This is a genomic window from Kitasatospora sp. NBC_01266, from assembly GCF_036242395.1.
Lineage (GTDB): Bacteria > Actinomycetota > Actinomycetes > Streptomycetales > Streptomycetaceae > Kitasatospora.
In genome coordinates, this window is record NZ_CP108458.1 from 3,140,622 (window position 1) to 3,596,404 (window position 455,783).

Sequence of the window (455,783 nt, forward strand, 5' to 3'; positions counted from 1 at the left end):
ACGCCCGCGCGCTCGCTCAGCTCGAGGCGCGCCACGTGCGGCAGTCTGCTGGGCCACTGGTCGGCCCGGTCGAGGAAGTCGAAGACGTCCGCCGCCGCGCCGTCGATCCGCACCGAGTCGCTGAAGCTGAACCGCAGCGCGTCGGCGGCGCCGTCCTCGGGCGCGGTCGCGGCGGCGGCGAGCGCGCGCAGTTCGGCGGTGCTGTTGCGGTCGATGGCCTGCTCGATCCAGCGCACCGCGTCGGGGTCGTCGGCGACGGCCGCGTAGTCGTGCAGCAGCACCACCTCGCTGCCGCCCTCGACGGCGGTGACCTGCCATGCGCCGCCCATCCTGGCCACCGGCGGCGAGGAGACCAGCTGGCGGAAGCCGATCCGGTGGCGGGCCGGGTCGAGCGAGCGGCGGGAGGTCCAGTGGCGCACCTCGCCGTTGGCGAAGGCCCAGATCCGCAGCAACTGCTCGGTGCTGTCCTCCTCACCGACCTCGGCGTGGACCGTGGGCCCGAAGACCTGCGGCCAGCTCGCCGCATCGGCGATCAGCCCGAAGACCCGCTCGGGGGCCGCCGCGACGGTGATCCGGTGCCGGGTGACCCGGGTGGTGGCCAGTGCCACGGTGCTCTCCCTCCGCTGCCGGACCGGCCCTGAGCCGGCTCGGCGCTGATCAGTAACTGCCGAGCCCGCCGCAGACGTTGAGCGCCTGCGCGGTGATCGCCGCGGCCTGCTCGCCGGCCAGGTAGCCGACCATCGCGGCCACCTCCCGGGCGGTGGTGTAGCGGCCGAGCGGGATCTTGGCCTCGAACCGGGCCAGCACCTCCGCCTCGCTGATGCCCCAGTGGTCGGCGAAGCCCAGCCGGACCTGCTCGGCCATCGGCGTCTCGACATACCCCGGGCAGACCGCGTTGACGGTGATGCCGCTGGTCGCGAGCTCCAGGCCGAGCGCCTTGGTGAAGCCGATCACGCCGTGTTTGGAGGCCGAGTACGGGGCGGCGAGCAGCACGCCCTGCTTGCCGCCGGTGGAGGCGATGCTGATCACCCGGCCGGGACCGCCCTCGCGCATCCGGCCGGTGGTCAGCACCTCGCGGGTGACCCGGAAGACGCTGGTCAGGTTGGTCTCGATGACGTCGTCCCAGAGTTCGTCCGGGATCTCCTCGGTCCGGCCGCCGCCGCCCCGACCAGCGTTGTTGACCAGGATGTTGACCGGTCCGTAGCGGGCCACGGCCTGCTCCACCAGGGCGCGCACATCGGCCGCCGAGCGGACGTCGGCGCGGGCTCCGGCCACCTCCAGGCCGCGCCCGCGCAGCTTGTCGACCACGCTCTGCACGGACCCGGCGTCCCGGCCGCAGAGGAAGACCGCGTGCCCCTGCTCGGCCAGCAGCTCGACCGTCGCGAGGCCGATCCCGCTGGTGCCCCCGGTGACCAGCGCCGTCCGGCGCGGCCGGGCGGGCGGTTGCTGAAACGAAGGCTGCGGGGAAAGGGGCTGCGGGGAAAGAGGCTGCTGGCGCGGGGGTTGCGACTTCGGCTGCTGCTCGGACATCGGCTGCCGCTCCTCTCGAGTCCTTCAGGCGCGATACCGCCACGAGCTTCACAGCGCCGGCTCGGCACCGGCTAGACCGAAACTCGATCCGGGTGCACCCGCTCGGCCCAGCGGACCACGTGGGGGATCGCCAGCCCCGCCGCGACGAAGACCCCGCCCATCAGCAGCCAGCCGGGTGCGCCCCAGCCGACGCAGAGGAAGCCGAGGACGGCGGGCGCCACGACATCGGCCAACCCGCCGCTGATCCTGGCGATCCCGGTGTACTGCCCCTGCGCATGGGCGGGCGCGAGGGCGTACTTCAGCTGGAACGCCCCGGCCGCCTGGAGGATCTCGCCGATCGTGTGCACCCCCGCCCCCAGCGCGATCAGCACCATCGCGAGCCACCCGGGCAGCCCCGCTGTCAGGCCGATCAGCGTCATCCCACCCAGGAACGCCCACCCCGAGCGGCGCCAGGCCCGGGTGGCGGCCGGGTTGCCGTCGATCCCCCTAGCCACCCGGACCTGTAGGAACACCACCAGCAGGGTGTCCGCCAGCGCGTTCGCCCCGACGAACCAGCGCGGCGCGTGGGTGTGCTCCACGATCCACAGCGGCAGCGCGAAGAGCATCACCTCGCCCTGCATCGAGGTGATCGCGCTGAGCACCGAGTAGACCAGGAACGGGTAGTCCCGGGCCGCGCTCACCCGCTCGCCCCGCGGCGGCGGCGCCAGCGGCGGCACCGACGGCAGTCGACGGGCCACCAGAGCCGTGGCCAGGAAGCTGAGCGCGTTGCCGAGCACCAGGCAGACGTAGGCCGTGCGGGTGTCCAACTGGACGACCAGCGCGGCCAGTACGGCGCCCACGCTGCCGGCCAGGTTGACCGCCGCGCGCAGGTAGGCCCGGAACCTGGCCGGCTGCGCCCCCGCCAGCCCCCGGGTCAGCGGCGCCCTGGCCGCCTGGCTCGCGGAGCCGGCCAGTTCGGTGAGGCAGACCACGAGGACGAACAGCCAGAACGAGTGCACCAGCACCAGCGCGGCCATCGCGAGCGCCTGCGCGACGAGGGTCGCCAGGTAGACCTCGCGCGGCCCGCGCCGGTCCGCCAACCGCCCCACCGGGATCCCGGAGAGCAGCCCGACCAGCGCGCCGATGCCCATCCCCGGGCCCACCTGCGCGAGCGGCAGCCCCACCGAGCGGGTGAAGAAGAGCGCCGCACTGATCATGAAGACGCCACTGCCCACCATGTTGACGAAGCTCGCGGTGGCCAGGGTGCGGCGCGGCCCGGGTTCGAGCAGCAGGCCGCGGGCGACGAGCCAGGAAGGGGCGGGTTCGGGAGTCGGAGTTGACGGTTCGTCAGAATTCGCTGCTGCCGGTGCTTTGCTTTTCGGTGCTGCCAAGGCCACAGGTCGCCGTCCGGAGTCGGGGGAAGGAGAGGACTCGGAGTATGGCGACCGCCGGAGCGGCGCGAAAAGGCATGGCGGACCGGGGAAAACTCACACGCCGGGCGGGAACAAGGCGGTCCTGGAACGCCGTTGGAAGATATGAGAAAGCGGCCGGGGGATATCCGGCAATTCCCGTCCGAACGCGGGCGATTCACCCTGCCGTCCAGCCGTCGTCCCCGCCCCGGCAGCGCCAGAACGGGGACAACGCGGCGGGACCACGCGTCAGGGACAACGCGGCGGCGACAACGCGTCTGCGCGGCGGGCGGGATCAGGCCGCCGCGATCGGGCGGACCTCCGCGAGTTTCTGCGGAGCCTGGACCTGGTGGACGGCGGCCAGGAACTCGCGCGGGGTCTCCGCGCCGATCGCCTCCTCGGGCAGTTCGATGCCGTAGTCGCGCTGGATCCGGCCGGTGACCTGGAGGATCGCCAGCGAGTCGTAGCCGAGCTCGTAGAAGGAGACGTCCAGGACGTCCCCGTCCAGGTCCACGGCCTCGTCCTCGCCCGCGCACTCGCGCAGCAACCGGGTGAGGTCACAGAGTTCAAGGAGGGGCATGCCACATCCTTTCGGAGTCGGGTCGTTCGACGGAATCAGGGGGTGGCGCGCACGACCAGGGCGGCGTTGAAGCCGCCGTAGCCGCGCGCCAGCACCAGGGCGGTGCGCAGCGGGGCCGGCCGGGCCGCCCCGCAGACCAGGTCGAGCCGCAGGTCGGCGGCCGGCTCGCGGACCGGTCCGCTGGGCGGGATCACGCCGTCGCGCAGCGCCAGCAGGGCGCCGGCCACGTCCAGCGCGGCGCCGCCGGCCAGTCGGCCGGTGAGGCTCTTGGGCGCGGTGACCGGGACCCCGTGCGGCCCGAAGAGCTCGACCAGCACGGCGGCCTCGGCCCGGTCGAGTTCGGGGACCCCGGCCGCGTCCGCGAAGACCACGTCGATGTCGGCGGGGGTCAGCCCGGCGTCGGCCAGCGCGTTCGCGGCGGCCCGCGCCAGCCCCGGCGGGCGGCCGCTGCCCGGGGCCGGGTCCATGGTGGCCGCGTAGCCGGCCAGTTCGCCGTAGCGGTGGGCGGCCCCGCGCTCCCGGGCGCTCGCGGCATCCTCCACCACCAGGATCGCGCCGCCCTCGCCGGGCAGGTAGCCGCTCGCGGTGGCCGCGAAGGGCAGGTACTCCCCCGCCTCGCTGAGCCGCCCGGTGGCGAGTTGGGCGACCCAGCCCCAGGGGCAGAGCGCGCCGTCGACCCCGCCGGAGACCATCATCCGCACGCCCTTGCGGACTTCCCGGCGGGCCTGGCCCAACGCGTCCAGCCCGCCCGCCTGCTCGGTGACCAGCACGCCGCTGGGGCCCTTGGTGCGGTTGCGGATCGAGATCTGGCCGGTGTTGACGGCGTAGAACCAGGCGAACGACTGGTAGGCGCTGACGTGCTCCCTGCCGTGCTCCCAGAGCGCCTGCAACTCCCGCTGCCCGAACTCCACCCCGCCGCCGGAGGCCGCGGTGACCACCCCCGCGCCGTACTCGGGGAAGTCCTCGGCGCTCACGCCCGCGTCGCGCAGCGCCCAGTCGGCGGCGACCAGGGCGAGCCGGGTCATCTGGTCGGTCTGCGGCAGCAGCCGGCCGGGCAGGTGGTCGGCGGCGGTGAAGTCCGGGACCTGGCCGGCCACCGTGGCCGGGTAGCCCGAGGCGTCGAACCGGGTGATCGGGCCCAGCCCGCTGGTGCCGGCCAGGGTGGCGGCCCAGTACTCCTCGGTGCCAAGGCCGTTGGGGGCCACGATGCCCAGCCCGGTGACCAGCGCGCTCATCGCCGCACCTGCGGCCTGGTCAGCACCAGCGCGCTCTGGAAGCCGCCGAACCCGCTGCCCACGCTGAGCGCGACGTCGGTGCGCTGCTCGCGGGCCCGCAACGGGATGTAGTCGAGGTCGCAGTCCGGGTCCGGCTCGTGCAGGTTGGCGGTGGGCGGCAGTACCCCGTGCACCAGCGCGAGCGCGCAGGCGGCGACCTCCAACGCGCCGACCGCGCCCAGCGAGTGGCCGATCATCGACTTGATCGAGCTGACCGGGGTCCGGTAGGCGTGCTGCCCCAGGGCCAGTTTGAAGGCGGCGGTCTCGTGCCGGTCGTTCATCCTGGTGCTGGAGCCGTGCGCGTTGACGTAGTCGACGGCCTGCGGGGCGAGCCGCGCCTGGTCCAGCGCGGCACCGATGGCGGCGGCCAACTCCCGTCCGTCGGGCTTGAGTCCGGTCATGTGGTGGGCGTTGCAGCGGGAGGCGTAGCCGGCCACCTCGGCGTAGATCCGGGCGCCCCGGCGGCGGGCGCGGGTCAGCTCCTCCAGGATCAGCACCGCGGCGCCCTCGCCCAGCACCAGGCCGTTGCGAGTGCGGTCGAAGGGGCGCGAGGCGCTGCTCGGGTCGTCGTTGCGCGGGGTGGTGGCGTGGATGGCGTCGAAGCAGGCGGCGGTGATCGGGGTGATCGGCGCCTCGGTGGCGCCGGCGACCATCACGTCCACGGTGCCCTCGCGGATCAGCTCGACGGCGTGGCCGAGCGCGTCCAGGCCCGAGGTGCAGCCGGTGGAGACCACGGCGGCCGGGCCCTCGGCGCCGGCCGTCCAGGCCAGTTCGGCGGCGATCGAGCTGGGCACGAAGTGGCGGTACAGCTCGGGGACGGCGCGTTCGTGGTCGACGGTCCAGCGGCGGCCGTGCTCGCTGACCGCCACGTACTCGCGCTCCAGACTGGTGGTGCAGCCGACGGCGGTGCCGACCGTGGTGCCGATCCGGCCCGGATCCAGCGCGCCGGTGTCCAGGCCGCTGTCGGCGAGCGCCTCGCGGGCACTGGCCACGGCGAACTGGGCCGCCCGGTCCAGCCGGGTGCGCTGCTCGGCGCTCAGCCCGGCGGCGGCCGGGTCGAAGTCGCTCTCGGCGGCCACCCGGGAGCGGTAGCCGGTGGCGTCGAAGAGGGTGATGGTGCGGGCGGCCGGCCGCCCGGCCGTGAGCATCTCCCAGTACGGTCCCACTCCTGGCCGGCCGGGGGCGACCACGCCCAGACCGGTGATCACCACGCGGCGGGTCATCGCCGCCCTGCCTCTGCTCGGTGCCGCACCTGTGCCGTCCTCTCCCCGTGGCCGATCCGAAGTCCCGCCAGTATTCGCACGCCAGCTCGAATCAGCCTTGAAGCCTCAGCCGAGCACCTCGACCACCGCGCAGGTCCAGCTGAACCCGGCGCCGATCCCCGCCAGCAGGCAGCGCTGCCCGGGCCGCAGCACACCGCCGCGGCGCAGCTGGTCGAGGCCGGCGAACTGGTCGGCCGCGCCCAGGTGGCCGACCGAGCGGCTCCACTGCCAGGTGGAGCGCGCCGGATCGATGCCGAAGGGCTGGAAGTAGGTCGCCTCCAGCCGGCGGCGGCCCAGATGCGGCAGCACGAACCAGTCGATCCCGGCGAGTTCGGTCTCCGCCTCGGCCAGCGCCGCCTTGACCGCCGCGCGCTGCCCCGCCGACACCCGGGCGACGCAGAACGACGTACTGGCCCGGGCGAAATAGGCCTGCTTGGCCTGCTCCAGGTCGATCACCGGGCGCCGCTCGAAGGGGGCGGCGCCGAACGGGTCGTCGCCCCGGTGCATGCCCTCCAGCTCCGGGTCGGAGACGGTGACCACGCTGCGCAGCCGGGCGAAGCCGCCGCGCCGGGAGAGCAGCAGCGCCGCGCCGCCGTCCGCGTAGAGGGTGCCGGGGTCGCCCCGCCAGCGGTCGAAGCCGGGCGGGCAGAACCGGTCGCCCGCGGTGAGCAGCGCGCCGTCCAGCTCGGCCGCCCCGGCCAGGTACCCGGCGGCGAGCTGCAGCGCGGCCATCCCGCCGTTGGAGAGCTGGCGGACCTCCAGCGCCGGGCAGGGCTCGGGCAGCACCTCGCGCTGGAGGTAGGAGGCGGGCGCCCACAGGTCGTGGCCCTGGTAGTAGACGCTGGCGTGCAGCAGCAGGTCCACCTTCACCTGCGGGGCGGTGGCCAGCGCCGCGCGGGCGGCGGTCGCGGCGAACTCGGGCCCGCTGGTGCCGTCCGAGACGGTGACGGCGAGTGCTCCGGTCTGCCGGGCGGTGCGGGCGTCGAGCAGGCCCTGCTCGACGGCGGTCGCCACGGGCGTGGCGGCGGGCAGGCTGCTGCCGTGGCCCGCGAGGTAGATCGACTGGTACCGCACGACGCCTCCATGGCCGGGCCGGTTCGGTACCCGCCGACGGGGGTGCGGCCCTCGGGTCATGTTCCGGCGGCGGCCTTGAACGGCGCTGGAACAACGGCGAGTTCGGCCCCGCTCGGCAGCCCGGTGCGGCCCTCGCCGAGATCGCCGAGGGCGACGCTGGCCAGGAAGCGGCCGTCCACCAGGCCGGTGCCGAAGCTCCAGCGCACCCCGCCCGCGAGCCGCTGCTCCGAGGCCGCGAACAGCTCGGCCCACTCGGGCGCCGCGGAGGTCCCGGACGCCTCAGGCGGATCCAGCGCGTCCGGCGCGTCCGGCGCACTGCCCAGCGGATAGCCCAGCGGGAAGCCGAAGCGGGTGAACCGCAGCCGCAGGCCCGCGCCGATCGCCTTGCTGTAGGCCTCCTTGAGGGTCCACAGCCGCACCAGCGCGTCGTTGCGCCGCTCCACGGGCAGCGCTTCCAGCGCCGCGCGCTCCTGCTCGGTGCAGGCGTACAGCTCGACCCCGGTGCCGTACATCCGGCGGGCGGCGGCCTCCGCGTCGACCCCGATCACCCCGCGCCGGCTCAGGCCCACCAGCATCAGCCGCTCGGTGTGGCTGAGGCTGATGTCCAGGTGCTCGCAGCCGCGCAGATAGGGCCGGCCGCCCAGCCGGTAGGCCACGTCCAGCAGGTGCGGCGGGCAGTCGAAGACCGCGGCGGCCGTGGTCTTGAGCAGCAGCCGGGAGGCGACGAACCGGGCCCTGGCCTCGGGATGGCCGAGGCTGCGCTGGCGGATCCAGTCGCGGCCGAGCAGTCGGCGCAGCTCCGGGGCGTCCAGGTCCTCGGGCAGCCAGTCGTCCCGCCTGCCGTAGACCACGGCCACACCCCGGTGCGCCATCGACTCCCTGACCCGGTGCCAGGGGCCATGCCGACCGGGCGCCAGGTACGGGACTCCGACCAGCGCCTCCAGCTCCTGTGCCGGCCCGAACGCCATGGACATGACTACCCTTCGGCCACCGCGGACAAAATGCCACCCTGGCACCGCCGGCTCGAACGGTGCTTGACCCACGAAGCTTCCAGCCAACCTCCAGCGCGCCCTGCCAGCCTGCGCCCCCTGACCACCTGACCATCTTCTCAGGGAGTAACGCTCATGGCCCTCAAGCGGATTCAGCTTCTCGTGGCCGCCGCAGCACTGATCGCGGGCACCCTCGCCGTGACCGGTGCCGCCACCGCCCAGGCCGCCGACCGGCACCCGGCACAGGGCGCGGCGAGAACCGACCGCGCCTGCGCAGGCCTGCTCGGCAAGTCGCTGGACATCACCTTCGACAACGGCCTGGAGATGAGGTTCGACTACGCCGCCGACGGCACCCAGCTGACCGGCCAGGTGCTCGCCGCCGGCACCTCGGGCAGCACGGTCGGCATCACCAACACCGTGCCCGACTCACTCAGCACGGTCGCGAAGAACGTGTACTTCACCAACTGGAACGAGCACGGCGGCCTCACCGTCAGCCTGACCGAGGACCTCAAGTCCGGTACCGCGCAGGCCTACTGGTCGTTCCCGAGTGGCGGCGACGTGCGGGTCGGGCAGCTGCACAGCGGCACCATCCGCTGCCTGGGCTGACCGGACGGAAAACACGCGAGGGCCCCGGGATCGTCCGACAGTTCCCGCGAGGCGCGAACTGTCAGACGATCCCGAGGCCCTCGCCCGCGAGACTCACGGCACCAGCTGCGCCGGCCGCCGGCCGCCGTCCCATGACGGCTCGGCGCCGAGGATGGCCAGCTCCAACTCCCGCAGCCACGGCCCCGGTTCGGCGCCGAGCTCGGTGGCCAGCCGGCGGCGGATCCGCCGCAGCACACCGAGCGCGTCCACACTGCGCCCGCACCGGTGCAGCACCCGCACGTACTGCTCGCAGAACCGCTCGTTCAAGGGGTACTCGGTGGTCAACGCGGCCAGTTCGCCGAGCAGTTCGCTGTGCCGGCCGATCGCGAGACCGGCCTCGGTGCGCCGCTCGACCAGCGCGATCCGGCGGTCCTCCAGATAGCGCGCCTCGGCCTGCAGCCTGGGCCCGAAGTCGACGTCCAGCAGCACCGGCCCCCGCCACAGGCGGTCGGCCTCGCCCAGCAGCCGCTCGGCGGTGGCCGGATCGCCGAGTTCCAGTGCCCGCCCGCCCAGTTGCCCGAGCCGGTCGAACTCGGTCACGTCACAGGCCTGCGGCGGGGCGGCCAGCTGGTAGCCGCCGAAGGCGGTGCGCAGCAGGTCCTTGGCGCCGCCGTCCGGGTCGGCGGTGCCGGCCAGCGCCGCCACCAGCAGCCGGCGCAGTTGCAGGATGTAGGTCTGCAGCGTGCTGAGCGCGCTGGGCGGCGGGTGGCCGTCCCACAGCTCCTCCAGGATCACCGGGACCGGGACCACCTGGCCGGCCCGCACCGCCAGCAGCGCCAGCACGTTCCGGGGTTTGGGCGCGCTCGGCACCACCGAGGTGCCGAGCACGGTCACCTCCAGTGGGCCGAGTACGCCGATCCGCACGTTCATCTGGCCGCTCCTCTCGCAGGGTCGTCGGCTCCGGAGCCGGTCCGGCCGGGTCGTCAGCCCGCGCTGCCCGCCACCCGCAGCGCCCGCTGGATCGCCCCGAGCATCCGGGTGTCCAGCGTGGTGGCGGCCCGGGTGTCGCTGATCCGGCCCCGGCCCGCGTCGTGCAGGGCCAGCCCGGCCAGGTGGCGTTCGCCCACCCGCAGCGAGCGGAAGGACCAGGCCTCGCGGTCGGCCGGGGTGCCGTCGGCACGCCGCAGCCTGGGGGGCTCCTCGTCCACCTGGAACCCGAACTCCGTGAACGGAAAGTACATCCCCTGCCCAAGCGCCTTGGTATAGGCCTCCTTGAGCGTCCACTGCCGCACCAGCCGCTGGTTGCGCCGGGCCTCCTCGGTGGCCGCGAGCAGCCGCACCTCGTCCGGGGTGCACATCTGCTGCTCGCCGCCGCTGCCGTAGAGCGGGCGTTCGGCCCACTCGACGTCCACCCCGATCAGCCCCAGGGTGCTCAGTCCCACCAGCATCAGATCGCCGGTGTGGCTCAGGTTGAGGTCCACCTGGTCGCAGCCGCGCACGTAGAGCCGCCCGGTCAGCGCGTAGCCGAACTCCAGCTCCTGCGGCGGCACGCCGACCGCGCGGGCGGCCAGGTGCTTGAGCAGCGCCCGGGTGGCCAGGAAGCGGTCGGCGGTCCGGCGGCCGCTGCGGGCCTGGTACTTCTCCCACTCCCGGCCCAGCAGCGCGCGCAGTTCGGCCTCGCCGGGCAGCGCGGCCAGCCACTCGGTGATCGAGCCGTAGGCGAGTGCCACCCCGTGCTCGCGCAGGTCCCGGTCCAGTTGCCGCCACGGCCCGGCGGGCCCGGCGACGGCCCGGGGTTCGAGCGGCCTGGTGGTGTTCACGCGAGCTCGAGGTCGTAGAGGTCCAGCGAGCGGTTCTCGGCGCTGCGGCGCAGCACCTCGGCGCAGAGGCCGACCTCGACGTCCGGCGGCAGCGCCGGGGTGCGCCTGCCGAGCCGGCGCAGCAACCGGTCCAGCGCCAGCGCCAGCCACTGCGGCCGGGCGCTGAACGCCTCGTGCTGCGGATCGGCGTTCAGCTGGACGCCCAGGCAGCAGATCGCGGCGATCGCCAGCGCGTACCGGTCGGTGAGCGGGAAGGAGCGCACCGAGGCGGCGAACTCGCGGTCGTCCTCCGGCAGTTCGAGCGCGGCCCGGCGGATCTCGGCGAGTTCGTCGACCAGCAACGCGCTCTGCTCGCACAGCAGTTCACCAAGCTCGCCCAACTCGCCCGGCTCCCCCGGCCCGCCCGGCCCGCCCGAGGCCCGCGCGGCGATCGTGCGGGCCGCCTCGGTGGCGTAGGCGGCCAGGCCGTCCTGGCCGCCGAAGCTGGCCAGCCGCTCGGAGTCGATCGGCGGCACCGGTCCGTACGGGGTGAACAGGCTTCCGGGCGCGGCCCGTTCGGCGCTCCACTCGGCCGCCGCGATGCCTGGCAGGCAGGGTGCGATGGTGGCCTGGCACATCGCGGTGCTGACGTGCCCGAAGGTGATCATGGCCAGGTCGCGGACGTGCTTCTGGAAGATCGCGTGGTCGCCGTTGCGGGCGTGGAAGGCGTCGCCCATCACCACCGAGAGGTGGTAGAGCGCCTCGCCGGCCAGCTTGGGCACCAGGTACTTGCCCACCGCGGAGAGCACGTTGGACTGCTCGGGGATCAGGTGCAGCGCCCGGGTCGCGGCGAGCGTGAGGCTGTCGCAGATCAGCAGGTCGACGAAGGTCCCGGCGAGCGCGTTGCGGGCCATCGGCACCGCGGTCACCGGGCGGCTGAAGGCCCGCTGGTCGACCGCGAACCGGGTGGCGGTGCGCAGCGCGGTGTCGGCCAGGCCCACGCACATGGCCGGCACCGTCGCGTGGATCACCGGGAAGGCGCGCAGGCCGAGTTCCACGCCGCGCCCCCACTCCCCCAGCAGCGCGTCGTCGGCCAGCGGGGCGTCCGCGAACTCCAGCCCGCAGATCCGCAGGCCGCGCACCGCGTCGGTGCGGTGCCGGCCCAGTCGGCGCACCCGCTCGGCGGGCAGCTCGGCCATCGGGACCAGCAGCAGCGAGTGCGTGCCACTCACGCCGGCCTCACTGCCCTCGTCGCCCGGCGGGCCGTCCGGGCCGTCCGGGCCGTCCGGGGCATCGGCGCCGCTGCGCGCGAAGGCGATCAGCAGGTCGGCCGCCTCAGCGTTGTTGACGGCGGCCTTGCGGCCGGCGATCGCCAGGCCGGTGGCGGTGCGGGCGGCCCGGAACTCGTCGTTGACGAAGTCGTTGCCGTGCGCCAGTTGCTGGAAGGCGATGGTGGCCAGGCCGCCGTCCAGCAGGGTCTCGGCCGTGCGGCGGCGCTGGTCAGCGTCGCCGTTCAGCCAGACCACCATGGAGCCCATGAAGGAGGTCAGCGCGGTGCCCATCGCGAGCGTCACGTCGCGGCGGAACAGCGGGCGCATCAGTAGGCCCAGTCCGTCCAACCCGACCAGCCGGCCGCCCAGTTCGGCGGGCACGAACTCGGCGTTCAGGTCCAGTCGCGCATAGCGCCGCACCCCCTCGGCCGACAGCTCGCCCTCGTCGTCGGCGGCCAGCAGCGCACCGAAGCCGACCGGGTTGTTGCGGTCCCAGGGATCGCCGAAGCCCTCCTCGATCTCGGCCAGCCGCGCCCGCAGCAGCGTGCGGCGGGCGGCGCGGGCGGTGTGCGTGCCATCGGCCGTCGGGTCGACCCGTCCCAGCAGATCCGTCACGGCTACCCCCAGCTCCTCGGTTTTCCAGCCCAAGCCGGTACGGACCGCGCACGGTCCTCGCACCGGTACCTGGGGTCAGGATGGCGCCAGGGTGCGGAGGGCGGCTTCAGCAGGCCTTGAGGAGCGGTCGGGCAGCCGGTGGACACCCGCGATGGACAGTCAGGCCGAGTGGCTGCTCCAGCCGAAGAGCGTGCCGATCATCTCCAGCAGCATCCGCGGCGTCTCGGCCTCCACCACCAACTCCTCCGGGACCACGATCCGGTAGGTCCTGGCCAGCACCCCGACCGCCTGGAGCACCGCGAGCGAGTCCAGGCCCAGCTCGTAGAAGCTTTCGTCGAGCTGTTCCTCGCTCAGCTCGGTGCAGGCGTCCTCGCCGCCGCAGGCGGCCAGGATCCGCGCCAGCTCGGCCAGTCCCACCTGCGGTGTCGGCGGCATGCCGGCCTTCCTCTCGGGTTTCGGGGCACCGGCCGGTCAGCCCAGCCGGTGAATGGCGTCGAGGTCGAGGTCCTGCCCGGCGGTCCACAGTCGCGCCGCCGCCTCCAGCACGCTGCGCCGGTCGTGCGCCGCGTTGCGGGGCCGGGCGCTGAGCATCGCGACCGCCTGGCTCGGACCCTGGAGGAAGGCGGGGTGGCGGCGGATCAGGCTGTACAGCCCCTGACCCGGACCGGCCTCCAGGCAGAGGTGCCCGCCGGAGGCGAAGAGCGTGTCGAAGGTGGCCCGCAGCTGCACCGGGCGGGTCGGCTGGCGGGCCCAGAAGCCCGGATCCACCGCCTCGCCCGGCGCCATCAGCGCCGCCGTCGAGGCGGAGAGCACCGGGATGGCCGGCGGCAGCAGCGCCACCCGCTCGAAGGCCCGGGCCGCCTCGGCGCAGGCCGCCGCGACCACCGGGCTGTGGTACGCGACGCTGGCCCGCACCGGCATGCAGCTCAACTGGGCCGCCCGCAGCGCCTCGGCGGCCCGGACCAGGCCCTGCCTGGTCCCGGAGATCACCGTCTGGTTGGCGCTGTTCACCGCCGCCACCGCGACGTCCGGCGGCAGGTGCGGCGCCACCTGGTCGGCGCCGGCCGCCACCGCCACCATCCCGCCGGCCGGCGCCTGGGCCAGCCGCTCGGCCTGCGCGCCGACCACCTCGACGGCGGCCGGCAGGCTGAGCACGCCCGCCAGGGTGGCCGCCGCGTGCTCGCCGATGCCCTGGCCGAGCAGCAGGCCGGGGCGGATGCCCCAGCTGCCGAGCAGCCGGCCGAGCGCCAGGTCGAGGGCGAAGATCAGCGGCAGCGCGCGCTCGACGTGGTCGATCGGCAGCCGCGGGTTCTCGGCCAGCCAGTCGTCGCGGACCCGCTCGCCGACCGGGCCGAGCAGCGCGAAGACCTCGTCCACCGCCTCGGTGAAGAGCTGCTCGTGGCCGTAGAGGCCGAGCGCCATCCGCGGGTGCTGGGCGCCCTGCCCGGGCAGCAGCACGGCCACCGGGCGCGGCCGCTCGACCTCGCCGCGGAACGCGCCCGGCGCCTGCGCGTCCAGCGCGGCCAGCGCCTCCTGCGGGTCGGCGGCCACCAGCGCGCCGCGGGCCGGGCCGGGCCCGGCGCTGCCCCAGGCGTCGGCCACCCCGGCGAAGCCGGCCTCACCGCGCGCCTTGATCCAGCGGCGCAGGCTGACCCGCAGCGCGGCCTCGTCCTGCGCGCAGCCCGCCGACCAGACCAGCAGCCGGACCGGCTGTGGCGTCCGGCGCGGAGAACCGACGGTACGCAGCATGGGTGCCTCCTCTCCTCTCCCTGCGCTGGGGGACGCGGGGCTGGGCCTCGGGGGGTGGGACTTCACCAGGGTCGGTCGCCGAACGGCCGCCTGCCCCGGCCCACCACGGGTGGGCCGGGGACTCGGGCCGTGCCGGAAAAGCACTTGGCCAGAAGATAACTGACGTCTCGTCAGACAACCATCCGGCCGGTTCTGGCACGATCCTGGCGGACCGGCGTCTCCAGGGCCGGATCGGAGGAGAGGATGGCCCGCTGGAGCTGCTGCAGCCGCGGCGAGGGTTCCAGGCCGAACTCGTTGACCAGGGCGCTGCGCAGCCGCTTGAAGACGTCCAGCGCGTGCCACTGCCGTCCCGAACGGTAGAGCGCGATCATGTGCTGGGCGTGCAGGTTCTCGTGCCAGGGGTGCTGCACGGTGAGCACCGCGAGCTCGCTGAGCAGCTTCTGGTGCCGGCCCAGCCGCAGGTCGGCGTCGATCCGCCGCTCCAGCACCCCGAGCCTGCTCTCCTCCAGGCGCATCACCTCGATCGCCAGCCGCGCGCCGGGCTGCACGTCGACCAGCATCGGACCGCGCCACTGCGCCAGCGCGGCGGCCAGCAGCCGGGAGGCGGCCTCGTCGTCGCGGGCGTCCAGCGCCTGCTGGCCGGCGGTGGCCAGCCGCTCGTAGGACTGGACGTCGAGTTCCTCGGGCCGGATGTCCAGCACGTAGCCGTTGTACTGGGTGCGCAGGACGTCCTTGGCGCAGCGCGTCGGGTCGGCGCTCAACGCGCTGTCCAGGCGCCTGCGCAGTTGCAGGATGTAGGTCTGCAGGGTGGTCGGCGCGCTCCGCGGCGGCTCGGCGCCCCACAGCTCGTCCATCAGTACGCCGGCCGGCACGATCCGCCCGGACCAGAGCGCGAGCAGCGCGAGGACCTGGCGGGGCTTGCCGGCGGTGGGCACGATGGACTCGTCGCACTCCGTGGCCTCCAACGGGCCGAGAATCTTGATCTCCACAGGATTGTCTCTCCCCCAACCGTCAGCGGGAGCCCTGGGATCCGCGGCCCCGGTCCTGCGGGCCGGTGCAGCGGGCCGATACGGCGGATCACAGCGCCTGAACGTTCATCAGGATGACGAATTCGCAGGCCAGTTGCCCAGTGCGCGGGTCATGACGGCGGCATGAGGAAGCACCCGGTCAACCCGTGAATTTCTCACAGTAGGGGGGTGAGCCGACCACTGGCGGGGCGCGTAGGGGTACCCCCAGAATTCTGGTCACGGCCCGCTCGGGCCACGCACCACCCAGCCTTGACCGCAGAGTCTTGACAGCAGAGTGGAGTGCACCCCATGGACAAGATCAGCTCCAACGCCGATTTCAGAACGCTGTTCACCGCCTACCTGCCGGCACACAGCAGCAAGGAAACCACGCTGGAACTGACCATCGACGCCCTGGACGGCTGGCACGTCCTGGACGGATCGGCGATGACCCTGTGCGCCGGCCTCTGCGCGGCGCCCGCCCCGGAACCGCGCGGGCCGCTCGACCTGCGCACCCCGGCGGCCCTCGGCTTCGCCGCGGCATGACCGGCCGGTGGGGGAACGGGGAACCACTGGTCGGCTTCCGGCGCGATCTGCGCCCCGAGGTGGTCTCGGGAGAGGCCACCTATCTCTTCTCGGAGCACGGTGTCACCGCCTTGCAGGGCCCGCAGATCGAGGCGCTGGCCCCGCTGCTGGACGGCACCCGGGACATCCCCGCGCTGCTGCGCGAGGCGCCCGAGAGCGTCTCGCCGCAGCAGATCGGCGACCTGATGGAGCAGTTGGCGCAGGCGGGGCTGGTGGCCCTACGGCCACCGACCGCCTCGCCCTGCGACGAGCAGGCGATCGCCTACTGGGAGGCGGCCGGCCTGGACAGCGGCCGGGCCGCCGCCCGGGCCGCCACCGGCCGGATCCACCTGGCCGCCTTCGGCCGGGTGGATCCGCGCGACGCCGTGACGGCCTTCGGGGCCGCTGGGCTCACCGTGGTCGAGGACCCGGCGGACCGGCTGCCCGGCGACCTGACCGTGGCGCTCTGCGACGACTACCTGACACCCGAGCTCGCCGCTCTCAATGCCGCCGAACTGGCCAGTGAGCGGGCCTGGTTGATCGCCCGGCCGTACGGCCGGCAGGTCTGGATCGGCCCGGTCTTCCAGCCCGGCGGCGCCTGCTGGAGCTGCCTGGCGCACCGGCTGCGCGGCCACCGCCGGGCCGAGGCCCATGTGCAGCAGGTGCTGGGGCGGACCGGACCGGTCCCCCGCCCCACCGCCTCGATCTCGCCGCTGGGCGGCTTCAGCACCCATCTGGTCGCCCTCGAGGCGGTCAAGTGGCTGGCCGGCTACCGGTGTCCGGCCCAGCAGTCGGTGTGGACGCTGGACACCCTGACCATGGAGGGCCGCCACCACCAGTTGCGGGCCCGGCCGCAGTGCCCCACCTGCGGCGACCCGCGGCTGGTCACCGGGCAGCAGTGGCGCCCGGTGGCCCCGCGCTCGCGGCTGAAGGCCTGCTACGGCGGCGGCGGGCACCGCGCGCAGCCCCCCGAGCAGGTGCTGGAGACCTACCGGCACCTGATCAGCCCGATCACCGGGGTGGTCAAGGAGATCCGGCGCGACCCGCGCGGCCCGGCCTTCCTCAACTCCTTCCTGGCCGGCGCCAATCCGGCGGCCAGCCCGAACAGCCTCGACGCGCTGCGCACCGATCTGCGCAGCAGCAACGGCGGCAAGGGCATCAGTGCCGTGCACGGCGAGGTCAGCGCGCTGTGCGAGGCGCTGGAGCGGCACAGCGGCTTCCTGCACGGCGACGAGCCCCGGATCCGGGGCAGCCTGCGGGAGCTGGGCGACCGCGCGGTGCGCCCGCAGGACTGGCTGCTGTTCGACCCGCGGCAGTTCGAGGGCCGCCGGGAGTGGAACGCCCGGCACGGCGGCTTCCAGCACGTCCCCGACCCGTTCGGCGAGGACGACGCGGTCGATTGGTCCCCCGCCTGGTCGCTGACCGAGCACCGGCACAAGCTGCTGCCCACCGCGGCCCTGTACTTCGGCACGCCGCAGCCGCCGGGTGCCCGGTTCTTCCAGGCCGACTCCAACGGAAACGCCGCCGGGAGCAGCCTGGAGGACGCCATCCTGCAGGGTTTCCTGGAGCTGGTCGAGCGGGACGCCGTCGCCCTGTGGTGGTACAACCGCACCCGGCAGCCGGCCGTCGACCTGGACGCCTTCGAGGATCCCTGGATCATGGAACTACGCGGCGTGCACAGCGACTTGAACCGCGAGGTATGGGCGCTCGAGGTCACCTCGGACTTCGGTATCCCCACCGTGGTGGCGTTCTCCCGGCGCGTCGACAAGCCGGCCCAGGACATCGTCTTCGGCTTCGGCGCGCACTTCGACCCGCGGATCGCGCTGCGCCGCGCGCTCACCGAGGTCAACCAACTGCTCCCGGCGGTGGTCGGCGCGGGTGCCGACCACGCCGGCTACCAGGGCGGCGACGAGGCGGCCCGCTGGTGGTGGCGGCACGCCACCACCGCCAACCAGCCCTATCTCGCACCGGATCCGGCGCTCACCGCGCGCCGACCGGCCGACTACGACTACACCCCGCGCCGCGATCTGCTCGACGACCTGGACGCCGCGCTCGAGTTGACGGATCGTCATGGTCTGGAAATGCTGGTGGTCGACCAGACCCGACCGGATATCGGACTTCCGGTGGTCAAGGTCATCGTGCCCGGTCTGCGGCACTTCTGGTCCCGATTCGCCCCGGGGCGGCTGTTCGACGTCCCGGTGCGGCTCGGCCGACTGGCGCGGCCGACCCCGTACGAGGCCCTGAACCCGATCCCGATCTTCGTCTGACACCCCGGCCGAGGGGACCGAAGCAGGAGCAGCCGAGGAGCAGCGATGGAGCCGACCCCCAGCGCGCCCGACCAACCGGTCACGTCCACCGTGCTGTTGCGCTCGCTGCGCGAGGACGCCCTGGTGGAGCAGGTGCCGGGACAGGACGCGGTGACGGTGCTGACCCGCTGGGGCGAGGTGTCGATCGACCGGCCGGGGCCCGCCGTGCGAGAGGCGCTGCGCCGGATGGCCTTCGGGCCGGTCAACCTGGTCAACGTGCTGGCCGGGCTGCCGATCGAGGACGCGGCCGCGGCCGCGGCCCAGCGCCGCCGGCTGGCCGAGGTGCTGGACCGCCTGCAGTGCACGGTGATCCGCACGCTGGCGCTGACCGACGGGGAGGGCGCGCTGCTCTCGGTGGTCCCGATCTCCGGCCAGGCCCGCACCGCCGTCGCCGAGGTCGACCCGCAGCGGCCGCTGCGGCTGTCCCGGTTCGCCGCGCTCGGACCCGGTGGCGGGGAGGCCGTGCTGGAGTCCCCGCTGGCCCTGCACCGGGTACTGCTGCACCACGGTGACGCGGTGCTGCTCACGGCCGGCCTCACCCGCCCGACCACCCTCGCCGGGCTGGCCCGCGACTCGGGTCTGCCCCGCGAGGTGGTCGACGCGGTGGTCGCCCACCTGGTGGCCACCGGCATGGTGCTGCTGGGCGAGTGCGACCCGCTCGGCGGTCCGCGGTTCGCCGAGGACACCGATCCGGACCTGCTCGGCTGGGCCGAACACGACCTGCTCTTCCACGCCCGCAGCCGGCTCGGCCGGCACGACGGCGCCTACGGCGCGGTCTTCCCGCGGGGCCACCAGCCGCCGTGCGAGCCCGCGGTGAAGCCGCGGCCGGCCGGCAAGCACTTCCCGCTGCCCCGCCCCACCGGGTGCCGGACGGCGGAGCCGGCGCTGGCCGAGGTGCTGGAGGCCCGGCACCTGCCGGGCCGGCTCGGCACCCGGGCGGTCACCGCCGAGCAGCTCGGCGAACTGCTGCACCGCGCCGCGCGGGTCCGGGAGGTGCACGTCGGCGGGCAGGACGAGGCGGCCTGCACCACCACCGACCGGCCCTACCCGAGCACCGGCGACCTGTACGAGCTGGAGCTCTACCTGGTGATCGGCGCCTGCTCGGGCCTGCCCCGCGGCATCTACCACTACGACCCGCAGGGCCACGGCCTGACCCTGATCAACACCGAGGAGGAGTCGGTCGCCGAACTGCTCGACTCGGCGATGATGGCCGCCGGGCTGCGCCGCGAGCCGCCGGTGCTGATCACCCTCACCGCCCGGTTCGGCCGGCTCTCCTGGGTCTACGGCGGGATGGCCTACGCGACCACGCTCAAGCACGTCGGCGTGCTGCTGCAGACGCTCAACCTGGTGGCCACCGCGATGGGGCTGGCCCCGCACGCGGTGGCCTTCGGTGACAGCGACGCGGCGGCCCGGGCCTTCCGGCTGGACTGGCGGCGGGAGTCCAGTGTCGGCGAGATGATCGTGGGCCCCAATCCTGGCTGACTTGACGTCAAACTCCGTACCAGGTGCCACAGTAGGAGCCTGATCGCAGAAAAAAGACGCATCCGAGTACCAGTTCGAACTACGTGGTGCGCCGCTACGATGTGTCGCGCAAGCGCGACCACCGGGTGCTTGGGGGAGATATGCCAGACCGATCAGCAGCTGTCGGCCGCACGGAGCCCACGGGAGAGCATCTGGCACCCAGGCTCGCGCGCACCGTGGTGGGCGTGGTCTTCAGCGGGTTCGCCCTGCTCGCCGGGCTGCACACGCTGTCGATGCCCGGCGCCAGCATCGGGCAGGACGTCGTCTTCCTGATCACCGTCGGCATCCTGCTGGGCTGCCAGCTGCTGCCGTTCTCCAGATTCGCGCTGGTTCCCGGCTCCCGGGCCGCGATCGCCTCGCTGGTCCTCCAGGCCGTGGTGGTCTACCTGCCGTTCTGGCTCTACGGCGCGCCGTGGATCGGGATGCCGGGGTTCTTCGGCGGGAACCTGCTGATCATGCTCACCGAGCCGTGGTCCTGGACCTCGTTCGCCGTCGTGATGGCGAGCCTGACCTGGATCCAGTACTCCTTCACCCCCGACGTGCTGAACGTGGCCTACACCGCCGTCTCCACCACCATCACCGGGCTGATCGTCTACGGCCTGACCCGGCTGGCCGACCTGGTCGTCGAGGTCAAGCACACCCGCGAGGAGCTGGCCCGGATGGCCGTCCACCAGGAGCGCCTGCGCTTCTCGCAGGACCTGCACGACCTGCTCGGCTACAGCCTCTCCGCGATCACCCTGAAGACCGAACTCACCCGCCGGCTGGTCACCAGCCACCCCGACCGGGCCGGCGACGAACTGATCGAGATCCTGGAGATATCCCGCCAGGCGCTGTCCGACGTGCGCGTGGTGGCCAGCGGCTACCGCGAGATGTCGCTGGACCAGGAGACCCGCTCCGGCTGCTCGGTGCTGGCCGCCGCCGAGATCCAGATCGACCTGGACGTCTCGCACGACCGGCTGCCGCTGGAGGTCAGCACCGTGCTGGCCACCGTGCTGCGCGAGGGCATCACCAACGTGCTGGGCCACAGCAAGGCCGAGCACTGCGCCATCACCATCGACCAGGGCCCCGACGGCGTGCTGCTGCGGATCGTCAACGACGGTGTGCAGCCCACCCCCCAGGAGCCGCCCAGCCGGCGCGGCACCGGCATCGACAGCCTGCGCTCGCGGGTCACCCAGCTCGGCGGCCGGCTCACCGCCGCCGTCGGCCCCGACGGCCGCTTCCAGCTGGAGGCCAGGGTGCCGCTGCCCGCCGACGGCGCTACAGCCAGCCCGCCTGGGACGCGATCCGGATCGCGTCGACCCGGTTACGTGCGTTGAGCTTGGTCACGGCGGTGGTCAGGTAGTTGCGCACGGTGCCGGCCGAGAGGTAGAGGCTGGCGGCGATCTCCGCCACCTCCGCCCCGCCGGCGGCCAGCCGCAGCACCTCGGACTCCCGGGTGGTCAGCGGGTTCTCCACCGAGTCCCAGGCCGCCAGCGCGAGTTGCGGATCGATCACCCGCCGCCCGGCCGCCACCCCGCGGATCGCCTCGGCCAGCCGGTCCGGCGGCGCGTCCTTGAGGATGAAGCCGGAGACCTGGGCGGCCACCGCCCGCCGCAGGTTCCCGGGGCGGCCCAGGCTGGTCAGGATCAGCGTGCGGCAGGACGGCAGCTGCTTGGTCAGCTGGCCGGCGGCGGTCAGGCCGTCGATGCCCGGCAGGTCGATGTCGACGATGGCCACGTCCGGCCGCCACTCCAGGGCCCGGGGCACGATCTCGTCGCCCGAGGCCACCTCGCCGACCACCTCGATGTCCGGTTCGAGGTTCAGCAGGGCGACCAGCGCTCCGCGGACCATGTTCATGTCCTCCGCCAACATGACCCTGATCAACCCGGACTCCCCATCTCAGCGCACGGTACCGGTCGCGCGACCTGAGAGGGTTTTACCACCCCTGGCTGGGAGTGAGATCACAATCCACGGTATTGCCGAGACACTTCGTCACCGACCCATCGGGGGGCCGTCGGGCAGCCACTCCAGCGGCGGCCCCAGCCGCTCGGGCCGCCGACTGAGCAGCTCGATCTCCCAGTCGTCCCAGTCGTACCCCCGGATGAACTCCGGGTCGACCGCCAGGCCGTACCCGTGCGGCCAGGGCTCGTCCCGGGTCGGCAGCGGCACCCCGAACTGCCCGGCCCCGGCGGTGCCCAGCAGGATCAGCAGGTGGTCCAGGAACCGGACGACGAGGATCCGCCCGCCGGCGGAACCGCCGAACAGCGACATCGGTCCCCGCCCCCGTCAGGCCGGCACCGCGACCGGGCGGCCGGCGGTGAGTTCGGCGGCCAGTTCGGCGAGTTGCCCGGCGGTGCCGGCCGGGCCCCGGCAGGCGTTGAACACCTGGATGCCGTGCTCCCCGGCCAGTGGCTCCAGCAGCCGGGAGAGCACCGGCCTGGGCCCGACCTCGACGATCCGGGTGGCGCCCAGCGCGAGCAGCGCGTCGATCCCGTCGGCGAACCGGACGGTGGCGCTGACGTGCCGCACCCAGTAGTCGGCGCCCAACTCCTCGGCGGCCAGCGCCCGGCCGAGCACGGTGGAGACCAGCGGGGTGCCGGCCGGCCGGTGCTCGACGGTGCGGGCGACGGCGCCGAACTCGGCCAGCATCGGGGCCATCAGCGGCGAGTGGAAGGCGTGCGATACCCGCAGCCTGGTCGCCTTGATCCCGTGCCCGGCCAACTGCTCGCGGATCTCGTCCAGTTGCCCGCCGTCGCCGGAGAGCACCACCTCCGCGCGGCTGTTCACGGCGGCGGTGCCGACCAGCGGGTGCGCCGGGATCAGTTCGAGCACCTCCGCCTCGCTCGCCTTGACCGCCAGCATCGCGCCGCCCTCGGGCAGCAGTTCCATGCCCTGGGCGCGGGCGGTGACCAGCCGGGCGGCGTCGTCCAGGCTCAGCGCGCCGCTCAGCACCGCGGCGGCGAACTCGCCGATGCTGTGGCCGAGCAGCAGCCCGGGGCGCACCCCGAGGTCGCCCAGCGTGGCGCCGAGCGCGTAGCCGATCGCGAAGAGCACCGGCTGGGCGTACCCGGTGCGGTTGATCAGCGGGTCGGCGTCGCGGACGAAGTCGATCACCGAGCGCTCAAGGCCGGGCCGCAGCGCGGCGTCCGCCTGCTCCAGATGGCGGCGGTAGGCGGGGCTGGAGCTGTAGAGGCCGGCGGTCATCCGCGGTTGCTGACTGCCCTGGCCGGTGAAGACGAAGGCGGTCTCGGGGGAAGCGGGCACGGTGGTACTCCTCTCCATGGTGGTACTCCTCTCGGGGAACGGAACAGCGGGAAGCGGCGGGGCGTTCAGGCGCGGCTCGCGGCGCCCGCGAGCCGCGCCGAGGCCTCGGCGACCAGCGCCCTGGTGAAGTCCGGGAAGGCCTGGCCGAGGAAGTAGAAGTGGCCGCCGGGGAAGAGCCGGTGGCGGAACTCCGCGCTGGTCTCCCGGGCCCAGCCGGCCAGCATGAACTCCGGCGCCCACGGGTCGATGTCGCCGCCGAAGGCGGTCACCGGGGCGGTCAGCGGGACGCGGTCGGGGTCGGGGCTGTAGGACTCGACGGCGCGCAGGTCCGCCCGGGTCAGCCGGAGGAACCGTTCGACGAACTCCGGCACCTCGTGGATCCGGTCGGGCGTGCCGCCCATCGCCAGCAGCTGGCCCAGCAGCCGCTCGTCGTCCAGCTCGTAGAGCCGGCGCCGCACCCGCGCCTGGTAGCTCGGCCCGGCCCGACCCGAGACGCCGACCCAGCCGGGCCGCCGGCCCGCCGCCTCCAGCCGGCGGGCCAGCTCGACGGCCACCAGCGAGCCGTAGCTGTGCCCGAAGAGCGCGAACGGCGCGTCCAGCCAGGGCTGGACGTCCTCCCAGACGGTGTCGAGCACCGCGGGCATGGCGGTCAGCGGCTCCTGGCGGCTGCGCTTGCCCCGGCCCGGCAGGTCGATCAGCACCAGGTCCCAGTCCTCGGGCAGTTGCCGGGCCATCGGCCAGTAGACGCCCGAGGAGCCACCGGCGTGGTGGAAGCCGAGCAGCCGCAGCGCGGGCCGCTCCACCGGGCGCGGCCGCACCCCGCTCCTCACGCGCTGCGCCGCTCACTCGCGGCGGCGACCAGCACGCCACCGGAGAGGATGTGGTCGCCCAGCCGCTCGAAGAGTTCGCCCAAGGTGATCTCCTCCAGGAAGTCGTCCAGCGGGACCTCGATCTGGTAGGCCTCCTCGATCCGCAGGGTCAGCTGCATCGCGATGAAGGAGTCGCCGCCCAGCTCCAGGAAGCTCTCGCCCTCGGCCAGGTCCTCCTCGGCCTGCATCAGGGTGCGCAGCGCCTGGTGCAGGAAGGCGCTGACCGCGGCGCGGTCGGCGGCCCGCACCGCGGGGACGGCGGTCGGCGCCGGGCCGCCGGCCGGGGCCCGGTCCGGGGCGGCGGCCCGCTCCTCGATCCAGAGCCGGCGGCGGCGGAACGGATAGGTCGGCAGGTCGCCGGCCGCCCGCGCGCCGGTGGGGCGCAGCGCGTCCAGCCGCAGTTCGGCGCCGGCCGCGAAGAGCGCGCCGAGCGCGGCCGGCAGCAGCTCCACCGCCTGGGCCGGCTCGTCGCCGGTGAGCGGCAGGCTGCCGCCGTCCCACTTGAGCAGCGCGTCCACCTCCTGGTTCTGGTCCGCCGCGCCGGGCCGCACCTTGAGCCCGAACTGGCGCAGGATCTCGGCCAGCTGCTCGTCCGCCCGGCCCGGCCCGGTGATCAGCTCCGGGTAGGCGGCGGTCAGTTCGGCCACCGAGGCGGCGAGCCGGGTGGCGCCCCGCACCGCGCTCAGGGTGACCGTCAGCCGGGCCGGCTTGAGTTCGCGCACGCCGTGCTCGGCCGCCGCGAGCAGCCGGCCGGCCAGTTCGGCACCGCTGTGCCCGGTCACCGCGATCCGGAACTCGAAGGCGGTGCGCCCGGCCCGCAGGGTGTGGCAGGCGGCGGCCAGGTCGGCTGCCTTGGTGCGGCCCAGGTGGCCGGCGGCCAGCGAGACCAGCTCGGCCAGGCTCTCCTCGTGCTTGGCGGAGAGGGTGACCAGCTCCAGCCGCCCGCCGCCGGCACTCGGCTGCGGCTCGGCCGGCTGGTAGGCCTCCAGCACCACGTGCGCGTTGGTGCCGCTCATCCCGAAGGCGCTCAGGCCCGCCACCTTGCGCTGGTAGCCGGTCGGCCAGTCGCGGCTCTCCCGGGGCACCGCGACGTTGATCCGGCTCCACGGGATCAGCGTGTTCAGCTCGCCGTCGGCCTCGCTCAGCGCGGCCGGGATCCGGCCGTGCTTCAGCATCAGCACCACCTTGATCAGGCCGGCCAGCCCGGCGGCGGCCTCCAGGTGGCCGATCCGGGACTTCACGCTGCCGGTGAGCAGCGGTTCCTGACGGTCCGTCACTCCGCTGCCGACCACCGCGTCCAGCGCGCCGACCTCGATCGGGTCGCCGAGCGAGGTGCCGGTGCCGTGCGCCTCCACGTAGCCGACCTCGGCGGCGGCCACCCCGGCGTCAGCCAGCGCGGCCCGCAGCACCTCCTGCTGGGCCGGGCCGTTGGGCACGGTCAGGCCCGAGGAGGCGCCGTCGTGGTTGACGGCGGTGCCGCGCAGCACCGCGAGGATCGGACGGCCCTCGCGCTCGGCCTCGTCCAGGCGCATCAGCAGCACCATGCCGACGCCCTCGCCCCGGCCGTAGCCGTCGGCGGCGGCGGTGAAGGTCTTGGACCGGCCGTCCGGGGCCAGTGCCTTGTTCTGGCAGAGCGAGACCATCAGGTCCGGCGAGAGGATCAGGTTGGCGCCGCCGACCAGCGCGTAGCGGCACTCGCCCTGCCGCAGGCTGCGGGTGGCCAGGTGCAGCGCGACCAGCGAGGAGGAGCAGGCGGTGTCCACGCTGATCGCGGGCCCGGACAGGCCCAGCACGTAGGAGACCCGCCCGGCGGCCATCGAGTGGCCGCCGCCGGTGCCGTAGTAGGGGTCGATGCCGCTCTTGTCGTCCGGGTGGGCCATCCGCTGGACGTACTCGGAGGTCATCATGCCGACGAAGACCCCGGCTTTCAGCCGGTCCTGGCGGCGCACCGGCAGCCCGGCCCGCTCCATCACCTCCCAGCCGGTCTCCAGCAGCAGCCGCTGCTGCGGGTCCAGCGCGGTGGCCTCGCGCTGCGAGATCCCGAAGAAGCCCGCGTCGAAGCCGGCGATGTCGCTCAGGAAGCCGGCCCGCCGCACGTAGGAGCGGCCGAGCTGGTCGGGCCGCTCGTCGTAGACGGCGCGCAGGCCCGGACGTTCCTCGGGGATCTCGCTGAGCGCGTCCTGCTCGCCGAGCAGGAAGTCCCAGTACGACTCGGGGGTGGTCAGTCCGCCGGGCAGCCGCAGCGCGGTGGAGACCACGGCGAGCGGGGCGTTGCGCTGCTCCTCCAGTTCGGTGATCCGGGCCTTGAGCCGGCGGGTGAGTCTGTGCTGCTCCTGCAGCAGGGCGCGGTACTCGTCCGTTTGCATCTCTTCCTACCTCACAGGTCCATGGCCAGGTCGCGCCGCACGGCGGCGAGCAGCTCGTCCTCGGAGAGCTCGCCTTCGGAGAGCCCGTCGTCGAAGGTCGCGGCCGCGCGGGACTCGTCCCGCGCGGGGACCGGGGCGGCGGCCACCACGGCGGGGGCCAGCAGTCCGGTCAGGTACCGGGACATCTCCGCGACGTTCGGGTAGTCGATCGAGGCGGTGGCCGGCAGGTCCTCGCCGACCGCGTGGGCGAGCAGGGCGCTGAGGTCGATCGCCATGATCGAGTCCAGCCCGATCTCCTCGAAGCCGGTCTCGTCCTCGACCGCCTCCGGGTCGCCCAGGGTGTCGCCGGCCAGCTTGCGGACCACCTCGCGGACCCGCTCCTCGCGGTCGTCCTCGTCGGTGACCTGGGCCAGCTCCGCGCGCAGCCAGCCGCGCGGCTGCTCGCCGCCCTCGGCGGCGGGCTCGGCGGCCGGCGGGCGCTCGGCGGTGAGCACCGAGAGCAGCGCGGTGCCGGGGTGCGCGCCCAGGTGCTCGGCGTAGCGGGTGAAGTCGGCGTCCATCGCGAGCAGTCGGGGCTGCGCGGTGCCGGTGGCCAGGGCCAGCAGCGGGCCCGCGACCTCGTCGCTCAGCACCCGCACGCCGAACCGCTCGGCGGCCCGGGAGAGCGCCCCCGAATCGGCCATGCCGCCCTTGTCGCCGGGCACCCACGGGCCCCAGGCGACCGCCGTGGCGGGCACCTGACGCTCGCGCAACTGCTGTGCCAGGCCGTCCAGGTAGCCGTTGGCCGCACCGTAGTCGACCTGCCCGGCGGAGCCCAGGGTGCCGGCCGCCGAGGAGAAGAGCACGAAGCAGCTCAGCTCCCGGCCCTCCAGCGCCGCGACCAGCGTGTCGGCGCCGGCCGCCTTGGCCGCGAAGACCTTCCGGTAGTCGGCCTCGGTCAGGTGGTCGAAGGCCCGGTCGGCGGTGGCGCCGGCCAGGTGGAAGACGGCGGACAGCGGGGCCAGCGACTCGGCCGTGGCCACCGCCCGGCCGACGTCGGAGCGGTCGGTCACATCGCCGGCCACCACCTCGATCCGCACCCCGCTCGCGGTCAGCTCGGCGATCACCTGGCGGGCCGCCAGGTCGGGCTCGGAGCGGCCCATCAGGGTCAGCGCGGTGACGCCCTGGCCGGCCAGGAACCGCGCCACGCTCAGGCCCAGCGCGCCAAGGCCGCCGGTGAGCAGCGCGCCGCCGGTCAGGTGCGGGGTGTCGGCGCCGGCCGCCGGCAGCAGCCGGGCCACCGAGAGGCCGGTGGCGCCCAGGCTGAGCCGGGTCTCGGTGACGCCCTCGGCGGCCACCTCCAGCAGCGCCTGGCTGAGCGGTTCCGGCTGCCAGCCCTCGGCCAGCGTGATCCGGACCAGCCGGCGCTCGGGCTGCTCGATCTCCAGCGCGGCCAGCAGGCCGAACAGCGCCTCGCGGACCGGTGCGGCCCCGGGGCGGCCGTCCACCGGCAGCGCGTACGGCAGACCGGTCGGCGCCGCCTTCAGCGCGGCGGCCAGCTCCATGGCCGCCAGCCGTGCCGCCTCGGCGCCCTGACGGTCCGTCAGATCGCTGAACCGGGCGTCCACCAGCAGGTCGGCGGCGGCGGGCCGGTCGCCGGGCACCTGGTCCACCTGGTGGCCCAGGGCTCGCAGCCGCTCGCTGAGCCGGCCGCCCGGGACGCTGTCGGCGCCGGTGACCACCAGGGTGCGGCGGTCAGCCGAGGCGGTCGGCAGCGGGCGCGGCACCCAGCTCAGCTCGTAGGCGTGCGGCACCCCGCCGCGCAGGCTGGTGCGCAGCGTGGTGCGGGCCGCGGCGCGCACCCGGAAGCCCTCGGCGACGATCACGCTGTCGCCGGCCGCCGTGAACAGGTGCAGGTCGGCGACGTCCACCCGGCGCCGCCCGCGCTCCAGCGTCTCGGACTGCAGCACCGTGACGTGGCCCCACAGGTCCTCGCCGGGCACCGGTCGGCCCGGGAAGGCGAGCTTGGCGGAGGCGAACGGGATGGCCAGCGCGGCGGCCGCCTCGGCGTCCTGCTCGACCATGAAGCCGGCGATGCTCTGGAAGACCGAGTCGATCAGGCCGGGGTAGATCTCGTAGTCGCCGACGGCGTCCGGCAGCGGCGGCTGGGCGTAGCGGACCAGCGCCTCGTCACCGCGCAGCCAGATGTCGGCGATCCAGCGGAAGGACGGGCCGAGGTTGTAGCCCAGCTCGCGGAAGAAGGCGTAGAAGGCCTCCCCGGAGATGTGCCGCTCGGCGGTGGCCGTGAAGGCCGCCCGGTCCGGCGCCTGGGCGCTGGGCGCCTGCTCGGCGACCTTGCCGGACAGGTGGTTGACCCACTCGCCGGCCACCGGGTCCAGCAGGCTGTGCACGCTCACCCGGCTCGGGTCCGCCTCGTCGTCGCCGAGCAGGATCTGCAGGTCGTACCGCTCGCCGTCCTTGATCACCAGCGGGCGCGGGCAGATGAAGTCCTCCAGTGCCAGCGGGCTGCCGCCGTGGGCCAGCGCCGAGAGCATGGTGGCCAGGTGCGAGGAGGCCGGGGTGAGGACGGTGTCCTCGATCCGGTGGTCCGTCAGGTACGGCGGGAAGGTGTCGCTGCGCTCGAAGGCGAAGGCCCGGCCGCGCAGGGCCGGCGAGCGCAGCTCGCTGCCCCAGTGGCGGCGCGGGGCGGCGGCGGCCGCCGGCGCGGCGGGCTCGACCTTGGTCCAGTAGCGGGTGTCGGCGAACGGGTAGCGCGGTGCCTCGGCCCGGCCGCGGCCGCCGGCCTGCTGGACCCGCTGCCAGTCCAGGTCCTGGCCGTTGCGGTAGAGGTGGGCGGCGGCGGCGAGCAGGCTGGCCCGCTCCCCCGCGCCCCGGCTGAGCGAGGCGACCGCGCCCTTGGCGGGCACCAGCTGCGCGCCGGCCACCATGTTCACCAGCGTCCGCCCGGGGCCGATCTCCAGGATCGCGTCCACCCCGAGGCCGGCCAGCTGCCGGACGCCGTCGTGGAAGCGCACCGGCTCGCGCAGGTGCCGCGACCAGTAGCGGGCGTCGTAGTCCGCGTCGGTGGCGACCTTGCCGGTCAGGTTGGAGACCACCGGCAGCACCGGGCGGTGGAAGGTCAGCGGCGCGGCGAGCGCGGCGAAGTCCGCCAGCATGCCGTCGATCAGCCGGGAGTGCGCGGCGGCCGGGATCACCAGGCTGCGCGCCTTGCGGCCCGCGGCCAGCGCCCGCCGCTCCACCTCGGCGATGTCGGCGGGCAGGCCGGCCACCACGATCGACTCGGGGCCGTTGATCGCCGCGAGGTCGCAGGCGGTTCCGGCGATCCAGGACTCGACCTCGGCGAGCGGGGCGGCCAGCGAGAGCATCGAGCCGGCGCCGGCCCGCTCCTGCATCAGCCGGGCCCGGTGGGCCACCAGGGTCAGGCCGTCGGCCAGTTCCAGCACTCCGGCGTGGATCGCGGCGGCGATCTCGCCGACGCTGTGCCCGGTGACCACCGAGGCCCGCACCCCCCACGACTCCCAGAGTGCCACCAGGGCCAACTCCAGTACTACCGTGGTGGGTTGGATGAAGCGGACCTGGTCGATCAACCGCTCGTCGGTGCCGTAGAACATCAGGTCGAGCAGCGAGAGGCCGAGCAGCGGCGCGATGATCTCGTCGCAGCGGTCCACCACCTGACGGAAGACCGGCTCGCTCTCGTACAGTTCGCGGCCCATGCCGAAGTACTGGCTGCCCATCCCGGTGAAGAGGAAGGCGATGGTCGGCCGCCCCGGCGCCTGGGCCGCCGGGCCCTCATGCAGGGCGGCCAGCAGTTCGGCGGCGGTGGCGCCGAGCAGCGCGCGGCGCGGGCCGAAGTGCGCCCGTCCGGTGCCCGCCGCCACCGCGAGCGCGGCCAGCTCGTGCTCCCCGGCCTCGGCCAGCCGCCGCTCCCACCGCTCGCCCAGCCGGGCCAGACCCGGCTGGTCGGGCGCGGAGATCGGCAGCAGGTAGGGGCCCGCCACCGGTTCGGCGGCCACCGGCTCGGCCGCCTCACCGAGGATCACCTGGGCGTTGGTGCCGCTGAAGCCGAAGCTGGAGACGGCCGCCAGCCGGGGCCGGTCGCCGGTGCGCCAGGGGGTGAGCGCGTCCACCACCCGCAGGTTCATGTCGTCCCACGGCACGTGCGGGTTGAGCTTCTCGGCGTGCAGGCTGGCGGGCAGCTTGCGGTGCCGCAGCGCCAGCACCGTCTTGATCACCCCGGCGATGCCGGAGGCCGACTCGCTGTGGCCGATGTTGCTCTTCACCGAGCCGATCTGCAGCGGCTCCCCCGGGCGCCGGCCGGGGCCGAACGCGGCCCAGGCGGCGGCCAGTTCGATCGGGTCGCCGAGCGAGGTGCCGGTGCCGTGCGCCTCCAGGTAGGAGATCTGCGCACCGTCCAGGCCCGCGTCGGCGAGCGCGTCGTTGATCACCGCCTGCTGGGCCTTGCCGCTGGGCACGGTCAGCCCCGAGGAGGCGCCGTCCTGGTTGACGGCGGTGCCGTGGATCACCGCGAGCACCCGGTCGCCGTCCCGCTCGGCGTCGCTCAGCCGCTTGAGCACCAGCACGCCGCAGCCCTCGGAGCGGACGAAGCCGTCGGCCTCGGCCGAGAAGGTCTTGCAGCGGCCCTCGGGCGAGAGCATGTGCGCCCGGCTGACCGCCACCGAGCAGGACGGGTCGGCGATCACGTTGACGCCGCCGGCCAGCGCCAGTTCGCTCTCACCGGCCCGCAGCGAGCGGACCGCCAGGTGCAGCGCGACCAGCGAGGAGGAGCAGGCGGTGTCCACCGCGAGGGCCGGGCCGTTGGCGCCCAGCAGGTAGGCGATCCGCCCGGCCGCCGCGTTGAGCGCGGTGCCGGTGCCGAAGTAGGCGTCCAGCCGGCCCAGGCCCCCCTGTTCGAGTAGGCGCGCGTAGTCGGAGTTGGTGATGCCGACGAAGACGCCGGTGCGGCTGCCGCGGATCCGGTGCGGGTCGATCCCGCCGTCCTCCAGCGCGTGCCAGGTCGCCTCCAGCAGCAGGCGCTGCTGCGGGTCCAGGCTCTCGGCCTCGCGGGCCGGGATGCCGAAGAAGCCGGCGTCGAAGCGGGCCAGGTCGCTCAGGAAGCCGCCCTGGTCGGTGGTGATGGTGCCGGTGGCCAGCGGATCGGCGTCGTGCAGCGCGGCGCGGTCCCAGCGGTCGGCGGGGACCGGGCCGACCGCGTCGCGGGCCTCGGCGAGCAGTTGCCAGAACTCCTCCACCGAGTCGGCGCCGGGGTAGCGGGCGGCCATCCCGACGATCGCGATCGGCTCGCTCACCGGCTTCTCGGCTTCGCTGCCCGCCACGGCCGCGGTGGTGGTGACGGCGGCGGCGGCCACCGGGCGCGGGCGCGGCTTGCGGGCGGCGGCGGGCGCGTGCTGCGGCCGCTCGGTGATCCGGGTGGCGACCAGCTCGGCGAGCTGGGCCACCGTCGGGTAGCTGAAGATCTCGGAGACCCGCAGCTCGACGGCGAACGCGCCGGACAGCTCGCGGGCCAGGTCGACGGCCATGATCGAGTCCAGGCCGAGGTTGTAGAAGCCGACGTCCTCCGGAACCGCGCGGCCCTCGGGGTAGCCGAGCGCGGCGGCCAGCTGACGGCCCACGTGCGCGCGGGCCGCCGCCAGCCGGGCGCCCTCGGGCAGCGCGAGCAGCTCGCCGCGCAGCGGCGAACCGACGCCCGGGGCAGCGGAGTTCGGCGAGCCCGGGATACCGTCGCGGCCCACCCGCCCGGCCTGCTCGGCCAGTTCGGCGAAGAGCGCGCGCGGTCGGCCCGCGCCGATCACCTCCAGGAACCGGGGCCAGTCCACCGGGCAGGCCAGCAGCAGCGCGGCGGCGTTCGGGGTGGTGGCGGTCAGGCTGGTGCAGCCGGTGGCCGGGTCCACCTCGCCCAGGCCCATCCGGGCCAGGTTCCGCCGGCCCGCCTCGTCCGCCATGCCGTCCAGCGCCCAGGCGCCGAAGGCCAGGCTGCTGGCGGGCAGTCCGGCCGCGGCGCGGTGCGCGGCGAGCGCGTCCAGCCCGCCGTTGGCGGCGGCGTACGCGCCGCGCCCCTCGTTGCCCCACAGCCCGGAGGCCGAGGAGGTCTGCAGGAAGAAGTCCAGCGTCCAGTCGCGGCTGAGCAGGTGCAGCCAGCAGGCGCCGGAGTACTTGCCGCGCAGCGCCGCCTCGAAGGCGGCGGTGTCGGCCTCGGCGAGCGGGGCCAGCGGCAGCGTGCCGGCCGCGTGGATCACGCCCGCGATCGGCGGCAGGTCCGCGATCGCCAGCGCGGCGGCCAGTTCGGCGTGCTTGTCGCAGTCGGCGGCCCGGTAGTGCGCCGCGACCCCGGCGGCGGCCAGCTCGGCGAGCCAGGCGCGGGTGGCCCCGGGCAGCGCGTCGGCGGCGGTGCGGCCGATCAGCACCAGGTGGCGGGCCCCGCGCCGGACCAGGTCGGCGGCCAGCGCCCGGCCGATGCCGCCCGCTCCGCCGGTGATCAGGTAGGCGCGCTCCGGACGGATCGTCAGCTCCGGCTGCCAGTCGGCGGCCACCGCGCGCAGCCGGGCGCCGAACGCGGCGCCGTCGCGGACCGCGAGCAGGTCCTCGACGGCCGTGCCGACCTCGGGCGCGGCGGTGGTGGCCAGCTCCAGCGCGGTGCGGGCGTCGGTGGCGGTGGGAGCGGCCGGCAGGTCGATCACCCCGCCCCAGCGAGCGCCGAACTCCAGGCCGAGCACCGGCAGCAGGCCGTGCAGCAGGCCGTGGTCGCCGGCCGCGATCGCGTCCGCTCCGGTGACCTGGCGCACCCCCCGGGTGAGCGCGAAGGCGCGGTGCCCCCCGTCGACCACCGGCAGGCTGCGCACCGCGCTGGTCACGGCGGCCAGCAGTTCGGCGCCCGCGCCGGCCGGGTCGGTGTCGTCCAGTTGCTCGGGCAGCGGGTCGGCCCACAGGGCCAGCACCAGGCTGAGCGGGCCGCGCCCCTCGCGGGCCGCCCAGAACTCGCCCCAGGCCAGGTCGTCGGCGGGCAGCGGGCCCTGCTCCCAGGCCGGGAACGAGCCGGGGGCGAGCGGGCCGAGCAGCACGCCGAACTGGCCGCCCTGCTCGGCCTCGGCGGCCAGCAGGGTGAGCAGTTCGACGTCGTCACCGGCCAGCACCAGGGTGCTGCCGGTGACCGGCGGGAGCGGCGGGACGGGGTGCCAGGCCAGCTCGTGCAGCGGCACGCCGGCCGGCCGCGCGGGCTGCTCGGGCTGCTCGGGCTGCTCAGACCGCTCGGCGGCGGACGCCGAGGCCGGTTCCCCCGCCGCTACCACGATCGGCGCCACGGCCGGCGCCTGCTGGGCCGCCGCGGCGGCCGGCGCGTGCCGGGTCCGCTCCCACGGGTAGTGCGGCAGCTCGATCACCCGGCGCGGCAGCGCGGGCGGTTCCGCGCCGCCCGGCCCCTCGGCGACGCGGACCAGCGGCGAGGCCTGGTCGGCGGCCAGCGCGCCGAGCGCGGTGGCGGCGGTGGCGGGGTCGGCGGCGGTGACCGTGGCGGTCACCTCCTGGCGGCCGCGGCCGTGGCTGACGGTGTAGGCGAAGGCGGGGTAGTCCGCCGGCGCCAGGGTGGCCAGCCGCTCGGCGAGCCGCCAGGCCAGCGCGCGCAGCGCGGCGGGGGTCTTGGCGGAGAGCTGGAAACCGGTCACCGGCACGGCGGCGGCGCTGGGCTCCACCGGCTCGGCCGGGCCGATGACGATGTGCGCGTTGGTGCCGATCATGCCGAACGAGCTGACGCCCGCGTACCGGCCGCTCGCACCGGCCCGCCACGGCCGCGCCTGGCCGCTGACCGAGATGTTGGTGCCGTCCAGGTCGATCCGCGGGTTGAGCGTCTCGAAGTGCACCAGCGGCGGGACCACGCCCTTGCGCACGCAGAGCAGCGCCTTGATGACGCCCGCGATGCCCGCCGCGCCCTCCAGGTGGCCCAGGTTGGCCTTCACCGAGCCGACGTGCAGCTCGGCGCCCGCGTTGCGCCGGCCGAGCGCCGCGATGATGGCGTCCATCTCGATCGGGTCGCCCAGCGAGGTGCCGGTGCCGTGCGCCTCGATCAGCCCGATGTCGGCCGGGGTCAGTCCGGCGTCGGCCAGCGCGGACTCCAGCAGGTCGATCTGGGCCAGCACGTTGGGCGCGGTGAAGCCGGAGGAGCGGCCGTCCTGGTTGATCGCCGAGCCGTGGATCACGCCGTGAATCCGGTCCCCGTCGCGCACCGCGTGGTCCAGCCGCTTGAGCGCGATCACCCCGCAACCCTCGCCGCGCACGAAGCCGTTGGCCCGCGCGTCGAAGCTCTTGCAGCGGCCGTCCGGGGAGAGCGAGCGGGTCTGGTCGATGATCCGGGTGGAGCCGGGGGCCAGCACCAGGTTGACGCCGCCGGCCAGCGCCACCTCGCACTCGCCGCGCCGCAGCGCCTGCCCGGCCTGGTGGATCGCCACCAGCGAGGAGGAGCAGGCGGTGTCCACCGCCACCGCCGGGCCGGTCAGGCCCAGGCAGTAGGAGATCCGCCCGGCCGCGAAGCTGTGGCCGTTGCCGGTGGCCCAGTAGGCGTCCAGCTCACCGGTGTTCCAGTCCCGGTAGTCCTGGCGCCCGGTGATCCCGACGAAGACGCCGACCTTGGCGTCGGTCAGCTTCTCGGGCGCCAGCGCCGCGTCCTCCAGCGCCTCGTGGGCCACCTCGAGCAGCAGGCGGTGCTGGGGGTCGATGGCCCGCGCCTCGCGCGGGCTGATCCCGAAGAAGTCGGCGTCGAAGCCCAGCACCTCGTCCAGGAAGCTGCCCTGGTGCGGGAGTTCGGCCCACTCCTCGGCGAACGGGGCCAGCCGCTCGGCCGGGCGGGTGCGCACCAGGTCACGGCCGGACTCGAGCGCCGCCCAGTACGAGTCGAGGTCGTCTATGCCGCCGGGCAGCCGCAGCCCGACGCCGACCACCGCCAGCGGCTGGTTCCCGCTCGCGGCGTCCAGCTGGGCGCGCAGGCTCTTGATGGTGTCCAGGGCTCGGGTCAGGGGGGTAGCAGCGCTCTTGCTCGGTTCCATGGGATCCGTTCCTCGTGACAGGGAAGTGGAAAAGGCCCGGGGCCGGTGCGACCACCCGGGTTGCCCCCAGGTGGTCGCACCGACGCTCGCTAGCGGGCCGTGGTCGCCTCGGTGGCCTCGCCGGCCTCGGGGGCCAGCCGCTCGCTCAGCACCTCGGACAGGGCCCGGGCGGTGCCGTAGGTCCACAGCAGGGTGGGCGAGAGTTTGAGGCCGAAGGCGGCCTCCAGCCGGTTGCGCAGTTCCAGACCCATCAGGGAGTCCAGGCCGAGCGCCTTGAAGGGGGTCTCACGATCGATCGCCTTGGGGTCCAACCGCAGGACCCGGCCCGCCAGTTCGCGGACCTTCTGCTCCACCAGCGCCGGGCGCTCGGCGGGCCCGGCGGCCAGCAGGGTGCTGCGGAACTCGCTGCCGCCACCGGCGGCGCCGCCCTGTTGGGAGGTCTGCCGCAGCACCTGCCAGCTCTTCAGCGCCGCGGTGTCGGGGTAGGCGTCGAACCACTGCCGCAGGTTGAGCGGAACGTAGCCGACCACCTCCTCGCCCTGCTCCAGGAACCGGACCAGGGCCGGCCAGGCCTCCTCGGCGGTGAAGCCCGCCATGCCGCGCTCGGCGAGCCGGGCGCCGCGGTTCTCGTCCTGGGCTGCCAGGCCGATCCCCTCGAACGGCCCCCACTGCACGCTCAGCGCGGGCAGCCCGCGCCGGCGCCGGGCGCCGGCCAGCGCGTCCTGGTAGGAGTTGCCGGCCGCGTAGGCCGCCTGGCCGGCGTTGCCGATCAGGGTGGCGGCGGAGGAGAAGAGCACGAACAGGTCCAGCGGGTCGTTCTCGGTGGCGGCGTCCAACTGGCGGGCGCCGTCCACCTTGGGGGCCAGCACCCGGGCCAGCTGATCCGCCGTCAGGTTCAGCACTGTGGCGTCGTCCAGCAGGCCGGCCGCGTGGAACACCCCGCGCAGCGGCGGCAGTTCGGCCCGCACCCGGGTCAGCGCGGCGGCCAGCGAGGCCTGGTCGGCCACGTCCGCGCGGTACGCGGTGACCCGCACCCCGCGCTCGCGCAGCGCCGCCAGCCGCTGCTCGGCCTCGGCGCTCGGGACGGAGCGGCCGAGCAGCGCGAGCGCGCCGGCGCCGCGCTCGGCCAGGTACTCGGCCAGCGAGAGGCCGAGCGCGCCGAGCCCGCCGGTGACCAGGTAGCTGCCGTCGGCGCGGAAGCTGCCGCCCGGCAGCGGCTCGGGTGCCACGGCGGTCACCGTGGCCGGGTCGCTCAGCACGAACTTGCCGATGTGGCTGCCCTTGGACATCTCCCGCAGCGCCTCCGCCGCATCCGCGAACGAGTAGCCGATGACCGGAAGTTCGGCCACCGTGCCGGCCGCGATCAGGTCCCAGATCTCGGCGAGGAGCCGGGCGAACTTCGCCGGCCGGCGGTCCATCAGGCCGGCCAGGTCGACCGCCGCCAGCGAGATGCCCTTGCGGAAGGCGTCCAGGCTGATCGTCCGGCCGCCGTAGATGTCCTTCTTGCCGACCTCGATGAACCGGCCGTCCTCGGCCAGCACCTCCAGGCCCAGCGTGATCGCCGCTCCGGTCAGCGAGTTGAGCACCACGTCCACCCCGCGCCCGCCGGTGGCGGCCAGCGTCCGCTCGGCCCAGGACAGGTCCCGGGAGTCGAAGACGTCCGCGATGCCCAGCTCGCGCAGGTACCGGCGCTTGGCCTCGCTGCCCGCGGTGGCGATCACCCGGGCACCGCGCGCCTGGGCGATCCGGACCGCCGCCAGGCCCAGGCCTCCGGTGGCGGAGTGGATCAGCACGCTCTCGCCGGGCTCCAGCGCCGCCAGGCCGTCCAGCGCGTACCAGGCGGTGGCCATCACCAGCGGCAGCGCGGCGGCCGCCGCATCGTCCAGCCGGTCCGGGATCGGCCGGGCGTGCTCGGCGCGGACCGTCACATAGGAGGCGATCGCACCGAACGAGCAGGCCACCACCCGGTCCCCGACCGCGAGTTCGGTGACACCCTCGCCCACCGCGCTGACCGTCCCCGCGCACTCCCCGCCGAGCAGGTCGGCACCGGCCGAGGAGTCGGGGTAGGTGCCCATCGCCTTCATCACGTCGATGAAGTTGAGCGCGGTGGCGCTGACCGCGATCTCGATCTCGCCGGCCGCCGGCGCCCGGCGGGTGAGCGGCCGGTAGACCAGGCCGTCCCAGAAGCCGGGCCGCTCGGGCACCAGCCGGAACGGCTCGGCGGGCCGCCGCCAGGGGGCCGCCACCCGCTCCTGGTCGCTCTCCTCGGCGCCGCGCAGCAGGCGGGCGACATACCGCTCGCCGGCCCGCAGCGCGACCTGGTCCTCGCCCTCGTCGGCGAGCAGCTCGGCGGCCAGATCCGCGATCTGAGCATCCGTCAGATCGACGATCTGCGGTCTGAGTTCGGGGTGCTCGCGGCGCAGCACCCGGGTGAAGCCCCAGTACAGCGCGGCGCCCGGGTCGATCCGGTCGGTGTCGGTGACGGCCTGCGCCTCGCGGGTGAGCACGGTCAGCCGGGGCGGGGTGGCGAGCGTGCCGGCCGCCCGGACCAGCGCGGCCAGCGCGAGCAGCCCGGTGCGCTGGAGCGCCAGATCGGCCCGGTCGGGCGCACTGAAGACCAGTTCGGTCGGCGCGCCGCCGTCCTTCAGCAGCCTGGTCCAGGCGGCCTGGTCGGTGGCCTCGGCCCCGCTCGGCCGCACCGCGCGGGCGCTCGCCCCGGCCGTGCCGAGGGCGGCGGCCAGCTCCTCGCCGAGACCCTCGGTGAGCTCGGCGAGGAGCCAGCTGCCGCTGGTGACCGGCTCGGCGGCGTTGGCCTGGACCCGGAACCGCAGCCGGTGCAGCCGCTGCGCGTCGCCGTCCGCCGGCCCCTCGGTGGCCAGCCGCTGCAGCTTCAGCCCCTCCAGGGTGACCAGCGGCTGCCGGTCGCCGTCGTAGAGGAACAGGTCGACGGTGTCGGCATCGCGGCGCACCGCGTACGACCAGAGGCCGAGCACCGGCTCCGCCAGCTCCTGGTGCAGGTGGATCCGCTCGACGCCGACCGGCACCACCGCGTCCGCGCCCTCGTTGAGCGCGAGCGAGACCTGCAACGCGGCGTCCCAGAGCGCCGGATGAAGGGTGTGCGCCCGCACGCCGGCCACGCAGCGCTCCGGCAGCCGGACCTCGCCGAGTGCCCGGCCGTCCAGCACCCGCACCCCGGCCAGGCCCTGGAAGGCCGGGCCGTAGTTGAGGCCGCGGGCCGCGCAGGCGGCGTAGAACTCCTCGGCGCTGCCGGGCTGCTGGGCCAGCAGCGGCTCGGGGAAGGCGACCGCGGGCGCGTCGGTGGCGCGGCGCCGGGTGAGCCGGGCGCTGGCGTGCTCGGTCCAGGCGGTGGCGCCGGCGGGCAGCGAGAGCAGGGTGAAGCTGCCGCCCTCGGTGACGTCGTCGCGCCACAGCACGCTCAGCGCGGCCGGCTCGTCGGTCAGCGTCAGGTCGCTCTTGAAGGCGAAGCCGGTGACCAGACCCGGCGCGGCGCCGGTGCGGGTGTGCGCGGCGGCCAGCGCGAACGACATCATCGCGGCGCCGGGCAGCACCACGGCCTCGTGCACCCGGTGGTCGCGCAGCCAGGGCTGGTCGGCCAGGGCCAGCTCGATGCCGCCCTGCCGGCTGTCCTGCTCGTTGGCCAGCGGGGTGAGCGCGAAGTCCAGCCCGCCCTGCGCCGAGCCGCGCCGGCGGCCCTCGGCGACCCAGAACCGCTCGCGCTGCCACGGGTAGCCGGGCACCGCGACCAGCGTGTCCGAGGCCTGCCGGACGAACGGGCGCAGGCCGTTGACGTAGCCGCGGGCGAAGGCCAGCTGCAGGTCGGCGCGGCTGCCCTGGTCCCGGCGCAGCGTGGTCAGCACGGCCGGCGGCTCGGCCCGCAGCGCGGCCAGCTGCTCGATCGCGGGCGCCAGGATCGGGTGCGGGCTGATCTCCACCACGTGGGTCACGCCGTCGTCGAAGAGCTGCCCCATCGCGTCGGCGAAGAGCACCGGGCGGCGCAGGTTCTCCACCCAGTAGTCGGTGTCCATCTCGGGGCCGTCCAGCCGCTGGACCCGCACGGTGGACATCAGGCTGATCGCCCCGCGGGCCGGCCGCACCTCGGCCAGCGCGCTCTGCAGGTCGGGGCGCAGCTCGTCCATCTGCGGGCTGTGCGAGGCGTAGTCGACGTTGACCAGGCGGCAGAAGGTGCCCTCGGCCTCCAGGATCTCCTTGAGCGCGAGCACCGCGTCGATGTCGCCGGAGAGCACGCAGGAGGAGGGACCGTTGTTGACGGCCAGCGAGACCTGCTCCTCGAAGCCCTCCAGGGCCGCGCGGGCGCCGGCCACGTCCAGGTCGACGGCGAGCATCCGGCCCTTGCCCGAGGTGCGCCGGGCGATCGCGCTGCGCCGGGCCATCACCAGCGCGGCGTCCTCGTAGGAGAGGATCCCGGCCAGCGTGGCGGCGGTGACCTCGCCCTGGCTGTGCCCGATCACCACGTCCGGCTCGACGCCCGCCGCGCGCCAGCGCTCGGCCAGGCCCAGCGACATCGCCCAGAGCGCGGGCTGCAGCATGTCGATCCGGCTCAGCCACTCCTCGCCGGCCGCGCCCGCCACGATGGCGGGCAGGTCCCACGCGAAGTGCGGGCGCAGCGCCTCGGCGCAGCGGTCGATCACCTTGGTGAAGACCGGGTCCTGGCCGTAGAGTTCACGGCCCATGCCGGACCACTGCGAGCCCTGGCCGGGGAAGACGAAGACGGTCCTGCCCAGGCTGCGGGCCCGGCCGGTGACCAGCGCGGGGATCTCCTGCGCGGGGTCGGCGGCGTAGCGGCGCAGGCTCTCGGCGAGCGCCGCACCGTCCGCGCCGACGGCGGCGAGCCGCACCGGGAAGTGGTCGCGCCGGCTGCCCAGGGTCGCCGCCACGTCACTGGCCTGGGCCTCGTCGAGCACCTCGGCCAGTTCCCCGGCCCGCTGCCGCAGCGCCTCCTCCTGGTGCGCCGAGAGCGGCAGCAGCAGCGGCCCGTCCTGCGCCGCCGCCTGAACCTCGGCGGCCTCGGGCGCGGTGCGCAGCACCACGTGCGCGTTGGTGCCGCCCCAGCCGAAGGAGTTGACGCCCAGGTACACCTCGCCCTCGGCGGGCAGCGCCAGCGGCTCGCGGACCACCTGGAGGTTGAGCGCCGCGAAGTCGATGTCGGGGTTGAGCTGCTCGGAGTGCAGGCTCGGCGGCACCACCCGGTGCTTGAGCGAGAGCACCGCCTTGACCAGGCCGACCATGCCGGCCGCGGCCTCCAGGTGGCCGATGTTGGTCTTCGCCGAGCCGATGCCCAGCGGCCCGAGCGCCCGGTCGCGGCGCTGGGCGATCACGCTGCCGATGCCGGCCGCCTCGACCGGGTCGCCGCGCAGCGTGCCGGTGCCGTGCGCCTCGATGTAGGAGAGCTTGTCCAGCGGGATGTCCGTGCCCTCGTAGACCTGGCGCAGCAGGTCCACCTGGCCGGCCGGGTTGGGGGTGACCAGGCTGTCGCCGCCCGCGTCGTTGTTGACGGCGGTGCGCACGATCACGCCGTGCACCCGGTCGCCGTCGGCCAGCGCCCGGTCCAGCCGCTTGAGGTAGACCGCGACCACGCCCTCGCCGCGCACGAAGCCGTCGGCGGCGGCGCCGAAGGCGTGGCAGCGCCCGGCCTTGGAGAGTCCGCCGAAGTGGGTCAGGCCGATCGACACGTCGGGCGCCATGATCAGGTTGACGCCCGCGACCACGGCTCCCTCGATCTCGCCCGAGCGCAGCGCCTGGCCGGCCAGGTGCAGCGCGACCAGCGAGGAGGAGCAGCCGGTCTCCACCGCCAGGCTCGGCCCCTTGAGCTTGAGGAAGTAGGAGAGCCGGGCGGCGATCACGTCCAGCGCGTTGCCGACGATGCTGTGCTGGGTGGCGCCGGCCCCGCGCTCCTTGCGCAGGATCTCGTAGTCGTGCCAGCTGGCGCCCACGTAGACGCCGGTGCGCGAGCCGCGCAGCTCCTCGGCCGGGCGCCCGGCGTCCTCCAGCGCGCGCCAGCCGGCCTCCAGCACCAGCCGCTGCTGCGGGTCCATGTCCTCGGCCTCACGCGGCGAGATGCCGAAGAAGGTCGGGTCGAACTGGTCCAGGCCCTCCAGGAATCCGCCGACGGCCTGGACGGTCTTCTCGGGGTCGAGCTGCGCCGTGGCGTCCCAGCGGTCGGCGGGAACCGGCCGGATGGCGTCGGTGCGCTCGCTGAGCACCCGCCAGAAGCCGTCCACATCGGGCGCGCCAGGCAGGCGGGCCGACATGCCGACGATGGCGATCAGCTGCTCGGGGTCGTGGTTGTCTTCAGGCATCTCGGTCAACCTCAAGTCAGTGAAGGGGAACGATTCCTGGGGCACCGCTACGTTCTGACGAACCGCCAGAACCGGATCAGGCGACGGCGCGGGCGGCGCTCTGCCGGGCGCCGGTGCGCAGGTCCACCGGGTCGATCGGGTGCGGGGCGTTGATCACCTTCCCGAAGACCTTGTACTTGATCGGCAGCGCGTTCAGCGCGCTGTACCGGGCCCGGCGGGCCCAGACCGCGAACGGGGTGTCCGCGCCGAGCGCCGCCTCCTGGATCCGCTGGTAGCGGGTGACCTGGGCCTTGTGCGCCTTGCGGTCCGCCACGAAGGCGTCGAACTCGGCGGCCTGGAGCTGCTGGTGGGACTTCTTCAGGGACCTGGCGATCACCGGGGCGACGCAGACCACGTCCTGGATGGCGAGGTTGACGCCCTGGCCGAGGATCGGGGTGACGGTGTGCGAGGCGTCGCCGATCAGCACCAGGCCGTCGCGCGCCCACTGGTCCAGCTCCGCGGTGAAGATCTCCAGGAAGCTGGTGTCGTCGAAGGAGGTCAGGTACTCGTCCAGCAGCGGCCGCAGCCGCGGGTCGATCGCGGCGATGCCCTCGCGGAAGGCGTCGAAGCCCTGCTTGCGCACGTCGCCGAGCCCGCGCTTGGGCAGGTTGTGCCCGATCCGCAGGAAGTCGGGGAAGGTCGGCAGCACCACCAGGTGCTTGTCCTGGTTGACCACCAGCTGGGCCTGGTGGCCCCAGTCGGCCGGGCGCGGCAGCTTGAAGGAGAGGAAGTCGCGGCCCATCGGGGTGATGGTGGCCGCCAGGCCCGCGGCCTTGCGGACCTTGGAGAACCGCCCGTCCGCGCCGACCACCAGCCGCGAGCGCACCTCCACCCGGGCGCCGTCGGCGAGCTTGAGCACCCCGCCCAGGATCTGGCCGCCCTGCTCGATCAGGCCGGTGCAGTTGGTGCTGGACGCGTAGTGGTAGCCCGGCTCGGCCAGCGCGGCCTGCTGGAAGATGCCGATCAGCGCGGGCTGCGGGATGTCGATCGGCAGCACCCCGATCGGGAACTTCGCGTAGTCGATGGTGAAGACCTGGCGGCCCTCCATCCGCATGGTCACGGACCGGGTCTCCAGGTAGCCGTGCTCCTTCAGCGCGGCGTCGAAGCCGAGCCGGCGCAGCGTCACGGCCGAGGGCGCGGCCAGCGTCTCGCCGCGGAAGTCGCGCTCCAGGCTGCTCTGCTTCTCCACGTGCAGCACCTCGATGCCGCGCCGGGCCAGCAGGCAGCCCAGCAGGGCGCCGGCCGGACCGCCGCCGACGATCAGCACATCCACAGTGGTCGGGACGGTCATGGCATCTCCCAGTGCTCGAGCTTGTCCTTGGTGCGGGCGAGGAGTTCCGCGGCCAGCGCGCCGTCGAGGATGCGGTGGTCGAAGGTGAGCGAGAGGGTCAGCACGGGCGCGGCGACGATCCGCCCGTCGCGGACCACGGGTGTGTCGGCGATCCGGCCGATGCCGAAGCCGAGCGCGCCGGTGATCATCGGCAGGATCGAGCGGACCTGCTCGTGGCCGACCGAGGTGACCGAGAAGACGCCGCCCAGCTCGGTGCGGCGGCCCGGGTCCCGGGTGGCCAGCCGGTAGGCCAGCCAGGCCAGCGGCACCGGCAGCTTCGCCACCCGCAGCACGTTGCGGAACGGGCCCTCGGGGTCGGTGACTTCGGCGTCCTTGTAGCTGTCCAGCTCGGTCTGCAGCTCCAGCACCGAGCGGCGCTGGGCCGACTTGACGATGCCGGAGACCACGCACCGGGTGCCGTCCACCGTCTTGTCGAAGAGCACCTTGGCGTGCACCTCGTCCAGCACCGCCAGCTTCGGGCGCGCGGTGGAACCGGTGAGCACCGAGCGGGCCGGCGGGCAGTCGGCGATCACGTCGGCGCCGGCCTTGACCACGAAGCTCGCGTAGCTGAGCTTGCCGCCGCTGGCCACCCGCGCCGCCTTGAGCCGGCTCGCGTCCACGTCCGCCACCAGGTGCACGTGGCAGGTGTTCCGGGCGTCGCGCAGGAAGGTGTAGGTGCCGCGTCTGGCGGCGGGGAACGCCGTGGTGACGGCGTTCACCGGGCCACCTGGACGTCGGCCACCAGGGCCGACAGGTCGGCCAGCAGCTCGGCCTTCATGAACCGGTCGTAGTCCACCGACTCGCCCAGCTCGCGCTCCAGGTAGACCAGCACCCGAAGGGCGTTCACCGAGTCCCACTCCTCGATGTCGGCCAGCGGCTGGTCCATCGACAGGCTCTCCTCGTCGAGGTCCAGCAGTTGGGCCACGACTTCCTTGACCACCTGGTCGGACGACAGCTGATCAGCTGACACGGAATGCCTCCTCGGGCTGGTTGATGCGGATCCACCTGGGGAGTTCGGACAGCTCCCGCAGGTCGTGGCGGAAGGCGCCGGGCGCCGTCTCGGTGAACCCGGCGGCGGCGTAGAAGCCGGCGAACTGGCCGTTCTTGGCGGTCCTGGTGTAGCTCGCCAGGACCGCCGGGGCTCCCTCGGCGGCGGCCGCGCGCAGCACCAGGCCGAGGATCGCGTCCTCCACCTCGCGGGAGAAGACCCGGCAGCTGAGCACGAAGTTCTCCACCGTCCGGGCGCCGTCGGCCTCCCGGCCCAGCGCCAGGGCGGCGATCAGGCCGTTGTCGCCGAAGCGGTCGGTCAGCCGGGCGGCGAAGAAGTCGGCCGCCCCCGCCTCCACCTCGGGCAGCCCGTAGCGGCGGCCGGTCAGGTTGAACTGGTTGGTCTTGCCGAAGAGTTGGGCGATCCGCACGGCGTTCAGCGGGTTGACCGGCTCGATCGTCAGCTCGGATTCCAGGCTCTCCAGATACTCCGTCAGACTGCTTGCCGCGCCCGCCAGTTCGGCCCGGGCGGCGCGCGAGCGGTAGAGCTCGGTGCGGCCGCGGTCCTCGGCGGTCAGGCTCAGCACGTTGAAGTCGCCCCGGGCCGCCAGGGTGCTCGCGTAGCCGGCCGGGTCGGCGGGCAGCGGGACGGTGGCCACCTGGGGCAGCAACTCGGCCATCAGGCCGCGCTCCACGGGGTTGTCGTCGACAAAGACCATCGCGTCCACGCCGATGTTGAGCTGCTCGGCGATCCGGCGCACGTTGTCCGGCTTGGGGTTCCAGTTCGCCGCGAAGGCCACGAAGTCGGCCGGTTTCAGCGCCATCTCGGGGTGGCTGGCCACCGCCTCCCGGGCGATCACCTCCTCGTTCTTCGAGGCGACCGCGAGCATCACCCCCTGCGCCATGAAGTCCTTGGCCAGCAGCTGGAGTTCGCGGTGCGCCGAGCCAGGGAAGGCGCCGCCGAGCTTGAGCCCGGCCACCGAGTCGTCACCGACCACGCCGCCCCACAGGGTGTTGTCCAGGTCGAGCACCAGGCACTTGGCGGCCCGCCCGAGCGCGGCCCGCACCACCTTGGCCAACTCGCCCGCGTAGCCGGCCAGGAACTCGGGCGCGTAGACCTGCCCGGCCACGTGCCGCATCCGGTCGGCGGCGAAGAGCCGGCCGGAGCGCTCGGCCACCGCGGCCAGGTCGAGCACCACCACCGACTCGTGCCGCCCGGCCAGCGCCAGCAGTTCGGCGTTCATCCGGTACCAGGCCGCGACCAGCCGGGCCTTGCCGCGGTAGTCCACGAAGCGGTCCCGGGTGAGCGGGCCGAGCGGCACGGTGGCCAGCGCCACCAGGCCGCCCAGGGTCTGTGCGGTCGCCGTCAGCCACTGCTCCAGCTCGCCGGGGAAGGCGGCGCAGCGCTGCTCGATCTCGGCCAGGTCCAGGCGCTCCACCACGCCCTCGAAGACCGCGGCCTCGTCCAGCAGCAGCGCGCTGAGCTGCGGGCGCAGGTCCTTCAGCCCCGGCGCACCGGAGAGGATCTCGAAGCGCCACTGGTTGAAGCCGGCCGACCGGATCTCGGGCAGCACCCCGGCGCCCACCAGGTGGGCGGTCAGCAGCGGCGCCAGCGCGTCCAGTGTGGAACTGCCGAGCAGCGCCAGCCGGTAGTCGGCGAAGCCGCCGGCCGCCGCCAACTGCTCGCGCTGGACGGGGCCGGAGAGCAGGCTGCCGGCCGCCTCCAGGTCCAGCGGCTCACCGGCCGCCACCAGCAGGCCGAGCAACTCGCGTACCCGCTCCGCCGGTTCGGTCAGCCCCGCGCGCTTGAGGGCGCGCAGCTCGGCCACCGGGGAGCGGCGTGCGGTCGGTTCACTGGACATCGCCGGCCGCCTCCCGCCGGTAGCGCAGGGCCAGCCCGGAGACCGTCCACTTGGCGGACTCGATGGTGGTGACCAGCACCCGGTCCCGGTCGCCGCCGCCCTCCTCGATCCGCTTCAGCGCGCGGTAGAGCTGGATGAAGGGCAGCGCGTTGCCGTTGTTGCCGGTGTCCGCCACGCAGCCGACCGCCTGCTCCGGCCGCACCCCCATGAACTCCCGGATCCGGTCCGCCATCACGCCGTTCAGCTGCGGGGTGAGGATGTGCTCGACCTCGGCGACGGGCCAGCCGGTGAGCTGGGCCAACTCCTGCAGCACGCCGGCCGCCAGGCCCGGCACGTACTGCTCGATCGCCTTGTAGTCCTCCTCCCCCATCGGCTCGCGGATCTCCTTGCCGTTCGCCGCGGTGATCGTCGGCGCGCCGTCCGCGCCGTACCAGCGCACCAGTTGGGCGGGCTTGCGGCCCTTGCCGACGGTGCGCAGCACCACGTGGTCGACCACCAGGCCGGGGCCGTCCACCGAGGCGTCGACCACGGCCGCGCCCGCGCCGTCGCCGAAGAGCGCGAAGTTGGCCAGCTCGGCGGGGCTGATCCGCTTCAGGTCGCGGTTGGCGGGCCAGAGCTTGACCACGCTGTCGGCGCCGATCACCAGGCCGCGCCGGTGCCCGGAGGCGAGCAGCGCGCGCGCCGTGTAGAGACCCTGCAGCGCGCCCGCGCAGCCGGCGGTGAGCTGGATGGCGGGCAGGTCGTTGAGCCCGAGCCGGTCGGCGACCAGGTTCACGGTGGCCGGCATCAGGTGGTCGGGGGAGCCGGTGCTCAGGATCAGGAAGTCGATGGAGGAGAGCTCGACGCCGGCCGCCGCCAGCGCCCGCTGACCGGCCAGCGTGGCCAGGTCGCCGGTGTTCTTCGGCACGCCGTCCGCGCTGTCCGGCTCGCAGAAGTAGCGGCTGCGGTTGCCGGTCATCCGGTCCAGCCACTTCTCGTGCAGGCCGAAACGTTCCGCCATGTCCCGGTTCGTGACCGGCTCGCCCGGGAGCACCTCACTGAGGCCGATGATTCTCAAGGGATCAGATCCTTGTCTCGCGTCCGTGGGTTGCGCGATCCGAGGCGGTGCCGGCATCAGCCGCTACGCCCGGTCCAGTTACGTTCGAACGTAGGTTTCGCGACTTGGGAGAAACTTGAATACGACTCCACGGCTTCACTGGCGGGGTCTGCCTGACCCCAAGCGGAACCCCTAAGCTGCGGGTCCATGACCGTCACCACCGCACTGTGGTCCTTCGCCCTGGTCGTCGGGCTGCTCACCCTCACCCCCGGCCTCGACACCGCGCTGATCCTGCGCACCTCCGCGCTCGGCCGCCGCCGCCGCGCCTGGGGCGTGGTGCTCGGCATCCAGACCGGCACGCTGATCTGGGGCACCCTCACCTCGCTGGGCGTCACCGCGCTGCTGACCGCCTCCCGGCTGGGCTACGAGACGCTGCGCTGGGCCGGTGCGGGCTACCTGCTCTGGATGGGCGCCCGGATGCTGCTGCGCCGCAGCGCGGACGGGCCCACCCCCGCCGAGCCGACCGACCTCGACGGCCCCGCCGCCGACCCCGCCGCCGACCCCGACCGCCTCGCCCCCGGCTGGCGGCAGGGCACCCTGACCAACCTGCTCAACCCCAAGATGGGCGTCTTCTACGTCGCCCTGCTCCCGCAGTTCATCCCGCCCGCCGCGCCGCACCTCGCCTTCGGGCTGCTGCTGACCAGCATCCACGTGCTGTTCGGCCTGATCTGGTCCACCGTGCTGCTCGGCTTCGCCACCGCACTGAGCACTCAGCTGCGCCGCCCGGCCGCCCGCCGGCTGCTGGACCGGATCACCGGTGCCGTGGTGATCGGCTTCGCCGTCCGGCTGGCACTCGGCGACTGAGGCGACCGAGGCGACCGGCCCCCATCGGCGACGACCCCCGGCGCTATCCTGGGCGGCGGCACGGCCCTGAACGAAGGGCACGAGAATGCGCGTCGGAATCACCGGACACCAGGGCCTGTCCGACCTGACCGAGCTGCTGGTGCGCGGCGAGCTGTGGCGCCTGGTGACCACGTACGGTCCGTACGAGCTGGTCGGCGTCACCGCGCTGCGCCCGGGTCCGGAGACCTGGTTCGCCCAGGCGGTGCGCGAGCACGGCGGCACGGTGGAGATCATCGTCCCGGCGGGCGACCGCGCGCTGCCCCGGCAGGGGGCCGCCGGCGAGATCGCCCGCGAGGCCACCGCCGTGCACCGGCTCGCCCCGGCCTCGGCCGGCGGGCTCGGGGACGACCTGGGCCGGGCCCTGGTCGGCATGATCGACGAACTGATCGCGGTCTGGGACGGCGGCGCGGGCGACGAGCCGGCCGAGGTGGCCGCGCTGACCCGGGCGGCCGGGCTCTGGGTGCACGAGGTCTGGCCGGCCGGCAGCGAGCGCCCCCGCTGACCCAAGATCCACCGGCCCGGCCCCGAGCCCCCCGGTTGCCGGGCCCGCGCACCCTGCGAACCATGGGAGAGGTGAGCGAGAACCATCGCGGCTACCTGCGACACCCCCATCTGACCGGCGGACTGCTGACACTGACCGCCGAGGACGACGTCTGGCTCGCCCCGCTCGAACCTGACGGATCGTCAGGCCGGGCCTGGCGGGCCAGCTGTGACCGCACCCGGGTCTCGCACCCCAGACTCTCCCCCGACGGCCGCACGGTCGCCTGGACCAGCTGGGCCGCGCTCACCCCCGAGGTGTGGACCGCGCCCACCGAGGGCGGCGAGGCGGTCCGGCTGACCTACTGGGGCAGCCAGGACACCCGGGTGCGCGGCTGGCTGCCCACCGGCGAGGTGCTCGCGCTCACCTCCTTCCACGAGCCCTTCGCCCACTACACCTGGGCGCACGCGCTGCCACCGGACGGCTCCCCGGGCCGCCGGCTGCCCTGGGGCCCGGTCCGCGACCTGCAGCTGACGGCCGATCACACGCTGCTGCTGACCGCCGCCGCCCCGCACGAGCCGGCCGCCTGGAAGCGCTACCGGGGCGGCGCCACCGGGCGGCTCTGGCTGGACGGCGAGCAGCTGCTGCCCGACCTGCCCGGACAGCTCTCCTCTCCGATGCTGGTCGACGACCGGGTGGCCTTTCTCTCCGACCATGAGGGCATCGGCAACCTCTACTCCTGCCGCCCGGACGGCACCGACCTGCGCCGGCACACCGACCACGCCACCTACTACGCCCGCGAGGCGAGCACCGACGGCCACCGGGTGGTCTACCAGCACGCCGGCGACCTGTGGCTGCTGGACAGCCTGGACACCCCCGTCCCGCACCGGCTCACCGTGCGCCTGGGCGGCTCCCGGGCCGGGCGCCGCCCGTACCAGGTGACCGCCGCCCGGCACCTCAACGACCTGGTCTGCGACGCCACCGGGCGCTCCGGCGTGGTCGGGGTGCGCGGCAGCCTCTACTGGCTCACCCACCGCGACGGCCCGGCCCGCGCGCTGGCCGACACCCCGGGGGTGCGGGCCCGGCTGCCCGCCGTGCTCGGCCGCACCGGGCGGATCGCCTGGGTCACCGACGCCGAGGGCGAGGACGCGATCGAGCTGGCCACCCTGCCCGGCAGCGCCGCCGCGCCCCCCGCGACCACGGCCACCACCCCGGCCGGGTCACCTGCCGGGGCCGCCGCGGCTCCCGCCCGCCGGATCGCCGCCGGGCAGCTGGGCCAGGTGCTCGAACTGGTCGCCGCCCCCGACGGCCTGCTGCTGGCGGCCGCCGCCGGTGACGGCCGACTGCTGCTGGTCAGCACCGCCGACGGCGAGGTCCGGGAGGTGGCCAGGTCCGGCTACGGCCCGATCCGGGGCCTGGCCTTCTCCCCCGACTCGCACTGGCTGGCCTGGTCGCAGCCGGTCGCCGGCCGCTCACTGCGCCGGATCCGGCTGCAGCGCCTGAACCTGCCCGAGGCGCTGCCGCTGAACGTCACCGAGGGCCGGTTCGAGGACGAGCAGCCGGTCTTCACCCGGGACGGCCGCTACCTGGTCTTCCTCTCCTGGCGCGGCTTCGACCCGGTGCACGACGTGCACACCGGCGACCTCTCGTTCCCGCTCGGCTGCCGCCCGTACCTGGTCCCGCTGGCCGCCGACACCCCCTCCCCGTTCGCCGCCCCGGTCGGCGACGAGGCGGACCCGGCGCCCGGCGACGGGACCGTCCTGGTCGACGTCGAGGGCCTGGCCGAGCGGCTGGTGCCGTTCCCGGTGATCGCCTCCAAGTACTCCACCCCGATGCCGGTGCGCGGCGGGCTGCTCTGGCTGCGCTGGCCGATCGCCGGCGCGCTCGGCGAGACCTTCGCCAGCCCCACCGACCTGTCGGGCCGCCCCGCCCTGGAGTACTTCGACCTGGCCTCCGCCACCCGCAGCACCGTGCAGGAGCAGGTCGACGGCTTTGCCGCCTCCGGCGACGGCACGGCGGTGGCCACCTTCGTGGCCGGTTCGCTCAAGCTGATGCCGCTGGGCGCGCCCGGCGCCGCCATGACGGTGGACCTGCGCCGGATCACCCACACCGTGCACCCGGGCCCGGAGTGGCGCCAGGCCTACCGCGAGGCCGCCCGCACGGTCCGCGACCAGTTCTGGGATCCGGGGTTGGGCGGCCTGGACTGGCCCGCGCTGGTCGCCCAGTACGAGCCGCTGCTGGAGCGGATCGCCTCCCCCGACGACTTCGCCGACCTGCTGCGCGAACTGCTCGGCGAACTCGGCACCTCGCACGCCTACGTCACCCCCGCCCGGCGCGGCGAGGGGCCGGCACCCGTGCAGCAGCCGCTCGGCCTGCTCGGGGCGAGCGTGCAGCGCGAGCCGGACGGGCGCTGGCTGCTGGGCCGGGTGCTGCTCGGCGAGTCCTCCGACCCCCGGGCCCGCGCCCCGCTGGCGGGCCACCAGGTGCGCACCGGCGACGAGTTGGTGGCGATCGCCGGCCGCACCCCGGACCCGGTGCGCGGCCCGGCCCCGCTGCTGGCCGGGGCCGGCGGCAACACCCTGGAGATCGCCGTGCGGCGCGGACCGGACGGCCCGGTGCGCCGGGTGGCGATCACCCCGGTGACCGACGAGCGACCGCTGCGCTACCAGGACTGGGTGGCCCGACGCCGGGCGCTGGTAAGGGAGTTCAGCGACGGGCTCTGCGGCTACCTGCACATCCCGGACCTCGGCGGCTCCGGCTGGGCCCAGTTCAACCGCGACCTGCGCCGCGAACTCGACCGCCCTGCCCTGGTGTTGGATGTCCGGGGAAACGCCGGTGGCAATGTCTCCGAGCTGGTCCTGGAGAAGCTGACCCGCCGGGTGCTGGCCTGGGACCACACCCGTGGCCGGCGCGCCGTGCGCTACCCGCGCGACGCCCCGCGCGGTCCGATCGTGGCGCTGGCCGACGAGGCGACCAGCTCGGACGGGGACGTGATCATCGCGGCGGTCAAACTGCTGGGCCTGGGCCCGGTGGTCGGCCGGCGGACCTGGGGCGGGGTGATCGGCACCATCGGCCGGCACACCCTGGGTGACGGCACCCAGCTCTCGGTGCCCGCCAACGCCGCCTGGTTCACCGGCGGGCTCGGCTTCGGGATCGAGAACCACGGGGTCGAACCGGACATCCCGGTGCTGCGCAGCCCCGCCGACTGGGCGGCCGGACGCAACACCGAACTGGCCGAGGCGGTCCGGGTCGCCCTGGAACTGCTGCGCACCCACCCCGCCGCCGCGCCGCCCCCGACCGACACCCCGCGCCCCGACCTGCGGCGCCCGCCGCTGCCGCCGCGCACCTGACGCCCCGCACAGCTGTGCGGGGCGCGTCCTGATCCGCAGGACGCGCCCCGCTCAGCTGTGGGGTCAGCGGGTCACCGCTCCCATTCGGGGCCGCCCTCGCTCTCCATGTCCGACGCGGCCTGCTGGGCCGGGTCGTCGGCGCTCTGCTGGCCTCGGTCGGTGATGTTCCCCAGGGCGTCGGCCGCCGGACCAGGCATGTGCTCCTGGGCCTTGTCGGCGGTCTGCTGCCCGGCGTCCATCGCGCGGTCCTTGGCACCGGACGCCATGTCGGTGGCCTTCTCACTGTGGTCACCGAACATGCCCTTGAGCTTGTCCATCATGCCCATGTCTCCTCCTCGCGGTTCGTCCGACAATGGGCTGCCACCAACATGTCACCGCTCACCCGGACCCGCACGTCGACGGCCACCGCACCGCACTGGGGCCCCTACCCCCACTGGCGGCTACTAGGCCTTGGCGCCCACCCAGCCCCCGGTCATGGCCTGCACCGCCGAGCCGTCCTGGTCGGCCAGCTTGACCCCGGTGAAGGCGCGCGCGGCATCCGAGGTCTGCACCCGGAAGGCCGGCTGCTCGGCGGTCAGCAGGTCGATGATCGCGCCGGCCGCGCCCTCGGAGGTCTGCGCGGCGGCGAAGGCGGTGCCGACCCGCTCCAGGTAGCTCGCCATCGCCGACCCGTACGGACCGGCGGCGGCCACCACGTCCGGGCCGACGCCGATGTTGGCGACGAACTCGCTGGCCACCGCGCCCGGCTCGACCACGCTCACCCGCACGCCCGTGGTCGCGGCGACCGGCGCGAGCGACTCCATGAAGCCCTCGACGGCGAACTTCGCCGCGCAGTACGCCTCGTTGAACGGCTGGCCGACCACGCCGCCGACGCTGGTCACGCTGATCAGCCGGCCCTTGCTCTCACGCAGCAGCGGCATCGCGGCCCGGGTCACCTCGACCACGCCGAAGAAGTTGACCTCCATGACGGTGCGCACGTCCGCGACGGTGCCCTGCTCGATGGTGCCCACGTGCCCGGCCCCGGCGTTGTTGATCACCGCGTCCAGCCGCCCGTGGTCGGCGACGATCCCGGCCAGCGCCGCCTCGACCGACGCCGGGTCGGTGACGTCCAGCGCCCGCACCTCGACCAGCTCGCGCACCCCCGCGGCCTCGGCGGCCTTCAGCAGGGCGCCGGCCTTTGCGGTGTCCCGCATGGTGGCGACGGCCCGCCAGCCGGCCTGAGCGGCGGCGACGGCGGTGGCCAGGCCGATGCCGGAGGAGGTGCCGGTGATCAGAACGGTCTGCTCGTTGCTCATCTGGTGCTCCAATTGCTCAGTGGCATTGCTTATGAACCATAACTACCCGGCTCGATAACTATGCAGCCAGATGTTTTCCGTTGTCAACCATCTCGGTAGACTGGCCGCATGCCATCGGATGAACTGACCGCCCAGGTCCTGGGACTCTTCGTCGCGGTCAATCGCCGCTACGCCCAGGAGTCCGAGGCCGCCGCCACCGCACACGAGCTCACCCCGCTGCAGGCCAAGGCGCTGCTGTCGTCCGAACAGCCGGTCGCGATGCGCCGGGTCGCCGAGTGCCTGCACGCCGAGCCGTCCAACGTCACCGCGATCGTGGACCGCCTGGAAGCCCGCGGCCTGGTCGAACGCCGCCCCAGCCCGGGCGACCGCCGGGTCAAACTGGTCGCCGCCACCGAGTCAGGCCTGAGCGTGATCGCCGATCTGCGCGCCCGCACGCCGTTCGTCTCGCACCCGCTGGAGGCGCTGAGCGTCGAGCAGCGGGAGACGCTGCGCGAGCTGCTGGCGCTGATGCTGGAGGGGTGAGGCGCGCCCGAGAAGGGCCCGGTCCGCTGATCCCCCGGCGGCGGCCCGCTCGGCCCGCGCGCCCGTCAGCGCTCAGTCCCGGTCTCCGAGCCGGAGGGTGGCGGTGGCGCCGCCCTCGGGGCTGTTGGCGAGCTGGAGCCGGGAGCGGAGGACGGCCGCCTGGCCCATCGCGATGGTCAGGCCCAGCCCGTGGCCCTTGCCCCGCTCGGGGGTGCCGGTGCGGAAGCGCTGGGGGCCCTCGGCGAGCAGTTCGGGCGGATAGCCGGGTCCGTGGTCGCGGATGACCACCGTGTCGTCGTCGATGGTGATCTCCACCGGGGGCCGGCCGTGGCGGTGGGCGTTGATGAGGAGGTTGGCGATGATCCGGTCGAGTCGGCGGGGGTCGATCTCGATCGTGCTCGCCTGACGCACGGTCACATCGGCTTCGAGACCGGTGCGTTCGACGGCCTCGATGACGACCTCCGGCAGCGGTACCGGGAACAGGTCCGCCTGTTCCACCCCGGCGTCCAGGCGGGAGATCTCCAACAGGTTCTCGACCATGGTCCGCAGCACCGCGATCCGGCCGCGCACCAGGTCGGTGGCTTCGCCGTCGGGCAGCAGATCGGCCGCGAAGACCAGACCGGTGAGGGGGGTGCGCAGTTCGTGGGCGACGTCGGCGGTGAAGCGCTGCTCGGCGAGCAGGCGCTGGTGCATCGCGTCGGCCATGTGGTCGAAGGCCGCGGCGATGTCGTCGACCTCGTCGTGGGCGAGGCTGCCGATGCGCAGGCGTTGCGGGTGGGTGCGGGCCGCGAGGTCCCCGGCGGAGATCCGGCGGGCGGTGGCGGCGACCCGGCGCAGTCGCCGGTTGGGGAGTTCGGCGGCGAGCGCCGCGACCGGGGCGATGACGGCCAGCGCGGCCAACGAGGCGTAGACCATGTGCCGGTCCAGGGCCTCCAGGCTCACCCGGTCGGTGGTCATGTCGACCACGGTGGAGAGCAGGTGCCCGTTCATCATCGTGGCTCCCCACATCTGGCTGGTGTAGGACCCCTGCTCCTCGTAGGCGGTGACGAACCGTTGCGTCCGGGCCCGCTCGACCAGATCGGCCGGCACTGTGTCCGAGTCCGACTGCACTCCGGCCGGCACGGCGCCGCCCCGGTAGAGCGCGTTCGTGGCGTCGCTGAGATGGCTGAGCGCGGTGTTCTCCGCGATGTCCGTGCTGCGGTCCCAGGTGGACTCGTGCACCAGCACGCCGACGGCGAGCGCGAGCGCGGCCGAGGCGGCGGCCGCCAGTGCCGCGATCTTCCACCGCAGGGAGTGCGGGTTGAGCAGGTCCTTGAGGCGCACCGCGGTCAACGCCTCAGCTTGTAGCCGAAACCGCGCACGGTCTCGACCCGGTCGGCGCCGACCTTCCTGCGCAGCCGCTGCACCGCCAGGTCGACGACCCGGCTGTCACCGTCCCAGCCGTAGTCCCACACCTTGCGCAGCAGGGTGTGGCGGTCCAGGACGATGCCGGGGTTGGCGGCGAACTCCAGCAGCAGGCGCAGCTCGGTCGGCGTGAGCGAGACCGGCACCCGGGCCAGCCGGACCTCCATCCCGAGCGTGTCGATCGCCAGGTCACCGAAGACCAGCAGGCCGCTGGGCGGCGGCTCCGGCGCGGGTGCCGGTGCCTGCGCACCGGGGGCGGTCTCGGCCGCCGGACCGAGCGAGTAGGTGGCGCGGCGCAGCAGCGAACGGATCCGGGCGACCAGCACCACGGTGTCCACCGGCTTGACGATGTAGTCGTCGGCCCCGGCCTCCAGACCGGCCACCACGTCCAGCGCGTCGCCACGCGCCGACATCATCAGCACCGGCGTCATGCTCGTCTCGCGCACCAGGCGGCACAGGCTGATCCCGTCCAGCTCGGGCAGCATCACGTCCAGCAGCAGCACGTCGTGGCCACCCTCGCGGGCCAGGCGCAGTCCGGTCAGCCCGTCGGGGGCGGTGACGACCTGGTAGCCGTAGGGCTCCAGGGCGAGTGCGACGGAGCGGCGGATCACCTCGTCGTCCTCGACCAGCAGCACGCGGACGGGTTCGGACGGCGGACCGGTGGGGGTGGCGGGGCGGGGCACAGCTTCCTTCCTGCGGGTTCGGGTGAATCGCCAGGAGGGAAGGAGGGACGGCCGGGGGCTGACGCTGGGCCCCTCCCGGCGCGTGCCCTCCACGGTACTGGGCAGGTCGCGGATCCGGGACCGCGCCCTCCCGCAGGTCAGCGGCACGGCGACCGGCGCCGGGCTTCGACGGCGGATTTCCGACGCCCTCGTCCCCGTCGTCCCCGTCGTCCTCGCCGTCCCCGCCGTCCTCATCGCAGGCCGTCCTGGATGGCGGTGATCAGCTTGTGGCTGACCCGCAGCACGGTCCGCAGCCCCTCGGCCGGTGGCTGTCCGGCGTCCTGTTGCAGCACGACGCCGATCACCAGGCGCGGCCCGCTCGAAGTGCTCGCCTGGGCGGCCCAGACCAGGGCTCCGCCGGCGGGCGTGCTGGAGCCGGTCTTCAACCCGACCACACCGTCACGGCCGACGAGGGTGTTGGTGTTGCGCACCGTGCCCGGCACGCCGGGGACGGTCGTGGACTCGGTGCCGACGACCGCGGCCAGCGCCGGGACGGCCATGGCCTGCCGGGCGAGGACGAGCTGGTCGTCGGAGGTACTGGTGGTGTCGGACTGGATGCCGCTGGCGCCGGTGTAGGAGGTGTTCCTCATCCCCAGGGAACGGGCCCGGTCATTCATCTTCGCGACGAAGGCCTGCTCGCTGCCCGCGTCCCAACGGGCCAGCAGGCGCGCGATGTTGTTGCCCGAGGGCAGCATCATCAGAAGCAGCAGCTGCCGTTCGGTCAGTTGCTGGCCCGCGCGGACGGGGGCGGTCGACTCCTCCTTCGAGTGGGACTCGTCGGCGGCCTGCTGGTCGACGGTGATCGTGGGGCCCTCGTCCTCCCGGCTGCCCAAGGGGTGGTCCTCGAGCACGACGTAGGCCGTCATCACCTTGGTGACACTGGCGATCGGGACCGGACGCTGCTCCCCGCGCGTGCCGAGGCTGCCCACCCCCTCCACCACCACGCTCGACTGGCCCTGGTCCGGCCAGGGCAGAGCGGCCCACCCCGGCAGGGCCTGTGCCGCCGCCGCGTCGGGCGCAAACACGATCGCGGGCGGGGTGCGGCCCGCGCCGCTGGGGACGAGCGTGCTCGCGACCACCGTCGCGCAGGCGATCGCGACGGCCGCCGCCACCTGCAGCACCGCCCGCGGCCTTCGCGCCGCAAGCCCAGGGATCAGACGCATCGAGGGCCACCTCCAGGAGTTGGACGCGCCGTGGTGCGCGTCACCGCCACGGTGGCTCCCGGACGTGTCAGCCCCACGGTGGCAGTGCATCCGCCACCGCTTGGCCCTGTATCGGTTCCGCATCAGCCCGCCCGCACCCGGGACGGAGCACGAGGCGCGCGCCGCCACCGGCAGGGCGGCGGCGTGGGCTACCCCTGCACCGCCGCCAGCAGCGTCCAGCCGTCCACGTGCAGTTCCTCCTCGCCCCAGCCGCAGGCCCCCACCGCGTCCAGCAACGCCCGCACCACGCCCGGCTGATGCAGGTTGACCACCGCACCGCCGACCACCCCGACCGCATCGGGCACCAGTCGACCCGGCCCCTCCGTGAAGCCGATCACCAGCCGCCCGCCCTCGCCCAGCCGCCGCACCGACAGGATCTCGGTGCACCCGCTCCCGTCGGCGCCGTGCCGGTGCCCCACCCACCAGAGGAAGACCTGCTCGCCGACGACCAGCCGGCGCACCCGCCTACTCCCCATCGAACGCCTCGTCACTCCACCGGAACCAGGCGCGTCCGCCCTCGATGTGCAGCAGGAACTCCGCGACCGGCCCGGCATCCGGCGCCACCAGCGTCAGCTCACGCCCGATCGGAGCGTACGCGTCCTCGAAGCGCTCGAACTCCTCGGCCTCCAGGGCCGCGAGCGACTCATCGAACCACGGCCGCACCGCCGCGTACCCCGGCCCCGCCACGAACCTCCCGTTCAGCCAAGGGAAGTCGGACCCGTCGACTTCTACCTCCCCCACCAACAACTCCCCGCGCAGCAGCCGCCATGTCCGCTCCCTGTAGCTCACGCACCGCAGCATCCCACCCGCCTCTGACAACCGCCCGACACAAAGCTTCCTGACGGTCCATCAGCCGAAGATACGCCCACGATACGACGCTCTCGGATGCTTGGGCCTGCCAACACGGCATCAGTTCGTTCGCTGGGAAGGAAGCAACACATGACCGCTCGTACCCGGCAGCGCGTGCGTCGCGCCGTCACCAAGGCCGCCCTGGTCGGCACCGCCGTCGCCGCCGCACTGAGCCTCACCGCCACCGGGGCCAACGCGACCGTCGGCGCCGGCATCCAGACCGCGACCTTCACCCTCGCGCAGGGCAACTGGTCCAGCAACTACGCGACCTACAACGCCAACAACGGCTACGAGATCATCCTGCAGACCGACGGCAACTTCGTGCTCTACAACGGCAACGGCACAGCCCTCTGGGCAAGCGGCACCGACGGCAAGGGCGTCACCCAGCTCGACTGGTCGCAGTCGGGCTACGTCAAGCTGCTGAACAGCTCCAACGGCGTCGTCTGCACCCTGGGCGCCCTCAGCCCGGCCCCAGGCGGCCAGGCCGTGCTGCAGAACGACGGCAACTTCGTCTTCTACAACACCGCCGGCAACGCCACCTGGGCCACCAACACCTACAACGGCCAGCAGGGCAACCTCGACTACTGCTACACCTGATCGGCGCCTGATACCTCCATAGCGGTCCCCCGGGCCTAGCCCGGTGCCTCCGTGTGAAGGGCCACCACGGTGACCTTCACACGGAGGCTCACGCGTCTCACGCGGCAGTCGGCGGATTCCGGGCCAGGTCACCGCCACCGGCGACCAGCGCACCGCCCGTGCATCCTCATCCGCCTACCACAAGGCCCATGCGAGGCCGGTGCCACTCGCCCACCGGTCGCAGCGCGGCCCGCATCAGCACCCGGGACCGCTCCTGCGCGGAGTCCCAGCGCAGGCACTGCTCGCGGGCGAAGGCCCGCAGCAGGTCCGAATAGCCGTAGCGGTCCGGTGCGAGCGCGGAGATCAGGTGGGCGTCCAGCAGCGTTTCGAGGATCCGTTCCACCTCCCGCCGGGACTGGCCCAGCAGTTCGGCGGCGGTGGCGGTCCAGAAGGCGGGGATGTCCGGCTGAGCGAGCAGGCGGAAGGCCCGTGCGGAGGCCGGGTCCAGGGCGTCGTGGCTGAGCGTGAGTGCGGCGCGTAAGTCCAGGCTGCCCAGCCGCAGTTCGTCGAAGAGGCGACGGCCGTCGGTCAGCCGGTCGGCCAGGTAGCGGACGGTCCACAGCGGGCGGGCGGACAACCGGGCCGCGCAGATCCGCAGCGCGAGCGGCAGCCGTCCGCAGGCCGTCACCAGTCTCCGGGCCGCCGCCGGATCGGCGGCGATCCGCTCCGGGCCCACGGTCCGGCTCAGCAGCAGCTGCGCCTCGCCACCGGTCAGCGGTTCCAGCTCCACCTGCCGGGCCCCGATCAGGTCGGCGAGCCGGCTGCGGCTGGTGATCAGCGTCGCGTTCGCCGGGTCGGCCGGCAGCAGCGGGCGGACCTGTGCGCCGTCCCGCGCGTTGTCCAGCACCACCAGCACCCGCCGGCCCACCAGCACCGAGCGGTACAGCGCGGTGCGCTCCGCCGTACCCGCCGGGATCGCCTCGGCGGGCACCCCCAGGGTGAGCAGGAAGGTGCGGAGCACCGAGCACGGCGAGGCGGGTTCGCGGTCCGTACCGCGCAGGTCGGCGAAGAGCGTGCCGGCCGGCGAGGAGGAGCGGGCGCGACGGGCGACGTGCCCGGCCAACGCGCTCTTGCCGACGCCGGGTTGGCCCGAGACGACCAGCAGGCAGGGCGCGTCCCGGTCCGCCCGGTCCAACTCCGTTGCCAGCACGGAGATCTCGGCGAGCCGGCCGACGAAGTCCGGTTCCTGCGGCGGGATCTGAAATGGTAGTGGCTCAGGACCGACCCGCTCAGGACCAACCTGCTCAGAACCGGCCCGCTCAGGACCGGCCGGGAGCGGCGCGACCCGCCGGGGCCGACCGCACTGCACCTCCAACCAGGGCTCGCCGCACAGGATCCGGCGGTGCAGCTCGCGCAGCTCGCTCCCGGGCTCGACCCCGATGTCCTCGGCCAGGATGGCGCGGACCTCCCGGTAGACCGCCAGCGCCTCGCCCTGCCGTCCGCTGCCGTACAGCGCTGTCATCAGCTGCGCCCAGAACCGCTCCCGCCCGGGGTGCTCGGCGGTGAGCCGTCGCAGCTCGGCGATCACCGCCGAACTGCGGCCCAGCCTCAGCTCGGCCTCCAGTCGCGCCTCCAGGGCGTCCAGCCGGCCCTCGGCGAGCCGGTCCACCTGCTCCAACTGGAGCCGGTCGGACGGGACGTCCACCAGCGCGGGACCGCGCCACAGCCGCAGCGCCCGGTCGAGCAGTTCGAGCGCGAGCTCGAACGCGCCCTGCCGCAGCGCCGCGACGCCTTGGTCACGCAGCAGCTCGAACCGCTGGGCGTCGAACTCCTCGGCCTCGATGTTGATCCGGTAGCCGCCGGCCAGCGTCTCGACGCGGTCACCGGCCGCACCGAGCGCGTTCCGCAACCGGCTCACATAGTTGCGCAGGGTGATGGCGGCGCTGCGCGGCGGCCGCCCGTCCCAGACCATCTCCGCCAGCAGATCGCTCGGGACCACCCGCCCCCTGCGCGTCAGCAGCGCCGCCAGCAGGATGCGCTGCTTCGCCGCCGGAACGGCTCGGACGCCCTCGTCGTCCAGCACCAGCATCGGTCCGAGAATGGCGAACTCCACTCGTGTACCCCCTTGACACCAATGGGCCATGACCAGTCGCCACCAGGCGAACCGCGGCGGCGCCGATCCACCTAACGTTCTAGTGGTGCGCCGGTTGTTCGAACCCTGACCGTCGTGCCGATCAATCAATTCCATTCAATGCGGCGCGCCGATGCCCGACTTGGTCTGGTGATGTGGTGCTTTCGGCCCCCGCCCCCGGACCACCACGCTCCGCATTCGGCTCAACGGCCTCCGGCCCGGCCGCACACGCGGCCGGGCCGGAGCTCGACGGGCCGGAGCTCGACGGGCAGCTAGCCGCAGTGGCTCCACCCGCTGGTCCAGGTGGTCCCCTGGTAGGTGCCACCCCACATGACGCAGGCGGCCGGCGCGGCCAGCGTCACGGGCCCGGCGTAGTAGGTGTAGCTGCCCGGATTGCTCGCACTCGCCCCGCCCTGGACGCTGAGCGTGGCGTTGAGCGACACCGGACCGGTCGGTGTGTTCACCATCGTGGTCACGCAGTTCTGCTGGGTGGCGCCGCTGTAGAGCAGGTAGACCTCGGCGCCACCCAGGCTGTGCGAGTCGACGACGCTGAAGCCGGCGCCGCAGACGGCGGTGGGGGTGTACGGGTTGCTGCTCGCGGCCACCGGTGTGGTGTAGCCGGCGATGTAGTAGCCGTCGGCCGGGTCCACGCTGCTGGGCTGGCTCCCCACGGCCAACTCACTGGCGGGGATGGTGATCGAGACCACCTGGGAACTGACCGCCCAGGCCGCCATGGTGGTGGTGCTCGGGTCGCCGTTCCAGTCGCCGTTGGCGGTGGTGACGGATCCGTCGGCGTTCAGCGCGGTCACGACGGCCACGTGGTGGATCAGCGAGTCCTTGGTGCTGGCGTACTCGATCGCGTCGCCCAGCTGCGGCTGGTAGCCGGCCTGGGTGTGCTGGGTGCCGTTCTGCTGGCCGTACTGCTGGAAGCTCGCGGCCCCGGCGTTCAGACCGGCGGTCGAGAACCCGCTGTTGGCCCAGACCCACTGCGCGAAGTCCGCGCACCAGTACTCGGGCCCGCCCGAGCCGCCGCCGCTGCAACTGGTCTCGAACTGGGCGCCGCCGAGGGTGTTGTAGCTCGGCGTGTTGGCACAGGTGCCGGCGCTCTTGCCCACGTTGGCGGCGGCGAGTGCGGCGGCGGACGCTCCGCTGGGTGCGGCGGCCGATGCGGCCGACAGACCGGTGAAGGAGAGCAGAGCGGCCGTCAGGATCACTGCCCCCCAGGCGGATATTCGGTGGACGAACCGGTTCATGTCCATGGTGCTCCTCGCGGAAGAAGGTGGGTGAGGTCCCTGCCGGGTGGCGATTCTGCGCCGACGATGTATCGCCGGCGTCACGCCGGAAGGTTCCTCGATCCCACCTGCAACCTGCGGCTCATTCAACTCACCATCGGTCCAGAACGGTTGAAGGAGCTCACCATGCGCGTGCCCGTAATCTCCCGCCCCCGGACGAGCTCACGCCTCCCGGGCCGGGCGGTGCGCTGCGGCCCGGCTGCGGGCCAGGTCTGCGGTGATCCGGGTGTGCACGGTGCTCATCTCGGCCAGAGTGGCGTCGAGTTCGGCGGTGGTGGCGGCGCTTCCGGTGGTCACCTGGTGGTCGAGCTGCCGACCGAGGGCACGCAGGTCGGCGCGGGCGGCAGCGCGGTCGAAGGGGGCGGGGGAGATGGGGGTGGCACTCATGGTTCTGTCGTTCCTTCGGTTCTTCCGATCTCACCGGGGGAGGTTCAGGTCGGCTCGCGCGGAGCGCAGCCGCGTCCGGTGGACGTAGCGGCCGGCCCGTTCGAAGCCGTCCACGCAGTACGGGAGGGTCACGGGTCCGGTGTCGGTGGCGATCTGCGGGCCGGGGGCGATCAGGGTCTGCCGGTCGCAGCACGCGCACCAGCCGAACCGCCACTGATGCCGGGGCGGGAGCGCGACGGGGGGCTTCACGCGGAGCCCTCGCGGGGGCGGACGGGGGCGCGAACGGCGCGCAACTCCGGCGCTTCGATGAGCGGTTGGATCTCACTCGCGGGGGTCTCCCACTCGCACCCGCCACCGGGCGGGCGGAGGAAGACGGTGGGGTGCTTGCCGAAGCCGGGGCCCATGTAGTGGCCGGTCAGGTGGTGTTTGGCGTCACGGACCAGCTCGTTGGGCTGGGGGGTGTAGAGGGTGGGTGGGGGTGTTCTGCGCGTGCTCATGGCCATTCCTCTCCGTAGCGAACTGATTACAAGCATCGGCATGCGGAGGTACGCTCACCAGGGCTTGAACCTTGACAAATCCTGCGCGTGGAAGGTTCGAACGATCATGAACGAGCGCGAAACTGACCCGACGTCATCTCCCCAGACTCGCTTCGCCTCCGAGTTCCGCAGGTCACGGCGGGCCAAGGGCTGGTCGCAGGTCCAGACCGGCAAGCGCATGGGCTTCTCAAACACGCTGGTGTCGTACGTCGAACGGGGGAAGCGCCCTCCAACAAAGAACTTCGCCGTTAAAGCCGACGAAGCGTTCGGAACGGACGGGTTCTTCTTCGAGCTCTGGCGAAGGTACAGCCGCGCCGCGCTACTTGAGGGCATCGAGGAGTTCGCCGAGTGCGAGGGCCGGTGCCGACGCTTGCGGACGTTCGAACTCGGCGTGATCCCAGGTCTCTTCCAAGTGCCCAGCTACACCGCTGCCCTGGCTTTGGCAGCCGTCCAGCGGGGCAGCATCACCCAGGAGCAGGCGGACGAACGGATCGCTTATCTGGCGGCCCGTCAGCGGCGGGTACTCGATCAGAAGCGTCCACCGATCATCCACGCGGTCATGGACGAGAGCTGCCTAGTGCGGCCGGTGGGAGGCCTCAACGTGATGGCTGAGCAGCTCCATCATCTTGAGGCGCTGGCGATCCGTCCGCACATCACGCTCCAAGTAGCACCGTTCAGCCTCGGGGAGCACAGGCCCTTCACTCTCCCAGTGGTGCTGTTGTCACTGCCAGATCACACGGTTGTCGGCTACTCGGAGTCTCAACTGCGCGGCTACCTTGAGCGTGGGCGCGAGCCCATTGCCGCATGGGAGAGAGACTACGATCAGCTGCAAGTAGAGTCGCTGTCCAAGGCGGCTTCACTCACCAGGATCCGCGCTGTTCGGAAGGAACTTGAATGCTCCACATCGACCTGACCGACGCTCGGTGGGTGAAGTCGGGATACAGCGACAACGGCGGCAACTGCGTCGAGTGGGCTCCGGAGTTCGCTCCCCTCGGCTCCGTCCCCGTCCGCGACTCCAAGGACCCCCACGGCCCCGCCCTCGTCTTCACCACCGACGCCTGGCGCGCCTTCGCCCGCAGCACCGCCGCCGGCGAGTTCAACACCCGCTGATCAACGCACCACCAAGGCCCCGTCACTCCAGCCCGGAGCACGGGGCCAGCTCCATTCCCTGACCACTCGTCACATCAAGGAGCACCCCTCATGACCCTTCACCTGCCCGCCCCCACCTGGCTCAAGTCCTCCCACAGCAACAACGGCGGCGACTGCATCGAGTGGGCCCCCAACCTCCCCCACCTCGTCCCCGTCCGCGACTCCAAGGACCCCCACGGCCCCGCCCTCACCTTCACCCCCGACGCCTGGCGCGCCTTCGCCCGCAGCACCGCCGCCGGCAGCCTCCGACCCGCCTAACTGCTCCTCACCCCCAAGAGGCGAGGAGCACCCGGGCAACCGGTGGGATCAGCTCAGCGCCTGCGTCCCCGAGCACTTCAGGGTGCCGGTGGCCTTGGCCGCGCCCCCGGTCATCTCGGTGATCGGCAGGTCGGTGAACTTGACGGTGTCAGCGGTGCGGCTGGCCGCCGCACCGACTGCGGACTGACCGCTCCAGACCTTGGGAGCGGTGGCATCGGGGACGGTCATCGTCAGCGAGAACTGCCCCGCACCGTCGAAGCCGATGACGACGGCCGGGCCGGTGCCGCTGCCGTCGTCGGCCGTGCCGGACATGGTCAGCTTGCCGGACGGGGACTTCTCGCCCAGGCAGGCCACCGTGGTGAAGTGGTAGGTGCTCCCCGCGGACAGCGTGATGGTGCCGCTGCCCCCGATACCGTCACCGGGCACCCCGGACGGCTTCGCAGCGGTGCCGCCTCCCGCAGCGGCACCGTTGGCGGGTGCCGCCTGGGCGCCCTTCGCGGGGGTGGAGGTGCTGGTGGATCCGCAGCCGGCGACCAGGAGGATGGAGAGGCCGGCAAGAGCGACAATTGACATACGATCAGTTCTCATCATGAGCGGACTCTAATGGTCAGCTCAGACATACGTGTTATCGGCTCATCCCGGCACCGCACCCGCCCGTCAGTGCCACCGCCGACGCCTCCCGCCGACGCCCGCCGCCCGCCCCTACCGCGCCGCCGAGCCCTCCCACACCGGGCTGGACAGGAAGTGGTTGTCGAAGCGCTCCTGCGTGTCCAGCAGCTCCTGCCGGTCGGCCAGACCGCGCTGGATCCGGTCGAGCAGCCGGAAGTACTCGAAGCGGTCGGCACCCGGCATCACGAAGAGCATGTCCACCCCGATGTCGGCCGGAGTGCGGAAGGCGTGCGCCAACCCCGGTGGCACCAGCAGGAAATCGCCCTCCCGGGCCGTCACGATCTGCTCGCCGACCAGCACGTCCAGCCCGCCCTCCAGGACGAAGAAGATCTCCGACGAACGGCGGTGCAGGTGCGGCGTCGCGCCGGCCGTACCCTTCGCCATCTTGGCGCGGATGGCGCTCAGCGCCCCACCGGTGTCGCCGCCGTCGGCCAGCAGCCGCATGGTGAAACCGGCGCTGCCGAGCTGCTCCATCTCGCTCGCGCGCATCAGGACGGGCTCGATGGCGTTCGGGTCGATCGCGGTCATGGGTGACACTCCTCGGATTGCGGACCTCTCCCCCAGATGATCGCCGGGACACCCGATCCGTGACATCACCGCAACTCTGGCCCGAACAGCGGTCCCTGACCAACTGCCAGTAGGCGATACGCCCACGATACGACGCTCTCGGATGCTTGGGCCTGCCAACACGGCATCAGTTCGTTCGCTGGGAAGGAAGCAACACATGACCGCTCGTACCCGGCAGCGCGTGCGTCGCGCCGTCACCAAGGCCACCCTGGTCGGCACCGCCGTCGCCGCCGCACTGAGCCTCACCGCCACCGGGGCCAACGCCACCGTCGGCGCCGGCATCCAGACCGCGACCTTCACCCTCGCGCAGGGCAACTGGTCCAGCAACTACTACACCTACAACGCCAACAACGGCTACGAGATCATTCTCCAGGCCGACGGCAACTTCGTGCTCTACAACGGCAACGGCACAGCCCTCTGGGCAAGCGGCACCGACGGCAAGGGCGTCACCCAGCTCGACTGGTCGCAGTCGGGCTACGTCAAGCTGCTGAACAGCTCCAACGGCGTCGTCTGCACCCTGGGCGCCCTCAGCCCGGCCCCCGGCGGCCAGGCCGTGCTGCAGAACGACGGCAACTTCGTCTTCTACAACACCGCCGGCAACGCCACCTGGGCCACCAACACCTACAACGGCCAGCAGGGCAACCTCGACTACTGCTACACCTGATCGGCGCCAGACCCGGAGGACGATCTCCACGGAGCACCGGGCAGTCGGCGAAGCACCGAGAAGCCCCCCGCCCTCGAAGGGCGGGGGGCTTCTCGGTGCTTCGCGGGCTCGGCGTCAGTTGCGCACCAGGAGCCGGCGCGCGTGAGCGCGGCGGCCCGGCTCCGCCTGACCCTCGGCGCGGGCGCCGTCCTCGATCTTGCGCTCGGGAACCATCAGTATGACCAGCTCCGCGCCGAGCGCCAGCGCGTACAGCGCGAACCAGAGCATCCAGGTGCCCGGCGGGTTCCAGGCGGCCGAGTGAGTCAGCAGGCTTCGGCCGCTTCCCACCACATAGCGCCGCAGCACCCAGAAGAAGGCGCACAGGTTGATGCCGGTCAGCACCGAGCCGCAGATGATGGCCAGCCTGCGCCACGGAAGGCTGCTCTCCGGTGCCCGCTTCGCGCAGATCATCGCCGCCAGGATCGGGAGCCCGGCCGCGACGGCCAGGATGTACCGGCCCTGCCAGATCAGTCCGACCGAGTTGATCTCCATGACCTGCGCGGCCACCGGGATCGCGACGATGCCGACGTAGATCCCCAGCAGGCCCACCGACTCGCGCAGCTTGCCGAAGCACAGCGCGAGGAGCGAGAGCAGGGCCGCGATGGCGATCCAGAACCAGAGGGTGACCGCGGGCCCGGGGGTGTCCAGCCAGCCGAAGTTGTTGATCATCTGAGCGGTGTAGTCGGGGGTGTTGTCAAGCACCAGCGTGGCCGCGGCCATCGGCCCGTAGTGCTGGTCCACCTTCAGGTAGCTGTGGTCCGGGTGGGTCAGTGCCCAGACCATTCCGAGCGCCGACGCCACCAGCAGCGCTCCGGCCGTGAACCAGGCCGCCCGCTCGCGCAGCAGCTGCCTGATCGCCCCGCGCTCGGCGACCAGCGCCGCGGTCACCACCGCCACACCGAGCCAGCCCATGCCCAGCGGTCTGACGTTGACCAGGATCGAACCCGCCACGGCGACCCGCAGGAGCCGCCGCTTGAGCAGCGCCCGGTCGGGGCTCATCAGCAGGGAGAGCAGGCCTACCCACACCACCACACTGGACGTGGCCTCGACGCCGTTCGGATTGACCACACCGCTCAGGAAGAACGTCATCGGCACGGCCGCCGTGACCAGCCCGAGCATGACGAGGGACCTTCGGCGCCATTCCGCGGCCGTGACCACCGCGCTCGCCAGCAGCGCGGCGTTGAAGGCAGCGGAGGCCAGCCGCATCAGGTAGACCGTGGTGTCACCGGACGAGAAGAGGCTCGGCCAGCCGACGGCCAGGTAGTACATCGGGTTGTAGCGTCCGGCCGCGGTGCTGACCTGGACGATCTTCTCCGAGTTGCCGACCGGCGGCGCACAGGCCGCCGACCGCCAATCGAGCTGCACGTAGCACTGGTTGAGGTCGCGCAGCCCGGCGTACCACTGCGGCAGCTGGGCCCCGGTCTCCGAGAAGGCCGTTTCCTGGTTGTGGACCTTCTGCCACAGGAAGACCTCGGGGCCGTTGAACTGGCCCCGGACCACCGCCGCCGCCCGCACGATGTGGGCGGGCTCGTCCGGCGAGGCGGTCATCGGGGTGGCCATCGACCAGGCGCCGGCGAGGGCGAAGAACACGATGAAGGCGACTCCCCAGAGGCGCCTGGGGGTGCGCACGAGGCCCGCACCCAACCGCTTGAAATTCTCTGTCACCCTGAAGCAGTCCTCATACCATGCGCGCGGCGATATCTGACTCGGGACATGACGGCACCGACAGCGGCGCAACACCATCGGATGGCCGTACGGTGCGAAACCCGACCCCCAGAACCGGGCTGGGATGTCCTCTGGCGACCTAGCACCTCCGACGCATCCTATGGCTTGCCCACTGCGGCTTCTGCACGAGATACCCCCCTCGTCGGCAGGTCGGCACAAATCCCTGCGCTGAGTGACCGGACGACTTCTCTCTGTGCACAGTGGATCGTCGCTCCGCACGGGTTTCGTTGGCCCCCGCGGCGGGTGCCGCAACACCGCGGGACGGGCCCGGCGGCAGCCGGACGTGTCAGGGCGGGCCGTTCGCTCCGGAGCCCCGGGGTGAACGGCCCGCCCTGGCGTTGTCACGTCGGCGTTCGGTCAGCCGGTGACGCTGGTGGCCCCTGTCTCCAGGTGACCGGTGAAGCGCTGCGAGAAGCCGGCGTCGGCGTTCACCGTCACGGTGAAGTCGTACCAGCCGTTGTTGTAGCTGACGGCGTTGAAGTAGTCGCTGGCGCTCTGGCCGGCCGCGACGGTGTAGGTCCAGGGGCCGTCGGTGCGGTAGTTGTTCGAGGTGATGGTGAAGGTCACCGAGCTGGTGCCGTTGTTGGCGAGCTCGAACCAGACGGCCAGGTCACCGGTGTCCGGGGAGGCCGCGTAGGAGGCGGTCACCAGCAGGTTCTTGCCCGCCTTGGTGGTGTCGCCCTGGAAGCGGCGCAGGAAGCGGTTGGGGCCGATCACGCTCAGGTCGTAGGGGCCGCTGCCGTAGCCGGCGCCGCAGTTGAAGAAGTCGCTGGTGGTGCTGCCGGGGGCGATCGTGTACTGCCACGGGCCGCCGCTGCGGTAGGCGTTGACGTAGGCGGCGAAGTGGGTGGTCTGCGAGCCGTCGTTGTCCATCTTCAGCCAGACCTTCATCACCGAGGAGCTGTCCAGCTCCAGGTGGTCCAGGTTGGCGTTCGGCTGGTAGGGCAGCGCGCGGGCCGGACGGGTGCCGGACTCCTGGGCGGGCAGCGCGTTGTCGGTCGGCGAGGGATTGCCCAGCGGGCCGCAGGTGGCCAGGCCGATGGTCTGCGAGGTGTCGGGCAGCGCGGGCATCCCGTAGACCGGGTTGGCGAAGTCGAAGACGCTGGTCAGGTCACCGCTGACACCGCGCCGCCAGTCGCTGATGTTCACGCAGTTGGCCGGCGTGCCCTGCGCCGCCGTCCAGACCTCCAGGAAGCGCAGCACCGAAGTGTGGTCGAAGACCTGGGAGTTGACCCAGCCGCCGCGGCTCCAGGGCGAGATGGCGATCAGCGGGACCCGGAAGCCCATGCCGATGTTGGTCGAGCTGTAGAACTCGCCGGCGGTGCCGGCGGGGGCGACCGGCGGCGGCACGTGGTCGAAGAAGCCGTCGTTCTCGTCGTAGTTGAGCAGCAGGATGGTCGAGTTGAACACGTTGGGGTCCGCGTTCAGCGCGTTCATCACCAGGTGCACGAAGTGCGCGCCGTCCTCGGGGGTGGCGTACGGGTGCTCCGAGGACTGCTGGTCGGCGACCACCCAGGAGACCTGCGGCAGCGTGCCGGCCAGCACGTCGGCCTGGATCGCGGCGGCGATGTCGTCGGGGGTGCGGCCGGTGACCTTCGGTACCGAGCCCATGCCCTTGACCGCGAGGTCGCTGCCGGCCGGGGCGCCGGCGAACTGCTTGAAGTAGGCCAGGGCGTTGTCGCCGAAGTTGTCGGCGGCGTTCTGGTAGACCTTCCAGCTGTAGCCGGCGTTCTCCAGCGCCTCGGCGTAGGTCTGCCAGCCCAGGCCCGACTCGGAGCCGCCGTCGTAGGCCGGGCCGCCGGCGGTGCCGTTCGGGTCGATCATGCCGGACCAGTGGTACGTGCGGTTGGGGCCGGTCGCGCTCAGCACCGAGCAGTGGTAGGCGTCGCAGATGGTCCAGTTGTCGGCCAGCGCGTAGTGGAACGGGATGTCCGAGCGCTGCAGGTGGCCCAGGGTGCGCACGGTGCCCTTGGCGGACACCCAGGAGTCCATCTTGCCGCCGTTCCAGGCCTTGTGCTGGTCGGACCAGGCGTGCGCGAGGTCGCCGTTGCACTGGGCGGTGGTCTCCGGGCTCGAACCGGGGCCGGTGGCGGCGGGGTTGAAGGCCCAGGGGTACTGGCGGGCGGAGGCGCTGTTGGGCTGGTTGAAGACGCTGTAGCCGCCGGCGATCTGGATCGCGCTGCGGTCGGCGAAACCGCGCACGCCCCGCAGGGTGCCGAAGTAGTGGTCGAAGCTGCGGTTCTCCTGCATCAGGATCACGATGTGCTGGGCGTCGGTGATGGTGCCCGTGGTGCTGAGCTGCGCGGTGCTCTTGGTGGTGGCCGCCGGCGCGGCGTCCGCGCCGACCGTCCCGGCCACCGCGACGCCTGCCGCGACACTGGCCGACGCCGCCATGAACGTCCTGCGACTGAGCTCTGTCATCCGGATCGCCAAACCCTTCGGTGTCGCCGCACCTGGCGGCTGCCGGCGCACCGGCGACTGCCGGGCACCTCGGCCCTGTCCGCACGTTGGGTCGATCAGACGCTGGGTTGTCCATACAACGTGGGCCGCGCACATCGTGGCCCACCCGGGCCGCAGGCGCCAGGGTCTTGCACCGAGGCTTGTCGGACTGTTCGCTGCCCGGTCAGCGAACGACCGGCAGGTGAACGGCGGGCCGCATCGGGTTGGCGATCAGTCGCGCACCTGCACGCCGAGTGCCTGGGCGAACTGCGGTGCCAGCTCGATCAGCTGGGCGGAGGAGATCAGCGCGCCGCGCAGCCCTTCGTGACCGTCCGGCAGTTCCAGTCGGCGCGCCCCGCGCAGGTCGGTCTTGGCCAGCGTGGCGCCGCCGAACCGGACCTGCTCCAGCGAGCTGCCGGGAAAGGTCACCCCGGTCAACTTCGCGCCGCCGAAGTCCACATCGCGCAACTGGCAGTCCTCGAAGACCACGTCCCGCAGCACCGCGCCCCGCAGGTTGACCGACTCCAGCTTGCACTGGCGCACCGTCAGCCGCCGCAGCTGCGCGCCGTACGCCGACACCCCCGCGAACAGGCCGCCCTGCGCGGTGACGTCCTGCCACTCGCTCTCCACCAGTTCGCAGGCCACCAGGCGGCACCGCTCCAGCCAGGCCTCGGTGAACCGGGCCTGGCGCAGCCGCACCTCGGTCAGCGCGACGTCGGTGAACGCGCACTCCAGGAAGAGCGCGCCGCTCGCCTGGGCACCCTCCAGCACCAGGCCCTCGAAGTGCGCGGTGTCGTAGCGCCCGTCCTGGCGCGGCGGGCCGGGGTGCGGCTGGAGCAGGTGGGCGTAGGGCTGGTCGGCGAGTGAGCGCAGCGGCACGGGGTTCCTCCGAACACGGACAAGGCGGGCACGCCATCCTCCCAGCCGCCTCCGACAAACCCGCTCAGGCGACCGCCTCCCGGCTGTGCAGCCACACCCCCACCGCCACCGCCGCCGCCCCGACCAGCCCGGCCGCGAGCACCCCCGCCCCGCCGAGCGCGGTGCAGGCCAGCACCGCCGCCGCGGCCACCGGCAGCACCCACTGCGCGGCGCCGGTCTTGCTGTGCCGCGAGTGCAGGGCCCAGACGGTGATCAGGTAGAGCGCGCCCGGCACCGTGACGGCGGCGGTCGCGGCGGCCGCCGAGATGTGCGCCTGGCTGACCGCGTGCTCGACCGCGACCTCGATGCCCGCACCGATCGCGGCGGCCGACCCGAAGATCAGATAGTGGCCGTAACCCCAGAGGAAGGCCTGCCGGTTGGACCGCAGGTGCTCGTGGATCGGCGCGGCGAAGTAGATCCACCAGGCCGCGAAGCAGAGCAGGACGCCGCCGATCGCGATCGGGACCAGCTTGCCCAGCGCCTCGTGCTCGTCCACCGCGGTCTGCACCGCGACGGTGGCCGCCGAGACCGTCTCGCCGAGCACGATCAGGGTGAACAGCCCGTACCGCTCCGCGATGTGGTGCGGGTGCCAGGCGCTCTGCACCCGCCGCTCGGCGAAGGCCGGGACCGACAGCTCGGCGATCACCCCCAGCGGCATCACCCAGGGGATCGCCGAGTCCGGCAGCAGCAGCACCAGCACCCAGCCGACCTGCACCAGCGCGATACCGCCCGCGTAGGCGCGGGCCATCGAACGGGCCGCGCCGCTCTCCCCCTGCGCGGCCCGCAGCCACTGGGTGACCAGCGCCAGGCGCATCACCACGTAGCCGAGCACGCCCAGGGTGAAGTCGCGGTCCTGGAAGAGCCGCGGGATCCCGGCGGCCAGGATCAGCGCGCCGGTGATCTGCACCAGCGTGGTGATCCGGTACGGCACGTCGTCGCAGTCGTACGCGGAGGCGAACCAGGTGAAGTTCATCCAGGCCCACCAGACGGCGAAGAACGTGAAGAGGTAGCCGACCAGGGCCACCCGCAGGTGCCCCTCGGCGAGGGCGATCGCCAACTGCCGCCCGGCCTGGGCCACCGCGACCACGAAGCAGAGGTCGAAGAAGAGTTCCAGCGAGGTGGCGGTGCGGTGCGCCTCGTTCCGGCTGCGCGGCACCATCCGCCGCACCACGGGGTCGGTGCCGGCCGGCGCCGGCTCGGCGGCTTCGGGTCCTGCGGTCATCGGTGCGACTCTCCCTGGGGGTTCGGCGGCGGGCGGCACCGGCGCCTCGACGCGCTCGACGCGCTCGACGCGCTTCGGCGACGGCACGACGCGCCGCGCCCGCCCGGCCCGATCGTGGCAGCCGACGGTGTTCCGCGCACGCACCGCGACGGCACGCCACGGCGGAGCGTCACCTGGGCCGCGCAACCGCCCGCCGGCCCGTCCGCCACCGGTCAAAGAGAGTTGACGTAGGAGTGCGCGAACCGGGTGACAGCGTCCCCACCGGCACCCGCCCGGGGTGTCGCGCGGCATGCTCGCCCCGAATGTCCCGATAGATTCCCTCCCAAGGGAACAGCGAGAAAGGCGTCCTGCGGGCAACGCGGAAGGTCAAGGCCGGCGCGGCTCCGGAGGGGGGAGGACATCCCCCTGGTCCGGCGCCGCACCGGCCTCGTGATCACCGCGCTGCCCGACAGCGCGCTCTCCGACGTTCCGTCAGGCCATGGTTCGCGGCCTACTTCTGCCAGCCGACCTTGGTGTAGTCGATGTCCGCCAGGCCGCTGGCCCCGTAGTTGGCCAGTCCCTTGCGGTACGCGACCACCGACGGGCGCTGGTAGATCTCCAGCGACTGGCCGAGCGCCCAGATCTCGGCGTCCGCCTGGTTGTAGATCTTGGCGGCGGCCACCGGGTCCAGGGTGGAGGCGGCCTGCTTGAGCAGGCTGTCGATCTCCGGGGTGCTCAGCTTGGAGTAGTTCTCGTAGACGTTGTCACCGCTCGGCTCCTGGTAGTTCGGGATGGCCTCCGAGGGCGGGAAGGAACCGGTGTTGCGCCAGGTCGCCAGGTCGAACTTGCCGGCGTTGATGTACTTCTCGTCGTAGTCGTTGGCCGGCACCTTGTCGACGTCCAGCTTCACCCCGACCTGGGCCAGCATGCTCTGCACCGCGGTGGCCATGTCGTCGGTCGCCTGCGGCGAGCCCTGCGAGAGCACGAAGTGCAGCTCCAGCTGCTGGCCGTCCTTGGTCCGCGGCTTGCCCGCGCCCGCGTCCTGCCAACCCGCCTGGGTGAGCAGCTGCTTGGCGGCGGCCGGGTCGAACTTGCCCCACTGGCCGGAGTTGTCCTGGTAGCCGGCCTGGTTGGTCATGAAGATGTGGTTGCCCAGCTCCGGGAAGGTGACCGGCACCCCCTGGCTCACCACCTTGATCAGCGCGGTGCGGTCGATCGCCTTGCCGAGCGCCTGACGGACCGTCTGGTCGGCCATCGCGCCGTTGGAGCCGAACGAGATGTGCACCTCGTCCCACGGACCCGCGGTGCGGATCACCGCGTTCGGGTCGGCCTTGAGCTGGCCGTAGGAGTCCGCGGTGCCCGCGCTGGCGACGTCCACCTCGTTGTTGAGGAAGGCCTGGGTGACCGCCGGGAGGGCGAGCACCTGGTAGGTGAACTTGTCCAGCACCGGCTTGTCGCCCCACCAGTTGGGGTCCGGCACCACCGTGATGGTCTGCGCGGACTTGTCCTGGGCGCCGAGCTTGAAGGCACCGCCGGTGATCGGGATGTTGTCGATCCAGCCCTTGTTGAACGCGTCCGGGGTGGAGATCCCGGCGGCCGGCAGCAGCGGGTAGAAGAGGCTCTGCCAGTCGGCGAACGGGGTCGAGAAGGTGACCTTGACCTGGGTCGGGTCGTCGCCCTGCGAAACGTCGCTGATCTGGTTGTAGCCGGTGGTGTTGGCCGAGTTGTAGGCCGGGTTGCTGCCGTTGTCGGCCTGCCAGACCGCCTTGAAGTCCAGGTAGCTCAGCGGCTTCCCGTCCGACCAGTGCGCCTTGGGGTTGAGCGTGTAGAGCACCACCTGCGGCGAGCTGGAGACCACCTTCGCGGACTGCAGGAACTCGGGGACCGGCTGGAAGGTGCCGCTGGCGTCGATCCGGAAGAGCAGCGGCTCGACCATCTTCATGATCTCCTGCGAGTCCCCGTAGGTGCCGTCCACCTGGTACGGGTTCCACTGGTCGATCCACTGCTGCAGCCAGGAGCGGAACACGCCGCCCTGCTTCAGCGCGCTCACCGGCTGCGGGTTGATGTCCTCGGCGTTGAGCTTGGGCACCGCGCTCTGGGGGGCGCTCGCACCGGACGTCGACGAGCTGGAGCTGCAGCCGGTCACCACCATGGCGAGCGCGGTGGCCGCGACCAGCGAGCGGGTGAGCTGCGTGCGCGCGAGGCGCGAACGGTCGCGGCCACGCCGCGTGGTGGCATCCATGGAGGGTCCCTCCCCAGGAGTCGAGTGAGCGTTCGAGCGGGTGGTGCGTGCCGAGGTACGGAGCGCCTCCGGTCCGCCAGGTGTGACGGGGCTTGAACGTGGGCAGCCAAGTGGGTGCCCGGCCAGCAGAACGTAACAGCGGATCAGTTCGGCCACCAGAGGCCGGTGTTCACTCCTGATCGAATCGCAACAGGAGGCAACACGGCCGAAACACCCTGTCCGCAACCGGCTGCAAGACTCTGACCTGCTACTTCACCAAACCGGCCGAAGTGGTTCCGCACATGGTCTTGACCGGCCGAACGCTCGGTCCGAGAATTCCGCTGCGCGAAGTTGCTCCAAACCCCCATCGAGCGAAGGCAATTGGTCATGATGATCGGGAGTCCCGGCGGGCGCCCCACCGGGCGCCGCTGATGCTGCGCTACCTGGCGAAGCGCTTCGCCTACTACCTGGTCCTCCTGATCGTCTCGGTGTTCCTCGCCTACGCGCTCTCCAGCGCCGCGCTCAACCCCCGGACGTACTTCGAGAACAAGACGCCCCGCCCGTCCGCCGCCTCGGTGGACCGGCAGTTGACCGCGCTCGGCATCAACGACCACACCCCCGTGGTGGTGCGCTTCGGCCACTGGGCGGACGGACTGGTCCACGGCGACCTGGGCCAGACCATCAACAACACCTCGGTCAACGCCGACTTCGGGCGCCGGCTCTGGGTCTCGCTGCGCCTGCTGGTGATCGGCAGCCTGCTCGGCACGGTGCTCGGCGTGGCCGCCGGCGCCTGGGGCGCGGTGCGCCAGTACCGCTTCTCCGACCGGGCGTTGACGGTCTTCTCGTTCGTGCTGCTGTCCTCCCCGGTCTTCCTGGTCGCGCTCTTCCTGAAGAACGGCGCGATCGCCCTCAACCAGGCGTCCGGGCACCAGCTGATCAACTTCACCGGCTACCAGACCCCCGGGCTGACCGGCGGCCTGGGCGCGCACCTGGTCGACTGGGGCGTCCATCTGCTGCTGCCCACCCTCTCGTTGGCGCTCGGCGGCATCGCCACCTACAGCCGCTACCAGCGCAGCACCATGCTGGACGTGCTCGGCTCGGACTACCTGCGCACCGCCGAGGCCAAGGGGCTGACCCGCCGTCAGGCCCTGCTCAGACACGGTCTGCGGACCGCCGTGATCCCGATGTCGACCCTCTTCGCCTACAACATCCTGGGCATCTTCGTCGGCGCCACCTTCACCGAGGTGATCTTCGGCTGGCACGGGATGGGCGAGTGGTTCATCAACTCGATCGACGAGAACGACATCAACTCGGTGGTCGCGGTCAACCTCTTCACCGCGGTGACCATCCTGGCCTCCGGCTTCCTGGCCGACACGCTGCACGCCGCCCTGGACCCCCGGGTGCGTGCCTGATGGGGGACTCCGTGGTGACCGCCGTGCTGGACGAGCCCGCGGCGGCCCCCGCCGCCGAGGCTCCGCTGAGCCGGGGCCGCCTGGTGCTGGCCCGCCTGCTGGCCGCCCCCGGCGCGCTGGTGGGCCTGGCCCTGGTCGTGCTGCTCTTCCTGCTGGCCTTCGTCGGGCCCTACCTGACGCACTGGAGCTACACCGACATCGACTACTCGGCGCTGCGCGAACCCCCGTCCAGCACCCACTGGTTCGGCACCGGCAGCCTCGGCCAGGACGTCTACGCGCAGACCCTGCGCGGGCTGCAGAAGTCGCTGATCATCGGACTGCTGGTGGCGCTGCTGTCCACCGTGGCGGCCGGCCTGGTCGGCTCCTGCGCGGGCTACTTCGGCGGCTGGACCGACCGGTTGCTGATGTTCTTCGTCGACCTGATGCTGGTCTTCCCGAGCTTCCTGATCATCGCGATCATCTCGCCCCGGCTACAGAGCAGCGGCTGGATCGCCTTCGTGGTGCTGCTGGCCGCCTTCAACTGGATGATCACCGCCCGGGTGGTCCGCTCGATGACGATCTCGCTCAAGGAGCGCGAATTCGTCCGCGCCGCCCAGTTCATGGGCGTGCGGCCGCTGCGGATCATCTGGCGGCACATCCTGCCGAACGCCGCCTCCTACCTGATCGTGGACGCCACCATCGCGGTCGGCTCGGCCGTGATGAGCGAGACCGCACTCTCCTACTTCGGCTTCGGCGTCAAGGCACCCGACGTCTCGCTCGGCACCCTGATCGCCGACGGCACGGACGCCGCACCCAGCTACCCCTGGATGTTCTACTTCGCCGCCGGGCTGCTGGTGCTCTTCGTGCTCGCCGTCAACCTGATCGGCGACGGGCTGCGCGACGCGCTCGACCCGACGGCGCAGGCCGGACGGCGGCGCTCGGCCCGTTCCGAACGCAAGTCCCGTAAAGGCAGCGCCTGATGACAACCGTGGCAGCCCCCCTGCTGGCCATCCGCGACCTGCGGGTCGACTTCGCCGGCGCCCGCAGGCGCGCGGCCACCGCCGCCGTGCGCGGCGTGGACCTGACCCTCGAACGCGGGGAGACCCTCGGCATCGTCGGCGAGTCCGGCTCGGGCAAGTCCGTCACCGCACTCGCGGTCCTCGGCCTGCTGCCCGGCACCGCCACCGTGCGCGGCTCGGTCCAGCTGGACGGGCGCGAGCTGGTCGGGCTGCCGGGCGGCGAGCTGGCCGGCATCCGCGGCCGGCGGATCTCGATGGTCTTCCAGGACCCGCTCTCCGCCTTCACCCCGGTCTACCGGATCGGCGACCAGATCGCCGAGGCGGTGCGGGTCCACCAGAAGACCGACAAGGCGACGGCCCGGCGCCGGGCCGCCGAACTGCTCGACCTGGTCGGCATCCCCGACCCGGGGGGCGCGCTGTACAACTTCCCGCACGAGTTCTCCGGCGGCATGCGCCAGCGCGCGATGATCGCGATGGCCATCGCCAACAACCCCGACATCCTGCTGGCCGACGAGCCGACCACCGCGCTGGACGTCACCATCCAGGCCCAGGTGCTGGACGTGCTGCGCACCGCGCAGCGGGAGACCGGCGCCGCGCTGGTGCTGGTCAGCCACGACCTCGGGGTGATCGCGCAGATGGCGGACCGGGTCGCGGTGATGTACGCCGGGCGGGTGGTGGAGAGGGCCACCGTGGACGAGCTCTTCACCGCGCCCCACCACCCCTACACGCTCGGCCTGATCGGCGCCGTGCCACGGCTGGACCGGGCCGGCGGCCCGCTCGTCCCCATCCCCGGCAACCCTCCGGCCCTCAACGCGCTGCCGCCGGGCTGCCCGTTCGCGGCCCGCTGCCCGCTGGCCACCGACGAGTGCCTGCGGCTCGAACCCGCGCTGGCCGGTCCCGCCGACCACCAGGCCGCCTGCCTGCGCTCCGCCCACCTGGCCGAGACCCGCCCGGCGCCGTCCGACATCTACCCCGTCCCGGTCCTCCCCCCGGCCCCCGCCCCCGCCGCTCGCGCCGACCTGCCGGCGGTCCTCACCGTCTCCGCCCTGCGCAAGACCTTCCCCGTCCTCATGGGCAGCGTCTTCAAGCGCAAGGTCGGCGAGGTCTACGCGGTGGACGGCGTCTCGCTGGACATCCGGCGCGGTGAAACCCTGGGCCTGGTCGGCGAGTCGGGCTCGGGCAAGTCCACCACGCTCTTCGAGATCCTGGCCCTCGGCAAGCCCGAGGCCGGCCGGATCGAACTGCTCGGCCAGGACACCGCCGCCCTGACCCGGGCAGCCGCCCACCAGCTGCGCTCGCGACTCCAGATCGTCTTCCAGGACCCGATGGCCTCCCTCGACCCCCGGATGCCGATCAGCGACATCATCGCCGAGCCGCTGCGGGCCCTGGGCACCGAACGGGCCGTGATCGCCGCCCGGATCCCCGCCCTGCTCGCCCAGGTCGGCCTCGACCCCGCCCACGCCTCCCGCTACCCGCACGAGTTCTCCGGCGGCCAGCGCCAACGCATCTCCATCGCCCGGGCGTTGGCCCTCTCCCCGGAACTCCTGGTGCTCGACGAGCCGGTCTCCGCACTCGACGTCTCCATCCAGGCCGGCGTCCTCAACCTGCTCCAGGAGCTCAAGGCCTCGCTGGGCCTGGCCTACCTCTTCGTCTCCCACGACCTCTCGGTGATCCGCCACCTCGCCGACCGGGTCAGCGTGATGTACCTGGGCCGCACCGTCGAGCAGGGCGCCATCGCCTCCGTCTTCGCCGCCCCCCGCCACCCCTACACCCGCGCCCTGCTCTCCGCCGTCCCGCTGCCCGACCCCGCCGCCGAACGCGCCCGCACCCGCCTGCTGCTTCCCGGCGACCCGCCCTCCCCCACCAGCCGCCCCACCGGCTGCGCCTTCCGCCCGCGCTGCCCGATCTACCCGACCCTGGGCGCGGAGCAGCGCACGGCCTGCGAGACGACCGCCCCCGCCCTCACCGAGGCCGCCCCGGACGCCGACCACGCGGCGGCCTGCCACTACCCGACGGCCGAGCCGGCCTGACCGCCCCTCAGCCGACCGGCTCCCACCGGCCTGACGTCCGCTCACCCGGACGCCCGATCCGGCGGGCACCCGCGGCGGGCGCCACCTAGCGTGTGCCAGCAGAGAGCCGGGCGCAGCGCGGCCGCCGTCGTCCCGCGTGTGGAGGTCCTCTGGTGGCCGTGTCCGAGCAGGAGGCCAGCGCGCCCGAGGAGTGGGATCCGCTGCCACGACCGCCCTGGGCCGAGCCGCAGCTGCCGCCGCGCACGGTGGGGCAGCGTGCCGTGCTGGTGGGCACACTGGCCGCGCTCACCCTGGTGCTGGCGATCGTGGCGGGCAGTCAGGGGCTGCGCGACCTCGACGCCGCGCAGCTGCCGTACGCGGCGGCCAGCGTCTTCCTGGCCTTCGGGCTCGCCCACCGCTGCACCGTCTGGGCGAGCGGGCCGGCCGTTCGCCGGTTCCTGCGGCTGAGCTGGCGGAACGCGTCCTGCTGGTCGGGGCTGCGCGCCGAGCCGCTCGCGCTGCCCCGGCTGGTCGGCGGCTGCCTGGGGCTGCGCCGGCCGGCCGGCGGGCGCTCGCGGCTGCACCGCTCGGCGCGGCAACTGCTCTGCTGGAGCTGCCTGCTGGCCGCCGTGATCGCCTTCCCGCTGTCCTGGGGGTGGTTCACCTGCACCGGCGGCGGGGATCCGGCCGGGTCGGGCTACGTGCTGCGGCTGTGGGGGCACCGGCTCTTCGGCTTCGACGCGGACGGGCCGCTCGGGTGGGTGGTGTTCCACGGCCTGGACCTGGTGTCGGTGCCGGTGGTGGCCGCCGCCGGGTTCCTGCTGTGGCGGCGGGACGGCGCGGCAACCGGCGGCGACGGCCCGCGGCCCGACGCCCGGTGGCTGACCGCGCTGCTGGCGGTCGCGGTGACCGGCCTGCTGCTGACCTTCTCCGCACTGGCGCTGCACGGCGGCGGCTACCAGTTCCTGGCCGTCCTGCACGCGGCCTCGGTCGTCTTCACCATGCTCTACCTGCCGTTCAGCAGGCCGCCGCGCGCGCTGCGGCGGCCCGAGCGGCAGACCCCCAGCACCGGGAACGGAGCGAGGCCATGAGCGGCCCACCGGACGAGCAGCGGACGGCGGCCACCCGGCGCGCCTGCCTGCGCCTGGTCGCCACCGTCTCCGGCGGCCTGGCGGTCGGCTCCACGATGGTCGCCGCCGGGGTGATCCCCCGGCACGGCGACGGCGGCGCCGACTCCCTCAAGATCGCCGACGAACTGGCCCCCGGCGAGACCGTCAGCTTCAGCTACCCCACCGCGCGGGACCGCGCGATCGGGATCCGGCTGGCCGACGGCTCGCTGGTCGGTTACTCCGCCGTCTGCACCCACCTGGCCTGCGCCGTGCTCTGGCGGCCGGACGGCGGGATCGCGGGCGAGCTGTACTGCCCGTGCCACGAGGGCGCGTTCGACGTCAGGACCGGTGACGTGACGGCCGGTCCGCCGCCGCGCGGGCTGCCGAAGGTGGTGCTGGTGGAGGACCCGGCGGGCGGGGTCTGGGCGATCGGCACCGCCCGGTCGGGCGAGAGCGAGGAGCACGGCGTCTGCCGCCAGTTGCACGACCGCGACCCCGACCTGGCGCACCAGGCGGGCTGCGACGGCCCGACCGCCGCACCCAGCGGGCCGGTCAAGGAGCAGACGTGAGCGACCATCAGCCACCGCGCCGGTCACCGCCGGAGCCGCCGCCGGGTGCCTACCGGACCTACCCGGCCGACTACTTCCCCGAGCCGGACGGCGGCGGCAGCGGGCCGGTCCCGCGCGGGAGCGGCGGCCCTGGGCCCGCTGGTGCCCGTTCACCGCTGCTCACCGCCCGCGTGCTGATCGCGCTCACCGTGGTGGTCGGCCAGCTCTGGGCGCTGCCGGTGGCCGCCAACGCCTGGCTGAGCGGGGACACCGACACCGCCTGGTGGACCACCGCCTTCTCCGGCGCCTGCTTCCTGGTCGTGGCGCTGATCTGGCGACTCGCCCCGGAGCGCGAGCGCTGAGCACCCGCCCGCACCGCCACCGGAGCCCGTGTTGAGCACTCTCCTCTCCCGCGGCCGCCGCCGGGACAGCTACCGGCCCGGCACCGCGATCCAGCACTGGACGCCGGAGGATCCCGGGTTCTGGGCCGCGACCGGTGCGCGGGTCGCGGCCCGCAACGCACGGATCGCGGCGCCGGCCCTGCTGCTGGCCTGCGCGGTGTGGCAGCTCTGGTCGGTGACGGTGGTCCAGCTCGACCGGGCCGGCTTCGGCTACTCCGGATCGCAGCGGTTCTGGCTGACCGCCGTGCCCGGCCTGACCGGCGCCACCCTCAGGCTCGGCTACACCCTGCTCGGCCCGGTGGCCGGCGGGCGCCGCTGGACGGCGGCCAGCACCGCGCTGCTGATCGGCCCGCTGCTCTGGCTCGGCCTGGCGGTGCGGGACCCCGCGACGCCGTACCCGGTGATGGTGGCGATCGCCGCACTCTGCGGGATCGGTGGCGGCAGCTTCGCCGCCTCGATGGCCGGCGTCGCCCGGCTCTACCCGGGCAGGCTCAGCGGCGCCGCGAGCCTGCGCCATGCCGCCGTCGGCACCCTGGGCGTGGCGGCGGTGCAGCTGCTCGCCACGATCGCGATCACCACCGGGATCCTCGCCCCGGCCGGCGGGCCCGGGGAGCGGCGGGGCGGCCCCGAGCTGTGGCTGCCGAACAGCGCCTTCCGCTGGATCCCGCTGCTGGTGCTGACCGCCGGGCTGGCCTGGTCGCTGATGAACGACTTCGTACCGCGGGCGGCCTGGCTCGAGAAGCCGAGGGCGGTCTACCGCCTCAAGCACACCTGGCTGCTGACCCTGCTCCAGCTGGGCACCTTCGGCTCCTTCATCGGCTTCGCCGCCGCGTTCCCGAACCTGATCGACACCACCTTCACCCCGCTCGACCCCGCCTGGTCCGCGACCCGCTACGCCTGGACCGGCCCGTTCGTCGGCGTCCTGGCCCAGTGGCTCGGCGGTCGGCCCGGCGCCCGGATGTCCGGCGCCAGGTGCACGCTGATCTCCTTCGCCGGCATGGCGCTGGCCGCCATCGTGGCGGTGCGGGCGCTGCCGGGCGACGGGGACGGCGGCAACTTCTGGCTCTGCTGGGCCGGCTTCCTGGGGGTGTTCCTCTTCGCCGGGCTCGGCAACGGCTCGACCCTGCGGCAGCTGCGGGCGGTCTTCGGCGGCCGGCACCGGACGGCCTCGGCGGTGGCCGGCCTGTCGACCGCGATCGCCGCCTACGGAGGCTTCTTCATTCCGTCGATGCTCGCGCTGCTCCCGATCACCGACCTGCTCTACGTCCTGGTCGGGTACTACGCGCTCTGCCTGGGCATCTGCTGGTGGTACTACGCCCGGGAGGGCGCGCAGGCGCCCGGCTGAGCGAGGCCGACGCCGGACGGGCGCTCGACGGCGATTCGATGTTTGGTCGAGCGCCGTGTAATGTTCTCCAGGTCAGCACGCGCCGCTAGCTCAGTTGGTTAGAGCAGCTGACTCTTAATCAGCGGGTCCGGGGTTCGAGTCCCTGGCGGCGCACCGACGGTCGAAGGCCTCTCGTTCAGCTTCTGAGCGAGAGGCCTTCGGCGTTTCCCGGGGCCGCCGCGCACCGGTGATCCCGCCCCGAGGCGCCGCGTTTCCGGGCTCCGGTCGGTGGGGAGGGTAGGCGACGTCGGACGGTGGCTTCGCTGCGTGAGCGAATCGCTACCGCCACGCCTTCGACCACCTACCTGCCGATCTACCGAATCGAGGCCACGCATGGCTGTGAAGGTGCTGCTCGTCACCGGGGACGCCGCCGAGTCGCTCGAGGTCTTCTACCCGTACCAGCGGCTGCGCGAAGAGGGGTACCAGGTCGACATCGCCGCGCCGAGCAAGAAGAAGCTGCGCTTCGTGGTGCACGACTTCGAGGACGGCTTCGACACCTACACCGAGAAGCCCGGCTACACCTGGCCCGCCGACCTGGCCTTCGCCGACGTCGACCCGGCCGAGTACGTCGCGCTGGTGATCCCCGGCGGCCGCGCTCCCGAGTACCTGCGCAACGACCCCGAGGTGCAGCGGATCGTGCGGCACTTCTTCGAGGCCGAGAAGCCGGTGGCGCAGATCTGCCACGGTCCGCAGATCACCGGCGCGGCCGGGGTGCTGGGCGGCCGGACCACCGCCGCCTACCCGGCGCTCGAACCGGACGTGCGGGCGGCGGGCGCCACCTACCAGGACGGCGAGGCCGTGGTGGACGGCATGCTGGTCTCGGCCCGCGCCTGGCCGGACCACCCGGGCTGGCTGCGCGCGTTCATCGAGATCCTGCGGACCAAGGCACCGGTGGCCTGAGCCCCGGCGGACCGGCGGGCCCCGGCTCAGTACGACTGCAGCTCGATCAGCGTGCCGTCGGGGTCGCGCAGGTGGGCCGAGCGCAGCGTGGGACCCCACTCCGGCCGGTCGGTGGGCGCGGTCACCTGCTCACCGCCGTGGGCCAGGCAGAAGGCCAGCGCCGCGTCCACGTCGGCGACCCGGGAGACCAGCATCACCGAGTCCTGCGCGGGCGGGGCGCTGGGCGGCAGGGCGCCGGTCCCGATCGCGGCGGCCAGCGCCGACCGGTCGAACAGGACCAGGACGGCCTGGTCGGCGACGTCCCAGTTCGCGTACGGGCCGCCCTCGTCCCCGCGCTGCCGCACCGCGCCGAGGAGTTCGGGCAGCACGGCGTCGTAGAAGCGGAAGCACTCGGCGAAACGGGTGACCAGCAGGCGAGGGTAGAGCGCGTCCACGGCGACCTCCAGGCGGGTTCGGTGGCACCGGCCGGCAGTCGGCGCCATTTGGTGGGTAACCACCCACTATTGGTCGCCACCCTACAATCTTCGGCATGGACGCCACACCCCCGAGCCTGCTCGACCTCACCAGCTACCTGCTCGCGCAGACCGGCCGCCGGGCCCGGGGCCGACTCGCGACCCGGCTCGCCGAGCGGGAGCTGCGCCTGTGGCACCTGTCGATCCTGGCCGCACTCGCCGACTTCGGCCCGCACGCACAGCGGGAGTTGGCCGAGCGGCTCGGCATCGACGCGAGCGACACGGTGCGGCTGCTGGACGAGCTGAGCCGAGGCGGCCTGGTCGAGCGGACCCGCTCCACCACCGACCGCCGCCGGATCCAGGTCACCCTCACCCCCGCCGGGCAGGCCACCCTCGCGGACCTGCGCAACGAAGCCGCCGCCGTCCAGGACGAGGTGCTCGCCCCGCTGAGCCCCGCCGAGCGGGCCCAGCTGCACCAGCTGCTGCTGCGGGTCTTCACGGCCGACCGGACCTGACGGCAGTCGGCGGAGCACCGCTTCCATTCGAGAGCACTGCTCTCTCCCGATTTCGACAGAGGCCGCTGGTCAGGTACTGTTCTCGGCGTTGAACAAGCGCCGCTAGCTCAGTTGGTTAGAGCAGCTGACTCTTAATCAGCGGGTCCGGGGTTCGAGTCCCTGGCGGCGCACAACATGGCAAACGCCTGATGGGGCGCTCTCCTCCGGGAGAGCGCCCCATCGCGTTTTCCGGGCCGGCCCGACCGGAAACCGCCCGACCACCGCGTGACATGCCCCGCGGTCCCGCTCGGTCAACGATGCTGCGTGAACCATCGATCCTGCTCCCCGCGTGTGAGCTGACAGCCGCTCAAGCGGACCCGGTGACCACGATCGCGCCGCGACTTGTGATGATCCATGAGGAAGGTGCACACCAACGATCCGCCCGGCAGACCTGATTTCCCTTCGATGACGGGAGAACCAAACCCAGTGAGCGCTCCGCAGCAGGCAGCCGCGCCGCCGTCCCCACCGACGCCCGCCGGCCCGGTGGGAGCGTTACCGCGCCGGCCGACCCTGAGCCGCCCGGTCTGGGTCGCCACGGCGACGGCACTGCTGCTCGGGGTGCTCTGGGCCCGGTTCGTCGCCGGGGTCAGCGGAGACCTGGCCGCCCAGTGGGCCTGGGCGGACTTCGCCGCGCACCACCCGGGCTCGGCGTACGACCTGGCCTGGTACGGCGGCATGCACCCCGCCTCCTACAGCGTCCTGACCCCCTGGCTGATGGCCCTGTTCGGGGTGCGCACGGTCGCGGTGGCCAGCGGCGTCATCTCGGCGGCGCTGCTGGCCCACCTGGTGGTCCGGGCGGGCGTCCGCCGACCGCTGCCGGTGGTGCTCTGGGGAGCCTTCGCGCTCTCCTGCAACGTGGCCGCGGGACGGGTGACCTTCGCGCTCGGCATCATGTTCGGCCTGGCCGCGCTGCTGCCGATCGCCCCGGCCCCGACCACCGGTGACGGCACCGCAGCCCCGGCCACCGCCCCCGCCGCCGCTCCGGCGCGCGGCACCGACCGGTGGCGGCTCGCCTGGGCGGCCGTCCTCGCGCTGCTCGCCACCATGGCCAGCCCGGTGGCCGGGCTCTTCATCGAGGTGGCGGCGGCCGCACTGCTGCTCACCGGCCGCCGCCGGCTCGGCTGGGCGCTGGCCGGCCCCCCGCCGGTGGTGGTGCTGGGCACGGCACTGCTCTTCCCCGGCTCCGGGATCGACCCGATCTCCGGGCCCACCGCACTGATCTGCGTCGGCTGCGCCGCCGTGGTGGCGCTGATCAGCCCGCCGTCCTGGCGCACGCTGCGGATCGGCTGCCTGGTCTACGCCGCGGGTTCCGGACTGACCTGGATGTTCCGCACGCCGATCGGCAGCAACGTCGAGCGGCTCGCGCTGATCTTCGGCAGCGTGCTGGTGCTGGCCGCGCTCTGCAGCCGCCCGTTCAGCTGGTACCGCACCCCCGCCGCGTGCGTCGCCCTCGCGGTGACCGCGTACTGGACGGTCAGCGCCAACATCATCGGCATCCCCCTGCCGCCGCCGCCCCGGCAGGCCGACGCGCTGGTCGCCGAGCTGCACCGACTCCACGCCGACCAGGCCAGGATCGAAGCGGTCCCGATGCTCAACCACTGGGAGTCCTGGGGCCTGGTCGACACGGCGGAGCTGGCCCGCGGCTGGAACCGCCAGGCCGACGTCCAGCGCAACCCGCTCTTCTACGGCAACGCCCTCACCCCGGCCGACTACCACGACTGGCTGCAGCGCTGGGCGGTCGGCTACGTCGCGCTCCCGGCCGGCCCCACCGACGTGGCGGCGGACGCCGAGGCGGCGCTGATCCGGACCGGTCCGGCCTGGCTGCAGCAGGTCTGGCACGACGACAACTGGCAGCTGTTCCGCTTCACCGACGCCGTCCCGCTCGCCGACCCGCCCGCGACGGTCGAGCAGGCCGACGCCGCCCAGCTGCGGCTCACCGTTACCGCCCCCGGCCCGGTCCTGCTGCGCGTCCCCTGGTCACCGTGGCTCGCCGCGCACGGCCCGGCCGGCACCTGCCTGTCCCAGGACGGCGACTGGACCAGGCTCACCGCACCGGCCGCGGGCGAGTACCGGATCGACGCGCGGTACGGCTGGCCGCGCGGGACGCCCTGCTGAGGCGTCAGCCCGCGACCGTGGGCGCGGGCGCGGGCGCGGGCGTGGGCGCGGGCGCGGGCAGCTCCTGCGCGACCTCCCAGACGTTGCCGTCGGGGTCGGCGAAAGCGGCGGTGCGCAGGCCCCACGGGCGGTCGATCGGGCCGTTCAGCAGCGGCACGCCCAGCTCGGCCAGCCGGGCGATGGCCGCGTCCGTGTCGTCGACCGAGACGGTGTAGAGGCAGCGCGCGCCGAGCCCCGAGGCGGCCACCGGCGAGGGTGCGACCACCTCGTCCGCGGCGGCGGTCCGCAGCAGGTTGATGATCGTGTTGTCGAACTTGAAGGCCGCGGAGTCCTCGTCCTGGTACATCGGGTCCAGCCCGGTGACGGTCCGGTAGAACCCCCTGGAACGCTCCAGATCGTCGACGAACAGAGTGATCGCGGTCACATTGCGCAGCGCTGCGCTCATGGCAAGGCTCCTCCGACTGGACGTGCGACCGGCGGGCCGCGGGGCAGCGGTCAGTAGAGCAGGGACCACTGACAGTCAGGAACCGAGCGGCCCGGCCCGGCTGCCGGAAAATTCTCAAAAAAGTTGCCTCGGCGCGGCCCGGAACGCCCCCTCCCCGGCCCCCGGGAAGCCGGCCGCCGCCCGACCGCCGCCGGCCGCGACCACCCGCCCGAGCCGTCTCCCCCAGGCCCCGCAACGCCCCACCGAAGCCCGCCGCACACCACCGCCGAGCTGGGCCTTCTCTCCGTCCCGCCCTAGCATCCAGGCATCGTGAAAGGGGAGTTGATGGACCGGAACATCCGCACCGTCGACGACGTGCTGCACCTGCTCGACGGCCTGTTCGCACCGGAGGCCGACCGCTGGACGGCCGACGCGGCCTCGTGGTGGGACACCTTCTACGCCGACCGCACCAAGCCGATCCCGTTCTTCGTGGCGAAGCCCGACGAGAACCTCGCCGACTACCTGGCCCGCGGCCTGCTCACCCCGGGCCGCGCCCTCGACCTCGGCTGCGGCCCCGGCCGCAACGCCCTGCACCTCGCCTCGGTGGGCTTCCAGGTGGACGCCGTCGACCTCTCCCCCGCCGCCATCGGCTGGGCCGAGGACCGCGCCCGCGAGGCGGCCCCCGCCACCCGCGACCGGGTCCGCTTCCACCACGGCGACGCCTTCGACCTCACCCGGGCCGACCTCTCCGGCCCGTACGACCTGATCTACGACTCGGGCTGCTTCCACCACCTGCCCCCGCACCGCCGGATCAGCTACCTCGCCCTGCTCGACCGGGTGCTGGCTCCCGGCGGCCACCTGGTGCTGACCTGCTTCGCGGCCGGCGCGATGGGCTCCGAGCTGCCGGACGCCGCCTTCTACCAGGACTCCCGCCTGCACGGCGGCCTCGCCTACACGCCCGCGGCGCTGCGCCGGATCTTCGCCGACCTCACCGAGCTCGAACTGCGCCGGATGCGCGACCAGGCGCCCGAGTCGCCGCACTTCGGCGAGCCCTTCCTGTGGACTGCCCTGTTCCGCCGCCCGCCGCTGGGCGCCGTCGGGGCGTAGCCGGTGCGGGCCCGGCCCCGCTCCCGGGCCCGGCTCATCACCGCACGCGGTGCTGTAGCGTCGCAAGGGGCCGTAGGGCCAGGACCAAGGTGCGCAGCAGGCCGCACGCAGCACGAGCGAACGAGGAACGAACCCGGGTGAGCAGCAGCGAGGCCGCGAGAGAACGCGGCGGCCGACGCGGCCTGATGGCACGCGTCGGCCGCTGGTTCTGGCGTCCCGAGCGGCGCTGGCACGCCTGGGCGGTGGACGTGCTGCTGGTGATACCGGCCGCGCTGGACGCGCTGCTCAACTTCCCGCCCCCGCGTGACTGGCGCTTCCTGGTGTCGCTGGGCGCCGCCGCCGTGCTGCTGCTGCGCCGCCGCTTCCCGCGCACCGTGCTGCTGCTCACCCTGCCGGGGCTCTACGCGGGCAACGCGCTGCTCGCCTCGATGATCGCCGCCTACACGGTGGCCCGCACCGAGCGGGCGCCGTGGCAGAAGTCGCTGGTGGCGCTGGCGGTGGTGGTGGGCAGCTTCGTGCCGTGGCCGCTCGACCAGCTGCGGCTGGAGAGCTGGAGCGACATCACCCAGCACCTGATCTTCGCCAGCATGCTGGGCACCGGGCCGGTGATGCTCGGGCTGCTCGCCCAGACCCGGCTGGACCTCTCGGCGCGGGTCGCCGAGCTGGCCGAGCTGCGCGACCACGAGCGCGCGCTGTACGCGAAGACGGTGGTCGCCGCGGAGCGGGCCCGGATCGCGCGGGAGATGCACGACGTGGTCTCGCACCAGGCGGGGCTGATCGCGGTGCAGGCGGGTGCGCTGCAGGTGACCACCAAGGACCCGGCGACCCGGGAGACCGCCGGCATCCTGCGCGGGCTCGCGGTGGCGACGCTGGAGGAGCTGCGCTCGATGATCATCGTCCTGCGGGCCGCCGGCGCCGGACCGACCGAGCTGGTGCCGCAGCCCCGGCTGGCCGACCTGCCGCGGCTGGTCGCGTCGGCCGAGGTGGACGCGGTGCTGCGGATGGACGGCTGCCTGGAGGTTCCGCTGCCGGAGCCGGTGGAGCGGGCCGCCTACCGCACGGTGCAGGAGGCGCTGACCAACGCGCGCAAGCACGCGCCGGGCGCGCCGACCGAGGTGCTGCTGCGGATCGATCCGGACTGCCTGCGGGTCACCGTGCGCAACCGCGCCCCCAGCGGCCCGCGCACCGAGCCGCAGCTGCCGGGCGGGCGGCACGGGCTGATCGGCCTGCGGGAACGGGCCGGCCTGCTGGGCGGGACGATCGAGGCGGGCGCCGAGCCGGACGGCGGCTTCGCGGTGCGCCTGTGGCTGCCGCTGCCGCCCGGGCCGGCGGGGACCGGCCCGACCGAGGAGGCCGGAGCTGTGGACGGGACCGGGCGGACGGGCGGACTCAGACTGACGGGCGGTCAGAACTTCAGCACCGCCTCGGCCACGGCGGCCGGCTGATCCAGCATCAGCAGGTGCCCGGCGGGCGCCACGGTGTGCAGCGCGCCGCCGAGTTCCGCGGCCAGCCGGGCCTGCCGGTCGAGTCGGCGGCGGGCGCCGGGCCCCGGGCGGCCGTCCCGGGCGGCAGGGCGACCGAAGGCCGAACCGGCGGCCAGCAGCGCCACCGGGGCCGTGAGCGGCAACTCGCGCCGCAGTGACAGCAGTTCGGCGGCCTGGTCCAGGTAGCAGGTGTTCTCCAGCAGGGCCGCGCGCAGCGCCCGCGCACTGCGGTAGCAGCGCCGCACCAGAGCCCGCGGGGCCGGGTCGCGGCCCCGCGCGGTGGCCAGCCGCACCACCAGTCGGCGTCCGGGCGGCCCCAGCAGATACGGCAGGGCCAGCAGCCGGGCCGCGCCGGCCAGCCCCAGCGCCGTCGCCACCCGGGCGCCGGGGAGCGGGCGGGCCCTGGCGCGCGGCTCGACGCTCCCGTCGACCAGCAGCACGGCGGCCGTCCGGGCCGGATAGAGCCGCGCGAAGGCCTCCGCGTGGAACGCGGCCAGCGAGTGGCCGACCAGCACGCAGGGCTCGAACAGACCGAGGCCGTCGAGCAGTTGCCGGATCCGCTCGGCCTCGCCGGCCAGCGTGGCCGGGCCGGCGGCGGCCGCGCTCAGCCCGTAGCCCGGCCGATCGAAGCGGACCACGGTGCGGTGCGGGGCCAGCAGCCGGGCCACCTCGTCCCAGTCGAACCAGGCGCAGCCGAGCCCGCCGCTCAGCACGCAGACCGGCCCGCTGCCCTCGCGGCGCACATGCGTGACGGTGCCGGCGATCCGCAGCAGCCGGCTGCCTTCGGGGAGCCGGGCGCTACGCACCGCCCCGCCCCTTGCGTCCGACCGCCGGGCGGGTGCACCGCTTCAGCCGCTCCGGGTGGCGGAGTGGCGGACCGGCGGCGGCACGGCGGGGCAGCACGATCTCACCCTAATCGCAACATCTCGTGTCAGTTGCCTAAAAAAGGGACAAAAGTCCCTACCATCCATCGAACGGCCCCGGGCAGGCTGACATGGCCCGCACCCGGGTCCGGCTCAGCCGACCCCGACCATCCACCGCGTGAACGACCGTCACGGGGCTGAGAGGAAAGGCCCACCCGTGCCGCGAACCGCTGCCCGTCCACTGCCGAGCCGCGTGCTGCACTCGGGGCGACCGCGCCGCCAGGGCTGGCGGCGGCTGGTGCCGACCTGGCGATTCGCGCTCTTCTCGACCCTGGCCACGCTGCTGCTCGGCGCCGGCCTCTTCATGCTCGGCGTGGTGCTGGTCAGGGTTCCGGACGCGCACGCCGCCGCCACCGCGCAGCGCAACACCTGGCTCTACCGGGACGGCTCGGTGCTCGCCCAGACCGGCCAGACCAACCGGCAGAGCGTCGGCCTGGACCAGGTCTCGCTCGAGGCGCAGCACGCCGTGCTGGCCGCCGAGGACCGCGGCTTCTACCGCGAAGGCGCCGTCAACCCCAGCGCCCTGCTGCGCGCGGGCTGGAACACCGCGACCGGCAAGGGCGCCCAAGGCGGCTCGACGATCACCCAGCAGTACGTCAAGAACGCCTATCTGACGCAGCGTCAGACCATCGGCCGGAAGCTGCAGGAGATCTTCATCGCGATCAAGGTGGACGCCACCCTCTCCAAGCAGGAGATCCTGGCGAACTACCTGAACACCACCTACTACGGGCGCGGCGCGTACGGCATCCAGGCCGCCTCGCAGGCCTACTTCGGCGTCGACGCGGCCAAGTTGGACGCGGCCCAGGGCGCCTACCTGGCCACCCTGCTCAACGCGCCCTCGGTCTACGACCTGTCGACCGCCACCGAGGCGGGCAAGCGCGCGGCCACCGCCCGGTGGAACTACGTGCTGGACGGCATGGTGAAGGAGAACTGGCTGCCCGCCGCCGACCGGGCCGCGCTCACCCTGCCCGCGGTGCGCGCGCCGCAGCCCGCGCTCGGGCTCTCGGGGCAGGCCGGCTACCTGGTGGACGCGGCCAAGGACTACCTGGTCACGCAGAAGCTGGTGGACGAGGCCGCGCTCGCCAGGGGCGGCTACCGGATCACCCTGAGCATCGACCCGGCCCGCCAGGCGGACCTGCAGCGCTCCGTGCAGAAGCAGTTGACCGACAAGCTGGACCCGGGGCAGCGCCAGGCAGATGCCGACATCCAGGCCGGCGCCGTCTCGGTGGATCCCGCCTCCGGCGCGGTGCTGGCGATGTACGGCGGCGACGACTACACCGCGCACTTCGTCAACAACGCCACCCGCCACGACTACCAGGCCGGCTCCACCTTCAAGCCGATCGCGCTGGCCGCCGCGCTGGAGAGCGGTGCGCGGACCCAGGACGGGCAGACCATCACCCCGGAGACCGTCTACGACGGCGCCAACCGCCGCCCGGTGCAGGGCGGCACCGCGAAACCGCCGTACGCGCCGCCGAACGAGGGCGAGCGCCAGTACGGCCGGATCACCCTGCGCCAGGCCACCGACTGGTCGGTCAACACCGCCTTCGCCCAACTCGCCCAGGACACCGGGCTGGAGAAGGTCAAGCAGACCGCGATCGCGCTGGGCCTGCCGGCCGACACCAACGAGCTGGACGCGGTGCCCTCGCTGCCGCTGGGCGTCTCGATGCCGAGCGTGCTGGACATGGCCGGGGTCTACGCCACGCTGGACAACGACGGGCAGCGGATCACCCCGTGGCTGGTCGAGTCGGTCAAGCTGGACGGCGCGAACCTGCCGCTGCCGCCCCGGCAGAGCGGCCGGGCGGTCAGCCCGCAGACCGCCCGGCAGGTCACCGACATGCTGCAGGGCGTGATCGCGGACGACGGCGGCACCGGCTGGCGCGCCCAGGACCTGGGCCGCCCGGCGGCCGGCAAGACCGGCACCACCGACGGCAACCGCTCGGCCTGGTTCGTCGGCTACACACCCGAGGCGGTCACCTCGGTGGCGATGTTCGGCGAGCAGGCCGGGACCGGCAAGCAGGTCACGCTCTCCGGCACGGCCGGCGGCGGGCGGGTCAACGGCGGCGGGTACCCGGCGCAGATCTGGACCGACTACATGACGGCGGCGCTGGGCGGCAAGCCGATCCGCGACTTCACCCCGCCGAGCACCGCCTCCCCGGCCGACAACGCCGCACCCGCGCCGGGCCCGAGCACCGGTACGGCGCACCCGCACAGCCCGGCACCGACGCACCGGCGACCGACCGGGCCCAGCCACACCCCCAGCCACCCGCCCACCACCGCGCCGCCGGCCACCCCGCCGGCTCCGCCGGCCCCGCCCGAGCCCTCGCACCCCGGCCCGCCGACCCCGCCGCCGACCCGTCCCGCACCGCCCACCCCGGTCCAGCCCAGCACCCCGGCCCCGCCCTCCCCCAGCGCGCCGTCGCCGAACGTGCCCACCGAGGCCGTCGCGCCGCCGCCCACCCGCCCGAGCGGCCTGCCGCCGGTCCCGGTCACAGCCGCCTGACGCCCCGTCGGCGCCCGACCGCCGTCCACCCACCGCCCCCATCGGCCGCATTTGTCCGTGACCTGGCAGAATGCACCGATGCACTCCTCCCCGGCCACCCCGCACCGCTCCCGCCGGGCCGTCGGCCTCACGCTCGCGCTGATCTCCGCCGTCTCCTTCGGGGGGTCCGGCACCGCCGCCAAGCCGCTGATCGAGGCGGGCCTGTCACCGCTGCACGTCGTGTGGCTGCGGGCCACCGGCGCCGCCCTGGTGCTGGCGCCGCTGGCCTGGCGGCACCGGGCCATCGTGCGCGACCGGCCCGGACTGCTGCTGGGCTTCGGACTGCTCGGCGTGGCCGGGGTGCAGGCCTGCTACTTCGCGGCGATATCGCGGATACCCGTCGGCGTGGCACTGCTGATCGAGTACCTCGGACCGCCGCTGCTGCTCGGCTACGTGCGCTTCGTGCAGCGCCGGCCGGTGACCCGGGGCGCGGCGATCGGCGCCGGGGTGGCGGTGACCGGACTGGCCTTCGTGGTGCAGGTGTGGAACGGGCTGGGCTTCGACGCCCTCGGGGTGGCCTTCGCCCTGGGCGCGGCCTGCTGCCAGGTCGGCTACTTCGTGCTGGCCGACGCCGGCGCTCGCGGCGAGAAGCCCGCCGATCCGCTCGGAGTGGCCGCGTTCGGGCTGCTGATCGGCGCGATCACGCTGACCGCGGTGGCCCGCCCCTGGGAGGCGGACTGGAGCAGGCTGGGCGGCCAGGTCACCATGGCCGGCCACCACATCCCGGCGCTGCTGCCCGCGGCCTGGATGATCCTGGTCGCCACCGTGCTCGCCTACCTCACCGGCGTGGTCTCGGTGCGCCACCTCTCGCCGCCGGTGGCCGGCGTGGTCGCCAACATCGAGGCGGTGGTCGCCACCGTCACCGCCTGGTTCCTGCTGGACGAGCACCTGGGCACCGCCCAGCTGATCGGCGGCCTGCTGGTCCTGCTCGGCGCCTTCGCCGCCCAGGCCGGCCAGGCACCCGAGGAGCCGCAGGCCGTCCTGGTCGGCCGACCCGACCGACCCGACCGGGCCGATCAGGCCGAGCTGCACCGCTGACGCCTCAGGACTGCTCGACCCGCGACCCAGGGCCGCTCGAGGCCACCTCGACGGGACACCGCGATCTCGGCCACCGGAGCGTCAACCCGGCGGCCGGCGCCTCACGCGGACGGACCCCGGCCGGTCAGCGCGTCACTGGCGATCGCCTCGTGGTGGCGGATCACCTCCGCGATGATGAAGTTGAGGAACTTCTCCGCGAAGACCGGATCCAGCCGTGCCCCGGCGGCCAGCTCGCGCAGGCGGCCGATCTGGTCGCGCTCGCGGGCCGGGTCGGCGGCGGGCAGTTGGTGGGCGGCCTTCAGGGTGCCCACGCGCTGGGTGGCCTTGAAGCGCTCGGCCAGCATGTGGACGATCGCGGCGTCGATGTTGTCGATGCTCTGGCGCAGGGCGGCCAGCTCGGCACGGACGGTGTCGTCCACGTCCTCCAGTGAGGCGGTGCGGTCGGCGGCGGGCTGCTCGGTCATCGTGTCTGCTCCGGTTCGGGCGCCGGGCCATCGGGCCGAGCGCGGACTGGGGCCGGCGGCCTGGGGACTGCCCGGCGCGCGGGCCGGGCAAATCTAACAGGCGACCCGGCAACCGTTCGCCCAGATTGTGCGGATCGTCCGCCATGTGGACAGCGCGGCGGGCGACCCGCCGGGTACCGTACGGCACGTTCCGGTTGCGCACAGTGACGGTCGGTCGGATTCTGACGCACAGACAGCGATCCCCAACCGGAAAGGCCCCCTCATGCCCGTGCGCGACTCCTATCCCGACGGCGCCCCTTGCTGGGTCGACCTGACCTGCGCCGACCCGCTCGGCGTCCAGGACTTCTACGGACCGATCCTGGGCTGGGAGTTCCAGGAGCTCGGGCCCGACCACAACGGCTACACCATGTGCCTGCTGGACGGGCGCCCGGCCGCCGCGCTGATGCCGCCCCCGGTCGGCGGCGAGAACCTGCCGTCGGCCTGGAACGTCTACCTGGCGACCAGCGAGCTGGAGTCCGTCTACGGCCGGGTCGCCGGGGCCGGCGGCACCGCGGTCCTCGGACCGCACGAGGTCCCGGGCGCCGGGCGGCTCGCCTTCGCCTTCGACCCGGCCGGCGCGGCCTTCGGGCTCTGGCAGGCCGGCGGCCACCACGGCGCCGCGGTCTACGGGGAGGCGGGCGCGATGTGCTGGCACGAGCTCACCACCGCCGAGCCCGAGCCGGCGGACGCCTTCTTCGCCGAACTCTTCCCGTACCAGCAGAAGCAGGTGGGCGACGGACGGACCTTCGACTACACGGCGTGGAGCGTGCCGGGCTCGGCCGGGCTGCCGGTCTGCGGGCGCTACCGCGCGGCGGTGCCGCAGCCGTACTGGTCGACGTACTTCGCGGTGCCCGAGGCGGACCACGCGGCCGACCAGGTGATGGGGCTGGGCGGCCGGGTGCTGCGCGAGCCGTTCGACTCCCCGTACGGCCGGATGGTGCCGTGCACCGACCCCGGCGGCGCCAAGGTGACCTTCTGTCAGCTCCCCTGAGCGGTGGACCGCGGGCAGTAGGCTGGGCGCGGCGTGACCGGAACTGGCAACACCGACCTCTCATTCAGCGCATCAGCAGCGCATCTGAGCAGCAGGAGGAACCGATCGTGGCAACTGTTCGCACCGCTCGCACCGCATGGGAAGGCAACCTGCTCAACGGCAGCGGCGAGGTGACCTTCGCTTCCTCCGGCATCGGGCAGTTCCCGGTGTCCTGGCCGGCCCGTTCCGAGGAGCCGAACGGCAAGACCAGCCCGGAGGAGCTCATCGCGGGCGCCCACTCGGCCTGCTTCTCGATGGCGCTCTCGCACGGCCTGAGCGGAGCCGGCACCCCGCCCACCAAGCTGGACGTCCAGGCGGACGTCACCTTCCAGCCGGGCACCGGCATCACCGGGATCCAGCTGACCGTGGTCGGCGAGGTGCCGGGCCTGGACGAGGCCGGCTTCGTCAAGGCGGCCGAGGACGCCAAGGCCAACTGCCCGGTCAGCAAGGCCCTGGCCGGCACCACCATCACGCTCAGCGCGAAGCTCGCCTGAGCTTCCGTCAGCCGACCGGGGCGTAGCTCGCCCCGCGCACGCTCCCGGCGCGCACCATCTGGTGTCCGCCGGGGGCGTGTCTGTTGCAGGCCCGGCCTCTTCCGAAACATGGCGAATCACCCTGTCGGCAGTGGCCCAGTCTTCCGCGCGCGGCCTATGATCGGGCGCAGCGGGCTACTTCTTGACAGTGGCGCGAAGAGCGTGGAGCAAGCGAGCGTCAGCGGCGGACGGGAGCGAGCAGTGCGAGGCCGGAACGAGGGGGCCGACGCACACCGCAACGGCGTGCGACGCGACACGCTGTGCCCCGCCGAGCCCGAACCGGCCGACGGCCGCCCGACCGTCCACTGCCCCAGCTGCGCGGCCCCGCTGCCCGCCGAGCTGCTGACGGCCGTACCCGCGGCCGTACCCGCGGCTGCGGCCCCTGGGGACACCGCCGGGCCGGCCGCGACACCGGTGATCACCACCCCGCTGCCCACCGCCACGGCGGTGGCGCCCCCCGCGGCCGACACCGACGAGCTACTCGCCGCGCTGCGCGCCAGCGAGTCGCGGTTCCGGGCCGCCTTCGCCGACGCGGGCATCGGGATGGTGCTGGTCGACACCGAGGACCGGGTGATCGAGGCCAACCCGGTCTTCGCCGAGATGCTCGGCCACGAGGTCTCCGAGCTGGTCCGGATGCACATCCACGAGATCATCGACCCCGAGGACACCCCGCGCCGGCTCTACCGCGAGCTGGTGGCCGGCCGCCGCGACCGGCTGCGGGTGGAGAAGCGGCTCAAGCACCGCGACGGGCGCGAGGTCTGGACCAGCATCACCATCTCGCTGGTCCGGGACGCCGAGGGCCGGCCGTTCTACACCCTGGCGATGTTCGAGGACATCACCGAACGGCGCCGGCTCGGCGACCGGCTGGCCTACCAGGCGCTGCACGACCCGCTCACCCGGCTGCCCAACCGCACCCTCTTCTTCGACCGGCTGAACGCGGCCTGCCTGCCCGCTCCGCAGCGCCCGGGGGAGCTCGAGGGCGGGCGGCGGGTCGGTGTCTGCTACCTCGACCTGGACGGCTTCGCGGCGATCAACGACACCCTCGGCCACCACATCGGCGACCAGTTGCTGACCGCCGTCGCGGCCCGGCTGGAGCGGCGCTTCGCCATCGGGGACGGGCTGCTGGTGGCCCGGCTCGGCGGCGACGAGTTCGCGGTGCTGGTCGCCGACAGCGAGGGCAGTGAGCAACTGACCAGGATCGCCGCCCAGTTGATCAGCGTGCTGGAGCGGCCGTTCGAGGTGGCCGGCAACCGGCTCGCGGTCACCGTCAGCGTCGGGGTGGTGGAGCGGCCGGTCAACGGCACCAGTCCGACCGACCTGGTGAAGGACGCCGACGCCACCCTCTACTGGTCCAAGTCCGACGGGCGGGCCCGCTGGACCCTCTACGACCGCGACCGCGGTGCCCACCAGCTGACCCGCCGGCTGCTCACCACCGCGCTGCGCCCGGCGCTGGAGCGCGGCGAGTTCACCGTCGAGTACCAGCCGCTGGTCGGGCTGGCGGACGGCACCGTGCACGGGGCGGAGGCGCTGGTGCGCTGGCGCCACCCGCGGTTCGGCACCCTCTCGCCGGACCGGTTCATCCCGCTGGCCGAGGAGTCGGGGGCGATCGTGCCGCTCGGCAAGTGGGTGCTGGAGGAGTCCTGCCGGCAGGCGCGCGGCTGGCTGGCCGAGTTCCCTGACACCGAGGCCTTCGTGAGCGTGAACCTGGCGGCCCGTCAGGTCTGGGACTCCGACGTGGTGGCGGATGTCGCCCAGGTGCTGGAGCGCACCGGGCTGCCGGCCCGGCTGCTCCAGCTGGAGCTGACCGAGAGCGCGGTGCTCGGGCCGAGCGGGCGCCCGCTGCAGGCGCTGCAGGCGCTGGCCGACATGGGGGTGCGGATCGCCATCGACGACTTCGGCACCGGCTACTCCAACCTCGCCTACCTCTCCCGCCTGCCGGTGCACGCGCTGAAGCTGGACGGCACCTTCATCGAGGGCTTCCGCGACCCCGCCCCGGTCGGCCGCCCCGACCTGCGCTCGCGGCGCAGCGAGGCGGACGAGCAGATCGTGGGCGCGATGGTCCGCCTCGCCCACGACCTGGGCCTGACCGTCACCGCCGAGGGCATCGAGAGCGCGGCGCAGGCCGAGCGGCTGCGGCTGACCGGCTGCGACACCGCGCAGGGCTGGTACTTCGCCCGGCCCGGCGAGGCCGCGCTGGTCGCCGCGATACTGCGCGAGGGGCGGATCCGCCCGTGCGGGGCCGACCAGCCGGCCGGCGCCGAGCAACTGCCCGGCGCGGCCGACCACACGGCGCTGCGGCCGTAGCGGCAGGACGGCCGCCCCGGGGCGGTGCGGGCTACCGATCCGCCGTCAGCCCGTAGGCCTGGGCGATCAGCTCGTAGGAGAGCAGCCGTGCCTCGTGGCCGTGCACGTGCGAGGTGACCATCAACTCGTCGGCGCCGGTGCGCTTGCGCAGCTCCTCCAGGCCGTCGGCGACCTCGGCGGGCCCGCCCAGCACCACGTTGCCGAGCCAGCCGTCCAGGAAGTCGGCCTCGGCGGGGCTGTAGGGGTAGGCCGCGGCCTCCTCCGGCGTCGGGATCGGGCCGGGCATGCCACGGCGCAGGCGCAGCATGCCGAGTCCGGCCGAGGCGGCCAGCCGGCGCGCGGCGGGCACCCCGCCCTCGGGGACGGCCACCGCGCTGACGCCGATCAGGGCGTAGGGCTCGGCCAGCACGGCAGAGGGGCGGAAGGTCTCCCGGTACAGCTCCAGTGCCGGGACGGTGTTGGCCCCGCTGAAGTGGTGCGCGAAGGCGAACGGCAGGCCGAGCCGCCCGGCCAGCTGGGCGCTGAAGCCGGAGGAGCCCAGCAGCCAGAGCGGCGGGCGCCGCGGTCCGCTGGGCACGGCGCTCAGCCGGGCGTAGGGGTGGCCGTCGGGGAAGTCGCCGTCCAGGAAGTGGGTCAGCTCGGCCAGCCGGCGCGGGAAGTCGTCCGGGTCCTCGACCTCACCGCGGCGCAGCGCGCGGGCGGTGGCGGGGTCGGTGCCGGGCGCCCGGCCCAGGCCCAGGTCGATCCGGCCCGGGTGCAGCGCCTCCAGCAGGCCGAACTGCTCGGCGATGGCGAGCGGCGCGTGGTTGGGCAGCATCACGCCGCCCGAGCCCAGCCGCAGCGTGCTGGTGTGCGCGCCGAGGTGGGCGATCAGCACGGCGGGGGTGGAGCTGGCCACGCCCGGCATGCCGTGGTGCTCGGCCACCCAGAAGCGGTGGTAGCCCCAGCGCTCGGCGCCGCGGGCCAGCTCGGTGGTGGCGGCCAGTGCCTGGGCCGCGGTGTAGCCGGTGCCCACGGTGGCCAGGTCGAGGATCGACAGCGGGGCGGGCGCGGTGCCGCGCGCCACCCCCCGGATGTCCTGCCGGATGCCGTGCTCGGCGTCCCGCCCGCTCTGCCGCTGGTCCTCGCCGCTCATCACGTCTCGCCTTCCGCCTCGCACCGCCCGTCGCAGCGGTCACTCGCCTCGCCTGTCCGCACCGGTCAACAGCACCGGGGCGCACCCTGTTCCCGGGCCGAGGCCCTACGGTGGGACGATGCCGCACTCCCCCGCCCCGGCCGGCGCCCCGGACCTCATATCCCCGCAGGCCGCCGCGCCCCCGGGCACCGCCCGCAAGGTCGGCCTGCTGCTGACCCTGGTGCTTGGTTCGCTCAGCGCGCTCGCGCCGCTCTCGATGGACATGTACCTCCCCTCGCTGCCCCGGATCACCACGGGCCTGCACACCTCGGACGCGCTGGTCCAGCTGACCCTGACGTCCTGTCTGGTCGGCCTCGCGCTCGGCCAGCTGGTGGCGGGGCCGCTCAGCGACGCGCTCGGCCGGCGCCGCCCGCTGCTGATCGGGCTGGGCCTGTACGTGCTCTCCACCGCCAGTTGCGCGCTGGTCGGCGACGTCCGGGTGCTGATCGCCTGCCGCCTGCTGCAGGGGCTCTCCGGCGCGGCCGGGATCGTGATCTCGCGGGCCGTGGTGCGGGACCTCTTCGACGGGCTGGCGGCCGCCCGCTTCGCCTCCTCCCTGATGCTGGTCTCGGGGGCGGCGCCGCTGCTGGCGCCGATCCTCGGCGGGCAGTTGCTCCGGTTCACCTCCTGGCGCGGGGTGTTCGGGGTGCTGGCGGTGCTCGGCACGGTGATCCTGGTCACCTCGGCGCTGCTGGTCCGCGAGACGCTGCCGCCCGCGCGACGGCGGACCGGCGGGCTGGCGGACACCGCGCGGACCATGCGCGGCCTGCTGGCCGACCGGCTGTTCAGCGCCTACCTGCTGACGGTGGCCTTCGGCTTCGGTGCGCTCTTCGCCTTCATCGCCGGGTCGCCGTACGTGGTGCAGGAGGTCTACCACGGCTCGGCGCAGCGCTACAGCCTGCTCTTCGCGCTGGTCGAGGCCGGGTTGGTGGGCCTGTCCCAGCTGACCGGACGGCGGCTGCTGGGCCGCTACCGCTCGCACCGGATCCAGCTGACCGGCGCCGGCCTGCTCGTGCTGTCCGGGGCGGCGCTGGTGCTGATGACGGTCGGCCACCGGGGCGGGCTGGCCGGGCTGACCGCCGGGCTGTTCGTGATGGCGGCCGGGCTCGGCGTGGTGTCGCCGCCGAGTTCGGCGCTGGCCCTGCAGCGCGCCCCGCACGCGGCCGGGACCGCCTCCGCGCTGCTGGGCACCGTGCAGTTCCTCACCGGGGCGATCGCGCCCGCGCTGGTGGGGCTCGGCGGGCACGACAGCGCGCTGCCGATGGCGGTGGTGATCCTCGGCATGGCGCTGGCGGCGCTCGCCTCCTTCACGCTGCTGGCCCGCCCCTGGCAGGCGGTGCCGGACCCACTGCTCGACTGACGGTCCGCCTCTTCCCGTTCTCCCAGCTCAGCACCGTGTAGCAGCGCCCACCAGCGCTGTCCACCCCCCATCCAGGGGGGCACTTAACAAAGCTTCATGAAGAACCGATACCGTGGGTCACCTGAGCCACCTGTACACCTCCGGGCGGTCCGGAGGGAGTTGGATCATGGGAAGCGCGACGCTCGCGACGTCGTCCTGGTTCTGCGTACTGGCCGTGCTGGCCGTCCTCGGCGACGCCTTCCTGCCGTTCCTGCCCAGCGGCACCCTGGTGATCCTGGCCGTGCTGAAGACCGACCGGATAGCCGGCGCCCCGCTCTACCTGGCCGCCGCCGTCGCGCTCTCCTCCTTCCTGGGTGACGTGCTGCTGCTGGCGCTGGCCCGGCGCGGCGCCCCCTTCCTGCGCCGACGGCTCGCCAAGCGCCCCCAACTGGCCGCCAGCGTGCGCAGAATGGGGCAGTCGCTGGAGGGGCGGACCAGTCGGACCGCGGCCGTCGTGGTGATCGTGGCCCGCTTCGTGCCGGGCGGACGGACCGTGCTCGACCTGGCGATAGGGCACTCCCCGGCTCCCTCGCACCGCTTCCTGCGCTGGTCGGCGGTGGCCGCGCTGATCTGGGCCGGCTACATCGTGACCCTGGGCTGGCTGAACAGCCACTGGTTCAACACCGCCTGGCTGAGCATGCTGGTCTCCTGCGCCGCCGCCACCGCGATCAGCGCGGCCGTCGCCCGCCTGGTCCACCGGCACCGCCGCCTCGCGGCGGCCGCCGCCGACGCGGCCTGACCTCCTCCCGCGCGATCCGCGCGGAGCCGTCGGCCGAACGCCCCGCTCCCGGGCCGACTGTCTCAGGACTGCAACAGAACTCCCCTGCCCGCAGCCGCTGATCGAACAACTGTCGTCCTGTCCAGGTGTGTCGTGGCAGAACGGTCCTGCTTGGATCCAAGCAGGCCTCCATGACATCCTTATTTAAAAATACTGATCAATTGCCGTATTTTTCCTGGTCGCTTCCGCCCACCCGTCGAGCGACCGGAACCGACCCGGCTGGGGAGACCATGAGCAGCATCTCGCGCAGGAAAATGCTGAGCGCATCGGCGGCCACCGCCGCCCTGGGAGCCCTCACCGCGTGCGGCAGCGAAGCCTCCTCCCGCTCGGACGCGGTCACCGCCGGCAACGCGGCGTCCGGCGCGCCCAGCGGCAGCCCGGCGGCCGGCGCCTCGCCGTCCGGCAAGGTCACCCCGATCGGCGACGGCTCGACCGCCGACACCGGTCCGCAGCCGAACCAGCCCAAGCCCGACAAGCTGGCGCCCGGTCAGCGTCCGCCGCAGTTCGTGGTCTTCTCCTGGGACGGCGCCGGCGCCACCGACGACGGCCAGTTCGCCCGCTTCCTGAAGCTCGCCCAGGAGAACAAGGCGACCTTCACCTTCTTCCTCTCCGGCATCTACACGCTGCCCAAGACCAAGACCAGCCTGTACCACCCGCCGCTGCACTCGGTCGGCGCCTCCGACATCCCGTACCTGTCGGACGGCGCGATACGCAACACCATCAAGATGATCAGCCAGGCCTGGCAGGACGGGCACGAGATCGGCACCCACTTCAACGGCCACTTCTGCTCCACCCGCCCCGACCACAACGGCGTCAACCGCTGGTCGCCGGACGACTGGGAGAGCGAGATCCAGCAGGCGGTCTCGTTCGTCACCCAGTGGAAGACCAACACCGGCTTCACCGACCTGCCGCCGCTGCCCTTCGACTACACCAAGGAGCTGATCGGCGGGCGCACCCCCTGCCTGGACGGGCAGAAGGGGCTGCTGCCGACCGCCGCCAAGCTCGGCTGGAAGTACGACGCCAGCTCGCCGGGCGAGAAGCAGACCTGGCCGGTGAAGGTGCAGAACGGGCAGCTCTGGAACTTCCCGCTGCAGTCCATCCCGTACCCGGGGCACAGCTTCGAGGTCCTCTCGATGGACTACAACATCATGGCCAACCAGTCGAACGGCGACCCCAAGGGCGACCCGAGCAAGCACGACGAGTGGCGCACCGCGGCCACCGCCTCCTACATGGCGGGCTTCAACCGCGCCTACAACGGCAACCGGGCGCCGTTCTTCGTCGGCAACCACTTCGAGCAGTGGAACGGCGGCATCTACATGGACGCCGTGGAGGCCGCGCTGAAGCAGATCGCCGGGCAGCCCGAGGTGCGCCTGGTCTCCTTCCGCCAGCTGGTGGACTGGCTGGAGGCGCAGGACGAGTCGACCCTGCGCAAGCTGCGCACGCTGAACGTCGGTCAGGCGCCGGCCGCGGGCTGGGAGAGCTTCCTGGGCACCGCCGGCTGAGCGGCCGGGCACCGGAACGCGACCGGGCGGGGCCGGGATCGGCTCCGCCCGGTCGGGTGATCAGGCGCCGAGGTCCGGGATCCGCCAGTCGACCGGCTCGCCGCCGAAGCCCGCGAGCGCCTCGTCGATCTGCGAGAACGGCTTGCTGCCGAGGAAGAGCTTGGCCGACAGCGGCGAGGGGTGGGCGCCCTGCACCACGACGTGCTTGGTGGTGTCGATCAGCGGCAGCTTCTTCTTCGCGTAGTTGCCCCACAGCACGAAGACGCACGGCTCGGCCCGGTCGCTGACCGCCTTGATCACCGCGTCGGTGAACTTCTCCCAGCCCTTGCCCTTGTGCGAGTTGGCCTCGTGCGCGCGCACCGTGAGCACCGCGTTGAGCAGCAGCACGCCCTGCTCGGCCCACGGCATCAGGTAGCCGTTGTCCGGCACCGGCAGGCCCAGGTCGCTGTGCAGCTCCTTGAAGATGTTGCGCAGCGAGGGCGGGGTCCTGGTGCCCGGCAGCACCGAGAAACTCATGCCGTGCGCCTGGCCGTTGTCGTGGTACGGGTCCTGGCCGAGCACCAGCACCCGCACGTCCTGGTAGGCGGTGGCGGCCAGCGCCGAGAAGACCTGCCCGCGCGGCGGGAACACCTCGTGCTCGGCCCGCTGGGCGGCGACGAACTCGGCCAGCTGCGCGAAGTACGGCTTCTGGACCTCGGCGGCCAGCACCTCCCGCCAGGGCTCAGGAACTTCGAACTCCGGCAGTTCGAACGCTCCGCCGCGCTCGTCGTCCAGCACGCCGTCCACCTCAGCGACCTCGGTCACCACGTCAACCTTCCCCAACCGGGCCCCAGCGGCCCGCCCGTCATCGTTCACCCCGCACGCTACACAGCCGCGCCGACAACGCCCGCCCGCAGCGGCCCGCTGCCGCCATGCCCGCTCCCGCCGCGCGTCAGACCAACTCGATCAGATCCGCGATCGACTTGACCACCCGGGTCGGCCGGTACGGGAACCGCTCGATGTCCTCCGCCGAGGTGAGCCCGGTGAGCACCAGCACGGTCTCCATGCCCGCCTCCATGCCCGCCACGATGTCGGTGTCCATCCGGTCGCCGATCATCACGGCGGTCTCCGAGTGGGCCCCGGCGGTGTTCAGCGCCTCGCGCATCATCAGCGGGTTGGGCTTGCCGACGAAGTACGGGTCGACGCCGGTGGCCTTGGTGATCAGCGCCGCGACCGAGCCGGTGGCCGGCAGCACGCCCTCGGTGGACGGGCCGGTCTCGTCGGGGTTGGTGCAGATGAACCGGGCCCCGGCGTTGATCAGCCGGATCGCCTTGGTCAGCGCCTCGAAGCTGTAGGTGCGGGTCTCGCCGAGCACCACGTAGTCGGGGTTGTTGTCGGTGAGCACATAGCCCGCCTGGTAGAGCGCGGTGGTCAGACCCGCCTCACCGATCACGTAGGCGGTGCCGTTCGGACGCTGGCCGGCCAGGAACTTCGCGGTGGCCAGCGCCGAGGTCCAGATGCACTCCTCGGGCACGTGCAGGCCCATACCGGCCAGCCGGGCGGCCAGGTCGCGCGGGGTGTAGATCGAGTTGTTGGTCAGGACCAGGAACGGCTTGCCGGACTCCTTGAGCCGGCGGATGAACTCGTCGGCGCCGGGGATCGGGGTGCCCTCGTGGATGAGGACCCCGTCCATGTCGGTCAACCAGGACTCGATGGGCTTGCGCTCTGCCACGTAGGTGTCTCCTTGGTCTTGCAACGGTTCTGAACGATCTCGCACATCGCTCCGGACCGGACACCCTTGGCCGGCCGGGCGCCACTGGCTGCCCCAACGCGGCCCAGCGTAGTCGCCTGTGGCGCCACCGTGCGGGGCCGGTGGCGTTCCAGGACAGGCTGGGGCCGCGCCGCACGGCCTTGGGCATGCTCGTGCCGCCCAAGGCCGTTGAAGCCGCTGACCGACTCCGGGGATGACCCGGGGTCAGGACGCCTGGGTGGCGCTGCGAGTCCTCCGGCGAGAAGCAGGGCCAGGGCGAATGCGCCCCATCGACGTCTCGGTCACGGACGTGCCCGGGCCGCCGTCACTCGCGCGGCCCAGATCCGGACTTCGCACCGCCTGTTGTCCGGATCGCGGACCGGGGCGCGGATGCCGTTTCCGCTGTGCGGGCCGCCCGTTCGGGTGGCAGCGCGTCCCGCTCCCCGGACCGGACCGCGCCGTGATGAGGTGAGGGGCATGAGCACCGAATCCCCCGCCCCGTACCGCGTCGCCCTGATCGGCTACGGCCTGGCCGGCTCGGCCTTCCACGCCCCGCTGATCGCCACCACCCCGGGACTGCGCCTGGACGCCGTGGTCACCGCGAACCCGGACCGCCGCGCCCAGTTGGCCAAGGAGCACCCGGGCGCCCGCGCGCTGGACACCCCCGAGCAACTCTTCGCCGAGGCCCCGGAGTTCGACGTGGTGGTGATCGCCACCCCGAACCGCACCCACGTGCCGCTGGCCCGGGCCGCGCTGCAGGCCGGCCTGGCCACCGTGGTGGACAAGCCGCTGGCTGCCACCGCCGAGCAGGCGCTGGCCCTGTGCGGCCTGGCCCAGTCCCGCGGCGCACTGCTGACCGTCTTTCAGAACCGGCGCTGGGACAACGACTTCCGCACCGCCCGCCGCCTGATCGAGAGCGGCGCACTGGGCCAGGTGCACCGCTTCGAGTCGCGTTTCGAACGGTTCCGCCCCAAGCCCAAGGCCGGCTGGCGCGAACTGGCCGACCCCGCCGAGGCCGGCGGCACCCTCTACGACCTGGGCAGCCACCTGGTGGACCAGGCACTCACCCTGTTCGGCCCGGTCAGCAGGGTGTACGCGGAGATCGACACCCGGCGCGACGGCGCGGCGGTGGACGACGACGCCTTCCTCGCGCTCACCCACGCCGGCGGCGTCCGCTCGCACCTGTGGACCAGCGCGATCGCCCCGCTGGGCGGCCCCCGGCTGCGGGTGCTCGGCGACCGGGCGGGCTACGTCAAGTTCGGCATGGACCCGCAGGAGGCGGACCTGCGGGCCGGCCGGCGCCCCGGGGACGGCCGGCCGTGGGGCACCGAGGACACCACGCTGCACGGAACGCTCGGCACCGACGAGCAGGCGGCCCCGGTCGCCACCGACCCCGGCGACTACCCCGCCTTCTACGCGGGCCTGGCCCACGCGCTGGCCACCGGCACCCCGCCGCCGGTCGACCCGATGGACGCGGTCGCCACCCTCACCGTGCTGGAGGCGGCCCGGCGCAGCGCGGCGACCGGGAGCACGGTCCTGCTGCCGTGACACTCCCGCCGCCACCGGTGGCGGTTGCCGTACCATCGGCCTGAGGCACGAACTCACGAGCCACCGAGGAGGCCAGGTGCTGCAACCACTCGCCCTGCTGCTCGGCGTGCTGAAGATGCTGGCCGGCGGCCTGCTGCCCGGCGGTGCCGCCGGGCTGACCGCGCTGGCCGCGGCCGCGACCCTGATGCTGCTGGCCGGGCTGGTCAGCAGCTCCACCTTCGTGCTGACCCGGCTGCTCGGCGCCCGCGCCCCGCACGCCGTGCGGGACGGCACCCTGCGACGGCGCGCCCTGCGCACCGCCTTCCTCCCGCAACGCGATCCGGACGCCCGGGGCCGCCGCCGGCCCAGGGCACCGGGCGTGGCCCTGACGGCCGCGTAGCCCACCCGTACGTCCCGCGTCCCACCGCGCCCGCTGCGCGGCCGTCCGCCGTCTCACAGTCCGTCAGACGCCGGAGGGCCACTCTCGCATGTCGTTTCTCTCGATCATCGACCCCGCCATCGGCCTCGCGTACAGCGTGGTCAGCACGCTCGCCCACTACATACCGGCCGCGGCCGCGATCGTCCTGTTCACCCTCTGCGTGCGCCTGGCGCTGCACCCGCTGGCCCGCGCCGCCGCGCGCGGCGAGAAGTCCCGCAACCGGCTGGCCCCACAGGTGGCCGAGCTGAACAAGAAGCACAAGGGCCGCCCCGAGCAGCTGCAGGCGGCGATGGCCGAGCTCTACAAGAAGGAGCAGGCCTCGCCGTTCGCCGGGTGCCTGCCGATGCTGGTGCAGATCCCGTTCTTCTCGGTGATGTACCGCCTCTTCGAGCTGCCCACCGTGGACGGGGTGCACAACGACCTGCTCGGGCACACCCTGTTCGGCGTCCCGCTCGGCACCCGCCTGGGCACCGCCCACGGGACCGGGCAGCTGGTCATCTTCGCCGTGCTCTACCTGGCCCTGGCCGCCGTCGGGTGCGTCAACTTCCGCCGGACCCGCGCTGCCGCCAAGGCGGCCCCGCAGCAGACGCCCGGCGCGTCGATCGCGCCCTTCCTCTCGTTCAGCACGGTGATCTTCGCGACGCTCCTCCCGCTGGCCGCCGCGCTCTACCTGCTCACCACCACCAGCTGGACCACCGCCGAGCGGGCCTGGCTGCACCGCACCCCGCGCCCGGACGCGGCCCCGGCTCTGGCCAAGGCCGACGCCACCCCTGCCAAGACCCCCGTCAAGACCCCGGCCAGGGTCCCGGCCAAGGTCCCCGCCAAGGCGCCGGCCAAGGCTCTGGCCAAGGCCGACGCCACCCCCGCGTCCCGCTCCGCCGCACCCGACCGCAAGCCGCGCCCGACCGTCCCGGCGCAGCAGCGCCGCAGCGGCGGCGGCAGGCCGACCGGTCGCGCGCGGCGCACCCGAGCGGCCCGCTAGGGCCGCTCGGCCCGCTGCCACCCCGCGAGGTGGTCGTCGATCTCGCCGGCGATCCGCGCCTTGCCCGCCTGGTCCAGGAACGAGGCCTCCACCGCGTTCTTGGCCAGCGCGGCCACGCCCGCCTCGTCCAGCTCCAGCAGCTCGGCCGCCACCCGGTACTCGCTGTTCAGGTCGGTCCCGAACATCGGCGGGTCGTCGCTGTTCACCGTCACCAGCAGCCCGGCGTCCACGAAGCGCTTGATCGGGTGCTCCTCGATCCGCTCCACCACCCGGGTCGCCAGGTTGGAGGTCGGGCAGACCTCCAGCGGGATCCGGTGCTCGCCCAGGTAGTCGAGGAGCGCCGGGTCCCGCCAGGACTGGGTGCCGTGCCCGATCCGCTCGGCGCCCAGCTCGCGGATCGCGTCCCAGACCGTCTCGGGCCCGGTCGACTCACCGGCGTGCGGCACGCTGCGCAGGCCGGCCGCCCGGGCCCGGTCGAAGTACGGCTTGAACTGCGGACGCGGCACCCCGATCTCCGGGCCCCCCAGACCGAAGCTGACCAGCCCCTCGGCACCCACCTCCAGCGCCAGCCGGGCGGTCTCCTCGGCCGACTCCAGCCCCGCCTCGCCGGGGATGTCGAAGCACCAGCGCAGCACGATCCCGAAGTCCCGCTCGGCGCTCTTGCGGGCGTCCTCGATCGCCTCCATGAACGCCACGTCCGGGATCCCCCGGCGCACCGAGCTGTACGGCGTGACGGTCAGCTCGGCGTAGCGGATCTGCTGGCGGGCCATGTCCTGGGCCACGCCGTAGGTCAGCGAGCGGACGTCCTCGGCGTCCCGGACCAGGTCGACCACCGAGAGGTAGACCTGGATGAAGTGCGCGAAATCGGTGAAGGTGAAGTACTTCGCCAGCTCCGCCGGGTCGGCCGGCACCTCGGTCTTCCCCTGGTAGCGGGCGGCCAGCTCGGCCACCACGCGCGGCGAGGCCGAGCCGACATGGTGCACGTGCAGTTCGGCCTTGGGCAGACCGGTGATGAACGCCTCGATCCCGCGGGACATGCTCTACTCCTCCGTCGTCCTCGAACAGACCCAGCATCATCGCACGGGTCAACCGCCGAACGCGGTGGCCACCGTGTGGATCAGCAGGCCGGCCAGCGCACCGACCACGGTGCCGTTGATCCGGATGAACTGCAGGTCGCGCCCGACGTTGGCCTCGATCTTGCGGGAGGCGTCGTCGGCGTCCCAGCCCGCCACGGTGTCGGAGATCAGCGAGGTGATCTCGGCCCGGTAGGTCTCCACCACGTACTGCGCGGCGTCCTGCAGCCAGCCGTCCGTCTTGCGCTGCAGCCGCTCGTCGGTGGCCAGCTTCTGCCCGAAGGACCGCACGCCCACCTGGATCCGGCGGCGCAGCTCGCTCTGCTCGTCCTCGGCGGCGGACACCACCAGGGCCCGCATCGCACTCCACGAGGAGGCGATCAGCTCCTGCACCTCGTCCCGGGCCAGCAACTCGGTCTTGGCCCGCTCGACCCGGGCCTTGGTCGCCGGGTCGGTCTGCAGCTCGACGGCGAAGTCGGCCAGGAAGGTGTCGATCCCGCCCCGGGCCGGGTGGTGCGGATCGTCCCGGATCGCGGTGACGAAACGCAGCAGCTCCTTGTAGACCCGCTCGCCGACCTGATGGTCGATGAACTTCGGAGTCCAGCCGGGCGACTTTATGGCGACCTTGGTCACCACGTCCGCGTGGTGCTGGGTCAGCCAGTCGTGCGCCCGCACCGTGACCAGGTCGACCACGCCGTGGTGGCCGCCGTCCGCCACCACCTTGCCGAGCAGCCGCCCGATCGGCTCGGCGACCTGGGTGGCCGCCGCCCGCCGGGTGACCGCCTCGCCGACCACGGCCTGGACGTCCTCGTCCCGCAGCACCGCGAGCACCCCGCGCAGCGCGGCCGCCGCCTCGCTGGTGACCCGGTCGGCGTTGGCCGGCACCGCGAGCCACTCGCCGAGCCGGCGGGCGATGCCGAGCGCGGCCAGCCGGGTGCGCACCACCTGCGCGGACAGGAAGTTCTCGCCGACGAACTGGCCGAGCGACCGGCCGAAGGCGTCCTTCTTGGTCGGGATGATCGCCGTGTGCGGGATCGGCAGGCCGAACGGGCGGCGGAACAGCGCGGTGACCGCGAACCAGTCGGCCAGCGCGCCGACCATGCCGGCCTCGGCGGCGGCCGAGACGTAGCCGGTCCAACTGCCCCAGCCCGCCGAACCGGCCCAGGTGGCGAGGGCGTAGACCAGCGTGGCGAGGGCCAGCAGGCCGGTCGCGATGGTCTTCATCCGGCGCACGCCGCGGCGCTTCTCCTCATCGGCGGCGGTGAACCGGACGCCGGTCGCGCCCGTCTGGGCCGTACTCTCGCTCTCCACCCGACCAGTGTCACCGATCACCGAGCGGATACACCGCTGTCGCGCCCCTGAGCTACCCCTGACTCGCCCCCGGTTCCAGACCCCGCCCCCAGCGCGCGTAGGCCCGGTTCACCAGACCGCGCCAGGCGGGCCGGCGCCGCAGCCGGCGGCGCAGCTGAGCCGGCACCAGGCCACGCCAGAGCTGCAGCACCAGCGACGGCTCCAGCTGGGCCGGCACCACCACCGGCCGCTGCACCCCCGCGACCCGGTGGCCGGCCGGCTCCTGGTAGGCCGTCTGATAGCGGATCAGCCGCCGCAGCGCCGCCGGCCGCCCGCGCCGGGCCAGGTCCAGGCGAAGCCGGTCGCGCGGCGCCAGTGCCTGGTACTCGGCCGACGGGCAGTACCGCTCGACCAGTCGCCCGACCCCCGCGCAGACCCGGCGCTGGGCGGCCACCTCCAGCGTCAGGAAGTCCGGGCGCAGCAGCCGCGGCAGCTCCCAGCCGAACGCCCAGTCGCGCAGCGCCGCCGCCTCCGCGCCCGGCTCGGCCAGCCGCTCCGCCACCGCGAGGGCCGCGGCCAGCGCGCGCAGCCGTTCCTCGTGGCGCGCGCGGTCCGGCGCCTCGGGCACCGCGGCGAACAGGCAGTCCAGGCCGCCCAGCACCGCGACCCGGCGCGAGCGCAGGCAGGCCTCCAAGGCGAACGGCAGTCCGAACGGCGGGTCGAGGCCGGCCACCGGCAGCCCGGCGGACTCCAGCGCCGCACGCCGGAACAACCGGGCCTGCGGCAGCGCGTGGGCGAGCGCACCATCGGCGAAGCCGACCAGCTCCACGGTCCGGGCGAAGAGGTCGGCTACGAACGGCGGCTGCTCGCCGCCCGCCGACCGCCCGAGCACCACGTCCGCCCCGGCCCGGTCGGCCAGCGCGACCAGCCGCTCCAGCGCCTGCTCGGCCAGCCGCTCGCCGGCGCCCAGGAAGAACAGGTAGCGCCCGCGCGCCCGCCGCGAATCGCCGAGCGGCTCGGCGCCCCCGTCCGGCGGCAGCGCACCGCACCCGGCGGTCAGCAGTTGCAGCGCCCCGGGCCGACGGCGCCAGATCGACTGGGCCAGCAGCGAGTCCACGGCCGACACCGGACCAGGCGGGGGCGAGGGGCCGACCAGCACCACGGTCACCTCGGGCTCGCCCGCCCGCCCACTGCCCGTCACACCATCACCTCGTCGCCGATCCACCCGGCTGGGCCGCCCACCCGGCACAACCGCGCGGGGCGGGCCCGGGTCACTCGGCTTCAGCCGATCGGCGTGTCCTGCCGGACAGCACGGTGACGCCGACCGCCCGTACTGCGCCGGACACGCCGGTACTCCCGGCGCCACTGCGCGCCGGGAGTACCGGGTACGTCCGCCGGGTCAGCCCTGCTGCATGCTCGACCCGCTGGTGGGCAGGCTGGGCAGCGTCAGCCCAAGGCTGGCCAGCAGGTTCTGGATGGTCGACAGCAGAGTGCTCAGCAGCCCGGTCAGCGCACCAACGCTCGGCAACGTCGTCGGCAGGGCGGTCGGCAGACCCGGCAGCGTCGGCAGCGCGGTCGGCAGTGTCGTCGGCAGACTCGGCAAGGTCGGCAGCGCGGTCGGCAGTGTCGTTGGCAGACTCGGCAGCGTCGGCAGCGTCGGCAGTGCGGTCGGCAGTGTCGGCAGCGTCGTCGGCAGCGCGGTCGGCAACGTCGTCGGCAGGCTCGGCAGCGTCGTCGGCAGCGCGGTCGGCACCGACATCACCCGCGAGGCGTCCGGGTCACGGACCGGGACGGCCGCGGCCACCGCGGTCACCGAGGTGAGGCTGATCGCCGCGGTCAACGCGGCAGCCGTCCATATGGCACGCATGAAGGTCTCTTCTTCCTGTTCGATGGCACCAGGCGAAACGTTCCGTCATCGCCTCGTTCCAAACAGTGACCCGAGCATGCCGCCCCGGCCACCGCGCCTGAGCCGAACGACTGAAGGCCCGTCTCCACCGGAGACGGGCCTTCACACAGCGTCGGAGAACCTACAGGTACAACCCGGTCGACCCCTCCGAGTCCGTCAGCCGCTCGGCGGCCACCGCGTGCAGGTCGCGCTCGCGCAGCAGCACATACGTCGCGCCGCGCACCTCGACCTCCAGCTTGTCCTCCGGGTCGTACAGCACCCGGTCCCCCGGCTCCACCGACCGCACGCTCTGGCCGACCGCCACGGCCGCGGCCCACGAACACCTCTTGCTCAGCTCGGCGGTCGCGGGGATCAGGATCCCGCCGGTCGAACGGCGCTCACCCTCGCCACCTTCGGGGCGCACCAGCACCCGGTCGTGCAGCATCCGGATGGGCAGCTTCTCGCCCAACCGGTCGTGCCGACCGTGTTCGGGCAGCCCACCGGGGGCCGGCTGCTCGGCCTGCTTGCTCTGCTCGTCGTTCACACTCACGCCCAGACCGTACCTGTCGCGGGCCCGCGCCGTGGCGCCAGCCCGCGACCAATCCGATCCGCCGGAGCCCGACCGGTGCGCCCGATCAGTCCTTCCCGCGCTTGCGGGCCGAGGCGATCAGCAGCACCACCCCACCGCCGACCAGCACCGCGGGCACGATCCGCTCCACCCGCGGCTGCCCCTTCTCGTCCACGAACTGCGCCTTCAGCTGCTCGACGCCACGGCTGGCCCCGACGTAGAGCCGGCCCAGCCGCTGCTCCACCGAGGCCAGCGTCTTCGCCCGCACCTGCGCGGCCACCGTGCTCGGGTGCACCCGCATCGCCAGCTCGTCCAGCGTGCCGGCCAGCTGGTCGCGGGTACGGGCGATGTCCGCCTCGATCTCGGCGGTGGTCCGCCCGGCGTCATCCCGCGCCGCGTCCTTCGACTTCCCCTTGCCCACCCGGGCCACCTCACTCACCTCGCGTCACGGTCTGCTCCCGTCAGTCTGTCAGTTCACCTGCCGGGCCGCGCAGTCCCACCCACCATCAGAGGTAGGTTTGCGACGGCACGACCACCTAGTCCAGCACGAGGAGATCCCACCGTGACCGAGCGTCTCCAGGCCGGGGACACCGCCCCCGCCTTCTCCCTGCCCGACGCCGACGGCAAGCAGGTGTCCCTGTCGGACCACCTGGGCCGCAAGGTGATCGTCTACTTCTACCCGGCGGCGATGACCCCCGGCTGCACCACCCAGGCCTGCGACTTCACCGACAACCTGGAGGTCTTCGCCGGCGCCGGCTACGACGTCATCGGCATCTCCCCGGACAAGCCCGAGAAGCTCGGCAAGTTCCGCGAGACCGAGGACCTCAAGGTCACCCTGCTCGCCGACGAGGACAAGGCGGTGCTGCAGGCCTACGGCGCCTACGGCGAGAAGAACAACTACGGCAAGACCGTGGTCGGCGTGATCCGCTCCACCGTGATCGTCGACGAGCAGGGCAAGGTCGAGCGGGCGCTGTACAACGTCAAGGCCACCGGCCACGTCGCCAAGCTGCTGCGCGACCTCAAGGTCACCGCCTGACCGCAGCGCCCCCGCACAGACAGACACAGCGGCCTCGGCTCCCCCACACAGGAGCCGAGGCCGCCACTCTTTCGTAACGCCGGGATCAGGTGGGCAGCCCCACTGCCCGCTCGCCGCTGCGCCGCTGCTGGATCACCACAGCGACGACCAGCAGCGCACCCTGCGCCACGTCCTGCCAGAACGAGTTGATCCCTTGGACGGTCAACCCGTTCTCCAGCGCACCGAGCAGCGCCACCGCAAGCAGCGTGCCGCCGATGCCGCCCTTGCCGCCGCGCAGGGCGCAGCCGCCCAGGGCCGCGGCGGTGATCGACTGCAGCTCCAGGCCCTCGCTGCCGGAGACCGGCTGGCCGGAGCCGGTGCGCGCGGTGAGCAGGATGCCCGCCACCGCCGCCACCAGGCCCAGCAGGCCGTACACCGCGATCAGGTACTTGTTGATGTTGATACCGGCCAGCCGCGCGGCGGTGTCGTTGCCGCCGATCGCGTAGATGTTGCGGCCGACGTCGGTGTACTTGAGCATCACGTGCACCGCCAGCGCCACCAGGATCAGCAGCCAGACCATCACCGGCAGCCCGGCGATCTTGCCCCGGCTGAGGAAGATGAAGATGCTGTTGTTCAGCACGTAGCCCTGCGCCGAACCGTTGGAGATCAGGTCCGCGACACCCTTGTAGGCCGCCAGGCCCGCCAGGGTGGCGATGGTCGGGTTCACCCGGCCGTAGACGATGATCACGCCGTTCAGCACGCCGATCACCGCGCCCACGCCGATCGCCGCCGCCATGCCGAGCACCGCGTTGGAGCCGGTGGAGGTGAAGGCCATCGCGCTCACCACCGAGGCCAGGCCCGCCTGCGAGCCGACCGAGATGTCCAGCCCGCCGCAGATGATCACCACGGTCTGCACCACGGCCAGCAGGCCGCTGATGGTCACCGCCTCCGCGATCACCTGGATGTTGGCCCAGCTCAGGTAGTTGCCGTTGAGCGAGCCGAACAGCGCCAGCAGCACGACCAGCCCGCCGGCCAGGCTGAGGTTCTGCCCGCCGATCGAGGCCAGCAGGCCGACGAACCCGCCGCGCTTGGCCGGCGGCACGCTCCCGGTGGACGTGCTCTCGGAAACGGTCGTGGTGCTCATGCGGTCCTTCCCTCATCGCTCGAAGCAGCCGCCAGGTCGCCGCCTGACGCCAGGTCATCGGCCATCGCCAGAGCGAGAATCCGCTCCTCGGTGGCCTCGGCCCGGTCCAACTCGCCGGTGATCCGGCCGTTCTGCATCACCACCACCCGGTCCGCCAGCCCGAGCACCTCGGGCAGCTCGGAGGAGATCACCAGCAGTGCGGTCCCCTCCTTGGCCAGGTCGGCGATGATCTGATAGATCTCCGCCTTCGCCCCCACGTCGATCCCGCGGGTCGGCTCGTCCAGGATCAGCACCTTGGGCTTGCGGGCCAGCCAGCGGGCCAGCACCACCTTCTGCTGGTTGCCACCGGACAGCTTGCGCACCTCGTGCTCGATCGAGGGCGCCCGCACCCGCAGCCGGTCCGCATAGCTCTGGGCCAGCTCGCGCTCCTGGGTCCGCCGGACGAACCGCCAGCGCCGCAGCCGCTCCAGCACCACCAGCGAGGTGTTGTCCCGGATCGTGCGGTGCAGGAAGAGCGCCTGGGCCTTGCGCTCCTCCGGCGCCAGGCCGAGCCCGGCCCGGATCACCGCACCCGGACTGCCCAGGCGCAGCTCCTGGCCGTCCAGGCGCACCGTGCCCGAGCGCACCGGCAGGTCACCGGCCAGCGCCAGCGCCAGCTCGGAGCGGCCCGCGCCGATCAACCCGGCCAGGCCCACCACCTCACCCGCCCGCACGGTCAGGCTGATGTCCGTCACGTCGTCGGTGGTCAGCTGCCGAACGTCCAGCACCACCTGCTCGGTCGCCACGTTCTGCCGCACGAACATCGCCGACAGGTCGCGGCCCACCATCAGCCGCACCAGTTCGCCCTCGCTGGCCTGCGCCGCGTCCAGCACACCGGCCACCGCGCCGTCGCGCAGCACCGCGATCCGGTCGGCCAGCTGGAAGATCTCCTTCATCCGGTGCGAGACGTAGATCACCGCCACACCCGCGTCACGCAGTCGGCGGATCAGCCCGAAGAGCGCCTCCACCTCCTGCTCGGAGAGCGAGCTGGTCGGCTCGTCGAAGGCGATCACCTTCGCCTCACCCGTCAACGCCCGCAGGATCTCAACCAGCTGGCGCTGCGCCGGAGTCAGCTCCGAGCCCAGCAGGTCCGGGTCGAGCACCCGGGAGAAGCCCAGCCGCTCCAGGTCGGCCTCGATCCGGCGGCGCAGCTCGGCCCGGTCCAGCCGGCGCCCCGCCTTGCGGGGAAGGGCGCCGGCATAGACGTTCTCGGCGACCGAGACATGCGGGATGATCTCCGGCTCCTGCGGGATGATCCGGATCCCGGCCGCCCTGGCCCGGGCGGGCGACTGCAGCTCCACCTCGGCACCGTCCAGCAGGACGGTCCCCTCGGTCGGCTGGTGGTCGCCCGTCAGGATCTTCAGCAGGGTGGACTTGCCGGCCCCGTTCTCGCCCATCAGGGCGGTGACCTGCCCGGCCGGGAAGTCCAGTGTCACCCCGCCCAGCGCCCGGACCTCACCGAAGCGCTTGCCAAGCTCGCGGACCCCGGCTCCCGCGGTCGTCGTGCTGTTCGTCACGGTTAGTACCCCAGGTTCCTCACGGTGCTGCGGTGCCCGGTGCTCAGCTGCACTGGACGCCGGCGGACTGCCAGTTGGAGGCGTCGACCATGGTGGTGGGGGCGAAGGCCTCCTGCGGGAACGCCTTGCCGTTCTTGAGCTTGTCGTACATGGTCTGCACCGCGAGCGCGCCCACGTCCGAACCGTTGATGTAGAGCGCGGCCTTCATACCGGTGGGCTTGCCACTGCCCCAGTCCTTGCACGCCAGGTAGGCGCCCAGACCGACACCGATCACGTTGTCCGGCGAGATGCCGGCGTTCTGCATCGCGGTGACGCCGCCCTGCACGTTCTCGTCGTTGCAGCCCCAGATCACCCAGTGCTTGACGTTCGGGTTGGCCGTGATGGTCGCGGCGATCTTGTCCTGCGCGCCGGTCGGGGTGTTGTCGGTGGCGACGTCGATGTTCTGCACGCCGCTGCCGCCGCCCGCCGTGAACGCGGCCTTGGCGGCCGTCACGCGGTCACCGCAGACCGTCACGTCCTGCTGCCAGGCCGAGATGGTCCGGGTGTCGGCGGCGCTCCAGCCCGCCTTCTGGTACTCCTGCGCAGCACGCTGACCGACCTGCTGGCCCATCTGCTGGCCACTGAAACCGATCCGCGGCAGCAGCGCGGAAGCCGCGCACTTGGACGGGTCCGGACCGGTCGCGCAGACCTGGTCGTCCGAGCTGATCAGCGCCACCCCGGCGTCCTTGGCGGTCTGCACCAGCTGCGGACCCACCGACGGGTCCGGCGGCACTACGATCAGCCCGTTGGTCTTCTGCGCGATCGCGGCCTGCTCCTGGCTGACCGCCTGGTTCGCGTCGGTCCCGAGGTTGACCACCTTCAGGTCGACGCCCAGCTGCGCCGCCTTCGCCTTGGCGCCGGCCGCCTCGCCGATGAAGTACTGCTGGTCGCCCTGCTTCTGCAGGTAGGTGATCGAGATCTTCCCGCTGACCTTGGCGACGTCACCGCCGCTGCTGGCATTGGTGCTCGACTGCCCGGTCGAACAGGCCGTCAGGCCCAGGGTGACAATCATGCCGACGGTGGCGGCGGCAGCGCGGCGGCGGCGGTGGCGCACGATGGTCATGGGTGGGGCTCCTTTGGATCACAATCGATCAGAACCAAACAGGTTCCAACGTGACGTGCCATATGACATCCCCTCTGACCACGGGCGTCAAGGGGTTTCGCACAGATACGCACAGGTCGCAACGGAACCGTTGTCAGATCGTGTGAAGAGTGCCGGGGCATGACAGCGGCCGGCGCGGCGCAGGCGGGGGCGAAGCGGTTGGCCGAGCGGCCGTAACTCTTCGCGCGGTGGGTCGTTGCCCATGGCAAGGAGGGGAGTTATGTCCAAACCGACGCGGTACACGAGGGAGCTGCTCAGCCAGGTGGCGGCGGAGTCGACCAGCGTCAACGAGATGATGCGCAGGCTCGGCCTGGCCATGGCCGGTGGCACCCACAGCTACCTCAGCAAGCGCCTGCGACACTTCGGCGTCGACACGTCGCACTTCACGTATGGAACCGCCGATCAGCGGCTTCCGATCTGCCTTGCCTCCAGGGCCGATCTGCAGGCCGTCATCCTCGGGCAGACCAGCCTCGCGGGCGTCTTCCGCGCGCTCGGGATGTCGGACACCACCACGACGCGGCGCTTGCTGAAAAACGCCATCGCACAGCACGGCATCGACACAAGCCACTTCACCGGGAACCTGTACAGCAAGGGCAGACGGCTCGGGCCACGCCGCAGGCCCGAGGAACTCCTGATACTGCTACCGGCGGGCAGCCCACGGACTCCTGGCGACCGACTGCGCACGATGCTGCTACTGATCGGCCGACCGGACAACTGCGCGGGGTGCGGCACCGGGCCCGAGTGGCGCGGACAGGCACTGACCCTCGAAGTGGATCACGTCGACGGCAACTGGCTGGATAACCGGCCCGACAACCTGCGCCTGCTCTGCCCGAACTGTCATGCCGTCACGCCGACATACTGCCGCCGCAAGAAGGTCGATGCGTCGCCAGCCCTCCCTGATACGGCGTGACCTACCCGCCGGACCCAAGTACCATGGACCACAGCAGTTCCTGCGGCCGTGGCGCAACGGCGACGCAAGCGGTTTAGGTCCGCTGGCCCGTGAGGGCTTGAGGGTTCGAATCCCTTCGGCCGCACCCAGAGCTTCAGCTACAAATCGAAGGCCGGGCTTAGAACTTCAGCCCGGCCTTCACCGTTACCTCACCCCAGCAACTCCCGCACCACCGGCGCCAACCCGCGGAACGCCTCGCCCCGGTGGCTGATGGCGTTCTTCTCCTCCGCCGTCAGCTCGGCGCAGGTCCGGCTCTCGCCCAGGGGCTGCAGGATCGGGTCGTAGCCGAAGCCGCCGTCGCCCGCCGGTGCCATCCGCAGGGTGCCGAGCAGGCGGCCCTCGACCACCCGCTCGGTGCCGTCGGGCAGCGCCAGGGCTGCCGCGCAGGCGAAGTGGGCGCCGCGGTGCGGGTCGGCGATGTCGGAGAGTTGGGCCAGCAGCAGGTTGAGGTTGGCCAGGTCGTCGCCGTGCTTGCCCGCCCAGCGGGCGGAGAAGATGCCGGGGGCGCCGCCCAGCACGTCGACGCAGAGGCCCGAGTCGTCGGCGACCGCCGGCAGGCCGGTGGCCTGGGCCAGGGCGTGCGCCTTCAGCAGGGCGTTCTCGGCGAAGGTGACGCCGGTCTCGCGGACGTCGGGGATCTCGGGGTAGGCGTCGGCGCCGACCAGGTCGACGTCGAGGCCGGCGGCGCCGAGGATGGCGCGCAGTTCACCGACCTTGTGCTGGTTGCGGGTGGCGAGGACGAGGCGTCGAGAGGTGCTCATGGCTCCTCAGTATCCCCTGTGGGCAGGGGGGCAGGGGCGCCCGGACCGGATCAGCGGGCGCACACCTGGGTCAGGGTGCCCGCCGCGTCGCCCAGCGGTCCGAGGTCGGGGACCTGCTTGGCGTCTATCGACCGCTGCACCTGGTCGGCCTGGGTCTGCAGGTCGGCCACGGCCTTGGACACGTTCGCACTGCCCGCGTTCTTGCCGAGCTTGCCGAGGTCGGTCCTGAGCTTGGCCACCGCGCGCCCGGCGGCGGCCGGATCGTTGTTGGCGTTCTGGTAGGCGCCGCTCAGTTGACCGAGGTCGGAGCTGACGGCCACCGCCGTGTTGCCGCAGTCGATCGCCTGCTGGGTGGCCGAGCAACTGACCGCGCTGAGCGGGAGGACCGCGATCAGCGCGGCGACGGCCAGGCCGGCGGGGCGGGTCAGGCTGTTCGGCATCGCGGTCCTCCGATGCGGTGAGCTGTTGCGGGAACCGTACGGTCTGCACGGCTCCGCTGTACAGCCCACCACCGCGGGTGCCTCAGCCCTCCAGCGCCTTGCGCTGGATCTCGTCCAGTTCGGCGCAACCCAGGGTGCCCAGATCCAGCAGCTGGTTGAGCAGGTCGCGGTCGAACGGCGCGCCCTCGGCGGTGCCCTGGACCTCGACGAAGCGGCCGTCGGAGGTGCAGACGATGTTCATGTCGGTCTCGGCGCGCACGTCCTCCTCGTACTGGAGGTCGAGCATCGGGACGCCGTCGATGATGCCGACGCTGACCGCGCTGACGCCGCCGGTGATCGGCTGGCCCTTGGCGCGCAGCAGCTTCTTCTCGCGGGCCCAGGAGACGGCGTCGACCAGGGCGACGTAGGCGCCGGTGATGGCGGCGGTGCGGGTGCCGCCGTCGGCCTGCAGCACGTCGCAGTCGAGCACGATGGTGTTCTCGGCGAGGGCGCGGTGGTCGACCACGGCACGCAGCGAGCGGCCGATCAGGCGGCTGATCTCGTGGGTGCGGCCGCCGATCTTGCCGCGGACGGACTCGCGGTCGCCGCGGGTGTTGGTGGCGCGCGGCAGCATGGCGTACTCGGCGGTGACCCAGCCCTCGCCGCTGCCCTTGCGCCAGCGCGGGACGCCCTCGGTGACGCTGGCGGTGCAGAGCACCTTGGTGTCGCCGTAGGAGACGAGGACGGAGCCTTCGGCGTGCTTGCTCCAGCCGCGTTCGATGGTGATCGGGCGGAGCTGGTCTGGGGTGCGACCGTCGATGCGTGACATAGCGTCTGAGCGTAGTCGGTTCCGGCTTACCGGACGTACCCTCCGGGGAAAGCCGCCAGGACGCGCGGCGGGCCCGGCCGGAACGCCGGCGGCCCGCCACCGAACCGCGGTGACGGGCCGTCGGGCGGGCCTCAGCCGAGGCTCACATCATGTCTTCGATCTCGGCGGCGATCGGGTCGGCGTCGGTGCCGATCACGACCTGGATCGCGGTGCCCATCTTCACGACACCGTGGGCGCCGGCGGCCTTCAGGGCGGCTTCGTCGATGAGGGAGGGGTCGCGGACCTCGGTGCGCAGGCGGGTGATGCAGCCTTCGACCTCTTCGATGTTGTCGATACCGCCGAGACCGGCGACGATCTTCTCAGCCTTGGTGGCCATTGTCTTTCTCCCTCTGTCTCGGCGTTCCGGCTGCCTTGCCGGAGGCCGTCCTGCGGTGTGCCGTGCGGGGTGGCCGGGTGACGGGGGCTCAGCCGCCCGCCGAGTGCTCCGGCGCGACCAGGATCACCCGGTTCGGGGTGATCCGCCACGCTGGCGCACGTTCGGCCCAGCACCGCGCGCGTACCGTGGATCTTCCTCCCTGGCCGACGAGGAGCGGGGCTCGGGTCCACGGCGGCAGCGCCACACCATGACTGGTCTACACCAATATCGGTGCACTTCCCAAACGTGCGGAGCTCGGCCGGCGTTCCCCGGCACCACCCGGACGCGGCCGGACGCGGCCGGCGCCCCACCCCCGGCCACCGGCGGAGCCCGGCCCGCCGGGATTTTTTCCGGTCCGGAAGGTGACCAAATACCCTGGTTGCGCCGGACTTTTCCGGCTTTGGTCCAGCTCGTGTCACGATGGGCCCATCCCCGAACTGGCATAGACCAATTGAGCCTGTTCTGGCCGACCGGGCAGTGCCGCCCGCCGTCCACCGAAGGAAGCCCATGAGTACGACGACCGCCCCCGCGGCCGCCCCGCCCGCCCGGAAGCCCGGCGCCGGCCTGCTGCAGGGCCTGCAGAAGATCGGCCGCAGCCTGCAGCTCCCGGTGGCCGTGCTGCCCGCCGCCGGCATCCTGCTGCGACTGGGCCAGGACGACGTCTTCGGCAAGCAGGGCCTGGGGTGGAACAAGGTCGCCGCCGTCTTCGCCACCGCCGGCGACGCGGTCTTCGGCAATCTGGCGCTGCTCTTCTGCGTCGGCGTGGCGATCGGCTTCGCCAAGAAGGCGGACGGCTCCACCGCGCTGGCCGCCCTGGTCGGCTACCTGGTCTTCCACAACGTGCTGACCGTCTTCCCGATGGCCGGCACGGTCACCGCGCTGAACCCGGCCGGCAAGCCGCAGGACCCCGGCGTCCTCGGCGGCATCGTGGTGGGCCTGCTGAGCGCGCTGATCTGGCAGAAGTACCACCGCACCAAGCTGGTCGACTGGCTCGGCTTCTTCAACGGCCGCCGGCTGGTGCCGATCATCATGGCCTTCGTCGGCACGCTGCTCGGCATCGCCTTCGGCCTGGCCTGGGGGCCGATCGGCAGCGGGCTGACCCACGCGAGCGACTGGCTGGTGGGCCTCGGCTCGGCCGGCGCCGGGATCTACGGCGTGGCCAACCGCCTGCTGATCCCGATCGGCATGCACCAGTTCCTGAACACCTTCTTCCAGCAGCAGGTCGGCAGCTTCACCGACGCGACCGGCAAGGTGTGGACCGGCGACATCCCGCGCTTCTTCCACGGCGACCCGACGGCCGGCCAGTTCATGTCCGGCTTCTTCCCGATCATGATGTTCGGCCTGCCCGCCGCCGCCATCGCGATCGCGCACTGCGCCCGGCCCGAGCGCCGCAAGGCCGTCATGGGGATGATGGTCTCGGTCGCGCTGACCAGCTTCGTGACCGGCGTCACCGAGCCGATCGAGTTCTCCTTCATGTTCATCGCCCCGGTGCTGTACGGGATCCACGCCCTGCTCACCGGCCTGTCGATGGCGGTCACCTGGGGGCTGGGCGTGCACGACGGCTTCGGCTTCTCGGCGGGCCTGATCGACTACCTGCTGAACTGGCACCTGGCCACCGAACCGTGGCTGATCATCCCGATCGGCCTGGTCTTCGCGGCCCTCTACTACACGCTCTTCCGCTTCGCGATCATCAAGTTCGACCTGCCGACCCCGGGCCGCGAACCGGAGGACGAGATCGAGGACGTCACCAAGGCGTGAACCCGGCGACCGGCTCCGCACGTCAAGGCGCTACCGAAGATCGTTAATCCTCAACAAGGTTTCGATTTCATAGCGCTTCCCACCTGCGAGGCTGTCGGGCCTTCCGGCCCCGTTCACGGCGTGCTACAAAACTGGTCTACACCACTAGTGGTGTAGACCAGTTTGCGTACTGGCCCCGGCCGCACCCCGCCCGGTACGCCCTGCCGTGAGGAACCACCCCCATGAGTACGACTGCGCAGGCACCGTCGCCCGCCGCATCCTCGCCCTCGCCGCTGAAGCAGTTCGGGCAGAACGCCCTGCAGAGCCTGCAGAAGATCGGCCGCAGCCTCCAGCTGCCGATCGCGGTCCTCCCGGCCGCCGGCATCCTGCTGCGCCTGGGCCAGAGCGACGTCCAGGAGAAGCTGCACCTGCCGGCCAAGCTGGTCGCCACCTTCGCCGCCGCCGGGTCCGCGGTGTTCGACAACATGCCGCTGCTCTTCTGCGTCGGCATCGCCATCGGCCTGGCCAAGAAGGCGGACGGCTCCACCGCGCTGGCCGCCCTGGTCGGCTACCTGGTCTTCCACAACGTGCTGACCGTCTTCCCGATGCACGGCACGGTCACCGCCGCCAACCCGGCCGGTAACCCGCAGAACCCGGGCGTGCTCGGCGGTGTGGTCATCGGCCTGCTGAGCGCGACCCTGTGGCAGCGCTACCACCGCACCAAGCTGCCCGACTGGCTCGGCTTCTTCAACGGCCGCCGCCTGGTGCCGCTCATCATGGCCTTCGTCGGCACCTTCCTCGGCATCGCCTTCGGCCTGCTCTGGGGCCCGGTCGGCGACGCGCTGAACAGCTTCAGCAACTGGGCGATCGGCCTGGGCGCGGTCGGCTCCGGCATCTTCGGCCTGATCAACCGCGGGCTGCTGCCGGTCGGCATGCACCAGTTCGCCAACACCTTCTTCTGGCAGCAGGCGGGCACCTTCCACACCGCCGCCGGCAAGGTGGTCCAGGGTGACCTCAATCGCTTCTTCGCCGGTGACCCGACCGCCGGGCAGTTCATGTCCGGCTTCTTCCCGATCATGATGTTCGGCCTGCCGGCCGCCGCGCTGGCGATCGCGCACTGCGCCCGCCCCGAGCGCCGCAAGGCCGTCCTCGGCATGATGATGTCGCTGGCCCTGACCTCCTTCATGACCGGCATCACCGAGCCGATCGAGTTCTCCTTCCTCTTCATCGCCCCGGTCCTCTACGGCATCCACGCGGTGCTCACCGCGCTGTCGATGATGGTCACCTGGGCGCTGGGCGTGCACGACGGCTTCACCTTCTCGGCCGGCGCCATCGACTACGTCTTCAACTGGCACTTCGCCACCAAGCCGTGGCTGATCATCCCGATCGGCCTGGTCTTCGCGGTGGTCTACTACGTGGTCTTCCGCTTCGCGATCACCAAGTTCAACCTCCCGACCCCGGGCCGCGAGCCCGAGGGCGAGGAGGACGACGTCACCAAGGCGTGACCCCTCCCGCCTGAGCGCACGAGAGTGGGGCACCGGCTGCGGCCGATGCCCCACTCTCGTGCTGTCGGCCCGTCAGATCTCGTACACCGCACCGGCCTTGGCCAGCTCCACCGGCCCCTGGTAGGCGGCCTCGGCGTCGCGCAGGTTGCGCTGCGGGTCGGTCCACGGCGGGATGTGGGTGAGCACCAGGCGCTGGGCACCGGCGGCGGTGGCGTGCTCGCCGGCCTCGCGGCCGTTGAGGTGGATCGACCGGTAGGTCTCCCGGCCGTCGGTGTAGGCGGCCTCGCAGAGGAAGAGGTCGGCGTCCCGGGCCAGCTCGACCAGCTCCGGGCTCTCGCCGGTGTCGCCGGAGTAGACCAGCGAGCGGCCCGCGTGCTCGATCCGGAAGGCGTAGGCCTCGACCGGGTGGTTGACCTGGGCGGCGGTCACGGTCAGCGGGCCCAGCTCGAAGGTGCCGGGGGTGAGGGTGCGGAAGTCGAAGACCCCGGTCATTCCCGGGCGCTCGGGCATGTCGTAGGCGCGGGCGAGCCGGCCGGGGGTGTCGTGCGGGCCGTAGACCGGGAGCAGGTCGGGGCAGCCCTCCTGGCGGTAGTTGCGGGCCACCCAGTAGGCGCAGAGGTCGATGCAGTGGTCGGCGTGCAGGTGACTGAGCGCGACCGCGTCCACGTCGTAGAGGCCGACGTGGTTCTGCAGCGCGCCCAGCGCGCCGTTGCCCAGGTCGATCACCAGGCGGTAGTCGCCGGCCTCGACCAGGTAGCTGGAGCAGGGCGAGTCGGGCGACGGGAAGCTCCCCGAGCACCCCACCACAGTCAGTTTCATCCCGAGCCCCTCCGCCGGATCCAGGTCCCCGCGCACGCCGATCACCGCCGGGGTCACACCGGCGGGTAGCTGCAGCGGTCGCGTGTCGAGGGTAAGGGCGGAGCGGCACTTTGCCCCCGTCCCCGTGCCGGGCTGTGGCTGGAATCACCAGAACGGGGCGGCGCGGGGACGAGGCGCGCGCTCGGGTCACGCGCGGGTCCGCGGGGCTGTCCGGTCAGCGGTGGCCGGGGCGGCGGCGGGCCCAGGCGCGAATGGTGTCGGCGTACCAGCGGGGATGGCCGCCCTGGTCGACGAAGTCGGGGTCGGGCAGCAGGCCGTGGCGGCGGTAGTTGCGCACGGTGTCGGTCTGGACTCCGATGTGACGGGCGATCTCGGCATAGGACCACAGTTCGCCGCTGCTGTGCTGGCTGCTCATCTGGCGCCACCTCCGGGTGTGCCGTGGGCTGGTCTCGGACTTGCGTGAGCAGCTTTTCGATCCCGGGGCGGGCGACGGGCGCACGGCTGGCTCCGTAGTCATTCCGTGACAGAGCGGAAGCAGTGAACGGATAAATCATCAACTGTCACAGCCGGTACGGTCAGCACATGAATCGCTCGCTTGCCGTCCTGGCCGTCCTGGCCGCCCTGGTACTGCTGGCCCTGATCGTCTTCGCGATCGGTCGACTGCGCGGTCGACGCCCGGCCGATCCCGGCGCCCCCGCGCCGCGCACCGCGCCGGCGCCGCGCCGGACCGGCTCCGGCAGCCCGGCGCCCCGGGAGATCTGGTGGGCCGAGGTCCCCTTCGAGGACGGCACCGGCGCCAAGGACCGCCCCTGCCTGGTCCTGCGGGTGCACGGCGGCACCGCCACCGTCGCGAAGATCACCAGCAAGCACCACGCCGAGCGCCCGGGTGTCCTGGCCCTCCCCCCGGGCACCGTCGCCGACCGCCAGGGCCGGGCCAGCTGGCTGGAGCTGGACGAGCTGCGCGAGGTGGCGCTCGGCCACTTCCGCCGCCGCGTGGGCCCGGTCGACGGCCAGCTCTGGGCCCGGGTCCAGCGCGCTCGCTCGTCCGGGTGACGGCCCGGCCGCTGGACCGCTTCCGAGTCGGTCGGCATGCTGGACTTGGTCCCCACGGCTGTAGGAGAGACACCATGAGCGCTGCCGTCGTCGAGCCGGTCGCCGGCTGGGAGGAGCTCGTCCGGATCTGGGAGGAGACGGACGCTCCGGAGGGCTGCAAGGTGGAGGTCATCGAGGGGATCGTCACCGTGGCACCAACGCCCGCGAATGACCGCAACGACATCGCCGACGAGCTGCAACGACTGCTGTACAGCGTCGTCGGCCGGGACGTCGGTATCTACCAGACACAGGGGGTCTCGCTCCCCGAGAGTTCAGGTATCTACATCCCCGATCTCGCCGTCCTGCCGAAGGCCGTCCTGCGGCAACCCGGCAACCGGGTGCCCGCCGCCGAGGCGCTGCTGATCGCGGAGATCACCTCGCCGAACAACGCCGACCACGACCGCGAGAAGAAGCTCTGGGGCTACGCCCACGCGGGCGTCCCGCTCTACCTGCTGATCGACCCGCACGCACCGGCCGGCCCCACCGTCACCCTCTACAGCAGCCCGGGGAAGGGCAGTTACCGGGAGTCGACAGCGGTTCCGTTCGGCAAACCGGTCACGCTGCCCGAGCCGTTCGGGATCACCCTGGACACCGGCGTCTTCCCGCTGTCGTAGGCGCCGGACGGCGCTGCGGACGGTACCCGCTCTCGGGTGCCGTCCGCAGTGCCGTACCGATCAGGCCCAGAGCTGGCCGTGGAGCAGTTCGACCGCTTCCTCGGTGCTGGCCGCGGTGTAGATGCCGGTGGACAGGTACTTCCAGCCGCCGTCCGGCACCACGAAGACGATGTCCGCTCGGTGGCCCGCCTCGGCGGCGCGACGCCCGACGCCGATCGCCGCGTGCAGGATCGCGCCGGTCGAGACGCCGGCGAAGATGCCCTCCTCCGCGAGGAGTTCACGGGTGCGGCGGACCGAGTCGGCGGAGCCGACGCTGAACCGGGTGCTGAGCACTGCGGCGTCGTACAGCTCCGGCACGAAGCCCTCGTCCAGGTTGCGCAGCCCGTAGACCAGGTCGTCGTAGCGCGGCTCGGCGGCGACGATCTGCACGCCGGGCACCTTCTCGCGCAGGTAGCGGCCGACGCCCATCAGGGTGCCGGTGGTGCCCAGGCCCGCGACGAAGTGGGTGACGGTGGGCAGGTCGGCCAGGATCTCCGGGCCGGTGGTGGCGTAGTGCGCGCCCGCGTTGTCCGGGTTGCCGTACTGGTAGAGCATCACCCAGTCGGGGTGCTCGGCGGCCAGTTCCTTGGCCACCCGGACCGCCGTGTTGGAGCCGCCGGCGGCGGGCGAGGAGATGATCTCCGCGCCCCACATCCGGAGCAGCTCGCGCCGCTCCTCGCTGGTGTTCTCCGGCATCACGCAGACGATCCGGTAGCCCTTGAGCTTGGCGGCCATGGCCAGCGAGATGCCGGTGTTCCCGCTGGTCGGCTCCAGGACGGTGCACCCGGGGGTGAGCCGCCCGTCCGCCTCGGCCCGCTCGATCATGTGCAGCGCCGGGCGGTCCTTGATCGACCCGGTCGGGTTGCGGTCCTCCAGCTTCGCCCAGAGCGTGACCAGGCCCTGCGTGTTGCCGGGCACGGCCGCGGAGAGCCGGGGCAGCCGCACCAGCGGGGTGTTGCCGACGGCTTCGAGCGGGCTGTCGTAGCGCATTACTTGGAGCCGCCGGCCACCGCCGGAAGGATGGTGACGCTGTCGCCGTCCTTGACGCCGGTGGCGATGCCTTCCAGGAAGCGGACGTCCTCGTCGTTCAGGTAGACGTTGACGAAGCGGCGCAGCTCGCCCTTGTCCAGCAGGCGGTCGGCGATGCCCGGGTGGCGGGCTTCGAGGTCGGCGATGAGCTCCTGGAGGTTGCCCCCGGTGCCCTCGACGGCCTTGGCGCCGTCGGTGTAGGTACGGAGGATGGTCGGGATGCGGACCTCGATGGCCATGGCTGCGCTCCTGGGCAGGTGGTGGTGGGGCCGCGGGCGCGCGGCTGGGGCGGTACTGCTTCGTGAACGTGCGCTTCGTGCGGTGCGAAGGGGCGTGGTGCGCGACTCGCCGGCGGGGGCCGGGCGAGCAGGGCTCAAGCGTCGGGACAGATCGCTGCGGCGTGCCGGCACAGGTCGATGTGCAGGCGCGCCACGAGGCGGATGCCCGGGGCCTGGATGCTCACATCGACGGAACGCATGGGCTCATCGTATAGATTCCCGCCCCGGTTCCTCCATGCCCATCTCGCAGGTCGGATGATGCTGTGTCGCCCTGTGAGATTCGCGGCGGGAGCGGTCCGGCTCCGGCGGCCCCGCCGGGCGGACCGGCTCAGCCCGCCCACGCCTCGACGACCTCGACGTCTTCCTCCGTGATCACGCCATCCACGATGCGGAACGAGCGGAACTGGAAGGGGTCGTCCGCGCCGGTGCCCTCGGCGGTGGAGACCAGCACGTAGTGGGCGTTCGGCTCGGAGGCGTAGCTGACGTCGGTGCGCGAGGGGTAGGCCTCGGTCGCGGTGTGCGAGTGGTAGACGATCACCGGCTCCTCGTCCCGGTCGTCCATCTCGCGGTAGAGCTTGAACAGGTCCGCCGAGTCGAACTCGTAGAAGGTGGGCGAGCGGGCCGCGTTGAGCATCGGGATGAAGCGCTCCGGGCGGCCGCTGCCGGCCGGGCCGGCGACGACACCGCAGGCCTCGTCCGGGTGGTCGGCGCGGGCGTGGGCGACGATCGCGTCGTGCAGCTCTCGGGTGATGGTCAGCATCCGGCCAGGATAGGGCTCGCCCCGGCGGCGCCCGGGTCACTGTCCGAGTTCCGGGCGTCCCGCTGGACACCGGCCCGCCGCGACGGGCCACCGCGACCGGCCGGCGGACTCGGACCGACCGGCCTCAGCCGGTCATCGCCTCCAGCAGCGACTCCTGCATCGCGCCCAGCCAGAGGTAGGCCATCACCAGCGGCTTGCGCTCGTCGCTGTCCGGCAGGTCGTACAGGCCCTGCTCGTCCTCCTCGGTGACCTCCAGCCGCACGCCGAGGGTCAGCCGCAGGTCGTTGAGCGCGCCCAGCCAGCGCCGGCACTCCTCGGCGCTGGGGCGCAGCACCCCGCCGCTCTCCCCCAGGGCGTCCAGCGAGCGGATCACCAGCAGCGCGTCCTCGCGCTTGCGGGTGCGCAGGTCCGGCTCGGTGTAGCGGCGGAACTCGCCGGCCGCCGCCTTGGTCTGCGCGTCGGGCGCCTGCTTCGGCTCCCCGTAGGCGTCGGGGAAGAGCCGGGCCACCGCGGGGTCGCTGGGCGCCTCGGTGGGCCCCTCGGCGAAGAGTGCGGCGAACGGGTCGGCATCCGCGCCCGGCGCGGCGCCAGGGCCCGGGCCGATCAGCTCCAGCATCTGCACTTCGAGGGAGCGCAGGATGGCGGCCTCCACCTCCTCCAGCGCGATCGCCGCGCTGCCGTCGCCGGTTCGCTCGAACAACCCAGCCATCGTCAGGTAACCGTCCGGTTCTCGTAGGTGTCGATTGGTCAGCCGCGCACCGGCGCGGACTGACGGATGATCAGTGGATCAGGGGCGGACCGATCAGCGGTTCGGCTGATCAGTCGTGCTGGAGGGTGGCCCAGAGGCCGTACCCGTGCATCGCCTGCACGTCGCGCTCCATCTCCTCGCGGGTGCCGCTGGAGACCACCGCGCGGCCTCGGGTGTGCACGTCCATCATCAGCTTGCGTGCCTTCTCCTTCGGGTAGCCGAAGTAGGCCTGGAAAACGTAGAGGACATAGCTCATCAGGTTGACCGGATCGTTGTGGACGATGGTCACCCACGGTGTGTCCGGCTCCGCGACCGGGAGGCTCTCGGCCTCGGTGCGTTCGATCTCGGCCGGCGCGACACTCACGACTGGGTCTCCTCACAGCGATGGCTCGGCAGGGGCCGGGAGCGGCCCGACGGGGAACCCGGCCGCAGCCTGGAAAGGCTCCCCTGACCTCCCATGCTGCCATCCGGGGGACCTCGGAGCGATTCCGACCCGGCCGGGCGCGGGAGGTCCGGCCCGGCGCGAGACCCGGCCGCGCCATGGCGGCGGACTCACCGCCCAGGAAATCGTCAAACTGACGCTAAGTGGTAGTAGCATCATCCTCATGGACGCCCAGGCATTCGTGGCGGCGAGCTCCGCCGCGCCCACCTCGCCGACAGCCGGCTCGACCGCGCTGCTCACCGACCGCTACGAGCTCACCATGCTGCAGGCCGCGCTGCGCAGCGGCGCCGCGCACCGCCGCTCGGTCTTCGAGGTCTTCACCCGCCGCCTGCCCGAAGGCCGCCGCTACGGCGTACTGGCCGGCACCGGGCGGGTCCTCGACGCGGTGGAGAACTTCCGGTTCGACACCGCCCAGTTGGACTGGCTGGCCGACCAGCGGGTGGTCGACGAGCCGACCCTGCGCTGGCTGGCCGACTACCGCTTCCACGGCGACATCCACGGCTACCCGGAGGGCGAGGTCTACTTCCCGGGCTCGCCGCTGCTCACCGTGGAGGGCAGTTTCGCCGAGGCCGTGATCCTGGAGACGGTGATCCTCTCCATCCTCAACTTCGACTCGGCGATCGCCGCCGCCGCCTCCCGGATGACGGCCGCCGCAGGGGAGCGGCCGTGCATCGAGATGGGGGCCCGGCGCGCCCACGAGAGCGCCGCCGTCGCGGCGGCCCGCGCCGCCTACATCGCGGGCTTCGCCGCCACCTCCGACCTGGCGGCCGGGTTCACCCACGGCATCCCGACCACCGGCACCGCCGCCCACGCCTTCACCCTGCTGCACGACAGCGAGCGGGACGCCTTCACCGCACAGCTCGCCTCGATGGGCACCGGCACCACCCTGCTGGTGGACACCTTCGACCTGGCCGAGGCGGTGCGCACCGCCGTCGAGGTGGCCGGGCCCGAGCTCGGCGCGGTGCGGATCGACTCCGGCGACCTGACCCTGCTCGCCCACCGGGTCCGCCGCCAGCTGGACGAGCTCGGGGCAGCCAAGACCCGGATCATCGTCACCTCCGACCTCGACGAGTACGCGATCGCCGCACTGGCCGCCGCCCCGGTGGACGGCTACGGGGTGGGCACCAGCCTGGTCACCGGCAGCGGACACCCGACCTGCGCGATGGTCTACAAGCTGGTCGCCCGGGCCGGCTCGACCGATCCCGACGCGCCGCTGATCCCGGTGGCCAAGCGCTCGGCCGGTGCCAAGTCGAGCGTGGGCGGGCGCAAGTGGGCGGCCCGGCGGCCCGACGCGGACGGCGTGGCCGAGGCCGAGGTGGTGGGCACCGGGCCGCTGCCGGAGCAGCTCGCGCCGTACGCGCTGCACGTGCCGCTGATGCGCGCGGGCGAGGTGGTCGGGCGTGAGCCGCTGACCGCCGCGCGCGAGCGGCACCTGCGGGCCCGGGCCGCGCTGCCGCTGTCGGCCACCCAGCTCTCCAAGGGCGATCCGGTGCTGGGCACCGAGCTGCTGCTGCACTGAGCCGATGGTGAACTGATGTCGCGCCGATCCCGCGCGCCGAGGCCGCGCCGAAGCGCTGCGGCAGCCCTTCCGCCCCTCACCGCCACTCCCTAGAGTGGCCACACTCCACTCCTCTACCCCCACCGACCGCCAGCGAGGAAGCCAGCCATGCAACGGGCCCTGATCGTCATCGATGTGCAGAACGACTTCTGCGAGGGCGGCAGCCTCCCGGTCGCCGGTGGCGCTGAGGTGGCGGCCGCGATCACCGAACTGATCGCCACCGCCCGGGACGAGTACAGCCACATCCTGGCCACCCGTGACCACCACCACGACCCCGGAGCGCACTTCTCCGCCGAGCCCGACTTCGTGGACAGCTGGCCGCCGCACTGCGTGGCCGGGACCGAAGGGGTCGGCTTCCACCCCAACTTCGCGCCCTCGGTGACCTCGGGCGCGATCGAGGCGGTCTTCGACAAGGGCGCGTACTCGGCCGCGTACAGCGGCTTCGAAGGCTTCGACGAGAACGGCAGCACGCTGGCCCAGTGGCTGCGCGCGCGGTCCGTCGAGGCGGTCGACCTGGTCGGCATCGCCACCGACCACTGCGTCCGGGCCACGGCGCTGGACGCCGTGCGGGAGGGGTTCGCCACCCGGGTCCTGCTCGACCTGACGGCGGGGGTGGCGCCCGCGACCACGGCCGCCGCGCTCGACCAGCTGCGCGAGGCCGGGGTGGAGCTGGCCGGGACTCCGGCCCTGGGCTGAGCACCGGTCCTCGGGGCCGGGCGTGGCTGTCTCGGTACCGGGAGCCTCGGGGCCAGGGGCCGGCCCGGGGGTGTCGCCCGGCCGGCCCTAGCCCTCCGTCAGCAGCAGCTCCACCACGTCCGCGCCGCCGGCCAGGAAGGCCTGCCGCAGCTCCTCGGCCACCACCGCGGGCTCGGCGGCCGACCGGCCACCGGTCAGGTGGACCACCCGCACCCCCAGGTACTCCATCCGGTGCTGACCCGCCCGCACCCAGGCCTGCTCGCCCTCGCTGACGCAGCGCAGCTCGGAGTCCACCTCGACCGCCACCCCGGCCTGCGGCCAGTACAGGTCCGGCACCGCGACGAAGGTGCCGCCGCGCATCCGCAGCTCGGGCCCGACCAGCGGCTCCGGCAGCAGCTCGGCGGCGGCCAGCTCGACGATCGAGCTGATCGCCGACTCCCGCTCGGCGGCCAGCAGTTCGTCCAGCGCGGCCCGGATCCGGGGCACCTCGACGAGGTTCGCCTCCCGCAGTTCGGCGATCAGCTCGGCGGGCGTGCAGGCCGGGTGCCCGTAAGGGGCGACGGCGACCGCCTCGCGCAGCACCGAGCGCAGCGCCCGCGGCCCGAGCACGACCCGCTCCGCGGCCGGCTCGGCCCCGTGGTCCTCGACGGCGTCGCTCACGTCGCTGGCGTCGCTGGCGTCACTCTCGGGGGAGCCGAGCCACTCGCGCAGCGCGTCCGCGACCGCCCTGGCCACCGGCGCGCAGGCCAGTCCGTGCACGTCGCTGGCCACCAACTCCCGCGCGGTGCGCTGGATCCGCACCTCCCCCGCGTCCCGCAACCGGCGCTGCCTGGGCACCAGCACCTGCACCCCGGTGACGGCCGGCAGCCGGGGCACCGCACTGAAGCCGTAGAGCGCGAGCGCGGCCGCGCCAGTGATCAGCGCGCCTTCTCGGCACCCGGCCTCGCGACCGTTCTGCGCCGCGTACAGCAGGGCCGCCCACATCCGCTGCTCCGGCGTCGGAGTCCCGGTCTGGAGCAGGTAGACCCGGGGTAGCAGGCGCTGCCAGGGACCGCCGCGCCGGCAGTGCTCACTGACCACTCGGGACGGAACTCCCCTGGCACGCAGCTGACTTGCCGTGATCACGTTCTGCTGACGCCGGGCCAGCTCTTCCAGCGAGGGGACGGAGGAGGGAATCTGGTAGCTCATGCGACAACCCTCCCCTGTCACCCGGTCGCCGCATCCTTAACCTGACGCACCGTTACGGAACCGTCGTCAAATCGGGACAGCCCCGCACTAAAGTCGCCATACCCTCACTCAAACGGAGTAATTGGGCGCAAAGTACTTGCGGATTGCGCCAGCTGCCGATTCGAGCGACCCGGCGGTGACCGCTGTGACTCCTGTCATGCTGGAAAGGTGATCGAATCCGGCTGGCAGCGGGCTCGATCCGACCGGCAGAATCGTGATCACCGGCGGGGCGAACCACGCGAGGCCGGAGGATCCCGGGGGAAGAGCATGTTCAGGACCGCCGCCACACCGCGCACCGATCCCGCCGCCGAGCCGGCCGCTGAACCGGCCGCCGCGCGGCCGAAGGGGCTGGCCGCCGTCACGGAGCCGATCAGCGAGCTGCGGCTGCCGGTCTGGTTCTTCGGCTTCGAGGCCGTCTTCGCCGGCGCCTTCGACCTGTTCAAGGCGTTTCCGGCGGTACTGCCGGCGCTCGGCGTGCTGGTCATCGTCAACATCGCCGTCTCGATGACCCTGATGCGCAAGCGGCTGCGCCTGGCCAAGGCACTGTGGCGCGGCAAGGAGACCCGCAAGGTCGCCATCGGCCTGGTCGCCCTGCGGCTCGGCAGCCACTTCGCGCTCAACGCCGTCGGCGTCGCGGTCACCTCCACCGCCGCGCACGTGGCCTACGCCGTGCTGCTGGGCGCCATCACCATCGGCCTGCTCGCCTTCACCCAGCAGGCCGCGCTGCGCGCCCTGGAGAAGAGCCGGGCGAACGCCGCCCAGACGGACCCCGCGGCCGCGGCTGCCGAGCCGCTGGACGCCGCGCCGGTGGCATGATCCGATGTGACCCGGGCCACGCGCTCCCGGGTACGCCCTCCGAAGAACCGGCCCGCGGGTATTGCCTACCATCAGGGCATGCCATATGACGAGACATCAGGTCTGAGCGCGGCACAGCTGCGCCTGGGCCGGCTACCCGGATACGTCCGGCAGCCCGACCCCGCCCGCCGGGCCGGCGAGCGGGGTTCGACGTACAAGAAGGGCTGGGAGGTGCGCTTCACGGCCCGCAGTGAGGCGGAGATAGCGGAGATCCGCGAACTGCTCATAGCAGCAGGGTTCGCGCCCGCCCGGCCGTTCTTCAAAGGCCAGCAGTTGATCCAGCCGGTGTACGGCATGGCGGTGGTGCGGACCTACCTGGAGGCCCGCGAACTGGTCGCCTGAGCGAGTCTCCCTCCGGCCGCACCGCGCCACAGCACCACCGCACTTCGAACGACCGAACCACCGCACACCGAAATACCGCAGTACCGAACCACCGCAGTCCGAAGCACTATCCGGCAGCCGCGGCGCGAGCCCGGGCGGCGTCCACCTGGTCCAGGTGCTCCCCGGCCCACACGCAGGCGGCATTCATCGGACCGAACAGCGAGTGACCCAGCGCGGTCAACTCGTACTCCACGCGGGGCGGGTTCTCCTCGAACTCGGTCCGGGTCAGCAGCCCGTCCCGCTCCAGCGCGCGCAGCGTCTGTGCCAGCACCTTGGACGTGATGCCGCGCAGCGGCACCTTGAGCTCGGAGAACCGTCGCGGCCCCGGCTCCAGACACCGCAGGATCAGCCAGCTCCACTTGTCGCCGACCTTGAACGGCATCGGGCGCTCCAGACAGAGCGGATCGAACAGGTCCGGCGGCAGCGGCGCGGGCGGCGCCGGAGCGAAGACGTCGCCGCTGCTCACCGCTGGTTCGACTGCGGCTGGGACTCCCGGTGCGGCTCGAGGAACTCCAGCCGGTTGCCGAGCCTGTCGAAGGCGTAGAACCGGTCGTGGCCCGGGAACTCCCCGTCCCACTGCACCGGATGGCCGTGCGCCTCCAGCCGCGCCGCCAGCGCCGGCAGCCCGTTCACCAGGATCCCCGGGTGCGCCTCCCGAGCCGGGACGAAGTCGTCAGATGTTGCCATGCGGTGACCTTATCTTCGGGTATACGGATTGTCAGGGGCCCCGCTGACGCTTCTCCTACGGCGAGCCGGGTCTCGGCACCGGTCAAGGCGAACCCGTGCCGTCGAACGGGGGCGGGGGCGGGGGCAGGTAGGCGGCAGGGGCTTCCACGGGCCGACGGGTGCCCCGACGGATCAGGACGGCCACACCGAGCACGATCAGCACGAGCACCCCACCGCCGGCCCCGTAGAGCCACACCGGAGTGCCGCTGCCACCACTGGCCGCCTGGAACACGGGCACCGGCGACGACGTGTCCGGCGCGCCCTGGGACTCGACCCGGCTGAGCAGCGGGTTGTCCTTCGGCCCATCGTCCACAGCCGGGTTGGGGGCAAGGGACTTGGAGGGCGAGGCGATGCCGTAGCCGTAGTGGTCGTTGGGCACCTTGCTGTGATCGGGGGGCGCTGCGGCACTGGTGATCATGCGTCGGATCACCTGACCGGCAGAGAGGGCGGGGTACTTGGAGCGGACGAGGGCGGCGATGGCGGAGACGTAGGCGGTGGCGTCGGAGGTGCCGGTCGCGTAGCGGTAGTCGCTGGTAATGCCGGCGCTGTAGATGCCCACTCCAGGCGCGACCAGGGTGACCTCGGGGCCGTAGTTCGAGTGATCCCAGACGTTGCCCAGACGGTCGATGGCGCCGACGGCAACGACACCGGGGAAGGCGGCGGGGTAGGAGACTACGGAGCCCAAGTTGCCAGTTCCAGCTACAAGGACGACATCGTGCGCGACTGCGTAGGCCACGGCAGCCCGATCATCGGGGCTAGTGCGCATCGCACCTGCGAAGGACATGTTGACGACCTTCGCACCGTGATCGACCGCATAACGAAGAGCCTCAGGAAATTTGAAGTCGGGGCCCGCTTGAACATCTCCCACGTCTTCGAGATACACGCGCACCGGGAGAATCTTGGCCTTCGGCGCCAACCCCATGACTCCGGCCTGGTCCCCGTGACCATGACCCGCGATGATGCTGGCCATTCCTGTACCGTGCCCGTCGTCGTCCACCCGACCGTCGGTCTGGTTGCCAGAGAAGTCAGCACCTGGCAGGACCTGACCAGTCAGGTCCTGCTGATCCGGATACACCCCTGTGTCGATCACGGCGACCGTCACGCCGTCACCCTGGCTGATCGGCCACACATCGGTCGCGGCCTTGTATGCCTGCAACGCCCATTGCTGATCACGGATGTTGTCCGCGAGGGCCGGTCCAGCTGCCAGCCCCCACACCAGCGCCCCCGCAGCAAGTACGGCCATCCCCCGCACCGGCCGACGACTCGCCACTGTCAGTCACCCCATTCCTCGGAACTGTCACTTGGGACGATGGCTCATTCCACCACGCTCGGATTGACGGCCTCATCCGCCATCCAGGTCTCCTCGTCCTCCACGAGATAGTCAGGCCGCTTGCCCTCCCGACGCTTCTTGCGGCGAGCCTGCTGCGTCTCGCCCAGCAGGAACCCAGGCCCGCGCTCCTCCATCTCCTCCATCTCCGCACCGGCCTCTGAAGACATCCGCCCCTGCGCACCCAACCCAGTACCGCCCTCGGTAAAGGCATCGCGGGGGCCACCCACGGCACGACCACCGACCATCTCGCCCCCGCCGATCTCACCGCCGTTACCCTCCCGGGTCGCCCCACCACGCAGGTAGCCACTCGGACGGCCGGTGTCAGCCTGTTCCACGCTGCCACCAGCGAACGCCCGCGAATCCGTCGCGAAGGACCGCCCAGCACTGCCACCGAATCCCATAGAGAGCGGGCCACCGCTGGCGGTACCGCCAGCGACGGCGTTGCCGGGAGCCCCAACCGCACCAAAATGTGGTGTCTTACTTCCAGTGGCGCCAGCGCCGGCTAGTCCGGTGCCACTGCTCACGATCTGCGGCCGGACGAGAGAAGTTGGCGACTCAGCGACTGGGTGCACCTCCTGGCTACTTCCCGGCGTGTCCGCACCGATGGCAGTCGACTTCGAAGGTTTAGGCGCCGGATTTGCGATGCCTCCCTTGATTTCGAAGTCGCTGGAGGCAGCCGCCTCAGCTGACCGCGCACGCGACGAACTAGTCTGACTATCCGTCATAATACTGACCGCCCGGGTGTTCTCTGGTGCGGTGACATGGCCACCGACAGCACCAAGTCCAGCGCCCATAACAAATGCGGTCAGGGCCGCTGACGCACTCTGGTCCGGCGGCGGCACATTCGACTCGTCGATGTTATTGATCGCCGGCGGCTTCAACACCGGCGTCGCCGTCCGGTACTTGTTCGCCAGCGTCTGCATCACCGCAACCGCTTCGGCCTTCTTCTGGTCCTTGATCGGCGTCTGCGTGCTGTCGTCCTGGATCCCCACCGCGTTCTGCGCGGTGTCGGAGATCGCGTTCCCCACCTGGGCCCAGAAGCCGGGCTCCTCGGGCATGTCGTGTTTGGCCTGGTCGATCGCCTCGGACATCATCTGCAGCGTATTGGCCGCGTCGTTCGCATAGGAGGCGGTGTTGTTGACGTTGTTGGCCAGCGTGGTCATCTTGTCGTAGAACGCATTGCTGCTGTTGCCCTGCCAGTTGTCGGTGGCGGTGTTCGAAGCGGCGTCCAGCGCGGCGCGGATCTGCTTCAAGGTCTCGGCCGCCCGACGCCAGGGGTCGCTGGCGGCCATCACGTCGCCGGAGTTCAGCGCGTGGACCATCTTCCGCAGGGCGGAGTGGCTGTACGTATTGAAGTCGGTGATGTCCGAGCTCATGAGCCCAGGCCTCCAGTCCCGTGAGCGGTCGCCATCCTCACCATGTGGGCAACCCCGACGAGCCGCTGCCCGCCCCGTCGGTCGGGACCGTCGCCGACTGGTCCACCGGCTGATCGGACTGGCCCGCCGTCCCGTCCTTGGCAACTCCGTCCTTCGCCCCTGCGCCCCCCGCAACTCCGCCCCCCGCACCTCCACCCCCCGCCGCACCCGGGCCGGCCGATCCCGCCGCCTTGCGCCCTGCCACAGCCCCTGCGGCAACTCCGGCCACCGCAGCGCCGTAGCCGGCAACCGACGAAGCGGAGAGGGGGGCGCCGACCGACCAGCCGTCCGAGGAGACCTGGAGGCTGCGGGCGGTCTCGTGCTCCTGGTTCTCGTAGTTGCTGGCGGTCAGGTCGGCCTTGCGCTGGGCGTCGTCGATCGCTTCCTGGAGCATGGTGAGCACGTCACGCAGGCCGTCGCGCATCAGGCCGTACTGGTCGTACAGGGCCGTCGCCTCGGCGAACTCGCCGAACGAGGTGCTGCCCACGCCGGTTCTGGCGTGGGTGGTCGAGCCGTCGGCGCTCTGCTGGAACTCCGCCAGCAGGCCGCGCACCTGGCCCGCGAACGCCCGCAGGCTGTCCACCTCGACCTGGTAGCCCGACCCCGCGCCGCCCGCCGTCCCGGGCCCGCTGCTGCCGCCGTCGGTCACGGTTCGCGCCTCCCCGTCGTGTTCCCGTCAGCCCTGACCCGGCCCAGCCTCCCAAGTATTGGACCCGACGCCAACCCCGCCGTCCAACAGCGGCCCGTGCATCCACCGTCCCCCGACGTACCGTCAGGAGGCCGCCAGGGTGCGGCGGCAGAGCGAATCCGCGTGGCGAGTGGTCTCGGGCAGGCGGTAGCGCGGTGTCAGGGCGAGGACGCAGGAGACCGCTTCGGTCAGCCCGATCCGGTGACCCACCGACACGAAGACCGGCTTCACCCCCGCGCGGGTACGCACCGCGCGCCCGACCTCCTCACCGGTCTCCCGGTCGAGCAGCGGGGACCAGGCGCCGCGCTCGGGCGCCGGGTCCTGGTAGGTGAAGCTGAACGGGGTCTTGGCGGCACCCAGGGTCGGCAGGCCGGTCAGCACGCCGAGGTGGCTGGCCAGGCCGAGGCGGCGCGGGTGGGCCAGACCGTAGCCGTCGCAGACCACCAGGTCGGGGCGGTGTCGCAGTCCGGCCAGGGCGTCGACCACGGCGGGGAGTTCGCGGAAGGCCAGCAGGCCGGGCAGGTAGGGGAAGGCGACAGGGCCGACGGCGGTGGACTGCTCGACCACCTCCAGGGTGGCCAGGTCGAGCAGCACGGCCGCGGCGGCGACGGTGTTCCGCTCGTCGTCGTACGCCACGTCCACGCCCGCGACCAGCGCGCCCGGGGCGGGGGCGGGCCCGTGCGGCTCGACCAGCGGGCGCAGCCGTTGCTGCTCCGCGAGTGCCGCCGCCTCGGTGCGCGGCCAACTCGACGGCTCGACGGGCACGATCGTGCTCTGCGGCACGCTCACCAGCTCCCCCAGGGTCGGTACGGACTTCGCGCCCCACGCTACCGAGCCACCCCGCCCAGCCCGCGCCCCGCCGTCCTCAGTTCGTCGAGACCACCACGGTCTTCGCCGCCTTGTCGTGCAGGCACTGCCGGTACGGCTTGTCGAAGACGCCGAACAGGCCGTCGACCAGCCACCAGAGTCCGCAGCAGATCACGGCGGGCAGCACGAAGACGGCGGCGCGGGTCCAGGCGACCGAGCCGACGGGGCTACTGCCGTCGGCCAGCATCGCGACCCGGACGTTCATCACCTTCTTGCCGAGGGTCTGGCCGTCACGCGAGAGCATCAGGCCGTCGTAGACGAAGAAGAGGGCGTAGAAGACCCAGACACCGTCGGTCCAGCCGGTGCGGTTGGAGAAGCCGGTGAACGGCAGGACCACCACGAACGCGACCACCTGGACGATCAGGTAGTCGATCACCAGGGCCAGGATGCGCTGCGGCCAGCTGCCGAGCGGCGGCATCCCGGCGACCGGAGCGGGCCCGCCGGCCGGTGTGCCGTACGGGGGCGGCGCCCCGTACGGACCACCGCCGCCGTACGGACCACCGCCGCCGTAGGGGTCACCCCCGTACTGCCCGACCTGCGGGGCGTTGCCGTCGTACGGGGAGCCGTCGGCGGGCGGCGGACTGTCCTGGGGCGGCGGGTCCGACTTCGGCGGCTGCTTGTCGAAGGGGGGCTTGCCGCCCCCTTCCGGCTCCGGGCTCGAAGGGTCGTAGCTGCTCATACGGAGAGTAGAACACCGGAAATCGTACTTTCTATGGATATTTGACCCGTTTTGCTGGCCTTCTGACGCACCATCGGCCCACCTGGAGTGCGCCTCAGGCCTTGACCACCCGGGTGCGCGCCGCTCGGTCCGCCCAGCCGCGCCGCCGCTGACGGTCGGCCAGCGGAGCCAGCGGGCCCAGCACCGTCAGCACGGTCAGCTGCCCGACCAGCCAGCGGACCAGCGCCCGGCCGAAGCCGGGCGGCCGCCCCCCGCGCCCCGTCTCGGCGCCGGTCACCACCCGCACCCCCGCCAGCCGCTTGCCCAGCGTGCGGCCGGTCCGGGCGGTGGGCAGCACCTCGTAGACCAGGCCGACCAGCAGCAGCACGCCGAGCAGCAGCGCCGCCCGCCCGAGCACGGTGCCGTCGATCAGCCAGACCTGCACCTCGCGGCCGGTCAGATGGCTGGCCGTCCGGGCCTGGTCGAGCTTCTGCTGCAGGTATGCCGTGGTGTCCACGACCAGCGGGACGCCGACTGCCGCAGCCACCCCGCCGACCACCGCGAGATCCACCAGGCGGGCCGCCAGCCGCCGCCCGAGACCGGCGGTCACCAGGGCGGGGGCCGGTCTGGACGCACGCGGCACCCGGACCGGAGCGGATCCGGCCCGCGCGGATCCGACTGGCGCGGTCCGTGGCACCCCGCCCCCGGAAGTCGACGGGCCCGACTTGCGCATCCGCACCGCAGCGGGCACCCGATCCGGCTCGGGCTCAGGCACAGACTCGGCCTCAGCCACAGCCTCAGCGCCGCCCCCGGGCCCGGCAGCGGCCAGCTCGGCCACTGCCGCCTCCCCCACCACCCCCCACGACACCCAGCGCGGCGCGCCCCCCGTCTCCAGCAGCCCCCGCTGCTCCTGCGGGTTCGCCTGCCAGCCGGTCCCGGCGACCGCACCCGCCGGGCCAGCCGACTCCTGCGCCATCGCGGGTGCCATGGTGAAGACCGCTCCGGCCGAGGTCTGGTCCAGGAACACCGGCCCGGTCTCGGCCGACGGCTCCGGCTCCGCCGCCCGCACGGCCTGCGGCATCGCCGGCGGCGGGATGTACCGCGCGCCCGGCCGCACGGCGGGGCGGGAGGCGAACGCCGGCGCCGCCAGCACCTCGCCGTCGGGGGGAGCGGGACGGCTGGTCCCGGGCACCCAGGTGCCGCCGTTCCAGTAACGGACGTAGCCCGGCACCGAGGGGTCCGGGTAGTAACCGGGCGCGGGGACCACGGCGGTGTCCACGCTGACGCCCAACGGCTGGTCCGACATGCAGATCTACTCTCCTGTGGGCCGCCGGCGGGGCGCACGCCACGTCGCCGGACAGTCACCAAGGGTAGTACTTCCGCGTCGGCTCCGGCGGAAGTTGCCGATTCCCGGGACAGCCGGAGCCCGGACCCGCTTTGCTGACCTGTGTGCTCTGCCCGCGCGACCCCTGCACGACCCCCGCGCGCGCTCCGGCCTTCGCGCCCTGTCCGGCTGCCGCGCTCCGCGCCGCCGGGCGCGCCCGCGAAAGTGTGCGAGAAACCCGTGTAAGAACCGCGCGACTACCCGCTCTCTCCAGTTGTCCGGGCCCGCCAGGGGCCGGCACGACCGAGAGGATCAGCGGCATGGACAGCAGCCCGAGCGTGGTGGAGCACGAACTGGAGCTCAACCTGGTGCTCTCCCCCGAGCGCAGCGTCCCCGTCCCGGCCCGCCTGTCGTACGGCAACCACGACCCGTACGCGGTGCACATCACCTTCCACCTGGACACCGGCACCCCGGTGACCTGGGTGTTCGCCCGCGAGCTGCTGGTGGAGGGGACCTTCCGCCCGTGCGGCCAGGGCGACGTGCGGATCTGGCCCACCCGGGCCGGGAGGCAGAGCGTGCTCTGCCTCGCGCTCACCTCGCCGGGCGGTGACGCGCTGCTGGAGGCGCCGCTGCCCGTGGTGGCCGCCTGGCTGGAGCGGGCGCACCGGCTGGTGCCGCCGGGCAGCGAGCTGAGCGTGCTCGACCTGGACAGCTCGCTCGCCGAGCTGCTGGCCTGAGCGCGTGCACTGGCCTGAGCGCGTGCGCCGGCCCGAACGTGTGCGGGGCGCGGGACGGGCCGCCGGCTGTGATCAGCGCACCGCGGGGGTGCGCTGACCGGCGACCTCGGAGCCGCCCCCGGCCGCGGGGCGCTGACCGGGCACCCGCAGCGGCATCAGCGGCTGGCCGGCCGCCCGCCGCCGCGAGCGCACCCGCACCGCGGCGACCAGCAGGAAGCAGAGCCCGATCCACGGGTACATCCCGGCCGGCAGCTGCTTGAGCAGGTTCATCTGCAGGTTGGTGATGCCCTTGTGCGGCACCAGCCACATCGAGAAGGAGCAGAACCCCACCACCGTCATCCAGAAGATCACCCGCCAGCGCCGGCGCCGCACCGCCGCGGGGCGCGACCGCTCGTGGTGCGCCTCGGCGGCCAGCAGCACCAGGATCGGCAGGCACCAGATCCAGTGGTGGGTCCAGCTGATCGGTGAGATCAGCAGCGCGGTGACGGCGGTGCAGCAGACGCCCCAGGCCTCGGCCCGCGGCAGCCAGCGGTCGCTGCGGTAGGCCCAGACGGCGATGGCCAGCCCCAGGACGGCGACCACCGCGGCAGCCGCGGTGGCGGGCAGGCCCGGGTTCTCCAGCCGCAGGAAGCGGGCGGCGACCCCGCGCAGCGACTGGTTGTCGACGATGAAGACCTTGCCGACCCGGGAGGAGTCGTACAGGTACTTGGTCCAGAAGCCCCAGGTGGCGCTCGGCAGCGCGACGGCGCCGATCAGGAAGGTGGCCAGGAAGGTGAAGCCGGCCACGAACGCGGCCCGCACCCGCCCGGTGAGCAGCAGGTAGACCGCGAAGAGCCCGGGGGTGAGCTTCATCCCGGCGGCGATGCCGATCCCGACGCCCTTCCACTTGCGGTGGTCGGGCGTGGTCAGGTCCCAGAGCACCAGGCAGATCAGCAGCAGGTTGATCTGGCCGTACCGCAGCGTGGTGAAGACCGGCTCCAGCCACACCCCGAGCCCGGCGACCAGGACCACCCCCACCGGCCGCAGCTTCCGCTCGGGCCACCCCACCAGCCGGAACGCCAGCAGCGCGGTGAGCCCCAGCAGGCCGAGGTTGCCCAGCGTGACCGCCACCCGCAGGAAGGGCACCGGCAGGTAGGCGGTCGGGGTGAAGAACATCGCGGCGAACGGCGGATAGGTGGCCGGCAGGTTCCACTGCGTGACCCGGATCCCGTACAGGTCCTGCCCGTGCGCGACGGCGGCACCCTCGGCGCGGTAGACGATCATGTCGACCATCGAGGTGCCGATGAAGTGCCGGACCACCGCATAGGCCAGCAGTGAGACGAAGGCCGTGATCACGGCCTTCCGCATCCGCTCCCGAGGGGCCTCGCGCACCGCGCGTATCGGCTCCTCCACCCAGCGGCGCCAGGCCGGAGTGCTGGGGGGGACAGCCTCGGGCCCGGCTTTCGCCGTCCGTTGGTCCTGCTGCACCGCTGTCACTGCCCGCTCCATCCCGCCGGTCGGTCGACCAGCCTTCGACAATAACGGACGGACCCGGGCGGACGTAGGTCGAGCGAGGGCCGGCGACCGCCGGGGGGCCGGACGACCGCGAAGCGGATCCGTGCTCCCGGCGGCCGGGCCCACGGATCCGCTCACGTTCGACGCCGGCTCAACCCGTGTAGGCCCCCAGCGCCTTCGCGAAGTCCAGCGGCTGCTGCGCCACGCTGCTGCAGGTCGGGTCCGCGGACGGCTTCGGGCCGCCCGCGCACGGCTGGTCGCGGGCGGCGGACCACATCGCCAGCCAGGCCAGGTGCTTGCCGCTCGCGAAGGCGGCCAGCTGCTGGGCGTCGGCGACCGTGAACACCTCGGAGGAGACGTCGTTGACACCGATCATCGGGGTGACCGCGACCTTGGCCCAGGCCTGGCTGTCGGACAGCTTGAGGACGCTCTTGACCTGCGCCTGGGTGGCGGTGGCCGCGTCGATGGCGTACTTGCCCAGCTGGCCGTTCGGGTCGGGGGCCACGCCGTCGCCGAAGTCCATCGCCATGATGTTGACCGCACCGATCCGCACGCCGTTGTTCTGGGCGTCGGTGACCAGGTCGATGCCGTCCTGGGTCAGGCCGGTGGGCAGCGCGGGCAGCGTGAAGGAGACGTCCAGGTTGCGGCCCTTGGCGGCGGCGGTCTGCTGGAGCTGGGCGATCGCCTGGTCGCGGCGGGTGTTGGCGGCGGTGTCGGTGAGCGCGCCGCCCTCGACGTCGAAGTCGATCCTGGTCAGCCCGTAGGCGTCGATGGCCTGCTGGTAGGCGGCGGCCAGGTCGCTCACCGAGGAGCAGGCGGTGGCCAGCTCGCTGCCGTTGGCGCCGCCGAAGGAGACCCGTACGTCACCGCCGATCGCCCGCAGCGCCCCGATCTGCGTGGCCACCGGGTCGGACGCCAGGTCGCTGACGCCGCCCCACTTCGGGACGCAGCCCCCGCCGGAGACGATGAAGGCCAGGGTGAAGTTCTTCACGCCGTCGGCCTTGGCGTTGGCCACCAGGTCGTAGGGCGGGTAGAGGGAGGTGTCGACGTACGGTGCGAAGCCCGCGCCGGCGCCCGCCGGGACACCGGTCGGTGCCGGGGTGGGCGTCGGGCCGCTCGACGGCACGGCGGTCGGTGGCAGAGCGGTCGGCGTGGGCACCGGGCCCGAGGGCGCCGCGCTCGGGGTGCCGGTCGGTCGGCCCGAGGGCTCCGGCGTGGGGCCGTCGCCCGCCTTGCACGAGACGCCGTTGATCAGGCAGTTCCCCGGCTCGGCCTGGGCGGCCCCCGCGCCCTCGACCACGAAGCCCACGTCGACGCTCTGCCCGGCCGCCAGGTGGCTGCTCCACGACTGCGGCTTGACGGTGATGTGCTGCCCGGCGGCGCTGAAGCTCGCGTTCCAGAGCGAGTCGATCTTCGCGCCGGCCGGCAGGTCGAAGCTGAGCGTCCAGTCGTCGATCGGGCCGCTGGCCGCGTCGCTGACCAGGTACTGGCCGGTGTAGCCGCTGTTCCAGACGCTGGTGCGGCTGTAGAGCGCGCCGAGCGAGGCCGCGTCGGCGCTGGAGGCCAGCACCGCCACCCCGCCGGCCAGCACGGCCGCGGCCACGACGCTCGCCCCGATCACGGTCCCCTGGCGACCTCGGCGCCGGTGCGCGGCGCGGCGGGTGATCTGGTTCGTCATGGGACTCCTCGACTGCGGGGACGGAGGAAGCGGAGCGGGACCGACACCGGCAGCCCTGGCTCCCGGCGCCGCCGACGCTAGCGCCCCGGCGCGCCCCGGAATCGGCAGCTCAGGCAGGGGTAGCCGTCCCTTAGGGGCCCGTTAAGAAAGAGCCCCCGGCCGACGGCCGGCCTCCCGCTCGCGCCGCCGTCCGCGCCCCAGGCGCCGGGTCGGGATCCCAGCCCCGCCCGCGCCGCCCGCGCCCAGCCGCAGTCGGATCTCCGCGCCGCCCAGCACCGCCGAGCGCCCCAGCGCCAGGTCGCCGCCGGTCGCCTCGGCCAGCTTGCGGACGATGTCCAGGCCGAGCCCGGTGGACCCCTCGCCGCCGTGCCCCTCACCGCGCCGCAGCGCCGCCGACGGATCGTCGAACCCCACTCCGGCGTCGCCGACCAGCACGATCACGGCGCGCTCGGTGACCAGCACGTCCACCGAGAAGGCGGTGCCGACGGCGGTGTGCCGGAAGACGTTGCCGAGCAGCGCGTCGACGGCGGCGGCCAGGTCGCCCGGCGGCACCGGCACGGGGGCCGGGGCGTCGGCGCCGTGCAGCTGCCAGCGGCGTCCCTCGTCCTCGGCCAGCGCGGACCAGAAACCGACCCGCTCGCGGATCACCTCGGCGGCGTCGCAGCCGACCGCGACCGCCGGCGGCCCGCCGGGGGTGCGGCGGGCCGAGCGGATGATCTGGTCGACCTCGCGCTCGAGTTGGGCCACCGCGTGCCGGGTGGCGTCGGCGGCGTCGCCCTGGCCGAGCGAGGCGGCGTTCAGCCGCAGCACGGTCAGCGGGGTGCGCAGCCGGTGCGACAGGTCGGCGGCCAACTCCCGCTCGGCGGCCAGCAGGTGCACCACCCGGTCGGCCATCGCGTTGAACGCGGCGGCGGCCTCGAGCAGTTCGGCGGGGCTGCCGTCGGCCTGCGGGCCCGCCACCGGGAGCCGCACGGCGAGGTCGCCGGCCCCGAGCGCGCGGGCGGCGGCGGCCAGTCGGCGGGCGGCGCCGACCAGCCGGGCCCCGGTCCGGTCGGCGACCAGCACGGCGATCGCGACCAGCCCCAGGGCGACCAGCGAGAGCACCAGCCAGGCGGTGCCGACGCCCCGGGTCAGGTCGGCGTCGGCGACGTAGACCTCCACCACGGCGACCCGGGCCGGGGCCACCGCGACCGGCTGCAGCCGCGCGTAGCCGCCGGGCACCTGGACGGTCAGCACCCGGCCCTGGGCGGCGCGGCCGACCTCGGCCGGGGTGGCCCGGGCGGTGCCGATCACCTGGCCCGGCCCGGGCGGCCGACCGGCGCTCGGGTCCGCCCCCTGGCCGGCGGCCGGCAGGTGGACGGCGATCCGCCCCTGGGCGCCGGCGTCGGTGCTGGCCAGCGCGCGGGCCAGGTCGTCCTGGTCGGTGGTGATCGCCAGCGCGGGGCCGAGGGCGGCGGCCTGCCGGTCGGCGGCGGTGAACGCGTGCTCCCTGGCGGTCTTCTGCACCACCAGGCCGAGCGGGATCAGGAAGGCCAGCGCGACCATGGTGGTGCCGGCCACCGCGGCCCGGACCAGCACCCAGCGCAGCGACTGGCCGGACCCGCCGGACGCCGAACGGCCGGGCCCGGACCGGTCGCCGCCCGGTGTCACGGCTGCCGCTCCACCACCGGCGCGATGACCGGCGCGGGCGCCTCCAGACGTACCCCGACGCCCCGCACGGTGTGCAGGTAGCGCGGCTCGGCGGCGGTCTCGCCGAGCTTGCGGCGCAGCCAGGACAGGTGGACGTCGATCGTCTGGTCGCCGCCGTAGGTCTGCCGCCAGACCTCGGCCAGGATCTCCCGGCGCGGCACCACCACGCCCGGCCGGGCCGCCAGGAAGGCCAGCAGGTCGAACTCACGCCGGGTCAGGTCCAGCGCCCGCCCGTCCAGCACCGCCTCGCGCCGCTGCGCGTCGATCGCCAGGCCGCCGACCCGCAGCACCGGGGTGACCGGGGCCAGGCCGCCGCCCAGCCGGCGCAGCACGGCGGCCATCCGGGCCGTCAGGTGCTCGCCGGAGAAGGGCTTGACCAGGTAGTCGTCGGCGCCGTCGTTGAGCAGCCGGACGATCTCCGCCTCGTCGTCGCGCGCGGTGGAGATGATCACGGGGACGTTGGTCAGGCCGCGGATCATCTTGAGCGCCTCGCTGCCGTCCAGGTCGGGCAGGCCGAGGTCCAGGATCACCAGGTCGCAGCCGACCTGGGCGACCTCGCGCAGCGCCGCCAGCGCGGTACCGACGCTGCGCACCGCGTGTCCGGACTCGGACAGGTGCCGGATCAGGGCCGAACGGACGAAGGGGTCGTCCTCGACCACCAGGACTGTTGCCATGGCCCTGCACGGTACGGCATGGCGGATTTTCGTCGGCACACCGACCGGGAGTCGGCGCACCGGCCGGGAGGAGCCCGGCCCGCTCCGATTCGCCGTCGCCGCCCGCCGACCGGACCCGCGGCCGGGTACGGCAGGATGGCGGGCGATGCGAAGCGGACTGGTTCAGACGGGCGCCTGGGCGCTGGCCACCACGGCGGGGGTGGTGCTGTCCTGGCTGGGTGTCAGCAGCGTGCTGTCGGAGTCCGCGTTCGACCCGCCGCGCGCCCTGCCGCTGCCGGTCAGCTCCCTCGCCCTGCCGGCCACCGCCCCGAGCAGCCCGCCCGCCGGGCCCGCGAACCCGGCCCCGAGCAGCCCGCCCGCCCAGCCGGCCCAGCCCGCACCGGCGCACCCGGCCGCCCCCGCGACGACCCGGCCGACGCCGGCCCAGCCGGTGGCGCCGGTCGCCGCCTCGACCAGCCCGAGCAGTCCCAGCAGTCCCAGCAGTCCGACCGGCACCACCGCCGCCACCGGCTCGGTGCACAGCTACCTGGTGCCCGGCGGCCGGGTGGCGCTGGACATGCAGCCGGACAGCGCCGAGCTGGTCTCCGCCACGCCGGACCCCGGCTGGCAGATGCAGATGTGGAACGGCGACCAGTGGCTGCGGATCGACTTCTCCCAGGGCAGCGCCACCAACTCGGTCTTCGTCACCTGGAACGGCCACCCGCCGGACGTCCAGACGGTGGTCCGCTGAGCGCTGCGCCGAGCGGGCCGGGCCCCGGACGCGGCGCGGCCCCGGATCGGACGGGATCCGGGGCCGCGCCTGGCGGGCAGCTACCGACTACAGGTTGCCGCGCCGCTCCTGCTCACGCTCGATCGCCTCGAAGAGCGCCTTGAAGTTGCCCTTGCCGAAGCCCATCGAGCCGTGCCGCTCGATCATCTCGAAGAAGACGGTCGGCTTGTCCTGCACCGGCTTGGTGAAGATCTGCAGCAGGTAGCCGTCCTCGTCGCGGTCGGCCAGGATCTTCAGCTCGCGCAGCTGCTCGATCGGCACCCGGGTGTCGCCCACCCACTCGCCGAGCGTGTCGTAGTAGCTGTCCGGGGTGTCCAGGAACTCCACGCCCGCCGCCCGCATCTGCCGCACGGTGTGCACGATGTCGTTGGTGGCCAGCGCGATGTGCTGCACGCCGGGGCCGCCGTAGAACTCCAGGTACTCGTCGATCTGCGACTTCTTCTTGGCGATGGCCGGCTCGTTGAGCGGGAACTTCACCTTGCGGGTGCCGTCGGCGACCACCTTGGACATCAGCGCGGAGTACTCGGTGGCGATGTCGTCGCCGACGAACTCCTTCATGTTGGTGAAGCCCATGACCCGGTTGTAGAACTCGACCCACTCGTTCATCTTGCCGAGCTCGACGTTGCCCACGCAGTGGTCGATGGCCTGGAAGTTGCGCTTCTTGGGCGCCTCGACGATCGGCTCGCGGACGACGTAGCCGGGCAGGTAGGGGCCGGAGTAGCCGGAGCGGTCGACCAGGGTGTGCCGGGTCTGCCCGTAGGTGGCGATGGCGGCCAGCACCACGGTGCCGTGCTCGTCGCGCACCTCGTGCGGCGCGGTCAGCCCGGTGGCGCCGTGCTCGGTGGCGTAGGCGTAGGCGGCGTAGACGTCCGGCACCTCGATGGCCAGGTCGATCACACCGTCGCCGTGCTCGGCGACGTGCTGCTCGAGGAACTTGCCGTACTCGCCGGCGGCCTTCACCACGGAGGTGAACACGAAGCGCGCGCCACCGGACTCCAGCACGTAGCTGGCGGTCTCCCGGTTGCCGGTCTCCGGGCCGCGGTAGGCGACGCAGCGCATCCCGAAGGCGGTGGAGTAGTAGTGCGCGGCCTGCTTGGCGTTCCCGACGGCGAACTCGACCGCGTCCATCCCCCGAACCGGGAAGGGGTCGACCTGACCCGCGTGCGCGGGAACGGACTGAGCGGCGGTATCGGTCATGACGGCCTCCCTGTAGGGCGTGGGACCTCGACGCGCCCCGAGGGTGTGGGGCGGGGGTGACCCCGTGACTCGGCGTGGGGGACCTCCTCCACGGGGCTGTGCTGGGAGCGTGGCGCCGATCACAGCATTAAGCAACTGTTCCATTTTGCTCTGGTCAAGCTGTGCCGTCCGGCGGGACAATTCCGGCGTCAGCTGTACAAGATGCCCAGCGAAGGTGCCACCGTGCTGAACTCACCCATCGACGCGCTGGACGGCCGGCTGATCGCGCTGCTGGCCGAGGAGCCCCGGATCGGGGTGCTGGAGTGCTCGCGGCGCCTGCAGGTGGCCCGCGGCACGGTGCAGGCCCGGCTGGACCGGCTGCGCGCCCGCGGGGTGATCGGCGGGTTCGGCCCCGAGGTGGACCCGGCGACACTGGGCTACCCGGTGACCGCCTTCGCCACCCTGGAGATCTCCCAGGGCCAGGGCGCGGTCGTCCGGGCCCACCTGGCCGGCGTCCCCGAGGTGCTGGAGCTGCACACGATCACCGGGCAGGGCGACATGCTCTGCCGGATCGTCGCGCGCTCCAACGCCGACCTGCAGCGGGTGATCGACCGGGTGGTGGGCTTCGACGCGATCGTCCGGGCCTCGACGGCCATCGCGCTGGAGAACCCGGTGCCCTACCGGGTGCTGCCGCTGGTCGCGCAGGCCGCGGCGGAGGGCTCGGCCGATCCGCAGCGGCCCCGGCCGCCGGAGGCCGACTCCGACTGACCGACTCCGCCTGACCGCAGCCGCTGGCAGGGCCTCAGCAACTGGGCAGCGGGCCGCCGCTGTCCAGCGACTGCAGCGCGGCCAGCGAGTCCGCCAGCGTGTTCACCGGGATCAGCCGCAGCCCCGGCGGGGTGTTCACCTCGGCGTCCGAGCACTCGGCGCGCGGCAGCAGGAAGACCGTCGCCCCGGCCTGGACGGCGCCCCAGGTCTTCAGCGACACCCCGCCGACCTCGCCGATGGTGCCGTCGTCGGAGATGGTGCCGGTCCCGGCGATGTTCCGCCCGCCGGTCAGGTCACCGCCCTTGCCGTTGCCCTTCAGCTTGTCGATGATCGCCAGGCTCAGCATCTGCCCGCCGCTGGGGCCGCCGATCTGGCCGAGGTCGACCTTCACCTTGACCTGCTCCGGCGAGAGGTGCAGGTAGTCCAGGGCGGCCACGGTGGCGCTGTCCTGAGCCTGCGTCATCTCCTGGGTGGCCGCGCTCGGGTTGCTGGGCGGGTAGACGGCGTCCCGGGGCAGGATCGCCACCTTCGGCTCGGCCCAGCCCTCGACCGCCTGGAGCAGGCTGATCGACTCGGCCGGCCCGGTGGCGCTGATCGTGGTGACCCGCAGCGAGCCGCTGGTCTGCCGCACCGGCGCACCGGTGATGGTGATCACCTGGTGGCCGTCGTAGCTGTCCAGGGCGTCGGCGGTGTCGCCGGGCGTGGTCTTGGTGTACGGCAGCGGCGCCAGCGCGGCGACGGCCAGGAAGGCGGCCACCACCACGGCGCAGAGCAGGATGGCCCGGCGCTTGGGGGTCAGCAGCCGGGTCACGAGCGGCGGAGTCGGGTCAGCGGAGACGGCAGGCACGTAGTGCATCCAAACACACCCGGGGCCCCGCACTTCCCGCCCGGCCTCGCCACGCGTCAACGCAGCGCGTCGGCCACCTCGGTCGCGGCCTCCACCACCCGGGGGCCGACCCGCTCGGGCACCAGCCCGTTGAGCATCACCACACCGACGCTGCCCTCGATGCCGCTCAGCCCGACCAGCGCGGCGGCCGCCCCGCTGGCGCCGGACTGCTCCTCCGCCCGGGTGATCACGAAACCCTGCTCGGGTCGGCGCTGACCGGGGAACTTGCGGGCCTCCAGGATCGCCTTGCCGGCCGCGCTCTCATCCAGCGGATGGCGCAGTCCGGTCCGGTAGGCGACGTGGAAGTCGGTCCAGCTGGGCTCGACCACGGCCACGGCGAGCGCCTCGGTACCGTCCACCAGGGTCAGGTGGGCGGTCGCGCCGAGGTCCTCGGCCAGGCTGCGCAGCGCGGGCAGCGCGGCCTCGCGCAGCAGCGGGTGCACCCGGTGGGCCAGGCGCAGCACGCCCAGGCCCACCCGGGCCCGGCCGCCGATGTCGCGTCTGACCAGTCCGTGCTGCTCCAGGGTGGCCAGCAGGCGGTAGACGACGGTGCGGTTGACGGCGAGCCGGGCGGCCAGCTCGGTCACGGTGAGCCCGCGCTCGGAGTCGGCGAGCAGCTTGAGTACCCGCACTCCGCGGTCGAGGGTCTGAGAGGTCTCGGCGGTCACGACACGCTTTCCTTTCCGCGGCGGTCGGCGGACTCGGCACTGGCCGGACCGCGCTGGTGGTGTCGCGTGCAGGTGTGGTGGACGCGGCGGGGCCGACCTCGTCGTCATCGTCGTGGCCACCCTGCGCGCTCCGGTCGGAGGTCGTGCCTACGAGAGAGCGTGGGGGAAAGGTAGTAACTGATTCGCCGGGACGGAAGTGGTTGTCCAAAATTCGGGCATGATCGTTTATTTTGATCCGCACCAATCCGGGCAATTGACCCCATTCCCCCGGCCCATCCCGGGCGGCCGGGCACCCCGGGTCCGGACTCCGGACAGCGGGGGCCCTCAGCCGCCCTTCAGTGAATTCCCAGTGAGCTGTTAAACGGGGCGCTCACCGGGCCCACTCCTTGACCTTGGCGATCCGCGCCTTCAGCTGGTTGGCGGTCGCCTGCGCGGTGAGCGGTCCGCCGCACTGGCGGCGCAGCTCGTTGTGGATGGTGCCGTGCGGCTGGTTGGTCCGGTGGTGCCAGGCGGCGACCAGACCGTTCAGCTCCTTGCGCAGGTCGCGCAGCTCCTGATGGGTGATCACCGGCCGCTGCTCGGCCGGGAGTTCGATCAGGTCGGCCTCCTCGGCCGGTTTGGCCTTGGAGCGCTGGATCTGCCGGGTCTGGCGCTTCTGCAGCAGCAGGTGCACCTGGTCCGGCTCGAGCAGGCCGGGGATGCCGAGGTACTCCTCCTCCTCCTCGCTGCCCGGGTGCGCCTGCATGCCGAATTCCATGGCGTTGTAGAGCACCCGGTCGAAGACCGCGTCCGAGCCGATCGCCTCGTAGGAGAGCTCCTCGCCGCCCGCCCCGTCCGGTCCGTCGTTGGCCCGCTCGGCCTCGGCGAGCAGCCGGTCCTCCTCGTCGAAGAGGCCGTCCCCCTCCTTCTTCGGGCGGTCCAGCACGTGGTCGCGCTGCAGTTCCATCTCGTTGGCGAAGCCGAGCAGCATCGGCACCGAGGGCAGGAAGACCGAGGCGGTCTCGCCGCGCTTGCGGGCACGCACGAAGCGGCCCACCGCCTGGGCGAAGAAGAGCGGGGTGGAGATCGAGGTGGCGTAGACGCCGACCGCCAGGCGCGGCACGTCGACGCCCTCGGAGACCATCCGGACCGCGACCATCCAGCGGTCGTCGCCGGCCGAGAAGTCGGAGATCCGCTGGGAGGCCTCGCTCTCGTCGGAGAGCACCAGGGTGGCCTTGCACCCGGTGATCTCGCGGATCATCTTGGCGTAGGCGCGGGCCGCGTTCTGGTCGGTGGCGATCACCAGCCCGCCGGCGTCCGGGATCGCCTTGCGCACCTCGGTCAGCCGCTTGTCGGCGGCCCGCAGCACGTTCGGGATCCACTCGCCCTGCGGGGCCAGCGCGGTGCGCCAGGCCTGGGCGATCAGGTCCTTGGTCATCGGCTCGCCGAGCCGGGCCTCCAGCTCGTCGCCGGACTTGGTGCGCCAGCGCATGTTGCCGCTGTACGAGAGGAAGATCACCGGGCGCACGACGTGGTCGGCCAGCGCGTGCCCGTACCCGTAGGTGTAGTCGGCCACCGACTTGCGCAGCCCGTCGGTGTCCTGCTCGTACTGGACGAACGGGATCGGGTTGGTGTCCGAGCGGAACGGCGTCCCGGTCAGCGCGAGCCGCCGGGTGGCCGGCTCGAAGGCCTCGAAGCAGGCCTCGCCCCAGGACTTGGAGTCGCCGGCGTGATGGATCTCATCCATGATCACCAGCGTCTTGCGCGCCTCGGTGCGGTTGCGGTGCAGCATCGGGTTGACGCCCACGCCCGCATAGGTGACCACGATGCCGTGGTAGTCCTTCGACAGCGGACCCGAGGAGTAGGCCGGGTCCAGCCTGATGCCTATCCGCGCCGCGGCCTCGGCCCACTGCTTCTTCAGGTGCTCGGTCGGCGCGACCACCGTGACCTGCTGCACCAGGTGGTTGTGCAGCAGGTAGGAGGCCAGCGTCAGGGCGAAGGTGGTCTTACCGGCGCCGGGGGTCGCGACGGCCATGAAGTCCCGGGGCTGCTTCTCGATGTACCGGTCCAGCGCCCCCTGCTGCCAGGCCCGCAGCTTGCCGGCCGTCCCCCAGGGGGCACGGCCGGGGAAGGCCGGCGACAGGTGGTGCGCTCCCGCCGCGGCACCCGAGGGCCGGGCCGATTGATGCGGCTCGACGGCGTCGGAGAACAGCGGCGACATGGCGGAAGAGGCGGCAGTACTCACGGTCTCCGAGGGGGATCATCGCAGGTCAGGGCGGTACAGCGGCCATGACCCGCGGTCGGCAGGCGATCGGACAACCCGCCTAGCCTACCGGGCCGGACGGGGCTCGCAGGGCCGACACGGAGGGATCAGGGACGCTCCGGGTAGAGCGCACGCAGTCCGTGGGAGATCGTCTTGATCTCCTCCAGCTCACCGGTCGCGACGGCGATCACCAGTTCCTCGGCGGCATCGATGTCCGGCACCAGCTCGACTCCGTTGATCGCCAGGAAGGTGACGCAGGAGAGCCACGCGGTGCGCTTGTTGCCATCGAAGAGCGGGTGGTTGATCGCCAGCGACTGCAGCAGGGCCGCCGCCTTGTCGAAGAGGTCCGGATACGCCTCCTGGCCGAACATCTCGGCAGTGGGCCGGTGGGCCGCCGACTCCAGCAGGCCGATATCCCGCACGACGATCTGCATGTCGTCACAGGCAGCCGCCGCGATCGCCAGGACGTCCTCGGCAGAGAGGTACAGGTAGCTCACTTGAGCCGCTCCATCAGCTCACGCCACTTCGCGGCCTGCTTGAGCGCGGTCTCGCGCACCAGGGCCTGCTGGGCGGTCCGGGCCAGGTAGTCGTCCACCGCCTTGACCACTATCGCGTTCATGCTGGTCCCCTCCTGCTCGGCTCGCTGCTTCAGGGCCTCTGCCTGGTCGTCCCGGAGACGAAGGTTCATTGCCATGCCTTCGAGACTACTCGCATGGGGCCAATCTGGTACCAGAATTCCAACGCCCCATGTGACTCAGATCACCCGTTCGCCCCGCCGAACCCGCGTAATCCCCCGCCCCCACCCCACTCTCTCCTCACGCAGGCCCGTCCCGACCCCCAGAGGAGCCCCCATGCGCAGCGCCACCGTCGAGCACGCCGTCCACGCCCGCCTGATCCTCTCCGGGCACTGCTCCACCGGCCTGCGCGCGACCCTGTGCTACCGGGCCGACGACCCGCTCGCGGTGCGGATGGTCTTCCCCTGCGAGTACTCGCTGGACGAGCCGCTCGGCCCGCAGCCCGGGGCCGAGGTGGTCTGGGTGTTCGCCCGGCAGTTGCTGGCCGCCGGGCTGAACCTGCCGGCCGGCCTCGGGGACGTGCACATCCGCCCCTCCCGCGGGCCCTACACGATGGTCGAGCTGCGGGCCGCCGAGGGCATCGCGCTGCTCCGGTTCGAGGCCGTCGACCTGCGGCGCTTCCTGTCCGCCAGCTACCGGTGCGTGCCGGACGGCGAGGAGGGCCGCCACCTGGACGCCGACCGGGCGCTGGCCGAACTGCTGCGGTGAGCGCTACGGGCGCCTCACGCCGCGCCCCGATGGCCCGTCAGATGCGCGTACACCACGACGTTGCCGTGGTAGCCCCGCCCCTTGGTGAAACCGCCGCCGCAGGTGATCAGCCGCAGCTGCGGGTCGGGGGCGCGGCCGTAGACCCGGTGGTCGGGGAAGGCGGTCTTGTCGTAGACCTCGATCGCGTCGACCACGAACCAGGCGGTGCTGCCGTCGGCCCGCACCACGTCGATCCGCTCGCCGCGGCGCAGGGCGCCCAGCGGGTAGAAGACCGCGGGTCCCGCGGTGGTGTCCACGTGGCCGACCAGCAGCGCGGTGCCGCGCTGGCCCGGCGTCACCCCGCCCTGGTACCAGCCGGCCAGGTTGCGCTCGCGGTCCGGCGGGGTGGCCAGGTGGCCCGAGCCGTCCAGGCCGACCCCGGTCACCGGGGCGTTCACCCCGATCGCCGGGATGCTGATCCGCACCGGTACCGAGCGGGCCATCGGGGTGCCGCTGAGCCCGGCCGGGCGGATCGCGCCGTCGGCGAACGCCTGCCCGGCGGACGGGGCGGGCGGCAGCGTGCCGTGCGTGCCGTCGTGTACCAGCCAGGCCCCCACCACCACCGTCGCCCCCAGCGCCACCGCCCCCGACCAGGGGCTCCTCCGCCCGCTCACGCCGACTCCCGTTCACCGATCGGCCATCACCTGCGCCCAGCCAATCCGGCGCCACGCTCCCCCGCAGCGGTTGCGCCGCCGGACGAGTGAGGGTCGCCGGCCCGCCGGCGCGCGCCGACGCCCAGCAGCCTGGGCCGCACCAGGAACCCCTCGGCCAGCCCGTTCGCCACCGCGATGGTGGGCAGCTCGGAGGACTTCTCGTAGAGCACGAAGCGCGGCTCCCAGACCGGCTGGTACTTGGCGTTGGCCCGGTACAGCGACTCCAGCTGCCACCACCTGGAGAGGAAGCGCAGCACCGCCCGGTTGAGCCGCAGCACCGGCCCGGCGCCCAGCTTGGCGCCCTGCTCGAAGACGTAGCGGAACATCGCGAAGTTCAGCGAGACCCGGGTGACCGTCAGGGTGCCGGCCGAGGCGCTCAGCAGCAGTTCGGTGACCAGGAACTCGACCAGCCCGTTCTCCGACTCCCGGTCACGGCGCATCAGGTCCAGCGAGAGGCCGTGCGCGCCCCAGGGCACGAAGCTGAGCAGCGCGCAGGTGCGGTCGTTCTCGTCCCGGCACTCGACCATCACGCAGTCGCCGTCGGCCGGATCGCCGAGCCGGCCCAGCGCCATCGAGAAGCCGCGCTCGGTGCGCCCGTGCCGCCAGGCGTCGGCCAGGTGCACCAGCTCGGCCAGTTCCGCCTCGGGGATGTCGCGGTGCCGGCGGATCACCGCCCGGTAGCCGGCCTTGCGGACCCGGTTGTGGGCCTGGCGCAGGGTGCGCATGCTGCGGCCCTCCAGGCTGAAGTCGGCCACCTCGACGATCGCCTCGTCGCCGAACTCCAGGGCCTTGAGGCCGACCCGCCGGTAGATCGTGCCGGCCTGCTCGCCCGCGCCGGTGACGGCCGGCACCCAGGCGTTCGCCCGGGCCAGCTCCCGCCAGCCCTCGATCGCCTGCGGCCAGGCCTCCGGGTCGCCGATCGGATCGCCGGAGGCCAGCGCCACGCCGTTGACCACCCGGTAGAGCACCGCCGCCTTGCCGGACGGCGACCAGCAGACCGACTTGTCGCGGCGCAGCGCGAAGTAGCCGAGCGAGTCGCGGGCGCCGTGCCGCTCCAGCAGCGCGCGCAGCCGCCGCTCGTCCTGCGGCTCCAGGTGCACCCGCCCTTGCGGGGAGCGGAAGAAGACCCGCAGCACCAGCAGGAAGAGCGCGGCTCCGAGCACGTTGATGGTCAGGTCGGCCCAGCGGTTGACGGCGACCTGCGAGGTCACCTGGCCGAAGCCGGAGACGGTGAACAGCCGCACCAGCGCGTAGCCGAAGGAGTCGCCCCAGCCCGCCTGCGGCTCGGTGCCCAGCCGCACCAGCAGCGCGCCCAGCGAGGTCACCAGCACCCCGCCGATCAGCAGCACGGACAGGCCCAGCGGCAGGTTGCCGCGCGCGCCCCGGGCGTGGAACGCCGGCCTGCTCGCCAGCAGCGCGGCCAGCAGCAGCACGGTGAGCACGGCCGAGACCCAGTTGAACGGATGCGCCCGGTCCTCCGGCAGCAGCCCCAGCGCCAGGCCGAAGAGCAGCGCGTAGAGCGCGACCACCGCGGTGGCGACGATCCAGGCGGCCCGCTTGCGGCGGCGCAGCATCACGGCCAGCAGGGCGGCGAAGAGCGCGGCGGTGAAGCCGGCGGTGACCAGCACCGGGGTGAAGAAGTCGCCGGTGTTGGCCCGCTGCACCCGGTCGCGGAACGGTGCGATCAGGCCGGCCAGCAGGTTGAGCAGCGCGGCGATCCGCAGGTACCACTCCGCGAAGACGGCGCAGCGCCGTCGCCAGGGGGCCAGCGGACGCACGGGGGCCGGCACCGGCGCGGGCGCGGGGGCGGCGACCGGCGCGGGCAGCGGCTCGGGAGCGGGCAACGCCGTGGGTTCGGTGGCCGGCGCCTGGTCCGGGGCGCCGGCCAGCAGGTTGTAGGCCTTCACCTTGAACGCCGTCGCCCGCCGGTGCACCCGGGCCTCGCGCCGCTCGGCCCGGGCCAGCCGCTTGGGCCGGCTGCGGTAGCGCCAGCGGGCCCACGGGCTGCCGGGCCGGGCCAGCCGGATCGCGCCGACCACCGCGAGCGGCGGCAGCATGACGCCGATCAGCCCGGTCCACAGCTTGCCCTTGAGCAGGCTGACCACCACCAGGACCAGCAGGACCACGGCCACGGCCAGCTGCCCGACCGAGAGCCTGCCGGAGAAGCCGCCGAGCGGCAGCTGGCCGAGCAGCAGCAGCGCGATCACGGAGATCGCCAGGATCACCGCGTCCACCGACTTGCGGCCCTGCTCGCTCCAGTAGACGTCCTGCAGGTGCAGCACCAACGCGAACTCGTCCAGCACCAGCCCGCAGCCCGCCCCGAAGGTGAAGCCCAGGACGTCACGCACCGCGCCCTGGGAGCCGTGGTAGGTGAAGCCGCCGATGCCGGCGATGAGCATCATGGCCTGCCCGAAGACCACGTGGTGGATGTGCAGACCGCCCGGGGTCACGTTGCCCGGCCACCAGGGGGTGCCGCGCCTGATCATCCGGGTGCTGAACCGGATGAGGAGGAAGGCGGCGATCAGGCCGACCAGCAGCAGGAAGAGCGCTTCCCGTCCGGGTTCGACGATGCGGGAGTGATAGGCGTGCTCCAGCGAGTCCCACATGGCGCCGGTCTCCTCCCCGCCGCGCTCCCCGCAGCCTGCGTCCAATCTGATGATCTTTCGGGTCCGACGCACCTCGACACGCCGTGCCGCTCCATCTAACGGGCGTTGCGCCATCGCCATCCCGCTGGAGCGGCGAGTAGCGTGCCATGCTGTTGGACAAATCGCCCATAACGGCCTTTCAGCGGACTCTTCGTCACAAGCCGCGCGTCGCCTCGCCGTTGGGCCACCGCCGCCGCCGACCGCGCCGGCCCGCACCGCCCACCGGCGCAGACCGGGTCTGCTCCGACCGAACCGCCCGAACTGGAGTGATGTATGGACCCGCTGTCCCGCCGGACCCTGCTCACCGCCGGTGCCGCCACCGCCGCGACGGTGGCGGCCGGCTGCGCCCGCCCCGGCACCACCGGCAAGGCCGATGCGGCGGGGGCCGCGCCGATCCCGAGCGGCACCGCCTCGGCCTCGGCCGACTCCCCGAGCACCCCGGCCAAGCCCCCCACCACCCTGATCGGCGACGGCTCCACCTCCGACACCGGTCCGCAGCCCGGCCAGCCGCAGCCGGTCCCGCTCGAACTGGGCGAGCGGCCACCGCAGTTCGTGGTCTTCTCGTGGGACGGCGCGGGCGAGCTGGACGACCGGCTGTTCTCCCGGTTCCGGCAGTTGGCCAAGGACCACGACGCCTCGATGACCTTCTTCCTGAGCGGGATCTACACCCTGCCGGAGTCCAAGAAGGACCTCTACCACCCGCCGCAGCACCACATCGGCGCCTCCGACATCGGCTACCTGAGCGACCAGCACATCCACGAGACGCTGAGCCAGATCAGCGCCGCCTGGCTGGACGGCCACGAGATCGGCACCCACTTCAACGGCCACTTCTGCGGCGCCAACGGCGGCGGCAAGTGGTCCCCCGAGGACTGGGACAGCGAGATCGAGCAGGCGATGTCCTTCGTCATGAACTGGAAGACCAACACCGGCTTCACCGACCTGCCCGCGCTGCCCTTCGACTACCGCAAGGAGCTGATCGGCGGCCGGACCCCCTGCCTGGAGGGCCAGCGCGGCCTGCTGCCGACCGCGGCGGCCCGCGGCTGGAAGTACGACACCAGCGGGCCGGGCGGTCTCCAGGTCTGGCCGCAGAAGATCCAGGGCGGCGCGCTGTGGGACATGCCGCTGCAGTCCATCCCGTTCCCCGGGCACACCTTCCAGGTGCTCTCGATGGACTACAACATCATGTTCAACCAGTGCGGCGACAACACCCACGGCGACCCCTCGATGCGCGCCGCCTGGCAGAAGCAGGCCCGGGACTCCTACCTGGCCGGCTTCGAGCGGACGTACAGCACCAACCGCGCGCCGATGTACATCGGCAACCACTTCGAGCAGTGGAACGGCGGCATCTACATGAACGCGGTGGAGGAGGTCCTGAAGACCATCGTGGACCGGCCCGAGGTGCGGCTGGTCTCCTTCCGCCAGCTGGTGCAGTGGCTCGAGGTGCAGGACCCGGCGGTGCTGCGCAAGCTGCAGTCGCTGGCGGTCGGCGAGGCGCCGGCCGGCGGCTGGTCCAGCTTCCTCGGCGCGCACTGACCCCCGTTCGGCGCTACCCGGGGTGAGCCGGCATCACCCCAGGTAGCTGCCGGTTTTCGGCCCCGCGCAACGGCTTGGTGCGGATGCGCACCACCGGCCGGAACCGTCCCCTGGATCCCAGGACACGGTTTCTCCTACTCTCCCGCGGGGCCAGCCCCGTGGCCGCGTCCTCGGAGATGCACCATGCGCGCTCGTCACTTCGCCGCCACCGGGCTGCTGGCCCTGGCCCTCGGCCTCGGCGCGGCCGGCCCGGCCGCCGCCAACCCGGTCATCATCGAACCCGACCCGGTCTCACCCGGCGGCCAGTTCGCGGTCTTCGACGGGGGCAACTGCGACAGTGCGGGCGGCCAGGCGGTCTTCCGCTCGCACGAGCAGGGCGCCACGGCGGGCCAGGACATCCCGAGCGTCAAGCTCGGCTCGCTGCGCGGCCTGATGGGCGCCATGGCCCAGGTGCCGGAGCACGCCAGGCCCGGCGTCTACGACGTCACGATCCAGTGCACGACGGTGAGCAAGAGCCAGGTGACCAGCACCTTGACCGTGCACGACAGCGGCCACCCGGACCACCAGCCGCAGCCCGACCAGCAGCCCCAGCCGGACCACCAGCCGCCCGCCCACAGCGAGCAGCCCGGAGGCCCCGCCGGTCCGGGCGGCCCCGGCCCGCAGGGCCCCACCCACGCGGGCCTCGGCGGCAGCACCGGCCCGAACGTCCCCGAGACGGTGGCCGGCGCCACCCTGCTGGCCACCGCCGGCGCCGCCTGCTACCACCAGCTGCGCCGGCGGCGCTCCTCCTCCTGACCGGCCGTCACCCGGGACAGGCGCACGAGGAGGCCGACCCGGAGCGCGCGTCGCCACCGGCGCTCCGCTCCCACCGGGTCGGCCTCCTCGCCGTCCGCGGCCGGCGCGGCGTCAGCTCCGCGGCCGCACCCGGCCGGCCAGCGCCGCGCCGAGCAGGGCGACGGCGGTCATGGTCAGGAAGATCGCGGCGAGTCCGGTCCGCGCCCCGCTCCCGGTACCGGCCACGTTCGCGGCGGCCACCGCGCCGCCGCCGAGCGCGGTGAAGAGCACCCCGGCCAGGCCGACCAGCAGCACGTTGCCGAGCGCGTCGGACATCTGCAGCGAGGCCGAGTTGGCGCCGGCCGCCTCGGGCGGGGAGACCTTCATCATCAGCACGCTGATGCTGGCGATCGACAGGCCCATGCCGATGCCGCCGAAGGCCCAGGCCACGGCGGCGGTCCAGGTGGGCGCGGCCGGGAGCAGGACGAGGGCGGCGCCGGCGATGGCCAGCGCGGTCAGCAGGAAGCCCAGCCGGATCAGCCGCTCCCGGTGGCGCTCGGCACCCGGGCGGCCCTGCAGCCAGGACCCCAGCGCCCAGGAGAGTCCGCCACTGGTCAGGGTCAGCCCGGCCAGGGTCGGCGAGAGGTGGCGCTGGGTCACCATCATCAGCGGGATGAACGCCTCGGCGGCGAAGAAGGCGCCGGCCGCCACTCCGCGCAGCAGGATCAGCGTCGGCAGGCCGCGCGCGGCCCGCAGCGTGCCGGACGGCAGCAGCCGCAGCACCGCCGGCACCAGCAGCCCGACGCCCGCCACGGCCGGCAGCAGCCCCAGCAGATCCAGCCGCTCCCCCGCGTACTGCAGCAGCCCGGCCCCGAGCGCGGCCATCGCGGCGAGCCCGATCCGCCGCCGGTTCAGCGCACCACCCGGCGCCTGCGGCTGCCGCCGTTCGGCCCGCCGCAGCGCCGGGCCCATCACCGCCAGCGGCAGCACCACCAGGACCGGGACGGCCAGGAACACCCAGCGCCACCCCAGGTGCTGGGTCACCGCGCCCGACACCACCGGACCGACGATCGAGGGCAGCACCCAGGCCGCCGAGAACGCCGCGAAGACGGACGGCCGCAGCCGCTCGGGGAACGCCCGACCGACCACCACGTAGAGCGCGACGATCACCAGGCCGCCGCCCAGCCCCTGGATCGCCCGCCCGCCGACGAAGAGCCACATGCTGCCCGCCGTCCCCGCCACCACCAGACCGCCCGCGAACACCCCTATCCCGGCGAACAGCGGCAGCACCGGGCCGCGCCGGTCGCACCACTCCCCGGAGAGCACCATCGCGAACAGCGTGCTGGTGAAGTACCCGGAGAAGGCGAACGCGTACAGCCCGAGCCCGTGCAGCTGACGGGCCGCCACCGGCATCGCGGTGTTGACGGCGGTCGCCTCGAAGGCGAGCAGCAGCACCACCGAGACGATCCCCAGCGTCAGCGCCCGGTAGCGGGCGCCCAGCACGCCGTCCGTGCCGTCGTCGGCCGGTACGGCCGGGGTCGTCGAGGTCTTCGCGGCTGTGGTCATGCCTGTCATGGTAAGTGCCGATTTGCCAGTTGACTCCTGACCTGAAGGCCCGAGCGACCTCCGACCATGGTCGTAGGACTTCATCCGCCCGTCACATTCGGCTATTGACGCACCACGCGGCGCCCGCCAGACTGAATAACGAAAGCACGACGGAATGACCGCCGCAAAAGGACCGACAACGAGAGGAGTCCGCGATGACCGGCCAGACCACGCACATCGCCCGCTCCTGTTGTCGCCCTTGCCACGTTTGACCCGAGGGGCCCCTGTGGGCCCGTCGCCCGGCCGTGTGCCCGAGTGGCTTAGGGAACCGTCTGCAAAGCGGTGTACACGGGTTCGATTCCCGTCATGGCCTCCCCGTACGACTGCGAAAAAGGAAACGACCGGTCCGCGACAACTCGCCGACCGGCCATTTCCTTTTTCGCATTCCTGAATTCCTGCGTTCCCGCGTTTCCGCTGTTCTGCTTTTTCTGCGGTTACCGGAACAGCCTGCCGGTCAGACCGGCAGGACCACCACCGCGTCCTCCGGCAGGATCGGCAGCCGGCCGATCGGCAGGTTGGTGGCGGCCCGCACGGCGGCGGCCACGGCGGCCGGGGCGACCACCGCGGGGGCGGCACTGACCGCCTTGGCGCCGAAGCTGGCCACCACGTCACGCTCCTCGAGCAGCGCGGCGATCCGCACCTCGGGGGTGTCCAGGGCGGTGGGCAGGCGGTAGCCGGTGAGGGAGGGGTTGAGCAGCAGGCCGCCGGTGCTGCGCAGGTCCTCCAGCAGCGCCAGACCCACGCCCTGGGCGACCCCCGCCTCGATCCGGTCCTCGATCTGCCCCGGGTTCAGCGCGCGGCCCACGTCCTGGGCCACCGTCACGTCGACCACCCGGACCGCGCCGAGCTCGATGTCCACGTCCACCACCGCGCGCATCGCGCAGAAGGCGATCGAGACGAAGGCGTCGCCCTGCCCGGCCTCGTCCAGCGGCTCGGTGGGGTGCGGACGGCACTGGGCGGTGGCCCAGAGCTCCTTGCCCTCCAGCGCCTCGGTGATCGGCATGCCGAGCACGCCGTCGTACGAGGTGATCTTGCCGTCGGCGATCGAGAGCAGCTCCACCGACATGCCGAAGTCGGCGGCGATCGGCGCGAGCAGCTGGTGGCGGACCATCAGCGCGGCCTTCTCCACCGCGCCGCCGGAGACCCAGGTGTGCCGGCCGCGGGCCGAGGGGCCGGCGATCGACTGGTCGCTGTCCACCGGGGCGACGTAGACCTCGGTCACCCCGAGCACCGACTGCACGATCTGGCGGGCGAGGGTGGCGAAGCCCTGACCGGCGTCGACCGCCGCGCAGATCACCGTCGCGTGGTCGCCGCTGACCCGCACGGTGGCCGTGGAGACCTCGTCCGCGCCCTCGGCACCGAGCATGTGCACCATGCCCACCGCGTAGCCGATGCCGCGGCGCACCGCCGCCGGATCGCCCGCGCCGCCGGGACCGCCGGGCAGCAGCCAGTCGGTGTCGGGCTCGTCCAGCGGCAGGGCGGGCAGCGGCACCTCGGCCACCGCGTCGAGCAGCGCGGCCACCGGGGCCGGGCAGGTGACGGCCTGTCCAGTGGGCAGCGCGTCGCCGGTGGCCAGCACGTTGCGGCGGCGGATCTCCAGCGGGTCCAGGCCCAGCTGGGCGGCCAGCAGGTCGAGCTGCGACTCGTACGCGAAGCAGGACTGCAGCGCGCCCTCGCCGCGCATCCGCCCGGCCGGCGGGTTGTTGGTGCGCACCGCCCAGGCGTCCACGAAGACGTTCGGGCAGATGTACGGGCCGACCGAGAAGGCGGTGGCGGCGGCCAGCACCTCCGCCGAGACGTCCGCGTAGGCACCGCCGTCCAGCAGGATCTGCGCCTCGACCTTGACCAGCTTGCCCTGCGCGTCGGCGTGGTGGCGGTACCTCAGCAGCGCCGGGTGCCGGGCCGCGTGGCTCTGGAAGGACTCCTCGCGGGTCAGCGTCATCTTCACCGGGCGCCCGGTGCGCAGCGCCAGCAGCGCCAGGGTGGCCTGGAAGGAGCGGTCCTCGCGGTCGGCGGTGGCACCGGGCACGCCGGTGACCACCAGGCGCACCCGGTCCGCCTCCAGGCCCAGGCACGCGGCGGTGCGCTCGCGGTCGCCGTGCGGGTCGGTGGAGGACAGGTGCAGCTCGACGCCGCCGTCCGGGCGCGGCACGGCCAGGCCGGCCTCGGCCCCGATCGGCGCCGGGTCCTGACGGCCCACCTGGTAGAGGCCCTCGACCACCACCTCGCCGACCGCCTCGGGGTCGCCGGTGCGTAGCGGCAGGTGGCGCAGCAGGTTGCCGTCGGGGTGCAGCGCGGGGCCGTGGAAGGCCTGCTCGGGGTCGGTGAGCGCGTCGAGCAGCTGGTACTCGACCGCGATCGCGGCGGCGGCCAGCCGCGCGGTGTCCGGGTGGTCGGCGGCCACCGCGGCCACCGGCTCGCCCTGGTGGCGGACCACCTCGGCGGCCAGCACCGGGCGGGCACCGGGCGTGCCGGGCGCGGGCAGGTCGGCGGCGGTCAGCACCGCGTGCACACCGGGGATCGCCAGCGCGCCCGAGGTGTCGATCGAGACGATCCGGGCGTGCGGGTGCGGCGAGCGCAGCACCGCACCCCAGAGCAGCCCCTCGGCCCACAGGTCGGCGGCGTACGGGTAGATGCCGAGCGCCTTGGGCAGCGCGTCGGTGCGCAGCGGCGAGCTGCCCAGGCCGAACGGGCGCTCGGCCGGCTCGGCGGTGGCCTCGTCGGCGGTGTCGGTGGCGGCGGTCGGGTCGGTGGGCGCGGTCATGCGTGGTCGTCCTCGGGGAGGAGGAGGCCGTGGGCGGGGGTGCCCGCCTCGGGCGTGCCGGGGGCGGTCTCGTAGACCGTGCCGTCGAACGGGCTGGCCGGGACCGGGATCCCGTGGGCCGGGGTGCCCTGGTAGGCGACGCCGTCGTAGGCGGTGCCCGGGTAGGGCGCGGCGGCGTACGGGCCGGCGGCGTAGGGCGGCGCGGCCTGGTAGTCGGTGCCGTGCGCGGGCGTGGCGTCGTACGGCACGCCGTGCGCGGGCGTCGGCTCGTACGGCGTGCCGTGGGCCGGGGTGCTCTCGAACGGCGCGCCCGGTACGGCGGTGCCGTGCGCGGGGGTGGGCTCGTAGCTGGCTCCCGGGTCGTACACCGTGCCAGGGCCGTAGCCGGCGGGGTCGTAGCCGGTGGATTCGTAGCCGGTGTAGCCCTGAGCGGGCATCACCCCGAGGCCGGTGCCGGCGGCGGTCGCGCCCGGCTGCTCGGCGGCGGGCATCGGGTCCGCGCTGATCCAGCCGCCGTCGGAGCCGAACAGCGGCACCTCGCCGGCGGTGGCGGTCTCGGTCCAGGCGTCCTGGTAGACCGGCAGGTCGAGCGGCTCGGCCGGCACCGCGGGCGCGACCTGCTCCTCGGCCTGCGCGGGAGCCTGCTGCCGCGGTTCCGACGGCGCGTCAGCCTCTGCCGCCTGCTCGGCCTCCAGCAGCGCCGCTCCCCGGGCGTCCGCGACGGTCTGCACGGCGGCCAGCACACTGCGGTAGCCGGTGCACCGGCAGAGGTTGCCGCACAGCGCCTGGCGGGCCTCCACCTCGCTCGGCCGGTGGTTGCGCTGCAGCAGATCGTGCACCGCCATCGCCATCCCGGGGGTGCAGTAGCCGCACTGCACGGCGCCCGACTCGGCCAGCGCCTGCTGCACGTCACTGGCCGAGCCGCCGGCCGACAGGCCCTCCACCGTGTTGATCTCGCTGTCCGCCGCGAGCGCCGCCGGCACCAGGCAGCCCGCCACCAGCTGGCCGTCCACCTGCACCGAGCAGGCCCCGCACTCGCCCTGCTCGCAGCCGTTCTTGGCGCCGGCCAGGCCGAGCCGCTCCCGCAGCACGTAGAGCAGGCTCTCGCCGATCCAGGCATCGGTGACGGGCCGTTCGAAGCCGTTCACCCGCAGCGTGTAGGACGTGGTGGGACGTCCGTCGCCCAGGTGGACAGGGTGGTTCGTCGGTTCGTGCGCCATGTCGGCGGTCACCTCGGCCGTCACTTCAGTGCCCTTCCCAGTGCCCGGCGGGCCAGCACCGCCACGGTACGCCGTAGCCGCGCGGCGGCTGCCGTCGGCCCCTCGGCCAGCAGCGCCGACGAGGCGTCAGCCCCGTAGCCGTCGGGCACGCAGGCGGCGGCGACGTACTCGCCGAACGCGGCGGCGGCGGCCGGGTCGATCGCCTGCGCGCCCTCCTCGCCCCGGGCGTCCCAGTCGACGCAGCCCGCCACCCAGGCCTCCGCCTCCAGCGGTCGCAGCGGCACCGGTGCCACCGCGCCGACCGCGCAGCGCACCGCGCGCCGGGCCGGGTCGAGCACCAGCGCCACCGAGGCGATCGCGCGGGACGGGCCGCTGCGCCCGGTGGCCTTGAGGAAGACCTGCGGCGCGTGCAGCAGCGGAACCCGCACCCAGCTGAGCAGTTCGCCCGGCCGGATCGGGTCGACGCCGGTGAGCAGGTGGCTGACCGGGACCTCGCGGGTGCCACCGGTCCGGGCCAGGGTGGCCACCGCCTCCAGCGCGGCCAGCACCGGCAGGGTGTCGCCGCTCGGCGCGGCGGTGGCGATGTTGCCGCCCAGCGTGCCGACGTTGCGGGTCTGCGGCGGGCCGGCGGTGCGCGCGGCGTCGGCCAGGGCCGGGATCAGCGCGGCGAAGTCCGGGCGGTCCATCCGGGCCAGGGTCAGGCCCGCGCCGAGCACGGCGGTGCCGCCGTCCTCGTAGCGCCAGCCGCGCAGTTCGGTGATCCGGCCCAGGCCCACCAGCGCGCCGGGGCGCAGCCGTCCGGCGTTGACGGCCTCCATCAGGTCGGTCCCACCGGCCACCGGGACGGCGGCGGGACTGGCACCCAGAGCCTCGACGGCCTCGTCGAGGGAGGTCGGCAGCATGATCGTCCGGTTCACCAGGATCCCACCGTGCTCCAGTCTCTTCGGCCGCTGCCGGGCCGGCGCTCGGGCCCGCGGTCAGCCGCGTCGGCCGGCTCCGGGCCGACCCTTTCCTCCCGCACCGCAGGTCTGCGGTGCCGCCCGTAGCGTACGGGCCCGGGCTGCCGAACAGAAGCAGCCCACCGGGTCGGGCAACTCTGGCACACCGAGCACCGTGATCGCCCTCGGGGTCCCGGACGATCCGGTCGCTTTTCGGGCAGATCCCCCACAAATGAGACCGGATGTTCACCTGGTTTTGACGCCGCACGCCAGGCAAAGGTTCCCGGATGATCACATTGTTCGACTGACGACCCATCAGCCCGGCCCGGGGGCGACACCGCGCCCGCCCGGACCGGACGTCAGACCTGCGGCGGCGGCCCCGGCAACGGGCGACCGGCCACTCCGGGGCGCCGCTGCCACGGGTGCGGGCCGGCCGGCGGCCGGTAGGCGACGCCGATCGCGTCGAGGCGCGCGTAGTGGGTGCGCATCCGCCGCTCGAAGTCGGCCAGGTCGCGGGCGGCCGGATCACGCGGCAGCGGCGACCAGGCGACCTCGGCGAAGGCGGCGAGCCGGGGGAAGGCCCGGTAGTCGAGGTCCCGGGAGTCGTCGGCGAACTCGCTCCACAGGTTGGCCTGGGTGCCGATCACCTGACCGGCACTCACCTCATCCAGTGACGAGGGCACCGGCTCGAAGCGGTAGACGTCGGCGAGGCTGCGCCTGAAGCCGATCGGGACCGGCTCGTCGGGCCCGTCGGACTGCCGATGGTCGAGGTAGACGTGCTGCTCGGGGCACATCACCACCGGGTGCCCGGCCCGCGCGGCGGCCACTCCGCCCGCGTACCCCCGCCAGGAGGCGACGGCCGCGCGCGGGGCCAGACCGCCCTCCAGGATCTCGTCCCAGCCGATCAGCCGGCGGCCGCGAGCGGTCAACCAGCTGTCGAAGTGGCCGATCATCCAGCTCTGCAGACCGTCCTCGTCCGCCAGGCCCAGCTCCTTGATCCGGGTCTGCGCCGCCTGGCTGGCCCGCCACTGCTCCTTGGGGCACTCGTCGCCGCCCAGGTGCACGTACTCGGACGGGAAGACCTCCAGGAGCTCCTCCAGCACCCCCTCGAAGAAGGCGAGCGTGGCCTCGGAGGCGTTCAGCACGTTGGGGTTGACGCCCCAGTCCGTCCACACCCCCAGCGCGCGGGTGTCCACCACGTCGGTGTTGCCCAGCTCGGGGTAGGCCGCGATCGCCGCCTGGGTGTGGCCCGGCAGGTCGATCTCGGGCACCACGGTGATCCCGCGGTCGGCCGCGTAGGCGACCAGCTCGCGCAGGTCGTCCTGGGTGTAGTAGCCGCCGTGCGGCCGGTCGTCGCGCCGGTTGCCGGTGCGGTAGCCGACCATCGAGCGCTCGCGCCAGCCACCCACCTCGGTGAGCCGGGGGTAGCGCCGGACCTCGAAGCGCCAGCCCTGGTCGTCGGTGAGGTGCAGGTGCAGCACGTTGAGCTTGTGCGCGGCCAGCAGGTCCACGAACCGCAGCAGGTCGGCGAGCGGCAGGAAGTGCCGGGCGACGTCGAGCAGCACGCCGCGCCAGCCGAACCGGGGCGCGTCGGCGATCTCGCAGACCGGCAGCTGCCAGCCGGTGCGCCGCAGCGGGGCCCGCCGGTAGGCATCGGGGCCGAGCAGCTGACGCAGGGTCTGGGCACCCCAGTGCGCACCGGCCGGGCCGCCCGCGGTGATCCGGGCGCGCTCGGCGTCGACCGCGAGCCGGTACTCCTCGGGCGCCAGCGCCGGATCCAGCCGCAGCCCGAGCACCGGGTCCGCGGCCCGGGGCAGCGCCAGGCCGGTGGCCGCGCCGAGCACCGAGCGCAACCAGCGCTCGGCGTCCTCGGTCCCGGCCGCACCGGCCAGCGTGCTCGCCGGATCCAGCGACAGGCCCGGGGCACCGCCGGGGGCGGCACGGCGAACGGCGATCGGCGCGGGGATCAGGTCCATCCGGCCATCCTGCCCCGGGCAGCCCGGATTGGCATAGACCACTGCAGGAACCACGGCGATCCGCCGCGCCGGGGCGCGGCCGGCTACTTCTTCTTCTTGTCGTCCCCGCCGGCCGGCTCGATGCCGTCGAAGATCTCCTTGCACATCGGACAGACCGGGTACTTCTTGGGGTCGCGCCCGGGCACCCAGACCTTGCCGCAGAGCGCGACCACCGGGGAGCCGGAGAGCGCGCTCTCCATGATCTTGTCCTTCTGGACGTAGTGCGCGAAGCGCTCGTGGTCGCCGTCGCCGTTGGACACCTGGGGGACGGGCTCGACCAGGGTGCCGGTGCCGAGGCCGCGCTCGGGCTCAAGAGTGCTCATAGGCGCCAAGTCTATGGGGGCGCCGCCGGAAACGGGCCCCACCCCGCACCCACCCCACCACGTCACCTCCGACCCTTGTGTCCGGTCAGAAAATTTGACAACGTCTGTCACAGCAGCTCCCGCCGCTGCCCGCAAGGCAGCCGCGTCCGGGAAGGGGCGTCAAGCAGGTGCGCAACGTACTCATCACCGGAGGCTCGGCGGGTATCGGCCGGGCCTGCGTGGAACGCTTCGTCCACGGCGGCGACCAGGTCTGGTTCACCTACCGCCGCGGCGCCGACCGGGCCCGGGCCATCGTCGCCGAGACCGACCGGGAGCACCCCGGCATGGCTCGGGCCTTCCCCTTCGACCAGGGCGACTGGACCGACCACCGACGGCTGCTCGGCCGGCTGCCGGGGCCGGTGCAGGTCCTGGTCAACAACGCGGCGGTCGGCTCCGCCACCGTCGCCCACCACGCCGGCCGCAGCGACCACGAACGGGACGAGGCGCTGCTGCGGATCAACGCGCTCGGCCCGCTCTGGCTCACCCAGCAACTGCTGCCGCAGATGCTGCGGGACGGCGGCGGCAAGATCATCAACGTCTCCAGCGTGGGCGGCGGCGTGGCCACGTTCCCGGGCTTCCGGCTGGCCGACGGGATGAGCAAAGCCGCCCTCGGCCAGCTGACCCGGCAGCTGGCCGCCGAGCTGACCCACCAGCCGGTCGACGTCTTCGCCCTCTGCCCCGGTGCCGTGGAGACCGGCATGTTCGAGCAGAGCACCCTCGACCCGCTCACCTCGGAGAGCCGGGCCGAACTGGTCAAACGCCTGCCGCAGAGCCGGCTGATCGACCCCGCGGAGATCGCCGAGCTGATCTGGTGGCTGGCCTCCGCCCACTCCGGCCCGCTGCACGGTGCGGTGATCGACGCGTCCATGGGCCTGGGCGTGCACCCCGGCCTGCTCACCGGTCAGGGGGTGTGACCATGGTCTCCCGCACCGCGGCCGCGCTGGTCGCCGCCGCCCCCGCCATCGCCGAGGCGCACTTCAGCGCCGAGGCCCACCCCTACCACCCGACCCGGGCCCCCGGGGGCTACCTCAACCTGGGCACCGCCGAGAACCGGCTGCTCGGCGACCTGCTCACCGAGCTCGCGGCCCAGGCGCCCCCGTTCACCGCGGCCGACACCCGCTACGCCCCGCTGCACGGCACCCCGGCCCTGCGCGAGCGGATCGCCGAGCTGCTCAGCACCGGTTACCGCGCGCCGGTCGACCCCGAACACCTGGTGCTGGTCAGCGGCGCGACCGCCGCGCTGGACGTGATCGCCAGTGCGCTCTGCGACCCGGGCGAGGCGATCGTGCTGCCCGCCCCCTACTACGGCGCCTTCGACACCGACCTGGGCGGCCGCTCCGGTGCCCGGCTGATCCCGGTCCCGCTCGCCGCCGACGACGGCTTCGCGCTGCGGACCGGGCCGGTCGAGGAGGCCCTGCACCGGGCCCGCCGGGCGGGCGTGACGGTCCGCGCGATCGCCCTCGCCTCGCCGTCCAACCCGCTGGGGCAGGTCCACCCGGCGAGCCGGCTGCGCGAGCTGGCCTCGCTCGCCGCCGCGCACGGGGTCGACCTGATCGGTGACCAGATCTACGCCCACTCGGTCTTCGGCGCCGAGCCGTTCACCGCCCTGGAGGCGGTCGGCGGTGCCCGGCTGCACACCGTCTGGGGCTTCGCCAAGGACTTCGGCCTGCCCGGCTACAAGGTCGGGGTGCTGCACACCACCGACCCCGAGGTGCTCGCCGCCGCCCGCGCGCTGGCCTACTTCGCCCCGGTCTCCACCGGCACCCAGGCCTTCCTGGCCCAGCTGCTCGCCGACCCCGGGCGGACGGCCGGCTTCCTCACCGAGAGCCGCCGGCGACTGGCCGCCTCCTACACGGCCGCCGCCGCCGAGCTCGACCGGCACGGCCTGCGCCACCTGCCCGCCGAGGCCGGCTGCTCGCTCTGGCTCGACCTGCGCGACCGGCTGCCCGAACCCGGTTTCGACGGCGAGCGGCGGCTCTGGCGCACCGTCTTCGACCGGCTGAAGGTCAACATCATGCCCGGCGAGGCGTTCCACAGCCCCGAGCCCGGCTGGTTCCGGCTCTGCCACCCGCTGGACCCGGCGGTGGTGGCCGAAGCGGTGGCCCGACTCGCCACCCTCCCCCGGCCCGCCGACCGGGCCGGCCTGCTGGAACGGACCCCGTCGTGAGCGCCCCCGGACCGCTGGACCGCTGGTACGAGAGCGCGGGCGTGCGCACCGGGGTGCGCCGGATGTTCCACGAGGGCGCCGAGCAGGGGCTGGTCTTCTTCCCCGAGGCCCTGGTCCCGCACCTGGCGCACGAGGCGGTCCGCGCACTGCCCCCCGAGCGGCGGCGCGAGCTGACCATCCGCCACCTCTACCAGTTCCTGATCGCCACCACCCATCTGGAGACCCGGGTGGTCAACCGGGCGGCCGAGCCGATCGCCAACGGCCGTACCGGCCTGCCGCTGACCACCGCGCTGCGCCAGGACGCCTTCAAGGTCTACTGCGACGAGGGCTACCACGCGCTCTACAGCCTGGACCTGGCCGACCAGATCGCCACCGTCACCGGCATCCCGATCCCCGTCCGGGACTACGGCGGCTTCGTCGAGCAGCTGGCCGTCGCGGCCCGCGAACCGCTGCCGGACCAGCCCGAGCTGGCGGGCCTGCTGCAGGCCGTGGTCTTCGAGACGCTGATCACCGCCGTGCTGAACGAGGTGCCGAACGACACCACGGTGGTCCGCCCGGTCCGCGACCTGATGCGGGACCACGCCAAGGACGAGGGCCGCCACCACCGGTTCTTCGCCGCCTTCTTCCAGGAGCTGTGGGCCGGTCTGACCCCGCAGCTGCGCCGCCGCGCCGCGCTGGCCCTGCCCGACCTGATCCACGCGGCGCTGCGCTGGGACCTCGGCCCGGTCGCGGACTCGCTGCGGCTGGCCGGCCTCGACGCGGACACCACCCGCGCCGTCCTGGCGGACTGCTTCGCGCCGAGCACCGGCGCGAACCGGATCTCGGAGATCTCCCGATCGACGCTGCGGCTGTGCGCCTCGGTCGGAGCCTTTGACCTGCCCGGTGTCCGGGAGGCCTTCGCCGCCCGCGGACTCTACGAAGTGGACGAAGGACCATGACCACCACCACCGGTGCCCTGACCTACCGGCAGTACCTGAGGCTCGATCAGCTGCTCGCCCAGCAACTGCCGCACGGCGCTGCGCAGGGCACCGACGAGCTGCTCTTCATCGCCGTGCACCAGGTGCACGAACTCTGGTTCAAGCTGCTGCTCGACGACCTCGGCACGGCCCGGGACCTGATGCTCGCCGGTGAGCCGCAGCAGGCCCGCCTGGCCCTGCGCCGCTGCCGCGAGATCGAGCGCACCCTGCTGAGCACCATCGAACTGCTGGACACCCTGGCCCCGGGCGCGTTCCTGGCCTTCCGGAGCGTGCTGGGCGGTGCCAGCGGCGCGCAGTCGGCGCAGTTCCACGAGGTGGAGCTGCTCTCCGGGGCCACCGCGACGCACCGGCTCGACGCCCTGGACTGGCTCACCCCCCTCGAACGCGCCCGGCTGGAGCGGCGGGCCATCGAGCCCACGCTCTGGGACGGCTTCGTCTCGCTGCTCGCCGCGGCCGGCTTCCCGGTGCTGACGGTCGAACAGCGTCGCACCGCGCTGGCCACCGCGGCCCGGGACCGGCGAAGCCCGGAGCTCGGCGAGCTGGCCGAGGCGCTGCTCGACCACGACCAGGCCTGGTCGCTCTGGCGGGCCCGGCACCTGCTGGTGGTGGAGCGGCAGATCGGCCGCCGCCCGGGCACCGGCGGCAGCTCGGGCGCGGACCAGCTGGCGGCCCGGTCGGGCGAACGGCTCTATCCGGAGCTGTGGGAGTGCCGCAGCCGGTTGTGACCCACCCGTCCGCGCCGAGAGGGCCAGCCCATGGACAGCCGCGAGATCCTGACCCGCCCGGCCCCGCCGGTGGACCACACGCTGCGCTACGGCGACCATCCGGACCAGCTGGTCGACCTGCGGGTACCCCCCGGCAGCGGGCCGGCTCCGCTGCTGGTGCTGCTGCACGGCGGCTTCTGGCGACCGGAGTACGACCGCGCGCACACCGGCCCGCTGGCCAACGCGCTGGCCGCTGCCGGGCACCTGGTCGCGATCCCCGAGTACCGGCGCTCGGGCTGGCCGGACACCTTCGACGACGTGGCGGCCGCGCTGGACCTGCTGGCCGGGCCGCTGCCCCACCCGGTGACCGGGCACACCACGCTGGTCGGCCACTCGGCGGGCGGGCACCTGGCCCTCTGGGCGGCCGGACGCCGCCGGCTGCCCGACGACTCGCCCTGGCACACCGCCCGGGTCCCGGACGCGGTGGTCGCACTGGCCGGCTGCAGCTGCCTGGACCTGTGCGCGCGGTGGCGGCTCGGCGAGGGGGCGGTGCTCGACCTGCTCGGCGGTCCGCCCCGGTGGCTGCCCGAGCGCTACGCGGCGGCCGACCCCGCGGCGCTGCTGCCGCTCGGCGTGCCCGTCACGCTGCTGCACGGCGCCGCGGACCGCCAGGTGCCGCTCGCGATGAGCCGGGCCTACGCGCGGCGGGCCGCGGCCGCGGGCGAGCCGGTGACCCTGCTGGAGCTGGCCCGGATCGACCACTTCCAGCTGATCGACCCGGACTCGGCGGCCTGGCCCCACCTGACGGCCGCGCTCGGCCGGCCGGCCCCGGCCGAGCTGCCGGTCAGTTGAGCGTGGGGTCCTCCGGGTAGGTGGCGAGCATCGCCAGTGCGCCGCGCTGGCGGCGCAGCACCGAGCGCCAGAGCCGCTCGGGGAGCGGGCAGGAGATGTCGCCCGGCTCGGCGTCCACCAGGTACCAGGCGCCCTCGGCGATCTCCGTCTCCAGCTGGCCGGGTGTCCAGCCCGAGTAGCCGGCGAAGACCCGCAGGCCGCCCAGTTCGCCGGCCAGCACCTGCGGCGGCGCCTCCAGATCGACCAGCCCGATCGCGCCGTGCACCCGGCGCCAGCCGAGCGGGTCCCCGGGCCCCGGCTCGCCCGGCACCACGGCCACCGCGAGCGCCGAGTCCAGGCCCACCGGACCGCCCTGAAAGACCACTTGGGGCGCGCCGGTCAGTTCGGCCCAGCTGTCCAGCACGTCCCCGACCTCCACCGAGGTCGGCCGGTTCAGGACCACGCCGAGGGCGCCCTGCTCGTCATGGTCCAGCAGCAGCACCACCGACCGGGCGAAGTTCGGATCGGTGAGCACCGGGGTCGCCACGAGCAGCCGGCCGGTGTGGGAGAGGGCCGCGGTCATGCAACACATGATCCCGCAGCAGGCGGTGAAACCTCCACCGCGCCGCGCCTCACCCGCCCGGCGGACAGCGTGGCCGGCTTCCACCCTAAGAGAGCATGATCACCACGAGAACGACAGGGAACCGTTCAAGCGGCTACTACCATCTACCAGAGGTGGCGCCCGTGCGGCCCGAGCCGTACGTCCGCCGGTCCTACCTCTCTCCCCCCAGTCACGACGCGCCCCCCGTCGCCGCGGCTGCGAACCCCGGATTGCGAGAACGATGACCGACGACGTCCTGCTGGTGCACGGCGGAAACCCGCTGGAAGGCGAGATCCGTGTCCGCGGCGCCAAGAACCTGGTGCCCAAGGCGATGGTCGCGGCCCTGCTCGGCCAGGGTCCCAGCAGACTGCGCAACGTTCCGGACATCCGCGACGTCAAGGTGGTCCGCGGCCTGCTCCAGCTGCACGGCGTCACGGTGCGCAGCGGCGAGGAGGAGGGCGAGCTGATCCTCGACCCCTCGCACGTGGAGAGCGCCAACGTCGCCGACATCGACGCGCACGCCGGCTCCTCGCGGATCCCGATCCTGTTCTGCGGCCCGCTGCTGCACCGCCTCGGCCACGCCTTCATCCCGGGCCTGGGCGGCTGCGACATCGGCGGCCGGCCGGTCGACTTCCACTTCGAGGTGCTGCGCCAGTTCGGCGCCAGCATCGAGAAGCACCCGCAGGGCACCTACCTGGCCGCCGCGCAGCGGCTGCGCGGCACCAAGATCGAGCTGCCCTACCCCTCGGTCGGCGCCACCGAGCAGGTGCTGCTCACCGCCGTGCTCGCCGAGGGCGACACCGAGCTGCGCAACGCGGCCATCGAGCCGGAGATCGTCGACCTGATCTGCGTGCTGCAGAAGATGGGCGCGATCATCTCCATGGGCACCGACCGGACCATCCTGATCACCGGGGTGGACGAGCTCGGCGGCTACAACCACCGGGCGCTGCCGGACCGCCTGGAGGCGGCCTCGTGGGCCTGCGCGGCGCTGGCCACCAAGGGCGACATCTACGTCCGCGGCGCCCGCCAGCTGGAGATGATGACCTTCCTCAACACCTTCCGGAAGGTCGGCGGCGCCTTCGCGGTGGACGACGAGGGCATCCGCTTCTGGCACCCGGGCGGCGAGCTGAACGCGATCGCCCTGGAGACCGACGTGCACCCGGGTTTCCAGACCGACTGGCAGCAACCGCTGGTGGTCGCGCTGACCCAGGCGGCCGGCCTGTCGATCGTGCACGAGACGGTCTACGAGTCGCGGCTCGGCTTCACCTCCGCGCTCAACCAGATGGGCGCACACATTCAGCTCTACCGGGAGTGCCTGGGCGGCACGCCCTGCCGCTTCGGGCAGCGCAACTTCCTGCACTCCGCGGTGGTCTCCGGCCCGTCCAAGCTGCTCGGCGGCGAGCTGGTGATCCCGGACCTGCGCGGCGGCTTCTCGTACCTGATCGCGGCACTGGCCGCCGAGGGCACCTCGACGGTGCACGGGATCTCGCTGATCAACCGGGGCTACGAGAACTTCATGGACAAGCTGCGTGAGCTGGGCGCGCACGTGGAGCTGCCCAGCGAGCAGACGCTGCTCGCCGCGGTCTGAGGCCGCGCAAGCGCCGCCGGAGCGCTGTGGAACGTTGAAGGGGCCGCCCCCGCCAGGGCGGCCCCTTCCGCGTGGCAGACACCCCGCCAGGCGTGTCCTCGCCACGCACCGGCACTCGGGGGGGGTTGGGTGCCGGTGGTCCTCGGTACTGCCCGTGCTACCCGTGCCGCCCGTGGCGGCCGTCCTGGCGCGGGTGGTGGCGGTGCCGCAGCAGGGCGTGCACCAGCTCGCTGCCGGGGTGGAGCAGGGCCGCGTGCCCCCGCTCCGCCCGGTCCGGCGCGGGGGCCTGCTCGGCCGCGGCGGGCAGCGCGTACAGCACGCCGCCGAGCGCGGCGGCTGCCAGGCCCAGCGCGGCCGCCTTCCACAGGTGTCTCATGGCCACAGGCTGCCAGCCGCCGGATGAGCGAATGATGAGGAAGCGCGCGGCCCCGGCCACCGGACGGCGGGGCGGTCCCGGAAAACAGCGGAGCGGGGGTGGTCCGGCGAACCGGACCACCCCCGCTCCACGGGAGATCAGACGCCCTTGGCGGCTTCCTTGAGCTTGGAACCGGCGCTCACCTTGGCGCTGTAACCGGCCGCGATCTGGATCGGCTCGCCGGTCTGCGGGTTGCGGGCGGTACGGGCGGCGCGGTGGGTCCGCTCGAAGGTCAGGAAACCGGGGATGGTGACCTTCTCGTCACCCTTGGCCACGACCTCGCCCACAACCTCGGCGAAGGCCGCCAGAACGGCGTCGGCGTCCTTGCGGGTCACCTCGGCGCGGTCGGCCAGAGCGGCCACCAGCTCACTGCGGTTCATGTGTACTCCTGTGGTCTGTTCGTTGCGGTGTGCGGGGGCCCATCGGTCATCCCTCCGGAGGCACCCGGCTGGGCCGCTGGTCCGCACACTGTGCTCGTTCAGGCGGCTGGTGGTAGGGGCCCGGCTCGTGTCCCGGGCCGCGCACCGTGTCAGTGCCTGCCACGTGCCTGCCTGGGAACGAATCCTGCCCTTACCGGCCCTGAGAAAGCGAATCGGGCCTCGGCCGTCCACCCCGAACGGCGCCCTCCCCACGCAGCTGTGACGCTCCGTCGGCGCCGGCTGACCGACGCGGGCGGCGGCCGGGAACGACTCGCCGAGTGGTTGGGGGACGTTCCGTACTTGTCGGACACGCCTGCCCCGTGCAGGGCTACCGTACGCCCTGACGGGGACAAGCCCAAACACGCCCTTCCCCTTGTGTCGCAAGGGATCGGACCAGGTCGACGCCGGAAGGGGCGGTATTCGGCCAGGTGATCGACTGGATACCGCCCCCGGAGCACTCCGTTGACCGGAGCTGACTCAGAGCTTGACCACCGGGAAAGCCGCGGTGTCGAGGGTCCCGACGATGCCCGGGGTGGGCCGCGAGGGGGCCTGCTCGGTCGAACCGGCGGCGGCCAGCGCGGCCTCCCGGACGGCGGCGGCGACCGTCTTGGCCACGTCCGGATGGAAGACGCTGGGGATGATGTAGTTCGCGTTCAGCTGGTCGTCCAGCACGGTCGCGGCCAGCGCGCGGGCCGCGGCGATCATCATCTCGGTGTTCACCGTACGGCTCTGCGCGTCCAGCAGGCCGCGGAAGACACCCGGGAAGACCAGCACGTTGTTGATCTGGTTCGGGAAGTCACTGCGGCCGGTGGCGACCACGGCGGCGGTCTGCCGGGCGACCGCCGGGTCGACCTCCGGGTCCGGGTTGGCCAGCGCGAAGACGATCGCGTTGTCCGCCATCGAGGCGATGTCGTCGCCGTCCAGCACGTTCGGGGCGGAGACGCCGATGAAGACGTCGGCGTCGGCCACCGCCTCCTTGAGGCTGCCGGTGCGGCCCGAGCGGTTGGTGTGCTCGGCGATCCAGCGCAGCGAGTCGTTCAGGTCGTCCCGGCCGCCGTGCACCACGCCGTGCACGTCGGCCACGGTGGCGTGCTCGACACCGGCGGCCAGCAGCAGCTTCAGGATCGCGGTGCCGGCCGCGCCGGCGCCGGACATGACCACCCGGATGTCGCCGATCTCCTTGCCGACCACCCGCAGCGCGTTGGTCAGCGCGGCCAGCACCACGATCGCGGTGCCGTGCTGGTCGTCGTGGAAGACCGGGATGTCCAGCGCCTCGCGCAGCCGGGCCTCGATCTCGAAGCAGCGCGGCGCGGAGATGTCCTCCAGGTTGATGCCGGCGAAGCCGGGGGCGATCGCCTTGACGATCGCGACGATCTCGTCGGCGTCCTGGGTGTCCAGGCAGATCGGCCAGGCGTCGATGCCGGCGAAGCGCTTGAACAGGGCCGCCTTGCCCTCCATCACCGGCAGCGCGGCCTGCGGGCCGATGTTGCCCAGGCCCAGCACCGCCGAGCCGTCGGTGACCACGGCGACGCTGTTGCGCTTGATGGTCAGGCGGCGGGCGTCCTCGGGGTTCTCGGCGATCGCCATGCAGACCCGGGCCACGCCGGGGGTGTAGATCATGCTCAGGTCGTCGCGGTTGCGGATCGGCAGCTTCGAGGACATCTCGATCTTGCCGCCGAGGTGCATCAGGAAGGTACGGTCCGAGACCTTGCCGATCGTCACGCCGTCGATCGCGCGCAGCTTCTCGACGATCTCCTCGCCGTGCGCCACCGAGGCGGCCGCCACCGTCACGTCGATCCGCAACGCCTCCAGACCCGAGGCCGTGACGTCCAGACCGGTCACCGACCCGCCGGAGGACTCCACGGCCGTGGTGATGTTGCTGACCGCGCTGCCACTGGCCGGAACCTCCAGCCGCACCGTGATCGAGTTGGAGACACTGGGCACCGTCGCCATCGACGTCCTTCTTCCGTCCGCTGAGAGCTGAGAGCTGGCCAGGCCGTCTTCAACACCTGTCGGACACTTCAACAGTTTGTTGATGCTGCGCCTCGCGCATCCTAGGCCTCGATCGTCGCACCTACCAGGTGCTTGCCAGAAATATCGCCCGTTGATTGCGGGGAACCGACAACAGATGATCCGGTGAACCTGACCAAGGACCGAAAAACCACCGCATGACCTTGCCTGGCGGGACCGATGGGTTACATTGGACGAGACACCGGCTCGATCCAAGCCCCCGGGCCCAACCTTAGTCGCTTCGAGCGACCACTTGCCGCGAGGCGAGCATGGCGGGTCGGTGTCACCAACGTAACGACTGTGGCCCCCACCTCCGGTGGGGGCCACAGTCGTTGACGGCCTCTCAGGGCCGCCGCAGCAGCGCCGGGACGCCCTCGCTGTCGGGCAGGTCGTCGGGCCCGGAGAGCACCGTCAGACGCTGGGTGGCACGGGTCAACGCGACGTAGAGGACCCGCAGCCCGGCCTCGGACTCGCCGGCGATGCCGGTCGGGTCGGCGACCACCGTCGCGTCGTACTCCAGGCCCTTGGCCTCCAGGCTGCCCAGCGCCACCACGCGCGCGCCCAGGCCCTCGGTCCAACCGGCCGCCTCCGCCCGGCGATCCATCGGGACCACCACGGCCACCGTGCCGTCCACCTCACCCAGCAGGCGACGCAGTTCGGCGCGCGCGGCGGCACCGAAGGCGCCCTGCTCCGGCGCGGTGACCGCCGCGAAGCGCGGCTCGATGCCGGTGGAGCGCACCGCGCTGGGCGAGGGGGTGCCCGGCGCGGCCAGCGCCAGCACCTGCGCCGCGACCTCGGCGATCTCGGCGGGGTTGCGGTAGTTGACGGTCAACGTGTGGCGGCGGCGCGGCTTGCCGGCCAGCACCTCGTCGAGCGCCGCCTGGGCCTCCTCGGGGAAGGGCCAGGAACTCTGCGCCGGGTCGCCGACGATGGTCCAGGTGGCCGAACGGGAGCGGCGGCCGATCATCCGCCACTGCATCGGCGTCAGGTCCTGCGCCTCGTCGACGATCACGTGCGCGTACTCGGTGCGCTCCACCGGGACGTTCTCGCGCCGGCGGGAGCTGCGGTCGGCGAAGGTGGTCACCTCGTCGAGGCCGCTGAGCAGGTCCACCGCGTCCACCTCGCGCACCTTGGGCCGGGCCGGCTCGCCGAGCAGCAGCTGCAGCTCGTCGATCAGCGCCACGTCGTGCGCCGAGAGCGTCCCCCGGCCGCGCTCGTCCAGGTGGCGCCAGGAGGCGGCCAGCAGGCGGGCCTCCTCGGGACTGACCACCCGCCGGGCGACCCGGTTGGTGTGCCTGGCCTGCCGCAGCGTGGCCAGCACCTGACGCGGGCTCAGGGCCGGCCACCAGGCATCCAGGAAGTCGAGGAAGAGCGCCTCGTCCGAGACGTACTCGTCGAAGGACTCCTTCTCCTCCTGGCGCTGCTCACGGGAGAAGTGGTCGGTGGGCTTGGGCAGGTGCCTGGTGGCCACCACCCAGAGCGCGTCCAGCAGCAGCCGGCGGGCCCGGGGGCGCAGCAGGTTGAGCGGGGTGCCGCCGCTGCCGACCACGTTGCCGCGCACCGCGCGCAGCCGCCCGGCGTCCAGCCGCAGCACCTCGCCGCGCGCCACCACCTTCAGCTCGGTGGGCGCACCGAGCTCCAGCGCGGCCCGCGCGGTGCGGCGCAGCAGCTGCACCATCCGGGCCGAGCCCTTGATCCGCGCCGTCTCGGGGGTGTCGTAGCGCTCGGCCTCGATGCCGTCCACCAGGCTGCCGACCGCGCGGATCGCCACCTGGCCCTCCTCGCCGAGCGAGGGCAGCACGCCCTCGGTGTAGGAGACCAGCAGCGGGGTCGGGCTGACCACCAGGATCCCGCCCGCGTAGCGACGACGGTCCTGGTACAGCAGGAAGGCCGCCCGGTGCAGCGCGACGGCGGTCTTGCCGGTGCCGGGGCCGCCGGTGACCAGGGTGGCGCCGGCGGCGGGCGCCCGGATCACCTCGTCCTGCTCCTTCTGGATCGAGGAGACGATGTCGCGCATGGTGTGCTCGCGGGCGCGGCCGAGCGAGGCCATCAGCGCGCCGTCGCCGATCACGGCCAGCTCCCGGCCGTCCAGCACCGGGGTCAGGTCGGGGCGCAGCAGGTCGTCCTCGACGCCGATCACCTTGCGGCCCTTGGAGCGGATCACCCGGCGGCGCAGCACCCGGCCCGGCTCCAGCGGGGTGGACCGGTAGAAGGGGGCGGCGGCGGGCGCCCGCCAGTCGATCACCAGCGGGCCGTACTCGGCGTCCAGCACGCCGAGCCGGCCGATGTGCAGGGTCTGCGCGACGTTCTCGTCACCCGGATCGAGCGGGGTGAAGGAGGGGATGCCGTGCTCTTCGGGGGCGTCCGGCTGCTGCAGGTCGATCCGGCCGAACAGGAAGTCCTCGAACTCGCTGTTCAACCGGTGCAGGTGCGCGCCGGCCCGGTAGACCTGCGCGTCCCGTTCGGCGAGCGCGCCGGGCGTACCGATCTGGACCCGCTTCGCGGCGTCCTCCAGGACGTACTCGGCTTCCGCGAGCTTCTCCTCCAGACGCCGGTAGACGGTGTCGAGGTGCCGCTGTTCGCCCGCGATCTCACGCTCGCGCAGCCCCTCGGCCGTGGCCGTGGTGCTGTCCGCTGGTGCCGTGCCGGCCTCGGTGGTTGCGGCCGCGTGCTGCCTGCCGTGCGCGCCCAAGGAGTCCCCTTGTCGTACTGCTGCTGGTGGGAGAAAGGTTGCCGCCCAAAGTCGGCGGACGGACGATCCTACTCCCGGAGTCGCCGCAGGGGCACTCAGGGGCGAAACACCCGCCCGGAAACACGCGCCGGCGAAACACCGGGACGGGAGGCGGGAGCGGAACGCCGGGCCGCAAACACGAAGGCCGCCCTCCGAGATCGGAAGGCGGCCCGCATGCACATGGGATGGTGGAGATGCCGGGAATCGAACCCGGGTCCAGTGGAGTTGATTCAGGACTTCTCCGAGCGCAGTCCGCTGTGCTTTTCTCGGCCCTGGCAGTCACGCGGACAAGCCGCCAACAGGCCCAGCTGCTGTTTGATGTCCCGCCCACCCCCGCAGCCCGGGTGGACAGTTTAGTTCCCTAGATTATGCCAGGGTCCGGGTCGGGAACTCCCCGGTCTGACACCCGGCTATCGCTGCTTAGGCAGCGAGAGCGAGGGAATCGCGCTTAACGTTGGCGATTATTTTTTTGCGACAGATGGTTAACGAGATCATTGCCGCGTTCCTCGGCTCGCTTCTCCTGTTTCGACGTCCCCTGTCGAAACCGATCATCCCCATGTTTTGTTGAGAAACAGCTCCGGTTGGGCGATGCCACCCGGTGATGCTTGGACCATGGTACGCGCCCTGCCAGGGGCGGTCCAGCTGATTAGACCGCGGCGGGGGCGGCCGGCGGGGTGGTGTCGGGCGCGGTGGTGCCGGGCTGCCCGGTGTGGGCCGGGCCGGTGGGCTTGGGGAGCGGCTTGACCGGCCCGGTCCTGGTCTGGTGCAGCCCCGGGGTGCCGAGTTGCTGGGCCAGCCAGGGCAGCGCGTCGGCGAACGCGGTGGCGCCGAAGTGCCAGGTGTGCCGGCCCGGCTGGACCTCCAGCCGGCACGCGATGCCGTCCTGCCGGGCGGCGGCGTCCAGTTGCTTCGCGTGCGCGACCTGGGCGGTCTCCTGGTCGCCGCTCTCGAACCAGCCGGAGGTGCCGCGGAATTTGGCGTGCCCCGCGAGCACGGTCAGCGGGTCGTGCGCCGCCCAGGCCGCCGCGTCGCCGCCGTAGAGCGTGTCGATGGTCTGCTGCTTGTCGCCGGTGTTCGGCCCGAGGTCACCGGAAATGTCCTCGAAGTGCGTGAAGACCTGCGGGTGTTCGAGGGTCAGGTCGATCGCGCAGGTGCCGCCCATCGACCAGCCCACCACACCCCACTTGTGCGGATCGGTGGTGGTGCCGAAAGTCTTCTCGATGTACGGCGGAATGTCCTTGACCAGGTGGTCCTCGGCATTCCCGTTCGGACCGTTCACGCATTCGGTGTCGACCTTGAAGCCGCCGGTCGCGTCCGCGAAGACCAGCACCGGCGCGTAACCGCCGTGCTGCGCGGCGTAGGCGTCGGCGGTCTGCACCGCGTCCCCGGCCCGCACCCAGTTGTCGGGGACCGCGTACTCCCCGCCGATCATCTCCAGCACCGGCAACTTGGGCCGGGTCTTGCTGCGGAACCAGGCCGGCGGCAGGTAGACCAGCTCCTCGCGGTGCGCGAAGCCGCTGGCGGTGTCGGGTATGTCCACCTCGACGATCCGGCCGGTGCTGGTCCTGCCGGTCAGCGAGCCGAGTTGGTCCAGCGTGACCTGCTGCGGCAGCGGGGCGCCGGTCAGCTCGCCGATCGCGTCGTCCACGGTCGGGAAGTAACCGGTGGACGCGTTGAGCACGTTGGCGCCGGCCAGCAGGGCCAGCACCGCGGCCAGCGGCGCCAGCGAGCGCCGCCACCAGCGCGCCGAGCCCCAGCCGGCCACCAGCACCGCCAGGGCCAGGATCGCCGCGCCCAGCCAGAGCCAGAGCGCGAACGGCAGCGGGTCGGTGATCCCTGCGACGGTGACCGCGAGCAGCCCGGCCAGCGCGGTCAGCACGACGGCGGCGCCGAGTGCGATCGGCGCCCTGCGCAGCCGCCAGCGACGGTCCCGCCAACCGGCCGCGACCAGCAGCGCGGCACCGGCCGCGAGCTGGACGGTCCACGGGAACCAGCCGTCCAACAGGGAGAAGTTCATCCTCGGATGGTACTGACCGAACCTTGGTCAACAGGCCGCTGACCAGGCAGACCACCTGGTCAGGACCAACCCGCTACAGGAACGGCACAATCAGCCGGCCCGGCGGCGGGCGGCGGCGACCGCGCGGGCGGTCTCCCGGGTGTCCTGCTTCTCGCGCAGGGTCTGCCGCTTGTCATAGAGCTTCTTGCCGACCGCCAGCGCGAGCTCGAGCTTGACCCGGCCGTCCTTGAAGTACAGGGAGAGCGGCACCAGGGTGTGCCCGGTCTCCTTGCTCTTCGACTCCAGCTTGCGGATCTCCATCTTGTGCAGCAGCAGCTTGCGCTTGCGCCGCGCCGAGTGGTTGGTCCACGTCCCCTGGGTGTACTCGGGGATGAAGACGTTGTCGATCCACACCTCACCGGCCTGGGTGTAGGCGTAGCCGTCGACCAGGTTGGCCCGGCCCTCGCGCAGCGACTTGACCTCGGTGCCGGTCAGCACCATCCCGCACTCGTAGGTGTCGAGGATCGTGTACTCGTGTCGCGCCTTCTTGTTCTGCGCGATCAGCTTCTGTCCCTTTTCCTTTGCCATAGCACCGGACATTCTCGCACCTCGGTGGCCCGCCCGGCAGCCGCTTTACGGCTTGGCGCCGGCACTGCCCAGCCCGCTGAGCACCCGCAGGGCCAACGCGTCGGCGGCGGCCGGGTCGGTGACCGGCACGTCGGGGAGCAGGCCGGTGCCGTCCGGGGAGCGTCCGGCGGGGGTGAACCAGCGGCCCACGGTGAGTTCCAGGACCGATCCGTCGGCGAGCCGGCTGGGCTGCTGGACGGTGCCCTTGCCGAAGGTCCGGCTGCCCACCAGCACCGCCCGGCAGCGGTCCTGCAGCGCGCCGGCCAGCAGTTCGGCGGCGCTCATCGTGCCGCCGTCCACCAGCACCACCAGCGGGGTGCGCGGATCGCCGCCGGACGCCGCGGCCAACTGCCGTACCTGGCCGCCGACCTGGTAGGAGGCGACCGGGCCGCCGTCCAGGAAGGCGGAGGCGGTGGCGACCGCCTCCGCCACCAGGCCACCGGAGTTGCCGCGCAGGTCGAGCACCATCCCGCGCTCGGGCGCGCCCCGCACCGCCGCGGCGATCCGGGCGCCGACGCCGGTGGTGAAGGCCCGTGCGGTGATCCACAGCACCCCGGGCGCCGGGTGGTCCACGGCGACGTCCTGGGCGGCGAGCACGGTCCGACGCAGCGTCACCTCACGTGCGGCACCGCCGCCGCGCCGCAGCGTCAGCCGCACCGGTGAGCCGGGACCGGCCGACCGCCCACCGGCGTCCCGTTGATCGGAGTGGCCGCGCAACCGGGCCACCACCTCGGTCACCGGCAGCCGGTCCACCGGCGCGTCGTCCACCGCGAGCAGCCGGTCGCCGACCGCGATCCCGGCCGCGGCGGCCGGCGAGCCCGGGGGCAGCGCGCTGACCAGCGTCGAGCCGTCGTCGGCCCGGTACACGAAGACGCCGACCCCGAGGTACTCGCCGTCCAGCCCCTGGGTGAACTCGGCGTACTCCTGCGGGCTGTAGTACGCGGCCCAGCGGTCGCCGCCATCCGCCACCAGCCGCTCGGCCTGCAGCGGGGAGAGTCCCGCGACCTCGGGTGCCGGGCCTGCGGCGTCCACCGAGGCGGCCCGGCGCGGCGGCGCGCCGGGCACGGTGCCGCCCCAGGCGCCCAGCACCGCGCCGCCGAGCAGCACCGTGCCGAACACCAGGCCGAGGGTGGCACCATGGCGCGCCTGCCGTGCGGCTGCGGTCATGGGACGGGAGTGTAGGCGCCCGGTGCGCCGCGTGTTCGCGGAACGGCGCAGGCTCACCGGGCGTGACGCGGACCCGCCCTACACCTTCAGGTACTTGCGCAGTGTCAGGAAGGCCGCCACCGCCGCCATCGCCATACCGGCCACGATCAGCAGCGGGATCACCTGCAGCACCGAGGAGAGCCCGATGAACTGGATGAACTGCACCTTCTTGGCCAGCCAGTGCTGCACGCCGTAGTTGCCGAGCAGCAGCAGGCCGGAGGCCAGCACCGCGCCCAGCAGGGCGGCGAAGGCCGCCTCCGCGATGAACGGCATCTGCACATAGAAGTTGGAGGCACCGACCAGCCTCATGATCCCGGTCTCCCGCCTTCGGCTGAACGCCGAGACGCGGACCGTGTTGACGATCAGCAGCAGCGCCACCGAGAGCATCAGCACCATGATCACGAAGGCCGCCGTCTGCAGGCCGTTGAGCAACCCGAAGAGGTTGTCCAGGATCTGCCGCTCGTCCTCCACCGAACGCACCCCTGGATGCCCGGCGAAGGCGCTCTGGATCACGTCGTAACGGGTCGGATCGCTCAGCTTCACCCGCCAGGAGGACGGGATGGCGTCGGCACCGAGGACGGAGACCAGGGCGTTGTCCGGGTTCATGTCCTTCCAGTGCTTGTAGGCCTCCGCCTGGCTCTCGAAGGTGGAGCTCTCCACCAGCGGCTGCATCTTGTCCAGGCCGGCCTTGACATCGTCGATCTGGTCCTGGGTGGCCGCACCGTTCGCACACTGCGGGGCGGTCTTGGCGTCCGCCTTGGTGCAGAAGTAGATGCTGACCTCGACCTTGTCGTACCAGTACCCCTTCATCGAGTTGACCTGGTCACGGACCAGCAGACTGGCCCCGGCCAGGGCGAGCGAGAGCGCGACGCTGACCACGACCGCGATGGTCATGGTCAGGTTGCGGCGGAGACCCACACCGATCTCCGACAGGATGAACTGGGCGCGCATGAGCTTCTTCTACTCCAAGATCAAGGCTGGTGGACCGGAGGCGGCGACGCGGAGGCCGGGCTAGTGCTGGTACCCGTAGACACCGCGGGCCTGGTCACGGACCAGCAGCCCCTTGTCGAGTTCGATCACGCGCTTGCGCATCTGGTCGACGATGGCCTGGTCGTGGGTGGCCATCAGCACCGTGGTCCCGGTGCGGTTGATCCGGTCCAGCAGCTTCATGATGCCGACCGAGTTCTGCGGGTCCAGGTTTCCGGTCGGCTCGTCCGCGATCAGCAGCATCGGGCGGTTGACGAAGGCCCGGGCGATCGCGACGCGCTGCTGCTCACCACCGGAGAGCTCACCGGGCATCCGGTCCTCCTTGCCGCCGAGGCCGACCAGGTCGAGCACCTCGGGCACCACCTTGTTGATGGCGCTCTTCGGCTTGCCGATGACCTCCAGCGCGAACGCCACGTTCTGCGCCACGGTCTTGTTCGGCAGCAGGCGGAAGTCCTGGAAGACCGTGCCCAGTTGACGCCGCATGTGCGGCACCTTCCAGTTGGACAGCTTGCCCAGGTCCTTGCCGAGCACGTGCACCTCGCCGGTGCTGGGGCGCTCCTCGCGCAGGCACAGCCGCAGGAAGGTGGACTTGCCCGAGCCGGAGGAACCGACCAGGAAGACGAACTCGCCCTTCTCGATCTCCAGCGAGACCTCCGACAGGGCGGGGCGGTTCTGCTTGGGATAGGTCTTGGAAACGTTGTCGAATCTGATCACGGCTGCATCACGGAGGCCATCCTAGGCGGAACAGCTGACGGTTCGAACAACTGCCGTGACCCGATCGTTACTTCAGGCCGAGGCTGGACGTCGGTCGCGCTGCTCCTGGGGCGGGACCCACCCCGCGATCCGGTCGGGGAGGGGTGGCGGGAGCGACCCTGGCCACTCCCCCGGCTTGGGACCATACGCGACCCGCCTACCGCCGCGCAGGGCGGTCCGTCGAATGAATCTGACGGGTTGTCCGCACTTGGGAGAAATGCCCGGAAAATTGCGAGCCATTTCACAGCCGCTTCCGGGGTTCGTGCGCCGGATGTCCTTGATGTGATGATTGGCCGGGTGGTGACCGTCCGGGGTTTCCCCGCCCAGGCGCCGGAAGCCGTGGAACCTGGCAGAGTAGAGACCAACCGCAGTGCCGCGGTCCGCTCCGATCCCCCGCCCGGGGCAGATACGGGAACCATTCGAGGGCCCGATGCGTTGGCTGTAGCAGGCAAGGAGGAGATCGCATGACGTGCGACCATCTGGTGTGCGCCAACTGCGCCGGCCGCGTGAGCGAGGGCCGCTGCCCGGTCTGCCGCGCCGAGCGCGCCCGGCTGCAACAGCAGCAGGGTCCGCTTGCCACGCTCTCTCCGGCCACGCTGCTCGCGCTGCTGGCCGCCCTGCTGGCGGTGGCAGTGATCTGCCGGCAGGCGCTGGCGTAGATTCGCCCGACAGAACGCCGAGGGGCCCCGGACGGTGTCCGGGGCCCCTCGGCGTTGTCGCGTGATCGCCGGATCGGCGTCCGGATCAGTTCTCGCTCTGCTTGCGCCAGCGGATACCGGCCTCGATGAAGGCGTCGATGTCGCCGTCCAGCACCGCCTGCGGGTTGCCGACCTCGTACTCGGTCCGCAGGTCCTTGACCATCTGGTACGGGTGCAGCACGTAGGAGCGCATCTGGTTGCCCCATGAGCTGCCGCTGTCCTTCAGCGAGTCCATCCGGGCCTTCTCCTCCTGGCGGCGCCGCTCCAGCAGCTTGGCCTGGAGGACGTTCATCGCCGAGGCCTTGTTCTGGATCTGCGAGCGCTCGTTCTGGCAGGAGACCACGATGCCGGTCGGCAGGTGGGTGATCCGCACCGCCGAGTCGGTGGTGTTGACGCCCTGGCCGCCGGGGCCGGAGGCGCGGTAGACGTCGATCCGCAGCTCGCCCTCGTCGATGTCGACGTGGTCGCTCTGCTCGACGACCGGGAGCACCTCGACACCCGCGAAGGAGGTCTGCCGGCGGCCCTGGTTGTCGAACGGCGAGATCCGCACCAGGCGGTGGGTGCCCTGCTCGACCGAGAGCGTGCCGTAGGCGTAGGGGGTCTTCACGGTGAAGGTCGCGGACTTGATGCCCGCCTCCTCCGCGTAGGAGGTGTCGTAGACCTCGGTCGGGTAGCCGTGCCGCTCGGCCCAGCGCAGGTACATCCGCATCAGCTGCTCGGCGAAGTCGGCGGCGTCCACGCCACCGGCCTCGGCCCGGATGTTGACCAGCGCCTCGCGGGCGTCGTACTCGCCGGAGAGCAGGGTGCGCACCTCCAGCTCCTCGACGGCCTTCTTGACCGAGGCCAGCTCGGTCTCGGCCTCGGCCCGGGTGTCCGCGTCGCCCTCGTCCTCGGCCAGCTCGAAGAGGACGGACACGTCCTCGATCCGGCTGCGCAGGCCGGCGACCCGGCGCAGCTCGCCCTGCAGGAAGGAGAGCCGACTGGTGACCTTCTGGGCGTTCGCGACGTCGTCCCAGAGGGCGGGGGCGGCTGCCTCCTCCTCCAGACGTTCGACGTCGGCCCGGATCTTGTCCAGGTCGAGGACTGCCTCGATCGACCCCATGGTCGTTTCGAGGTTCTTGAGCTCTTCGGAAGGATCGACGGCTGCCACGCCACCAGCCTAATGGTTGGCGCGGGGCGCTGGGACCGACCGGTGGCCACCGAGCCGCAGCACGTCCGCCGAGAGCCGCTGGGCGTGCGCCCCGGTGCCGTGCCCGTGGCCGCCGGCGAAGGCCGCGTAGGCCGCGGCGGCACCGGCCAGCAGCAGCACCACGGCCAGCAGCACCGCGAGCAGCCGGCGCCGGCGCACCAGGGCCGACCGTCGCCCGCCGCGGTGGCCGGGCGCGGGCGCGGAGCGCTGGGCACGTGACTCCGCGGCGTAGCCGGCCAGCTCCTGGGCGGAGGGGCGGCGCAGGCTGGTGTGGGTGTCCCGGGTGGAGTCCGGGGCCGGGGCGGCGACCAGCGGGACCGCGGGGCCGCGTCGGCGGCGGTGGGCGCCGGTGCCGGTGTCCGCCTCGGCGTAGACGGCCTCGGCCGCGGTCGGCACCTCCTCGGCGGCCGGCCGGTCCTGGGCGGGCAGCGCCAGCGGCGGCAGGCCGGCCAGCGCGGGCAGCTGCTCGCGCAGGCGCTCGGCCAGCTCGGCGGCGCGCAGCCGGGAGGCGGGCGCCTTGGCCAGGCACTCGGAGATGATCCGCCACAGGCCGTCCGGCAGCCCGGGGATCGGCGGCACGCTCTCGGTGACGTGTCGGCGCAGCACCGCCCCGGTGTGGCCACCGCCGAACGGGGTGAAGCCGGCCAGCAGCTCGTAGCAGACCGTGGCCAGCGCGTAGATGTCGACGGCGGCCCGCGGCTCCAGGCCCTCGATGATCTCGGGGGCCAGGTAGTCGGGGGTGCCGATGATCCGGGTCGCCCTCGTCCGCCGCGGGGCGTCGACCAGCCGGGCGATGCCGAAGTCGGTGAGCTTGGCGCGCGGCGCGCCGCCTGGTCCCGGCGGCGCGGCGAGGTCGAGCATCACGTTCTCCGGCTTGACGTCCCGGTGCACGATCCCGGCCGCGTGCGCGGCGGCCAGCCCGTCGGCCACATCCGCGATCACCGAGGCGGCGGCCTGCGGGGCGAGGACGCCCTCGCGCTCCAGCCGGGAGCGCAGATCGGTGCCGTGCACCAGCTCCATCACCAGCGCGAGGTCATCGCCGTCCACCACCATGTCGCGCACCCCGACCACGCGCGGGTGGTCCAGGCCGGTGAGCGCGGCCCGCTCCTGGACGAAGCGCCCGACCAGCACCTGATCGGTGGCCAGGTCCTCGCGCAGCAGCTTGACGGCCACCGGTCCGTCGGGGCCCTCGCCGAGCCAGACGGTTCCGGCGGACCCCCGGCCGATCACCTGGTGCACGGTGTACCGGCTGCCGATCTTGCGTGCCAATGCTGCTCCGTAGGCGGCGGGGAGCGCTCCACCGGGCCGCCGCGGGGGCCCGGAAGCGCTCATGAGGTCGGTGCGTCACCGACCAACCTACGCGCCTCGGGACCCTGCGCGGGACCTCTGGACGGCCAATGTCGACAAAGCGCCAATACTGACCATTTGGTGGCTGTTCGTCAGTTTCCGGTGATGGAGTGCCAGGTGCTGCTGATCCAGCCGGTGGTGCTGTCCCAGCCTTCGTGCACGTTGTCCCAGTAGTGCGGCAGCGGGGTGAAGTTCCACAGCGCGACGGCCGCCACCGCCAGGATCAGCACCACCATCAGGCAGCCCTTGAGGCAGCCGAGGCCCGGGATGTACATCCGGTTGCGGCTGCGCGGGCGCGGCTCGCGGCGCGGCCGGGGCTCGCGCTCCGGCTCGGGCTCGCGTTCGCGCGGGGCGGGCGGTTCCGGACGGTGCTGCGGCGGCTCGGCACGGCGGGCCGGGGCGGGGGCCTGCGGCGCCGGGCGCTGGGGCGGCTCACGGTAGGCCTGGTAGCCCTGGTCCTGGTACTGGCGGTCCGGCTCGGCATAACCCTGGTCGCCGTAGCCCTGGTCGCCGTAGCCCTGGTCACGGCCGCCGGGCCGGCCGCGCTGCGACTGGTAGGGCGGCGGAGCCACCGGCGGGCGCTCGGCGCGGCCGTAGCCGGGGCGCGGCTCGCCCTGGCCGGGCCCGGGGCCCTGCTGGGGGTAACCGCCCTGCTGCGGGTAGCCGCCCTGCTGGGGATAGCCGCCCGGACGCTGCTGACCGCCGCCCGGCGGCGGGTAGCCCGGGCCCGGGTAGCCACCGCCCTGGTAGGGCTGCGGGGCCCGCTGCGGGGGCTCGGCGTAGTCCTCGGCCGTGAAGACCTGGGTCTGCTGGTTGCGGTCGCGGGCGGCGCGCAGCTGGGTCTGCCAGGGGTGCGGCGCCTCGGGCTGCTGCTGCGCCACCGGCGCCGGACCGGCCGCGCTCGCCGGGGTGGCGAACGGACCGCCGGGCGGGGTGGGCAGCAGCCGGGTCGGGTCGGGGCCCGGTGCGCCGGGGGTGCCGCCGTTCGGGAGCAGCTGGGTGGCGGCGGCCGGGTCGTACCGGGCGGTCAGCAGCTGGGTCGCCTGGTCCGGCTGGAGCTGCCCGGTGCCGGGCACCTCGGCGGGCTGCGGCTCCGGGAGCAGCAGCGCGGCCACTCCGAGCGCGGCGTCCACGGCGGTCGGCGAGGCGTGCACGCCGATCCCGGCGGCCACCACGCGCAGCGCGTGGGCCAGCGAGGTGGCGCTCGGGCGCAGCCCCGGGTCCTTGCGCAGGCAGCGCTCGACCACGATCCACAGCGGCTCGGGCATCCCGGGCGGGCGCGGCGGCTCCTGGGTCAGGTGGGCCTGGAGCACCTGGAGCGCCCCGTCGCCCTGGAACGGCGGGCGCCCGGTGACCAGCTCGTAGAGCATGATCCCGGCGCCGTAGATGTCCACGGCGGAGGTCTGCGGACGGCCGCTGGCCGACTCGGGGGCGACGTAGGCGGGGGTGCCGACGAACTCGCTGGTGCGGGTGATGCCCGGGGAGTCGGCGAGGCGGGCGATGCCGAAGTCGGTGAGCATCGGGTGGAGCTGCTCGCCCCGCGTCCCGTCACCGGGCACGGTGGCGAGCAGCACGTTGGCGGGCTTGAGGTCGCGGTGCACCACCCCGTCCGCGTGGCTGACCGCGAGCGCGTCGGCGATCTGGGCCATCAGCAGCGCCGCGGCGATCGGGCTCAACGGGCCGTTGGCGCGCAGGTACCGGTACAGGTCGGGGCCGTCCACCAGGTCCATCACCAGGGCGAGCAGCTCGCCCTCGACCACCAGGTCGCGGACCCGGACGATGTTGGGGTGGCTCAGCCGCAGCAGCACCGCCCGCTCGCGCAGGAAGCGCAGCACGATGTCCTGGTCGGCGGCCAGCTCCTCCTTGAGGATCTTGACCGCGACCTGCTGGCCCGGCACCAGGTCCGGCAGTCCGGCATCCTCGCGCACCCGCCCCCGCCAGACGGTGCCCATGGCACCGCGCCCGAGGGTCTCCTCGAGCAGATACTTGCTGCCTACCGGCCGCACCTGGTGCACTCCTTGCCCTACCGAGGCCCACTGTCGCCCGCAGGCGATAGTCCGTGTGTGCGGCAACTCTAACCGTGTCCACCAAACCCCAGCCGGAGGAGCGCGCACCGCCGCCGGCCGGCGGCGCGGGGCCGCCTTGACCTGATGGCCCGCCCACTCCACCATGGCGATGATCACAAGATCGTCAAATCCGGTACGGTGCACGGACTGTCGGTCCCGGGTGGCAGGATGACGCTAGGGCCGGACAGGCCCTGGCACTCCTGCGGTCCAACACTCATCACGAGCAGAGGGGAACCCCGGGCGAGATGCAGATCCGGCTGACGGTCCTCCGACCCCGTGCGGGCGCGGGCGTGCCCGCACCCGCCACCGACGTCCTGGTCACCGCCCCCGTCGGCACGGCACTCGGATCGCTCGCGGTGGCGCTGGCCGGCGCGGTGGGCGTGCGCGGCGCCCGCAGTGCGACCCATGTGCACCTCTACGCCGGGTCCCAGCGGATCGACGAACGCACCCCGCTGGGCCACCCCCCGCTGCTGGACGGCGCGGTGCTCGCGATCGGCGAGCCCGATCCGGACGCGGACGCGCCGTTGCACGGGGCCGATGCCGGGGCCGCCGTCGAGCTGCGGGTGGTCGGCGGCCCGGACGCCGGCGGCGTGCACCGCCTGCACGGCGGCCAGGTGCGGGTCGGCCGCTCCAGCGAGGCCGACGTCCCGCTCGACGACCCCGACGTCTCCCGGCTGCACCTCTCCCTGCAACTGGCCGCCGACGGCAGCGTCACGGTGCACGACCTCGGCTCGACCAACGGCACCGCGCTGGACGGCCGCCCGCTCAGCGAGGAGCCTCGGGCGCTGCCCGAGGGCGCCCTGCTGCGGCTGGGCGAGTCCACCGTGACGCTGGCCGCCGCCCCCGCCGGCGAGCAGCTCCGCCCCACCGCACCGGACGGCCTGGGCCACCTCCAGGTCAGCCCGGCCCAGCGCCCGGTGCGCCCCAGCGCTCCGGCCGTCGAGCGGCCCGAGCCGCCCGCTGTGAGCGGCCCGAGCCGCACCCGCTCCCTGCTCGCCCGCCGGCTGGGCCGCTCCCCCGCACCCGCCGCCGCGCCGGACGCCACCCAGCAGCACGCCCGGGCCCGCGACCGCCAGGCCGCCGGTCTGCGGGAGCGCTTCCCCGACCCGGCGGGGCTGCTGCTCACCGCGCTCGGTCCCGGCCCCCGGCTCTGGGAGCGGATCCCGGCCCATCCGGACGCGCTCACCCTGCGCCTGGGCACCGCCGATCTGCCCGGCGGCCCCGGCACCGCCCCCGGCGCCGTGCTGCCCGCGGTGCCGGTCACCGTCGACCTGCGGGCGGCCGGCAGCCTCGGCGTGACCGGGCCGCGCGAGCGGCTGCTCGGCCTGGCCCGGGCGCTGCTCGCCCAGTTGGCCGTGCTGCACCCGCCCAGCGGCCTGAGCCTGGTGGTGGTCAGCGCCGACCAGGAGCGCCTCGCCGAACAGCGCACCGCCGACTGGGCCTGGTCGCACTGGCTGCCCCAGCTGCGCCCCGGCCAGGGCCAGGACTGCCGGCTGCTGGTCGGCCTGGACGAGGCCCAGGCCCGGCAGCGGCTGACCGAGCTGGCCGACCGCCCGGCCGAGGAGGCGGCCCAGCCCCTCACCGTGCTGCTGGTGGACGGCGACCCGGGCTCCGGACCGGCCCGGGAGGCGCTGGCCCGGCTGCTGCGCCACGGCCCGGCGGTCGGCGTCTTCCCGCTCTGCCTGGCCGAGCGCCCCGAGCTGCTGCCGCCCGGCCTGGGCGCCACCGCCGCGGTGACCGGTGAGGTCGCCACCCGGCTGACGGTCACCGTCGGCGACCAGCACACCGCCGAGGTCGCCCTGGACGCCGTCTCCGCCGCCTGGGCCGAGCGCCTGGCCCGGGCGCTGGCGCCGCTGCGCGAGGCCGCGCCGGTCTCCCGGGGGCCGCTGCCGGAGGCACTGCGGCTGCTCGACCTGCTGCAGTTGGACACCGTCACCCCGGCCAAGCTCTCCGCCCGCTGGGAGGACCTGCCCAGCACGGCCGGCACCGCCACCGCGCTGCTCGGCACCACCCGGGACGACCTCTGCACCATCGACCTGGCCGGCACCGAGCTGACCGACCCGCAGCACCTGCTGGTCGGCGGGGCCCGGGGGGCCGGCAAGAGCGAGCTGCTGCGCACCCTGGTCGCCTCGCTGGCGGTCGGCGAGCGCCCCGACCGCCTGCAGGTGCTGCTGATCGGCGGACGCGACGCGGGCCTGGCCGGCTGCGCCGAGCTGCCGCACGTCACCGGTCGGCTGGACGCCGCCGCCGAGCCGCGCCAGGCGCTGCTGACCGCCGAGGCGCTGCACGACGAGCTGGCCCGGCGCGAGGTGCTGTTCCGCAACCGCTCCTTCCCCGCCTGGTTCGCCGAGCGGGCGCTCACCGCCCGCCCCGCCGTGATCGGGCCGCCGCGTGGCGCCGAACCGGCCGCCGCGCACGCCGCCGTCGCCGCTGGCAGTGGCGGTACCGGTGCGGCACCCGTGGTCGGCACCGCGACCGTGGTGGCGGACCCGCCGCCCGCCCGCCTGATCGTGGTGGTGGACGACTACGACGCGCTGCTCGCCCCCACCTCCCCCGCCGGCCGGCCGCTGGCCCGCGCGCTGGCCGCCGTGGCCCAGCGTGGCGGGCGGCTGGGCATGCACCTGGTGGCGGCCACCGGGCGCCCCGAGCTGAGCGCGGGCAGCGAACTGGACGAGGCGGCGCTGTGGCGGATCGCGCTGCGCACCGACCACCCGGCCGACTCCGAGCTGCTGGTCCACGTGGACGACGCGGCGGCGCTGCCCGAGCAGACCCCGGGCCGCGGCTACCTGCGGCGCCCCGACGGCGCGGTGCTGGCCTTCCAGACCGCCCGGGTCAGCGGCCGGATCCCGCGCACCGCGACGCTGCGCCCCACCGTGGTGGCGGTCGACCCGGCCCAGCTGGGCGCCCCGCCGACCAGCCGCCCGGTGCGCGAGCTGGGCAACGGGCCGACCGACCTGGCCCTGCTGGCCAGTGCGCTGCAACGGGCCGCCCAGGCCTGAAAGCCTCACCCGCCCGGCTGCCGCGGTCCGCGGCGATGACAACGACGGCGGGGCCGCACCCGAAGGTGCGGCCCCGCCGTCGTGCGCTCGCGCGTCAGCGCATCGAGCCCGTGCGCAGCAGCGTGCGGATCACCCGCATGGCCACCGAGAGGCTGGACAGCGCGTAGGTGTCCGAACCCCTTATGTCGTCCAGCGTGGTCTGCGCCCGGCTCAGCAGCGTGCTGTTGAGCTCGGCCCAGGCGGCGAAGCGCTCCTCGCTGGTCGCGCTCTCCGGGCCGCAGGCCAGCACGTCCTCGGTGAGCTGGGCGTGCGCGGCGAAGAGGTCCTCGCGGATCGAGGTGCGGGCCATGGAGGACCAGCGGTCGACCCGCGGCAGCTCGATGATCCGGTCCAGCAGGTGGGTGATGCTCAGCCGGTCACCCAGGTCGTAGTAGAGGTCGGCGACCTCGGCCACGTCCTTGCCGGAGCGCTCCGCGACCTCGGTGACGTCCAGCGTCGGGAAGGCGGAGGAGAGTCCGGCCACCCGGGTGGCCAGCGCCTCCGGGACGCCCGCCCCGGTCAGCTCGGCGTGGATCTTCTCGAACCAGGCCAGGTTGTCGCCGCGCAGCGGCTTGGGCAGGCTGGTCCAGACGTGGTCCACCCGCTGCTGGAAGAACGCGATGGTGTCGGCGATGTCCAGCGGCTGGCGGCGGTTGTTGAGCATCCACCGGGTGGCCCGCTCGACCAGGCGGCGCGAGTGCAGGCGCATCCGGGTGGCGATCTCGGCCGGGATCCGGTTGTCCAGCCCCTCGACCTCGTCCCAGATCTTCTCCAGGCCGAAGACCGCGCGGGCCGCGGTGTGGGTGCGGGCGATCTCCTCGTAGGTCGCCCCGGTCTCCTCGCGCAGCCGGAAGGCGAAGGTGCAACCACCGCGGTTGATCGTGTCGTTGACGATCAGCGTGGTGATGATCTCGCGGCGCAGCGCGTGGTTGTCGATCGCCTCGGCGAACTTCTCCCGCAGCGCGGTCGGGAAGTACAGGTGGAGCGTCTCGCGGAAGTACGGGTCGTCGGGCAGCCCGGTGGCGAGCAGCTCGTCGGCCAGGGTGATCTTGGTGTAGGCGAGCAGCACCGACAGCTCCGGCTGGGTCAGCCCGAAGCCGTTGCCCTGACGGTCCTTCAGCTGCTTCTCGCTCGGCAGGAACTCCAGCGCACGGTCCAGCTGACCGTCCGCCTCCAGCCGGTTGAGCATCCGCGAGTGGACGTTGACCATGCTGTGCGCCTGGGCCACCGCGTTGGCCAGCACCACGTTCTGCGCGTAGTTGTTGCGCAGGACGAGCTTGCCGACCTCCTCGGTCATCTCGGCGAGCAGGCTGTTGCGCTGCTTGACCGTCATGTCGCCCTCGGCGACCACCTGGTTGAGCAGGATCTTGATGTTGACCTCGTGGTCCGAGGTGTCCACCCCGGCCGAGTTGTCGATCGCGTCGGTGTTGATCCAGCCACCGACCCCGTTCGGGCCGCCGACCTGCGCGTACTCGATCCGGCCCAGCTGGGTGCAGCCGAGGTTGCCGCCCTCGCCGATCACCCGGGCGCGGATCTGGCTGCCGTTGACCCGGATCGAGTCGTTGGCCTTGTCGCCGACGTCCGCGTTGGTCTCCCGCTCGGCCTTGACGTAGGTGCCGATGCCGCCGTTCCAGAACAGGTCCACCGGGGACTGCAGGATCGCCTTCATCAGCTCGGCCGGAGTGAGCTTGCCGACCGTCAGGCCAAGCGCCTCGCGGATCTGCGGGCTCAGCTGGATCGACTTGGCGCTGCGCGGGAAGATGCCGCCGCCGGCCGAGATCAGCGACTTGTCGTAGTCGTCCCAGGAGCTGCGCGGCAGGTCGAAGAGCCGGCGGCGCTCCGCGTAGGAGGTCGCGGCGTCCGGGTTCGGGTCCAGGAAGATGTGCCGGTGGTCGAAGGCGGCCAGCAGCCGGATGTGCTCGCTGAGCAGCATGCCGTTGCCGAACACGTCACCGGACATGTCGCCGATGCCGACCACGGTGAAGTCCTCGGTCTGGGTGTCCACGCCCAGCTCGCGGAAGTTGCGCTTGACCGACTCCCAGGCACCGCGGGCGGTGATGCCCATGCCCTTGTGGTCGTAGCCGGCCGAGCCGCCGGAGGCGAAGGCGTCGCCGAGCCAGAAGCCGTACTCCTCGGCCACGCCGTTGGCGATGTCCGAGAAGGTCGCGGTGCCCTTGTCGGCGGCGACCACCAGGTAGGTGTCGTCCTCGTCGTGCCGGACCACGTCGACCGGGTGGACGACCTCGCCGGCCTTGAGGTTGTCGGTGATGTCCAGCAGCGCGGAGATGAAGGTCTTGTAGGACGAGATGCCCTCGGCCAGCCAGGCATCGCGGTCCACCGCCGGGTCCGGCAGCTGCTTGGCGACGAAGCCGCCCTTGGCGCCGACCGGGACGATCACGGTGTTCTTCACCATCTGCGCCTTGACCAGGCCCAGGATCTCGGTGCGGAAGTCCTCGCGCCGGTCGGACCAGCGCAGGCCGCCGCGGGCGACCTTGCCGAAGCGCAGGTGCACGCCCTCGACCTGGGGCGAGTAGACCCAGATCTCGAAGGCCGGGCGGGGGGCCGGCAGGTCCGGGATGGCGTGCGGGTCGAACTTCATCGACACGTACGGGTGCCACTGGCCGTCGGCCGCGCGCTGGAAGAAGTTGGTCCGCAGGGTGGCCTTGATCAGGTGCAGGAAGGAGCGCAGGATGCGGTCCTCGTCCAGCGACACGACCTCGTCCAGCGCGCCGTCCAGCTCCTCCAGGATGGCCTCGCCCAGCTCGCCCGCGCCCAGCTGGTGGCTGGGGCTCAGGCGGGCCTCGAAGAGGTTCACCAGCAGGCGGGTGGTGTGCGCGTTGTTGCGGAGCGCGTCCTCCATGTAGTCCTGCGAGAAGGTGCTGCCGGCCTGGCGCAGGTACTTGGCCAGGGCGCGCAGCACGACCGCCTGACGCCAGTTCAGCCCGGCGGTCAGGATCAGGCCGTTGAAGCCGTCGTTCTCGGCCAGCCCCTGCCAGGTGGCGGCGAAGGCCTCCTGGAAGCGCTCGCGGGCCTCGTCGGTCAGCTCGCTGGCCTCCCGCAGCCGCAGACCGAAGTCGTAGACCCAGGCGGTGGTGTGGTCGGAGCGGCGCAGCGCGTACGGGTGCTCGTCCAGCACCTCGACGCCCAGGCGCTGCAGCACCGGGAGCACCTCGGTCAGCGAGATCGGGCCGCCGACCCGGTAGATCTTGAAGCGGCGCTCGTCGTCGCCGGCGCCGACCGGCTGGTAGAGGTTGAGCCGGAAGTCGCCCTCGCCGTGCAGCGACTCGATCTGCTTGAGGTCGGCCACGGCGGTGCGCGCGGTGAAGTCGGCGCGGTAGCCGTCGGGGAAGGCGTTGGCGTACTTGTGCGACAGCTCGGCGGCCTTCTCCTCGCCCAGCTCGACCAGCAGCTGGTCGTTGAAGCCGTCCATCCAGAACCGGGCGGCCTCGGCCAGCTTGGCCTCGATCCGCTCGATCTCGACCTCGGTCAGCTCGCTCAGCTCGCTGCCCGGGGCGACCCGGATCACGAAGTGCAGGCGGGTCAGGACCGACTCGGTGGACCACACCGTGTAGTCGATGGTCGAGCCGTTCAGCTCCTGCATCAGGATGTCCATCAGGCGCAGCCGGATGCGGGTGGTGTAGCGGTCGCGCGGCAGGTAGACCAGCGCGGAGAAGTAGCGCCCGTACTCGTCCTGCCGCAGGTACAGCCGCAGCTTGCGGCGCTCCTGGAGGTACAGCACGCTGGTCGCGATCTGCTGGAGCTCCTCGGCGGCGGTCTGGAACATCTCGTCGCGCGGGAAGGTCTCCAGGATCTGCAGCAGGTCCCGGCCGTCGTGGCTCTCGGCGGAGAAGCCGGAGGCGTTGACCACTTCCTGGACCTTGCGGCGGACCACCGGGATCCGGGTGACCGACTCGGTGTAGGCGGCCGAGGAGAAGAGGCCGAGGAAGCGGCGCTCACCGATCACGTTGCCGTCGGCGTCGAACTTCTTCACGCCGACGTAGTCCAGGTAGGACGGACGGTGCACGGTGGAGCGGGAGTTGGCCTTGGTCAGCACCAGCAGCTTCTTCTCGTGCGCCTTGGCCCGCACCGGGGCGGACAGGCGGCCGAAGGACTCGCTGACCGGGTGGTGGTCGGTGTCGTGGCTGATCGGGTCGGAGCGCAGGATGCCCAGGCCGGTGCCGGGGACGGCCCGCAGCACCGCCTCGCCCTCGTGCTCGACCAGGTCGTACTCGCGGTAGCCGAGGAAGGTGAAGTGGTCGTCGGCCAGCCAGCGCATCAGCTCCCAGGACTCGCCGACCTCCTGCTCGGGCAGGTGGGCCGGGGGCTGCTCGGCGAGCTCGTCGGCCAGGCGGAGCGCGGAGGTGCGCATCTTCGCCCAGTCCTCGACCACCTCGCGCACGTCGCCCAGGACGCGGCGCAGGTCGGACTCGATCTGCCGCAGGTCCTCGCGGTCGCTCTCGCGGTCGATCTCGACGTGCATCCAGGACTCGACGGTGGCATCGGCGGGCCATTCGGCGCCGCCGGCCTGGCTGCGCGCGCAGGCGTCGATGTCGAGGATCTCCAGCAGCTTGCCGGTGATGTCGCGGCGCACGACCAGCTGGGGGTGGATCACCAGGTGGATCGCGCGGTTCTGCCGGGACAGCTCGTTGGTGACCGAGTCGACCAGGAACGGCATGTCGTCGGTGACCACCTCGACCACGGTGTGGCCGCTGGACCAGCCGTTCTCGTCGACGGTGGGGGTGGAGACCCGGACCTCGGCGGTGCCCTGGGGACGCTTCAGCCCCAGCCGGTAGTGCGAGGCTGCCGCGCCGTAGACGTCGACCGGGTCGCGGTCGATCAGGTCCTCGGGCGCGGTGTGGAGGTAGTAGTGGTTCAGGTACGCGGTCAGAGCACCGTTGCCCAGACCCTCTCCGGGCGCCGCTCCCCCTACCTGGCTGTGCTCCGCGGCCGCGGCCGCCTTGACGAGCAGTTCGGCCTTCGCCGCGTCCAGCTTGGTCTGCATGGCTGTTTGGCTCCTGTCGCGCGCCGTTGCGTGACTCGGTGGTGGTCAGGGTCACCGCCGGGTCGCTCCGCAATCCTCCCGCACGATCCTGGCCAGAGGCGCTCAAGGCACGCTTAAAGAACCCCTCGCCTGGGTACGACAGGTCTTTCACCTGCGGGACGCGCCCCGACGACGCCAGCCAGCCTAACGGGCCGAAACGAAGGTGTCAGGGGACAGGGAGGCGCAAAGATGCAGGGAGATCCACTCTTCCTGGACAGCTTGTCCAAGTCTTACGAGGTCAGCGCATGTGCGGGTAGCCGACTTCGGTCGGTGGGACGAACGTCTCCTTGATGGATCGAGTCGAGGTCCAGCGCCGCAGGTTCTGCTCTGCACCGGCCTTGTCGTTGGTCCCCGAGGCGCGGCCGCCGCCGAAGGGCTGCTGGCCGACCACGGCGCCGGTGGGCTTGTCGTTGATGTAGAAGTTTCCGGCCGCGAAGCGCAGCGCCTCGAGGGCCTCGGCGATGGCCTGCCGGTCCTGGGCGATCACCGCGCCGGTCAGGCCGTACGGCGCGTCGCTGTCCACGGCGGCCAGCGCCTCGCGCCAGCGGCGGTCCTCGTAGAGCTGGACGGCCAGGATCGGGCCGAAGTACTCGGTCGAGAAGATCTCGTTGCGGCTCTCCTGGCTCAACAGCACGGTCGGGCGGACGAAGTAGCCGATCGCGTCGTCGTACTGCCCGCCCGCCACCAGTTCGACCCGCGGATCGCGCCGGGCCCGCTCGATCGCGTCCCGGTTCTTGGCGAACGCCCTGGCGTCGATCAGCGCGCCCATGAAGTTGCTCAGATCGGTCACGTCGCCCACGGTCAGCGCGTCCACCCGGGCCAGCAGGTCGTCCTTGATCCGCTCCCAGAGGCCGCGCGGCAGGTAGGCGCGGGAGAGCGCCGAGCACTTCTGCCCCTGGTACTCGAAGGCGCCGCGGATCAGCGCGGTGGTCAGGATCTCAGGGTCGGCCGAGGGGTGGGCGATCAGGAAGTCCTTGCCGCCGGTCTCCCCGACGATCCGCGGGTAGCCCCGGTAGCCGGCCAGGTTGGCGCCGATGGTCTGCCAGAGCGCGCGGAAGGTGGCGGTGGAGCCGGTGAAGTGCAGGCCGGCCAGCTGCGGGCTGGCCAGTGCCACCTGGGAGAGCGCCTGGCCGTCCCCGGTGACCAGGTTGATCACCCCGGGCGGCAGGCCGGCCGCCTCCAGCAGGAGCATCAGCTGGTGCGCCGCGAAAGTCTGGGTGGGGGCCGGCTTCCAGACCACGGTGTTGCCGAGCAGCGCCGGGGCGGTGGGCAGGTTGCCGGCGATGGCGGTGAAGTTGAACGGGGTGACGGCGTAGACGAAGCCTTCCAGCGGCCGGTGGTCGGTGCGGTTCCACACGCCGGGCGAGGAGTCGGGCTGCTCGGCCAGCAGCCGGCGGGCGAAGTGCACGTTGAAGCGCCAGAAGTCGACCAGCTCGCAGGGCGCGTCGATCTCGGCCTGCTGGGCGGTCTTGGACTGGCCGAGCATGGTGGCCGCCGCCAGGGTCTCCCGCCACGGGCCGGCCAGCAGCTCGGCGGCCCGCAGGAAGACCGCCGCGCGGTCGTCGAAGGAGAGCCGGCGCCAGTCGGGCCCGGCGGCCAGCGCCGCGTCCACCGCGAGCTCGGCGTCCTGGGTGGTGGCGTTGCCCAGCACCCCCAGCTTGGCCGCGTGGTGGTGCGGCTGGACCACGTCGATCCGCTCGCCGGAGCCGAACCGCCGCTCGCCGCCGATGGTCATCGGCAGCGGGATCGGCTCGGCCGCCAGCTCGTCCAGCCGCCGCCGCAGGCGCTCGCGCTCCGCACTGCCCGGGGCGTAGCCGTGCACCGGCTCGTTGACCGGGACGGGCACCTTGGTCACGGCGTCGATCGGCATGGGGCGGCTCCTTGGCGTTGTGGTCAACCCAGCTTGACCACGGCCGGGCCACCGCCCCGGCGCCGACACACCGGTCAGCCGGTGATCCGCCGGGCCAGCTCCACGGCCTCGGCCAGGGTGTCCACCACCGGCACGCCGACCGGCTCCAGGTTCGCCCGGCTGTGCGAACCACCGGTGTAGAGCACGGCGTGCGCGCCGACCTGGCGGGCGGCCAGCGCGTCGTCGGCCGCGTCCCCGATCAGCACGGTGCGGGCCGGGTCCGCGGCGGGACCGAGCGCGGCCAGGTGGCGGACCAGCGAGGCGGCCTTCTGGCCGTGCGAGGGACCGGTGCGGCCGTCCACCCGCAGGAAGTGCCGCTGGATGCCGAACGACTCCACCACCGGGACCAGGCGCCGGTGCTCGTACATCGACAGCAGCGACTGGGTGTGGCCCTCGGCCGCCCAGGCGGCGAGCAGCTCGGGGACGCCCTCGGTCAGCCCGCAGTCACCGCTGAGCTCGCTGTAGTGCTGCTGGAAGGTGGCGTCCAGCCGCTCCCACTCGGCACCGCTCGGCTGGAAGCCCAGCGCCCGCTGGTAGAAGCGCGGGATCGGGATCTCGTACATCTCGCGGTACTGCTCAAGGGTCAGCGGCGCGCCGCCCACCACGGCGAATGCGGCATTGCTCGCCCCGACCACCGCCGCCATGTCATGCAGCAGGGTCCCGTTCCAGTCCCAGACGATATGAGTTCGCACCCGGGCACGGTAGCGGCTGTCACCGACAAAGGGGTGTCGGGCGGCGGACCGGAAGGTATCCGGTCCGCCGCCCGACCGGGGTCGGCGGTCGGCCCGTCAGCCGATCAGCCCGGGGATCTCCTGGGTGGCGTACCAGAGCAGTTCGTGGTCCTCGGCGCCGTCCACGCTGAACTGCGCGTCGGCGTCACCGGCGTCGGCGGCCGCGATCGCGGCCACGGCGGCGCCGACGTCCTCGAGCACCTCCTCGTCCTCGGCGTCCGCGTGCACCGCGGCGGCCTTGGCCAGCACGACCGGGCCGGCCAGCACGACCCGGCCGAGCGAGGCCTGGTCCTGGTACTCGTCACCGGTGAACGGCTGGACGGCGGCGTCCGGCACGTCCAGCGCCACCACCACCCGGCGGCGCGGCGTCCGCGGGTCGACGGCCAGCAGCCGCAGCGAGGACTGGGCTGCGCGGACCAGTGCGGCGTACTCCAGCTCCTCCAGGTCGTCGCTGACGTACCACTCGCGCAGCGCGGGGGTGACCGCGTACGCCGCGGACTGCTCCAGCGCGCCGCCTCGGTGCGCCTGGGCCAGTGCGGCCAGGGTGGTGGGCACGTAGACACGCATCGGGGCACGCTCGCTTCCTGGGGTGCTGCGGGACCTCCACAGAATACGGCCCGGACGATCACTGTCCCCCTTCGAGCGGATCGCCGGACGCATCGACGGACGGACCCGGCGGTGCGGTGGGCCCGGAGGGACTGGTCAGCGGGGTGGTCAAGCCGCCGACCGGGCGACTCGTCGGCGGGGCCGGGCGGTGCTCGGGACCCGGCCGCCGAGCACCGATAACAGAGGCAGACCGTTCCGCGAACCTGATGTGGGGGTACCGCTCATGGCCGAGACCGCGCTCCGCTCCACCACCGGCACCACTGCCGCCGCCACCGGCGGCGGCGCCGGACCGACCATCCACCGGCTGACGGGCACCCACTGCCCGGCACCGCGCCGGGTGCCGCCCCGGCGTCCCGGACCCGCCCACCGGCCGGCCCCGCCGCGCCCGCCCCGCCACCCGCGCGCCGCCTGCGACAGCTCCGGGCTGGCCCCGCGCTTCGCGCTGCGCCTGGTCGAGGTGCTGGCCGGGCTGCGCCCGGTCGGCCAGCTCGCCCGCCACACCACCCACGACGGCTACCGCCAGCTGGCCAGGCTGGCGAGCGACGGCCCGCTGCGCCGGGCCGACCGGACGACGCGCCCCCGGCTCGCCCAGGTGCACGAGTGCGCGCCCGGGCCCGGCGTGCTGGAGGTCTGCGTGCGGGTCGAGACGGGCGAGCGGCACCGGGTGGTGGCGTTCCGGCTGGAGCGGCACTGGCGCACCGAGCAGTGGCAGTGCGCCGCCGTGGAGGCCAGGTAGCAGGCGGTGAACAGCCCGCCGACGCGGCGGGGCGCCGCCCGGGTGTTCCCGAACGGCGCCCCGACCAAGCGGTCCCGCTACTTGCGGCGGCGGCCCTTGGTGGCCTTCGCGGCCTTGCGGCGCTCGGCGCGGGTCAGGCCGTCGCCCTCCGCGTCGTCCGCCATGCCGTCCTCGAAGTCGCCCTCGATCACGGTGTCGTCGCCGTCCACCATCGGCGCGGTGTAGTGCAGGCGCTGCGGCTTGGGCGCCTCCAGGCCCTTGGCCTTGATCTCCGGGCGGGCGGTCTTCTCCAGCGAGACCTCGGTCGCCTCCGAGCCCTCACCCGACGTGGCGTCCTGCACCGGGACCTCCTCGACCTGCTGCTCGACCTGGACCTCCAGGTTGAACAGGTAGCCGACGGACTCCTCCTTGATGCCCTCCATCATGGCGCCGAACATGTCGAAGCCCTCGCGCTGGTACTCGACCAGCGGGTCGCGCTGGGCCATCGCGCGCAGGCCGATGCCCTCCTGGAGGTAGTCCATCTCGTAGAGGTGCTCGCGCCAGCGGCGGTCCAGCACCGACAGCACGACCCGGCGCTCCAGCTCACGCATGACCTGCTCGCCGAGCTGGTCCTCGCGGGCGCCGTACTGCGCCTGGATGTCCTCCTGGATCACCTTGGTGAGGAAGTCGCTGGTCAGGCCGGAGGCACCGCCGGCCTCCTCCTCCAGGGTCTCCAGCTCCAGGGTCATCGGGTAGAGCTGCTTGAGCGCGGTCCAGAGCTTCTCCAGGTCCCAGTCGTCCTCGAAGCCCTCACCGGTGGCGGCGGTGACGTACGCCTCCACGGTGTCGTCCATGAAGTGGCCGATCTGCTCCTGCAGGTCCTCGCCCTCCAGCACCCGGCGGCGCTCGCCGTAGATGACCTCGCGCTGGCGGTTGAGCACCTCGTCGTACTTGAGGACGTTCTTGCGGATCTCGAAGTTCTGCTGCTCGACCTGGGTCTGCGCGGAGGCGATCGCGCGGGTGACCATCTTGGACTCGATCGGCACGTCCTCGGGGACGTTCGCCATCGACAGCACGCGCTCGACCATGCCGGCCTTGAACAGGCGCATCAGGTCGTCGCCCAGCGACAGGTAGAAGCGGGACTCGCCCGGGTCGCCCTGACGGCCGCTACGGCCGCGCAGCTGGTTGTCGATCCGGCGCGACTCGTGCCGCTCGGTGCCGAGCACGTACAGGCCACCGAGGTCCTGCACCTCCTCCTGCTCGGCCTTGACCGCCGCCTTGGCCTTCTCCAGCGCGGCCGGGAAGGCCTCCTGGTACTCCTCCGGGGTGTCCACCGGGTTCAGGCCGCGCTGCGCCAGCTCGGCGGAGGCCAGGTGGTCGGAGTTGCCGCCGAGCATGATGTCGGTGCCACGGCCGGCCATGTTGGTGGCCACGGTGACCGCGCCCTTGCGCCCGGCCTGGGCGACGATCTGCGCCTCGCGCTCGTGGTGCTTGGCGTTCAGCACCTCGTGCGGGATGCCGCGCTTGCGCAGCTCCTGGGAGAGGTACTCGGACTTCTCCACCGAAACGGTGCCGACCAGGACCGGCTGGCCCTTCTCGTGCTTCTCGGCGATGTCCTCGACCACGGCGGCGAACTTGGCCGGCTCGGACTTGTAGATCAGGTCGGGCTGGTCGATCCGCAGCGGGTTCTTGTTGGTCGGGATCGGGACCACACCGAGCTTGTAGATCTGGTGGAACTCGGCCGCCTCGGTGGTGGCGGTACCGGTCATACCGGAGAGCTTGTCGTACAGGCGGAAGAAGTTCTGCAGGGTGATGGTGGCCAGCGTCTGGTTCTCGTTCTGGACCTCCACCCCCTCCTTGGCCTCGATCGCCTGGTGCATGCCCTCGTTGTAGCGGCGGCCGGCCAGGATACGGCCGGTGTGCTCGTCAACGATCATGACCTCGCCGTTCATCACGACGTAGTCCTTGTCGTTCTTGTAGAGCTCCTTGGCCTTGATGGCGTTGTTCAGGAACCCGACGAGCGGGGTGTTCACCGACTCGTAGAGGTTGTCGATGCCCAGGTAGTCCTCGACCCGGCCGACGCCCTCCTCCAGCACGCCGACGGTGCGCTTCTTCTCGTCGACCTCGTAGTCGCGGTCGCGCTTGAGGCGCAGCACCAGCTTGGCGAAGTCGGCGTACCACTTGGTCGCCTGGTCGGCCGGGCCGGAGATGATCAGCGGGGTGCGGGCCTCGTCGATCAGGATCGAGTCGACCTCGTCGACGATCGCGAAGTTGTGGCCGCGCTGCACCAGTTCGTCCTGCGACCAGGCCATGTTGTCGCGCAGGTAGTCGAAGCCGAACTCGTTGTTGGTGCCGTACGTGATGTCCATCCCGTACTGGCGCTGGCGCTCGGCGGGCGGCATGTTGCCGAGGATCACGCCGACCTCGAGGCCGAGGAAGCGGTGCACCCGGCCCATCCACTCCGAGTCACGCTCGGCGAGGTAGTCGTTGACCGTGATCAGGTGCACGCCCTTGCCGGTGAGCGCGTTGAGATAGGCGGGCAGCGTGCCGACCAGGGTCTTGCCCTCGCCGGTGCGCATCTCGGCGACGTGGCCGAGGTGCAGGGCCGCGCCACCCATCAGCTGCACGTCGTAGTGGCGCTGGCCGAGCACGCGCTTGGCGGCCTCGCGGACCGTGGCGAAGGCCTCGGGGAGGATGTCGTCCAGGGTCTCGCCGTCGGCCAGCCGCTGCTTGTACTCGTCGGTCAGCGCACGCAGCTCGTCGTCCGTGAGGTTGACGAAGTCCTCTTCGATGGAGTTGACCTGGGCAGCAATCCGCTGCAGCTTGCGAAGGATCTTGCCCTCGCCGGCGCGCAGGATCTTGTCGAAGACGGACACTTGAGCGGGCTCCTCGCCTGGATTGGCACTGGACTGAGCAACAACTGCGCGGCGGGATCCACCCCACCGCACGGGCCATCGTATGCGAGGAGGCCAACCCGCCGGGAGGTGCGTCAGCACGCCATTCCGGTGTCACCCGTGGGGGCGGATCCCGCGATACGCGCCAGTAACGGTACAAATCGGGCATGAGAAAGTCCTTTTGCGGCCCACGGCCTGCCCGGCCGCCCGGCTGAGCACCGGCCCGCCTGTCACTCCCGGCGCCTACGCTGCCGCCATGACCGCAGCGCCACCGCCCACCCTGACCCTCAGCGCCGACCAGGCCCGGCGGATCGCCCTGCGCGCCCAGGGCCTGCTCGGCGCGCCCGACCGGCGCGCCGGGGTGCGCGGAGTGCTGCGCCACCTGGGCGCCGTGCAGTTGGACACCATCTCGGTGCTGGCCCGCTCGCACGAACTGGTCCCCTACGCCCGGCTCGGCGCGGTCGGCCGCCCGGCCGTCGAGCAGGCGCTCTGGGGCGCCCGGAGCAGCTTCGAGTACTGGTCGCACGCGGCCTGCGTGCTGCCGATCGAGGAGTGGCCGCTGTTCGCCTTCCGCCGCCGCGCCTACCGCGAGCGCGGCCACCTCTGGGGCCACCAGGTGAGCCCGCAGGCCTACCGGGGCGTGCTGGCGCGGCTGGGCGCCGAGGGCCCGCTGACCAGCACGGAGCTCGGTGGCGCGAAGAAGACCGCCGAGTGGTGGGACTGGTCCGACAGCAAGATCGCGGCGGAGCGGGCGCTGGCCTTCGGCGACGTGGTCTGCACCGAACGGCGCGGCTGGAAGCGGGTCTACGCGCTGGCCGAGCAGGCCGTGCCCGCCGAGCTCCACCGGCAGGAGCTGACCGACCAGGAGTGCCTGGCCCGCCTGGTGCGCCAGGCCGGGCAGGCCCTCGGGGTGGCCACCCGGGCCGACCTGCTGGACTACCACCGGCTCAAATCCACCCAACTGGACGCGGTGCTGGCCGAGTCGGGGCTGCAGCCGGTGGCCGTGGCCGGCTGGGGTCCCGGCGGTGGCACGGCCACCGCGCCGGCCTGGGCCGACCCGACGGCGCTGGCCGGCGAGCCGCGCGGTCGGCACCGCACCACGCTGCTCTCGCCGTTCGACTCGCTGGTCTGGGATCGCGCGCGGACCGAGCGGATCTTCGGCATGACGCACCGGTTGGAGGCCTACACGCCCAAACAGAAGCGGGTGCACGGGTACTTCGCGATGCCGCTGCTGGCCGGCGGGCGGCTGGTCGGCCGGGTCGACCCGGCCCGCGAGGGCACCGTCCTGGTGGCCCGGCAGGTCTCGCTCGACGCGCCCCGCCACCTGCCCGCGCTGGCCGAAGCGCTGCGGGAGGCGGCGAGTTGGGTGGGCTGCACCGAGGTCCGCGTCGAGGCACTGACCGTCGGGGCGACGGCCGGCGAGTCGCTGCGGCCCGCGCTGGACCGGCTCCTCGGGCCCGCCTGAGTCACCCTATTTCGAGGATCTTCTCCCGCATCGCGTAGACCACGGCCTCCATCCGGGAGTGCAGCTGCAGCTTCTCCAGGATGTTGCGCACATGGTTCTTCACGGTGTTCTCGCTGATGAACAACTCCTTGGCGATCTCCCGGTTGTTCATCCCGGTCGCCACCAGCTTGAGCACCTCCAGCTCACGGTCCGTCAGCCGTGGCGCGGGCACCAACTCACGGTCGTCGGAACGGCGCTGGATCATCGACTTGAACTCGGTCAGCAGCTTGGCCGCCATCGAGGGACTGATCTGCGACTGGCCGTCGGCGACCGCGCGGATCGCGGTGGCCACCTCGTCGGTGGAGATCTCCTTGAGCAGGTAGCCAGTGGCTCCCGCCTTGATCGCCTCGTAGAGGTCGGCCTCCTCATCGCTTATCGTCAGCATGATGATCTTGGTGCTGGGGGCCACCTCCTTGATCGCGGTACAGGCCTCGATGCCGCTGCGACGCGGCATCCGGACGTCCATCAGGATGATGTCGGGCAGCAGGTCGGCGGCCTTCAGCACCGCCTCGGCGCCGTCCCCCGCCTCGCCGACCACCTTGATGTCCGGCTCCTCGGCCAGCACGATCTCCAACCCCCGCCGGAACAGCGCGTGGTCGTCCACCACCAGGACCCGGATGGGCTCGCCGCCGCGCGGTGCGTACGCGGGCTCCAGACCGTCATCGCCGCCGCCTTCGAAACGGTCCGCCATCCGCCCTCCCCCGTCGCCGAACGCTGTGAGCCACATCATTCCACGCTCCGGGCGGCCGAATTCAACCGCCGATCAGCGGGGGTCCCTCCAACGGGCGCGTCGGACAGACGAAACCGGCGGCCGGTTCAGCACCGGCCGCCGGTTGTACCGACACAGGACCTGGCTCAAGCCTCAGCGGCGGGCCGCGGGCTCAACGGACAGCCGCGGGCTCAGCGGTCGGCCGCAGCGTTGATCGCGCCGCCGGCGCCGCCGATCTCGCCGTCCGGCTCCAGGCCGTCCGCCTTCAGGTGGATGACGCCGTAGTCGTAGCCGCGACGCCGGTAGACCACGCTGGGCAGCCCGCTGTCCTTCTCCACGAAGAGGTAGAAGTCGTGGGCCACCAGCTCCATCGCGTGCAACGCCTGGGCCAGCGTCATCGGGTGGGCCGTGTGCGTCTTCTCCCGGACCACCAGCGGCCCTTCGCCCTCGACCTCCAGCGAGGGGGCCACGGTCTTGCGCACCGGCGCCTCCTCCAACTCCTCCATGGTCGCCGTGCCGGGCAGCGACGCGATCCGCGCGGTCGCCTCCGCGACACTCAGCGGCGTGGTGCGCGCCCCGTGGTGCACCCGGCGCCGGTCGGCGGACTTGCGCAGCTGGGCGTCGAGCTTCGCCGAGGCCAGATCGAGCGCCGCGTAGGGGTCGGCGGCGGCGGCCTCGGCCCGGATCACCGGGCCACGGGTGCGGACGGTGATCTCCACCCGGTCGGACCGGTCGGCCTGACGCGGGTTGTGTTCCTTGGACACCTCGACGTCAAGGCTGATCACCTTGCCGTCGAACCTCTGGACCTTCTCCAGCTTCTCGGCCACGTGCTCGCGGAACCTCTGGGGCACCTCGGTCTTGCGGCCCTTGACGACGATGTCCACGCAGAACTCCGATCCCTCGTGCTGACGCCGATCCGGACTACCGGACCGGACTGAGACCCAGCCTGACCAGCCGTACTACCGCCGGACCCACCGCCCGGCCACCGGCCGGGCGGGCTGGGCCTTCACCCACTTCCTCCCCAACGGAGGCGCTTGAAACCCCTTGGAGCCTCATCAGACACCCCGGGCGGGCTTTTCGCCTCCGCAGTGGAGGCTAGGCGGAGCGGGTTCCGGCCAGACAGCTGTTCACCCCTGTCTACCCTCTATCGAGTGAAGTGAGGGTAAATATCTGGACAACTCCGCCCAGACGGACCACCCTGGCCCCACCACACAGCGTCACCGAGTCACCGGGAGGGGTCGTGTCGGCGCTCCTGCTCGATCTGCTGCTGCCCACCGCCTGCGCCGGCTGCGGCGAACCTGGCGGCGACCTCTGCGCCGCCTGCCGCGCCCTGCTCGACGGGCTGCGCGGGCAGCCGGCCGGGCCCGATCCGGCGCCGCCCGGCCTGCCGCCGCTGTACTCCTGCGCCGTCTACCGGGATCCGCTGCGCCGGCTGCTGATCGCGCACAAGGAGCGCGGCGCGCTGCGGCTGGTCGGCCCGCTCGGCGCGGTGCTCGCCGAGGCGGTCCACGCGGCCCTGGCCGCCGATCAGGCCGTCCCGACCGTCCAGACCGGCCCGGCCGGCCGCGCCGCCGGCCGCCCCGTGCTGCTGGTGCCCGTCCCGTCCGCCCGCCACGCCGTACGGGCCCGCGGCCACGACGCGACCAGGCGGCTGGCCCGGGCCGCCGCCCGCCGGCTCAGCCGGGCCGGACTGCCCTGCCGGGTCGCCCCGGTGCTGCGCCAGCACCACCGGGTCGCCGACCAGGCCGGCCTCGGCGCCGAGCAGCGGCAGGCCAACCTGCACCAGGCGCTGTCCGTCCCGCCGCTCGTCCGCCAGGCACTCAACGGCCGTCAACTGATCCTGGTGGACGACCTGGTGACCACCGGCGCCAGCCTCGGCGAGGCGGCCCGAGCGCTCCGCGCGGCCGGCGCGCCACCGCTGGCCGCCGCCACGGTGGCCGCCACCGCCCGCCGCGAGCAGCCACCCCACACCGCGGCGCCGCACGAACCGGCGCCCCACGACCCGACGACGTCGACGCCCGATGAGCCGGGGGCTCACGCCGGTGCCCCGCGCGCGGTGCACCGGCGCAACCGCCGCCGGCTGCCGGCCTGGCCCCCGCCCGGTCAGCCCGGGTAGGCGGGCAGCACGGCGCCGCTGTGGTTGTACGCCCGCCACTGCGGCGGAGCGGTGCCGAAGAGCGAGTAGATGGTGTCCTGCTCCTTGGGGTCCTGCTCCTTGGAGTCGGCGAGCACCTGGTCGGCGTGGTCCTCCGAGGCGGCCACCACGGTCATCCCGTCCACCGCCTGCAGCGCGTTGTCCGTGCCGCTGCCCGAGCCGTCGGTCGGCACGTAGTGCAGCTGCTGCACCCCGTCGCTCTCCTTGCCGAGTGCCAGCAGCATGTCCGGATCGGCCCAGGAGACCGAGGTGACGTCGGCGAGCTGCGGTGCGATCGCCCGCACGTCGGTGATCGCGGCGCCCGACTGCGCGCCGGCGACGCGCACCACCAGCCCGAGCGCCAGACTGCACGTCTTGGTCGAGGGGTCGAGGAGCAGCAGCGCCGCCCTGGTGCCGTCGGAGGAGAGCCGGATGGTCTCCACCGTCCGCCCGTCCGGCAGGTCCACCGGGACGGTGGAGCGGCTGCTTCCCCGGATCAGCCAGACCTGCGGGTTCGCCGGATCGCGGTCCACCACCCAGAGTCCGCCGAAGCCGTCCCAGCTGGGCGAGCCGAGCCCCTGGTCGGGGCTCGGCGCCCGGCTGGTGACCAGCGCGCCGCCGAGCTGCTTGGCGCTGTCGTCCAGCGCCGCCTCGTAGAGCCCCTTGCCGTCGGTGCTGACCACCGCGGCGGCCCGCCCGTCGCGTCGGACGGCGAACGATCCCAGCTGCCCGCCGGCCGGCCGCAGCGCGGGGGGCACGGTGGCGGTCCCGAGCACGCCGGGCACCGGGGTGTTGTTGTCCAGCCGGATCAGCTGCCCGGTGTCCGCGTTGCGCGCGTACGGCAGGCCGCCGCCGTTGGCCGCCGAGGTCAGGCTGCCCGGCGCCCAGGAGAGCAGCCTGGCCTGCCCGGAACTGAGGTCGCAGGCGCCGCGCTTGGCGGTCAGCGTCACCTTTTCGACGGAGCCGGGGCCGCTCAGGCTGACCAGGGTGAAGTAGAGCTGCGCCGCCATCTGGTCGCACTGCGCCTGGCTGGTCTGGAAGTTGACGCCGTCGATCTGCAGTTTGTAGGAACCGGTGGCGTCGGCGGTGACGGTGGCGGCCGGGCTGGTGCCGTCGAAGGCCGAGCGGACGGCGGGCTTGAGCCAGTCGGAGGGGCCCTCGGCCAGGGCCGCGGCCGCGGCGGAGGCCGGGTCTATTCGGCGCCGCACGAAGATCGGGTCGGGCACCAGCACCGACTGGTCGGCGCCCGGCGAACCCGGCGGCAGCGACGGGTCCGGAACGGTGAAGAAGTAGCGGTCCGCCTGCTGGTAGGCGTTGCGGAAGTTGGTCTGGTTGAGGATCAGCACCGGCGGCAGGTCGCTGATCCGCCACTGCGCCTTGGTGGCCGCGTCCTTGGAGTCCTTGCCGGTGTCCTTGGCCACGTTGATCAGGCTGAAGCTGGCGGAGTAGTGCGGATCGCTGGTGGCCCGGTAGGTGTGCTTGCCGTCCAGCGAGGCGATCTCCTGCGACTGGAGCACCACCGTGGCATGGTCGGGGTCGCCGTCACCGGACGACGAGTCCGGGTTGGTGGCCGCGAGGATCACCGCGCCGGTGTCGGGCTGCCACTTCTTGACCGCCTCGGGGGTCAGGTACTCCCGCGCGGTCTGATAGTCGTGCTCGTCCGCGATCGAGGCGTCCAGGAAGTTCTGCAGCACCTGGCGCGGCGACTGCCCGTCCCGCGGCGGCACCGGGATGACCCGGACCTGGACGCCCTGAGCCGCGCCCGAGGGCGGGTCGACCGGCTCGGGCGGACCACTGTCCGGCATCGTGGCGCAGCCCGCCGTGACCAGCACGGTCAGCGCGACCAGCCCGCTCCCCGCCCAGCGCCGACTAGTCCTGCTGCTCCCCACCCCGCGCCCCCTTAGCGCTCGTCCCGTCGGCGCCGCGCGCCGATTCGCCACCCGGTTCAGCATCCTGCGGCCGCAGCCGCCCGGGGTCCACCACCACCTGGGCACCGGTGGCACCGTACCCGCCGCCCGCCGCCCGCACGTCGGACGGGTCGGCGACGACCGGGGACTGCGGCAGCCGGCGGCCGAGCCCCGCCCCGCCGATGCTCAGCACGCCGCCGAGCCCGGGACCGAGCCCGCCGCCCGCACCACCCGGGGTCTCCGGGATCACCGTCGGCTCGCCACTGGCCGTCAGCGCGGTCGCCCCGGCCGGCAGCGCCCGTCGGTACGGGGTGCCCTGCGCGCGCAGGCCGCGGTTGTAGCGCGAGTCCTCCGGCTCCAGCCGGAACGGCGCCCGGCCGATCTCGCCGCCACGGGTGCGCGGCAGGGTGAGCCGGAAGTGCGAGCCGCCCCCGGGCTCGCCCCAGGCCTGCAGCCAGCCGCCGTGCAGGTGGGCGTCCTCCACCGCGATCGACAGGCCCAGGCCGGTACCGCCGGTGGTCCGCACCCGGGACGGGTCGGCCCGCCAGAACCGGTGGAAGACCCGGGAGGCCTCGCCGGGCTTGAGCCCGATGCCGTAGTCCCGCACGCCGACCGCGACCGCGCCGTCGGCCGAGCCGAGCCGCACGACCACGTCCCGGCCCTCGCCGTGCTCCAGCGCGTTGACCACCAGGTTGCGCAGGATCCGCTCGATCCGGCGCGGGTCGACCTCGGCCACCACCGGCTCATCGGCCCCGCGCAGCAGCACCGCGCTGCCCTTGAGCCGGGCCAGCGGATCGGCCGCCTCGACCACCCGGTGCACGATGTCGCGCAGGTCCACCGGCTCGGCGTCCAGCACCGCGGCGCCCGCGTCGAACCTGCTGATCTCCAGCAGGTCGGCGAGCAGCGACTCGAAGCGGTCCAGCTGGCCCTGCAGCAGCTCGGCCGAGCGGGCCGCCATCGGATCCAGGTCCTCGCGGCTGTCGTAGATCAGGTCGGCGGCCATCCGCACGGTGGTCAGCGGGGTGCGCAGCTCGTGCGAGACGTCCGAGACGAACCGCCGCTGCACCCGGGAGAGTTCCTCCAGCTGCCGGATCTGGGTCTGCAACGCGTCGGCCATCCGGTTGAAGGATTCGCCGAGCCGGGCGATGTCGTCGGTGCCGGTGACCTTCATCCGCTCTTCGAGGTGGCCGTCCGCCAGCCGCTCGGCGATCCCGGCGGCCATCCGCACCGGGGTGACCACCTGGCGCACCACCAGCCAGGCGGTGCAGCTGACCAGGATCACGATGAAGACGCCGGCGGTGGCCACCGTGCCGGTGACCAGGCTCAGCGTGTTGTCCTCCTGGGCGAAGGAGAACGCGAAGTAGAGCTGGTACTTCACGTTGTCCGGCCCGTTCAGCTGCCGGCCGATCACCAGACCCGGCTCGGAGTGCGCCTGGGCTCCGACGCCCCGGTGGATCGTGGTGGTCTGCTCGTGCGGGACGCTCGGGTCCTGCGCGACCTGCGCCTCCAGCTCCTGCGAGATGCTGCTGTAGCTCACGTCGCCCGAGGCCCGGATCACGCTCGGCGGCGCACCGTCGTCGGAGGGCCGCAGGCCGATCACCGAGTAGACGCCCTGCCCGCCGCTGGCCAGGTTGGCGACCTGGTCGGAGATCCAGGTGCCGGGCTCGCTCGGGCTCGGGTCGCCGCCGGCCGCGCCGGCCTTGGCCCGCTGCTCGTTGAGCGCGTCGCTCTGCTGCTGCGCGGTGACGAAGGCGCCGCTGGCCTGGTTCTCGGCGGCGTGCTTCTTGGTGTCCAGCAGCCCGGTGCGGACCTGCGCCATCACCACCACGCCGAGCACCACCACCAGCGCGACCGAGAGCAGCATGGTGGCCGCCACCACGCGCAGCTGGATCGAACGCCGGTACAGCGCGGACGTCCGCAGGAACGGGCTGCGCAGCCGACGTGCGAGCAGCCCCAGCGGGGAGCCCGACCGCCCCATGGCGGCGGCCTCCCCGTACTGCTCCTCCCCGTCAACGGCCGGGCCGGACGGGGAGGGGTGAACCTGGTGCGTCACGTCAGCTGGGTCCGGCCTTGTAACCGACGCCACGCACGGTGACCACGATCTCCGGGCGCTCCGGGTCCTTCTCGATCTTCGAGCGCAGGCGCTGCACGTGCACGTTCACCAGCCGGGTGTCGGCGGCGTGCCGGTAGCCCCAGACCTGCTCCAGCAGCACCTCGCGGGTGAACACCTGCCAGGGCTTGCGGGCCAGCGCGACCAGCAGGTCGAACTCCAGCGGGGTGAGCGGGATACCCCGCCCGTCCCGCTTGACCGAGTGTCCGGCCACGTCGATCACCAGATCGCCGATGGTCAGCTGCTCCGGCGTGGGCTCCTCGGCCCGGCGCAGCCGGGCCCGGACCCGCGCCACCAGCTCCTTGGGCTTGAACGGCTTGACCACGTAGTCGTCGGCGCCGGACTCCAGGCCCACCACGATGTCGACCGTGTCGGTCTTCGCGGTGAGCATCACGATCGGCACCCCGGACTCGGACCTGATCTGCCGGCAGACGTCGATCCCGTCGCGTCCGGGCAGCATCAGATCGAGCAGCACCAGATCCGGCTTGGTCTCGCGGAACGCGGCGAGCGCCTTGTCCCCGTCCGCGACGAAATACGGCTCAAAACCCTCACCACGCAGCACAATGCCGAGCATCTCGGCGAGTGCGGTGTCGTCATCTACGACGAGGACGCGACCTTTCATGCGCCCATCCTCTCATTACCGGATTGTGACCTGCCGCACACCCGTGCCCATTGCCCGGCCGATCCACCGGCATTACCGCCCATATCCACCCAAACTCCAAAGTTCCTCGGCCCCGCCGACCCCGTTGTCGATCAGCAACCAGGCGCCCCTGGGGCGCCTGCCGCCACCATGGCACGATGGGCGGCACGAATTGCGCCGCACCACCATCCTGGGGCACCGCCCCGCGCCGAGGAGCAGTGATGACCGACACTCCGGGCTGGGTCTCCCCCAGCGCCTCCGGGACCGATCCCGAGGACGTCCGGCCGTCGGCCACCGCTCCCGCACCGGCCATCCCCGGACCGGCCGCGCCGAGCGATGCCGTGGCCGACGGGGTCGCGCCCGGCGACCTTACGCCCGGTGAGGCGGCACCGGTCGCCGCCGCCTCACCTGCCTCACCCGCCGCGCCTGCCGCGCCCCTCGCCCCGAGCGCCCCCGCCGCGCCGCCGTACCCCGGCGCCTACGGCCAGGCCCCCGCCGCCCCGACCCCGCCGCCCGCCCAGGGCTGGGGCGGCGCCCAGCCCGGCTGGGGAGCGCAGGCCGGCTGGGGCCAGCAGAACGGCGCGGGCTGGGGCTTCCCGCCGCCCAGTCCGAAGCCCGGCGTGATCCCGCTGCGCCCGCTGGGCGTCGGCGAGATCCTGGACGGCTCGATCTCCACCGTCCGCAAGCACTGGCGCACCGCCCTCGGGCTCTCCCTGGTGGTCGCCGTGCTCAGCCAGATCGTCCTGGGCCTGGTCGACTGGTGGAGCCAGCACGACGCGCAGAGCGCCACCACCCTGGTCGTCGCCTGCGTGGGCCTGCTGGTCAGCGCGGTGGCCGGACTGGTGATGAGCGCGCTGCTGACCGTGGTGGTCAGCCGGGCCGTCCTGGGCGAAGCCGTCTCGGTGGGCGAGGCCTGGCGGTCCGCCCGCCCGCAGCTGTGGCGGCTGGCCGGTCTGAGCGCGCTGATCTTCCTGATCATGCTCGGCATCTTCGCGGCCGCCGTGGTGCCGGCCGTCGTGGTCGGTCTGGCCACCGGCAGCAGTGACGACGCCGCGATGGTCGCACTCCCGCTGCTGCTGGCCGCGTTCGTCGTCGCGATCCGGACCTACTTCCGACTCAGCCTGGCCGCCCCGGCCCTGATGCTGGAACGGCAGGGCATCAAGGCCGCGCTCTCCCGCTCCCGCAAGCTGGTGCACGGCTCCTGGTGGCGGATCTTCGGGATCAGCGTGCTCAGCCTGGTGCTGACCGCCATCCTCGCCTCGATGGTCGGTATCCCGTTCCGGATCCTGGCCGGTCTGGTGAGCGGCTCGATGATCAGCGGGCTGGGCGGCGACCCGAGCCACCCGCAGTCGGTCCTCGCCCTGGTGGTGGTCGGGATCGGCGGGGTGATCGGCTCGATGATCACCGCCCCGGTCCAGGCCGGGGTCAACGTCCTGCTCTACGTCGACCAGCGGATCCGCCGCGAGGCCCTCGACCTCGAGCTGGCCCGCGCGGCCGGCCTGCCCGAGTACGGCGGCACCGGCTGGGCGCGCCAGGGCGGCGGGGCGGCCTGACCCGATGCCGACCTGGGGGGACTGGGTCACGGCGGCCGGCGCTCCCGTGACCACACCGCGCGACGCGGCCCGCGAAGCCGCGCGCGAGGAACTGCTCAAGCCCGAGTACCACCGGCAGGACCCGAGCCTGCTGCAGCGGATCAGCAGCTGGCTCTGGGGACAGCTGGACCACCTGCTCGGCCGGCTCGGCAGCACCGCCACCAGCGGGACCACCGGGCTGATCCTCTTTCTGGTGATCGCGCTGCTGATCGGCGCCGCGCTCTGGTGGCGGCTCGGCCGCCCCGGCCGGTCCGCGACCAGCGCCACCACACTGTTCGGTGCCGACCGGCCGCGCACCGCGGACCAGCACCGCTCGGCTGCCCAACGGCACGCCGCCGAGGGCGACTTCGCCGGCGCCGTCCGCGAGCAGATGCGCGCCCTGGTCCGCTCCCTGGAGGAACGCGCCCTGCTCGACCAGCGCCCGGGCCGCACCGCCGACGAGGCAGCCGCCGAGGCCGGCCACCAGCTGCCGCAGCACGCGGCCGCACTGCGCGAAGCCGCCCGGCTCTTCGACGACATCGCCTTCGGCGAGCGGGCCGCCGACCAGGCCGCCTACCGGCAACTCGCCGACCTGGACCAGGCCCTGCGGCAGACCCGCCCCGCCGCGCTGAGCCCGGCGGGCACCGGATGACCACTCCCGTCGCCGCCAAGGCGCCCGCACCGGTCGGCAGTCTGACCCCGACCCTGCGTCAACTCTGGTACCGGACGCGCTGGTTCCTGGCAGCCGCCGCCGTCCTGCTGATCGTCGGCCTGCTGATCGCCGGGCTCGGCGACAGCACCGCCTACCCCTCGCTCGACCCCCGCTCCGCCGCCCCGGACGGCGCCAAGGCCACCGCCCAACTGCTGCGCGCCCAGGGCATCACGGTCGACACCACCGCCGATGCCGACCAACTCTCGGCTCCGGCCGGCGCCGACACCGTCGTGCTGCCGCTGCCCGACCTGCTGACGGACGACCAGCTGCGCGCGGTGGCCGCCGCCGGCCACCGCCGCCTGGTGCTGATCTCCCCCGACAGCACCGCGCTCGATCTGCTGGCCCCCGGCGTGCACACCGCCGACACCGCCGACCTGCCCCTGACCATCACCTCCGCGAGCGCCGCTCCGCAGTGCGACCTGCCCGAAGCGCAGCGGGCCGGCAGCGCCGAGCTCGGCGGCCGGCTCTACCGGGTCGACAGCGACAGCACGGCCACCGGCGCCGAGGTCACCGGCTGCTACCCGCGCGAGGGCTACCCCGCGCTGGCCCGCACCAGCACCGGCCAGGACACCGAGGTGATCGTGGTCGGCTCCGGGCGCTTCCTGACCAACCAGCGGCTGGCCCACGACGGCAACGCCGCGCTCGCCCTCGGCCTGCTCGGCTCCCAGCCCCGCCTCACCTGGTACCTGCCCGACTACCAGGCACTGCCCGCGAGCGACGGCACCCCGCAGAAGTCGTTCACCGACCTGATCCCGGACGGCTGGCGCTGGGCCGCCCTGCAACTGGCCGTCGCCACCGTGCTGGCCGCCCTCTGGCGGGCCCGCCGGCTCGGACCGGTGGTCAGCGAGCAGCTCCCGGTGGTGGTCCGCGCCGCCGAGACCACCGAGGGCCGGGCCCGGCTCTACCACCGTGCCAAGGCCCGTGACCGGGCCGCCGACGCGCTGCGCCACGCCGCCCGGCACCGGCTGGCCCCCGTCCTCGGCGTGCCGCTCGGCACCGGCGAACCGGACGGCACCGCCCTGCTCGCCGCCCTGGGCGACCGGCTGGCCGGCAACCGCGAGCCCGGCGAACTCCGCGGCCTGCTCTACGGTCCGCCACCCACCGACGACGCCGCGCTGCTGCGGCTCGCCGACGACCTCGATGCCCTGGAAAGGCAGGTACGACAGCCGTGACCGACCAGACCGCCGCCCCCGACCGGCTCGCCGAGCGGGACGCCGCCGCGCCCGACCCCCGGCAGGCGCTCGGCGCCCTGCGCACCGAGATCGGCAAGGCCGTGGTCGGCCAGGACGCCGCCGTCACCGGACTGGTGGTCGCCCTGCTCTGCGGCGGCCATGTGCTGCTCGAAGGCGTCCCCGGCGTGGCCAAGACCCTGCTGGTCCGCGCCCTGTCCACCGCCCTGAGCCTGGAGACCAAGCGGATCCAGTTCACCCCCGACCTGATGCCCGGCGACGTCACGGGCTCGCTGGTCTACGACGCCCGCACCGCCGAGTTCTCCTTCCAGCCCGGCCCGGTCTTCACCAACCTGCTGCTCGCCGACGAGATCAACCGCACCCCGCCGAAGACCCAGGCCTCGCTGCTGGAGGCGATGGAGGAGCACCAGGTCACCGTCGACGGCGAACCCCGCCCGCTACCCGACCCGTTCCTGGTCGCCGCGACCCAGAACCCGCTGGAGTACGAAGGCACCTACCCGCTGCCCGAGGCCCAGCTGGACCGCTTCCTGCTCAAGCTGGTGCTGCCGCTGCCCGACCGTGAGCAGGAGTTCCAGGTGCTCAGCCGGCACGCCGCCGGCTTCGACCCGCGCGACCTGCGCGCGGCCGGAGTGCGCCCGGTCGCCGGCCCCGCCGACCTGGCCGCCGCCCGGGCGGCCATTGCCGAACTCACCGTCTCCCCCGAGGTGCTGGCCTACATCGTCGACCTCTGCCGGGCCACCCGGCAGTCCCCCTCGCTCTCGATGGGTGTCTCCCCCCGTGGCGCGACCGCGCTGCTCAACGCCTCCCGGGCCTGGGCCTGGCTGGCCGGGCGCGACTACGTCACCCCCGACGACGTGAAGGCGCTGGCCTTGCCCACCCTGCGGCACCGGGTGCGGCTGCGTGCCGAGGCGGAGATGGAGGGCGTCACCGCTGACACGGTGATCCAGGCCGTGCTCGCCCAGACGCCCGCTCCGCGCTGATCACCCGCACCTCTTCCTAGGAGTCCACCGTGGCCCTCACCGGCCGTACCGCCCTCCTCGCGGCCCTGGGCAGCCTGGTGGTCGGACTCCTGCTGCCCTCCTGGACCGGCATCGCCCTGGTCAGCGGCGCCGTGCTGCTCGGCGTGCTGGCGGATCTGCTGCTCGCGGCCCCGGTCCGGACGCTGCAGCTGGCCAGGACGGGTGACACCGCGGTCCGCCTCGGCGAGCCGGCCACCGTCACGCTGACCGTCGGCAACGCCTCCGGGCGCCCGCTGCGGGCCCGCCTGCGCGACGCCTGGCCACCCTCGGTCTTCCGGCCCGGCACCGAGCTGACCGCCTCCCGGCACCGCCTGCTGGTCCCGCCCGGCGAGCGACGCCGGATCGACACCCCGCTGCTGCCCAACCGCCGCGGCGACCACCAGGCGCACCGGGTGGCGATCCGTTCGCTGGGCCCGCTCGGCCTGGCCGGTCGCCAGGGCTCGCACCTGGTCCCCTGGACACTGCGTGCCCTGCCGCCCTTCACCAGTCGCAAGCACCTGCCCTCCCGACTGGCCCGGCTGCGCGAACTGGACGGCCGCACCTCGCTGCTGACCCGTGGTCAGGGCACCGAGTTCGACAGCCTGCGCGAGTACCTGCCGGGCGACGACGTCCGCTCCATCGACTGGCGGGCCAGCGCCCGGCGCAACACCGTCGCCGTGCGGACCTGGCGCCCCGAACGCGACCGGCACATCCTGATCGTGCTCGACACCGGCCGCACCTCGGCCGGCCGGGTCGGCGACGCCCCTCGGCTGGACGCCGCCCTGGACGCCGCCCTGCTGCTCACCGCGCTGGCCACCAAGGCGGGCGACCGGGTCGACCTGCTCGCCCACGACCTGCGCCCGCGCACCTCGGTGGTGGGCCGCTCCGCGAGCGAGGTCCTGCCCGCAGTCACCAACGCGATGGCACTGCTGGAGCCGGCCCTGGTCGAGACCGACCTGCGGGCACTCACCTCGGCGGCCCTGCGGCTGGCCCCGCACCGCTCGCTGATCGTCCTGTTCACCGGCCTGGACGTCGGCCCCGCCGAGGACGGCCTGCTACCGCTGCTGCCCCAGCTCACCAAGCGCCACGAAGTGGTGGTCGCGGCGGTGGCCGACCCGCTGCTCTCGGAACTGGCCGCGGGTCGCGGCACTCTGCCCGCCGTCTACGGCGCGGCCGCCGCCGAGCAGACCCGGGCCGACCGCCGCGCCACCGCCGAGCGGCTCACCCGGCTCGGCGCCACCGTCCTGGACGCACCACCGGCCGCCCTGCCGCCCGCTCTGGCCGACACCTACCTCGCGCTGAAGGCGGCGGGTCGGCTGTAGCGCCGCCGCCTTGGCGACGGCTCAGCCGTGCTGCGGCTTGATCCACACGTGTGCGGTGGCCGTCTCAGCCTCAGCGTCCGCGGTTCCTTCCGCACCCTCTTCGACAACTACGGGCTCCTCGGTCACCGCCTTCATCCACTCGTCGATCCCTTGGGAGAGTGCGACGGCGGACGACTTGTCACCGTGGAACGCCTCACGCGCCGCCTGGTAGGCGAACCAGCGCTCGACGTGCGCGAGCCAGGCCGCCTCCGAGGGGGCGAAGTGCATCGTCACCCGCGGATGCGCCCGCAGCCAGTTCACCACGGTCGGCGACTTGTGCGTGAAGTAGTTGTCGCAGATCAGGTGCAGCTCACCGCTCTCCGGCAACTCCCGCTCCAGCTGCGACAGGAAGCGCCGGAACTCCACCCCGCGCCGCCGCCGGTGCAGCGTGCCGAGCACCTTCTCGCGGGTGCTCTCCAGACTCGCCAGCAGTGCCTGCACGGTCGCCGGCAGCGGATCCCCACTGCGCTCCCGCAGCTCCTCCCGCAGCTTGGGCCGCAGCATCGTGTCGGCGTCCACCCGGAGCACCAACACCCGCTCCGGCGGCGCCAGGTACATCGCGGCCACCTCGTGCGAGGTCTCCATCGCAAAAGGATCGGTCGACAAGCCGAACGGCTCGGGACGCGGCTGGGGTTCGGGGTGGGCCTTGGGGCCGGGACGTGCCATACGTCGATCGTAACGGCCAATCGACCGGTGCCAGAACGCGAAGAAGCCCCCAGCCGAATGGCTGGGGGCTTCTTCAGAAGAATTGTTCGGCGGCGTCCTACTCTCCCACAGGGTCCCCCCTGCAGTACCATCGGCGCTATGAGGCTTAGCTTCCGGGTTCGGAATGTAACCGGGCGTTTCCCTCACGCTATGACCACCGAAACACTATGAAACTGTCAACCGCACCACACCGTGACCTGGCGTGGGGTCGTTGTTTCAGAACAACACAGTGGACGCGAGCAACTGAGGACAAGCCCTCGGCCTATTAGTACCGGTCAGCTCCACCCCTTACGAGGCTTCCACATCCGGCCTATCAACCCAGTCGTCTACTGGGAGCCTTACCCTCTCAAGGAGGTGGGAGTGCTCATCTCGAAGCAGGCTTCCCGCTTAGATGCTTTCAGCGGTTATCCCTCCCGAACGTAGCCAACCAGCCATGCCCTTGGCAGGACAACTGGCACACCAGAGGTTCGTCCGTCCCGGTCCTCTCGTACTAGGGACAGCCCTTCTCAACACTCCTACGCGCACAGCGGATAGGGACCGAACTGTCTCACGACGTTCTAAACCCAGCTCGCGTACCGCTTTAATGGGCGAACAGCCCAACCCTTGGGACCTACTCCAGCCCCAGGATGCGACGAGCCGACATCGAGGTGCCAAACCATCCCGTCGATATGGACTCTTGGGGAAGATCAGCCTGTTATCCCCGGGGTACCTTTTATCCGTTGAGCGACGGCGCTTCCACAAGCCACCGCCGGATCACTAGTCCCTGCTTTCGCACCTGCTCGACCCGTCGGTCTCACAGTCAAGCTCCCTTGTGCACTTACACTCAACACCTGATTGCCAACCAGGCTGAGGGAACCTTTGGGCGCCTCCGTTACTCTTTAGGAGGCAACCGCCCCAGTTAAACTACCCACCAGACACTGTCCCTGATCCGGATCACGGACCCAGGTTAGACATCCAGCACGACCAGAGTGGTATTTCAACGACGACTCCACAACAACTGGCGTTGCTGCTTCAAAGTCTCCCACCTATCCTACACAAGCCGAACCGAACACCAATATCAAGCTATAGTAAAGGTCCCGGGGTCTTTCCGTCCTGCTGCGCGAAACGAGCATCTTTACTCGTAATGCAATTTCACCGGGCCTATGGTTGAGACAGTCGAGAAGTCGTTACGCCATTCGTGCAGGTCGGAACTTACCCGACAAGGAATTTCGCTACCTTAGGATGGTTATAGTTACCACCGCCGTTTACTGGCGCTTAAGTTCTCAGCTTCGCCCTGACGAATCAGAGCTAACCGGTCCCCTTAACGTTCCAGCACCGGGCAGGCGTCAGTCCGTATACATCGCCTTACGGCTTCGCACGGACCTGTGTTTTTAGTAAACAGTCGCTTCTCGCTGGTCTCTGCGGCCACCCCCAGCTCAGAGAGCAAGTCTCATCACCAGGAATGGCCCCCCTTCTCCCGAAGTTACGGGGGCATTTTGCCGAGTTCCTTAACCATAGTTCACCCGAACGCCTCGGTATTCTCTACCTGACCACCTGAGTCGGTTTGGGGTACGGGCCGCCATGAAACTCGCTAGAGGCTTTTCTCGACAGCATAGGATCATCCACTTCACCACAATCGGCTCGGCATCAGGTCTCAGCCTTAATGAGTGACGGATTTGCCTATCACTCGGCCTACACCCTTACCCCGGGACTACCACCGCCCGGGCTGGACTACCTTCCTGCGTCACCCCATCGCTCACCTACTACCCTGTTGGATCAGCGGCTCCACCACGTCCCTTTGTCCGAAGACTCCGGGCCGGCTTCACGGCTTTAGCATTCAGAGGTTCGACGTTGGCGCTTCAAAGCGGGTACGGGAATATCAACCCGTTGTCCATCGACTACGCCTGTCGGCCTCGCCTTAGGTCCCGACTTACCCTGGGCAGATCAGCTTGACCCAGGAACCCTTGGTCAATCGGCGCAAGAGTTTCCCACTCTTGTATCGCTACTCATGCCTGCATTCTCACTCGTATCCCGTCCACGACTCGATTCCTCGGCCGCTTCACCCGGAACACGACGCTCCCCTACCCATCCACAGCGTCGTTGGACGTATTCTGTGAATGACACGACTTCGGTGGTGTGCTTGAGCCCCGCTACATTGTCGGCGCGGAATCACTTGACCAGTGAGCTATTACGCACTCTTTCAAGGGTGGCTGCTTCTAAGCCAACCTCCTGGTTGTCTCTGCGACTCCACATCCTTTCCCACTTAGCACACGCTTAGGGACCTTAGTCGGTGTTCTGGGCTGTTTCCCTCTCGACCATGGAGCTTATCCCCCACAGTCTCACTGCCACGCTCTCACTTACCGGCATTCGGAGTTTGGCTAAGGTCAGTAACCCGGTGAGGCCCATCGCCTATCCAGTGCTCTACCTCCGGCAAGAAACACGTGACGCTGCACCTAAATGCATTTCGGGGAGAACCAGCTATCACGGAGTTTGATTGGCCTTTCACCCCTAACCACAGGTCATCCCCCAGGTTTTCAACCCTGGTGGGTTCGGTCCTCCACGCGGTCTTACCCGCGCTTCAACCTGCCCATGGCTAGATCACTCCGCTTCGGGTCTTGGGCATGCAACTCAAACGCCCTATTCGGACTCGCTTTCGCTACGGCTACCCCACACGGGTTAACCTCGCTACACACCGCAAACTCGCAGGCTCATTCTTCAAAAGGCACGCAGTCACGGCCCGCCAGTAAACTGACGAACGACGCTCCCACGGCTTGTAGGCACACGGTTTCAGGTACTATTTCACTCCGCTCCCGCGGTACTTTTCACCATTCCCTCACGGTACTATCCGCTATCGGTCACCAGGGAATATTTAGGCTTAGCGGGTGGTCCCGCCAGATTCACACGGAATTTCTCGGGCTCCGTGCTACTTGGGAGAAGCTCAAGTGAGCCGCTGATGTTTCGTCTACGGGGGTCTTACCCTCTACGCCGGACCTTTCGCATGTCCTTCGACTACACCAACGGTTTCTGACTCACCCAGCCGCCGGCAGACGACTGAAGAACTTTCCCACGACCCCGAAATGGCAACCCCTGCCGGGTCTCACACCACTCCGGTTTAGCCTCATCCGGTTTCGCTCGCCACTACTCCCGGAATCACGGTTGTTTTCTCTTCCTGCGGGTACTGAGATGTTTCACTTCCCCGCGTTCCCTCCACATACCCTATGTGTTCAGGTATGGGTGACAGCCCATGACGACTGCCGGGTTTCCCCATTCGGACACCCCCGGATCAAAGCTCGGTTGACAGCTCCCCGGGGCCTATCGCGGCCTCCCACGTCCTTCATCGGTTCCTGGTGCCAAGGCATCCACCGTGCGCCCTTAAAAACTTGGCCACAGATGCTCGCGTCCACTGTGCAGTTCTCAAACAACGACCAGACACCCACCCTCAACACCCCAAAGGATGCCTCGCATGGGACCGGCACTGAGACAACGATTACTCGTTCCCTCAGGACCCAACAACGTGCCCGACACACCAGATCAACCGAAACCGTTCCACGCCGAAGCAGTACTAGGAGACAACCAACCCTGTGTGCCGAATAGTCAACGTTCCACCCATGAGCAACCGTGCGAGACATTCGCTCGCAACCGGCCATGTGCTCCTTAGAAAGGAGGTGATCCAGCCGCACCTTCCGGTACGGCTACCTTGTTACGACTTCGTCCCAATCGCTGGTCCCACCTTCGACGGCTCCCTCCCAAGGGTTAGGCCACCGGCTTCGGGTGTTACCGACTTTCGTGACGTGACGGGCGGTGTGTACAAGGCCCGGGAACGTATTCACCGCAGCATGCTGATCTGCGATTACTAGCAACTCCAACTTCATGGGGTCGAGTTGCAGACCCCAATCCGAACTGAGGCCGGCTTTTTGGGATTCGCTCCACCTCACGGTATCGCAGCCCTTTGTACCGACCATTGTAGCACGTGTGCAGCCCAAGACATAAGGGGCATGATGATTTGACGTCGTCCCCACCTTCCTCCGAGTTGACCCCGGCAGTCTCCTGTGAGTCCCCATCACCCCGAAAGGCATGCTGGCAACACAGAACAAGGGTTGCGCTCGTTGCGGGACTTAACCCAACATCTCACGACACGAGCTGACGACAACCATGCACCACCTGTATACCGACCACAAGGGGGCGCCCATCTCTGAACGTTTCCGGTATATGTCAAGCCTTGGTAAGGTTCTTCGCGTTGCGTCGAATTAAGCCACATGCTCCGCTGCTTGTGCGGGCCCCCGTCAATTCCTTTGAGTTTTAGCCTTGCGGCCGTACTCCCCAGGCGGGGAACTTAATGCGTTAGCTGCGGCACCGACGACGTGGAATGTCGCCAACACCTAGTTCCCAACGTTTACGGCGTGGACTACCAGGGTATCTAATCCTGTTCGCTCCCCACGCTTTCGCTCCTCAGCGTCAGTAATGGCCCAGAGATCCGCCTTCGCCACCGGTGTTCCTCCTGATATCTGCGCATTTCACCGCTACACCAGGAATTCCGATCTCCCCTACCACACTCTAGCCTGCCCGTATCGAATGCAGACCCGGGGTTAAGCCCCGGGCTTTCACATCCGACGCGACAGGCCGCCTACGAGCTCTTTACGCCCAATAATTCCGGACAACGCTCGCACCCTACGTATTACCGCGGCTGCTGGCACGTAGTTAGCCGGTGCTTCTTCTGCAGGTACCGTCACTTGCGCTTCTTCCCTGCTGAAAGAGGTTTACAACCCGAAGGCCGTCATCCCTCACGCGGCGTCGCTGCATCAGGCTTTCGCCCATTGTGCAATATTCCCCACTGCTGCCTCCCGTAGGAGTCTGGGCCGTGTCTCAGTCCCAGTGTGGCCGGTCGCCCTCTCAGGCCGGCTACCCGTCGTCGCCTTGGTAGGCCATTACCCCACCAACAAGCTGATAGGCCGCGGGCTCATCCTGCACCGCCGGAGCTTTACACCAACCCCCATGCGGAGGAAGGTCATATCCGGTATTAGACCCCGTTTCCAGGGCTTGTCCCAGAGTGCAGGGCAGATTGCCCACGTGTTACTCACCCGTTCGCCACTGATCCACCCCGAAGGGCTTCACCGTTCGACTTGCATGTGTTAAGCACGCCGCCAGCGTTCGTCCTGAGCCAGGATCAAACTCTCCGTGAATGTTTTCCCGTAATCGGGTCGACACCCGCGTTGAGCGGCACGACAACCACCGGAATAGGGTGACCTCGTGCACTGCGTCCTCGCTAGTGTTTTACTTCAAAAGGAATCTCCAACCCCAATCAAACGATCGAGGCCGGGGATGTCAACATATCTGGCGTTGACTTTTGGCACGCTGTTGAGTTCTCAAGGAACGGACGCTTCCTTCAAGCCGCTCTCGCAAGCTCTCCGGGCGCTTTGTTCTTTCGTGTTCTCAGCTTATCAGATCCGATCCGCACCGTTTACCGGCCGTTTTCTTCTCCGAATTCCCGCTGAGGGGGATTTCCTTCGGCTTACCAGCAGAGCCTATCAAAGGATTTGCAGTGGTTTCGCCTGGGGTATTTGGCTTGCCGGGCCGCATCCGTGGACGCGCTGCCTCAGCTTGCCGTGTCGTAGACCCTACAACCGGGTCGGCTCTGTTGTCCAGTCCGACCTAACCGTTCGAATCTACTAGCCGACCTGACCCGTGTCAACGGTTCTGGCGGCGTGAAGAGAAGACTACCAGGTCAGAAGGGGTCATCCCGCCACGGGCTGGAGGTCGGCACGGTCGGCGGCGGCGACGTCGCCGATCTCACCGGTAGCTGCGGCCCGGCGCCCGAGGAGTAGGGCGTAGAGCAGGAAGAGCGTCTCGGCGGCGACGCCGATGCCGACCCGGGCCCAGGTGGGGAGGCCGGAGGGGGTGACGAAGGCTTCCAGCAGGCCGCTGACGAAGAGGACGGCGGTCAGGCCCATCGCCATGCCGATGGTGGCGCGGCCCTGCTCGGCCAGTGCGACGGTGCGCGGGCGCGGGCCCGGGTCGATCACCGTCCAGCCGAGGCGCAGGCCCAGGCCGGCGGCGACGAAGACGGCCGTGAGTTCGAGCAGGCCGTGCGGCAGGAGCAGGCCGAGAAAGAGGTCGAGGCGGCCGGCGGAGGCCATCAGACCGATCCCGATGCCGAGGTTGAGGACGTTCTGGGCCAGCACATAGAGGACCGGCAGGCCGAGGAAGACGCCGAAGACCAGGCACTGGGTGGCCACCCAGGCGTTGTTCGTCCAGACCTGGGCGGCGAAGGAGCTGGCCGGACGGTCGGAGTAGTAGGCCTGGTAGGCGCCACCGGGGCGGGTCATCTCGCGCAGCTGGTCGGGGGCGGCCAGGCTGTCCCGGACTTCGGGGTGGGTGGCCACCCACCAGGCGATCAGCGCCGCGCCGAGCAGCGAGACCAGGGCTATCGGGAGCCACCAGCGGCGGGAGCGGTAGAGGGCGGCGGGGAAGCTGACCGTGAAGTAGCGGCCCACGTCGCGCCAGCCGGCGGCCCGGCGGCCGGTGACGGCGGTGCGCGCCCGGGCCACCAGCGTGGTCAACCGGCCGACCAGGGCCGGATCCGGGGCGGTGGCCTGCACCTTGGCCAGGTGAGCGGTGACCCGCTGGTAGAGCGCGACCAGTTCGTCGGCCTCCGCGCCACTGAGCTTGCGCCGCTTGCTGAGGGTCTCCAGGCGTGCCCACTGCGCCTGGTGGGCGGCGACGAAGACGTCCAGGTCCATGCGGGTCACTCCAAGGTGGGCGGTGGCGGCGCGGGGCAACGGCTGGGGGTCAGCTTGCCAGAGGCCGTTCCGGGCGGGACGGGCCTTCCCCGGCTTTCCGGCGGCCCCGTATGTTGAGCCTCTGAACATCCGGGGGCGGGCGACGGCCCTGCTCCGTGGCGTCGAGTGGAACGGGCTGGTGCGGTGGGCGACCTGGTGACGGGTGAGGCCGTGGTCCTCGGGCTGCGGCCGGCGAAGCTGCCCAGTCGGGCACTGGCCGTGCTGCTCGACCTGGTGGTGGAGTTCGCGGCGTTCTTCCTCGTCTCGCTGCTGTTGCTGGTCGTGCTGCCGGACCTGGACGGGGCGGCGGCGACGGCGCTGGTGGTCTGCCTGATGGTCTTCTTCCTGGTCGCGGTGCCGGTGCTGGTGGAGACGCTGTCGCGCGGACGGTCGCTGGGGAAGGCGGCGCTCGGGCTGCGGGTGGTGCGGGCCGACGGGGGTCCGGCGGGCTTCCGGCACGCGCTGGTCCGGGCGCTGGTCGGGGTCTTCGAGATCATCCTGCTGACCGGGGTGCCCGCGGCGCTCAGCTCGCTGGTCTCGACCGACGGTCGGCGGCTCGGCGACCTCTTCGCGGGCACCCTGGTGGTGCGCGAGCGGGTGCCGGAGACCGCGGCACCGGGGCTGACCGTCGCGCCGCCGCCGCAGGTGCTGCACGCGCTGGGGTCGGATCTGGTCCGGCTCGACCTGTCGGCGGTGCCCCCGGGACTCTGGCTCGCGATTCGCCAACTGCTCAATCGGGCAGGCCAGTTGGATGGTCAGGCGGCGCTGCGGATGGCGCAGCGGCTGGCCGGTGACCTGGCCGAGCGGACCGGGTGGCCAGTGCCGGCCGGACTGCATCCGGCGCTCTACCTGGGAGCGGTGCTGACCGAGCGGCAGCGGCGGGAATGGCTGCGCGCCACCGGCCCGGGAGCGGGAACCGGTCCGGCCGGGGTGGCCGGCCCCGTCACCTGGCCCGGCGCGCCGACCGCACCCGCTCCGCCGCCCGCACCCGTCACGCCGCCGGCTCCCCCGGCCCCGCCCACGGCGGGCGGCGGGTTCTCGCTGCCCGGCTGAGTCGGCCGGGTCAGCCGACGGGGTACGCCGGCCGGGTCAGTCCCAGCTCGGCCAGGCGTTGGGCGGGCTCTCCAACTCCTCCAGCTCGACGCCCGGCGCCGCGAGCAGCACATCGCCCGCGAGGTGGAGTTCGCGCTGTTCGCCGGTCTCCAGGTCGGCCACCTGGTAGCGCTCGACCAGCAGCGGCCCGCTGTCGGTGGGGTGCTGCTCCAGGCCCTGCAGGGTCCAGCCCTGGTCGAAGGTCCGGGGGGCCAGCGCGGCACCGCCGAAGGCGACCAGCCGCACCCGCGCGCTCGCGCCCTCGGCCAGTCGCAGCAGCCGGGCGGTGGCGATCAGGAAGGCCGGCGAGTCGCCGGCGAAACCGTGGGCGCGGTCGTGCCCTTCGGTGGCCGAGGCGCCGGTCGGGTCGGCGGGGTCGGAGCGCACCCAGGCGACTCCGTCCACCGCTCCCCCGCGCACCTGCCAGCCGCCGGCGCGCAGTTCCATCCGCAGCGGGCGGGCCCGGGAGTCGAGGGTGAGGTCGATGGTGCCGAGGGGGACGCCGGCGGGGTCGTAGGACTTGCCAACGTAGCGCCAGCCGGCCGGGCCGGGCGCGCAGCTGAAGCGTTCCTCGCCCAGCAGGACGTGGTCGTGGGTGTCATGGAGCGAGTAGCGGCCGGTGGGCATGGTCGAAGCCTACGTCGCGGTCTTCGGGCGGCCCGTCCGGTGGCCTGCCCGACCACGGCGGATCGGGCACAGCACAGCCCGCTGCCCCCGGACGATCGTCCGGGGGCAGCGGGCTGCGGGTGCGTCAGTAGCGGTACTGCTCGGCCTTGTACGGGCCCTCGACCGGGACGCCGATGTAGTCGGCCTGGTCCTTGGTCAGGACGGTGAGCTTGACGCCCAGCGCGGCCAGGTGGAGGCGGGCGACCTTCTCGTCCAGGTGCTTGGGGAGCACGTAGACGCCGATCGGGTACTGCTCGGTCTTGGTGAACAGCTCGATCTGCGCGATCGTCTGGTTCGCGAAGGAGTTGGACATCACGAAGGACGGGTGGCCGGTCGCGTTGCCCAGGTTCAGCAGGCGGCCCTCGGAGAGCACGATGATGGTGTGGCCGTCCTCGAAGCGCCACTCGTGGACCTGCGGCTTGACCTCGGTCTTCACGATGCCCGGGAGCTTGGCAAGGCCGGCCATGTCGAGCTCGTTGTCGAAGTGGCCGATGTTGCCGACGATCGCCTGGTGCTTCATCTTCACCATGTCCGAGGCGAGGATGATGTCCTTGTTGCCCGTGGTGGTGATGAAGATGTCGCCGATCGAGATGACCTCGTCCAGCGTGGTGACCTGGTAGCCGTCCATCGCCGCCTGCAGCGCGCAGATCGGGTCGATCTCGGTGACGATGACCCGGGCGCCCTGGCCGCGCAGCGACTCGGCGCAGCCCTTGCCCACGTCGCCGTAGCCGCAGACGACCGCGACCTTGCCGCCGATCAGCACGTCGGTGGCGCGGTTGATGCCGTCGATCAGCGAGTGGCGGCAGCCGTACTTGTTGTCGAACTTCGACTTGGTGACCGAGTCGTTGACGTTGATCGCCGGGAAGAGCAGCTGGCCGTCCCGGTGCATCTCGTACAGGCGGTGCACGCCGGTGGTGGTCTCCTCGGTGACGCCCTTGATGGTGGCGGCGACCTCGGTCCACTTGCGCGGGGACTCGGCCAGGGTGCGGTTGAGCAGCTCCAGGATGATCCGGAACTCGTCGTTGTCGGCGGTGGCCGGGTCCGGCGCGGCGCCGGCCTTCTCGAACTCGACGCCCTTGTGGATCAGCAGGGTGGCGTCACCGCCGTCGTCCAGGATCATGTTCGGGGTCTGGCCGTTCGGCCAGGTCAGCGCCTGCTCGGTGCACCACCAGTACTCCTCCAGGGTCTCGCCCTTCCAGGCGAAGACCGGGACGCCGGCGGGGTTCTCGACGGTGCCCTCGGGGCCGACCGCGATCGCGGCGGCGGCGTGGTCCTGGGTGGAGAAGATGTTGCAGGAGCACCAGCGGACCTCGGCGCCCAGCGCCGTGAGGGTCTCGATCAGCACCGCCGTCTGCACGGTCATGTGCAGCGAACCGGTGATCCGGGCGCCGGCCAGCGGCTGGGTGGCCGCGAACTCCTTGCGGATGGACATCAGGCCGGGCATCTCGTGCTCGGCGAGCTGGATCTCCTTGCGACCGAACGGGGCCAGGGAGAGGTCGGCGACCTTGAAGTCACCAGTGGTGTTGCCGGACATGCGGGGTACTCCTCGCTGCGTGGGGCCGATGCGTACGGGTGTGCTTCACGGCGGGGCGGCACCCGAGGGACGCCACTCCGCTGCGCGGCACAATCCGTCGGAGGACCTCTCTCCCTCGACCCGGGCCACGCCCGGATCGACCGCCATCAGCAGCGACGTTTGGCACTGATGACGAATCTACACCGAGGGTCCGTGCGGCCGAGGGCCGATCGACAGGATTTTCGGCCGCGCGCGGCGCCGCTCAGAGCGTGACGGTGGCGCGGAACAGCCTGCCGGTGCCGGTCAGCGTGGTGGCCGTGCCGGTGGCCGACAGGTACGCGGACTGACCCCGGGTCAGCTCCAGGGTCTGCCCGGCGGTGTCGGTCAGGGTGACCGAGCCCTCGGTGCAGAGCAGGATCTGGGCGGCCCGCCCGTCCACCGCCTGCCGCTGCCCGGCGCTCAGGGTGAACCGGGAGAGCCGGAACTCCTCGATCGGGACCGGGAACAGCTCCTCGCCGTCGCCGATCGCCACCGGGCCGCGCACGCCCGGCGCGGCCGCCTCGAAGCGGACCACCTTGAGCAGTTCGGGGACGTCCACGTGCTTGGGCGTCAGCCCGCAGCGCAGCACGTTGTCGGAGTTGGCGAGGATCTCCACGCCGGTGCCCCTGAGGTAGGCGTGCGGAATGCCCGCGCCCAGGTAGACCGCCTCACCGGGCTGCAGCCGGAAGTGGTTGAGCAGCAGCGCGGCCAGCACCCCGGCATCGCCCGGGAAGTGCTTGGCGGCGTAGGCGTAGCCGGCCCAGGCCGGCGCCCAGGGCGACCCGGGGTCGGCGGCCAGCGCCTCGGACAGCGCCTCGGTCAGCTCGGTCACGGTGGCCGCGACCACGGCCGGGTCGATGGAGAGCATGGTGGCCAGCGTCTCGCGCAGCGCCTGCGCGGCGGGCTTGGTGCGCAGCAGGTCGATCAGCGGGGCCAGCCCGGGGACGGCGAGGCGCTCCATCAGGTCGGCGGTGGCCAGCGGGTCGCGGAAGCCGCAGAGGCCCTCCAGCTCGTCCAGCGCGCAGATCAGCTCGGGCTTGTGGTTGGCGTCCTTGTAGTTGCGCCGGCCGGCCTGGAGGGGGATCCCGGCGGCCTCCTCCGCCGCGAAGCCGGCCCGGGCCTGGGCCAGGTCGGGGTGCACCTGCAGCGAGAGCGGGATCTCGGCGGCCAGCACCTTGAGCAGGAACGGCAGGGCCGGGCCGAACTTCGCGACGGCCTCGGCACCCAGCTCGGCGATCGGGTCGGCGGCGATCACCTGGTCCAGCGGCAGCGGACCGGCGCCGCGGTCCACCCGGGACGGCTCGCCCGGGTGGGCGCCCAGCCACAGCTCGGCCTGCGGCTCACCGGTGGGCTGCTCGCCGAGCAGGGCCGGGATCGCGGTGGTCGACCCCCAGGCATAGGGGCGGACGGTGTTGGCGAGGCGGTCCATCAGGCGGCCCTGCTCCTTGCTTCGGCTGATGTGTGCGGTGGTGCCGGCGGTGCTGACGCGTAAGGACCCGACCCTAACCGGGCAGGATTCAGCGCTGCTCGGCCAGGCCCAGGTAGACGGCGGCGAAGTCGGTCAGCGCGACCAGCTCGGCCAGCGCGTGCAGTGGTTCGGGGCGGGCGCCGGTCAGCTCGGTCAGCCGGACCTCGTGGTCGGCGGCCAGTCTGCGGGCCCGGCGCACCGTGGGGCCGGCCGGCGGCGGTTCGGCCCCGGCCTCGGGCGCGGTGGCCTCGGCGGGCTCCTGCTGCGGGGTGTGGCGCAGCAGCAGGACCTGGACCGCCAGCGGGTCCGGCTCATCGACCCGGTCGCGGAAGAAGTCCCCGGGGTCGGCGCCGGCGCCGAGTCGCCCGGTGATCATGCCGCGGTGGGCGACGAGCGCCTGGGGCAGCCGACCGGCGACGGCGGGGCGCCCGGCCCGGTCGGCGAGCATCGCGGCGAACCGCTCGGCGGCCACCTCGGCCAGTGGTCCCTCGCTCCACAGCAGCGGGACGGTGCCGGAGAGTTGGGCGGCCAGGTCCTTGGCGGGGTTGAGGTAGGCGGCGGCGTCCGGGCGGTGCCGGACCGCCAGCTCGTCCAGCAGGTCGGCGGCGGTCTCCAGGTCCCGGTCCGGGGCGACCAGCACGCCGATCCGGTCGGCGAGCGCGAGCAGCGGGGTGAGGTGGGCCCAGAGCGCGCCGAAGTCCTCGGAGGGCAGGTCGGGTTCGGCGGCCGCGACCCGCTGGTCGGCCTCCTCCTGCGCGGCGGACGGGACGTAGGGCAGCGGCAGCGCGCGCACCTGCAGCGCGGCATCGGCCAGCGGGCGGCCCTCGGGCGCGATCACCGCGATCGCGCAGCCGCGCGCGTAGGCCTGCTCGGCGAGGCTGACCAGGCCGGCCTCGGTACCGTCGGAGGAGGCCAGCACCACCAGGTCGTTGGGGCCGACCCAGCCGGGCAGCTGCCAGCTCAGGCCGTCGCTGAAGAGCGCGGCGGGCAGCGCGTCCGTCGGCGGGAGCGGCTGGACCAGGGTCCCGGTGCCGGTCAGCGCGGCCAGTGCCTGACCGGCCGTCAGCACGCTGCCGTGGCCGGCCACCAGGATGCCGCGCGGGCGCCCGTCGGGTCGCAGCTCGGCCAGGACCGGCTGTGCCTGGCGCAGCGCGGTGCGGATCCGGGCGCCGGCGCCCGCGAGCGCGAGCAAGGCGTGGTCCCGGTCGGCGCGCTGGAGGGCGGCCGGGTCGTCGAGCAGGCTGTCGTCGAGCATGCGGCTGGACCTCCGGGTCCGGTCCGGGTGACGGGGGCTCAGGCGGGGCGGCGGGCCTCGTCGACGAGCAGCACCGGGATGCCGTCGCGGATCGGGTAGGCCAGGCCGCAGTCGGCACCGGTGCAGGTCAGCTCGGGCTGGTCGGCCGCGGTCTCCTCACGCAACGCGGCGTGGCAGCTCGGGCAGACCAGGATCTCCAGGAGGAAGGGTTCGAGCGTCATGATCGGTGCTGCTCCGTTTCGGGTCGGACGGCGGGACGCGAGGCGCCCCGGCCGGTAGGTCCACCCTACCGGCCGGGGCGCATCCGGTTGAGGATCAGCCCCGGACGATCGCGAGCACGCCATCGCGCAGCTCGGCCATCTTGGCCGGGTCCTTGGCCTCGACGTTCAGGCGCAGCAGCGGCTCGGTGTTGGAGGCACGCAGGTTGAACCACCAGTCGGCGCCGGCGACGGTCAGGCCGTCCAGCTCGTCGACGCTGACGCCCTCCAGCGAGCCGAACGCGGCGCGCACCTCGGCGGCCTTGCCGGCCTGGTCGGCGACCTCGCTGTTGATCTCACCGGAGGCGGCGTAGCGGTCGTACTCGCGGGTCAGCTCGGAGAGGGTGCGGTCCTGGCCACCGAGCGCGGCGAGCACGTGCAGCGCGGCCAGCATGCCGGTGTCGGCCCGCCAGAAGTCGCGGAAGTAGTAGTGCGCGGAGTGCTCGCCACCGAAGATCGCGTCGGTCTCGGCCATCCGCTGCTTGATGAAGGAGTGGCCGACCCGGGTGCGCACGGCCTGGCCGCCGTGCTCGGCGACCACCTCGGCCACCGTCCAGGAGGTGATCAGGTTGTGGATGATCGTGGCGTTCGGCTCGCCGTTCGCCCGGGCCCGGGCCAGCTCGCGGACCGCGACCAGGGCGGTGATCGCGGACGGGGAGACCGGCTCGCCGCGCTCGTCGATGACGAAGCAGCGGTCGGCGTCGCCGTCGAAGGCCAGGCCGAGGTCGGCGCCGACCTCGCGGACCTTGGCCTGCAGGTCGACCAGGTTCTTCGGGTCGAGCGGGTTGGCCTCGTGGTTGGGGAAGGTGCCGTCCAGCTCGAAGTACATCGGGACGACGTCCAGCGGCAGACCCGCCAGGACGGTCGGGACGGTGTGGCCGCCCATGCCGTTGCCCGCGTCCACCACGACCTTGAGCGGGCGGATCGAGGTCAGGTCGACCAGGCCGAGCAGGTGGTCGGCGTAGCCGCGCAGGGTGTCCTGCTGGCTGAGCTTGCCCTCGACGGTGCCCTCGGGTGCGGCCGGGACGCTCACGGTGTCGTCGTCGTTGATCCAGCTCTGCACCAGCTCGCGGATCTCGGCCAGGCCGGTGTCCTCGCCGACCGGGGCGGCGCCCTTGCGGCACATCTTGATGCCGTTGTACTGCGCCGGGTTGTGGCTGGCGGTGAACATCGCGCCGGGCAGGTCCAGCTTGCCGCTCGCGTAGTAGAGCTGGTCGGTGGAGCAGAGGCCGATCTCGGTGACGTCCGCGCCGTAGCCGGCCGCGCCCTCGGCGAAGGCCCGGGACAGGCTCGGCGAGGAGGGGCGCATGTCGTGGCCGACCACGATCGCGGTCGCACCGGTGACCCGCACGAAGGCGGCCCCGAAGGCCCGGGACAGGTTCTCGTCCCACTGGTCCGGAACGACGCCTCGCACGTCGTACGCCTTGACGAGCTGCTTGAGGTCGCGCACTGCGGCTCCACCCTTGTTGTCTCTCGGAACAGGCTGTCCCTGGGAACGGGCTCCGTCGGCCCACGGTCACGATACGTCGCGCCCTGGACACGGCATGACCTGAAGGGGCGTCCGGCCCGGGCAGGGGAGCAGCGTACCGGCTGGGGATGGCGCCGAAGGAACGCTGTGTCGTCCGATCGGGACCGGGGAGGACCGGTCTCAGGTGCCGGGTGGGCTCAGTTGTCGGGCGAGCGCAGCACCCGCAGGTGGCCGCGGCGGCCGACCTCGGCCGGGTCGCCCTCGGCGGGCCGCACCGGGCGCGGGCCGCGGTCCTGCGGGCGGGCGGCCTCGCGCACCGCGTTGGCCAGCGCCTCCAGGTCGTCACTGCTGCGGCGCATCGGCCCGCCCTCGGTGGCGAGGCGGACCACCTCCCAGCCGCGCGGGGCGGTCAGCCGCTCGGCGTGCTCGGCGCACAGGTCATAGCAGTGCGGCTCGGCGTAGGTGGCGAGCGGGCCCAACACCGCCGTGGAGTCGGCGTACACGTACGTCAGGGTCGCCACGGCCGGTCGGCCGCACGCGGTCCGCGAACAACGACGTACAGGGCTCACGAGGGGGACGGTACCGCACCGGCGCCCCGCTGGCTAAGACCCGGGGGCGCGGGCTGGTTCGTGTCGCGTCCGGGCGGGCCCGGATCGGTGTTCGGATGGTCCATTTCCTGGCCGCCAAGGACTAGGCTCGTTCCTGATATGGACAGCTCCGCACCGCTCCCGCCCGTGCCCGGGTCGCCTGCCGGGCCCCCGCCCGCCGGGTCGCCGCGTCCTCGGCGCCGTGACCGGCATGGTCGCGGGCTGCGCGGGCCGTTGGCCCCGCCGCAGGTCCCGATCTCGCTGACCCGCTCCGAACTCTTCGAGGACTACATCCGCGAGTCGGTGGAACGGCTGGAGCGCCGCTGGCCGCAGCTGATCGAGGTCGAGTTCGAGGTCGACGAGGTACCCGAGGCACTGCCCGGCGAGCCGGGCCAGGAGTTCGAGGGCGGCGTGCCGCTGGGCAAGGTGGTCGCGGCCGGTCAGGGCCGCAAGAGCCGGATCGTGCTCTACCGCCGGCCGGTGGAGATCCGCGCCAAGACCCGTGAGGACCGGGCGGCGTTGGTGCACGAGATCCTGATCGAGCAGGTCGCCGAGCTGCTCGGGCTGTCGCCCGATGCCATCGACCCGCGGTACGACGAGGACTGACGCGCCGCCCGGCGGCCTCAGTGCACCAGCACCCCCGGGTCCTGGGCGGCCTGCGGGATCTGGACGTAGCTGTGGTCGTCCTGCAGGGCCTGGATGGTGAACATCGGGACGTTGTTGGTGTTGAGCGCCAGCACCCGGGCGGCCACCACCGGACCGCCCGACTCGGTCTCGATCGTGACGCCGAACGAGCCGTTGCCGCCGGACGGTTCGGGCGAGCCCATGGAGACCGTGGCGCCCGCCGGGACCTGGACGTCCTTGCTGGTCGGCGTGCCGCCGCCGGTGCTCGCCGAAGCCGTCACCCGGACCGTGGCGGCTTCACCCGTCGAGGTGATCAGCAGAGTGGACGTGCCACCGCTCCGGGTGTCGGCCACGCTCGCCCGCTTGCCCACCGGCGAACTGCCGGTCAGCCAGGCCGAGTCGGTCTTGCCGTTGGCCGACCGGTCGATCCGCAGCGTGGCCACCACCGGGGTCGGATGGGACGGATCGGTCGGGGTGAGCCGCAGTGCGGAGGCCTGCTGACGGGTGATCTGCCCGCCCAGGTCGACCGCGGTCACCATGCCGGCCTTGACGTGGATCGTCTCGTGACCGGCCGGGGTGAACCAGCCGTTCGGGCCGGAGAGCTGGATGTTCAGGTCGGCGTCGTCCTCGCTGCCGGGGGCGGCCACGATCAGCCGGGCCGCCGAGAGGTCACCCGGCATGCCGGGCAGCACCACGCTGGGGGCCGGGTCGGCCGAGGCGGGGATCCAGTCGGCACCGGCCGAACCGTCGGCCGCGTGCAGGAAGGCACCGACCCGGCCGCTGCGGACGATCACCTCCACCGCGAGGTCGCTCTCCTGGTCGGGGATCACCGAACTGAGCAGCACGGCCAGCGAACTGCCGGACGGGACGCTGAGTCCGGTGCCGGCGTCGCTGTCGATCGGCCCCTGGTCGCCGTAGAGCCGCACGTCGACCACGGCCGGGGCGTTCTCCACGTTGGTCAGGCTGACGTAGTCCTTGCGGTTGCCCGCGGTGCTGGCCCCGGCGAACCAGAAGTGGGTTCCGGAGGGCTCGCAGTTGACGCCGGACAGGCCCTGGCCGTGCGAGTCGGTCACGGTGGTGGTCTGGGTGACCGTGAAGCCGGGGGCGAAGGCGCCGGTGGCGATCGCGGAGGTGCCGACCGCCGTGTCACCGTTGTCGGCCTGGCCGGCCACCGGGACACCGGGCTTGGCCAGCGACACCATGGCGTTGGCCGACTGACCCGGCGTCTGGCCCGGGCTCGGCGCGGCGGACGGCGCGGGCGAACCGGAGGGCGCGGGCGAACCCGACGCTGCCGGGGACCCCGAGGGCGCGGCGGCAGGCGGCGGCACCACATCGCTCACGGTCGCGCTGCCGCCCTGGGCGGGCCCGCCGCTGCCAGGGGTGAACGCGGTGATCTGGGTGGTGCCGGTCACGCCCTGGATCGGCTGCGGGCAGATCAGCGCGGTCCGCTCCACCTGGGCGGCCACCGGCTGCCCGATCGGCGGGGCGGCGGGGGCGGCCGGCGGTCGCAGCTCGGCGACCCCGAAGACCAGGGCGAGCACGGCGGTGCAGGCCAGCAGCGACAGTCCGGTGCGGCTGCCGCCTCGGGCCGCGCCGCTCGGGCGGCCCAGGGACGGGACAGGGAGTTTCATCGCGGATCAGCTCCGTCGTGGTGCGGGTGGCCGCCGTAGGAGGGGTTGTCCGGGTCGTAGGGGTGGCCCTGCTCCGGCAGCCAGGGCTGGGGCTCGCCGCCCTGGTAGCCCTGCTGGTCGTAGCCGCCGTAGCCGTACTCCGCCGGGTAGGGCTGCTGGGCCGCGTACGGGTCGCCCTGGTAGCCGGGGTCGGCGTACTGCTCGTACGCCGGCTCGGCGGTGTACTGCTCCCCCGGGTACTGCTCCGCGGCGTACTGGGGCTGCCCGGCATAGCTGGTCTGGTAGGACTGCTGGGCCGCGTACGGGTCGTAGCCGTACGGGTCGGCCTGCTGGAAGTCCTCCTCGCCGTAGCCGCCCTGCTGGTACGGCGGCTGCGCGTACGGGTCGGGGTGCGCCGGGGCCGGCTCGGCCGGGGCGGACTCGCCGCTGGGCTGCCCCGGGATCCCCGGGACGGCGCCGTAGACCCCGGGCTCGTTGTCGGCCGGTTCCGCCGCCTCGCCCTCACCGCGTTCGGCCAGCCGGCGGGCCCGACGGCTGCCGGGAACGGGCGGCTGGGCGGCCTGGGCGGCGGCCAGCGCCGCGGCGGCCACCACCTCCTCGGGCAGGTCGTCGTCCTTGGTGTTGCGCCGACCGGGCAGGGCGAGCACCAGGATGGTGACGCCGAGCAGCAGCTGGAGCCAGATCCAGCCGGTGTGCAGCAGCGGCGTGCTGCGGGTGACGCTCAACTGGCCGCCGCCGGCCGGCAGCTGGAAGCCCTGCGCCCAGCCGTCCAGGGTGACCGGCTTGAGCGCGGTGCCGTTCAGCGTCGCCTGCCAGCCCGGGTCGGCCTGCTCGGCCAGGTGCAGCACCCGTCCGGCGGGGCCGGCCGGGATGGTCGCCTGGACCGTCTCGGCGCCGGAGGGCACCGGGACGGGCACGGTGTTCGGCGCGGTGATCACCACGCGGGTCGCCGGCAGGCCGTTGACCTGCCAGAGCGCGGAGCCGTTGTCCTGGCTGAGCGCGACCAGGCCGGGAGTGGTGTCCAGGACGTCCTGGACCTTGCCGACCATCGGGCCCTGGACCACCACGTACGCCACGCCGAAGTCGGCCAGCGCGGTGGCCTGGTCGGCGCCGGAGCCGGCCAGCAGGCTGCCGACCAGCTTGGTCAGGCGGCCCTTGGTGTCGCCACCGGTGTCCACGGTGCCCTCGGCCTGACCGAGGGTCAGGCCGGCGCCGCGGACCACCGTGAAGCGCACCGAGCTCGCCTGCGCGTCACCGGTGAGCACCAGGGTGTTGGAACGGTCGGTGGTGCTGGCCTCCTCCGCGATGAAGGCGGGCACCTGGCCTGCGCTGGTGCGGTGCAGCGGGCCGTCGGCGCCGCTGACGGCCCACCAGAAGGCGGTGCCGAGCGGGGCCAGCACGGCGGTGGCCACCACCAGCGCGGCCACCGGCTGGCGCCAGCCGAAGGCGATCCCGGCGACGCGCGCGTTGGCGCCGTCGGCGCCGATCGCGGCGGCGGCCAGCAGGGCGATGCCGGCCAGCAGGGTGGCGGGGCCGGCCCAGGCGGCGATCGGCTGGCCGCCGGAGGCCGAGGTGACGCTGGTCCCGGCCACCGCGACGGCGAAGACCAGCCCGGCGCCGGCCGCGGCCCAGGCCGCCAGCACCGCGCGTCGGCGGTCGGCCCGCAGCAGCGCGGCGAGCGCGGCCAGCAGCACGCCGACCGAGAGCCAGGCCGGCGGCACGCCCGCGCCGCCGGGGTTGACCAGCAGCAGGTCGAGCGGAGTGGCGCGGTGGCCGCTGAAGACCGGCAGACCCGCTTCGAGCAGCAGCCTGGACGGGTGCGCGAGCACCTGCGGGAACCAGGGCGCGAGCACCAGCACGGGCAGGCCGAGGATCGCCGCGACCCGGGGGCCGAGCAGCCGCACGGCGCTGACGCCGCTGCCGTAGGCGCCACCGCGCAGGATCGCCACCGCCAGCGCGGCCAGCGACAGCGGCAGCGCTATGGCCCAGGTCAACGGGACGAAGGCGGTGCACAGGGTGAGCAGCAGGACCGTCATCCAGGTGGACCGCCAGCCGGGGCGCAGGCCGCGGGCGGCGGTCTCCTTGCGGATGCCCAGGCCCGCCGAGACGGCGGCGGCGCGGGCCAGCGGCGGCAGCAGCACGGCGAGGACCGCGGTGCCCAGCCGGCCCTCGGCGATGGCGCCGGTGGCCGCGGGCAGCAGCGCGTAGGTGGCGCTGGCCCAGGCCCGGACCAGCTTGGAGCCGAGCAGCGGCCGCGAGACCAGGTAGGCGCTGACCGCCGAGAGCGGCACGGAGAGCACCAGCAGCAGGGTGACCGCCAGGTCGGCGTGGTCGAACAGCAGCCAGGAGAGCACCGAGAGGACGGCCAGGTAGGGCGGGGCGGTCGCGGTGGAGCCGGTGCCGACCGGGTGCCAGCTGTTCGCGAACATGTCCCACAGGCCGGCGGCGCCGTCGGAGGTGGGCAGCAGCGAACCGCCCTGCAGCGCGCCGGAGCCGAGCAGGTTGCGGCCCGCGATCAGCGCGAAGACCAGCAGCGCGGCGAAGAGCACCGGGGCCGGGCGCCGGGCCAGGCGCTTGAGCAGCGCGAACTGCTCGATCTCCAGCACCTCGCTGTCCTCGTCGCCGCCGGTGGCCTCCGCCGAGCCGTGCCGGCCGATCGAGTTGTCGTCCGTGCCGCCGATGCCCAGTGAGCTGATCGCGCCCTCGATGGCCAGGCGCGCGGTGGCGCCGGGCGGCGGGAAGAGGCCGCGGTCGTCCAGCGCCTCGTAGGAGCGGGTGGTGGCCCGGCGTTTGCGGGCGGCCAGCAGCCGGGGCAGTCGGACCAGTTCGTGGCCGAGGCCGGCGATCTCGTCCAGTGCCTGGCGCGGGTCCTTGCCGACCAGGTTGGCCAGCACCCGCAGCAGGGTGCCGAGCACCAGCCGGAGCAGGACGTAGGGGAAGACCAGCCGCCGCGAGTTGGCCAGCAGGGTGTAGACGGCGCCGGCCTTGTCGACCCGGTGCGGGTGGGCCGCGCCGCAGTCGATCGCGCGGCGCTCGCGGCTGGCTGCCTCGGCGTGCCGCAGCACCGCGTCGGGTGCCACCACGACCCGGTGCCCGGCGGCGTTGACCCGCCAGCAGAAGTCGGTGTCGTCGCGCATCAGCGGCAGCGCCCGGTCGAAGCCGCCGAGTTCCTCGAAGACGTCGCGGCGCACCAGCATGCCGGCGGTGGAGACGGCGAGCACCGGGCGGACCTGGTCGTGCTGGCCCTGGTCCTGCTCGCGCCGGTCCAGGCCGGTCCAGCGGCGCCCGGAGCGGGCGATGGTGACGCCGACCTCGAGCAGCTGGCGCCGGTCGTACCAGCTGCGCAGCTTGGGGCCGATCACGGCGGCGGACGGCGTGGTGTCGGCGACCTGGAGGAGCCGGCGCAGCGCGTCGGTCTGCGGCTCGCAGTCGTCGTGCAGCAGCCAGAGCCACTCGATGGGCTGGGTCTCGCGCGGTCCGCCGGAGTGCAGGTCGTCCTCGGAGGCGAGCGGGTCGCCGAAGTCGTCCCAGCCGCCGGTGACCGGGTCGTAGCCGGACGGGTCGAGGCTGTACGGCAGGTCTTCCGGTCGCAGCGGCGGGCTGTTGAAGACGGCTTCGGCGACGGCGGTGCCGAAGCCGGCCCGGCGGCCGAGCACGGTGGGGCCCGACTCGGGCAGCCAGTCGCCGAGGGTGTCGCGCAGCAGTTGCGGGGAGGTGTCGGTGCTGCCGGTGTCCACGGCGAGGATGCGCTGCACCTGGCGGTCCTGGCCGAGCAGGCCGGCCAGCGCCTGCGGCAGCCAGCGGGCGCCGTCGTGGCTGACGACGACGGCGGTCACCAGATGACGCGGGTACGCGGGCGGCCGGGCGCTGCCCGGCCAGCCGCGGCTCGAGCCTGCGGGCGGCTGGGGCCCCGCGGGCGGCGGTGAGCCGGGCGGCTGGTCTGGGTAGCCGTGCTGCTGGCTGTAGGCAGTCATCGAGTGCGCGGGCCCCGGTTCCGGTGGACGGCAGGTGGCGCACCACACTAACGGCTTCGGCTGAGCGTGCTGTTCACCCGGTGGGGGGCTACGGGGCACCGGCCTGGTCAGCGGCGGGCGATGGGACCGGTGGGGGCGCCGAAATGCAAAAGCGCCCCGCCGACCTGGCGAGGCGCTTGCACAATCGGGTGGACACTGCAGAGATTCTGCAAAGGGAAAAGCGGACAATCTGACCGCCCGATCGGACAGGCGTTCTGTTCTTCGGCTGCCCCTTCAGACCGCGCTCTTCTTGAGCCGCCGACGTTCGCGCTCGGAGAGGCCTCCCCAGATTCCGAATCGCTCGTCGTTGGCGAGGGCGTACTCCAGGCATTCGGATCGCACCTCACAGGCCAGACAGACCTTCTTGGCCTCGCGGGTGGACCCGCCCTTCTCGGGGAAGAACGACTCCGGGTCGGTCTGGGCGCACAGCGCACGCTCCTGCCAGCCGAGTTCCTCTTCCTCCTCGATGTCCTCACCGATCAACAGCTCAAAGAGCTCGCTCATTGGCGCGCCTCCTCTGCCCCTCTTGGCGTCCCCGTGCGTGTGTGTCGCAGGCCACGGACGTCTGCCCTGGTTCGGCCGAACGACACGACTGAAATTACATGTGCGTCACTCTGGCTCAGTCAAGCCGAGCTCTGGTATTGGGTCGCGAATTCACTCCCCGGAACCAAGGCGCTACAAATAGTGTACATATCCGGACAGAACGGACTTTCCGCAGCTCGCGGCCGACGTGTCCGGTCCGAGGCCCGCACACCCCCGCCCTCGCGGAGACGTGAATCGGAGCCGATCCGGTTGCCGACGACGCCCCCCGTGACATAGGGACGAGGGGCGTCGTCGGCAGCGGCGGTCGCCAGGACCGCCGGCGCACCGGTTCGACCTGGGACCAACCAGGTCAACCGGCTGCCTTCCCGGATATCTGTGGATCAAAACCCTGAGTTGGACTTATCACCCGATTCGGCGGTTCATCCGGTATGTCCCCCCTGATGGCCGTACGGGCGACTTGACACGAAGCCCGGCGAGCCTGTCTCCTATAACGCATGTCAGAGTCCATCGCCCCGCGGAGCCGCCACCTCGTGCTCCAGCGTGCCGCGAGCACTCTGTGTCGGGCTCACCGCTCCTGTTGTCGTTAGGCGCGTCGGCTCCCCGCACCGTTCCCTTCGTGAACGGCCACCGTTCTCCCTGAACGGCTCTTCCGGCCTCGACGCGCCGCACCAGGACCACGAGGCCGTCCGCACAGATCACACCTGCACCGCGGATCCGGCTGATCCCCTCCTCCCCGACCAGCCGCCGAGGATCCCGACGATGCGTACCCGTCTCCGCCCCCGCAAGCGCAACCGCGACCGCAACAAGCACGCCCGTAGCGCCGCCGCACCGGCCGCCACCGCCGTGCGACCGGCCGTCCGACCCGCCGTGCCGGCCCCGGCCGACTGGGCCGACGGACTCAGCGACGTGAGCATCGCCGGGGACCCGCTGGCCTTCCCCCACCTGGCCCGCACCGACCTGCCCCGGCACCCCACCACGGTGGCCGGCTACGCGCAGCTGGTCCGCGAGATCGCCGCCGACCGCGACCGCTGGGCCCCGCTGGTCCGCTACGACGCACTCACCCGCTGGTACGCCCGGCTGGAGACCGGCCCGGGCTACGAGGTCTGGCTGCTCAGCTGGCTGCCCGGGCAGAGCAGTGGCCTGCACGACCACGGCGACTCCTCCGGCGTCCTGACCGTGGTTCAGGGCGAGCTGGTCGAGCGCTCGATCACGCACGGCGGCGAGACCACCCGTACGCTGCGGCCCGGCGGAACGGGGGGCCCGGCGGCCGGAGGTTGGGGGAGGGTCTTCTCCGCCGGCTACCTGCACGAGGTGGTCAACGCCTCCCTGGAACCGGCCGTCAGCATCCACCTCTACTCCCCCGGGCTGACCGAGATGACCCAGTACCGGTCGACCATGAACGAGTTGGCGCCCGAACTGCCCTGACTCTTTGGCAGGATGGGCCCATGCGTATCGTGGCACTGGCAGGCGGGATCGGGGGGGCACGCTTCCTGCGCGGCCTCAAGGACGTGGTGGCTCCCGGGGACGAGATCACCGTCATCGGCAACACCGGGGACGACATCCACCTCTTCGGGCTCAAGGTCTGCCCCGACCTGGACACCGTGATGTACACCCTCGGCGGGGGCATCCACGAGGAGCAGGGCTGGGGCCGGGCCGGGGAGACCTTCGCGGTCAAGGAGGAGCTGGCCGCCTACGGGGTCGGCCCGTCCTGGTTCGGGCTGGGCGACAAGGACTTCGCCACCCACATCGTGCGCACCCAGATGCTCGCGGCCGGCTACCCGCTGAGCGCCGTCACCGAGGCGCTCTGCGACCGCTGGCAGCCCGGCGTGCGGCTGCTGCCGATGAGCGACGACCGGGTGGAGACCCACGTCCGGATCACCGACGAGCGGGGCACCCGGGCGATCCACTTCCAGGAGTACTGGGTCAAACTGCACGCCGCCGTGGACGCCGAGGCGATCATCCCGGTCGGCGCGCAGACCGCGAAGCCCGCACCCGGCGTGCTGGAGGCGATCGCCGCGGCCGACGTGATCCTCTTTCCGCCGTCCAACCCGGTGGTGAGCATCGGCACCATCCTGGCCGTACCCGGCATCCGGGAGGCGGTGGCCGCGGCCCCCGCCCCGGTGGTCGGGCTGTCGCCGATCATCGGCGGCGCGCCGGTGCGCGGGATGGCGGACAAGGTGCTGGCGGCGGTCGGGGTCGAGGCCTCGGCCTCGGCCGTGGCGCTGCACTACGGGAAGAAGGGGGCCGAGCCGAGCTCCTCGCGGGAGGGTGGCGACGAGCGCTTGGTGGGCCTGCTGGACGGCTGGCTGGTGGACGAGGCCGACGCCGACTCGGTCGCCGCCGTCGAGGCGGGCGGGATCAGCTGCCGGGCCGTCCCGCTGCTGATGAGCGACCCGGCGGCGACGGCCGCGATGGCCCGGGCGGCGCTGGAGCTGGCCGAGCAGGTGCGCCGGTGAGCCGCGCACTGGAGGTGCTGCCGGTCCTGGGCCTGCCCGAGATCGAGGCGGGCGCCGACCTCGGCGCGCTGATCGCCAAGGCCGTCGAGCTGCGGCCCGGCGACATCGTGGTGGTCACCTCGAAGATCGTCAGCAAGGCCGAGGACCGGCTGCTGCGCGCCGAGGACCGGGAGGCGGCGATCGACGCCGAGGCGGTGCGGGTGGTGGCCCGGCGCGGGCGCACCCGGATCGTGCAGAACCGGCAGGGCCTGGTGCTGGCGGCGGCCGGGGTGGACGCCTCCAACACCGCGCCCGGGACGGTGCTGCTGCTGCCGGTGGACCCGGACGGCTCGGCCCGCGAGATCCGGGCCCGGATCCACGAGCTGACCAGCCGCCGGATCGCCGTGGTCATCACCGACACCTTCGGCCGGCCCTGGCGCAACGGGCTGACCGACGTGGCGATCGGCGCCGCCGGTCTGGAGGTGCTGGAGGACCACCGGGGCCGGGTGGACAGCCACGGGAACACGCTGAACCTGACCATGACCGCCGTCGCGGACGAACTGGCCGCCGCCGGCGACCTGGTGAAGGGCAAGGCCACCGGCACCCCGGTCGCGGTGGTGCGGGGGCTGGGCGCCCTGGTCACCGAGGCGGACGGTGACGGGATCCGCCCGCTGATCCGGCCGGTCGAGGACGACATGTTCCGGCTCGGCACTTCGGAGGCCATCCGGGCCGCCGTCACGCTGCGGCGCACGGTCCGGGAGTTCAGCGACGAGCCGGTGCACCCCGACGCCGTACGGCGCGCGGTGGCCGCCGCCGCGACCGCGCCCGCGCCGCACCACACCACGCCCTGGCGGTTCGTGCTGCTGGAGTCCGAGTCCGCCCGGACCCGGCTGCTCGACGCCATGCTCGCCGCCTGGCAGCGCGACCTGCGCGAGCTGGACGGGTGGGACGAGGCGAAGATCGCCCGGCGGACCGCGCGCGGGGACGTGCTGCGCAAGGCGCCGTACCTGGTGGTGCCGTGCCTGGTGCTGGACGGGTCACACGCGTACCCCGATGCCCGCCGGGCGGCGGCCGAGCGGGAGATGTTCGCCGTCTCGGTCGGCGCGGCCGTGCAGAACCTGCTGGTCACGCTCTCCGGGGAGGGGTACGGGACGGCGTGGGTCTCGTCCACCATGTTCTGCCGGGACGTGGTCCGCGAGGTGCTGGAGCTGCCGGCGCACTGGGAGCCGATGGGCGCGGTGGCGGTGGGCCGGCCAGCGGCGGTGCCACAGGATCGGCCGGCCCGGGCGGTGGAGCCGTTCATCGCGGTGCGCTGAGCGGCTCGAAAACCGGATGACCGGGTGGGCGGCGCGCTCCGAGAATGGCGCATGTTCGCGCCTTCGCGCGGCACTGACGCGCCACCGGCCCGCCGGACGACCACCGCTCAGCGCGAGCGGTGGTCGTTCGGCGCCAGGCGCGGGCCGTAGCGCGGTGGGCGCAGGCCGGTCAGCGCGATCAGCCGGCAGACCCGGTGGCGGTGCGGGGCGTAGGGGGCGAGCAGCGCGAGCAGGTCCGCGTCGTCGGAGCGCGGTCGGCCGGCCAGCGCCCAGCCGACGATGTTCGGCAGGTGGAAGTCGCCGACCGAGACCGCGTCCGGGTCGCCGTTGCTGCGCTGCAGCGTCTCGGCGGCCGTCCACTCGCCGATGCCGGGAACGGCGGTGAGGCGGGCGAAGGCCTCGGCGGACGCCATCTGCGCCGCCTGCTCCAGCCGGGGTGCGAGCCGCACCGCGCGCTGGATGGTGGCCGCGCGCTTGGGGTCGACGCCCGCGCGGTGCCACTCCCAGGACGGGATCAGCGCCCACTCGCGGGCGGACGGCGCGACCCGCATGCCCTCGGCCGGACCGGGCGCCGGGGTGCCGAAGTCGCGCAGCAGCAGGCGCCAGGCGCGGTAGGCCTCGTCGGAGGTGACCTTCTGTTCCAGGATCGCCGGGATCAACGACTCCAGGACCAGCCCGGTGCGGCACAGCCGCAGTCCCGGGTGGCCGCGCTGGGCCTCGCGGGTCGGGCCGGGCGGCAGCGGCGGCAGCCGCTCGGGGTGGTCATCCGCACCGAGCAGCACGGGCAGCCGCTCCAGCAGCCAGCCCGCGCCCGGCCCCCAGGCGCGGGCCTCGACCTCGCCGTGGCGGTCGGTGACGCAGAGCGTGCCGGGCCCGGCCGGGGTGCGGGACGCCCGCCAGAACGCACCGTCCCCGGCGACCCGGCAGGCCGGGTCACCGGGGCCGCGACGCAGCGGAGCCAGGGTGCGGTGCAGGTCGAGCGGGTGGCCGGGCAGCCAGCGCCGTTCGAGGGGGGCGTCGTTCACTGCTCCAGTCTGCCGCCCCGGGGTGACAGCCCCGCCTAGCGTCCCTGCAGGTGGGCGGCCCAGTCGCGGATGTCGGACAGCCGGGCGAAGAGCTGGTCACCCGGGCAGTCGGTGTTGAAGGCGTCCCGGTGGCCGGAGATGGCGGCGAAGGTGTGCGAGGTGCCCTCGGGGTAGCGGCTGCCGTCGCTCGCGGAGGTGAGGGTGGCGCTGCCCCGCGCGTCACGGCCGGTGAGGCCGAGCTTCCAGGCGGCGATCTTGGCGATCCCGTCGACCTGGGCCTGCGGCGGCGTGTCCTTCATGTAGCTGCCGAGCGCCGCCACGCCCGTGGAGTCGGTGTTGAAGCCCAGGGTGTGGGCGCCCAGCACCGAGCGGGACACCCCGCCGGCCCGGCCCTCGAAGATCGTCCCGCAGCGGTCGACCAGGAAGTTGTAGCCGATGTCACGCCAGCCGTTGGAGACCACGTGGTACTGGTAGATCGAGCGGATCACCTTGGGGCTGTCCGAGCAGCTGTACTCGTTGCCGGTGTCGGTGTGGTGGACGAAGACCACCTTGACGTCCCCGGTGTAGACGAACCCCGGCTCGCGCAGGCTCTCGTCCGCGCCCCAGCCGCCGCGGGTCACGATGCCGGGCCGCGGCGCCTGGTGGGCCGCGGCGGGCAGCACCCGGGAGTTCGCGGCGGCGTCCGAGGGCAGCTCGACCGACGGTGCGTCAGCCGCCGCGGCTCCATCACCCGGGTCGACCAGTTCCACCCGCAGTCCGGCCGGCAGCGGCCGGTCCCCGGTCACCCGGACCTCGACCCCGTCGCTGGGGCCGACCCAGAGCGGCGCGGTGGCGCCCCGCGCGCGCGGGCCGCGCAGTTCGGCGGAGCCCTGGTCGGGGCGGTCCTCGGAGTCGGCGGACAGCGCGCGCCAGTCGCTCCACGGCTGGGCCCGGCCGTCGCGGGCCACCGGGCGGGTGCGGACTTCGACGGTGCCGTCGAGGGTGGCTGTCGGGTCGTCCCAGCTGACCCCGAGCAGCGAGTAGCCGACCGTTCCCCGCGCGCCGATGCCGCGGACCGTCGCCCCGCCGGCGCGACCGGCGGGGAGCGGGGCGAGCGGGAGGGTCACGGTTCTGGCCGGGGAGGAGGCGGGCGCGGCCGGCGCCTCGGTGGCCACCGCCGGGACGAGCAGTGCGACGGCGCAGCCGAGGCCGAGCAGGGAGGCAAGAGAGATCCGCATAAAACGGATAATGCGGGCATCCGCCGGAGCCCGCCACCCGCCCCGGCGAACCGATCTGACGGTTGTTCGGCAAACACCGCGGCCATCCGTCCGGCACCTCCCCGCCGCCACGCCCTGACCCGGACCCCCTCCCCCGCGCCCGCGGTCAGGCCGTAGGCTGGGACGCACCATGACTGCGCCTTTCGCTGCCGACGCCCGTACCCCCGCCGAGCTGCTGCGAGCCGCCCTCGGTGAGGACTCCGCCCGTCCCCTGGTCACCTTCTACGACGACCTCTCCGGGGAGCGGGTCGAACTGTCCGTCAAGACCTTCGACAACTGGGTCGCCAAGACCGCCAACCTGCTCCAGGACGAGCTGAACGCGGGCCCCGAGGACCGCGCCGCCCTGCTGCTGCCCGCGCACTGGCAGACCGCGGTCTGGCTGCTGGCCTGCTGGTCGGTGGGCGTCACGGCGGTGCCCGCCGGCGACCCGGCCGAGGCCGCCCTGGTGGTCAGCGGCCCGGACGGACTGGAAGCCGCGCAGGCCTGTTCCGGCGAACGGGTGGCGCTGGCGCTGCGTCCGCTCGGCGGCCGGTTCCCGCAGCGGCCCGACGGATTCCTCGACTACGCGGCCGAGGTGCCGGGTCAGGGCGACCGGTTCGCGCCGTACTCGCCGGTGGATCCGCAGGCGCCCGCGCTGGAGACCGCGGTGGACGGACTGCCGCTCAAGCTGACGGGTGAGCAGACCGTGGCACTGGCCCGCGAGGGCGCCGCCCGGCTCGGTCTGGAGCGCGGCTCGCGGGTGCTCAGCACGCAGTCCTTCGACAGCTGGGCCGGCCTGGAGGCCGGGCTGCTCGCCCCGCTCGCGGCCGGCGCCTCGGTGGTGCTCTGCCGGAACTCCGCGGAGCTGACCGAGGAGCAGTGGTCGGCCCGGATCGAAGCCGAACGAGTGAGCCTGCGACTGCCCTGAGCGGCGCTCCCCCGCCGAGCGCCGGCCCTGTCCCGAGTGGCGGTCAGGAGACCAGCGCCAGCAGCCCGTTGGCCTCCGCGTAGGCCTCGCCGGTGCGCGGGCAGCGCCAGCGGTCCACGCCCAGGCGGCGCAGCGGCTCCCCGGCCCGTCCGACCCACGCGGTCCGGCGGGCCGGCACCCCGGTGACCAGCGCGAAGTCCGGCACGTCCCGGTGCACCACGGCGCCGGCCGCCACCAGTGCCCAGCGCCCGACGGTGACCCCGGCCAGCAGGACCGCGCGAGCGCCGATCGAGCAGCCCTGACGCAGCGTCACGCCGCGGGCCAGCCAGTCCTCCGCGCCCCGGAGCCGGCCGTCGACCGCCACCGAGCGCGGGTACAGGTCGTTGGTCAGCACCGCGGCCGGGCCGATGAACACGCCGTCCTCGACCACGGCCGGCTCGTAGACCAGGGCGTGGTTCTGCACCGTGACCCGGTCACCGAGCCGCACCCCGGGCCCGAGATACACGCCGCGCCCGATCACGCACTCGGCGCCGACCACCGCGTCCTCGCCGATCTGGGCGAGGTGCCACACCGTGCTCCCGGCCCCGATCAGCGCCCGGGGATCGACATCCGCACTGGCTTCGATACGCACCGCCTCGGTCATACCACCGACGGTAGCCGCAATGTCCCTCAGCCGGTATGCGACGGGACGGGCTCGGGGCGGGGTGCCGTACTGGCGATCACCTTGGCCGCCAGCCGGCGCGGCGAGGTGAGGAAGCCGAAGCCCCAGCTGAAGTGCATGGTGGCCAGCGCCAGCGGCAGTTGCAGCCGGGCCTTGGCGGACAGGCCGCGGCCTTCGAGCAGCGAGCCGCCGAGGATGCCGAGGGCGTAACCGGCCGGCAGCACGAAGAAGGCCGGGTGCACCGCGGCGCCGAGCAGCAGGCCCAGCAGCACCGCGAGCAGCGCGGTCGGCGGGGCCAGGTAGCGCAGGTTGACCGAGCCGCGGTGGTAGCGGGTCACCACCCGGCGCCAGCGGCCGTAGTCCTTGTACTGCTTGGCGAGCGCCCGCACGCTGGGCCGCGGGCGGTAGGTGACCTTGAGCTGCGGGGTGAACCAGATCAGGCCGCCGTCCTGGCGGATCCGGTAGTTCAGCTCCCAGTCCTGGGCGCGGATGAACTCCTCGTTGTAGCCGCCGAGCCGCTCCAGCACCTCGCGGCGGAAGACGCCGAGGTAGACGGTCTCGGCCGGGCCGGCCAGGCCGCCGGTGTGGAAGGCCGCGTTGCCCACGCCGATCTTGGCGGTCATCGCGGTGGCGACGGCCTTCTCCCACTCGGTCTCGCCCTCGGCGTGCATGATGCCGCCGACGTTGGCCGCCTCCATCTCACCGAGCAGCCGCACGGCGGTGGTGATGTAGCCCGGGGTGAGCAGGCCGTGACCGTCGACCCGGACCACGATCGGATGGGAGGAGGCCCGGATCGCGGCGTTCAACCCGGCGGGGGTACGCCCGCTGGGGTTCGGCACGGTCTGCACCCGGGGGTCCTCGGCGGCCAGCTCGGCCGCGATCGCGTCGGTCCGGTCGGCGGAGGGACCGAGCGCGATCACCACCTCCATGGCCCCGGCGTAGTCCTGCTCCAGGATGCGCCGCACGGCGGTGCGAAGGTGTCGTTCCTCGTTGAGCACCGGCATGATCACGGAGACCGCCGGCAGCTCCTCAGCAGCCATGGTGTTCATCGCGCCCCACGGTACCGGAAATGCGTGAACGCCTCCGGGCCGGGCGCTCCTCCCCCGCGGGAGCGCCCGGCCCGAAGACTGACGGATGGTCAGCTGGGAGAAGGCTGGGAATCAGCTGTGCACCGGCCGATTCCCAGCCCGTCGGTCAGCCGCTCGCGATGGCCGCCAGCACGTTCATCCGACCGGCCCGGAAGGCCGGCAGCAGCGCGGCCAGCAGGCCGACCACCGCCGAGAGCAGCAGCACCACCACGATGGTGCCCACCGGGACGGTGAGGACGTCCAGACCGGAGTTGCGCAGCACCCGCTGGGCGGTGATGCCCCAGGCCAGGCCGAGGCCGGTGCCGAGGATCGCGCCGAAGACCGCGATCACCACCGACTCCAGGCGGATCATCCGGCGCAGCTGACGGCGCGACAGGCCGATCGCCCGCAGCAGGCCGATCTCCCTGGTCCGTTCGACCACCGAGAGCGCCAGCGTGTTGACCACACCGAGCACCGCGACCATGATCGCCAGCGCGAGCAGGCCGTAGACCAGGTAGAGCAGGGTGTCCACGCTCTTCTGGACGATCTTCTTGTAGCCGGCCTGGTCCTCCACCGAGATCTGCGGATAGGCGTTCAGCGAGTTCTGCAGGGCGGTCAGGGTCTTCTCCACGTCCGCCCCGGGTGCCGCCTTGCCGAAGACCGCCACGTCGGTGGGCTGCTGGTCCGCCGGCACCGCCTGGGTGACGGTTCCGATGGTGGCGAAGAAGTGCCCGTCGAAGATCTGGTTGCCGGTGCTGGTGACCAGCGCGATCGGCAGGCTCTGGGTGTGCCCCTTGCCGTAGTCGATGCCGATCTTGTCGCCGACCGCGAGGTTGTTGTCCTTGGCGAAGGTGGCGTCGACGCTGAGCCCGCCGGCGGCCAGGCCGTCCGCGCTGCCGGAGCTGACCGGCAACGAGAAGTCCTGGGTGAAGGTGGGCGAGACGGCGGAGACGTACTCGTCCAGGCTCTTGCCGCCGGGCAGGGTGAAGGTGGCCGGCAGCTCCCGCTGCTCGGTGATGTGGGCCAGGCCGGAGGTGCCCTGGGCCGCCGCGACCATGGGGGCGGTCAGGCCGCCGTGGTTGACGGTGATGATGTAGTCCGCGCCCACCGACTTGTCGATCTCCGAGCTGGTGGAGCTGACCATCGAGCTGGTCACCACCGAGGCGCCGGTGACCAGCGCCAGGCCGATCATCAGCGCGGCGGCGGTGGCCCCGGTGCGGCGCGGGTTGCGCAGCGCGTTGCGCTGGGCGAGGCGTCCGGCCGGACCGAACAGCGCGGGCAGGGCCGCACCGAGCACCCGGATCACCAGGCCGGCCAGCAGCGGGCCGAGGACCACGAAGCCGATCAGCGTCAGCAGCAGGCCCAGGCCCAGGTCGGAGCCGCCGGCGCCGAGCTGCCTGGCGGCGGCCCCCGCCGCGAGCAGTGCGGCACCGCCGGCGGTGACCAGCACGCCGAGCACCATCCGGACCCGGTTGCCGGCGCCCTCGCTGGGGGTTCCGTGGTCGCGCAGCGCGGCCATCGGCGAGACCTTGCCGGCCCGGCGGGCCGGGATCCAGGCGGCCAGCACGGTGATCACGATGCCGACCAGGTAGGAGGCGATCGGCACACTGGCGGTGAAGTCCAGCGAGCCGGACAGGTTCATCCCGGCCAGCTTCATCAGCTGGATCAGCAGCTGCGCGATGCCCAGACCGGCGAGCATGCCCAGGGTGGAGCCGATCACGCCGAGCAGCAGCGCCTCGATCAGCACCGAGCGGTTGACCTGGCGCCGGCTGCCGCCGAGGGCGCGCAGCAGGCCGATCTCCCGGGTGCGCTGGGCGACCAGCATGGAGAAGGTGTTGATGATCAGGAAGCCGCCGACCAGCAGCGAGATACCGGCGAAGCCGAGCATCACGTACTTCATGAAGTTGAGGAAGGAGCCGACGCTCTTCTGGTTGTCGGCCTGCTGCTCGGCGGCCGTCTTGACGTCGTAGCCGCTGCCGACCACCGCGCTGACCTCGGCCTTGAGCTGGTCGTCGGTCTTGCTGCCGTCGCCGTAGAGGTCGATCGAGGTGTAGCTGTCGGTGCTGCCGAGCAGGTCGTGCTGAGCCGTGGGAACGTCGGTGAAGGCGAGCGCGGCACCGGGGTTGGTGCTGGTGAAGGTCGCGATCCCGGAGATGGTGAAGTCGAAGGTGCCCTGGTCGCCGATGATCCGGATCGGGTCGCCGAGGTGCAGGTTCGCGTGCTTGGCGGTGTCCGCGTCGATCATCATCTGCTTCGGCCCGGACGGGGCGCTGCCGGAGGTGATCGTCATCGGGGAGTGCGGCTGCGGGACCCAGGCGCCGACGATGGTCGGGGCGCCGCCGGTGGGGCCGACCGCCTTGTTGGTCTTCGGGTTGACCAGGGTGGCGCTCTGCACCGAGACATCGCCGTTGGCGGTCTTCACGCCGGGCTGGCCGGCGAGCCGGGCCAGGGTGGCGGCCGGGACGGTGAGCGTCTTGCCCCCGTTGTCGGCCGCGCCGGCGCCGCCCTTGGGGACGGCCGGACTGACCGCGACATCGGAGGCGGTGGCCGCGAAGAGCTTGTTGAAGGTGCTGGTCGCGGTGTTGGAGAAGACCAGGGTGCCGGAGACGAAGGCCACCGAGAGCACGATCGCGATCAGGGACAGCGCCATCCGGCCCTTGTGGGCGAAGAAGCTGCGGAGTGAGGTCTTGAGCAGCATGATGTCCTGACCCCGGCTCAGCTGGTGCGCTTGCCGTCGAAACGGCGCATGCGCTCGAGGACGGAGTCGGCGGTCGGACCGTGCATCTCGTCGACGATCACGCCGTCGGCCAGGAACAGCACCCGGTCCGCGTAGCTCGCCGCCACCGGGTCGTGGGTGACCATCACGATGGTCTGCGCCAGCTCGTCCACCGAGCGGCGCAGGAAGGTCAGCACCTCGGCGCCGGAGCGCGAGTCGAGGTTACCGGTCGGCTCGTCACCGAAGATGATCTCCGGACGCGCCGCCAGCGCCCTGGCCACCGCGACGCGCTGCTGCTGGCCACCGGAGAGCTGGGTCGGACGGTGCTTCAGCCGGTCGGCCAGCCCCACCGTCTCCACCACCTGCTGGAGCCAGGCGGCATCGGCCTTGCGCCCGGCTATGTCCATCGGCAGCGTGATGTTCTCCAGCGCGTTCAGCGTCGGGAGCAGGTTGAAGGCCTGGAAGATGAAGCCGATCTTGTCCCGCCGAAGCCGGGTCAGGTGCTTGTCACGCAGACCGGTGATCTCGGTGTCCCCGATCCAGATCCGACCCTCGGAGACCGTGTCCAGCCCCGCCAGGCAGTGCATCAGGGTCGACTTACCCGAGCCCGAAGGGCCCATGATCGCGGTGAACCGGCCACGCTGGATGTCGACGTCGACGGCGTTCAGTGCCGTCACCCGGGTCTCCCCCGAGCCGTACGCCTTGGTCACCTGCCGGGCTGCGGCGGCGCTGGCGGACGGCCCGCCAGGGTTCTCGAATGCCTGCACGGCTGCGGATGCCGTCGTCACGTCTCGCTCCTAGGTCGGTGTTCCCCCGGGACCCGGCCCCCTTGACAGGCGGGGCCGAGTCGATACCTCCAACCTAGAGCGTGCGGTCCGACGGCTCGTCATCCGGCGGGAGGACCCTGGCTGACATGAGATGTACGGGACTCGGGCGGGAGCCCCTAGGGGACGAGGGCCCGGCTCTCAGGGGCGCGCGCCCGGCCCGGTCGGGCGCGCTCCGGCCGGGCGGTGCCGGGCGGCAGGACGACAGAGCCGGGGCTTGTGCATCAGCTCTGCTACAGGAACCCGACCGAACGGAACGGAACGGGACGGATCGGGCATCCTCGGGAACATGAACACGTGGCAGCAGGGCGGTCCGAGTGGTGGTGGCGCGGGGTACGGCGGCAGGAGTGGCGGCCCCGGCGCGCCACTGCCGCCCTCGCTCGACCCGCGCGGCGCCGGCGGTCCGGGCGGCTCGGGGGCCCGGCCGGTCGGGCGCCGGCGGTGGCCGCGCCGCCGGGTGGTCACGTACGCGGTGCTCGGCGTGGTCGGCGCGCTGCTGGCCACCAGCGTGGGCACCTACTTCTGGGCCGACTCCAAGCTGCACCACCAGGACGTGCTGGCCGACTACGGCAGCCGGCCGCCGGCGGGCAACGGAACCAACTGGCTGATCGTCGGCTCGGACAGCCGCGACGGCCTGTCGGACGCGCAGAAGCAGAGCCTGCACACCGGCTCGGACGACGGCAAGCGCAGCGACTCGATGATGATCCTGCACATCGGCGCGCACGGGAACACGTTGATGAGCATCCCGCGCGACTCCTGGGTGCCGATCCCGGCGCACCTGGACACCTCGGGCAGCGGCCGGACCGTCAAGGCCACCACCGCCAAGATCAACTCAGCCTTCGACAACGGCGGCGGCGGCCTGCTGGTGCGCACCGTCGAGCAGAACACCGGCATCCGGATCGACCACTACGCCGAGGTCGGCTTCGCCGGGTTCGTCGGCATCGTGGACGCGGTGGGCGGCGTGCACCTGTGCATCGACAAGGACATCCAGGACCAGGACTCCGGGTTGGACCTGAAGGCCGGCTGCCAGACCCTGAACGGCACCCAGTCGCTGGCCTTCGTCCGCCAGCGCCACCAGATGGCCGACCAGGACCTAGGCCGGATGCGCAACCAGCAGCTGTTCCTCTCCGCGCTGGCCCACCAGGCGGCCTCGCCGACCACGCTGCTCGACCCCTTCACCCTCTACCCGCTGATCGGCTCGGGGCTGGACACCCTGATCGTCGACAACCACACCGGACTGACCGATCTGGCGAGCCTCTTCGAGGCGATGAAGACGGTCAGCGGGGGCTCCGGAAAGAGCATCACCATCCCGATCGCGAATCCGGACTACCGCACCAGCACCGGCGAGTCGGCGGTCAAGTGGAACCAGGGCGAGGCCGCCCAGGTGTTCACCGCGATCAGGAACGACACTGCGCCGCCCACTTTCTGACGTGCAGTCAGAAAGTGGGCGGCGGTGCGCGCTAGGAGGTGAAGACGACGCCCTCGTTGCTCGGCTGCAGCGTGCCGACGGTGAAGCCGGCGGCGGAGACGGTCAGCTGCGGCAGGGGCCGGCCGTTGTCGTCGAGCACGTTGGCGGTCAGCTGGGTGGTCTCGTCGGGCGGGGTGACGATCACACCGGCCAGCACGTGGCAGGTGGGGTCGGACTTGTCGCAGGAGGACCACTTGAGGCCGGAGAAGGCGGTGGTGCCGGGCTTCAGAGTGGCGGCGACCGACGGGCCCGGGTACGCCACCCGGCTGGTGTTCAGCGTCACCCGGCTGTTGTCGGCCAGCAGACCGCCGTAGCCGAGGTAGCCGTACACGCTGCAGGAGCGCTTGCCGATGTTGGTCAGCATCACCATGGCCTTGCCGGGGAAGTCCGGCTGGAGCTGGACGTCGGCCTTCAGCTCGCTGGTGTGGCAGCGGTCCGAGACGGCGGTCGGCTTGGCGCTGCCGGCCGGGGCCCCGGGCTTGGCGGAGGTCCGGCCGCCCGGCGCCACCGCGGCACCGGACTGCGCGGCGGCACCCGGGTGGGCGGCGGCAGGCGCGGCGGACACAGCAGGGTTGGCGGCGTTCGTCGACGGGACGTCGTCGTTGCACGCCGAGACGCCGAGCGCGAGCGCCGCCGTGGTGACCGCGACCGCTGCTGCCTTGCTGAACCTCATGACTGCTCCCCTTCAGATGCGCTGTCGTTCTTCTCCCCTTACGACGTCCTTATCCGAGGCCCAGTTCGTCCGCGTCCGTCCCAGCCGCGTAACACCTGCAACAACGCCCGTGACAAAGCGCCGACCCCCGCGCCCTGAGCGGGACGCGGGGGTCGGCGGGAGAGAAAGCGCAGGTCAGCCGGTGGGCAGGTTGCGGGCCATGACGATCCGCTGGACCTGGTTGGTTCCTTCGTAGATCTGGGTGATCTTGGCGTCGCAGTACAGAATGCGGCACTGAACTCGAACAAACGTACTTTCCTGCAGCTCAGAGCCTGACTGCCCTGGTCGTAGCGATGCACCGTGATGCACTGCAATGTGTCGCGATGAACAAGATCATCGCGCAGTCATCGCGCATTTTCGTAGGACGAGCAGCATCCCCCGCCATGCGCGGCGGGGGATGCTGCTGCTCAGTCGGGGGGTTCGAGGAGGGTGGCACCATGTCGCACCCCCCGACAACTGCCCCCTCGCCCGGCGATGCGGCCGACAAGGGGCCTCCCGTCGAGCACCCCCGCCGATCGGCGGGAGTGCTCGACCTCGAGGCGAACTAGGATCGCGGCGTGACTGGCAACCACACGATGCGGCAGACCCCTCACCACCGGCGCACTATCGCCTGCGAGCGCCGCTCCCGCAGTGCCCGATGAGCGCGGGCACTGCGGGAGCGGAGTCCTGTCGGCTGCTAGTCCCAGGCCGAGTCCATCAGCGTGATGGCGCCGCCGGCGTCAGTGTCTGCGGGGGTGACTACCTGGTCGGCGGCGTCCCGGGCGGGCACCGGCGTGGCGGCGGTCGGTACAGCCGCGAGGATGAGCCCAGCGACAGCGAGGGCCGCCGCGCCGATGAGTGCGCGAACGCGCATGGAACCTACCTCCAGAGCTAGGGATTAAGGCCTTCCGGACCGGGGTATTCCGGGTGGGCACGCACAAGTCTGACGCCCCCCTGTGGCAAGATCAATAGAAAACGGATGCGGGTTCCCGCACTGCGGGATCCCGCACATGGGGAGAGTCAGCATGACGCACCAGCTCGGACCGTGGACGGTCAGTCCGGAGGCCCGCCACCTTTACCTTGCCGTCCTGCACACCCAGAGCGTCGACAGCGCCGCAGATCCTCAAGCCCTCGCCGAGCTCCTGCGTTTCGGCCTCGTCATTGCGCACCCCGAGGGCCCCGATGGCCGGTACCTTGCTCTCAACCCCAGCGAGGCAGCCGCACAGCGCCGGGAGATCCTGCTCGGTCAGATATCGGAGGCCATGGCCGGCACAGCCGCCCTCCCCGCCACGATCCAGGATCTGGCGATTGCCTGGCAGTACAGGCCGCATCAGTCGCACGCGACAGGCGCCGTCGAGCACCTGGAGGGCGTCGAGGCCATCAATGCGCGGATCTCTGAGATTTTGGCCCAGACCAGCTCCGAGATGCTCACTGCGCAACCCGGCGGGCCCCGGCCAGCATCCAGCCTCGCCCTTAGTCTGCCGCGCGACCTGGACGCGCTTCACCGCGGCGTGGCCGTGCGGACGTTGTACATGGACAGTGTTCGGATGGACGAGGCTACGGCGGCTCACGTTAGAACGATGACTGCGGCTGGCGCCCACGTCCGGACGAGCGGGACGGCGTTCCTGCGCGCTTTGGTGTTCGACCGAAGGGCCGCCGTCCTCCGTGACTACATGCCGTGGACGGGTCCTGGGTCAGAGCCGCAGCGGGCGCTGATCGTCGAGGATGAGGCTCTCGTGCACTACGTGGCCGCGATGTTCGATCGCGAGTGGGCCCGCGCTGCTGTGTGGAAGGGCGAGCGGGCAGTGCCACCGACTTCGGCGGGCGATCCGCTCACGCCTCGTCAGCAGGACATCGCACGGCACCTCGCGGCGGGCGCGGGGCAGGCTGCCGTTGCCGCCGCCCTGCAGGTATCGGAGCGGGTCGTGCAGGGCGACCTCGCGGCGATGCGCCGCATGCTCGGCTGCAACACCAACGCCGCCCTGCTCTTCGAGCTCGGGCGGCGGGCTGGTCGCGGAGAGTGGTCCTAGCAGTCCCACTCGGCGCTGTGATGCTCGATGCGGGCACCGATCTTGCGCAGGACATCGCGCACCAGGCGGACGCCAGCGATGTGCTCGGCCGATCCATCGTCACTTCGAGCCAGCTCGGCGGCACGCTGCGCCGACTCGTACAGGTCAGTCAGGGAGGCGACCAGCGAGAACGGCTCGTGGAGGCTCCAGCCGGGCGTGTGCTGTGGGGAACTGGGGTCGCTCGGCGTGCTCAGGGTGTGCTCCGATTGTGTCGGCCCCCCGAGTGCGGTGGGGCCACCGTATCGAACTGGTGGACCCATCTGAGGGGTTCTTTATGCAGACTTTGACGTTTTGCCAGGTCACGGTCAGTAAGTGCCACCGACCCGTGCCCGTCCCCCCGATGAGGACCAGATGCGGATCCGCCGCGAAGTCGGCGACCGCATCCGCCGCATGCGCCGGGACCGGCACCTCAGTCAGGAGAAGCTGGCTGAGATGACCGGTGTCGATCGGCAGACGATCGGGTTCTACGAGTTGGGGCGGACGAGCCCGACGCTGGACCAGTTGGTCGCGATCTCCCGCGCGCTCGGCGTGCCGCTGGTCAACCTGCTCTGGTCCTGAGGCTGCTGGCCAGCCGGGAGGTGGCCGCCTGGTGTCCGCTACTCCTCCGGCTGCCCCCCGTGCTGGTCCCGCAGGCGGTCAGCCAGGTTGTTGACCGCGCCCGTGGCGAGATTGTGCGGGAGGGACCCGGTGGGGGCTGCCTCGGCCATTGCCCTCGCGGCCGAGAGAGTCGCCAGGGTCTGGAACAGGGCGTCATCGTCGGCGTCCTGTGCGCTCATGAGTGGCTCCTAGCCGTGTCGATCCGGACGGCCCGTCCGTCCGGGGCCATGCGTGGGCCCGTGCCGGCCGCTGTCCTCGCAGTCCACGCAGCGGCTGGCACGGGGGTCTGTGGGGCGGTCAGGCCGCCCTGGTCAGCTGACGCACGAGCAGCGGTGCCGGCGTTGGCTGCCGCACGCAGCACGGCGCCGCGGTCGCGCGGCGGGGCGGCAGGCCGAGCTCGGCGGCCAGGTGGCCGTCGATCCCGTCGTGCACCTGGCGCATGGCGGCGAGCAGCGGGTCCAGCACGTCGGTGTCGGCGCCCTGCTTCGCGGCGACATCCAGGCGGTGGCCCAGTGCCCGCAGGTTCTCGCTCGCCATGATCTGGTACGGCGTCACCAGACCGTCCTATCAACCGAAGCCGCCACGGGCAGCGAACCGGCCCAACCATGTGGCCGATACCTGGAGCTGGTGCGCGTCCAGTCCGTCAACGCCCGCTGGAAGCGGTCGAGCGCCAGGGCGAAGTCGAGCGTGACCGGGGCGACCGCGCCGGGCCCCGCGAGCCGGGCGTCCTCACGGATGGCGGTCAGCAGCAACCAGACACGCGAAGCCTCCGCCGACAACTGCTCGCGCACTCGCTCCCGGGCTTCCGTCAGCGACAGGCCTGCGGCGGCCAGCGAGGCCTGAGCGGTGAAGGTGTCGGCCGGGTCCGCGGCGAGGTCGTTGGTCAGGGTGCCGCACGCGGAGAACGCGTCGAGCAGCCGATGCACGAGCAGCGTGCCCCAGTCCGGGGTGACGCAGTCCAGCGCGAGCTCCGTCCACATGGCGGCCAGCAGCATGCCGCCGTCGATCGGGCGCAGCGTCAGGTACTGGCGCAGCGAAGGCGTCCGGCCTGCCTGGACGAAGGCCGCCAGCTTGTCGCTCGCGGCGCGCAACCACGCGTCCAGCTCGGACGCGTAGCGATCCCACCAACCCCGGGGCATCGCCGGCCGGGTCCGCCGGACCAGCTCCGCGAGCGCCCGCACCGTGGGGTGATCGCCCAGCTCAGCAGGCGCTCCGTCGAGGATGTCGAGCAGTCGGGTAGCGAGCACACTGCCCACCTGCGGGTCGGCGTCGCGCAGCTCGCGGTCGAGCACGTCGTCCAGCCGCCACAGCCACAGGCCCCAGAGGCTGGCCAGCTCCAGCGGCTCGCCAGCCGAGCCCCGCCACGCGGCCAGGAACAGCTCGACGTAGCCGTGCTCCAGATACCCGATCGGGTCCGGGTGGAGGTCGTGCACCGTCAGGAAGCCGAGAGCGGCGTCGTACAAGCCCGGGTGCCGGGCGTCGGTCGCGGTCATGCCGTCGCTCCAGCGTGCTCGGGGCAGGCGACGACAGCCCAGGTGAGGCCTGCGACCGTGCGGTAGCCGGCCCGCTTCAGGTCTGTCATAGCCGAACAGCTGATGCACTGCTGCTCATGCAGCTGAGCGTAGGTGGGCGCCGCGGAGGCAGGCGCCGGGATGTGCCGTACAGCGGTCTCTGTATCCACACCGCAAGATTCGACTGACTAGCAGTCAGGATCGATACCCAAGCGGTAATCTCACGGTGAGATACCCCGTTCGGCGCGACGAGGACCCCATGACCACCGCCCTGATTCCGCTCACCCTCCCCGACCCCACCTGGCAGCACGCAGACATACAGCAGGCGCTCCGCGCGCGCGACGTCGGCGGGCTCTTCCGATTCGTCCAGCACCACAGCGGCGCCAGCCAGGCCCGCATCGGCACAGCCACCGGCATGAACCAGGGCCGCGTCAACGAGATCATGAACGGTCGCCGCGAGGTCAGCCGACTGGACGTCTTCGAGCGCATCGCCGACGGCCTCTCAATGCCCGACGACTCCAGACGCCTCCTTGGGCTCGCACCCCAGCGTGAGAAGCGCGCTGGGGGCGCGGCCTTCGACCTGGCCGCCTTCCCCGAGGTCGTGCGCGTCTACTCCGAGCAGGCCGCCGCAGCCACCGAGATTCAACGCGCGGCCCGGACCGCTCGGGAGCTGGACGTACTCGCAGTACGAGGCCTGGGACTGCTCGGCCTCCGTGACTCCCTCCTCCGCCCTCACCTCGACCGCGACGGAGACAAGCCGCCGAGACTGCGAGTCCTGCTGCTCGACCCGGACAGCGACGCCGTAGCCCAGCGCGCCGCGGAGATCGGCGAGTCCACCGAGTCCCTCGCGGGCGGCGTCCGACTCGCCGAAACCAGGCTGCGGGAGCTCGCAGCCAGCAGCCCCGTTGAGGTCTACCGGTACAGCTCCCTGCCGGTCTGGCGCATCATCAGACTCGACTCCACCCTGTACGTCGCCAGCTTCGCCACATCCTGGGAAGGGCACGAGTCCGCCACCTACAAGCTGGTGGCCACCCCTCACGGGCCCTTGTATCAGGGGTTCCGCAGGCTGTTTGATTCCATGCTTAAGGACGCACAGCAGGTCATCTGAGGAGGAGACATTGGCGATCGAGGCCGAGCTGAAGGCGATCGTGCGTGACCCCGAGGCGGTGATGGAGAAGCTGGAGACCGCCTACGGACCGGGACGTCCTGAGGTCTACCAGGACACCTACTACGACACCCCGGCCGGCCTGCTCGGCCAGGGTGATCGGGAGCTGCGGATCCGCACCGTACATGCAGCCGACGACACCAGGACCGTGCTCACCTACAAGGGGGCGCGTGTGGACGAGGCGTCCGGTTCGAAGCCCGAGGCTGAGACCCGAGTCGATGACGCCGAGGCGGCCCACGAGATCGTGCGCGGGCTCGGCCACGTCCCCGTGATCGCGTTCGAGAAGCGCTGCCGGAACTACGCATTCTCGGCGGCAGGACGAGAGCTGCTGGCCACGCTCGTTCGCGTCCCCGAGATCGATGGCACGTTCCTGGAGGTGGAGACGATCGCGGCCGGTGACGACGACCTCGACGCAGCCCTCGCGGCGGTTCGCGCTGTCCTCGCTGACCTCGGAATCGAAGACGCAGACCTCACCACTGAGCTCTACACCGACGCCGTCGCGGCCAGCCGGTAACCGCTGTCGCGCTGGGCAGCCCACATCCGCCGGCGCCAGGACCCCCACGATCCCGTCAACGGCTGGGCGTGGATCCATGCACGATCGGGCTCGGCTCCAGCCCCCCACCCCTGGCGGCATCGAAGCCGCGGGCCTCGGCGAGTAGGCCGCCCGCGCGGCCAGCGCTCCTCAGACGCGACGAAGCGCCCCGCCTCCTCGCATCGAGGAGGCGGGGCGCTGGTCTACTTCTCGGGGGTGCTGACACCGACTTGGGCTGCGACGCGGTCGACCGCGTCGCGGAGGCTGGCCCCGGAGTTGGGGTGGAGTTCGTGTTCGACGGCGCCCAGGCGGCGCTCGATGGCGCCGAGTCGGGCCATTACTCCGTCGTGGCCGGGGACGCCGGGGCGGGCGGGGACGCCGGCCCAGTCATCAGCGATCTGCTCCAGGCGGTGGGCGATGTGGCGGGCGCCGCGGGTGATGCGCCACAGGAGCGCGGCGCCGCCGGCGATGGTGCCCAGGGCCATGGACCAGCCGGCGAGTTGGGTGAGGGTGCCGGCGGAGGTCACATGGCGGCCCCGGGGGTCGGGTTGGTCCCGTCCGGTGTGAACGCGGTGGCCGGTGCGACCGGGGCGGGCGGAGTGACCGGCGCCTGGGCGACCGGAGCGGCCACCGCGGGTGCTGCGGGCGCCGGGGCGGGCGGCGCCGGGTCCGGCACGACCGCCGGCGCCGCAGTGGTCGGTGCCACGGGCGCCGGTGCGGGCTCGGACGCGACCGGTGCCGCCGGTGCGGCCGGTGCGGCCGGGCGCGGGGTGTGTGGGGCGATCCACCCGGCGAGCAGCACGGCCAGGGGCGGGGCGAGCAGGGTGATGATGCTCTGGGCCCACTGCGGCAGCGGCGCGAGCAGGGTGGAGTGCGCGCCGGCGCTGTTGAGGCCGGTGAGGATGGCGCCGAGCAGGCCGGCCGCGCCGGTGGCGGCGCGGACCTTGGCCTCGATGGGGGCGTTGGCCATGGTGGTGGTCTCCTGATCAGTGGGTGATGGGGTCGGCCCAGGCGGCGGTCCAGGTCTGCGGGCCGACGATGCCGTCGACCGTGAGCCCCTTCTCCTGCTGGAACTGGCGGCAGACGGTCTGCGACTGCTGGCCGTACCAGCCGTCCACGGTGAGCGCCCAGCCGCGGTCGGACATGCGCTGCTGCCAGGTCCGCACGTTGGCGTCGTGGAGCATCGTGGGCTGCAGGCGCAGGTACTCGCCGGGCCACGGCGGTCCGGCCGGCGCCGGGGCGGGCGCGGGGGCCGGCTGCGGCGCGGGTACGGCGGTAGGGGTGAGGATCTGCTGGGCGCGGGCGAGGATCGCGGCACGCTGGGCCTTGATCGGGTCTCCGGGGCAGTCCGGGTGGCCGCCCCAGGCGTCGCCGCCCATGCCGTGCCAGCCCAGGCCCTGGCCGTTCGGGTCGTCGGTCGCCTGGAGCGGGACGCCGTACTCGCCGTGCAGCCATGCGTACAGCTGCGCGGCGTTCTCCAACTGGCTCGCCGTCAGGGAGTCGCCGGACACGCCTTCGTTCTCGACGCTGATCCACTGCCGGTTGCCGGCCATCTCGGCCCAGGCAGCGTCGGCGGTGTCGACCAGCTGCCGCAGGCCGCCGGCCTTCGGGTTGAGGAAGTGCGCGGAGGCCTGCGCGGCGGCGGTCTTGAACCAGGCCTCGCTGCCGGCCTCGGTGCCCTGCTGAATGTGGAGGACCAGGCCGCGTACCTCCTGCTGGCCGCCGGTGTACTGGTTGGGGGTCGGGCCGATCCACTCAGCTCCGAGCATGCGTGCCATCAGTTCTCCTCTGGGCTCTGGTTGGTGCTGGTGACGTAATCGGTAAGCGCCTGGTGCCGTTCTGCGGCAGGGCGGTCAGGGTCCGATCTGCCAGCCGGTCGCCAGCGTCGTGGTCACGGGGGCGGTATCGGTGGCAGGCAGCTCGGGGGTGCAGTCGCACGTCGGCAGGCTCGCGGCGTTCGGGCCCGAGCAACCGGGCTGATGGATGCGCGCGGCCAGGTCGAGAGTGATCGCGTGCGGACCGCAGGCGTACACCATCAGCTGCATGCCGGTGTTGTGCTGCTCGATGGGGATCGCCGCCAGTTCGACAGCGGTCAGGCGGCGTGTCCAGTGCGCCACGGCCGCCGTGGTGCAGGCGGTGTGACCGCACACAGGCGCGGACGCCGGAGCGATGGGTGCGGGCGTCGACATCGAGGACTCCGGATCAGGTGTGGACGAAGAGGGCCATGAACTGCGTCACGCCGACGATCGTGTTGAGCGCCGAGCCGGAGTTCTGCGACGCATAGGTCTCCACGTAGTCCGTGGTGCCGTTGCAGTAGACCAGCGCCCACGCGGCCATCGTGGTGTTGTACGAGGAGGTGGCGTTGCCGGCTGCCCCCTGCCCCGAGGCGGCCGCGCCACCGTTTTTGGTGATGTTGCAGACCCTGCCCCCGGTCGCGTTCGCGGCGTAGGACACCGAGGCCAGGAACAGGTACCACCCCGCCTGCTGCGGGGTGTACCTCGTGGAGTTCGCCGCGTTGTAGCCGCCGTAGCTGTCGATGGTGGGGGTGGGCCAGGTGATGGCGGGGATGCCACCGGAAGCGAGACTCTGGGCAGTGGTCTGCTGGTAGAGCGCGACGGGCGGCCCGAGCAGGAACGTCAGTCCGGTGTACAACTGCGCGTTCAGCAGCGCCGCGGACCCGACGTCCCCGACGCTCCACGAGTACGGGACGGGTGGGGCGACTCCGGACATGGGGCCTCCAGGAATGGGACGGGGTGTCAGTAGGCCGCGCGCGGCCCGCTGGTGGAGAGCGTCGCTCCGGGATCGAGCGACGCTGGGAACCCGGCTGCGGTCGCGGCTGGCAGCTGGTAGCCGGACGGGAGCGGCTGGCACACCGTCTCGCCCACCAGGTGGTTGTTGACGGTGTTGGTGCTGAAAGTTACCCCGACGGATGTGTAGCCAGCCGTTGTGGCCGCCACCGACTTGACCGTGAGGTTCTCGGCATCAGCGGTGCCGTATCCGAGAGTCAGCACGGTGCCCGGGACGAGGACGGCAGATGCCGGGTTGTTCGCCGAGCCTGTCAATGGCGCGAGCGTGACGGTGTTCGTCCCGGCCGTGGCCGCGGTGGCAAGCGTGGTGTGCAGGGCCGCAGCGATCAGCCAGTCGGTGAACGGCGCGGCCGGGGACTGCTGCACGGTCAGGGCCAACTTGCCGATGTCGTCCCCGGCCCATACCAGCTGCTCGATGAACGTCTCCAGCTGGATGACGGCGGCGTTGTTGGGTCGGCGCATATGCCGGGCCCGGCTGCCGAATCCGAGCCCGAGGACGGACGGCCACAGGCTCGGATCGGCCGAGGGGTCGACGCTGACGGCGTCTACGCGTGGTTGTGGCTCTGCGTACTGCTGGGCCAGGTACTGGGCGGCGTATCCGGCTTCCGAGACGGAGGCCGGGTTGATGGTGCGGCTCAGCGTCGCCTGGAAGTACTCCTGCTGGCTGGTACTGGCGCCAGCGTAGACGTCTGGGGGTTGCGGGCTGTTGGGGGCGACCTGGGTGGTGATGGAGATCTGGTTGTAGACGTGATCGGGGTCGAGGTCGATTTCTGCGCCGCCGCCGTAGGGCGCCTCTCCGGTGTGCTCGCCGAAGGTCACGACTGGGATGCTTTGGAGGTATCGCCAGCGGCGTCCGGCTAGCGTCACCGCTCCGGAGCCGTCGGTGTAGACCTGGCCGGCCTCGGTGTCGGCCACCGTGGCGAGCGCGGCCAGCGCCCCGACCCCGGCCAGGTTCGCGCCTCCCATGGTCTCCTGGGTGCCCAGTGCCGTCAGCTGCCCGGTGTACCCGGCCATGGTGAGGATTCGCTGCCCGCGGGCTGTGCTGCTTTCCCCGGCCCAGCCGGTCGCGAACCCCGCGCCGAGGTCGAACGCGGCGCTGTTCCCGATCGGGTAGGCGTACTGGACCGCGTACGCGAGATCGCCCTGAAAGTACTGCTGCCAGCTGTTCACGAACGGGTTGGCCATCGCGCCGATGGTGTCCGCATTGCAGCCAGTCAGCGTGTAGGCGCCGCTCGGCAGCACATTCTGGTAACCGTGGGTGTCGTTGGCGACCGTGAACGTCTTTCCGTCCGAAGACAGTTGGATGGCGCCGATGTGCCAGTTCCCATCACAGGCAGCGACGTCTGGCACGGTGATCGTGGAGGTGTAGGTGCCGGTCGGGTCCGAGACGACCGCATACAGGTGCTGGTTGGGGTCCAGGTAGATGCCCAGCCACGCTCTGGAGCCAGAGCCGCCATATACGCCCGGGCCGGTGGCCGCCCACAGGCACATCGCACCACCAGCCGTTGGCACGCTGGTGGTGCGGTAGCAGATGATCCGGGTCAGGCCCCCGCTGACCGGCGGGAGGTTCGCGCCGGACTGGGCTGCGAGCAGGACCCCGGCTGTGGTGGTGCCGTTGAGTCCCCAGCTCGGGTTGCTCAGCGTCACGACGGGGCCGGAGGAGCCGACCGAGCCGCCGCCCTGGACGCTGCTGCCCGCTGTGACTGAGCCGCCGCCCGCGCCGAGCGAGGGCGGACTGTAGGTGAGGCGGGGCGGGTTGAGACCGAGCTGGTCGGCGAACTGGGTTGCGCCGGAGGCCTCGTTGAGCGCGTAGACGAACTGCGGGCCGAGCGCCTGGAGCTGCTGCTGGAACGATGGCTGGAGGGTGAGCTTGGCCAGGGCGGCCAGGGTGTCGACGCACCCGAGGGTGACGGTGCCGCGTACCGCGCCGTCCCATTTCTGCTGCCAGCGTTCGACGTAGCCCTGCCATAGCCCGTAGGTGGTGCCCGGGTCGGTCCAGGTGCTTGCCGCAGCTGACTGTTCCAGCTGCCAACCGGTGGCGTACACGGTGGTGCTGCTGGTGGTGGCGGTGGTGTCGAGGAGTTCGACGCGTGCCCACACGGCACCGGTCGGGGCCGTGGCGCTGACGCTGGCCCGGGTCCAGCTCGGCAGGGTGGGAACGGTGACCGCGGCGCCGTCCGAGGTGGCGACCCGGGCGCCGGCCTGGTTGTACCAGGACAGGCGGGCGTTGACCTGAACGCCCGCGTTGTTGCCGGCGGCGCCGGAGACGTACAGGGAAGCGGTCCAGGGCTGCCCGGGGGCCTGGCTGGGCTGGCCGATGACGGGCGTTGCGTCCTGGTCGCAGCTGGGGAACGGGGCGCCGGTGCCCTGGCCGATCGCTCCGGCGATCGCGCTGCTGGCCGGGTAGGTCCACGCGATCGCGGTGGACTGTCCGGACGGGGCGCCGCTCACCGCGGCGATCGCCACGCTGCCGAGGGTGGTCTGGCAGTCCGTCAGCGCGGATCCGTCTGCCAGGCCCTGGGGAAGCTGGTTGGCCGACGGCGGCCAGGTCGCGGTCAGCCGGATCTGCCGGTAGGGCTTGATGCTGCCGTAGTACGGGCCGGACGCGTTGCCCGAGTCGAAGCTCCCGTCCGTGTTGTCGAGGATGAAGGTCGCGCTGCCGGACTGGACGGCGTCCTGCTCGTACTGGCGACCGGACAGCTCAGCCGTCCAGTTGCCCTGCAGCCGCGCGGTGACGTCCGTCCAGTACGGCTGACCGGCCTGCAAGCCGCCGATGTTGAGGGCGATCTGCAGGTTGATGCGGGGCCAGGAGGGCAGCAGAGCGGCCGACATCGGGCGCCTCCTTCCGGGTCAGGTGGTCGCGGTGCGGATCAGTCCGGGGCGGGCGTTGCGCCGGTCGTAGCGCAGCGCCATCTTCTGCAGGCCCTTGTAGAGCACGTCGGAGTCGAGCTGGATGATCAGCGGTGCGGTGACCTCAAGTACCGCGCCGGTGCCGGCCTGGCCGCTGGCGCCGATGCCGCCACCGGCGAGGGCGGGTACGCCGATCGGCTGGGCGGTCAGCGCGCCGGTGAGCGCCCCGACGGCGGCGTGCGCGACGTCGGCGTGCTCGGCGATGCCCTGCGCGATGCCGTGGGGGATCCACTTGCCGACCTCGTCGGCCATGACCCTGGAGGGGCTGGCGATCCCAAGGAAGCTCTTGGCGTCCTTCAGGGCGTCGTTGGCCAGGTCCTTCAGCTTGTCCGTCACGAAGTGCGCCGCGCCGGAGATCCCCTTGACGATGCCGTTGACGATGTCGGAGCCGAAGTTCTCGAAGTCCCGCAGCACGCCGACGACGTCGTTCTTCGCCGTGGTGAAGGCGTCGTCAAGGGCGTCGCCGATCTTGCCGCCTGTCTGGGTGACGCTGTGCCAGGCGTCCTCGACGGGGTCGATGATCGCGGAGCGGATGTGCGCCCAGATCACCGAGGTCTCGTTCTCGATGCCGTGCCAGACCCCGTCCAGCCACGACACCCCGGCGTTCCAGGTGCGGACCATCCAGTTCCAGGCGTCCTCGACGGGGTCGATGATCGCGGAGTGGATGTGCGCCCAGGCCACGGATGCGTCGTTCTCGATGCCGTGCCAGACCCCGTCCAGCCACGACACCCCGGCGTTCCAGGTGCTGACGAGCCAGTTCCAGGCGTCCTCGACGGGGTGGACGATGTAGTCCCGGATGCCGTTCCAGGCATCCTCGGCCAGGCGCTCGGTCGTGTTCCAGTTGGCGATGAAGAAGCCGGTGATGTCGTTCCAGACGCGTTTGGCGGTGTCCTCGATGTCCTGGTGGAAGTGGTTCCAGATCGCGAGGAGGATGCCGATCGGCGGCAGGAAGATCAGCAACAACAAGGGCCACCATTTCTTGAAGAAGTCGGTGATCCTGTCCCACGTATCGACCACCGGTGCCTCGACGTCGTGCGCGGCCTGCGAGAAGAAGCCGGTGATGTCGTGCCAGACACCGACGACCGCTGAGCTGAGCTCGTGCCAGCGCTCCTCGGTGCCCTGCACGAGCTGGTCCCAGCCGTGGACGACCGGATCGGCCACGTCGTGCCAGGCCGTGCTGAAGAAGCCGGTGATGTCGTGCCAGGTGTCCACCACGGCACCGGATACGTCGTTCCAGAGGCGGAACGTTTCTGCACCTACCCAGTCCCAGGCAGCCACCGCCACGTGGGCGACGTCCTCGGCGATGTCCTTGACCTCGCCCCACACCGAGCGCCAGTTGACGACCAGGGCGACGATCGCGGCCACCAGGGCGACCACGCCCAGGATGATCCAGGTGACCGGGTTGACGGCGGCGGCGGCCGCCATGGCGTAGAGCTGGGCGGTGAGGGCGGCCAGCGCGAAGAGCAGCACACCGCCGATCACCGCGGCCAGCACTTTCGCCGCGCCGGCGTGCTGGGTCATCCAGCCCGCTGAGTTCGCGACCGCGCCGACGATGGCCTGCACCACCGGCATCAGGTACTGGCCGATCTGGATCATCAGCGCCTGCGCGCTGGCCTTGGCCTCGGCCAGCCGCTGGTTGAGGGTGGCCTGGACCGCCGACCAGCCCTCGATCTGGTTGCCGCCCTCTTTGACGTGCTGGGCGATCCCGGCGGTGTTGTCCTTGAAGTCCTGCAGGTGGGGGCCGGTCAGCTCCAGGGCGCCCTGCATGGCCTTGGTGCCGCCGACCATGTCGGCGAGCGCACCGATGTAGGTCTGCTGGGCGGGCGGAAGGTTCGCGAGGACCTTCTGGTAGGCCGTGCTGTCCTTCGCGGCATCCTGGAGGTGCTGGATGAGGACGGTGCCGGCCGGGCCCATCTTCTTCTGGATCGCGTCGGTCAGCTCTTCGAGGGTGCTGGCCAAGCCGTTCTTGCCGAGGTTCTGGGCGACCTGGACCGAGTTGAGGCCCAGTGACTGCATTTCCTGGGCGGCCTTGCCGCTCGGGTTGGACAGCTGGGCGATGGTCTGGCGCAGGTAGGTCGCCGCATCGGCCGCCGGGGTGCCCTGGGCGGTCATGGTCGCCATCGCGCCGAGCACCTCGGTCAGCCCGACCTTGGCGGTGGCTGCGGTGGGCAGCACCGTGGCCATGGCCCCCGACAGGGCCTCCAGCGTGGTCTTGCCCTCGCCCTCGGTGGCGATCAGCGCGTTGACGGCCTGGGCGGACTGGTCGGCGCCCATCTTGTAGGCGTTCATCGCGGTCGTCGTCGCGTCCGCGACCGTGCCCAGATCCGCGGCGCCGACCTTCGCGCCCTCGGCCGAGTTCTTGAGGACGTCGAGGGCGGCGGAGCCGTGGTACCCGGCGGACTCCACTGTGTAGAGCCCGGAGGTAAGTTGCTCGGTGGACTGGCCGACCTGGCCGGCCATGGATAGCACCCCGGCCGACACCAGCTTCATGTTGCCCGCGGCCTCGCCAGCGCCGGTCTGGACCCGGGTCATCTGGCTGTCGAAGTCGGCGGCCATCTCGACCGTCTTCTTCGCCGCCTCACCGGCGGCCAGGCCCAGGCCGGCGATTGCGGCGGCGCCGAGCATCCCGGTCTTCTCGAACGCGCCAGCGCCTTCCTCGTCGGCCTCGGCCATGGCGACCTTGGCGTCCGCCATGGCCATCTGGACGCCCTTGCTGGACCCCAGGAACTCGATGAAGACGGGAGGCAGAGAAGGCATGCGATCACCTCCTCGGCCGTGCTATTCAGTTGTTCAGGTGCTGGTCAGTCCCATTTCGCGGTCGCGCGCTGCCAGGCCTTGGCCCAGATCGGGCCCATCTTCGGCGTCGCCTTCGCCACCCCGGGGGCGACGTAGGGGTACTGGCTCTCCAAGCGCTTCTTGTAGAGGTTGCGCACGCCGCCGCCGACCCCGACGCCTCCCTGCACGGTGCCGATGAGCGGGTCGGCCTTGGGCTTGCGCACGCCGCCGACGCCGCGCGCGAGCGTGCCGGTGAGCTTGCCGGGGCCGCCCGCCTTGGAGACCTGGTGCGGTGTCAGGTTCAGCCGCACCGTGGCGCCGGTGCGGGCGGACTTGCCGCGGTGGTCCCAGCGGGGCCGGCCGCGAAGGCCTGCCTTGATCGAGGACTTGGTGACGGACTGGCAGGCCTTGAGGGCGGCGATCGAGGCGGCGTCGATCTGCCGGGACACCCGGGTCAGCGCCGCCTCCACGTCCTTCGTGCCGGTGACCAGGATCCTCATTCCGGAGCTACCCACCGGCGGCCTCCTTCTCCAGGTTGGCGCGGGCCTGCGCCTGGGTGTCGTCCACGGCGATCAGCCAGTCGAGCTCGTCGGCCGGGCGGTCCTCCCAGGTGGACGGCGGCCCGTGGAGGATCTTGCACAGCCGCACCGTGCGGTAGTGCTCGTAGGCGTCGCCGAGCTGGGCGACGGAGTAGGTGTGGCGCCCCTCCAGCTGCTGCCTCAGGCGCTGGAGGGCTCGGTAGGGGACGTCTCGTCGGGGGTCGGCGAGAAGTCCGGGGCCGCTGCGGCCGCGCGGTCGGAGACCAGAGCGCGCAGCTCGTCGTAGACCGGGCCGGGCAGGTCGAGCAGTGCGTCCAGGGCGACCGGGCCCGGGAAGCTCCATCCCGCGACCTTCTGGACCACGAGGTTGTCGTTGAGCTGGTCGAGGAGGTCGTAGGCGTCGGCGCCCATGCCGGTGACCATCTCGGCGGCCTGGTCGTCGGTGAAGTCCTCGACTGCGGCCGCGCCGGCCTTCGCGGCCTGCTTCACGACCCCGGAGAATGCCTGGTTGCTCGCGAGGAGCTGCTGCAGGCGCCGCACCGGGCGGCGCAGCCGCTCGGGGGTGTCAGCCGGGTCGCGCAGGTCGACCCAGGCGCCGGGCTGGGAGGTGAGGTTGACGCGCTTCATGGTGAGGTTCTCCTACTTGTAGGTGCCGGACGGCATGGCGTTGGTCAGCGTGGCCTTGATCTGCGAGTAGCCGCCGCTGCCGCCGATGTCGGAAGTGTTCGCGACCGCCTTGAAGGACACCGGGAGTTCGATGTAGTCCTTGCCGTAGGTCGGGGTGCCCTCGGTGTAGGTCACCGTCGAGCAGTGCAGATCGAGACCGGTCGCCGTGGCGCCGCTGCCGGCGGTGTACGAGACATCGAAGGCCTGCTGGGTTGCGGCCTGGAACGCGGCGCGCTGGGTGGTGTTCTCCATGATCAGCGTGAGCTTGCCGTTCACGGAAGCGTCGCCAGACCAGATCGCGTAGGGGTTCTGGGTCCCGTTGGCGCCCCGGACCACTGTGATCTTGCGCGTGATGTTCAACTCGCCGTCCTGCACGAACACCTGCGACCCTGCGATCTTGTTGGTGATGTTCCAGTTCGGCTGGGGCGCGAGCCCCGGGGTGAACGACGGGGTGGGGGTGGTGCCGGGGGTGTAGCCCCAACCGGTCGCCTTCGCGCTGTAGTTGAGGAATCCGTCGGCGTTCCACTTGAACCCGAGCTCGCTGACCTGCAGGCCGGGGTAGTACCAGGTGCCGAGCGGGTCGAAGAGGGTGCCGGTGAACGAGGGCGGCTGGGTGTCGCCGGAGCACAGCACCGAGAACGCCGTGGAGTACGGGGCGCTGGAGCCGGTGACGGTGACGTCGGGCAGCACCGAGCACAGCGGGACGCCGATCGAGTCGGCGAAGACGTCGCCGCCCCAGGACAGTTCGCTGCCGCGCGGGCCGGCGGCGGTACCGAACAGGTCGACGGGGGCGCCGCGCTGGCCGGTGTCCTCCAGGATCGCCACGTCGTCCTTCGGCGTGAGGGTCTTCCATGGGACCCAGAGCGTTCCGGCCACCCCGGTCCCGCGGATACTCTCCTTGCCGAGCCCGAACGCTGTGAGATGGGACGGCTTAGGCACTGGCGGCCTCCTGCTGCTGGTGGTCCACGGTGGTGGCCGGGGCCGCCCCGGAGGCCGCAGGGATCGCGGGTGCGGCCGGGGCGTTGGGGCTGGGCTCGCCGACGGGTGCGGTCGGTTCCGGCGGCGGGGCGTCCGGGGGCGTCCAGCGGCCGTCGCCCGGGTTGGCCGGGAGGTCGGCGGTGTCGCCCGGGTTCAACATGCGTCCCAGGGTCGGGAAGTAGCGGCCGAGCTCGCCCTGATAGGTGTAGGTGGGCAACTCGCCTCCTGTCAGAGGGTCTTGAGGCAGTCGATGGTGAGGACGATCTCCGCGCGGCGCCCGGCCGCGGTGTGCTCCTCGTCGGCCTGGGCCCAGCCGAACGTGTGGGCGGCGGCGGCCGGGCGGGCCCGGTCGACGGCGCCTCCCAGGCTCGGGTCCGATCGGACGGTGGCCACGACCAGGTCGGCGATCGTGCGGGCCCGGGTGAGGACGGTGAGCTGGTCGTCGCCGCCGCGGTAGCAGTCGACGGTGACGGTGATCGGGTAGTCCTCGCGCAGCCACTGCGGGCCGCCGGATCCGACGGTGGCTGCCGGGGCGTAGGTCTGGTGGATGTCGCCGATGTAGACGATGTCCTGCGGCTGGTAGGGGCCGGGCTCGCCCAGGCAGATCAGCAGGCCGTCGGCGGCCGGGTCCGCGGGGATGTTGGCCTGCAGGCCGGTGAGCAGCCAGGTGAGCGCCGGGATGATGGAGGAGGCGGGGATGTCCCCGATGGGCGTGGTCATCAGGCGATCCCCGGGCCGCGCGCTTCGGGTTTCCACAGCTCCAGGACCCTGGAGGGCAGCGCGAAGCCCTGCGGGACCAGGTTGCCGCCGTCGGCGTCGAGCATGCCGCCGCCGATCCGCGGGCGCCCGCCGCCCTGCTGGGTCATCGACCACAGGTGCCGGATCAGCTCCAGCGCCCCCAGCCGCAGCGCGCCCGGCGAGACGCCGGCGCGTCCGGCCGTGTAGACGACGCGCACGTTCTTGATCCCGCCGGGGAAGCGCACGGCGCCGCCGGTGGCTCGTCGGGTGATCTGTCCGGTGTCGAGGTCGTAGGTGTAGCCGTAGGCGTCCGTGGAGGTGCCCAGCGGCTGGTAGGTGAGGTTCCAGGTCGACGCCGAGACGTACTCGGTCACGGACTGGATCGAAACGACCGGCTGCCAGTCCAGGGTGATCGTCTGGGTGCCGCCGTCGTGCCACTCGGTGTGCTGCTCGGGCAGGATCGGCCCGACCCGGTCCCGGGCGAGGTCGGCGGCAGCGAGGATGAAGCCCTGGAGTTCGGCGTCCGCCGACGTGTTCGCGGCGGGGATGTTGAGGTGGGCCTTCACTCCGGCGAGGTCCACCAGCTGCTCGATGCCGGTGGGCCGCACCGTGAACTGGTCCTCGGTGGCCCACGCGGTGCTGGTGCCGGTGGCGGTCCAGCGCACCAGCCACACCCCGGCGACCGCGACCGTGGGCACCAGCGCGGCGTAGGCGCCCGCCGAGCCGGTAACGACCGGGGTGGTGACGGTGCCGGTGGGGTCGGTCACCGTGACCTGCACGGCGAGCGTGCCAGTGGCGGGCTGGCCCGCGTCGGTGAGCGGGGCCGCGGTCAGCTGCACGTCCTGGCCGATGAAGTAGAGCAGGCTCACCGGTGGCCTCCCGTCAGCTGGCCAGCACCCGGGGCACGAACGCGCTGGCGGCGGGGCTGGCGATCGTACCCGGCGCGGTCCCGGCCAGCGTGCTGCCGCTGTTGCTGGTCAGCAGCTTGTCGGCAGCCGTGTAGCCGACGACGCCGCCGGTCAGCGTCGCCAGGCCCAGGATGCTCGGAGGCGTTGCGGCCTTGACCATGAGGGCGGCGTAGTAGATGCCGTTACGCACGATCTGCTGCTGTGCGGACATCGGGAGCGTCACCGCAGTGTTCGCGGCCCAGGCGGCACTTCCCTGGTCGACGGACTGGGCGAGGAACTGCGGGGTGGCGGAGTCGTCGAACAGCGCGAACCACCAGTTCGTCGGCGAGGCCGCCGCCACCGACCCGGAGTGGAACGTCAGCGAGCTGACGAGGTCGCCGGCGTACAGCGGCAGCGCGGTGGCGAGCATCACGCCAGAGGTGAGCGCGGCCGAGTCGGCCAGCACCTGCATCCGGCCGAAGTTCTCCCGTGACAGCCCGGCGGGCATCCCGGCCAGCAGCCACGCCGGGTTCTTGGGGCCGTAGCGGCCGTTCACCAGCGGCATCAGGCCACCGCCCCACCCGCCGCGGCGCCGTCCACCGGGGCTGCCGGTGCCAGAGGTGCGTCGGCGACCGGAGCGGCCGCAGCGGCCTTGGCGGGCACCTTCTTCCCGGCCTGCGCCGCTGCGGGCTGGTCGGTGTCCAGGGCGGCGCGCGCCGCCCTGGCGTCGATGGACACCTGGGCGGCGGCCATGTCCTGCTGCTGGTCGGCCAGGTCGATCGCCTGTCCCTCCAACTGCTCGGCGCGGGTGACCAGTGCCTGGCGCACCCGGGTCAGCTCCGCCTCGACCTCGGTGACGCGGTCCTTGGCGTAGGTCGTGCAGTGCTGCCATTCGGCCCGCAGCGCGCCGAGCTCGGTGATGAGCTTGTGCGGCATCCCCGACTCCGTTCTCTCGCAAGGGGGATGGGCCGCCGCCGCGCGGTGGGCGGCGGCCCGGGTTCAGGGGACGGCTCAGAAACCGGCCGGCGCGACCAGGCCGGTGCCGCCGACGACCGAGATCGTCTCGGGGCGCCGGTTGGGCATGAACGCGCAGTAGTTGAACAGCTGGAAGCGGACCTGCAGCGTGCCGCTCAGGACTTCCTGCAGGGCGCGGGTGCGCATGTTGCCCTCCCACAGGAACAGGTCGGAGGTGCGCATCGCGACCACCGCGTCCTGGTTGGTGCCCGCGCCCAGGTTGGAGGGGATGTTGCCGTCCGCGAGGATCGGCAGGTTCAGCACCCGGCCGACCGGGCCTTCCACGTCGCCGCCGGTCTGCAGGGCCAGCGGGTTGAACGGCGCGTTGGTCTCGGGCACCAGCAGCGGCCGGCCGTTGGCGTCCAGCTGGGAGGCGCCCCAGTACCAGCGGGCCGGCGCCATGAACACTGCGGTCGGCGGCATCTTGCGGGACCTGGCCGACTGCGAGATGCCCTGCATGAGCGGGGTGTAGAGCTTGGGCAGCGTCGGGCTGGCGTCGGTGTAGCTGACCGAGTTGGAACCGGACACATTGAGGACGCCGAGCAGCTGGCCGCTGGCACCCGAGCCGCTCCAGCACTGCGTGTCCAGGCGCTGGTTGTAGTCGGCCATGAGGTCCGCGAAGATGATCTCATCGAAGGACCCCGGGGACTGGTCCAGGAGCTGGATCGCGACGTCCTGCTGGCCGGCGATGGTGCGCACCGGAGCGGACACGTAGGTGTCCGTCAGGTCCTGGGAGGTGACCGCGGCGGCGTCCGCCGACTGCACGCCAGTTGCGGTCCCGGTGGCGATCTTCGGCACGTTGATGGAGTCGGTTCCGCCGGGCAGGGTGAGGTTGCGGACGCTGTTGGCCAGGACCCGGCCGTAGCGCGGCAGGTCGATGTACTGGTCGATCAGCCACTCCGGCGGCACGAAGTATCCGCCCTGCCCGTCCGTGCGGTTGGGGTTGGTGCGGCGCTCGAAGGTCGAGCCCACGGGCAGGCCCCGCATCTCCTCCTCCGCCTTGGCCCGGCGGCGCGCGTCCCGCTTGGGCAGTTCGACGTCCATCTCCCGTGCGTGCTGCTGGAGCCGGGAGCGGGCCTGCGAGTCGGACAGGATCTGGGCCTTGGCGAAGTCCTGGAAGTAGGACTGCCCGTTGCCGCGTTCGTAGGTGCGCGGCTCGCGGGTGACCTCCGCGCGCGGTATGTAGCGCTTGGCGACCTCGGCAGCCTGGTCGTCGCGCACGAGCTGCTCGTCCAGCTCGGCGATGCGGGCGTCCAGCTCGCGTACCTCGCCCTCCAGGCGCTCGAAGGTGTCGCGCTCTTCGGCGTGCAGGTCGCGCTTCTCGGCGGTCGGTGCGGTCAGGACGGCGTCGAGCTCGCTCTTGCGCTCGGCACGCCGCGCCTGCAGCACCGCGATGAACTCACGGGACATGCGGGGTCCTTGTCTTCAGTGGGGTGATGGCGTGCCGGCGACCCGGGCATCCGGGGGCGAGTGGCAGGCGCGGGGAGGTCACAGGGCCAGCGCGCGGGCGCGGGCCTCATGCAGCGCGAGCGCCGCAGCTTCCGGTGCGGGCGGCGCGTTGAACTCGGCGGCCAGACGCTCGAACACGGCACGGCGCTCGGCGGTGGACAGGCGCTGGAGCTGGCCGGAGACGTCGCGCGCGTTCAGCTGCATCTGGGCGCCGGCGGTGTTCGGGTTCGCTCCGAAGTTGACGACACTCACGTCTCCCCGGTCCAGGTCGACCTCCAGGATGTCGCGCTGGTCGAAGTCGGGAGACCAGGCCTGGCGGGTCACCCAGAACCCGAACGACATCTGGTCCACGTCGCCCCTGTTCATCGCCGAGCGCAGGTCCTGCACCAGCGAGCTGGCCGGGTCCAGGGCGGCCTCCACGTGCAGGCCGGTGCTGTCCTCGGCCAGCTGCATCGTTCCGGACGCGGTCCTCGCGAGCGTCAGGCCGCCGTGGTTGATCAGGAACGGCACATCGGCGCCGGCCGCGAGGGTCTGCCGGAACGCGCCGGAGCGCACGACCTCGGTGTAGGGGCCGGCCCAGTCCTCCATCGCGTACGGCGTCTCGGTGACGGAGGCGTAGCCGCTGAACACAAGCTGGTCGCCGCCGGTGCCGTCCGGGGCGGAGCGCAGCTGGACGTCCGTGAACGGGCGTGTGCGGCGCTGGAGTTCGGTGGGCTGGGTGCTGCGGGCGGACAGGTCCATCACGGCTCCTCGCTCTCGTCGGGTGCGGGCGGCGGCGGGGCGCCGGGATCGGCCGGCCCGGTGGTGCCCGACTGGGCGGAGTTCAGTGGGGCGTTGATGTCGTCGCCGCCCTCGACCGGCGGGAGGTTCTCCCGGGCGCGCGCCTCGTTCTGGGTGAGCACGCCGGCGGTGCGGGCCTGCACGTAGTAGGCGAACCGCCCGGCGGTGTCGGTCTTGAGCAGCCCGGCGGTGTCGAACACGGCGGATGTGCCGCGCGGGAGCATCGCGGTCCAGGCGTCCTCGAAGATGCCCGTCCAGTCGTCCAGGGTGTAGGTCAGGAAACCGAGGCCCTGCTGCTCGATCCCGGTCCCCCAGCTGGTGGTGCGGTCGACCTGGCCGAGCATGTGCGGCGGCACGCCGAAGAGCATCGCCATGTCGAGGTTCTGGCCCGCCTTGGTCTGTAGGAACTGCGCGTCGTCGGGGCTGATGCTGATCGGGGTCCACTTGGCGCCGCCGCTCAGCACGCCGATCGCGTGCGCGTTGCGCATCCCGGTGTGGCTCGCCTCGAAGCCCTCCTTGATGCGGCGGGCACCCTGCTTGTCGAGGTCCGCGTCCACCGTGATCACGCCGGACAGGTGCGCGCCCTGCGCGAAGAACCTTGCGCCGAACTCCTGGGCGGCCACGCCCAGTCCGATCGACTGGCGGGCATAGGCGATCGGTGACATGCCCACCGGCGAGCCGGCCATCGACATGCCGGTCAGGTGCAGCATGTCGACGGCGTCGACCGTCTTGCGGTTGACCTGGTAGGTGCGGGCGCCGGTGTCGTCCACGTCGACCTTGACCACGTCCGGGTTGAGGACGGCCAGCCGCGAGGGCCGGAACAGCCAGTCCCGGGCGGTGACCAGTGCGAACCCGTTGCCGCGCAGCAGCACCGACACGGCGAGCTGCTTGATACCACCGCGCCTCGACAGCCACCGCACATCGTTCTGTCCGCCGAACGGGTCGCTGACGATCGTCGGCTGGACGGGGAGCGGGACCGTGATCCCGCCCTGTGGGCGCATCGCGGCCAGCGGCAGGCCGGCGACGCGGGTCGAGATGATCCTGACGCACGACCACACCGCCGACAGCTGCAGCGCTGTCTCCTCGTTGACCGGCACCCCGGAGGCCGACGGCAGGGCCAACGAACCGTTCGTCGGGATCGAGGAGTCGCCGAACTGCTGGATGGTGCGGCGCTCGGCCGCCCGTCGGATCAGGCTCACCCGTCCACCGCCAGACCGGCCAGCAGCAGCGCGGCGCCGGCCACGACCAGCCCGGCCGGCACGCACCAGCACCAGGCCGCTGCGTCCAGCAGCACCAGGCCGGCCGCCTCCAGCAGATCGGACACGAGCCGTCGGGAGATGCGGGCCACGGCCACCACCTCCCTACAGGTCGTTCCAGTTCCAGAACATCGGCTCGGGCTGCGGCTCGGGCTCCTGGCAGGCCCGTTCCAGGGCCATCACCGCGCTGACCGCCAGGTCGATCTTGCGGGGGCTGTTGCGGGCGTCCTTAGACAGCCGCGAACCCCTGGAGTCGGTGCGGATCGCGCAGTTGGCGATGTGCCGGGCCAGCCGAGGGTCACCCGAGTGCGTGAGTGCCCGGTTCATCACGGCCTCGTAGAAGCGGGTGGTGGCCGGGATCATCCGGGCCGGGGACTGTGGGAACTCCACGACGGGCAGGCCCTCTTCGTCCAGCACGGCGTAGGTGCGGCCCCACCGGTAGGGGTCGCAGTCGATCTCGCGCACGTTCCAGCGGCGGCAGGCCTGCCTCAGGGCGTCCTCGACCTCCAGGATCGGCACTGTCCAGTCCTGGCCGGCCTGCGGCGGGCGCTCCCAGGCGGCGACGACGTCGATGTGCGGCACCGGCGTGCACGACACGGCGGTGATCGCCGTGCTGTCTCCGTTGAACGAGCCGTCGAACCCGACGCACACCTCCGTGCCGTCGGGGATCGGGCCCGGTGCGGCGCACGCGTCCCAGGCCCCGGCGGGCAGCCACGCGGTGGCGGTGTTGACCCACTGGTTGAGCCGCTTGGTGCGGAACTCGGCCTCGGGGGTGCGCTTCACCGCGCTGGCGAAGTCCTCGGGGTCGATCAGGTCCCCGTAGGCGGGGTTGGCGATCCGCCAGGTCTCCTCCAGCCGGTGGTCCGCCGCGTCCGGGGCGCCCCACCAGGCCATGAAGAAGCTGGGGTCGGTCTCCTCGCCGGCGGCCAGGCGCTGGCCGTACTGGAACAGCTGGTAGCAGATCGAGTCCAGGCCCCGGGTGTCGGTCTTGACCCCCGCGGTGGTGATGGCGATCAGCAGCGGGTCGATCCGCGCGCCGGCCGCCAGCGCCATGACGTTCCACAAGTCCGGGTTGGGCTGGACGTGCAGCTCATCGAAGATCACCCGGGTCGGAGACAGTCCCTCCTTGGTGAACGCCTCAGCGCTCAAGCAGCGGTAGACGCTGCCGGTGCCGACGACCTCCAGCACGTCCTTGTACGGCTTGATCGCCTCGGACAGGTCCGGGGAGGCGTCGACCATTCGCTTGGCGTCGCCGAAAACGATCCGGGCCTGCTCCTTGTCACCAGCGCAGGAGTAGACCTCGGCGCCCTCGCACTCGAAGAGGCCGTCGAGCGCCAGGCCCGCGCCTAGGCCGCTCTTGCCGTTCTTGCGGGGCTCGCCGATCAGCGCCATGCGGTGCCGGCGGCGGCCGTCCGCGCGACGGGCGAAGAGGTGCGCGAGGAGGGTCTGCTGCCAGTCCCGCAGCGTCAGCGGCGAGCCGGATGGCCCGGCGAACGAGTCCTTCGTGACCGTGCACAGCGTCTCGATGAACTCGACCACTTGGGCGCCGTCGCCGCGCCGCACGTCCCCGGCCGGGACCGGGGTGAGGAAGCGGGGCGGCCAGCTACTCGGCGCCGGCCGCCCGCGCTTGGCGCCGCGCGATGAGCGCGTCGAGCTTGCTGGCACGCTTCACCTCCGCGTAGCCGAGCCGGGCCCGGTCGGTCGGGGTGAAGCCGCACAGCGACTCCCACTTGGTCATCTGCGCCTCCAGGGCGCGGATCTGGGCGAGCAGCGGGTGCGCGCGGGTCTGGCCCATCGAGCCGGGCACCATGTAGCCGTCGGCGGCGACCTGGTCGCGCATCGCCTCGCGCTCGTCGTGCGCCTCGCACAGCCGGGTCAGGACGTCCAGGTCGGTGGCAGGGCTCAGCCACGCCTGGCCCGAGGTCCACAGCCGATCCCAAGCGGCGCGGCCGGTCTCGCCCAGCGTCGGGGGTGGCGGCGGCAGGTGCGCGACGGCGGCGAGCTGTACGACCGGCTCGGGCAGCGGCCGGCCGCCCGGGTTGCCGGTGCGGCGCTTGCGTTCTGTGGGGGTCGGCGGTCGACCAGCGGGCATGATCGCCACCCCCGGGAACGGCCGTGATCAAAAAACGGTCCAATTTCGCGTCGGCGTGTGGGGGATGGGGGGCCGGGTCCCTAGACGATCATGATCCGAAGATTTCCTACCCCCCGCCCCAGGCCGGCGCCACCCGGGCGCCGTGACGGTGGGCACCGGGGTCACGAGGCGTGCTTGCGGGCGTTGCACGAGCGGCACAGCACGGCCACGTTCTCCGGGTCGTCGCTGCCACCGCAGGCCTTGGGCACGATGTGATCGGCGGTCAGGTCGCTGGCGTGGTGCGCCGGTATGCCGTGTCCTGGGCACCAGTTGCCCTGGACAGCGCGGTGGCCGGCCACGGCGGCGGCCGCGGTGCGCCGCCAGCGGCTGCCGTAGCCGCGCTGGGTGCTGCTGCCGCGGATCTGCTCCTGGCGGGCCTGCCACGTCGCCTGGCAGGTGTCGCACCTGGACGGGTTGCGGGTCAGGCTGTTGCAGTCGAGGCAGGGTCGGCGCCGGCGCACGAGTCCTCCGTGATGCCGAGGTGCTGGCCGATGCGCTCCAGCAGGGCGAGTGTGGCGAGGTCGGTGATCAGGTCCTGCTCGGAACGCTGCCGATCGCGATCGGATTGGCGGTTCTGGGACAGCAGGATCAACGGTGCGGCGTACGCGGCCTGGGTGCTGAACAGCAGGTTCAGCAGGATGAACGGGTACGGATCCCAGTGGTACAGCAGGGCGGTGACGTTGGCGGTCATCCAGGTGACGACCAGCAGGGTCTGTATCCAGATGAACCGCCAGCTGCCGAAGGCACTGGCTACGCGGTCTGCGGCGCGCTCGCCAAGGGTGAGCTGATCGATCTTCTGTTGCATGGCTCTTCCGGTCTACGGTGGCGTCTGGCCGCTGCACGGGCGGCCTGGAATCGGGAGGGGAAGCTGTGGGGTTCCTGAAGGACGCGAAGGCCGAGTCGATCGGCAAGCAGGCTGCACGGGCGATCGAGGAAGGCCGAAAGGTGTTCGCGTGCCGCGTGAACGAGGGTGGCTGGAACGACTCGTATGCCGGGTCGCTGTCGGGAGTGGCGGAATCGATCGAGGCGGTCGAGGCGCAGGGCTGGCAGCTGGAGCACTCGTCGGCGCTTCCCGGCAAGGGCCAGAACGTGGCCCTGTTCCTGGTGTTCCGCCGGGCAATGCAGCAGCCAGGTTGGGGCATCCCACAGCAGTAGCAACGCGGCACACGGTGGTTGCTGCCTCTGCTGGAACGCCAAGTGCCCCACTGCTGGTAGCAAGTGGGGCACTTGGTCAAGGTCTGGTTTATGTCCGGGCACGCCGGACTTGGGACCAGTGTGGATCACCGGTAGCTGATCGTCAAGAGACGTCAGGGAGGTGATCGAGGATCACGGCCGCGGTCTGGTCGGTGTTCTCGGTCTCGGCCAACAGGTGGTCGATGTGCTGCTTCGCCGCGTCGCTGTCGCCGGCCTTGATGGCCTCGACAGCGGCGGAGAGCTGGTCGAACTCGAACTGTCCCGTCATGGTGTTCATCCTGTCGTAGACGTCGGTGCTTCGTTGTTGATCTGCGAGATCCGCGAGGTGGACAGACCAGGGCGAGCGATGGCCTTGCGCTCGACGCCCCCGGCGATGAGCCGGCGGACCAGCCGGTCACGGCGTGCCTCGGCCTCGGTGACCTCGTCGCGATGCCGTTGGATGTCGGCCATCGCGATGTCGAGCGCGGGCAGGTCCCGTGTGGTCAGCGGGCCGGAGCGGCGCTCGACCCAGTACGACGCGAGGTCGGCGCGGGCCTGGTCGTCCAGCGCGGTCAGATCCTTGTCGTAGCGGCCGGTGACATCGCCGAGGACGATCCGGACCGGTGTGGGGCCGGTGGTGACGGGCTGTTCGATGGTCGGCCGACCGGTGTCCAGTGCGGTGGACAACGTGCCGCGCGCGAACATGTGGGCGTGGCCGTGACGGTTCTGGATCAGCAAGATCAGGTTGGTCTCGCGGAACGTCCACTCGGCGATCACCAACGCCTCGGTGGTCAGCATCCAGCCGGGCATGCCGGCCAGGTCGTGCAGGGTGGCCGCGACGACGTCGCCGGGGCTGTACATGGGTAATCCTCTCGGGGTGGTCCAGCGCGCTCAACACGTCTGTTGAGCGCGCTGGATCGGGTGTGGTCAGGCTGCGGACAGGCGGTCGAGCAGCGCGGCGCCGGAGCAGATGAGCCCGCACTGGCCGCAGCGGATGGTGAAGTCGGTCGGGCCGGTGGTGGCGGACAGGCGGCCGCCGCACGGGCAGTTGAGGTCCAGCGCGGTCTCCTCGCCGTCCTGGTGATCGCCGATCGCGCGGTCGAGTCGGCGCCGAGCAGTCGCGGCGGTGCGGGCTATCTGGTGGCGCTGGTCGTCGGTGAGCGGCCGGAACGGGCCCGTGGCGCTGGTGAGCCGGCACGCGAGCCACGCGGCGGCCACCGCGCCGTCGCGGTGGGCCATGTTGAACCGCCAGCGGCGCTTGTCCGCGCTGTCCTTGGCGGCCATGAGTGCGAGCGAGCGAGCAACGTCGTCGTTCGGGCTGGCCGACCGGATCCGCGCGGTGAACGCGGGCCGCTGGATGGCGGAGGCGATCTCGTCCGCGAGCGTGCACAGCGCGTCGTCCAGCGCGGTGATCACGTCCAGGACCGGCACGCGCAGCGGCGCCGGCCGCTCGCCGGGCGCGGTCGCGGTCCGCTCGGCGTACTCAGCGGCGGCCTCGGCCAGGTCGGCCTCGTCACGTTCCAGGTGCGCGATGCCCATCACGGGCGGCCAGGTGGCCGGGGTGCTCGTGGTCAGCTGCTCGCGGAGCGCGGGCCAGCTGGTGGTGATGTGTCGCAGGTCGGCGACGGCAGTAGCGGTGGTGCTGGTCACTGTGGCTCCTGTGCGGCGATGGTGTCGTGGGCGTGGTGGGCAGGCCTGTGAGCTGTCAGCTCTGGCTGGCGATCAGGTGCCAGGCAGGGGCCGGGTGGTCGGCGTAGTCCAGTTCCAGGCAGGCGTGGTGGAGGCGCGCGTCACGCTCGGCCTGCCCAGTCGGGTCGGGTGCCGGAATCGTCTCGGTCTCGCCCATGTCGGCGTCGGCGTAGTCGGTGCACAGGTAGGTGGTGTGCTGGTCGTACGGTCCGGCGCTGGCGTGGCTGACGCCCTGGTGGTGGGCGAGGATCGAGTCGAGGAGTTCCTCGCCGCGCCAGCCGGCGGCGTCGTGGTCGTCGGGGAGCGGGATGCCGTAGAGGACGATGGCGCTGTTCCAGATGCCCATGGGGCTACCTCCGTCAAGTGGTGATGGTGGTGGGGTTACGGGTCTGCTGCTGGAGTGCGCGGAGTCGGTGGGCAAGTCCGCCGGCGGATCGGCGCTCCTGCTCGCGGTCGCGCCGGTCGTGCTCGGCCAGCCACAACAGGCGGTTGCGATCGCGGGGCTGGAGGCGTTTCGAGGCCTCGGTGATCAGCCGCTGCAGCTCTGCGCGTTCGGTGTCGGTGAGCGGCAGCGGAGTGCGCTGGGCGGTCACGACAGACCCGCCAGCTTCCGCAGGTCGCGGGCGATGCTCTCCAACGCCTGGTTGGTGTACTCCTCGTCATCGATCGGCTGCGGGATCCTGCTGGCCAACACGGTCTTTGAGGCCTGTGCGAGCACCGCGGCCGCAGCGGCGGTCCAGGCGGCCTGGATCGGCTCGCCGAGGTGCTCCCAGGCGGGCATGGGGCGGTCGTCGTGGGTGAGGCCGCCGGTCGCGGTGCCGTAGGCGGTGTAGGCGAGCTGAGCGGGGGTCTGGGCGGTCGTCATGACGGGTTGGTCCTCTCTGTGGGCTCGATGGCGAACAGGCCGGCGGCGGCGCGGCGGTGAAGCTCCTCGGCCTGGGCCTCGATCTCTGCCTCGAGCGCGCGGCCTTCGCTGTCGAGCGCCCAGACGATGGCGGCCACGGTGCCGATCAGGGTGTAGGCGGTCAGCGCGCGGATCAGCATGGGCAGGATCACGAGACTGCCCCGGTCGGGCTGTAGCCGGTGTGGGCGTCGGCGTCGATCGGGGTATAGCCGGTCCACGGCCAGTGGGTGCTCCAGCCCTGGCGCAGGTAGGTGGGCCAGGCGCGTTCGTCGCGGCCGCCGCGCCAGGGCAGTACGCGCCGGGCTCGCTCGTCCTGGGCGGAGCGCTCGTCCTCGACCGGGCGCAGGCCCAGCCCGAACTCGGGCCAGCGCAGCCACAGCGAGCTGCCGACGGGTGCGAGGCCGCGCGGGCCGAAGCCGGTGGCCTTGGCCGCGTGCGCCTCCAGGGACAGCGTGCAGCGGGCGGTGGCGCGGGCTTCGTCCAGGACCACGGTCACCTTGCGGGCGTGCTCTTCGGAGTTGGGGTCTCCGGCGTGCAGGCGGTAGATGGGGCCGACGACCAGCAGGTCCGGCATGACGGTCTCGACGCGGCGCATCAGCCAGGAGCGGCCCTCGGCGCGGGTCAGGTCGACGCCTTCGGGGCGGATGTCGATGTGGAGCTGGCCGCGCTTGACGGGGGTGTGCAGGCGCTCGGCGATGTTCATCAGGGCGCGGTAGTGGCGGCGGGACTGGCGGCCGGAGTTCTCGCAGTCCAGGACCAGGACGCGTTGCGGGCCGAGGTGGTTGGGCTCGTTGGGCTTGCTGGGGTGGGAGGCGAACGGCAGGACGCCGGCGGCCGCGGTGACGGCGAGCTGCCGCTGAAGGACGGACTTGCCGCCGCCCTCGCCTGCGGTCCAGATGATCCGGTCGGTGTGCTCGAGGAGGCCGGGCAGGACCCAGTCGTGGTCGGTGTCGTCGATGGCGAGGAAGTCGTGCATGTCGAGCACGGGCTGGTCTTCGCGGGCGCGGCCGGCGTCGCGGACGTCGCGGAGCTTGGCGACCGCGTGCTCGGCGAGGTCGCCGGCGTCGTCGTCGGTGGTGAGTTCCCAGGCGGCCTGGGCGATCTGCTGTCCGGCGGCGATGAGTTGGCGGCGCTGGGCCAGGTCGCGGATCCGGTCGGCGAGCCAGTCTGCGTTCAGGGCGTAGGTGCCGACCTCGACCAGGGTGTGCAGGTAGCCGACGCCGCCGATGCGCTGCAGGCCCCCGGAGCGCTGCAGGGCCGCGGTCAGGGTGATCGGGTCGATGGGCTCACCGTCCTCGGCGAGGTCGAGCATGGCGCGGTGGATGGTCTCGTGGCCGGGCCGGTAGTAGGCGCCCGGGTCGAGGCGCAGGTCGCGCAGCAGGCGCCTGGCGTCGTGGTGCAGGAGGATGCGGCCGAGCAGGCCCATCTCGGCGCCCAGGTCGTGGGGTTGCGCGCGGGCCCAGGGCTCCACCGCGAGGTCCTCGGGCGCGGGGGGCTGGTCGTCAGGCTCGGTGGTCATCAGAAGATCCCTTGGTCGGCCCAGCGCTGGTGGGCGGGCTGCTGGGGCCCGGCTGGCTGAGGGGTGTGCAGTTCGTCGTCGTAGCGCTCGGCGTTGAGCCAGCTGCTGGGGTGCGGGATGAACTTCGGGTCGGTGCCGGCGGCGGCGTGGAACGCCGCGTGCCGTGCGGCGGCGGCTACGAGGTGCTCGGGCTCGGCACCGCGAGCCAGCGCCTTGGTCCACGCGGTGCGGGCTGCGCCCTTGCCGACCCGGCGGGGGTAGGCAGTCCAGAACGCCTCGAAGGCGGCGTCGGGAGGCGGTGGCGATGCGCGCTGGGTCGGAGAGTTATCTCTCTTGAGGGGTATGAGGGGTAGGGGTCCGGGTTTCCCGGACCCTTTCGGGGTCAAATCCGGACCCTTTCGGTGAGTTGCGTCCGGAGAACCCGGACCCTTTCGGGCCTCATTGGGTCCGGGTTCTCCGGACGCAAACCCCTCATTGGGTCCTGGAGATCCGGACCCTATGGCGTCGTTTGGGTCCTGGAGATCCGGACCCAAACCGGGGTTTGCGTCCGGAGAACCCGGACCCTTTGGAGTGCTCGCGGCGGTGGCCAGGACGGGGATCCGGTAGACCGCGCGGCGCCCGCGGCGGCCGGCCTCGACCACCTCCAAGGCGCCCTTGGCCCGCAAGGCCTTGAGGACGTCGTAGCGGCTGGAGCGGCTCGGGATCCGCATCCGACGGACCGTGCTCGGGTCGTCCTCGACGCCCGGCCAGCAGACCCGGGTGGCGTCGTTGGCGTCTTCCGCGAGCACGCCGAGCACCCACGCCTCGCGATGCGTCAGCGTCGCGGGCGCGTGGTCCATCACCTCGGCGATCAGGCGGATTCCCACGTGTAGCGGCCCTTCGATGATGTGCGGCACGGTGCCGGTGATGGGCGCCCGCGGCGGAAGGCGTTCGGCCGCTCCCGCCACGGGCCGTCAGGGGGCGGCGATCAGCCCGGGAGTCGTCCCGCTCGCTTCTCGGCCAGCGCCAGCCGGACGAGGTCGGCCACGACGCTCAGCAGGGCGCACACGGACGCGGGGTACTGCTCATCGCCGGAGCTCAGCGCCGCGCCGAACAGGGCGGAGCAGGTGTCGGTGTCGCCGTTGCTGTAGGCCACCAGGAAGCGCAGCGCGAACGCCTGCGGGGGGTCGGCGGTCAGGGCGCCTGGGGTGGCTTCGGCCATTGCCCATATACCGTCCTCGCCCGGCGCCCGCTCGCCGTACAGCAGCGTCAGGGCGTGCCTGCCGGCCGTGGCGATGGCGCAGCAGACGCCGAACATGTCGGCGTTGGTGCCGTTCTGGCCGAGGGTCTCCAGCGCGGTAGCGGCCCGGTCAGCATCGCCATCGATGGCGTAGCCGATGGCTTCCTGGATCAGCGTCACGGTCTCGTCCTGGGTCATGTCACTCCGTCGAGGTGGGGCCGGGCGGCGCGCTGGCCGCCCGGCCGGGCGGGTCAGAACGGCGATTGATTGCTGTGCCACGGGTCGGCTGCGGCGCGTCGGCGCCATGACCGGCGGGGCAGCGGCAGCACGAGCACCGCGAGGTCCACGTCCCAGCAGGGGCACAGACATTCGTGGGTGCCGCCGTACTCGCCGGACTCGTCGGCGTAGTCCTGGCTCCAGCCGCCCTCGCCGCAGCAGTCCGGGCAGTCGGGGCGCGGGGTGTCGGCGACGTACAGGCCTCGGCGCGGCCAGTCGCGGCGGCCCAGCCGGTAGCGGCCAGCGGGCAACCGGAGCAGGAACCAGCCGGAGCCGTTCGGGCGAACCAGCTCCAGCGCGGGAACGGGGTCCTCGACACGGACGACGCGCCAGGCCGACCGCGAGCGCGGGGAGTTGCTCACCGCTGCCCCCGGTTCCGGCGCGTCGGGCGGCCCTGCCGGCGCTCGTAGCGGATCTGCTCGGCGTAGGCCTCGATGATGAGCAGCAGGACCAGGCCGCCGAGCGCCACCGCCCACCAGGCGCCGGCGCTCACAGCTCGCCGCCGGGCAGCGTGGTGGCCTCGGTCCAGCTCGCGCCCGCGTCCAGGGCGGCCCTGGCCTGCTCGCTGGTGACGTAGCCGGCAGCCGGGCGTTCGGCGATCCGGCTGCGGAGGTAGGCGACGGTGGAGGCCGGCTGGTAGCCCGGACCTTCGAGTAGGGCATCGAGGACGATCACGATCTCCATCGCTCGGTCCTCGAGTACCTGCTGCCGAGCCCGACCACCGGCGACGGTGGCGGCGTGCGGGAGGTCGAGTGCCTCGCGGACCGCCGTCAGGGCGTCCGGCATCCAGCCGGTGGCGTGGCGCTGCTCGTCGCGTGTGCGGTCGTGTGCGGCCTTCTCGTCCGCCAGCGCGGCGGTGAGCCGTCCGATCTCCGCCAGCAAGGCGGGGACGTCCTCGCGGGCGATCCTGGCTCCCCAGTCGGCCATGACGGCCGCTCCGGTGATCAGATCCGGGGTCCGCTGCTCCCACGCGAGAGCGAGCGTCTCGGCGCGAGCCCGCGTCTCCTCCACCCGCGCTGGCGTCAACGACTCCCGGGCGCTCACGCCGCCACCTCGATCCCCGTGACGGTGACGGCCGCCTGGACGGTGGCCGGCACGCTCGCGAGGAGCGTCACGCGCAGGCCGTCGCCGAGCTGCGCCGTGGCGGTCCGGATCGTGCGGGCGCCGTCGACGGCCTCGGTACGGCGGTCGCTGCTGCCGTGGGCGCCGAGCAGCTGGCGCCAGCAGTCCAGGGTGCGCAGCGCGCTGTCGTCGGCCGAGTAGAGCGTCCCGGTCACGACCGCGCCGCATACGGTCCAGATCGGCGCAGCGACCACACCGGCGGCCGTCGCGTTCTCGGTCAGGTCGACCAGCAGCGCGAGCGCGGCGGCCTGGGAGTGCAGTTCGGTAGGCTCGTTGATCACGGCCTGCCTCCTCGTTGTCTGTGGGTGATCGGTGGGCCGGGGCCGTCCCGGGTTGGCGCCAGGGGACGGCCCGCCCAAGTTCGTGGGAGCGTCAGGCGACGCGGCGACCGCTGTGCGCAGCCGGAGTGATCTCGCCAGCGGCAGAGATTCGGCGGATGTGCTCCGCCGTGAACTTCGTGCGGCCCGCGATGAAGGTGCAGGCGATGCGGCGGTCAGCGACCTGACCAGCCAGCCAGCGCTTCGAGACGCCCAGCAGATCGGCCACCTCGTCGATCGAGAAGTGCCGCAAGCCAGTGCTGTCGGGCGCTGTCTCCTTCTTCCTGCGCCCGGTCGTGGCCTTGGTAGTGGTCACGGCGTTGGTTTCCTCCCTGTTGATGGCGGCGACCGGCACGCCCAAGGCCGCTGCGATTCGTCGAAGGGTCGCCTCGCTCGCGCCTGCTTCTCCCCGTTCAAGCCGAGAGATGTGGCTGCTATCACACGAGGATCGGCCCGCGAGTTCATTGACGCTCATTTTCTGTGCGCCCCGCAGTGCCCTGATTGCCGTGCCGTTCGGTGTCACGAACAGAAAACTAACCCGCGCTCGTGCGAGAGACAACCCCTCCTGCACAGTTTTAGTGCATCCTGACCCATCGGGTCAGGATGGCACCCGTGCCACGTGCACCGCTTTGCCCAGTTTCATGCACCATAGATCCCTTGGTGCACACCCTTAATGGCAGGTCAAACGACTGAAACGGTGCTATCGCGTTGCGTAGTCGTGCTGCATGATGGAGGCATGACGCAAGACTGGGCCCGACTGGGCAGCGCGCTGCGCGCCGACCGTCAGGCAGCTGGCGACACGCAGGACAGCGTGGCCGAAGCGCTCGGGGTGCACCGCAACACGGTGACTGCAATCGAGGCAGGCTCCAGCCGCCGGATCACCAGTACGATCCGCGCCTACGCTCGTGAACTCGGCTGGGACGATGGCTCGGTCGAAGCGGTCCTCGCCGGTGGTGAGCCCTGTAGAACGGGCGTAGTTGAGGCCGTACCAGCACCGAGCAGCGCCGCCGAGGATCTCGCCCAGCGCCTGGCGGCGGTGCTCGTGGCACGCCTCCCCCAGCGCGCCCTCCAGGAGTTGAGCGACGGTCACGTGGTGGACTTCGACGTGGTCGACCTGCGGGAGGATGGTTCGGCCGCGATCCTCAACCTGGTGGTCGAGCGCGGGGCCGACCTGCCGCCAGCCGAGCAGATTCGTGATGATCTGCGGGAGTGGACGCACGTGCAGCGGGGCATGAGGCGCGTGGTGCAGGAGCGACAGCAGACACAGGCGATCGATCAAGTGTCTGATTAGCTTCACACAGAGCCGCCAGGCGAATACAGTGTGATCACCTGCGAGGAGGGTGGCACCGCTCGGCCAGGTGGTAAGGGGGAACCGCGCATGCCGCGGATCCACGTAGAGAGAGTGCCGTCGATTCCGCACGGTGGCACGGCGCTCCTCGACGTTGCGGACGATGTCAGTTCAGTGGACAGCACGGTGCCCGTTTGGGTCCTGGAGTCCGAGTTCACCGATGACGAGGCACGGCAGCTGGAGCAAGCGCTCCAGGAAGAAGCCGACCGCGCGGCCTGAGCCGCCAGCGTCAGAACGTAGATCAACACCACACGGCCCGGCAGGCCGGCGCCGGGGGGCGCCCCTGCCGGGCCGTGTGTTCTTCTTCGCCAAGGGGTGGCACATGGCCCACGCGTACAAGCGCGGGAAGTTCTGGCACGTCCGCTACAAGAAGCCTGACGGCAAGTGGGGCTCGGCATCCCGCGACGCGGATGGGACCCGCTTCGCCACCGAGCGCCTGGCCGAGAAGTACGGTCACGCCCTGGAGACGGACGTCGATCGGAAGGTCTTCATCAACCCGGTCGACGGCAAGGTGACGGTGAAGGCCTGGGCGGAGACCTGGCTCGACTCGATCGAGGTCGGCCCACTCAGTGAACGGGACTACCGCAGTCGACTGCGGGCGGCGATCATCCCGTACTGGGGCCACCTGGAGGTCGCCCAGATCACCACCGTGGCCTACAACACGTGGGTCAAGGGCATGCGCACAGCCGGCCGGTCGGCCAACTCAATCCGGGGCATCACCTCGGTCTTCCGGACGATGCTGGACGACGCGGTCCTGTCGAAGGTGATCGGCTCGAACCCTGTGCCACCGAAGAAGGCGGCGAAGCGCGGGAAGTTCAAGGGGAAGCCGAAGGAGGACGACGTCGTCATCGCGACGCCGCGCCAGGTGCTCCTCGCAGCCCGGAACGGACTGGCCCTTCGCGGACTCAGCCTCTACGCCCTGGTGCTCACCGTCTCGTACGCGCAGATGCGGATCGGCGAGGTCGCCGGCCTGCGCCGCGAGAACCTGCAACTAGTCGATGCGGGCGAGGGTGCGCGGATCGTCCTGGCCAAGCAGAGCCAGTACGTCGACGGCAAGCCCACACTGCTGGACCCGAAGTACGACAGCGATCGCGGCCTGATCATCCCGCCCTTCCTGGCCGAGATCCTGGCCCAGCTGCTCGCCTCTCACACGTCCGAGTGGGTCTTCACCGCGCCGAAGGGCGGGCGCCTGCTCATCGGCGGCGACTTCTACGCGGACACCTGGCGCCCGATGATCGACGGCCGCGCCCCGATCCCCAGCAGCCGCGGCCACAAGGCCCGGCCGGCCATACGGCCGGTGGCCGGGATTCAGGGGATGGTGCCGCACGGCTGTCGGCACTCGGGCAAGGTCTGGATGGACGAGGCCGGCGACATACCGCGCGTGGCCGTGGAGGAGCGCATGGGCCACACCCTTCCCGGCGTCGAGGGGACCTACTCGCACACCACGCTCGCCATGGAGAGACGGATCGCTGACCGCTTCCAGGCGCTGTGGGAGGAGTCCCAGCGGGTCGTGGTCGATCGCCGTGAGTTCGGCCCGATCCCGCCCCCGCGCGACGCTTCCGAGGGCATCGCGCAGAAATCCCGCAGTTGATCTTGGATGTCCGTTTTGGGGGAAACCAAGAGACCCCCTCTCGATCTCGTCGAGAGGGGGTCCCTTATTTGCCTTGACGTGGGAGTATGTCAGCCAGTGGGCAGGTTGCGGGCCATGACGATCCGCTGGACCTGGTTGGTTCCTTCGTAGATCTGGGTGATCTTGGCGTCGCGCATCATCCGCTCCACCGGGTAGTCACGGGTGTAGCCGTAGCCGCCGAGCAGCTGGACGGCGTCGGTGGTGACCTCCATCGCGACATCCGAGGCGAAGCACTTGGCGGCCGCGCCGAAGAAGGTCAGGTCGGCGTCGACACGCTGCGACTTGGCGGCGGCGGAGTAGGTGAGCTGGCGGGCCGCCTCCAGCTTCATCGCCATGTCGGCGAGCATGAACTGGACGCCCTGGAAGTCGCCGATCGGCTTGCCGAACTGCTTGCGCTCCTTGACGTAGCCGGCGGCGTAGTCGAGCGCGCCCTGGGCGATGCCCAGCGCCTGGGCGGCGATGGTGATCCGGGTGTGGTCCAGGGTCTTCATCGCGGTGGCGAAGCCGGTGCCCTCGGCGCCGATCATGCGGTCGGCCGGGATCCGGACGTTGTCCAGGTAGACCTCGCGGGTCGGCGAGCCCTTGATGCCCAGCTTCTTCTCCGGCGCGCCGAACGAGACGCCCTCGTCGCCCTTCTCCACCACGAAGGCGGAGATGCCCTTGGAGCGCTTCTCGGGGTCGGTGACCGCCATCACGGTGTAGAACTCGGAGACGCCGGCGTTGGTGATCCACCGCTTGACGCCGTTGAGCACCCAGAAGTCGCCGTCGCGCACCGCGCGGGTCTTCATGCCCGCCGCGTCCGAACCGGCGTCCGGCTCGGAGAGGCAGTAGGAGAACATGCCCTCGCCGCGGGCCAGCGCGCCCAGGTACTTCTGCTTCAGCTCCTCGGAGCCGGACAGCTGCACCGGCAGCGAGCCGAGCTTGTTGACCGCCGGGATCAGCGAGGAGGAGGCGCAGACCCGGGCGACCTCCTCGATCACGATGACGGTGGCCAGCGCGTCCGCGCCGGCGCCGCCGTACTCCTCGGGGACGTGCACCGCGTGCAGCTCGTTGGCCTCCAGCGCGTCCCGGGCCTCCTGCGGGAAGCGGCCGTGCTCGTCCACGTCCGCCGCGAACGGGGCGATCTTGGCCTCGGCGAGCGCGCGGACCGTCTCGCGGAGCATCTCGTGCTCCTCCGAGATCCGGAAGAGGTCGAAATCGGCGTTGCCAGCCATGGTCTGCTGCCCCTCTGCGAAACGACGTTAATTACCGTTAAGTAGTTACACATTCTAGGCCCGGGGGCCGCGATGAACAGACGTGACGTCGGTGACATGCCGATCGACGGATACCATCGGTGGCTGCACCTCGGTCCTGGTCCGGAGCACCGGTTCGAAGCCCTGACCCGTGGTCCTGGTTCGAAGTCCTTGTCCGATCCTGCTCTGCATGCCGGTCATACCCCGGCAGCCCGCGAAGGGGAAGCCCTGTGGCTCTGCGTATCTCGGTCATCGGCACCGGCTATCTCGGCGCCACCCACGCGGCCGCTCTCGCCGAGCTGGGCTTCGAGGTGCTCGGGCTGGACATCGACCAGGACAAGCTGGTCGCGCTGGCCGCCGGCCAGGTGCCGATGTACGAGCCGGGCCTGTCCGAGCTGCTGGTCAAGCACGTGGCCGGCCACCCCGGCTCGACCGGGCGGCTGCGCTTCACCTCCTCCCCCGAGGAGGTCGGCGAGTTCGCCGACGTCCACTTCATCTGCGTGAACACCCCGCAGAAGAAGGGCGAGTTCGCCGCCGACATGTCCTACGTCGACCTCGCGGTCGAGCAGCTCGCCCCGCACCTGACCCGCCCGGTCCTGGTGGTCGGCAAGTCCACCGTCCCGGTGGGCAGCGCCGGCCGGCTGGCCGAGCGGCTGACCGCGCTGGCGCCGGCCGGCGAGGGCGTCGAGCTGGCCTGGAACCCGGAGTTCCTGCGCGAGGGCTACGCGGTCGGTGACACCCTGCACCCCGACCGGATCGTGATCGGCGTGCGCGAGGGCGGCCGGGCCGAGGAACTGCTGCGCGAGGTGTACGCGACCCCGCTGGGCGAGGGCGTGCCGCTGGTGGTCACCGACTACCAGACCGCCGAGCTGGTGAAGGCCGCCGCCAACTCCTTCCTGGCCACCAAGATCTCCTTCATCAACGCGATGGCCGAGGTCTGCGAGAGCGCCGGTGCCGACGTGACGCAGCTGGCCAAGGCCCTCTCCTACGACGACCGGATCGGCGGTCGCTTCCTCAACGCCGGCCTCGGCTTCGGCGGCGGCTGCCTGCCCAAGGACATCCGCGCCTTCATGGCCCGGGCCGGCGAGCTGGGCGCCGACCAGGCGCTGACCTTCCTGCGCGAGGTCGACTCGATCAACATGCGGCGCCGCTCCCGGATGGTGGAGCTGGCCCGCGAGCAGTGCGGCGGCGGTTTCCTGGACCGCCGGGTGGCCGTGCTCGGCGCCTCCTTCAAGCCCGACTCGGACGACATCCGCGACTCGCCCGCGCTCAACGTGGCCGCCCAGATCCAGCTGCAGGGCGCCCAGGTCACCGTCTACGACCCCAAGGCGATGGACAACGCCCGCAAGATGTTCCCCTCCCTCTCCTACGCCGACTCGCCCAGCGAGGCCGCCGTCGGCGCCCATGTGGTGCTGCACCTGACGGAGTGGCAGGAGTTCCGCGAGCTGGACCCGGTGGCGCTCGGCGAACTGGTCGCCGAGCGGCGCGTGCTGGACGGCCGCAACGTGCTGGACGGCGCGCGCTGGCGCGCGGCGGGCTGGACGTACCGGGCGATGGGGCGGCCGAGCTAGTGCCGCGCGCGGCCGCAGGAATCGCGCGGCCGGGTGCGATGTTGCACCCGGCATGACCGACTTCCGCGACCCGGCCACCGTCCGCGAGATCCTCACCGGCACCGGGGACACCTGGGCCGTGGTGGGTCTGTCCACCAACACCCGCCGGGCCGCCTACGGGGTGGCCCAGGTGCTGCAGCGCTACGGCAAGCGGATCGTGCCGGTGCACCCCAAGGCCGAGACGGTGCTCGGCGAGCAGGGGTACGCCGCGCTGGCCGACATCCCCTTCGAGGTCGACGTGGTCGACGTCTTCGTGAACAGCGCGCTGGCCGGCAAGGTGGCCGACCAGGCGGTGGCCAAGGGGGCCGAGGCGGTCTGGTTCCAGCTGGACGTGATCGACGAGGCCGCCTACCAGCGGACCACGGCCGCCGGGCTGCGGATGGTGATGGACCGCTGCCCGGCGATCGAGATCCCGCGGCTGTAGCACTCCGGGCCGCGGTCAGCCGTCCAGCTGCTCCAGGGTGGCGATCGAGGGCTTGCGATCGCCGCCCAGCTCGCGGGCCACGTCCTCGGCGGCGCGCAGCACCCGCACCGCGTTGCCCCAGGTGAGCTTGCCGAGATCGGCCTCGGACCAGCGGCGGTCGAGGAGTTCGGCGACCAGGTTGGGGTAGCCGGAGACGTCGTCCAGGCCCGCCGGGGTGAACGCGGTGCCGTCGAAGTCACCGCCGATGCCCAGGTGGTCGATGCCGGCCACCTCGCGCATGTGGTCCAGGTGGTCGGCGACGGTGGCCGTGGTGGCGACCGGGCGCGGGGTGCCGGCCTCGAAGGCGTGCAGCACCCTCATCGCGTCGGGCGTGTGCGCCAGGGGGTGGAAGCCCGCCGCCTCCAGGGCCTGGGCGGCCTGGGCGTTCCAGCCGAGCGCCTCGGCCGAGATGAAGTGCGGCACGAAGGTGGCCATCGCCACGCCGCCGTTGCCGGGCAGCTGGGCGAGCACGTCGTCGGGGATGTTGCGCGGGTGGTCGTGCACCGCGCGCGAGGAGGAGTGCGAGAAGATCACCGGCGCCTCGGTGACCCGCAGCGCGTGGCGCATGGTGTCGGGCGAGGTGTGCGAGAGGTCGACCAGCATGCCCAGCCGGTTCATCTCCCGGACCACCTCCTCGCCGAAGCGGGTGAGGCCGTGGGCGGCCGGCTCGTCGGTGGCGGAGTCGGCCCACGGGACGTTGTCGTTGTGCGTGAGCGTCATGTACCGCACGCCCAGCTGGTGCAGCGTGCGCAGGGTGGCCAGCGAGCAGTTGATGCTGTGCCCGCCCTCGGCGCCCATCAGCGAGGCGATCCTGCCCTCGGCCCGGGCGGCCTCCATGTCGTCGGCCGTCAGGGCCAGCCGCAGCCGGTCCGGGAAGCGGGCGACCAGCGCGCGCACGAAGTCGATCTGCTCCAGCGTGGCGCTGACCGCGGCGTCCCCGGCCAGCTTGGCGCTGACGTAGACGGACCAGAACTGCGCGCCGACCCCGCCGGCCCGCAGCCGGTCGAGGTCGGTGTGCAGTCGGCCGCGCTGGTCGGCGGCCAGATCGATGGCGTCCAGGTCGTAGCCGACCTGGCTGCGCATCGCCCACGGCAGATCGTTGTGGCCGTCCACCACGGGGGCGGCGGCGAGCAGGGTACGGGCCCGTTCCAGCTGATCAGGGGTCATGGACCCCATCCTGCCTACCGGCTGAAGCCGAAGGAAGCGGAACCCGCCACCTTGGCGCGCAGCTTCTTGCCCTTCTCGGTGGCCTGGTGGTTCAGCTCGGCCTGGAACTCGGTCATCTTCTCGGTGAGCTCCGGGTCGAAGGCGGCGATCATGCGGACCGCCAGCAGGCCCGCGTTGCGCGCGCCGGCCACCGAGACGGTGGCCACCGGCACGCCGGCCGGCATCTGCACGATGGAGAGCAGGCTGTCCATGCCGTCCAGGTAGCGCAGCGGGACCGGGACGCCGATCACCGGCAGCGGGGTCACCGAGGCCAGCATGCCGGGCAGGTGGGCCGCGCCGCCGGCGCCGGCGATGATCGCCTTCAGGCCGCGCTGGTGGGCCTGCTCGCCGTAGCCGATCATCTCGCGCGGCATCCGGTGCGCGGAGAGCACGTTGACCTCGTACGGCACCTCGAACTCGTCGAGCGCCTGGGCGGCGGCCTCCATCACGGACCAGTCGGAGTCGGAGCCCATGGCGATGCCGACGAGCGGCGTGGCGCTGTTCGTCATTCGGTGATCGTGCCTCTCAGGTAGGCGGCCGCGTGGCGGGCGCGCTCGCGCACGTCTTCGAGGTCGTCCCCGAAGACGGTGACGTGGCCGACCTTGCGGCCGGGCTTCACGTCCTTGCCGTACATGTGGATCCGCAGCCCGGGGTCGCGGGCCATGCAGTGCAGGAAGGCGTGGTACATGTCCGGGTAGTCGCCGCCGAGCACGTTGACCATCACGGTCCACGGGGCACGCGGGCGCGGGTCGCCGAGCGGCAGGTCGAGGACGGCCCGCAGGTGGTTCTCGAACTGCGAGGTGACCGCGCCGTCGATCGACCAGTGGCCGGAGTTGTGCGGGCGCATGGCCAGCTCGTTGACCAGGATCCGGCCGTCGCGGGTCTGGAACAGCTCGACGGCCAGGTGGCCCACGATGTCCAGCTCGCCGGCGATCCGCAGCGCGAGTTCCTGGGCCTGCCCGGCCAGCGCCGGGTCCAGGTCGGGGGCCGGTGCGGTGACCTCGGCGCAGACGCCGTTCTCCTGAAGGCTCTCCACCACCGGGTAGGCGACCGCCTGGCCGCTGGGCGAGCGGACCACGTTCGCGGCCAGCTCGCGCAGGTAGTCGACCTTCTCCTCGGCCAGCACCCCGACGCCGGCCAGGAACGGCGCCCGCGCCTGCTCCTCGTTGTCGACGACCCAGACGCCCTTGCCGTCGTAGCCGCCGCGCACCGTCTTCAGCACCACCGGGTAGCCGTCGCCCTCGTTCGCGAAGGCGGTGACGTCGGCGGGGTCGGCGACCAGGCGGTGGCGCGGGCAGGGCGCGCCGATCGAGTCCAGCTTGGCCCGCATCACGCCCTTGTCCTGCGCGTTCACCAGCGCTTCGGGCCCGGGCCGCACGGCGACGCCGTCGGCCAGCAGGGCGCGCAGGTGCTCGGTGGGGACGTGCTCGTGGTCGAAGGTGACCACGTCGCAGTCGGCGGCGAAGCGGCGCAGGGTCTCCAGGTCCCGGTAGTCGCCGAGCACGGTGTCGGCCACCACCTGGGAGGCGGAGTCCTGCGGGGTGTCGGCGAGGAGCTTGAAGCGAATGCCGAGCGGGATGCCCGCCTGGTGCGCCATGCGGGCCAGCTGTCCGCCGCCTACCATGCCCACCGTTGGAAATTTAATGCTGCCCGGGAAAGTCACCCTGCCAGGATATCCGGGCAGCTCCAGCGGGGTGCACGCCCGGCCGCCGCCGGGGTGGGCGGTGGGCCGCGCCGGGCTCGCGCCGGGGAGGGTGTGCGGGAGCCGGTAGCCTGGATGGCCGGACCCGAACGGGGCACTGATCCGATCATGTGCCCTCGCCCGCAGGCCACTTCCGGCTTTCGGTGAGCAGCACACAGGAGACCTCCGGATGACCAAGCACAGTGTGCACCGACGCCCCTCCCTGACCCAGCGGTTGCGTGGCGCCTCCGGCGAGGTGCTGAAGTTCGCGGTCGTCGGTGTGATCGGCATCGTGGTGAACTTCGGCGTCTCCAACGCCATGATCCACGCCACCCACTGGGCGCCGGTGCGCTGCTCGGTGATCGGCACCGCGGTGGCGATCCTGGTCAACTACGTGGGCTACCGGTACTGGGTGTACGGGGAGAGTGACGCGGCCTCGCGCCGTCGGGAGATCACGCTCTTCCTGGTGTTCAGCGGGATCGGCCTGCTGATCGAGAACGGCACGGTCTGGTTCACCACCTACTCCCTGGGGATGACCGGCACGCTGGCCCTGAACGCCTCGAAGATGGCGGGCACCGGCGTGGCCACGCTCTTCCGCTTCTTCTCCTACCGGACCTGGGTCTTCAAGGCGATGCCGGAGCTGGCCGAGCACGAGCAGCAGCCGGGCCAGCCGGTGGTGGTGGCGCAGGCCGAGCGGATCCTGGCGGCCGAGGAGAGCAACCAGTACGCGAAGTAACGGCAGTACGACACAGCGGCAGCGCACCGGGCGGCAGCGGGACCGGCTCGTAGCTAGCTGATCACCGCACGGTTGAGGAAGAGCGCGAAGACCGGCGGCTTGAGCGAGAGCAGCTCCAGCCGCCCGCCGTCCGCCTCCGCCAGGTCGCGGGCCACCGCCAGGCCGATGCCGGTGGAGTTGCGCCCGCTGACCGTCCGCTCGAACACCCGGTTGCCCAGCTCGGCCGGCACCCCCTGGCCCTCGTCCTGCACCTCGACCACCACCGAGCTGCCGGACGGCCGCACCCGCAGGGTGACCGTCCCGGCACCGTGCATCAGCGAGTTCTCGATCAGCGTGGCCAGCACCTGGGAGACGGTCCCCGGGGTGCCCATCGCGGTCACCCCGCCCAGGCCCTCGATCACCAGCCGCCGCCCGGCGCCGCGCATCGTGGCCGCCCACTCCTCGCGCTGCTGGCGGATCACCTCGTCCAGCGGGAAGCCGCCGGCGCTGGGGCCGTGGGTGTCGCGCTGGTTGGTGAGCAGCCGCTGGACCACGTCGGTCAGCCGCTCGACCTGCTGCAGCGCGATGGTGGCCTCCTCGCGCACCGTCTCCGGCTGGTGGGCGAGCGCGGTGATCTCCTCGAGCCGCATGGAGAGCGCGGTCAGCGGGGTGCGCAGCTGGTGCGAGGCATCGGCGGCCAGCCGGCGCTCGGCGGTGAGCATCCGGCCGATCCGCTCGGCGCTGGCGTCCAGCACCTCGGCCACCCGGTCCAGCTCGGGCACCCCGTAGCGGCGGTCGCGCGGGCGCGGGTCGCCGGAGCCGAGCCGCTCGGCGGTCTCGGCCAGGTCGGTGAGCGGGCGGGCCAGCCGCCGGGCCTGCCAGACCGCGAGCGCCACCGCCGTCTGCACGGCCAGCAGCGTCACCAGCCCGAGCACCAGCAGCATGTCGCCGATCTCGCGGGTGACGTCCGCCCGGGACTGCTCCACGGTCACCGTCTCGCCGCTGGGCCCGTTCTCGGTGGCCCGCAGCGGGCTGCCCTTGGGCCGGTCACCGATGGTGATCAGCGGCTGGTTGGGGATCTGGATCTCGGCGTAGTCCCCCTCGATCGCCTGGGTGCCGATCCGCTCCTGGGTGACCGGCTCGCCCGCCGCCAGCCGGCTCTCCACCAGCCCGATCAGCCGCACCGCCGCCGCGTCCACCCGGTCCTGGGCGGTGTTGACGATGCTCTGCTTCTCGACCAGCGCCAGCGGCACGCAGAACACCACCACGACCACCAGGACCACGCCCAGCAGCGAGTTGATCATTCTGCGTTTCACGCGGTGGCGCCCCGAACCTAGTTCTTCTCGAAGCGGAAGCCCACGCCGCGCACGGTGGCGATGTAGCGGGGGTTGGTGGCGTCGTCGCCGAGCTTCTTGCGCAGCCAGGAGATGTGCATGTCCAGGGTCTTGGTGGAGGTCCACCAGGTGGTGTCCCAGACCTGGCGCATGATGTCCTCCCGGGTCACCACCCGGCCCGCGTCCCGGACCAGCACCCGCAGCAGTTCGAACTCCTTGGCCGAGAGGGTGAGTTCCTCCTCGCCGACCCAGGCGCGGTGCGACTCGATGTCGATCCGCACGCCGTGCGCGCCGGTGGAGAGCGAGTCGACGTTGCCGCGCCGCAGCAGGGCCCGGACCCGGGCGAGCAGTTCGGCCAGCCGGAACGGCTTGGTGACGTAGTCGTCGGCGCCGGCGTCCAGGCCGACCACGGTGTCCACCTCGTCGGCGCGGGCGGTGAGCACCAGCACCGGGCAGCTCTTGCCGTCCGCCCGCAGCCGGCGGCAGACCTCCAGGCCGTCCATCTGCGGCAGGCCGAGGTCGAGGACGACCAGGTCGACCTCCTCCTCCAGGCCCGCCTCCAAGGCGGTCGGGCCGTCCTGTCGGACGAGCACCTCGTAGCCCTCGCGTCGCAGCGCACGGGCCAGCGGTTCCGAGATAGCCGGGTCGTCCTCGGCGAGCAGCACACAGGTCATGGGGGCATGGTAGTCCGCCCGCCGACCAGTGATCAGGGCGTTGGCGGTGCGCCCGGCCGTCGCACCGCTGCCCGTCCGCCCGCGCGGCGCAACCGCGCGCGGGCGCCATCGGCACCCGCCGGCGCCGGCGCGCGCGGCCCGGCCCACCGCCGGCACCTTTCTCCGATCTCGCAGCGTCACCACCCCGCCATCGAGCGGGGACCGTTCCCCGCCATTCGGCGGGGCCGTCCGGGACGGCGCCGCACCGTCATCGAACTCGGCCGCACAGCGGCTCTTCTGACGCCTGGCCAACCCACCCCGAGGATAATTCCGGCACTTGGAACCGGTACGAACCGCCCAACTCGCACGCCGCAGCTGAGCATCCCTTGAGCAACCGGTCGGCCCAGGTCATAACGCATCGTGAGAAATTCGCCGGATCACGGAAATGCGCTCGGGAAACCCCGCCGAATGACCCTTGTGGGACACCTTTCCCGCCGCTAAGTTCATCCTCATTCCACCGCCCGACCGGCGGCGGAATCCCTGATTTCCCGCCGCCGACCGATCGGCATCATGCGGGTATATCCGCATGCGCCGATCACGGCGGCACTGCACAATTCCCAGGAGCAAGACATGCAGAACAAGAAGTCGACCGGCAAGCGCCGCGTGGCCACCGTCATCGCCACCCTCGGCATGGCGGCCGGCCTGACCATGATGGTCGGCGGCACGGCCAACGCCTCGGCCTTCGGCGACGGCAGCCCGGACGCGTGGCAGAGCGGCCAGGTCGGCTACACCCTGGGCTGCCAGCTGAGCCACGCCCTGTTCCACACCACCTTCAGCTGCAAGTGAGCCTTCAGCCGTAACCGGGCCACCGGCCGGGCGGTCGCCGCAGCCCCCAGGGGCCCGGCGGCCGCCCGGCCCGCCTGCCCCACCCGGCGGCGCACACACGGGCTGCGTGAAGTAATTCACACCGCGTGATGCTGACGTTCCGTGCACGCAGACCTGCGCTTCGTAGACCGTAGTCCGGATCAAGCCAGGTGCCCACGAGGAAGCCGTAGCTTCGAAGGAGTAAACGCCGGTTCACCTTGGATTCATCCCCAGGCCCCCGGAGTCCATATGCCGAATCGATACGATCAGTGGACTTCTATCCGGACATGTCCGGTCCGGGCTGGCCGTACAGTGGTTTCGTCCCCCCGTGTCGCACTCCGTGGCGATCTGCTGCACCCAGTAGCAGGCAACCACCACCACGGAGTTCGGGCTCGACCGTCCACCACCTCGCAGACGGCGGACCCCACGCAGCAAGGAACCACTAAGCATGGCGTCTACGACCTTGGACCTCGGCACTCAGCAGCCGACCTCCTCCGGCGGTAAGACCTTCTTCGGGCACCCCCGCGGGCTCGCCAACCTCTTCATGACCGAGATGTGGGAGCGATTCAGCTTCTACGGCATGCGTGCCGTGCTGGTGCTCTACCTGGTCGCCAGCACCTCGCACGGCGGCCTCGGCTATTCGGCCGGCCTCGCCGCCGCCATTTACAGCGTCTACAACGCCATGGTCTACCTGCTGGCCCTGCCCGGCGGCTGGATCGCCGACCGCTTCTGGGGTCCGCGGAAGACCGTCGCCGTCGGCGGCTGCATCATCATGCTCGGCCACTTCCTGCTGGCCGTTCCCGCCACCGTCTCGTTCTTCGCGGGCCTGGCCCTCATCGCGGTGGGCTCCGGCCTGCTCAAGGCCAACATCTCCACGATGGTCGGCCACCTCTACGACGGCCCGAACGACCCGCGGCGCGACGGCGGCTTCACCGTCTTCTACATGGGCATCAACCTCGGTGCGCTGATCGGCCCGCTGGCGATCGGCACCGTGGCGCAGAGCGTCAACTGGCACCTGGGCTTCGCCCTCGCCGGTGTCGGCATGGCGCTGGGTCTGGGTCAGTACCTGCTGGGCAGCCGCCACCTGGACGCGCGCAGCAGCCAGGTCAGCTCCCCGATCACCCCGGCCGAGAAGCGCGTGATCCTGCGCAAGGCGGGCCTGTGGGCCGCCGCGGCCGCGGTCTTCTACGGCGTGGTCTGCGGCAGCGGCCACTTCACCATCAGCTGGGCGATCTGGCCGCTGTCCATCGCCGGCATCCTGATCCCGGCCTTCTACATCCGCCGGATGCTGGCGGACCGGGAACTGACCGGCGACGAGAAGTCGAAGGTGCGCGGTTACGTCTGGTTCTTCGTCGCGGCCGCCGCATTCTGGATGATCTACGACCAGTCCGGCTCCACGCTGAACATCTTCGCCACCCAGAACACCGCGTCCTCGCTGTTCGGTGTGCACTTCTTCTCCAGCTGGTTCCAGTCGCTGAACCCGCTCTACATCATGGTGCTGGCCCCGGTCTTCGCCTGGCTGTGGGTGGCGCTGTCCCGACGGGCGAAGAACCCCAGCACCACCATGAAGTTCGCCATCGGCCTGCTGCTGATCGGCCTCTCCTTCCTGGTCATGATGCTGGCGATGGCCGCGGCTACCGGCGGCACCAAGGTCACCCCGCTCTGGCTGGCCCTCGTCTACCTGGTGCAGACGGTCGGCGAGCTGAGCCTGTCCCCGGTCGGCCTGTCGGTCACCACCAAGCTGGCCCCGGCGAAGTACGCCAGCCAGATGATGGGTGTCTGGTTCCTCGCCGTCACCGCCGGTGACTGCGTGGCCGCGATGGTCCAGCTGGTGCTCGGCGACTCGACCGGCACGACCTGGTACTTCGCCTCGCAGGGCGTGCTCGCGATCATCCTGGGCATCGCCCTGGCCTTCTCCCGCAAGCGCGTCAACAAGCTGCTCGGCGACATCCACTGACGCCGCGCCGCTGACGCGGCCATGCGTGAGGGCCGCCACCCGATCCGGGTGGCGGCCCTCACGCATGCACCGGCAACGCCTGTACCGGCAACGCACTTACCGGCACGGGCGCTCAGACCTCGCGCACGCCCGCCCGCCAGACGGCCGCCGTCAGCGGGACACCCGGGCGGTAGGCCAGGTGGACCGGGGACGGGGCGTCGAGCAGCAGCAGGTCGGCGCGGGTGCCGGGGGCGATCCGGCCGACGTCGGTGCGGCGCAGGGCGCGGGCGCCGCCGATGGTGGCGGCGTGCACTGCCTCGTCGGGGGTCATGCCCATCTCGCGCACGGCCACCGCGATGCAGAAGGCCATCGAGGTGGTGAAGCTGGAGCCGGGGTTGCAGTCGGTGGAGAGCGCGACGGTGGCCCCGGCGTCCAGCAGGCGGCGGGCGTCCGGGTAGGCGGCCCGGGTGGAGAACTCGGCGCCGGGCAGCAGGGTGGCCACCGTGCCGGAGCCGGCCAGCGCCGCCACGTCCGCGTCGGTCAGGTGGGTGCAGTGGTCGGCCGAGGCGGCGCCCAGCTCCACCGCGAGCTGCACGCCGGGCCCGTAGGAGAGCTGGTTGGCGTGCACCCGGGGGGTCAGGCCGCGCTCGATCCCGGCGGTCAGCACCGCCCGCGCCTGGTCGCCGTCGAAGGCGCCGTTCTCGCAGAAGACGTCCACCCAGCGGGCGTGCGGGGCGCAGGCGTCCAGCATCTCGCCGGTGACGAGGTCGACGTAGCCCGCCGGGTCGTCCGCGAACTCGGGGGCGACCACGTGCGCGCCCAGGTAGGTGGTCTCCGGGGTGTGCCCGGCGGCGATCCGCAGCGCGCGGGCCTCGTCCTCGACGGTGAGGCCGTAGCCGGACTTGCACTCGACGGTGGTGGTGCCCTGGCGCAGCGCCTCGCGGATGAACCGGGCCAGGTTCGCGTCCAGTTGCTCGTCGGTGGCGGCCCGGGTGGCGGCCACCGTGGTGCGGATGCCGCCCGCGGTGTATGCCTGGCCGGACATCCGGGCGTTGAACTCGGCGGTCCGGTCGCCCGCGAAGACCAGGTGGGCGTGCGAGTCGACGAAGCCGGGCAGCAGTGCCCGGCCCTGCGCGTCGTACACCTGGTCGGCGGCGGGGGCGTCGGCGGCCCGCCCGGTCCAGGTGATCACCGAGCCGTCGATCACCACGGCGGCCTGCTCGAGGAGTCCGAGCAGGCCGGGGTGTGACGGGTCGTTGGTGACCAGAGCGCCGATGTTGGTGATCAGGGTGCTGGTCATGAGCCCTTCAGGAGGTGGTACGTAGCGGGGAGGAGCAGGACCGGTCTACGGAAGCAGCGCGGCGATGGCACCGCGCAGCGCTGACGGGACGTCGGTCAGGGCCTGGTGCACCCCGTCGATGACGATCCGCCGGCCGCCGACCACCACGTGCCGGACGTCGGCCGCCGAGGCGGCGAAGACGGCGGTCTCGGCGCCCAGGTGCGGGGCCGGGCCGGCGGTGCGCACCGAGTCCAGCGCCAGCACGGTGAAGTCGGCCAGCGCCCCGGCCTCGATCCGGCCGGCCTCCGGCCAGCCGAGCGAGGCGTGGCCGTCCTCGGTGCCGGCCCGCAGCAGCGCGCCCGCGGTCCAGTGGCCCCGGGTGCGGGTGCGCAGGCGCTCGTTCAACTCCAGCGCCCTGGCCTCCTCGAACGGGTCGATCACCGCGTGGCTGTCACTGCCCAGGGTGACCGGGCAGCCGCCGCTGGCCAGTTGCCGGGCCGGGCCGATGCCGTCGGCCAGGTCCCGCTCGGTGGTCGGGCACATGCAGATCACCGTGGAGGAGTCGGTCAGCAGCTTGACGTCCTCCTCGGTCAGGTGGGTCGCGTGCACGGCGCTGGTGCGCGGCCCGAGCACGCCGTGGTCGGCGAGCAGCCGGGTCGGGGTGACGCCGTGCGCGGTCAGGCAGGCGTCGTTCTCGGCGGTCTGCTCGGACAGGTGCACGTGCAGCGGTGCCTTGCGCATCGCCGCCCAGTGCGCCACCGTGCTCAACTGCTCGGCCGGCACCGCGCGTACCGAGTGGATCGCGGCGCCGAGCCGGGCGTGCTCGCGGGGCTTGAGCGCGCTCGCCCGCTCGGCCCAGGCCTCGGCGTCCCCGTCCCCGAACCGCAGCTGGGGCTTGGTCAGGTCGGCGCCGAAGCCGGAGGAGAGGTAGCAGGTGTCGAGCAGCGTGATCCGGATGCCGGCCCGGGCGGCGGCCTCGATCAGCGCCTCGCCCATCGCGTTGGGATCGTCGTACCGGGCGCCGCCCGGGGCGTGGTGCAGGTAGTGGAACTCGCCGACCGAGGTGATGCCGGCCAGCGCCATCTCGGCGTAGACGGCGGTGGCCAGCGCCAGGTAGCTGTCCGGGTCGAGCGCGCCGGCGAACCGGTACATGGTGTCGCGCCAGGTCCAGAAGGTGCCGGAGCCGACCTGCACGGTGCCGCGCAGCGCGCGGTGGAAGGCGTGCGAGTGCGCGTTGGCCTGGCCGGGGACCAGCAGGCCGCGCAGCCGCACGGCGTGCGCCGGGCAGGGGCCGCTGTCCGGGGTGACCGAGGCGATCCGGCCGTCCGCGGCCACCTCGATCAGCACCTCGGACTCGACCACCGGGCCGTTGACGTGCGGCAGCCAGGCGTGTTCCGCCCAGTAGCTCCGCACCACCTCACCGCGGGGTTCACGCTGGTCGGTCTGCGTCACCGATGGCATGCCAGGTCCTCCAGGACGTCCGCGAGTGCGGCCACACCCGCAAGGCAGTCGGGCTCCTCGGCGTGCTCGGCCGGGGAGTGCGAGACACCGCTCGGGTTCCGTACGAACAGCATGGCGGTCGGCACGGCGGATGCCAGGATTCCGGCGTCGTGTCCCGCGCCGGTGGGCAGCACCGGGACGCCGCCGAGGGTGGCGACCAGCCGGTCGCGCAGCGGGACGTCGAAGTCCACCACCGGCGTGTAGGACTCACGGGTCAGCTCGACCTTGACGCCGTCGCGCTCGCCGCGCTCCGTCGCGGCCTGCCGGATCTGCTCGACCAGCTCGTCGAGGGTGGCCTCGTCGGCCGCCCGGGAGTCCAGCCAGCCGCGCACCAGCGAGGCGATCGCGTTGGTGCCGTTGGGCTCCACCGCGATCTTGCCGAAGGTGGCCAGCGCGCCGGCCAGCTTGGCCTTCTTGCGGGCCGAGAGCACGGTGTTGGCGTAGGTGATCATCGGATCGCGGCGGTCCTCGATCCTGGTGGTGCCCGCGTGGTTCGCCTCGCCGTGGAAGTCGAAGCGCCAGCGGCCGTGCGGCCAGATCGCCCCGGCCACCCCGACCGGCTGGTCCTCGCCCAGGTAGCGGCCCTGCTCGACGTGGAGTTCGACGAAGGCGCCGATCCGGGAGAGCCGCTCGTGGTCGGCGCCGATCGCGCTCGGGTCCTGCCCGGCCTGCTCCATCGCGTCGGGCAGCCGGCGGCCGCTCGCGTCGCGCAGCTCGTACGCCTGGTCCCGGGTCAGCAGTCCGGCGCTGAGCCGGGAGCCGACACAGGCCACGCCGAACCGCGCGCCCTCCTCGTCGCCGAAGTTGACGATCGCCAGCGGCTTGCTGAACTCGGCTCCCCGGGAGCGCAGTTCGTCCAGCGCGGCGAAGGAGGAGACGACACCGAGCGGGCCGTCGAAGGCGCCGCCGTCCGGCACCGAGTCCAGGTGCGAGCCGGTGACGATGGCGCCCTCGCCCGCACGGTCGCCGAGCCAGGCCCACTGGTTGCCGTTGCGGTCCAGCTCGTAGCCCAGGCCGCGGCTGCGGGCCTGCTCCTCGAACCAGGCCCGGCACTCGGCGTCGGCCGCGTTCCAGGCGTGCCGGCGGTAGCCGCCGGAGGCGGCGGAGCGGCCCACGGGGAGCAGCTCCGCCCACATCGCACCGAACGTGTCGGTCACAGCTCACCCATGGGGCTGTGCTCGTTCATCGGGACGCGCACCCCGCGCTCGGCGGCGACCTCGTCGGCCCGGTCGTAGCCGGCGTCCACGTGCCGGATCACGCCCATGCCCGGGTCGTTGGTGAGCACCCGCCGGATCTTCTCGCCCGCCAGCGCGGTGCCGTCGGCCACCGTGACCTGGCCGGCGTGGATCGAGCGGCCGATGCCGACGCCGCCGCCGTGGTGGATGGAGACCCAGGAGGCACCGGAGGCGACGTTGACCATGGCGTTGAGCAGCGGCCAGTCGGCGATCGCGTCGGAGCCGTCCAGCATCGACTCGGTCTCGCGGTACGGCGAGGCCACCGAGCCGCAGTCCAGGTGGTCGCGGCCGATCACGATCGGCGCGGCGAGCTCACCGCGGGCGACCATGTCGTTGAACCGCTCGCCGGCCTTGTCGCGCTCGCCGTAGCCGAGCCAGCAGATCCGCGCGGGCAGGCCCTGGAAGTGCACCTTCTCCTGGGCCATCTTGATCCAGCGGTGCAGCGACTCGTTCTCCGGGAAGAGGTCGAGCACGGCCTTGTCGGTCTTGGCGATGTCCTGCGGGTCACCGGAGAGCGCGGCCCAGCGGAACGGGCCCTTGCCCTCGCAGAAGAGCGGGCGGATGTAGGCCGGGACGAAGCCGGGGAACGCGAACGCCCGGTCGTAGCCGGCCAGCTGGGCCTCGCCGCGGATCGAGTTGCCGTAGTCGAAGACCTCGGCGCCGGCGTCCTGGAAGCCCACCATCGCCTCCACGTGCTTGGCCATCGACTCGCGCGAGCGGGTGGTGAACTCGGCCGGCTTCTCGGCCGCGTAGGTCGCCATGTCGTCGAAGGAGACGCCGATCGGCAGGTAGCTCAGCGGGTCGTGCGCGCTGGTCTGGTCGGTGACGATGTCGATCGGCGCGTCCATCGCGAGCAGCTGCGGGAAGAGCTCGGCGGCGTTGCCCAGCAGGCCGATCGAGAGCGGCTGCTTCTTGTCGCGGGCGGCGGTGGCCAGCTCCAGCGCGTGGGCCAGGTTCTTGGCCTCGACGTCCAGGTAGCGGTGCTCGATCCGGCGGGAGATCCGGGACGGGTCGCAGTCGACGCAGATCGCCACGCCGCCGTTCATGGTGACGGCCAGCGGCTGGGCGCCGCCCATCCCGCCGAGACCGGCGGTGAGGGTGATGGTGCCCTCCAGGGTGCCGTTGAACTTCTTGTTCGCGACGGCGGCGAAGGTCTCGTAGGTGCCCTGCAGGATGCCCTGGGTGCCGATGTAGATCCAGGACCCGGCGGTCATCTGGCCGTACATGGTGAGCCCGAGGTTCTCCAGCCGGCGGAACTCCTCCCAGTTGGCCCAGTCGCCGACCAGGTTGGAGTTGGCGATCAGCACCCGCGGCGCCCACTCGTGCGTCTGCATCACGCCGACGGGGCGGCCGGACTGGACCAGCATGGTCTCGTCCTGCTTCAGCGTCTGCAGCGTGCGCACCATCGCGTCGTACGAACGCCAGTCGCGCGCCGCCTTGCCGGTGCCGCCGTAGACGACCAGCTTGGAGGGGTGCTCGGCCACCTCGGGGTCGAGGTTGTTCATCAGCATCCGCAGCGCGGCTTCCTGCTGCCACCCCTGGGTGCTGAGGTTCGTCCCACGTGCTGCGCGAACCTCGCGCGGGCCACTCGTCTGCTGCACCATGCCGTCGCTCTCCCTGTACTGACTGCGGACCGGACTGCTCCGGATGGATTAATTCAATGACATCCAAGCTGAATATATCCAAACAGTCCGGCCTGGGCCAGACCCTGCGGGAAGGCAGTCGCAAACCCGGACACGCCGACGGCCCCCGCCGCGCGAACGCGGCGGGGGCCGTCGGGTGTTCAGGCCGCCGCGTCGCCGTCCCAGTCGATGCCGATCTCGGCCAGCCACTGGCGGTCGCGCTCGGCGGTCTCGGGGTCGGCGGGGCCGCCCGCCTCGGCCGGCAGCATGGGCAGCGACGGCGGGCGCGGGATCTCCTGGACCGGGCCCAGGCCGTAGCGCTCGGCGGTGCCGCCCGGGGGCGGCGCGGGGTCGACCAGTCCGATGTGCACGGCGCTCTCGTCACCCGGCTCCAGGATGGTCAGGCCCGGCCCGGGCGGGCCGAGCGCCACCCGGCGACCGCAAGCGGGGCAGGCCCACTCCTCGGCACCCGAGGCAAGCCGGCCGACCGGTCTCATTTCGTGGATCACGCGCATCGCGGACACCCCCGTTCGTCCCAAGGAGGGGATGCCCGGTCCGGCGAGTACTACTCCACGACGGGGTCAATCGGCCCGCACTGTTGCCGTGTTGCCACCGGACTATTCGAGGAACAGCCCGCGCGCCGCCGAGGACTGCTCGATCGACTCCAGCCGGGCCTCGGCGCCCGGGAGTTCGTCGCACATGGTCTGCAGCAGCACCCGACCGAGCACCATCGGCGCGCAGGCGGTGTCGAAGACCAGGCCGGTGCCGACCTCGGCGGGCAGCAGCAGGTCCGAGCGGGCCGCCACCGGGGCGAAGGCGCTGTCGGCGACGGTGAGCACGGTCAGGCCGCAGCCGCGGGCCACCGTCAGCGCGTCCATCAACTCGCGCGGGTAGCGCGGCAGGGCGAAGCAGAGCAGCGCGGAGGCGCCGGCCGCGGCGGCCTGCTCGATCCGGTCGGCGAGCATCGAGCCGCCCTCGTCGAGCAGCCGGATGTCCGGGTGCACCTTGGCGGCGAAGTAGGCGAAGCCGCGGGCCTGCGCGGAGGCGGCCCGCAGGCCGAGCACCGGCAGCGGGCGGGAGGCGGCCAGCAGCCGGGCGGCGCGCACGATCGGCTCCGGGTCGGCGAGCAGCTCGGCCAGCCGGCGCAGGTGGGCGATCTCGGCCAGCACGGCCTGCTGGTGCTCGTTGCGCACCACCTCGGTGGGCGACTCCGGCGGCGCGGCCGGCTCCCCGACCCCGAGGTCGCGCAGCCGCTTGCGCAGCGCCGGATAGCCGTCGTAGCCGAGCGCGACCGCGAACCGGGTGACCGAGGGCTGGCTGACCCCGGCCAGCTCGGCCACCTCGACGCTGGACAGGAACGGCGCCTCGGCGGCGTGCCGGACCAGGGCGTGCGCGATCCGGCGCTGGGTGGGGGTCAGGCGGTGCCCGTCGAAGAGCTCCAGCAGCCGGGCGGAGGGAGCGGGGGACGACTCGGCGCTGGTACTCATGGTGCGTCCCTTTCGACAGGCTTTGACGTACTGTGCAGCAGCTGCACGGCGGGGGCAATGGTGTCTCGTCCGCCGGGACGCCCCGGCCTCAGGGTCACCCTGATTTCCCCCTGAGAGGCCCGGTCGCGGCTTTACCGGGGCCGCCACCAACCAGCACCCTTGGTGCCATGGATCCTCGCCACGACAGTGGTCCCTCGGAGTTCCGGGCCGACCTCGATGCCGCACTGCAGACCCGCAAGGAGCTCGGCGCCGAGTACGAGTCGGCGCTGGTCGACTCCTTCCTCTCCCGGGTCGACGCCCGGCTGGACGCCCGGGTCGAGCAGCGGGTCGCCGAACGCCTGGCCGACCTGGGTCCCGCGCCCTCCCGGCCGGAGCGCCGCGGCGGCCGGGAGGAGCGGCGCGGCTGGTCCACCAGGTCGCTGCCGCTCCTGTCGCTGGTCTTCGCGATCCCGCTGACCGGGATCGGCTCCGCCGCGGGCCTGTCCGGCATGCTCGCCACCTGGGCCGGCATCGTCGGCGTCAACTTCGCCGCCGTGCTCGCCAACCGGCAGGAGCGGGAGCGCGAGGAGCGCCGCCAGCAGCTGAACGCCACCCGGAGCGAGTGGGCCTGACGCCCGCTCACTCCGGCTCGGCATCCGGTCAGGCCAGCGGCCCGGTGACCTGCTCGACGGCCTTGACCAGGGCGCCGGAGGCGACCAGCGCCTCGGCGGCGGCCAGGTCGGGGGCCAGGAAGCGGTCCCGGCCGGCCCCGCCGACACCGGCCTCGCGGGCGGCGGCGATCGCGGCGGCGGTGGCCGGCGCCGACTGGGCGTTGCCGTCGACGGTGCGGATCTCCAGCGCGCGGGCCGCGGCGGTCAGCTCGACCGCGAGGATCCGGCCCAGGTTGTCCACGGCCTGGCGCAGCTTGCGGGCGGCCGACCAGCCCATCGAGACGTGGTCCTCCTGCATCGCCGAGGAGGGGATCGAGTCCACCGAGGCCGGCACGGCGAGCCGCTTGTTCTCGCTGACCAGGGCGGCCTGGGTGTACTGAGCGATCATCAGACCGGAGTCCACGCCCGGGTCGTCGGCCAGGAAGGCCGGCAGGCCGTGCGAGCGGCTCTTGTCCAGCAGCCGGTCGGTGCGGCGCTCGGCGATCGAGCCGAGGTCGGCGGCGGCGATGGCCAGGAAGTCGAGCACGTAGGCGACCGGGGCGCCGTGGAAGTTGCCGTTGGACTCCACCCGGCCGTCCGGCAGCACCACCGGGTTGTCGACCGAGGCGGCCAGCTCGCGCTCGGCGACGGTGCGGGCGTGCGCCAGGGTGTCGCGGCCGGCGCCGGCCACCTGCGGGGCGCAGCGGATCGAGTAGGCGTCCTGGACCCGCGGCGCGTCGTCCTGGTGGTGGCCGGTCAGGCCGGAGCCCTGCAGCACGGCGAGCATGTTGGCGGCGCTCAGCGCCTGGCCCGGGTGCGGGCGGATCGGGCCGTGCAGCTCGGGGGCCAGCACCTTCTCGGTGCCGAGCAGCGCCTCCAGGCTCATCGCGGCGGTGATGTCGGCGGTGGTGAAGAGCCGGGACAGGTCGGCGATGGCCATCACCAGCATGCCGAGCATGCCGTCGGTGCCGTTGATGAGGGCCAGGCCCTCCTTCTCCAGCAGCTCGACCGGCGCGATGCCGGCCGCGGCGAGCAGCTCGCCGGCCGGGTGCTCGGCGCCGTCCGGGCCGTAGGCGATGCCCTCGCCCATCAGCACCAGCGCGCAGTGCGAGAGCGGGGCGAGGTCGCCGGAGCAGCCGAGCGAGCCGTACTCGCGCACCACGGGGGTGATGCCGGCGTTGAGGATCGCGGCCATCGTCTCGGCGACCAGCGGGCGCACCCCGGTGCGGCCCGAGGCCAGGGTCTTCATCCGCAGGAACATCAGCGCGCGGGTGACCTCGCGCTCGACCACCGGGCCCATGCCGGCGGCGTGCGAGCGGACCAGCGAGCGCTGCAGCTGGGCCCGCAGCTCGGGGCTGATGTGCCGCACGGCGAGGGCACCGAACCCGGTGGAGATGCCGTAGACGGGGCGCGGCTCGGCGGCCAGCGCGTCGATCCTGGCCCGCGAGGCGGCCATCTCGGCCAGCGCGTCCGGGCCGATCTCGACCCGGGCGTTGCCACGTGCCACGGCGAGCACGTCTTCGGCGGTGACGTCGGCCTTGCCGACCTGAACGAGCGGCGCGTCGGCGGCCGGAGCACTGTGCATATCCATATGCACTATCAGATCAGCTGAATGAAGATATGACAACCGTGGACGTCCAAAAGCCCGGATGCCTCATGCTGGGGGATGAAGTCGGCACGGATCCGGGTGGCCGGGGTGCGGGCGGGAAAGGGCGGGTGACGGTATGACACGGGCGACGGCACGGCGGCGCGTGGTGCGGCTGCGCGGGGACGAGCAGACGCCGCGCCCCGACGCGCTGGCGGCGGAGGAGCCGCTGGAGATCCGGATCGGCGGCGAGGCGCTGACCGTCACCATGCGCACCCCGGGGCACGACTTCGACCTGGTGGCCGGCTTCCTGGTCGGCGAGGGGCTGCTGCACCGGCGCGAGCAGCTGGCGGCGCTGCGGTACTGCGCGGGGAGCGACCAGGACGGGCAGAACACCTACAACGTGGTCGACGCCACCCTGCGCGGCGCCGACACCGTCCCGCTCTCCGCGCACCGCAACCTGCTCACCACCAGCGCCTGCGGACTGTGCGGACGCGACACGGTGGACGCGGTCCGCACCCACGTCCGCTTCAAGCCGGCCGACGACCCGCTCACCGTCCGCCCCGAGCTGCTCTACCGGCTGCCCGACGCGCTGCGCGCCGCCCAGCGCACCTTCGACTCCACCGGCGGGCTGCACGCCGCCGGCCTCTTCACGGCCGAGGGCGAGCTGCTCTGCGCGCGCGAGGACGTCGGGCGGCACAACGCGGTGGACAAGGTGATCGGCTGGGCGCTGCGCGAGGACCGGCTGCCGCTCACCGGGCACCTGCTGCTGGTCAGCGGCCGCGCCTCGTTCGAGCTGACCCAGAAGGCGGCGCTGGCCGGGCTACCGCTGCTGGCGGCGGTCTCGGCGCCCTCCTCGCTGGCCGCCGACCTCGCCGAGGAGCTGGGGCTGACGCTGGTCGGCTTCCTGCGCGGTGAGAGCGCGAACGTGTACACCCGGGCGGACCGGATCACCGGGAGCCGACCCGCTCCGGGACCCGCGATCCCTCACCCCGGCGGTGGCGAGGCCGGCCCCGAGAGGGCCACCGCGACCAGGGTCCGCAGCGCCGGGGCGATCTGACCCAGCGGCAGCGTGGCGTCGTCGGCGAAGAGTTCGATCAGCCAGCCGCCGGCCGGATTGGCCCCGCCGGCCGCGACCACGCCGCGGTAGCCGCCGACCACCAGCACCGCCTCCTCCGCCGCGTCGTTGCCCACGGCTCCGGTGCGCAGGGCGAAGCCGCCGCCGCCGACCGCGCGCCGGGTGAGCGGGTAGTGGTCGAGGTCGAAGACCGCGTCGGGGGCCTCGATCCGGGCCCGCAGGCTCTCCGCCCGGCGGGCCGCGGCCGGTGACAGGCCCCGGGCGGCGCGCGGGGTGGGACCGCTGGTCATCCGGTAGACCGCGTGCTGGGCGGTGTGCATCAGGCGCGAGCCCGGCGGCACGTACGAGATCCACCAGGCGACCGCGTCCAGCAGCCGGGCCGCCGTCTCCGCGACCGTGGCCAGCCGCCCCAGGGTGTCGCCCGGGTGGTGCAGCCGCGGCCCGTTCTCCTGGTCCAGCGCGGCGAGCACCACGGTGAGCAGCTGCCCGGGGTCGGCGCTGTGCGCGGCCCCCCGGAACCGGCGCCGGTCACCGTGCGGACCGCGCCCCGCCCCGGCCCCGCGACCACGGGCGTCGGAGGTGTGGCGGTGCGGGTCGGCGGCGTCCGCCAGCAGCACCGTCGGGTCCGGCGCCAGGCCGGGGCCGTGGCTGCGCCCGGCCACCACCGGGTGCGCGGCCCGGGCGGCCTTGGCCCGGTACTGGGCCGCGTCGGCGAGCCGGAAGAGCCGGTCCGAGGTGGTGACCGGGCCGATCGAGTCACCCGTCGAGGCGATCCCGCAGGCCACCCCCTCGCCGTCGGCCAGCTGCAGCGCCCGCACGCACAGCTCCTCGGCCACCGCCACCACCTCGTCCGCCTTCTGCCCCTCGGCCAGCAGGCAGAACTCGTCCCCGCCGAGCCGCGCGGCCAGCGAGCCGGGCAGCTTGGCCCCGGCCATCGAGAGCTGCCCGGCGAAGCGTTCCAGCAGCCGGTCGCCCATCTCGTGGCCGTGCAGGTCGTTGATCCGCTTCAGGCCGTTGACATCGCAGACCACCAGGGTGACCACGGTGTTGTCCCGGTTGTGGTTGGCCAGCGCGCTCTCCAGCCGGGCGTCCACCGCGCGGCGGTTGGCCAGCCCGGTGAGCGGGTCGGTGAAGGCGAGCCGGCGCAGGTCGGCCAGCCGCTCGGTCTGCGCCAGGCCGGCCGAGATCTGGGCCGCCAGCAGGGTCGCGTACTGCGCGTCCGCGTCGGTGAAGAGCGGCAGCTCGGCGCCGCGGGCCAGGTAGAGCTCGCCCCAGGCCTGCCCGTGCAGCACCACCGGCGCCACCAGGCAGCAGGACCGGCCGCGCCGGCGCAGTCCGGCGGCGCGCTGCCGGCAGAACGCTCCGGCGTCCGGCTGCACCGGCCCGCCGGATACGGCGGGCTCGGTCGGGAGCGGGTCGTGTGCCGTCTGCACCCAGGCCCTGGGCAGCCGCCCGGTACTCCAGTGCTCGTCCAGATAGGTGACGATCTCCGGGAAGTCGGCCACCGGGTACGACTCGTCCTCGGGGATCTCCTCCTCCCCCGCCGCCAGCTCGCCGTGGTTGACCAGCACCCGCAGCCGCCCGGACTCGCGGTCCCAGACCGAGACCGCGGCCATGGTCGCGCCGAGCGCCTCGGTGGCCCGCGCGGCGGCGGCCCGCACGGCCTCCAGCGCGCTCTGCGCGCCGGCCATGTCCTGAGCCAGCTCGACCACGGCCTGCAACCGGTGGTCCAGGCCGGTGGCCGTCACCTGGTCCAGCCGCTCGGCGCGCTCCTCGGCGCGCTCCACGGTCCGCTCGCCGTCCCCGAGGCCGCCGGTGTCTCCCAGTTCCGCCATCACCCGCGCACCGCCCACGTTCACCCCTGCCGCTGAGTCCGGTACTCCCGCGTTCGGGACCAGACTAGGAGGGATTGCCGGGGATATGCCCGGTTTACCGGAATTGCCGCAAATCCACGCGATTGAGGCGCTATCGTGCCGGCTTCGCCACACGGCCGCCTTCGCACCACCGACCGGGCCCCGCGCTGCCAGACCTCCGCTACCGGGGGGCCGGCTTCGCCCGCCGGCTCAGCAGCCACGGCTCGACCAGCCCCAGCCCGCGCACCGGCCGCCGCCACATCGCCTGCAGCTGGAAGCGCGACACCGCCGCCCCGCCCGCCGCCCGGCCCGCCGGGTTCAGCGGCACCCCGGAGTGCGCCGCGAGCGCGTCCGCCAGCTGCGCCTGAGCGCTGCCGGTACCGTCCGCCGCACCCCGCGCGGCGGCTCCCGCCTGCTCCAGCGCCGCCGCGAACTCCCCGTCGATCAGCACCGCGTCCCGCTGCGCGATCGAGGTGAGCCGGCTGGCCAGGTTGACCGTGGTACCGAAGACGTCGCCCATCCGCGAGGTGACCGTGCCGAAGGCCATGCCGACCCGCAGCGCCGGGATGTTCTCCTCGTCGGTCAGCGTCTCCACCAGGCTGAGCGCGATCTCGGCGGCGGTCACCGGGTCCTCGGAGACATAGAGGATCTCGTCGCCCAGCGTCTTGATCAGCCGGCCGCCCTGGCCCGCGATCAGATCGGCGCAGGTGGACTCGAAGGTCTCCACCAGCTCGCCGAGCTCCTCCTCCTCCAGCCGCCGGGAGAGCCGGGTGAAGCCGACCAGGTCGGCGAAGCCCACCGCGAGGCGGCCGCTGGTGATCTCGGTGTCCTCGGCCGCCTGCACCACCCGGCCGGTGACGGCGGCCAGCTGGCGGCGCCAGACGTAGATCAGGAACTGCTCCAGCTCCGGCAGCAGCAGCTCGACCAGCGGGTAGGCCACCTCGGCCCGGGTCAGCCCCGGTTCGGCGGCCTGGGTGAGGTTCTCCAGGAAGGTGTCCATCTGCCAGCCGGCCAGCCGGGCGGTGGTCTGGCCGGTGGAGCGGGCCACCTGGATCGCCATCGACTCGTTGATCAGCCCGGACTCCACCAGGCCGGCCAGCCGGCGCAGCGCGATCACGTCGCCGTCGTTGAGCGCCCGCTGCTGGCCGATGTCGGGGAACCCCATCGCGCGCCAGAACCGGGTGGCCAGCTCCATCGGCACCTCGGCGGTGCGGGCGGCCTGGTACGGGGTGTAGCGACGCGGCGAGCCCAGGATCAGCTCTTCCAGGTCGAGCGCGACGGTGTGGTCCGCCTCCTCGGGGGCGTCACCGTCGCGCGCGCTGTCGTCCGGCGCGAGCCCGCCGTCGTCCTCTGCCACCGGTCCGTCCCCGTGCGGTCGCCGCACTTGCCGTCGAGTTCCCGTCCTTCGTGAGGCACTCCGCCGCCCGGGGACGTGGCGCGCCTCACACCGTTGCCAGGTGGAATGGTCGCACGGAATTCCCAGATCCGGGGCATCCGGACCTGACGAACCCGCGCCGTCGAGCTGCCGCAGCGGCGCTCGGTCGGCGCTCAGCCGGTGCGCGGCTGGGGGCGCAGATGCACCACGTCGCCCGCGCCGACCGCCTGCCGCGCGCCGTCCGCGCCGCGCACCACCAGGCGCCCGTCGCCGTCCAGCGCGACCGCCTCGCCCCGCAGCTCGCGATCCCCGGGCAGCTGCACCACGACCTCGCGCCCCAGCGTGGTGCAGCGCGCGGTGTAGGCCGCCAGCAGTCCGCTGGCCTGCGGGTCGCCGGCCGCCGCCTGCCACTCGCCGTACAGCTCGGCGAACTCGCGCAGCAGCGCGCGCAGCAGCGTGGTGCGGTCGGTGACCTCGGCGCCGACCAGCGCGAGCGAGGCGGCGGTGGGCACCGGCAGCTCCTCCTCGCGCAGCGAGACGTTCAGCCCCAGGCCCGCGACCACGGCCTCGCCGGTCAGCTCGGTGAGGATGCCGCCGAGCTTGCGCTCCTCGCCCGCGTGCTCGACCTGAAGGTCGTTGGGCCACTTCAGGCCGACCTCGACCCCGGACACCCGGTGCAGGGTGGCCGCCGTCGAGACGCCGACCAGGATCGGCAGCCAGCCCAGGCGCTCCCGCGGCACGGTGGGGCGCAGCAGCATCGACAGGAAGAGGCCGGACCGGGCCGGGGCGCTCCACCGGCGGTCCAGCCGGCCTCGCCCGGCGCTCTGCCGTTCGGCGACCAGCACCGCGCCCTCGGCGGCGCCGTCCTTGGCCCGGGCGGTCAGGTCGCTGTTGGTGGAGCCGGTCTCCTCGACCACGTCGAGCGCGGTCCACAGGCCACCGGGCAGCAGCAGGTCGTGGCGCAGTACGGCGGCGTCCAGCGGCGGGCGGTCGAGGTCGGTCCAGGGGGACGGTCCGTCGTGGCCGAAGCCACGCAGTCCGCTGCGGCGGGGACGATCGGGCTCGGTCATGGCCCTAGCGTAGGAGGACATCAGGGGTAGCCCCAGTCCGACCCATCGTCCCGCAGAAACGCTGATTAACACACTGTGTCGCTGGCCATAACGCGAAGGGCTCGAGGCTGGCTACGCTACCGGACGGTAGTCCTCGGCACCGTCCGGTTCGGACTCCCCCACCCTCCAACGCGCCTCTCACGTGAGGAACTCCACGGGATGACCGACGTGCCAACCGACCCCTCGCTGGACCCGCACACCACCGCCGGCAAGCTCGCCGACCTGCGCCGCAGGATCGACGAGGCGGTGCACTCCGGCTCCGCCGCGGCGGTCGAGAAGCAGCACGCCAAGGGCAAGCTGACGGCCCGTGAGCGGGTTCTGGAACTGCTCGACGAGGACTCCTTCGTGGAGTTCGACGAATTCGCCCGGCACCGCTCGACCAACTTCGGCCAGCAGAAGAACCGGCCCTACGGCGACGGCGTGGTCACCGGCTACGGCACCGTGGACGGCCGTCAGATCGCCGTCTTCGCCCAGGACTTCACCGTCTTCGGCGGCTCGCTCGGCGAGGTGTTCGGCGAGAAGATCGTCAAGGTGATGGACTTCGCGCTGAAGACCGGCTGCCCGGTGATCGGCATCAACGACTCCGGCGGCGCCCGGATCCAGGAGGGCGTGGTCTCGCTCGGCCTGTACGGCGAGATCTTCCGCCGCAACGTGCACGCCTCCGGTGTGATCCCGCAGATCTCGCTGATCCTGGGCCCGTGCGCGGGCGGCGCGGTCTACTCGCCCGCGATCACCGACTTCGTGGTGATGGCCGACCAGACCTCGCACATGTTCATCACCGGTCCCGACGTGATCAAGACGGTGACCGGCGAGGACGTCGGCATGGAGGAGCTGGGCGGCGCCCGCTCGCACAACACCAAGTCCGGCAACGCGCATTACCTGGCCGCGGACGAGAAGGAGGCGATCGAGTACGTCAAGAGCCTGCTGTCGTACCTGCCCTCCAACAACCTGAGCGACCCGCCCGGCTTCCCCGAGGAAGCGGATCTCGCGGTGAGCGAGCGGGACCTCGAACTCGACGCCCTGGTGCCGGACTCGGCGAACCAGCCGTACGACATGCACACCGTGATCGAGCACATCCTGGACGACGGCGAGTTCCTGGAGACCCAGCCGCTGTACGCCCGCAACATCATCACCGGCTTCGGCCGGGTCGAGGGCCAGCCGGTGGGCGTGGTCGGCAACCAGCCGCTGGACCTGGCCGGCTGCCTGGACATCGCCGCCAGCGAGAAGGCCGCGCGCTTCGTGCGGACCTGCGACAGCTTCAACATCCCGGTGCTCACCTTCGTCGACGTGCCCGGCTTCCTGCCCGGCACCGGACAGGAGTGGGACGGCATCATCCGGCGCGGCGCCAAGCTGATCTACGCCTACGCCGAGGCCACCGTGCCGCTGATCACCGTGATCACCCGCAAGGCCTTCGGCGGCGCCTACGACGTGATGGGCTCCAAGCACCTGGGCGCCGACCTCAACCTGGCCTGGCCCACCGCGCAGATCGCCGTGATGGGCGCGCAGGGCGCGGCCAACATCGTCTACCGGCGCGAGCTGGCCGACGCCGCCGCGGCCGGCGCGGACGTGGACGCCCGCCGGGCCGAGCTGGTCGCCGAGTACGAGGACACCCTGCTCAACCCGTACCTGGCGGCCGAGCGCGGCTACGTGGACGCGGTGATCGCGCCCAGCGAGACCCGCAAGCACATCGTGCGCGGGCTGCGGGCGCTGCGCGGCAAGCGCGAGGTGCTGCCGCCGAAGAAGCACGGCAACATCCCCTTGTAGGGCGTGGCACCCTCAACCCCAACGCTCGGAAAGGACCCGATGATGCCCCCCATCCAGGTGCTGCACGGGCAGCCGACCCCCGAGGAGCTGGCCACCGTCCTGGCGGTGGTCCAAGCCCGGGCCGCCGCCGGCGCCGCCGCTGCCGAGGCGGCGCGCCGTTCGGCGAGCGGCCCGGCCTCCCCGTGGACCGACCCCGCCCGCCGCGTCCGCTCCGCCCCGCGCCCCGGCCCGCACGCCTGGCGCACCTCGGGCTGGGCGCACTGAGCCGGACCCGCTGAATCCGCTCCCCGCGCACCACGACGGTGCGCGGGGAGCGGCGCGTGGCGGCCCGTAGGCTGACCCGTATGACCGATCGCCGCACCCTCGTGCTCGCCTCCGCCTCCCCCGCCCGGCTCGGGCTGCTCCGTCAGGCCGGGTTGGCCCCCCGGGTGATCGTCAGCGGGGTGGACGAGGACGCGCTGAGCGCCGCCACCCCCGCCGAGCTGGCCCTGGTGCTCGCCGAGGCCAAGGCCGCCGTGGTGGCCGCCGAGCTGACCGACGGCGAGCTGGTGATCGGCTGCGACTCGGTGCTCGAACTCGACGGGCAGGCCCTCGGCAAGCCCACCGACGCCGCCGACGCGCTGGCCCGCTGGCGCTCGATGCGCGGTCGCAGCGGTGTGCTGCGCACCGGCCACTGCGTGATCGACACCGCGAACGGCCGCCAGGTCTCCGCCACCGCCTCCACCACCGTGCACTTCGCCGAGCCCGACGACGCCGAGATCGAGGCCTACGTGGCCACCGGTGAACCGCTGCACGTGGCCGGCGCGTTCACCCTGGACGGGCTCTCCGCACCGTTCGTGGCCGGCATCGAGGGCGACCACGGCAACGTGATCGGCCTGTCGCTGCCGCTGCTGCGCACCCTGCTGGCCGATCTGGGGGTACGGATCACCGATCTTTGGGGTTGAACCCCCTGGGCCGGGCCCTCCCCGCCCCGCTAGGCTGGCGCCGCGCCGGACGGGGAGGGGGTGGCGCGATGGCGGACATGGTGTTGAACGTCGTGCTCGGCCTGCTCACCAGCGCGATCGGCGCGGGCCTGGGCTGGCTGGCCCAGTCGCTGCGGCGGCGTCGGCGGCTGGACCGGACCCGGGCGTTCTTCGGGATGCCGGCGGGCACCGAGTGCCTGCTGGTGGTCAACCGGCACACCGGCAGCCCCAACGCGAACAGCGTGCACCGGGACGACGTCAGCGCGCTGATGGAGCTGGCCGTGCTGGTCAACGCCTGCGGTGCCCGGCCCGAGGTGGTGGTCCACGACCAGGTCCGCCAGGGGCTGGGCAACAAGGCCGAGTTCTGCCTCGGCGGGCCGAGCAGCAACGAGCGCACCGCCGCCCATCTGGGCTGGCGGCTGCCGAGCGTGCGGTTCAGCTACCGGCCGGGGACCCCGGGCGCGATCCTGGTCGGTGCTCAGGAGTACGAGCTGGAGCGGAACACCGAGGACACCCCCGGCCACAGCTACGTCCTGCTGGCCCGCCTCGAACCCGGCGACGGCGGCCGGCCGACCTTCCTGATCGCCGGTCAGGTGGCGGTCGCCAACCACGCGGCGGTGCGCTACCTGGTGGCACACCAGCGCGAACTGATGGACCGTTACGGCACGCACAGCTCCTTCGTCCTGATGCTGCGGGTGATCAACCCGGTCAAGTACGGCCCGGACGTGGTCGAGCTGGTCGCCGACGTGACCACGGCGGCGACGGCGAGCCCCGCACCCGCGCTGAGCAGCGGGAGCGCCGGATGAAGCCAGCCCTGTGGCGAACGCCACGGCCCGCCCGCCCGGCCCTGCGGACACTCCAGAATCCCGCTAGTGCTCCGGCGTACCGTTGCCACCTGCGGCTCTCCCGCTCCGTGCGCACATGATCACCATGTGCGTCACGCTCCGTGTGGGCAAGCTCACCACCAGGGGCTACTCGCCGGTACCACCTACTCGTCCCTAAACTCCATCGAGGTTCAAGAAGGGAGCCACAGTGCGCAAGGTGCTCATCGCCAACCGCGGAGAAATCGCCGTCCGCGTCGCCAGGGCCTGCTCGGATGCTGGTATCGCCAGTGTCGCCGTTTACGCCGAGCCCGACCGGGACGCGCTGCACGTCCGCGCGGCCGACGAGGCCTACGCTCTCGGCGGCGACACCCCCGCGACCAGCTACCTGGACATCGCCAAGGTCCTCAAGGCCGCTGCCGACTCCGGTGCGGACGCGATCCACCCCGGTTACGGATTCCTGTCGGAGAACGCCGACTTCGCCCAGGCCGTGCTCGACGCCGGGCTGATCTGGATCGGCCCGCCGCCGCAGGCCATCCGCGACCTGGGTGACAAGGTCACCGCCCGGCACGTCGCCCAGCGGGCCGGTGCGCCGCTGGTGGCCGGCACCCCGGACCCGGTCGCCGGGCCGGACGAGGTGGTCGCCTTCGCGACCGAACACGGCCTGCCGGTCGCCATCAAGGCGGCCTTCGGCGGTGGCGGGCGCGGCCTGAAGGTGGCCCGCACGCTGGAGGAGATCCCGGAGCTGTTCGAGTCCGCGGTCCGCGAGGCCGTCGCCGCCTTCGGGCGCGGCGAGTGCTTCGTCGAGCGCTACCTGGACAACCCGCGGCACGTCGAGACCCAGTGCCTGGCCGACCAGCACGGCAACGTGGTGGTCGTCTCCACCCGTGACTGCTCGCTGCAGCGCCGGCACCAGAAGCTGGTCGAGGAGGCCCCCGCGCCGTTCCTGACCGAGGAGCAGAACGCCGAGCTGTACCGGGCGTCCAAGGCGATCCTGCGCGAGGCCGGCTATGTCGGCGCCGGGACCTGCGAGTTCCTGGTCGCGCAGGACGGGCTGATCTCCTTCCTGGAGGTCAACACCCGGCTGCAGGTCGAGCACCCGGTGACCGAGGAGGTCACCGGCATCGACCTGGTCCGCGAGATGTTCCGGATCGCCGACGGCGAGGAGCTCGGCTACGACGACCCGAAGGTCCGCGCCCACTCCTTCGAGTTCCGGATCAACGGCGAGGACCCGGGCCGCAACTTCCTGCCCGCCCCCGGCACGGTGACGCTCTTCGCGCCGCCGTCCGGCCCCGGCGTGCGGCTGGACGCGGGCGTGGAGACCGGCTCGGTGATCGGCCCCGCCTGGGACTCGCTGCTGGCCAAGCTGATCGTCACCGGCCGGGACCGCAAGCAGGCCCTGGAGCGGGCCAAGCGCGCGCTGGCCGAGTTCACGGTCGAGGGCATGGCCACCGCCATCCCGTTCCACCGCGCGGTCGTCGCCGACCCGGCCTTCGCCCCCGAGGTGCACGGCAACGAGGGTCCGTTCAGCATCTACACCCGCTGGATCGAGACCGAGTTCAACAACACCATCCCGCCGTTCGCGGGCGGCGCGGCCGACGGCGAGGAGCCGGACGGCCGGGAGACCGTGGTGGTCGAGGTCGGCGGCAAGCGGATCGAGGTCTCGCTGCCCGCCTCGCTGGGCGTCGGCTCCGCCCCGGCCGCCGGTGCGGGCAGCGCGGGCAAGGCCAAGCGCCGGGTGGGCGCCAAGAAGGCCGGCGCCGCGGTCAGCGGTGACACGCTCGCCTCGCCGATGCAGGGCACCATCGTCAAGGTCGCCGTCGAGGAGGGTCAGGTCGTCGCCGAGGGCGAGCTGATCGTGGTGCTCGAGGCGATGAAGATGGAGCAGCCGCTCAACGCCCACAAGGCCGGCACCATCACCGGTCTCAAGGCCGAGGTCGGCGCGAGCGTCAGCAGCGGCGCCGCCCTCTGCGAGATCAAGGACTGACCTGGCATCGGTCCACCTGGGCGCCCCGTGGCCCGCTGGTTGCTCGTCAACCGGCGGGCCACACCGCTGTCACGGGCGCCCGGCGGCCAGCGGCCGGAAGGCGAGGGTCCCCGGGCGGCGCTGGCCGGGCAGCGGGGCGGCCGCGGCGGGCGGCGCCCCCGGCGCCCGGCGGGCGGCCCCCGGGGGCTGCTGCGGGTGCCGCTCCGGGCCCGGGGCGGCATGCCCCGGTGGCTCGGCGGCCAGCCCCAGCGGCGCGATCGAGATCTGCACCCCGCAGTCGGCCAGCGCGTCCAGCTCGCGGGCGGTCGGGTCGTGGCCCGCTGCCTGCTCGTCGGTGACCAGGCGGGTGATCGCATCCGTCGGCACGGTCTGGAACATGGTGTCGGTGCCCAGCTTGGTGTGGTCGGCCAGCACGATCACCTCCGTGGCCGACTGCACCAGGGCCCGGTCCACGCTCGCCGAGAGCATGTTGGTGGTGGACAGCCCGCGCTCGGCGGTCAGGCCGCTGCCCGAGATGAAGGCCTTGGAGACCCGCAACCCGTGCAGCGACTGCTCGGCGCCGCTGCCGACCAGAGCGTAGTTGGACCCGCGCAGCGTGCCGCCGGTCATCACCACCTCCACCCGGTTGGCGTGCGCGAGCGCCTGGGCGACCAGCAGCGAGTTGGTCACCACCGTCAGACCCGGGACCCGGGCCAGGCGGCGGGCCAGCTCCTGGGTGGTGGTACCGGCCCCGATCACCACCGCGTCGCCCTCCTCGACGAGCGTGGCCGCGAGGTCCGCGATCGCGCTCTTCTCGGCGGCGGCGAGGTGGGTCTTCTGCGGGTAGCCGGGCTCCCGGCTGAAGCCTCCGGGGAGCACCGCGCCGCCGTGTCGGCGGTCGAGCAGCCCTTCGGCCTCCAGCGCCCGGACGTCCCGGCGGACGGTGACTTCGGAGGTCTGGACGACGCGTGCCAACTCGCGGAGCGACACGGCTCCGTTGGCCCGCACCATTTCGAGGATCAACTGGCGACGTTCTGCAGCAAACACAGAACCGACGGTAACCCCCCTGACCGTCCGCTTTCAGGCGTTTGCCGCTAGTAACAGGAACTACTCACCTTCCGGCGGCGCATGACCGTACAATTCGCGCCGCCGCTCCCCCGCGCACCCTCCGCCGTCAGGACGAAGGGCCGGAGCATTCGGGTGACGAGGTCAGGATTCGCTCTCCGCCCGCTTGCGGATGTGCAGCTGGCGGGCCGCCTCGGCGGTGGAACCGGAGAGCGAGGGGTAGACCGTGAAGGCGCTGGCGACCTGCTCGACCGTCAAGTTGTTGTCCACCGCGAGCGAGATCGAGTGAATCAGCTCGCTCGCGCGCGGCGCGACCACCACGCCACCCACCACGATGCCGGTGCCGGGGCGGCAGAAGAGCTTCACGAAGCCGTCCCGGATGCCCTGCATCTTGGCCCGCGGGTTGCCCCGCAGCGGCAGCTTGATCTCGACGGCGTCCATCTTTCCGCACGAGACGTCGGCCGCGGTGTAACCGACGGTGGCGATCTCCGGGTCGGTGAAGATGTTGGAGGCGATGGTCTTCAGGTTCAGCGGCTGCACCGCGTCGCCCAGCGCGTGGTACATCGCGATCCGGCCCTGCATCGCGGCGACCGAGGCGAGCATGAAGACGCCGGTGCAGTCGCCGGCCGCGTAGACGCCGGGGGCGCTGGTGCGGGAGACCCGGTCCACCACGATCTGGCCCCAGTCGTTGAGCTTGACCCCGGCCTCCTCCAGGCCCATGCCCGCGGTGTTGGGGATCGCGCCGATCGCGATCAGGCAGTGCGTGCCGCTGATCACCCGGCCGTCCGAGAGGGTGACCTCGACCCCGTCACCGACCCGCTTGGCGCTCTCCGCCCGCAGCCGGCTCATCACGTTCATACCGCGGCGGCGGAAGACGTCCTCCAGCACCTCGGCGGCGTCCGGGTCCTCGCCCGGCAGCACCCGGTCGCGGCTGGAGACCAGGGTGACCTTGGAGCCGAGCGCCTGGTAGGCGCCGGCGAACTCGGCACCGGTGACACCGGAGCCGACCACGATCAGCTCGCGGGGCAGCTCCTCCAGGTCGTAGACCTGCTTCCAGTTCAGGATCCGCTCGCCGTCCGGCCGGGCGTCCGGCGCCTCGCGCGGGTGCACGCCGCTGGCGACCAGCACCGCGTCGGCGCGCAGCGACTGGGTGCTGCCGTCGGCGGCCTCCACGACCACCTCGCGCGACCCGTCGGCGGCCTGGCCGCCGGAGCCGAGCCGGCCCTTGCCGCGCAGCACGGTGACACCGGCCCGGGTGACGGACTGGGTGATGTCGTGCGACTGGGCGATCGCCAGCCGCTTCACCCGTCGGTTGACCTTGCCGAGGTCGACGCTGATCGCCCGCTCGCCGCGCTCGCCGTCCGAGCCGTCGCAGGCGAGCCTGATCCCGAGCTCCTGGTAGGAGGCGTCGAAGCCGGTCATCACCTCGGCGGTCGCGATCAGCGTCTTGGACGGTACGCAGTCCGTCAGCACCGCCGCTCCACCCAGACCGTCGCGATCGACGACGGTCACCTCCGCGCCGAGCTGGGCCGCCACCAGGGCCGCCTCGTATCCGCCGGGTCCGCCACCGATGATCACGATCCGAGTCACGTGCACCATTGTCCCGCACACCGAGTTCGATGCGAGCACCGGCCCGTTGAATTGTGCGCATCATCGAAGCTGTGCTCGAGCGGCCGGGCCGCCCGGGCCTTGATCGGTTGGCCAACTCCCGTAGGCTGACGCCCATGTCGCTCTACGCCGCGTACGCCACGAACCTCGACGCCCGGCAGATGAGCCGGCGCGCACCGCACTCCCCGCTGCGCGGGACCGGCTGGCTGGACGGCTGGCGGCTGACCTTCGGCGGCGAGCAGCTCGGCTGGGAGGGCTCGCTGGCCACCGTGGTCGAGGACGAGAAGGAGCAGGTCTTCGTCTCGCTCTACGACGTGGCGCCGATGGACGAGGAGGGCCTGGACCGCTGGGAGGGCCTGCAGCTCGGCATCTACCGCAAGATCCGGCTGCGCGCGCACACCCTGGACGGTGAGGTCCCGGTCTGGACCTACGTGCTGAACGACTACGAGGGCGGCCTGCCGGCGGCGCGCTACCTCGGGCTGATCGCGGACGCGGCGGAGAGCGCGGGCGCACCGTCCGACTACGTCCTGGACCTTCGTCGCCGGCCCTGCTGACGACCCGCTCGGGGCCCCGTCGACGGTGACGCCCGGCCGCGACCGAGCCGCTACGGCAGGTGAAGGCCTGCCGCAGGTAAAGCCCGCCGGCCACTGGTCGATCCTCCGAACCGGAGCGCCGCGAACCGGCCGTGGCCAGTGTTTTCAGGTCAACCTGGTAACGATCCGGCATGGCGACACGGCTATGTCTACGCGCGTAGGCATTTGTTGACTATCCTCAGCCTTGTGAACGCTTCTCCTCAGACCGCCGTGTCCGCCGACCCCTACGCCGCCGCTCAGGCCGCCGCCGCCCGCCTGCGCGAGCTGACCGGTGTCGAGCACCACGACGTCGCCCTGGTGATGGGCTCGGGCTGGGTGCCGGCCGCCGACGCGCTGGGCGAGACCGTGGCCGAAATCCCGGTCACGGACCTCCCCGGCTTCCCCGCCCCCGCCGTCGCCGGCCACGCCGGCAAGATCCGCTCGGTGAAGATAGGCGACAAGCACGCCCTGATCTTCCTCGGTCGCAACCACTACTACGAGGGCCACGGCGTGGCCACCGTGGTGCACGGCGTGCGCACCGCCGCCGCCGCGGGTTGCCAGACCATCGTGCTGACCAACGGCTGCGGTGGCCTGCGCCAGGGCTGGGTGCCCGGTCAGCCGGTGCTGATCAGCGACCACATCAACCTGACCGCCGACTCCCCGATCGTCGGCGCCAACTTCGTCGACCTCACCGACCTCTACTCCAAGCGGCTGCGCGAGCTCTGCCGCGAGGTGGACCCGAGCCTGGACGAGGCCGTCTACGTCCAGTTCCGCGGCCCGCACTACGAGACCCCGGCCGAGGTCCACATGGCCCGGGTGATCGGCGGCGAGCTGGTCGGCATGTCCACCACGCTGGAGGCGATCGCCGCCCGCGAGGCCGGCGCCGAGGTGCTGGGCATCTCGCTGGTCACCAACCTGGCCGCGGGCATGACCGGCGAGCCGCTGAACCACGCCGAGGTGCTGGAGGCAGGCAAGGCCTCCGCCGAGCGGATGGGCGCGCTGCTGGCGAAGGTCCTGGAGCGGATCTGACCCCGCCCCCGCAGACCCGGCCCGGGCGCTCCCCCGCTGCTAACGGGGTGCCCGGGCCGTTCCCGTTGCACGTTCCGCTGCTCGTTTCCCATCGATCCCCCTACCGGATACCGGAGTAGGCGACCCCATGGCCCAGGAAAGCACCACCGACCTCCTCGCCCGCGCCCACCAGTGGCTGACCGAGGACCCCGACGCCGAGACCCGCGAGGAGTTGGCCGCGCTGCTGGCCACCGCCGAGCAGGGCGAGGCGAGCGCGCTGGCCGAGCTGGCCGAGCGGTTCGCCGACCGGCTGCAGTTCGGCACCGCGGGCCTGCGCGGTGAGCTGGGCGCGGGCCCGATGCGGATGAACCGCGCCGTCGTGATCCGGGCCGCCGCCGGCCTGGCCGCCCACGTCCGCGCGGCCGGGGCCGGCGACCTGGTGGTGGTCGGCTACGACGCCCGGCACAAGTCCTACGACTTCGCGCGCGACACCGCCGCCGTGATGGTCGGCGCGGGCCTGCGCGCCGCGCTGCTGCCGAGCCCGCTGCCCACCCCGGTGCTCGCCTTCGCGATCCGCCACCTGGGCGCGGCGGCCGGCGTGATGGTGACGGCCAGCCACAACCCGCCGCGCGACAACGGCTACAAGGTCTACCTGGGCGACGGCTCGCAGATCGTGCCGCCGGCCGACGCCGAGATCGCCGCCGAGATCGACGCGGTGGCCTCGCTGCACGACGTGCCGCTGGCTGCCGAGGGCTGGCAGGTGCTCGGCGAGGACGTGCTGGACGCCTACCTGGCCCGCGCCGTCACCGTGGTCGACCCGGCCGGCCCGCGCGGGTTGGACGTGGTCTACACCCCGATGCACGGGGTGGGCCGCGACACCCTGCTGGCCGCCTTCAAGCAGGCCGGCTTCCCCGCCCCGACCGTGGTCGCCGAGCAGGCCGAGCCGGACCCGGAGTTCCCCACCGTCGCGTTCCCCAACCCGGAGGAGCCGGGCGCGATGGACCTGGCCTTCCGGACCGCCGCCGAGCACACCCCCGACCTGGTGATCGCCAACGACCCGGACGCGGACCGCTGCGCGGTGGCCGTGCCGGACGCCACCGCGGCGGCCGGATGGCGGATGCTGCGCGGTGACGAGGTCGGCGCGCTGCTGGGTGCGGCGCTGGTCGCCAAGGGCGCGCGCGGCACCTTCGCCACCACCATCGTCTCGGCCACCCTGCTCGGCCGGATCGCCGAGAGCGCCGGGCTGGCCTACGAGGAGACGCTGACCGGCTTCAAGTGGCTCTCCCGCACCGAGGGCCTGCGCTACGGCTACGAGGAGGCGCTGGGCTACTGCGTCGACCCCGAGGGCGTGCGGGACAAGGACGGCATCAGCGCCGCCCTGCTGATCGCCGAGCTGGCCGCCGGGCTCAAGCTCACCGGGCGCACCCTGACCGACCTGCTGGACGAGCTGGCGCTGACCCACGGCCTGCACGCCACCGACCAGCTCTCGGCCCGGGTCGAGGACCTGTCGCTGATCGCCGACGCGATGCGCCGGCTGCGCGAGCAGCCGCCCACCGAGCTGGCCGGACTGCTGGTCGAGCGGGCGGACGACCTGTCGGCCGGCTCGGCCGAGCTGCCGCCGACCGACGGCCTGCGCTACTACCTGGCCGGGCAGCCGGTGCGCTCGGCGCGGATCGTGGTCCGGCCGTCCGGGACCGAGCCGAAGCTGAAGTGCTACCTGGAGGTCGTGCTGCCGGTCGCCTCGGCCGGCGAGCTGCCCGAGACCCGGGTGCGGGCCACCGAGCTGCTGGCGGCGCTCAAGCGGGACCTGGCGGCGGCTGCCGGGATCTGACCTCCCGCAGCGCGCGTACGCCAGGGGCCCGCGACCGGTTCGGAACCCGTCGCGGGCCCCTGGCGTGCGGGCCCCTGGCGTGCGGGCCTCAGGCCTGCGGCCTCAGCTCTCAGGTCTCAGGCGGCGATCAGCGCAACCAGTGCCACCAGCCCGACCAGCGTCGGCGCGATCACCCACCAGCACCAGTCGACCTTGACCTCGCCCTTCGCGGTCGGACGCACCGCGTTGGTCTTGGCCTGCTCGCGCAGCACGTCCATCACCTGGTCCGACCAGGCCCGGTTCGAGTCCGGCGCGCCCGGCACCGAGACGCGCGGCGGCTTGGGCAGGCTGCCGAACCTCGGCCTGCGCGGGCTCTCGGTGACGGCGGCCCGGGACGCGTAGCGGTTCGCCTTGTTGCGCTGGCGCAGCGAGACCGGCACCGCCCACATCTGGTAGGTCTTGCCGCCGGCCAGCACCTCGGCCGAGAAGCCCGCGCGCAGCGCCTCGACCTCGGCCCACGGCACCACGATGGTGCGCAGCGGGTTGCGGACCAGCAGCCGGTCCTGGCCGGCCGCGACGGACGGCCGCAGGGTGTAGGCGATCACCGGGAAGGCGAACAACGGCGCACAGGCCAGCGCGACCCACGGGGTCTTGCCGCTGCTGCTCACCATGGCGTCGACAATCAGCCACCCGGCGATCGCGAGCAGCAGTACGCCGCAGACGACGGCGGAGGACGAGCGGAAGACGTGGTCGGCGTACTTCGGCCCGGCGGCGGGGGTGGCAGAGCCCCGGTGGGGGGGCGTGCCGGCGGAATCGGTCATGGGGTCGATTCTGCCCCATCGACCCTTGCGGACCGTCAGTCACAAACGTCACTTTTAGGCCGCAACCCGAGGTCGCCGCACTGCCCGCCGCACCGGGAGCCGGCCGATCACCGGCCTCCGGTGGTCGATCACCGGGCGGATCACCGGCCGATCACCGCACCGATCACCGGTCGGCCACCCGCCGATCACTGGCCCAGCGCCATTCAGCAACGATTTGCCGAAAGTTTCAGCAATTCCTTGCTGGACTCTTGACGCCGCCCGCGCCCGGGCGGGATGGTCTAGCGCGCGGTGCACCCCGACGGCCCTGCCAGCCGTCCGGCGCCCCGCTCCCGCCCATCGGTACCCGCCGCCCGCCGAGCCCCACCCCCGCCCGGCGCAGCCCCGCGAACCTGCGCCGCCGGTCCTCGGCGGGACGGCCCACCCCCCGGGAGTCCTCCCCATGAGACTGCTCCGACGAGACCGGACCAGCCGCCCCGCCGCCTTCGCCGCGGCCGCCCTGGTGGCCGGCGCCCTGCTGCCGCTCACCCTGCAGGGCACGGCGCACGCCGCCACGAACCCAGACGGCGGCGACGTGATCGCCAACCTCTTCGAGTGGAACTGGCCCTCGGTGGCCAACGAGTGCACCACGGTGCTCGGGCCCAAGGGCTACGGCGCCGTCGAGGTCGCCCCGCCCGAGGACTCGATCCGCCTGGCGGGCAGCACCCACGCCTGGTGGGACGTCTACCAGCCGGTCGCCTACGACCTGAACAGCCGGATGGGCACCGAGGCCCAGTTCGCCCAGATGGTCACCACCTGCCACAACGCCGGCGTCAAGGTCTACGCCGACGCGGTGCTCAACCACACCGCCGGTGCCAACCAGACCAGCACCGACTCGTACGGCGGCGCGAGCTTCAACCCCGCCACCTTCACGTACAACAACGTCCCGTACGACAGCTCGGACTTCCACTTCTCGCCGCCCTGCCCCAACGCGGACATGAGCATCAGCGACTGGAACAACGTCCAGCAGGTGCAGGAGTGCGACCTCTCCTCGCTCTCCGACCTCTACACCGAGAAGGACGACGTCCGCGCCAAGCTGGCCGGCTACCTCAACAAGCTGGTCGGCTACGGCGTCGACGGCTTCCGGATGGACGCCGCCAAGCACATCGCGCAGGCCGACATGGCCAACATCCTCAGCCGGGTCAACAACACCACCTGGACCAACTCCCGGCCGTACGTCTACCAGGAGGTGATACCCGGCAGCACCGGCCAGCTGGCCCCCTCCGCCTTCGAGGGCAACGGCAGCGTGATCGAGTTCACCTACGCCTACGACCTGAAGAGCCAGTTCAACGGCAGCATCGCCAACCTCAAGACCTTCGGGCAGAGTTGGGGCATCGAGCCGAGCAACCTGTCCTCGGTGATGGTGACCAACCACGACACCGAGCGCAGCGGCCAGACCCTCAGCTACCAGGACGGCAGCAAGTACACGCTGGCCACGCTCTTCGAACTGGCCTGGGGCTACGGCACCCCGCAGGTCTACTCCGGCTTCACCTTCAGCACCAGCGACCAGTCCCCGCCGGCCGACGCCAACGGCTACGTCACCGCGACCGAGTGCACCAGCGGCGCCTGGACCTGCACCGACCGCAACCAGGGCATCGCCAACATGGTCGGCTGGCACAACGCCACCCAGGGCAAGCCGGTGGCCAACTGGTGGGACAACGGCGGCAACGCGATCGCCTTCAGCCGCGGCAACGGCGGCTGGATCTCGATCAACAACGGCAGCAGCGCGGTGACCCAGACCTTCGAGACCGGCCTGCCGGGCGGCAGCTACTGCGACGTCATCCACGGCGACCCGGTGGCCGGCGGCGGCTGCACCGGCCCGACGGTCACGGTGGACGCCACCGGCCAGGCCACCGTGACGGTCAACCCCGGTGACGCGGTGGCGCTCTACCCGACCGCCGGCAGCAGCGGGACGGTCAGCGAGACCTTCAACGAGACCGAGACCACGAGTTGGGGCCAGAGCGTCTACCTGGTCGGCTCGATCCCGGCCCTCGGCAACTGGAACCCGAGCGCGGCGATCCCGCTCTCCTCGGCCAACTACCCAGTGTGGGGCGGCACGTTGAGCCTGCCGGCGAACACGTCCTTCCAGTACAAGTACCTGATCAAGGACAGCTCCGGGAACGTGACCTGGGAGAACGGCGCCAACCACAGCGCCGCCAGCGGTTCCTCGGGCGGCACGCTGAACGACACCTGGCAGCAGTAACCACCCTGCCGTCAGCACCAGTTGAGCGCCGGTCCGCCCTCGTGGCGGCCGGCGCTCAGCCGCGCAGCCGGCGGGCCACCACCGCGCCGCCGTAGAGCAGCAGTCCGCACACCGCCGCGCCGGCCACCCCCGCGAGGTCGTCGGCCACCGTCAGCACCGCGCCACCCGCCCGCAGCACCCGGGGCGCCTCACCGGCCACCACGATCAGCCCGGCCAGCCCCGGCAGCCACTCCAGATAGCTGCGCCGCCGGGCACCGCGCAGCCGGCGATGCCGATGGCCGTACACCGTGGCCGCCAGCCGCACGCTCACCGCCATCAACAGGAACCCGATCCAGACCAGCGGCCACCGTTCCGACTCGAACACCGCGTCACCTCCCCGCTCTCCCTCCCCTGCGGGGACGCTACCCGCGTAACGCGGCGCTCTACCAGGCAACGTGAAGGTTCTGCGGGAAATCTGGGATTTCCCCGACCACTGTCCGACCTGGGCCCCTTATTTCCTGCATGTCCACCTCATATGGAGTGCCAGGACCGGTCCTCGCATACTGATCTGATGACCCCTCAGGCCACCGCCGTCCGCCGCCTCGACCTCGGCTCCTTCGTCCGCCCCGGCAGCGAGACCGAGGACGGCTACCCCCGGGTGGAGCCGGTGCTCGGCTACCTGGTCCGACACCCGCGGGGACTGCTGCTCTTCGACACCGGCATCGGCACCGGCGACCCCGGGACCGAGGCGCACTACCGGCCCCGCCGGCGCCCGCTGCCCGCCGCACTGGCCGCCGCCGGGGTCACGCCCGCCGAGGTGACCGCGGTGGTCAACTGCCATCTGCACTTCGACCACTGCGGCGGCAACCCGCTGCTGCCCGGTCGGCCGATCCTGGTGCAGCGCACCGAGCTGGCCGCCGCCCGGGCCGGCGGCCACACCTTCGAGCACCTCGTCGACTTCCCCGGCGCCGACTACCGCGAGCTGACCGGCGAGACCGAACTCTGGCCCGGCCTGTGGATCCTGCCCACCCCGGGGCACACCGCGGGGCACCAGTCCCTGGCCGTCCGCCGCCCCGACGGCACCGTGGTACTGGCCGGCCAGGCCCGCGACTTCGCCTCCCACTTCGCGAGCGACCAGCTGGCCCGCCGGGCACGGCACGAGGGCGTGGCCGAACCGCTGCCCGACTATCCCGCCTGGCTGGACCGGCTGGCCGCGTTCGATCCACGCCGGGTGCTCTTCGCCCACGACGCCTCGGTGTGGACCCCGGCGGCGGACGGGGACTGCTGAGCGACCGGGCCGCCGCTGGTCATCTCGACCGCACAGGCCCTAGTCGGCGTCCTCGGGGCGCGCGGCCAGGACCCGGGTGAGCAACTCGGTGAGGGTGGCCCGCTCCTCGGCGTCGAGTGTGGCGAACCACTGCTGCTCGCGGCGGGTCTGCTCGGCGAACGCCTCCCGGACGGCGTTCTCGCCCGCAGCGGTGAGGCCGGCGGCGACCGCGCGCCGGTCGTCGGGCAGCGGCCGGCGTTCGACCAGGCCGTCCCGTTCCAGGGTGTTGATGGCGTTGGTGACCGCCGAGCGGGACATCGCCGAGATCTCGGCGAGCCGGGCGGGCTGGGTGGGGCCCAGCAGCCAGAGCTTGAACATCAGCCGGAAGCCGGGGAGCGTCCAGCCGCGCGGGCGGTGGATGTGGCTCTCCAGGTCGGCGACGACCAGGTAGGACAGGTGGAGCAGGTGGTAGGCGAGCGCGAATGCCTCCGGGTCGGCCGGCGACGGCATGCCCGCCAGCCGGTCGCGCGCATAGGCGGCGTATCTGAGATCAGGTCGGTCCACGCACAGAGTCTTGCGCATGGCGGCCCGGTGGGAGATTGTTACGGCCATAACAATCTTCGCGGGAGGGTGCTGTGCGGATCACCATCGCAGGAGGCGGTATCGGCGGGCTCGCCACCGCGCTCAGCCTGCATGCGGCCGGATTCGACGACGTCGTCGTACACGAGGCGGCCCGGGAGATCCGTCCGCTCGGCGTCGGGATCAACCTCCTCCCGCACGCGGTGAGAGAGTTGACCGAGCTCGGCCTGGCCGACCGGCTGGCCGCGATCGGTGTCCCCACCGCCGAGCTGGCCTACTTCAACCAGCACGGGCAGCTGATCTGGTCCGAACCGCGCGGGCTCGGCGCCGGCTACCGGTGGCCGCAGTACTCGGTGCACCGGGGCAGGCTGCAAATGCTGCTGCTGGACGCCGTCCGCGAGCGCCTCGGCGCGCAGGCCGTCCGGACCGGGAGCCGGATCACCGGCCTGCGCCACGACTCCGACCTGCTCGTCGGCGCCGACGGGATCCACTCGGCCGTCAGGGCCGCGCTCTTCCCCGGCGAAGGGGCACCGACGTGGAACGGGCTCATGCTGTGGCGGGGCACGACCTATGGCGAGCCGTTCCTGACCGGCCGGTCCATGATCATGGCCGGGGACGGAGCGCAGAAGTTCGTCGCCTACCCGATCGGGGAAGGGCCGCTGATCAACTGGGTCGCCGAACGGCCGCTGGACGGCGAACCGCCCAAGCGCGGCAACTGGAACCGCCCCACCGATCTGGCCACGGTCGTAGCGCACTTCGCCGACTGGAGGTTCGACTGGCTGGACGTGCCGGGGCTCATCGCGGGAGCCGAGGCGGCCTTCGAGTACCCGATGGTGGACCGCGAGCCCCTGCCGTACTGGACCAGGGACGACGTCGTCCTGCTGGGCGACGCCGCGCACGCCATGTACCCCGTCGGCTCCAACGGAGCGTCCCAGGCGATCATCGACGCCCGGGTGCTCGCCCACTCGCTCGCCACGACCGGCTCCGCCGCCGGCTACGAGGAAATCCGCCGACCCGCCACCACCGCGCTCCAACTCGCCAACCGGCGCCAAGGGCCCGAGGTCGTCATGAGGCTCGCCCACGAGCGGGCTCCCGGTGGCTTCGAGGACATCGAACAGGTCGTCCCGCTCGCGGAGCGTACGGAGATCGCCGCTTCGTACAAGCGCACCGCGGGCTTCGACCCGACCCTGCTCAACGAGCGCGCGTCGTGGAGCGTGCGGTGAACCTGGAGAGCCTCGCCGTCTTCGAGGTGCGGCTGGATCCGGTCCTCGACCTCGGCGACTCGCACTGGGGTCGCCGCCGGGTGATCAACATCGTCGGCGGGACGTTCGAGGGACCGCGGCTGTCCGGGGTGATCCTGCCGGGCGGCGCGGACTGGCAGGTGCTGCACCCCGACGGCACGGCCAGCATCGACACCCGCTCCACGCTGCGCACTCACGACGGCGCGCATCTCTACCTCTCCACCAGCGGCGTACGCCACGGCTCACCCGAGGTCCTCCGGAGGTTGGCCGCCGGAGAGGCGGTGGACCCTGCCGAGTACTACTTCCGGCTCTTCTGCCGCTTCGAGACCGGGGACGAGCGCTACCGGTGGCTGAACCGCACCCTGGCCGTGGCCTCGGCCGCCCGCACCGCCGAGGCCGTCCGCTACGAGGCGTACACCCTCGAGTAGTCGGGCCGCCACGTTTCCCGGAACTCACCGGCTGTCCGTCGGCCGAGGCGGCGAACAGCTCACGGCCACGCCGCCCCGGAATCCCGGATCTCGGTCCCGCATCGAACGCGGGGCCCCCTGGCCTTCGGCTACGCGCGTAGATATGCTGCTCTGGTGACTATGTCCACTGTTGCAGCCAACGCCCCCGGCGCCGCGGGCGGCGGCCTGAGCGACGTCGCCGCTTCCGAGGCCTCGCTCCGCCGCTTCCTGCACGGCCTGCCCGGCGTCGACGCCGTCGGCCTCGAAGCCCGCGCCGCCTCCCTCGGTACGCGGTCGATCAAGACGACGGCCAAGGCCTTCGCGATCGACCTCGCCATCTCGATGATCGACCTGACCACGCTGGAAGGCGCGGACACGGTCGGCAAGGTGCGCGCCCTGTGCGCGAAGGGGAAGCACCCCGACCCGAGCGATCCGTCCGCCCCGCAGGTCGCCGCGATCTGCGTCTATCCGGACATGGTCGCCACCGCGAAGGCGGCCCTCGCGGGCACCGGGATCCAGGTGGCCTCGGTCGCCACCGCCTTCCCCGCCGGGCGCGCCGCGCTGCCGGTGAAGCTCGCGGACACCGCCGACGCGGTGGCCGCCGGGGCGGACGAGATCGACATGGTGATCGATCGCGGCGCCTTCCTGTCCGGCCGGTACCTGGACGTCTTCAACGAGATCACCGCCGTCAAGCAGGCCTGCGAGCGGCCCGACGGGACCTCGGCCCACCTCAAGGTGATCTTCGAGACCGGCGAACTGCAGACCTACGACAACGTGCGCCGCGCCTCCTGGCTGGCCATGCTGGCCGGCGCGGACTTCATCAAGACCTCGACCGGCAAGGTCACCGTCAACGCCACGCCCCCGGTGACCCTGCTGATGCTGGAGGCGGTGCGCGACTTCAAGGCCGCCACCGGCGTGCAGGTCGGCGTGAAGCCGGCCGGCGGTATCAAGACCACCAAGGACGCGATGAAGTACCTGGTGATGGTCAACGAGACGTTGGGCGACGACTGGCTGACCCCGCACTGGTTCCGCTTCGGCGCCTCCAGCCTGCTCAACGATCTGCTGATGCAGCGTCAGAAGCTCAGCACCGGCCGGTACTCCGGTCCCGACTACGTGACGGTGGACTGAAACCCGATGGCCAAGAACAAGAAGACCCAGGAGCCCGTGGCGGCCACCGTGGCAGCAACGCCCAAGGGCGGCCTCTTCGACTACGCCCCCGCCCCCGAGTCCCCCGCGGCGGCCGGCGACATCGCCACCTCCTACGGCCACTTCATCGGCGGCGACTTCGTCGACTCCAGCGGCAGCGAGGCGCTGAAGACGGTCAACCCGGCCACCGAGCAGGTGCTGGCCGAGTTCGCCCAGGGCACCGAGGAGGACGTGGACCGCGCGGTCAAGGCGGCCCGCAAGGCCTTCGGCGGCTGGTCCGAGCTGCCCGGCAGCGAGCGCGCCAAGTACCTGTACCGGATCGCCCGGATCGTCCAGGAGCGCTCGCGCGAGCTGGCCGTGCTGGAGTCGATCGACAACGGCAAGCCGATCAAGGAGACCCGCGACTTCGACCTGCCGATGGTCGCCGCGTGGTTCTTCTACTACGCCGGCTGGGCCGACAAGCTGGACTGCGCCGGCTTCGGCCCGAACCCGCGCCCGGTGGGTGTGGCCGCCCAGGTCATCCCGTGGAACTTCCCGCTGATGATGCTCGCCTGGAAGATCGCCCCGGCGCTGGCCACCGGCAACACGGTCGTCCTCAAGCCGGCCGAGACCACCCCGCTGACCGCGCTGCGGTTCGCCGAGATCTGCCGCCAGGCCGGTCTGCCCAAGGGCGTGGTCAACATCGTCACCGGTGACGGCCGCACCGGCGCCGCGCTCACCGCGCACCCGGACGTCAACAAGGTCGCCTTCACCGGCTCGACCAACGTCGGCCGCTCGATCGCCCGGCAGCTGGCCGGCAGCCGCAAGAAGCTGTCGCTGGAGCTGGGCGGCAAGGCCGCCAACATCGTCTTCGACGACGCGCCGATCGACCAGGCGGTCGAGGGCATCGTCAACGGCATCTTCTTCAACCAGGGCCACGTCTGCTGCGCGGGCTCGCGCCTGCTGGTCCAGGAGTCGATCCAGGACGAGCTGCTGGAGGCGCTCAAGCGCCGGATGGCCACCCTGCGGGTGGGCGACCCGCTGGACAAGAACACCGACATCGGCGCGATCAACTCGGCCGCCCAGCTGGCCCGGATCACCGAACTGACCGCGGCCGGCGAGGCCGAGGGCGCCGAGCGCTGGTCCCCGGCCTGCGAACTGCCGTCCGCCGGCTACTGGTTCCGGCCGACCATCTTCACCGGCGTGACCCAGGCGCACCGGATCGCCCAGGAGGAGATCTTCGGCCCGGTGCTCTCGGTGCTGAGCTTCCGAACCCCGGACGAGGCGGTGGCGAAGGCCAACAACACGCCGTTCGGCCTCTCCGCCGGGATCTGGACGGAGAAGGGCTCGCGCATCCTCTGGATGGCGGACCGGCTCAAGGCCGGCGTGGTGTGGGCCAACACCTTCAACAAGTTCGACCCGACCTCGCCGTTCGGCGGCTACAAGGAGTCGGGTTACGGCCGCGAGGGTGGCCGCCACGGTCTGGAGGCCTACCTCGATGTCTGATATCGCCACGCGTCTTGACGTCTTCAAGACCTACAAGCTGTTCGTCGGCGGGAAGTTCCCGCGCTCCGAGAGCGGACGGGTGTACGAGGTGACCGACAGTAAGGGCCAGTGGCTGGCCAACGCGCCGCTCGGGACCCGCAAGGACACCCGCGACGCCGTGCTCGCCGCCCGCGCGGCGGTCAAGGGCTGGGCCGGGACCACCGCGTACAACCGCGGCCAGGTGCTCTACCGGGTGGCCGAGATGCTGCAGGGGCGGCGCGAGCAGTTCGCCGCCGAGGTGGCCGCGGCCGAGGGCCTGGGCGCCAAGAAGGCCGCCGCGCTGGTGGACCAGGCGATCGACCGCTGGGTCTGGTACGCGGGCTGGACCGACAAGGTGGCGCAGATCGCGGGCGCCGCGAACCCGGTGGCCGGGCCGTACTTCAACCTCTCGGTGCCGGAGCCGACCGGTGTGGTGGGCATCGTGGCCCCGCAGGCCGGCTACGGGCACTCGTTCCTCGGCCTGGTCTCGGTGATCGCCCCGGCGATCGCCACCGGCAACACCGTCGTGGTCGCCGCGGCGGCCGACGCCCCGCTGCCGGCCCTGTCGCTGGGCGAGGTGCTCGCCACCTCGGACGTGCCCGGCGGCGTGGTGAACATCATCTCCGGCCGCACCGCCGACCTCGCGCCGACGCTGGCCTCGCACCAGGACGTCAACGCCCTCGACCTGACCGGCGCGATCGCCGCCGACGGGCCGGGCGCGGCGGCTGTCCTGGAGGCGGCCGCGGCCGATACATTGAAGCGGGTGCTGCGCCCGGCGGTCGATCCGTCGGCGCAGGACTGGACCAGTGCCCCGGGCACCGGCCGGCTGCTCTCCTTCCTGGAGACCAAGACGGTCTGGCACCCGATGGGCCAGTAGCCCCGGCTCCGCCGGACCACCCACCCAGGACTGGCCGTCCCCAGTGCCCCTCTCCCCCCAGGGGCCCGGACGCGCCATCGACGGGTCCGCGCCTCCCCCCCCCTGGCGCGGGCCCGTCCTCCGTTTTCCGCTTCCTTTTCCTTTTCCCCCCATGACGGCGGGTTCCGAGCACGGCGCCCGATGCGTCAGACTGGTGTCTCGTGAGTGACTCGCCGTTGAACCCCGTCCTGACCACCCGTGCCCGCGTGGTGCTGCTCTCCGGGCCCTCGGGATCGGGGAAGTCCTCGCTGGCCGATCGTCTGGCGCTGCCGGTGCTGCAGCTCGACGACTTCTACAAGGACGGCGACGACCCGACCCTGCCGCTGCTGCCCGACGGCTCCGGCACCGACTGGGACTCGCCGCTCTCCTGGCACGGCGCACAGGCGCTGGAGGCGATCCGGCAGCTGGTGGAGACCGGGCGGGCCGAGGTCCCGGTCTACTCGATCCCCACCTGCTCCCGGACCGGCTCGCACACCCTGGAGCTGGCCGGCGCCCCCGCGTTCATCGCCGAGGGCATCTTCGCCGCCGAACTGATCGCCGCCTGCGAGGCCGAAGGCCTGCTCGGCGCCGCCCTCTGCCTGCGCAACCGCCCGCTGACCACGGCCTGGCGCCGGTTCCGCCGAGACGTGCGCGAGGGCCGCAAGGCCGTCCCGTACCTGGTGCGGCGCGGCTGGCGCCTGATGCGCGCCGAGCACGGGATCGTGGCGCGGCAGGTGGAACTCGGCGCCGACGCCTGCGCGGGCGACGAGGCGGCGGCCCGGGTGCGCGCGGTGGTGCGGCAGGGCGGGCGGGTCGCGGCGGGCGTCTGACACCCCCGGCTGGGTCCGTCCTCAGTGGGTGACCGTCACCACCACCTTGCCCACCTGCCCGTTGGACTCCAGGTACCGGTGCGCCTCGACGATCTCGCTCAGGTCGAAGGTGCGGTCCACCGCCGGTGCCAGCGTCCCCGCGCGCAGTCCGGCGTCGAGGAAGTGCCAAGCCCGCCGCCGCACGGCCAGGTCCTCGATGACGTCCAGGTTGCTGTAACCCAGGATCCGCAGGCTCCAGTTCATCGGCAGCGTGGCCGGACGCATGTCCAGCCAGCCGTAGACGATCAGCAGGCCGCCCGGGGCCACCGCCTGTGCGACGGTGGCCAGCTCGGGTCCGGCCACCGCGTCGAAGACCAGCTCGGCCCCCTTGCCTCCGGTGATCTCGCCGACCCGGGCCGGCAGGTCCTCCTCGTCCAGCACGATCACGTGCGCGGCACCGAGCTTCAGCAACTGCTCGCGCTTCTTCGCCGTCCTGGTGACCGCCACCGGAATCGCCCCCAGGTGGTTGGCCACCTGGATCGCCGCCACGCCCACGCTGCTGGACGCCGCCGTGATCAGCACCGTGTCCCCGGGCCGCAGCCCGCCCTTCTCCACCAGCGCGCCGTACGCGGTGCTGTACGAGAGCCAGACGGCCACGCCGGTCACCGCGTCGAGCCCGCCGGGGCGGTGGACCAGGTGGCCCTCGGGGACCAGCAGCCGGTCCCCGTAGGCGCCGTGAGTGCTCAGGTGCCCCAGCGCGGCGGTGCTGACCAGGTCGCCGACGGCAAAGCCGGTGACCGCCGCACCGATCGCCTCCACCACACCGGTGGCCTCGTAGCCGAGCCGGGAAGCGGGCAGCTGCGGCTGGTAGAAGTAGCTGCCGGCCCGGAACAGCGCCTCCGCCCGGTTCAGCCCGAGCGCCTCGACCCGCACCAGCACCTGGTCGGGTGCCGGGTCGCCGAGCTCCAGTTCCACGATCCGCAGCACCTCGGGGCCGCCGATCTCATCGAACACCACTGCCTTGGCCATGGTGGAAATCCCCCATCAGGAGAAGCTCATCAGGTGACTTTCCGTCAGCTCGCTGACGTGTCTCCACCGTAGGAGCGCCTGACCGAGACGGCCCATGCCACACAGTCTCGTTTTCCTGTCCGATCGTCTCCCCGAGCGTTACGCTCCCGCCATGGACGTGCTCAGCGACGCGATCACCGCGATGCGCACCGGACGGCCGCACTCGGGCCAGACCCGCAAGTTCGCCCCCTGGGGCCTGCGCTTCCCGCCCGCCCCCGGCACCGGCTTCCACATCGTGCTGAGCGGCTCCTGCTGGCTGCTGCCGCCCGAGGACGCGGCGCCGATCAGGCTGGGCGTCGGCGACGTGGTGCTGCTGCCGCGCGGCCGGGGGTACGGGATGGCGGACTCGCTGGAGACCGAACTGGTCGACGTGGAGCTCACCGACGGCCGCCTGCTGCCCGCCCAGCGGTACGAGCCGACCAGCGGCCCACCCGGCGCCGAGGTGACCGCCATCCTCTGCGGCGCCTACCAGCTCAACCAGGCCCGCCCGCACCCGCTGCTCGCCGCCCTGCCCGACGTGCTCCACCTGCCCGCCCGGGTCGGCCGCCACCCCGGCCTGCGCTCCCTGGTCGAACTGCTCGGCGCGGAGCTGACCGACCACCGCCTCGGCGCCGACGCCGCCGTGCCCGCACTGCTCGACACCCTGCTGCTCTACATCCTGCGCGCCTGGCTGGAGGAGTGCGCGTGCGTGGCCACCACCGGCTGGGCCGCCGCCCTCGGCGACCCGGTGGTCACCACCGCCCTCCAGGAGATCCACCAGGACCCGGCCCACCCCTGGACCGTCGAGGAACTCGGCACCCGCGCCGGCCTCTCCCGCGCCGCCTTCGCCCGCCGCTTCACCACCCTGGTCGGCCGCCCACCGCTCGGATACCTCACCTGGTGGCGGATGACCACGGCGGGACGCCTGCTGCGCGAGTCCGACGCGCCGCTGCGTACGGTGGCCCAACAGGCGGGGTACGTGAGCGAGTTCGCCTTCGCCAAGGCCTTCAAGCGGGAGTACGGGCTCTCCCCGGGGCGGTACCGGGCGCAGGGGAAGGGCGCGGGGTGGCGGAACGGTTCGGCGGTGGCGGCCGAGGGATAGGTTGGATCACGAAGCTGTCGGCACCGCAACGCAAGGAGGCCTTGGTGGCCGCCTGGATCCGTCCCCCCGGTCAGCGATGGACGTATGACGAGGTCAAGGACTTGGACCTGCCCTGCGACTTCGACCTCGTGGATGGGGGGATCGTGCCACGAAGCACGACCAGCCTCTGGCACGACACCGTGCGCGACGAGCTGCACTTCGCGCTGTGGACTGCCCGGCGAGCACCTTACGCGGTGCGTTCGGGGTCGCACGTCCTCATCGACCAGTACAACCCGCCCAGGCCCGACGTCATCGTCTACGACAATTCTGGCTTGACCGCGAGACCAGCGTCTATGCCCCAACTCCCGCAGGTGGGCGCCATGTCGGGGAGCTGAAGACCGAACTTCCCTTCCCCGTCGAGATCGACCTCCGCAGCCTCCTTGATCTCTGATCGCACGCGAGCAGCAGAGCCCGGCAGAGCTACCTCAGGCGGCCGGACTTGAGGTCGGCGACGAAGGCGGCGAAGGAGGCGGCGGGGAAGACGAGTGCCGGGCCGGACGGGTCCTTGGAGTCGCGCACGGGGGTGACGCCAGAGAACCCGTCGGCGACCTCGACGCAGTTGTTCGACCCTCCGGTGCTGTAACTGGCCTTGCGCCAAACCGCGTTGGTCAGGCCAGGGGCGGGAGTTCCCACGTGTACCGATCCTCCATCACGTTCCGGATGAAGGCGGCCGACATCTCCGGGTCGAGCGCGGCAGCCTGCACCCGATCGTAGATGACCGTCAATCGGGTGACGTCCTCCGGCTGTTCGAAGAACTGGCCGATGTTGATTCCCTCACTGTAGGCCGACCTCGAGCCGTCCGGCATCGTGAGCAGGCAGAACGACCCGTTCACGGCCGACAGCGGCAAGCCGCGATGCGGGACCACTTGAAGGTCAATGTTCCGCCGCTGGCCAACCTCCAGCAGGTGTGCCAGCTGCCCGTACATCACCTTGGTACCACCAACGGGCAGATAGAGAGCGGACTCGTGCAGCGTCATCCGGTACCACGGTGCATTCTCGTCTTGCAGGATCTGCTGTCGAGCAAGGCGGGCTGCGAACTTCTCCTCTGCGGTCACGTCGCCCAACAGGCCATCGGACTCGGCGAAGATCGCCCGCATGTACGCCTCAGTCTGCAACAGGCCCGGGATGACCAGGGAGTACTCCTGGATCATCGTGGCTACAGCCTGCCGGTACAGGAACGTCTTCGCATAGTGGTCGTACTTCGGATTGTTGATGTGCTCCCAGAGGTCCGTGAGGGCGCTGTCCGCCTGCAACGCCGCGTCCAGCAGCCTGATCAGCTCCCGCCCCGGCGGGTCCGTCGCCAGCTCGATCTGCGCGATCCGGTTGTGCGAGACGAACACCATCTGCCCGAGCTGCTTCTGCGTCAGCCCCATACCCTCGCGCAACCGGCGCACCCGCACGCCGAGATACGCCGCGAGGGACGCTTTGGGATCGAGTTCTTTCGGTGCCGGCACGGCCCCTCCTCGTCTGTGCGAGCCCGCTTGGAGGCTCCCCGTTCGGGATGGTAGCCGCGCAGTGTCATGGTCCATGCGCAGATCGTGAGAATTCACTCTTCGCTTGCGTAGGAAGTCAGTTACCTGCTTCACGCAAGCAGTCGGGCCCGGCATCCTCTCCCCAGAGGCCGGGCCCGACTGTTCCTTGCGAGAGGAGGCGGCTTCCCTGCCGCCGCGGCTCCCCCGAGCCCGCGACCGCTCCGCTTCCCCACCCGTCCCCCGACGGGAGTCCTTGTCACACAGTCCGTTACGCGACCAACTCGCCGAAGGCGAAGGCGGTGTCGCCGTTGCGGTTGAGCTGCTCGTCGTCGCGCAGCCGGCGCAGGGCGCGCCAGATGCTGCTCTTGACGGTGCCGACGCTGATGTTCAGGATGTCGGCGATCTCCGGGTCGGTGCGGCCCTCGTAGTAGCGCAGCACCAGCATGGTGCGCTGGTTCTCCGGGAGCTTGGCGAGCGCCTGCCACAGGACGGCGCGCAGTTCGGTGCCGCCCATCGCGTCGGTGTCGCCGACCGTCTCCGGGAGCTCCTCGGTCGGGTACTCGTTGAGCTTGCGCCGGCGCCAGGCCGAGATGTGCAGGTTGGTCATGGTGCGGCGCAGGTAGCCGCCGACCGCCGCCTTGTCGGTGATCCGGCCCCAGGCGCGGTAGGTGCTGAAGAGCGCGCTCTGCAGCAGGTCCTCGGCCTCGAAGCGGTCACCGGTCAGGTGGTAGGCAGTGGCGTACAGGGAGGCGCGGCGCTCGCGCACATACGCGGTGAACTCCGTCAGGTGGTCCACCTCGGCGGTCGAGGGCTCCCCCTGCACGCCTCCCTGCTCGCCCTGCGGGGCACTCTCCTCGACCGACGCGAGCCGGTAGAGGGTGGCGCCCGTGGTGCGGCCGTCCGTCGGCTCCCCCGAGCCGACCGCGGCGAGACCGCCCCCGTTCACCGCCTGGGTCCCGGTGTGCGTTCCCCCGAACGCCACCGGCACGCCCTGCGTCCTGCTCCCGCCGCCCACCCGGCGAGCCCCCGTGCAGTGCTCGACCCGGACCTTCGTCGCCGGCCGAACGCCGCGGACTGCCGGGTTGTGCGCATCCCAGATGCCCCGGGTCTCAAGCGTTGCGGTCATTGCTGCCCCCATGGTCGGTACGAGCGGGTTCTTTCGGCGCCGCCGCGGCGTCCCGGTGGTGTTCCGGTTCGTTGCGGCGACAAGGAAAATCCTGCCCGGCGCCCGTCATGGCGGTGTCCGGCGACTGTCACAGCGGTGTCACAAGGGGCGGGACCTTCGTCCCGCGGCGCCACTCACCAGCTGCGACGCCCGTCCTGGCCCGGGCGGTTCCCGGCGGTACATCCGGTGAGCCAGAATGACCAGGTGCCTTTCCTCCTACTGATCGAGGACGACGACGCCATCCGGACCGGCCTCGAACTCGCCCTCACCCGCCAGGGCCACCGCGTGGCCGCCGCAGCGTCCGGAGAGGACGGCCTTCGGCTCTTCAAGGAACAACGTCCGGACCTGATCGTTCTCGACGTGATGCTGCCCGGAATCGACGGCTTCGAGGTCTGCCGCCGGATCCGGCGCACCGACCAGTTGCCGATCATCCTGCTGACCGCGCGCTCGGACGACATCGACGTGGTCGTCGGTCTGGAGTCCGGCGCCGACGACTACGTGGTCAAGCCGGTGCAGCCCCGGGTGCTGGACGCCCGGATCCGCGCCGTGCTGCGCCGCGGCGAGCGGGAGAGCTCGGACTCCTCGGCCTACGGCTCGGTGGTGATCGACCGCTCGGCGATGACCGTCACCAAGGACGGCGAGGACCTCCAGCTGACCCCCACCGAGCTGCGCCTGCTGCTCGAACTGAGCCGTCGGCCCGGCCAGGCGCTCTCCCGCCAGCAGCTGCTGCGCCTGGTCTGGGAGCACGACTACCTGGGCGATTCGCGGCTGGTGGACGCCTGCGTGCAGCGGCTGCGGGCCAAGGTCGAGGACGTCCCCTCGGCCCCCACCCTGATCCGTACCGTGCGAGGGGTGGGCTATCGTCTGGACCCGCCCGCCTAGCGCACCCGCGTAGCGCACCCGCGCGCCGCGCGGCTCCCGCGCCGCCGCCTGCCCTGACACCGAATGGCTGACCCGACACGTGACTGACCATCAGAACGGCCGCCGCTTCGCCCGCAAGCTGTGGCGGCGGCTGCGACTGAGTTCGCTGCGGGTCCGGCTGGCCGCGGTGTTCGCCGTGGTCGCGCTGACCGCCGCCGTCTCCGCCTCCGGTATCGCCTACTGGCTGAACCGCGACGCGGTGCTCAAACGTGCCCAGAACAGCAGCCTGACCCTCTTCCGCTCCTCGCTCAGCCGCAACGTCTCCGACCTGCCGGCCGGCGCGAGCTGCGCGGCGCTCAACCAGTTGGCCGGCAACGTGGCCAACTCCGGCCTGACCTACAACGTCGTGGTGGTGGACAGCAGCCAGCCCGACTGCGTGGCCACCTCCGACCCGCAGTTCACGGTGGCCCAGGTGCCGCACGCGCTGCTGGCCGCCGTGCCGAAGCCACGCACGGTCGGCGCCGGCAACCCGTGGGAGTACCACCTGTACTGGCAGCGGGTGAACATCAACGGCACGCCGTACGTGGTCGGCGGCACCCGGGTGGTGCAGACCAACCTGACCGCCTACATGTTCAAGTCGCTGGACAACGAGCGGGCCGATCTGGACACCCTGGGCTGGTCGTTGGCGGTGGCGACGGCGCTCGCGCTGATCGCGGCCACCCTGCTGGCCCAGGCCGCGTCCGCCACCGTGCTCCGGCCGGTCCGCAAACTCGGCGATGCCGCGAGGCGGTTGGGCGAGGGCAAGCTGGACACCCGGCTGGAGGTCAGCGGCGCGGACGAACTGGCTGATTTGGCAAGGACGTTCAACCGCACCGCCGAGGCACTGGCCGAGCAGGTCGAGGAGTTGAGCGCCCGGGAGGCGCAGAGCCGCCGGTTCGTCGCCGACATGTCGCACGAGCTGCGCACGCCGCTGACCGCGATGACGGCGGTCACCGACATCCTGGAGGACGAGGCCGAGTCGCTGGACCCGATGATCGAGCCGGCCGTGCGGCTGGTGGTCAGCGAGACCCGCCGGCTCTCCGACCTGGTGGAGAACCTGATGGAGGTGACCCGGTTCGACGCCGGCACCGCCAAGCTGGTCGCCGACGAGATGGACATCGCCGACCTGATCATGTCCTGCATCGACGGCCGGGCCTGGTACGACGCGGTCGAGGTGGACGCCCCGCGCGGGGTGCTGGCCGTGGTCGACCCGCGCCGGCTCGACGTGGTCTTCGCCAACCTGATCGGCAACGCGCTCAAGCACGGCGGCTCGCCGGTGCGGGTCAAGGTCAGCCAGGGCACCGGACCGACCGGGGCGGGCGAGGTGGTGGTCGAGGTCTGCGACAGCGGGCCCGGCATCCCCGAGGACGTGCTGCCGCACGTCTTCGACCGGTTCTTCAAGGCCGACAAGGGGCGGGCCCGCTCCGAGGGCAGCGGGCTCGGGCTCTCCATCGCGATGGCCAACGCGCAGATCCACGGCGGCACCATCACCGCCGCCAACGCGCCGGACGGCGGCGGCGCGGTCTTCACCCTGCGGCTGCCGCTGCGACCACCGACCCGGGACGGCGTGGCGGGCGGCCCGCCGGGCGGCTCGGGGGAGTCCACCGAGCGGAGGTCGCAGCAGTGAACCGGACGACGAACAGCGGCATCTGGTCCAGATGGGCAATGGCGCTGGCGGTCGGCGTGGCCACCGCCGCGCTGGCCAGCGGCTGCGGTATCCGGCCCACGGCCGTCCCGGTCGACGCGGGCGCGCCCGCCAGCCGGACCGCCTGCCCGAGCCCGGTGCACCCGCCGGCCGCCATGGCCACCCCGAGCCCCGCGGTCACCTACCCGGCGAACGGCGCGTCCAGGACCCCGGCCCCCCAACCCACCGGCGCGCCCTCGCCGATGGCCGCCGCACCGTCACCCAGCAGCCCGTTCAACGCGCAGCCCACACCCACACCGACACCGGGCACGGGCGGGAACCTCTCCTGCCCATGAGCCCGGACGAGCGGTACGCGGACGAACGGGCCCCCGGTTCCGCTGTGAGCGATGCCACGCCCGGCCGCGTGGAGCGGCGAGGAACCAGGACAACCTGGCACCGCGTCATCAGGGGCGTGCAGCGAGATGGCACCGGCGTGCGGGACGCACGCGACAGAGTGCGAATCGAAGACCGACGGCAGGCCACCGCGACGGCCGCGCCGCCGGTCGACGCTCCGGGCACCACGGACGAGCCATCGGCGGACGAGGCACTGGCAGCCGAGGCACCGGGTGAAGCCCCGGCGGGTGAAGCCCTGCCGCTCGCGCTGCGCTCGGTCGGCCTGAGCCTGCTCGCCCTCTACAGCCTGCTGCTGACCTGGCTGGCGCTGCGCCAGGTGTCCACCGCCTGGGCCTACGACACCAACCTGACGCCGTTCGCCTCGGTGCATCGGGCCCTCAGCACCGGCGGGGCCGCCGGGCTGCGGCAGGTCGCGGGCGAGCTGGCGATGCTGGCCCCGCTCGGCGTGCTGCTGCCGATCGCGGGCGGGCGACTGCGGACCGCCTGGCTGCCGTCCTTCCTGCAGACCATCGGCGCCACCGCGCTGATCGCCACCGCGGTCGAGGTGGTGCGCACCGGTGTGGCCGGTCACGTGCTGAACGTGGACGACATACTGCTCGGCGTGATCGGCGCGGCGGCCGCCCACCTGGCGGTGGTCCCGGCCGGGCGGGCCTGGCTGCGCACCCGGTCGGCGGCGGGCGAGCCGCCGGCGACCGCCACCCCGGCTGCGACCGCCACCCCGGCTGCGACGGCCACCCCGACTGCGGACCCGGCACCGCGGCCGGCCGGTTTCGACCCGCTGCCGCCCGCCCCCGCCATCGCGCGCGGCCTCCTCGACGACGCCCCGGGCAGCCGCCTGCAGCTGCGCGCCCACCGCCCGAGCCCGCTGCCGCCGGCCCACCACCGCACCCCGGCCCGCGCCCACCGCTCCTGAGGCCCGCACTCCCGCGCCCCAGCGCCGTCCGACTCAGGGCCGCCCCTGAGCGGAACCCCGAGATCCACTCGCCCGGCCCCGGTGAGACTCCGGGGTAACGGATCGGCATCCGGGCTGACGCCCGCCCAGGCCCACCGGACGCAGCCTGGAGTCAGCGCCCCGGGCTCCCCGGAGCGCGACCGACCCGCAGCTCACCGCCCGGAGACCGCCATGCGCACGCTCGCCCGTCCCCGCCACAACCGCCTCATCGCCGGCGTCTGCGCCGGGGTCGCCGAGCGCTTCGGCCTCTCCGCCTGGACGGTCCGGCTGATCTACCTGGCCTTCTGCCTGCTCCCCGGCCCGCAGTTCCTGATCTACCTGGCGCTGTGGCTGCTGCTCCCCCAGGAGCCGTGACCCGGGAAGCCTGACCCAGGAAGCCCGGCCCAGGAACCCTGCCCCGGCGATCCCCCCGGGTGCGGCAAGGGCCGCCCACCCCGCGTGAGCGGAGCGGGCGGCCCTTGCCGCACGAGAGGGACTGCCGACCCGTCAGCCGCCCAGGCCGGGCACGGCCCCGCTCACCGGCACGGCACCGCCGAGCAGGCCGCCCACCGGACCGGGCGCCTTCTGCGCCACGCTCGCCAGCCCGGCGATCGGCAGCCCGCGGGTGGCCTCACCGGCCGGGGCGGCGGCCATCGGGCCGTCCGCCGCCGGGGCCTGCGCGGCGGGCGCCTGGCCGGCCTTGGGGCTGAGCATGCCGGTGGTCTGCGAGACCGGGCCACCGAGCGCCGGGGCCTGGTTCAGGGTCCCGGTCAGGCCACCGGTGTCGGGCAGCGCACCGGTGGGCAGCGCACTGAGACCGCCGGTGGCGGCCGACGCGGCACCGGCCGCGGTCGCCGCGATGACGACGCCGAGCGCCGCGGTGCCGGCAGCCTTGAGAGTGGCCTGCTTCATGGGTCCGTCCTTGGGTCCGTCGGGCCGGCGCGGGCTGCTGCCCGGGCCGGCCCGAAGGCGCGGGCCCGAGCATCTGCCGCTGCACCGTGTCAGCAGTGATTGGCTCACCGTAGACAGTCCGTCGGGCCGGGGCCAAAGTCCCTCACTCGGCCGAGTGAACTGTCATACAGTCACACCAAGCCTTCCCCGCAAGGGACTTGACGCAGCCTCAGCGAAGGGGACCGCTCAGGCCGAGGCGCCGAACAGCCACTCGGCCTTCAGCTCCGCATACCCCGGCTTGATCACCTCGTTGATCATCGCCAGCCGCTCGTCGAACGGCAGGAACGACGACTTCATCGCGTTGACCGTGAACCACAGCATGTCGTCCAGCCCGTACCCGAACGCCTCGATCAGGTGGCCGAACTCCTGGCTCATGCTGGTCCCGCTCATCAGCCGGTTGTCGGTGTTCACGGTGACCCGGAACTTCAGCCGGCTGAGCAGCCCGATCGGGTGCTCGGCGTACGAGGTCGCCGCCGCCGTCTGCAGGTTGGAGGTCGGGCACATCTCCAGCGGGACCCGCTTGTCGCGCACGTAGGCGGCCAGCCGGCCGAGCGTGACCGTGCCGTCCTCGTGCACCGCGATGTCGTCGATGATCCGCACGCCGTGGCCGAGCCGGTCGGCGCCGCAGCACTGCAGCGCCTCCCAGATCGAGGGCAGCCCGAAGGCCTCGCCGGCGTGGATGGTGAAGTGGTTGTTCTCGCCCTTGAGGTAGTCGAAGGCGCCCTGGTGCCGGGTCGGCGGGTGGCCCGCCTCGGCACCGGCGATGTCGAAGCCGACCACGCCGGCGTCGCGGTAGCGGTTGGCCAGCTCGGCGATCTCCTGCGAGCGGGCGGCGTGCCGCATCGCGGTGAGCAGGGTGCCGACCTTGATCCGGTGGCCGTTGGCGCGGGCCTTGGCCTCACCGATCCGGAAGCCCTCGTTGACCGCCTCGACGACCTCGTCCAGGCTCAGCCCGGCCTCCAGGTGCTGCTCAGGGGCGTAGCGCACCTCGGCGTAGACCACGCCGTCGGCCGCCAGGTCCTCGGCGCAGTCGGCGGCGACCCGGATCAGCGCGTCCCGGGTCTGCATCACGGCACAGGTGTGCGCGAAGGTCTCCAGGTAGCGGACCAGCGAGCCGGAGTCGGCGGCCTCGCGGAACCAGACGCCCAGCTTGGCCGGGTCGGTGGTGGGGAGCCCCTGGTAGCCGCAGGCGGCGGCCAGCTCGACGATGGTCTCGGGGCGCAGCCCGCCGTCCAGGTGGTCGTGCAGCAGCACCTTGGGGGCGCGGCGGATCTGGTCGGCGGTGGGAACGCGCGGGGCCGTGGTGCCCGCGGGGACGAGGATCTGCTTTTCCATTGCGGGAGTGTAGCCCCTACGCGCGTAGATTCCTACTCGCCACCCCCGCCAGGTTTTACGTTTCACCCGTGGTCCACCAACGGTCCACCACCGCACCGGCGGCAGCGCGGACCAGCCGCTCCCGCGACCGCCTCGGATCACCCGTGGTCCAGCAGCCGCCCGCGCCGGGACAGCACGAACGCGCGGAACGCCGCGGCCGGCGGCGGCAGCGCCCGACCGGTCACCCAGGCCAGCCCGATCGCCCGCCGGGTGCGCGGCGCCGTCACCGTCAGGTCCACCACCCCGGGGCGCGGCACGGTCCCCGGCGGCAGCAGCGCCACCCCGAGCCCGGCCGCGACCAGCCCGCGCAGCGTCTCCGCCTCCTCCCCCTCGAAGGCGATCCGCGGCGCGAACCCGGCCTGCGCGCAGAACTCGTCGGTGATCCCGCGCAGCCCGTACCCCTGCTCCAGCGCGACGAACGGCTCCTCGGCCACCTCCGCCAGCCGGATCCGGCGCCGCCCGGCGAGCCGGTGGTCGGCGGGCACCACCAGGTGCAGCACCTGCTCGTCCAGTGGGCGGGCGGTCAGCTCCGGGTCGTCCTCGGCGGGCAGCGGTGAGACCAGGCAGAGGTCCAACTCGCCCGCCCGCAGCCGCGCCAGCATCGCCGCCACGTAGTCCTGGACCAGTTGGAACCGCACCTGGGGATGGTCGACCCGAAAGCCCCGCAGCAGCGCGGGCACCGCGTCCGTCCCCATGGTGTGGAGAAACCCGAACGCCACCCGCCCCGCCGCCGGATCCACCTCGGCGCGCGCCGCCCGCGCCCCGCGCTCCAGCTCGGCCAGTGCCCGCTCCACCGAGCCGAGCAGCAGCTGCCCGGCCCGGGTCAGCCGCACCGTGCGCCCCTCGCGGGCCAGCAGCTCGACGCCCAACTCGCCCTCCAGTCGGGCGATCGCGCGCGACAGGGTGGGCTGCGGCATGGCCAGCAGCTCGGCCGCCCTGGTGACATGCTCCAGCCTGGCCACCGCCGCGAACTGGGCGAGCCTGGGGGCCAGTTGGACGACCGGGGCGTGCGGATCGAGTTCGACGGGCCTGGGTACCGGATTCTCCTCATGCGCCATGGCATGAATTATCGCCGATTGATGTATTGGACGCATGGAATCGGTCAGGTCTAGCGTCGTTGCCATGCCTCCCGTCGAGACCACCGCTGCCGAGGCATCCGTCGCAGCCACCGCCCCGGGTGCCGTCCCCTCCCTCCCCGCCACCGATCTGCGACTGCGCCCCGGGCAACGGGACTTCCGGCGCTCCAACCTCGCGCTGTTCGCCGCCGGCATCGCCACCTTCGTGCTGCTCTACTCCACCCAGGGCCTGCTGCCACTGCTCTCCGCCGACCTCGACCTCACGCCCGGAGCGGCGAGTTGGACCTCCTCGGCGGCCACCCTGGGCCTGGCGCTCGGCCTGCTGCCGGCCAGCGCGCTCTCCGACCGGTACGGACGCACGGCGGTGATGACCGGCTCGGTGCTCGCCGCCTCGCTGATCGCCACCGCGCTGCCGTTCGCCCCCTCGCTCGGCGTCCTGGTCGTGCTACGCGTCATCCAGGGCGTGGCGCTGGCCGGCCTGCCCGCCACCGCGATGGCCTACCTCGCGGAGGAGATCCACCCCAGCGCGCTGCCCTCCGCGATGGGCCTCTACGTGGCGGGCAACAGCATCGGCGGCATGGGCGGCCGCCTGGTCGCCGGCTGGACCGCCGCCGCCTGGGGCTGGCGCTGGGGGCTGGCCTGCTCGGCGGCGCTCGCGCTGCTCGCCGTGCTCGCCTTCCGCCTGCTGATCCCCACCGCCCAGCACTTCCGCCGCACCCCCGTGGACCCGCGCGCACTGGCCCGCACCGTGGGCGCCCACCTGCGCGACCCGCTGCTGCTGCGGCTGTACGCACTCGGCATGCTCTTCATGGCCGTCTTCGGCGCGGTCTACAACACGGTCGGCTTCCGGCTGATCGCGGCGCCCTTCCACCTGCCCCAGTCGGTGGCGGCCACGATCTTCGTGGTCTACCTGGTCGGCACCGCGACCTCCGCCGCCGCCGGACGCCTCAACCAGGCCGTGGGCCGCCGCGGCGCGCTCTACGTCGCGATCGGCCTGACCACGGCGGGCCTGCTGCTCTCGCTGGCCGACTCCCTGCTCTGCGCGCTGCTCGGCCTGGTCCTGATCACCGGCGGCTTCTTCGCCGGCCACGCGACGGCCTCCTCCGCCGTCGGCCGGACCGCCCGGCACGGGCGCGCCCAGGCCTCGGCGCTCTACCTGATGGCCTACTACCTCGGCAACAGCCTGGGCGGCACGGTGGGCGCGGACGCCTTCCACGCGGTCGGCTGGTCGGGCGCGGCGAGCGTGGGGCTGGCGGCGATGGCACTGGCGGGCGGCGTGACGCTGTACGCCACGTGGCGGGCGGCGGGGATGGGTACCGTGCGGGCATGAGCATCGACGCGGCGACATTCGCCCGGCTCCGCGAGATCGCCGACCAACTGCCGCAGGTCCCGGGCATCGGCGCCGTAGAGATCGCCCACGGCCGGATCCTCATGACGACGTCCCCGGTCAAGCGGCACGAACTCGCCGTGCTCCGGATCGCCCGCCAGCTCAACGAACAGCTGCCCGGCACCCACCCGGGCCACGTCGCCCACGCCGGGACCGACCTTGAGGATCCCGGTCTCGGCCGCCTTCGCAGGCCGGACCTCATGGTGTTCCCGGAGGAGGTCCTGGAAGGTGACGAACCGGCGCTGCTGCCGCAGGACACCCTCCTGGTGGTCGAAGTCGTCTCGAAGTCGAACCCCGAGAACGACTACGAGGACAAGGTCCGCGACTACGCGGCCATGGGCATCCCCTACTACCTCCTGGTGGACCCTCGCACCGGTACCGGCGTCGTGCACTCCAAGCCCGGCTACACGTCCCAGGCGCCCTTCGCCTTCGGCGAAGAGATCCACGTCGGGCCATGGACCCTCGACACGAGCGTGCTGCTCACGTACTAGCAGGGGCCGGTCTGGCGTGCCCGCGCTGAATTCCAGGACCGGGCACGTCAATTCGTCCACACCCGCGACCGGCTCGACCGAACTGACCCGCCGACGCATGCCGCAGGGTGCCGCGGTCGCCCTGACCGCCACCGCCGGCACCGCCCTGCTGGGGCCTGTCCAAGCCCACCACCACCTCGGCAGCCGTCGGCGGCTCGGAGACCTTCGACGAGGTCTTCGGGAACCGCCGGATCCAGGGAATGCCGATGGCCGGCGGCAGCGGCGGCATGCACCACGCCGGCCGAGCCGATCGGCGAGAAGCTCCGCCACGGCGTCCACCGCCCGACCGGGCACCCCCCTTCCGGGTGAACGCGGCTCGCCCGACGAGCCGCATCCCCGGTGCGCCTGCGCGATGCCCGTACCTCCGTTCGACTGAACTGGGTGGCGGCCGATCCCCTCCTGTGCCAGGAGCCCCGCATGCCCACGTCCAGCGCCCTCGCCCTCCTCCCCGCCCCGCTCCTCGCCTTCGCCCTCGCCACTCCCGCCGGCGCCGCGAGCCGTGCCCCCGGCGCCCGCCCCACGCTCGCCGACGCCGGCATCGCCCCGCACCTGCTCACCATCGGCGTGCTCGCCCTCGCGCTGCTCGCCCTGGGCACCGCCGCGCTGGCCCGCAGCCACCGCCGCTGAGCCACAACCCACTTGCCCGGAAACTCAGTTGCCGATCGCCGCAGCCGCCGCCCAGAATCGGCGCCATGTGTGCCGCCGTCCTGACCGACGACCAGATCGAGCGCTTCGTCACCGAAGGCTTCGTCCACCTCCCCGAGGCGTTCCCGCGCGCCCTCGCCGATGAGTGCCGCGCCTTCCTCTGGCGCGAGACGGGCCTGGACCCCGACGACCCGGTCAGCTGGACGCAGCCCGTCGTCCGCCTCTTCAGCTACGCGGACGCCCCCTTCCAGCGGGCCGCCACCACCCCGCGCCTGCACGCCGCCTTCGACCAGCTCGTCGGCCCGGGCAACTGGACGCCGCGGCTCGGGCTCGGCACGTTCCCGATCCGCTTCCCGCACCCGGCGGACCCGGGGGACGCCGGGTGGCACATGGACGGCAGCTTCACCCCGCCCGGCGAGGACGGCTACTGGCTCAACCTCCGCTCGCGGGACCGGGCGCTGCTGATGCTCTTCCTCTTCTCGGACGTCGGCACCGACGACGCGCCGACCCGGATCAAGGTGGGCTCGCACCTGGACGTGCCGCCGTTCCTGGAGCCGTACGGGGAGCGCGGCGCCAACCTCTTCGAGGTCTGCACCGCCATGGACGAGGCCGGCCGGCTCGACTCCCCCGACCGCCCGCAGGCGCTCGCCACCGGCCGGGCCGGCGACGTCTACCTCTGCCACCCGTTCCTGATCCACGGCGCCCAGCCGCACCGGGGCACCGTCCCGCGCTTCATGGCCCAGCCGCCGCTGCTGTCCACCGCTCCGCTCGACCTGGACCGCACGGACGGCGCGCACACCCCCGTGGCCCGCGCCGTCCGACTCGGACTCGGCCTCGGCCCTTCGTAGTTCGCGCGGTCACCGGTCGAGCCGTGGCCGACCGCCACACCGGCCCGCAGCCTGCGGTTATCGCAAGCGGTAGCGGGCATATCACCCTGCGAAACCAGGGAGAGAGCCATGGCGATCGTCTTCGACGCGGACTTCGGTTCGACCGAGCAGTGGGTGGCCGGGCGCACCAGCGCCTATCCGAACATGGGCCCGACCAACCGGGCCGACCACAAACTCGACCAGCTCAACGGGGCCTACTGCCCGAGCGGCCAATTCACCGCCACCCGAAGCTGGTTCGGCTACCGCTGGAGCTGCAACCTGCTCACCACCGAGGGCAGCCCGCAGGGCTTCCAGCTGCGGGCCGGCGACACCCTGCACGCCCGGGTCACGCTGCCCACCGGCATCGGCGCCTGGCCGGCCATCTGGACCTGGCGGGACGGCGGCAACGAGGTCGACATCTTCGAGTACCACCCCGACCACCCGGGCCTGCTGGAGGTCACCAACCACGTCAGCGGCGGCTCCTACTACTGGGACGGCACCGCCGCCGGCGTCGCCCCGGGCGCCACCATCGACCTCAGCACCACCATCGGCGCCGACTCCGTCGACTGGTACGCGGGCGACACCCGGATCTACTCCGACGGCATGGGGGTGGGCGACGACTGGTCGGCCTACCTGATCGTCAACCTCTCGGTGTCGGACGGCACTTACCACCCGGCCCCACCCTTCTTCGGGCCCCGCCGGCTGAGCTGGACCTGCCTGAGCCTGCAGGTGGAGCGCTGAGCCCGGCAACCCGCCCTTGCTCCTCGTTCCAGGCGACTCACACCGCAAACGGTCAGGCAGACTTGTGGCATGGCTGACCCGAAGCGTCGACGTCGCCCACACCTGATCTCCACTCCGCTCCGCAAGAACGGCGAGGTGACGATCCCGCAGGACATCAGGAAACAACTGGAGCTTCAGGAGGGCGACCACTTGGTGGTGGCCGTCGAGGACGGCCGGATCGTCATGACTCCGGCCTCCGTGATCCCGGAGGATCAAGCCTGGTTCTGGACGCCCGAGTGGCAGGCCAAGGAGCAGGAGGTGGAGGAGGACCTGGCCCGAGGCAAGCGGGGCACGGTCTTCGAAGACGGCGAAGCCTTCCTCCGGCACTTGGCGGACGACGCCGGGCTCGACCCCGCAGAAATCAAACGCCGTGCCGACGGATGAGGAGCCGGCCCACTTCCTGCGTTACTGGGACCAGTTCACTGCGGCGCCCCCGCACCCGCCGAACGCCGGTGGGCGGCCCGCACCCCGCGAACCGCCCACCGGTACCCACCCCCGAGAACCCCGAAGCCCCCCGAAAGCCCCGAGCCCCCCGACCTGTCCCCCCGACCTACCCCCCGCGCCTATCTCGGCTTCGGCTTCCGCCTCAGCCGATCCGGTCCAGCACCAGCGGCGTGCGGGTGTACTCGGTGCCCAGCGGCGAGACCTCGACGCCGCCCGTCAGCGCCTCGATGGCGTACTCGAAGCGCTCGGGGGTGTCGGTGTGCAGGGTGAGCAGCGGCTGGCCGGCGGTCACCACGTCACCGGGCTTGGCGTGCATCTCCACGCCGGCACCGGCCTGCACCGGGTCCTCCTTGCGGGCCCGGCCGGCGCCCAGGCGCCAGGCGCAGACGCCCACCGCGTAGGCGTCCAGGGCGGTCAGCACGCCGCCGGCCGGGGCCGGGATCACGTGCTGCTCCTTGGCGACCGGGAGCGGGGCGTCCACGTCGCCGCCCTGGGCGGAGATCAGGCGGCGCCAGTGGTCCATCGCGGAGCCGTCCTTGAGGGCCTCGGCCGGGTCCTTGCCGTGCACGCCGGCGGCCTTGAGCATCTCGCGGGCCAGTGCGACGGTCAGCTCCACCACGTCCGCCGGGCCGCCGCCGGCCAGCACCTCGAGGGACTCGCGCACCTCGAGGGCGTTGCCGGCGGTGAGGCCGAGCGGGGTCGACATGTCGGTGAGCAGCGCGACGGTGTTGACGCCGGCGTTGCGCCCCAGGCCCACCATGGTGCGGGCCAGCTCCTGGGCGTCGGCCAGGTTCTTCATGAAGGCGCCGGAGCCGACCTTCACGTCGAGCACCAGGGCGCCGGTGCCCTCGGCGATCTTCTTGGACATGATCGAGGAGGCGATCAGCGGGATCGCCTCGACGGTGCCGGTGACGTCGCGCAGCGCGTAGAGCTTCTTGTCGGCGGGGGCCAGGCCGTCACCGGCCGCGCAGATCACCGCACCGGACTCGCGCAGCACGTGCATCATCTCGTCGTTGGAGAGCAGCGCGCGCCAGCCGGGGATGGACTCCAGCTTGTCCAGGGTGCCGCCGGTGTGGCCCAGGCCGCGCCCGGACAGCTGCGGAACGGCAGCGCCGCAGGCGGCGACCAGGGGGGCCAGCGGCAGGGTGATCTTGTCGCCGACGCCACCGGTGGAGTGCTTGTCGGCGGTGGGTACGCCCAGCGCGGCGAAGTCCATCCGGACACCGGAGCGGATCATCGCGTCGGTCCAGCGGCTGATCTCGCGCAGGTTCATCCCGTTCAGCAGGATGGCCATCGCCAGCGCGGACATCTGCTCGTCGGCCACCACGCCGCGGGTGTAGGCGTCGATCACCCAGTCGATCTGATCATCGGTCAGCTCGCGGCGGTCGCGCTTGGCGGTGATGACGGAGATGACGTCCATGGCTTTCTCCCACAAGAAACGAAGAACGGCGCGAGGGCGGCTGCTGCTCAGCCGCCCTCGCGCCAACTCTACGCGCGTCACTCGCGCGTAGCTACCACCAGATCCGGATACTTCCGGATACTTCCGGGTCCTACAACCGCTCCGGGCCGAAGGCGTCCGGCAGGACCTCCGCCATCGTCTTGATCCCGGACGGCAGGTCCACCAGCAACTCCGGTCCGCCGTGCTCGTAGAGCAGTTGGCGGCAGCGCCCGCACGGCATCAGCGCCTGCCCGGCACCGTCCACGCAGGCGAAGGCGACCAGCCGGCCGCCCCCGCTCGCGTAGAGCGCCGAGACCAGCCCGCACTCGGCGCACAGGCCCAGGCCGTAGGAGGCGTTCTCCACGTTGCAGCCGCTGACCACGCGGCCGTCGTCGACCAGCGCGGCCGCGCCCACCGGGTACTTGCTGTACGGGGCGTACGCCCGGGACATCGCGTCCCGGGCCGCCGCGCGCAGCGCGTCCCAGTCGATCTCGGCGACCTGGGGGGCCGTCACTTGCCCTGGCCCTTGCGGTAGATCTGACCGTCGGCCTTCGGCGGACGCAGCCGCTGCGAGGACATCGCCAGCACCACCAGGGTGATGATGTACGGCGAGGCCACGATCAGCGGACGCGGCACCGCGTCGGTGGCCGCGTACCAGGCGGCCATGCCGGCGGCGGCGACCAGGCTGACCACGGCCGGGACCAGCTTGCGCCGGTAGCCCTGCCAGAGCGCCAGCAGCGCCAGGATCAGCGCGATCACCAGCAGCAGCACGTGCACCGAGTCGGGGTCGCGCAGCTGGAGGCTGTCGGTGAAGCCGAACAGCGCCGCACCGGTGGCCAGGCCGCCCGGCAGCCAGTTGCCGAAGATCATCGCGGCGAGACCGATGTAGCCGCGACCGCCGGTCTGGCCGTCGTGGTAGATGCTGGCGGCGACCATCGAGAGGTAGGCGCCACCGAGACCGGCGAAGCCGCCGGAGGCGATCACCGCGATGTACTTGTACTTGTAGACGTTGACGCCCAGCGACTCGGCCGCGGTCGGGTTCTCACCGCAGGAGCGCAGACGCAGGCCGAAGCTGGTGCGCCAGAGCACGAAGTAGCTGCCGACCAGCAGCGCGGCCGCCAGCAGGGTGACCACCGAGAGGTTGCTGACCAGGCCGCCGAGCACGCCCGCCACGTCCGAGACGAAGAACCAGTGGTGGCCCTCGACGGTCGACAGCCAGGAGGAGAGGCCGGGCACGGTCAGGCTCGGCAGCCCCGGGGTGGGCGGGGACTGGCCGGCGCCGGCGCCCGCGCTCTGGTAGGCGGTGTAGTAGATCCGGTTGATGTACAGGCAGATACCCGGGATCAGCAGGTTGATACCGACACCGGCGACGATGTGGTCCACGCCGAAACCGACCGTGATCACGGCGTGCAGCAGACCGGCGAAGGCGCCGGCGGCGATCGCGGCCAGCAGGCCGACCCACGGGTTGACCAGGTAGCCCGCCCAGGCACCGGCGAAGGTGCCGGCCACCATCATGCCCTCGAGGCCGATGTTGACCACACCGGCCCGCTCGGCCCAGAGGCCGCCGAGACCGGCCATGCCGATCGGCACGGCCGCGCCGATCGCGGCGGTGATCTGGCTGGAGGAGGTCAGCGAGTGGTTGCCGGTGGCAGCACCGACGATCGCGAAGAGCAGGATCGCGCCGGCGACCAGCAGCAGGATGACCGGCAGCGACAGCTTGCCGCGCTTGCCGGCGGCCTTGGCGGCCGGCTTCGGACGGGACTCAGTCACGGTGCTCATGCCGCAACCTCCTTCTTCGCGGCGGCGGCAACGGCGGCAGCGGCCAACTGGGCGCCGACCCGCTGCTGCTGGCGCTTGATGCCGTAGCGGCGCACCAGCTCGTAGGCGACCACCACGCAGATCACGATGGTGCCTTCCATGACGTTGATGATCTCCGGCGGGAAGTTCTGCACCGACAGCAGCGGGGCGGAAGCGTCCATGAACGCCCAGAGCAGCGAGGCGATGCCGATGCCCAGCGGGGTGTTGCGGCCGAGCAGCGCGATCGCGATGCCGGTGAAGCCGATGCCGGCCTGGAAGTTCTGGCCGAAGTAGTGCGAGTAGGTCAGCAGGTCGGGCATGCCGATCAGACCGGCCAGCGCGCCGGAGACGCACATGCTGGTCAGCACCATGCGCTTGACGTTGACGCCGCTCGCGGCAGCGGCGCTCTCGGAACGGCCGGTGGCCCGCAGGTCGAAGCCGAACCGGGTCCGGCTGAGCACCCACTGGAACAGCACCCCGAGCAGCACCGCCACGATCAGGAAGCCGTAGAGCTGGCCGCCCTGGGTGCTGAAGGTGAAGAAGTTGCTGGAGTTGGACATCATCTTGGTCTGCACGGTGTTGCTGACCCCGCCACCGGTGCTCGGCACGAAGATGCCCGGCACCAGCAGCATGCCGATCACCGCGGTGGTGATCGCGTTCAGCATGATCGTCGAGATGACCTCGCTGACCCCGCGGGTGACCTTGAGGACACCGGCGACGCCCGCCCAGAGGCCGCCGACCAGCATGGCGACGATCAGCAGCAGCGGGATCTGGATGAACGACGGCAGGTTCAGCTGCCCGCCGATGTACGCGGCGAAGAGCGCCGCCAGCTGGTACTGGCCGTCCGCGCCGATGTTGAACAGGTTCATCCGGAAGCCGAAGGCGACCGCGATGCCGGCGAGGTAGTAGGTGGTGGCCTTGTTGAGGATCGCCACCTGCCCGTCGGAGGCGAACCCGTAGTTCGTCATGACGTGGAACGCCTGGAACGGGCTGTACCCGGCGACGCCCAGCAGCACCGAGCAGAGCAGCACGGCGGTGATCACGGCCAGCACCGGAGCGGCGATGGCCAGGCCGAGCTTCTCGCGGTCGATCCGCTGGAAGAACCCCCGCTGCGCGGGGTGCGTGGTGGTACTCATCTGGGTCACTCCCCCGCCTGCGCGTCGACCGCAGCGGTGTCGGTGGTGTCGGCGTCCCCGGCCGGGGCGTCGACGGCGTCAGCGGCCACAGCGGCCACAGCGGCCACGACAGCCTCGGCAGGCTCATCAGCCACAGCGGTCTCAGTGGCCTCGACGGCCTCAGCAGGCTCAGCGACCTCGGCAGGCTCAGCGACCTCGGCGGCAGCGGCGGCGCCGTCGGACTCGATGCGGCCGGCGGCGGCACCGGTCATCGCGGTGCCCAGGTCCTCGGCGGTGACGGTGGCCGGGTCGGCGTCCGCGACCAGGCGACCGCGGTAGATCACCTTGATCGTGTCGGAGAGACCGATCAGCTCGTCCAGGTCCGCGGAGATCAGCAGCACCGCCAGGCCCTCGCGCTGGGCGACCCGGATGTGCTCCCAGATCTGCGCCTGCGCGCCGACGTCCACCCCGCGGGTGGGGTGCGCGGCGATCAGCAGCTTGGGCTGGTGGCTCATCTCGCGGCCGACGATCAGCTTCTGCTGGTTGCCGCCGGAGAGCGAGGCCGCGGTGACGTCGATGCCCGGGGTGCGGACGTCGTACTGCTCGACGATCCGCTGGGTGTCGCGCTTGGCGGCCGCCGGGTCGATCAGGATGCCCTTGGCGTTGGGCGCCTCGGTGACGTGGCCGAGGATCCGGTTCTCCCAGAGCGGCGCTTCCAGCAGCAGGCCGTGGCGGTGCCGGTCCTCGGGGATGTAGCCGATGCCGGCCTCGCGGCGGGAGCGGGTCAGCATCGCGGTGAGGTCCTGGCCGTCCAGCATCACCATGCCGGCGTCCAGCGGGAGCATGCCCACGATGGCCTCGACCAGTTCGGCCTGGCCGTTGCCCTCGACACCCGCGAGGCCGAGGATCTCGCCCTTGTGGATGGTCATCGAGATGTCGTCCAGCACGACGCGCTCGATGCCCTCGGCGTCGGCCTTGGCGATCCGCAGGTTCTCGAGCTTGAGCATCTGCACGTCGGTGACGGTGGACTCGCGGCTCTCCGGCGAGGGCAGCTCGCTGCCGACCATCAGCTCGGCGAGCTCACGCGCCGTCACTGCCTGCGGGTCGGCGTCGCCGACCGTGGTGCCGCGACGGATCACGGTGATCGCGTCGGCCACCGAGAGCACCTCGTGCAGCTTGTGCGAGATGAAGATGACGGTGACGCCCTCGGCCTTGAGCTCGCGCAGGTTGCCGAAGAGCGCGTCGACCTCCTGCGGGACCAGCACGGCGGTCGGCTCGTCCAGGATCAGGATCCGGGCGCCGCGGTAGAGCACCTTGAGGATCTCGACCCGCTGGCGGTCCGCCACACCGAGGTCCTCGACCAGGGCGTCGGGGCGCACGTTCAGGCCGTACTGGTCGGAGATCTCCTTGATCTTCGCCTTGGCCTTGGCGCCGATGCCGTGCAGCTTCTCGCCGCCGAGCACGACGTTCTCCAGCACGGTCAGGTTGTCGGCCAGCATGAAGTGCTGGTGGACCATGCCGATGCCGCGGGCGATGGCGTCGCCGGGGGTGGCGAACTCGCACAGCTCGCCGTTGATCGCGATGCTGCCCTCGTCCGGCCGCTGCATGCCGTACAGGATCTTCATCAGCGTGGACTTGCCGGCGCCGTTCTCACCCATCAGGGCGTGGACGGTGCCGGTGTTCACGGTGAGGTTGATGTCGTGGTTGGCCACGACGCCGGGGAAGCGCTTGGTGATGCCGCGCAGTTCGACGGCCACGGTCGCCGATCCCATGGTGGGGTTACCTCCCTTGCTGGGGGAGGGCGTGGAAGCGGTGATGGCGATCTCCTGGTGGTGAGCAGGCGCGTCGTTGCGCTGTGGAGGAGGGGAGGCCCGCCGTGCTGCTCGGCGGCGGAGTGGAGGTACGAGAAGGGCCCGGCGGAGTGCGCTCGCGCGCGACCCACCGGGCCCCTCCCTGTCTCAGACGTGTTGCTCGACTACGCGGTGGTACTGGTGGGTCAGTTGGCCGGCGGCGTGGTCGGCGGGGTGATGGTGCCCGCGATGATCGCCTGGGTGGCCTGCTGGATCTTGTCGGCGATGTCGTCGATGTGACCGCCGGTGGTGGCCAGGCCGACACCGCCCGACTTCAGGTCGAAGCGCTGGATGCCGGTGAGCGGCTGACCGTTCTTGACGCTCTGGATGTAGTTGTAGACCGCGGTGTTCACGTTCTTCAGCGCAGAGGTCAGGATGTGGCTGGAGTAGGCCGCCAGGGCGGACTGCCTGGCCTGGTCGGTGTCGACGCCGATGGCCCAGAGCTGGTCACCCTTGGTGGGGGCCGGGGTGGTGGCCACGGCCTGGATCGCACCGGTGCCCGAGGCGCCGGCGGCGGCGTAGATGACGTCCGCGCCGTCGTCGATCTGGCCCTGGGCGGCGGCCTTGCCCTTGGCCGGGTCGGTGAAGCCGGTGAAGTCCGGCGGGGTGGTCAGGTAGGTGGTGTCGATGATGATGTTCGGGTTCACCGACTTGGCACCGGCCTTGTAACCGGCCTCGAACTTCTTGATCAGCTCGGACTGCACGCCACCGATGAAGCCGATGTGGCCGTCCTTGCTCTTGCTGGCGGCGGCGATGCCGGCCAGGTAGGAGCTCTGCTGCTCGGTGAACTCCAGCGAGGTGACGTTGCTCGGCTGGGTCGGCGAGTCGGAGTCGATGATCGCGAACCGGACGTTCGGGTGCTCCTTGGCGACCTTCTCGACGGTCGCCTGGTACACGAAGCCGACCGCGATGATCGGGTTGTAGCCGGCCGAGACCAGGCTCTCCAGACGGGTCTGCTTGTCGGAGTCGGCCTCACCCGGCTTGGCGTCGGCCTCGCTGGCCTGGATGCCGAAGTCCGCCTTGGCCTTGTCCAGACCGGCCGCGGCCGAGTCGTTGAAGCCCTGGTCACCACGACCGCCGACGTCATAGGCCATACCGACCTTGAGACCGGAGCCGGAAGCGGAGGACGAGGCGGTGTCGGTGCTCTTTGCGCCGCAAGCGGCGAGCGAGGCGATGCCCAGGGAACCCGAGAGCACAACCGCGGCGAGCTTTACTGAACGGCGCAAGGGAGTATCTCCTTCTCACACACCCGTTTGGCGTGGTCGGACGCCACCGTAACGCGCGTAGAACACGGTTGTGTTACGGGTCGCCTGGCCACTCGGGTTGTTATCAAACCGTGGCACTTAGGCCCATCAGGTCCCTAAAACACCGATGAGCGACTTAGTGTCCCACGGCCCCGCCGAACCATCGCTCCCCCGTTCGATCTTGATGGTTCCATGGCGAACTCCTGATGCCGCCGGTATCGCCCTGGCCGCCGCCCTCAGCAGTGGCCGTACTCCAGTGCCAGCGAGCCGAAGAGTTCGACGCCGATCGCGATCGCCCGCTCGTCCACGTCGAACCGCCCCTGGTGCAGATCCCGCACCGCGGTCTCGTGCGGAGCGCGCACCCCGAGCCGGGCCAGCGCGCCCGGCGCGTGCTCCAGGTACCAGGAGAAGTCCTCGCCCCCCAGGGACTGCTCCGTTTCCTCCACTACTCCTTCACCTTCGCCACCGAACTGACGCGTCATCGCCATATCCAACTGGGCGATCGTCTCCGCCTCGTTCACCACCGGCGGGACCCCGCGCTTGTAGTCCAGGCTCCACTTGGCCCGATGGATCTCGGCCATCGCGCCGATCAGCTCGTGCAGCGCGTCCGGCACCTCCCGCCAGCCGGCCAACTCCAAGCAGCGGACGGTGCCCTCCAACTCGGCATGCTGTGGGATCACGTTCGGCGCGGAGCCGGATTCGATCCGGCCCCAGACCAGGCTGACACCCCAGCGCGGGTCCATCCGGCGGGCCAGCGCGCCCGGCAGGTCGGCGGCCAGCCGGCCGATCGCGGTGACCAGATCGGTGGTCAGATGCGGGCGGGCGGTGTGCCCGCCGGGGCCGTCCAGGCTCAGCACCAGGGCGTCGCAGGCCGAGGTGATCGCACCGGTGCGCAGGCCGATCCGGCCGACCACCACCTTGGGGTCGCAGTGCACCGCGAAGATCCGGCCGACCCCCTCCATCCCGCCGGCCGCGATCACGTCCAACGCGCCGCCGGGCATCATCTCCTCGGCCGGCTGGAAGATCAGCCGCACCGGCTGCCGCAGCCGCCCCTCGCGCAGCGCGTCGGCCAGCACCAGCGCGGTGCCGAGCACCACCGAGGTGTGTACGTCGTGGCCGCAGGCATGGGCGCAGCCGGGCACCGTGGAGCGGTACGGGACCTCGGACTTGGCGTCCTCGATGGGCAGCGCGTCGATGTCCGCGCGGAAGGCCAGCAGCGGGGTGCCGACCTCGGTGCCGGGCGGCACCAGGTCGACGAGCAGCCCGGTGCCGCCCGGCAGCGGCCGGGGATCCAGGCCCGCCGCGACGAGCCGCTCGCGCAGCAGCCTGGTGGTGCGGAACTCCTGGCGGCCCAGCTCGGGATGGCGGTGCAGATCGCGACGGAAGGCGATCAACTCGGCCTCGTAGGCCCGTACCTGCGCGCGCAGCGGCCGCAGGGCCTCTCCGGGGGCGGACGGCGCCTGGGCGGCAGCGGTCGCGGCGGCCTGCGGGCTGGACTTCGGGGCGGTCTGAGGACGCTTCACCCCAACAAGGGTATGGGCGCGGCTCGAGTTTGGCTTGACTTCAGCCGAATAACTCCCCGGATTGGCGCATACACGGCCCGCAGGTGGGTATGACATCTCGTTTCAGCCGCCTTCCCCGGTGGCACCGCCCTGGGCGATGAACCTGTGCAACGACCAGCGGCCCCAGGGGTCACGACCCGATCCGACGCTCCGCGACACCGCCATCACCAGCATGCGTCCCCTTTGTCATACCTGGGTGGCCGGGGCGTATCAGCATGCGGTCATTCAGGTCATGGGCTGGCAAAGAATTCAGGCGAAGTCTTGAAGCTCGACCATCTGAGCGAATAGACACAACCGCACAGTCAAACTCCCACTCCGCCGACCCTCCCTCAGGAGCCAGGTCAGGTGGGGTGATCCGTCACGCCCGCGTCCGGAACGAGCTCACGAAGCCCGCCCGGCACGCCGTCACCAGTTCCTGCCCCCGCAGGAGCTGGGGGCCTTCCATGAGAAGTGGGGAACTCACGTGCCCGCAGCTGCTCGCAGCCGGCTCGCCGGGATAGCCGTCGCCGCCCCGGCCGCCGCTGTCCTGGTCCTGGGAACGCTCGCATTCGCCAGCCCGGCCATCGCCGCCACCACCGCTGACCAGCCGTCCGCCGCGAAGGAACTGGTCGGAACCCACCCCGACTGGGCCACCCCGCAGGCCGACGCCGGCGCGGTTGCGGCAGGCACCCCCGCCACCGCCCGGGTCTACCTGGCCAGCCGGGACCCGCAGGGCCTGGCCGCCTACGCCCAGGCCGTCTCGGACGAGAGCTCCCCCGAGTACGGGCAGTTCCTCTCCACCGCCGAGGCCAAGGCCAAGTTCGGCACCAGCGACGAGCAGGTCAAGGCGGTCACCCAGTGGCTGACCAGCGCCGGTCTGAAGATCAGCGCGAGCGACCCCCACTACCTCCAGGTCACCGGCACCACCGACCAGTTGACCAAGGCGCTGGGCGCGCAGTTCCGCAACTACCGCACGGACGACGGCACCCACCGGGCGCCGGCCACCGACGCGGTGGTCCCGGCCTCGGTGGCAGCCGACGTGACCGGCGTCCTGGGCCTGGCCGACACGGTCCAGAAGTCCTCCTCGAACGCCATCTCGCAGGCCGCCGCCGAGCAGGAGGCCCAGGCGCAGGACGCCGGCCAGGCCGGCGCCGACGTGAAGGCCCCGAAGACCCTGCCGACCGACCCGACCTGCTCGGACGGCAAGTACGGCTCCAAGAAGGCCACCGGCGCCCCGGCCGGCTACGAGAAGAACGAGCCGTTCGCCCCCTGCTCGTACGTCCCGAGCCAGCTGCGCAAGGCCTACGGCGTGACCGACGCCAAGCTGACCGGCAAGGGCGCCACCGTCGCCATCGTCGACGCCTACGGGCTCGGCACCATGGAGGCCGACGCGAACCACTTCTCCACCGCGCACGGCGACCAGCCCTTCGCCCCCGGCCAGTACAAGGAGGTGCTCACCCCCAACCAGTGGAACAACCAGGCCAACTGCGGCGACTGGTCGGGTGAGGAGGCGCTGGACGTCGAGATGGTGCACGGCCTCGCGCCGGACGCCAACGTGGTCTACGTCGGCGCCAACTCCTGCGAGGACCAGGACCTGACCGCCGCGCTGAGCAACATCGTGGACAACCACCTGGCCGACATCGTCTCGAACTCCTACGGCGAGATCATGCACGGCAAGAGCGGCGACCTGGACCCGGCGGTCATCGCGGCCGACAACCAGGTCTTCCAGCTCGGCGCCACCGAGGGCATCACCTTCATGGCCTCGGCCGGCGACTGCGGCGACAACTCGCCCGGCGCGGCGGCCACCGGTGCCAACTGCCAGGCCGACACCAACCAGGCCCAGACCCAGTGGCCGTCCTCCTCGCCGTGGATCACCGCGGTCGGCGGCACCACGCTGGAGCTGAAGAACAAGGCCGGCGACTACGGCCACGAGCTCAGCATGGGCGACGACCGCTCGGTGCTGTCGGCCGACCAGAAGTCCTGGACCCCCTTCCCCGGCGCCTTCTACTTCGGTGGTGGCGGCGGCGTCGTCAAGGGCGAGGCCCAGCCGTGGTACCAGCAGGGCGTGGTGCCGGACTCCATCTCCACCGTGGCCGCGGACGGCACCAAGTCGGCCACCCCGCAGCGCGCCACCCCGGACGTCGCGATGAGCGGTGACCTGGTGGCCGCCACCCTGGTCGGCTACACCCCGGCCGGCGGCGCCTACAGCGAGGGCGGCTACGGCGGCACCTCGGTCTCCTCGCCGGAGTTCGCCGGCATCGAGGCCGACGCCATCCAGGCCCGTGGCGGCCGTCCGATCGGCTTCGCCAACCCCGGCCTGTACGACCGCTACAACACCCGCGCCTTCCACGACGTCAACGACGCCGCGGTGCGCACCAAGCGCGGCAACGTGGTGGACCTGGGCATGGTCGGCGGCCAGCTGAAGGTGCGCCTCTACAAGGTCGGCGCCGACTACGGCCTGTCGGCCGCGCAGGGCTACGACACCGCGACCGGCCTCGGCTCGCCGGGCAAGGGCTTCTTCAAGTCCTACACGCTGAAGCACGACAACGCGGACAACGCGGGCCCGGACAACTCGGGCGACGACAACCAGCAGGACTGATCAGCTGATCAGCTGATCGAGGCGGGCCCGGAGTCGGTGACTCCGGGCCCGCCTCGCGTCCAGGGCCCGGTGCGCTCAGAAGCGCTCCACCGGTCGGTACATCCCCCAGACCTGGCGCAGCGCATCGCTCACCTCGCCGAGCGTGGCCCGCGCGGCCAGTGCCTCCTTCATCGGGTACAGCACGTTGTCGCTGCCCTCGGCCGCCCGGCGCAGCCCGCGCAGCGCGCGGTCCACCGCCGAGCGGTCCCGCTCGGCCCGCAGCCGGGCCAGCCGGCCGGCCTGCCGGGCCTCGATCGCCGGGTCCACCCGCAGCGGCTGGTACGGCTCCTCCACCGCCTGCTGGAAGCGGTTGACCCCGACCACGGTCCGCTCGCCCGCGTCGGTCTCCTGCTGGATCCGGTAGGCGGTGCGCTCGATCGCGGCCTTCTGGTAGCCCTGCTCGATCGCGGCCACCGCACCGCCGAGTTCCTCGATCCGCTCCAGCAGGCCCAGCACCGCCGCCTCCACCTCGTCGGTCATCGCCTCCACCGCGTAGGAGCCGGCGAAGGGGTCGACGGTCGCGGTGACATCGCTCTCGTAGGCCAGCACCTGCTGGGTGCGCAGCGCCAGCCGGGCCGCCTTCTCGGTGGGCAGCGCGATGGCCTCGTCGAAGCTGTTGGTGTGCAGCGACTGGGTGCCGCCCAGCACGGCGGCCAGCGCCTGGACGGTGACCCGGGCCAGGTTGACCTCGGGCTGCTGGGCGGTCAGCTGGACGCCGGCGGTCTGGGTGTGGAACCGCAGCATCTGCGACTTCGGGTTCCGCGCGCCGAAGGTGTCGCGCATGATCCGGGCCCAGATCCGGCGCGCGGCACGGAACTTGGCCACCTCCTCGAGCAGCGTGGTGCGGGCCACGAAGAAGAAGGAGAGCCGCGGCGCGAAGTCGTCCACCGCCATCCCGGCGGCCAGCGCGGTGCGGACGTAGGCGATGCCGTTGGCCAGCGTGAAGGCGATCTCCTGCGCGGGATCGGCCCCGGCCTCGGCCATGTGGTAGCCGGAGATCGAGATGGTGTTCCACCGGGGGATCTCGGCCCGGCAGTACTTGAAGACGTCGGCGACCAGCCGCAGCGAGGGCTCCGGCGGGAAGATGTAGGTGCCGCGGGCGATGTACTCCTTGAGCACGTCGTTCTGCACCGTGCCGGTGAGCCGGTGCGCCGCCACCCCCTGGGCCTCGCCGACCAGTTGGAGCAGCAGCAGGAGCAGGGCGGCGGGCGCGTTGATGGTCATCGAGGTGGAGACCTCGCCCAGCGGGATGCCCTCGAGGAGCACCCCCATGTCCTCGACGCTGTCGATCGCCACGCCCACCTTGCCCACCTCGCCGGCCGCGAGCGGGGCGTCCGAGTCGTAGCCCATCTGGGTCGGCAGGTCGAAGGCGACCGAGAGCCCCGTGGTGCCGCCCGCGATCAGCTGCCGGTAGCGGGCGTTGGACTCGGCGGCGGTGCCGAAACCGGCGTACTGGCGCATGGTCCACGGGCGCCCGGTGTACATCGAGGGATAGACGCCCCGGGTGAACGGGTACTCCCCCGGCCGCCCGAGCGCGGGAGCGGGCGGTTCGGGGCCGTACAGCGGCGCGATCGGGAGACCGGACTCGCTCTGTCGTGGCTCTGCTGCCATCGGATCCTCCGCACGGAAACGGGGTGGCACCGCGGGCCGACCGGCTCCCGGTGGGCGAGGGGCCTGCTGCGATGATGGCACCGCAGGCAGTCAGGCACGACGAGCGCACGCAAAGGACACGGCAATGGGTACCGGTCAGCAGAAGATCGCGGTGGTCACGGGCGCGAGCAGCGGGATCGGCGCGGCAACCGCGCGGCGGCTGGCGGACGAGGGCTTCGAGGTGGTGCTGACCGCGCGTCGCACCGAGCGGATCGAGCAGCTCGCCAAGGAGATCGAGGGCAGGGGCGGCGTCGCGCGCGCGATCACCCTGGACGTCACCGACCGGGCCGCGGTGGACGCCTTCGCCGTCGCGCTGGGCCGGGTCGACGTGCTGGTCAACAACGCCGGCGGGGCCTTCGGCGCCGAGTCGGTCGAGCGGGGCGACCCGGCCGACTGGCTGGCGATGTACCAGGTGAACGTGCTGGGTGTGCTGCACATGACCCAGGCGCTGCTGCCCGGCCTGCGGGAGAGTGGCGACGGCACGGTGCTGATCCTCTCCTCCACCGCCGCGCTGGCCGCCTACGAGGGCGGCGGCGGGTACGTGGCCGCCAAGCACGCCGCGCACACCATCGCCGCCACGCTCCGCCTGGAGCTGGTCGGCGAGCCGATCCGGGTGATCGAGATCGCCCCGGGCATGGTCCGCTCGGAGGGCTTCGCGGTCACCCGGTTCCGCGGCGACGAGGCCAAGGCGGCCGCCGTCTACCAGGGCGTCTCGCACCCGCTGACCTCCGAGGACATCGCCGACACGGTGGCCTGGGCGGTCACCCGCCCCTCGCACGTCAACATCGACCTGCTGGTGGTCCGCCCGCGCGCCCAGGCCTCCAACTACAAGGTGCACCGGGACTGACCCCGGCGGGCGGATCGGACCGGCCCGCCAGGCACGGGTCACAACTTGATAGCTCGTCAGGGTGAATTCCGTGAGCACTCTCCCCAACTGATGAGTGCTCAACTACCGTGGTGCCGCTGCCCGGGAGGAGCTCGGCGCCGCGTGGGCGACCCCGCTCGCGGCCTGCCGTGATCCATGCTGGTTATGTCCGAACCCACGAGCCCCTTTCCGCCTCCCGAGGAGGACCCGCTGGCCAGCGACATCCCGGCCGACATCCCCGCGCCACGGCCGACCACCCAGCCCAGCCCAGCGGTCGGACTGCACCGGTTCAACGAGGCCGACCCCGGCGCCGCGGAGGAGGCCCTGCTCGCCTGCTGCGGCAGCCACCGCTGGGCCCTGCGGCTGACCGCCCACCGCCCCTACCCGGACCTGGACTCGCTGCTGGCCGCCGCCAGCGAGGCCTCCTACGACCTGCGCCCCACCGACCTGGCCGAGGCGCTGGCCGACGAGAGCTGGATGCCGCAGCCGCTGCTCGGCATGCGGGCCCCCGGCAGCCAGGCGGCGCACACCGCGCTGCGCGCCGCGCACGCCGCCTACGAGTCGCGGTTCGGGCACGTCTTCGTGGTCGCTCTGGACGGCGTCGAACCGGAGGAGATGCTGGACACCGTACTCAGCTCGATCCGCACCCGGCTGGCCAACGAGCCGGACGAGGAGCGCCTGATCGCCGCCGAGGAACTGCGCCGGATCGCGCTGCACCGACTGGAGCACCTGGTCGCCAGCAGCACGGCCGGCTGACCGGGACCGACCGGACAAGAGCGGCTCAGCCCTGGGCGGCCCGCAGCTTGCGGGTCTGCGCCAGGACCACCACCGGGTCCGGCACGGCGGCCGGCTCCTTCGCCGTCCCCACGGTGGAGAAGACGGCCAGCGCCGTGCCGACCCGCACCACCGCGGCCCGCTGGGAGAGCGTCGGCCCACCCGACTGCGGACCACTCGTCAGGGTGAACGCGGTCGCACCGTCCGCTCCCCCGGGGGTGGGCGTGTCGGCCCGCTCCAGCTGGTGCCGGGTGCGGGCCCCCTTCGGCCCGGCCGCCACGCCGGAGGTGAAGTCGGCGCACTGCGAGAGCACCTGGTCGAGCGTCGACTGCAGCACGGCCGCCCGCCCCGCCGGGTAGTCGAGCAGCGCCGTGTAGAGGCCACCCTGCGGATCGCCGGCCCTGGCCACGCTGAGATCGGTCTCGGCCTGCGGCTGGGCGGTCGGGTCGGCCGGTCCGATCGCGTCCAGCACCGGCTGGCAGGCCGCCACATCGGCCAGCTGCCGCCCCGCGCCCTGCGGCGCGGCGCCCTGGCCCGGATCCATCAAGGTGACGGTGTATCCGCTGCCGAGATCCGCGCCCTGCACCGCGGCGGCCCTCAGCTCGGCGGCGGTCAGCACCCGCGCGGGCGGCATCCGGTCGGCGGCGACGGGCTTCACCGTCGCGCACCCGCCGGCCGCGAGCACGGGCAGCAGCAACAGAACGGCGGGTCGAACGGTCATCAGTGTCCTCAACGGCGATTGACAACGGTGGAAATCCGAAGATCCGTCACCGTACCGTCTCCACGCCATGACCCAGCGTCACGAAAAGATGCCCCGTTAGGCCGCACGTGCCTGATTGATCACACTCAAACCCCCCGGAGGCGGTTACCGACGACGCGTCGATAGGATGACCGCGGCCGGTGGACCGTACCCGGCCGGGCTGACCGACACCGAAGCCGGCCGAGCCCTTCAACCGCTTCCGGAGGGTTTTCCGTGCCGGCTGGAACGCTGTACCGCGGCCGCGAAGGCATGTGGTCCTGGGTGGCTCATCGAGTCACTGGCGTCCTCATTTTCTTCTTCCTTCTCGTCCATGTCCTGGACACCGCACTGGTGCGGGTCTCGCCACAGGCGTACGACTCCGTCATCAACACCTACAAGACTCCGCTGGTGAACCTGATGGAGTACGGCTTGACCGCCGCCATCCTGTTCCACGCCCTGAACGGCCTGCGGGTCATCGCGGTGGACTTCTGGTCGAAGGGCCCGAAGTACCAGAAGCAGATGCTGTGGAGCGTCGTCGGCCTCTGGGTCGTGCTGATGGCCGGAGCCTTCTGGGGCATCCTGCAGCACACCCTGCTCACCTGGTTCGGGAAGTGATCCGGCATGTCTACTGACACCTCCGACATCGAGCTGGTCTCCTCCTCGCAGGCGCACACCGGCAAGGGCCTGGGCACCGGCAACCCCGCCGACGCCTTCGTCATCCAGCCGCCGCGCACCCGCACCACGAAGACCCCGCGACGCACCCGGACCAACTTCGAGATGCTCGCCTGGCTCTTCATGCGCCTGTCGGGCGTCGTGCTGGTCGTGCTGATCCTGGGTCACCTGCTGATCATGCTGCTGCTGGACCACGGCGTGTCGAAGATCAACTTCGCCTTCGTGGCCGGCCGCTGGGCCTCGCCGTTCTGGCAGGGCTGGGACCTGCTGATGCTCTGGCTGGCCATGCTGCACGGCGCCAACGGCATGCGCACCGTGATCAACGACTACGCCGAGAAGGACTCCACTCGGCTCTGGCTGAAGGGCCTGATGGGCGCCGCCACGGTCTTCACCGTGCTGCTCGGCACCCTGGTCATCTTCACCTTCGACCCGAACATCTAATCGGCCATCGCAGAGCCAGCAGAGCCAGAGGCGAGCTAACCCCCATGCAGATTCACCAGTACGACACCGTCATCGTCGGCGCCGGCGGCGCCGGCATGCGCGCGGCCATCGAGTCGACCCAGCGCAGCCGCACCGCGGTGCTGACCAAGCTCTACCCGACCCGGTCCCACACCGGCGCGGCCCAGGGCGGCATGTGCGCCGCCCTGGCCAACGTCGAGGAGGACAACTGGGAGTGGCACACCTTCGACACGGTCAAGGGTGGTGACTACCTGGTCGACCAGGACGCCGCCGAGATCATGTGCAAGGAGGCCATCGACGCCGTCCTCGACCTGGAGAAGATGGGTCTGCCCTTCTCCCGCACCGAGGCCGGCCGGATCGACCAGCGCCGCTTCGGCGGCCACACCCGCAACCACGGCGAGGCGGCCGTGCGCCGCTCCTGCTACGCGGCCGACCGCACCGGTCACATGATCCTCCAGACGCTGTTCCAGAACTGCGTCAAGCACGGCGTCGAGTTCTTCAACGAGTTCTACGTCCTCGACCTGCTGATCAACGACGGCAAGACCTCCGGCGTCGTCGCCTACGAGCTGGCCACCGGCGAGATCCACGTCTTCCAGGCCAAGGCGGTCGTCTTCGCCTCCGGCGGCACCGGCAAGTTCTTCAAGGTGACCTCCAACGCCCACACCCTCACCGGTGACGGCCAGGCCCTGGTCTACCGCCGCGGCCTGCCGCTGGAGGACATGGAGTTCTTCCAGTTCCACCCGACCGGCATCTGGCGGATGGGCATCCTGCTCACCGAGGGTGCCCGCGGTGAGGGCGGCATCCTGCGCAACAAGGACGGCGAGCGCTTCATGGAGCGCTACGCCCCGGTCATGAAGGACCTCGCGTCCCGTGACGTCTGCTCGCGCGCGATCTACACCGAGATCCGCGAGGGTCGCGGCTGCGGCCCCGAGGGCGACCACGTCTACCTGGACCTGACGCACCTTCCGCCGGAGCAGCTGGACGCCAAGCTGCCGGACATCACCGAGTTCGCCCGCACCTACCTCGGCATCGAGCCCTACACGGACCCGATCCCGATCCAGCCCACCGCGCACTACGCGATGGGCGGCATCCCGACCAACGTCGAGGGTGAGGTGCTGCGCAACAACACCGACATCGTCCCGGGCCTGTACGCGGCCGGCGAGGTCGCCTGCGTGTCCGTGCACGGCGCCAACCGCCTGGGCACCAACTCGCTGCTGGACATCAACGTCTTCGGCAAGCGGGCCGGTCTGGCCGCCGCCGACTACGCGAGCAAGAACGAGTTCGTCGCACTGCCCGCCAACCCGGCCGAGAAGGTGCAGGCGCTGGTCGAGGGCCTGCGCGAGTCCACCGGCACCGAGTCCGTGGCGCAGATCCGCAAGGAGCTGCAGGAGACCATGGACGTCAACGCCATGGTCTACCGCACCGGCGCCACCCTGAAGCAGGCCAGCGAGGACATCGCCGCGCTGCGCGAGCGCTACAAGCACGTGGCGATCCAGGACAAGGGCTTCCGCTACAACACCGACCTGCTGGAGGCCGTGGAGCTGGGCAACCTGCTCGACCTGGCCGAGGTGCTGGTCGTCTCCGCGCTGGCCCGTGAGGAGTCGCGCGGCGGCCACTTCCGTGAGGACTTCCCGACCCGTGACGACGTGAAGTTCATGCAGCACACCATGGCGTACCAGGAGGTTGCCGAGGACGGCGCCACCTCGATCCGCCTCGACTACAAGCCGGTCGTCACGACCCGCTACCAGCCGATGGAGCGTAAGTACTGATGAGCGCCCCCACGATCGACGCCCCGCACTCCGCGGCGCTGGACGCGGCCGAGGCCGGCGGCGTCCAGATGATCACCTTCACCCTGCGGATCCGCCGGTTCAACCCGGAGGAGCACCCGGACGCGGTGTGGGTGGACTACCAGCTCACCATGGACCCCAAGGAGCGCGTCCTGGACGCCCTCAACAAGGTCAAGTGGGAGCAGGACGGCACCCTCACCTACCGCCGCTCCTGCGCGCACGGCATCTGCGGCTCGGACGCCATGCGGATCAACGGCCGCAACCGGCTGGCCTGCAAGACCCTGCTGAAGGACGTCACCGCCCCGGACGGCAAGGGCGGCATGCAGCCGATCACCATCGAGGCCATCAAGGGCCTCGCGGTCCTCAAGGACCTGGTGGTCGACATGGACCCGTTCTTCCAGGCGTACAAGGACGTCATGCCGTTCCTCATCACCAAGGGGAACGACCCGACCCGCGAGCGCCTGCAGTCCGCCGAGGACCGCGAGCGCTTCGACGACACCACCAAGTGCATCCTGTGCGCCGCGTGCACCTCGTCCTGCCCGGTCTTCTGGAACGACGGCCAGTACTTCGGCCCGGCCGCCATCGTCAACGCGCACCGCTTCATCTTCGACTCGCGTGACGAGGGCGCCGAGCAGCGCCTGGAGATCCTCAACGACCGCGAGGGCGTGTGGCGCTGCCGCACCACCTTCAACTGCTCGGAGGCCTGCCCGCGTGGCATCGAGGTCACCAAGGCGATCCAGGAAGTCAAGCGCGCCCTGGTGACGCGCCGCTTCTGACGCTCCGTCGAGCAGCAACGGCCGAGGGCCCGTCCGGTATCCACCGGACGGGCCCTCGGGCTTGATCGGGTTACTTCAGCGGACCGATGTCCTCCGGGCTGGTCCAGCCACTGAAGATGACCAGGTGCCGGTCGGCGGTGACGGTCCACAGGTCGGCGGCGCCGTCCCCGTCCAGGTCACCGGAGCTGCCCAGGATGGGATAGGCGGCGGTGGTGAAGCCGGTCGCCACCACGTGGGCGGTGGGGTCGGCCAGGGCGGAGAAGTCGAAGGTGCCGTCGGCCTTCTTCGGCAGCGGGTAGGCGTGCAGCTCGCCGGTGGCGCGGTCACGGGCCCAGAGCGCCAGGTTGCCCTGCGCGTCGGCCCCGGGCGCGACCAGGTCGTAGCCGCTCCAGTTGCCCGCCGTGGTCAGCTGCTGGGCGTCGCGGAAGCCCCGGAAGTTGACGTTGTCGAAGAGCCACAGGTTGCCCTGCTCGACGCTGAGCAGCGACGGGTCGTCCGGGTGGCCCGGGTCCGTCGAGCCGAGTGCGACGATCTGGTCCGCGCCGGACCAGTCGCTGCCGTAGCCTGCCGGGCAGCTGATCGTCGCTCCGGTGACGTCCTGGCAGGTCGACGGGCGGGTGACCAGGGTGGCGTTCTGCCGGCCGAGCGGCAGCGACCCCTGGTTCTCGTACATGTAGAGGTTGGCCTTGCCGGCCGCCGAGTTCAGGTCGCGCACGAAGACCGTGTCGGCGGTGGCGGTGTTGGGCATCCAGCCGCGGTGGCTGACCTCGAAACCGGTCCAACTGCCCGCGTTGAACGGCGCGTCGGCCGCCGGGATGGTCTCGCTCGGCGTGGTGCTGCCCGTGTTGCCGCTGATCACCTGGAGGTTGCCCGCGGCGTCGGGCAGCACGATGTCGGGAGTGCCGTTGTTGTCGACGTCACCGAGGGTGGCCGGCGGGGTGGGGTTGCTCGGCGCGTAGAAGTTGTAGGAGAACGGCTGCGAGACGTTGCCCGCGTTGTCGATCGCCTGGACGGAGAGCGTGTTGCTGCCCCAGTCGGCCGGCGTCAGCTGCACGACTGCCTGACCGTTGGCATCGGGCACCACGGTGTTGGCGCCGCCGCACCCGGTGAAGATGCCCAGCGAGGCGGGCGGGAGCGCGTACTGGTAGCAGGCCACCCCCGACGCCGCACCACCGGTCGGCACCGGGTCGGTGCCCGTGAAGGTGAAGGTGCCCGGCTGCCCGGCGTACTTGGTCGCCGTCTGCCCCGACCCCTGGGCCGGGAAGTCGGTGGAGTTCACGCCGACCGTCGGCGGCGTGCGGTCCACCCGGAAGTGGCACTCGGGCGTGGACGAGTGCACGCCGTCCGTCTCCGAGTAGGCGTGCCAGACGTAGCTGTGGCCGTCCTGCAGACCCGGCACCTGGACGCTGACGGTGCCGTTCTGGATCGCCAGCTCGGTGGCCCGCAGCACCGAGGTGTGCGGGTCGGTGGTGGTGTCGGTGACCGCGATGTCCGGCAGCGTGGTGACGCCGGCCGGGACCTGGACGTCGGCGCTGAGCGTCGGCGGAGCCGTGCTCAGCCCGACCCAGCCCGCGGTGCCGTCCGGGGCGCAGTCCTCGGTCGGCGCGGCGCCGGGGGCGAGCACCGGGGCCGGCGTGACGCGCGGGTTGCTGTAGGACAGCCCGGCGTCGGCGACGGCGTTCGGAGCGGCGGCCAGACCGACAGCCATGGTGAGCACGCCGGTGGCGGCGAGCAGGCGTGACGTACGCAAGAAGAAGAGTCCCCCTCGAATAAGAATTCGATAAACCTGAAGCGGTTGGGACTCTCCCAGCTGCCGATCCGGCAGGTCAACGGCTTTTCAGGCCACCGGCCTTGCGGAGCGCAGCCCGCGCAGTCCGACCAGGCCCACCAGGACGCCCAGCGCGAAGGAGGTGATGGCCAGCGCCAGGTGGATCCAGAAGAAGGCGGTGGGGTGGCTGTGGTCGCCGTTGGTGAAAGCCTGGTGGGCCGAGTCCTGCCAGAGGTTCTTCACGAAGGTCAAAGAATGGAAGACACTCAGGAGGATCTACCACCCCCGGCGGCGGGCCCCGCCGGCAGGGCCCACATACTTGAGGGATCGGCTACCCCGCTCGAAGGACCACACCCATGAAGCTCACTCGCCCCGTCTCCTGGTTCCTTACGGCGTTCGGCGCGTGGTCTTGGATGGTCTGGGTGACATTCGCCAAGAACCTCTGGGCCGACTCCGCCCACCAGGCGTTCACCAACGGCGATCACTCCCACCCGACCGCCTTCTTCTGGATCCACCTGGCGCTGACCATCGTGTCGTTCGCCCTGGGGACGGCCATCGGCGTCATCGGCATCCGGGGCGTTCTCGCCGCCCGACGCGCCGCCCAGTAACAGAAGCAGCCCCGGCGACGGGCGACGGTGGCCCGCCCGCCCGTGGGTGACGTACGACGGCCGGGCCGGTCAGCGGGTCCGGGTCAGCCGATCACGTGGTCCGGGTCGTCCAGCCAGGCCCGGTGTTCGCCGGCCACGGTCACGGTCAGGCCGAGCCGGGACAGGTCCGGGCTGTCGTGGCGCCGCCACCACTCGCGGGCGGCTGTCACCTCGTCCCACAGGTTCCGGGGGCCTGACTGCGAGACGGCATGCTCGCCCTGCCAGTCGGCGAGGCGGCAGTGGGCGTACGACTGCCCGTCCCAGATCTCGAACCGGCCCGTGCCGAACCGGTCGTAGGAGGCCCAGACGCTCTGCCGAAACAGGCCGGGCATCCGCAGGCCGATCGCGAACGCGGCGTCGGTGCTGTCGGCGACGTCGGCGGGGTCGATCTCCGATCGGCCGTAACGGACGTCTTCGATCTCGAACTCACCGCTGTCGGGTCGCTGGTCGCGGACCCACATGAACGCCACGTCCGCCACGAACGGGCCGCTTGCCGACTTGCCATCATCGGCGACCGTGAGCCGCGCCAGTGCCCCGTTGCAGAAGGCGGTGCCGTACGGGGCCAGGATCACCCCGCCGGGTTCGGTCTGTTCGATCAGAGCAGCGGGCAACCGCTGGACGGCAGCGGTCAGGTGCACCCGCTGGAAGGGCGCCCCGTCGGGGTCGCCGAGCATGCCGTCACCGACCACGACCCGGGGCCGCAGGCCGAGCGCGTCGAGCCGGGCTCGGGCCTCGGTGGCGAGCTTGGGGTCCACCTCGATGGTGACGACGTGGTCAGCGCCGAGCCGGTGGGACAGCAGGCCCGCCGTCCACCCCGTACCTGTGCCCACCTCCAGGACGCGCATGCCGTCGGCAACGGCCAGGTGGCGGAGCATCGTTGCCACAACCGTGGGCATGGAGCTGGACGAGGACGGGGTCTCGGTCCCCGCGTACAGCTGCGTGACCAACGGCAGGTCCGAGCCGGCCACCTCCGCCCATCGAGCCGGGTTCGTCTCAATGTCGATCCACTCGCCCCCGTGATAGATCCGCGCCGGGGTGAAGCTGTCACGTGGGAGGGCGCGGAACGCCTCTTCCCAGTCGGCCGACAATGCCCCCGATTCCCGGAGCCTGTCAGCGAGTTCGTCCCAGGTCATCGGCTGCCTACTTCCCGGGCTTGGGCAGGTTGGTGGGCGGCGCGTCCCGCTGCCCGTCGTGCGGGGCCGTGTCCGGCGAACCGGAGTGGCCGCCGCCCGAGCCTCCGCCCGCCTTGCCGGGCCCGTCGTTGCCGCCGCCTCCGCCGTGCTTTCCCATGGCTGTGCCTCCTTGTGGTTGACGTGCTGTCCGCGTCTCCGTGCGCTGCCGTCACTCCGGCGGCATCGGACCGGGGCCGGGCGGACGGTTGGGGCCGGGCGTGGGAGTGGTCATGCCGGTGACTCCTCACACTGAGGTGTGCCGGATCACCGGTCGGTGTCCGGGGCATTCGGTGGTGCGGAACCCGCTCCAGTCGGCTGCCTGCCAGGGATGACGGCCGGGCGGGAGTCAGTTGGGCGGCCAGCAGCGCGGGTGGTTGGCCTCGCGCACCCGGGCGAGCATTCGGCCCGCCGTCGCCGTTCGTCAGCCGTCAGCCGTCAGCCGTCAGCGGAGCCTTGCTGAACTCCTCCGGGGTCAGCACCGGTCGAGGCCCGGCGGTGCGCTCGCGCGGCCACGGGTGCGCCTTGATCCACTCGAACGGATCCACCGGGCCCGAGTCGCCTTCGGCCTGCTCGCCGGCACTCACTCGATGCCCTTGTCAGGGCACTTCTCACTGCCACAGGTGCAGAATGGCCACCCGCGCGGCGTACCCCTGATGACCCGTGCGGAGTACGCCGGGTCGTACTCATCCAACGGGTTGCCAACCGGGGCGCGCTGACGCTGCTCGGCACGGTACTCAGCGAGGGTCCTGCGATGCACGCCCGTCGTCATCTGCCCACTCCTCCCACTTGGTGGATACCAAGGTCCGGCAGTCGCCCAGGACGGTGGAGCCTCGCACAAAGGACACTTCGGGACGTCCCTTGTGCGGTAGAACGTCCCTAACAAAGGCCCGGTGTCTGTGGGGAGACAATCGCGATGCCGAACGAGAGACTGAAAAGCGTTATGACGTCAGGCGGTTGGACGCACGCCGCCTTGGCGGAGAAGGCCGGCGTGGACACCAAGTCGGTTGAACGATGGGCCAACCAGAACAGGACGCCCCGGCTAGGGACAGCCCGCCTGGCTGCCGAAGCGCTGGGAGAAGACATGTTCGCACTGTGGCCGAGCCTGCGGCAGCCACGCGCCGCGCGCGCGATAAGTCCTGAACTGGTGGGCCTGTACGAGCAGCGGGCCGACCTGCCGGTCTCCGTCTTCGTGGACCTGCTCGGCAAGGCCACGGAGCGGATCGACGTCCTGGTCTACGCAGCGGTCTTCCTCCACGAGGCGTACCCCCGGCTCAACGACCTGATCCGTGAGCGCGCCGCCGAGGGTTGCGCGGTCCGGATCGCCCTCGGTGATCCCGACAGCGAGAACGTCAGGCAGCGCGGCCAGGAAGAGAAGTTCGGCCACGGCATCGAGTCTCGCTGCAGACTCGCGCTCATGCACTACCACCCCCTCGTCGGGACTCCCGGGATCGAGATCCGCACCCACTCGACGACGCTCTACAACAGCCTGTACCGGGCAGACGACCAACTACTCGTGAACGCGCACGTGTGGGGCGTCAACGCCTTCGGCGCTCCCGTCTGGCACCTGCGGCGTTCTGGCACGGGGACGCTGTTCGACACCTATGCTGCGAGCTTCGACGCGGTGTGGGACACCGCTCGACCGGTTGAGGAGAACTGATCACGTGGCCCGAACCGAGTACTACGACGATCCCGACGCCCCGAAGCCGAACCGGCTGGTCGTGGCGGCATCCGCCGTCGTGACCGACGACGCGGGCCGCATCCTGCTGCAACGGCGCACCGACAACGGGCTGTACGCGTTGCCCGGCGGGACGATGGATCTCGGGGAGTCGCTGCCCGGGACGGCGGTGCGGGAAGTTCAGGAGGAGACCGGACTTGATGTGGAGATCACGGGCCTGGTCGGCACGTACACCGACCCCCGCCACATCATCGCCTACTCGGACGGCGAGGTCCGCCAGCAGTTCAACGTGTGCTTCACCGCTCGCATCACGGGTGGAGAGCTGAGGATCTCCAACGAATCCACCGACCTCCAGTTCGTCGCCCCAGCCGAGATCGAGAACTTGCCGATGCACCACACGCAACGGCTCCGGCTCCAGCACTTCCTGGAGCACCGGGCAACTCCCCACCTGGGATAGGCATCCGTACGATGAAAGGCCCCCGCCCGACCCTCGAAAGGGTCAGGCGGGGGCAGTGAGCTACTCAACGGCTCGGGTAGGGCGCACGGTGCCACAGGCCCCGGCTGTCCTGCCAGAGCCCGACTGTGGCGGGCGGCAGGCACCTGCGGGCGCCATGGGGGCCGGTTCGGTGAGCGTCGCCCGCGCGGGTGCTGGCGAACGTCTCGTGACAGGCCGGGCAGTGCTCGGCGCGCCGGCCGGACCAGCGCCGACCGCACGGCGGGTGAACGACGGTTCGGATAGGTGCCTCCGTACTCCTGCCAGGGCAGGGATTTCGCGGCTTGGCGGGCCGTTCCGCAGCCGGTTGGGCTCGGGCCGACTGCTGGCTGACCCACGCGCCCGGGTAGCAGCGGCACGGGGGTTCCTGCTGACCGGGCGGCCCTTCGCGTACGCGCAGGTGCGCGTCTGCACCCGCGTCGTGCACGCGCGCGTGGGCCACCTGGGCCAACCGGCCGAAAGGCCAGGTCACAGCGGGTGACGAAAAATCGGACCGGAAAGTCCCAGACCCGTAGCCAGGCCGAATCCTGCTATCACGTAGCGATCAGGGGAACCAGGAGGGGAGTCCTCCCCCAGGCCCAGGGGATCCCCGGGGCCAGAGTCGAAGGATCTTAGTGGGACAACTCCCTTTGGTAATAGGTGCATTGACCAGCTATCGTCCGATGCCATGGCAAACACAAACTGGTCAGTCCGCTACCCGGTCGATCCGGCCATCGGCCCCAACACCCCGATCCCCCTCGGGGGCAAGCTGCTCGGCACCCTCCACGCCGCCCTCTCCGACGCCCCGATCGAGGCGTGGGAGTTCGAGGTGCGCGGCGAGGCAGTAGAGAGCTTCGACGACTTCCAGCGACTCATCAACGAGGCAGAGAGCGTCCAGTACGGCGAGTTCGTCGCGCGCGCGAACGGCATCGTCGTCGAGTCCAGCTGATAGAGGGCCCAGTGGCCGCGGGGGCGCACTGGAGTAACCTTCTCGTTGGCTTTGCGCCGCGTGCAGGACGGACACAGATCCAGCGAGGAAGCGGAAAGTACGACGAGAACCCGCACCCCCGCCACCCTGTGCAGCCCGGGTGCGTCGGGCGCTCGCGCAGCCGTGACCAGCGGCCACCGGCCTGCCGGTCGGCGTCGCTGCCCGCGCGTCCCTCGCGCCCGGACTTCACCGAGTGGTGACAGCCGCACAGGGCTTGCAAGTTGGCCACGTCGTGGTTGTCGCCGGGGTTGATGTGGTCGCAGTCCGCTGCCAGTTCGGGGCAGCGGTCGCCGATGTCAGTGCGTATCCACTGGTACCGCCAGCCGGCGCGGTCCATCACGAACCGTCGTCGGGCGGGCCAGCCACGCGGTAGGCGCTTGGCTCGTTCACTGCCTTGCCAGTTGGGCACTCGGCCCCACCACCTTCGGTAGGCCAGCCACACCAGCGCGACCACCAGGACCAGCACCAGGTCCACGCTCACCACGTCCCAGCCGTCCGCCCGGTGCGGCCCGTCGTGGTGCACCACGGTGCGCTGATGACCGGGACGACCACGGGGTGAGGCACGACCACAACAGGCGGTGCAGGATCACCTGTCAGCTGAGCCAGTCCTCACCCGTGGTCGCCGAGGGCGGACCCGCAGTCGGATCATGAACGGTGTCCGGGTCCGCCGACGGATCGAGTCGGCCAGGCAGGCCGCCTGTGTAGTCCCTGGCGTACTCCAGCCGGTCGGTGATCAAGCGGTCCAGTGCCCTCCGGTCTGCTGCCCAGTTGATGCCGCCGCGCGGAGCCATGATCCGCCACTGCCGTTCGTTCGCCTGCCATGGATTGCCAAGATCCTCGCCAAGGCCCTCGACGGCATCGGCCAATGACGCCAACTCATCGATCAGAGAAGCCAGTTGCCTAGCCAGATTCAGAGCTTCGGTGCGCTTCCCCTCCGCAGTGACGCAGATGTCCGCCCGCCACTTCGGCCGAGCGCTGATCGACGTCGTCCGCACGGCTCCGGCGGCCTCGGCGGCAACCTGATAGACGGCCAGTTGGGCGCGCTCCGCCTCGGCGAGCTTGGACATCAGCGGACCCCTGCTGGTCGCCTTCGGGATCGGCTTGCCCTCACGGACAGCAGCCTTGGCCGCCCACGCGTCCTTGTCGTCAAGGGCCGCCAGGTCTGCGCGCACTCGATCAACTGCGTCGTCGCTGTCCGCCCGACGCCCGTGCAGTTCGTCCATGCGGGCCAGGGCGTCGCGCACTCTCGCTGGCGTGCAGACGTAGGCATAACCAGGGACAGCCCGGGAGGCGATCTCGTACAGGCGCTCAAGCTGCTCGGTGCGCTGCTGCTCCGGCATCAGGTTCTCGGTCATCCGATTCACCCCGCCAGCCGGCGAGCGAGCACCGAGGCCGCCAGCTTCATGGGGTCGATGTCCAGGGTCGGGGGCGGATCAACCGGCCCGCCGCTGGGAAGCAGCGACTTGGGGCGGGTGTTCAAGTTGGCAGGCATGGCCTTGATCGTTTCAATAAGCCGGTCAGCGTCCGCCCGGATCTCTGCCTCAGTGCTGCCGTTCAGCCGGTCGGCCAGGCCCAGCGGAAGACCGGAAGTCTTCGCAATCGCCTCTCGGACGGCAGCGAGTCCCGCCGCGCGCTTGTCCCGAGCGCCGTCCGAGCTGGCCTCCCCGACCTCCGACACGGCTTCCCGTACTGCATTCTTCACGAATTCCCTGCGGTCCATAGCAATACCTCTTTCACGTAGTTGAGGCGCACACGCAGGCCGGAACCCAAAACGGCCCCGCCTTGCCGAGTGCACGCACGTCCGAGACCGCCGAATGCCTCGGGAAAGCAGCGCACCCGACAGGCGGGGCGGACCGACAGGAAACACGCTGGCTGCCGGAGCACTATGAAGTTGTTGTTGTCGGGGCTGTTCGACTCGCTCCCGTTTGAGGCACACCCGGCGCCACAGAAAGATTAATGGGGGGTGGTAAAGAAGTCGGCGCGTGCGCCCGGTTCACAGATGCAGTCTGCGAACCGGGCCGCTCGGCTAGACCGCGACAACCTCCAGCACGGCGGCGCGCTTCCGCTGCCGGTACGACTTTTGGCGGTGGGCGTTGGAGCAGTAGCTCCGCGCCCGCCCGACGCCGTCCCATCCGGCATTATTCCCGCAGCCTTCCAGCTGACAGCTGGCTTCCCAGCGAGCTTCCTCCGCAAGTTGTCGCGCGCCTCTGGCTGTGCAGTCCTCGCACCATGCACCGTGACCGTTGGCAAAGTCAGCTGGCGTGCCGCACTTGTCGCAGGGGCGCCCCCGCCAACCGGCCGGGCGAGTGTCGGCGTGCTTAAGTGCCTGCCGACAGGCGTTCGAGCAGACGGCGCGCTGGCGTCCGGTCAGCGACTTCTCGCACCAGTTACAGGCAGTTCCAAAGGTGAACAGATCAGCTCCTCTCGGGTCCTGTTACAAAAAGCGACTGGCAGTGACAGGGGTTTCCGTTTTTCCCTACAGAGCTTTCTAGGGACTTGTATAGTTGGACTGAGTTCCAGGTACAGCACTAAAATTATTCATAACAACCCTGCTCTCCGTAGCGGCTTCGACCATTTGAGTTAACGGGGGGTGGTCAAGGATCCCGCCCGCGCCGTCAGCCCCGGCGGTCAGCGGGCCTCGGATACAACTACGGCCCGAATCACAGAGACAGACTCTCTGCGATTCGGGCCGATTCCGGCTACTCGTCAGACGATGACCAACGGCCGGTTGTGCCCAGTGATGTGCGCCAGTTCCTCAGCCGTGGGCGTCGGCCGCCAGTCCAGCGTCACCCGGTCGGCAACGGGGATGACCGACCGGTCAGCGCGCCGTCCGGGGCCCACCGCCACACCGGATAGAAACAGGTTGAGGAACTGCCGACGCTTGACGGTGTCCCAGCCCGCCCACGGGGACTCCGGCCCCAGCGGGTCTTCCCCAGCGGCGAACCACTCCACCGGAACCCGCACGGCTCGGGCCGACCTGTCGTCCAACTCCCGCATGCGCTCAAGGCACTTCTCCTCGTACGCCTGGTACTGCAACATCGTCCCCCGGAACGCCGCCGATCCCCGTTCCCCCTTGTAGATGCCCGCCTTCCGGTCCTCGTACAGCTCCGCGATGGACTGCCGGACGTGCTCAAGGTGGGCCTGCGTCTCGGCACGCTCGCTCTCGACCCCGGCAAGGTCCTCTTGCTCCGCGAACCGTGCGGCAGCAGCCACCAGCCATGCCTGGTCGTCCGGGTCGGACAGGTCGGCACTGCTGATCTTCGCCCATACCCGGCGGGCAACGTGGTCATCAAGGTGCACGATCTGCACCGACAGGCCGCCGTGCCCGACGGGGTTCGCGCACATGTAGTAGCGCCCGCTCTTGCCCATCGAGCCCTCGCACGTGGCGCAGCGGGAGAACTTCCAGCCGGACAGCAGCGACGGCACGCTGTTCTCATACTGCCGCTCGGCGAGACCGCGCTGACCGATCTTCTCCTGGAGCTCCAGCCACGTCTGTCCCGGGATGATGCCCTGGTGCGGCGTCAACGGGGTGCCCGACTCATCCCGGGCGATGACGTTGGCCAAGGTTCCCTTGGGGCCCTTCGGGACACGCACCGAGGCGAACCCGCCGATGCACGGGTGCGTGAGGATGTGACGCACGGTCTGAGCGCGCCAGATGATCCCGGTTCGCTGCCGGCCGGGGAACCCGCGCTCCTGGACCGCCTTCTTGCGTGCCTCGGTGTTCCGCTGGGTCGTGGTGCCGGGGGCGGGTGTGCCCTCCTTGTTCATGGTCGCCGCGATGCGGTTGTAGGCGTAGCCCTTGAAGGCGAGGTCAACCAGCTTCCGGACCACGTCGGCGTAGGCCATCTCCGCTTCGTCCCAGTGGTCCTCGTTGGGCTCAAGCGTGGTGACGGTCAGCTTCCCGATCACCTCCCGGCGGGCCTTCATACCGAAGGGCGGAGTGGAGGAGTGCCGCCCGCCAACGGCCTGGATCTCCTCCTTCGCTCCGGCGGTGCGGGCCGCCTTGATGTCGGAGTCCTGTTTGGCGAGCGCGGCGATCAGCGCGAAGATCGCCTCCCCGACGGGGTTGCTGGTGTCGAGGAACGGCTCCTGGACGCTGACGAGTCGCACGCCGTACTCGCGCAACTTCTTGTCGATCGTCATGGCCTCGTAGGCGCCCTGCCTGGTGAGGCGCGAGAGTTCGTTGATGACGATGACGTCCAATTCCCCGCGTTCGACGGAGCGCATCATCTCTTCGAAGTCCGGCCGGACGACCTTCGGGTCCCACCCCGACTTCCCCACATCCTTGTACTCCCGGACCACCTGCCACTTACTTGTGGCACGGGCGGCGACCAGCGCGTGACCGGCACTCAGTTGAGCCTCGGGCGAAGCCTCGGAGGCGTCTGGGCGCTTGCTGGACTGGCGGGCGTACAGCCCCACCCGGACGACGTCCAGTTGGTCCGAGGGGATGTCCGGGGCGAGGAAGGTTGCCATGTTCTGAGCTTGCCGCACCGTCTGACCTGCGCTTTCCGCTTTGCCTAAGCTTTGCTAGGTACCTTCTCATCAAAGGTGGTCCAGATGATCACGGACCAGACGCCGAAGGCGGCGAGGAACCAGGAGGTACGGCGGCTGAGCTTCATCGGTGCGGTCCTTCGCGGGGCGGGCCAGGGCTGGGCAGGGCGGGGAGAGCAGGTGGAGCGGCTCTCCCAGTATGGCCAGAGAGCCGATCGGCCCAGTCGGCGGTCCCCCGTTCCGGCGAGCTGCGCAGCCGGTCAGGGCGGATGCGCGCTGGACTGGGTACGGACACCGAGTGCATTTGGATGCTTACCTGATGTGTCGCACTGGTCGTCGGGCGGCCGCGCTGGCCGCCGCCCTGGTGCTGGCGGCCGCCCCCGTCGCCGCGGCCGAGCCGCCGCCGGTCGCCACCGTCGTCGGCGGCGAGCGGCTCGGGCTGCCCGGGGTGCAGGTCGCGCTCGGCCCGGGGGCGCCCCGGCTGCCGGAGGGGCTGACCGGGATGTCCTGGCTGGTGGCCGACGCCGACTCCGGCGACGTGCTGGCCGCCTACAACCCGCACCTGCGGCTGCCGCCGGCCAGCACGCTGAAGATGCTCTTCGCCGACACCGTGCTGCCCAAGATCGACCGCCGGACCGTGCACCGGGTGGCCCCCGAGGAGCTGGCGGGACTGGGCAGCGGCAGCAGCCTGGTCGGCATCAAGGAGGACCTGGACTACCGGGTCGAGGACCTGTGGCGCGGGGTCTTCCTCAGCTCGGGCAACGACGCGGTGCACGTGCTCGCGCACATGAACGGCGGCGTCGACCAGACGGTCCACCAGATGCAGCAGAAGGCGACCGACCTCGGCGCCGCCGACACCCACGTGGTCTCCCCGGACGGCTACGACGAGGACGGGCAGCTGACCAGCGCCTACGACCTGACCCTGTTCGCCCGCGAGGGCCTGCGCAACCCGGACTTCCGCTCCTACTGCGCCACCAAGGACGCCCAGTTCCCCGGTGCGGTGGACAACCGGACCGGCCAGCGCGGCACCTTCGGAATCCAGAACACCGACCGGCTGCTCGGCAAGTACCCCGGCCTGATCGGGGTCAAGAACGGCTACACCACCAACGCGGGCAGCACCTTCGTCGGCGCCGCCGAGCGGGACGGGCGCACGCTGCTGGTCGCGGTGATGCACCCGGACACCTATATGAAGGTCTACGACGAGACCGCCGCCCTGCTGGACTGGGGCTTCGCGGCCGGCAACCACCTGACGCCGGTCGGCCGGCTGGTCTCCCCCAAGGCGGCCGTCGCGGCCCAGGACGCGGCCGGGCCCTCGGCCGCCGGGCACCCACCGGCGCCGGTGCCGGCCCCCGGCAAGGGCGCGCCGGGCGGGCCGCGGCCGGCGCTGGCCGGAGCGGCCCGGCAACCCGCGAAGCTGCTGGGGCCGGAGGGCTGGACGGTGATCGGCGTGGTCACCGTCTGCGCCACCGTGGCCGGCTGGCTGCTCAACCGGCGCCGAGCCGCCGGGTACCCGGCCACCGACCAGCCGCCGGCGCCCCGGGGCGCCACCGCGGCCTCCGCCCTGCGCGGCGCCACCGCGCTGCGCCGCCGGCCGAAGCGCGACCGGCGCTAGCCGTGCTGTGCGCCTGGACCTACGAGCGCGCCGGCGGGCCGGCCATGCCGAGCTCACCGGCCGCGCGGTAGGCGGCCTCCGCGCTCGCGCGGGCCCGCGCCCGCGCCTGCTCGGGGTCGGCCAGCGCCGTCCAGGCGACGCAGTACATCAGCAGCCGTGTGACGAAGTTGATCCAGAGCAGCAGCGCGACCGGGACGCCGAAGGCGCCGTACAGGCTCTTGCCCGCCACCGAGCTCAGGTAGGACGAGAGCAGCAGCTTGAGCAGCTCGAAGCCGACCGCCCCGATCAGCGCGGCGGTCAGCAGGTCGCGGCGGTGCTGGTCGGAGATCCGGGGGAACGGGGCGAGCAGGTACAGGAAGAGCAGCAGGTCGGCGCCGACCGCGATGACGAAACCGGCCACCGCCAGCAGGTAGTGGGCCGGGCCGTGGTCGGAGAGGCCCAGTGCGGTGGCCAGTCGCCCGGCCAGCCGGGTGGTCACCGTGGAGGCACCCAGCGAGACCACCGAGACGACGCCGAGGCCGAACAGCACCAGGCAGTCCCAGGCCCTGCGCAGCACCAGGTTGCCGTCCTCCTCGGGCAGCTGCCAGATGTCCCGGATCGCACCGCGTATGGTGTCCACCCAGCCGAGCCCGGAGACCAGCAGCAGCACCCCGCTGACCGCCCCGACTGTGGCGGCGTTGGCGATCAGCGAGTCCAGGCCGAGCGAGTTGGCCAGCCCCGGGACCTGGTCGGCGATCTTGTGCTCGAGGGTGTCCACCTGGTGCGGGCTGAGCGTGCTCACCGCGATCGCCAGTGCCACCGCCAACAGCGGGAAGAGCGCCAGGAAGCCGAAGAAGGTGACCGCGCCGGCCAGCCGGTTGCCCTTGGCCGCTGCGAAGTGCTGGTAGACGCGGTACGGGCGGCTGCGCAGCACGGCTGCGACGAGTGGGCCGATCACCGGCAGCCTGGCGAGGAATCCCATGCGGATCAGCCTGACAGGTCGTCGGCCGTCGGCGGCTCAGCCCCGCCGGGCGGCCGCGCCCCGGGAGCCGGCCGGGATGGACCGGTAGGATTCGCCGCGTACCGCCTGTCCGGTGACCCCCGAAGCCGCGGGTCCGCTCCAGGCCGTCACCCCGTCCCTGATGAAAGGCCCGCCCCGAAGATGGCCCCCCGTCTCTCTGTCGTTGTTCCGATCTACAACGTCGAGCGGTACCTGGAGGAGTGCCTGGAATCCATCGCCGCCCAGACCATGAGCGACCTCGAGTGCATCATGGTGGACGACGGTTCGAAGGACGGAAGCGCGGCGATCGCCGAGGCATTCGCCGCGAAGGACTCCCGGTTCAGACTGGTCCGCAAGCAGAACGCCGGCCTTGGCGCCGCGCGCAACACCGGCCTGCTGCACCTGACCGAGGGCACCGAGTTCCTGGCCTTCGTGGACAGTGACGACACCCTGCCGCCGAGCGCCTACGAGCTGATGATCTCCACGCTCGACGAGACCGGCTCCGACTTCGCCACCGGAAACGTGCTGCGCTTCCGCGCTGTCGGCTACTACCCGTCGGGCGGTCACGCGAAGCCGTTCCGTGAGACCAGGCTGAAGACCCACATCACCGAGATCCCGGCGCTGGTCACCGACCGCACCGCGTGGAACAAGGTGTACCGGCGCAGCTTCTGGGACATGGCCGGCCTGCTCTACCCCGAGGGCATCCTGTACGAGGACGCGCCGGTCAGCGTGCCGCACCACTACCTGGCCACCAGCGTGGACGTGCTCAACGAGCCGATCTACCACTGGCGCGAGCGCGAGGTCGGCGAGATGTCGATCACCCAGATGCGCACCAACCCGAAGGGCCTGATCGACCGGGTCACCTCGATGGAGCTGGTCCGCTCCTGGCTGCTGAAGCAGACCGAGCCGAAGTACAAGGAGTACCTGCGCTCCTACGACGAGAACAACCTCGTCGAGGAGATCCCGATGTTCTTCTGGTCGGTGGTCGACGGTGAGCAGGACTACCGCGACGCGTACGTGGAGTGCGTGGGCCGGCTGCTGCGCGCGATCGGCCCTGAGCTGGTCGGCAAGCTGCGCGCGCCGCTGCGGCTGAAGTACCACCTGACCCTGCAGGGCCGGATCGACGAACTCGTCGCGCAGATGGGCTTCGAGGCCGAGAGCAACGGCGCGGCACCCGCCCGCGGCCTGCTCCGGCCGTACGCCGACTACCCGTTCCTGCGCGGTGGGCGCAAGAGCGTGCCGGCCGACGTGCTGCGGTTGGACAACGCGCTGGTGATGCGCAGCCGGGTCTACGAGTCGGCCTGGGAGGACGGCAAGCTGCGGCTGACCGGGCACGCCTTCCCGGAGCACGTGGGTGTGGAGAACAAGCACGACCTGGTCCGGATGATCGTGCTGCGCGAGGCCAAGGGCAAGCGGATCGTCACCTTCTCGGCCAAGACCCAGTACTCGCCCGAGGCGACCGCGAGCTCCCCGCACGACCTGTACAGCTGCGACTGGGCCGGTTTCACCACCGCCATCGACCCGGTGAAGCTGAAGAAGCGCGGCCAGTGGCAGGACGGCACCTGGCGGGTGCTGGTCGGCGGCGTCGGCAAGTCGGGTGTCTACAAGGGCCGGATCTCCGGCGGTTGGGCCGACACCGCGCAGAGCTTCCCGGCCCACTGGGTCGACGCCACCACCCGGGTCGTCCCGGTGCTGCGCGACGGCTTCCTGCATCTGAACGTCGAGACGCTGCGCGCCTCGGTCACCGCGCTGTGCACGGTGGACGGCATGATCGAGCTCAGCGGGACCGTCCGCGGCACCGGCGATCTGCCCGGAGTGCGGCTGCAGATGCACCACTCCGAGTCCGGCGGCAAGCTCGACTTCCCGATCGAGTTCGGCATGCCGGTCGGCCGCCCGGTGCCGTTCACCGCACGGATCCCGATCGCGCAGCTGACCGAGGTCCGTGACAAGTGGAACGCGCTGGACCCGGCCGCCGACACCCGCACCACCGACCACTGGTACGCCAAGCTGCTGCTGGCCAACGGGTCCGCGCTGCAGGTGATGATCGACGACCGGGTGGCGCTGGAGCACCTCGCGACACCGTTGGACCCGCAGTCCCCGGTGGGCCGCGCCCGGGTGCTGGTCTCCAAGCCGACCGACACCGGGCACCTGCAGCTCGCCGACCAGCTGGTGCAGCCGGTGGTGGACCGCATCAGCGGCGCCGACGAGGACGGCTTCACCCTCTCCGGCAGCTTCCCGCTGACCGGTGAGCACCGCTACGAGCTGGTGGTCCGCCACGTCTGGCGCGAGGAGGACTACCTGCACCCGATGGTGGTCCGCGACGGCCGCTTCGAGGTCCGGCTGCCGGCCGCGCCGGTCGGCTCGTTCGCGGGCCAGGTGCCGCTGCACAAGGGCACCTGGGAGGTCTTCTTCCGCCCTGAGGGCGGCGACCCCGAGTTCGCCTGGCCGAAGGCGCAGGTCGCGCTGGAGGCCCACCGCACGCTGCCCACCGAGATCCGCGCGCGCGGCAAGCAGGTGGTGCTGGAGCGCCGCTACTTCGACACGCTCTCGCTGGAGGCGCTCTCCGACCTCGGCCCGCACGAGCGCAGCGGCTACCGCCAGCGGATGCTGCGCCGGGAGGCCTACCCGGCCGCCAAGCAGCAGCCGCTGCGCCAGGCGGTGCTCTACAACGTGGCCAACGGCGGCCAGTACGCCGGCACGCCGCGGGCCATCCACGAGGAGCTGGTCCGCCGCGGCCTGCCGCTGGAGCACCTGTGGACGGTGGACGACCAGCAGGCCGAGCTGCCGCAGAGCGCCCGCGGGCTGCGGCAGTGGAGCCCGGAGTGGTACGAGGCGGTGGGCACCGCCAAGTACATCGTCACCAGCGCCCAGCTGCCCGACTTCGTCAAGCCGCGCCCGGACCAGGTGGTGCTGCAGACCTGGGTGGGCAGCCCGCTCAAGCGGATCGGCCACGACTTCGAGAAGATCTGGTTCATCGACAGCAACTACCTCAAGCACCTCGACCGGGAGGTGCCGACCTGGAACAAGCTGGTCTCCGGTGGCAGCTTCGCCACTCCGGTGCTGCGCCGGGCCTTCAAGTTCCAGGGCGAGATGCTGGAGACCGGCTACCCGCACAACGACATCCTGTTCTCCCCGGACCGGGAGAAGCGGGCCGCCGAGGTGCGCCGCCGGCTGGGCCTGCCCGAGGGCAAGAAGGTGGTGCTGTACGCGCCGACCTTCCGCGAGGACCGCAAGCGCCCGCAGGGCGGCTACCAGATCGACCTGCGGATCGACCTGGACGCGGCCCGTGCCGCGCTCGGTGAGGACCAGGTCCTGCTGGTCCGTCCGCACGCGCAGTGCTACGGTCCGATCGCCGATGCCGGCAACGGCTACGTCTGGGACGTCTCGCGCTACCCCGACATCGCCGACCTGCTGCTGATCGCCGACGCGCTGGTGACCGACTACTCGGCCTCGACGTTCGACTTCGTGAACACCGGTCGGCCGATCCTCTTCTTCACCTACGACCTGGAGCACTACCGCGACAACCTGTGCGGGTTCACCTTCGACTTCGAGGACGTCGCCCCGGGGCCGCTGCTGCGGACCTCGGCGGAGCTGATCGAGGCGCTGGGCGACCTGGACCGGGTCGCGGTGGAGCACCGCGAGGCCTACGCGGCGTTCCGCTCGGCCTACTGCGACCTGGACGACGGCCACGCCGCCGCCCGGGTGGTCGACGGCCTGCTGGGCTGAGAGCCCTGAAAGCCCGCGGGCCCCGTGACCTGAGTGAGGGTCACGGGGCCCGCGGGCTTTCGCCGCGTCGTGCGGTGCGGTCGGGCGGTCAGCCGCGCTGCTCGACCAGGTGGGGCCGCGCACCGAGGTCCTGCGGCTGGACGGCTTCGCCGGACGGCTCGCCCTGCCCGGCCTCGGCGAGCTCGGGGGAAGTCCGCGCCGCCGGCACCGGCAGCGACTCCTCGAACGGCCCCGCCACCGGGAAGTAGCCCTGCAGGAAGGCGGTGACGATCCGGTCCTGCTCCTGCCTGGGCACCTGCTCCAGCCTGCCGTCGTTGAGGCAGAAGGTGTCGACCGCGCGCTCCTTGAGCAGCCCCGGCAGGTGCGCCAGGGCGGCCTGCCGGTCGACGTCCACGTAGCGGTGACCGATCCGGCCCCAGCCGACCCGGCCGGCGAGATAGCCGCGGCTGACGGCCAGGGTGACCGGCGCGATGTCGGTGGTCGAGCGGAAGACCGAGCGGGCGGTGCCGGCCAGCTCGGCGGCGAAGTCCTCGGCGCTCTCGGCCAGCAGCGTGCGGGTCAGCGGGTAGGGCGCGTGGCTGAGGGTGTTGGTGGTGTCCCGGCCGAACTCCCGCCGGATCAGGGCCCGGGTGTTCTTCTGCGCCGCCACGTACTCGTCGTCGTCAGCGGTCACCGGCCCCGGCGGAATCACCCGGGAATCGAGATTGACCGCCGGCCCGCCATTTCCCCGGAAGAACTGTTCGGGCCGGACCGGCCGCCCCAGGAACATGTCGTCATTGAAATAGAGGAAATGCTCGGAAAGGCCCGGAATTCGGTGCAGCTGCGTTTCGATCGCATGCGAGTTGAACACCGGGAGAACCGCCGGGTCCTCGAACAGATCGCGGTGCGAGACCACGGTCAGATCCGGATGCCCGGCCACCAGCCAGTCGGGCTGCTGCCCGTCGGTGACCAGGAAGACGTGCCGGATCCACGGGGCGTACATGGCGATGGACCGCAGGCAATAGCGCAGCTCATCGCGGTTGTGGAAGCGCTCGGGGCCGTCCCCGGTGGCGGGCGGCTCGGGCAGCGCGGCCAGCGCGGCGGCCCGCCGGCCCCGCCAGACCGGGTCGCTGTCGTCGACCCAGGTGATCACCGCGTCGATCGGAAAGGTGACGTCGTCCAGCAGCGGCCGGGCGAACGCGGCCGGCACCGGGAATTCCCGACCGCCGATCCGCACCGTCGTGTCCGGCCGCAGAGAGGGCACCCACCAGCCGAACGGCGGCTCGTGAATCGCGGCGATGGCCCCCTCGGACGGGGCGGCGGAATCCCAGAAATCCAGGTCGCAGCCGTGTTCCGCACCGTAGGAGAGGGTCCGGCCGCTGGTCACCACCGGCCGGTAGATCCGCACCCCCTTGACCAGCACCACCGGCGCCGCCTCCGGCTCGGGCAGCGCGGCCTGCTCCTCCCCCGCCTGCTCCTCCGCCTGCTCCCCTGCCTGCTCCTCCGGCGCCTCTTCGGGCACCGCCTCCAGGGCCGCGACGGCCTGCGGCAGCTCCTCGGCGAGCACCGTCCGGAGCGTGACGTCGTGCCCCAGCAGGTCGGCGTAGACCGGCTGGTCGCGGAAGGCGGCGGCGAAGGCGGCGAGCACCTCGGCCCGCTGTCCGGGCGCGATCACCACCCACTGCCGGAACTCCTGCCCGCGGATCGGGGCGAACTCGATCCCGCTCGCCTCCAGCAGGTCGGTCGTCTCGGTGAAGCTGCGCAGGAAGGCATCGCCGGAGAGCAAGTCGTCGCGCACCTCGGCCACCAGGCCGTCGTCCTGCCGGACCAGTGCGGGCAGCAGCTCCAGCAACTGCTCCTCACGCTCCCGGCGCAGTTCCTCGGGGCTCGGCGGAGCCGCCTCGAGTGCGGGCTCCGGCTCCCCGGGGCCGCCCTCGGCCGACTGCTCGGCCGCCCGCTGCTCGGGCAGCAGTCCTGACAACACGCCTGCCCGACGGGCCCTGCGGGCCACGGCGCGGATCACTCGCCGGACCGTGCGGGGACAGCGCATCATCTCTCCAGACGGTGAGCACTCTGACCGATAAGGCCCCCCGCGGCCATTATCGGGCGAGTATAGCGCTCACCTGATGTCCTGGTGAATGAGAAAATAATAAGAGCTAATATTCTGCATTTCACGCAACTGATGCATGTCAATTAACGGCCACTGAACGGGTAGGCACACCACGGACGCCAGACCGCGTCCGCGCCGAACCAGGAAAGCGTGAAGGCCGGCACCGCGAAGGCCGCGTGGAAGGCCCGGGCCTGGACAGCCGCGGTGTCCAGCACCTGCTCCGCCAGACCGTGCGCCACCGTGACGTGCGGGTGGTAGGGGAAGGCCAGCTCCCGGGCGAGCGGACCGCACCGGACCTCGGCCTCCAGCTCACGGCACTCCTGCGCCCCTTCCTCGACCCGGACGAAGACCACCGGGGAGATCGGGCGGAAGCTGCCGCTGCCGTGCAGCAGCATCCGGAACGGCCGGCGCCGGGCCGCCACCGCCGCCAGGTGGGCCCGCACCGCGGGCAGCCGCTCGGCCGGGATCTCGGTCGGCGGCAGCAGCGTGACATGCGTGGGTATCGCCCGGGCCAGCGGATCGCCGAGCGCCGCGCGCGCGTCCTGGATCGCCGAACCGAAGGGCTCCGGGACCGTGACCGCCACGCCGATGGTCAACGACGCGCCGACGGTGGCGGCCTCGGGGAGGTCGCCACCATCGGCGGGCACGGGCTCGGACATCAGTGCTTGGTGGCCGCGATGAAGCCAATCCGGTCATAGACCGTCGCCAGGGTCTCGGCGGCCACCGCGCGGGCCTTCTCGGCACCCACCGCCAGCACCCGGTCGAGTTCCGCCGGGTCGTCCAGGTAGGTCTTGGTCCGCTCCTGGAACGGCACCACCCACTGCGAGAACAGCTCGGCCAGCTCGGTCTTGAGCGCGCCGTACATCTTGCCCTCGAAGTGCGCCACCAGCTGCTCGATGCTCTGCCCGCTGAGCGCCGCGTGGATCCGCAGCAGGTTGGAGACGCCGGCCTTCTTCTCCTCGTCGTAGGAGACCACCGTGTCGGTGTCGGTCACCGCGCTCTTGAACTTCTTGGCGCTGAGCTTGGCGTCGTCCAGCAGATTGACCAGGCCCTTGGCCGAGGAGGCCGACTTGCTCATCTTGGCCGTCGGGTCCTGCAGGTCCAGGATCTTCGCCGTCTCCTTGAGGATGTACGGCTTGGGCAGCGTGAAGGTGGGCGCGTAGCGGCTGTTGAAGCGCTCGGCGAGGTCGCGGGTGAGCTCCAGGTGCTGGCGCTGGTCCTCGCCCACCGGCACCGCGTCGGCCTGGTAGAGCAGGATGTCGGCGACCTGCAGGATCGGGTAGGTGAAGAGGCCGACCGTGGTGCTGTCACTGCCTTGCTTGGCCGACTTGTCCTTGAACTGGGTCATCCGGGCGGCTTCGCCGAAGCCGGTGAGGCAGTTCATCACCCAGCCGAGCTGCGCGTGCTCGGGCACCTGGGACTGGATGAAGAGGGTGCAGCGCTCCGGGTCCAGGCCCGCGCCGAGCAGCTGGGCCACCGAGGCCCGGGTGTTCTCGCGCAGCTGCGCCGGGTCCTGCGGAACGGTGATCGCGTGCAGGTCGACCACCATGTAGAAGGCGTCGTTCGCCTCCTGGAGGTCCACCCACTGGCGCACCGCGCCCAGGTAGTTGCCGAGGTGGAACGAGCCGGAGGTGGGCTGGATGCCGGAGAGCACCCGAGGGCGATCCTTCGCCGGACTGGTGACCGCTGCGTTGACCATGACCGCCATTCTTCCAGCTTCGGCGCGCGGTCAGGACCCGGCTTCGTTCGGAGGTTCCGACGAACGGTCGGCCGCCGCCTCGGGCGCGGGTTCGGCGCGCACCCGGATCCGGTCGATCCGCCGACCGTCCAGCGCCGCCACGGTGAGCAGCACGCCGGGCTCGCCCTCCTTCGGCACCAGCACCTGGTCGCCGACCTCGGGCAGCTCGCCCAGCTCCGCCACCACGTAGCCGGCCACCGTCTCGTACGGGCCCTCGGGCAGCGCCACGCCGGTCTCCTCCGCGAAGTCCGGCAGGTTGAGCAGCCCGTTCACCTCGACCCCGCCGCCCGCCAGCCGCCGGGTCGCGGTGGTCTCCTGGGCGTCGTACTCATCGCGGATCTCGCCGATCACCTCCTCGACCAGGTCCTCCAGCGTGACGATGCCGGCCGTGCCGCCGTACTCGTCCACCACTATCGCCAGGTGGTGGCCCTCGCGGCGCATCTCGCTCATCGCCTCCAGCACCTTCTTGGTGGCCGGCAGCAGCTTGACCGGCCGGGCGATCTCGCGCACCCGCAGCGCCCGCTCGCCGTGGGCCCGGTAGAGGTCGCGGACGTGGACGAAGCCGACCACCGCGTCGTAGGAGCCCTCGACCACCGGGTAGCGCGAGTGCGGGGAGGTGCTGGTCTCCTCGCGGACCTCGGTGAGCGACTGGTGGGCGTCCAGGAAGGTGACCTCGGTGCGCGGCACCATCACCTCGCGCAGCTGGCGCTCGCCGGCCGCGAAGACATCGGCGATCAGCGCCCGCTCGTCGCTGCCCAGCTCGGTGTTGGCGGCCACCAGGCCGCGCAGCTCCTCGGAACTCATCGAGCCGCGGCCGGCCTTGGGGTCCCCGCCGAAGAGCCGGACCATCAGGTTGGTGGAGTGGCCGAGCAGCCAGATCACCGGACGCAGCACCACCGACATCACGTCGACCACCGGCGCGGCCAGCAGCGCGATCGACTCCGCCCGCTGCAGGCCGATCCGCTTGGGGGTCAGCTCACCGAGCACCAGGGAGATGTAGGAGATCAGCAGGGTCAGCCCGACCAGGGCGACCGCGTCCGCCACCCCGGTGGAGAGGCCGAGGTGGACGAAGACCGGGGAGAGCTTGCCGGCCAGCGTGTCCGCGCCGAAGGCGGCCGACAGGAAACCCATGCAGGTGACCCCGACCTGGACGGCCGCCAGGAACCGGTTCGGATCGGCGGCCAGGTGCGCGGCCCGCGCGGCCCGTTTGGTGCCGCGCTGCGCCAGTGCCCGGATCTGCCCCTCGCGCAGCGAGATCAGCGAGATCTCGGCGATGTTGAACAGCCCACCGAGGACGATGAAGAGCAGGACGAGGGCGGCGTCCTGGAGGGTTTCGTTCACGGTCGGCCAGTGTAAACGGGTCCGGCCGACCGCTTCTGAATCGAAGTGGTCGGCCGGAGTCAGCGCTCGGTCTCAGCGCTCGGGCTCGGCGCCCGCCAGGAGCGCTCGGTCTCAGCGCTCGGTGTCAGCGCTCAGTCTCAGATGAGGCCGAGCTCGGTGACCGCGTCGCGCTCCTCGGCCAGCTCGCCGACCGAGGCGTCGATCCGGGCGCGGTCGAAGGCGGAGATCTCCAGGCCCTGGACGATCTCGAACTTGCCGTCCTTGGTGGTGACCGGGAAGGAGGAGATCAGGCCGGCCGGCACGCCGTAGGAGCCGTCGGAGACGATGCCCATCGAGGTCCAGTCGCCCGCCGGGGTGCCGTTGACCCAGGTGTGGACGTGGTCGATGGCGGCGTTGGCGGCCGAGGCGGCCGAGGAGGCGCCACGGACCTCGATGATCTCGGCACCCCGCTTGGCGACCTTCGGGATGAAGAAGTCCTCGACCCAGGCCTGGTCGGCGCCGATCGCCTCGAAGGCGCTCTTGCCGGAGATCTCGGCGTGGAACAGGTCCGGGTACTGGGTGGCGGAGTGGTTGCCCCAGATGGTGACCTTCTTGACGTCCTCGACGGTCACGCCGGCCTTCTTGGCCAGCTGGGCGACCGCGCGGTTGTGGTCCAGGCGGGTCATCGCGGTGAACCGCTCGGCCGGCACGTCGGGGGCGTTGCGCTGGGCGATCAGGGCGTTGGTGTTGGCCGGGTTGCCGACCACCAGGACCTTGATGTCCTCGGCGGCGTGGGCGTTGATGGCCTTGCCCTGCGGGCCGAAGATGCCGCCGTTGGCGGAGAGCAGGTCGCCGCGCTCCATGCCGGCGGTGCGCGGGCGGGCGCCGACCAGCAGGGCCACGTTGGCACCGTCGAAGGCCACGTTCGCCTGGTCGGTGATGTCGATCTTGCGCAGCAGCGGGAAGGCGCAGTCGTCGAGCTCCATCGCGACGCCCTCGGCGGCCTTGAGGCCCTGCGGGATCTCCAGCAGGCGCAGGTTCACCGGCACGTCCGCGCCGAGCAGGTGGCCCGAGGCGATGCGGAAGAGCAGCGCGTAGCCGATCTGGCCGGCCGCTCCGGTGACGGTGACGTTGACGGGGGTGCGAGTCATGGGTTCCTTCTCCAGCGATCGCCAGCATGCCCCAGGCACGTCGGCGCACTGGAGCCGAGGATGTTTTCTCTCGACATCGAGAGAACCGGCGTCAGGTTATCGCAAGGGCGCCCCCAGGGCGTGCCCACCGGCGTGGCTGGTGCGTCACAACGTGCCGGAGCCCGCCCCGGCCCGGGGCGGGATCCGGTCGGCGCGGTCAGTGCCGCTGTCCGATGTAGCTGCCGATGTCCTCCACCTCGGGCAGCCGCAGCCAGGGGTCCGGCTGGGCCACCAGGGCGAGCAGCACGATCACGGTGGCGAAGAAGAGCAGCACCAGCACGTCGGTGAAGCGACTGCGCACCGCGAGCATCCCGACCTCCGGCAGCAGCAGCCGCAGCAGCGCGCCGAACAGCACGCCCCCGCCGATGGTCAGCAGCCCGTAGCGGAAGTCGTCGAGCCAGGCGACCAGCAGCCCGATCCCGACCGCCAGCAGGACCAGCGTTATCGGCCACTGCCGCACCGGCAGCGAGTGGCTGCGGTCCAGGGCCGCCTTGGAGCCCTCCGGCGGCAGTGTCCCCGCGGCCGCCGGCCCGGTCTCCAGTACCGCTCTGTTCCGGGCCGCCCGGCGGCGTGCGGACCGGCCCGTTCGTACCGCGCTCATTTCCGGTTATCCCCAGGGGTGGCGACTAGTTGGGCGGCCTGGTGCTCGGCCGCCTCGACGATGTTGTTGAGCAGCATGACGCGAGTCATCGGGCCCGCACCACCCGGGTCCCCGAGCGCCGCCACGCGGACGGCGGGTTCGGACCCGATCGCGGTGGCGGCGGCCTCGCCGTCAAGGATCCGGGCAGCCATCTCCCTATCCTCCCGGATCGGCGGCACTGCTCGGCACGCCGCGCTCCGCGGGCCGCGCTCCTCGGGTCTCGCTCCTCGGGTCTCGGTGCTTAACGGAACGTGTGGATCCGATTGCAGTTGCGCCACAGTTGCGCGCACACCCCGCCAATGCGCTGGACAGCCCGGCCCGCCGCCCTCGACCATAGGCCCGAGCACCAGTCACATGGCCCGCCCTCCAACGACATCGCGGAGCGCGGGTGATCGGGGGAAGAACGTTCGTGACCACTCCACCTCAACAACTTCCGGGCCATCCGCCGCCAGCCGGCCATCGGTGATCACCCCGGTTCGGGCCACCCGGCCCGTTCGCGCGCCCGCCACGGTATCCACCCGGCTCGCCCGCACCGCGCTGCGCTGCGCGCTCGCTGCCGGCGCCGCCGTGGCGGTCGCCGTGCTGCACGACGCGCACGATCCCGGGGTGATCTGCCCGCTGCGCCGCCTCACCGGCATCCCGTGCCCGGCCTGCGGCAGCACCACGGTCTTCATCGAAGCCGGACACGGCCACTGGCTGGCCGCCCTGACGGCCAATCCGGTCACCGTGGTCGCGGTGCTCGGCCTGCTCACCGCCCCGCTCGGCGGGGGCGCCTGGTGGTGGTCGCTGACGCCGCGTCGGCGCGGCGCGCTGATCGGCACCGCGCTGGCCGTCGCCTGGATCTGGCAGCTCTTCCGTCTGGGTGTCGCACCGTCATAGCGGTCCATTAGTCTCACCCGCTGTCCCCAAACGTCCCAACAGCCCGTAGCGCCCGTCCCGCCCGGAGGCATTCCGTGTCCTACCCGCCCGACCCGAACAACCCCTACGGCCAGCCCCAGCAGGCACCGTACGGCGTCCCGCCGCAGCAGAACCCGTACGGCCAGCAGCCGCCCGCCTACGGCTACCCGCAGCAGGCCGCCCCGAACTACGGCTACCCGCAGCAGGCCCCTCCGAACTACGGCTACGCCCCGGTCGCCGCGCCGGTGCTGGCCAGCTGGGGCGCCCGGGTCGGCGGGTACATCATCGACTCGCTGGTCATCATGGTTCCCCTGATCATCTGCTACGTCATCGGCGGCGTGATGATGGTCAGCAGCGTGGCCACCAGCGTCCCCACCTGCACCATGCCCACCGACCCGACCGACACCTCCGCCCCGATCTGCACCAACGTGGGCAGCGCCACCGCCAGCACGCTCGGCGGCGGCGCCCTGGCGATCATCGCGGTCGGCGGCCTGCTCACCCTGGGCCTGGCCATCTGGCAGCTGGTCCGCGAGGGCGGCACCGGCCAGACCATCGGCAAGCGCGCGGTGGGCATCAAGCTGGTCCGCGAGCTCGACGGGCAGCCGCTCGGCTTCGGCATGGCCTTCGTGCGCAAGCTCGCGCACTTCCTGGACAGCTTCCTGTGCGGCATCGGCTACCTCTGGCCGCTCTGGGACGACAAGGGCCAGTGCTTCGCCGACAAGGTGACCAACAGCCTGGTGATCCGCGCCCAGTAACCCCCGCACGGCCGACGGCCCGGCCGCTCCGAACGGAGCGCTGGGCCGTCGGCGTTCCCACCGCCGGCGTTCCCCCCGCCGGCGAGAACCGGCGCCACGAACCGGCACGAGGATCGGAAGGATCCGATGAGCGACCCGCACGACCAGCCGCCGCCCCCCTACGACCTGCCCTACCCACCCGCCCCACCGCTGGCCGGCTGGGGGCGGCGGGTGGTCTCCTACCTGATCGACTGGGTGATCGTGGGGCTGCCCGGCACCGCGATCCAGCTGGTCACCGGCTCCGCGCTCGGCGGTGTGCTGAACCTCGTGCTGCTGGTGTTCGTGGCGAACATGGAGGGGACCACCGGCCAGTCGCCCGGCAAGAAGGTGGTCGGCACCAAGGTCCTGCGGAGCGCCGACGGCAGCTACCTCGGCACCGGCCTGGCGATCGGCCGCCGTCTGCTGCACCTGCTGGACGCGCTCTGCTGCATGATCGGCTACCTGTGGCCGCTCTGGGACGCCAGGCGGCAGACCTTCGCGGACAAGATGGCCGGCACCGTGGTCGTGGTCACCGGCTGACACCTCGGACACGGCTGACGGGCCGTGGGAGGTATCCCACGGCCCGTCAGGCCGTCAGCACGTCAGTCCGTCAGCCCGTCCGTGCTCAAGCGATCGGCGTACTCGCCGCGATCAGTGGAAGAAGTGCCGGGTCCCGGTGAAGTACATGGTCACCCCGGCCGCCGCGGCCGCCGCGATGACCTCCTCGTCCCGCACCGAACCGCCCGGCTGGACCACGGCCTTCACGCCGGCGTCGAGCAGGATCTGCAGGCCGTCCGCGAACGGGAAGAACGCGTCGGAGGCGGCGAACGAGCCGGTCGACCGCTCCCCGGCCCGGGCGACCGCGAGCTTGGCGGAGTCGACCCGGTTGACCTGGCCCATCCCGACGCCGACCGAGGCGCCGTCCTTGGCCAGCAGGATCGCGTTGGACTTCACGGCGCGGCAGGCCGTCCAGGCGAAGGCCAGCTCGGCCAGCTCGGCCGGCGAGAGCGCCTCGCCGGTGGCCAGCGTCCAGGTCGACGGGTCGTCGCCGGCGGCGTCGACCCGGTCGATCTGCTGGAACAGCAGGCCGCCGCTGATCCGGCGGGCCTCCCGGCGCTCGCAGGGTGCCTCGGGCGCTCGCAGCACCCGGATGTTCTTCTTGCGGGCGAGCACCTCGACGGCGCCCGGCTCGTAGTCGGGGGCGACGACGACCTCGGTGAAGATCGGCGCGATCTGCTCGGCCAGCTCGACGGTGACCGGGCGGTTGACCGCGATCACCCCGCCGAAGGCGGAGAGCGGGTCGCAGGCGTGCGCCTTGCGGTGCGCCTCGGCGACGTCCGCGCCCACCGCGATGCCGCACGGGTTGGCGTGCTTGATGATCGCGACGGCCGGGCCGGCGTGGTCGTAGGCGGCGCGGCGGGCGGCGTCGGTGTCGACGTAGTTGTTGTAGGACATCTCCTTGCCGTGCAGCTGCTCGGCGGCTGCCAGACCGCCGGTGCCGTCGGTGTAGAGCGCGGCGCTCTGGTGCGGGTTCTCGCCGTACCGCAGCACGTTCGAGCGCTCCCAGGTGGCGCCGAGGAAGGCCGGGAAAGCGTCCTCGGTCCCGGTGTAGCCCGAGGCCTCGAACCACTGCGCGACCGCGACGTCGTACGCGGCGGTGTGCGCGAAGGCCGTGCCGGCCAGCCGCTTGCGGGTCAGCAGGTCGAAGCCGCCGGCCTGGACGGCGGCCAGCACGTCGCCGTAGCGGGCCGGGTCGACCACCACCGCGACCGAGGGGTGGTTCTTGGCGGCGGCGCGCACCATGCTCGGGCCGCCGATGTCGATCTGCTCGACGCACTCGTCCGGGGTGGCGCCGGAGGCGACGGTGGCGGCGAACGGGTAGAGGTTCACCACGACCAGGTCGAAGGGCTCGATGCCCAGCTCGGCCAGCTGCGCGCGGTGCGACTCCAGTCGCAGGTCGGCCAGCACACCGGCGTGCACCCGCGGGTGCAGCGTCTTCACGCGCCCGTCCAGGCACTCCGGGAAGCCGGTCAGCTCGGACACCTCGGTGACCGGGACCCCGGCGGCGGCGATCCGGGCGGCGGTGGAGCCGGTGGAGACCAGCTCGACCCCGGCGGCGTGCAGGCCCTGGGCCAGCTCCTCCAGCCCGGTCTTGTCGTACACGCTGACCAGCGCGCGACGGAGCGGGCGGATGTCCTCGGAGATGACGGGCGAGGTGGGCGCGGAACTCATGCCGGGATCCAAACCTTTCGGTCTTCGATGCGGTGTCCTTCGCGGGCGAGTCGGCCCACGACCTCGACGAGCAGCTGACGCTCGACAGTCTTGATGCGCTCGTGCAGCGCTTCGCCGCCATCGGCGTGGTCGGCGTCGGTGACCTGCACGACGCCCTGCGCGATGATCGGTCCGGTGTCCACCCCGGCGTCGACCAGGTGGACGGTGCAGCCGGTGACCTTGACCCCGTAGGCGAGCGCGTCGGTGACGCCGTGGGCGCCGGGGAAGGCGGGCAGCAGGGCGGGGTGGGTGTTGACGATGCGGCCGGCGTAGGCGCCGATGAAACGCTCGCCGAGGATCTTCATGAAGCCGGCGGTGACCACCAGGTCGGGCTGCCAGGCCTGCACGGCACCGGTCAGCGCGGCGTCCCAGGCGGCCCGGTCCGGGTACTCCTTGACCTGGTGCACGAAGGTCGGCAGCCCGGCGCGCCCGGCGCGCTCGAGCCCGGCGATGCCCTCCCGGTCGGCGCCCACGGCGACGATCTCGGCGCCGTAGCCGGGGTCGGCGACGGCCTCGATCAGCGACTGGAGGTTGGTGCCGGAACCGGACACCAGGACCACCAGCCGGGCCGGGCGGTCGGACGGCGGCGGGAAGGCGAGCGGGTGAGCGGCGGCCACTGCGCGGGTCTCCGTAAACGTCGGGTGCCTGCCCGCTGGTACGTCCACCGGGCGGTGGGGCCACTACGGACAGGCGGCAGGTCGGCGGTCGGTGGGTGCGCCGGACCGCGCGCGGCGCGCGACGGGCCCGGGAACCTGGGAGAGCTGCTGACCGTCACCACGATAACGGCTGGTTGAACGCGGGTTGACCAGGGAATCTGCTTGACGCGCGTAGATGAGAGCGGGATCTCCCGACACCGCCGACAGGCGGCCGAAGCACGGTGGTACCGCAAACGGCAGGCCGGACTCAGCTCCTCATCGGCCTGCGGGATCATGGGTCGCGACGCCCTACGACGATGAGGACCTCGACCGACATGAGCAGCGGCAAGAGCAGCGACGAGCGCAACCCCTTCGCGCCGCCGCCGGAGGATGCCCCGGACCAGCCGTGGCGGCCTCGCCTCCCGCAGCGGCCTGCGGACGACGGAGCCGAGGGCGCGCCCGAGGACGGCGAGCGTCCGGTCGGCGAGGGCCGGCCCGGCAGAGCGCCGGTGCCGCCGCCGCATCCCTGGAGCCCGAACTGGCAGGGCGGTGGCGGCCCCGGCTGGCCGGACCGCCAGCCGGGCCCGCCGCAGCCACGGTTCGACCCCAACGACCCCCAGCACCGCCGCTCGCGCTACGCGCTGATGAGCGGGATGGCCGCGCTCTTCTGCGGGCTCCAGGACATCGCCTCGCTCGCCCTGCTGTTCGGCGCCCTCGCACTCTACTGGGGCGTCAGCGCGCTGCGGCCGGGCGCCCAGGAGGGGGCGGCCGGCACCGTGCGGGCCGCGCAGGCCCCGGCCGAGCCGCCCAGTGGCGCCCCGGTCGCCTGGCCCTACGGCCAGCGCAGCCGCCCGCAGGTGCCGGCCGCGCTCGGCGGTCTGCTCACCGGCGGGGTGGCCATCGCCCTGGTACTCGGCCTCTTCTCGGTGGAGCTGGCCTACCGGCCGTACTTCACCTGCGTCAACGACTCGCTCACCTCGGTGGCCGAGCAGAGCTGCTCGACGCTGGCCCCGCAGTGGGTGGTCACCCTCACCGACCCGCAGAACTGAGCCACCCGGCGCCGCGAGGGCCGGCGCGGCGCCTGTCCGAGCGGCCCTAAGCGGGCAGCTCGCCCACCGCCTGCCGCAGCAGCCACCAGCGCAGCGCGGGCGCCCCGGGTACCGCCACCGCCGCCACCCAGCCGGCCGCCGCCAGCCCGCAGAGCGCCGAGGGTCCCAGCTGCGCCATCCGCCCGGCACCGACCGCTCCGCCGGCCAGCCGGCCGCCGAGGGCCACCGCCAGCCCGACCGCCAGCGCGCTCGCCCCGGCGGCGAGCGCGGTGCCACCGCCACGCCAGGGAGCGGACGGCACGGCACCGCAGGAGGCCACCGCCACCCGGGCGAGCAGGCCTGCCGCGGCCAGGCCGGCCAGCAGCGGGACCGCCAGCACCAGCCACTGCCAGCCCGAGGCGGTGGTCGGCACCAGCGCCAGCAGCGGGAAGTCCAGGCTCGGCCCCGGCGTCAGCCGGCCCGGCGCCACCAGCGAGCCGGCCCCCAGCGCGAAGCCCGGCCCGAGCGCGTAACCGACACTCCAGAGCACCGCGTTGGGCATCAGCAGCAGGCAGCAGAGCAGCAGGCCGAGCGCCCCGGGCAGGCTGCCGCCGACCAGCGTGCGCAGCGCGGGAGCGGTGGTGCCGGCGCCCAGCGGCAGCGCCGCGCCGAGCAGCAGCGCCCCGCCCGCCACCAGGACCAGCAATGCTGCGGCGGCGGCCCGGCCCACCGCCGCCGCGGCGCCGGGTGCCGGGCGCCGCCGCAGCCGGTCGAGCAGCCGACCCGGGATCCGGCCGGCCAGCCGGTCGGCGCCGAAGCGGCCCAGCCGGACCCGCAGGGCCGGCCACCAGGCAGGTGCGGACCCGGATCCCAGCAGGGCGGCCGGGTAGGCCACGGCGAGCACCGCCACCAGGTCGGGCAGCGGCCGGGAGCGCAGCGCGCCGGACCCGGCGCAGGCGAGCGCCACCGGCAGCGCCACCGCGAGGTACCCGGCACAGAGCGCGACAGGTACCGTCCGGCCCTGGACGCCCGGGCGGGCCGCTGCTGCTGCTGCGGCGCGCCGCAGCAGCAGCGCGGTGAGCACGGTGAGCAGCAGCGGGGTGAGCGCGAGCGGGACACCGGCGCCGCCCCGGCTGAGCGGCCCGCCGTGGCCGAGCAGCCAGAGCGCGCCGACCAGTTGGGCGGCGTCGGCGGCGCTGTCCTGCGGGGCGGCCGTCAGGATCCAGAGGACCAGCACCGGGGCGCCGACCACGGCGAGCCCGAGCAGCGCCGCGGCGGCGCCCGCGAGCAGCGGCCCGGACGCGAGCGCGCCGGTTCCGCGCGGGAGTGGACGGCCCGTCAGATGGTGCGTCATGTGCCTCATGGTGCCGCCGTCACTCGTCCTGCCCCGTGCAGGAGCGGACCGCCGCCGTGTCCCCGATCATCTGATCATGCGTCAAAACGCTTCACTCGCAGCGGACTCACCGTCCGATCTGGCGAGCTACCAGGAGCTCTACGAACGTTCGTACGACGAGCTGCTGCAGCAGTCCTTCCTGCTCACCGCCGGGCACCGCCGCAGCGCGGAGCGCGCCACCCGGCACGCCCTGGGCAGTGCCTGGAACCGGTGGCCCGAGCCGGCCGCCGCCCCCGATCCCGCGCACTGGCTGCGCACCCGCGCCTTCGCGGCGGCGCTCGCGCCCTGGCGCCCGACCGGCCGGCGGCCACCGCGCGGCACCGAGCCGGCGAGCTGCGAGCTCACCCCGTCCGACCTGGAGCTGCTCGCCGCCCTGCGCCGGCTGAGCCGGGCCCGCCGCCACGTCGTGGTGCTGCACGACGCGCTCGGCCTGGCACCGGCGGCGATCGCCGTCGAGGTGGAGGCCACCGCGGCCGCCGTCGGCCGTCGGCTGCACGCCGCGCATCTGGAACTGGCCCGCGCGCTGCCCATCCTGGTCGGCCCCGATCCGGCCGCACCCGGCTTCGCGCGGCGGCTGGGCGGGCTGCTCTACCGGGCCGCGGTGCGCGGCTGCCCGGCCGGCGCCGAGCCGCAGCGGGCCGACCGGCGCCGCCGGGCCGCCGCCCGGCTCCGGGCCGCCGCGCTGCCGGCCGGCTCGGCCCTGCTGGTGCTGGCCACCGCGGCCTCGATCACCGGCACCGTGCACGGCCACGGCCCGTCCGCCTGGTTCAACCCCCGGCCCGCCGTGGCGCCGCTGTGCACCGGCGCCGCCAACGGCAGCGCGGGCCCGGTCACCCGGGCCGGCGCCGCGGGCATCCGCAGCTTCTGGTGCGGCCCCGGAAAAACGCCGCACCCCGCACCGGCGAACCGGTCCGGGGTGCGGCAGGCGCTGCTGGCCGAGCGTCAGCCGATCAGCTCACGCGCCAGGCGAGCGGTCTCGGACGGCGTCTTGCCGACCTTGACACCGGCGGCCTCCAGGGCCTCCTTCTTCGCCTGAGCGGTGCCCGAGGAGCCCGAGACGATGGCGCCGGCGTGGCCCATGGTCTTGCCCTCGGGGGCGGTGAAGCCCGCGACGTAGCCGACGACCGGCTTGGTCACGTTCGCCTTGATGAAGGCCGCGGCGCGCTCCTCGGCGTCGCCACCGATCTCACCGATCATCACGATGATCTCGGTCTCCGGGTCGGCCTCGAACGCGCGCAGCGCGTCGATGTGGGTGGTGCCGATGACCGGGTCGCCACCGATGCCGACGGCCGAGGAGAAGCCGATGTCGCGCAGCTCGTACATGAGCTGGTAGGTCAGCGTGCCCGACTTGGAGACCAGGCCGATCTTGCCCGCCTTGGTGATGTCCGCCGGGATGATGCCCGCGTTGGACTTCCCGGGGGAGATCAGGCCGGGGCAGTTCGGGCCGATGATCTGGGTCTTGTTGCCCTTCTCGCCGGCGTAGGCCCAGAACGAGGCGCTGTCGTGCACCGGGACGCCCTCGGTGATGACGACCGCGAGCGGGATCTCGGCGTCGATCGCCTCGACGACGGCGCTCTTGGTGAAGGCCGGCGGCACGAAGATGACGCTGACGTCCGCACCGGTCTTCTCGATGGCCTCGGCGACGGAGCCGAAGACGGGCACCTCGGTGCCGTCGACGTCAACCGTGGTGCCGGCCTTGCGCGGGTTCACGCCGCCGACGATCTTGGTGCCGGAGGCGAGCATGCGGCGGGTGTGCTTCATGCCCTCGGAGCCGGTCATGCCCTGAACGATGACCTTGCTGTCCTCGGTAAGGAAGATAGCCATGGTGAGAGTCCCCTTCCTTACTTCGCGTTGGCCAGCTCGGCGGCGCGGTCAGCGGCGCCGTCCATGGTGTCCACCTGCTCGACCAGCGGGTGGTTGCGGTCGGTCAGGATCTTGCGACCCAGCTCCGCGTTGTTGCCGTCCAGGCGGACGACCAGCGGCTTGGTGACGGCCTCGCCCTTGCTCTCCAGGAGCTCCAGGGCCTGCACGATGCCGTTGGCGACCGCGTCGCACGCGGTGATGCCACCGAAGACGTTGACGAAGACCGACTTGACGTCGGGGTCGCCCAGGATGATCTCCAGGCCGTTCGCCATCACCTCGGCGGAGGCGCCGCCGCCGATGTCGAGGAAGTTGGCGGGCTTGACGCCACCGTGGTTCTCACCGGCGTAGGCGACGACGTCCAGGGTGCTCATCACGAGACCCGCGCCGTTGCCGATGATGCCGACCTCACCGTCGAGCTTGACGTAGTTGAGGTTCTTGGCCTTGGCGGCGGCCTCCAGCGGGTTGGCCGCGGCGTGGTCGACCAGCGCCTCGTGCTCCGCCTGGCGGAAGTCGGCGTTCTCGTCCAGCGAGACCTTGCCGTCGAGCGCGACGATCCGGCCCTCGCCGGTCTTGACCAGCGGGTTGACCTCGACCAGCAGGGCGTCTTCCTTGATGAAGACGACCCAGAGCTTCTGCAGGACCTCGATGACCTGGTCGGCGATCTCGGCCGGGAACTTCGCGGCGGCGACGATCTCGGCGGCCTTCTCGGCGGTGCAGCCCTCGTTCGCGTCGACGGCGACCTTGGCCAGCGCCTCGGGGTTCTCCTCGGCGACGACCTCGATCTCCACGCCGCCCTCCTTGCTGGCCATCGCCAGGAAGGTGCGGTTGGCGCGGTCCAGCAGGAAGGAGACGTAGTACTCCTCCTTGATGTCCGCGGTCTGGGCCAGCATCACCTTGTGCACGGTGTGGCCCTTGATGTCCATACCGAGGATCGCCCCGGCCTTGGCGACAGCGTCGGCCGGGTCGGCGGCGAGCTTGACGCCGCCGGCCTTGCCACGGCCTCCGACCTTCACCTGAGCCTTGACGACGGCGCGTCCGCCGAAGCGCTCGGCGATCGCCCGAGCGTCCTCAGCCTTCTCGATGACCTCGCCATCGAGCACGGGCACACCGTGCTTGGCGAAGAGGTCCCTCGCCTGGTACTCGAACAGGTCCACGTGTGTTCGTCCTTGTTCGTGGTCGCGGATTGTGTCTCTACGAGCGTGCCACGGCAGGATCTTCGCTGCGGGTCGTCGGGGCCGTGCGGGTACGCAGAGTTGCGGCCTTGCGGCCCACGCGGTCTCGGGCGCACACGTCAATCAACACGCGCGTCACGTCCGTCTGGCAGGGTATCCCCGCCGGACCGACCCCATTCGCCCCTCAGGGGCCCGGGTCGGGTGAGAACCGTCACAACGGGCGCGTCGGCGGGCCCCGTGCGCCCACTGTTCACCTCGTCGTCCACCCGGTTTGGCCGCCGCCGTCCGGCAGTGTCAGCGGGCGCTTCGCCAGCGCCGCCGCCATGATCCCGGGGAAGGCGTCCGGGGTGCAGGCGAAGGCCGGGCAGCCGAGTGCGGCCAGCGCGGCGGCGTGCGCGTGGTCGTAGCCGGGAGCGCCCTCGTCGCTGAGCGCCAGCAGGGCGATGAACTGGACGCCGGCGGCCTTCATCGCCGCCACCCGGCGCAGCATCCCGTCCCGGACCCCGCCCTCGTGAAGATCACTGATCAGGACCACCACGGTCTCCGCCGGACGGGTGATCCGGGACTGGCAGTAGGCCAGCGCGCGGTTGATGTCGGTGCCACCGCCCAGCTGAGTGGCGAACAGGACGTCGACCGGGTCGGCCAGTTGCTCCGTCAGATCGACCACCGAGGTGTCGAAGACCACCAGCCGGGTGTCCAGCGCGCGCATCGAACCGAGCACCGCGCCGAAGACCGCCGCGTGCACCACGGAGGCCGCCATCGAGCCGGACTGGTCGACGCAGAGGATCACCTCCTTGCGCAGCGCGCGCCGGGCGCGGGCCCGGCCGACCAGGCGCTCGGGGACCAGGGTGCGGCGCTCGGGCAGGTAGCTGCCCAGATTGGCCCGGATGGTGCGGTCCCAGTCGATGTCGCGCCGGTGCGGGCGGTTCACCCGGGCGCCGCGTTCCAGCGCCCCGCCCAGCGTGGCCCGGGTCCGGTCGGCCAGTCGGCGCTCCAGGTCGGCGACCACTCGGCCGACCACCTGCCGGGCGGCGGTCCGGGTGGTCTCGGGCAGCGCGTGCCTGAGCGAGAGCAGGGTGGCGACCAGGTGGACGTCGGGCTCGACGGCGGCCAGCATCTCCGGTTCGAGCAGCAGGCGGGACAGGCCCAGCCGGCTGATCGCGTCCTGCTGCAGCAGTTGGACCACCGGGGTCGGGAAGTAGCCGCGGATGTCGCCGAGCCAGCGGGCCACCTGCGGGGCGCTGGCACCCAGGCCGGCCGAGCGGCTCTGGACCCGGGAGCCCGCCCCGGACCGCGTCGCCTCGCGCGGCGCTGGCCGGTAGAGGGCGGCGAGCGCGCGGTCGATGCCCGCGTCCCGGCCGATCGGGCGGTAGCCGGTGCCCTCCGCGTCGCCGCCGAGCACCAGCCGCCAGCGACGCAGCCGCTCCTGGTCGGGGTCCAGGGCCTCACCGGCCGTCATGCGGCACTCCTGCGGGTCGACTGACGGGGGATCCGGCTCCGCACGGCCGACGGCGGGCCGGCCGGGGCCGGGCGGCGGCCCAGCAGGCGCAGCACGGTGGGCAGCGCCGCGTCGGCGCGGGCCTGGTCCAGTTCCTCGGCCGGACCGGCGGCCTGGCCGCCCGGAGCGAGCCGGCCCGCGGCCACCCGCGCGCCGACGGTGTGCAGCACGCCGGCCTCCAGGGTGGCGAAGGTGCGCCTGAGCAGCGGCAGCAGGTCGATGAAGGTCTCCCCCGGCACCTCGGTCAGCCAGCCGTCGAGCAGCGTGAGCAGCTGCGGGTCGTGCAGCAGCAGGGCGCCGCCGCCGGAGAGGAAGCCCTCGATCCAGCCGGCCGCGTCGGCGGGCGCGCCGGCCCGGGAGAGCACCAGGTGCAGCAGTCGGCCGGCCTCGGCCGCCTCCAGCCGGGCGTCGTCCAGCAGCAGCCGCACCGCGCGGCCGCGCAGCAGCCCCGGCACGCCGGCGGCCGCGCCGCCGGTCGGCTCGCGCCGGGCCAGCGCGGCCAGCGCGCCGGCCCAGCGGTCGGCGAGGCCGCCGTCGGCCGCTCCGCTGTCGACCGCTGGGCCGTCGGCCGACCTGTCATCGCCCGGGCTGCCATCGGCCAGGCTGTCATCGGCCAGGCTGTCATCGCCCGGGCGGCCGAGCAGGCCGATCGCGCTGTGCACCGCGTCCAGCCGGATCCGCATGGCGGCGGCACCCTCGGCGTCCAGGCCGGTGCAGGCGGGCGGCAGGCCGACGCAGAGCCGGGTCGCCAGACCCCGCGCGACCCGCGCCAGCGCGCCGCTGTCGGTGCCCCGGACATCCCCGTAGCGCAGCGCGCGGACCAGTGCGGGCAGCGCGTCGGCGAGTTCGGCGGCGTCGGTGTCCAGCGCGGCCCGGTCGGCCAGCGCCCGCATCACCGCGGGCAGCGCGGCCGGCAGGCGGGCCACCAGGCAGTACTCGGCCAGCCGGGTCAGCTCGGCGAGTTCGACGGCCCGGCCGGCCAGCGCCGCCACCTTCGCGGTGGCGGCCCGCTCGACGGTGGTCCCCCACCGCGCGGCCTCGACCACCCGGACGGCGAACTCCGGATCCCAGTGCAGCCGCCAACTCTCCCGGAAGGTACCGGTGGAGTTGACGGCGGGACGGTTCTCGGTGCCCCACTCGACACCGAGCAGGCGCAGCCGGTGCAGCAGCAGCGAGCGGCCCGCGTCCAGTTCCCTGCGCAGGTCCAGAGTCAGCTCGCGGTCCACCGCGTCGGGCGCCAGCCGCAGACCGCGCTGCAGCCGGTTCAGGTCGCGCTGCAGCGGCACGGTGGGCGCGGCGGCGGGCACCCGGCCGAGCGCGTCGCCGACCACCAACTGCTCGCGCACCAGGGCGATCGGCACCTCGGAGCCGTCGCAGAACACCGCGCGCACCGCGTCCAGTGCCTCGGCCAGTCCGGCCGCCGGGCGGCCGCGCACGGCGGCCAGCGTCTCGGCGAGCCGGACCGACTCGATGACGTGCGCGGCGGAGACCGGGTGGCCCGCGCCGCGCAGCAGTTCGGCGGCCCGGGTGAGGAAACGGGCCGGGTCGGTGCCGCCGGTGCCCGGCCCGGTGGGCCGGGCCGGGCGGTCGAACAGGTGCTGGTACCAGCCAGGCGACTCGATCCCGGCGCCGTAACCGGTCCGCTGGGCGAGCCGCCGATGGGTCCAGGGCACCCAGGTGATCTCGGTCTTCAGCTTCTTCGGGAGCCCGGCGAGCAGCGCGCGATCCGCGCTCGCGGCGGGCAGCGCGCCGAGCGCCGGTACGTGCCAGGCGCCGCAGACCACGGCGATCCGGCGGTGGCCGGCCCGCCGGGCGGCGCGGATCTGCCCGCGCATGTACGCCTCGCGCAGCTCCTCGCGCCGCCCGGCGCAGGCCTCGGCGGCGCCGGGCGCCCGGGTCGCCCCGGGCGCTCCGACGGCGGGGTGCGCGCTGGGCGAGCCCGGGGTGCCGACATCCGGGTCGCGCAGCACGGCCATCGCCTCGGCCACGGCCGCGAACGGCGCGAGCGGGTCGTCGCCGGGCAGCCGGTGCTCCACCACGTCCTCCCACCAGGCCTCCGGGTCCGGGTGCCCGGCCGCCTCGGCGAGCCGGGCGATCGGGTCGGCCGCCGTACCGGTCGGCTCGCCGGACGCCTCGTCGGCCCCCAGTGCGAAGCCGCTGCCGGCCGGCAGGTCGATGAACCGCACCGGCACCTCGGCCGCCAGCGCGTGCTGGATCGCCACCCACTCGGGTGAGAAGGCGGCGAACGGCCAGAACGCCGCCAGGGCCGGGTCGTGCACCGCGTGCGCGAGCAGCGCGACCGGCGGCACCATGTCCTGCTCCGCCGCCAGGCCGATGATCGGGTCGGCCTCCGGTGGTCCTTCGATCAGCACCGCGTCCGGCCGCAGCTCGGCAAGTGCGGCCCCCACCGCACGGGCCGAGCCCGGTCCGTGGTGGCGTACGCCCAGCAGGGTCACCTCACCAGTCATCTTCTCCCCCTTGTTCTTCCCTGGTGTATTACTCGGCTCATCCCGGTCGTACACGTCGTACGGATCGCTCAGTTCGTTCAACTCCGTTCTGGATAGTGATATTTGTCGGATGATCAGGTCATCCGGACAGCTCGCGGGCAGCCCGGTAGAAGTCCTGCCAGCCGTCCCGCTCGCGCAGCACGCCCTCCAGGTACTCGCGCCACACCAGCTGATCGCTCACGGGGTCGCGGACCACCGCCCCGAGCAGCCCGCCCGCCACGTCCCCCGCGCGCAGCACGCCGTCGCCGAAGTGCGCGGCGAGCGCGAGACCGCCCGTGACCACCGAGATGGCCTCGGCCGTGGAGAGCGTGCCGGTCGGACTCCTGACCTTGGTCCGGCCGTCGGCGGTGACGCCGTCGCGCAGCTCGCGGAAGACCGTCACCACCCGTCGGATCTCCTGCGCGCCGCCCGGCAGCTCGGGCAGCTCCAGCGCGCGGCCGAGCTGGCCGACCCGACGCGCGACGATCTCGACCTCTTCGTCGAGACTCGCCGGCAGCGGCAGGACCACCGTGTTGAAACGGCGGCGCAACGCACTGGAGAGTTCGTTGACCCCGCGGTCGCGATCGTTGGCGGTGGCGATCAGGTTGAACCCGCGGACGGCTTGAGTTTCCCCGCCCAACTCCGGTATCGGCAACGTCTTTTCCGACAGGATGGTGATCAGACTGTCCTGCACGTCGGCCGGCATCCGGGTCAGCTCCTCGACCCGGACGATCTTGCCGTCGGCCATCGCCCGCTGCACCGGCGACGGCACCAGCGCGGCCCGGCTCGGCCCGTTGGCGAGCAACTCGGCGTAGTTCCAGCCGTACCGCACGGCCTCCTCGGCGGTCCCCGCGGTGCCCTGCACCAGCAGCGTCGAATCCCCGCTGACCGCCGCCGCCAGATGCTCGGACAGCCAGGTCTTGGCCGTCCCCGGCACCCCGAGCAGCAGCAGCGCCCGGTCGGTGGCCAAGGTGCTCACCGCCACCTCCACGATCCGCCGCGGCCCCACGTACTTGGGGGTGATCACGGTGCCGTCCGGCAGCTCGCCGCCCAGCAGGTAGGTCGCCACCGCCCACGGCGACAGCCGCCACCGCTCGGGCCGCACTCGCCCGTCCTGCTCGGCGAGCGCGGCCAGTTCGGCGGCGAACGCGTCCTCGGCATGCGCCCGCAGAACGTCGGTGGTTGTCATGGAGGGCTCCTTCGGACCGACCGCCGACGGGCATGGCGATGCCCGGGACGGTTGACGTGATCGGGAAGCATCAGCACACGGACGACAGGGGCGGGCCAAGGGCTCCGGCCCGCCTGTGAGAACCACTCTGCACCCCGGCACTGACAATCGGGCGGTCGCCGAACGTGCTCCCTCGCCACCAAGACCTTCAAGGTGTACCCGCCCAAGCGCCGACGCCTGATGGGCTGTCAGTCCCGCGCTCTACGTTCACCCCATGGAGGAACGCCGGAGCACCGAACACGTCCCGTCCGCGGCCAAGGGGTTGGCGGATCCGGCGGCCGCGCGGCGGCGGGCCGAGCGGCGGGCGGCGCGGGTCGCGGACGGCGCGCGGGAGCTGCGGCTGCGGCTGGCCGACCGGGTGCGCCGGGGGCTGGCCGACCCGGGCACGGCCGGCGGGTGGGACGAGGTCGCGGCCCGGATGGTGGACGCCCAGGCACCCGGACTGGCCGGCCGGGTCAGGGAGTTGGCCACCCTACCGGCCGATGACCAGCTGGCCGACCACGCGCTGCTCGACCTGCTCGCCGCCGCCTACCTGCGGGTCGACGAGCTGCCCGCGCCACTGGCCGCCACCGTGCGGGCCCGGGTCGGCTTCAGCATCGACAGCGCCGAGTTGCTGGCCGGCCCCACCGTGCGCGACCGCTGGCTGGCGCTGGGCTGCCGGGAGCGCGCCGAGGGGCCGCTGACCAGCCGCCGGCTCTGGCTGCGGGGTGAGCGCAGCGGCCGCCAGGCGCTGCTGCTCGGCTACGACCGCCCGGGGCAACCGGCCGAACTCCCGCTGCCCGTCGGTCACTCGGTCGACGCCGAGCTGGCCTTCCACCCCGGCGTCCACCCGCTGCGCGCCGTCCTCGGCGTCCGGCACGGCACCCCCGCGCCGGCGGCCGGCGCACCGCGCGGCCTGACCGTCACCGAGGCGACGGCTGCCTACGGCGAGGCGGTCGCCGAGGATCCGTGGACACCGGCCTGGCCGGTGCCGCTGGCCGAGGTGGTCCCGGTCCAGGGCCCCGAGGGCTGGCTGCTGACGGATGATCAGGGCGCGCTACCGCTGTGCGAGGTGGACGGCGCCGCGCTCTGGCGGCTGGTGGCCGTCGCCCAGGGCCGTCCGGTGACGGTCTTCGGCGAGTGCGGGCACCGCGGGTTCACCCCCGTCACGGTCTGGGACCAGGCCGGCCGGACGATCGAGCTGACGCTGCGAGGAGCGGGATGACCGGCGACTACTGGGCCGAACTGCGGAGCACCGCGCTGCTCGGCACCGACCGGCGCCCGCTGCCCGAACCGAGCGGCCCGCCCGCGCTGCTGGCCGCCGTCGCCACCGTCGACCGCGGCGACCCGGCCACCGCGCTGCTGGAGCTGGCCGCGCTGGCCGCCGTGCGGCGCCGCGCCGGGCTGCTCCCGCGGCCCGCCGTGCGGCCCGACCAGCCGCCGCCGCTGGACGAGCGCCCCGAGCTGCCCGAGCCCGCCACCCGCCGCCTGACCGCGCTGCTGGCCGGACGGACCACCGGCGCCGCCGCCCTGGCCAACCTCACCGAACTGCTGCCGCAGTGGCTGGCCGCCGCCCGCGAGCGCGGCTACCGCCCGCCCGCCGCCCAGCTGCCGGCCCTGCTGGAGGCCGGCCGGAGCCGCAGCGAGCTGCGCGGGGACGTGGCGGCCCTGGCCGGCCCGTTCGGCTGCCGGCTGGCCGAGCAGAACCCGGACTGGCGCTACCTGCTGCGCACCCCGGGCGCGGACGGACCGACCGAGGCGGCCCGGATCTGGCAGGAGGGGCTGTTCGCCGAACGGGTCACCTATCTGACCAGGCTGCGCCGAGTCGACCCGGCCGCCGCGCTCGCGCTGCTCGCCGGGACCTGGCCGGCCGAGCGGGCCGAGGACCGGCTGCTCTTCCTGGACGCCCTGCAGGAGCGGCTGGGCCCGGCCGACGAGCCGTTCCTGGAGGCCGCCCTGGGCGACCGCAGCAAGAACGTCCGCGCCACCGCGGCCGAACTGCTCTCCACGCTGCCCGGCTCCGCGCTCGGCCGCCGGATGGCGCAGCGCGCGCTGGCCGCCGTGCGCCTCACCCCGGACGGCGCGCTGCTGATCGAGCCGCCCACCGGCTGCGACGCACGGATGCAGCGGGACGGGATACCGCCCAGCTCACCCACCGGGCGCGGCGAACAGGCCTGGTGGCTGGGCGAGATCCTGGCCGCCACCCCGCTGGCCACCTGGACCACGGCCTTCGGCCGCACTCCCGCCCAGTTGCTCGCACTGCCGGTGATCGACACCGCCACCGGGAGCGACCTGTGGCGGGACGAGCTGCGCGAGGCCTGGGCGCGGGCCGCCGTCCGCCAGAGCGACGCCGACTGGGCCCGGGTACTGCTCGGCCCGGCCCCGCGCCGGGCCGGGGCCGCCGGGGTGGCCGGCGCGCCGGCCAGGCTGCTCGCGGTGCTGCCCCCGGCCGAGCGGGCCGCCTGGACGGCCGCCTTCCTGCGCGTCAACGGACCCGGCGACGCCTTTCAGCTGCTCGGCGCCTGCGCCACCCCGTGGACCCCGCCGCTCAGCACCGCCGTGGTGGCCGCGCTGGAGCGGGCCGCGGCGGCCGGCTCGTATCCGTGGAACCACAGCGGGGTGCTGGGCCTGACCGAGCGTTCGCTGGCGTCCGCCACCGCACCCGCGGTGGCGGCGCTGGCGGCCGACGCGGTGCCGGACACCGCGTGGGCCGAGACCTTCGGCCGGCTGGCCGGCACCCTGCGCTTCCGCGCGGCGATGCTGGCCGAACTCGACCCCGAAGGGCAGCGGGGCTGAGCCGGGCTCAGCCGGCCGCGCGCAGGTTGGCCTCGACCCAGGCCACCACGGCGCTGGTGGGCGTGCCGGGGGTGAAGATGTCGGCCACGCCCATCGCCTTGAGCTCGGCGATGTCCTCGGCCGGAACGATGCCGCCGCAGAACACCTTGATGTCCGCCGCGTCCCGCTCCTTGAGCAGCTCGATAACCCGGGCGCACAGCGTCATGTGCGCGCCGGAGAGGATCGACAGGCCGATGCCGTCCGCGTCCTCCTGGATCGCGGTGTCGACCACCTGCTCGGGCGTCTGGTGCAGGCCCGTGTAGATCACCTCCATGCCGGCGTCGCGCAGCGCACGCGCGATCACCTTGGCGCCGCGGTCGTGGCCGTCGAGCCCCGGCTTGGCGACCACCACCCGGATCGGGCCTGACACACCCATCACTGCCTCCACGTTAACCAGCACTAACTGCCTGAGGGGAGGTTAGCGCGACAGCCGTTCGAGCGGCTACAACTTCTCGACCGGGGCGTAGCGGAGCAGCAACTGCTTACGCCCGGCGGAGCCGAAGTCGACCGTCGCCTTCGCCCGGTCGCCCACACCCTCGACCGCGGCCACCGTACCGAGCCCGAAGGTGTCGTGGCTGACCCGGTCGCCGACCGCGAGCGCGACCACCTCGCGCTCGGCCACCTTGCGCGCCGACTTGCCCCAGCCGGCCTTCGGCGAGGCCGAGCCGGCCCCCGAACCGTAGCCGGCACCCGAGCCGGCCCCGCCCGAGCCGCGCGAGCCACCCGTCGCCAGCCCGCGCGAGGGCGGCACGGCGGCGGCGCCGGTGCGCTTCCACTCGACCAGCTCGCCCGGGATCTCCTCCAGGAAGCGGGAGGCCGGGTTGTAGGCCGGCTGCCCCCAGGCGCTGCGCAGCACGCTGCGGGTCAGGTAGAGCCGCTGCCGGGCCCGGGTCAGGCCGACGTACGCCAGCCGGCGCTCCTCCTCCAGCTCCTTGACCTGGCTGAGCGCCCGCATGTGCGGGAAGATCCCGTCCTCCATACCGGTCAGGAAGACCACCGGGAACTCCAGGCCCTTGGCGGTGTGCAAGGTCATCATCGTGATGACGCCCGCGCCCTCCTCGTCGTCCGGGATCTGGTCGGAGTCGGCGACCAGCGCGACCCGCTCCAGGAAGTCGGCCAGCGAGCCGACCGGCGGCGCGCCGTCCTCGCCCGCGTCCGGCCGCTCGCCGGGGTCCTGCTCGTACTCCAGGGCCACCGAGGCGAGCTCCTGGAGGTTCTCCACCCGGGTCTCGTCCTGCGGGTCGGTGGAGGACTGCAGCTCGGCCAGGTACCCGGTCTCCTCCAGGACGGCCTCCAGCACGGCGGCCGGCCCGGCCCCCGACTCGACCACCTGGCGCAGCGAGGCCAGCAGCTCGTTGAACTTGCGAACCGCGTTGGCCGAGCGCGCGGCCATCCCGTACGCCTCGTCCACCCGCAGCAGCGCCTGGGCGAAGGAGATCCGCTCGCGGGCGGCGAGGGCCTCGATCATCGCCTCGGCCCGGTCGCCGATGCCGCGCTTGGGCACGTTGAGGATCCGGCGCAGCGGCACGGTGTCCTCGGGGTTGGAGAGCACCCGCAGGTAGGCCAGCACGTCGCGGACCTCCTTGCGCTCGTAGAAGCGCACCCCGCCGACCACCTTGTACGGCAGGCCGACCCGGATGAACACCTCCTCGAAGACCCGGGACTGCGCGTTGGTCCGGTAGAAGATCGCCACGTCGCCGGGCTTGGCGTCGCCCGCGTCGGTGAGCCGGTCGATCTCCTCGGCGATGAACTGCGCCTCGCCGTGCTCGTCGTCGGCGACGTAGCCGACCACCTTCTCGCCGTGCTCGCCGGCGGTCCAGAGCTTCTTCTCGCGGCGGCTGGTGTTGCGCTCGATGACCGCGTTGGCGGCGCTCAGGATGGTCTGGGTGGAGCGGTAGTTCTGCTCCAGCAGGATCGTGGTCGCGCTGGGGTAGTCCTCCTCGAACTGGAGGATGTTGCGGATGGTGGCGCCGCGGAAGGCGTAGATCGACTGGTCCGCGTCACCCACCACGCAGAGCTCGGCGGGCTCGAGGCCGACCAGGCCGGCCGCCGCCGGGTTGACCAGGTCGCCGTCCACCGTGCGCTTGGGCACCGAGCCGGCCGCGCCGCCGGTCAGCTCGCGCACCAGCATGTACTGGGCGTGGTTGGTGTCCTGGTACTCGTCGACCAGGATGTGCCGGAAGCGTCGCCGGTAGTGCTCGGCCGCGTCCGGGAAGGCCTGCAGCAGGTTGACCGTGGTCATGATGATGTCGTCGAAGTCCAGCGCGTTGGCCTCGCGCAGCCGGCGCTGGTAGAGCGCGTAGGCCTCGGCGAGCTTGCGCTCCAGCGGGTTGGCCGCCTGCGCCGCGTAGGTCTCCTCGTCGATCAGCTCGTTCTTGAGGTTGGAGACCTTGCTGGTGAAGGACTTCGGCGGGAACTGCTTGGGGTCCAGGTCCAGATCGCGGCAGACCAGGGCCATCAGGCGCTGCGAGTCCGCCGAGTCGTAGATCGAGAAGCTGGAGGTGAAGCCGAGCCGCTTGCTCTCCCGGCGCAGGATCCGCACGCAGGCGCTGTGGAAGGTGGAGACCCACATCGCCCGGGCCCGCGGCCCGACCAGCTGCTCGACGCGCTCGCGCATCTCGCCGGCCGCCTTGTTGGTGAAGGTGATCGCCAGGATCTCGCCGGGCTGCACGCCCCGGGCGCCCAGCAGGTAGGCGATCCGGTGGGTCAGCACCCGGGTCTTGCCGGACCCGGCGCCGGCCACGATCAGCAGCGGCGACCCGGCGTGCAGCACGGCCTCGCGCTGCGGGTCGTTCATGCCCTCGAGCAGCTGGGCCGGGTCGGCCACGGTGCGGTGCGCGCCGTTGCGGTAGTAGGCGTCGCGCTCGGCCTGCGCGGCGTAGTCGGTGCGGAAGAGATCCGCCGGGATCTCCTCGTCCGGGTGGTCGCCCTCGTCGTGGCCGTAGTAGCCCTCCGGTGGGGGCTCCTCGGCGAAGTCGACGGGCAGCGCGTCGGCGGCGGGCTTCGCCTGGAAGGACTCGAAGCCGGGCAGCGGGAGGTCGTCAAAGAGGCTACTCATGGCTCTGTGAGTCTATGACCCGGGACCGACAGAACCGACTGGCCCGGGTGATCCGAGGAGCGGGCCTACGCCGCGACGGGCTTGCGCTCCAGCAGGGAGACGACCAGTCCGCGGGCCGCCGTGTCGATCCGCACCGCGGTGAACTCGGTCTCCAGCACCTGGGCCTGGGCCTGCGGGATCGCCTGGTAGGGATCACGGGCCCCGCCGTAGGTGAGCACCCAGATCCGCTGGAAGCCCTCGGCGCAGACGTCCGGCCGGCTGCAGTCCACCGGATAGAGATCGTCCGCCTGGGCGGCCGTCCTGGCCTGGAAGACGTCGGTGGGCCGGACGTTCTTCGGCAGGTAGAAGTCCATCGCGAAGTCGAGCATCATGAACTTCTTGTCGCCGCGGACCGGGACGATCCCGTCGCCCGGCCGGTAGCCGTCGGCCACGATCCGGGCGGCGGCCTTCTCGTCGGTCCACTCCTTGATGTCGGGCATCCGGATGTCGTACTGGTTCTGCACGCCCAGCAGCGCGGTGGCGACCAGGCCGAGCGGGATCAGCGCCCGGGGGCGCAGCGCGGTCAGTCCGCCGGCCGCGAGCACGGCCCAGGCCGGCACGGTGAAGAGCAGGTAGCGGTCGAGGAAGTAGGAGACGCTGCCCTGCGAGATGATCCAGACCAGCAGGATCGGCAGCGCCGCGATCAGCCCGATCTCCACCGCCCGCCGGCGGCCGCGCGGCCACGCGGCCGGCAGCACGCAGAGCGCGATCACGCAGCCGCTCACCAGCGGTGAGGCGAACAGGTTCTGCCAGAGATCGACGAAGGTCTGCAGATCCGGCGTGGGCAGCCAGGAGATCTGCCGCTGCACCTGCCGCTGACCGAGCAGCACCAGCGGGATCACCGGCAGCATGGCCACCATGACCGCCGCCGCGTGGCCGAGCGGCAGCCGGGCCCCGCGCTCGCGCCGCCACCGCATCACGACGACCACGGCGTGCGGTACCAGCACGACCAGCGAGACCATGTGGAACAGCCCGGCCAGCGCGATGCTCAGCGAGTACGGCAGCCAGCGCCGCACCGTCGGCCGCTCCAGCGCCCGCAGCAGCAGCCAGTTCGCCGCGGCGACCGCGAGCACCACGAAGGCGTACGAGCGGGCCTCCTGGGCGTACCTCGACACGCTGGGGAAGACCGCGAACAGCAGGCCCGCCGCCAGGCCGGCCCGCGCCCCGAAGACCTTGCGCCCGGTCAGCACCACGAAGACCGACGCGGCGGTCATCGCGAGGGCCGTGGGAAGCCGGAAGACGGTCGCCGAGTACCCGAACGCGGATACCCAGAAGTGCATCAGCAGGTAGTAGAGCCCGGAGACCGCGTCCACGTGCTGGAGCATGGCCCACAGCTGACCGGTGCTGCGGGTGGCCGCGGTCCAGGTCGCCAGTTCGTCGCGCCACACCTCCGGGCGGGAGCTGTCGCGCAGGCCGACGGCGAGGGTGATCAGCGCCGGCCAGCACCAGCTGGTGCTGGCGAGCAGCCGTCTCCAGCGTTCGTCAGGTCGCCATGACCGCCTCCTGGCGGGCGCCACGCCGCCGGGTACTGCCGTCATCGAATCGGTGGTGCCCACATCAGCGCTGGTGCTCATTTGCTCAGGTCCCTTAACCACGTTGCTCATGACCGTGCTTGACCAGACGGTGCCGTGCCCGACCGGACGGTCACGGCGAGTTGGTGTAGACGAAGGCGAGGTACCCGCCGAAAAGTCCCGAGGTGACCGCCGCGAAGGTCATGACGGTCGCCACCGCGCCCTTGGTCCGCACCCGGGCAAGCGCGCCGGCCAGCGGGAAGAGCAGGGCGAACGCCGGGATCAGGAAGCGTGCCCGCGAGTTGAAGTAGGACGCGTCGCCCAGCGCCAGCAGCAGGACGAGTCCGCTCAGCGCCACCAGCACGACCGGCTGCCGCTGCAGGATCGACAGGACGAAGAGCATCACCGAGGCCACCAGGGTGATCGCCACCACCACGTCGGACATCCAGAGCGTGTTGCTGGTCCCCAGGATGTCCCGGAACGAGTGCACGGTGGAGCGGCCGAAGTCGAACTGCGACTGCCACGCCTCCTGCACCTTGAAGTAGCCGGTCAGGCTGTGCTTCTGCACGCCGACCCAGAGGACGAAGCCGACGAAGCCGAGCGGGGCGATCAGCCCGCCGACGACCGGGCGCCACCAGGCGACCCGCTCCTCCGAGGGCATCGTGCCGCGCCGGGTCCGCCACCACTGCGACACCAGCGCGAGCGCGGCACCGAGGCAGACCGCGCCCGCGACCGCGACCGCGGTCGGCCGGGTGAGGCCCGCCAGCGTGCTGAGCAGACCGGCCACGATCCACCGCCGCCTGACCGCCGCGTACATCGCCCAGGCGGTGAAGGCGGTGAACATCAGCTCCGAGTAGGCCAGGCTCTCGACCACGGAGTAGGGCGTGACCCCCCAGAGCACCGCCGCGATGGTGCCGACCCGGCGCCCGTACAGGTGGCTGCCGACCGCGAAGATCCCCCAGGCCGCCACCAGCGAGGCGAACCAGGCCACCAGCAGCGCGGCCTGGCTGATCGACAGCGGCAGCAGCAGGTGGCCCGCCCTGATCAGCAGCGGGTAGCTCGGGAAGAACGCGTAGGCCTGGTACGGACCGTGCGGCCCGGGCACCGGCACCGACCCGGCGTAGCCGTGCTGGGCGATGTCGGCGTACCAGTAGGCGTCCCACATGGTGCTGAGCCGGTGCAGGCCCGACTCGCCGTGCTTGTGGCGCCAGAGCAGCACGATGAGGACGCCGATCGCCCGGACCGCCGCGTAGCCCAGCAGCGCCGGGCCGGCGTTGCGGCCCGAAGTCAGCAGCCGCGTCCGGTAGCCGCCGAACCCGCGCCCGACCCCCGCACCGCCCAGACGGTTCGCCCGGTGGGCCCCCGCACCTTCGTCAGCGTGCGGACCCGCAAGCTGGGTGGTCACTGGCGAACTCCCGATGGTCGTGTGGAAGGGCCCCTCAGGCGCGGTCGACCGAGACGTCCGGTCCCGTGCGGGAGCCCGCATCAGTGTGGTCGGCGCACCGGGCCCGCCGGCGTCATCGGCGCCGCCGACGGCCCTGCAACCGCGGCCCGGCGGGTCGCCCGTGGCCAGACACCATACCCGAGAACCCCTATGGTTCCAGGCGCAGCGCGCCACCCAAGTCAGCGTCTCTGTACGGTCGATCGCCACAGCCCGACGCAGGACATGACCATGGCCAGCAGCAGCAGGACGTTGCGCAGCACCAGCACGGTGGTGAAGGTGGCGGAGCCCCGCAGCACGTTGTCGTAGAAGAGCGGGTACTCGATCGAGGTCAGTGCGGTGGCACCGACCAGCAGCACCACGACCGCGCGCTGGGTCGTCTCCCGGAAGGTCAGGCAGACCGCGCCGAGACCGATCAGCCAGATGAAGTACTGCGGGCTGATCACCCTGCTCGTTGTGGTGAAAACCAACACGGCGGCCAGGGCGGCATCGGCGGTCGTGGCAGCGTTCCAGGTCCGGGCGCGCAGGCGCCACAGCAGCAGCCAGCAGAACCCCAGCACGCTCAACACGACCAGCCCGTCGGCGATCTCGGAGACGTACGGGCCGAGGAACTCCATCGAGCCGAAGTGGTATTGGATGGTCCCCGGGTAGCCGAGGAACCGGGCCACCAGCAGCACGCTCCCCCCGAGGGACTCGAACTCCACGCCCCGACTGCCCTGAGCGTTCAGGAAGTCGAAGGGTCCGTGGAAGAAGCCGACCGCGATCACGGTGAGGGCCAGCGCCGAGGCGGCGAAGCCCAGGCAGACCGATCGCAGGCCGCGCCCGCGCGGAGCGCCGAACACCGCGAACGCCGGCCAGACCTTGACCATCGCACCCACTCCGGCCAGCACCCCGCCGAGCCACGGCCGGCGCTCCACCGCGAGCAGCGCGAACACGGCCAGGGCGGTCACGATCAGGTCGTAGCGCGCGTAGGGGACGTAGAGCATCAGCGGCAGGCCGAGGACCCAGATCCAGGCCCCGGCCAGGCTGCGCTGCCGGCTGCGGCCGGCCAGCACCAGGCTCGCCATGACCGCGGCGTCCGCGAGGAACACCACGATGACGAAGCCCTGGACGAAGTTCACTCCCGGGATGAGCCGGGGGGCCAGCATCACGAAGGCGGCGCCCGGCGGGTACTGCCAGGTCGGATCACCGATCGGGTAACTGCCCCGGGCCAGTTGACGGCTCCACCCCTCGTAGAGCGTGTGCATCTCGCCGGTCGCGTCGATCTTCAGCGAGAAGAGCAGCGCGATCATCAGCAGCCGGCTGCAGGCCCAGTAGCCCACCGGGGCCAGCAGTCTGACCGGCCAGGTGTCGGGCGCCCAGAGCGACGGGCCGGGCGACCCACGGCGCGGGACCGGCGCCCGCACCGCGTCATCGGGGTGCGCCCCGGCCTCGGTGGACGTGTCCGGCAGCATTGCTCTCCACTCTCTCCCGGCTTCGCACCGGGACTACTGGGGACTGCTGGAGCACTGCTCCACGGCCGGTTCGGCGGCGGTGGCCGCCACCGTCGCCCAGAGCGGGTCACGGTCCGCGGCGTCGATCCGGCGGGCCCGCTCCAGGGCCGCGGTCAGCCGCCGCTTGAGCACCTTGGAGAGCGGCCGCTCCACCAGCCGGTGCACCAGCCACGAGGCCACCAGCATCGCCCCGACCAGGAAGAACACCAGAACGTACGGGTTCAGGTGTTCGTGCAGCTCCGAGATCAGGTACCAGCCGATCTCCTCGTGCAGCAGGTAGAGCGGATAGGTGAGCGCACCCGCGGTGACGATCCACCTGCCGCGGATCCAGTCCAGCCGGCCCAGCGCCGCGGCGGCCATCACCAGGAAGTACGCCGTGACGATGAGCACGCCCACGGTGAAGCTGAGCCGGTGGCCCGCGTCGTTCGCGTAGCCGGACATGATCTGCCGCATCCGGTGCTGGGCGAGCAGCCAGTTGAAGCCGACGATGCTCCAGAGCAGCAGGTCGGAGCCGAAGCGGTGGATCAGGTACAGCGCGATCCCCGCGATGAAGAGCGGCGCGTACTCCGGGTCGAAGACCAGGTCGAGGACCGCCCAGCCGGAGGCTGCTGTCGCGACCGTCCCGAGGGTCCAGACCGCGCAGAACATCACGACCCTGCGGTAGGTCAGCCCGCCCAGCGCCACCAGCACGGCGAACATGATGTAGAACCGCAACTCGATCCAGAGCGTCCAGTAGACCGGGTCGATGTCCATCGCCCCGCCCACGCCGTTCTGCATCATGGTCATGTTGGTCAGCACGTCCGAGTAGTGGAACTTGTCGATGTTCCACATCCAGGTCGGCCGGGCGGTGAGGACGATCGCCGAGGTGACCAGCAGGCAGACCCAGTACGCGGGGAAGAGGCGCACCACCCGGGAGACGAAGAACTCGCCGACCGTCCGGCCCCAGGCCGACATGCAGATCACGAAACCGCTGATCAGGAAGAAGAGTTCGACCCCCGACCAGCCGTAGGCGGCCCAGGAACTGAGCTCGGGCACCATCGCGGAGGAATTGCCGCCCCACATCTTCGGGTGCTGCTGGTACCCGGTGTAGTGCCAGAACACGACCGCGAGCGCCGCCAGCAGGCGCAGCCCGTCGAGCACGTAGAGACGCGGTCTGCCCGCCCGCTTCCCGTCGGTACGGCCGTTGCCCGGTGCGGACCCGCCGGTCGGCTCAACACCGGTGCGGTGCGGAGACATTGGCATTAAGCGCATGCGATTGACCCTCACATGTGGGGAAGGGGCGCGCCTTTCAGGAACCACAGCGCCCCATTTGTGCACCTGGCACCATACCCCAGCGCGACGGCCGCTCCGGCCCGCCCGCAGGCCCGCGAGCCCGGCCCGGGAGCGGGCCGCAGCGGCCGTCGCCGCAGGTCAGCGCCTCAGACCAGGCGACGCGCGGTGGCCCACCGGGTTAGCTCGTGACGGTTACTCAGCTGGAGCTTGCGCAGCACCGCCGAGACGTGGCTCTCCACCGTCTTCACCGAGATGAACAGCTGCTTGGCGATCTCCTTGTACGCGTACCCGCGCGCGATCAGCCGCAGCACCTCGCGCTCCCGCTGGGTGAGGCGGTCGAGGTCCTCGTCCACCGGCGGGGTGTCGGTGGCGGCGAAGGCGTCCAGCACGAAACCGGCCAGCCGCGGCGAGAAGACCGCGTCGCCGTCGGCGATCCGGAAGATCGCGTTGACCAGGTCGGTGCCGGTGATGGTCTTGGTGACGTAGCCGCGGGCACCGCCGCGGATCACGCCGATCACGTCCTCGGCGGCGTCCGAGACGGAGAGCGCGAGGAACTTCACCCCGCCCGGCTCGCCCATCACCGCGGTCGAGCGGCGCAGCACCTCCACGCCACCGCCGCCGGGCAGGTGCACGTCGAGCAGCACCACATCGGGGCGGGTCTCGGCGACCACCCTGACCGCCGACTCGACATCGTCGGCCTCGCCCACCACGTCGATGCCGGTGGTCTCGGTGCGGCCGATCTCGGCGCGCACCCCGGTGCGGAACATCCGGTGGTCGTCGACCAGCACCACCCGGGCCACCCTCCCCGAGCCTTCGGCCGGGGGCACCCCCACGGGGCCGCCTTCGCCGGCCGCACCCGAAACAGCGTCAGTCATCTGCAGCTCTCTCCATCTCCAGCTCGACCTCGGTGCCGCCGTCCGGCGCCGGGCGCACCCGTGCGGTACCGCCGTTGCGCTTCATCCGGCCGATGATCGACTCGCGGACGCCCATCCGGTCCTCCGGCACGGTGTCGGGGTCGAATCCGGGGCCGTGATCGCGTACGAACACCGACACCGTCCTCCCCTCCACCTCGGCGTAGACCTGCACCGGTCCTCCGCCACCGTACTTGGCGGCATTGACCATCGCTTCACGCGCGGCCTGCATCTGGGCCGCGATCCGGTCGTCCATCGGGCAGTCGCCGACGCAGACCAGCTCGACCGGGACGCCGTGCCGGTCCTCGACCTCGGCGACCACCTCGCGCAGCCGCTCGGCCAGCGTGTCGGGCGCGGCCTCGGCGGCGGCCTCCGGACGGTAGAGCCAGAGCCGCAGTTCGCGCTCCTGGGCCCGGGCCAGGCGCTGGACCTCCTTGGGGTCCTCGGACCTGCGCTGGATCAGGGTCAGCGTGTGCAGCACCGAGTCGTGGATGTGCGCGGCGATCTCGGCCCGTTCCTGGGCCCGGATCCGGGCGGTCCGCTCGGCGGCCAGGTCCTGCCACATCCGCAGCGCGTAGGGGCCGGTTAGCACCAGCACCCCGGCCAGCACCGCGAGCGAGGCCTCGATCACCGAGGCGACGGTGGAGCCGGCGCCCTGCAGGATCAGGAAGCCGATGATGCCGATCGTCACCAGCAGCACACCGGCGCCGACCCGGACGAAGGCGCTGCGCCGCTTGCCACCGCCCTCCAGGCCGAACCAGCGCTGCCAGCGCGAGTCGTCGGCCTGTCGCCAGACCAGCGCGACGCCGACGCCGATCGCCAGCAGCGGCCAGGTGTAGGGCTGGGAGGACTGGATGTTGAGCACGTTGAGCAGCGCCATCACGCCGATCACCAGCATCAGCAGCGCGGCCAGTTGACCGAGGTTCTGCCGGCTGGCCGCGCCGCCCGGCCGGGCGGCGGGCGGCTGCCCGGCGACCAGCGGCTCGCCCTGGAAGGCGCCCTGCAGCAGGTCGCGCAGCCGCGCCAGCCGGCCGCGCTCCCCCTTGGTCAGCGGATCGGGCATCACGCCGACGGTGTCGGCCGGCACGAACTGGCCGTCCACCCAGAGGTAGCGCTGAAACGGGCCCTGCGGGGCCGGCTCGTCGATGCCGATCGGCACCACGAACCAGAACGCGGCGTAGAGCAGCACGCCGAGCCCGTTGGCGAAGAAGAGCAGCACGAAGGCGGCCCGCACCCAGGCGACCGGCAGTCGCAGGTGCACCGCGAGCCCGTGCGCGACCCCGCCCAGCATCCGCGAGTGCGGGCTGCGGTAGAGCTTGCGGTAGGGCGCCGCGGTCGGCCCCGGGGTCGGCTCGGCGCCCCCGGACGGCGGGCCGTCGGGGGCGGTCGTGCTCGGATCGGGTTCGGTACCGGGGGCTGCCACGCCCCCGATGGTCACACGCGGGCGGGCCTTGGCGCATCAGGGTCCGTCCCCTAATGGGGAAGATCGTCGGCTGCCGTCCGGATGGAGCGCGTGGCGTGTCACCGCCAGGCTGATTGATCTTATGAACTTCCTGTCACACCGTAGCTGACACACCGTCACCTATCGGGAGGTAGCTCATGAAACGGATCTTCTCCGCACTGCTGGCCACGACCCTCTGCGCGGGCGCCGCCCTGGCCGCCGGCGCCGCCCCCGCCGCGGCGCAGGCCGACCCGCCGGCACTGCGGGTGATGCCGCTCGGCGACTCCATCACCGTGGGCGTGGGCAGCACCGACAGCAACGGCTACCGGCTGCCGCTGTGGCAGCGGATCACCGGGCAGTCCCGCTTCACCGCGACCTTCGTCGGCTCGCAGCGCGACGGCACCTTCGCGCAGCCGTGGCACGAGGGCCACAGCGGCTGGATGATCAACGACATCCGGGCCGACGTGGACGGCTGGCTCAAGGACTCCCGGCCGGACGTGGTGCTGCTGCACATCGGCATCAACGACCTGGACCGCGGCGCGGACAAGCCGCACGCCGCCGACCGGCTCGCGGACCTGGTCGACCGGATCTTCACCGACCGGCCCGGGACCACCGTCGTGCTGATGGGCCTGATCCCGACCACCGGCGGCCTGCAGGACCTGGTCGAGCAGTTCAACCAGCAGGCGCAGGACCTGGTGCCGACCGAGCAGCGGCACGGCCGGCACCTGAACTACGTCGACCCGCCGGCCCTCACCTCGGCCGAGTTCTACGACCGCCTGCACCCCGACGACCTCGGCTACGCCAGGATGGCCAAGGGCTTCTTCGACTCGCTCAGCAACGACGTCCGGGCCGGCTGGATGTCCGACGCCGCCTGCGGGTCGGCCGTCGCCACCGGGGCCTGCTGAGCCGCGCCGCGACGCCCGGGGACCCGGCTCCCCTGAGCCGGGTCTCAGGGAGAGATCAGGGTCCGAACAGGGCCTTCCCCGCTCCCGCGGGCCGCCGCCAGCCCGCAGGATGGAGCCATGACGCAGGAGCAGAGCGCGGCCGAGGACGAGCGGACCGCCGAGGAGCAGCCCGAGGGCGGTCGGCCACCCCTCACCCGGGAGGAGGACCGCCGGGTGGTGGCCGGGGTCTGCGGCGGACTCGGACGGCACCTGGACATCGACCCGGTGGTCTTCCGGGTGGTGACCGCGGTGCTCTGCCTGACCGGCGGGCTCGGGCTGTTCCTGTACGGACTGGCCTGGCTGATCGTGCCGCTGGAGCACCCGAGGGGGTCCGCCCGGCCGGAGGCCGGCGGAGGCAAGCACGCCAGCACCGAACTGCAGCGGGTGCTCACCGGCCGGGTGGACGGCCAGTCGATCGGCGCGGTGCTGATGACCGTGATCGGCACCGGGGTGTTCTTCTCCTGGATGGGCAGCGGGGACTCGGTGCTTCCGCTGCTGCTGCTCGGGGCGATGATCTTCTTCGCGGTGCGGTACGACCCGGAGCGGCGCCGTCGCGCCCACGGCTACGGGCGCCCGCCGCGCCCCGGCGGCCCGTACGACCGGCCGACCGGACCGCTCGGGCCGCTCGGGGCGGCCGACGGCGCCGCCAGCACCGGTGCCTCGCCGTTGAGCGACTGGAAGACCTGGCGGCGCGACTTCCACGAGGAGTGGGCCAGCCGCAAGGCCGAGCTGCGTGAGGAGTGGGCCGAGCAGACCGAGCAGCTGTTCGGGCACCTGGCGAGCCGGGCCACCGCCGCGCGCGAGCGGGTCGACCTGACCAAGGAGGGCGCCACCCGGGCCGGTGACGCCACGTCGGCCGACGCCCCGTCGGACAGCGCGCCGCCGACCCGCACCGGCTACCTGTGGGACCCGCGCCACCCGGAGCGCGATCCGTACGGCGCGGGACCGCAGCACGGCGGGCCGGCCCAGGCCTGGTGGCAGCGCACCGATCTGCCGGCGGGCGACCCGCTGCGCAAGACCACCGCCACCCCGCCACCCCCGGTCCGGCCGGCGCGGCCGGTCCGCCGCGAGCGCCGCCCGCGCTCGGCGCTCGCCCCGTTCGGGCTGCTGCTCTCGGTGGGCGTGGCCTGGCTGGTCTGGGCGCTCAACGGCCACCTGGCCACCACGGTGCTGCTCTCCACCACGCTGGCCACCGGACTGCTCGGGCTCGGGCTGACCATCCTGGTGGGCGCCAAGTTCGGCCGGGCCCGGGTGCTGACCGTCCCGGCGCTGCTGCTCACCCTGTTGTTGGCGGCCGTCGGCAGCACCGTCGGTACGGCGGGCAGCGGGGTCGGCGATCGCAGCTGGACGCCGGCGAGCGCGACCGAGCTGCAGCACAGCTACCAGCTCGGGGCCGGCGACCTGCGGCTCGACCTGTCCTCCCTCGACCCGGCCGGCGCCACGGTGGCCACCACGGTGCGGCTCGGCGCGGGCGACGCGACCCTGACCCTGCCCACCGACGTGGACGTCAACCTGACCGCGCGCACCGTGGTCGGCAACATCCAGTTGCCCGACCAGAGCCTGGACGGCCATCCGAGCGCGCACAGCACCGTGCACCTGTCCCCGGTCGGGGGCAGTGCGAGCAAGGGAACCATCGACCTGAACGTGCAGGTCGGCCTCGGCGACATTCAGGTGGTGCAGGGATGAAGCGGCATCGGTTCGACCTCTTCTCGTTCCTGGCCGGCGGCCTCTTCACGGTGATCGCCGTGCTCTACCTGGTGGCCTCGCTGAACCACTTCCCGGTGAGCGGGCGGATCGTCATGCCGGTCACCTTCATCGTGCTCGGCGCGGCCGGCCTGGCCGGCGCGGTGGCCGCGATGTCCCGGCGCGGCCGGGGCCCGGACGCGTGAACGGGGCCGGGCGGGCCCGCGCCCGCCCGGCCCCGCCGGCCCGTCAGGACTGCAGCGGTCCCAGGTCCAGCCGGTCGCCGTCCTTGGTGACGGTGTACTTCGGCAGCGGCTTGACCGCCGGCCCGGTGATCACCGCGCCGGTCGCGGCATCGAAGGCCGAACCGTGGCAGGGGCAGCTGAACTGCCCGTTCTTCGGCGGGTTGACGGTGCAGCCGGCGTGCGTGCAGATCGCGGAGAAGCCGCAGTACTGGCCGGTCCTGGGCTGCACGATGTAGACCGCGTCACCGCTGCCGGGGTCGGCGACGGTGGCCGAACCGCCGACCGGGACGTCCGCGACGGCGACCGAGGCCTTGGGCCCGCCACCGCCCACCGGCTTGGCGGCGCTCGGCGCGGCGGTGCCGGCCTTCGGCTTGCGGCGCACGAAGGTCGCGGTCAGCGAGCCGACCAGCAGCCCGGCACCGCCGAGCGCGACGGCCGCGATCGAACCGTCCAGCACGGTACGGCGGCGCACCGCCTCCTCGTCCAGGCCGCGCCGGCGGTCGCGCTCGGCCCGGCCGGCCAGGAAGCCGTCGACCGACAGGTACGGCGTGCCGGCCAGCACCAGGGCGGTCCAGGCCATCAGGTAGGGCAGGTCGTTGCCGAGGAAGTAGGGCGAGATGTTGAAGCTGACGGTGAGGAAGAGGGTCAGGCTGAGCACCGCGCCGCCGAGGGCGGCGATCCGGCCCCAGAGGCCGAACAGGGTGCCGAGCCCGACCGCCAGTTCACCGAAGGCGATCAGCAGCCCGAAGAAGGTGGGCTGGTGCAGCGCCGGGGCCAGCGCCCAGCCGACCGGGCTGTGCGCCTTGGCGGCCAGGCTCTGCGCGTAGAAGGACTGCGGGTCGCCGGCGCCGGCCAGGTAGTGGCTGTCGGCCAGCTTGTACAGGCCCGCGTAGCCGTAGGTGGCACCGAGGAACAGACGCAGCGGCAGCAGCGCGTAGCGGCCGGCGAAGGCCCGGCGCTGGGCCGCGCGGGCGGCCCGCCCCGCCCCGCCCGGGGAGGCCGGACCGGTGGCCGCCGGCTGCGCGCCGAAGTCGGCGGGCTCGGCCGCGTCCCTGGTGCCCTCCATCATCGCGTCACCCTCCATTGCTCCGTCGCCGATCACCTCATGACCGGTCAGGTCGGCATTCTGCCCGTTTTTGACGGTATCCCGACCATCTCGCGCCAGGTCCGACCGCACCCCCGACCGGGCCGGATCTGACGCGAACGGCCGCACCGCCACCCACGGGTACGTGGCTGGCGGTGCGGCCGTTCAACGCGAAGGGAGCGAGTTTTCGGTCACTCCCACTCGATGGTGCCCGGCGGCTTGCTGGTCACGTCCAGCACCACGCGGTTGACGTCGCGCACCTCGTTGGTGATCCGGGTGGAGATCTTGGCCAGCACCTCGTAGGGCAGCCGCGACCAGTCGGCGGTCATGGCGTCCTCGGAGGAGACCGGACGCAGCACGATCGGGTGGCCGTAGGTGCGGCCGTCGCCCTGCACGCCCACGCTGCGCACGTCGGCGAGCAGCACCACCGGGCACTGCCAGATCTCGCGGTCCAGGCCGGCCGCGGTCAGCTCCTCGCGGGCGATCGCGTCGGCCTCGCGCAGCAGGTCCAGGCGCTCCTTGGTGACCTCACCGACGATCCGGATACCCAGGCCCGGGCCCGGGAACGGCTGGCGCTGGACGATCTCCTCGGGCAGGCCGAGCTCCTGGCCGACCATCCGGACCTCGTCCTTGAACAGCTTGCGCAGCGGCTCGACCAGCGAGAACTGCAGGTCCTCGGGCAGGCCGCCGACGTTGTGGTGCGACTTGATGTTCGCGGTGCCGGTGCCGCCACCGGACTCCACCACGTCCGGGTAGAGGGTGCCCTGGACCAGGAAGTCGACGGATTCGCCGTGCGCGCCGGCCTCGGCCACGATCTCGGCCTGCGCCTGCTCGAAGACCCGGATGAACTCCCGGCCGATGATCTTGCGCTTCTCCTCCGGGTCGCTGACGCCCTTGAGCGCGGCCAGGAACCGCTCCTCGGCGTGGACCACCTTGAGCTTGACGCCGGTGGCGGCGACGAAGTCCTTCTCGACCTGCTCGGTCTCGCCCTGGCGCATCAGGCCGTGGTCGACGTACACGCAGGTCAGCTGGTCGCCGATGGCCTTGGCCACCAGGGCGGCGGCGACCGCGGAGTCCACGCCGCCGGACAGGCCGCAGATCGCGCGCTTCTCGCCGACCTGCGCCTTGATCAGCGCGACCTGCTCGTCCACCACGTTGTGCGTGGTCCAGGTCGGGGCGATGCCCGCGCCGCGGTAGAGGAAGTGCTCCAGGATCTGCTGACCGTGGGTGGAGTGCAGCACCTCCGGGTGGTACTGGACGCCGTAGAGCCGGGCCTCGTCGTTCTCGAAGGCAGCGACCGGGACCACGTCGGTGGACGCGGACACCGTGAAGCCCTCGGGGGCGGCGGAGCAGGCGTCACCGTGCGACATCCACACCGACTGCTCGGCCGGGGTGCCCTCGAAGAGGGTCGAGCCGGTCTTGCTGACGTGCAGCGGCGTGCGGCCGTACTCGCGGGCACCGGTGTTGTCGACGGTCCCGCCGAGCGTGATCGCCATCAGCTGGAAGCCGTAGCACATGCCGAAGACCGGCACCCCGGCCTCGAAGATCGCACGGTCGAGCCGCGGCGCGCCCTCCTCGTAGACCGAGGACGGACCGCCGGAGAGGATGATCGCCTTCGGGTTCTTGGCGAGCATCTCGGCGACCGGCATGGTGCTCGGCACGATCTCGCTGTAGACCCGCGCCTCACGCACCCGACGGGCGATGAGCTGGGCGTACTGGGCGCCGAAGTCGACCACCAGAACGGTGTCGACCGGCGATACGGACTGGTCGGGGGTAGCAGAGGACACAGACGGCCTTCCGGCAGCGATGTGGGGGTGTCACCCCCGAGTCTACCGGGCACCCCGTTCACCCCTTTGCCGACCGCCCGTGTCCGACCCCGGCGCGCACTCGTTCTCCCGGCGACCGTACGACCGCGTCGCGCCCGCCAGGTGCGCCGCACCCCGGCGCCCGGGCCCGCGCCTGTACGGCCGGCAGGACCACGCGTGGAGTTCGTTCCCAGTCCGCCCGCGCGCGTGGCGCCGCACCGCCCTTGGCATCGGTCGGTGGGAGCGCCGTGGGACCACGCGCGGGTGCGGTGAACCGGCAGCAGGGGACAGCGGCCGGCTCACGACTGCGCCAGGAGGTGCGGCGGCGGGTTCCGGGGACGCCCGAACCGCCGTCGCACCACCCGGCCACCGGCAGCATTATCACCGAGAGTCACCAGAAGATGTCAGGCCATCTTGCCCGGGGCAGGTCCGGACCAGCTACTGACAGGCTGTCAGGACCGCCGCCGGAGAAAAATGCAATGTGCCGAAGTCGGCCGAATCGGTTGCAGAGCATGGCCTGCGTCCACCACGATGCTGGGGAGGGGGTTTCCGGCGGCCGATTTCGGCCGGCGGGTCGCCCACTGTCCTGCACCCGCCCATCGGCGGTGACAGTGGGTATCACCTCACGCTCCGTGACGGAGGTGTCGGCGCCGGCCCCACCCAGGCCGGGGCGCGCACCAGGTGGCGCGCAACCCGTGCCCACGCCCGGCGCGACTCGAAGCCAACCGAATAGACGGCGCTCACCCCCCGGCGCCGTCGCCCCAGCACCGGCGCTGCCCTGACGCCGCGTGCTGAGCGACAAAGGGCCCCGTTCCCCCGCGGGGCCCTTTGCCTTGCCCACCGGCCGAGCGCGTCGGCGGGTCAGTCCTGCTTCTTCGGCACCTTCGGCACCGCCAGCAGCGGCAGCCGCAGCTCGCCGAAGGCGCCACTCGGCACCGCGGGTCGCACCGGCCCGACCGCCGCGATCCGGCGGTAGGCCTGGTCCTGGGCCGGGCGCGGGTCGGCCTCACCCTTGTTGGGCCACATCGACATCGCCCGCTCGGCCTGCGCGGTGATCGTCAGCGAGGGGTTGACGCCGAGGTTGGCGGAGATGGTCGAGCCGTCCACCACGCTGATCCCCGGGTAGCCGTAGAGCCGCTGGTACGGGTCGACCACACCGCGCTCGGGGCTGTCCGCGATCGGGCAGCCGCCGATGAAGTGCGCCGTCATCGGGATGTCGAAGACGTCGCCGACCGTGCTGCCGGCGAAGCCGTTGATCGAGTCGGCGAGCGCCTGGGCCGCCCGCTCGGCGGCCGGGATCCAGCTCGGGTTCGGCTCGCCGTGGCCCTGCCGGGAGGTCAACTTGCCCTTCCCCAGGCCCTTCTGCTTCAGCGAGACGGTGATCGAGTTGTCCAGCGACTGCATCACCAGTCCGATGATGGTCCGCTCCGACCACTTGTAGTTGCTCAGCGAGCGGGCGAACACCGTCGGGTGCTTGAGCGCGGTGGCCCCGGCCCGCAGCCAGCGCGGACCGCGCCCGCCGCCGGGCACCTGCATGATCGACAGGAAGCCCATCGCGTTGGAGCCCTTGCCGTAGCGCACCGGCTCGATGTGGGTGTTCTCGTCGGGGTGGATCGAGGAGGTGATCGCCACCCCCTTGGTGAAGTCCACCGGCCCGCCGTAGCGCCCGGGCATGGTCTGCGCGCCGACCAGCGCCTCGGAGTTGGTCCGGGTCAGCTCGCCGAGGGTGGCCGAGATGCCCGGCAGCCGGCCCTGGTCGCGCATCCGGTGCAGCAGCGTCTGGGTGCCGTAGGTGCCGGCCGCCACCACCACCTTGGCCGCCGTCAGGGTCCGGGCGCCGGCCCGCTCGGCCGCCGCGCCCCGGGCGTTGGTGCGCCGCACGTCGACGGCGTAGCCCTGCTCCCCGTCGGCCCCCGCCAGCGGGCGGATCCGCGCGACCGTGGTGAGCGGGTGGATCTCGGCGCCGTTGGCCTCCGCCAGGTACAGGTAGTTCTCGGTGAGCGTGTTCTTGGCCCCGTGCCGGCAGCCGGTCATGCACTCCCCGCACTCCACGCAGGCCTTGCGGCGCGGTCCGGCACCGCCGAAGTACGGGTCCTCGACCTCCGCGCCGGGCACCGTCTTCGAGGAGCCGTCGGCGTCCTGGCCGTCACCGAAGAAGACCCCGACCGGCGCGAAGTGGAAGGTGTCGCCGACTCCCAACTGCTCGGCGGCTGCCTGCAGATGGACGTCGGAGGGGGTGGTGGTGGGATTGGTCCGCACCCCGAGCATCCGCTGCGCCTGGTCGTAGAAGGGGGCCAACTCCTCCTGCCAGTCGGTGATGTGCTGCCACTGGCGGTCCTCGAAGAAGGCCTTCGGCGGCACGTACAGGGTGTTGGCGTAGTTGAGCGAGCCGCCGCCCACGCCGGCCCCGCCGAGCACCACGACGTTGGCCAGCAGGTGGATCCGCTGGATCCCGTAGAGGCCGAGCGCCGGCGCCCACAGGTAGTTCTTCACGTCCCAGGAGGTCGTGGGCAGTTCGTCCCGCCCGAAGCGCCGCCCGGCCTCCAGCACGGCGACCCGGTAGCCCTTCTCGGTCAGCCGCAGCGCGCTGACCGAACCGCCGAACCCCGAACCCACCACGATCACGTCGTAGTCGAAGCTCTCCGCAGGCTGCTTCTCCACCGGCTGCTTCTCCTCGGTCACTTGAGCCCCAGCGTCTTCAGGGCCCGCAGGCCGGTGGTGAACAGCGCCGCGAACTTCTCGTCGGTGAGCCCCAGCGAGGGGGCCAGCGGCAGCAGCCGCTGGGTGGCGATGGTCTGCGCCTCGGTGAAGCGCAGGATGCCCTCGGCGCCGTGCCGCCGCCCCAGGCCCGACTCGCCCATGCCGCCCATCGGCGAGGCCACCGAGCCGTAGCCGGCCGCGTAGCCCTCATTGACGTTGACCGTGCCGGTGCGCAGCCGCGCCGCCACCGCCCGCCCGCGCCGCGGGTCCTTGGTCCAGACGCTCGAATTGAGACCGTACGGCGTGGCGTTGGCCTGCGCGACGGCCTCCTCCTCGGTGTCGAAGCGGTAGATCGAGACCACCGGGCCGAAGGTCTCCTCGGCGCAGACCGCCATCTCGGGGGTGACCCCGTCCAGGACGGTGGGCTCGTAGAAGAGCGGGCCGAGGTCGGGGCGGGCCTGGCCGCCGGTCAGCACCGTGGCGCCGGCCTTGACGGCCTCCTCGACGTGCCGGGTGACCGTCTCGAGCTGCTTGGCGGAGACCAGCGAGCCCATGTCGGCACCGTAGGCCAGACCGCCACCCAGCCGCATCGCCCGGGTCCGCGCGGTGAACTTCTCCAGGAAGGCGCCGGCCACCGAGCGGTGCACGAAGAGCCGCTCGACCGAGACGCAGAGCTGCCCGGCGGAGGAGAAGCAGGCCCGCACCGCGCCCTCGGCCGCCTTGTCCAGGTCGGCGTCGGCGAGCACCAGCAGCGCGTTCTTGCCGCCGAGTTCGAGCGAGGCGCCGACCAGCCGGGCGGCGGCCCGCTGGGCCACGTCGCGGCCGGTGGGGGTGGAGCCGGTGAACGAGACGTAGTCCGCGTGCTCGATCACGGCCGGGCCGATCACCGGGCCGTCGCCGATCACGATCTGCCACAGGTCGGCCGGCAGCCCGGCCTCGATCAGCAGCTCGCGGGCCCAGAGCGCGGTCAGCGCGGTCTGCGTGTCGGGCTTGTTGACCACCGCGTTGCCCGCCACGAAGGCCGGCAGCGAGTCGCTGACCGACAGCTCCAGCGGGTAGTTCCACGGCGAGATGTGGCCGATCACGCCCTTGGGGCGGCGTCCTTCCACCGTGTGGGTGAGCACCGGCACCGCGCCGCCGCGGCGGCGGTCCTTCAGATAGCCGGCCGCGGCCCGCCCGTAGTGCCTGGCGGCCATCGCGGTGGCGAGGATCTCGTCGAAGGCGTGCAGCCGGGACTTGCCGGTCTCCGCCTGGATCAGGTCGAGCACCTCGTCCTGCCGCTTGAGCAGCAGGTCGTGGAAGCGCAGCAGCACCGCCGCCCGGCGCCGCACCGGCTGGGCGGCCCACTGCGGCTGGGCGCGCCGGGCCAGCTCGAAGGCCGCCTTGACGTCCTGCGGGGTCGACCGCGGCAGCTCGGCCAGCAGCTCACCGGTGAGCGGCGCGAGGGTCCGCACCGTCCCCCCGCCTTCGGCCGCCGGCGCCCCCGTGCCGTCACCGGCGGCGGTGACGCCGCGGGCCAGCCGGGTGACCAGGGACTGCGGGACCGCAGAGGCGACTGTACGGCCGGCGCCCGGGGCCACCGGATTGCGGCCGCCGCCGCGGTTTTCTGCCGTGATGTCCGTCATGGGCGCAGCCTAGGCCTTGGGCGGCCGGTTGTGTACCCGTCGGTAACACGAAAGGCCCTACGGGGTCACCGGGGTGAAGTCGTTCAGCAGCGTGGTGAAGTTGTTCTCGGTCAGCGTGCGGTCGGTACCGGTGGCCGGGCCGCCGACGAGCATCGCGTACGAGGTGCCCTGGCTGTCCCGGTACTCCTCCTCGACCACCCGGCGCGGTCCGGCCATCGGGCCGGTGCCGGTGTAGGTGTAGGTGAAGATCCACTTGGCCGCCTCGTAGCCGTGCACCTGGGCGGCGGCGAGGGACTCCTGCTGGTAGTCCGCCGTCTCCAGTTGCGGGTGCTGGCTCCAGTCCTGATCCAGCTGGGTGAGGTGCGCCAGTGGCGTCAGCGGATCGCCGACCTGGACCGCGAACTGGATCAGGTGCCGGTCGCCGTCCGGACTGTAGTAGATGTTGTTGCTCTTGACCGACCGCTGCCAGTTGCCACCGGCCAGCGGCTCCGGGAAGCGGAAGCCGGCCGGGTCCGTCACCCACTTGAAGCCGGTCGGTGCCGGGCCGGCCGGTGCGGTGGCGCTGGGTGTGGTCGGCGCGGAGCTGGGCGCGGCGGTCGACGAGGCGGTGCTGGACGCGGCCGAGGGCGAGGGGTCGGCCACCGGCGTCTGGTTGCCGTGGTCGTAGCGGACCACGCCGAAGGCCACCGCGCCGCTCACCACGGCAGCGGTCAGCCCGAGCAGCACCAGCCGCAGGCCTCCGCTGCGGCGGGAGCGGCGGGCCGTCGGCAGCGGCCCGGTGGGGGTCGGCTCGACCGGTGCCGACACCGGCACCGGGGCGGGCGCGAGCGCCGCGGTGGGACCGGTCGGCCCGGCGGATGTGCCGGACGACGGCTCGGCGGGGCTGTCCTGCTCGGCCAGCGACGGGCGGTCCACCACCGGCACCAGCTGGGTGGGCGTGCGGTGGATCGCCGGCGGGCGGGCGGTGATCGCCACGGTGTGCCCGGCGGTCACCTCGCGCAGCATCCGCAGCGCCTCGTCGGCGCTCGGCCGCTGCTCCGCCTGCTTGGCCAGCAGCGCGGCCAGCACCGGCCCGAGCGCGCCCGCGTTGCGCGGCTCCGGCAGCGGTTCGGCGACCACGGCGGCCAGCGTGCTGAGCGGGTCGTGCCGGCGGAACGGCGACTGGCCCTCCACCGCCGCCCACAGCGTGGCCCCCAGCCCCCACAGGTCGGAGGCCGGGCCGGGACGCTCGCCCTGGGCCCGCTCGGGCGCCAGGTAGTCGGGCGAGCCGACCAGGTCACCGGGCCGGGTCAGCTCGGAGGAACCCTCGAACTTGGCGATCCCGAAGTCCAGCAGCACCACCCGTCCGGTGCCGTGCTCGAGCAGCACGTTGGCCGGCTTCACGTCCCGGTGCAGCACGCCGAGCTGGTGGCCCCGGTGCAGCGCGGCCAGCACCTGGGCGCCGACCTCGGCGGCCTCGCGCGGGGAGAGCGCGCCGTCCTGGGCGACCACGTCGGCCAGCGAACGGCCGTCGATCAGCTCCATCACGATCCACGGTCGGCCGTCCTGCTCCAGCACGTCGTGGATGGTGATCACCCCGCCGTGCTTGATCCGGGCCGCCGCCCTGGCCTCCTGCTTCATCCGGGACTGCAGGATCGCCAGATCCTCCTCGGGCAGGTGGTTGACGGTCAGCTCCTTGACCGCCACCTCGCGGTCCAGCATCAGGTCCCTGGCCCGCCAGACGGTCCCCATGCCACCGCGGCCCAGCCGGTCCCCCAGCTCGTAGCGCCCGGCCAGCATCCGCCGGGTCTCGGCTCTGCCGATCGGCTCGGCCTCGGTCCGCTCGGCCCCGGTCGTTTCGGCCCCGCGCGGTTCGGTCCCGGTCGGCTCGTTCTCGGTTTCGGTCGGCACGGCCTCACCGGTCGGCACGGGCACCCCGACGGCCCCCGCCTGCTCCTGTCCACTCACGGCGACCGCTCCCCCCTCTTCGGTGCACCACACAACTGATCACCGCTCGGACAATGTTCCGGACCCAGCCTAGGCGTCCATCCCACAATGCTTCACCGGGACCCGGCCACGTGACCGGGCTGTGATGTCCGTGCCACTACGTCACCGGGCGAACACGGCAACGGCCGTGATCGCCAGCACCATCGCCACCAGCACCCCGCCGACCAGCAGCACCGGCAGCAGCTTGGACGGCCGCTGCGCCCGGGCATGCCGGGCGTGCTCCGGTACCACCGGCGGGGCCGCCACCGCCACCGCCGGCTGCCGTCCGCGGCGCGGCCGCGGCACCAGCGGCCGGGCCGGCCGCAGTACCGGCAGCGACGGCTCGACCGGCGCCTCCCGGTAGGGCTCCGGCGCCTGCGCCAGCAGCTCGGTCAGCCACTGCCGGGCCTCGCCGGCCGACGGCCGCGCGGCGGGATCGGTGGCGAGCAGCCGGTCCACCAGCGGGCGCAACGGCCCGCACCCGGCACTGTCGGCCCGCTGCCCGGCCCGGACGGCGGCGAAGAGCGCGGTCGGGCTCTGCTCGGGGAACGGGCCGTACCCGGTCAGCGCCCGGTGCAGCAGCACGCCCAGCGCCCACAGGTCCACCGCCGGCCCCGCCACGGCGCCCTCGAGGGCCAGCAGCTCCGGCGCCCAGCGCTCGGCCCGAGCCCCGACCAGACCGGTGCGCGCCTGTGCCCAGCGCCGCCCGTCCGCGCCGCCGAGCGCCGTGGCCAGCGCCTCCTGGGCGACGCCGATCGCCTGGCCGCCGAGCAGCGCGGCGCCGTCCTCGCAGACCAGCACCTGCTCGACGGTGACGTTCCCGTGCGCGCGGCCACCGCGGTGCACCGCGCCCAGCGCGCCGGACAGGTCGGCGGCCAGTTCGGCGGCCCGGTACGGGTCCAGCGGCTCGGCCGCGAGCAGTTCGGGCAGGGTCAGCGCGGCCGGCTGCTCGACCACGGCCCAGACCACGCCGTCCGCCGCGAAGACCTGGAAGGACTGCCGCAGCCTGGGGTGCTCGGCGGTGTCCGCGAGTACCGCGCGGACTGCGGTGAGGATCTCGGCGGGGTCCAGCCAGCGGCTGCCCTCGAAGTCCGCGCTGCCGGTCAGCTCGGGTACCAGCAGTTCGGGCAGTTCCAGCCCCTCCAGCAGCACCGGGGTGTCGCCGTGCAGGTCCACCGCGAGGCGGCGCGGCCCGACCGCGTCCGGCTGCGCCGGCTGACCGTCCGCCACCTGGTACCGGCCGGCCATCGTCTGGCCAGGGCCAGCTCGCATGGCCGCCCCCTCTCTCGCTATGGCGCGGGCTGGAAGCTCTGGAAGCCGATGTCCCGGGCCTGGATGATCGCGGGGGTGGTCCAGTCGCTGTCGCTCGTGGTCCAGTAGATCGCATATCCGTACTTGCGGTTGTCCAGCACGAAACCGCGGTTGAGCGAGTGCTGGCGGGTGCCGGAGCCGAAGGTCCACTCCCAGTCGGCGGCGTTCGACCAGCGCCAGCCGGTCAGCGCCTGCAGCTGGATCCGCTGGTAGCCGGTGAGCGTGGGAGCCACGCTCTGCTCCTCCGTCTGCCAGGCGGCGACGGCACTGGCGCCGGGCGTGGTGGTCCAGTCGATCTGCAGGGTGATGCCGTCACCGCGGAAGACGTGGCTGCCGTCCTTCGAGGAACCGGCGTCCAGATTCAGCCCGTTGGGGAGCTGGATGGTGAAGCCCGAGGAGTCGGTGTACTGGTAGAAGCCCGTCGGCACGGCCGCCCCGGGACTCCCGGACGGCGCGGGGCTGCTCGCCGCCGCGCTGCTGGGCGCGGCGTTGCCGGGCGCGGGAGTGCTCCCGGCCGGACTGCTTCCCGCGGGACTGCTCGGGGCCGCGCTGGTCGGCGCGGCGCTGCTCGGAGCCGCGCTGGTCGGGGCGGCCGGAGACGACGCCGGGGACACCGCCCCGGTGGCCGAGGCCGCGCTGACCGCGCCGGGTGCCGAGCCGCTGGTGCTGGGCGCGGCGGCCGCCTTGGCGCCCTTGCCCGCCGTGGACCCGCTCGAACCGAACGCCAGCCAGATCCCGCCGGCCAGCACCAGCACCACGGCGAGCAGTAGCACGGTCAGCAGCAGCCGGCGACGGCGCGACCAGCGCGAGGTGATCCCCAGCGTGCCGCTGCGCGACCACACCCCGGTCTGGGCCGGCAGCGGGTCCGCCGCCGATCCGCCGTCCGGCTCGGCCGCGGGCAACTGGCTGCCCACCCGCACCGTGCTCAGCCCCGGCACACTCGGCTTCGCCGAGGTGACCGGCGCGGCCGGCTTGCGCCGGGCGTCGGCCGATCCGACTTCCGGCGCCGGGTCAGCCGGTGCCCGCTCGGGCCTGGCCGACTCGGCGGCCGGCAGGGACAGCCTGGTGGTCGACTCGGCGCGCGCGGTCGCCTCCGCCACGATCCGCTTGAGCATCGACCGGGTGGTCGACGCGTCCAGCCGCTCCGCCGGGTCCTTCTCCAGCAGCCCCTCGATCACCGGGCGCAGCGGCCCCGCGTTCTCGGGGGCCGGCAGCTCCTCGGTCATCACGGCGGTCAGGGTGGCCAGCGCCGAACCCCGGTCGTAGGGCGGCTTGCCCTCGAGCATCGCGTACAGCGTGCCGCCCAGCGACCACAGGTCGGCCGGCGGTCCCGGCTTCTGACCCCGGGCCCGCTCGGGGGATATGTACGAGGGCGCCCCGACCAGCATCCCGGTGGAGGTGACCGAGCTGTCCCCCTCCACGCTGGCGATGCCGAAGTCGGTCAGCACCACCCGGCCGTCCTCGCCGATCAGCACGTTGGACGGCTTGACGTCCCGGTGCAGGATCCCCTGGCTGTGCGCGGCGCCGAGCACGCCGAGCAGCTCCAGCGCGATCTCCGCGGCCCGGGTCGGCGTCACCGGCCCGTCCTCCTTGACCACTTCGGCCAGTGAGCGGCCGTCGACCAGCTCCATCACGATCCACGGCCGGTCGTCCTCCTCGACCACGTCGAAGACGGTGACGGCGGCGGTGTGCCGGATCCGCGCGGTGGCCTTGGCCTCGCGCAGCGTCCGGACGATCAGGCGGTGCCGCTCGTCGTCGTCGACGCTGCCGTGCATCCGCAGTTCCTTGACCGCCACGATCCGGCCGAGCATCTCGTCCTCGGCCCGCCAGACGGTACCCATGCCGCCGCTGCCGAGGACCGAATCGAGCCGATACCGGTCGGCCAGGACGCGTCCGGAAGTGCCCTGCGGCTGGGTCATTCGGGCGTTCCCCCATGTGCTGCTGCCGGTCAGGTGACGAACCGTCGGGTCGCTGCGCGCGCCAGGGCCGACGGTCAAGCCTCCATCATCCCCTGTGCCTGCGGCGGCTGTTCACTCGACCCCTGGAATTGTCGAGTCGTGACCTGAAACCGGTGTCCCCCGAGCGGAGGCCGCTGCTAGCGTTCGCCCCCGTCGTATCCGCGCCACCTCGGGGGAAGCTCCATGTCCGCGCCTGTGCCGCCGTCGTCTCCACAGCCTGAACCGCCCCGGCCGGCCCAGCCGCCACCGCCCGCCGTCGAACCACCGGCACCTTTCGGCCAACCCGCGCCCTACGGCTCCGTGCCCTACGGCTACGCCCGGGTCGCCGCGCCCGCGCCGCGCCGCGGCAACGTGGGCGGCGGCATCGCGGCCGGCCTGCTCGCCATGCTGGCCGGCGCGGCGCTCTACGGCTTCATCATGAAGGCCAGCGACTCGCAGTGGAGTTACTTCGCCATCGCGCTCGCGCTGGCGGTCTCGTTCGGACTCGGCAAGGTCGGCGGCCGGCACCCGGTGCTGCCGGTGTTCGGCGTGCTCTTCTCGCTGCTCGGCGTCTTCCTCGGCCAGCTCTTCTTCCTCTACCTGGTGCTGCACCAGCAGTACGGCCTGGGCCCCGGCGACGTCTTCGGCCCGGAGCTGAGCGACACGATGCAGGGCTGGCGCAGCATGCTCGACGTCAAGGCCGTGCTGTTCTACCTGGTCGCGGGGATCGAGGGCTACGTCTTCACCCGGCGCCTGGGCGCCTGAGGACCGACCGCGCGGGAACGCGGGAGGGCCGGGGCGGTGACCGCCCCGGCCCTCCCGCTCGACGGACCGTCAGCGGTGGCTGACCGTCACCTCGACCCGCTGGAACTCCTTGAGCTCCGAGTAGCCGGTGGTGGCCATCGCCCGACGCAGCGCGCCGAACAGGTTCATCGTGCCGTCGGGGGTGTGCGAGGGGCCGGCCAGGATCTCCTCGGTGCTGCCCACCGTGCCGAGGTTGACCCGCTTGCCGCGCGGCAGCTCCTCGTGCACCGCCTCCATGCCCCAGTGGAAGCCCTGGCCCGGCGCGTCGGTGGCCCGGGCCAGCGCGGCACCGATCATCACCGCGTCCGCGCCGCAGGCGACCGCCTTGGCGATGTCGCCGCTGTAGCCGACGCCGCCGTCCGCGATCACGTGCACGTAGCGACCGCCGGACTCGTCCATGTAGTCGCGCCGGGCGGCGGCCACGTCCGCGACGGCGGTGGCCATCGGGACCTGGATGCCCAGCACGTTGCGGGTGGTGTGGGCGGCACCGCCGCCGAAGCCGACCAGCACGCCGGCCGCACCGGTACGCATCAGGTGCAGCGCGGCGGTGTAGGTGGCGCAGCCGCCGACGATCACCGGAACGTCCAGCTCGTAGATGAACTGCTTCAGGTTGAGCGGCTCGGCCGCGCCCGAGACGTGCTCGGCGGAGACCGTGGTGCCGCGGATCACGAAGACGTCCACGCCCGCGTCCACGACCGCCTTGGAGAACTCGGCGGTGCGCTGCGGGGAGAGCGCGGCGGCGGTGACCACGCCGGAGTCGCGCACCTCCCGGATCCGCTTGCCGATCAGCTCGGCCTGGATCGGCGCGGCGTAGATCTCCTGCAGGCGGCGGGTCGCGGCGGCCTCGTCGGTGAGCGCGGCGATCTCGTCCAGCAGCGGCTGCGGGTCCTCGTAGCGGGTCCACAGGCCTTCGAGGTTGAGCACCCCGAGACCGCCCAGCCGGCCGATCGCGATGGCCTGCGCGGGCGAGACCACGCTGTCCATCGGGGCCGCCAGGAACGGCAGCTCGAAGCGGTAGGCGTCGATCTGCCAGGCGATCGAGACCTCCTTCGGGTCCCGGGTCCGGCGGCTGGGGACGACGGCGATGTCGTCGAAGGAGTACGCCCGCCGGCCGCGCTTGCCTCGCCCGATCTCGATCTCAGTCACTTCGAGCCTCTCTGCTGCTTGCTGCTCACGATCCCCCCCAGTATCCCGGACAGCCGCCACCGGACGCACAAAGGCCCGCCACCTGGAACGTGGCGGGCCTTCGGGCAGCTGTCAGCGGCTGGTGTAGTTCGGGGCCTCGACGGTCATCTGGATGTCGTGCGGGTGGCTCTCCTTGAGGCCCGCCGAGGTGATCCGGACGAACCGGCCCTTGCTCTCCATCTGCGCCACGGTCTCCGCGCCCACGTAGCCCATGGTCTGCCGCAGGCCGCCGACCAGCTGGTGCAGCACGGCCGACAGCGGGCCGCGGTAGGGCACCTGGCCCTCGATGCCCTCGGGGACCAGCTTGTCGTCCGAGGCGACCTCGGCCTGGAAGTAGCGGTCCTTGGAGTACGAGCGGCCCTGGCCGCGCGACTGCATGGCGCCCAGCGAGCCCATGCCGCGGTAGGACTTGAACTGCTTGCCGTTGATGAACAGCAGCTCGCCCGGCGACTCCTCGCAGCCGGCCAGCAGCGAGCCGAGCATCACCGTGTCGGCACCGGCGGCCAGCGCCTTGCCGATGTCACCGGAGTACTGCAGGCCACCGTCGCCGATCACCGGCACGCCCGCCGCCTGGCAGGCCACCGCGGCCTCGTAGATCGCGGTCACCTGCGGCACGCCGATGCCGGCCACCACGCGGGTGGTGCAGATCGAGCCGGGGCCGACCCCGACCTTCACGCCGTCCACGCCCGCGTCGATCAGTGCCTGGGCACCGTCCCGGGTGGCCACGTTGCCGCCGATCACGTCCACCGCGACGGCCGACTTGATCTTGGCGATCCACTCCAGCGCGTTGTGGCTGTGGCCGTGCGAGGTGTCCACCACCAGGAAGTCCACACCGGCCGCGACCAGGGCCTGGGCCCGGTCGAAGGCCTCGGCGCTGGCGCCGACGGCGGCGCCGACCAGCAGCCGGCCCTCGGCGTCCTTGGCGGCGTTCGGGTACTTCTCGGCCTTGACGAAGTCCTTGACCGTGATCAGGCCCTTGATCCGGCCGTCCTCGTCGACCAGCGGCAGCTTCTCGATCTTGTGCCGGCGCAGCAGGCCGATCGCGTCCTCGCCGGAGATCCCGACCTTGCCGGTGATCAGCGGCATCGGCGTCATGATCTCGCGCACCTGGCGGCTGCGGTCCGTCTCGAAGGCCATGTCACGGTTGGTGACGATGCCCAGCAGCTTGCCGTCCGGGTCGGCGATCGGCACGCCGCTGATCCGGAACTTGGCGCAGAGCGCGTCCGCCTCGGCCAGCGTGGTCTGCGGGCCGACCGTGATCGGGTCGGTGACCATGCCCGACTCGGAGCGCTTGACCAGGTCGACCTGGTTGGCCTGGTCCTCGATGGAGAGGTTGCGGTGCAGCACGCCGACGCCGCCCTGACGGGCCATCGCGATGGCCATCCGGGCCTCGGTGACCTTGTCCATCGCGGCGGAGAGCAGCGGGATGTTCACCCGGACGTTGCGCGACACCCGGGAGGAGGTGTCCACCTGGTTCGGCAGCACGTGGGACTCGCCGGGCAGCAGCAGGACGTCGTCGTACGTGAGTCCGAGCATCGCGAACTTCTCGGGTACGCCTGCGGCGTTAAGAGACATGGTGGGGGCTACCTTCCCGTGGCCGGCCGGTCGATCGGATGCGCCCTGTGAGGGTCGGGGGCGCGCACCGGCAGTGGAAGGACACCAAACCGCTATTGGACGAATCTACGAGGTGACGCCGCTCGCCCGCACGGATCTTTGGCGACCTGTCCAGGCGCCGATACCCCATCGTACTGGCATCGGGAGAAGCCACGCCGCGCCCTCTTGACAACCGTGAGCGACCCCACACGCCGAGCTACGCGGACTCCTCCGCCAGCGCCCGCAGCCGACTGAGCGCCCGGTGCTGGGCGACCCGGACCGCCCCCGGCGACATGCCTAGCATCTCGCCGGTCTCCTCGGCGGAGAGCCCGGCCGCGATCCGCAGCAGCACCAGCTCGCGCTGACGCGCCGGCAGATTCGACAGCAGCTCGCGCATCCAGGCGGCGTCGCTGCTGAGCAGCGCGCGCTCCTCCGGGCCGAGCGCCTCGTCCGGCACCTCGGGCAGGTCGTCCGGCGGGATCACCGTGGAACCGGGCCCGCGCATCGCGGCCCGCTGCAGATCGGCGATCTTGTGCGCGGCGATGCTGTAGACGAAGGCCTCGAACGGCCGGCCCTCGTCCCGGTAGCGCGGCAGCGCGCAGAGCACCGCGACGCAGACCTCCTGCGCCACGTCGTCCACATGGTGCCGGGCGCCGCCGGGCAGCCGGACCAGCCGGCCCCGGCAGTAGCGCAGGACCAGCGGATGGACGTAGGCCAACAAGGCGTCAGTGGCCGGACCCTCGCCCCGGACCGCCGCCGCCACCAACTCGGCGACCAGCGGCGAGGTGCCCGGAACCGACGACGACCTCCGGCCGCGGGCCCCGGAGTTGCTGGGGACGGCATCGGCCGGTGCTACCTCGCCGGAGTCGGCGGCCTCGTCGTCGCGCATCGGTCCATGGTGCCTGGTCGCGTCGGAAAACCTTGCACCGCGTCCGGACTTGTGCACCGGAACGTTATCCGCCACCGACCCACCCCCGTTCCCACCGTCGCCGTGCTCCACCCCTCCATGGTGCAGCCTGACCGGCCCGTGGGCCTATGCCGCGCCCGAGGAAAAGCGACCGCGCCCCTTCCTCCGTCCAACGGAGGAAGGGGCGCGCCGGAAGTCGGCGCAGCTTCAGCGGACCAGGCCCCAGCGGAAACCGAGCGCCACCGCGTGCGCGCGGTCGGAGGCGCCGAGCTTCTTGAAGAGCCGCCGGGCGTGCGTCTTCACGGTGTCCTCGGAGAGGAAGAGCTCGCGGCCGATCTCCGCATTGCTGCGGCCGTGGCTCATCCCCTCCAGCACCTGGATCTCACGGGCCGTCAGGGTGGGCGCCGCCCCCATGTCGGGGCTGCGCAGCCGACGCGGCGCCAGCCGCCAGGTCGGATCGGCCAGGGCCTGGGTGACGGTGGCCCGCAGCTCGGCCCGCGAGGCGTCCTTGTGCAGGTAGCCGCGGGCACCGGCGGCCACGGCCAGCGCCACGCCGTCCAGGTCCTCGGCGACGGTGAGCATGATGATCCGGGCACCCGGGTCCGCGGACAGCAGCCGCCGGACCGTCTCCACCCCGCCCAGTCCGGGCATCCGGACATCCATCAGGACGAGGTCGGAGCGGTCGGCCACCCAGCGGCGGAGGACCTCCTCACCGTTCGTCGCCGTGGTCACCCGGTCGACACCCGGCACGGTGGCCACCGCACGGCGCAGCGCCTCCCGGGCAAGCGGTGAATCGTCGCAAACGAGAACGGAAGTCATGACCGTCCTCCGCAGCTGATCCGCGTCACGTTGAGCCTCCTGGCTGGTACGAACTCTCTCCGCACTTCCAACGACCGTCACTCGAATGAGTTACGGCCTTCAGGGCCATCTCCACCACTGTACGTGGCCAACCCATTACGGATCAGCCGCATCGCGGGGCGAACGCCGCTCTTTTGTGCTCAGCACGCGCGTCGGACGCCCGTCCGGCGCGCGCCGCGCACGCCGGAGTACGGCCCACCGGCAGCCCGGAGCGGCCGGCGCCGACACACCGGGCCACCCGATTGCCACGGCTCATCCGACCGACTTCCCGCCCACTTGGTCCGTTTTTAAGGCTTTTGTACGATCATTGACTGTTGCGTAACTCTGTGGGTGACTTGTCGGGAAGCGTGCTGTAAGTCATATTTCCAGGTGTCCACCCCGGCGCCTCGAAGCCTCGCCGAACGGCTGTCGGACGACTCGAAGGGAATGAGC

General features: G+C 72.4%; 407 protein-coding genes, 4 tRNA genes, 3 rRNA genes, 1 other RNA gene and 5 pseudogenes (1 of these 420 only partly in view). 148 read left to right on the forward strand and 272 right to left on the reverse strand.

Annotation, left to right across the window (positions count from 1 at the left end):
• The 8 genes from OG403_RS13305 to OG403_RS13340 form a co-directional block, all read right to left on the reverse strand.
• Positions 1-608: the 5' portion of an aromatase/cyclase gene (locus OG403_RS13305; protein ID WP_329564294.1), read on the reverse strand. It extends 361 nt beyond the left edge of the window; 608 of the gene's 969 nt are visible here — the first part of the coding sequence; its start codon is at positions 606-608; its stop codon lies off the left edge, out of view.
• A gap of 49 nt (positions 609-657) precedes the next feature.
• Entirely contained in the window at positions 658-1,530 is an 873-nt protein-coding gene (locus OG403_RS13310) for an SDR family NAD(P)-dependent oxidoreductase (protein WP_329564295.1), read from the reverse strand.
• A gap of 71 nt (positions 1,531-1,601) precedes the next feature.
• A complete protein-coding gene (locus OG403_RS13315) occupies positions 1,602-2,900 on the reverse strand; it encodes an MFS transporter (RefSeq protein ID WP_329564296.1) in 1,299 nt (432 codons plus the stop codon).
• A gap of 313 nt (positions 2,901-3,213) precedes the next feature.
• The gene (locus OG403_RS13320) at positions 3,214-3,498 is read right to left on the reverse strand and encodes an acyl carrier protein (protein ID WP_329564297.1); all 285 of its coding nucleotides are present in this window, start codon (positions 3,496-3,498) and stop codon (positions 3,214-3,216) included.
• 35 nt (positions 3,499-3,533) lie between these two features.
• Positions 3,534-4,733 (reverse strand): ketosynthase chain-length factor, encoded by a 1,200-nt coding sequence (locus OG403_RS13325; protein ID WP_329564298.1) that lies wholly within the window; start codon positions 4,731-4,733, stop codon positions 3,534-3,536.
• Positions 4,730-5,995, reverse strand: coding sequence for a beta-ketoacyl-[acyl-carrier-protein] synthase family protein (locus OG403_RS13330; RefSeq protein WP_329564299.1), 1,266 nt, complete (start codon positions 5,993-5,995; stop codon positions 4,730-4,732). The genes OG403_RS13325 and OG403_RS13330 overlap by 4 nt, the downstream gene beginning before the upstream one ends.
• A 105-nt stretch (positions 5,996-6,100) precedes the next feature.
• Positions 6,101-7,108, reverse strand: coding sequence for a ketoacyl-ACP synthase III family protein (locus tag OG403_RS13335; protein ID WP_329564300.1), 1,008 nt, complete (start codon positions 7,106-7,108; stop codon positions 6,101-6,103).
• 56 nt (positions 7,109-7,164) lie between these two features.
• A complete protein-coding gene (locus tag OG403_RS13340) occupies positions 7,165-8,076 on the reverse strand; it encodes a 4'-phosphopantetheinyl transferase family protein (RefSeq protein WP_329564301.1) in 912 nt (303 codons plus the stop codon).
• Between the two features lie 156 nt (positions 8,077-8,232).
• Here OG403_RS13340 and OG403_RS13345 point away from each other — a divergent pair, with 156 nt between their 5' ends.
• Positions 8,233-8,703, forward strand: a complete 471-nt coding sequence (locus OG403_RS13345) for a MoaF-related domain-containing protein (protein ID WP_329564302.1) — start codon at positions 8,233-8,235, stop codon at positions 8,701-8,703.
• Between the two features lie 93 nt (positions 8,704-8,796).
• Here the strand turns inward: OG403_RS13345 and OG403_RS13350 are convergent, their stop codons facing one another.
• The 6 genes from OG403_RS13350 to OG403_RS13375 form a co-directional block, all read right to left on the reverse strand.
• Positions 8,797-9,612, reverse strand: coding sequence for an AfsR/SARP family transcriptional regulator (locus OG403_RS13350; protein ID WP_329564303.1), 816 nt, complete (start codon positions 9,610-9,612; stop codon positions 8,797-8,799).
• 53 nt (positions 9,613-9,665) lie between these two features.
• Positions 9,666-10,502, reverse strand: a complete 837-nt coding sequence (locus OG403_RS13355; RefSeq protein ID WP_329564304.1) for a 4'-phosphopantetheinyl transferase family protein — start codon at positions 10,500-10,502, stop codon at positions 9,666-9,668.
• Positions 10,499-12,367: an acyl-CoA dehydrogenase gene (locus OG403_RS13360; RefSeq protein ID WP_329564305.1), complete on the reverse strand. Its 1,869-nt coding sequence runs from the start codon at positions 12,365-12,367 to the stop codon at positions 10,499-10,501. Before OG403_RS13360 ends, OG403_RS13355 begins: the two co-directional genes overlap by 4 nt.
• A 159-nt stretch (positions 12,368-12,526) precedes the next feature.
• The gene (locus tag OG403_RS13365; protein WP_329564306.1) at positions 12,527-12,802 is read right to left on the reverse strand and encodes an acyl carrier protein; all 276 of its coding nucleotides are present in this window, start codon (positions 12,800-12,802) and stop codon (positions 12,527-12,529) included.
• Between the two features lie 36 nt (positions 12,803-12,838).
• On the reverse strand, positions 12,839-14,116 hold the full coding sequence (locus tag OG403_RS13370) for an acyltransferase domain-containing protein (RefSeq protein ID WP_329564307.1): 1,278 nt from the start codon (positions 14,114-14,116) through the stop codon (positions 12,839-12,841).
• A gap of 170 nt (positions 14,117-14,286) precedes the next feature.
• Positions 14,287-15,105 carry an AfsR/SARP family transcriptional regulator gene (locus OG403_RS13375; protein ID WP_329564308.1) on the reverse strand — a complete coding sequence of 273 codons (819 nt, stop codon included), beginning with the start codon at positions 15,103-15,105 and terminating at the stop codon, positions 14,287-14,289.
• Positions 15,106-15,432: 327 nt separating this feature from the next.
• Between OG403_RS13375 and OG403_RS13380 the strand changes: the two genes are divergently transcribed.
• From OG403_RS13380 to OG403_RS13395, 4 genes are all read left to right on the forward strand, one after another.
• Positions 15,433-15,666 carry a hypothetical protein gene (locus OG403_RS13380; RefSeq protein WP_329564309.1) on the forward strand — a complete coding sequence of 78 codons (234 nt, stop codon included), beginning with the start codon at positions 15,433-15,435 and terminating at the stop codon, positions 15,664-15,666.
• Positions 15,663-17,951, forward strand: a complete 2,289-nt coding sequence (locus OG403_RS13385; protein WP_329564310.1) for a TOMM precursor leader peptide-binding protein — start codon at positions 15,663-15,665, stop codon at positions 17,949-17,951. The genes OG403_RS13380 and OG403_RS13385 overlap by 4 nt, the downstream gene beginning before the upstream one ends.
• Positions 17,952-17,996: 45 nt before the next feature.
• Complete coding sequence (locus OG403_RS13390; RefSeq protein WP_329564311.1) at positions 17,997-19,472, forward strand: SagB/ThcOx family dehydrogenase; 1,476 nt, start codon at positions 17,997-17,999, stop codon at positions 19,470-19,472.
• Between the two features lie 224 nt (positions 19,473-19,696).
• The gene (locus tag OG403_RS13395) at positions 19,697-20,827 is read left to right on the forward strand and encodes a sensor histidine kinase (RefSeq protein WP_329564313.1); all 1,131 of its coding nucleotides are present in this window, start codon (positions 19,697-19,699) and stop codon (positions 20,825-20,827) included.
• On the opposite strand, the gene OG403_RS13400 is transcribed toward OG403_RS13395, so the two are convergent.
• From OG403_RS13400 to OG403_RS13455, 12 genes are all read right to left on the reverse strand, one after another.
• On the reverse strand, positions 20,769-21,374 hold the full coding sequence (locus tag OG403_RS13400; protein WP_329564315.1) for a response regulator transcription factor: 606 nt from the start codon (positions 21,372-21,374) through the stop codon (positions 20,769-20,771). The two genes, OG403_RS13395 and OG403_RS13400, sit on opposite strands and share 59 nt — an antisense overlap.
• A gap of 108 nt (positions 21,375-21,482) precedes the next feature.
• The gene (locus tag OG403_RS13405) at positions 21,483-21,761 is read right to left on the reverse strand and encodes a hypothetical protein (protein WP_329564317.1); all 279 of its coding nucleotides are present in this window, start codon (positions 21,759-21,761) and stop codon (positions 21,483-21,485) included.
• Positions 21,762-21,776: 15 nt separating this feature from the next.
• Positions 21,777-22,772, reverse strand: a complete 996-nt coding sequence (locus tag OG403_RS13410) for an acyltransferase domain-containing protein (protein ID WP_329564319.1) — start codon at positions 22,770-22,772, stop codon at positions 21,777-21,779.
• A 47-nt stretch (positions 22,773-22,819) separates the two neighbouring features.
• Positions 22,820-23,572, reverse strand: coding sequence for a thioesterase II family protein (locus OG403_RS13415; protein WP_329564321.1), 753 nt, complete (start codon positions 23,570-23,572; stop codon positions 22,820-22,822).
• A gap of 8 nt (positions 23,573-23,580) precedes the next feature.
• Positions 23,581-25,989, reverse strand: coding sequence for a beta-ketoacyl synthase N-terminal-like domain-containing protein (locus tag OG403_RS13420; protein ID WP_329564323.1), 2,409 nt, complete (start codon positions 25,987-25,989; stop codon positions 23,581-23,583).
• Positions 25,990-26,000: 11 nt separating this feature from the next.
• Positions 26,001-35,039: an SDR family NAD(P)-dependent oxidoreductase gene (locus OG403_RS13425; RefSeq protein ID WP_329564325.1), complete on the reverse strand. Its 9,039-nt coding sequence runs from the start codon at positions 35,037-35,039 to the stop codon at positions 26,001-26,003.
• 89 nt (positions 35,040-35,128) lie between these two features.
• Positions 35,129-41,377: a type I polyketide synthase gene (locus OG403_RS13430; RefSeq protein WP_329564327.1), complete on the reverse strand. Its 6,249-nt coding sequence runs from the start codon at positions 41,375-41,377 to the stop codon at positions 35,129-35,131.
• A 76-nt stretch (positions 41,378-41,453) separates the two neighbouring features.
• Positions 41,454-42,707, reverse strand: coding sequence for an FAD-dependent monooxygenase (locus OG403_RS13435; RefSeq protein WP_329564329.1), 1,254 nt, complete (start codon positions 42,705-42,707; stop codon positions 41,454-41,456).
• Positions 42,704-43,465, reverse strand: coding sequence for a 2-oxo acid dehydrogenase subunit E2 (locus tag OG403_RS13440; RefSeq protein WP_329564331.1), 762 nt, complete (start codon positions 43,463-43,465; stop codon positions 42,704-42,706). The genes OG403_RS13435 and OG403_RS13440 overlap by 4 nt, the downstream gene beginning before the upstream one ends.
• A complete protein-coding gene (locus tag OG403_RS13445) occupies positions 43,462-43,716 on the reverse strand; it encodes an acyl carrier protein (protein WP_329564333.1) in 255 nt (84 codons plus the stop codon). Before OG403_RS13445 ends, OG403_RS13440 begins: the two co-directional genes overlap by 4 nt.
• Positions 43,706-45,595, reverse strand: a complete 1,890-nt coding sequence (locus tag OG403_RS13450) for an HAD-IIIC family phosphatase (RefSeq protein ID WP_329564335.1) — start codon at positions 45,593-45,595, stop codon at positions 43,706-43,708. The genes OG403_RS13445 and OG403_RS13450 overlap by 11 nt, the downstream gene beginning before the upstream one ends.
• Positions 45,585-46,595, reverse strand: coding sequence for a 3-oxoacyl-ACP synthase III family protein (locus OG403_RS13455; protein ID WP_329564337.1), 1,011 nt, complete (start codon positions 46,593-46,595; stop codon positions 45,585-45,587). The genes OG403_RS13450 and OG403_RS13455 overlap by 11 nt, the downstream gene beginning before the upstream one ends.
• 243 nt (positions 46,596-46,838) lie before the next feature.
• On the opposite strand from OG403_RS13455, the gene OG403_RS13460 reads away from it, so the two are divergent.
• From OG403_RS13460 to OG403_RS13470, 3 genes are all read left to right on the forward strand, one after another.
• Positions 46,839-47,495: a LysE family translocator gene (locus tag OG403_RS13460; protein WP_329564339.1), complete on the forward strand. Its 657-nt coding sequence runs from the start codon at positions 46,839-46,841 to the stop codon at positions 47,493-47,495.
• Between the two features lie 85 nt (positions 47,496-47,580).
• Positions 47,581-48,036: a hypothetical protein gene (locus tag OG403_RS13465; protein ID WP_329564341.1), complete on the forward strand. Its 456-nt coding sequence runs from the start codon at positions 47,581-47,583 to the stop codon at positions 48,034-48,036.
• Between the two features lie 62 nt (positions 48,037-48,098).
• A complete protein-coding gene (locus tag OG403_RS13470) occupies positions 48,099-51,362 on the forward strand; it encodes a S41 family peptidase (protein WP_329564343.1) in 3,264 nt (1,087 codons plus the stop codon).
• 71 nt (positions 51,363-51,433) lie between these two features.
• On the opposite strand, the gene OG403_RS13475 is transcribed toward OG403_RS13470, so the two are convergent.
• Positions 51,434-51,688 carry a hypothetical protein gene (locus OG403_RS13475; RefSeq protein WP_329564345.1) on the reverse strand — a complete coding sequence of 85 codons (255 nt, stop codon included), beginning with the start codon at positions 51,686-51,688 and terminating at the stop codon, positions 51,434-51,436.
• 117 nt (positions 51,689-51,805) lie between these two features.
• Positions 51,806-52,657 (reverse strand): SDR family NAD(P)-dependent oxidoreductase, encoded by an 852-nt coding sequence (locus tag OG403_RS13480; RefSeq protein ID WP_329564347.1) that lies wholly within the window; start codon positions 52,655-52,657, stop codon positions 51,806-51,808.
• Between the two features lie 108 nt (positions 52,658-52,765).
• Here OG403_RS13480 and OG403_RS13485 point away from each other — a divergent pair, with 108 nt between their 5' ends.
• A complete protein-coding gene (locus tag OG403_RS13485; RefSeq protein WP_329564349.1) occupies positions 52,766-53,179 on the forward strand; it encodes a MarR family winged helix-turn-helix transcriptional regulator in 414 nt (137 codons plus the stop codon).
• Positions 53,180-53,251: 72 nt separating this feature from the next.
• Here OG403_RS13485 and OG403_RS13490 read toward each other — a convergent pair whose 3' ends face one another.
• The 5 genes from OG403_RS13490 to OG403_RS13510 form a co-directional block, all read right to left on the reverse strand.
• Complete coding sequence (locus OG403_RS13490; protein ID WP_329572289.1) at positions 53,252-54,502, reverse strand: HAMP domain-containing sensor histidine kinase; 1,251 nt, start codon at positions 54,500-54,502, stop codon at positions 53,252-53,254.
• A gap of 5 nt (positions 54,503-54,507) precedes the next feature.
• Positions 54,508-55,266, reverse strand: a complete 759-nt coding sequence (gene cseB, locus OG403_RS13495; RefSeq protein WP_329564351.1) for a two-component system response regulator CseB — start codon at positions 55,264-55,266, stop codon at positions 54,508-54,510.
• A 230-nt stretch (positions 55,267-55,496) separates the two neighbouring features.
• Positions 55,497-56,468: a D-alanyl-D-alanine carboxypeptidase family protein gene (locus OG403_RS13500; protein ID WP_329564353.1), complete on the reverse strand. Its 972-nt coding sequence runs from the start codon at positions 56,466-56,468 to the stop codon at positions 55,497-55,499.
• Between the two features lie 188 nt (positions 56,469-56,656).
• A complete protein-coding gene (locus OG403_RS13505; RefSeq protein ID WP_329564355.1) occupies positions 56,657-56,968 on the reverse strand; it encodes a hypothetical protein in 312 nt (103 codons plus the stop codon).
• A gap of 4 nt (positions 56,969-56,972) precedes the next feature.
• A complete protein-coding gene (locus OG403_RS13510) occupies positions 56,973-57,296 on the reverse strand; it encodes a hypothetical protein (RefSeq protein ID WP_329564357.1) in 324 nt (107 codons plus the stop codon).
• A 150-nt stretch (positions 57,297-57,446) separates the two neighbouring features.
• Here OG403_RS13510 and OG403_RS13515 point away from each other — a divergent pair, with 150 nt between their 5' ends.
• The gene (locus tag OG403_RS13515) at positions 57,447-57,953 is read left to right on the forward strand and encodes a hypothetical protein (RefSeq protein ID WP_329564359.1); all 507 of its coding nucleotides are present in this window, start codon (positions 57,447-57,449) and stop codon (positions 57,951-57,953) included.
• Positions 57,954-58,119: 166 nt separating this feature from the next.
• On the opposite strand, the gene OG403_RS13520 is transcribed toward OG403_RS13515, so the two are convergent.
• The 5 genes from OG403_RS13520 to OG403_RS13540 all read right to left on the reverse strand — a co-directional run bounded on the left by OG403_RS13520 (position 58,120) and on the right by OG403_RS13540 (position 62,239).
• Positions 58,120-60,045: an AfsR/SARP family transcriptional regulator gene (locus OG403_RS13520; protein ID WP_329564361.1), complete on the reverse strand. Its 1,926-nt coding sequence runs from the start codon at positions 60,043-60,045 to the stop codon at positions 58,120-58,122.
• A gap of 290 nt (positions 60,046-60,335) precedes the next feature.
• Positions 60,336-61,322, reverse strand: a complete 987-nt coding sequence (locus tag OG403_RS13525; RefSeq protein WP_329564363.1) for a CHAP domain-containing protein — start codon at positions 61,320-61,322, stop codon at positions 60,336-60,338.
• A gap of 195 nt (positions 61,323-61,517) precedes the next feature.
• Entirely contained in the window at positions 61,518-61,742 is a 225-nt protein-coding gene (locus OG403_RS13530) for a hypothetical protein (RefSeq protein ID WP_329564365.1), read from the reverse strand.
• A 30-nt stretch (positions 61,743-61,772) separates the two neighbouring features.
• Positions 61,773-61,991, reverse strand: coding sequence for a hypothetical protein (locus OG403_RS13535; protein ID WP_329564367.1), 219 nt, complete (start codon positions 61,989-61,991; stop codon positions 61,773-61,775).
• Positions 61,988-62,239: a hypothetical protein gene (locus tag OG403_RS13540; RefSeq protein WP_329564369.1), complete on the reverse strand. Its 252-nt coding sequence runs from the start codon at positions 62,237-62,239 to the stop codon at positions 61,988-61,990. The genes OG403_RS13535 and OG403_RS13540 overlap by 4 nt, the downstream gene beginning before the upstream one ends.
• 106 nt (positions 62,240-62,345) lie before the next feature.
• Between OG403_RS13540 and OG403_RS13545 the strand changes: the two genes are divergently transcribed.
• The 3 genes from OG403_RS13545 (at position 62,346) to OG403_RS13555 (ending at position 63,685) form a co-directional block, all read left to right on the forward strand.
• Positions 62,346-63,191 carry a helix-turn-helix domain-containing protein gene (locus tag OG403_RS13545; protein ID WP_329564371.1) on the forward strand — a complete coding sequence of 282 codons (846 nt, stop codon included), beginning with the start codon at positions 62,346-62,348 and terminating at the stop codon, positions 63,189-63,191.
• The gene (locus OG403_RS13550) at positions 63,173-63,388 is read left to right on the forward strand and encodes a DUF397 domain-containing protein (RefSeq protein ID WP_329564373.1); all 216 of its coding nucleotides are present in this window, start codon (positions 63,173-63,175) and stop codon (positions 63,386-63,388) included. Before OG403_RS13545 ends, OG403_RS13550 begins: the two co-directional genes overlap by 19 nt.
• 90 nt (positions 63,389-63,478) lie before the next feature.
• Positions 63,479-63,685: a DUF397 domain-containing protein gene (locus OG403_RS13555; RefSeq protein ID WP_329564375.1), complete on the forward strand. Its 207-nt coding sequence runs from the start codon at positions 63,479-63,481 to the stop codon at positions 63,683-63,685.
• A 48-nt stretch (positions 63,686-63,733) separates the two neighbouring features.
• On the opposite strand, the gene OG403_RS13560 is transcribed toward OG403_RS13555, so the two are convergent.
• Entirely contained in the window at positions 63,734-64,258 is a 525-nt protein-coding gene (locus tag OG403_RS13560; RefSeq protein ID WP_329564377.1) for a hypothetical protein, read from the reverse strand.
• 129 nt (positions 64,259-64,387) lie between these two features.
• On the reverse strand, positions 64,388-64,882 hold the full coding sequence (locus OG403_RS13565) for a cupin domain-containing protein (RefSeq protein ID WP_329564379.1): 495 nt from the start codon (positions 64,880-64,882) through the stop codon (positions 64,388-64,390).
• A 196-nt stretch (positions 64,883-65,078) separates the two neighbouring features.
• Here OG403_RS13565 and OG403_RS13570 point away from each other — a divergent pair, with 196 nt between their 5' ends.
• The gene (locus OG403_RS13570; RefSeq protein ID WP_329564381.1) at positions 65,079-65,585 is read left to right on the forward strand and encodes a hypothetical protein; all 507 of its coding nucleotides are present in this window, start codon (positions 65,079-65,081) and stop codon (positions 65,583-65,585) included.
• A gap of 114 nt (positions 65,586-65,699) precedes the next feature.
• Here OG403_RS13570 and OG403_RS13575 read toward each other — a convergent pair whose 3' ends face one another.
• The 5 genes from OG403_RS13575 to OG403_RS13595 form a co-directional block, all read right to left on the reverse strand.
• A complete protein-coding gene (locus OG403_RS13575; RefSeq protein WP_329564383.1) occupies positions 65,700-67,289 on the reverse strand; it encodes a DUF2142 domain-containing protein in 1,590 nt (529 codons plus the stop codon).
• Positions 67,290-67,706: 417 nt separating this feature from the next.
• Positions 67,707-69,770 (reverse strand): phosphocholine-specific phospholipase C, encoded by a 2,064-nt coding sequence (locus OG403_RS13580; protein ID WP_329564385.1) that lies wholly within the window; start codon positions 69,768-69,770, stop codon positions 67,707-67,709.
• Between the two features lie 249 nt (positions 69,771-70,019).
• Complete coding sequence (locus OG403_RS13585; RefSeq protein WP_329564388.1) at positions 70,020-70,667, reverse strand: pentapeptide repeat-containing protein; 648 nt, start codon at positions 70,665-70,667, stop codon at positions 70,020-70,022.
• 64 nt (positions 70,668-70,731) lie between these two features.
• Entirely contained in the window at positions 70,732-71,928 is a 1,197-nt protein-coding gene (locus OG403_RS13590) for a low temperature requirement protein A (protein WP_329564390.1), read from the reverse strand.
• Between the two features lie 490 nt (positions 71,929-72,418).
• A complete protein-coding gene (locus OG403_RS13595; RefSeq protein ID WP_329564392.1) occupies positions 72,419-74,149 on the reverse strand; it encodes an ABC transporter family substrate-binding protein in 1,731 nt (576 codons plus the stop codon).
• Positions 74,150-74,559: 410 nt separating this feature from the next.
• On the opposite strand from OG403_RS13595, the gene OG403_RS13600 reads away from it, so the two are divergent.
• The 9 genes from OG403_RS13600 to OG403_RS13640 all read left to right on the forward strand — a co-directional run bounded on the left by OG403_RS13600 (position 74,560) and on the right by OG403_RS13640 (position 82,889).
• Complete coding sequence (locus OG403_RS13600) at positions 74,560-75,540, forward strand: ABC transporter permease (RefSeq protein ID WP_329564394.1); 981 nt, start codon at positions 74,560-74,562, stop codon at positions 75,538-75,540.
• Positions 75,540-76,499, forward strand: coding sequence for an ABC transporter permease (locus OG403_RS13605; RefSeq protein ID WP_329564396.1), 960 nt, complete (start codon positions 75,540-75,542; stop codon positions 76,497-76,499). Before OG403_RS13600 ends, OG403_RS13605 begins: the two co-directional genes overlap by 1 nt.
• A complete protein-coding gene (locus OG403_RS13610) occupies positions 76,499-78,568 on the forward strand; it encodes an ABC transporter ATP-binding protein (protein WP_442910910.1) in 2,070 nt (689 codons plus the stop codon). The genes OG403_RS13605 and OG403_RS13610 overlap by 1 nt, the downstream gene beginning before the upstream one ends.
• A gap of 152 nt (positions 78,569-78,720) precedes the next feature.
• Complete coding sequence (locus tag OG403_RS13615; RefSeq protein ID WP_329564400.1) at positions 78,721-79,638, forward strand: MFS transporter; 918 nt, start codon at positions 78,721-78,723, stop codon at positions 79,636-79,638.
• Positions 79,635-80,225 (forward strand): Rieske (2Fe-2S) protein, encoded by a 591-nt coding sequence (locus OG403_RS13620; protein ID WP_329564402.1) that lies wholly within the window; start codon positions 79,635-79,637, stop codon positions 80,223-80,225. The genes OG403_RS13615 and OG403_RS13620 overlap by 4 nt, the downstream gene beginning before the upstream one ends.
• A complete protein-coding gene (locus tag OG403_RS13625; protein WP_329564404.1) occupies positions 80,222-80,566 on the forward strand; it encodes a DUF6755 family protein in 345 nt (114 codons plus the stop codon). Before OG403_RS13620 ends, OG403_RS13625 begins: the two co-directional genes overlap by 4 nt.
• 31 nt (positions 80,567-80,597) lie before the next feature.
• Positions 80,598-81,950: a nitrate/nitrite transporter gene (locus tag OG403_RS13630; RefSeq protein ID WP_329564406.1), complete on the forward strand. Its 1,353-nt coding sequence runs from the start codon at positions 80,598-80,600 to the stop codon at positions 81,948-81,950.
• A 79-nt stretch (positions 81,951-82,029) separates the two neighbouring features.
• A tRNA-Lys gene (locus OG403_RS13635) sits at positions 82,030-82,103 on the forward strand.
• Positions 82,104-82,322: 219 nt separating this feature from the next.
• Entirely contained in the window at positions 82,323-82,889 is a 567-nt protein-coding gene (locus tag OG403_RS13640; protein WP_329564408.1) for a DJ-1/PfpI family protein, read from the forward strand.
• Between the two features lie 26 nt (positions 82,890-82,915).
• On the opposite strand, the gene OG403_RS13645 is transcribed toward OG403_RS13640, so the two are convergent.
• Entirely contained in the window at positions 82,916-83,323 is a 408-nt protein-coding gene (locus tag OG403_RS13645; protein WP_329564410.1) for a VOC family protein, read from the reverse strand.
• A 95-nt stretch (positions 83,324-83,418) separates the two neighbouring features.
• Here OG403_RS13645 and OG403_RS13650 point away from each other — a divergent pair, with 95 nt between their 5' ends.
• From OG403_RS13650 to OG403_RS13660, 3 genes are all read left to right on the forward strand, one after another.
• A complete protein-coding gene (locus OG403_RS13650; RefSeq protein ID WP_329564412.1) occupies positions 83,419-83,856 on the forward strand; it encodes a MarR family winged helix-turn-helix transcriptional regulator in 438 nt (145 codons plus the stop codon).
• 96 nt (positions 83,857-83,952) lie between these two features.
• Positions 83,953-84,026 (forward strand) — tRNA-Lys (locus OG403_RS13655).
• A 295-nt stretch (positions 84,027-84,321) separates the two neighbouring features.
• The gene (locus OG403_RS13660; RefSeq protein WP_329564414.1) at positions 84,322-86,010 is read left to right on the forward strand and encodes an MFS transporter; all 1,689 of its coding nucleotides are present in this window, start codon (positions 84,322-84,324) and stop codon (positions 86,008-86,010) included.
• Positions 86,011-86,014: 4 nt separating this feature from the next.
• Here OG403_RS13660 and OG403_RS13665 read toward each other — a convergent pair whose 3' ends face one another.
• Positions 86,015-86,455 carry a VOC family protein gene (locus tag OG403_RS13665; RefSeq protein WP_329564416.1) on the reverse strand — a complete coding sequence of 147 codons (441 nt, stop codon included), beginning with the start codon at positions 86,453-86,455 and terminating at the stop codon, positions 86,015-86,017.
• 324 nt (positions 86,456-86,779) lie between these two features.
• Between OG403_RS13665 and OG403_RS13670 the strand changes: the two genes are divergently transcribed.
• Both OG403_RS13670 and OG403_RS13675 read left to right on the forward strand, forming a co-directional pair.
• A complete protein-coding gene (locus OG403_RS13670; RefSeq protein ID WP_329564418.1) occupies positions 86,780-87,541 on the forward strand; it encodes a class I SAM-dependent methyltransferase in 762 nt (253 codons plus the stop codon).
• Positions 87,542-87,678: 137 nt separating this feature from the next.
• Positions 87,679-88,986, forward strand: coding sequence for a sensor histidine kinase (locus OG403_RS13675; RefSeq protein WP_329564420.1), 1,308 nt, complete (start codon positions 87,679-87,681; stop codon positions 88,984-88,986).
• Here OG403_RS13675 and OG403_RS13680 read toward each other — a convergent pair.
• Positions 88,947-89,831 (reverse strand): alpha/beta fold hydrolase, encoded by an 885-nt coding sequence (locus OG403_RS13680; protein ID WP_329564422.1) that lies wholly within the window; start codon positions 89,829-89,831, stop codon positions 88,947-88,949. The genes OG403_RS13675 and OG403_RS13680 overlap by 40 nt on opposite strands.
• Before the next feature lie 274 nt (positions 89,832-90,105).
• Between OG403_RS13680 and OG403_RS13685 the strand changes: the two genes are divergently transcribed.
• On the forward strand, positions 90,106-92,448 hold the full coding sequence (locus OG403_RS13685) for a transglycosylase domain-containing protein (protein ID WP_329564424.1): 2,343 nt from the start codon (positions 90,106-90,108) through the stop codon (positions 92,446-92,448).
• A gap of 78 nt (positions 92,449-92,526) precedes the next feature.
• A complete protein-coding gene (locus OG403_RS13690) occupies positions 92,527-93,525 on the forward strand; it encodes an EamA family transporter (protein ID WP_329564426.1) in 999 nt (332 codons plus the stop codon).
• 101 nt (positions 93,526-93,626) lie between these two features.
• On the opposite strand, the gene OG403_RS13695 is transcribed toward OG403_RS13690, so the two are convergent.
• Positions 93,627-93,989 (reverse strand): chorismate mutase, encoded by a 363-nt coding sequence (locus tag OG403_RS13695; protein ID WP_329564428.1) that lies wholly within the window; start codon positions 93,987-93,989, stop codon positions 93,627-93,629.
• Between the two features lie 262 nt (positions 93,990-94,251).
• On the opposite strand from OG403_RS13695, the gene OG403_RS13700 reads away from it, so the two are divergent.
• The 3 genes from OG403_RS13700 to OG403_RS13710 all read left to right on the forward strand — a co-directional run bounded on the left by OG403_RS13700 (position 94,252) and on the right by OG403_RS13710 (position 97,895).
• Positions 94,252-95,019, forward strand: a complete 768-nt coding sequence (locus OG403_RS13700; RefSeq protein ID WP_329564430.1) for a VOC family protein — start codon at positions 94,252-94,254, stop codon at positions 95,017-95,019.
• A gap of 107 nt (positions 95,020-95,126) precedes the next feature.
• Positions 95,127-95,552, forward strand: a complete 426-nt coding sequence (locus tag OG403_RS13705) for an OsmC family protein (RefSeq protein ID WP_329564432.1) — start codon at positions 95,127-95,129, stop codon at positions 95,550-95,552.
• A gap of 282 nt (positions 95,553-95,834) precedes the next feature.
• Complete coding sequence (locus OG403_RS13710) at positions 95,835-97,895, forward strand: putative bifunctional diguanylate cyclase/phosphodiesterase (RefSeq protein WP_329564434.1); 2,061 nt, start codon at positions 95,835-95,837, stop codon at positions 97,893-97,895.
• Positions 97,896-97,926: 31 nt separating this feature from the next.
• Here the strand turns inward: OG403_RS13710 and OG403_RS13715 are convergent, their stop codons facing one another.
• Positions 97,927-99,030: an LLM class flavin-dependent oxidoreductase gene (locus OG403_RS13715; RefSeq protein ID WP_329564436.1), complete on the reverse strand. Its 1,104-nt coding sequence runs from the start codon at positions 99,028-99,030 to the stop codon at positions 97,927-97,929.
• A gap of 118 nt (positions 99,031-99,148) precedes the next feature.
• On the opposite strand from OG403_RS13715, the gene OG403_RS13720 reads away from it, so the two are divergent.
• The 3 genes from OG403_RS13720 (at position 99,149) to OG403_RS13730 (ending at position 102,748) form a co-directional block, all read left to right on the forward strand.
• The gene (locus OG403_RS13720; RefSeq protein WP_329564438.1) at positions 99,149-100,429 is read left to right on the forward strand and encodes a multidrug effflux MFS transporter; all 1,281 of its coding nucleotides are present in this window, start codon (positions 99,149-99,151) and stop codon (positions 100,427-100,429) included.
• 166 nt (positions 100,430-100,595) lie between these two features.
• Complete coding sequence (locus tag OG403_RS13725; RefSeq protein WP_329564440.1) at positions 100,596-101,207, forward strand: DedA family protein; 612 nt, start codon at positions 100,596-100,598, stop codon at positions 101,205-101,207.
• Between the two features lie 269 nt (positions 101,208-101,476).
• Complete coding sequence (locus OG403_RS13730; RefSeq protein ID WP_329564442.1) at positions 101,477-102,748, forward strand: hypothetical protein; 1,272 nt, start codon at positions 101,477-101,479, stop codon at positions 102,746-102,748.
• A gap of 60 nt (positions 102,749-102,808) precedes the next feature.
• On the opposite strand, the gene OG403_RS13735 is transcribed toward OG403_RS13730, so the two are convergent.
• Positions 102,809-103,492, reverse strand: coding sequence for a uracil-DNA glycosylase (locus tag OG403_RS13735; RefSeq protein WP_329572290.1), 684 nt, complete (start codon positions 103,490-103,492; stop codon positions 102,809-102,811).
• A 187-nt stretch (positions 103,493-103,679) separates the two neighbouring features.
• A complete protein-coding gene (locus OG403_RS13740; RefSeq protein ID WP_329564444.1) occupies positions 103,680-104,459 on the reverse strand; it encodes an HAD-IIA family hydrolase in 780 nt (259 codons plus the stop codon).
• 495 nt (positions 104,460-104,954) lie between these two features.
• On the opposite strand from OG403_RS13740, the gene OG403_RS13745 reads away from it, so the two are divergent.
• From OG403_RS13745 to OG403_RS13755, 3 genes are all read left to right on the forward strand, one after another.
• Positions 104,955-106,025 carry a Gfo/Idh/MocA family protein gene (locus OG403_RS13745; protein ID WP_329564446.1) on the forward strand — a complete coding sequence of 357 codons (1,071 nt, stop codon included), beginning with the start codon at positions 104,955-104,957 and terminating at the stop codon, positions 106,023-106,025.
• A 76-nt stretch (positions 106,026-106,101) separates the two neighbouring features.
• Complete coding sequence (locus tag OG403_RS13750) at positions 106,102-106,404, forward strand: DUF6412 domain-containing protein (protein WP_329564448.1); 303 nt, start codon at positions 106,102-106,104, stop codon at positions 106,402-106,404.
• 88 nt (positions 106,405-106,492) lie between these two features.
• Positions 106,493-107,425 carry a YidC/Oxa1 family membrane protein insertase gene (locus OG403_RS13755; protein ID WP_329564450.1) on the forward strand — a complete coding sequence of 311 codons (933 nt, stop codon included), beginning with the start codon at positions 106,493-106,495 and terminating at the stop codon, positions 107,423-107,425.
• Here the strand turns inward: OG403_RS13755 and OG403_RS13760 are convergent.
• The 6 genes from OG403_RS13760 to OG403_RS13785 form a co-directional block, all read right to left on the reverse strand.
• Complete coding sequence (locus OG403_RS13760; protein WP_329564452.1) at positions 107,422-108,462, reverse strand: adenosine deaminase; 1,041 nt, start codon at positions 108,460-108,462, stop codon at positions 107,422-107,424. The genes OG403_RS13755 and OG403_RS13760 overlap by 4 nt on opposite strands.
• Before the next feature lie 48 nt (positions 108,463-108,510).
• Entirely contained in the window at positions 108,511-109,809 is a 1,299-nt protein-coding gene (locus tag OG403_RS13765) for a DUF445 domain-containing protein (protein ID WP_329564454.1), read from the reverse strand.
• A gap of 52 nt (positions 109,810-109,861) precedes the next feature.
• The gene (locus tag OG403_RS13770; RefSeq protein ID WP_329564456.1) at positions 109,862-110,989 is read right to left on the reverse strand and encodes a hypothetical protein; all 1,128 of its coding nucleotides are present in this window, start codon (positions 110,987-110,989) and stop codon (positions 109,862-109,864) included.
• Positions 110,990-111,187: 198 nt separating this feature from the next.
• Positions 111,188-111,655: a hypothetical protein gene (locus OG403_RS13775; protein ID WP_329564458.1), complete on the reverse strand. Its 468-nt coding sequence runs from the start codon at positions 111,653-111,655 to the stop codon at positions 111,188-111,190.
• 160 nt (positions 111,656-111,815) lie between these two features.
• Positions 111,816-112,118: a GroES family chaperonin gene (locus tag OG403_RS13780; RefSeq protein WP_329572292.1), complete on the reverse strand. Its 303-nt coding sequence runs from the start codon at positions 112,116-112,118 to the stop codon at positions 111,816-111,818.
• Between the two features lie 190 nt (positions 112,119-112,308).
• Positions 112,309-112,680 (reverse strand): DUF3618 domain-containing protein, encoded by a 372-nt coding sequence (locus tag OG403_RS13785; protein WP_442910911.1) that lies wholly within the window; start codon positions 112,678-112,680, stop codon positions 112,309-112,311.
• 123 nt (positions 112,681-112,803) lie between these two features.
• Here OG403_RS13785 and bcp point away from each other — a divergent pair, with 123 nt between their 5' ends.
• Positions 112,804-113,277: a thioredoxin-dependent thiol peroxidase gene (gene bcp / locus OG403_RS13790; RefSeq protein ID WP_329564460.1), complete on the forward strand. Its 474-nt coding sequence runs from the start codon at positions 112,804-112,806 to the stop codon at positions 113,275-113,277.
• 85 nt (positions 113,278-113,362) lie between these two features.
• On the opposite strand, the gene OG403_RS13795 is transcribed toward bcp, so the two are convergent.
• Genes OG403_RS13795 through OG403_RS13805 form a run of 3 tightly spaced genes read right to left on the reverse strand, consistent with a single transcriptional unit; the run spans position 113,363 to position 117,058 of the window.
• Positions 113,363-114,400, reverse strand: coding sequence for an ABC transporter permease (locus OG403_RS13795; protein ID WP_329564462.1), 1,038 nt, complete (start codon positions 114,398-114,400; stop codon positions 113,363-113,365).
• Positions 114,397-115,956 (reverse strand): sugar ABC transporter ATP-binding protein, encoded by a 1,560-nt coding sequence (locus OG403_RS13800; protein WP_329564465.1) that lies wholly within the window; start codon positions 115,954-115,956, stop codon positions 114,397-114,399. Before OG403_RS13800 ends, OG403_RS13795 begins: the two co-directional genes overlap by 4 nt.
• A 43-nt stretch (positions 115,957-115,999) precedes the next feature.
• The gene (locus OG403_RS13805) at positions 116,000-117,058 is read right to left on the reverse strand and encodes a substrate-binding domain-containing protein (RefSeq protein WP_329564467.1); all 1,059 of its coding nucleotides are present in this window, start codon (positions 117,056-117,058) and stop codon (positions 116,000-116,002) included.
• A gap of 259 nt (positions 117,059-117,317) precedes the next feature.
• On the opposite strand from OG403_RS13805, the gene OG403_RS13810 reads away from it, so the two are divergent.
• Together OG403_RS13810 and OG403_RS13815 are read left to right on the forward strand one after the other, a co-directional pair.
• Positions 117,318-118,007: an HNH endonuclease signature motif containing protein gene (locus OG403_RS13810; RefSeq protein ID WP_329564469.1), complete on the forward strand. Its 690-nt coding sequence runs from the start codon at positions 117,318-117,320 to the stop codon at positions 118,005-118,007.
• Between the two features lie 42 nt (positions 118,008-118,049).
• A tRNA-Leu gene (locus tag OG403_RS13815) sits at positions 118,050-118,131 on the forward strand.
• Positions 118,132-118,195: 64 nt separating this feature from the next.
• Here the strand turns inward: OG403_RS13815 and rdgB are convergent.
• The 4 genes and pseudogenes from rdgB to OG403_RS13835 all read right to left on the reverse strand — a co-directional run.
• Positions 118,196-118,807 carry an RdgB/HAM1 family non-canonical purine NTP pyrophosphatase gene (rdgB, locus tag OG403_RS13820; protein WP_329564471.1) on the reverse strand — a complete coding sequence of 204 codons (612 nt, stop codon included), beginning with the start codon at positions 118,805-118,807 and terminating at the stop codon, positions 118,196-118,198.
• A 50-nt stretch (positions 118,808-118,857) separates the two neighbouring features.
• Positions 118,858-119,247, reverse strand: a complete 390-nt coding sequence (locus OG403_RS13825; protein ID WP_329564473.1) for a hypothetical protein — start codon at positions 119,245-119,247, stop codon at positions 118,858-118,860.
• A gap of 82 nt (positions 119,248-119,329) precedes the next feature.
• Positions 119,330-120,055, reverse strand: coding sequence for a ribonuclease PH (gene rph, locus OG403_RS13830; protein ID WP_329564475.1), 726 nt, complete (start codon positions 120,053-120,055; stop codon positions 119,330-119,332).
• Positions 120,056-120,197: 142 nt separating this feature from the next.
• A pseudogene (locus OG403_RS13835) lies at positions 120,198-120,476 on the reverse strand (glucose PTS transporter subunit EIIB); the annotation flags it as partial.
• A gap of 501 nt (positions 120,477-120,977) precedes the next feature.
• Here OG403_RS13835 and OG403_RS13840 point away from each other — a divergent pair.
• Together OG403_RS13840 and OG403_RS13845 are read left to right on the forward strand one after the other, a co-directional pair.
• Entirely contained in the window at positions 120,978-122,228 is a 1,251-nt protein-coding gene (locus OG403_RS13840; RefSeq protein ID WP_329564477.1) for a PTS transporter subunit EIIC, read from the forward strand.
• Between the two features lie 221 nt (positions 122,229-122,449).
• A complete protein-coding gene (locus OG403_RS13845; protein ID WP_329564479.1) occupies positions 122,450-123,712 on the forward strand; it encodes a PTS transporter subunit EIIC in 1,263 nt (420 codons plus the stop codon).
• A 72-nt stretch (positions 123,713-123,784) separates the two neighbouring features.
• On the opposite strand, the gene OG403_RS13850 is transcribed toward OG403_RS13845, so the two are convergent.
• Together OG403_RS13850 and OG403_RS13855 are read right to left on the reverse strand one after the other, a co-directional pair.
• Positions 123,785-124,531 (reverse strand): MBL fold metallo-hydrolase, encoded by a 747-nt coding sequence (locus OG403_RS13850; RefSeq protein ID WP_329564481.1) that lies wholly within the window; start codon positions 124,529-124,531, stop codon positions 123,785-123,787.
• Positions 124,532-124,745: 214 nt separating this feature from the next.
• Complete coding sequence (locus OG403_RS13855; RefSeq protein ID WP_329564483.1) at positions 124,746-124,946, reverse strand: MerR family transcriptional regulator; 201 nt, start codon at positions 124,944-124,946, stop codon at positions 124,746-124,748.
• 167 nt (positions 124,947-125,113) lie between these two features.
• Between OG403_RS13855 and OG403_RS13860 the strand changes: the two genes are divergently transcribed.
• Both OG403_RS13860 and OG403_RS13865 read left to right on the forward strand, forming a co-directional pair.
• Complete coding sequence (locus tag OG403_RS13860) at positions 125,114-125,584, forward strand: type II toxin-antitoxin system PemK/MazF family toxin (RefSeq protein ID WP_329564485.1); 471 nt, start codon at positions 125,114-125,116, stop codon at positions 125,582-125,584.
• Positions 125,585-125,658: 74 nt separating this feature from the next.
• Entirely contained in the window at positions 125,659-126,237 is a 579-nt protein-coding gene (locus tag OG403_RS13865) for a Uma2 family endonuclease (RefSeq protein WP_329564487.1), read from the forward strand.
• Positions 126,238-126,297: 60 nt separating this feature from the next.
• Here OG403_RS13865 and OG403_RS13870 read toward each other — a convergent pair whose 3' ends face one another.
• The 6 genes from OG403_RS13870 to clpS form a co-directional block, all read right to left on the reverse strand.
• Positions 126,298-127,266 (reverse strand): PLP-dependent cysteine synthase family protein, encoded by a 969-nt coding sequence (locus OG403_RS13870; RefSeq protein ID WP_329564489.1) that lies wholly within the window; start codon positions 127,264-127,266, stop codon positions 126,298-126,300.
• Complete coding sequence (locus OG403_RS13875) at positions 127,266-127,544, reverse strand: MoaD/ThiS family protein (protein ID WP_329564491.1); 279 nt, start codon at positions 127,542-127,544, stop codon at positions 127,266-127,268. Before OG403_RS13875 ends, OG403_RS13870 begins: the two co-directional genes overlap by 1 nt.
• 134 nt (positions 127,545-127,678) lie before the next feature.
• Positions 127,679-127,783: a putative leader peptide gene (locus tag OG403_RS13880; RefSeq protein WP_329564493.1), complete on the reverse strand. Its 105-nt coding sequence runs from the start codon at positions 127,781-127,783 to the stop codon at positions 127,679-127,681.
• Positions 127,784-127,911: 128 nt separating this feature from the next.
• On the reverse strand, positions 127,912-128,343 hold the full coding sequence (locus OG403_RS13885; protein WP_329564495.1) for a M67 family metallopeptidase: 432 nt from the start codon (positions 128,341-128,343) through the stop codon (positions 127,912-127,914).
• A gap of 124 nt (positions 128,344-128,467) precedes the next feature.
• Positions 128,468-129,052, reverse strand: a complete 585-nt coding sequence (locus OG403_RS13890; protein ID WP_329564496.1) for a DUF2017 domain-containing protein — start codon at positions 129,050-129,052, stop codon at positions 128,468-128,470.
• A gap of 109 nt (positions 129,053-129,161) precedes the next feature.
• Positions 129,162-129,455, reverse strand: coding sequence for an ATP-dependent Clp protease adapter ClpS (gene clpS, locus OG403_RS13895; protein WP_280693537.1), 294 nt, complete (start codon positions 129,453-129,455; stop codon positions 129,162-129,164).
• Between the two features lie 241 nt (positions 129,456-129,696).
• Between clpS and OG403_RS13900 the strand changes: the two genes are divergently transcribed.
• Both OG403_RS13900 and OG403_RS13905 read left to right on the forward strand, forming a co-directional pair.
• Positions 129,697-131,052, forward strand: a complete 1,356-nt coding sequence (locus OG403_RS13900; protein WP_329564500.1) for a nicotinate phosphoribosyltransferase — start codon at positions 129,697-129,699, stop codon at positions 131,050-131,052.
• 147 nt (positions 131,053-131,199) lie between these two features.
• The gene (locus OG403_RS13905; protein WP_329564502.1) at positions 131,200-131,787 is read left to right on the forward strand and encodes an isochorismatase family protein; all 588 of its coding nucleotides are present in this window, start codon (positions 131,200-131,202) and stop codon (positions 131,785-131,787) included.
• Between the two features lie 87 nt (positions 131,788-131,874).
• On the opposite strand, the gene OG403_RS13910 is transcribed toward OG403_RS13905, so the two are convergent.
• Positions 131,875-132,975 carry a type IV toxin-antitoxin system AbiEi family antitoxin domain-containing protein gene (locus tag OG403_RS13910; RefSeq protein WP_329564504.1) on the reverse strand — a complete coding sequence of 367 codons (1,101 nt, stop codon included), beginning with the start codon at positions 132,973-132,975 and terminating at the stop codon, positions 131,875-131,877.
• A 306-nt stretch (positions 132,976-133,281) separates the two neighbouring features.
• Here OG403_RS13910 and OG403_RS13915 point away from each other — a divergent pair, with 306 nt between their 5' ends.
• Together OG403_RS13915 and OG403_RS13920 are read left to right on the forward strand one after the other, a co-directional pair.
• The gene (locus OG403_RS13915) at positions 133,282-133,830 is read left to right on the forward strand and encodes a hypothetical protein (RefSeq protein ID WP_329564506.1); all 549 of its coding nucleotides are present in this window, start codon (positions 133,282-133,284) and stop codon (positions 133,828-133,830) included.
• Between the two features lie 78 nt (positions 133,831-133,908).
• The gene (locus tag OG403_RS13920) at positions 133,909-134,211 is read left to right on the forward strand and encodes a hypothetical protein (protein WP_280693532.1); all 303 of its coding nucleotides are present in this window, start codon (positions 133,909-133,911) and stop codon (positions 134,209-134,211) included.
• Positions 134,212-134,317: 106 nt separating this feature from the next.
• On the opposite strand, the gene OG403_RS13925 is transcribed toward OG403_RS13920, so the two are convergent.
• From OG403_RS13925 to OG403_RS13960, 8 genes and pseudogenes are all read right to left on the reverse strand, one after another.
• Positions 134,318-134,716 (reverse strand): winged helix-turn-helix transcriptional regulator, encoded by a 399-nt coding sequence (locus OG403_RS13925; RefSeq protein ID WP_329564508.1) that lies wholly within the window; start codon positions 134,714-134,716, stop codon positions 134,318-134,320.
• Positions 134,713-134,922 (reverse strand): annotated as a pseudogene (locus tag OG403_RS13930) (glyoxalase); the annotation flags it as partial. The pseudogene OG403_RS13930 and the gene OG403_RS13925, both read right to left, overlap by 4 nt.
• 97 nt (positions 134,923-135,019) lie before the next feature.
• Entirely contained in the window at positions 135,020-136,219 is a 1,200-nt protein-coding gene (locus OG403_RS13935) for a S8 family serine peptidase (protein ID WP_329564510.1), read from the reverse strand.
• Positions 136,220-136,290: 71 nt separating this feature from the next.
• The gene (locus tag OG403_RS13940) at positions 136,291-137,682 is read right to left on the reverse strand and encodes a WXG100 family type VII secretion target (protein WP_329564512.1); all 1,392 of its coding nucleotides are present in this window, start codon (positions 137,680-137,682) and stop codon (positions 136,291-136,293) included.
• Positions 137,683-137,719: 37 nt separating this feature from the next.
• Entirely contained in the window at positions 137,720-138,370 is a 651-nt protein-coding gene (locus OG403_RS13945; RefSeq protein ID WP_329564514.1) for a hypothetical protein, read from the reverse strand.
• A gap of 123 nt (positions 138,371-138,493) precedes the next feature.
• Entirely contained in the window at positions 138,494-139,192 is a 699-nt protein-coding gene (locus tag OG403_RS13950) for an endonuclease V (protein ID WP_329564516.1), read from the reverse strand.
• 82 nt (positions 139,193-139,274) lie between these two features.
• On the reverse strand, positions 139,275-139,955 hold the full coding sequence (locus OG403_RS13955; RefSeq protein ID WP_329564519.1) for an RDD family protein: 681 nt from the start codon (positions 139,953-139,955) through the stop codon (positions 139,275-139,277).
• Between the two features lie 94 nt (positions 139,956-140,049).
• Complete coding sequence (locus OG403_RS13960; RefSeq protein WP_329564521.1) at positions 140,050-141,240, reverse strand: RDD family protein; 1,191 nt, start codon at positions 141,238-141,240, stop codon at positions 140,050-140,052.
• Between the two features lie 338 nt (positions 141,241-141,578).
• On the opposite strand from OG403_RS13960, the gene OG403_RS13965 reads away from it, so the two are divergent.
• Entirely contained in the window at positions 141,579-141,995 is a 417-nt protein-coding gene (locus OG403_RS13965) for an SsgA family sporulation/cell division regulator (RefSeq protein ID WP_329564523.1), read from the forward strand.
• A gap of 72 nt (positions 141,996-142,067) precedes the next feature.
• Here the strand turns inward: OG403_RS13965 and OG403_RS13970 are convergent, their stop codons facing one another.
• The 4 genes from OG403_RS13970 to OG403_RS13985 all read right to left on the reverse strand — a co-directional run bounded on the left by OG403_RS13970 (position 142,068) and on the right by OG403_RS13985 (position 147,530).
• Positions 142,068-143,366, reverse strand: a complete 1,299-nt coding sequence (locus OG403_RS13970) for a glycosyltransferase 87 family protein (protein WP_329564525.1) — start codon at positions 143,364-143,366, stop codon at positions 142,068-142,070.
• Between the two features lie 274 nt (positions 143,367-143,640).
• Entirely contained in the window at positions 143,641-145,167 is a 1,527-nt protein-coding gene (locus OG403_RS13975) for a cellulose binding domain-containing protein (protein WP_329564527.1), read from the reverse strand.
• Positions 145,168-145,308: 141 nt separating this feature from the next.
• Positions 145,309-146,754, reverse strand: coding sequence for a sensor histidine kinase (locus OG403_RS13980; protein WP_329572296.1), 1,446 nt, complete (start codon positions 146,752-146,754; stop codon positions 145,309-145,311).
• 59 nt (positions 146,755-146,813) lie between these two features.
• The gene (locus tag OG403_RS13985; RefSeq protein WP_329564530.1) at positions 146,814-147,530 is read right to left on the reverse strand and encodes a response regulator transcription factor; all 717 of its coding nucleotides are present in this window, start codon (positions 147,528-147,530) and stop codon (positions 146,814-146,816) included.
• Between the two features lie 145 nt (positions 147,531-147,675).
• Here OG403_RS13985 and OG403_RS13990 point away from each other — a divergent pair, with 145 nt between their 5' ends.
• Positions 147,676-148,260, forward strand: a complete 585-nt coding sequence (locus OG403_RS13990; RefSeq protein ID WP_329564532.1) for a hypothetical protein — start codon at positions 147,676-147,678, stop codon at positions 148,258-148,260.
• An 87-nt stretch (positions 148,261-148,347) separates the two neighbouring features.
• On the opposite strand, the gene hppD is transcribed toward OG403_RS13990, so the two are convergent.
• Positions 148,348-149,496 carry a 4-hydroxyphenylpyruvate dioxygenase gene (hppD, locus tag OG403_RS13995; protein WP_329564534.1) on the reverse strand — a complete coding sequence of 383 codons (1,149 nt, stop codon included), beginning with the start codon at positions 149,494-149,496 and terminating at the stop codon, positions 148,348-148,350.
• 201 nt (positions 149,497-149,697) lie between these two features.
• Here hppD and OG403_RS14000 point away from each other — a divergent pair, with 201 nt between their 5' ends.
• Complete coding sequence (locus OG403_RS14000; RefSeq protein WP_329564536.1) at positions 149,698-150,243, forward strand: Lrp/AsnC family transcriptional regulator; 546 nt, start codon at positions 149,698-149,700, stop codon at positions 150,241-150,243.
• A gap of 34 nt (positions 150,244-150,277) precedes the next feature.
• Here the strand turns inward: OG403_RS14000 and OG403_RS14005 are convergent, their stop codons facing one another.
• The 5 genes from OG403_RS14005 to OG403_RS14025 all read right to left on the reverse strand — a co-directional run bounded on the left by OG403_RS14005 (position 150,278) and on the right by OG403_RS14025 (position 154,733).
• Positions 150,278-151,099 carry a hypothetical protein gene (locus OG403_RS14005; protein WP_329564538.1) on the reverse strand — a complete coding sequence of 274 codons (822 nt, stop codon included), beginning with the start codon at positions 151,097-151,099 and terminating at the stop codon, positions 150,278-150,280.
• 47 nt (positions 151,100-151,146) lie between these two features.
• A complete protein-coding gene (locus tag OG403_RS14010; protein ID WP_035848807.1) occupies positions 151,147-151,797 on the reverse strand; it encodes an IclR family transcriptional regulator in 651 nt (216 codons plus the stop codon).
• A gap of 370 nt (positions 151,798-152,167) precedes the next feature.
• Positions 152,168-153,997 (reverse strand): DEAD/DEAH box helicase, encoded by a 1,830-nt coding sequence (locus OG403_RS14015; RefSeq protein WP_329572298.1) that lies wholly within the window; start codon positions 153,995-153,997, stop codon positions 152,168-152,170.
• A 149-nt stretch (positions 153,998-154,146) separates the two neighbouring features.
• The gene (locus tag OG403_RS14020; protein WP_329564543.1) at positions 154,147-154,536 is read right to left on the reverse strand and encodes a type II toxin-antitoxin system death-on-curing family toxin; all 390 of its coding nucleotides are present in this window, start codon (positions 154,534-154,536) and stop codon (positions 154,147-154,149) included.
• Entirely contained in the window at positions 154,533-154,733 is a 201-nt protein-coding gene (locus OG403_RS14025) for a CopG family transcriptional regulator (RefSeq protein ID WP_280693513.1), read from the reverse strand. Before OG403_RS14025 ends, OG403_RS14020 begins: the two co-directional genes overlap by 4 nt.
• Before the next feature lie 157 nt (positions 154,734-154,890).
• Between OG403_RS14025 and OG403_RS14030 the strand changes: the two genes are divergently transcribed.
• Complete coding sequence (locus OG403_RS14030) at positions 154,891-155,322, forward strand: SsgA family sporulation/cell division regulator (RefSeq protein WP_329564546.1); 432 nt, start codon at positions 154,891-154,893, stop codon at positions 155,320-155,322.
• A gap of 14 nt (positions 155,323-155,336) precedes the next feature.
• Here the strand turns inward: OG403_RS14030 and OG403_RS14035 are convergent, their stop codons facing one another.
• Positions 155,337-155,975, reverse strand: coding sequence for a class F sortase (locus OG403_RS14035; protein WP_329564548.1), 639 nt, complete (start codon positions 155,973-155,975; stop codon positions 155,337-155,339).
• 26 nt (positions 155,976-156,001) lie between these two features.
• Entirely contained in the window at positions 156,002-158,620 is a 2,619-nt protein-coding gene (locus tag OG403_RS14040) for a phosphatidylglycerol lysyltransferase domain-containing protein (protein WP_329564551.1), read from the reverse strand.
• A 312-nt stretch (positions 158,621-158,932) separates the two neighbouring features.
• Here OG403_RS14040 and OG403_RS14045 point away from each other — a divergent pair, with 312 nt between their 5' ends.
• Together OG403_RS14045 and OG403_RS14050 are read left to right on the forward strand one after the other, a co-directional pair.
• The gene (locus OG403_RS14045; RefSeq protein ID WP_329564552.1) at positions 158,933-160,192 is read left to right on the forward strand and encodes a hypothetical protein; all 1,260 of its coding nucleotides are present in this window, start codon (positions 158,933-158,935) and stop codon (positions 160,190-160,192) included.
• 183 nt (positions 160,193-160,375) lie between these two features.
• Positions 160,376-160,987: a hypothetical protein gene (locus OG403_RS14050; protein WP_329564554.1), complete on the forward strand. Its 612-nt coding sequence runs from the start codon at positions 160,376-160,378 to the stop codon at positions 160,985-160,987.
• Positions 160,988-161,098: 111 nt separating this feature from the next.
• Here OG403_RS14050 and OG403_RS14055 read toward each other — a convergent pair whose 3' ends face one another.
• Positions 161,099-162,532, reverse strand: coding sequence for an MFS transporter (locus OG403_RS14055; protein ID WP_329564556.1), 1,434 nt, complete (start codon positions 162,530-162,532; stop codon positions 161,099-161,101).
• A gap of 280 nt (positions 162,533-162,812) precedes the next feature.
• On the opposite strand from OG403_RS14055, the gene OG403_RS14060 reads away from it, so the two are divergent.
• Positions 162,813-162,884 (forward strand) — tRNA-Cys (locus OG403_RS14060).
• Between the two features lie 141 nt (positions 162,885-163,025).
• On the opposite strand, the gene OG403_RS14065 is transcribed toward OG403_RS14060, so the two are convergent.
• From OG403_RS14065 to OG403_RS14085, 5 genes are all read right to left on the reverse strand, one after another.
• Positions 163,026-165,335: a xanthine dehydrogenase family protein molybdopterin-binding subunit gene (locus OG403_RS14065; protein ID WP_329564558.1), complete on the reverse strand. Its 2,310-nt coding sequence runs from the start codon at positions 165,333-165,335 to the stop codon at positions 163,026-163,028.
• On the reverse strand, positions 165,332-166,555 hold the full coding sequence (locus tag OG403_RS36695) for a 2Fe-2S iron-sulfur cluster-binding protein (RefSeq protein WP_442910912.1): 1,224 nt from the start codon (positions 166,553-166,555) through the stop codon (positions 165,332-165,334). The genes OG403_RS14065 and OG403_RS36695 overlap by 4 nt, the downstream gene beginning before the upstream one ends.
• 20 nt (positions 166,556-166,575) lie before the next feature.
• On the reverse strand, positions 166,576-167,457 hold the full coding sequence (locus OG403_RS14075) for an FAD binding domain-containing protein (protein WP_329572300.1): 882 nt from the start codon (positions 167,455-167,457) through the stop codon (positions 166,576-166,578).
• A gap of 395 nt (positions 167,458-167,852) precedes the next feature.
• Positions 167,853-169,469: a beta-N-acetylhexosaminidase gene (locus OG403_RS14080; protein ID WP_329564560.1), complete on the reverse strand. Its 1,617-nt coding sequence runs from the start codon at positions 169,467-169,469 to the stop codon at positions 167,853-167,855.
• Positions 169,470-169,552: 83 nt separating this feature from the next.
• Positions 169,553-169,831, reverse strand: a complete 279-nt coding sequence (locus OG403_RS14085) for a DUF3039 domain-containing protein (protein ID WP_329564562.1) — start codon at positions 169,829-169,831, stop codon at positions 169,553-169,555.
• A 167-nt stretch (positions 169,832-169,998) separates the two neighbouring features.
• Here OG403_RS14085 and OG403_RS14090 point away from each other — a divergent pair, with 167 nt between their 5' ends.
• The 5 genes from OG403_RS14090 to OG403_RS14110 are packed head-to-tail and all read left to right on the forward strand — an operon-like array spanning position 169,999 to position 174,570.
• A complete protein-coding gene (locus OG403_RS14090; protein WP_329564564.1) occupies positions 169,999-170,784 on the forward strand; it encodes an SDR family NAD(P)-dependent oxidoreductase in 786 nt (261 codons plus the stop codon).
• 2 nt (positions 170,785-170,786) lie between these two features.
• Entirely contained in the window at positions 170,787-172,037 is a 1,251-nt protein-coding gene (locus OG403_RS14095) for an aminotransferase class I/II-fold pyridoxal phosphate-dependent enzyme (protein ID WP_329564566.1), read from the forward strand.
• Positions 172,034-172,975: a diiron oxygenase gene (locus tag OG403_RS14100; protein ID WP_329564568.1), complete on the forward strand. Its 942-nt coding sequence runs from the start codon at positions 172,034-172,036 to the stop codon at positions 172,973-172,975. Before OG403_RS14095 ends, OG403_RS14100 begins: the two co-directional genes overlap by 4 nt.
• Positions 172,972-173,739 (forward strand): tryptophan 2,3-dioxygenase family protein, encoded by a 768-nt coding sequence (locus tag OG403_RS14105; RefSeq protein WP_329564570.1) that lies wholly within the window; start codon positions 172,972-172,974, stop codon positions 173,737-173,739. Before OG403_RS14100 ends, OG403_RS14105 begins: the two co-directional genes overlap by 4 nt.
• 30 nt (positions 173,740-173,769) lie before the next feature.
• Complete coding sequence (locus tag OG403_RS14110) at positions 173,770-174,570, forward strand: alpha/beta hydrolase family protein (protein WP_329564573.1); 801 nt, start codon at positions 173,770-173,772, stop codon at positions 174,568-174,570.
• On the opposite strand, the gene OG403_RS14115 is transcribed toward OG403_RS14110, so the two are convergent.
• The gene (locus tag OG403_RS14115; RefSeq protein WP_329564575.1) at positions 174,563-175,132 is read right to left on the reverse strand and encodes a YqgE/AlgH family protein; all 570 of its coding nucleotides are present in this window, start codon (positions 175,130-175,132) and stop codon (positions 174,563-174,565) included. The genes OG403_RS14110 and OG403_RS14115 overlap by 8 nt on opposite strands.
• A 259-nt stretch (positions 175,133-175,391) precedes the next feature.
• Here OG403_RS14115 and murA point away from each other — a divergent pair, with 259 nt between their 5' ends.
• A complete protein-coding gene (gene murA / locus OG403_RS14120; protein WP_329564578.1) occupies positions 175,392-176,738 on the forward strand; it encodes a UDP-N-acetylglucosamine 1-carboxyvinyltransferase in 1,347 nt (448 codons plus the stop codon).
• 157 nt (positions 176,739-176,895) lie between these two features.
• On the opposite strand, the gene OG403_RS14125 is transcribed toward murA, so the two are convergent.
• The 10 genes from OG403_RS14125 to ftsE all read right to left on the reverse strand — a co-directional run bounded on the left by OG403_RS14125 (position 176,896) and on the right by ftsE (position 187,843).
• A complete protein-coding gene (locus tag OG403_RS14125) occupies positions 176,896-177,114 on the reverse strand; it encodes a hypothetical protein (RefSeq protein WP_329564581.1) in 219 nt (72 codons plus the stop codon).
• 137 nt (positions 177,115-177,251) lie between these two features.
• Positions 177,252-177,533 (reverse strand): HU family DNA-binding protein, encoded by a 282-nt coding sequence (locus OG403_RS14130; protein ID WP_145905962.1) that lies wholly within the window; start codon positions 177,531-177,533, stop codon positions 177,252-177,254.
• Between the two features lie 516 nt (positions 177,534-178,049).
• A complete protein-coding gene (locus OG403_RS14135; protein ID WP_329564586.1) occupies positions 178,050-179,525 on the reverse strand; it encodes an NAD-dependent malic enzyme in 1,476 nt (491 codons plus the stop codon).
• A 400-nt stretch (positions 179,526-179,925) separates the two neighbouring features.
• Complete coding sequence (locus tag OG403_RS14140; RefSeq protein WP_442910913.1) at positions 179,926-182,274, reverse strand: HelD family protein; 2,349 nt, start codon at positions 182,272-182,274, stop codon at positions 179,926-179,928.
• A gap of 225 nt (positions 182,275-182,499) precedes the next feature.
• Positions 182,500-182,869, reverse strand: a transfer-messenger RNA (tmRNA) gene (gene ssrA / locus OG403_RS14145).
• Between the two features lie 90 nt (positions 182,870-182,959).
• Positions 182,960-184,330: an alpha/beta hydrolase gene (locus OG403_RS14150; protein WP_329564588.1), complete on the reverse strand. Its 1,371-nt coding sequence runs from the start codon at positions 184,328-184,330 to the stop codon at positions 182,960-182,962.
• Positions 184,331-184,420: 90 nt separating this feature from the next.
• Complete coding sequence (gene smpB / locus OG403_RS14155; protein WP_329564590.1) at positions 184,421-184,897, reverse strand: SsrA-binding protein SmpB; 477 nt, start codon at positions 184,895-184,897, stop codon at positions 184,421-184,423.
• A 45-nt stretch (positions 184,898-184,942) separates the two neighbouring features.
• Positions 184,943-186,103, reverse strand: coding sequence for a S41 family peptidase (locus OG403_RS14160; protein ID WP_329564592.1), 1,161 nt, complete (start codon positions 186,101-186,103; stop codon positions 184,943-184,945).
• 78 nt (positions 186,104-186,181) lie between these two features.
• The gene (gene ftsX, locus OG403_RS14165) at positions 186,182-187,093 is read right to left on the reverse strand and encodes a permease-like cell division protein FtsX (RefSeq protein ID WP_329564594.1); all 912 of its coding nucleotides are present in this window, start codon (positions 187,091-187,093) and stop codon (positions 186,182-186,184) included.
• A 60-nt stretch (positions 187,094-187,153) separates the two neighbouring features.
• Complete coding sequence (gene ftsE / locus OG403_RS14170) at positions 187,154-187,843, reverse strand: cell division ATP-binding protein FtsE (RefSeq protein WP_145905956.1); 690 nt, start codon at positions 187,841-187,843, stop codon at positions 187,154-187,156.
• A gap of 503 nt (positions 187,844-188,346) precedes the next feature.
• On the opposite strand from ftsE, the gene OG403_RS14175 reads away from it, so the two are divergent.
• On the forward strand, positions 188,347-188,541 hold the full coding sequence (locus OG403_RS14175; RefSeq protein ID WP_329564598.1) for a hypothetical protein: 195 nt from the start codon (positions 188,347-188,349) through the stop codon (positions 188,539-188,541).
• A gap of 85 nt (positions 188,542-188,626) precedes the next feature.
• On the opposite strand, the gene prfB is transcribed toward OG403_RS14175, so the two are convergent.
• The 3 genes from prfB to OG403_RS14190 form a co-directional block, all read right to left on the reverse strand.
• Positions 188,627-189,730, reverse strand: a complete 1,104-nt coding sequence (gene prfB / locus OG403_RS14180; protein WP_329564600.1) for a peptide chain release factor 2 — start codon at positions 189,728-189,730, stop codon at positions 188,627-188,629.
• A 9-nt stretch (positions 189,731-189,739) separates the two neighbouring features.
• Positions 189,740-191,038: a serine/threonine-protein kinase gene (locus OG403_RS14185; RefSeq protein WP_329564602.1), complete on the reverse strand. Its 1,299-nt coding sequence runs from the start codon at positions 191,036-191,038 to the stop codon at positions 189,740-189,742.
• A gap of 170 nt (positions 191,039-191,208) precedes the next feature.
• Positions 191,209-193,122: a serine/threonine-protein kinase gene (locus OG403_RS14190; RefSeq protein WP_329564604.1), complete on the reverse strand. Its 1,914-nt coding sequence runs from the start codon at positions 193,120-193,122 to the stop codon at positions 191,209-191,211.
• A 305-nt stretch (positions 193,123-193,427) separates the two neighbouring features.
• On the opposite strand from OG403_RS14190, the gene OG403_RS14195 reads away from it, so the two are divergent.
• Complete coding sequence (locus OG403_RS14195) at positions 193,428-196,181, forward strand: FtsK/SpoIIIE domain-containing protein (RefSeq protein ID WP_329564605.1); 2,754 nt, start codon at positions 193,428-193,430, stop codon at positions 196,179-196,181.
• Positions 196,182-196,275: 94 nt separating this feature from the next.
• Here the strand turns inward: OG403_RS14195 and OG403_RS14200 are convergent, their stop codons facing one another.
• The 4 genes from OG403_RS14200 to OG403_RS14215 all read right to left on the reverse strand — a co-directional run bounded on the left by OG403_RS14200 (position 196,276) and on the right by OG403_RS14215 (position 204,468).
• Positions 196,276-201,222 carry an NAD-glutamate dehydrogenase gene (locus tag OG403_RS14200; protein WP_329564606.1) on the reverse strand — a complete coding sequence of 1,649 codons (4,947 nt, stop codon included), beginning with the start codon at positions 201,220-201,222 and terminating at the stop codon, positions 196,276-196,278.
• A gap of 277 nt (positions 201,223-201,499) precedes the next feature.
• Positions 201,500-203,125: an L-glutamate gamma-semialdehyde dehydrogenase gene (pruA, locus tag OG403_RS14205; protein ID WP_329572304.1), complete on the reverse strand. Its 1,626-nt coding sequence runs from the start codon at positions 203,123-203,125 to the stop codon at positions 201,500-201,502.
• A gap of 80 nt (positions 203,126-203,205) precedes the next feature.
• Positions 203,206-203,862, reverse strand: a complete 657-nt coding sequence (locus OG403_RS14210; RefSeq protein WP_329564607.1) for an HAD family hydrolase — start codon at positions 203,860-203,862, stop codon at positions 203,206-203,208.
• A gap of 96 nt (positions 203,863-203,958) precedes the next feature.
• A complete protein-coding gene (locus tag OG403_RS14215; RefSeq protein ID WP_329564608.1) occupies positions 203,959-204,468 on the reverse strand; it encodes a DUF6912 family protein in 510 nt (169 codons plus the stop codon).
• Between the two features lie 262 nt (positions 204,469-204,730).
• Between OG403_RS14215 and OG403_RS14220 the strand changes: the two genes are divergently transcribed.
• On the forward strand, positions 204,731-205,243 hold the full coding sequence (locus OG403_RS14220) for an Rv3235 family protein (protein WP_329564609.1): 513 nt from the start codon (positions 204,731-204,733) through the stop codon (positions 205,241-205,243).
• Positions 205,244-205,320: 77 nt separating this feature from the next.
• On the opposite strand, the gene secA is transcribed toward OG403_RS14220, so the two are convergent.
• Positions 205,321-208,098: a preprotein translocase subunit SecA gene (gene secA / locus OG403_RS14225; RefSeq protein ID WP_329564610.1), complete on the reverse strand. Its 2,778-nt coding sequence runs from the start codon at positions 208,096-208,098 to the stop codon at positions 205,321-205,323.
• A gap of 274 nt (positions 208,099-208,372) precedes the next feature.
• Here secA and OG403_RS14230 point away from each other — a divergent pair, with 274 nt between their 5' ends.
• Entirely contained in the window at positions 208,373-209,581 is a 1,209-nt protein-coding gene (locus tag OG403_RS14230; protein ID WP_329564611.1) for a winged helix-turn-helix domain-containing protein, read from the forward strand.
• 1 nt (position 209,582) lies between these two features.
• On the opposite strand, the gene OG403_RS14235 is transcribed toward OG403_RS14230, so the two are convergent.
• Both OG403_RS14235 and hpf read right to left on the reverse strand, forming a co-directional pair.
• Entirely contained in the window at positions 209,583-210,347 is a 765-nt protein-coding gene (locus OG403_RS14235; RefSeq protein WP_442911064.1) for a response regulator, read from the reverse strand.
• Between the two features lie 173 nt (positions 210,348-210,520).
• Complete coding sequence (hpf, locus tag OG403_RS14240; RefSeq protein ID WP_329564613.1) at positions 210,521-211,213, reverse strand: ribosome hibernation-promoting factor, HPF/YfiA family; 693 nt, start codon at positions 211,211-211,213, stop codon at positions 210,521-210,523.
• Between the two features lie 356 nt (positions 211,214-211,569).
• Between hpf and OG403_RS14245 the strand changes: the two genes are divergently transcribed.
• Positions 211,570-212,445 (forward strand): ComF family protein, encoded by an 876-nt coding sequence (locus OG403_RS14245; RefSeq protein WP_329564614.1) that lies wholly within the window; start codon positions 211,570-211,572, stop codon positions 212,443-212,445.
• Here OG403_RS14245 and OG403_RS14250 read toward each other — a convergent pair.
• Genes OG403_RS14250 through mtrA form a run of 3 tightly spaced genes read right to left on the reverse strand, consistent with a single transcriptional unit; the run spans position 212,433 to position 217,102 of the window.
• On the reverse strand, positions 212,433-214,352 hold the full coding sequence (locus OG403_RS14250) for an LpqB family beta-propeller domain-containing protein (RefSeq protein ID WP_329564615.1): 1,920 nt from the start codon (positions 214,350-214,352) through the stop codon (positions 212,433-212,435). The genes OG403_RS14245 and OG403_RS14250 overlap by 13 nt on opposite strands.
• Complete coding sequence (gene mtrB, locus OG403_RS14255; RefSeq protein ID WP_442910914.1) at positions 214,333-216,423, reverse strand: MtrAB system histidine kinase MtrB; 2,091 nt, start codon at positions 216,421-216,423, stop codon at positions 214,333-214,335. The genes OG403_RS14250 and mtrB overlap by 20 nt, the downstream gene beginning before the upstream one ends.
• A 1-nt stretch (position 216,424) precedes the next feature.
• A complete protein-coding gene (mtrA, locus tag OG403_RS14260; protein ID WP_035848644.1) occupies positions 216,425-217,102 on the reverse strand; it encodes an MtrAB system response regulator MtrA in 678 nt (225 codons plus the stop codon).
• Positions 217,103-217,341: 239 nt separating this feature from the next.
• Here mtrA and OG403_RS14265 point away from each other — a divergent pair, with 239 nt between their 5' ends.
• From OG403_RS14265 to OG403_RS14285, 5 genes are all read left to right on the forward strand, one after another.
• Positions 217,342-218,673, forward strand: a complete 1,332-nt coding sequence (locus tag OG403_RS14265) for a DUF7544 domain-containing protein (protein ID WP_329564617.1) — start codon at positions 217,342-217,344, stop codon at positions 218,671-218,673.
• 4 nt (positions 218,674-218,677) lie between these two features.
• Positions 218,678-219,343, forward strand: a complete 666-nt coding sequence (locus tag OG403_RS14270) for a DUF4129 domain-containing protein (RefSeq protein WP_329564618.1) — start codon at positions 218,678-218,680, stop codon at positions 219,341-219,343.
• A complete protein-coding gene (locus OG403_RS14275) occupies positions 219,340-220,575 on the forward strand; it encodes a DUF4350 domain-containing protein (protein ID WP_329564619.1) in 1,236 nt (411 codons plus the stop codon). Before OG403_RS14270 ends, OG403_RS14275 begins: the two co-directional genes overlap by 4 nt.
• Positions 220,576-220,652: 77 nt before the next feature.
• Complete coding sequence (locus OG403_RS14280) at positions 220,653-221,573, forward strand: AAA family ATPase (RefSeq protein WP_329572307.1); 921 nt, start codon at positions 220,653-220,655, stop codon at positions 221,571-221,573.
• A gap of 29 nt (positions 221,574-221,602) precedes the next feature.
• On the forward strand, positions 221,603-222,913 hold the full coding sequence (locus tag OG403_RS14285) for a DUF58 domain-containing protein (RefSeq protein ID WP_329564620.1): 1,311 nt from the start codon (positions 221,603-221,605) through the stop codon (positions 222,911-222,913).
• A 21-nt stretch (positions 222,914-222,934) separates the two neighbouring features.
• On the opposite strand, the gene OG403_RS14290 is transcribed toward OG403_RS14285, so the two are convergent.
• The 5 genes from OG403_RS14290 to OG403_RS14310 all read right to left on the reverse strand — a co-directional run bounded on the left by OG403_RS14290 (position 222,935) and on the right by OG403_RS14310 (position 230,373).
• Positions 222,935-223,618, reverse strand: coding sequence for a transposase (locus OG403_RS14290; RefSeq protein ID WP_329564621.1), 684 nt, complete (start codon positions 223,616-223,618; stop codon positions 222,935-222,937).
• A gap of 84 nt (positions 223,619-223,702) precedes the next feature.
• Positions 223,703-223,819: ribosomal RNA gene (rrf, locus tag OG403_RS14295) — 5S ribosomal RNA — on the reverse strand.
• 83 nt (positions 223,820-223,902) lie between these two features.
• Positions 223,903-227,022, reverse strand: a 23S ribosomal RNA gene (locus OG403_RS14300).
• A gap of 272 nt (positions 227,023-227,294) precedes the next feature.
• Positions 227,295-228,816, reverse strand: a 16S ribosomal RNA gene (locus OG403_RS14305).
• The 16S, 23S and 5S rRNA genes sit together here, the layout of an rRNA operon.
• Positions 228,817-229,368: 552 nt before the next feature.
• Positions 229,369-230,373 carry a stage II sporulation protein M gene (locus OG403_RS14310; protein WP_329564622.1) on the reverse strand — a complete coding sequence of 335 codons (1,005 nt, stop codon included), beginning with the start codon at positions 230,371-230,373 and terminating at the stop codon, positions 229,369-229,371.
• Positions 230,374-230,556: 183 nt separating this feature from the next.
• Between OG403_RS14310 and OG403_RS14315 the strand changes: the two genes are divergently transcribed.
• Positions 230,557-231,465, forward strand: a complete 909-nt coding sequence (locus OG403_RS14315) for an RDD family protein (RefSeq protein ID WP_329564623.1) — start codon at positions 230,557-230,559, stop codon at positions 231,463-231,465.
• 36 nt (positions 231,466-231,501) lie between these two features.
• Here the strand turns inward: OG403_RS14315 and OG403_RS14320 are convergent, their stop codons facing one another.
• The 7 genes from OG403_RS14320 to OG403_RS14350 form a co-directional block, all read right to left on the reverse strand.
• Positions 231,502-232,131, reverse strand: a complete 630-nt coding sequence (locus tag OG403_RS14320; RefSeq protein ID WP_329564624.1) for a hypothetical protein — start codon at positions 232,129-232,131, stop codon at positions 231,502-231,504.
• Positions 232,132-232,255: 124 nt separating this feature from the next.
• Positions 232,256-233,704: an adenosylhomocysteinase gene (gene ahcY, locus OG403_RS14325; RefSeq protein ID WP_329564625.1), complete on the reverse strand. Its 1,449-nt coding sequence runs from the start codon at positions 233,702-233,704 to the stop codon at positions 232,256-232,258.
• 241 nt (positions 233,705-233,945) lie between these two features.
• The gene (gene manA, locus OG403_RS14330) at positions 233,946-235,151 is read right to left on the reverse strand and encodes a mannose-6-phosphate isomerase, class I (protein WP_329564626.1); all 1,206 of its coding nucleotides are present in this window, start codon (positions 235,149-235,151) and stop codon (positions 233,946-233,948) included.
• A gap of 88 nt (positions 235,152-235,239) precedes the next feature.
• Positions 235,240-236,445: an SIS domain-containing protein gene (locus tag OG403_RS14335; RefSeq protein ID WP_329564627.1), complete on the reverse strand. Its 1,206-nt coding sequence runs from the start codon at positions 236,443-236,445 to the stop codon at positions 235,240-235,242.
• Positions 236,446-236,483: 38 nt separating this feature from the next.
• A complete protein-coding gene (locus OG403_RS14340) occupies positions 236,484-236,666 on the reverse strand; it encodes a Trm112 family protein (protein ID WP_280693930.1) in 183 nt (60 codons plus the stop codon).
• A 94-nt stretch (positions 236,667-236,760) separates the two neighbouring features.
• Positions 236,761-238,152: a phosphomannomutase/phosphoglucomutase gene (locus OG403_RS14345; RefSeq protein ID WP_329564628.1), complete on the reverse strand. Its 1,392-nt coding sequence runs from the start codon at positions 238,150-238,152 to the stop codon at positions 236,761-236,763.
• 215 nt (positions 238,153-238,367) lie between these two features.
• The gene (locus OG403_RS14350) at positions 238,368-238,739 is read right to left on the reverse strand and encodes a DUF3499 domain-containing protein (RefSeq protein WP_329564629.1); all 372 of its coding nucleotides are present in this window, start codon (positions 238,737-238,739) and stop codon (positions 238,368-238,370) included.
• Positions 238,740-238,991: 252 nt separating this feature from the next.
• On the opposite strand from OG403_RS14350, the gene OG403_RS14355 reads away from it, so the two are divergent.
• Positions 238,992-239,363, forward strand: coding sequence for a metallopeptidase family protein (locus tag OG403_RS14355; protein ID WP_329564630.1), 372 nt, complete (start codon positions 238,992-238,994; stop codon positions 239,361-239,363).
• Between the two features lie 17 nt (positions 239,364-239,380).
• Here the strand turns inward: OG403_RS14355 and OG403_RS14360 are convergent, their stop codons facing one another.
• The 3 genes from OG403_RS14360 to OG403_RS14370 all read right to left on the reverse strand — a co-directional run bounded on the left by OG403_RS14360 (position 239,381) and on the right by OG403_RS14370 (position 245,529).
• The gene (locus OG403_RS14360) at positions 239,381-241,012 is read right to left on the reverse strand and encodes a DUF5719 family protein (protein ID WP_329564631.1); all 1,632 of its coding nucleotides are present in this window, start codon (positions 241,010-241,012) and stop codon (positions 239,381-239,383) included.
• Positions 241,009-244,986: a glycosyltransferase gene (locus OG403_RS14365; RefSeq protein WP_442910915.1), complete on the reverse strand. Its 3,978-nt coding sequence runs from the start codon at positions 244,984-244,986 to the stop codon at positions 241,009-241,011. Before OG403_RS14365 ends, OG403_RS14360 begins: the two co-directional genes overlap by 4 nt.
• A gap of 273 nt (positions 244,987-245,259) precedes the next feature.
• Entirely contained in the window at positions 245,260-245,529 is a 270-nt protein-coding gene (locus OG403_RS14370; protein ID WP_035848588.1) for a WhiB family transcriptional regulator, read from the reverse strand.
• Between the two features lie 798 nt (positions 245,530-246,327).
• Here OG403_RS14370 and OG403_RS14375 point away from each other — a divergent pair.
• Genes OG403_RS14375 through OG403_RS14385 form a run of 3 tightly spaced genes read left to right on the forward strand, consistent with a single transcriptional unit; the run spans position 246,328 to position 249,319 of the window.
• A complete protein-coding gene (locus OG403_RS14375; RefSeq protein ID WP_329564633.1) occupies positions 246,328-246,993 on the forward strand; it encodes a cysteine dioxygenase in 666 nt (221 codons plus the stop codon).
• A gap of 20 nt (positions 246,994-247,013) precedes the next feature.
• Entirely contained in the window at positions 247,014-248,024 is a 1,011-nt protein-coding gene (gene cofD / locus OG403_RS14380; RefSeq protein ID WP_329564634.1) for a 2-phospho-L-lactate transferase, read from the forward strand.
• Positions 248,021-249,319 (forward strand): coenzyme F420-0:L-glutamate ligase, encoded by a 1,299-nt coding sequence (locus OG403_RS14385; RefSeq protein ID WP_329564635.1) that lies wholly within the window; start codon positions 248,021-248,023, stop codon positions 249,317-249,319. Before cofD ends, OG403_RS14385 begins: the two co-directional genes overlap by 4 nt.
• Positions 249,320-249,426: 107 nt before the next feature.
• On the opposite strand, the gene OG403_RS14390 is transcribed toward OG403_RS14385, so the two are convergent.
• Positions 249,427-250,344 carry a DNA-3-methyladenine glycosylase family protein gene (locus tag OG403_RS14390; RefSeq protein ID WP_329564636.1) on the reverse strand — a complete coding sequence of 306 codons (918 nt, stop codon included), beginning with the start codon at positions 250,342-250,344 and terminating at the stop codon, positions 249,427-249,429.
• A 35-nt stretch (positions 250,345-250,379) separates the two neighbouring features.
• Positions 250,380-251,561: a peptidoglycan recognition protein family protein gene (locus OG403_RS14395; RefSeq protein WP_329564637.1), complete on the reverse strand. Its 1,182-nt coding sequence runs from the start codon at positions 251,559-251,561 to the stop codon at positions 250,380-250,382.
• A gap of 169 nt (positions 251,562-251,730) precedes the next feature.
• Here OG403_RS14395 and OG403_RS14400 point away from each other — a divergent pair, with 169 nt between their 5' ends.
• Positions 251,731-252,507 (forward strand): TIGR03089 family protein, encoded by a 777-nt coding sequence (locus OG403_RS14400; RefSeq protein WP_329564638.1) that lies wholly within the window; start codon positions 251,731-251,733, stop codon positions 252,505-252,507.
• Between the two features lie 43 nt (positions 252,508-252,550).
• Here the strand turns inward: OG403_RS14400 and OG403_RS14405 are convergent, their stop codons facing one another.
• The 4 genes from OG403_RS14405 to OG403_RS14420 all read right to left on the reverse strand — a co-directional run bounded on the left by OG403_RS14405 (position 252,551) and on the right by OG403_RS14420 (position 257,739).
• Positions 252,551-253,150, reverse strand: coding sequence for an acyltransferase (locus OG403_RS14405; RefSeq protein ID WP_329564639.1), 600 nt, complete (start codon positions 253,148-253,150; stop codon positions 252,551-252,553).
• A gap of 26 nt (positions 253,151-253,176) precedes the next feature.
• Positions 253,177-254,208: a glycosyltransferase family 2 protein gene (locus OG403_RS14410; protein WP_329572309.1), complete on the reverse strand. Its 1,032-nt coding sequence runs from the start codon at positions 254,206-254,208 to the stop codon at positions 253,177-253,179.
• Positions 254,209-254,362: 154 nt separating this feature from the next.
• Positions 254,363-256,933: an ABC transporter permease gene (locus tag OG403_RS14415; RefSeq protein ID WP_329564640.1), complete on the reverse strand. Its 2,571-nt coding sequence runs from the start codon at positions 256,931-256,933 to the stop codon at positions 254,363-254,365.
• A 17-nt stretch (positions 256,934-256,950) separates the two neighbouring features.
• On the reverse strand, positions 256,951-257,739 hold the full coding sequence (locus OG403_RS14420; RefSeq protein WP_329564641.1) for an ABC transporter ATP-binding protein: 789 nt from the start codon (positions 257,737-257,739) through the stop codon (positions 256,951-256,953).
• 325 nt (positions 257,740-258,064) lie between these two features.
• On the opposite strand from OG403_RS14420, the gene OG403_RS14425 reads away from it, so the two are divergent.
• Entirely contained in the window at positions 258,065-259,204 is a 1,140-nt protein-coding gene (locus tag OG403_RS14425; protein WP_329564642.1) for an LCP family protein, read from the forward strand.
• A gap of 31 nt (positions 259,205-259,235) precedes the next feature.
• Here the strand turns inward: OG403_RS14425 and OG403_RS14430 are convergent, their stop codons facing one another.
• The 3 genes and pseudogenes from OG403_RS14430 to OG403_RS14440 form a co-directional block, all read right to left on the reverse strand.
• Complete coding sequence (locus tag OG403_RS14430; protein ID WP_329564643.1) at positions 259,236-259,916, reverse strand: DUF4232 domain-containing protein; 681 nt, start codon at positions 259,914-259,916, stop codon at positions 259,236-259,238.
• Between the two features lie 174 nt (positions 259,917-260,090).
• Positions 260,091-260,171: pseudogene (locus OG403_RS14435) on the reverse strand (acyl-CoA dehydrogenase family protein); the annotation flags it as partial.
• A gap of 460 nt (positions 260,172-260,631) precedes the next feature.
• Positions 260,632-260,808, reverse strand: a complete 177-nt coding sequence (locus OG403_RS14440) for a hypothetical protein (protein ID WP_329564644.1) — start codon at positions 260,806-260,808, stop codon at positions 260,632-260,634.
• 151 nt (positions 260,809-260,959) lie between these two features.
• Between OG403_RS14440 and OG403_RS14445 the strand changes: the two genes are divergently transcribed.
• On the forward strand, positions 260,960-261,964 hold the full coding sequence (locus OG403_RS14445; RefSeq protein ID WP_329564645.1) for a hypothetical protein: 1,005 nt from the start codon (positions 260,960-260,962) through the stop codon (positions 261,962-261,964).
• Positions 261,965-262,354: 390 nt separating this feature from the next.
• Positions 262,355-262,561 carry a helix-turn-helix transcriptional regulator gene (locus OG403_RS14450; RefSeq protein WP_329564646.1) on the forward strand — a complete coding sequence of 69 codons (207 nt, stop codon included), beginning with the start codon at positions 262,355-262,357 and terminating at the stop codon, positions 262,559-262,561.
• A gap of 38 nt (positions 262,562-262,599) precedes the next feature.
• Here OG403_RS14450 and OG403_RS14455 read toward each other — a convergent pair whose 3' ends face one another.
• The 3 genes from OG403_RS14455 to OG403_RS14465 form a co-directional block, all read right to left on the reverse strand.
• Complete coding sequence (locus OG403_RS14455) at positions 262,600-262,779, reverse strand: hypothetical protein (protein ID WP_329564647.1); 180 nt, start codon at positions 262,777-262,779, stop codon at positions 262,600-262,602.
• Positions 262,780-262,897: 118 nt separating this feature from the next.
• A complete protein-coding gene (locus OG403_RS14460; RefSeq protein WP_329564648.1) occupies positions 262,898-263,155 on the reverse strand; it encodes a hypothetical protein in 258 nt (85 codons plus the stop codon).
• Positions 263,152-264,093, reverse strand: a complete 942-nt coding sequence (locus OG403_RS14465; protein ID WP_329564649.1) for a terpene synthase family protein — start codon at positions 264,091-264,093, stop codon at positions 263,152-263,154. The genes OG403_RS14460 and OG403_RS14465 overlap by 4 nt, the downstream gene beginning before the upstream one ends.
• A gap of 277 nt (positions 264,094-264,370) precedes the next feature.
• Between OG403_RS14465 and OG403_RS14470 the strand changes: the two genes are divergently transcribed.
• Both OG403_RS14470 and cyaB read left to right on the forward strand, forming a co-directional pair.
• On the forward strand, positions 264,371-265,219 hold the full coding sequence (locus OG403_RS14470) for a helix-turn-helix domain-containing protein (protein WP_329564650.1): 849 nt from the start codon (positions 264,371-264,373) through the stop codon (positions 265,217-265,219).
• Between the two features lie 10 nt (positions 265,220-265,229).
• A complete protein-coding gene (gene cyaB, locus OG403_RS14475) occupies positions 265,230-265,790 on the forward strand; it encodes a class IV adenylate cyclase (protein ID WP_329564651.1) in 561 nt (186 codons plus the stop codon).
• Between the two features lie 221 nt (positions 265,791-266,011).
• Here cyaB and OG403_RS14480 read toward each other — a convergent pair whose 3' ends face one another.
• The 24 genes from OG403_RS14480 to OG403_RS14595 all read right to left on the reverse strand — a co-directional run bounded on the left by OG403_RS14480 (position 266,012) and on the right by OG403_RS14595 (position 285,543).
• Positions 266,012-266,335 carry a hypothetical protein gene (locus OG403_RS14480; RefSeq protein ID WP_329564652.1) on the reverse strand — a complete coding sequence of 108 codons (324 nt, stop codon included), beginning with the start codon at positions 266,333-266,335 and terminating at the stop codon, positions 266,012-266,014.
• The gene (locus OG403_RS14485; RefSeq protein ID WP_329564653.1) at positions 266,332-266,778 is read right to left on the reverse strand and encodes a hypothetical protein; all 447 of its coding nucleotides are present in this window, start codon (positions 266,776-266,778) and stop codon (positions 266,332-266,334) included. The genes OG403_RS14480 and OG403_RS14485 overlap by 4 nt, the downstream gene beginning before the upstream one ends.
• Positions 266,779-266,794: 16 nt before the next feature.
• Positions 266,795-267,586, reverse strand: a complete 792-nt coding sequence (locus tag OG403_RS14490; protein WP_329564654.1) for a peptidoglycan recognition protein family protein — start codon at positions 267,584-267,586, stop codon at positions 266,795-266,797.
• Between the two features lie 75 nt (positions 267,587-267,661).
• The gene (locus OG403_RS14495) at positions 267,662-267,997 is read right to left on the reverse strand and encodes a hypothetical protein (protein ID WP_329564655.1); all 336 of its coding nucleotides are present in this window, start codon (positions 267,995-267,997) and stop codon (positions 267,662-267,664) included.
• 13 nt (positions 267,998-268,010) lie between these two features.
• A complete protein-coding gene (locus OG403_RS14500) occupies positions 268,011-268,538 on the reverse strand; it encodes a hypothetical protein (protein ID WP_329564656.1) in 528 nt (175 codons plus the stop codon).
• A gap of 26 nt (positions 268,539-268,564) precedes the next feature.
• Positions 268,565-271,447, reverse strand: a complete 2,883-nt coding sequence (locus OG403_RS14505; protein ID WP_329564657.1) for a hypothetical protein — start codon at positions 271,445-271,447, stop codon at positions 268,565-268,567.
• 18 nt (positions 271,448-271,465) lie between these two features.
• Positions 271,466-274,282 (reverse strand): phage tail tape measure protein, encoded by a 2,817-nt coding sequence (locus tag OG403_RS14510; RefSeq protein WP_329564658.1) that lies wholly within the window; start codon positions 274,280-274,282, stop codon positions 271,466-271,468.
• A 44-nt stretch (positions 274,283-274,326) separates the two neighbouring features.
• Positions 274,327-274,815: a hypothetical protein gene (locus OG403_RS14515; RefSeq protein WP_329564659.1), complete on the reverse strand. Its 489-nt coding sequence runs from the start codon at positions 274,813-274,815 to the stop codon at positions 274,327-274,329.
• A complete protein-coding gene (locus OG403_RS14520) occupies positions 274,808-274,948 on the reverse strand; it encodes a hypothetical protein (protein ID WP_329564660.1) in 141 nt (46 codons plus the stop codon). Before OG403_RS14520 ends, OG403_RS14515 begins: the two co-directional genes overlap by 8 nt.
• Before the next feature lie 71 nt (positions 274,949-275,019).
• A complete protein-coding gene (locus OG403_RS14525) occupies positions 275,020-275,466 on the reverse strand; it encodes a hypothetical protein (protein ID WP_329564661.1) in 447 nt (148 codons plus the stop codon).
• A 12-nt stretch (positions 275,467-275,478) separates the two neighbouring features.
• A complete protein-coding gene (locus OG403_RS14530) occupies positions 275,479-276,444 on the reverse strand; it encodes a phage tail tube protein (RefSeq protein ID WP_329564662.1) in 966 nt (321 codons plus the stop codon).
• Positions 276,437-276,700: a hypothetical protein gene (locus tag OG403_RS14535; RefSeq protein WP_329564663.1), complete on the reverse strand. Its 264-nt coding sequence runs from the start codon at positions 276,698-276,700 to the stop codon at positions 276,437-276,439. The genes OG403_RS14530 and OG403_RS14535 overlap by 8 nt, the downstream gene beginning before the upstream one ends.
• 11 nt (positions 276,701-276,711) lie before the next feature.
• Positions 276,712-277,203: a hypothetical protein gene (locus tag OG403_RS14540; protein ID WP_329564664.1), complete on the reverse strand. Its 492-nt coding sequence runs from the start codon at positions 277,201-277,203 to the stop codon at positions 276,712-276,714.
• Positions 277,203-278,090, reverse strand: coding sequence for a hypothetical protein (locus tag OG403_RS14545; RefSeq protein ID WP_329564665.1), 888 nt, complete (start codon positions 278,088-278,090; stop codon positions 277,203-277,205). Before OG403_RS14545 ends, OG403_RS14540 begins: the two co-directional genes overlap by 1 nt.
• Before the next feature lie 13 nt (positions 278,091-278,103).
• Positions 278,104-278,673 (reverse strand): hypothetical protein, encoded by a 570-nt coding sequence (locus OG403_RS14550; RefSeq protein WP_329564666.1) that lies wholly within the window; start codon positions 278,671-278,673, stop codon positions 278,104-278,106.
• Positions 278,673-279,044, reverse strand: a complete 372-nt coding sequence (locus OG403_RS14555) for a hypothetical protein (protein WP_329564667.1) — start codon at positions 279,042-279,044, stop codon at positions 278,673-278,675. The genes OG403_RS14550 and OG403_RS14555 overlap by 1 nt, the downstream gene beginning before the upstream one ends.
• Before the next feature lie 75 nt (positions 279,045-279,119).
• A complete protein-coding gene (locus OG403_RS14560) occupies positions 279,120-280,532 on the reverse strand; it encodes a phage major capsid protein (protein ID WP_329564668.1) in 1,413 nt (470 codons plus the stop codon).
• A gap of 78 nt (positions 280,533-280,610) precedes the next feature.
• Positions 280,611-281,312, reverse strand: coding sequence for an HK97 family phage prohead protease (locus tag OG403_RS14565; RefSeq protein WP_329564669.1), 702 nt, complete (start codon positions 281,310-281,312; stop codon positions 280,611-280,613).
• Positions 281,312-282,550, reverse strand: a complete 1,239-nt coding sequence (locus tag OG403_RS14570; protein WP_329564670.1) for a phage portal protein — start codon at positions 282,548-282,550, stop codon at positions 281,312-281,314. Before OG403_RS14570 ends, OG403_RS14565 begins: the two co-directional genes overlap by 1 nt.
• A complete protein-coding gene (locus tag OG403_RS14575) occupies positions 282,547-282,699 on the reverse strand; it encodes a hypothetical protein (protein WP_329564671.1) in 153 nt (50 codons plus the stop codon). The genes OG403_RS14570 and OG403_RS14575 overlap by 4 nt, the downstream gene beginning before the upstream one ends.
• Positions 282,700-282,712: 13 nt before the next feature.
• The gene (locus OG403_RS14580; protein ID WP_329564672.1) at positions 282,713-284,272 is read right to left on the reverse strand and encodes a terminase large subunit domain-containing protein; all 1,560 of its coding nucleotides are present in this window, start codon (positions 284,270-284,272) and stop codon (positions 282,713-282,715) included.
• Positions 284,211-284,699 (reverse strand): phage terminase small subunit P27 family, encoded by a 489-nt coding sequence (locus tag OG403_RS14585; protein WP_329564673.1) that lies wholly within the window; start codon positions 284,697-284,699, stop codon positions 284,211-284,213. The genes OG403_RS14580 and OG403_RS14585 overlap by 62 nt, the downstream gene beginning before the upstream one ends.
• A gap of 161 nt (positions 284,700-284,860) precedes the next feature.
• Positions 284,861-285,199, reverse strand: coding sequence for an HNH endonuclease (locus OG403_RS14590; RefSeq protein ID WP_329564674.1), 339 nt, complete (start codon positions 285,197-285,199; stop codon positions 284,861-284,863).
• Complete coding sequence (locus tag OG403_RS14595; protein WP_329564675.1) at positions 285,160-285,543, reverse strand: DUF1003 domain-containing protein; 384 nt, start codon at positions 285,541-285,543, stop codon at positions 285,160-285,162. Before OG403_RS14595 ends, OG403_RS14590 begins: the two co-directional genes overlap by 40 nt.
• Positions 285,544-285,608: 65 nt before the next feature.
• On the opposite strand from OG403_RS14595, the gene OG403_RS14600 reads away from it, so the two are divergent.
• Positions 285,609-285,893, forward strand: coding sequence for a hypothetical protein (locus tag OG403_RS14600; RefSeq protein WP_329564676.1), 285 nt, complete (start codon positions 285,609-285,611; stop codon positions 285,891-285,893).
• A 142-nt stretch (positions 285,894-286,035) separates the two neighbouring features.
• Here the strand turns inward: OG403_RS14600 and OG403_RS14605 are convergent, their stop codons facing one another.
• From OG403_RS14605 to OG403_RS14675, 15 genes are all read right to left on the reverse strand, one after another.
• Positions 286,036-286,200, reverse strand: a complete 165-nt coding sequence (locus tag OG403_RS14605) for a hypothetical protein (RefSeq protein ID WP_329564677.1) — start codon at positions 286,198-286,200, stop codon at positions 286,036-286,038.
• A gap of 5 nt (positions 286,201-286,205) precedes the next feature.
• Positions 286,206-286,772, reverse strand: coding sequence for a hypothetical protein (locus OG403_RS14610; protein WP_329564678.1), 567 nt, complete (start codon positions 286,770-286,772; stop codon positions 286,206-286,208).
• Positions 286,773-286,838: 66 nt separating this feature from the next.
• Positions 286,839-287,561: a hypothetical protein gene (locus tag OG403_RS14615; protein ID WP_329564679.1), complete on the reverse strand. Its 723-nt coding sequence runs from the start codon at positions 287,559-287,561 to the stop codon at positions 286,839-286,841.
• 55 nt (positions 287,562-287,616) lie between these two features.
• Complete coding sequence (locus OG403_RS14620) at positions 287,617-287,946, reverse strand: hypothetical protein (RefSeq protein ID WP_329564680.1); 330 nt, start codon at positions 287,944-287,946, stop codon at positions 287,617-287,619.
• A gap of 13 nt (positions 287,947-287,959) precedes the next feature.
• Positions 287,960-288,193, reverse strand: coding sequence for a hypothetical protein (locus OG403_RS14625; RefSeq protein ID WP_329564681.1), 234 nt, complete (start codon positions 288,191-288,193; stop codon positions 287,960-287,962).
• Positions 288,190-288,465, reverse strand: a complete 276-nt coding sequence (locus tag OG403_RS14630) for a hypothetical protein (RefSeq protein ID WP_329564682.1) — start codon at positions 288,463-288,465, stop codon at positions 288,190-288,192. Before OG403_RS14630 ends, OG403_RS14625 begins: the two co-directional genes overlap by 4 nt.
• Positions 288,462-288,644 (reverse strand): hypothetical protein, encoded by a 183-nt coding sequence (locus tag OG403_RS14635; protein WP_329564683.1) that lies wholly within the window; start codon positions 288,642-288,644, stop codon positions 288,462-288,464. The genes OG403_RS14630 and OG403_RS14635 overlap by 4 nt, the downstream gene beginning before the upstream one ends.
• Positions 288,645-288,652: 8 nt before the next feature.
• Positions 288,653-290,023 carry an AAA family ATPase gene (locus tag OG403_RS14640; protein WP_329564684.1) on the reverse strand — a complete coding sequence of 457 codons (1,371 nt, stop codon included), beginning with the start codon at positions 290,021-290,023 and terminating at the stop codon, positions 288,653-288,655.
• Positions 290,023-290,919: a hypothetical protein gene (locus tag OG403_RS14645; protein ID WP_329564685.1), complete on the reverse strand. Its 897-nt coding sequence runs from the start codon at positions 290,917-290,919 to the stop codon at positions 290,023-290,025. The genes OG403_RS14640 and OG403_RS14645 overlap by 1 nt, the downstream gene beginning before the upstream one ends.
• Positions 290,920-290,990: 71 nt before the next feature.
• A complete protein-coding gene (locus OG403_RS14650; protein ID WP_329564686.1) occupies positions 290,991-291,440 on the reverse strand; it encodes a hypothetical protein in 450 nt (149 codons plus the stop codon).
• 53 nt (positions 291,441-291,493) lie between these two features.
• Entirely contained in the window at positions 291,494-291,880 is a 387-nt protein-coding gene (locus OG403_RS14655; protein ID WP_329564687.1) for a hypothetical protein, read from the reverse strand.
• On the reverse strand, positions 291,877-292,011 hold the full coding sequence (locus OG403_RS14660; RefSeq protein ID WP_329564688.1) for a hypothetical protein: 135 nt from the start codon (positions 292,009-292,011) through the stop codon (positions 291,877-291,879). The genes OG403_RS14655 and OG403_RS14660 overlap by 4 nt, the downstream gene beginning before the upstream one ends.
• Positions 292,008-292,562, reverse strand: coding sequence for a hypothetical protein (locus OG403_RS14665; RefSeq protein WP_329564689.1), 555 nt, complete (start codon positions 292,560-292,562; stop codon positions 292,008-292,010). The genes OG403_RS14660 and OG403_RS14665 overlap by 4 nt, the downstream gene beginning before the upstream one ends.
• Positions 292,559-292,921 carry a hypothetical protein gene (locus OG403_RS14670; protein ID WP_329564690.1) on the reverse strand — a complete coding sequence of 121 codons (363 nt, stop codon included), beginning with the start codon at positions 292,919-292,921 and terminating at the stop codon, positions 292,559-292,561. The genes OG403_RS14665 and OG403_RS14670 overlap by 4 nt, the downstream gene beginning before the upstream one ends.
• Before the next feature lie 91 nt (positions 292,922-293,012).
• Positions 293,013-293,480, reverse strand: coding sequence for an XRE family transcriptional regulator (locus OG403_RS14675; RefSeq protein WP_329564691.1), 468 nt, complete (start codon positions 293,478-293,480; stop codon positions 293,013-293,015).
• 213 nt (positions 293,481-293,693) lie between these two features.
• Here OG403_RS14675 and OG403_RS14680 point away from each other — a divergent pair, with 213 nt between their 5' ends.
• From OG403_RS14680 to OG403_RS14690, 3 genes are all read left to right on the forward strand, one after another.
• Positions 293,694-294,248, forward strand: a complete 555-nt coding sequence (locus OG403_RS14680) for a helix-turn-helix domain-containing protein (RefSeq protein ID WP_329564692.1) — start codon at positions 293,694-293,696, stop codon at positions 294,246-294,248.
• Between the two features lie 87 nt (positions 294,249-294,335).
• Entirely contained in the window at positions 294,336-294,524 is a 189-nt protein-coding gene (locus tag OG403_RS14685) for a hypothetical protein (protein WP_329564693.1), read from the forward strand.
• Positions 294,525-294,627: 103 nt separating this feature from the next.
• On the forward strand, positions 294,628-295,896 hold the full coding sequence (locus OG403_RS14690) for a tyrosine-type recombinase/integrase (protein ID WP_329564694.1): 1,269 nt from the start codon (positions 294,628-294,630) through the stop codon (positions 295,894-295,896).
• A gap of 89 nt (positions 295,897-295,985) precedes the next feature.
• On the opposite strand, the gene OG403_RS14695 is transcribed toward OG403_RS14690, so the two are convergent.
• Positions 295,986-297,149: an acyl-CoA dehydrogenase gene (locus OG403_RS14695; RefSeq protein ID WP_329564695.1), complete on the reverse strand. Its 1,164-nt coding sequence runs from the start codon at positions 297,147-297,149 to the stop codon at positions 295,986-295,988.
• Between the two features lie 248 nt (positions 297,150-297,397).
• Between OG403_RS14695 and OG403_RS14700 the strand changes: the two genes are divergently transcribed.
• Together OG403_RS14700 and OG403_RS14705 are read left to right on the forward strand one after the other, a co-directional pair.
• Positions 297,398-298,738 carry a UDP-glucose dehydrogenase family protein gene (locus tag OG403_RS14700; protein WP_329564696.1) on the forward strand — a complete coding sequence of 447 codons (1,341 nt, stop codon included), beginning with the start codon at positions 297,398-297,400 and terminating at the stop codon, positions 298,736-298,738.
• A gap of 52 nt (positions 298,739-298,790) precedes the next feature.
• A complete protein-coding gene (locus OG403_RS14705) occupies positions 298,791-299,201 on the forward strand; it encodes a CoA-binding protein (RefSeq protein ID WP_329564697.1) in 411 nt (136 codons plus the stop codon).
• A gap of 15 nt (positions 299,202-299,216) precedes the next feature.
• On the opposite strand, the gene OG403_RS14710 is transcribed toward OG403_RS14705, so the two are convergent.
• Genes OG403_RS14710 through OG403_RS14720 form a run of 3 tightly spaced genes read right to left on the reverse strand, consistent with a single transcriptional unit; the run spans position 299,217 to position 302,091 of the window.
• Positions 299,217-300,407 carry a dipeptidase gene (locus OG403_RS14710; RefSeq protein ID WP_329564698.1) on the reverse strand — a complete coding sequence of 397 codons (1,191 nt, stop codon included), beginning with the start codon at positions 300,405-300,407 and terminating at the stop codon, positions 299,217-299,219.
• A gap of 14 nt (positions 300,408-300,421) precedes the next feature.
• The gene (gene purE / locus OG403_RS14715; RefSeq protein WP_329564699.1) at positions 300,422-300,955 is read right to left on the reverse strand and encodes a 5-(carboxyamino)imidazole ribonucleotide mutase; all 534 of its coding nucleotides are present in this window, start codon (positions 300,953-300,955) and stop codon (positions 300,422-300,424) included.
• The gene (locus OG403_RS14720) at positions 300,952-302,091 is read right to left on the reverse strand and encodes a 5-(carboxyamino)imidazole ribonucleotide synthase (RefSeq protein WP_329572311.1); all 1,140 of its coding nucleotides are present in this window, start codon (positions 302,089-302,091) and stop codon (positions 300,952-300,954) included. The genes purE and OG403_RS14720 overlap by 4 nt, the downstream gene beginning before the upstream one ends.
• A 226-nt stretch (positions 302,092-302,317) precedes the next feature.
• Here OG403_RS14720 and OG403_RS14725 point away from each other — a divergent pair, with 226 nt between their 5' ends.
• A complete protein-coding gene (locus OG403_RS14725) occupies positions 302,318-302,863 on the forward strand; it encodes a GtrA family protein (RefSeq protein WP_329564700.1) in 546 nt (181 codons plus the stop codon).
• 53 nt (positions 302,864-302,916) lie between these two features.
• Here OG403_RS14725 and OG403_RS14730 read toward each other — a convergent pair whose 3' ends face one another.
• Both OG403_RS14730 and OG403_RS14735 read right to left on the reverse strand, forming a co-directional pair.
• Positions 302,917-304,158 carry an ATP-binding protein gene (locus OG403_RS14730; RefSeq protein ID WP_329564701.1) on the reverse strand — a complete coding sequence of 414 codons (1,242 nt, stop codon included), beginning with the start codon at positions 304,156-304,158 and terminating at the stop codon, positions 302,917-302,919.
• 17 nt (positions 304,159-304,175) lie between these two features.
• A complete protein-coding gene (locus OG403_RS14735; RefSeq protein ID WP_329564702.1) occupies positions 304,176-304,850 on the reverse strand; it encodes a response regulator transcription factor in 675 nt (224 codons plus the stop codon).
• A 609-nt stretch (positions 304,851-305,459) separates the two neighbouring features.
• Here OG403_RS14735 and OG403_RS14740 point away from each other — a divergent pair.
• Together OG403_RS14740 and OG403_RS14745 are read left to right on the forward strand one after the other, a co-directional pair.
• Positions 305,460-305,675: a hypothetical protein gene (locus OG403_RS14740; RefSeq protein WP_329564703.1), complete on the forward strand. Its 216-nt coding sequence runs from the start codon at positions 305,460-305,462 to the stop codon at positions 305,673-305,675.
• 466 nt (positions 305,676-306,141) lie between these two features.
• On the forward strand, positions 306,142-307,650 hold the full coding sequence (locus tag OG403_RS14745; protein WP_329564704.1) for a peptide MFS transporter: 1,509 nt from the start codon (positions 306,142-306,144) through the stop codon (positions 307,648-307,650).
• 112 nt (positions 307,651-307,762) lie between these two features.
• Here OG403_RS14745 and hutI read toward each other — a convergent pair whose 3' ends face one another.
• The 6 genes from hutI to OG403_RS14775 all read right to left on the reverse strand — a co-directional run bounded on the left by hutI (position 307,763) and on the right by OG403_RS14775 (position 314,752).
• Positions 307,763-308,929, reverse strand: a complete 1,167-nt coding sequence (gene hutI / locus OG403_RS14750; protein WP_329564705.1) for an imidazolonepropionase — start codon at positions 308,927-308,929, stop codon at positions 307,763-307,765.
• Between the two features lie 45 nt (positions 308,930-308,974).
• Positions 308,975-310,369 carry a formimidoylglutamate deiminase gene (locus OG403_RS14755; RefSeq protein ID WP_329564706.1) on the reverse strand — a complete coding sequence of 465 codons (1,395 nt, stop codon included), beginning with the start codon at positions 310,367-310,369 and terminating at the stop codon, positions 308,975-308,977.
• Positions 310,357-311,544: an allantoate amidohydrolase gene (locus OG403_RS14760; RefSeq protein ID WP_329572313.1), complete on the reverse strand. Its 1,188-nt coding sequence runs from the start codon at positions 311,542-311,544 to the stop codon at positions 310,357-310,359. Before OG403_RS14760 ends, OG403_RS14755 begins: the two co-directional genes overlap by 13 nt.
• A 17-nt stretch (positions 311,545-311,561) precedes the next feature.
• Entirely contained in the window at positions 311,562-313,247 is a 1,686-nt protein-coding gene (gene hutU, locus OG403_RS14765; RefSeq protein ID WP_329564707.1) for a urocanate hydratase, read from the reverse strand.
• 179 nt (positions 313,248-313,426) lie between these two features.
• Positions 313,427-313,762 carry a hypothetical protein gene (locus OG403_RS14770; protein WP_329564708.1) on the reverse strand — a complete coding sequence of 112 codons (336 nt, stop codon included), beginning with the start codon at positions 313,760-313,762 and terminating at the stop codon, positions 313,427-313,429.
• A gap of 120 nt (positions 313,763-313,882) precedes the next feature.
• Positions 313,883-314,752 carry a MurR/RpiR family transcriptional regulator gene (locus OG403_RS14775; protein WP_329564709.1) on the reverse strand — a complete coding sequence of 290 codons (870 nt, stop codon included), beginning with the start codon at positions 314,750-314,752 and terminating at the stop codon, positions 313,883-313,885.
• Between the two features lie 167 nt (positions 314,753-314,919).
• On the opposite strand from OG403_RS14775, the gene OG403_RS14780 reads away from it, so the two are divergent.
• Positions 314,920-315,363 carry a hypothetical protein gene (locus OG403_RS14780; protein WP_329564710.1) on the forward strand — a complete coding sequence of 148 codons (444 nt, stop codon included), beginning with the start codon at positions 314,920-314,922 and terminating at the stop codon, positions 315,361-315,363.
• A gap of 28 nt (positions 315,364-315,391) precedes the next feature.
• Here OG403_RS14780 and hutH read toward each other — a convergent pair whose 3' ends face one another.
• Positions 315,392-316,966: a histidine ammonia-lyase gene (hutH, locus tag OG403_RS14785; RefSeq protein ID WP_329572314.1), complete on the reverse strand. Its 1,575-nt coding sequence runs from the start codon at positions 316,964-316,966 to the stop codon at positions 315,392-315,394.
• Between the two features lie 139 nt (positions 316,967-317,105).
• Between hutH and fdhD the strand changes: the two genes are divergently transcribed.
• Positions 317,106-318,026 carry a formate dehydrogenase accessory sulfurtransferase FdhD gene (fdhD, locus tag OG403_RS14790; protein WP_329564711.1) on the forward strand — a complete coding sequence of 307 codons (921 nt, stop codon included), beginning with the start codon at positions 317,106-317,108 and terminating at the stop codon, positions 318,024-318,026.
• A gap of 527 nt (positions 318,027-318,553) precedes the next feature.
• Here fdhD and OG403_RS14795 read toward each other — a convergent pair.
• The 3 genes and pseudogenes from OG403_RS14795 to OG403_RS14805 form a co-directional block, all read right to left on the reverse strand.
• Positions 318,554-319,735: pseudogene (locus OG403_RS14795) on the reverse strand (GGDEF domain-containing protein); the annotation flags it as partial.
• Positions 319,736-320,078: 343 nt separating this feature from the next.
• Positions 320,079-321,254 carry an adenylate/guanylate cyclase domain-containing protein gene (locus tag OG403_RS14800; RefSeq protein ID WP_329564712.1) on the reverse strand — a complete coding sequence of 392 codons (1,176 nt, stop codon included), beginning with the start codon at positions 321,252-321,254 and terminating at the stop codon, positions 320,079-320,081.
• Between the two features lie 191 nt (positions 321,255-321,445).
• A complete protein-coding gene (locus tag OG403_RS14805; protein WP_329564713.1) occupies positions 321,446-322,342 on the reverse strand; it encodes a biotin--[acetyl-CoA-carboxylase] ligase in 897 nt (298 codons plus the stop codon).
• 198 nt (positions 322,343-322,540) lie between these two features.
• Between OG403_RS14805 and OG403_RS14810 the strand changes: the two genes are divergently transcribed.
• The 5 genes from OG403_RS14810 (at position 322,541) to OG403_RS14830 (ending at position 327,915) form a co-directional block, all read left to right on the forward strand.
• Positions 322,541-324,145, forward strand: a complete 1,605-nt coding sequence (locus OG403_RS14810) for an acyl-CoA carboxylase subunit beta (protein WP_329564714.1) — start codon at positions 322,541-322,543, stop codon at positions 324,143-324,145.
• A 39-nt stretch (positions 324,146-324,184) separates the two neighbouring features.
• Entirely contained in the window at positions 324,185-324,409 is a 225-nt protein-coding gene (locus OG403_RS14815) for an acyl-CoA carboxylase subunit epsilon (protein WP_329564715.1), read from the forward strand.
• 80 nt (positions 324,410-324,489) lie between these two features.
• Complete coding sequence (locus tag OG403_RS14820) at positions 324,490-325,089, forward strand: nucleoside triphosphate pyrophosphatase (RefSeq protein ID WP_329564716.1); 600 nt, start codon at positions 324,490-324,492, stop codon at positions 325,087-325,089.
• Positions 325,090-325,166: 77 nt separating this feature from the next.
• Complete coding sequence (locus OG403_RS14825; RefSeq protein WP_329564717.1) at positions 325,167-325,913, forward strand: hypothetical protein; 747 nt, start codon at positions 325,167-325,169, stop codon at positions 325,911-325,913.
• A 226-nt stretch (positions 325,914-326,139) separates the two neighbouring features.
• Positions 326,140-327,915: an acetyl/propionyl/methylcrotonyl-CoA carboxylase subunit alpha gene (locus OG403_RS14830; RefSeq protein WP_329564718.1), complete on the forward strand. Its 1,776-nt coding sequence runs from the start codon at positions 326,140-326,142 to the stop codon at positions 327,913-327,915.
• A 69-nt stretch (positions 327,916-327,984) separates the two neighbouring features.
• Here the strand turns inward: OG403_RS14830 and OG403_RS14835 are convergent, their stop codons facing one another.
• Both OG403_RS14835 and OG403_RS14840 read right to left on the reverse strand, forming a co-directional pair.
• Complete coding sequence (locus OG403_RS14835) at positions 327,985-328,905, reverse strand: DeoR/GlpR family DNA-binding transcription regulator (protein WP_442911065.1); 921 nt, start codon at positions 328,903-328,905, stop codon at positions 327,985-327,987.
• A 198-nt stretch (positions 328,906-329,103) separates the two neighbouring features.
• Entirely contained in the window at positions 329,104-330,570 is a 1,467-nt protein-coding gene (locus OG403_RS14840) for an NAD(P)H-quinone dehydrogenase (RefSeq protein WP_329564720.1), read from the reverse strand.
• A gap of 113 nt (positions 330,571-330,683) precedes the next feature.
• Between OG403_RS14840 and OG403_RS14845 the strand changes: the two genes are divergently transcribed.
• The 3 genes from OG403_RS14845 (at position 330,684) to OG403_RS14855 (ending at position 333,978) form a co-directional block, all read left to right on the forward strand.
• Entirely contained in the window at positions 330,684-331,121 is a 438-nt protein-coding gene (locus OG403_RS14845) for a gamma-glutamylcyclotransferase (protein ID WP_329564721.1), read from the forward strand.
• Between the two features lie 225 nt (positions 331,122-331,346).
• Complete coding sequence (locus tag OG403_RS14850; protein WP_329564722.1) at positions 331,347-332,168, forward strand: purine-nucleoside phosphorylase; 822 nt, start codon at positions 331,347-331,349, stop codon at positions 332,166-332,168.
• 127 nt (positions 332,169-332,295) lie between these two features.
• Positions 332,296-333,978, forward strand: coding sequence for a phospho-sugar mutase (locus OG403_RS14855; RefSeq protein WP_329564723.1), 1,683 nt, complete (start codon positions 332,296-332,298; stop codon positions 333,976-333,978).
• Between the two features lie 116 nt (positions 333,979-334,094).
• Here the strand turns inward: OG403_RS14855 and OG403_RS14860 are convergent, their stop codons facing one another.
• Complete coding sequence (locus tag OG403_RS14860) at positions 334,095-334,778, reverse strand: PH domain-containing protein (protein WP_329564724.1); 684 nt, start codon at positions 334,776-334,778, stop codon at positions 334,095-334,097.
• A 439-nt stretch (positions 334,779-335,217) separates the two neighbouring features.
• Here OG403_RS14860 and OG403_RS14865 point away from each other — a divergent pair, with 439 nt between their 5' ends.
• Positions 335,218-337,017 (forward strand): carbohydrate-binding module family 20 domain-containing protein, encoded by a 1,800-nt coding sequence (locus OG403_RS14865; RefSeq protein WP_329564725.1) that lies wholly within the window; start codon positions 335,218-335,220, stop codon positions 337,015-337,017.
• Positions 337,018-337,072: 55 nt separating this feature from the next.
• Here the strand turns inward: OG403_RS14865 and OG403_RS14870 are convergent, their stop codons facing one another.
• Entirely contained in the window at positions 337,073-337,381 is a 309-nt protein-coding gene (locus OG403_RS14870) for a hypothetical protein (protein ID WP_329564726.1), read from the reverse strand.
• Positions 337,382-337,567: 186 nt separating this feature from the next.
• Between OG403_RS14870 and OG403_RS14875 the strand changes: the two genes are divergently transcribed.
• On the forward strand, positions 337,568-338,284 hold the full coding sequence (locus OG403_RS14875) for an N-acyl homoserine lactonase family protein (protein ID WP_329564727.1): 717 nt from the start codon (positions 337,568-337,570) through the stop codon (positions 338,282-338,284).
• A 39-nt stretch (positions 338,285-338,323) separates the two neighbouring features.
• Here the strand turns inward: OG403_RS14875 and OG403_RS14880 are convergent, their stop codons facing one another.
• Positions 338,324-338,827 (reverse strand): MarR family winged helix-turn-helix transcriptional regulator, encoded by a 504-nt coding sequence (locus OG403_RS14880; protein WP_329564728.1) that lies wholly within the window; start codon positions 338,825-338,827, stop codon positions 338,324-338,326.
• 71 nt (positions 338,828-338,898) lie between these two features.
• Here OG403_RS14880 and OG403_RS14885 point away from each other — a divergent pair, with 71 nt between their 5' ends.
• The 6 genes from OG403_RS14885 to OG403_RS14910 all read left to right on the forward strand — a co-directional run bounded on the left by OG403_RS14885 (position 338,899) and on the right by OG403_RS14910 (position 344,903).
• Positions 338,899-340,065, forward strand: coding sequence for a flavin-dependent oxidoreductase (locus OG403_RS14885; RefSeq protein WP_329564729.1), 1,167 nt, complete (start codon positions 338,899-338,901; stop codon positions 340,063-340,065).
• On the forward strand, positions 340,062-340,511 hold the full coding sequence (locus OG403_RS14890) for a DUF3237 domain-containing protein (RefSeq protein WP_329564730.1): 450 nt from the start codon (positions 340,062-340,064) through the stop codon (positions 340,509-340,511). Before OG403_RS14885 ends, OG403_RS14890 begins: the two co-directional genes overlap by 4 nt.
• Positions 340,512-340,670: 159 nt before the next feature.
• Positions 340,671-341,657: a deoxyribose-phosphate aldolase gene (gene deoC / locus OG403_RS14895; RefSeq protein WP_329564731.1), complete on the forward strand. Its 987-nt coding sequence runs from the start codon at positions 340,671-340,673 to the stop codon at positions 341,655-341,657.
• Positions 341,658-341,663: 6 nt separating this feature from the next.
• Positions 341,664-343,160 carry an aldehyde dehydrogenase family protein gene (locus tag OG403_RS14900; protein WP_329564732.1) on the forward strand — a complete coding sequence of 499 codons (1,497 nt, stop codon included), beginning with the start codon at positions 341,664-341,666 and terminating at the stop codon, positions 343,158-343,160.
• The gene (locus tag OG403_RS14905; protein WP_329564733.1) at positions 343,153-344,055 is read left to right on the forward strand and encodes an aldehyde dehydrogenase family protein; all 903 of its coding nucleotides are present in this window, start codon (positions 343,153-343,155) and stop codon (positions 344,053-344,055) included. The genes OG403_RS14900 and OG403_RS14905 overlap by 8 nt, the downstream gene beginning before the upstream one ends.
• 200 nt (positions 344,056-344,255) lie before the next feature.
• Positions 344,256-344,903 carry an ATP-binding protein gene (locus OG403_RS14910; protein WP_329564734.1) on the forward strand — a complete coding sequence of 216 codons (648 nt, stop codon included), beginning with the start codon at positions 344,256-344,258 and terminating at the stop codon, positions 344,901-344,903.
• A gap of 21 nt (positions 344,904-344,924) precedes the next feature.
• Here the strand turns inward: OG403_RS14910 and OG403_RS14915 are convergent, their stop codons facing one another.
• Entirely contained in the window at positions 344,925-345,911 is a 987-nt protein-coding gene (locus OG403_RS14915; protein WP_329564735.1) for a zinc-dependent alcohol dehydrogenase family protein, read from the reverse strand.
• A 151-nt stretch (positions 345,912-346,062) separates the two neighbouring features.
• Between OG403_RS14915 and OG403_RS14920 the strand changes: the two genes are divergently transcribed.
• Positions 346,063-347,031, forward strand: a complete 969-nt coding sequence (locus OG403_RS14920; RefSeq protein WP_329564736.1) for an AraC family transcriptional regulator — start codon at positions 346,063-346,065, stop codon at positions 347,029-347,031.
• 143 nt (positions 347,032-347,174) lie between these two features.
• Positions 347,175-347,405, forward strand: a complete 231-nt coding sequence (locus tag OG403_RS14925; RefSeq protein WP_329564737.1) for a hypothetical protein — start codon at positions 347,175-347,177, stop codon at positions 347,403-347,405.
• Positions 347,406-347,490: 85 nt separating this feature from the next.
• Here the strand turns inward: OG403_RS14925 and OG403_RS14930 are convergent, their stop codons facing one another.
• The 3 genes from OG403_RS14930 to OG403_RS14940 form a co-directional block, all read right to left on the reverse strand.
• Complete coding sequence (locus OG403_RS14930) at positions 347,491-347,703, reverse strand: DUF397 domain-containing protein (RefSeq protein ID WP_329564738.1); 213 nt, start codon at positions 347,701-347,703, stop codon at positions 347,491-347,493.
• The gene (locus OG403_RS14935) at positions 347,679-348,524 is read right to left on the reverse strand and encodes a helix-turn-helix domain-containing protein (protein ID WP_329564739.1); all 846 of its coding nucleotides are present in this window, start codon (positions 348,522-348,524) and stop codon (positions 347,679-347,681) included. Before OG403_RS14935 ends, OG403_RS14930 begins: the two co-directional genes overlap by 25 nt.
• Before the next feature lie 286 nt (positions 348,525-348,810).
• Complete coding sequence (locus OG403_RS14940) at positions 348,811-349,668, reverse strand: SigE family RNA polymerase sigma factor (protein WP_442910916.1); 858 nt, start codon at positions 349,666-349,668, stop codon at positions 348,811-348,813.
• 243 nt (positions 349,669-349,911) lie between these two features.
• Here OG403_RS14940 and OG403_RS14945 point away from each other — a divergent pair, with 243 nt between their 5' ends.
• From OG403_RS14945 to OG403_RS14965, 5 genes are all read left to right on the forward strand, one after another.
• The gene (locus OG403_RS14945; protein ID WP_280726464.1) at positions 349,912-350,589 is read left to right on the forward strand and encodes a response regulator transcription factor; all 678 of its coding nucleotides are present in this window, start codon (positions 349,912-349,914) and stop codon (positions 350,587-350,589) included.
• Positions 350,590-350,668: 79 nt separating this feature from the next.
• Complete coding sequence (locus tag OG403_RS14950; protein ID WP_329564740.1) at positions 350,669-352,234, forward strand: HAMP domain-containing sensor histidine kinase; 1,566 nt, start codon at positions 350,669-350,671, stop codon at positions 352,232-352,234.
• Positions 352,231-352,587 (forward strand): hypothetical protein, encoded by a 357-nt coding sequence (locus tag OG403_RS14955; protein WP_329564741.1) that lies wholly within the window; start codon positions 352,231-352,233, stop codon positions 352,585-352,587. Before OG403_RS14950 ends, OG403_RS14955 begins: the two co-directional genes overlap by 4 nt.
• 158 nt (positions 352,588-352,745) lie before the next feature.
• Complete coding sequence (locus OG403_RS14960; RefSeq protein ID WP_329564742.1) at positions 352,746-353,558, forward strand: VanZ family protein; 813 nt, start codon at positions 352,746-352,748, stop codon at positions 353,556-353,558.
• Positions 353,559-353,768: 210 nt separating this feature from the next.
• The gene (locus tag OG403_RS14965) at positions 353,769-353,951 is read left to right on the forward strand and encodes a PspC domain-containing protein (RefSeq protein WP_329564743.1); all 183 of its coding nucleotides are present in this window, start codon (positions 353,769-353,771) and stop codon (positions 353,949-353,951) included.
• A gap of 132 nt (positions 353,952-354,083) precedes the next feature.
• On the opposite strand, the gene OG403_RS14970 is transcribed toward OG403_RS14965, so the two are convergent.
• The 3 genes from OG403_RS14970 to OG403_RS14980 form a co-directional block, all read right to left on the reverse strand.
• Complete coding sequence (locus OG403_RS14970) at positions 354,084-354,488, reverse strand: ATP-binding protein (RefSeq protein ID WP_329564744.1); 405 nt, start codon at positions 354,486-354,488, stop codon at positions 354,084-354,086.
• 225 nt (positions 354,489-354,713) lie between these two features.
• Entirely contained in the window at positions 354,714-355,862 is a 1,149-nt protein-coding gene (locus OG403_RS14975) for an adenosine deaminase (RefSeq protein ID WP_329564745.1), read from the reverse strand.
• 137 nt (positions 355,863-355,999) lie between these two features.
• Complete coding sequence (locus tag OG403_RS14980; RefSeq protein WP_329564746.1) at positions 356,000-356,959, reverse strand: LysR family transcriptional regulator; 960 nt, start codon at positions 356,957-356,959, stop codon at positions 356,000-356,002.
• Positions 356,960-357,023: 64 nt separating this feature from the next.
• On the opposite strand from OG403_RS14980, the gene OG403_RS14985 reads away from it, so the two are divergent.
• The 6 genes from OG403_RS14985 to OG403_RS15010 all read left to right on the forward strand — a co-directional run bounded on the left by OG403_RS14985 (position 357,024) and on the right by OG403_RS15010 (position 361,569).
• A complete protein-coding gene (locus OG403_RS14985) occupies positions 357,024-358,307 on the forward strand; it encodes an MFS transporter (RefSeq protein WP_329564747.1) in 1,284 nt (427 codons plus the stop codon).
• Positions 358,304-358,855, forward strand: coding sequence for a Uma2 family endonuclease (locus OG403_RS14990; RefSeq protein WP_329564748.1), 552 nt, complete (start codon positions 358,304-358,306; stop codon positions 358,853-358,855). The genes OG403_RS14985 and OG403_RS14990 overlap by 4 nt, the downstream gene beginning before the upstream one ends.
• Before the next feature lie 456 nt (positions 358,856-359,311).
• Positions 359,312-359,521 carry a hypothetical protein gene (locus tag OG403_RS14995; protein ID WP_329564749.1) on the forward strand — a complete coding sequence of 70 codons (210 nt, stop codon included), beginning with the start codon at positions 359,312-359,314 and terminating at the stop codon, positions 359,519-359,521.
• A 65-nt stretch (positions 359,522-359,586) separates the two neighbouring features.
• Entirely contained in the window at positions 359,587-360,387 is an 801-nt protein-coding gene (locus OG403_RS15000; protein ID WP_329564750.1) for a phytanoyl-CoA dioxygenase family protein, read from the forward strand.
• 108 nt (positions 360,388-360,495) lie between these two features.
• Positions 360,496-361,146: a beta-glucanase gene (locus OG403_RS15005; protein WP_329564751.1), complete on the forward strand. Its 651-nt coding sequence runs from the start codon at positions 360,496-360,498 to the stop codon at positions 361,144-361,146.
• Between the two features lie 69 nt (positions 361,147-361,215).
• Positions 361,216-361,569 carry an AbrB/MazE/SpoVT family DNA-binding domain-containing protein gene (locus tag OG403_RS15010; protein ID WP_329564752.1) on the forward strand — a complete coding sequence of 118 codons (354 nt, stop codon included), beginning with the start codon at positions 361,216-361,218 and terminating at the stop codon, positions 361,567-361,569.
• A 202-nt stretch (positions 361,570-361,771) separates the two neighbouring features.
• Here OG403_RS15010 and OG403_RS15015 read toward each other — a convergent pair whose 3' ends face one another.
• From OG403_RS15015 to OG403_RS15045, 7 genes are all read right to left on the reverse strand, one after another.
• Entirely contained in the window at positions 361,772-363,049 is a 1,278-nt protein-coding gene (locus OG403_RS15015) for a thymidine phosphorylase (RefSeq protein ID WP_329564753.1), read from the reverse strand.
• 130 nt (positions 363,050-363,179) lie between these two features.
• Positions 363,180-363,581: a cytidine deaminase gene (locus tag OG403_RS15020; RefSeq protein ID WP_329564754.1), complete on the reverse strand. Its 402-nt coding sequence runs from the start codon at positions 363,579-363,581 to the stop codon at positions 363,180-363,182.
• Positions 363,578-364,846 (reverse strand): ABC transporter permease, encoded by a 1,269-nt coding sequence (locus tag OG403_RS15025; RefSeq protein WP_329564755.1) that lies wholly within the window; start codon positions 364,844-364,846, stop codon positions 363,578-363,580. Before OG403_RS15025 ends, OG403_RS15020 begins: the two co-directional genes overlap by 4 nt.
• Complete coding sequence (locus tag OG403_RS15030) at positions 364,843-366,000, reverse strand: ABC transporter permease (protein ID WP_329564756.1); 1,158 nt, start codon at positions 365,998-366,000, stop codon at positions 364,843-364,845. Before OG403_RS15030 ends, OG403_RS15025 begins: the two co-directional genes overlap by 4 nt.
• Before the next feature lie 5 nt (positions 366,001-366,005).
• The gene (locus tag OG403_RS15035) at positions 366,006-367,751 is read right to left on the reverse strand and encodes an ABC transporter ATP-binding protein (protein ID WP_329564757.1); all 1,746 of its coding nucleotides are present in this window, start codon (positions 367,749-367,751) and stop codon (positions 366,006-366,008) included.
• 224 nt (positions 367,752-367,975) lie between these two features.
• Positions 367,976-369,055: a BMP family lipoprotein gene (locus OG403_RS15040; protein ID WP_329564758.1), complete on the reverse strand. Its 1,080-nt coding sequence runs from the start codon at positions 369,053-369,055 to the stop codon at positions 367,976-367,978.
• A 254-nt stretch (positions 369,056-369,309) separates the two neighbouring features.
• On the reverse strand, positions 369,310-370,509 hold the full coding sequence (locus OG403_RS15045) for an amidohydrolase (protein WP_329572317.1): 1,200 nt from the start codon (positions 370,507-370,509) through the stop codon (positions 369,310-369,312).
• A gap of 589 nt (positions 370,510-371,098) precedes the next feature.
• Here OG403_RS15045 and OG403_RS15050 point away from each other — a divergent pair.
• Complete coding sequence (locus tag OG403_RS15050; protein ID WP_329564759.1) at positions 371,099-373,213, forward strand: S53 family peptidase; 2,115 nt, start codon at positions 371,099-371,101, stop codon at positions 373,211-373,213.
• Positions 373,214-373,288: 75 nt separating this feature from the next.
• On the opposite strand, the gene OG403_RS15055 is transcribed toward OG403_RS15050, so the two are convergent.
• Positions 373,289-374,863: an acyl-CoA mutase large subunit family protein gene (locus OG403_RS15055; RefSeq protein ID WP_329564760.1), complete on the reverse strand. Its 1,575-nt coding sequence runs from the start codon at positions 374,861-374,863 to the stop codon at positions 373,289-373,291.
• Between the two features lie 124 nt (positions 374,864-374,987).
• On the opposite strand from OG403_RS15055, the gene OG403_RS15060 reads away from it, so the two are divergent.
• Complete coding sequence (locus tag OG403_RS15060; protein ID WP_329564761.1) at positions 374,988-375,749, forward strand: SDR family oxidoreductase; 762 nt, start codon at positions 374,988-374,990, stop codon at positions 375,747-375,749.
• Between the two features lie 183 nt (positions 375,750-375,932).
• Positions 375,933-376,523 (forward strand): 2-oxo-4-hydroxy-4-carboxy-5-ureidoimidazoline decarboxylase, encoded by a 591-nt coding sequence (locus tag OG403_RS15065; RefSeq protein WP_329564762.1) that lies wholly within the window; start codon positions 375,933-375,935, stop codon positions 376,521-376,523.
• Between the two features lie 25 nt (positions 376,524-376,548).
• Here the strand turns inward: OG403_RS15065 and OG403_RS15070 are convergent, their stop codons facing one another.
• Positions 376,549-377,262 carry a hypothetical protein gene (locus OG403_RS15070; protein WP_329564763.1) on the reverse strand — a complete coding sequence of 238 codons (714 nt, stop codon included), beginning with the start codon at positions 377,260-377,262 and terminating at the stop codon, positions 376,549-376,551.
• A gap of 252 nt (positions 377,263-377,514) precedes the next feature.
• Between OG403_RS15070 and sdhC the strand changes: the two genes are divergently transcribed.
• From sdhC to OG403_RS15090, 4 genes are read left to right on the forward strand one after another with little or no spacing between them, the layout of a single operon-like run.
• Positions 377,515-377,895 (forward strand): succinate dehydrogenase, cytochrome b556 subunit, encoded by a 381-nt coding sequence (gene sdhC, locus OG403_RS15075; protein WP_280692393.1) that lies wholly within the window; start codon positions 377,515-377,517, stop codon positions 377,893-377,895.
• A gap of 6 nt (positions 377,896-377,901) precedes the next feature.
• On the forward strand, positions 377,902-378,393 hold the full coding sequence (locus OG403_RS15080; RefSeq protein WP_329564764.1) for a succinate dehydrogenase hydrophobic membrane anchor subunit: 492 nt from the start codon (positions 377,902-377,904) through the stop codon (positions 378,391-378,393).
• Positions 378,394-378,437: 44 nt separating this feature from the next.
• Positions 378,438-380,180, forward strand: coding sequence for a succinate dehydrogenase flavoprotein subunit (gene sdhA, locus OG403_RS15085; protein ID WP_329564765.1), 1,743 nt, complete (start codon positions 378,438-378,440; stop codon positions 380,178-380,180).
• On the forward strand, positions 380,180-380,974 hold the full coding sequence (locus OG403_RS15090) for a succinate dehydrogenase iron-sulfur subunit (RefSeq protein ID WP_329564766.1): 795 nt from the start codon (positions 380,180-380,182) through the stop codon (positions 380,972-380,974). The genes sdhA and OG403_RS15090 overlap by 1 nt, the downstream gene beginning before the upstream one ends.
• Positions 380,975-381,044: 70 nt before the next feature.
• Here OG403_RS15090 and OG403_RS15095 read toward each other — a convergent pair whose 3' ends face one another.
• Together OG403_RS15095 and OG403_RS15100 are read right to left on the reverse strand one after the other, a co-directional pair.
• Positions 381,045-382,724, reverse strand: coding sequence for a hypothetical protein (locus tag OG403_RS15095; RefSeq protein ID WP_329564767.1), 1,680 nt, complete (start codon positions 382,722-382,724; stop codon positions 381,045-381,047).
• Between the two features lie 87 nt (positions 382,725-382,811).
• A complete protein-coding gene (locus tag OG403_RS15100; protein ID WP_442911066.1) occupies positions 382,812-383,018 on the reverse strand; it encodes an SCO4848 family membrane protein in 207 nt (68 codons plus the stop codon).
• Between the two features lie 80 nt (positions 383,019-383,098).
• Here OG403_RS15100 and OG403_RS15105 point away from each other — a divergent pair, with 80 nt between their 5' ends.
• Entirely contained in the window at positions 383,099-383,350 is a 252-nt protein-coding gene (locus OG403_RS15105) for an SCO4848 family membrane protein (RefSeq protein WP_280692383.1), read from the forward strand.
• A gap of 83 nt (positions 383,351-383,433) precedes the next feature.
• Here the strand turns inward: OG403_RS15105 and OG403_RS15110 are convergent, their stop codons facing one another.
• The 3 genes from OG403_RS15110 to OG403_RS15120 form a co-directional block, all read right to left on the reverse strand.
• Positions 383,434-384,522: a methyltransferase domain-containing protein gene (locus OG403_RS15110; protein WP_329564768.1), complete on the reverse strand. Its 1,089-nt coding sequence runs from the start codon at positions 384,520-384,522 to the stop codon at positions 383,434-383,436.
• Between the two features lie 7 nt (positions 384,523-384,529).
• Positions 384,530-384,679: a hypothetical protein gene (locus tag OG403_RS15115; RefSeq protein ID WP_329564769.1), complete on the reverse strand. Its 150-nt coding sequence runs from the start codon at positions 384,677-384,679 to the stop codon at positions 384,530-384,532.
• 310 nt (positions 384,680-384,989) lie between these two features.
• Positions 384,990-385,145: a hypothetical protein gene (locus OG403_RS15120; RefSeq protein WP_329564770.1), complete on the reverse strand. Its 156-nt coding sequence runs from the start codon at positions 385,143-385,145 to the stop codon at positions 384,990-384,992.
• 329 nt (positions 385,146-385,474) lie between these two features.
• On the opposite strand from OG403_RS15120, the gene OG403_RS15125 reads away from it, so the two are divergent.
• Positions 385,475-386,218, forward strand: coding sequence for a helix-turn-helix domain-containing protein (locus tag OG403_RS15125; RefSeq protein WP_329564771.1), 744 nt, complete (start codon positions 385,475-385,477; stop codon positions 386,216-386,218).
• Between the two features lie 4 nt (positions 386,219-386,222).
• Positions 386,223-386,693: an NUDIX domain-containing protein gene (locus OG403_RS15130; protein WP_329564772.1), complete on the forward strand. Its 471-nt coding sequence runs from the start codon at positions 386,223-386,225 to the stop codon at positions 386,691-386,693.
• A 64-nt stretch (positions 386,694-386,757) separates the two neighbouring features.
• Here OG403_RS15130 and OG403_RS36700 read toward each other — a convergent pair whose 3' ends face one another.
• The gene (locus tag OG403_RS36700; protein WP_442910917.1) at positions 386,758-387,201 is read right to left on the reverse strand and encodes an FDXHR family putative zinc-binding protein; all 444 of its coding nucleotides are present in this window, start codon (positions 387,199-387,201) and stop codon (positions 386,758-386,760) included.
• A 195-nt stretch (positions 387,202-387,396) separates the two neighbouring features.
• On the opposite strand from OG403_RS36700, the gene OG403_RS15135 reads away from it, so the two are divergent.
• Positions 387,397-387,657: a hypothetical protein gene (locus tag OG403_RS15135; RefSeq protein ID WP_329564773.1), complete on the forward strand. Its 261-nt coding sequence runs from the start codon at positions 387,397-387,399 to the stop codon at positions 387,655-387,657.
• Positions 387,658-388,289: 632 nt separating this feature from the next.
• Here the strand turns inward: OG403_RS15135 and OG403_RS15140 are convergent.
• The 4 genes and pseudogenes from OG403_RS15140 to OG403_RS36705 all read right to left on the reverse strand — a co-directional run.
• On the reverse strand, positions 388,290-389,051 hold the full coding sequence (locus OG403_RS15140) for a hypothetical protein (protein WP_329564774.1): 762 nt from the start codon (positions 389,049-389,051) through the stop codon (positions 388,290-388,292).
• 5 nt (positions 389,052-389,056) lie between these two features.
• Positions 389,057-389,416 carry a hypothetical protein gene (locus OG403_RS15145; RefSeq protein ID WP_329564775.1) on the reverse strand — a complete coding sequence of 120 codons (360 nt, stop codon included), beginning with the start codon at positions 389,414-389,416 and terminating at the stop codon, positions 389,057-389,059.
• Between the two features lie 986 nt (positions 389,417-390,402).
• The gene (locus OG403_RS15150) at positions 390,403-392,169 is read right to left on the reverse strand and encodes a recombinase family protein (RefSeq protein WP_329564776.1); all 1,767 of its coding nucleotides are present in this window, start codon (positions 392,167-392,169) and stop codon (positions 390,403-390,405) included.
• 71 nt (positions 392,170-392,240) lie between these two features.
• A pseudogene (locus OG403_RS36705) lies at positions 392,241-392,315 on the reverse strand (SCO4848 family membrane protein); the annotation flags it as partial.
• 191 nt (positions 392,316-392,506) lie between these two features.
• Between OG403_RS36705 and OG403_RS15155 the strand changes: the two are divergent.
• The gene (locus tag OG403_RS15155) at positions 392,507-393,799 is read left to right on the forward strand and encodes a D-alanyl-D-alanine carboxypeptidase family protein (protein WP_329564777.1); all 1,293 of its coding nucleotides are present in this window, start codon (positions 392,507-392,509) and stop codon (positions 393,797-393,799) included.
• Positions 393,800-393,818: 19 nt separating this feature from the next.
• Here OG403_RS15155 and OG403_RS15160 read toward each other — a convergent pair whose 3' ends face one another.
• A complete protein-coding gene (locus OG403_RS15160) occupies positions 393,819-394,760 on the reverse strand; it encodes a YihY/virulence factor BrkB family protein (protein WP_329564778.1) in 942 nt (313 codons plus the stop codon).
• Positions 394,761-394,940: 180 nt separating this feature from the next.
• Here OG403_RS15160 and OG403_RS15165 point away from each other — a divergent pair, with 180 nt between their 5' ends.
• Positions 394,941-398,504, forward strand: coding sequence for a bifunctional glycosyltransferase/CDP-glycerol:glycerophosphate glycerophosphotransferase (locus OG403_RS15165; protein WP_329564779.1), 3,564 nt, complete (start codon positions 394,941-394,943; stop codon positions 398,502-398,504).
• A gap of 88 nt (positions 398,505-398,592) precedes the next feature.
• Here the strand turns inward: OG403_RS15165 and OG403_RS15170 are convergent, their stop codons facing one another.
• From OG403_RS15170 to OG403_RS15200, 7 genes are all read right to left on the reverse strand, one after another.
• Positions 398,593-400,506: a stealth family protein gene (locus tag OG403_RS15170; RefSeq protein WP_329564780.1), complete on the reverse strand. Its 1,914-nt coding sequence runs from the start codon at positions 400,504-400,506 to the stop codon at positions 398,593-398,595.
• A 170-nt stretch (positions 400,507-400,676) separates the two neighbouring features.
• Positions 400,677-401,252 (reverse strand): 2'-5' RNA ligase family protein, encoded by a 576-nt coding sequence (locus tag OG403_RS15175; protein ID WP_329564781.1) that lies wholly within the window; start codon positions 401,250-401,252, stop codon positions 400,677-400,679.
• Positions 401,252-402,292, reverse strand: a complete 1,041-nt coding sequence (trpS, locus tag OG403_RS15180; protein WP_329564782.1) for a tryptophan--tRNA ligase — start codon at positions 402,290-402,292, stop codon at positions 401,252-401,254. Before trpS ends, OG403_RS15175 begins: the two co-directional genes overlap by 1 nt.
• A 30-nt stretch (positions 402,293-402,322) precedes the next feature.
• Positions 402,323-403,672, reverse strand: coding sequence for a hemolysin family protein (locus OG403_RS15185; protein ID WP_329564783.1), 1,350 nt, complete (start codon positions 403,670-403,672; stop codon positions 402,323-402,325).
• Positions 403,673-403,809: 137 nt separating this feature from the next.
• Positions 403,810-404,802 (reverse strand): malate dehydrogenase, encoded by a 993-nt coding sequence (locus OG403_RS15190; RefSeq protein ID WP_329564784.1) that lies wholly within the window; start codon positions 404,800-404,802, stop codon positions 403,810-403,812.
• A gap of 196 nt (positions 404,803-404,998) precedes the next feature.
• Positions 404,999-405,442 (reverse strand): DUF3017 domain-containing protein, encoded by a 444-nt coding sequence (locus OG403_RS15195; protein WP_329564785.1) that lies wholly within the window; start codon positions 405,440-405,442, stop codon positions 404,999-405,001.
• Positions 405,439-405,633 carry a hypothetical protein gene (locus tag OG403_RS15200; RefSeq protein WP_329572728.1) on the reverse strand — a complete coding sequence of 65 codons (195 nt, stop codon included), beginning with the start codon at positions 405,631-405,633 and terminating at the stop codon, positions 405,439-405,441. Before OG403_RS15200 ends, OG403_RS15195 begins: the two co-directional genes overlap by 4 nt.
• Before the next feature lie 310 nt (positions 405,634-405,943).
• Between OG403_RS15200 and OG403_RS15205 the strand changes: the two genes are divergently transcribed.
• The 3 genes from OG403_RS15205 to OG403_RS15215 all read left to right on the forward strand — a co-directional run bounded on the left by OG403_RS15205 (position 405,944) and on the right by OG403_RS15215 (position 407,691).
• Positions 405,944-406,360: a DUF2752 domain-containing protein gene (locus OG403_RS15205; RefSeq protein ID WP_329564786.1), complete on the forward strand. Its 417-nt coding sequence runs from the start codon at positions 405,944-405,946 to the stop codon at positions 406,358-406,360.
• Between the two features lie 74 nt (positions 406,361-406,434).
• Complete coding sequence (locus tag OG403_RS15210; RefSeq protein WP_329564787.1) at positions 406,435-407,133, forward strand: RDD family protein; 699 nt, start codon at positions 406,435-406,437, stop codon at positions 407,131-407,133.
• A gap of 126 nt (positions 407,134-407,259) precedes the next feature.
• Positions 407,260-407,691, forward strand: coding sequence for an RDD family protein (locus OG403_RS15215; protein WP_329564788.1), 432 nt, complete (start codon positions 407,260-407,262; stop codon positions 407,689-407,691).
• A 111-nt stretch (positions 407,692-407,802) separates the two neighbouring features.
• Here OG403_RS15215 and purH read toward each other — a convergent pair whose 3' ends face one another.
• Together purH and purN are read right to left on the reverse strand one after the other, a co-directional pair.
• On the reverse strand, positions 407,803-409,383 hold the full coding sequence (gene purH, locus OG403_RS15220) for a bifunctional phosphoribosylaminoimidazolecarboxamide formyltransferase/IMP cyclohydrolase (RefSeq protein ID WP_329564789.1): 1,581 nt from the start codon (positions 409,381-409,383) through the stop codon (positions 407,803-407,805).
• The gene (gene purN, locus OG403_RS15225; RefSeq protein ID WP_329564790.1) at positions 409,380-410,039 is read right to left on the reverse strand and encodes a phosphoribosylglycinamide formyltransferase; all 660 of its coding nucleotides are present in this window, start codon (positions 410,037-410,039) and stop codon (positions 409,380-409,382) included. Before purN ends, purH begins: the two co-directional genes overlap by 4 nt.
• A gap of 353 nt (positions 410,040-410,392) precedes the next feature.
• Here purN and OG403_RS15230 point away from each other — a divergent pair, with 353 nt between their 5' ends.
• Positions 410,393-411,106 (forward strand): hypothetical protein, encoded by a 714-nt coding sequence (locus tag OG403_RS15230; protein ID WP_329564791.1) that lies wholly within the window; start codon positions 410,393-410,395, stop codon positions 411,104-411,106.
• A 46-nt stretch (positions 411,107-411,152) separates the two neighbouring features.
• On the opposite strand, the gene OG403_RS15235 is transcribed toward OG403_RS15230, so the two are convergent.
• The gene (locus OG403_RS15235; RefSeq protein ID WP_329564792.1) at positions 411,153-412,439 is read right to left on the reverse strand and encodes a cell division protein PerM; all 1,287 of its coding nucleotides are present in this window, start codon (positions 412,437-412,439) and stop codon (positions 411,153-411,155) included.
• Between the two features lie 76 nt (positions 412,440-412,515).
• On the opposite strand from OG403_RS15235, the gene OG403_RS15240 reads away from it, so the two are divergent.
• A complete protein-coding gene (locus OG403_RS15240) occupies positions 412,516-413,514 on the forward strand; it encodes a hypothetical protein (RefSeq protein ID WP_329564793.1) in 999 nt (332 codons plus the stop codon).
• On the opposite strand, the gene sucD is transcribed toward OG403_RS15240, so the two are convergent.
• The 5 genes from sucD to OG403_RS15265 all read right to left on the reverse strand — a co-directional run bounded on the left by sucD (position 413,421) and on the right by OG403_RS15265 (position 420,686).
• Positions 413,421-414,302, reverse strand: a complete 882-nt coding sequence (gene sucD / locus OG403_RS15245; RefSeq protein ID WP_329564794.1) for a succinate--CoA ligase subunit alpha — start codon at positions 414,300-414,302, stop codon at positions 413,421-413,423. The two genes, OG403_RS15240 and sucD, sit on opposite strands and share 94 nt — an antisense overlap.
• Before the next feature lie 17 nt (positions 414,303-414,319).
• Complete coding sequence (gene sucC, locus OG403_RS15250; protein ID WP_329564795.1) at positions 414,320-415,495, reverse strand: ADP-forming succinate--CoA ligase subunit beta; 1,176 nt, start codon at positions 415,493-415,495, stop codon at positions 414,320-414,322.
• Between the two features lie 268 nt (positions 415,496-415,763).
• Entirely contained in the window at positions 415,764-416,972 is a 1,209-nt protein-coding gene (locus OG403_RS15255; protein ID WP_329564796.1) for a vWA domain-containing protein, read from the reverse strand.
• The gene (locus OG403_RS15260; protein WP_329564797.1) at positions 416,969-419,479 is read right to left on the reverse strand and encodes a DUF5682 family protein; all 2,511 of its coding nucleotides are present in this window, start codon (positions 419,477-419,479) and stop codon (positions 416,969-416,971) included. The genes OG403_RS15255 and OG403_RS15260 overlap by 4 nt, the downstream gene beginning before the upstream one ends.
• Before the next feature lie 118 nt (positions 419,480-419,597).
• Complete coding sequence (locus OG403_RS15265) at positions 419,598-420,686, reverse strand: ATP-binding protein (RefSeq protein WP_329564798.1); 1,089 nt, start codon at positions 420,684-420,686, stop codon at positions 419,598-419,600.
• Positions 420,687-420,939: 253 nt separating this feature from the next.
• Between OG403_RS15265 and OG403_RS15270 the strand changes: the two genes are divergently transcribed.
• Complete coding sequence (locus OG403_RS15270) at positions 420,940-421,929, forward strand: SWIM zinc finger family protein (RefSeq protein ID WP_329564799.1); 990 nt, start codon at positions 420,940-420,942, stop codon at positions 421,927-421,929.
• Positions 421,926-423,500, forward strand: a complete 1,575-nt coding sequence (locus OG403_RS15275; protein WP_329564800.1) for a DUF5691 domain-containing protein — start codon at positions 421,926-421,928, stop codon at positions 423,498-423,500. The genes OG403_RS15270 and OG403_RS15275 overlap by 4 nt, the downstream gene beginning before the upstream one ends.
• Positions 423,501-423,507: 7 nt before the next feature.
• On the opposite strand, the gene OG403_RS15280 is transcribed toward OG403_RS15275, so the two are convergent.
• From OG403_RS15280 to OG403_RS15315, 8 genes are all read right to left on the reverse strand, one after another.
• A complete protein-coding gene (locus tag OG403_RS15280; RefSeq protein WP_329564801.1) occupies positions 423,508-423,915 on the reverse strand; it encodes a cobalamin B12-binding domain-containing protein in 408 nt (135 codons plus the stop codon).
• A gap of 66 nt (positions 423,916-423,981) precedes the next feature.
• Positions 423,982-426,597, reverse strand: coding sequence for a DNA helicase PcrA (pcrA, locus tag OG403_RS15285; RefSeq protein WP_329564802.1), 2,616 nt, complete (start codon positions 426,595-426,597; stop codon positions 423,982-423,984).
• A gap of 65 nt (positions 426,598-426,662) precedes the next feature.
• Entirely contained in the window at positions 426,663-428,210 is a 1,548-nt protein-coding gene (locus tag OG403_RS15290) for a glycosyltransferase family 39 protein (protein ID WP_329564803.1), read from the reverse strand.
• A gap of 70 nt (positions 428,211-428,280) precedes the next feature.
• Positions 428,281-429,552: a glycosyltransferase family 39 protein gene (locus tag OG403_RS15295; protein ID WP_329564804.1), complete on the reverse strand. Its 1,272-nt coding sequence runs from the start codon at positions 429,550-429,552 to the stop codon at positions 428,281-428,283.
• A gap of 218 nt (positions 429,553-429,770) precedes the next feature.
• Positions 429,771-431,042 (reverse strand): glycosyltransferase family 87 protein, encoded by a 1,272-nt coding sequence (locus OG403_RS15300; protein WP_329564805.1) that lies wholly within the window; start codon positions 431,040-431,042, stop codon positions 429,771-429,773.
• 33 nt (positions 431,043-431,075) lie between these two features.
• A complete protein-coding gene (locus tag OG403_RS15305) occupies positions 431,076-432,323 on the reverse strand; it encodes an acyltransferase family protein (RefSeq protein ID WP_329564806.1) in 1,248 nt (415 codons plus the stop codon).
• Between the two features lie 176 nt (positions 432,324-432,499).
• Positions 432,500-433,228, reverse strand: a complete 729-nt coding sequence (locus tag OG403_RS15310; protein WP_329564807.1) for a response regulator transcription factor — start codon at positions 433,226-433,228, stop codon at positions 432,500-432,502.
• Complete coding sequence (locus OG403_RS15315; RefSeq protein ID WP_329564808.1) at positions 433,221-434,687, reverse strand: PspC domain-containing protein; 1,467 nt, start codon at positions 434,685-434,687, stop codon at positions 433,221-433,223. The genes OG403_RS15310 and OG403_RS15315 overlap by 8 nt, the downstream gene beginning before the upstream one ends.
• 176 nt (positions 434,688-434,863) lie before the next feature.
• On the opposite strand from OG403_RS15315, the gene OG403_RS15320 reads away from it, so the two are divergent.
• The 3 genes from OG403_RS15320 to OG403_RS15330 all read left to right on the forward strand — a co-directional run bounded on the left by OG403_RS15320 (position 434,864) and on the right by OG403_RS15330 (position 437,538).
• Positions 434,864-435,610 (forward strand): SGNH/GDSL hydrolase family protein, encoded by a 747-nt coding sequence (locus OG403_RS15320; protein WP_329564809.1) that lies wholly within the window; start codon positions 434,864-434,866, stop codon positions 435,608-435,610.
• A gap of 117 nt (positions 435,611-435,727) precedes the next feature.
• Positions 435,728-437,335 (forward strand): PspC domain-containing protein, encoded by a 1,608-nt coding sequence (locus OG403_RS15325; RefSeq protein ID WP_329564810.1) that lies wholly within the window; start codon positions 435,728-435,730, stop codon positions 437,333-437,335.
• Positions 437,332-437,538: a hypothetical protein gene (locus OG403_RS15330; RefSeq protein ID WP_329564811.1), complete on the forward strand. Its 207-nt coding sequence runs from the start codon at positions 437,332-437,334 to the stop codon at positions 437,536-437,538. Before OG403_RS15325 ends, OG403_RS15330 begins: the two co-directional genes overlap by 4 nt.
• Before the next feature lie 43 nt (positions 437,539-437,581).
• Here the strand turns inward: OG403_RS15330 and OG403_RS15335 are convergent, their stop codons facing one another.
• The 7 genes from OG403_RS15335 to OG403_RS15365 all read right to left on the reverse strand — a co-directional run bounded on the left by OG403_RS15335 (position 437,582) and on the right by OG403_RS15365 (position 449,986).
• Positions 437,582-438,661 (reverse strand): Rieske 2Fe-2S domain-containing protein, encoded by a 1,080-nt coding sequence (locus OG403_RS15335; RefSeq protein WP_329564812.1) that lies wholly within the window; start codon positions 438,659-438,661, stop codon positions 437,582-437,584.
• A 191-nt stretch (positions 438,662-438,852) separates the two neighbouring features.
• Entirely contained in the window at positions 438,853-440,448 is a 1,596-nt protein-coding gene (guaA, locus tag OG403_RS15340; protein WP_329564813.1) for a glutamine-hydrolyzing GMP synthase, read from the reverse strand.
• A gap of 879 nt (positions 440,449-441,327) precedes the next feature.
• Positions 441,328-443,127: a GMC family oxidoreductase gene (locus OG403_RS15345; protein ID WP_329564814.1), complete on the reverse strand. Its 1,800-nt coding sequence runs from the start codon at positions 443,125-443,127 to the stop codon at positions 441,328-441,330.
• A gap of 17 nt (positions 443,128-443,144) precedes the next feature.
• Positions 443,145-444,791: a succinic semialdehyde dehydrogenase gene (locus tag OG403_RS15350; protein ID WP_329564815.1), complete on the reverse strand. Its 1,647-nt coding sequence runs from the start codon at positions 444,789-444,791 to the stop codon at positions 443,145-443,147.
• A 57-nt stretch (positions 444,792-444,848) separates the two neighbouring features.
• Entirely contained in the window at positions 444,849-446,738 is a 1,890-nt protein-coding gene (locus OG403_RS15355) for a serine/threonine-protein kinase (RefSeq protein WP_329564816.1), read from the reverse strand.
• Between the two features lie 141 nt (positions 446,739-446,879).
• Positions 446,880-448,028, reverse strand: a complete 1,149-nt coding sequence (locus OG403_RS15360) for a hypothetical protein (RefSeq protein WP_329564817.1) — start codon at positions 448,026-448,028, stop codon at positions 446,880-446,882.
• Between the two features lie 17 nt (positions 448,029-448,045).
• Positions 448,046-449,986 carry a serine/threonine protein kinase gene (locus tag OG403_RS15365; RefSeq protein WP_329564818.1) on the reverse strand — a complete coding sequence of 647 codons (1,941 nt, stop codon included), beginning with the start codon at positions 449,984-449,986 and terminating at the stop codon, positions 448,046-448,048.
• A 339-nt stretch (positions 449,987-450,325) separates the two neighbouring features.
• On the opposite strand from OG403_RS15365, the gene OG403_RS15370 reads away from it, so the two are divergent.
• Positions 450,326-450,769, forward strand: coding sequence for a hypothetical protein (locus OG403_RS15370; protein ID WP_329564819.1), 444 nt, complete (start codon positions 450,326-450,328; stop codon positions 450,767-450,769).
• Between the two features lie 69 nt (positions 450,770-450,838).
• Here the strand turns inward: OG403_RS15370 and OG403_RS15375 are convergent, their stop codons facing one another.
• The 4 genes from OG403_RS15375 to OG403_RS15390 all read right to left on the reverse strand — a co-directional run bounded on the left by OG403_RS15375 (position 450,839) and on the right by OG403_RS15390 (position 455,312).
• Entirely contained in the window at positions 450,839-451,954 is a 1,116-nt protein-coding gene (locus tag OG403_RS15375; RefSeq protein ID WP_329564820.1) for a GuaB3 family IMP dehydrogenase-related protein, read from the reverse strand.
• Between the two features lie 111 nt (positions 451,955-452,065).
• Complete coding sequence (gene guaB, locus OG403_RS15380; protein ID WP_329564821.1) at positions 452,066-453,568, reverse strand: IMP dehydrogenase; 1,503 nt, start codon at positions 453,566-453,568, stop codon at positions 452,066-452,068.
• A 235-nt stretch (positions 453,569-453,803) separates the two neighbouring features.
• Positions 453,804-454,475: an RNA polymerase sigma factor ShbA gene (gene shbA / locus OG403_RS15385; protein ID WP_329564822.1), complete on the reverse strand. Its 672-nt coding sequence runs from the start codon at positions 454,473-454,475 to the stop codon at positions 453,804-453,806.
• Positions 454,476-454,700: 225 nt separating this feature from the next.
• Positions 454,701-455,312, reverse strand: coding sequence for a response regulator transcription factor (locus tag OG403_RS15390; RefSeq protein ID WP_014136228.1), 612 nt, complete (start codon positions 455,310-455,312; stop codon positions 454,701-454,703).
• Between the last annotated feature and the right edge of the window lie 471 nt (positions 455,313-455,783).

Bases quoted from the DNA above. Each gene is read 5' to 3' on its own strand.
- OG403_RS14855 (WP_329564723.1), top strand. From the start codon at position 332,296: ATGGCCCAGGAAAGCACCACCGACCTCCTCGCCCGCGCCCACCAGTGG.
- OG403_RS13965 (WP_329564523.1), top strand. From the start codon at position 141,579: ATGGACAGCAGCCCGAGCGTGGTGGAGCACGAACTGGAGCTCAACCTG.
- OG403_RS15000 (WP_329564750.1), top strand. From the start codon at position 359,587: ATGTGTGCCGCCGTCCTGACCGACGACCAGATCGAGCGCTTCGTCACC.
- OG403_RS13780 (WP_329572292.1), bottom strand. From the start codon at position 112,118: ATGCTGCACGACCGGGTGCTGGTGCGCCCCGAAGGTGGCGAGGGTGAG.
- OG403_RS15365 (WP_329564818.1), bottom strand. From the start codon at position 449,986: ATGACCCAGCCGCAGGGCACTTCCGGACGCGTCCTGGCCGACCGGTAT.
- OG403_RS13870 (WP_329564489.1), bottom strand. From the start codon at position 127,266: ATGCGCTACGACAGCCCGCTCGAAGCCGTCGGCAACACCCCGCTGGTG.
- OG403_RS14490 (WP_329564654.1), bottom strand. From the start codon at position 267,586: ATGGCACGCATGCTCGGAGCTGAGTGGATCGGCCCGACCCCCAACCAG.
- OG403_RS13690 (WP_329564426.1), top strand. From the start codon at position 92,527: ATGCACTCCTCCCCGGCCACCCCGCACCGCTCCCGCCGGGCCGTCGGC.
- purE (WP_329564699.1), bottom strand. From the start codon at position 300,955: ATGACGAACAGCGCCACGCCGCTCGTCGGCATCGCCATGGGCTCCGAC.
- OG403_RS15080 (WP_329564764.1), top strand. From the start codon at position 377,902: ATGTCTACTGACACCTCCGACATCGAGCTGGTCTCCTCCTCGCAGGCG.
- OG403_RS13455 (WP_329564337.1), bottom strand. From the start codon at position 46,595: ATGGCGGAACGTTTCGGCCTGCACGAGAAGTGGCTGGACCGGATGACC.
- OG403_RS13525 (WP_329564363.1), bottom strand. From the start codon at position 61,322: ATGGACATGAACCGGTTCGTCCACCGAATATCCGCCTGGGGGGCAGTG.
- OG403_RS13695 (WP_329564428.1), bottom strand. From the start codon at position 93,989: ATGACCGAGCAGCCCGCCGCCGACCGCACCGCCTCACTGGAGGACGTG.
- OG403_RS15235 (WP_329564792.1), bottom strand. From the start codon at position 412,439: ATGACGCACCATCTGACGGGCCGTCCACTCCCGCGCGGAACCGGCGCG.
- OG403_RS14015 (WP_329572298.1), bottom strand. From the start codon at position 153,997: ATGTCGCCGCTGTTCTCCGACGCCGTCGAGCCGCATCAATCGGCCCGG.
- OG403_RS13810 (WP_329564469.1), top strand. From the start codon at position 117,318: ATGTCCAAACCGACGCGGTACACGAGGGAGCTGCTCAGCCAGGTGGCG.
- OG403_RS14450 (WP_329564646.1), top strand. From the start codon at position 262,355: ATGCGGATCCGCCGCGAAGTCGGCGACCGCATCCGCCGCATGCGCCGG.
- OG403_RS14760 (WP_329572313.1), bottom strand. From the start codon at position 311,544: ATGTGGGCGGAGCTGCTCCCCGTGGGCCGCTCCGCCGCCTCCGGCGGC.
- OG403_RS14550 (WP_329564666.1), bottom strand. From the start codon at position 278,673: ATGCCGCTGGTGAACGGCCGCTACGGCCCCAAGAACCCGGCGTGGCTG.
- OG403_RS14365 (WP_442910915.1), bottom strand. From the start codon at position 244,986: ATGACTGCCTACAGCCAGCAGCACGGCTACCCAGACCAGCCGCCCGGC.
- OG403_RS14050 (WP_329564554.1), top strand. From the start codon at position 160,376: ATGCGCGCTCGTCACTTCGCCGCCACCGGGCTGCTGGCCCTGGCCCTC.
- OG403_RS13935 (WP_329564510.1), bottom strand. From the start codon at position 136,219: ATGGCCGTACTTGCTGCGGGGGCGCTGGTGTGGGGGCTGGCAGCTGGA.
- OG403_RS14540 (WP_329564664.1), bottom strand. From the start codon at position 277,203: ATGACCACGCCCATCGGGGACATCCCCGCCTCCTCCATCATCCCGGCG.
- OG403_RS14430 (WP_329564643.1), bottom strand. From the start codon at position 259,916: ATGAGGTTCAGCAAGGCAGCAGCGGTCGCGGTCACCACGGCGGCGCTC.
- OG403_RS14505 (WP_329564657.1), bottom strand. From the start codon at position 271,447: ATGTCGGCCGCTCTGCTGCCCTCCTGGCCCCGCATCAACCTGCAGATC.
- OG403_RS15140 (WP_329564774.1), bottom strand. From the start codon at position 389,051: ATGACCGAGAACCTGATGCCGGAGCAGCAGCGCACCGAGCAGCTTGAG.
- OG403_RS13470 (WP_329564343.1), top strand. From the start codon at position 48,099: ATGGGAGAGGTGAGCGAGAACCATCGCGGCTACCTGCGACACCCCCAT.
- OG403_RS14825 (WP_329564717.1), top strand. From the start codon at position 325,167: ATGGTGTTGAACGTCGTGCTCGGCCTGCTCACCAGCGCGATCGGCGCG.
- OG403_RS13550 (WP_329564373.1), top strand. From the start codon at position 63,173: ATGCTCCACATCGACCTGACCGACGCTCGGTGGGTGAAGTCGGGATAC.
- OG403_RS13330 (WP_329564299.1), bottom strand. From the start codon at position 5,995: ATGACCCGCCGCGTGGTGATCACCGGTCTGGGCGTGGTCGCCCCCGGC.
- OG403_RS14125 (WP_329564581.1), bottom strand. From the start codon at position 177,114: ATGAGACACCTGTGGAAGGCGGCCGCGCTGGGCCTGGCAGCCGCCGCG.
- OG403_RS15145 (WP_329564775.1), bottom strand. From the start codon at position 389,416: ATGGACCGCAGGGAATTCGTGAAGAATGCAGTACGGGAAGCCGTGTCG.
- OG403_RS14780 (WP_329564710.1), top strand. From the start codon at position 314,920: ATGGATCCTCGCCACGACAGTGGTCCCTCGGAGTTCCGGGCCGACCTC.
- OG403_RS13365 (WP_329564306.1), bottom strand. From the start codon at position 12,802: ATGCCGCCGACACCGCAGGTGGGACTGGCCGAGCTGGCGCGGATCCTG.
- OG403_RS13700 (WP_329564430.1), top strand. From the start codon at position 94,252: ATGCCCGTGCGCGACTCCTATCCCGACGGCGCCCCTTGCTGGGTCGAC.
- rdgB (WP_329564471.1), bottom strand. From the start codon at position 118,807: ATGAGCACCTCTCGACGCCTCGTCCTCGCCACCCGCAACCAGCACAAG.
- OG403_RS15135 (WP_329564773.1), top strand. From the start codon at position 387,397: ATGGCAAACACAAACTGGTCAGTCCGCTACCCGGTCGATCCGGCCATC.
- OG403_RS14650 (WP_329564686.1), bottom strand. From the start codon at position 291,440: ATGACCCAGGACGAGACCGTGACGCTGATCCAGGAAGCCATCGGCTAC.
- OG403_RS14065 (WP_329564558.1), bottom strand. From the start codon at position 165,335: ATGACCGCGCCCACCGACCCGACCGCCGCCACCGACACCGCCGACGAG.
- sdhA (WP_329564765.1), top strand. From the start codon at position 378,438: ATGCAGATTCACCAGTACGACACCGTCATCGTCGGCGCCGGCGGCGCC.
- OG403_RS14610 (WP_329564678.1), bottom strand. From the start codon at position 286,772: ATGTACAGCCCCGGCGACGTCGTCGCGGCCACCCTGCACGACCTGGCC.
- OG403_RS14965 (WP_329564743.1), top strand. From the start codon at position 353,769: ATGCGCACGCTCGCCCGTCCCCGCCACAACCGCCTCATCGCCGGCGTC.
- OG403_RS14500 (WP_329564656.1), bottom strand. From the start codon at position 268,538: ATGTCCGGAGTCGCCCCACCCGTCCCGTACTCGTGGAGCGTCGGGGAC.
- OG403_RS14115 (WP_329564575.1), bottom strand. From the start codon at position 175,132: ATGACCGCGGCCCTCTCCCACACCGGCCGGCTGCTCGTGGCGACCCCG.
- OG403_RS15325 (WP_329564810.1), top strand. From the start codon at position 435,728: ATGACGCAGGAGCAGAGCGCGGCCGAGGACGAGCGGACCGCCGAGGAG.
- OG403_RS15360 (WP_329564817.1), bottom strand. From the start codon at position 448,028: ATGCGAGCTGGCCCTGGCCAGACGATGGCCGGCCGGTACCAGGTGGCG.
- OG403_RS14030 (WP_329564546.1), top strand. From the start codon at position 154,891: ATGCGCAGCGCCACCGTCGAGCACGCCGTCCACGCCCGCCTGATCCTC.
- OG403_RS13885 (WP_329564495.1), bottom strand. From the start codon at position 128,343: ATGCTGACCATCACCCGAGAGCTGCACGACGCGATCGTCGCCCACGCC.
- OG403_RS14775 (WP_329564709.1), bottom strand. From the start codon at position 314,752: ATGAGTACCAGCGCCGAGTCGTCCCCCGCTCCCTCCGCCCGGCTGCTG.
- OG403_RS13580 (WP_329564385.1), bottom strand. From the start codon at position 69,770: ATGACAGAGCTCAGTCGCAGGACGTTCATGGCGGCGTCGGCCAGTGTC.
- OG403_RS15005 (WP_329564751.1), top strand. From the start codon at position 360,496: ATGGCGATCGTCTTCGACGCGGACTTCGGTTCGACCGAGCAGTGGGTG.
- OG403_RS14805 (WP_329564713.1), bottom strand. From the start codon at position 322,342: ATGACCGAGCCCGATCGTCCCCGCCGCAGCGGACTGCGTGGCTTCGGC.
- OG403_RS14635 (WP_329564683.1), bottom strand. From the start codon at position 288,644: ATGCTGATCCGCGCGCTGACCGCCTACACCCTGATCGGCACCGTGGCC.
- OG403_RS14690 (WP_329564694.1), top strand. From the start codon at position 294,628: ATGGCCCACGCGTACAAGCGCGGGAAGTTCTGGCACGTCCGCTACAAG.
- OG403_RS36695 (WP_442910912.1), bottom strand. From the start codon at position 166,555: ATGGCGCACGAACCGACGAACCACCCTGTCCACCTGGGCGACGGACGT.
- OG403_RS14105 (WP_329564570.1), top strand. From the start codon at position 172,972: ATGACCACCACCACCGGTGCCCTGACCTACCGGCAGTACCTGAGGCTC.
- OG403_RS14495 (WP_329564655.1), bottom strand. From the start codon at position 267,997: ATGTCGACGCCCGCACCCATCGCTCCGGCGTCCGCGCCTGTGTGCGGT.
- OG403_RS14560 (WP_329564668.1), bottom strand. From the start codon at position 280,532: ATGTCCCGTGAGTTCATCGCGGTGCTGCAGGCGCGGCGTGCCGAGCGC.
- OG403_RS13665 (WP_329564416.1), bottom strand. From the start codon at position 86,455: ATGAGCGCAGCGCTGCGCAATGTGACCGCGATCACTCTGTTCGTCGAC.
- OG403_RS13900 (WP_329564500.1), top strand. From the start codon at position 129,697: ATGGACGCCCAGGCATTCGTGGCGGCGAGCTCCGCCGCGCCCACCTCG.
- OG403_RS14555 (WP_329564667.1), bottom strand. From the start codon at position 279,044: ATGCCGCACAAGCTCATCACCGAGCTCGGCGCGCTGCGGGCCGAATGG.
- hppD (WP_329564534.1), bottom strand. From the start codon at position 149,496: ATGACCGATACCGCCGCTCAGTCCGTTCCCGCGCACGCGGGTCAGGTC.
- mtrA (WP_035848644.1), bottom strand. From the start codon at position 217,102: ATGAAAGGTCGCGTCCTCGTCGTAGATGACGACACCGCACTCGCCGAG.
- OG403_RS14370 (WP_035848588.1), bottom strand. From the start codon at position 245,529: ATGAGCGAGCTCTTTGAGCTGTTGATCGGTGAGGACATCGAGGAGGAA.
- OG403_RS14150 (WP_329564588.1), bottom strand. From the start codon at position 184,330: ATGAACTTCTCCCTGTTGGACGGCTGGTTCCCGTGGACCGTCCAGCTC.
- OG403_RS13920 (WP_280693532.1), top strand. From the start codon at position 133,909: ATGCCATATGACGAGACATCAGGTCTGAGCGCGGCACAGCTGCGCCTG.
- OG403_RS15175 (WP_329564781.1), bottom strand. From the start codon at position 401,252: ATGTCCGAGCCCGTGCCCGCCGATGGTGGCGACCTCCCCGAGGCCGCC.
- OG403_RS14620 (WP_329564680.1), bottom strand. From the start codon at position 287,946: ATGGGCATCTGGAACAGCGCCATCGTCCTCTACGGCATCCCGCTCCCC.
- OG403_RS14025 (WP_280693513.1), bottom strand. From the start codon at position 154,733: ATGGCAATGAACCTTCGTCTCCGGGACGACCAGGCAGAGGCCCTGAAG.
- OG403_RS14810 (WP_329564714.1), top strand. From the start codon at position 322,541: ATGACCGACGTGCCAACCGACCCCTCGCTGGACCCGCACACCACCGCC.
- OG403_RS13825 (WP_329564473.1), bottom strand. From the start codon at position 119,247: ATGCCGAACAGCCTGACCCGCCCCGCCGGCCTGGCCGTCGCCGCGCTG.
- OG403_RS13465 (WP_329564341.1), top strand. From the start codon at position 47,581: ATGCGCGTCGGAATCACCGGACACCAGGGCCTGTCCGACCTGACCGAG.
- OG403_RS14095 (WP_329564566.1), top strand. From the start codon at position 170,787: ATGGTCTCCCGCACCGCGGCCGCGCTGGTCGCCGCCGCCCCCGCCATC.
- OG403_RS14770 (WP_329564708.1), bottom strand. From the start codon at position 313,762: ATGAGACCGGTCGGCCGGCTTGCCTCGGGTGCCGAGGAGTGGGCCTGC.
- OG403_RS13855 (WP_329564483.1), bottom strand. From the start codon at position 124,946: ATGAGCAGCCAGCACAGCAGCGGCGAACTGTGGTCCTATGCCGAGATC.
- OG403_RS14680 (WP_329564692.1), top strand. From the start codon at position 293,694: ATGACGCAAGACTGGGCCCGACTGGGCAGCGCGCTGCGCGCCGACCGT.
- OG403_RS14270 (WP_329564618.1), top strand. From the start codon at position 218,678: ATGCCGACCTGGGGGGACTGGGTCACGGCGGCCGGCGCTCCCGTGACC.
- OG403_RS14985 (WP_329564747.1), top strand. From the start codon at position 357,024: ATGCCTCCCGTCGAGACCACCGCTGCCGAGGCATCCGTCGCAGCCACC.
- OG403_RS14040 (WP_329564551.1), bottom strand. From the start codon at position 158,620: ATGTGGGACTCGCTGGAGCACGCCTATCACTCCCGCATCGTCGAACCC.
- OG403_RS14510 (WP_329564658.1), bottom strand. From the start codon at position 274,282: ATGCCTTCTCTGCCTCCCGTCTTCATCGAGTTCCTGGGGTCCAGCAAG.
- OG403_RS13430 (WP_329564327.1), bottom strand. From the start codon at position 41,377: ATGCCTGAAGACAACCACGACCCCGAGCAGCTGATCGCCATCGTCGGC.
- OG403_RS14310 (WP_329564622.1), bottom strand. From the start codon at position 230,373: ATGGACCTGGACGTCTTCGTCGCCGCCCACCAGGCGCAGTGGGCACGC.
- OG403_RS15290 (WP_329564803.1), bottom strand. From the start codon at position 428,210: ATGAGCACCAGCGCTGATGTGGGCACCACCGATTCGATGACGGCAGTA.
- OG403_RS14340 (WP_280693930.1), bottom strand. From the start codon at position 236,666: ATGACGCTCGAACCCTTCCTCCTGGAGATCCTGGTCTGCCCGAGCTGC.
- OG403_RS15155 (WP_329564777.1), top strand. From the start codon at position 392,507: ATGTGTCGCACTGGTCGTCGGGCGGCCGCGCTGGCCGCCGCCCTGGTG.
- ahcY (WP_329564625.1), bottom strand. From the start codon at position 233,704: ATGTCCGGCAACACCACTGGTGACTTCAAGGTCGCCGACCTCTCCCTG.
- OG403_RS13875 (WP_329564491.1), bottom strand. From the start codon at position 127,544: ATGGCCATCGAGGTCCGCATCCCGACCATCCTCCGTACCTACACCGAC.
- OG403_RS13350 (WP_329564303.1), bottom strand. From the start codon at position 9,612: ATGAACGTGCGGATCGGCGTACTCGGCCCACTGGAGGTGACCGTGCTC.
- OG403_RS13380 (WP_329564309.1), top strand. From the start codon at position 15,433: ATGGACAAGATCAGCTCCAACGCCGATTTCAGAACGCTGTTCACCGCC.
- OG403_RS14995 (WP_329564749.1), top strand. From the start codon at position 359,312: ATGCCCACGTCCAGCGCCCTCGCCCTCCTCCCCGCCCCGCTCCTCGCC.
- OG403_RS15035 (WP_329564757.1), bottom strand. From the start codon at position 367,751: ATGGGATCGGCGACCGTGGCCGTCGAACTGCGCGGCATCACCAAGCGC.
- OG403_RS13595 (WP_329564392.1), bottom strand. From the start codon at position 74,149: ATGGATGCCACCACGCGGCGTGGCCGCGACCGTTCGCGCCTCGCGCGC.
- OG403_RS14940 (WP_442910916.1), bottom strand. From the start codon at position 349,668: ATGACCGCAACGCTTGAGACCCGGGGCATCTGGGATGCGCACAACCCG.
- OG403_RS13420 (WP_329564323.1), bottom strand. From the start codon at position 25,989: ATGCAAACGGACGAGTACCGCGCCCTGCTGCAGGAGCAGCACAGACTC.
- OG403_RS14215 (WP_329564608.1), bottom strand. From the start codon at position 204,468: ATGCGTGTCTACGTGCCCACCACCCTGGCCGCACTGGCCCAGGCGCAC.
- OG403_RS14860 (WP_329564724.1), bottom strand. From the start codon at position 334,778: ATGACCGATTCCGCCGGCACGCCCCCCCACCGGGGCTCTGCCACCCCC.
- OG403_RS13530 (WP_329564365.1), bottom strand. From the start codon at position 61,742: ATGAGTGCCACCCCCATCTCCCCCGCCCCCTTCGACCGCGCTGCCGCC.
- OG403_RS14900 (WP_329564732.1), top strand. From the start codon at position 341,664: ATGGCCAAGAACAAGAAGACCCAGGAGCCCGTGGCGGCCACCGTGGCA.
- OG403_RS13910 (WP_329564504.1), bottom strand. From the start codon at position 132,975: ATGAGCTACCAGATTCCCTCCTCCGTCCCCTCGCTGGAAGAGCTGGCC.
- OG403_RS14265 (WP_329564617.1), top strand. From the start codon at position 217,342: ATGACCGACACTCCGGGCTGGGTCTCCCCCAGCGCCTCCGGGACCGAT.
- OG403_RS13385 (WP_329564310.1), top strand. From the start codon at position 15,663: ATGACCGGCCGGTGGGGGAACGGGGAACCACTGGTCGGCTTCCGGCGC.
- OG403_RS14425 (WP_329564642.1), top strand. From the start codon at position 258,065: ATGAACACGTGGCAGCAGGGCGGTCCGAGTGGTGGTGGCGCGGGGTAC.
- OG403_RS15350 (WP_329564815.1), bottom strand. From the start codon at position 444,791: ATGACGGACATCACGGCAGAAAACCGCGGCGGCGGCCGCAATCCGGTG.
- OG403_RS15305 (WP_329564806.1), bottom strand. From the start codon at position 432,323: ATGCCAATGTCTCCGCACCGCACCGGTGTTGAGCCGACCGGCGGGTCC.
- OG403_RS14835 (WP_442911065.1), bottom strand. From the start codon at position 328,905: ATGGTGCGGGCCAACGGAGCCGTGTCGCTCCGCGAGTTGGCACGCGTC.
- trpS (WP_329564782.1), bottom strand. From the start codon at position 402,292: ATGGTCAACGCAGCGGTCACCAGTCCGGCGAAGGATCGCCCTCGGGTG.
- OG403_RS14290 (WP_329564621.1), bottom strand. From the start codon at position 223,618: ATGGCACGTCCCGGCCCCAAGGCCCACCCCGAACCCCAGCCGCGTCCC.
- purH (WP_329564789.1), bottom strand. From the start codon at position 409,383: ATGAGTTCCGCGCCCACCTCGCCCGTCATCTCCGAGGACATCCGCCCG.
- OG403_RS13955 (WP_329564519.1), bottom strand. From the start codon at position 139,955: ATGAGCAGCTACGACCCTTCGAGCCCGGAGCCGGAAGGGGGCGGCAAG.
- fdhD (WP_329564711.1), top strand. From the start codon at position 317,106: ATGACACGGGCGACGGCACGGCGGCGCGTGGTGCGGCTGCGCGGGGAC.
- OG403_RS14980 (WP_329564746.1), bottom strand. From the start codon at position 356,959: ATGGCGCATGAGGAGAATCCGGTACCCAGGCCCGTCGAACTCGATCCG.
- OG403_RS13745 (WP_329564446.1), top strand. From the start codon at position 104,955: ATGAGCACCGAATCCCCCGCCCCGTACCGCGTCGCCCTGATCGGCTAC.
- OG403_RS14640 (WP_329564684.1), bottom strand. From the start codon at position 290,023: ATGACCACCGAGCCTGACGACCAGCCCCCCGCGCCCGAGGACCTCGCG.
- ftsX (WP_329564594.1), bottom strand. From the start codon at position 187,093: ATGCGCGCCCAGTTCATCCTGTCGGAGATCGGTGTGGGTCTCCGCCGC.
- OG403_RS14755 (WP_329564706.1), bottom strand. From the start codon at position 310,369: ATGCCATCGGTGACGCAGACCGACCAGCGTGAACCCCGCGGTGAGGTG.
- OG403_RS15150 (WP_329564776.1), bottom strand. From the start codon at position 392,169: ATGGCAACCTTCCTCGCCCCGGACATCCCCTCGGACCAACTGGACGTC.
- OG403_RS14335 (WP_329564627.1), bottom strand. From the start codon at position 236,445: ATGCTCGACGACAGCCTGCTCGACGACCCGGCCGCCCTCCAGCGCGCC.
- OG403_RS14410 (WP_329572309.1), bottom strand. From the start codon at position 254,208: ATGGCTGCTGAGGAGCTGCCGGCGGTCTCCGTGATCATGCCGGTGCTC.
- OG403_RS13650 (WP_329564412.1), top strand. From the start codon at position 83,419: ATGGACGCCACACCCCCGAGCCTGCTCGACCTCACCAGCTACCTGCTC.
- OG403_RS14465 (WP_329564649.1), bottom strand. From the start codon at position 264,093: ATGACCGCGACCGACGCCCGGCACCCGGGCTTGTACGACGCCGCTCTC.
- OG403_RS14400 (WP_329564638.1), top strand. From the start codon at position 251,731: ATGACTGCGCCTTTCGCTGCCGACGCCCGTACCCCCGCCGAGCTGCTG.
- OG403_RS14865 (WP_329564725.1), top strand. From the start codon at position 335,218: ATGAGACTGCTCCGACGAGACCGGACCAGCCGCCCCGCCGCCTTCGCC.
- OG403_RS15010 (WP_329564752.1), top strand. From the start codon at position 361,216: ATGGCTGACCCGAAGCGTCGACGTCGCCCACACCTGATCTCCACTCCG.
- OG403_RS13865 (WP_329564487.1), top strand. From the start codon at position 125,659: ATGAGCGCTGCCGTCGTCGAGCCGGTCGCCGGCTGGGAGGAGCTCGTC.
- OG403_RS14745 (WP_329564704.1), top strand. From the start codon at position 306,142: ATGGCGTCTACGACCTTGGACCTCGGCACTCAGCAGCCGACCTCCTCC.
- OG403_RS14175 (WP_329564598.1), top strand. From the start codon at position 188,347: ATGACGTGCGACCATCTGGTGTGCGCCAACTGCGCCGGCCGCGTGAGC.
- OG403_RS13555 (WP_329564375.1), top strand. From the start codon at position 63,479: ATGACCCTTCACCTGCCCGCCCCCACCTGGCTCAAGTCCTCCCACAGC.
- OG403_RS15215 (WP_329564788.1), top strand. From the start codon at position 407,260: ATGAGCGACCCGCACGACCAGCCGCCGCCCCCCTACGACCTGCCCTAC.
- OG403_RS13620 (WP_329564402.1), top strand. From the start codon at position 79,635: ATGAGCGGCCCACCGGACGAGCAGCGGACGGCGGCCACCCGGCGCGCC.
- OG403_RS15060 (WP_329564761.1), top strand. From the start codon at position 374,988: ATGGGTACCGGTCAGCAGAAGATCGCGGTGGTCACGGGCGCGAGCAGC.
- OG403_RS13990 (WP_329564532.1), top strand. From the start codon at position 147,676: ATGCGAAGCGGACTGGTTCAGACGGGCGCCTGGGCGCTGGCCACCACG.
- OG403_RS13345 (WP_329564302.1), top strand. From the start codon at position 8,233: ATGGCCCTCAAGCGGATTCAGCTTCTCGTGGCCGCCGCAGCACTGATC.
- OG403_RS13390 (WP_329564311.1), top strand. From the start codon at position 17,997: ATGGAGCCGACCCCCAGCGCGCCCGACCAACCGGTCACGTCCACCGTG.
- OG403_RS13460 (WP_329564339.1), top strand. From the start codon at position 46,839: ATGACCGTCACCACCGCACTGTGGTCCTTCGCCCTGGTCGTCGGGCTG.
- OG403_RS14045 (WP_329564552.1), top strand. From the start codon at position 158,933: ATGGACCCGCTGTCCCGCCGGACCCTGCTCACCGCCGGTGCCGCCACC.
- OG403_RS15115 (WP_329564769.1), bottom strand. From the start codon at position 384,679: ATGGGAAAGCACGGCGGAGGCGGCGGCAACGACGGGCCCGGCAAGGCG.
- OG403_RS15195 (WP_329564785.1), bottom strand. From the start codon at position 405,442: ATGAGCGCGGTACGAACGGGCCGGTCCGCACGCCGCCGGGCGGCCCGG.
- OG403_RS14820 (WP_329564716.1), top strand. From the start codon at position 324,490: ATGACCGATCGCCGCACCCTCGTGCTCGCCTCCGCCTCCCCCGCCCGG.
- OG403_RS13805 (WP_329564467.1), bottom strand. From the start codon at position 117,058: ATGACCATCGTGCGCCACCGCCGCCGCCGCGCTGCCGCCGCCACCGTC.
- OG403_RS14975 (WP_329564745.1), bottom strand. From the start codon at position 355,862: ATGGAAAAGCAGATCCTCGTCCCCGCGGGCACCACGGCCCCGCGCGTT.
- OG403_RS14415 (WP_329564640.1), bottom strand. From the start codon at position 256,933: ATGCTGCTCAAGACCTCACTCCGCAGCTTCTTCGCCCACAAGGGCCGG.
- OG403_RS15200 (WP_329572728.1), bottom strand. From the start codon at position 405,633: ATGGCTGCCCGGATCCTTGACGGCGAGGCCGCCGCCACCGCGATCGGG.
- OG403_RS13545 (WP_329564371.1), top strand. From the start codon at position 62,346: ATGAACGAGCGCGAAACTGACCCGACGTCATCTCCCCAGACTCGCTTC.
- OG403_RS13480 (WP_329564347.1), bottom strand. From the start codon at position 52,657: ATGAGCAACGAGCAGACCGTTCTGATCACCGGCACCTCCTCCGGCATC.
- OG403_RS14130 (WP_145905962.1), bottom strand. From the start codon at position 177,533: ATGAACCGCAGTGAGCTGGTGGCCGCTCTGGCCGACCGCGCCGAGGTG.
- OG403_RS13540 (WP_329564369.1), bottom strand. From the start codon at position 62,239: ATGAGCACGCGCAGAACACCCCCACCCACCCTCTACACCCCCCAGCCC.
- deoC (WP_329564731.1), top strand. From the start codon at position 340,671: ATGTCCACTGTTGCAGCCAACGCCCCCGGCGCCGCGGGCGGCGGCCTG.
- OG403_RS13605 (WP_329564396.1), top strand. From the start codon at position 75,540: ATGGGGGACTCCGTGGTGACCGCCGTGCTGGACGAGCCCGCGGCGGCC.
- OG403_RS13310 (WP_329564295.1), bottom strand. From the start codon at position 1,530: ATGTCCGAGCAGCAGCCGAAGTCGCAACCCCCGCGCCAGCAGCCTCTT.
- OG403_RS14160 (WP_329564592.1), bottom strand. From the start codon at position 186,103: ATGACCGCAGCCGCACGGCAGGCGCGCCATGGTGCCACCCTCGGCCTG.
- OG403_RS15280 (WP_329564801.1), bottom strand. From the start codon at position 423,915: ATGGGTGTGTCAGGCCCGATCCGGGTGGTGGTCGCCAAGCCGGGGCTC.
- OG403_RS13985 (WP_329564530.1), bottom strand. From the start codon at position 147,530: ATGGCAACAGTCCTGGTGGTCGAGGACGACCCCTTCGTCCGTTCGGCC.
- OG403_RS14735 (WP_329564702.1), bottom strand. From the start codon at position 304,850: ATGACCTGTGTGCTGCTCGCCGAGGACGACCCGGCTATCTCGGAACCG.
- OG403_RS13640 (WP_329564408.1), top strand. From the start codon at position 82,323: ATGGCTGTGAAGGTGCTGCTCGTCACCGGGGACGCCGCCGAGTCGCTC.
- sucD (WP_329564794.1), bottom strand. From the start codon at position 414,302: ATGGCTATCTTCCTTACCGAGGACAGCAAGGTCATCGTTCAGGGCATG.
- OG403_RS13760 (WP_329564452.1), bottom strand. From the start codon at position 108,462: ATGTCCCGCGGGATCGAGGCGTTCATCACCGGTCTGCCCAAGGCCGAA.
- OG403_RS14135 (WP_329564586.1), bottom strand. From the start codon at position 179,525: ATGGCGACGGTGCCCAGTGTCTCCAACTCGATCACGGTGCGGCTGGAG.
- OG403_RS13515 (WP_329564359.1), top strand. From the start codon at position 57,447: ATGACCGCTCGTACCCGGCAGCGCGTGCGTCGCGCCGTCACCAAGGCC.
- OG403_RS15070 (WP_329564763.1), bottom strand. From the start codon at position 377,262: ATGACCGTTCGACCCGCCGTTCTGTTGCTGCTGCCCGTGCTCGCGGCC.
- OG403_RS15255 (WP_329564796.1), bottom strand. From the start codon at position 416,972: ATGACGGCCGGTGAGGCCCTGGACCCCGACCAGGAGCGGCTGCGTCGC.
- OG403_RS15300 (WP_329564805.1), bottom strand. From the start codon at position 431,042: ATGCTGCCGGACACGTCCACCGAGGCCGGGGCGCACCCCGATGACGCG.
- OG403_RS13485 (WP_329564349.1), top strand. From the start codon at position 52,766: ATGCCATCGGATGAACTGACCGCCCAGGTCCTGGGACTCTTCGTCGCG.
- OG403_RS14710 (WP_329564698.1), bottom strand. From the start codon at position 300,407: ATGACCCCTGATCAGCTGGAACGGGCCCGTACCCTGCTCGCCGCCGCC.
- OG403_RS14075 (WP_329572300.1), bottom strand. From the start codon at position 167,457: ATGCTGCCGACCTCCCTCGACGAGGCCGTCGAGGCTCTGGGTGCCAGT.
- OG403_RS13715 (WP_329564436.1), bottom strand. From the start codon at position 99,030: ATGAGCGGCGAGGACCAGCGGCAGAGCGGGCGGGACGCCGAGCACGGC.
- OG403_RS14230 (WP_329564611.1), top strand. From the start codon at position 208,373: ATGACCGCAGCGCCACCGCCCACCCTGACCCTCAGCGCCGACCAGGCC.
- OG403_RS13320 (WP_329564297.1), bottom strand. From the start codon at position 3,498: ATGCCCCTCCTTGAACTCTGTGACCTCACCCGGTTGCTGCGCGAGTGC.
- OG403_RS14085 (WP_329564562.1), bottom strand. From the start codon at position 169,831: ATGAGCACTCTTGAGCCCGAGCGCGGCCTCGGCACCGGCACCCTGGTC.
- OG403_RS15090 (WP_329564766.1), top strand. From the start codon at position 380,180: ATGAGCGCCCCCACGATCGACGCCCCGCACTCCGCGGCGCTGGACGCG.
- OG403_RS13610 (WP_442910910.1), top strand. From the start codon at position 76,499: ATGACAACCGTGGCAGCCCCCCTGCTGGCCATCCGCGACCTGCGGGTC.
- OG403_RS15030 (WP_329564756.1), bottom strand. From the start codon at position 366,000: ATGAGTACCACCACGCACCCCGCGCAGCGGGGGTTCTTCCAGCGGATC.
- OG403_RS13670 (WP_329564418.1), top strand. From the start codon at position 86,780: ATGGACCGGAACATCCGCACCGTCGACGACGTGCTGCACCTGCTCGAC.
- OG403_RS14235 (WP_442911064.1), bottom strand. From the start codon at position 210,347: ATGTGGCTCACAGCGTTCGGCGACGGGGGAGGGCGGATGGCGGACCGT.
- OG403_RS13560 (WP_329564377.1), bottom strand. From the start codon at position 64,258: ATGTCAATTGTCGCTCTTGCCGGCCTCTCCATCCTCCTGGTCGCCGGC.
- OG403_RS14845 (WP_329564721.1), top strand. From the start codon at position 330,684: ATGTCGCTCTACGCCGCGTACGCCACGAACCTCGACGCCCGGCAGATG.
- OG403_RS13590 (WP_329564390.1), bottom strand. From the start codon at position 71,928: ATGACCGCAGGACCCGAAGCCGCCGAGCCGGCGCCGGCCGGCACCGAC.
- OG403_RS15240 (WP_329564793.1), top strand. From the start codon at position 412,516: ATGCGTCAAAACGCTTCACTCGCAGCGGACTCACCGTCCGATCTGGCG.
- OG403_RS14605 (WP_329564677.1), bottom strand. From the start codon at position 286,200: ATGACGGGACAGTTCGAGTTCGACCAGCTCTCCGCCGCTGTCGAGGCC.
- OG403_RS13775 (WP_329564458.1), bottom strand. From the start codon at position 111,655: ATGCGTGCCATATGGACGGCTGCCGCGTTGACCGCGGCGATCAGCCTC.
- OG403_RS14485 (WP_329564653.1), bottom strand. From the start codon at position 266,778: ATGGCCAACGCCCCCATCGAGGCCAAGGTCCGCGCCGCCACCGGCGCG.
- OG403_RS13975 (WP_329564527.1), bottom strand. From the start codon at position 145,167: ATGACGAACCAGATCACCCGCCGCGCCGCGCACCGGCGCCGAGGTCGC.
- OG403_RS13915 (WP_329564506.1), top strand. From the start codon at position 133,282: ATGTTCAGGACCGCCGCCACACCGCGCACCGATCCCGCCGCCGAGCCG.
- OG403_RS14740 (WP_329564703.1), top strand. From the start codon at position 305,460: ATGCAGAACAAGAAGTCGACCGGCAAGCGCCGCGTGGCCACCGTCATC.
- OG403_RS14110 (WP_329564573.1), top strand. From the start codon at position 173,770: ATGGACAGCCGCGAGATCCTGACCCGCCCGGCCCCGCCGGTGGACCAC.
- manA (WP_329564626.1), bottom strand. From the start codon at position 235,151: ATGGACCGCCTCGCCAACACCGTCCGCCCCTATGCCTGGGGGTCGACC.
- OG403_RS13725 (WP_329564440.1), top strand. From the start codon at position 100,596: ATGGGAAGCGCGACGCTCGCGACGTCGTCCTGGTTCTGCGTACTGGCC.
- OG403_RS14275 (WP_329564619.1), top strand. From the start codon at position 219,340: ATGACCACTCCCGTCGCCGCCAAGGCGCCCGCACCGGTCGGCAGTCTG.
- OG403_RS14195 (WP_329564605.1), top strand. From the start codon at position 193,428: ATGCAGATCCGGCTGACGGTCCTCCGACCCCGTGCGGGCGCGGGCGTG.
- OG403_RS15270 (WP_329564799.1), top strand. From the start codon at position 420,940: ATGGAGGAACGCCGGAGCACCGAACACGTCCCGTCCGCGGCCAAGGGG.
- OG403_RS14685 (WP_329564693.1), top strand. From the start codon at position 294,336: ATGCCGCGGATCCACGTAGAGAGAGTGCCGTCGATTCCGCACGGTGGC.
- OG403_RS13905 (WP_329564502.1), top strand. From the start codon at position 131,200: ATGCAACGGGCCCTGATCGTCATCGATGTGCAGAACGACTTCTGCGAG.
- OG403_RS14915 (WP_329564735.1), bottom strand. From the start codon at position 345,911: ATGGCCAAGGCAGTGGTGTTCGATGAGATCGGCGGCCCCGAGGTGCTG.
- OG403_RS14055 (WP_329564556.1), bottom strand. From the start codon at position 162,532: ATGACCACAGCCGCGAAGACCTCGACGACCCCGGCCGTACCGGCCGAC.
- OG403_RS14080 (WP_329564560.1), bottom strand. From the start codon at position 169,469: ATGGACCTGATCCCCGCGCCGATCGCCGTTCGCCGTGCCGCCCCCGGC.
- cofD (WP_329564634.1), top strand. From the start codon at position 247,014: ATGCGTATCGTGGCACTGGCAGGCGGGATCGGGGGGGCACGCTTCCTG.
- OG403_RS13880 (WP_329564493.1), bottom strand. From the start codon at position 127,783: ATGCGTTCCGTCGATGTGAGCATCCAGGCCCCGGGCATCCGCCTCGTG.
- OG403_RS13890 (WP_329564496.1), bottom strand. From the start codon at position 129,052: ATGGCTGGGTTGTTCGAGCGAACCGGCGACGGCAGCGCGGCGATCGCG.
- OG403_RS14405 (WP_329564639.1), bottom strand. From the start codon at position 253,150: ATGACCGAGGCGGTGCGTATCGAAGCCAGTGCGGATGTCGATCCCCGG.
- OG403_RS14000 (WP_329564536.1), top strand. From the start codon at position 149,698: ATGCCCAGCGAAGGTGCCACCGTGCTGAACTCACCCATCGACGCGCTG.
- OG403_RS15190 (WP_329564784.1), bottom strand. From the start codon at position 404,802: ATGACTCGCACCCCCGTCAACGTCACCGTCACCGGAGCGGCCGGCCAG.
- OG403_RS14440 (WP_329564644.1), bottom strand. From the start codon at position 260,808: ATGCGCGTTCGCGCACTCATCGGCGCGGCGGCCCTCGCTGTCGCTGGG.
- OG403_RS14005 (WP_329564538.1), bottom strand. From the start codon at position 151,099: ATGCACTACGTGCCTGCCGTCTCCGCTGACCCGACTCCGCCGCTCGTG.
- OG403_RS15125 (WP_329564771.1), top strand. From the start codon at position 385,475: ATGCCGAACGAGAGACTGAAAAGCGTTATGACGTCAGGCGGTTGGACG.
- hutI (WP_329564705.1), bottom strand. From the start codon at position 308,929: ATGACCAGCACCCTGATCACCAACATCGGCGCTCTGGTCACCAACGAC.
- OG403_RS14875 (WP_329564727.1), top strand. From the start codon at position 337,568: ATGACCCCTCAGGCCACCGCCGTCCGCCGCCTCGACCTCGGCTCCTTC.
- OG403_RS15160 (WP_329564778.1), bottom strand. From the start codon at position 394,760: ATGGGATTCCTCGCCAGGCTGCCGGTGATCGGCCCACTCGTCGCAGCC.
- smpB (WP_329564590.1), bottom strand. From the start codon at position 184,897: ATGGCAAAGGAAAAGGGACAGAAGCTGATCGCGCAGAACAAGAAGGCG.
- OG403_RS14470 (WP_329564650.1), top strand. From the start codon at position 264,371: ATGACCACCGCCCTGATTCCGCTCACCCTCCCCGACCCCACCTGGCAG.
- OG403_RS13450 (WP_329564335.1), bottom strand. From the start codon at position 45,595: ATGTCCAGTGAACCGACCGCACGCCGCTCCCCGGTGGCCGAGCTGCGC.
- rph (WP_329564475.1), bottom strand. From the start codon at position 120,055: ATGTCACGCATCGACGGTCGCACCCCAGACCAGCTCCGCCCGATCACC.
- hutH (WP_329572314.1), bottom strand. From the start codon at position 316,966: ATGCACAGTGCTCCGGCCGCCGACGCGCCGCTCGTTCAGGTCGGCAAG.
- OG403_RS14920 (WP_329564736.1), top strand. From the start codon at position 346,063: ATGGACGTGCTCAGCGACGCGATCACCGCGATGCGCACCGGACGGCCG.
- OG403_RS14595 (WP_329564675.1), bottom strand. From the start codon at position 285,543: ATGCAACAGAAGATCGATCAGCTCACCCTTGGCGAGCGCGCCGCAGAC.
- OG403_RS15055 (WP_329564760.1), bottom strand. From the start codon at position 374,863: ATGGCAGCAGAGCCACGACAGAGCGAGTCCGGTCTCCCGATCGCGCCG.
- OG403_RS15330 (WP_329564811.1), top strand. From the start codon at position 437,332: ATGAAGCGGCATCGGTTCGACCTCTTCTCGTTCCTGGCCGGCGGCCTC.
- OG403_RS15265 (WP_329564798.1), bottom strand. From the start codon at position 420,686: ATGACAACCACCGACGTTCTGCGGGCGCATGCCGAGGACGCGTTCGCC.
- OG403_RS14725 (WP_329564700.1), top strand. From the start codon at position 302,318: ATGACCAAGCACAGTGTGCACCGACGCCCCTCCCTGACCCAGCGGTTG.
- OG403_RS15230 (WP_329564791.1), top strand. From the start codon at position 410,393: ATGAGCAGCGGCAAGAGCAGCGACGAGCGCAACCCCTTCGCGCCGCCG.
- OG403_RS15065 (WP_329564762.1), top strand. From the start codon at position 375,933: ATGTCCGAACCCACGAGCCCCTTTCCGCCTCCCGAGGAGGACCCGCTG.
- OG403_RS14395 (WP_329564637.1), bottom strand. From the start codon at position 251,561: ATGCGGATCTCTCTTGCCTCCCTGCTCGGCCTCGGCTGCGCCGTCGCA.
- OG403_RS15320 (WP_329564809.1), top strand. From the start codon at position 434,864: ATGAAACGGATCTTCTCCGCACTGCTGGCCACGACCCTCTGCGCGGGC.
- OG403_RS15310 (WP_329564807.1), bottom strand. From the start codon at position 433,228: ATGACTGACGCTGTTTCGGGTGCGGCCGGCGAAGGCGGCCCCGTGGGG.
- OG403_RS13425 (WP_329564325.1), bottom strand. From the start codon at position 35,039: ATGGAACCGAGCAAGAGCGCTGCTACCCCCCTGACCCGAGCCCTGGAC.
- OG403_RS15015 (WP_329564753.1), bottom strand. From the start codon at position 363,049: ATGGACGTCATCTCCGTCATCACCGCCAAGCGCGACCGCCGCGAGCTG.
- OG403_RS13940 (WP_329564512.1), bottom strand. From the start codon at position 137,682: ATGAGCTCGGACATCACCGACTTCAATACGTACAGCCACTCCGCCCTG.
- OG403_RS13730 (WP_329564442.1), top strand. From the start codon at position 101,477: ATGAGCAGCATCTCGCGCAGGAAAATGCTGAGCGCATCGGCGGCCACC.
- OG403_RS15390 (WP_014136228.1), bottom strand. From the start codon at position 455,312: ATGACTTCCGTTCTCGTTTGCGACGATTCACCGCTTGCCCGGGAGGCG.
- OG403_RS13755 (WP_329564450.1), top strand. From the start codon at position 106,493: ATGTCGTTTCTCTCGATCATCGACCCCGCCATCGGCCTCGCGTACAGC.
- OG403_RS13840 (WP_329564477.1), top strand. From the start codon at position 120,978: ATGAGTACGACGACCGCCCCCGCGGCCGCCCCGCCCGCCCGGAAGCCC.
- OG403_RS13860 (WP_329564485.1), top strand. From the start codon at position 125,114: ATGAATCGCTCGCTTGCCGTCCTGGCCGTCCTGGCCGCCCTGGTACTG.
- OG403_RS14455 (WP_329564647.1), bottom strand. From the start codon at position 262,779: ATGAGCGCACAGGACGCCGACGATGACGCCCTGTTCCAGACCCTGGCG.
- OG403_RS14695 (WP_329564695.1), bottom strand. From the start codon at position 297,149: ATGGCTGGCAACGCCGATTTCGACCTCTTCCGGATCTCGGAGGAGCAC.
- shbA (WP_329564822.1), bottom strand. From the start codon at position 454,475: ATGCGCGACGACGAGGCCGCCGACTCCGGCGAGGTAGCACCGGCCGAT.
- OG403_RS14220 (WP_329564609.1), top strand. From the start codon at position 204,731: ATGGCCGAGACCGCGCTCCGCTCCACCACCGGCACCACTGCCGCCGCC.
- OG403_RS14815 (WP_329564715.1), top strand. From the start codon at position 324,185: ATGATGCCCCCCATCCAGGTGCTGCACGGGCAGCCGACCCCCGAGGAG.
- OG403_RS13370 (WP_329564307.1), bottom strand. From the start codon at position 14,116: ATGCTGCGTACCGTCGGTTCTCCGCGCCGGACGCCACAGCCGGTCCGG.
- murA (WP_329564578.1), top strand. From the start codon at position 175,392: ATGACCGACGACGTCCTGCTGGTGCACGGCGGAAACCCGCTGGAAGGC.
- hutU (WP_329564707.1), bottom strand. From the start codon at position 313,247: ATGGTGCAGCAGACGAGTGGCCCGCGCGAGGTTCGCGCAGCACGTGGG.
- OG403_RS13405 (WP_329564317.1), bottom strand. From the start codon at position 21,761: ATGTCGCTGTTCGGCGGTTCCGCCGGCGGGCGGATCCTCGTCGTCCGG.
- OG403_RS15025 (WP_329564755.1), bottom strand. From the start codon at position 364,846: ATGAGCACCGTGACTGAGTCCCGTCCGAAGCCGGCCGCCAAGGCCGCC.
- OG403_RS14705 (WP_329564697.1), top strand. From the start codon at position 298,791: ATGACCGACTTCCGCGACCCGGCCACCGTCCGCGAGATCCTCACCGGC.
- OG403_RS15165 (WP_329564779.1), top strand. From the start codon at position 394,941: ATGGCCCCCCGTCTCTCTGTCGTTGTTCCGATCTACAACGTCGAGCGG.
- guaB (WP_329564821.1), bottom strand. From the start codon at position 453,568: ATGTCTCTTAACGCCGCAGGCGTACCCGAGAAGTTCGCGATGCTCGGA.
- OG403_RS13410 (WP_329564319.1), bottom strand. From the start codon at position 22,772: ATGGAGAGGAGTACCACCGTGCCCGCTTCCCCCGAGACCGCCTTCGTC.
- OG403_RS14905 (WP_329564733.1), top strand. From the start codon at position 343,153: ATGTCTGATATCGCCACGCGTCTTGACGTCTTCAAGACCTACAAGCTG.
- OG403_RS13960 (WP_329564521.1), bottom strand. From the start codon at position 141,240: ATGTCGGACCAGCCGTTGGGCGTCAGCGTGGACACCGCCGTGGTCCCC.
- OG403_RS15110 (WP_329564768.1), bottom strand. From the start codon at position 384,522: ATGACCTGGGACGAACTCGCTGACAGGCTCCGGGAATCGGGGGCATTG.
- OG403_RS14360 (WP_329564631.1), bottom strand. From the start codon at position 241,012: ATGAAACTCCCTGTCCCGTCCCTGGGCCGCCCGAGCGGCGCGGCCCGA.
- OG403_RS15105 (WP_280692383.1), top strand. From the start codon at position 383,099: ATGAAGCTCACTCGCCCCGTCTCCTGGTTCCTTACGGCGTTCGGCGCG.
- OG403_RS13500 (WP_329564353.1), bottom strand. From the start codon at position 56,468: ATGCGTCTGATCCCTGGGCTTGCGGCGCGAAGGCCGCGGGCGGTGCTG.
- OG403_RS13435 (WP_329564329.1), bottom strand. From the start codon at position 42,707: ATGACCGTCCCGACCACTGTGGATGTGCTGATCGTCGGCGGCGGTCCG.
- OG403_RS14320 (WP_329564624.1), bottom strand. From the start codon at position 232,131: ATGCCCACCGGCCGCTACTCGCTCCATGACACCCACGACCACGTCCTG.
- OG403_RS14990 (WP_329564748.1), top strand. From the start codon at position 358,304: ATGAGCATCGACGCGGCGACATTCGCCCGGCTCCGCGAGATCGCCGAC.
- OG403_RS15260 (WP_329564797.1), bottom strand. From the start codon at position 419,479: ATGACTGGTGAGGTGACCCTGCTGGGCGTACGCCACCACGGACCGGGC.
- OG403_RS14630 (WP_329564682.1), bottom strand. From the start codon at position 288,465: ATGACGACCGCCCAGACCCCCGCTCAGCTCGCCTACACCGCCTACGGC.
- OG403_RS14445 (WP_329564645.1), top strand. From the start codon at position 260,960: ATGACGCACCAGCTCGGACCGTGGACGGTCAGTCCGGAGGCCCGCCAC.
- OG403_RS13340 (WP_329564301.1), bottom strand. From the start codon at position 8,076: ATGGCGTTCGGGCCGGCACAGGAGCTGGAGGCGCTGGTCGGAGTCCCG.
- OG403_RS14200 (WP_329564606.1), bottom strand. From the start codon at position 201,222: ATGCAGACCAAGCTGGACGCGGCGAAGGCCGAACTGCTCGTCAAGGCG.
- OG403_RS13475 (WP_329564345.1), bottom strand. From the start codon at position 51,688: ATGGGCATGATGGACAAGCTCAAGGGCATGTTCGGTGACCACAGTGAG.
- OG403_RS13720 (WP_329564438.1), top strand. From the start codon at position 99,149: ATGCCGCACTCCCCCGCCCCGGCCGGCGCCCCGGACCTCATATCCCCG.
- OG403_RS13325 (WP_329564298.1), bottom strand. From the start codon at position 4,733: ATGAGCGCGCTGGTCACCGGGCTGGGCATCGTGGCCCCCAACGGCCTT.
- OG403_RS14525 (WP_329564661.1), bottom strand. From the start codon at position 275,466: ATGAAGCGCGTCAACCTCACCTCCCAGCCCGGCGCCTGGGTCGACCTG.
- OG403_RS13570 (WP_329564381.1), top strand. From the start codon at position 65,079: ATGACCGCTCGTACCCGGCAGCGCGTGCGTCGCGCCGTCACCAAGGCC.
- OG403_RS14970 (WP_329564744.1), bottom strand. From the start codon at position 354,488: ATGAAGCAGGCCACTCTCAAGGCTGCCGGCACCGCGGCGCTCGGCGTC.
- pcrA (WP_329564802.1), bottom strand. From the start codon at position 426,597: ATGAGTAGCCTCTTTGACGACCTCCCGCTGCCCGGCTTCGAGTCCTTC.
- OG403_RS14375 (WP_329564633.1), top strand. From the start codon at position 246,328: ATGCGTACCCGTCTCCGCCCCCGCAAGCGCAACCGCGACCGCAACAAG.
- OG403_RS13850 (WP_329564481.1), bottom strand. From the start codon at position 124,531: ATGAAACTGACTGTGGTGGGGTGCTCGGGGAGCTTCCCGTCGCCCGAC.
- OG403_RS13795 (WP_329564462.1), bottom strand. From the start codon at position 114,400: ATGAGCACCACGACCGTTTCCGAGAGCACGTCCACCGGGAGCGTGCCG.
- OG403_RS13845 (WP_329564479.1), top strand. From the start codon at position 122,450: ATGAGTACGACTGCGCAGGCACCGTCGCCCGCCGCATCCTCGCCCTCG.
- OG403_RS13565 (WP_329564379.1), bottom strand. From the start codon at position 64,882: ATGACCGCGATCGACCCGAACGCCATCGAGCCCGTCCTGATGCGCGCG.
- OG403_RS15335 (WP_329564812.1), bottom strand. From the start codon at position 438,661: ATGGAGGGTGACGCGATGATGGAGGGCACCAGGGACGCGGCCGAGCCC.
- OG403_RS13600 (WP_329564394.1), top strand. From the start codon at position 74,560: ATGCTGCGCTACCTGGCGAAGCGCTTCGCCTACTACCTGGTCCTCCTG.
- OG403_RS14565 (WP_329564669.1), bottom strand. From the start codon at position 281,312: ATGGACCTGTCCGCCCGCAGCACCCAGCCCACCGAACTCCAGCGCCGC.
- OG403_RS15275 (WP_329564800.1), top strand. From the start codon at position 421,926: ATGACCGGCGACTACTGGGCCGAACTGCGGAGCACCGCGCTGCTCGGC.
- OG403_RS14585 (WP_329564673.1), bottom strand. From the start codon at position 284,699: ATGCCCGCTGGTCGACCGCCGACCCCCACAGAACGCAAGCGCCGCACC.